Here is a 461,373-nt window from a genome sequence, read left to right on the forward strand (position 1 = left end):
TGTCCCGTACGCCGTTTTCTTGAATTTCTTTTAATAGATGGTGCACAGCATTGGAATGAGATTTGGTATGGTCAAACACCTTCATAATTTCCTCAGGGTTATCAAATGAAGTATGAGGACATTCTGTTAACCCGTCCGTTGTCACAAAAAGCTGATTTAGCCCTTTTCGCAATTCCCTGCGCCCCGTACTATAACATGGTACTTCCATTTCAAATGTATTGACATTCCCGATCCACTCGTAAAAATTCCTTTGATTTAGCTGATATTGATGCATATTAGCCAGCTCAGGATGAAATAGATGTAGAATACAGTCTCCAACTGAAAACCACCAAATATATTTGCTTTTCCTAAAAACGATAAGACAAGCCGTTTCGCCTTGCACCTTACGGCAACGAGCTAAAAAATGCGGATCTTGAAAAATCTGAATGATATAATCGTCCAATTCATTAAAAGCATCGGGTAGTGACTTGTTAAAAATTGTGATCAAGTTATATTCTTCATTCATAATGGTCTCCACGACTAGTTCGGCGCTTTCCGCACTGTTATGAGCATCAAGAATCATGACGAATTCCCAGTCCTGCTCTTTATTCAACCAAACGATACAACCATCTTCGTTTTTGTATTGCCCTGCTGATGAATTACCGCCAAACCGACCAATTGCAAGATTGTTGAATTGCTGAATATGTGGTAAATCAACTAAATGTGTTTCGCTCCCTACCCAACTGAATTTAAACACTTTCTACATCCCTCCTTACACCACATTATTTATAGATTTTCATAGTATATCACCTTCAAGGTAAAATTTGTAAAATAAAGAAAAAGCTTAACCCTTTATTGAGCTAAGCTTTTTTATCTCGACTGAAAATGACTATTTCTTTTCATACTCATCGAATTTTATGTTTTTCTTACTAGCCATTAGATAAATATAACTTGTTGCCATCGATTTATCTTCCTGAACGATTAATTCATTCCCTGATTTATCGATAAATTTATAATTGCCTAATGCATTCGGCACAAACTCTAAAGCAACACGTTCAATCGAATCCCATTGCATTTTCTCAGAGCCGATTAATTGGCTTTTAAACACTACCTGCTCATTAATCGCTGTGTACGTACTTGTTGAGCTATACAACGTCACCAATCCTCCGATCAGGAGCAGTAAACTAAGCACATAGGTCGCAATTTGACGTTTCCAGCATAGCATTGCAAAAGCTGCAGCCAATATTACAAATCCTGCGATAATAATTTTCACATTGGTTCTAAATGAATAAATATAAAAATACGAGCGATCTGTCAAAAATAAATCCGGAACAGTCATAGGTACAAATATGGCGAACAGCGGTGAAATAATGATACAAGTAACCGCCATTACACCAAAAATCAGTCTCGGTGAATAGTCTTTAAACATGGCCGTTCTCATCCCCTCTTAAAAAATATCTTTATACTATAAATTTAATGTATAATGGACTATTTTTCAATAATTTGGAAAAAATGAGGGGACGAATTTTATATAAAATAAAAAAGCAATCGAATTCTCCAATTGCTTTTATCATTTTTCTTATTAAACTTCCACACGGTAACGCCAATTTGTATGCTTTACATCCTCATAATTGATATACGCAACGCTTGCTTCGATGACATCGTTTAAGTTCAGGTTATGCTGTTTTGCGAATTCCTTCAGGCTTTCCAGTAATTCTTTATCGCATGTTGTCCGAAATTCAATGCGATCTTTTGGTCGGTTTTTTTTATCATAAGCAATTGTACCGGACTCAATTAAATTACTATAACCATTTTCCAATAAATAGCCGATATGGGTATCATATTTTTCGGCAAGCTGTTTTAAGCTGTTTATTATCGCCGCGCTCATTCGCGTTTTATACCGGATTCTTGATTCATCCGTTGTTTGGATCAGTTTCCCGTTATGTATCTTCCACATCGTCATTCTCCTATCACCAATTCATTACGTATATTATATAGCCATTATCGGGCAAATGAAAACACTCCTTATGGCATAAGGAGTGTAAAGGGGTAAAGTTGCGGCCGGTATTGCATATTAAGTTGTAATATTTTGTACGTTAGTTTAACTTTTATAAAACGTTTGAGCTGAAATTTTCAATGGTATATCTCAATTCGTGTATGCATTTCGCTCGCCTAATTTGGTTTGGCATCTTTCGAAAATCTTCGTTAAAGCATTTTGTTCATTAATTGCCTAAAATAAACTGTGAATGTTGCTTGATAAACGCATACAACGAAGCTAATAGAAATCATCATATAAACAATCTAAACTAGTGGTTAACTTACTGTCTACTCTTCAGTGACCGCAACTTTACTTACAAGTTATATACCACCTTAAAACATTTTTAAACCTAATATGCAGACTTTTTTTTCGGATTTTTTATCGTTCAAGTATATAATAGAAGGAACGGAGGTGTCTTACATGCTAAAAATCAAAAAGATCGAGTTTATTAAAGTTCTGTATGACGACGCAATAGCGCAAAATATATTTTCAATCGCCAATATTACGTTTTCAAATAGAAGTCCGATACAAGGTGCCCTCCTCTACTGGCAGCAAAATGAATCAAAGGAACCTTATACGAAAGAAGGCGACTACAAGTTTTTCTATGACTTGGCAAAAGCGCAGTATTTTGCGGCTGTAAAGTTTCCGAAAGACTGTGAGTTAACACGGGATGAACGCCAGGAACTTGCCTATATATTACTGGAAGAACGCGGGGCCATCGGGACGTACAGTTTTGTCTCAACTAAGCCGAGAGCAGCCTTCCATTTAAATAAGGCTTTTCAGGAAATTGCGTTCCCTACACAGTTTTCAGTAGATGATTTTAACGATTTATCTGTTATGAAAAAGCTGGAGGCCAATGTTGAGACCATTTACGAGCAACTACCATATGACCGTGTATTTTTGGAAGCTTATAGAAATTGGTGCATTCAAGCAGTCCAGTTGCATCCTTCCCGCTTAACAGCTTATTTTCAATACTTGCCGTTTACGTATGTGTGTTATGCGAATCCGCTTTTATCAGAGCAGTTTCTAATCGATTATTTGCCTGAAGTGGATCTGGAAGCACTACAGTATAACAAGCCGGTACTTGAGCGGTTGTCGATGTCCTTTAAACGTTATTTAGTGACAACGTTAATGGCCAACAAAAAGCGTCTGAATCCGGATTTTGTCGATCAGCTGGATGATTTTATCGAAAGCAATGCCTTTTATAATTCCTTTGAGCTTATCTATTTACCGGAAGCCGATGACATCCCGGATATGGATTTGCAGCTATTCGAATATGACCGCGGATCTTATAAATGGGCAGGCAGTGAGCACTTAGTTAAAGGAATCCCTTCCCTTGTCAGTCAGAAGTATAACCGGTATGGGGATAGACGTTTAACAAATACCGAAATGGATAAAAAATTTAAGGCCTACAATGAAGAACAAAAGCAGTTATTTACAGCAATCGCGGAGCTGCATTGGCTAAATAAATACCGAAATGAGCTGGATTGGTCATATATTTGCCAATATAATGTGCATTTAACGGAACAGTTTTTAACAGCGCATCTTAATTATGTCGATTTCAATGCGCTAGGCCAGAATACGGATATCGCGGTTAACGCTGATTTTTTATCAACTTATTTGCACCGGTTTAACCATCAAAAAGCGGTTCCGTTAATAATTTCTCATTTAACAGAGCAGTTTTATTTAACGCATAAAGACGAAATTAAAGTTGATCTCGATTTGCTGTATAAATATATGGACAATATTGATGAGGAAGAGTTTTTGCGAATTGAAAATTATTTCCTTGAATAATACAAGGCTGCTTTGTATCACCATTACGAAGCAGCTTTTTTTGTTTTAAAAAACAAAAATCAACCTACAATATATTTGTAGATTGATTTAATAAAGTAAATTAAGTTGTAATTTCATAAACACCTCGATGCAGCATGGCGTAATTTGCAGACAGATAAGACATTTCCATCGTCAGATCAGGCTGGATATAGTGAATGTTCACAAGCTCAATCGAATGAATCGGCATTACATCCTTATAATATACTGTTTCGGTTTGAGGACTAATCATGTTGTCTCATCTCCTGTTCCATTGCATAGCCGTTATAAGCAAGTAATTGCTGATGGGAAAGCTGATTCACATAATATCGGAAATTAACCGGCTGTAATCCAAACTGTTCACATTTCTCTACATACATCTGATACCCTTTTTCAAAATAATTCATTGGACTTCTCTCCTTTGTTATATAACAGTTTTTATTTGTAAATTAAATATATAACAGTTTATAAACAGTGTCAATGAATTATCTGAATTTTATTTTACTTTTGAACATTAGCGACGAACCGTTCTTTTCGTGGAACCGCAGTAGACAATAATTTCATCTCATCGACATCTTTGTTACCATAGGAGGCGGGAGGAATTTAATGAAACTTATTTATAAAAAACTAATCGATTTTGGAGTAAATCCAATAGTTGCTGAGTATCTCTCAGTAGGAATCATGATTATTTTTATCGTGATCCTTTGTTTATTGGCAAACTTTATCACTAAAAAGATTGTCATCCGATTTATTACACATATTGTGAATAATAACAAATATACGTGGGATAACATCCTTTTAGAAAAGAAAGTATTTCACAAGTTATCTCATATCGTTCCGGCGATTATTATTTATCATTTTGCTGAAGCTTTTACGTATCAGGACCTCATCGAAAAAGGGGCCATTACGTATATCATAATCGTCGTAATAAGTTTATTAGGCAGTTTATTGAATGCTTTTCATGAAATTTATCTTACGTATGAAATTTCAAAAGTTCAGCCGATTAAAGGCTATATTCAAGTAGCAAAAATTATTGTTTATGTCCTGGGGATTATATTGATCATCGCGAACTTAATTGGTAAAAATCCGCTCATTATTCTAAGTGGGCTAGGTGCACTGTCAGCTGTCTTGCTGCTCGTTTTTAAAGATTCCTTATTAGGGCTTGTTGCAGGAATTCAATTAACATCAAACGATATGGTGCGTGTAGGTGATTGGATTGAAATGCCGAAATACGGTGCGGATGGGGATGTCATTGACCTTTCGTTAAACACTGTGAAAGTACAGAATTTTGATAAAACGATTACGACGATTCCAAGCTATGCACTAATTTCGGACTCTTTTAAAAACTGGAGAGGTATGCAAGTAACTGGTGGGAGAAGGATCAAACGTTCCTTATTTATTGATACAACAAGTATTGCGTTTTGCTCGAGGGAACAGATCGAGAAGTTACGAAACATACATTATCTTACGGACTATATTGATACGAGACAGCGTGAGATTACTGAATATAATATTAAGCATCGGATCGATACAAGCAATCAGGTAAATGGCAGAGCACTGACTAATGTCGGTTTATTCCGAACATATATAAGTAATTACTTAAAAAATCATCCAGGCATTCATAAAGAAATGACCACAATGGTAAGACAATTGGCTCCGAATGAATATGGTTTACCAATTGAAATTTATGCTTTTTCAAATGATATCAATTGGGCCGTATATGAATCTATACAATCTGATATTTTCGACCATCTCTTTGCCATTGCGTCAGAATTTGACCTTCGACTATTCCAAAATCCGACGGGCAATGACTTTAAAGCGATGAGTTCCCTACATTTAAATAATCATGAAGGTGAATCAAATTAATTGATCGCTTTAAAAATAGCCATTTTCTTTCATAAGAAATGGCTATTTTTTTTAACTCATGCGGGCTCCTATCGCGCTTCCTGTTAAATATCTCTATATTCATATAGTTTACATAATATTATTATTATAAATTATTGAATGGGTTATTTTTAAGTACTTCTTGAATTTGTTCGTCTTCGATATGTGTATAGATTTGTGTTGTCGCGACACTGGAGTGACCAAGAATATGCTGCAGTGTCCGGATGTCCGCTCCGGATTTATACATCATTGTCGCGGATGTATGTCGAAGTTTATGCGGTGTCAGCTTCTCTTTCGGTGAATGGCTGTTTGCATTGATTACTTTCACGATTCGTGCAATCGACTGTCTCGCAAATCGTGTCCCTTTTTGGGAAATGAACAGCGGTTCTTTCCCGTCCCCTTTATACGCATGCCGCTCCTGTAAATACTTATCCAATGCATTCATACAGGCATCATTTAAATACACATGACGTTCTTTATTCCCTTTCCCGATTACCGTCAGCATACGACCATTAATAGAATCGATATTGAGTGAGCATAACTCGGATACACGAATGCCAAGATTCAGGAAAAAAACCATCATGCATTCATCGCGTGCACAATAGGACTGTGTCTGTACTGCGCCGATAAAATCCTTTGCCTCATTATAATTTAAGTAAACTGGCTGGCGTCGGCCAATTTTTGGTATTTCCAAATGTTCAGCCGGATTTTCATCAATTAGACGACGTTTCCCTTTTAAATATTTAAAAAAGGATTTTAATGTTGCGACTTTGCGTGCGCGGGCTGATGAGGAGTTACCTCGCTGTACTTCGCAATATTCCATAAATAAATATAAATCTTCCAGAGACACTTCTTTTATTTGGTCAATTGTAATGGTCGAAATGTCGATTGTATGTAAACGGTCTAACGGAATATCATCTTCAATCGCTTTAAGGAAACGCATAAATAAAATAAGATCATATTCATATTCTTTTCGGGTTCTTTGCGACTTTCCCGTAATCGTTGTTAAGTATATTAAAAAATCACGTAAAAATTTCGGCAGCTGCATTTTCGTCCAATCCCCCTCTATTTAGCTCTTATTATAGCATAAAAAATGTTCCCAAATTTATATTTGGGAACATTATTGCTAATTTAGAAGATTTAAGCGGTTTTTCGACAATAAAAAGGAACAAATGTTCTTATTTCGTAATTTCGCCCTCAGACGAAGCGAAATGTCGAATCGTGGATGGTAACCCATGTCGAATCGTCTGAGCGCGATTTTTGTCATCGCAGCTTTTGGTTAAATTTATCGGATTTTGGGAATAGATGTTCCAGGAGGTGAAAGGATGAATTCGTTAAAAACCCACTATGTTTTTTATTATCCTTTCAATTATCGACAGTACGATTTTGTAAAATTACAGCAAATATTAAAACGCAACAAATTTTATCATTTTACTATCGATGAAGAGGAATTCAACGAAACACTTTACGGTCCGGATATCGAAGTTTCCCACCAATTGTTAAAGCAATTCTTTTACCCTTTCATGGAAGAGAAATTATTGAACGACGAGATTTCCATACGAAACTTTAACCGCTACTCCAAAAAAATTCTTTGTGATGGAAAAATGAAGACGGCATTCGATGATATTCCATTTACATTATTGAGCGCGGATATCAATCTTTGTCCATTTGGGATCGGAATTTTAGCGGTGAGGATACAATTGGCAGATGATGTGAATTTAAATGCCGCTTTATCATTCGGTCATTTTTTTAGAGTACTGCAGCCGAAAATTGATGAAGAGCTAGGTGCAGAAATTACTTACGACAATTTTGTCTTTTATAATACAGATGAATTAATATTAAAGAAAATTGCACCTTTTTTAGAACAGTTTTTTGTCGATTATTCTTCGATTCATAAAAATATTAGTAAAATACCGTTTTTTGAAGATGAGCGGATGTATGTCAGTGCTTTTTTTCATTTGGAAGAAGGCGCTGAAATCGACGAGCATTTACTGTATCGAGCAGGACAGTTAAACGGACGTGACAAAAATGGGGATCCCTATATATCAAGTTCAAATGAAGAGTATATTGAACGCTTTGTGCAGGAGCATTGCTACGAAAGATGGGCACCGAAATTTCATATTATAACTACATTGCAAGGCCATATTCACCTTTCGTCCGTAAACGATGAAAGCATGAAAAAATATTTGAACAGCTTTCATTCTGTTTCTTACTATACATTGCTTATCCACTATTTTTATAAGCTGATGTTGTTAAAACTCGTATTTGAACATAGTGAATTGAAGTTTTCGAAAGATAAGGACATTGTAGAGGAATTAATTGAACAGATTACGAAATTCGCATCCAGGTATTACTTTTCAGAGGTTTCGGCACGTTCGGAAGGTAAAGAAATTTCGCACTATTTCCGGAAAGCGTTTCGTATTGATGGACTGTACCGCGAGACAAAGGAAACGCTCGAAGAACTATATCGGATACAGGAAGACCGTTCAACGGACAGGTTAAATAAACTGATTTTTATTTTGACGATTTTCAGTATGATTTCCGGTATATACGGAATGAACTTGGTCATTGAGATGCTGGCAGAGCCATTTAATATATCCGAAATTTTTAGTTTTACATTTTTTGAATGGATTGCACTTATACTGATGGTCTTCGGCTTACTGACGCTGGCACTGCTTATTTTGAATCAAGTTTATAAATATTCAATTAGCTACTACGGGAAAGTGAATAGGCGACGTCAAAGATAATGGGGTTATGGGGATAGTCAATTGACTGCACCCATAACCCCATATTTATTATCCTTAGACATATAGTGTAATCTGTTCCCCGCTCCGCTCTACTTTCCAGTTTGAAGAAAGCATTCCCCGAATTTGTTGCTCGGTAATCGAATCGACTTGTAAAAAATGCAGACCGTTCCCCTCCGCTAGCAGTTCATATTGGTCATCAGAAATTTGAAAACGCATGCGCAGCAAGTTTTTCAATCCGTTCATCGTTACAAATTTCACCTCATAGTTCCCAGCAAAAGCCTGTTCCATTTCTTTAGCATTTTCTTTTAATAAAATTCTCAAACTATCTGTATCGATATCATAGGAATTTTTTAATAAATGAAGTTCATCATTTTCAATAAAGTGTTTAATTTGTTCAAATGTATAAGGATGGTTTTTCAGTAATTCAATCGTATAGGCTTCCATCATCGATATCGCCATTATTTCTCCCTCTCAATCTTTCATCAATTATATTATTTACTAGCTATTTTTCGGGAAGCGTTGTTCTCGCTCAAGCAAGACACCTTTTCTTGCATAGCCGAATTGCTCGTACAAAACTTTCGGATCCTCATTTTTCGTTAGCAATTTTTGAATGGCATGGTAGCGCATATTTGTGGCGGTCACTTTAAATTGGAGTTGCTCGGACATCGCCTTAAAGATCCGTTCAATTGTTTTGACGGAGACCGGTTCCCCCATTTTATTGCCGACACCGAGCCAAACATATGGTGAATTTTCGGTTAGCGGCATGAATTCCAAAGTATGGTGTTTATAGTCCTCGAGCAATTCCAGCAGTTTTTTCGAACACTGTAAAACACGGTAACTTTTCGATGCCAGAACAATAATTTCATTTTTTTCGGTGTTAATATGCTTCCATTCCATGCGCACAAGTTCGGCTGGCTTAATACCAAGCTCAGCAACTGTAAAAACGATGACCGTATTGCGTAATGCGAGCCATTCATGTTCCTCATTCAAGGCAATCTCATATTGCTTCGGCCAATAGGCTAAGGCCCGAGTGAACTGCTTTTCCTTCAACACATTCAGTTCCGTTTCCTGTTTTGTCAATGGGGCGATGATTTCTTCATTATATACAGAAATCACACCGCGAAGCTGCAGAAAAGTAAGGAAATGGCGAATCGATGCGAATTTGCGGTTGACCGAATTGAACGAAGGATATTTTTCCTGAATTGTTTTTGAATAAAGTTGCAATGCTTCATTGATTTTATTTTCATGCTGAATAATTTCCGCGAATTGCTTTGCATCCAATGTATATTGTTTCGTTGTATGAAAAGATTTATTTAAAGACTTTAAATAAGCAGTAAACGCTTTAACATACGGTTGGATTTTTTCCATATTTTACGCCCCTTTCTTTGTATTGTATCATGCACAGAGGTAAGAGTTATATGGATTTCATACGGGAAATTGCTGAAAATTCGTTAAATTTACTTGAACCGCCCAGATTGCATGTTATTGTATATTTTTTCGTCTATAATGACTAGGTATATATAGTTAAGGGGGACCATTTAATGCAAGTACGTACGACAAGACTTGAAGCGGAAGAAGCGAAAATCATTTATCAGGAAACTGCAGGGCTCGCCATTATTACCATTCATCGCCCGCAACTTAAAAATGCATTAACGGCGAATATGTGGGATCAGCTTGCAAAAATTGCATTGCGCACATTGGAAAATCCAAAAAACAAAGTGCTGCTGTTGCGCGGCTCCGGCGAGAACTTTACAGCAGGCTCGGATATTAAAGAATTTAATTCGATTTCGTTGGAGAAAGCAGAAGAAGCTTTTGTGCATATGGAAAGAACCATTTCCACGATAGAAAATTTACCGATCCCAGTAATCGGTGTTATTAACGGTCCGGCAATGGGTGCAGGACTGGAACTTGCCCTCGCATGTGATATTCGTATCGGTTCGGACAAAGCGAAAATGGGGATTCCGGTCGGTAAGCTCGGCATAACATTGAATAATAAATTTGCAAAGCGACTAGTCGATCTGGTCGGACCATCCGCAACGAAAGACTTTGTATTTACAGGACGCATGTATAAAGCAGAAGAAGCGTTTAAAGCCGGAATGCTTAATTATTTAGTTGCTGAAAAAGATTTGAACCGTTTTGCAATTCGTATGGGTAAGCTTGTTGCGGGTATGTCTCCTGATTCGTTAGTAGCAGTAAAACGCTCTGTAAAAGAATGTGTCGATTCTGCTCCTGTATTATGGGAAGGTTCAACACCATTTGTGTCCGAAACAGACTTTTCAGAAGGTGTCCGGGCATTTGTAGAAAAACGTCAGCCGGTTTTCACAAGACAGCTTCCAAAACAATAAAAACTGCCTCCATTTTGTGGAGGCAGTTTGAAGCTTTTTAATAAAGTTTGGTTAAAAGTAAGTTATAATCGCTTATTTTATACAGAAACCAACTGTTTTGAAACAAAGTTAGATTAATACGAATTTGTACCATAACCTTTTACTATTTACTTAATAGGGATTTTCACAATCGCTATTGTTTCTTTTTCGTTTATTGTATCAAGTGTAATCGTTCCATTGTATTTATTAATGGTTTCTTTAACAATAAACAAACCTTGTCCTCTAACTCTTCCTTTCTCTACTTTTTTTGTTGAATAGCCTTGCTTAAAAATTTGATTTACGTCAGGTAGCTTTCGCCCAGCGTTCGTAATCGAGAACGTATAATATAGCTCGTCCGCTTTACAGCTAACTGTAATTTTACGTTGTTCCTCTGGCAACTCCATTGTCGCTTCTATCGCATTATCAATTATGTTCGATAATATATTGATTAAATCAATCGTTTTTATGTTATCAAATGGATTATCATCAACGGTTATCTGTATTTCAATTTGTTTATTTTGACATGTTAATTTTTTGGTTTGTAGCAATATTGCTAATCCTGGGTGATCAAGATTCAATTTAATGGATTCAATTGTCTGTATGTCTTTAGACAAAGAATCGACATACTTTGTCGCTTGATCTACCTCACCTAGATGAAGAAAACCATGTAAAACTTGGATATGATTAATATAATCGTGCCTTAATGATGAGACAGAAGCAATTAACGTTTTAATTTCCTTTTGATAGGTAGACTCCGTAGTTCCAACTTCTTTTTGATACCACTTTTGTAAAAGTAAAAAGGAAATTATAACAATAATAATAAAAAGTCCACTGAGTACTAATAGAAAAATATTACTATTAATAACTGTTTCTTTAATCCCGTCAAGTGTTTCCGTACTAATATCAATGCTAAGGTAGCTAATAATTTCCCCATCTTCATTTAGAATAGGAGTCCCAACCGTTATATAATGATGACCATATCTCGTATCTTCTAAGATCTCTGTTACAAATGGCGTTCCTTCCTCATATGCTAATTTCACTAGCTCTTCCGGTACAGTAGTATCTTCACCTATTGGAAAATTATTTGGATTATCCTTGTTTTTAGGTTCACCTACAATTAAAGCTTTCGCTGTTGTAGGATTGTCTATTTCTATAGTATAGACGTATAATACACCTAATTTTTCTCGGGCATCTTTCAAATAATGGCGTATTGTCCAATATTCTTCATCACGATTCCGATCTTTCAAAAATCGCTCATACGTTTCCAGATCAATCGCCTTTGCAACGGATTTTGCAGCTTCAAGATTTTGGTTAGCAATCGCCTCTTCCACTGTATCTTCAATCTTTAAATAGGAAGTATACATACTGATTCCAATAAAGAATATGACTAATAATATAGATAAAACTATTATTAGTTTTAATTTAAAACGTTTCATATCAAAACAATACTCCCTTACTATTAAATACATATTTTGCAGCAAATTAAACAATTAAATTATTTTCCTGAAAATGAAAAAGCCCATCCCAACGACTGACGAAATAAGGGCTATTTCAATTAGTAATCTGTTATAGAATCTATAATTATTAATATTAATTGGATATAAGGAACAAAAAACAGTATAAATGTTCCAAATCCTTTTGTCCAAAAAACTTTTATATTATCAAAGAATTTGTCGCAAGTTTTATAGATTTTTTAATTATTTCGTCAATATTTGGAATCGTATTCTACATGATAAACGGTAATTATTCTATCGAACAGACCGAAGAATTCACTTTTCAAGCATTATATACCTTGTATTTGACCATTACTCCTATTTTGTGGGGTGGATACGTAATTGGCAAAAAAATTTGTAAGGTTAAAATAAAGCGTTTTAACGATGATGAGAAACTTACAATACTCAAAATGATTATAAGAGAAGTGGTTGGTAAATATATTATATTAGCTACCTTTGGAATATCAGTATTGGTCAGTGGACTTATGGTTATCTTACGAGAAGACAAGAGAGCCATTCATGATTTCATTAGCGGGACTTATGTTAATAAAGAATAAATTTTTCTTTCACTATCTGGTGCCCTAGTACAACAACGATTTATAAAACTTACAAAATAATGTTCCTAAATAAAGGTTTTGGAGCAAAAAGAGGTGAACGCTGTTACAACAACGTTTATCTTTTTTTAATGTAACGAAGTGTTATTTCATAATCTGGCCCTTTAATGGAATAACTTTATTATCACATAACAGGTTTAATCCACAAGAAAAACCGAAATCCTTCTTTATAGACAGAGAGAGGAAATTCCGGTTCATTTTTTTACACGTTTAAACTTTGTTCAACACGGCACGTATTTTTTATAAACAATTTAACTTTAATTCAAATCCACACAGTTTTTTATATCGTTAATTCGGATAGTTCTTGTCTGATTGTACGAATATGGTCTTCCATCAATACTTTTGCTCTGTCACTTTCTCCCCGGCTAATCGCTATAAATATCGCGCGGTGTTCTTCTAAAGTCCGGGCGAAATTTTCTTTTGAAGATAATCGATGTTTTCTTGTTACTTCGATCGTACTTCGCATATGCGATGCAAATGACGAAATTAGTTGAGCAAGCACACTGTTATTCGCTGCTGCCGCAATTGCCATATGGAAATCCAGATCAGCTTGTATACCGATTTCTTCATCATCAGTATTTTTCATCGCTTCCAATGTGCGCGCAATTTTTTCAATATCTTGTCCTGTTGCACGTAATGCAGCAAGTGCAGCACACTGAGATTCCAGGATTAGACGTAATTCGAGCATTTCATACAAAGTCGTTTGGTCTGTTTTTAGCGCGACGCTTGTCAATTGCTGTTGAATAGTCTGTTGCTCATTGGTTTTTATAAAAGTTCCATCACCAGGGCGAATTTCGACAAAATCACTTAGTTCCAGTAGTCGGAGTGCTTCGCGTATCGATGTCCGACTTACACCGTATTTTACTGCAAGCTCGCGTTCTGGTGGCAGTTTCTCCCCTGCTTCTAAAATTCCGGCAGTGATTTCAGTTTGGATCTTTTGAATTATAATCTCATACACTTTTTGTTTATTTGCCGAAGTCACGTTCTTCACACCTTTACTATTTTACTAAAAATAAACTTAAGGCTGGAACAAACGAAATAATGAGTACACATACAACCATCACCATAATAAATGGAATGATGGCACGTATGACTCCTTCAAATTTCGTTCCGGCAATTTTATTTGCCACAAATAAATTTAACCCGACTGGCGGCGTAATGTACCCAATTGCCAAATTCACAATCATAATAATACCAAAGTGAACTAAGTCCAGTCCAAGTGCCGTAGCAACCGGTGCTAAAATAGGCGTCAATATTAAGATCGCTGCCGCTGTTTCCATAAATGTACCGACAATTAGCAAAATGACGTTGATGATGAGCAATGCAAAAATCCAGTTATCGGTAATACCGAGTAATGCTTCAGTAATTTGCATAGGTATACGCTCGCGTGTCAAATAGTAGGCAAAAATAGAGGCGCCGGCAATAATGAAAAGAATCGTTGCACTCATAATCGTTGCCGATGAGAATATATGATATAAATCTTTCAATGTAATTTCACGGTATATAAATACTCCGACAATTAATCCGTAAACAACCGCAACAAGGGCTGCTTCCGTTGCCGTAAAAATACCACTGTAAATGCCGCCTAATATAATAACAGGCATTAAAAGTGCCAAAATCGAATCTTTAAATGCAATGAAAAATTCTTTTAAATTATATTTTTCACCACCGCCATATCCTTGTATAATCGAAATAACATAAACTAAAATCATTAGCGCAGCCGTAACAAAGAAACCCGGAATGATACCGGCCAAAAACAGGTCACTAATCGAAACATCTGCAGTTACACCAAATAATACGAGCGGTACACTTGGAGGGATAATAACACCAATCGTTCCCCCGGCAGCCTGTATCGCTGTGGAAAAGTTTTTATCGTACCCTTTTTTGACCATTGCAGGAATCATAATCGCCCCGACAGCTGCCGTTGTTGCAGCAGCACTTCCGGATAATGCCGCAAAAAAGGCACAAGCAACAATGGAAACGAGCGCCAGTCCTCCGCGAACCCGACCGAGCATTACTTCTGCCAAGTGGATTAGACGACGTGAAATTCCGCCTGATTCCATTAACTTACCTGCTAAGAGAAAAAATGGTACCGCCAGTAATGGAAAAGAATCAATGGAATTAAACATACGCTGGAAAATCGCTACAATAGGCATTTCACTTTGTGTGACAAAAAACAATGTTGCGGCCATTGCAAGTGCAATCGCAATCGGAACATTAATAAAAATTAACAAGAGTAAAACAACGAAAAGAATCATATCTGCCATTACGATAATTCTCCTTTCAATTGTTTGACGGTTACATAAAACAGATTCACAACGAGAATTATGCCGCTGATCGGAATAACAGAATAAACAATCCCCATTGGAACCTGCATTACAGCGGATGGCTGATCCATTACCCTCATCGACAGTTCATACCCTTTTACGACCATGAGCACGAAAAACACTAAACATACTGCTGCCGTTAACACAATTAAAACCTGTTTCAACAAACCTTCTGTGCGATCAACGAATAGTTCCATCCCGATATGTGCTCGTTTGGCCAATGCATACGCAGCACCTAAAAAGGTCATCCAGATCATCGAGTACCTGGACAATTCCTCGGTCCATGCAATGGAATAGTTGAAAAAGCGCAAAGTAATTTGACAAAATACAGATACTACAAGTACGACCATTAAGGCAATCAATGCAATATGTACAACTTTATTAATCCCTTCTACTAATTTCACCATATTTTTTCTCCCATCCTACTGCTCACTTAAAATACGCTGCAATAACTGCTGATTTTCCGAACTATCATAAACTTTCATAATCTTGTCTCGGAATGCCCCTGTATCAACTTCTTCAACAACTTCCATTCCATTTTCCTTAAGTCGCTGAAGTGCCTTTTCCTCCATATCGACAACAAGTTGACGTTCATAGGCACCGATTTTTTCGCCTTCTTCCATGACGATATCACGCAGATCCTCCGGCAGGCGATTATAGGCATGTTCACTCATCATGAATACCGCTGACGAATAGGCATGACTTGTTAACGTCATATACTTCTGATTTGCATCGTACAGTTTATAGCTGTCAATTACTAGAATAGGATTTTCCTGTCCATCCACTACTCCGGATTGGAGTGCTGTCAATGCTTCTGTCCAAGCCATCGGAGAAGGGGTTACACCTAGTTCATTAAATGCGGAGATGAAAACTTTATTTTCCTGTACACGTAATGATAATCCTTCCAGATCTTCCGGTGTCGCAACAGGTTTTATGCTATTCGTGACATGACGGAATCCATTTTCTCCCCAAGACAGGCCTACAATTCCGATTTCACGCAATTGGGCAAATAGATCTTCGCCAATATCTCCCTCTAAAATATTGACGGCTGCATTACGGTCATTAAATAAAAACGGTAAATCGAGTACCGCAAAATCTTTAACAAAGTTCATAATAGGTCCTGATGTTGAAACGACAAGGTCGACTGAACCGAGCATGGCCCCTTCGATCAATTCACGCTCAGCACCGAGCTGACTTAATGGAAAAGTCTCAATAATTACGCGACCGTCTGTACGTTCTTCCACTCGTTCTTTTAACTCTTGCATCGCCAATTCAAATGGATGATCAGCAGCAAGTGAATGTCCCGCATATAAAACATACTGCTCTTTTTCATCGGAAGTGGAGCATGCAGTTAACAGCATGCTCCCAAGGATCAATCCTGCGATGTATAGTATTTTTTTCATCTTTTAATCCCCTAATCAATAAAAATTTTTCCAGGATTCATAATGTTGTTCGGATCGAGTAGCCGTTTGATTTCTTTCATCCAAATGTAGGCAGCTCCGTGTTCCTGTTGCTGATACTTGGCCTTGCCGACCCCTACACCATGTTCTCCGGTGCAAGTTCCTCCAAGCGACAGTGCGTATTCAACAACATGTTCATTTAATTCTTTTGCTCTTGCAATCTCTTCCTGACTTTCCATATCGACCATCAGCAAAATATGGTAATTACCGTCACCAACATGGCCGACAATCCCCGCGTCGATTTCCATACTTTCAATTTTTTCACGGGAATTTTGAATGGCATCAGGCAACGAATTGATCGGAACAACGACATCTGTGGACATCAGTTTTTTTCCCGGTGCGGAATGGATATATGTATAGGCCAAGTTGTGGCGAAGCTCCCATAATTGATTACGCGCACGTTCATCCTGCTCAAATGCCAGCTCAATACAGCCATTGTCATTCAATAATTCAGTCGCAAAAATGACATCTGACTTCAATCCTGCTTCATTTCCATGAAACTCCAAAAATAATGTTGGTGTTTCGGGGAAATTTGTATCGGATGCAAAATTTACTTGTTCGATACTGCGTTTGTCGACAAGTTCAATACGTGCCATTGGGATTCCCGCTTGTTTTAATGAAACAACAGCATCCACTGCCTGCTGGATTGTTTCAAATGTAGCGCGGCCCGCAATAATTTTTTCTGGTATCCCGTAAACACGTAATGTTAATTCCGTGATGACCCCCAGTGTCCCTTCCGAACCTACCATTAAACCATTCAAGTGATAGCCTGATGATGATTTTGCGGCCAATCCGCCGGTATGGATCACATCACCATTTGCCAACACCACCTCTAAATCACGGACTTGATCTCGCATAATGCCGTATCGGACAGAAGTTGTACCGCTCGCATTTGTCGCGGCCATTCCTCCTAATGTCGCATCTGCACCTGGATCGACAGAAAAGAATAAGCCGTATTTTTTTAATTCTTTATTGAGCTGGCTGCGGGTTACACCTGGTTGGACCTTTACAAGAAAATCATCGGGGCGTACTTCTAATACAGCATTCATCATCGATAAATCAAGAGAGATTCCTCCCTTATAAGGAATTACATGACCTTCTAAACTCGTACCAAGACCAAATGGTACAACTGGAATTCGCTGATCATTTGCCAGTATTACAATTTTGCTGACTTCTTCAGCTGTCTTCGGAAATACTACAACATCCGGTAAATGCGGTTCATGATAAGATTCATCCTTTCCGTGTTGTGTACGTAATACTTCATTCGTTGTGACCTGCTCATGTGATAAAAGTTGTTGCAATTGTTCAATGTAATTCAAACCAATTCCTCCTCACTTTTGTTGTCGGACCTTTGGAGCTTTGGTCCAACCAACTCTTAATAATTAGAATATATTTATTTTTCTAAAAATACAAACTATTTATTTTTTATACTGTATTTTCCATAAAAAAAGAGCTGACGTTTAAATGTCAGCTCCTGTTTAGTCTTTTTATTTCACACCTTTAATTTGTACGTGAATCGTTTCGGGCTCAATACCAAAATGCAATGAAAATTCTTCAGCAATTTCCTTTTGAAGTTCATAGATATAGCTAGGCACAACATATGAAACAGGTGATTTTAAATAAACACCGATTGTCATTTGGGGTACGCCATCTGTATGAATCTGCGCTATTTCAAATTTTGCCAGTCTTTCCTGCCTTACAAGTACATGATCCAATACATCTGTAAATACAGTACGGGAAATATAGACACTGTTTTGATGAAAATCAGGTTGTACAATCGTCGTTTCTCCGAGCTTTACTTGTGAAGAAGAGAAAATTTCCTTTCCCCGCTGAATCAGGCGTTTAAAAAAGTTCTGTTCTACTTGGCGGTATGGAACAGGCATCACATGTTTGCCCTGAATTTCCCGCACATATTTGGCAATGCGAATTTCCTTTTCTGTACGGATATTATGAACATAATGAAATTCATCGATTTCACCAAGTTGTAACCGGCTTGCTATTCTTTTTGTCATTTTGTCGGAAGTACCGATCAGTAAAATGGAGTTCACTTCATGGGACATAATTGCCTGTACGATTTCAGCTTTATGTATATCATCATCCAAAATGGCCCGGCGTACTGCTTTTAATGTATTTTTCTCAAATTTAGCCGACGTTCCCGCGACTTTTTCACCGTTAATAATAAGTATGCCGTCATCAATAATGGCTTCGATTTCATTGTCATATGCAAATTGCAAAGCGCTCGTACTTTTACCTGTCCCGCTTGGCCCGCTTAAAGAATAGATTTTCATGCTGCACCTCTTAATCAATTATTATGCTGTTAATAATATTTCCTGCACCTATATTGCTATTCCACTACGGTTTCGTGCTTTATGTAGTGAATTAATTCTCTTTTCTGATTTCATCCCCATTATACGTGATGTGTATGATAAAATGGTGCTTACAATTGAAAGTTTTAAGGAGTGTTAAAATTGAATATCCAACCGTCTAAAAAAATGTCATTATTTGTGCCGGCTATATTTGGTGACTTAAAAAAACATGCTAAATTACAAGAGCAAAAAGGAACGGAACTCATTGATTTAAGCCTTGGGAGTCCTGATATCGCTCCTGCAGAGAATTTACGCCAAAAAATGTCCGAGCTTACTGCGCTCTCGTCTTCTTACGGCTATACTTTAACGGGTATTCAAACATTTAATGAAGCGGTATGTCGTTATTATAAACGAGTAAACAATGTAGAGTTGGATCCGGAAACAGAAGTTGTCCAAACAATTGGTTCTCAGGAAGGTTTAGTCCATCTTCCAGTCGCATTCTGTGATCCTGGTGATATTGTACTTACTACAAATCCTGCCTATGTTGCTTATGATGCGGGGATTCATTTGGCAGGCGCAACACCTTATTATATGCCATTAACAAAGGAAAATCAGTATTTGCCTGATTTAAAAGCCATTCCAGAAGATATTCGCCAAAAAGCAAAATTACTAATTTTAAACTTGCCGGGTAACCCCGTACCGGCCATGCCATCAATCGCGTATTTTGAAGAAGTGGTGGCCTTTGCGAAAAAGTACAATATTATTGTTTTGCATGATGCGGCTTACTCTGAATTTTACTTTAAGGGAGATGCCCCAATCAGCTTCCTTGCCACACCTGGTGCGAAAGAAGTCGGTTTGGAAATTAACTCTTTATCGAAAAGCTTCAGTCTTGCTGGGACTCGTATTGCCTACATAGTTGGAAATGCCGAATTAGTGGCGATTATGAAGCAACTGAAATCGAACTTGGACTTTGGTATTTTCGAACCGATTCAGCAAGTAGCGGCTTTAGCATTGGACAATGCTGAACAAGTTACAAGTGTACTGAGAGAAACTTTCTCTGTACGCCATAAAACACTTATGGAAGGCTTAACATCAATCGGCTGGGAAGTTGCGCCAAGTGATGGCGGGATGTTTGTATGGGCAAAATATCCGTATGATATTCCATGTATTGACTTTGCCTATAAAGCGATCGAACAAACTGGTGTCGTTATGGTTCCGGGTACGGTGTTTGGCACAGCCGGTGAAGGTTATATGCGTCTCGCATTGGTTCAACCTGTCGAACAACTCCAGGAAGCGGTTAAACGACTGTCTACAATAAAATTATAAACAAAAAGGCGTTGCTGTATGTAATTATCAGCAACGCCTTTTTAATTATTCCAAAGCGCTATACGTAATAACACCTTTTTCTTCGATTTCCACTCCGTCTAAAAATACAACGGTCGTTTGGAAAATCAGCTGCTCATCTTTACCGCATACCCAGCGTTCGTCTGGAATAATCTCAAATGGGATTATTTCCCCATCTTTTGATCGAATCCCTCCAACTAACTGAAACGAGTGCTTTCCGATAATTGAAAATTCACCATCCAACTCTTCACAAAGGACTAATAATGAAATGTAATCAATTTTATCCTCTTCATCTTCCGTAAGTGATGTAACATAAACGGAACCGTTTAATATGTCACCTTCTACAAGCTCTGTCTTTTCGATGACAGTTTCAACTTTCACGCCATTTTCTTCAAGTGATGTTAGCCATTTGCTTAACATGTATACTCCTCCATTTAAATATGTAATTGATAAAAGATTTTAAAAAAGGGAGCGTGTTAAAAGTTTTCGCTTTTAACACACCCCATCTTTACAATTTCCTGTTTTCTTATTTCAATTCTTCATACAGGTTCGTCTCGTCAGATTGGAAACGATTGTAACGTTGTTTAAAGAGTCGATACGTATGTGAAATGAGAACTTTGATTAAAGCATAACCAGGAATACCTAGCACGACACCTGGAACTCCAAATAAAGAACCAGCTGTTAATAATACAAAAATAATCGTAATAGGATGGATACTTAATGATTTACCCATAATTTGAGGGGAAATAAACTTCCCTTCGATTAATTGTACAATTGTCCATACAATAGCTAACTTTACTAACAGCCATGGTGAATTTACAATCGCAATAATTGCTGCAGGAGTAGCGGCAATCGCTGGTCCCAAATATGGAACAACACTTGTGATCATTGCGAGGAAGCCAAGTAGTAAAGCATATGGCATTCCAATAATTAAAAAGCCGATTGTCATCATGACACCAATACAAAACGATACTAAAATCTGGCCTTGTATGTAAGAGCTAATCTGCTTGTCCATATCATGCAATACATCTCCAATTCGCTTACGCATACGCGGCGGAAATAGGAGTAAGATGAAGCGCGGCATTTTATCCCCTTCATATAATAAATAAAATGTAATAAACGGCACGATTACGAGCGATAAAATGATACCTGTAACTGTTGACAGGAATCCTGTAATACCAGTCGCAACTCCAGTCGCTAAACTACCTAAAGTTACCTTTACTGTTGTAATGAAACTATCAGTAAAGTCCGTTAAAATCTGATTGTAGTCAAAGTTAATCTTTTCAAAATACTCGCTGAAGTGAGAGTTGTTTAAAAATGCTAATAAATCATTTGCAAGTGCCATTAAAACAACAGGAAATTCCTGTACTAAGTTTGTAAACTGATCACGTAAAAACGGGAAAACCAGTAAGACAAGCAATGTGATCAAAGCAATAACTACAATATACAAAATTAGAATCGCTAAGGCACGCGGCACTTTCCATCTTACTAAAAGCTTCAATGGCGGGCGTAATAAGTAAAACAAGATAACCCCTAATACACCAGGCAATATGATGACTTCAAATAATACATGTAACGGCTCGAAGATAAAGGAAATTTTATCGTAGACGAATACCGTACAACCAACCAATAAGATGATCACTAATAAGAATAATAAATTTTTACCACCTAAAAATCGAATAAATTTAGAAGAGAAAAATCTAGACGTTTCCTGGGGTAAAGAATTCACTTTATTCATTTCATTTTTTCTCTCCAAAAGACCACCTCAATATTTCAACAATATTTAATTTATTATTTATTTTATCATGAATAACGGATGTACACGTAATGCTTACTCGCTTAAATTTAAAAAATCATGTAAAATTTGCGAATTTTTCGCAACATCAATTTCCAGTACTTCCCCAGCATGTCGGTAGTTGTTAATTTTATACGTACCTTCTGCTGGAATCGTCATTTTTTCAACATTGATTTCCCCGCTTGAAACTGCCTTTAATGCGGTTTTCAGCTGGTCTTTATTTGTTAAATCCGTCGTAATATAACCTTGGGTAGCACCGATGAATTTTGGCAGGTTCGCAACATTTTTTGGTGATAAGAATTCATCTTTCAATGCTTCGATTACTTTTTGCTGACGTGCTACACGTCCAAAATCACCTTCAGCATCCCCACGGAAACGGGCATAGCCGAGCAGTTCTTTACCGTTTAAGTTTTGAAGACCCTTTTCAATCTCTACATAGATTAATCCACCCATCTTTTTTTCAACATCGATTTCGATACCGTTTGGAGCCAAAATATCAATCAATGTTTCAAAGCTTTTAAAATCAATCATTGCATAATGGTGGATCGGTATATCGAACATATTATTTAACGTTTCCTGAAGTAACGGTACCCCACCTAAATAATAGGCCGTATTCAGTTTATACGATTGATAACCGGGAATTTCCGCATAAATATCACGCATAAATGATACGAGCTTCATATCGTTCGTTTTATGGTTCCATGAAAGAACCATCATCGTATCGGAACGCGATTTTTCTTCACCTCGGGTATCTACACCTAAGATTAAATAATTTTCTATAGTCGGATGATTGTCATCTGGTTCAAAGCCTTCTACTTCGATTTTATTACCGCTTGCCAATTCCTTTCCCTTATTAAATTGGACATAGCTATATCCAATAGCACTAATAAGCAAAAGAAATACCACTACGAAAAGTAACCGGCCTTTGCGCATTTTTTTCTTTCGATAGCGGGTTTGACGCGTCTGTTCTTCCATTCCTACAACTTCCTTTCTATTTCTGTGAAGTTTAGACGATTTACATTAAATTTAGTTGCAAATTACTTATAGTATACCATTTTATGCACATTTTCTTCCTAATTAATGAAATGTCAGCATATCTTTTTTTCAATTTTTTGCTATAGAATATTATATGCGCTTACAGGAAGTTTAATAAATTGAATGTCATTCTTATCCATGGTAGAATACAGCATATTTAACTGCTTTAATTAAGGTTAAAGTTTAAGGTTGAATATGTTTTTACTGGTTAATGAGGAGTGATACAGAATGGAAAAGGCTACATTTGCAGGTGGTTGTTTTTGGTGTATGGTCAAACCTTTTGATCAATGGGAAGGCATCGAAAAAGTAACAAGCGGTTATATGGGTGGTCATGTGGAAAATCCTACATATGAAGATGTAAAACGTGGTGACTCTGGACATGTTGAAGTTGTCGAGATTGAATTTAATCCAGAGCTTTTCAGCTATGAAAAATTATTGGATATATATTGGATGCAAATTGATCCAACAGATGCTGGCGGTCAGTTCCAAGATCGCGGTGAGTCGTACAAAACAGTTATTTTTACGCATAGCGATGATCAATATAAGGCTGCACAGAAATCAAAGAAAGACTTGGCGGAAAGTGGACGTTTCAAAAAACCGATTGTCACTGAAATTCAACAGGCACAAACTTTTTGGCCAGCGGAAGACTACCATCAAGACTATTACAAAAAAGAAGAAGCACATTATCAGGAAGACCGGGCTAAATCAGGACGCGATGAGTTTATTGATGTTCACTGGAAGGAAAGTTAAAATTTCTGTATAAAAAGGAACGTACCACTCGAAATTTCGAGCGGTACGTTCTTTTTAAGTTAATTTTGATTGAATTAAATAAAAATTTCATTGAAAGCTTTATAAATAAATTTTTTGTAAATTGTCTCGGGAAAGTCTTCTACACCATTTTTGGCAAAAATGATATCACGTTTCGCGGCAACTTCATCTTTCTCATAGTAAGAAGCTAATGCCCGTACAGCAAAGAATTGATAATATTTGGCTAGATCAATGGGATGGTGTAAGTAGTCAGGAATGGTTAAAGCAGTACCGATTTGGAGTGCTTTCGAGTAGTTTTGTAATTTAAATTCCGCATACATCTCTTCACCGATGAAGATAGGATTTTTAAATAAAAATAAGTAATCCTGCAGTTTTGTTTTATAATGGTTAATTTCCGGAACGATTTGTGCGTATTTCTTTTCAACAATGTTCATATAATGCAGCTTGCTGTACAAATAACGTACAGATATCGCCGGATCGTCAGCAAACTCTGATAAAAGCATTAATTTTTCTATGTACTCTTTACATTTATTAATATCCTCATTTGCAATGGATTGAATAAACAACAAATGATAAAAGCGGTCCATACGATAAAATATTTGCTTCTTTTTTGCCATATTTAATGCCTTTTGTAAATAATGATCTGACATTCTAGTATTATCTACTGCCGAATAGGAAATCGTTAAATTATAGTATAAATCAAGGATTACCATCGGGTCCATCATCAGTTCATAAGGTTCAATCCGTTTTTCTCCTTGCTTTAATATAGCTAATGTTTCATTGTAATTACGCTGTTCAATCGCAGCCTGACATAAATAAAAATAACAGCGAAGCATTTGACTATATGCATGAATCTCTTCGTATTGATCGATAAACTTCCAATATTCATCAAGTGATTTGGCTTTGTTAATCGTACGGTTCATTAAAAAATAAACTTCTCTTAATCGAATTTGTTCATAGTTTGTACCTTGAATTTCCGATAAATAAGGTTCGATTTTTTCGATTATTTTAATCGTTAGTGATTGGAGTTCTTCTGGGTCGCGAATGAGCTTTCTACGCTCTACATCTTCTTCGATTGTGGTATACAAATTTCTAAGCATTGTGAGTGTCCCGTCATCTATCAGAAAATCGACATCGACATTTAATTGATTGGCAATAAAACGAAGGCTTTCCATTGAAGGTTGTGCTTTACCATTCTCAATTAAACTTAGCATACCTTTCGTTAAACGTTCCCCTACTACCTCTGTTTGAGTTAATTTCTTCTGTTTTCTCAGCTTTTTGATGCGTTCACCTAGTATATTCAATATTTCACCTACACTTCTTAACTGAATATTCTTATTAAACTATGAATACAGAATTTTTACAATATCTTAACTTAAAGTTTAATGATTTAAACGCCAAAATAGTTAAAAAAGAATGTACTGCACTTGGCAATACATTCCTTTAGTATAGTGAGATAGCAATTTCAATGAGTAAATTGAATTTGTTCGTTAAAAGTATTTTTCAGTTTAAAGATTATATCTTTAAAAATTTTTAGGAAAAGTTTAATTTTAAATAACATTAGCTTTGTTACTATTTAACAAACTATTATGAATTTGCAATAATCGCCTCAATAAAGGTTTTCCCGTACTTTTCCAGTTTACTTTCCCCAACACCGCTAACCTCTAAAAATTGAGTGCTGTTTTTAGGTTTTCGTACACACATATCTTTTAATGATTTATCCGAAAAAACAACAAATGGAGGCACTTTCTCATGGTCGGCAATTTCTTTCCGTATTTTACGAAGCACTTCAAATAGTGGATCATTAGGCTCGACGGTTGATTCGATAATCCGTGCTTCCTTACGTAATACCTTTTTTTGCCCAAGTAATACTTCTTTTCCCGAATCAGAAATGGATAACGTAGGGAACTGTCCATTATTTACAACAATCAGTTTTTCTGAAATTAAAAATTCGATGAAATTGGCGATTTCTTTCGCATTCATTGCCCGTAAAATGCCATATGTCGGCAACTTTTGGAAGTTGAATTCAAGCACTTTTTTGCTGCGCGACCCTGCTAATACTGAAGCTGTTAGCTGCTTCCCGAATTTTTGCCCCATTCTAACGATACAGGATAATACTTTTTGGGCATCAGTTGTCACATCCAGTTGCGGACGGTTATCTGTACAATTTGCACATCTGCCGCAATCTTGCCCTGCCTCGTCTCCAAAATATTCGATAATATAACTTTGTAGACAACGCTCTGTATGACAGTAATCAATCATGGCATGCAGCTTTTGCAGTTCAAAAGGAATACGGGAGCGATCTTGTGCCTGATCGATTAAAAAACGCTGCGTTTGTTCGTCGGAAGAGCTGTAAAGTAATATACACTCACTATCCAGTCCATCACGTCCTGCACGGCCTGCCTCCTGATAATAGCTTTCCATATTACGAGGCATATTATAATGAAGCACATAGCGCACATTTGTTTTGTTGATTCCCATTCCAAAAGCATTTGTTGCGACCATTATTTGAACTTCATCATTTAAAAAGCGATTTTGTTCATATGTACGATCTTCCTCGAACATCCCGCCATGGTATTTTCCTGCTGCAAATCCTGCTTTATTCAGCATTTCATAGACCGATTCCACCGATTTTCGAGTTGCCGCGTAAATAATACCCGCTTCATTTTCATTTGCCTTTACATATTTTTTTATATAGGCTTCTTTGTTTTCTCCAAGCAAAACAGAAAACGATAAATTTTCACGTGCAAACCCGGTAATGAATGTATTTTCCTTTTCAATGGAAAGAAGCTGTTGAATGTCGGCACTCACCTCTTCAGTAGCTGTTGCAGTCAATGCAATAACGGTTGGTTTCTTATCCCATAAATGTAGCAGTTGCTGAATTGAACGGTAACTTGGACGAAAATCATGCCCCCACTGTGATATACAATGGGCTTCATCAATGGCTAATAATGGTACATTTATTTGTGCTAGTTCATTGCAAAAGCGCTCATTTTCAAGTCGTTCCGGTGCAATGTACAGCAACTTAATTTTTCCGCTTTGCACCCCATACATAACATTTTGCACTTCTTCATAACTGAGCGAACTATTTATATAAGCCGCTGAAATTCCGCTGGATACAAGCATATCAACCTGGTCTTTCATAAGAGAAATCAGTGGTGAAATAACAAGTGTCGTTCCTTCTATACATAGTGCTGGAATCTGATAGCAAAGGGATTTACCGCCGCCTGTAGGCATAATAACAAGCGTATCGTTATTATTTAATACATTATCAATAATTTGAGTTTGACCAGGACGAAAAGAGTCATAACCAAAATTTGTTTTTAAATGTTGTAATGCTAGTGAAATCATAATCCCTCCTCAATAACTTCAATTTCTTTATTATACATGCAAATAAAAATTCGTAAAAGGGCTTCTAGTTAACATAATATATTTATAGTACTTTTAATAGTGTTGATGATTATAATAAAATCTTCAGTCCCCTTTTTCAATTGTTTTCGATAGATACAAAATAAAAACCTTTCTAATTAGGCAAACAAATTATTTGCATGATTTCCTTCTTTCCCTTATTTCTTATTGACTTCTTGGTTATTAAAATTTTACATATATAGTGTCGGATAATATGTATAATAAAAAAGAAATGCCGAATTGCAATTCCCATTTTCCAAATATGGCGCTAATGTAATTTTTACTTTTCGTATAGCCGTTTAAAACAAGATGATTTTCTTCCAACCCAAAGAACTGCATGTAAATTGCGCTAAACCATTTTCAACAGCAATTCCTTTGTCTTCATCTTTTACTAACCGTTAATTGGATAGCCTGCAGCTGATCTATTAAATATAAATGAAATGTAGATACTGTTTGTTTCTATTCCCTGCTTATTGAAAAAGTGAACTTTCGGTACCTTTACTTCCAATCGTTGCTCGCCTTTTAAAAATTTGCACCGATTACTTTAAAAATGCTGCTGTTATTGTACAAATGTGAGACGCACCGCACCTCTTTTTTTATCCCTCCTCCCCCTTTTTAAAATAATAGCCCCAATCTTTTCGCGCATCCTATACTTAATAACCTTTAACGGGTTCTTATATTTTGTGCAGCGCTTGTACCACATCATCCGAAGCGGGCTTAATAATTTCCGCATGCTTATGTTTTACCATAATTGTATTATGTAAACTAAATTTATTTCCTTGAATAAAAAAAGTGACTGAACGGATTCAGACACTTTTTCATTATACTGATTTCTTTCGCTTTTGCATCCCGATGATCGAAAATGACATAAAAGCGAATAATATGACGATAATCCATTTCGTAATGTAATGAGTACCGATCATATCATACAAAATACCAATGATAAGCGGGACGATCGAACGCATCTTAAAATCGCCCGATAATACTATTGAACTCCATTCATTCACTTCAGCCTTAGTTTTTTGCTTCAACCAATAAAAGCATTAAACCAATTGGGAATTATGCCTCGTTTCTCTTTTTACTATCAGGAAAGCAAAACCCATTAAAAATGTGTGACACGTAAATAATCACGTTTAGTGAGATTCATTTATTTCCGATACGCTGTTATTTAATTTAGCACTAAGACATGCTATAATAGAAACATTGTGTGCAAAAGAGAATTCTCTTTTTTAAGCAATCGAAAATACAACGAAACAATTCAAGGAGGTACTTGCATGATTCAAGTATCAGGTGTAGGTCTACGTTATGGTGACCGTAAATTATTTGACGATGTAAACATTAAATTCACACCAGGGAACTGTTATGGTCTAATTGGAGCAAACGGTGCTGGTAAATCGACATTCTTAAAAATTTTATCAGGTGATATCGAGGCACAAGAAGGCCACGTATCAATGGGTAAAGATGAACGTCTTTCAGTTTTAAAGCAAAACCATTTCGAATACGATGAATTCAACGTATTGGATACGGTTGTAATGGGTAACAAACGTCTTTGGGAAGTAAAAGCTGAAAAAGACGCAATCTACATGAAACCGGAAATGACAGACGAAGATGGTATGCGTGCTGCTGAACTTGAAGGCGAATTTGCCGACATGAACGGCTGGGAAGCAGAATCTGATGCTGCCACTCTTTTAAATGGTCTAGGTATCGGTGACGATATGCACTACATGATGATGGCTGACTTAGAAGGTTCTGACAAAGTAAAAGTTTTACTAGCACAAGCGTTATTCGGTAAGCCGGACGTTTTACTACTGGATGAGCCTACGAACCACTTGGACTTAAAAGCGATTAAATGGCTGGAAGAGTTTTTAATTAACTTTGAAAACACAGTAATCGTTGTATCCCATGACCGTCACTTCTTAAATAAAGTATGTACACATATCGCAGACTTAGACTTTGGTAAAATTCAGCTTTATGTTGGTAACTACGATTTCTGGTATGAGTCAAGTCAATTAGCGCAAAAAATGATGGCAGACCAAAACAAGAAAAAAGAAGAGAAAATTAAAGAATTAAAAGAATTCGTTGCACGATTCTCTGCAAACGCATCGAAATCTTCTCAAGCAACATCTCGTAAAAAAATGCTTGATAAGATTGAGCTGGATGACATCCGTCCTTCAAGCCGTAAGTACCCGTTCATCAACTTCCAAACTGGTCGTGAAATCGGGAATGACGTATTAACAGTTGATGGATTAACAGCTTCACAAGATGGCGAAACATTATTCAAAGACATCCGCTTCTCAATGAACAAAGAAGATAAAATTATCCTTTTAGGTTCACCAAATGCAAAATCTGCATTTATGGATATTTTAATGGGTCGTAAACAAGCAGATGCCGGTACGTATAAATGGGGTGTCACAACATCTCAAAGCTACTTCGAAATGGATCATGACCAATACTTTGGCGGTAACGAAAAGTCATTAGTTGAATGGTTACGCCCTTATTCTCCGGAAGATGAAACTGAATCGTTCTTACGTGGTTTCTTAGGCCGTATGCTATTCTCTGGTGAAGAAGTGAAGAAATCTCCTGCTGTACTTTCAGGTGGAGAGAAAGTTCGCTGTATGCTTTCAAAAATGATGCTTTCAAACTCGAATGTATTATTATTAGATGAGCCAACAAACCACTTGGATCTTGAATCAATTCAAGCATTGAATGAAGGCTTAATCCGCTTTAAAGGTGCGATGATCTTTACATCACATGACCACCAGTTCATTCAAACAATTGCAAACCGCGTAATCGAAATCCGTGAAGACGGTTCTATTTTAGATAAACCATTAACATATGATGAGTATCTAGAGTGGAAAGATGCACAAGGCTTAAGCTAATGAACGAAAAAGAGAAGGAGGCAGTTATTCTGCACTCCTTCTTTTTATTTATTCGATAATCGTATTTTTGTAAATATCGAGTATGTCATGCAATTGTTTTTTCTTTGTTTCATCAGCCTTTAATTGATCCAGTTTGTCAATATATTGTGTAATCGAATAACGGGAAAGAACCGGTAAATCAAACGTTTTGACAAGCAAATCAAATACTATTTGCTGTTCATCAGACAAATAAAGTTTGGAACTATTAGTAAAAGCATATTGCCCTTTTTTATTTATACCTATTTGAGGTGCATATTCCGGTAAAGAAAATGATAAATCAGGCTGTGGCTCAAGTGGCTCCACAATTTCCTCATCATCCATCGACCACATTTTCTCAAATTTATCTTCCCATGTAAAATCTGCAGCCATTCTGTAGCGCGCTTCGATCCAGCCTTTGTTGTACCGGCCATTATGGTCAAGACCTAAATTTTGCTCTCTCATTAGCTGCAACAAGAGTTTATATTCCTCCATCACTAATAAGTAATCATCTATATATGTAGATAATGGAATATCAAATGTCTTCAATAAATCATCCATATACTTTTTAAAATAAGGATTTTCCATTTGCTCAATTAGCGTCTTTTCAAGCTTTATTCGCGCATTTGAACGTGCTGCTTCATCTATTTCGGATTCGAAATCCTGCTTCAAGTAATTAAATAAACCATACATCGCACCTACTTCTTCATTTGCAATTCGGTAAGCATAGGATTTATTAGGAATGTCTTCTGCACGGTAATAATATTCATGCTCAACCAGCTGTAAAGTAATGTCTTGATGCTTCCGCAATTTGCTGACGTTGTATGAAGGGATTTTGCTGAACTGATAATTTACCACTTCACCAAGATCCATGTCTATACTCCGCTCCACTACTTTAAATAATTCCAGTAACTCATCCGCAACCGGCGCATTTTCATTTCCCGATGCCGCTTCTTGCTGTAACGCATTTTCATAATGTTTGAAATTATACCGCGCCAACTCCTTGAGATTATTCCTTTCTCCAACTTCGTGAATTATATGGCTCTGTTCATCTGTAATCATCATCGTATTAAACTCTTTTGAAGCAAGAATAATTTCCCCATCCTGATTTTTAGCAAACTTAAATAAATTCCGCTCAACTGTAAAAGGCAAATCGATATCCTTACTGGAAGGCTCGATATGAATGAATTCACTTTCTGCTAAATATTCCTGGTAATCAAAGGTTATACCCATCTTTTCTTTATAAATCTTCTCCTGATCTTCAGTTGGATAGCTAAGTTGGTCCAGTTCCATATCAACACTTAAAGAAGCATATTCGTTATTAACGAGTAAATATTCCTCTATATATTCCTGTTTACTAATTTGAAGATCTTGGAACATCTTTTCAAAATAGCTCTTTAATATTGGATCCTGTAAATCATATGTAAGCTGCTTATCTAAAGTTTCCCGCTGGAATTGACGCTTTTCAGCACTTAATGTAATATTTTGCTGCTGTAAAAAATCGATAAGTGCATATTTAGATATCGCTTCATTTAATGCAGAAGATTTTACAGCTTCTTTTGAACGTATATTCTCGTCTCGGTAGAAAAGCTCATACTGACTAATTTTTAAATACGTATCGCTTATCCGTCTGAAGTTATTTTGACTATCTGCAAATGCGTTCACTTGTTCATCGTATTCCTTATTTTGTTTCTGCACATATAACAAAGAAAACAAACCAGCCAATACTAAAATAATAATGATTCCCCATTTTAATGTCCTGTTTTTATTCGTAATTGAAGTATGTACTTTTCGTATTGGTATCGCAACCTTCCTTATATATTACCTAAATTATATCATTATATGTAAATATATGTAATAATAAAGAAAAAGCTGCGTAAATTGATACGCAGCTTCGGAATTTGTACTATTATAGTTTGATTACATTCGATGCTTGTGGTCCACGGTTGCCATCAACAACTTCGAACTCAACTTTTTGTCCTTCTTCCAATGTTTTGAAACCTTCACCTTGAATTGCAGAGAAGTGCACGAATACATCGTCTTCCCCTTCTAATTCAATGAAGCCAAAACCTTTTTCTGAGTTAAACCATTTTACTGTACCTTGTTTCATCAATAAATACCTCCAAAAATAAAAGTTAACAATTAAAAAACCAAATAAAAAAACACATATTACAAGAGTACCGATCAACTAACTCGATTACTGTTTGTAATATGTGAAGCCATTGTATTCGGTCATCTTTCAATTGTTAAATATAGTATATATATCATAATAATGACTGTCAATTACCATTTGGCAAATTAAGCAAATTTTCAATTTAATGTAGTTATCGTGTAATCGCTTCTGGCGTTAGTACAATAATGCCATGATATATTTGGGCATCATCATCACAGGCTTCACAAAATTCACATTCATCCTCTGACCAAAATGCATAAAATCGTTCATTTTTATGTGCTTCAAACTCATATTTGTTACGAAACTGAGCAAGCAAATGATTCAATGCCATTTGGAATTGCTGCTCTGTATCAAATTGTTTCGTTGATACAATATACTCTTCCCAACCGTCAAATTGCCACCAAGGCTCATAATCTGCCTTCATATAAATAATTTTATACATATACATTATCCTTTCTTTCTCTATATTTTATACACAATTACCCGCATTGTCTAATAATGCTCATTATAATTAGGGGAAGATTGGAAATGATAATATTTGTTCCGCTTTTCAAATCTTTTTACTTTTTAATAGAGCCAAAACTTGTTACGATTAATAAAAAGCCGCCATAATAAGTTCAGGTAATATATGTGGCTTAAAATAATAATTCCGCTAATATTTCTGCGATATTGTAAGAAACAGTGAAACTTTTTTACGTTTCATACGTATCAATAGTATCGAGTAAAGGAGGTATGACAATGCTTGGTCCTATAAATTTTCTAACACGCCATCTAATTAATGTATTGGTTTTTTCGACAGCTGCCACACTAACGTTTGTTAATTTTACCGGCATAACAACGATGCTGGCATTACCTCTTGGAGCAGCAGCATATTTCATCAGTAATAAAATAACATACGCTATTCAGAAAACAACACAAAGTAAAAAAATTGGGCTTTCTAAATCGGAATACAATTTAATCGAAGCACAATTAAAACAGGCCCGTTCACATATTCAGGCATTAAATCAGCAATATGTCAGAGTGCGTTCGGTACGTGCTTTTAAGCAAATAAATGAAATGTCCAAACTAGCAAAACGTATTATCAATATTGTGCAAACAAACCCTCAAAAGTTTTATGCAGTGGAAGATTTCTTCTATGCACATCTACCTTCAGCCGTACAGCTGTCTGATAAATACACGTTACTGACAAAGGAACAAGTACCTGGTACGGATGTACATTTAGCATTGGAAGATACACGCAGAACGCTGAAAGATCTTCAAATTACAATGGAATCGGATTTAAAAAGTGCCTTATCTTCGGATATCGAAAACTTAAAAATTGAACTCGACTTTGCTAAATTGTCGAATGAAAAGCGTAAAGATCGATTAAAAATCGGCGGTGAGTAACAAATGAATATGACAAATAATCCATTTGATGCCTTTACAGCAAGTGAAAATGTTGACTTGCAAGTAAGTAAAGAACAATTTGCGGTGAACGTTGCAAACAATGCAGCCTCACCGCTTTTCGCATCATTATCTAATGATATGAAACAACGGGCACTGCAATTAGCCCAAAATTTAGAGCCGAAAAATTACGAAACGGTTCTTTCATTTGGTTTACCAGCACAAGAAGCATTGAAAAAATTTACAACACAGATGCTGCAGTATATTCAGCGCAAAGATGTCCGGAAAGTCGGTGAAGTATTATCCGATTTAATGCAGCATTTAGAAATGATTGACCCGGATGCATTAATCGAACAGGAAAAAGGGTTCTTTGCAAAACTCTTCAGCCGACCGACTCAGTCTATTCAAGAGATTATGACCCATTACAACAAATTGAGTAAACGCATCGACCGCTTGAGCATCCAATTGGAATATAACCAAAATGCGTTATTAAACGATTACCAGTTTTTAAATAAACTATATGCAATAAATGAAGACTATTTCCAGGAAATTAATGTTTATATCGCAACATTGGAAATAAAAAAACAGCATATGCGGGATGTTGTCCTACCTTCAATGCAAAAAGAAATTGTAGAAGGACAAAATCCTTTTAAACAGCATGAATTGAAAGACATTGAAATGCAAATCGAGTGGATTGACCGCCGTATGTATGATCTGGAACTATCGCGGGAAGTGGCAATTCAATATGCACCGCAAATTCGAATGATTCAGCAGACGAATCAAATGTTAATCGAAAAAATTCAAAGTTCGATTATGACGACTATCCCTTTATGGCAGTCCCAAATTGCGATGTTATTAAATATGAACAATCAGCGTCGTGCAATACGGTCTCAGGAACGGCTAATGGATGCTTCAGAACAATTGATGCGTAAAAACGGTAAAATGCTGGAACTGTCCAAAAAAGCGTCGAATCGCCCTGCATTATCCCATAGTGATATTGACCGGTTTAAACAGACCCAGATGCAATTATTGCACGATATTGAAGATACATTACGTGTTCATGTAGAGACAGACGAAAAGCGCCATGAAATCGAGCATACAATATTAGAACAGAAATAAAAAAGGAGTGTGAAAAGCCATTATGACTTTTCTCACTCCCTTTTTATTTTTAAGCGAAGTAGTCTTTGTAAAATCCGCCAACTTCACCCGTGTTGTCGATTACAAAAATGAATTCTTCTGTTTCGTTTTTCACTTCATATTCTTTACCTACTGTTAATACGTTTGATACTAAATATTTTGATGCGTCTGTATGTACACACTTTACTGTGCGTATTGTCGGTGCATCTTTCCATTTTAAATGTAGCATGTTGTTCCCTCACTTTTAACTAATATCGATACTCTCCTATTTTATATGATTTTCCTGCCAGTGGAAAGCGCGTTGTAGTAAAAATCAACTTTTCTTGTTTGTTATATAAATACATAGGCACCGAACACATTAAAAATTGATTTAATTTATCGCTGTTTCCGGTATTTGATAGAACTACTATTCCATGTTAAACTTTCAAACAGAGGTGGAATTTATGGCTTTTGGTAGTATTCCAATGTGGTTTTTCGCAATTGTAATTGCTTTTGCAATTGTATTTATTTTAATAAGCGAATGGAACTCACGAAAATAAGCTCGCATTTGACTGCGAGCTTTTTACTATTACCGTAATGTTCGTTTCAAAAACTCTTTTGTCCGGTCGTGTTTTGGGTTAACAAGCAACTGTTCCGGAGGGCCTTCCTCTACGATAACCCCTTTATCCATGAAGACAATGCGGTCAGATACTTCCTTGGCAAACTCCATTTCATGTGTAACGATCAGCATTGTATTTCCTTGGTCTGCCAGGTGGCGCATTACCTTTAATACTTCCCCTACCATTTCAGGGTCAAGCGCTGATGTCGGTTCATCAAACAGCATTACATCGGGATCCATTGCTAATGCACGGGCGATTGCGACACGTTGTTTCTGTCCACCGGATAAATGTTTCGGTTTCGCATTTTTATAGGCACTCATACCGACAAGCTCCAAATATCTCATCGCATTTTTTTCTGCTTCCTCTTTTGGACGCTTCAACACTTTCATTTGGCCAACAATACAGTTATTTAGTACATCCAAATTATTGAATAAATTGAACTGCTGAAATACCATCCCTAAATGTGTACGGTACTTTTCAATTTGATGACCGTCATTTAAAATATTTTCCCCGTTATAGATAATTTCACCTGCTGTTGGTGTTTCGAGTAGATTAATGCAGCGTAACAGTGTTGATTTCCCAGAACCAGAAGAACCGATTAAAGTTACAACTTCCCCTTTGTTTACCTGGAAATTCACATCTTTCAATACTTCATGATCGCCGAATTTTTTATTTAAATGGTTAATATCTATTACAACTGTCATTTTATTCACCATCCTTTTCTAGCTTGTTGCCGGTAATAAGCTCCACTTTATATGAAGAAGGTCCGTCCATTTTCTTCTCGAATAATAGTAAGAAACGAGTTACAGTAAATGTCATAATAAAGTACAAAATCGTTGCGATAAAGAACGCTTCGATATATTTATAGTTACTGCCTGCAATCGAGTTTGCCGTAAAGAATAGTTCCACAACCGAAATAACACTTAATACTGAAGAATCTTTAATGTTCATTACGAACTGATTCCCTGTTGCAGGTAAAATATTTCGTGCGACTTGCGGCAGGACAATATGAATCATTGTTTGCAGGTGATTCATGCCAATCGCCTGTGCTGCCTCAAATTGCCCTTTATCAATCGAAACAATACCGCCACGTACATATTCAGCCATATATGCTCCCGTATTTAAACTAATAACAACAGAAGCTGCTAAAAAGCGGTCAATATCAATGCCTAAGTATACGAGGCCATAAAACACCACCATCGCTTGAACCATCATTGGCGTTCCCCTGAAAATTTCCACATATGACGTTAATATGAAATTAAGTACTTTTAAAACTATTGATTTTACATTCTTTTTACGTTGTGGAATCGTATGCATAATCCCGATAAAAAATCCAATCAGAGTTCCGCAAATTGTCCCGATAATTGCCAATAGAAGTGCAGTCCAAGCACCACGTACGAATAAATCCCAGTTGTTCGTAAACAAGTTCCATGATGATTCTAAAAATGCCATCGCCTTGTCCTCCATTTCTTTCTTTGTTTCTACTATTTATGTATGAAACCATAATTTTAATAGAAAAAGGTTGTCTTCCGTTTGCCGGCAAGACAACCTCATCAAAACTGTTAATGCGACACGATTATTGTGCTGCTGGTTGATTTGCAATTGCGTCTTCCATTAGTTGTTGACGCTCTTCTTCCGAAATTTCAGCTAAAACTTTGTTAATTTGTTCACGTAAATCTGATCCCTTTTTCAAACCTACTGCTACAGCTGTTGACGCTTCGTCTGCTTCGAAGTTTGGCTCAGGTACGATGTATTTAATATTATTCAGTGCCATTTCAGCAGAGATACCTTCTGGACGTTCTGAAACATATCCATCAATCGCACCTGACTGTAATTGCACTCGCATTGCACCAAAATCAGTTGCCGCTACTTGTTTTTGAACACCTTCGATTTGGTCGATTACATCATAATGTGTTGTCGATTGCTGACCTGTAATTTTTGCACCTGCAAAGTCAGGTAACGAAGTTGCATTTGCATATGGACCGTCTTCTTTTACAACAATGACATAGTCACTTGTGTAATAGTTCTCTGTGAAATCAATCACTTCCTTACGTTCAGGCATTGGTGACATACCTGCAATTACCAGATCAATGGCACCTGATTGTAATGATGGAATTAAGCCATCCCAGTCTGTTTTAACAATTTGTAATTCCATGTCCAGACCTTCTGCAATTTTTTTCGCAATTTCCACATCATAGCCTGCTGCAAATTCCTTTGAACTTGCAATTTGAACTCCGCCATTAGCATCATCTTTTTGTGACCAGTTAAAAGGGGCATACGCCGCTTCCATACCAATTTTAATAACTTTCTTGTCTGAATCAGAACCGCTTGTAGTACCTTCATCGCTTGAACCACACGCTGCTAATAATAGCATTGTCATGGCAGTCAATAAAATTAATAGTCTTTTTTTCATAGAAAATCTCTCCTTTTTTGTTAAATTTCGGGGTTCACATATACAAAAAACGACCTAAAAGAAGAACTTTAGGTCGTTTAAATTATAATTAGCCCGAATCCTCTACAGTTCCCATTTTGAGATAGCACAACTCAACCATCAGGGATATAGATGATTGAGACAGTTCTGCAATTGTTCACTGCAGACCCAGCATTGTAAAATTGAGCATTTACAACACTTCGGCGATATTTCCTTCTCTTATATTTCACAGCCAGCTCATGGCTCCATATAAAACTGTTAAGTATCGCGCCTCTACCTCACGAGAATGTGAGGTTTTGATATGAAATTGATATGTTTATATTACATTATTGCGACATTTCCGTCAACAATCATTTTTCTGAAAGTTATCTGTAAAAAAAGCTAATGCGCAATATATAACATATTGCGCATTAGCATATAAGATACTATTAAGAATTTAATAATAAATCTTCTGGATTTTCGATCATTTCTTTAACTGTTTTTAAGAAGCCAACAGAATCTTTACCATCGATGATACGGTGGTCATAAGATAATGCTACATACATCATTGGACGAATTTGAACTTCACCATTAACAGCTACTGGACGGTTTACGATTGAGTGCATACCTAAAATACCAGCTTGAGTACCGTTCATGATCGGTGTAGACATTAATGAACCGAATACACCACCGTTAGTGATTGTGAATGATCCGCCAGCCATGTCGTTTAAGCCTAATTTTTTGTCGCGTGCTTTACCAGCTAATTCCGCAATGTTTTTCTCGATTTCAGCAAAGTTTTTCGCATTTGCATCACGAACTACTGGTACTACTAAACCTTCTTCTGTTGATACAGCAATACCGATATCGAAGAAGTTGTTTAAGTGAATTTCATCACCGTTAATTTGTGCATTTACATATGGATATTTCTTTAATGCTGCTACTACAGCTTTTGTGAAGAATGACATGAAGCCTAATTTAATATCGTTAGCTTTCACGAACTCATCTTGTTTACGCTTACGTAATGCCATAATGTTCGTCATATCAATTTCATTGAAAGTAGTTAACATTGCAGTTGATTGTTTAACTTCTAATAAACGTTTTGCAATTGTTTGACGACGACGGCTCATTTTTTCAACTGTTACACGGTCTGTATCAGCTGCTGGTGTAAAGATCATTGGACCATTGCCTGCTGCTGGAGCTGGAGCTGCTGCTGGAGTCGCAGGAGCTGTACCATGTGCTGCAACGTCTTGAACACGTACACGACCTTGTGGATCAACTGGTGAAATTGCTGCTAAGTCGATACCTTTTTCACGAGCTAATTTACGTGCTGCTGGTGAAGCGATTACACGCTCACCTGAAGTTTCTTCAACTGCAACTGGTGCTGGTGCTGCTGCTTTAGGAGCTTCTTCTTTTGCTGGAGCTGCTGCTGGAGCTTCTTCTTTTGCAGCTGGTGCTGGTGCTGCGCCTTCGCCTGCTTCAACTACTGCGATTACTTGTCCAACTAATACAGTATCGCCTTCTTCAGCTAAAATTTGTTTTAAAACGCCTGCTTCTTCAGAGATAATTTCAGCATTAACTTTATCAGTTTCTAACTCAACGATGAATTCGCCTTTTTCTACGCGATCTCCAACTTTTTTCACCCATTGGGCAATTGTTCCTTCAGTAATTGATTCTGCTAATTCAGGGACTTTAATTTCAGCCACGTTCATATCCTCCTTTAATTACGCTACACATTCATTGTATAGCAAGCCACTTCTATTTTAAATAGAAGCAGCTCTTTTTAAACAAATCATTTATTACTTTTCAAGTGCTTCGTTCACTAATTTAGCTTGTGCTGCTTTATGTGAATCGCCATCGCCTTCAGAAGTAGAGCTCATTGCAGGACGTCCTACATAGCGTACTTTTTTGCCTTCAGCGATATCATATAATGTTTCAAGAACATATGTCCATGAACCTTGGTTTTTTGGTTCTTCTTGTACCCAAACGATTTCTTTAACATTCGGGAAGCGAGCAATAATATCTTTCACTTGTTGTGCAGGGAATGGGTAAATTTGTTCCACACGAATAATGTGTAAGTGATCAAGCCCTTCGCCATCTTTCACACGTTCTGCTAAATCGATCATTACTTTACCTGTACCAAGTACTACTTTTTCAACCGCTTCTGTGTTTTTGCCTAAACCTTCTTGCTCGATTACTTCCTGGAAGCGACCATTTGCAAGTTGTTCAGCAGTAGCTGCAGCAAGTGGATGACGTAAAAGTGATTTTGGAGAAACCACTACTAATGGACGTACACCTTCTGTACCTAATAAAGCAGCTTGACGGCGTAATAAGTGGTAGTAGTTGCCTGCATTTGAACAGTTTGCTACGAACCAGTTATTTTCTGCAGATAATTGCAGGAATCGTTCCATACGGCTTGATGAGTGCTCTGGACCTTGACCTTCATAACCATGTGGTAAAAGAAGTACGAATCCAGATTTTTGACCCCATTTAGCGCGGGCACTTGAGATGAAGTTATCAAACATTACTTGCGCCATGTTTGCAAAGTCACCGAATTGTGCTTCCCATACAGTTAGTACATTCTGGTTTTCTAAATTGTACCCATATTCAAAACCTACTACTCCTGCTTCTGTAAGTGGTGAGTTGTAAACTGTGAATGAAGCCTTTGCACCTTCAATATGATGTAATGGTGTAAATTCAGCACCGTTATTTTTATCATGTAATACTAAGTGACGTTGAGAGAACGTACCACGCTGTGCATCCTGACCAGTGAAACGAACCGGTGTGCCATCTTGCGTAATTGTTGCATATGCTAATGTTTCAGCATGACCCCAGTCAATTTTACCTTCAGTAAACGCATCACGACGTTTTGCTAAAATTTTCCCTAACTTGTTTTGCGGCTCAAAACCATCTGCAAAGACAAGTAAATCTTCATTTACTTTAGCTAAACGCTCAGCATCTACTTTAGTATCGATTTCAGGGAATTCGATTTTTAGTTCTTCCGGCATATTAGGCGTTACATGCTCGTCTTTTTCTGCCATTTCTTTAACATGATCATACGCAGCTTGCATTTCCGCATAAATAGCCGTATCTATAGCTTTTACTTCATCAGCAGATAAAATGCCGGCTTCTGCTAGTTCAGCACCATACAATGCACGAATCGGTTCATGTTTTGATACTAATTTATATGTTTCAGGGTTTGTTACTGTCGGATCATCCGTTTCATTATGACCGTAACGGCGGTAACCGATTAAATCGATAACGATATCCTTTTTAAATTTGGCACGGTATTCCGCTACAAAGCGACCAACAGCTGCCACTGTTTCAGGGCTGTCAGCATTTACATGAATAACCGGAATATCATAGCCTTTTGCAGGGTCAGATGAATAAATAGATGAACGTGAATCATGTAACTCAGTCGTGAAACCGATCATGTTGTTCGCGATAATCTGAACTGTACCACCTGTTGTAAATCCTTCTGTTTGAGAGAAGTTGAATCCTTCTGTTACAATCCCTTGACCAGCGAATGCCGCGTCACCATGTAAAATGATACCGAATGCATTTGATGGATCATGTTTAGCTGTTCCTGCTGAAGATACATCATCTTGAGCTGCACGAACAGAACCGATTACAAGCGGGTTCCCTACTTCTAAGTGTGATGGGTTATAGGCTAATTTAACGTTCAATCCAGAATCATGAGTGTAAGATGCACCCATATGGTATTTAACGTCTCCAGTCCAGCCTTTTGTAATTTCTAATTTACCATCTTCAGGGAAGAATAGATCATTTGAAACATGGGCGAAATCAGAGAACATCATATCGTATGGTTTGTTTAATACGTGTGTTAATACGTTTAAACGTCCACGGTGGGCCATACCAATTCGAACATTTTTTACACCTTTAGTTTCAGATGATTTAATAATTTCATCTAAAAGGATGATTTGTGTGTCTAAACCTTCTCCAGAGAAACGTTTTTGACCAACAAATGTTTTATGAATGAATTTTTCAAAGTTTTCAATGCGTGTTAATCGCTCTAAAACTGCTTTCTTTTCTTCAGGTGATAACGTTGCTTTAAACGCTCCGCCTTCAACTTGAGCTTCGATCCAAGCACGTTCTTCCGGATTTTGTAAATGTGCAACTTCTACACCTATTTTATCTGTATATACAGATTTTAAATAATCAATTGCTTCCTTACCGTTTGTAACACCTGCAGGAACATTTGCAAAAAATACTGATGCAGGAATAGCTTGAAGATCAGCCGCTGTTAAATTGAATACGCTTTCTTCAATGCGTGAAGTGTCTAATTGACGATTTTTTAGTGGGTATAAATCTGCTGCTAAATGGCCGTATTCACGAATTGATTCTGCCAATTTAACTGCTGCTAATACTTTTTTGTAGTCTCCAGTACCTGTTACTGCTGCAGTTGCAACCGGTTGTTGACCATCTGCAAATACAGGACCACCGTATGCTTGGAATAATTCTACTAGTTCCGGTTCTACTTCTTCAGGAGATTGCAGGAATAAGTCATATTGCTCTAATACATAACCTAAGTTAGGACCAGAAAACGCTGACCATGGAGAACCTGCAGGTAATACATTGTTCGACATGAAAATAACCTCCAAATTTTGCCTTATGGCTGTTCCAATAATTTACTTAAAAAAGGATAATATTGTATATTACAATACAAAAATTTCCTTCTTTTGTAAGTAGATAAATTAAGTATTCTCTTTTTATCTACCAAATCAAAGCAAATAATATTTTATCATTCTTCCACACGGACTAAAAGCACATTTATAAACGTCGGAAGAACATTTTTTCCATCTCAATCTTACTACTCTTCACAAAAAATACAACTCTTTTTATCAAATTAAGCAATTTTTTTCGTGAACTATTGAAATAGTAATTAGATTGACTAAAATTATTCATTTTTTAAGAAGTTTTAGGTAAAAAAAGGTACCTTTCTGCAATTTACTTTCTACATCAATTTCCACTTCATATTTATCTGCAAGCATTTTTGTAATACTCAATCCAAGTCCAGTACCTGCAACTTTGTTTGTACGTGATGCATCCACCCGGTAAAACCGGTCGAAAATATGCGGTAAATGCTGTTCTGAGATACCGATCCCATTGTCTTCTAACGTAACTAAGATTGACGATTGTGAATCATTATAATTGATATTCACATTAAGATTCGGAACATTGCTATTATATCGTATACTATTACTCAAAATATTTCTAAAGATTTGCGCTAGGGCATGCTCAGTAATGGAGGCTGCCGATTTTTCGCCAGTAACTGTCAGGTGAAATTCAGCGGCAGGATACAGCTGCAATAATTCTTCTTTTACTTGTTCGTATACTTGTTCTATATCAGCATAAGCATGTTCATCCGCTTGCTCCCTGCGTGCCAATTGTAACAGTTCTTCAATCATTTTTCTCATACGTGCAATTTCAGTAATAGAAGTATTTAATGATTCTTCCATTACTTCCGGTTCATCTTTACCCCAACGTTTGATTAATGATAAATGGCCTTCAATTACTTGAATCGGTGTTCGCAGTTCATGCGAGGCGTCTGCAACAAATTGCTGTTGCTTTGTAAATGAAATTTCAAGTTCATTCATTAATGTACGGTACATATGAAGTAAATCGCCAATCTCATCTTTTGCCGCATAATCAAATTTAGGCTGTGCAGTAAAACCGTTTTTTCTGACAAAGCTCATTGCGTCCCGTAACTGGACAAGCGGTTTCATTAACATATTTGCCAAGTAGTAGCTGATCATAACCGAAAATAAAATGGCACCAAAACCAATAATAAAAATCGTCGTCAAAATATAATTCATCATCGATTGAAATGCGGCCAACGGATGAATTAATTGCATAATCCCTTGAAATTGTCCGATTTGAACGACTCGGTGGATGACATAGCTTTCGGATCCTGCAATCGTCTGTTTTTCGATCATCGTCGAAAAATAATTTTGATTTTGTGGCAGCTGTGCAGCCGGTGCCGCATCATTAATTCGCATTACTTCAATACCATCCAGATTAAATACGCGTACCGTTTGTTCCTGATTTAAAATGGCTTTCATCAAAGCCGTGTTATTCTGCAGTGCCTGTACTGTAACAGTGTTGCCCTGCGATTCAAAATAGGTTGTCATATCATCGACCGTCCGCAATGCATTTTTCTCTTCATTATGAATAAGCCAGGTTTGCAAAGCGATATACAGTACGACAGATATTAGGGCATAGCTTACAAAGATCGTTACACCTACCGCAAGCATCCACTTTGATTTTAAAGAAAGGTTCAAAAGTTTGTTTTTCATCATCCTCACCCGCGCATCACATAGCCAACCCCACGTACAGTTTCAATGTACGGAGTATGTTCTGTTTGCAGTTTTGTACGCAAATGGCGAATATATACATCGACTACATTAGTTTCTACCTCAGTATCAAATCCCCAAACCTCTTCTAAAATACGCTCCCGTGTACATACAAGGTTTCTGTTTTCCACAAGTAATTTCAATAAATCAAATTCTTTTCTTGTAAGTTCGATTTTATTGTTTTCAAATATTACTTCATAAGCATTGACGTCGATTTCCAACTCCCTTAAAATGAGTTGTTTAGATTTTTGGGCAGGCTGCACTCTCCTTAAGATTGAACGGATCCGTGCCAATAATTCTTCTATCGCAAAAGGCTTCACGACATAATCATCTGCTCCCGCATCCAATCCTGAAACGCGGTCCATTACTTCATCTCGTGCTGTAATAAGGAGAATCGGTACATTGCTTGTTTTACGTATTCTTCTACATACTTCAATCCCGTTTAATTGCGGCAGCATTACATCGAGCAAAATACAGTCGAATTGTTCACTTTCAGCCAATTCCAGACCAGTTCTCCCATCATATGCAACAACCGTTTCAAATTGCTCGTGCTTAAGCTCCAGTTCAAGGAAACGTGCTATATTTTTTTCGTCTTCGATTATTAAAATCTTCTTTTTCATCAGCTTCCCTCTCTATCAGCAATATATATCATAATTAGTGTACCATTTGTATTTTACAAAAAAAAGAATACGGAGTATGTTTCCGTATTCTTGCAAGTGCTAATTGGAAGACTGCTTTGCCTTGTATAATGCTTGATCCGCTAAATCGATAAGAACATCTAAACTTATACTGTGTTTTGGATAAATCGAAATTCCCATTGAGGCTGTAGGTGAAAAATGGCTACCTCTAATCAACCATCCGATTTGCAGATTTTCTTTAATCCTGTCCATAATGTGAACAAGTTGGACGGAGCGTTCTTTTTCGAAGATGGACAACCCAGTTAAAACAATGAGAAATTCGTCACCACCCAGCCTTATAACAAGGTCTTCATTTCGTACACTGCGAACGAGCGAATTCCCGAATTGAATTAAAAACTCATCCCCAACATCATGTCCGTATATATCATTTACTTCTTTAAAATTGTCTCCGTCAAGATATAAAATTGCCAGGCAAGTACCTGTCTCGTCTGCCTCCTTTTTAAGAAGCGGAAATTCCTTGTACAGTTTCCTGCGATTACCGAGCTGCGTCAAACTATCATGATACGCTAAATAAGTTAATTTATCTTCCAGTTCCTTGCGCTCGGTAATTTCTCTTGAAACCATGACAATTTCCGTAATTTCATGATGTGACAAAGCGAACGTTAGCGTATAATTCCCTTCCGTCCAAATCGTACTATTATCTTTTTTATACAAAAGCAATTCAATTTTTTGTTCTTGTATTACATCAACCGTTTCCGGGTTTAATGCTTCATGCCACAGTTTAACACTTTCCGGCTTCAGCAATCGATCGTACGGTAAACCGATAAGCTCTTCTTCCCGGTAGCCAAGTTTCCTTGAATAGGAAGGTGAAGCATATTTAATTTTGCCGTAGCGGTCTGTTACGACAATAAAATCATTTGTGTTTTCAGTAATGGCTCTGAAATTTCGTTCAATTATATATAGCTCTGACATTAATTGTTTTTCAGAAGAAATATTATATTGAACCATTAAAAACTGCTCCACTTCCCCTAGTTCATTTTTCAGGGGAATCATAGTAGAGTCCACCCAATATATCTCACCATTCTTTTTACGATTGCACACTTCCTCACGCCAGATTTCTTCTTTACTTACTTTTTGCCAAAAACTCATCGAAGCTGAATCGGATAAATACGTTGAGTGAAGAATATGATGCGGTTTACCAATTAATTCATCATGCGTATAGCCTGTATTTTCAATAACCCGCTCATTAATATCAATTATATTTCCATCTACATCTGTAAATATAACGTCAGCTAATGAATTAATCGCATTTTTGAACATTTCCAGACCGTGTGAAGCTGTGCGCAATGCCTGTCCTTGTTTAATAAATTCCGTAATTTCCTGCAATATGATAAATACCGCGATATTTTCACCATTGCTTGTCAGTGAGGAAAAAGAAGCAGTAAAACAACGCCGCTCATTATGTTTATCGATGAAAAACAGCATTTTCGATTGAACATTTTCTCCCAGCCGTGCCCGTTTTATATAACTTTTCAATTTTTTTGCCGTTTTTCTTTCTATAAAAGGCATGTCTAACATAGAGATCCCGGAAGCATCTTCCATTTGAATATTAAACTCTTCCAAAAATGTCGGATTTGCTTCAAGTAATTGCAGATCATTGGAAACTAATATCGTGGATAAAAATGAATTAGAAAATATGGAACGCATAAATAAATATTTATCTTCTAAATCAAGGCTCATCGATACTTCTTTCGTCATGGCCAAAATATAATTTTTCCCGTCTTGTATTACTGGAATAGTTGTCGTTCTTTGTTTTCGAACATTCATTTTTCCATAAGTAAAATCTTCAAATTCAACTTGTCTGTTTTGTTCGATTGTTAAATCATAATAGTGAATAATCGTCTTTGCTAAATGGGACGGGATTACCTGTTCGATCGTTTTGCCACAGGGATTCGTATTAATCAGATTTACTGCAGCATCGTTGACAAAAATATAACGATACTTTCCATTTATTTTTTCCATGAAGAATACAGCATCATTACTATTTTTGAATAACAAATTCAATAGATCCATTGAATAAATGGAACTCATCATCCTTGTCCCCCCACTATCTGATGTTTAAAGAAAGCTTTCTATTTTATCTTTCACAAAAAGTTTGCATTTCTCATATTGGATTTGCTCTTCTGCTAGTTGAAAATGCACCAATTGAATTTTTTCGTCTTGAAGGTCATATTCATAATCCCCAAGTACCGTTGCATTTCCGATCAGTGCCAATTCCCAGCTGTCACCGCAGTTCTTAACTTCACACTGAACAAAACCTCCGGGATTATAGACGGTTACTTTACTGTTTGTAATAAATCCTTCAATAGAAGCAATTAGGGCAGAGGCAGTCATTGCCGTACCACAGGCATTTGTAAAGCCTACGCCCCGTTCAAAAGTTCGGACGAATATTTCATCAGGAGATAACGGCTGGACATAGCTGACATTCACTCCATCCGGGCAATATTCATTTTCACTGTTCAAATAGGCAGCGAGCTGTTCTTGGTGTAACGTATTTTCCATATATTTATGATCAACAATTCCGATTAGATGCGGATTTGGTACAGATATCGCTGTAAAAGGAATATCCATTGAAAAAGCAGGAATAATTTCATGGCGCAATTGTTGTCTATTCTCTACCTTCATTGGCAATGATACTAATTCAAATGAAATGGGTGAGATTTCTACAGAATAGGTAGGTAGTAGTTCAAAAATGGATGCTTCTCGTTTTACTTTCAGACAGGCATGCATTGTTTCGATAACTGCTTCATCTACATTTAATTTTTCGCAAACATACCGCGCGACACAGCGTAACCCATTCCCGCACATCGAAGCTTCCGAGCCGTCCGCATTAATGACACGCATTTTTGCATCTGCAACAGAAGATGGGAGCACGATTAATAAGCCATCCGCTCCCCCATCATTGGAGTGATGACATAGCTGTTTCGCGATATTCACAAAATTAAATTGTTCATCATATAATGCTTCGTATAAATAAAATGTATTTCCAGAACCATGAACTTTCGTTAGTTGGATACTCATATTTTACGCCTCCGCGTTCTCTCTTATTTTATTATATTATACTTTTATAAAATTCATCTTGTCATTAATAGTTTTTATTTACGCATTATTCTGAATATATCGACTTTTAGCAGAAAAAAATGTTTTTTTCGAGCTTGAAAGTTGCGGCAAGAGAATATATTATAATAAACTGTAGATATATTTCTTATTTCGATATTGTTATTAATTGTCTAGGATAGAGCGAGACATACGAATTATGCATAATAGTTTAACGTCAAATTCTTTTAGGTAAGATCAAGCTCGAAATGACTACTGCCTTATGATAAAGAACCTTTTAGCATTAGAAGATTATTTGCACCATTTCTTTAACAACAGGCTCTACCATTTTCTTCTTAAAAGGAGGCGTTTCACATGTTAAAACAGAGAGAACTTCATGAAACAGCAGAATTATACGAATTATTACGTCATCCGTCTGTGTTTCCATTCGTACGTCAGAAAGCGACTTCAGCAGAAGAGTACTTATTTATGACTAAACAATTGATAGAAGAAGAACAAAACGGATTAACGATTTCACGTACAATTGTAGATGATTGGGGTGCTCCAATCGGAACAATCAGTATTTTTGATATCCAAGATGGCGCCGGCTTCTTAGGAACATGGATCGGCAAACCATATCAAGGCATCGGTTATAATCAGAAAGCGAAATTAGCGTTTTTAAACGAACTATTTTTCGACTATGATTTCCATACCGTTTTCTTACGCATCCGGGAAGAAAATGCACGCTCACAAGCAGCCGCGTTGAAATTACCTTATGTAGTAGATGCCGAGCAAACAAATCCGTCTCTTTACAATGAAATTAATCAAGGTGTTAATAAATTCCGTCTTTTTAAAATTCCTAAAGATCTGTTCTATTTAACAACTGCCAATACGCTCGAGCAAGCAGAAGAACAGGCAATGTAAAAAGGAAACTTGCATTTGTGACGTGAACATCATCTTTACGCTTATATGATAAAGGCGTCATAAATATTCCTGAAACGAAACAAGGGGCTACCTTAAAAGTATGAACTTTTAGGTAACCCCTTTTTATTGATTATTTTTCATATTGAGTAATTAAGGCAACCATTTCTTTCGGAGTTTTCGGATGTTCGACTTCGAGCATCTGATCAATCATTTCTTCCGCTTTCTGTTCAAGCATTTGAATTGCTTGCATGAATGATTCTTTTGTCAATTTTTCCTCGTCCAATACATGTGCAAAGCCTTGTTTTTTAAACAAGTTGGCATTTAATATCTGATCACCACGGCTTTTTGCTGCAGAAAGAGGAATGAGCAGCATCGGTTTATGCAACGCCAAAAATTCGAAAATCGAGTTTGAACCAGCACGCGATACAACAAAATCGGTTGCATACAGTAAATCCGGCAATTCTGTTGTCACATATTCAAACTGACAGTATCCTTGTAGATTTTCCAATTTTTTGTCGGCGTTCCCTTTACCGCACAAATGGATAATCTGATACTTCTCTAATAGTGATGACAAATTTTCACGAAGCGCATCATTAATAATAACGGAACCTAAGCTTCCACCCATGACAAGCAGTACTTTTTTTTCGGCTGTAAATCCACATAACGCCAATCCACGCTCACGATTTCCTTCAAATAGCTGCTGACGGATTATCGAACCAGTGCAAGTTGATTTGTCGTTCGGTAAATGTTTCATCGTTTCTTTGAAAACCGTAAAGATATGGGACGCGAATGGCAGTGAAATTTTATTCGCTAAGCCAGGTGTCACATCCGATTCATGGACAACAACCGGAATATTTGCCAATTTTGCTGCAATAACGACTGGCACTGAGACAAAGCCACCTTTAGAAAAAATTACAGTCGGCTTAATTTTTTTGATGATCGAAAATGCTTGTGTAACACCTGCCATCACTTTAAACGGATCTGTAAAATTCTGTACTGAAAAGTATCGGCGCAACTTTCCGCTCGAAATACTGTGATAAGGCAATGAAGGAAACGCATTTGTAATAAGCTCTTTTTCAATCCCGTCATGAGAGCCTATATAATGCACATTATACCCCGCTTCCTGCAATGAAGGGATAATCGCTTCATTTAATGATACGTGACCGGCCGTACCCCCGCCTGTTAAAATAATTGTTTTTTCGTTCATAAACTTCTCCTAACAAAGCAAATGTCATTGCATCTATTTTATGCAACAAGACATTTCAACATGCTTCGATATATATCTTATTTATTTGATGTAACATTTTATTTTCAATGTTTATTTTTACTACTCTTTTTATAGTTCCTTTTATATTATTTAATATTTGTTCCTGTTTTGTTATTCTAAAAAAATAATTTTACTGTTTATCACTTCTATTCATGCGAATTATACACCTTTTTTTATAAGGCTTTTAAAAGTATACCGTATATTGTAGCACATTTTGGCACTTTATAAAGCATTTCTCTAAAAATGGGTGTTTTCACATACAAAATTATAAGGCCAAAAGAAATAATAAATTTCGCTAAGAATATTTCTATTGTTTTAAGTATTCGCTTAATAATAAAATAATACCCGAAATAAAAAAACTACCCTCTTCATGTTGAAAAGGATAGTATCTTCATCAAATTACTTTTTTATAAATTGTTGCGTCCAGATATTACCGTCCTTCACATAGCCAACACCAATGTGAGTGAAGTCTTTATTTAAAATATTAGCGCGGTGACCTTCAGAGTTCATCCATGCCTGTACAACTTCTTCCGGTGTTCTTTGACCTTTGGCGATGTTTTCACCAGCTGATTTATAAGCAATGCCCAATGCTTTTAAGCGGTCAAACGGGCTGCCGAATGTTGGTGAAGTATGTGAGAAGTAATTTTTATCTTTCATATCCTGAGATTTTTCACGTGCCGCTGCCATTAATGGGCGGTCAATTTGTAGTGCACTTAAACCATTTTTAGCACGTTCTGCATTTGTTAATGCAACAACTTTTTCTTCAATCGCTAAAATTTGATCTGTAGCTGTCGATTCTTTTTGTTCTTGAACTGGAGCCTGTTCAGTTTTAGGTTGTGTTGAAGGTGTTTGTGACTGTGTTTCAGTCGTTGTTGGAGCAACAACGTTTGGATTTTCGTTGTTTACTACGTTTGTCGGCTCTTTTTCTACTTTCTTGTTAACCTCTTTAGAAGACTCTTTGCTGACATCTTCTGTTGAAGCCGGTTTTTTAACTGTATTTGTCGACACTTCCTGTTTAACGATTGCCCCTTTTTGAGGTGTCGTTTTTACAAGTTTAAAGTAATTATTAAGCTTTATTTTATAGTTATATGTTGATTGAACATGATTAGTTGTTGTTGATTTGCCCCCTTCAATTGCATTTGAGCTTGCATTAGCAACGGGTGCTTGAGTTGCAAAAAGTATTACTGCACAAAATGGTAGAACTAATTTTTTCATTTTGTACGCCTCCTTTCGTGATTTCATCGTAAATGAAAAAACGAAAAAAAAAGGCCTATAAATTGGTAAACTGTCCATCTACCAACTTATTAGCCTTAAAATCTTATATTTTACTCATAATTTGCGATAAATTTATCCAATTTCCTCAAACATTTCATCTGAAAAGCTATTGACATATTATGATAGTTAGATAATTTCCAGAGTGTTAATGTTCTCCCCAATGATGACTAAATTCGGTTCCATTTTAATATATTCCGGCAGCCATTGGACCATTCCGTAAGCATACTGGAACAGCATTGGATTTTTGATTCCCTCAATCGGAACATAGCCTTTCATACGATAAACGGTATCCGGTAATGAGCGAACCCAGTTTTCAAACTGTTCCTGTGTAAAGCTTGTATCAAATCGTATAAGTCGCGAGCCTAAATTGAAGCTTTCGCCAATACGTGCTGTCACAATATCATCTTTGGATACACGGGCAGTTGACTGGATATTTTGCAATAACTTTAATGGAACACGGCCATTTGTTGTTTGGAGGATGAATGCCTTTGCATTAAATCCTTGCAATTCATAGACAACTTGCGCTTGTTCCGATTCCGTTAGTAAGTCCGTTTTATTTGCCAGTAACAGATGCGCATGACGAATTTGTTCCATAAAAAGAGAACGTACTTGTGGAGTAAGGTTTGATCTGTCCAACCATAACCGACTGTCCGCCACCGTCACAATTCCTTTAATATTCAACTTATCCGCAAATAAAGGCGAATATACCGCATCCAGTGCTTCTACAGGGTGTGCAGCGCCTGTTGTTTCTATTATAAGGACATCAAATTCCTGATCGTGTAAAAGGGACTGGATTTGCGCTTCTGTTTTTTCTGCTCCACTGCAGCAAATACAGCCTTCCAACATTTCCTTCAATGGCACATCCTCTTCTACCGCCTGTGAATCAAATGGAAGCTTGCCTAATTCGTTCATAATAACAGCCGGCTTTAAATTGGCCTCCTTCAACTGGCGAATGACATCAGTTAACATGGACGTTTTGCCGCTCCCTAAAAATCCGCTAAATAAATATACATCCTTCATAAGTTCACTTCCTATAATAATGGGCTGGCAATAAAGTGTTTTTCACTTTTTACCAGCCCGCGTTTTTTTATTCGTTTGTCGTTTCTTCGGGTTTAATATCCAATAACTCTTTCGCCTTTAAGATTTGAGGATCTTCTGTTTTTAGCTTTTCGCTAATTGCATCCATTAAGGCATATGTTGTATCACCTGTTAAAATACCCGTAACTTCTAAATCATTATCTTGCTGATATGCTTTTAATGCAGCTTCAGTTGCTCCATCAAATTGTGTATCAACTTTACCTGGCTCATATCCCAATACTTCCAAAATACGTTCAGCAGTTTTGATGGAAGCATGATTTGCTTCTTTTTCATATTGCTGGCTCGGATCGATATAAGGTAAAGAAGCATAATCCGGGTAGTCAACTTTTACATCTGGTGCAATACCTTTTTCATTCACCCAATTGCCGTCTGGAGTTAACCATTTACCTGTTGTGAATTTTAAGTTTGCCCCATCTTCCATATAAATGATTTCCTGCATTGTCCCTTTACCAAAGGAATTCAATCCAACAATTTGGGCACCTGCAGATTCTTTTAGTGCACCTGCTAAAATTTCAGAAGCAGAAGCACTTCCTTCATCGATTAATACTGTTATCGGAAGATTATACTTAGAACGATTATCCGCAGTCACGATTTGAGGTTCTGCATCTCGTTCTTGAATTTGAACGATTGTTTTTCCTTCCTCAACAAACAAGTTTGAAATGTCGATTGCCGCCTTTAAATAGCCGCCTGGATTTTGACGAACATCTAAAACAATCCCTTTCATCCCTTGTTTTTCATATTCAATTAGCAACTTTTCCAGTTCTACTGCTGTGTTTTCACTGAAAGAAGTGATTTGGAAGTGTGCAATTCCTTCTTCATCAATATCGCCATAAACCGTTTCTACCGGGATATCATCACGCACGATCGTCATATCAAAGCTCTCAGCATCTCCGCGTTGAATTGTCAAAGTGACTTCAGAACCTTTTTCACCACGAATCAGTAACACAGCTTCTGTAGAGCTCATGCCTTTGACGCTTTTCCCGTCAACCGCCAATACCATATCTTTCGGTTGTAAACCGGCTTTTTCGGCAGGCGTATTTTTAATTGGAGAAACAATCATTATATAACCATTTCGTTCTTGAATTTCCGCACCAATTCCTTGAAAACTAGAAGACAGGCTTTCATTAAATGAACTTGCCTCATCTTTATTCATATAATCAGAATAAGGGTCTCCCAATGCATCAAACATCCCGTTGATTGCACCATATACCACTTCTTCTTCATTTATGTCTTCATAATATTTTTGCTGAAGTGCATCATACGCATCATATAGTTTTTTGAATTCCGCCCGTTCCAACGGTTCTTTAACTTCTACAACTTTGTTTTCACCGAATGTTAACGCAAAAATTGTTAAACCGGCTGTACATAAAATTGTCAGGAAAATGACCATTATAAATGCAAATGGTTTCATGCGTAAATATTTTCCTGCCGGTTTAGTAATTTGCTCTTCGTTTAAACCGTTTTGATCCTCATCTCTTTTTTGTTCATCCATTTCAATTTCACCACTCTCATTTTTACACTGTCTGATGTCACACTATACCAATAATATCAGTTTACAAGCGACTAGAAAAGGATAGACGTTAATTTTTTTATTTCGTTTCATGTTTAATAGAAAAAAGCAGCGATTTTCGCCATAACGCGGCATCGCTGCTTGATTTATTATTGAGTTTTAGCTTCATTTATAACTTCATTTGGTATATTGATCTCTTTTACTTCATCAAATTTCGAATAGACAATGTTCGCATCATTTTCAATTGTTGTTTCCTGGCCTTCGACATTTGTGATAATCTTGAGATTCATATCCATTTCTTTTATATCAAACGTATCTTTTGCAACGACAATATTATATTGTGAATCTTCAAAGGTCATGTTCTCCAGAATTTCACCATTAACCTCCATTGATTCACCTAAGCTTGCACCCATTTGTGAAACTATGAACTGTTTGAACTCATCCCCTTCAATGTTCAGTGTTAACAAATAATTCTCATCGTCCTGTTCAAAGCTGAAATCATCGATAAATTGCTCAAGCTGTTCAAGTTGTTCTGATGCATCTGCCTGTGCACCGGTTTGCGCTATTAATTGTTCATATTGCTCATCCGGCATTTTCAGCCATTCATTCGTATCGCCGTTTAACATGTAAAAGCCGTCTTCTTCGGTCATATACATTTCTATCGGCATATCCATTTTTTCATCGCCCATATCCATCTTAACGGTTCCTTTTGAATACATTGCCATCGGTTTTTGCTGTATATCCATTGCCAAGTTTGAATTGCTTGTAATTTCCATCGTTTGACCTTCCATAACGAAACTCGTCACCTGATCCATCGTTGTTTCAGCATGAACACTTTTCAAATTTTGCTGGCGTTGCATGGCATTCTCATATACTTGCTGTAATGTTAAATTGGCTTCGCTATCTGTACCTTCAACCGGTTCTGCTGTATCTCCGCAGCCTGCAACTAGTGCAATAGATAATGTAGACATCGCGAATAAGTATTGTTTTTTCAAATGATTTCAACCCTTCCTAGTTAAACTTCCCCTATCCATACCCTAATTTGGTGTATTAATATCTTTAATTTGGAAATAAGATTAAATGAATTTTATTATGAATTGAAAATATTGTATGGATAGAGGCATTTTTTTAGGAATGACGGATAAAATAAAAAGTGTCTACAGGCATAGACACTTTTTATTCTTCACCAATTTAATTTAATACCGTATTGTTCATTTAAGAACACATGCAATTCTTTGTAAGTGCAAAGGGCAATGCCGATGACAATTTCGTTTTCATTCATGTCTTTTTCGATTTTGAGGTTGTTATCAAAAATGTGAAAGTTCATCGGTAAAGCTCTAATATCCACACTAATGTTATGTGCGGCTTTGTTGCGCCAATAGTTCAGCAACCATAAGTTTTCGAACAATTTTTGTTCGATTAAGCCTAATGCATAAACAGAATATACTTTAGTGCTGTAATTAGAGCTCGCCATCGGGATATAAGTTGACTGATCCTTGAAGCTTCGTACTTTCGGCAGCTTTTCCTGAATCAATTGGTTAATGGCATTTTCACAAAACAGACTAACCGTGACAATATTCGCTAACGGATCCACTGTGCTTGAGATTCGATCAATAAATTTCTTTGCTACTTCCTGACTCATCCCCTCACTCCTTTTTACTTTTTTGGCCGTCATCTTATGTGCTTTAAAATTGTCGGTATCTCAGTTTGCCCACAACACAAATTCGATATGCCAAAGATTCGCTAAGAAAATTTTTTGAAATTTTTATACGCCCTTCGTTATGTACTAAAGAGCTTTATCGGTATACATAAAAAACACACCACTATTGTGTGATGTGCAAGAGTTATTCTGTATAAATTATTTCGTGTCATCTACATTCGTCTATTTCTTCAACAATTTAATCTGGCGTTCCATTCTTTTATCTGCTTTATGATCACGAACTATCAAAATTGCATGTATAACTGCCGGAATCCATATTAAAAAACATAGGAAAAAGTTGATTAATGCTTGTATTGGTTTTCCGCAAATTAATACAGCTAACGGTGGAAAGAAAATAGCTAATAAATACATCATGATGATCACCTGCTTAATAAAGTTTACTATTAGCATTAGTGTACCCATTAATTTGCCCAGTATTATAATCATTTTCCTATACTGAAATGATGTACGTTGCTTTTCAATTACCTTTATATAGAAAAAGTGCCTAACAAGTTTTCACCTGTTAGGCACTTATGAAATAACGTTATAAATTAACTTACAATGATTTGTTATTTTAGTCTTGAATTGCCGCTTCTAACGCAATAACCATCATGTCATTGAACGTAGTTTGACGTTCTTCTGAAGTTGTTACTTCACCTGTTAGGATGTGGTCAGATACTGTTAAAACTGTTAACGCCTGACGACCGAATTTCGCTGCTAATGTGTATAGTGCTGAAGTTTCCATTTCAACAGCTAATACGCCATATTGTGCTAATTTTTCGTTTTGCGCTTCGTCAGAATAGAACATATCCGCCGTGAAGATATTTCCTACACGTACGTTTAAGTTCGCTTCTTTTGCTGCATTATATGCTTTTAGTAATAAATCAAAGTCTGCAGTTGGTGCATAGTCGATTGTACCGCCGAAAATTACACGGTTTAAGTTTGAGTCTGTAGATGATGTTTGTGCAATAATAACGTCACGTACTTTCACGTCTTTTTGAATCGCACCACAAGTACCTACACGGATTAGTTTCTGTACACCGTATTCTTGCATTAATTCAGTCGCATAAATCGAAATAGATGGAACACCCATGCCTGTCCCTTGTACAGAAATGCGTTTTCCTTTATACGTGCCTGTGTAGCCAAGAATATTACGTACTTCGTTGTATTGTACAACATCTTCTAAAAATGTTTCGGCAATATATTTTGCACGTAATGGATCTCCTGGTAATAGTACAATTTCTGCAATTTCGCCTTTTTTGGCATTAATATGAACGCTCATCAAAAAACCTCTTTTCATCATAATTCTTCTAAATTGTAAACGTTTTCGTATAAACATTCAATCGTTAGACGTCTTGCTTCACAAAAAAATTTGCATAAAAAACAATATTTGGACAAAATAACGAAAATTTAACGAAGGGTGCATCATAATTTCACTATACCCCATCTTGTGTATTACATGCAAAACATCGCTTATATCAAAAATTTACTTTCATATAAATCCCATAATTGATCAAAAGCACCGATAGTCAAATATTCGTCGGATTGAAATTCAATATAATTCGTAAGTTCTTCAAAGCTATCGGACATTTTAGGAAAGGCGTGATCCAGAAACATGCTTTCAGCAAAACGTACCTTTTCATCCGACCATTCTCCCCCTCTGTAGGTTAGTGCAAAATGATAAAAAGATTTTTTCAAAATTTCCCCTCCTTTATATTTTTTCTCGATATATAGTGAAAATTTCCCATACATGTAGTAAAATAGTTAAATATATAATTTTCAGAAAGTGGTGAATTATTTGCGAAATAGCAAGAAAACTAAACCTATTAAAGAAAAACTAAGGAAAAACACTAGTAAACCGAAAGCCCTATTTCACTTCTTTCATCTCATACGAGGGAAAATTTTAATTGCTTTCACTATTTTAATGGCAATTATTATTTCTATGCAAATTTTATCGTATATTAATATAACAAACTTGGAAAAGAACTTGCGAGAATTTGCTGCAGAAAACTTAAAACAGCAGATGCATATTAATAATTTAGCCTCCGATATTGCAAAGCTATCAAGCCATGAGCAAACTTACTTAATTACAGGCGATGAAAAATTTCTTCAATTATATGAAGAGTCGAAGGAACGAATACATACAAACTTAACTTCTATTGAAACTTCATTTAAAAATCAGGATGAAGAACTGAAAATCTTAGGCTTAATACAACAGTTTTACACCAATTATTTATCTTTTTCTAAATCGACAATAGAAATCCGTCAAAAATATGGCTTTGAAAATGCTGCTAAACTTTTTGCGAATAGCGGAAGCCAAAATTTTAAAGGATATATTGATGAAAACACAGGGAAACTGATACAAATACTCGAACAGCGTAACGAAAAAACAATTTCGGAACTGGAACAATTTGCTTTCGCCTCTAAAATATCAATTTTTGCCTTATCAGGTTTTGCTGTAATTTTAACCATTTCATTAGGCTATATATTATCAAAATCGATTCGAAGAAATACAAAAAAGATCAATGAATCGATTTTAGAAATTGCACAGGCTGGCGGTGACTTAACACGTCGGGTAAATGTTAAAACGAAGGATGAATTTTCAATTATCGGAAATTCTACGAATATTCTAATCGAATCAATTTCAGCATTGGTAAAACGTGTTTCAAACCTTGCTGAGAATGTATCCGGGAGTTCACAGGAATTAATGGCACTCGCGGATGAAAACGCTCGAACAATTGATTTCATTGCTGATTCTACGATGAAAATTGCGAGCGACAGCAGTGACATTTTAAACAGTATTGGTAGTGCCGGCAATGAAATGCAAAAATTGGAACAATCGATGCACATATTAGACGAAAAAGCACGAGAGGTTCAGCAGGCTGCCTATGAAATGAAAGAAGCCGCATATCGAGGTAGCAAATCGGTCACCCATTCATCAATCGTCATGCTCGAAATTGAAGAAACAATGGCATCGACTTCGGATACGGTGGAAAAATTGGGGGAAAAATCGAAAGATATCACTTCTATTATAAGTACAATTACAGCGATTTCTGAACAAACAAATTTACTTGCATTAAATGCGGCGATTGAGGCTGCACGGGCCGGTGAACATGGAAGAGGATTTGCAGTTGTTGCAGCGGAAGTTCGAAAACTTGCCGAACAATCCCAAAAGGCTGCAAAGGAAGTATCAGCAATTGTAGGTTCGATTCAAACAGAGGTGAAGTCAATTATTGAACAAAACCACACGGGTGTTCAAAAAGTAATTCGTGGAGTAGAAGTGACAAATGAGACGACCGGTTCTTTACAAAATATATTAATGCAAACAGACAAAACTTCTGATATCTTAACACAGATGGTTGCTCAAATCGAACAAACATTAAATAATAGCCATGGTGTGACAACTTCATTTGTACATGTTGCCGCTATTGCGGATAATACTGCTGTCAATACAGAACGCAGTGCAGCTGCCGCATCCCAAGGTTCTGCTTCCATGGAAGAAATCAATGCATCCGCCGTTGAACTAGCTGCTCAAGCAGATCAGCTGCGAAGCGTAGTCAATGAATTCAAAATCTAATTGATAAATTAAACAGTAAAAAAAATACAACTCGCTTATGAAATTCCATAAGCGAGTTGCTTTTATTCAAACATTGATTTATATTCACCGTAGCCTTCTTTTTCAAGGTCTTCAACCGGAATAAAGCGCAATGCAGCTGAGTTGATGCAATAACGTAATCCGCCCAATTGTTGCGGACCATCAGGGAATACATGCCCTAAATGTGAATCAGCTGTTTTGCTGCGTACTTCGACACGACGCATACCGTGTGATGTATCAAAATGCTCGGTAACTTCAACTTGTTCAATCGGCTTTGAAAATGACGGCCAGCCACATCCAGCATCATATTTGTCTTTCGAGCTAAAAAGCGGCTTTCCTGACACGATATCCACATAGATACCATCTTCAAACACGTCATTGTATTCATTACGGAAGGGTGGTTCCGTACCTTGGTTTTGTGTAACATGATACTGCATCTCTGTTAACTCTTTTAATCGTTGTTCTTTATTCATTTATTTTGACCCCCAGTGTTTTTCAATAAATCCTGCACGTCCAGAACCAACCGAATAGCGTTCATAATGTGCCGGGTTCTTCTTATAGTAGTGCTGATGATAATCTTCTGCTGCGTAAAATGGCTTTGCTTCCAGAATTTTAACGGCAATTGGTGATTTGAATTTTCCGCTAGCATCCAGTTTTGACTTGGATAATTCGGCAATCTGCTTTTGAACATCATTATGGTAAAAAATCGCCGTTGTGTATGATTCGCCTCGATCATAAAATTGACCGCCCGCATCTGTAGGATCGATCAAGGTCCAATAAAGTTCAACCAGTTTTTCATACGGATAAATTTCCGGATCAAACGTAATTTGAACTGCCTCAAGATGGCCTGTTGTTTCACTGCATACTTGCTCGTATGTCGGGTTTTCAATATGCCCGCCAGTGTAACCGGAAATGACTTCTATAATACCGGGCTGTTGATCAAACGGCTTTACCATACACCAAAAGCAGCCCCCTGCAAATGTTGCTTGTTCATACGCCATTAAAATTACCTCCTGTTTTACTTCGTTTGGTTTGGAATAACTACTTCCAATTCTATTTTATCATTTGCTAAATCGATTTCCTTCGCACGCACCCTAGAACCACTTGCGATATTGATCCGTGACAGGTCCACATAAATTTCTTCGTCGTTTGGCTTCACCGTAATCCAATTAGGAAAATTAACCGCATCATCAATCATTTTCAGTACGGTTTTCGGAGGGATATTTACCTTGCCGACGTGGACAGCTTCTTGACTCAGAGTGATATTCCCGTTATTAACAACAGGAATGAAGTCCATCTGAATCGGCAAATCGATATTAAAGACAGTTAATGTACTGTATAAATAAATTTTATCGTCCACTGTCAGCTCTACCGGAACCGGTGACTGGTTCATAGCTTCCGATAAATATTGTTTTGCGATTGCTTCGAATTCTTTAGCTGTCGTTTCCACAGTCAATATATTACCCTCAATTTGGAGTGGCGGCTGTTCTGTTGCTTGTTCTACATCAGCAGTTATAAAATAGAGCAATGTGGCGAATGAAATGAGTACTGCTCCAGCCAATAATAAAAATGCGATTTTCCATTTATTCATCTTCTCACTCCTCAAATCCTAATAAACCGTCTGACATCTGCTCAATATCACATTGTTGCATTGATTCAATGATGCGTTTTGTCATACGATCATATCCCGTGCTATTCGGATGAAAGAAGTCTACATGATATACCATATCCTCATTTGATACAAATAAATCCTCTACAGAGACAAAACATGCATTTTCATCTGTTGCAGCAAGCTTTTCAATTTCATCATTCCACTCCGATATAATCGGATCGAAAGGTGTAATCTCATCTACTACGATCGAAAAAGGATTATAGAACCCAACTAATATAATCGGTACCTCAGGATTGACTCTACGAATTTCTACAATGACCTGCTCGTAACGTTTAGCGAATTTTGGTAATTCCTTATCAAACATAGACTTTTTCATTGAAAACAAATTCTTTTTTACAATTTTCATCACATCATTACCACCGAGCGTAATCGTAACTATATTTGATTTTTCTAGCTCTTCATCATAATGGCCACGCTTAAGTAAACTTAATAGTTGATCACTGCGTCTCCCATTTTTACCGCGATTATCAAGCTCAACTTCTTCTACCATCGGCCATTTTTCCAGCTCCTGCTGCAGACGAATCGTATAGCCATAATCTTGGGTTTCATCTCCAACACCCCTTGTGAGCGAATCACCTAATGCTAAATAAAAAACCGGTTGTGCATTTTCTTCCTTACGATCAGACCAGTCTAGTTGAAATACATCATTGATAATATCAAAAAAGCTCGTATTAATTGTTTCTTCGTTTTCGGTTTCTTTTTCTGATATAGACAAATCATTTTGTTCATCGGATGATTTGTCGGACTGTTGTGCTTCTTCTATTTGTGGGTCAATTGTAACGGAGCATGCGGACAAGAAAATGACAGCTAATGATGTGAGTAATAACCGCCACATGCAACTTCCCCCTTTTTACTTTGTTATTTCATTATAAAATATTTTCCTTATCTTTAGGAATGATATGCCTATAAAAATAGTGATATATCAGAAAATATTTTTTATTGCTTTACAAAAAAGGTAATTCTAAAGTTAAAAATCTTTAGAATTACCTTTTACCTATTCTGTATAATAAATAAAGCCGATTGCACCTTCACCCGTATGTGTACTAATAACCGGAGAAGTAAAGGCAACTTCCACTTGTCCTGTATACCCCGCTGCTTTTACTTGTTCGATTAGTGGATTCACTAGAGTATCCATTGAATTCGCATGTGAGATGCCGACACCTGCAACTTTTTTACCTTGAGTATCCTTTTCAAATTCACTCATCAAATATTTCACTACTTGCTTATAGCTGCGTGGTTTCGCACAAATCGTCACTTCCCCAATATCCAAGTGACCAATTGGCTTAATATTCAGTAAAGAACTAACAACTGCCTTACCTTTTCCGATTCGGCCGCCCTTTACCATATTTTCCAACGTATCCAATGCAACAAAAAGACGTGTGTTTTCACGTACACGATTCACTCCGGCAACAATTTCCTCCACTGTAGCCCCTGCATTACGTAAACGAATCGCTTCACGAAGCTGGAATGCCAATCCAAAAGCAATATAACGTGAATCAATTACAGTTACGTCAGAATCACTCATTTGAGAAGCCTGATTCGCTGACTGATATGTACCGCTCATACTGCCTGTCATATGGATTGATATAATTCTAGATCCATCTTTACCGAGCTCGTCATATAGTTCTTTAAATGCACCAGGAGACGGTTGAGAACTTTTCGGAAGTTCTTTTGCTGTTTTTAATAATTTAATAAATGTATCCGGTTGCAAATTTACGCGATCTGTATACGTTTTTTCATCAATTTGTACGGTTAGTGGTACTACATGAATTCCATGTTCCTGAATTTCCGCGTCTGTTAAATCGCAAGTTGAATCTGTTACGATATGAATTTGACTCAAAGAAAACACATCCTTTTTCTATCTTCCTTACTATTATAAAGAAATCATATTTGTTTACCAATATGACATTTGTCATTGAAGAATGACCCCGTTTATCACGATTTACATATGACATATAGCAGTATAACATCATGACAACCATCTATCACGAATATTTTGATTTAGAACTATACTAATATAAAGGAGCGTGATGACACATGCACAATTTTGACGCATTTGACTATAAAAACTGGAAAGAAGAACTTTGGAATGCCATAACTCATGGTATAGGCCTTGCCATCAGCATACCTATTTGCATCCTATTAATTATCCATTCAGCTGTAAACGGCACTGTGATACATATAACTTCCTACGCTATTTTTGGCTCTTCATTGATTTTGCTGTTTCTCATGTCGACATTATTACATAGTGTTCCGGAAAAATATAAACGGTTCTTTTCTATACTGGACCATTCTTCAATATATATCTTGATTGCTGGTACCTATACCCCATTTTTGCTTATAGCAATCGGAGGTGTGACAGGCATTGTCATGCTATGCATTATCTGGTTTATTGCAATACTAGGCGTTGTGTTCAAATGTCTGTTCATTCATCGATTCGAAAAATTATCGTTGGTCCTATATATTTTCATGGGGTGGCTTATCATTTTCGCCATTCGACCATTATATGAATTTTTGACGTTTGATGGTTTTATGCTGATGCTCATTGGGGGGCTGCTATTTACATTTGGCGCGATTTTTTACGCCTGGACACGCCTTCCGTACAATCATGCAATATGGCATTTGTTCGTTATCGCAGGCTGCGGATGCATGGTGGCTTGTATATATATCTACTTGATTTAAAAGAAAAGTACTTTGGGCATAATTCAAAAACGGCACTTTTCTCATGGAGAAAAGTGCCGTTTTTTCGCTATGCTTAAAATTGATTTCCATTTTGGGAAGCTTTCCGCGGGCACGGCCTGAGCCTGTAGTCTCAGGCTTCGTGCTGTTCCCGCAGGAGTCGCCCCACATTTCAATCAATTTTTTACTTCTGTCACAACGTCCTTCTTTTATAAATTTATTTTTCATAAATACAATACTGGAATGTATATCCTTCATCAGACTCGATTGGGTCGAGGCATGAGATTTGTTTCCAGTCATCGTATGACGGAAAATAAGTGTCCCCTTTAAAACTATGGTTGATGAATGTAATATATAACCGATCGGCAATGGCCATGGACTGTTCAAAAATTTGAGCACCACCAATGATCATCACTTCCGCTTCACCTTCAACAAGCACCAAAGCTTCTTCCAGACTACCTACTATTTCAATACCTTCTGCTGCAAAGTCTTTATTTCTTGTAATGACAATATTTCTACGTCCCGGTAACGGTCGGCCAATTGAATCATATGTTTTACGGCCCATAATCATCGGTTTTCCCATTGTCATTTCTTTAAAGTATTTCAAATCTCCCGGTAAATACCACGGCAAATCGTTTTGATAGCCAATAACCCGGTTTTCATCATGTGCAACGATTAATGAAATCATCGTAATCCCCCTTTATACCGCTATCGGTGCTTTAATTGACGGATGCGGATGATAGCCTTCCAGCGAAATATCTTCCATTTCAAAATCAAAGATCGATTGCTTTTCTAAATTAAGCTTTAAGGTCGGCAATTGCTTCGGTTCACGTGCAAGCTGTTCTTTTACCTGTTCAAGGTGGTTTGAATAAATATGTGTATCAGCCATACTGTGCACAAACTCGCCTACCTCCAAACCACATTCATGGGCAATTAAATGCGTCAGCAATGCATAGCTCGCAATATTAAAAGGTACACCTAGGAATGTATCCGCACTGCGCTGTGTCAGCATACAGCTCAATTTACCTTCTGCCACGTAAAACTGGAACATCGCGTGACATGGTGGTAATGCCGCTTTACTGCCTTTTCCTCCCGCATCGATTACATCTTCCGGATTCCAGGCATTCACGATAATTCGACGCGAATCCGGATTATGTTTAATTAAATCAATTGCATCTTGTAACTGATCGATTGATTCACCCTCTGAAGTTGTCCAATTGCGCCATTGTTTCCCGTAAACATTACCCAAATCCCCGTATTTTGAAGCAAATTCATCATCTTGCAGCACGCGTTCGCAAAATGTAGAAAGTTCTTTTTGATACTGTACATTAAATGCTTCATCAATAAGTGAACGTCGTCCAAAGTCGCTCATATCAGGTCCGCCATACTCTTCTGATTCTACCCATTTTTTAAATGCCCATTCGTCCCAAATATGGTTATTATTCTGAAGTAAATAGCGAATATTTGTATCCCCTTTTATAAACCATAGAAGTTCACTTGCTACAAGTTTGAATGGTACACGCTTAGTCGTTAAGAGCGGAAAACCTTCCTGTAAATTAAACCGCATCTGATAGCCGAAAACACTGCGTGTCCCTGTTCCTGTACGGTCAGATTTGTCGGTACCATTGTCCAAAATATATTGCAATAAATTTAAATATGTATGATCTGCATGTGTCATTGTTTTCACTCCTAAAGAATGTTCTTCGTATATTATATAGACTTATGTTGAGAAAAACACGCCAATCTGCAAAATCGCTCGAAAAGCCTACTTAGAGAATACTTACTGGTTCAAATAAAACACTATGTATAAAAAAATGTACAATAAAAGGCGCTACTCGTCTTTCGTCTGCTGAGTAGCGCCTTTAGTCAAATGTGTCTAAGTCATCGTATAGCTCAATCGTTTGCGTCAATTTTTATGTTGCCTCCCTAAGAATTGTTTTGTTGTTTTCCAGAATTTGAATCATTTGAAGTAAAATTTTTTCCTCAATTTTTTGAGTACCATTTACTTCTTTTGCAATAATTTTTGTTAACTCTAAAATTGTATTTACGTCGAGCTTATGTTTTTCCGCTAATTGGAATGCTCGCCCTAACTGACCGGTTATCATCGGCAGTCCTCCTTTTTACTATAGTATACAAATATTATACCTCGAGTTACATAAAAATTCACCTTTAAATTTTAAATTTTTTGTAAACAGATCAAAAAAATAAAGGGACACTTTTTTGTTGCATAGTAATAATATGATTAATTGTCGGATACTCTATTACCAACCTTAAATAAATAACTTTCACTGTATTTATTACGAAAACAGAACTATATATTTTCCTTGTTAATTCTCCGGATATTAATTCCTTTTTTAATTATTTTTATTTTCAAAAGGACAATTTTATTCGTATTTTGATACATTTTCTTTTACAAAAAAAAGAGTATAAACAAACAGTTACCGGGAAAAATACGAACAGAAATAGATACTTGAATTTCTTTCGTATGAGTATTTTGCATACAAAAGAACTTCTTATCTAAAATAAAGGAGATGTTTTACATGGGAACGTTATATAGAATTGCCCTTGTACTTGTAATTATTGGGGCAATTAACTGGGGACTTATTGGCTTTTTCAAATTTGATTTAGTCGCATCGTTATTTGGCGGTCAAACTGCCGGTTTATCACGAATTATTTACGCACTCGTAGGTCTAGCAGGTCTCGCTTGTATTCCATTGCTAATGAAAAACCTTGATGAAGAGGATACTGCAACCGTGACGCATACAAGAACTTCCAACAGACCGAACTATAACATGGAAGCAGGAAAAGAAGCAGATTTCTCGGAATATTCTAAGCAAAAAAATAAAGACAACAATAACGAGAAATAACTCAACAAATGCAAAAGACCAGGCTCTTTAAAGAGACCTGGTCTTTTGCATTTACCTGCATAGCCAGTATAAATTATTTATGAGTAGCCCTTCTCTCTGCATATTCTTTGCAATTTATAATAAACCCGTTATGATCTTTATCCATCCAAATATAGAGGTCCATAATATAATACTTAAGATCAAGCCATTAAATAAACCTAAAAAAAATCTGTTTTCCAAGATCACCACTCCCCTTAAGATAAAGGTTGGCAAATCGCGGTTTATTTAAGCTTTTAATCGTTTAGTTACTGTTGGTAATGGATGGAAATGAATATCCTAACAATTTGACTTGACTGCAGTTTGCTACGACAACCTTTTAAGCGGTGTTTTTTTCGGTCAAACAGAGTCCTCGTATGACAAGTAATACATTTCGAGCTCAATATGTTTTTTTGGGATTAATTACAAAAAGAATGTATAGTGGTAATAAGTATAAATATTTTTATTTTAATGGGGTGACGTTTTGAGTTTTTGGACTTGGGTAGCAATCATAATTGCATTAGTTAGTGGACTTTTTGCCGCCAATTCTGGAAAAAAGAAGACCGAAAAGTAGAAAAAGATCGATTCTGTAAATTGCCAATTCCCTTTGGTATATCTAGTTGCCCGTAATTATTTGGCATAATTAGAAATATACATTAGAATAAGAGTGTATTGCTTTGCGACTTGAGCAACATAGGCTTGAGTCTTTTTTTATGCGTACTTACAAATAAGAAGGAGACCGTTATCAATGGAAACATTAATCGCTTTATTACCGATCTTAAGCATATTTTTCTACATAGTACCATTTGTATTTGTAAGTTGGTTCTTACTTAGAATTCTTAAAATACAGCAAGAAAAACTAAAAGTTCTTAGAAGTATTAATGACAAACTAACTAAGTAGGCGTTTTAACGGCAATAAAAATTTATAAGGTCTATTACATTTATCGGTAGAAAATTTTTCAGCTTGGCACTAATTTGTTATAAAAATCTCCTAATGTCGTATAGCACTTATACATGTTTATCTGTTCTGGACGTGAATTATTTAGTATGATGCTACCTCTTAGTCTGACTCTTCAAAAGATGATTGCTAACCCCTACTGTAAGATATGCTCCAATGTTTAACGTCAATAAAAAAACACCCGGCAATATATGACGGGTGCAGCTTTTTTCTATGATAACCATTTAGGCGGTGTGTTTTTCGACCAGTAGATCTCGCCAAGGTCATAATGCTTAGAATAGTTGTCTTCAAACGTATGGTAGTGGAAATTGTAATAATAGCCATCAAAAGGACGGTTCTCTGTTCGTACATGAAATCGAATTACGTCTGTTTTCGATTGAGCGTCAACAATGTGGAAGATTTTTTCTGAATAATCTCCACTCGGTTTTTCGGAAACCGTTAAGTTACGCAGTTTTTCATCGCCAACTCGTTCCACTGTCATTGCAATAGCTTCCTCGATTTTCGGGAAAATATCCGTTTCAAATTGTTGTTCAATAACCGGTCCGACTTTTGTGCCAAATTTAATGTATGATTGTTCTTTTGCAGCTGACACAAAGTCATCGGTCGTTGGCAGCGGTTTTTCATCAACGATAATATCATCCAACTGATAGGCAGCTGAAATATGGTTGTCGCTTGGACGATCCAATACAGATTTATCAAGACGGTCTTCATCAAAATTTGCCCAAATTTCATGCTTTGGTGTAATTAAACCAAACGATAATAACGCGACGGAAACAACGAGAGATTTGTAGATCCATTTCTTCAAGTCTATCACCCACTTTTATTATGTATAATTTTAAAACGCTCTTACTAATATATACGAATATTATAACAAATAGTTTCATCTTTATTGTAATCATTGTACAATAAAAAAGGAAGATATTGTAGGTTATATTAAGGGAGGTTCTAAAAAATGGACATTGTTATGGGTCTTGGATTATTACTAATGCTTGGGTATATGACTTCTTTATGCTTCACGGACTAATATTTTTTATGTGCCATCCAATAAGATTTGGATGGTTTTTAATTGGAAAATTGGACAAGGGGCCCCCAATTATTGGGGACCCCTTTAGTATTTAATAGATAGATTTATAAATAAATGAAAGTCTCAACCCGATCTTCCGGGGAATTTTTATTTTATTCGGAGTGCATAACTCCAGTTTTAACCGCGGTAAAATTCTACTAATCTCTTCTAACTTAAGCAACATAGTCCCAACCTGCTACTATGTCCTTGCAGCCCTGAAGCTTGCGCCAGTGTGAATAAGTATCTTCAAAAACACTAGCAGAAATGCCAATTCATTTATAGCACTATCTAAAATAGCACAAAAATAATCATAACACATATGTTCGTGTTTGTAAAATGTATTTGGGCCCGTGCAAATTTTCATGATGTCCGCTATACTTGAAAAATCGGAATTTAAAAGGAGTTATGTAAAGATGAATGAAGTTGAAACAACATTATCAATCCAAATGAAACGGATGGCTGTTACATTGCTGGATATGCAGCAAAGCCGTTTTGTATCTGCAAGTGAGACAATGGATTTATCCGCACTCCAATCTGAAGTGTATAATCAGTTCTTTGAATCATACATAGATGCTACATTGAATAGTCCTAAATCTGTTGCATGTAAATTTTTAGACCGTGACAATGATATTGTTACAAAAATGAACCGTTATGTAGAATATCCGGATGACACACACTTCTTATCACTGGCCAATGATTTATCAAATAAACTGTATCAAATTATGCAGACGGTATCGAACAGTAACGGTTCGGTATTTGTCGCGCATATTGAGCTGATTGGTGAAGATTATATTCTGCTGTTAAAGCTGGACCCTAAAGATGCTGTTCAGATCGACTTGGAAACATTACATTTGAAAACGATTGAAAATATTTTACCTGACGCATCAAGCCGTGTACAAAAGTGTGCACTTATTCGAATGAACTATGATCCGCTTGAAGAAAATGTTTATGTACTGGATAAGCAATCAGATGGCGAACCGGCGAAGTTTTTCATGGAAACTTTCTTGCAGGCTACTCCAATCGCATCCGACAAAAAGAAAACAAAAATGCTCATGAAGGAATTGTATGAGAAGATTGCGGAATCACTTAACGAAGAGCAGACTCCTCACCTTCAAAGAGCGATTGACGAGGAATTTGAACACGGCAAATATGTTGAACTCGACGCATCAGTGCATAATATTTATGAAGCGATTGCACCTCCTGAGAATCGGGAAGATTTTGTTGAGCAAGGAGCCAAGCTATTTATCAATGAGTTCACCGACCGCAATCCCGACTTCACTCCTACTTTTGAAGTAAAACGCGATGATTTGCATGTTGTCTATAAATCAGCAGAAGGTGAAATACTCTTCCGTTACGATAAAGGATTGGACAATATTGATGTTAAGCACGATCAAGTGAGTGGTACGTATACGATTACTGTACGGGATGCGGATACACTTGGATTTACGCTGCACAAAAAACCGCTATAAACTTTTTATAAATCATTAAAGGGCTGTGTGAATTTTTCACACAGCCCTTTTCTTATATTACTTCGATGTTAATGCAATAAACTCGGCAACATCTTCTTCACAAAGTGCGATTCCTTTTAACCAGAAATCTTCTTTTGTAATGTCTTCGCCTAAGTGCTTCATCGCCAACTCTTCAACTGTCATGACAGCCGTATCACGCAATAAGGCCATGTACTTTTCTTCAAAGCCTTTTCCTTCTTCTTTTGCTTTCGCATAAATGCTTAATGAGAATAAATAACCGAACGTGTACGGGAAGTTATAGAAAGGTACACCTGTAATATAGAAGTGCATTTTAGAGGCCCAGAAGTGCGGATGTGTTTCGCCTAACCCGCCTGCATGTGCTTCAATTTGCGCTTCTTCCATAAGTTCGTTCAAGCGTTTCGTTGATACAATGCCTTTCTTGCGTTCTTCATAAAATCGAGTTTCAAATAAGTAACGCGCATGGATATTCATAAAAAATGCGACAGAACGCTGAATTTTATCTTCCAGTAATGCAATCTTTTCTTGTTCAGTTGTTGCTTCTTCGACCGCTGCATCTGCCACGATCATTTCAGCAAACGTTGAAGCTGTTTCAGCAACATTCATTGCATAGCGGCGGTTCAATGGATGAACAGGACGCAGTGCATAAGTATGGAAAGCATGTCCCAATTCATGTGCCAATGTTGAAACATTGGACATCGAACCCGAGTATGTCATGAAAATACGTGATTGATCAGACAATGGCATCCCTGTACAGAAACCGCCTGGACGTTTATTGTCACGGTCTTCCGCTTCAATCCAGCCATCTTCAAATGCTGTGCGTGCAAAGCTTTCCATTTCAGAACCAAAGCGTCCGAAATGCTTCAGAATAAATTCAGCACCATCCTGATAAGACATTGTAGCTGTTGAATCCGTAACCGGTGCATCAAAGTCAAACCAGTCCAGATGTTCTGTACCTAACAGGTGTGCTTTATGTTGCAAATAACCGGCAAATATCGCCTTACGTGATGTAATGGCACCCCACATAGCATCGATTGTTTCTTGCTTCATACGGTTAATTTGAAGCGGCTCTTTTGTTACCGAGTCCCAGCCGCGCTTTTTATAGACGGCTAAACGGAAACCAGCTAAATGGTTCAATGTTTTCGCGAAGAATTCTTCACGCTCTGTAAACACTTTTTCCAATGCATCAAATGCTGCTTTACGGACAGTTCGGTCTTTATGAGAACTTAAATTATTCGCTTGTCCAACAGAAAGTAATTTCTTTTCGCCATCCACTTCAACTTCCACTTTAATATCGCCGATCAGCATGTTGTAAAGCTGGCCCCAAGAACTGTACCCATCAACACCTAAAGCGGAAATTAGCGCTTCTTCTTCTTCAGATAACGACTCTTTCGATTTCTCGCGCCATTCCGTCAAGATGAACTCGAATTGAGCTAATTCAGCTGTTTCCAATAATCCTTTAAAAGTTGCCTGATCGATCTTACCCAATTTTTGATTAAAACTTTCTAAAATCGGAGATGAATTTGCGGCAATACCGGATAATTGGCCTTGCAGTAATAGTGCATCACGATCAGTCGTATCTTGTGCAGTCAAGCAAGAAAGCACTGCCCCTGCCTGAGAAATATGCATTATTACTTCTTTGATGCTTTCCAGAATTGATTGGATTTCCAATGCAGCATCACTATTTTGTGGAACTTCAAACTTGTCGATTTTTCCTTTTAATACATCTAGTTTAGGTGTCAAACTTTCAATGTGCTCGATCAATTGCGAAGACGCACTACCACCAGGGAAAAACACATCCAAATCCCAAACTTCAGGATATTTTACATTCACCATTTCATTACCCACTTTCCGAATTGTAGTTCAATTCTTATTTTACTAAAAAATCAGTTAAAATGCTCGGAAATATTTCGGTTTTTGAAATAAAAAAGCTAGCCTGTATGTCGGCTAGCTACAAGATTATAATATCGGTGATAATAAACGCGAAACGGATTCTCGAACTTTCGTCCATGTTTTGCGTTCATCATATTGCTCCTTCGTTAATTCAAAACTCTCCTCAATATCGGCTTCAAACAGCTCCCTGCACTGTATCGCCAAATCGGCATCATATAGAATGGCGTTAATTTCAAAATTCAGGCTAAAACTTCGTACATCAATGTTTGCGGTTCCAATTGTCGCCACTTCATCATCAATGACAATCATTTTTGCATGAAGGAAGCCTTTTTTATACCGATACACTCGACCGCCAACCTCCAATAAATCGCCGCTGTATGCTGAATTGGCTCCATATACAAAAGCATGATCGGTTACTTCAGGCGTCATGATGCGCACATCAACACCTGATGAAGCAGCAATTTGTACCGCATGCATAAATGGCTCATCCGGAACAAAATACGGCGATTGAATATAAACATACTTTTTGGCACTTAAAATCATCCGAATATAGCTGTTTTTAATCGATTCAAAATCCGTATCCGGGCCGCTCGACACAATTTGAACAGGTGTATCCGAATCTACTGTAAATGACGGGAAATATCTTTGTTCGATTTCAGTCAGCTCTTCTTTTTTCGCCTGATACCAGTCAAATAAAAAATGTGCCTGCATGTTATAGACCGAATTGCCTTCTATTCTCAAATGGGTATCTCGCCAATACCCGATTTCATCATCCAGACAGGCATATTCATTTCCGACATTAAATCCACCGATATACCCGATCCTTCCATCAATAATAATGAGCTTCCGGTGATTTCGGAAATTGATACGCGGATTAAAGAGTTTAAAATAGGATGAAAAATATGCTTCTACCTGTCCACCGGCATCCGTTAACTTTTTCAGATCCTTTTTGCGTAATGTGCGCGACCCTAAATCGTCGTACATCATTTGTACTTCGATACCTTCTTTTGCTTTTTTCACAAGTGCGTTAAATATACTTTTTCCAACATCATCCATTTTATATATGTAGTATTGAATATGAATGGTCTGTTTTGCATTTTCGATATCTTCAATAACCGAACGGAATTTCTCTTTCCCTTCTGACATTATTTTGACATCATTTTTCGAACTTAATAAAGAATGGTTATAATCAACGTTCATCTTGATTAACGCTTCATGCTTTTTTGTAATGGGATTGGGAAATTCATATGTTCCATCTTCCAGCGCATTCTTTTGTTCCTGGAATATTTCCAATGTTTCCTCCTGCTGCACTGCATGCCACCGCACAAAATGTTTTTTCTGTAAATTCCTACCGATCAGTAAATATAAAATAAAACCAAAAATCGGTAAGAAAAAGAGTACAAATAACCAAGCCCATGTAGATGAGGCGCTTTTCCGGCTGATGAATATTAATACGAGGGCAAACACAATGTTCAAAGCAAACAAGGTGACGGTTAAAATACCAGTGACTGTCATGAAATTCATCTCTTTTCATAATTTAATTATAAGAGAAAGCAACTACTAAATGTTATAAATCACTAGTTTTTTCTACTATTTTACTATTCCCTGTAAATATATATTTAAGACACAGAAATGCATATTTTAAAGGAATTCACTCATTATTCGAGTGAGTATTTGCTTTTAGCGTGAAAATGAAAATACCGCTTACCTCAAAAGTAAGCGATAATTTGATACTAGTCTCCATTTTTGCCATTTTGAAACGTTCATAGCGCTGTAATCTCTTCACTTCATTCATTATAGCTCAAACTTCCTTACAATCAATGACTGTTCTAATTAACAGAACGCATAAAAAAGCAGACGCACAATATCTGTACATCTACTTGTGATTTATCCCGCATTAACGGGTAGTAATTTATTTACCTCAAAAGTGTAAGGGCAGAGGCAAGCCTCCCCCTCTAGACTTAAGCATGGCGAAAAGGCAGGCGGGAAAACAACTAGCCGTAAAAGCCCGATTGGTTCGAACCAACACGATGTTGGTCACACAAGCGTTGTCACAGGACGTGACGGTTTTAGCTTGTGTTCTTTCAATCAGTTGGGGAATGAACCCCCCATTGATTGAAAATTCACTTTACCTCATTTTCTTTAAGCTTTTTGATACTTGCTTCCACTTACGTTTTTCTGCAAGCTGTGCATCCGTATTCGCCTTTTTCTCGATATAAGCAAGCTCCCGCTGTAGTTTAAAATAGCTCGCTAAACGGGCAGCATCAAGCGCCCCTTCTTCAACTGCCTGCAAGACAGCACAACCTGGTTCATTTTTATGCTGGCAATCCCGGAATCGGCAGTTTTCCGTAAGCTGTTCAATATCAGAAAAACTTGCATTCAGACTATCTCCCTGATCCCATAGCTGTAACTCCCGCATCCCTGGAGTATCGATCAGGCAAGCTCCGGATGGTAAAACAACAAGTTCCCGATGTGTCGTCGTATGGCGGCCTTTTGCATCATCTTCACGGATTGTAGACACTTTCATTTGTTCTGAGTTTAATAAAGCATTCGTAAGCGTTGACTTTCCGGCACCAGAAGAACCGAGTAATGCCGCTGTTTTCCCTTCCGTTAATAGCGCATGTAATGGAGCCATTCCTTCACCTGTCTGTGCACTTACCGTTAAAATATCCACACCAAATGCGACCGATTCGATTTCACTTAAAAATGGCGTGACTTCCTTACACAAATCCGATTTTGTTAATACAATAACCGGTGTTGCCCCAGAATCCCATGCAGCTACTAAATAACGTTCTAAACGACGTATATTGAAGTCATCATTTAAACTCATGACAAGTAAAATGAGATCTATATTTGTCGCCACGATTTGTTCATCGATTTCCAGACCGGCCATTTTTCTTGTGAATTTTGATTTCCGCTCAAATAAATGATGAATTATGGCACGGTCTTCTCCAGGCATTTGTTCAATAATGACGAAATCGCCTACAGCCGGGTAATCTTTTCTTGAAAAGGCATGGTATGCAAAGTTTCCGGATACCGTTGCCAAAAACTCTCCCTGTTCTGTCAGGACACGGTAGGAATGTTTATGTTCGAGTATGACGCGTCCCACAAGTTTTGTGGACGTATCGATGGATAAAGTTTGTAGTTGTGTATCAAAAAAAGTGGTGAAACCTAATTGTTGTAAATTCAATGGAATTGCCTCCTAATGGCGTATGATATTTTGTTTTCAGGCAAACAAAAAAACCTTATGACCAGCAATTTTGCTCGTCATAAGGTTTCATACGCACAGTAAAGAAGCGTGACTCTTCGATATTAGAAGGCACTATTGTGGCGAATGTCATATGACAAGCATAATTGCATTGTTTCAATCTCATGTAATTTAGTCATATTCATCACCATCTTTCTCCATTAGTTATTCCAACTATAACAATAGATAGAATGTTTTGTCAATACAGTTCGACGGTTAATTACAAAATAATTAACAATTCATTCTACACTGCTGCACTTGCTGATAATTCCATTCATTATTGAATCTTCTCGAATATTATGAAACAATTATTTTATTAGTTATGATCATAACAATAAATAGAAATTATTAAAAAGAGGGATTCTAGATGAACATTCGATTAATACAATGTACTACCGAAAGTTTAGACGCTTTACAAACAATCAGCCGTGATACATTTTACGAAACATTTCATGAGCAAAATAGTGAAGAGAGTATGACTGATTATTTGAATGATGCTTTTTCAGTAGAAAAATTGACAGCTGAGATCAAAAATAAACACTCTCTATTTAAGTTACTGTATGTAAATGAAGAGCTGGCAGGTTATTTAAAAATCAATACAGAGGAAGCGCAGTCCGAACAATTGGGGCAAGAAACTCTGGAAGTTGAACGAATTTATATTTTAAACCGTTTTCAGAAACTTGGTTTAGGGAAAGTGTTAATGAACGAAGCGATCAAACTGGCCCATGAAAAGAACAAAAACAAAATTTGGCTCGGCGTATGGGAAAACAATCTGAATGCAATTGCGTTCTATGAAAAGGCTGGCTTTGAAAAAACAGGCTCTCACTCTTTTTTCATGGGTGAAGAAGAACAAAAAGATTTTATTATGACTAAACATTTGTGAGGGAAAATAATGTACATTCCAAAGCAGTATCAATTAACAGATGAACAAAGGATTCGCCAGATTATTAATGAGTATAGTTTTGCGACAGTTGTCTCACTTCACCAAGGTGTACCGACTGCAACGCATTTACCGCTATATTTAGGTGAAGACGGGAAGTTTATTTACGGTCATTTTGCACGCGCTAACACACAATGGAAAGATATTCTCGATCAGCAGGTGCTCGCCGTTTTCAATGGCCCGCATAGCTATATCTCTTCTTCCTGGTATGAAACAAAAGATTCTGTACCTACGTGGAATTATGTGGCGGTTCATGTAAAGGGATTTATCGAACTGATGGAGGATGAAGAGGAAATCCGCCTATCCCTTCACCATTTAATTGATAAATATGAAGTACCTAATAGTTCCTATGATGTAAATACTGTTGATCCGAAATATATGAACGGCTTATTAAAAGGCATTGTGCCATTTAAAATTCGGATTAGTTCCATTGAAGCTACGGCAAAATTAAGCCAAGGCCACTCTAAGGAACGTCAAAAACTTGTCATTGATGAATTGCTAAAACGGAATGACATTTTTGATAAAGAAATTGCAAAATTAATGACGGAAAATTAATGGATTGTAAAATGTTTGAATTATTTAAATAGTCTTATATTTTAATTGACACCCTTATCCTAATATGGTAAATTTATCTCGAATTCAAGGTATAGAACTTCTTGGGTTTCATAATAGTTGGGAGGAATTTATCATGGCAAAATGGCAAATCGATCAGGCACACTCAACAATTGGTTTTGAAGTCAAGCATATGATGGTCTCGAAAGTTAAAGGTCAGTTCACTAATTATTCAGCTGATGTAGAAGTGGATAATTTAGAAGATTTAACATCGGCGCAAATTGAAATTACGATTGATACGACAAGTATTAATACAAACAATGAAGATCGTGACAACCACTTAAAATCAGCGGAATTCTTTGATACTGAGCAATTCCCTGACATTAAATTTAAATCGACAAGCATCACAAAAGATGGTGAAGATTATAAAGTTTCAGGCGATTTGACGATTAAAGATGTAACGAAACCAGCCGTATTCGATGTAGAATATGGCGGTAAAGGAACAAATCCATGGGGTGTTGAAGTTTACGGTTTTGAAGCGGAAACGAAAATTGACCGTGAAGAATTTGGTCTTACATGGAACGCAGCACTTGAAACAGGTGGCGTATTAGTTGGAAAAGATATTAAAATTAAAGTAGAACTTGAATTAAACCCAGCACAATAATTAGTAAGAAGCAGCCGTAGCTATTATGTATACGGCTGATTTTTTTGTGCAACTTTACATAATTTATAGCGTCAAGTTTGAAAACATTATTTTCCATTTTGGTGTGAGGTGCTATTTTGCGAAATTTTTGGTCTGCCATTACATTATTCACTTTATGTTTGGCCTTTATCGGCGTTTGCGTTTATATAATGAGTAATACATTATGGACATTTTCCTATACAACACTCATTGTGATTGCTCTCCTTTTTGTGCTGATTATTTATTCGTTACTCAAGGAATACAAACAATTGTCACGCCTAAAAAAAGTGGTAGCTTCTTTCTTGAATACCATCTCCATTTTATTTACATCACTCATTCTTTTATTTTTCGCTTTAAAAATCATTGTTTATTCATTTGGTGGTACAGAGCATCTGGTAAAATCTTATTCGCCGGATATGGGCTATACTTTGGATTTCTATGCTTTTGATGCAGGAGCGATGGGATCGTTTGGAATTCGGGGGGAACTTGATGGCCCATTAGGATTTAAAAAACAGTTTTATTACGAAAGACATGCCGAAAATGCAAATATTCAATGGCTGACCGATGAGATTGTCATTATTAATGGACACAAACTCAATCTAAAAAATGGGGAAACATTTGGTTATAAAATCAAAACGAGGTGAAGGTAATGCAAACGGCAATAATCTTTGATATGGACGGCACTTTATTTCAAACTAATCTTATTTTAGAACCGGCACTCGAGCGTACCTTTGAGTATTTACGCCAAAATAAGCTTTGGACAGGTGCTACCCCTATTGATGAATACCGAGAAATAATGGGTGTTCCTCTTGATGTTGTATGGAAGACGTTGTGTCCGAATCACTCTGATAAAATTCGTGAAAAGAGCAATTATTATTTTCAGTCGGCACTTATTGAAGAAATCCGCCTAGGAAACGGTGCACTTTACGAAAACGTAGTGTCGACACTTCAAATATTAAGTAAATCGTATCCTTTATTTATTGCAAGTAATGGTGAAACCGCTTATTTACAAGCGATTATGTCTACTTTTAAGTTAAATCGGTGGATACAAAAGTGCTATAGTATCGACATTATTCCATCAAGAAATAAGTCCCATCTTGTTGAACAAATAAAGCAGGAACAGAATATAGTCAGTGGTTTTGTCGTTGGCGACCGCGCATCAGATATTACCGCTGCAATTGATAACAATCTACTAGCCATTGCAGTGAACTTTGATTTTGCCCAACATGAAGAAATCAAAAAAGCCCATCATATCATTGCCGAATTTCCGCAACTAATTGACATTTTGAACCTCAATCGAATATTGGAGGGAGAACATGACTAATTCGACCAAAAACTCAGATCTACTTAAATTAAGCAGCATATTTGCGATTATTGGGCTGATATTAATTATTTTTAACGGTTCTATTGCCAATTCACTCGGCACTATTTGGATACAATCTCTCGGGGGAATGTCCGATACAAATGAATACATATTTATAAAAACGAGTTATGCCCATGCATCACTTGTAATTGGCGGGGTATTTTTGAGCATCAGTTTTATTGCAATGCTGTTCAGCTGGTATCAGCTTAGAAGTTAATAATAGTTTACACAAAAAAAGCATCGAATTACGTCGATGCTTTTTTTCGTAGATGGAGATGAAATTTATTTGTTATTATTTTTATATTTTTCATGTACGGATGTTTCCTGAACAGGTTCGTCAGGAAGACGGTTGTACGATTCTTTCTCGGTATCAACACTCGATTCCTGTTGCTGATTGCCTTCCACGTGACTGCGTTCATTATAAGATTTCATCTCTTCGTCATTACGTTCATCCGGTAACCGGTTATAGGACTCTTTTACGGTTTCAACAGATTTGTCTGTTTGACCGTTCCCTTCCACATGACTTCTCTCATTGTAATTCTTCATCTCTTCATTATTACGTTCATCCGGTAAGCGGTTATAGGACTCTTTCACCGTCTCAACAGTTTTTTCCTGTTTTATGTTATCTTCTACATGGCTGCGTTCATTGTAATCTTTCATTTTTGTTTCATCACGCTCATCCGGTAACCGGTTATACGATTCTTTATTCGTTTTTAGGCTTTTTTTTTCCTCATTTCCTTCGACATGACTTCGTTCATTATACTTCTCCATTTTTTTATCATCACGCTCATCCGGTAAACGGTTATACGATTCTTTATTCGTTTTAAGCAATAAATCATCTTTCATTGATTCGTTTTGTACATTTACATGATTCGTTTCATCAAATTTTTCTACTTTCTCGTCTTTACGTTCATCCGGTAAGCGGTTATATGATTTTTTATTTGTTTCAGATTCTTTGTTTCCCATTTTGCATTCCTCCTACTATATCCATGTTGCTAACGATGTATGAAGCGTGATAGTCATCTATTCCCTCAAATAACTACATAAAACATGTTGTTCAACTGTCCTAGTATTAATACGTTAACAATAAGGAAGTTGCTAATCATACTAAAAACCGCCCTTTTCTCTAATAATAAAGGGCGGTTTTATGAATTTGTATTAATGGAGTATTATGTAAAAGGGAATTTCACCCTTAATTTATATAGTTATTAACTGCCGGTTCGTTTCCACCTGGTAAGTTTAGTTATTCATTTGATTTTAAAAATCGCAAAACCCTGCTCATCGTAGTTGGAATGACGGATGCGTGATTTTCGCTTTCTGCTATATAAAACTCATAATTAATCCATTTCTCCGAAGCCATTTCAACAAATTTCTGGGCATCTTCTACCATATCGCCCTCCTCACCTCCGACTCCTATGTATAGAGCAGCTGCAAAAGGTTTTTCCGCTTGTTGAATTGTACGAAAAAGCTCATGATTATTCCACCAAATCGAAGGACTAATAGCTACATATTTATAAAAGCTTTCGGGATAAGTTAAGTAGCTCCACAGCACAAATAATCCGCCTAAAGAGTGTCCATACAGCGAGATTTTCTGATCGTCAACTGTATATTTTTCCCGAAGCATCGGTACAATTTGCTGAACAATATAATCGATTAGTTGTACTGCTCCCCCAGCCGGAAGCTCTTGCATCACTTTCCCCCTGCGAACAGGAAAATGATAGTAATCTGCCGGTGACGTGAAATCATGGAATCGCTGTTTTGGAATATCTTTTTCATCATGGCCGATACCAACAATTATTGCTGGCTCCACTAATGTTTTTTTTCGGTTTCGCAACTGCATTGCCATTGTTTCATACATAAGTTTACTGTAGCGTGTTCCATCCAACACGATGATTACCGGAAACCCTTGTGCCGGAGGAGTTTCATACGGTTCGTAAATGTCCACAATATAAGAATAGTCATTGTAATTTGATTGCATTAACTTCACCTATTTCATTAAATTATATGAGAAACAGACGGGTACCTGATGTTCCTGATCAATCATAATCTTAGCGTCAATCTGGAATACACTTTTTAGTATGTCGGCTTTCATTATTTGTTCGGGTGTGCCTGTATGAAGCACTTCCCCTTTTTTCATTGTAATTAGTTCATCTGAAAATCTTGCAGCATGGTTCAAATCATGAAGCACCATAATTATCGTACAGCCAAATGTTCTATTAAGATGCTGAACAATTTCAAGCACTTCCAGTTGATGTGCCATATCCAAGTATGTAGTCGGTTCGTCCAGCAGTAAAATATCGGTCTCTTGCGCCAAAGCCATCGCCAGCCACACGCGCTGACGTTGCCCCCCTGAAAGTGCCGCGATTTCCCGATTTCGAAACTCTAAAGTATTTGTGACTTCCATTGCCCAATTGATTTTTTCGTTATCTTCTTTCGTAAGGCGTCCAACATTTTTCCTGTGAGGATAGCGTCCATACGAAATAAGCTCATGAACTTTCAACTGTCCGGGTGCTGCCGGTGACTGTACTAGTAATGCCAGTTTTTTTGCGATTTCCTTAGTAGACATTGTATTCATGTTTTCATTCTGAAGAAAAATTTCGCCACATTCCTTTTTTAATATTCGGCCGATTGTTTTTAATAAAGTTGATTTACCGCATCCATTAGGTCCGATAATCGTTGTAATCTTACCTGTATGAATACTTACATTTAAATTTTCAATAATTCTTGTATTCTCATAACCTGTTGTTAAGCTTTCAACTTCAAATGCATACAATATATCTCACCCTTTCGATTTTACAAGTAAATACAGAAAATATGGAATTCCTACAAGTGATACGACAATCCCAACAGATAGTTCTACAGGTGAAAAGAGTGTTTTCGCTACATAGTCTGAAAACACAAGCAATACAGCCCCTATAAAAAGACTTACCGGCATCATATAGCGATGATGAATACCGACTAACTGCCTTGCGATATGGGGTGCCATTAATCCGATGAACCCTATGCTCCCTGAAACGGAAACACAGGCACTGACAAGTCCGACACTTGCGAGCAATAGTTTAATTTTTTCTTTTTCTATACTAATTCCAAGACTTGTAATCGTCTCCTCCTCCAATTGAAAGTAGTCGAGCAAATAGGCTTTCCTGTAAATATAAACCCCTAAAATAATCAGCCATGGCAGCATTGCACTAACAAAATACCAGTTGGAATTATAAATGGAACCATTCATCCAAATAGCGGCTGCCTGATAATCCCCTTCATCCATTTTCAGTGACCAGAATAGGGTAACAGCACTAAAGCCGGTATCAATCGCAATGCCTGTTAAAATCAGCCTTTGCATATCCATACGTCCATGTTTAAATGAAATGACCAATATAATTATTGCAGCTATTGCTCCTCCTACAAAACCAAAAATCGGAACAATCAATATTTTAATAAGGCTGTTTATTTCCACATCAATGAGTTCGATATGGAAGAAAAACATGAAAATAACAATTGCACAGCCTGCACCTGAGTTAATTCCGATAATTCCAGGATCAGCAAGGGCATTTTTTGTAATCCCCTGAAGCACAACGCCAGCCATCGCAAGGCCCATCCCGACAAGGGCAGCCGTAATAATTCTAGGCAGCCGAAAATCAAATATGACTAAATCAAATTGTTCTGTCGAATCAATCCGCAGTAAAGTCTTAAATACTTCCGGCGTCGTCATCGTGAATGCACCGCTCGTTAAATGTATATACATGGCTATAAGAAGTATGAAAAACAGTGTGCAAATAATAATAAGCCATCTTGTTTTTTTAAGCGGCATATTTTTCCCCGCCTTTACGTCGAATTAAATATAAGAAGAACGGTACCCCGATAAGCGCGGTTACTACTCCAATCGGTGTTTCAAACGGAAAATTGATGTAACGGCTTATGAGGTCACATCCTGAAAGGAAAAATGCACCCATAACAGCCGAACAAGGAATAATTACTCGATAGTCGACGCCCACAAGCATTCTTACAATATGAGGTACGATCAAACCGACAAAAGCAATTTTGCCGACAAGAGCTACAGCAGTACCTGTCAATATAGCGACAGCTAACATACTTAATAGCTTTACTATTCTTGTATTCTGCCCTAAGCCGACAGCAACATCTTCGCCAAGCGCAGTAATCGTTACAGCGCGCGCCAATGAAATGGCCAGTATTAATCCAATCATTCCAATTGGAACACATAAATAGATTAATTCCATTTCTACCATATGTACTTTCGAGTTGTACCACATAGTAATCGTTTGTGAAATTTGACGATACATCGCAATTGCTGTTCCGATGCTGCTTATAAACGTACCGATTACAGTACCGATAATTGCCAGTCTTACTGGGGAAAGACCGTTTTTAATAATGGATGCGAAACCAAATACAAGTGCACCGCCAAAAAGTGAACCTAGCATAGAAAGGAGGACTAAATTAAAACTTGAAATTCCTGGCAAAAAAACAAAGGCCAACGTTATAAAAAAGGCTGATCCATCCGTTACGCCCATAATTGATGGTGACGCAAGGAAATTTCGAGTTACCCCTTGCATAATTGCACCTGCTGTTGCTAAAAATGCACCAACAAATAATACAGCGAGCGCTCTTGGTACCCGACCAGTCCATATGATTTGATGATCTACATTTTCTTTGTCGTAACGGATAATTGCATCGATAATCGTTTCAAGCGCGATTGATTTTGTACCCATCGAAATCGACATGAGTGTCACAACAATAATCAGAACTGGCATTATTGTTGAAAATAAAATGAAATGCCGATATGAAAAATTCAAAAGTATAGGCCTCCTTTTATTGAATAAAAGAAAGAGGCTGCCCGGAAAACCTTTCCGGGACAGCCCTTTCACAGAAATATAGTAAAGTCTGTTCTACCTTCTCTGAAGCTGTCTATAGAATAATTCGCACTTATTTTAATACGTTCTCATTAAATGCTTCCAGGAAGTTAATTTTTGACCATGCTGTCCCGCCCTGTGCCATTGCATCAATTAGATTAACGTACACATTATTTGTTTTGGCAGCAGTTGTACTGTTGAATATCGGATTATCTAAAATCTCCTGTAATAATTCAGGAGTATCCTTATTTTCATCATCAGCATATTGAAGGAAAATCATGTCCGGGTTCCACTCTGCCAACGTTTCATATGTAATCGTTGTTTGTGCTTCGATTGAATTCAATTCTTCCGGCACTGTAAATCCAAAATCTTCATAAATTGAAGGGTTTAAATATACTCCTGCAGGATAGACCGACAACCCGCCACGTACGCGGATGATTACAACCTTTTTATCTTTCAGCTCACTGTTAGCAATCGATTTTTTCGTACTGGCTAATTTCGTATCATAGTCATCCAATGCTTTCTGTGCTTCTGATTCTTTACCGGCTAATTGGCCAAATAATAATAAGTTCTCTTTCCAGTTTGTAGAAATATGAGAATAAGGGAATGTCGTTGCTATTTTGTTATAATTGGATATTTGTGCTTCATCCCATTTGCTAGTACCTAAAATTGCCTCAGGATTTAAAGAAAGCATTGCCTCTGTGCTTGGTTCTTTTTTTGAACCGACAACAGTTGCTCCTGATAAATCTGACTCCAAGTATTTAGGAATTGTCTTACCGTCCATAGAAATAACACCAGCAGGCTTTACACCAAGTACTGCTGCATCTTCCATCGCTTCCAGACTTGCTGCAATAATCCTTTCTACTTTTTCCGGTACTTCATAGTCGTTCCCTAAATAAGATATTTTTCGTTCTGTTTCTTCATCTGCAACTGTTTTTTCTACATTTGAAACTTGTTCTGATTTATTTTCTGATTCACCTGCAGATGACGAATCCACCTCTTCATCTGCAGTGCATGCAGCAAGCATTAAAGACAATGCCCCTGCAAAGATTAATGTACGATATTTCTTCATAATTCTTTCCTCCTGTTTTAATCGATAACGATTATCATTATCACCTTATGTACAATATCGATAATATCAAAAGAATATTTTTACGTACATAGAGTTTTTTACAAAAGGAATGGACTTTTGCTCAAACAGTTAAATATTGCTTTCGGAAATTTGTCGGTGTCATATGATATTGCTTTTTAAAAACACGACAAAAGTAGAATGCATCCTGGTAACCTATTAGTTCAGCAATGTCTTTAATAGGAATTGATGTCGTGCGCAGCAATTCCCTCGATTGTTTTAACCGGATTTCCGTTAAAAATTGAATGGGTGACATGCCGGTTTGCTTATCGAACAAATAGGCAAGGCGTCGACGGTCACACCCTACCTCTTCCGCGATTTCTGCTATCGTAATAGGTAATGTATAATGTTCGGTCATAAATGTAATGGCCTGGTCCACCACATTATTTGATGTTTGCATTTTTGCGCAAATGACGAGAAATTCCACCAGCTGCATAAACAGGGATTTGCATTTCAGCCTATTTAAATCGCCCGGTATTTTTTCGAAACAAATTAATTGGTGGACTAAATAATCCAATTTATGATGATGACCTGTTTCAATTTTAAAATGGCCTATTTCCACTGAAAAGGGGCTGCTTATCATTTCATAATGCAGTACCGTATAATACCATGGTTCTTCACTCGTGACCGTAATATCAATCGCCATATTAGGTCCGGCATGCAGGATAACCCCTTTGTGTATAGCGTATACTTCTCCATTTAACGAAAAATTTGCACTACCTGAAAGAGTGATAACAAGTCCGTTGAAACATGGAGCCGTATTTCGATTGTGATCATGTACATTAGGACCTAAACTTGTTACAAATAAATCCGAATATTGAACCGTTGAGTTGGCGAAATATTTTATTAAATCATTTGTTTGAATGTTCCTCACCCGCTTTATCTTTCAATACCATGGGAATGATAATCATTTTCAATAAAGGTACACTACTATGACTTAATAATTCAACATATTTTTACTACTTGAGTGAATTAATGCAATTTATCATATAATTCATACTTAAAATAAGCCAAAGAAATCTCATTTTACTTAATTAATTCTATTTTCCGAAAATGTTGTTGATAGTTGATACACATTGATTTATAGTTATTGTATTTTAATGGAATAGAGGTATTTGGTCCTTGTTTTATGTCATTCAGTTTATTCTTGGCGGTACAGTGATGCTGCTGGCTTCTTGGTTAAGCAAATCGAATCTGCACTTTTTGTCCGGTATTATAACATTGCTTCCGATCTTAACGTTACTCAATATGCGGTTGCAAATGAAAAATATGACGGAAGATACTTTTCATATTGTCCAGCAAAACGCCATTTTTGGTGCTGTCGGCATGGTGTTATTTACTGTACTTGTTTTTTATTTATCGGGTTTATGGAAGCCTAGTTATGCTATTTTAGGAGCACTTTCGGTCTACATCGTTTTCATGGTTGCCGGAAGACCTGTGCTTGCGTTATTAAACGCTTAGTAACAGTTTTATTATGGATTCCCAAAAAAAAAGCGCATGGAGCAGTTACTTTCGTAACCAGCCCCATGCGCTTTTAATTTTATTGATAAAATGGTTTTACTTCAAAACCGCTTTGTTCTAAATGATAGCGAATATTTTTATCGACTAAGAAGTGACCTGCGCCGACAACGACAAAGAATGTCCCTTGCTGTTCTTCCAATACATCAACAAGCTTTGCGGCCATTTCTTCATCACGTTTACCAAACAGCATCTGATTGAACTCGGATGTGTCTCCTTCCATTTCAGTTAAGCTTGCCGCAAACTTTTCCACATCACCTTTGACCCAATTCGTGAACCAGTCTGCCATTAACTGTACATCTTCTTCAGATTGTTCAGTAGGCTCCAAAATACCGTCAAGAGCGGCTACCAATGATTCTTCCTGGGCTTCTGGAGATAAAGCTTCAAACATATCGACTTGTGCATTAACACCTTCTAGCTCATAAATAGGCTTTTGCTGTAAGTAAGCACTTAATAAAAATTGCATATCTACCCCATGCATCGCCATTTCTTCTGCTGTTAAACCAAATGCCCCGTCCATCATCATTGTCGAAAAATTATTTGAAAGCAACCAAGGCTTTTGCATTTCCAGTTCTTCCATAGGCACTTCAAGTTGAGTTGCGACTTTCTGAAGTTTCGCATACGTTTCTTCACTTACAACATCTTTAATCGTTCGTCCATCTTTAAACATTGCTTTTTCGATATAATAATCCATACCAGTTGGATCTAATAAGTTCGCTTCAACGAAAAGGCCGTCCGAATTATCGAAGGCTTTCGTTAATTGTTTATGCATAGGATATAAATCAGGTGTTCCTACATGAATAGAACCAAGCAAATACACTTTTGTATCTTCGTCTTCCACTACCCATGCAACACCTTTTGCACCTGCGTTTGCCTGCTCAAATATATTCTGTATTAAGCGTACTGCAAAAATTACCGCATGTTGTGTTGTAGCTTTTTTGTCGAGCATCAAGCCTTGTTCTGACCCTTGTAATATTTTTTGTTTCTGCATATATGTAACAGCATCTTTTTCTGTATTTAACTTGTATTGGCCGACAATATTATAAAGACGGTTAATAATATCACCGCGTGTGCCATCGCCTTTTACCGCTACTGGTTTAAATTCTTCGTTTTTATCCAAATTTAAAGTTGCAATTTTTTGAGCAGTTAGCTTAATTAATGAATCTAAACGTTCAGCTGTAATTGTAGAACGGAAGCCATCATAGTACCATTCGATCGGAAAAATACCGAATTTTTCGCCTTCATTTAATGTACCGATTGCCCAGCTGCTTATATCCGGTGTTACTTGTTCCGCTTTAACGGCAGGCATAATTGATGTAAGCATCAATGAAGTCCCCAACGTTGTAGCGAAAACAGTTTTAGTCATCTTTTTCATTTAAACATCCTCCTGCATTTGAAAGTCATTTCCAATTGGTTTTTTGAAATAAATTATAGATATGGATAAATTCAAGGTTAAATCATTTTCTATTAAAATCTATTTCACGAAATAAGTGTAACATAAATTTATTTAAATATAGAATATTTTGTCATTTAAATTGTTAGTCTATATACCCGAAATCTGTAACTAGATAATTTGACTTAAATAAAAATAACTATATTTTTCTAAATAATATGAAGCTGATTAATTTTTAATAAATCGGGTATTTTAACAATAGTTACAAGAAAGGTGGTTTCCATTCATGAAGAAATTTGCATTAATTTGCGCATTAAGTACAACTGCATTGTTAGTAGGCTGTGGTGACAGCGAGGAAGCAACCAATTTGCCTGAAAATGCGCCGACAGAACAAAATACAATGAATCAGACAAGTACTGTAACCGAAACACCGGATGCCCCATTTAACTTTACTCACTTTGATTTGGATATCCAGTATGCGGATGATAAGAGTTATGAAGTGAGTTATGAAAATGAAGCATCTCGCGCAGAAGCACAAATCGAAGATGAAGTGAACAAAACAAAAATTGAAGGTAATGAAGCAACGAACAAATTGGTTCCGATTTTTGAAAGCTTCACATTCGATATCAATTCAGAAGATGATGCGGTAATCGATGAAGTGCTGCAAAAATTTGAACAACCGGACAGCTATTTGGAAGTGGAAATTGAAATTAAATATGCAGATGGTACAGTAAAAGAGTACCACCGTGTAGCACAGCAATAATGATAATGCAGCTGAACTGAAGTAGATATCCCAGTCGATTTTTACGGCCAGCTAAAAAGTGCCATTTTTCTCCCCGCGGAAAAATGGCACTTTTGTGTTATTTGCTCCCCTCTTCATTTTTTCTTGCCAAACTGAATTAAATCATTTTTGCGATCTGCAATGTTTTATATAATACTTTTGCCATTTGCGAACGTGTCATTTTTCCATTCGGGTCAAATTGGCCGTTTTTCTTACCACCAAAAATTCCAAACTCATAAGCTGTTGCTACAAAATAACGGTCAGACGTGAATCCCTTATGATGCGGTGCCAAAAACAAATAATAATGATATTGTGACAATGACAATTGAAGAAATTAATGAAGATTCTATACCATCCGCACAATTTAAAGTTGTAAATAGTCGAGTGCAATGAAAGTTCCACGTATCTAGATATCAGTGGAAAATGGTATAAAACTTCTATAGTGGCACTGTTGGAAACCGGTATACTTGAGCATCCAAATAGTAACTATTTCAATGCAGGGAAAGTTGTCACACGGCAGGAAGCTGCTGTTTTATCAATACGGATGCTGCAATATGCGGGGGTCAAAATTTCAGATCCTGATTATAAAAAAATCCCATTTACTGATTTTAAACAGCTTTCTATAAGTGTAATAGTATCCGATACAGCTATTTTTGTGTTCGTATACTGATTCATTTCTGTAGCCGGCATTACTACCGTATACAATTGTCCTTTTTTTGAAACTTCTATGTTTGTCGGATAATCGGTTGGCTTTTCCTTTTCATCAATATAATAAGGATCCCACCCATATGAAGTGTTGCGTTGTACTTCTTCGATATAAAGTAAATCTCGATAATTGGCTACATAGTTTTGCTGTAAGATCGTCAAACCGTTGTATTTAGCACGCACGGATGCTACTCCGTCCATTGAAGAGCTTGTCGACAGCTTGGAAATTTCATTTATTACTTGTTGTGCGACTGAACGATTGTTTGCTGGTGATATATACGTTTCGTACTCACGCTTTTTCTCACTCATTAGTGGTGTGAGCAACATTCGAAAATCATATGGCAATAATTGATACGCCTTCATGGCAGTTTCGTAACTGTAAATATAACTGCTGTCCAGTACGGATAATTTTTCAAAATCAAGTTGTACTGCTTTCATTTTTGCTATGTTTTCCAAATAATTTTGAAGCTGTAAGTATAAATAATTTGGGATTATCGCTTGCTGTGATGTCGTCAGAGAATGGTAATAACGATTCGCTTCCTCAATATCACGCAAAAAAGTACTGTTTCGTGCAGAAATGGCAGCCATTTTATCCGAGAACATCTTCAAATAAGTTTGTTGGTTATCAGTACTTCCTAAATAATAAAATAGTGTTGTCGAATTACGAACATTACTTTGCTGATATGTCGATAATGAATAATATGCATTTTTTGCCTCTATTAAATGATATTCGTATGTAGTGCTAAATGGATTAATCTGATCGATGAGGTTTTCCACATTTTCAACCTGCCAGTCATTTGCAGCATTGATGCATGCAGGTGCAGTTATGATGACAGCTGGAGTTGTCAAGAGAGCCAAGTATAATGTTGTTTTTTTCATACGTTTAAACTACCTTCCTATTGTAAACTGTTACAATCAGTTTAGCACAAATTACCTAGTCATTGTATATTTTTCCATTTTTTAATAAATACTCTCATTGCCTACATTTTCATTAAGTTTTACGTTTAAATATATTATAATATCGAAAATAGTATTTTTTTATCATATAGTGTAAAATTCGGTTTACAAATTGGTGTTACGAATCTTACGGATCAACGAAGTGGATTTTATAGAGGGATGGTGGAAATTTAATGGAAAACGATATGAACTATCATAAATTTAACCAATTATTTACAGATCGAAAACTCAATCAAGAAGTAAATAAAGATTTTTTCAATTATTTCACATCTCTTACGAATAATCATCCGAATATTGTTATTGTATTGTCTAAATTCGGTAAAATACTTTCATTAAATAATGAAAAATTACAAGCATTACTCGGTAAACCGATAACAAATGACGATGATTTTCAACAGTTTGTATTCGGTGATAACATAGATTTATTCGAAGATACATTTAATAAAACATTACAAGGCCATACTGAAAAATGTAATATGGAAATAAAAAATATCCATAATCAAACATTATTTCTCGATTTAACTTTCATTCCAATCATCATAGAAGAATATATTGTTGGCATTTATTTAATCATTACCGACAATACGGATAAGACGGAGTTGAAACAAGAATTAATGCTGTGGGAAAATCATTTGAACTATGCACAGCAAATAGCAGAAATCGGTAGCTGGGAATATGTTTTTAATGAAGATAAACTGATCTGTTCCAAAAACTTTTATAATATGTTAGGGCTGGATTATCAAAAATATATAAGTATCAATAAGCCATTCAAGCAAATACATCCAGAAGATTTGGACATATCTTTACAATATTTAAAAAAAGCCATTTATGATGGTGAAAACTATACGCATAAAGTTCGAGTTTACCATAGGAAAACTAAGGAATTAAAACATTTAAAAGTACATGCTGAAGTATTTTTTGAAGAGGGAAAACCAGCTAAAATCTTCGGTATTATTAAGGATGAAACATACCAAACATTGCTTAAAAAGAAGCTAATGGAGCAAAATGAAGGCTATAAATCGATTTTTGATAATCTCACATCAGGTATATGGATGCGTGAAAAAATAGGAGGTAAATTCCTCTTTGCATCGAAAGGGTTGGAGAGTATATTGGAGATCCCCCTCTCTACTCTTTATGAGGATTCAAAAGCGTGGTATAACATGATCCAACCTGTCCATCTTCCGGAATTGGCAAACGGTAAAAAGAAAATGATAAACGGGCAAAGTTTCCAGTGGATTTATCGAATTAATTCCGGAAGCGGCACAACAAAGTGGCTGCTTGAAGAAGTTGTCCCCCGCCTTGATGATCATGGCCAGATAACGAATATATTCGGATTAGTCACTGATATTACTTATGAAATCGAAAAAGAACATACAATAAACTATTTATCCAACTACGATAACCTTACAGGACTGCCAAATCAGCAAAGTTTATTTAAAAAAATGGATTTAATGTGCGAAAGTGATGATCCTTATGCCATTCTTTATTTTGACCTTGACCGCTTTAATATCATCAATGATTCACTCGGCTATTTTATCGGGGATGAAACATTAAAGTTTACTGCGCAACGTCTTGAAAAAATAATGCCTAAAGAAAGCTATCTAGCTCGTTTGAGCAGCAATGATTTTATTATGATAATAAAAAATTACAATAATAAAAAAGAAGTACTTCAGTATGCCAAAAAAGTAATCAAAAAAATAAGAGAACCCTTTACTATTCAGGATTACGAATTGAATATCTCGACCAGTATTGGCATTACCTTTTATCCAGAAGAAGGCCGTGAAAAATTAACCCTTTTAAAAAATGCTCATACAGCACTTTATAAAGCCAAGAAGGATGGGAAAAATACTTATAAGCTTTCTTCAGATGATGGAGATCTATCATCTTATAAAAAGTATGCATTGGACCGAGATATGCGAAAGGCTATTTCAAATGAGGAATTCGAATTACACTTCCAGCCTCAAGTGGAAACAGGCAATGGTTCTCTTTGCGGAGCTGAAGCGTTAATTCGCTGGAACCATAAAGAATGGGGATTAGTTTCCCCTGGAGAATTTATTCCATTGGCGGAAGAAAACCATATGATCAACGGGATTACTGATTGGGTCATTGAAAAGGTTTGCCAGCTTCTTAAAGAATGGAAAGAAAAAGGACTGCCGATCATTCCGATAGCAATTAATGTCCCCCCTATCCGATTTATGAAAAAAGGATTGTTTCAACATGTGAAAACACAGTTGGAACATTACGGTATTGATCCGTTCTATTTGGAATTCGAAATTACAGAAGATACATTGCTGAATATAGAATCGAGTGTGTATTCAACGATTCAAAGCTTAAAAGACCTCGGGATTCGAATCGCGGTTGACGATTTTGGTACCGGCTATGCATCTTTAGCTTCGATTCGAAAGTTTAAACCGAATAAAATTAAAATCGATAAAATATTTATTGACAATATTAATAATGAGGACAAGGTAGATAACGGTATTATTTGTGCTACATTAAATTTAGCAAAATCGTTGGAGATGAATGTGGTCGCAGAAGGTGTGGAAGAGTTTGAACAGCTTAAATTCCTCAAGAAGAATGACTGCGATGTAATTCAAGGCTATCTATTTTCCAAACCCGTTAAGAAGGAAATGTTTGAACACATCATGAAAGCCGGTTATTTATCACCGCAAGTTTCATAATCTTTAGTTCCATCCATTAAAACAAATAAACCGAAGCAACTTTTAAAGCTGCTTCGGTTTTTTATGATGTTATTTTGACTCGTTATATGCTTTTAAGAATTCTTTAACTTTTTCGCTGTCTGCTTCCAGTTTTAAACCTGTGTCAATTAAAGGTGAAACTGTTGATACAGCTGGTTTTTTCTTACCTTGGTAGTAGCTGATGAACTCATCTTGATTGATCGAGTGAAGGACTGCTTTACGTAAGTCTGCAGATTTTGCTGTTTCACGACCGCTTGTATTGAACAATAAGTACGATACTGCGTTGCTGTCGGCTGTTTTTAATTGTAAGTTTTCATCGCCTTCAACTACATCTGTTTTCGTTTCAGGAACTGATTGTAATACGTGGATTTCACCATTTCGCAATGCTGATAGTGCACTGTCATTATCCTGGATGAAACGAACGCTGATATTTTCAATTTTCGGTTCGTTTTCAGTTCCTGCCTGGTAAGCAGGGTTTTTCACGAATGTTGCTTCATAGTCATTTTTCTTAACTAAAATATACGGACCTGATGCTGCTAAATGGTTTGCATAGCTTGCGCCTTCCGTAACAGTCGATTGATCACCGTATGCGATATCCGTGTTCGGGTCATAGCTTGCTACATCAAATGTGTTCACTGCAGTTACCGCAGCTTCAGATACAATTCCGCCAGATTGGTGCGCTAAGTAGTTTAATACTTGCGGGAATGGATTTGGCGTTGTTAGTTTTACAACTTGGTATTTCCCTGCTGCATTGTCTACATCTTTTTCATCTTTCACAACTTCAGAAATTGCTGCAGGCAGGTCATCTGATAATTCTTCTAAAACAGACTTGCCATCTGCTGTTTTCACTGATTCCAATGAAGTAATATCCGATACGATTTCAACTGTATCAATATTTTCATGGATTGAATATGTGCGGTGATCCGGAACTGATGTTTCGTCTTTTGCACGGTTTAATGAGAATACAACATCTTCTGCTGAAACTAAATCCCCTGTATCGACTGCTTTTTCGCCTTCCACTTTTGCGAAGTTAATATCATCGCGGAGCACGAAATAATACTCTTCATTGTTTTCGGCTACTGCGTAGTCATAAGAAAGTGAGCCTTCTGATACGACTTCATCTGTATCCGATAAGTTTACTAAACGAACATACATATTTGTGTTTAATGTATTAATCGAGCCATCGTTTGCTTTAACCGGATCAAGTGATGTTAATGAAGCTAATGCTTGGTGAAGGACCAATGTTTCTGAAGCATTTTTCGCTTCATCATTGAATGAAATTGTTTCCCATGCTTGAGCACGTGATTTTGGCAGCCGTACTGTATCAGGATTTACTTCTGCTTTATAAATACCTTGGAACTTTTGAGAAATATATAATGGAGCAATATAGGCATTGTCGAATACTAAAGCTTGTTCCAGCTCTTTATATTTTTCCTTTGCTTCATCACCTGTTAGCGTACTCGCTTCATCGATTAATTTGTCGACTGTTTCATCTGATATACGGCTGTAGTCCCCACCAGTTTTGAATAATCCGCGTACTGCATAGTCAGGGTTACCTGTTACAGTCGTCCAACTTGAAATGGCAATGTCAAAGTTACCCGCATCTTGCTGTGCTGTGAATGAACCGTAATCCGGTTGGATATTCAGTTTTACATCGAAACCGTTCTTCACTAACTGGTCACGTACGATGTTCATGTCCTGCTCAGAAGAAGCCATACCAAGTAATTCGATGACTGGCTTTGTCCCAGCCGTTTCAGTAGTTGCTGAATCATTTTCTTTTACATCCGATTTTGTTTCGACACAGCCCGCTAATGCTACTGCTGCCACTGTTGCTGTTGATGCTAACGTAAATAATTTTTTATTCATGAAAAATTCCTCCAAAAAGTTAATTAGATTTTGGGTCCAATGCGTCACGCAGTCCATCGCCGAAAAAGTTAAACGATAAAACAAGCAGCATAATACATAGCCCCGGGAAAATCGCTAAATATGAGTGTGACTCTAAATACGTACTTCCAACTTTTAAAATATTTCCCCACTCCGGTATGTGCGGTTCAATACCTAACCCGAGGAAACTTAAACTACTAGTTGAAATAACGGCTCCTCCGATTGTTAATGTTGCTTTAACTATCATTGGTGCTAATGCATTTGGGACAATATGCTTGAAAATAATCGAACGGTCATTTGCCCCTAATGCGCGGGCGGACTCAACAAATTCATAGTTTGAAATCTGCAGAACATTTGCCCGCATCGTTCTCGCATAGGTCGGAATTGCGCCGACACTTAATGCGATAATCAAATTGGTCGTATTTGCACCAAATGCGGCAATAATCGCAATCGCCAACAGAATACCAGGAATTGCATATAAAATGTCCAATGCACGCATAATGATATTGTCGGTATTTTTTCCGTAATAGCCTGAAATCGCACCGAGCGCACCGCCGATTATTGCGGGAATGATCGTTGCACTGAAACCAACAATTAAAGATATCTGCGCACCGAATACAATTCGGGAAAATAAATCCCTGCCAAAATTATCGGTACCTAACGGATATTCAAGTGACGGTGTTTGCAGCAATACCGCATAATTGTTTTCAACTGCAAAGTCATAATCAAAGGTCCATGAGCTGACAACCGATAAACTGAACATGAAAACGATGAAAAACAGGCCAAAAACCGCCATCGTATTACGTAATATTTTATTCCACGTTTTTTGCCATTTCTCCACAGCGGATGGATCTGAATTCCGCGCTTTACGAATTAGTGTAATGCCTAGCAATAGCGAGAAAAAATTGCCTGTCACTGTTGGAATAAGCAGTACAATTCCAAGCGGCAGCATCCATTTAGGTGCTGTATCAACCGTGACAAACTTCGCAATTAACACAGCTGTTGCTAAATACAGCAATGCTAGTAAGATAAATCCGCCCATAGCAAGAACAAATGTATCGACTACATATGGTTTGAACAAATTTAATCCTGAAATCAGGATAATGAATATTTGTGTCAAAAATGCATAAACAGCAAAAGTATATTCTGCCGTTTTGTTTTTCGTTGCGAGCATAAAGCCATATCCAGCAGCAAATACATTCCCGACGAAAATGGTTAAAATCAATGGAATGCCGAGAAGTCGTGTACGCTTTGTCAGTTCTCGGTGCTCCGCTAAATCCTTTTTAATAAGCAGTGATATGAGCCATACGTATATTGTTGTACCAATATATATCGCAAAAAATGCAAGTACATAAGGCCGCCATACACCTTCTAAAAAATTAAAACTATAAAGTAAAAACAGCAATGAAAAAATCGCAGAAAAAGCAATGGTAAACTGTGCATTTACATACTCTTGTGTTATTTTCAACAGCAGTTTTACATCTGATATAAATTTCACGTCGTTACCCTCTCCTAAGATTTTTTCATTTTCGAACGAATTCTTGGGTCAAAGAAAGCGTATAAAATATCGATCAGCATATTCACTATGGAAATGGTGATCGCAATATAAACAACCCCACCCAAAATTGCCGGGATATCCGGAATAAATTGCTTGTCGACAATATAACTTCCAATACCGCTAATATTAAATACTTTCTCTGTTACTGCAGCACCGCCTAGCATTCCGCCGAACAGCAGGCCAATAACTGTAATAATCGGAATCATCGCATTACGGATCGCGTGCTTAGTAATTATTTTTCGTTCACTTAACCCTTTTGCTTTTGCTGTAATAATATAATCTTCATGGATTACTTCCAGCATACTGGACCTTGTCATACGCGCAATTGATGCTGTTATAGATGTTCCAAGTACAACAATTGGCAGAACGAGTGACATCCAGTTGCTCGGATTATACGTTGCCGGGAACCATTTTAATTCCAGCGAGAACGTCAATATAAAAATTAGCCCTTGCCAGAAACTTGGAATGGATAGTCCGATTAATGCGATTAGCATAAATACATAATCAATAAATGAATTTGGACGCACTGCAGAAACAATACCGACCGGAATCGCTATTGCAATCGCCATCAGTAATGAGAACATTGCGATTTCAAGTGTTACAGGAAATTTGTTTAATATGCTTTGTGTGACATCTTCTTTCCCTGCAAAAGATGTTCCTAAATCAAATGTAAACAGACCTGACAGTGAATGCCAAAGCTGTACTAAGTAGGGCTGATCCAACCCGTATAGCTTATTAAAGTTTTCGACTTGTGCAGGAGTTGCCTCTACCCCTAGCAAATTACGGGCAGGGTCAAACGGTGAAATATACAAAATCGTAAACACAAGCGTTGCTACCCCAATAATAACGAACACACTTTGTAATAAGCGCTCAAAAATAAAGCGAGTAAATGGATTACTCGTAATGAGTAGTAAAGCATACATTAAAATACCAGGAATTATTGTAATCAGTAAAAAGTTCGGACGTTCTAATAGTGTACTAAAATAATTTTTGTAGGAGTTTTCCACTACTCCATTTGCCGCAAGCCTTTTTTCTATCTCTCGCTCCAATTTTTGCTGGGCAAGCGCTTTCGCAGCTTGAATAATAGTTTGCTCATCGACCTTTCGATTGAAAAACTGAGCTTTCGTCCGTTCTTCTACTTCATATTGCTTATGCCACTCGAATACTTTCTCGTCTTCTATTATTTGTCTCTTCACATTCATAGCCTTTTCCGCATACGTTGATTTGGATCGATTCATTAAATAGAGCGGAACTGTGAAAATGTGTACGAACAAGCCGAGCAATACAAAAGCAAAATAATAACTCTTTTTCGAAGCATTTTTTTGAAAGCTTTCAAAAAATAAATGCTGCATGAAACAAAAGCAGCTCCTTTCTTACCAATTCTCTCCACCCTTACTGTGTAAAGAATTTTCAAACTTTAAATATTGTATAATTCCTACCTGTATAGTAATGTATTATGTAGAACGAACATTCAGAAGTCAATGAAATTATTTTATTTTTATTAAAGGATGAGCATGTTATGAGTAAAAAGTTGCTTCAAGTAAAGGATTTACGTGTATCTTTTATAACTGGCGAGCAAGAATTCGAAGCCGTTAAAGGCGTAAGTTTTCATGTAAACGAGGGTGAAACAGTCGGAATTGTAGGAGAATCCGGTAGCGGAAAAAGTGTAACGGCCCGTTCAATTATGCGTTTACTTCCATCTCCTCCTTCTTTCTTAAAAGATGGAACGATTGAATTCCAAGGAAAAAATCTAATTACCCAAACGGAAAATCAAATGGAAGCGATTCGCGGAAAAGACATTAGTATGATTTTCCAGGATCCGATGACCTCTACAAACCCAACTATTCGTATTGGTGACCAAATTGCAGAAGGTATAATGAAACATCAAGGGCTTTCGAAAAAGGAAGCACATTTAAAAACAATTGAACTATTAAAATTAGTCGGAATAAAAAATAGTGAAGAACGTTATAATCAGTACCCCCATGAATTTAGCGGCGGGATGCGACAACGAGTTATGATTGCTATGGCTTTAGCATGTAACCCTTCCCTTCTTATTGCCGATGAACCGACAACAGCGCTTGACGTAACAATCCAAGCACAGATTTTATCATTGATGAAGGACATGCAGCAGCGATTTGGTACATCTATTATATTGATTACACATGATTTGGGTGTCGTAGCGGGTATGTGTGATCGTGTTGTTGTTATGAAGGAAGGCGAGGTCGTCGAACAAGGTACAACGGAAGAGATTTTTGCCAATCCGCAGCATCCTTATACGAAACGACTGTTGAACGCTTTGCCGAAGCTACATGAACCGAAACAGCCGAAAGAACTGCCAAACTTGTCGCCTGACTTGAATATAAATGTGCCGTTAGTCGAAGTTAAAAATATATCCAAACATTTTGAATTAGCAAAAGGCAATGTATTAAAAGCGGTGAATGATTTATCATTTCAGATTTATCCGGGTGAAACATTAGGGCTTGTTGGTGAATCAGGTTCCGGTAAATCGACAACCGGCCGAACATTGTTGCAGCTACACGAGCCAACAGACGGTGAAGTACTTTATAAAGGCGTACCGGTTAGTCGCTTAACGAAAAATGAGCTAAAAAGTATGCGTCGTCATATGCAAATTATTTTCCAGGATCCTTATTCAAGTTTAAATCCGCGAAAAAAAATATTGGATATTATCGGAGAAGCACTGGATGTTCATAAACTGTCCCCTTCCAAAGAATCACGCCGGGCACGAGTAGAAGAATTATTGGAGCTCGTCGGTTTAAAAAAAGAACATGCGCTTCGTTATCCGCATGAGTTCAGCGGCGGTCAACGTCAGCGTATCGGAATTGCACGTGCTCTTGCTGTGGAACCTCAATTCATCGTTTGTGATGAGCCGTTATCCGCGCTTGATGTGTCCATTCAAAAGCAAGTCGTTGATTTATTGAAGGATTTGCAGCAGCGATTAGGATTAACATATTTGTTTATTGCACATGACCTGTCAATGGTGAAACATATTAGTGATCGTGTAGCTGTGATGTATGGCGGAAAAATTGTTGAGCTGGCAGAAAGTGAAGAGCTGTATGCCAATCCGCAGCATCCTTATACGAAAATGTTGCTAGACTCTATTCCCATTCCGGATCCGGCTATCGAAAAACAGAAAAAGCGTCATGTTATGACAGACGAGGAACTGGCAGCAAACCGGTTCGATGTAGAAAACACAGAGCTTGTTGAAGTTACAAAAGGCCACTGGGTAGCTATATAAATATTAAAAAGACTTCAAACACCTTGTTTGAAGTCTTTTGTTTATCCTTGTCCCAAAATTTTTGTTTATTGAATTGATCCGGTACTTTTCAATCCTGGTACAACAGTTACGTTTACTTTAGCTTTTTTGTATGCTTCCATCCATTCCGCATCGGTCATTCGCCGATTATGAAATACCTTTGCTTTGTAATCAATACCAAAACCAAGCGGATCATAGCCGTGCTTTTTCATCTCCATAACAAATTGTGTAATTTTATCTTCTGATTCTTTTTTTAATTCCTCATTATATAATGGCAAATCCTTATTTTTCATGGGCTTTTTCGATTCTGATATCGAACCGTTTAAATTTATTTGCAAATCGAGTTTTATATCATGCTGATCTTTTATATTGACTTTATATTTTGATTTAATTGTATCAATATAGGCTATAAAATAATCACCGTCTTCGTTTATCAGTAGATTAGCATCCGTATTCCTAATCAGCATATTGTATATCATTGTATTCAATGGATTCAATTCATGAGGCTCTTTATTTTGTGCGATAAGTAAAGATTTATTTATTTCAAAATGCTCTGCTTCCTTATTCATTTCAATAATGGGTAATACGGAATCAATCCCATTTTCCTTCATATTTCTTCTAAATTTAAATAAGTGAGTTGTTACAATGTAGGGAGTATTTGTTCCGTTATTTTCAAAATAATTAAAGAGCTCTGGGTATGCCGCTGATTCCCCTTGCGGAACCATTTTAATTACTTCTTCTGCGGTCGGCCTACCCACAGTAATCCAGGAAATCATTTGTATATCGGCTCTTCTCAGCAAAAAGTCCAAAATCTCTTCATTTTTGTTTTTTTTTAGAAGTTCTTCACCTAAAACGATGAGCTTGGAATGCCCAAATTCGAGCTCCTTATCTGAATAGGATTCCATTTTTCGAATCGCTTCCGATAATGATTCACCATTTTCCGTTAAATAGGAGTACTCAGGTTCTGTTGCCTCTTTGAATGAGCCAGTTGGTTCATAGAGCTTTAATGTAACTTTGTACGGTTTTTTCTCATCGTCTGATGTATCAATGGCAATCATTGCAACAAAAACACTTTTATCAATATCTTTAAAGGCACAGCCCGACAAAAATAATGTACAAAATATCAAAATTACAATGCCTGTATTAATTTTTGGAGGTAGGTATTTCATTTTTCATCCTCCTCTTAATGTACATAAACACCAGAATCATACTGGGGAAAATAAAGACCAGTGCATCATAAAAATAACTCGTATACCGAAACAGCTGGTATTCAGTCAATTCTTTCGCCAGAAATATGGAAATGGCAGTAAAAATGGGAAGCGGTAAAAATTTGCCAATGCTTATATTTTTAAATTTAATTTTTTCCAGCTTGAACACAAATTTCAGAAACTCCATTGATGCATGCCAGTGAATCAGAATACTTAAAAAGGCGATTCCTAGATAAAAAAGTAAAAACATAAACAATACCCGTTCAATAATAAAATAATCCATTTTAATTGAATCGGTCGTCGAAATCCAAGGATAGACAAGTTCATTGATTCCTTCAAAACCATTAAAACCAATCGGTACAAAATAAGTTGTAAATAATGTACCCAAACATATAGAGATAATCACCATTATCTGCTTAAAACCAAATGTCTGTTTATCCGTAAAATACCGATTGAAGATAAACAAGTTCGCGGCACCCAAAAATAAAAAGAAGCAAGCGGAAAATGAATGCCAGTTTGGAAGTTGGTTAATATATAAGACAGCTTCCATAACAAAATCCCAATTAAGGCTTGCGCTGCTATATGCCTTATAAAATATGAAAAGAATCAAGGGGCTAGTGATAATTAAAATCATCTCCACCGTATACAGCACGCGATCAGTTTTCATTAATGCCCCAAAAATAACTGCTAATATAAGTGTCAAGCAAATTTGAACAATCGGCATTTCTGGGCTTAAGTAGCGAATCAGCAAAAATGTAAATGTAATGAGTGTAATGAGCCCGGCTATAAACCAGAGGACTGCAAGAGCAAATACGAAGGGCAGGTAAAACCATTTTGAAGTCGTTTTTTCCAGCAGTTCAGGTAATGTCTTACCGGGATATGAAAGAAAAAATCTTGTATAGATCGTTACAAGGACAACTCCTGCTCCAATCGATAAAATCATCGAAATGACAGTACCTTCTTTATGATAATGCAAAAGAATGGCAGGAACAGATGCAATAATGTTTGCCATCATATTAATGATAATCAAATAGTAATAAAACCGGCTCACGTTTTCTCACCCGCCTCCACCTTGTTTTTCATCTTCCGGTTGAATTTCAGATAAGGCTCCCCGAAGCTGTCGATGCTTACTAAATACATAATAAACGCATACAGTCCCAATGTTAATCCAGCCAAACCGAATATGGTCGCTGCAAGGATAAATATAAGTCGGATTACCCTGATGGAAAATGCCATTTCATTGATCGGAATGACGAAGGTAGAGATCGCTACTGCGGAAACGATAATAATCATAATATCCGATGCAAGTGAGGCTTCTGTTACCGCAGACCCTAAAATTAATCCTCCAACAGTTGTAGCAGTTGCACTTATCGTTTTCGGTAGACGGATACTGGCTTCCAGCAGCATTTCCATAAAAAACAGCATGAACAATACTTCCACGAATGAAGAAAATGGAACACCTGTACGACTTCCGGCTATCGTCAGTGCGAGCTCAGTCCTGAATACTTCCGGCGCGAAAGAAGTAATCCCAATATATAGACCCGGTAAAAGGAGACTTATGAATAGCCCTGTATATCGAAGAAATTTAAGAAAAAATGAAATAAAGAATGAATGGTAATTATCTTCCATCGACGTCATGAAATCGAAGAAATATACAGGAGCAATCAAAGCCTGGGGATTTCCATCCATCATTAATATCACCTTCCCTCCAGACAAATTATAGACAATCCGATCCGGACGTTCGGTCATAATCATTTGAGGGAATAATGAAAACTTTTTGTTGTTTAAATAGTTACTCAGCTGAACGGTAGATGTAATAACTTGCTTATCCACTTGCTGAAGTTTTTCGGTAATGATATTCAGCACATTTTCATTTACTTTATCTTTATCATATATGATAGCCAATTTATGGTTGTTTACTTGTCCCGTCGTGGAATATTCCACAAACAATGTTGGTTGATGGTAATCGGAACGAATCAAATTGATATTGGTTGCGATATTGTCGCTTAGTGCCAGCTGCGAACCATGTATTGTCGTTTCAACAGATGCCGTATTGGCCTGATCATTGTAAGAAAATTTCAAATCGAGCAGGTAAAACTTATTTTGTATGAAAATTAGCACATTGCCGTTTAAAACTTCCACAGTAAGCTGTTCTTTCGACTTACTGTCCTGAAATTGAGGCAAAGCTTTCAGATATCGGATAAATTTAGTTTCAGATTGCATTTCAAAATAGGGTTTAATGACAATTTTTTGAAGTAACTCCACATCGATGAGCGGCTTAATATAAAATAGCTCTGCTTTTTTATCGTCATCTTCCAACGTCTTCGTTGTTAATTCATTTGTATCTTTGAATTGTTCATTAATCCATTTAATGTTCTCTGCCGAAGACATAGTATTTCTCCAATCTTAGCTAAACTTTTTTATAGAGTGCCCAAAACGAGAAATACTATTCAACTAAGGTTAATTTTGGGTTAAACCCAATGAAAAAAACCCTCTCTGATGAGGAGGGTTTCCATAACTTATTGTTTATTCTTTTTTAATAAGCGGTATGCATCCATATTAATTGTTTTCACTGGGCTGATATCTTCCATGATTTCCACTACATCTTTTAGCAATGGCATTAAGTTTTCTTCAATAAATTCTTTTTTGACCGCATCTGTTACTTCTATTTCCAAGTTATCCATTCGTATTAGCAGTTCATCACACATTATGTGCAAAACTTCCTCTTCACGGTATGTAGGTGTGTCATTCAAAATGAGTTTTGCGCGTAAATCCAAATATTTATACCAGTAATCCCTTAAATCCAATTGCTGCTTATTTTTATACAATTGGCGCTTATATCCATTGGGATCAATATTATTTGTTAAAATTAGCAATCTTTCCATTTTATACTCGATCGATGATTGATTTTCTATTATTTGCTGTTGTTCTGCTATTAGCGCTTTTTGTTGCTGTTTCTCTTTAGAATATTTTACAAGTTTCTTCATTCCATAATACAGAGCAACGGCTCCAACGATTAACATCCAGTAATTGATGATAAACCCAATAACTAAAATAATCCCGATCCAAACCCATAATTTATTCATAATTACACTCCCGATACTTACACAATGAATTAAATTATAGCATCGCCAAAATAGCGTAACAACCGGTAAAATAAGACAGAGCCTGCTACTAAGGGGGGTTCCCAAAGTAACAGGCTCATCTATTAGTATGCTACGCGATTTTTCTCGTAAGCAGTAATTTGCTCTTCATATTGGAATGTAAGAGAAATTTCGTCCCATCCATTCAATAACATTTGTTTATAGTATGGATCAATTTCAAATGAATACGTTTTGCCATAACCCGTAGTAACCGTTTGCTGTTCTAAATTAACTTCAATTGCCTGTGCTTCTGCTAATCCTTTTTCTAACAGTTCGTCACATTCGCTTTCCGTTAATTTAATCGGTAAAATACCGTTTTTGAAGCAGTTATTATGGAAGATATCCGCAAAACTTGGTGCGATGACAACTCGGAATCCGTAATCAAGGATAGCCCATGGAGCGTGCTCACGTGATGAGCCACAGCCAAAGTTATCTTGTGCCACTAAAATTTCAGCGTTTTTATATTCCGGTTTATTTAATACGAAATCCCCGATTGGATTGCCGTTTTCATCAAAACGCCAGTGATAAAATACGAATTGTCCGAATCCTGTACGTTCGATGCGCTTTAAAAATTCCTTCGAAATAATCTGGTCTGTATCGACGTTTTTACGATCAAGTGGTGCATAGATACTATTTACAATATTAATCGGTTTCATGCTGATCTCTCCTTATGCTTCCTGCTTTTGTAGCTTACGAACATCGACAAAACGTCCGTGAATTGCAGCTGCTGCTGCCATCGCCGGTGATACAAGATGTGTGCGTGCACCTGCACCTTGACGTCCTTCAAAGTTACGGTTAGATGTAGAAGCACATCGTTCACCCGCTGGAATTACATCTTCATTCATCCCTAAGCAAGCAGAACAGCCTGATTCACGCCATTCAAAGCCAGCATCAAGGAATATTAGATGTAGACCCTCTTCTTCTGCCTGGCGTTTTGTCGACCAAGAACCAGGAACAACAATCCCTTTAACCCCCGGTGCAAGCTTTTCACCTTTTACAATTTCAGCAGCTGCACGTAAGTCGTTAATACGGGAGTTCGTACAAGATCCGATAAATACATGTTGAATTTCAATATCTGTAATTTTTTGGCCTTCTTGTAAATCCATATACTTCAGTGCTTTGTTTAAAGCGGATCTATCTGTTTCATTGTCATAATCAGCAGCAGTAGGGACTGTTTTTGAAACGCCGACACCCATCGCTGGATTTGTGCCCCATGTTACAATCGGCTCGATTTCCTGTGCGTCAATTTCAAGGACTACATCATATGTTGCATCTGCATCCGACGCAAGACTTAACCAGTATTTTGCCGCTTCCTCAAATTTATCTCCTTGAGGTACGTGACGTCGACCGCGTAAAAATTCAACCGTCGTTTCATCCGGTGAAATCAGGCCTGCTTTTGCTCCTGCTTCAATCGACATATTACAGATTGTCATGCGCTCTTCCATAGAGAGCTTGCGGATTGCTTCACCTGTATACTCCACGATATGCCCTGTACCAACACCGATTCCCCATTTTGCAATAATCGCTAAAATGATGTCTTTCGCTGTTACACCAACACCAAGTTCACCGTTCACACGGATTTCCATTGTTGGCGGCTTTAATTGCCATAATGTTTGTGTCGATAATACATGTTCTACTTCTGATGTACCGATTCCAAATGCGATTGCGCCGAATGCACCGTGTGTCGCTGTATGGGAATCACCGCAAACGATTGTTTTACCAGGTTGCGTCAGTCCTAATTCCGGTCCAATTACGTGAACGATCCCTTGATCTGGATGGCCGATATCAGCTAATTCGATACCGAATTCTTTTGCGTTTTCTGCAAGTGTCATAATTTGTTTTTTTGCGATCGGATCGTTAATCGTCGGCAGGTTTTTAGTCGGTACGTTATGATCCATAGTTGCGAACGAAAGATCAGTACGACGCACTTTTCGTCCTGCCAGGCGAAGTCCTTCGAATGCTTGAGGACTTGTAACTTCGTGTATTAAATGCAGGTCAATATAAAGTAAGTCCGGCTTTCCTTCTTCACGATGTACGACATGCTGTTCCCACACTTTTTCTATAATATTTTTCCCCATAGTTCTCACCGTTCCTTAACCATATATAGTGTTGATTCAAAACCAACTACTTTTCCTTTTATCTGAATTATTAGTTATATGAAATCATAATGCTGTCTGAGACGAAACTTGCATCGATTTCGTTTAGTACTTTTTCTGTCCATTCTTCTGTTGTTAATGTACGTGTATGTTCCTGGGCTAAATCGGCTGTGTAGTAGCCATCTTCGAATACGGCTGCAACAGCACGCTCGATTTCAGCTGCTTCTTCTTTTAAGCCAAATGAATATTGAAGCATCATTGCTACTGAAAGAATTGTTGCTGCCGGGTTTGCAACACCTTGGCCAGCAATTTCAGGTGCTGAACCATGTACAGGCTCATAAAGTCCAAAATTATCGCCGCGAATTGATGCAGAAGGTAATACACCTAATGAACCCGTAATTACAGAAGCTTCATCACTTAAAATGTCGCCGAATAAGTTTTCTGTAACGATGACATCATAATGACCCGGATTTGTAATCAGTTTCATTGCCACTGAGTCAACTAAGTTGTGTTCTGTTTCTACATCTGGGTACTGCTTTTTCTTCTCTTCTACAATTTCACGCCATAAACGGGATGTATCCAGTACATTTGCTTTATCTACTGAGCAAAGTTTTCCTCGGCGTAATCGTGCTAATTCGAATGCATTTTCGACAATACGTTCGATTTCTTCACGGGAATACACACATGTATCAATAGCACCTGCATCTGTTTTTTTACGTGGTTCTCCGAAGTATAGCCCTCCTGTTAATTCACGGACGATCATTAAGTCTACATTTTCCGCAACTTCACGCTTTAATGGAGAAGATGCAAGTAAACTTGGGAATGCTTTCACAGGACGTAAATTCGCAAATAAATCGAAGTGCTTGCGGATTTTCAGTAAACCTTTTTCCGGACGCAATGCTGGCGGGTTATTATCCCATTTTGGACCACCTACCGCGCCTAATAAAATGGCATCACTTGCTTCACACATCGCAATTGTTTCTTCCGGTAACGGGTTGTTGTACTGATCAATTGCAGCTCCACCGATTGCCGCGTAGTTTAAATGAAATGTATGCTTAAAACGTTTCCCGATTACTTGTAATACTTTTACTGCACTTGCAACAACCTCTGGACCAATGCCGTCACCTGGTAGTACTGTAATTATCTTTTCCATTTGTAAAACACCTTTCTTTCTACGTGAAGTAACTTGATGTAGAAGCGCCACCAATTAGGATGGCGCTAATGATAATATAAGAAGATTGCAATTAGTTCGTACAATCTGTTAAATCGTAATTGCCAGTTTTTCGCGTACTTGCTGTTGAATCAATTGCCGGTTCACTGCATTTAAATATGCTTTTGCGCTTGCTTCCAGCACATCCTGTGCAGAGTCGCGTCCTGTTGATGTGTAGCCATTATATTTTAAATTAATGACCGCTTCCCCAAGTGCATCACGACCTTTACCAACTGATTGTACTCGGTAGTCCAAAATATTAACTTTACCTCCAACAAGCTGCTCAAGTGTATTAAAAATAGCTTCGACTGAACCCGATCCTGTTGAAGCAAGTGTTTTCAACTCCCCTTCAGGAGTAATGACTGATGCAGTGGCAGTTGGAATATTTTCTGTACCGTACTGAACTTGGACTGATTTAAGTTCAAATAATGGAACATCTTCTATTGAAACTTGCTGCTCAGTTAAGATTGTTGTTAAATCTTCTTCTGTCACTTCTTTTTTGCGATCGGCCAATTTTTTAAACTCAGCGAAAGCTTTGTTCAGCTTTTCATCCGATAACTGGAATCCCATTGTTTCCGCACGATCACGGAATGCTGCGCGGCCTGAATGTTTTCCTAAAACTAACGGGATATCATCTTCTCCGATAAGTGCTGGAGATATGATTTCATATGTCTCAGGATTTTTTAATACACCATCCTGGTGAATTCCTGATTCATGTGCAAATGCATTTTTACCGACAACTGCTTTGTTTGGTTGAATGACTACATTTGTTAAACGGCTTACCATCTGTGATGTACGTTTAATTTCTTTTAAATTCAGTCCTGTTTCAACACCATAGAAGTCTTTACGAATATGTAGGGCAACACCGATTTCTTCCAATGCGGCATTTCCTGCACGTTCGCCTAGTCCGTTAATCGTACATTCTACTTGGTCTGCACCGTTTTCGATCGCTGCCAAAGAGTTTGCAACTGCCATACCTAAATCGTCATGACAATGTGCCGAAAATTTAATCTTTTCTGCACCGATCACGTTTTCACGTAAATAACGGAATAAAGCGCCGTATTCTTCCGGTGATGCGTAACCAACTGTATCCGGAATATTGATCGTTGTTGCACCAGCTTTAATAACTTCCCGGCAAATTCGAACTAAAAATTCTTTATCTGAACGGAACCCGTCTTCAGCAGAAAATTCTACAAGTGAGAATTTTTCCTTTGCATACTTTACAGCTGTTACGGCTTGCTCGATTACTTCATCCGGATTTTTCTTTAGCTTATATTCCATATGAATCGGGCTTGTTGCAATAAATGTATGGACATGTGGCTGTTCAGCATGGCGAATTGCTTCCCACACGGCATCAATATCGCTTTTAACAGCACGTGCTAAACCTGTGACGATTGAATTTTTCACTGTTTTCGCGATTAATGATACCGCCTCAAAGTCACCTGGAGATGAGGCAGGAAATCCCGCCTCAATAATTGTGACACCTAAACGCTCTAGTTGTTTTGCGATTTCTACTTTCTCTGCAGTATTTAAGTTAATACCGGCCGATTGTTCTCCGTCGCGCAATGTTGTATCAAAAATGTCAATTTTTCTCATATTATTTCACTGTTACCTTTTGTTTTCCTTGGTTGATGAATGGCATCATAGCACGTAATTTTTCGCCAACTTCTTCAATTTGGTGGTTTGCACCAGCTTCTTTGAATTTTGTGTATTCAGGGCGGCCGTTTTCGTTTTCAGCGATCCAGCGCTTCGCAAATGTACCGTCTTGGATATCAGTTAATACGTCTTTCATACGCGCTTTTACTGATGCGTCGATAATACGGGGACCTGAAACATAGTCGCCCCACTCTGCTGTATCTGAAATTGAATAGCGCATTGTCGCCATACCGCCTTCAAACATTAAGTCAACGATTAATTTAAGTTCGTGTAATGTTTCAAAGTAAGCTAATTCTGGTTGATAACCTGCTTCAACTAATGTCTCGAAACCTGCTTTAACAAGTTCAGTTGTACCGCCGCAAAGTACTGCTTGCTCACCGAATAGGTCAGTTACTGTTTCTTCAGCAAAAGTAGTTTCAAGTAATCCGCCACGTGCTGAACCGATACCTTTACCGTATGCTAGAGCTAAATCACGAGCTTGACCTGTCGCATCTTGGTGGATTGCGAATAAGCCTGGTACGCCAGCTCCTTCAGTGAATTGACGACGTACTAAGTGACCTGGGCCTTTTGGGGCTACTAGGAATACGTCAACATCTGCTGGTGGTTGAATTTGCTCGAAGTGTACGTTGAAACCGTGTGCGAACATTAACGCTTTACCAGGTGTTAAATGTGGTGCGATTTCTGCTTCATATACTGCTTTTTGACGCTCATCCGGAAGTAGGATTTGAATTACATCTGCTTCTGCAGCCGCTTCTGCTACAGATTTTACTTCTACGCCATCTTCTTTTGCTGCATCGTATGATTTACCTGGACGGATACCAACTACTACATCAAAACCTGATTCTTTTAAGTTAAGCGCATGAGCATGGCCTTGTGAACCATAACCGATGATCGCGATTTTCTTCCCTTGTAATACTTGCTCGTTAATTTCGTTTTCATAATACATTTTTGACATTTTCATTTCCTCCAATTAAGTGAATGTTTTTTTATTTTTGAAATACGGGCTTCAGATGACATCTTCCACCCTGTTTGTAAATCCAATGTTGTATAGCTTCTCAGTAATACTTTTAATGCTTATTTTAAAATCGATAATTGTGGGCTCTCGATTTTTTGTGCTTCACGGATGGCTGCTGTTGCACCAGTACGTGTTAACTCTTTAATGCCATATGGACGAAGTAACTCGATAAAAGCATCGATTTTTTCCGGATGGCCAACTACTTCATATGTCACAACATTTTTTGAAGTATCGACAACCTGCGGACGGAATGGTTCAACGATTGCATTCATCTCCAGGCGCAAGTTGGGTGGTGAAACTACTTTTATAAGAGCCAACTCACGAAGGACGATCGCTTTTTCTGTAATATCGTTTACTTTTAATACATCGATTTGCTTCGAAAGCTGCTTGATTAACTGTTCGATTTTATTTTCATCTTCAACATGGACGATGAACGTCATTTTCGAAAAATTCGGCTGTTCCGTATGACCTACTGTAATCGATTCAATATTGAATTGACGTTTCATTAATAAGCCAGTCACTCGGTTCAATACGCCGCTTTGGTTAATTACTGTTACTGTCAGCACTCGTTTCATGGCTTTTTCACTCCAATCATTTCATGTAATCCTTTACCAGGCGCAACCATCGGGAATACGCTAACAAGTTGCTTCACTCGACAATCAATGACAACCGGCTCATCAGAATTGATCGCTTCGTCAAAGATTGCTTCCGCTTCTGATAAATTGTCAATGCGGTAGCCTTTAATGCCATATGCATCGGCAAGTTTAACGAAGTCCGGCTGGATTGGCATTAAGCTTTGTGAATAACGCTCCTCATAGAATGTTTCCTGCCATTGACGTACCATTCCTAAACAACTGTTGTTAAGGATTACTACTTTTACTGGTAAGTTAAATTCCTTTAGTAATGCAAGTTCCTGATTTGTCATTTGGAAACCGGCATCTCCAACAATTGAGATAACCTTTTTCTCAGGCTTCGCAAACTGTGCACCGATTGCTGCCGGGAAACCGAAGCCCATCGTTCCTAAACCGCCTGATGTTACCCAGTTATGCGGATTATTTAGTTGATAATATTGGGCTGCCCACATTTGATGCTGTCCAACATCTGTTGTGATAATCGCTTCTCCATCTGTCAGCTTATGAATGATTTCAACTGCTTGCTGCGGTAAAATTTCTTCTCCCGCTTCTTCATACCAAAGCGGATATTTATCACGGCTATCATTTAAGTAATGAGTCCATTCCGTCGTATCTGGTCCTGGGAAATCTTTTTTCAACAGGGCATATAACGCTTCTTTCGCATCTGCAACAATCGGAATATCAGTCGGTACATTTTTACCGATTTCTGCCGGATCGATATCGATATGGATAATCGTAGCGTTCGGTGCAAATGTTGCTAAATTACCTGTTAAACGGTCATCAAAACGTGCACCGATATTAATTAATAGATCGCATTTTGTAATGGCATCATTGGCAGTTGCATAACCGTGCATCCCGGCCATTCCGTAGAATTGTTTATGCTGTCCGTGAATGCTTCCTAAACCAAGTAATGTATTAACAACCGGTAAATTATATTTTTCAATAAATTCTGTCAATTGTTCGCGTGCGTCGGCGAATAATACACCTGCACCTGCCAGTACTAAAGGTTTTTTAGCTAAACTTAATGCTTGAATCGCCTTTTGAATCTGCAGGTAATTCGGTTTCGTTGTCGGCTGGTAACCCGGTAAATAAATATCATCCGGAGCTTTAATTTCATCCAGGAATACTGTTTGAGAGATATTTTTCGGGAAGTCAATGACAACCGGTCCTTTACGTCCTGTATTGGCAATATGGAATGCCTCTTTAACAATACGAGGAATATCTGCTACGTCCTGCACTTGATAGTTATGTTTTGTAATTGGTGTTGTGATGCCCATAATATCAGCTTCCTGGAATGCATCTGTACCGATTACCGATGTAGCTACTTGCCCTGTAAAAATTACTAACGGGATCGAGTCAATCATCGCATCGGCAATACCGGTTACAAGGTTTGTCGCTCCAGGTCCAGATGTCGCAATTACTACACCCGGTTTATTCATAACACGTGCGTAACCTTCTGCCGCATGGATAGCACCTTGTTCGTGGCGTGTCAAAATGTGACGGATCGGATTGCGGTATAGAGCATCATAAATTTGTAAAACTGCCCCACCCGGGTAACCAAAAATAATATCCACATCTTGTTCATGCAGTGCCTGCACTAAAATATCCGCACCGTCTCTCGGTTTTGTTACTTGCTGTTGTTCTTCGGGCTTTTCGATTTCTTGATTTACTGAAACGTTTGCACTCATAGTAATTTCTCCTTCCTTTTTTAAAACTTTATATGTGAAGTCATTTTTATAAATTTATAAAAAGAAAAAGCCTCTTTCTCCGCACGCAAAAGAAAACCTCTTACGTAGGGATGAAAAAGACTTTTCATGGTACCACCCTCATTTATAACATCGATGAACATGCGCTTCTAAAAGAAACAGTGTTCACCTAGTTACCTCGTGAACCGCCTTAGCCTCTTTATTTCAAAGTTCCTACTGGAAATTTGCGCAACTGAACAAAGAGAACGGTTCATTAATAACGAGCAATTCGAATATGCCCGGAGCTATCTAATGACAAATGCGTTTAATAGCCCACTCCGAGGGGATGTCGGATATAGTTGTACCGCCGGCTTCCACCAATACCGGCTCTCTGGTAAATACAAGACTCTATATCCTTTAACCTCATCAACGTTTTAAAGTATTCAGATTATATTTTCATTACGCCGCCTTGGGAAGCATTTGTTACTAACGCTGAGTAACGTGCCAACCAGCCGCGCTTAATTTTTGGTTCAAATGGTTTTAAGTTTTGACGACGCTTTTCAAGAAGTTCGTCGGAAACCTGTAAATTAATTGTTCTGCTTGGCAAATCAATTATAATTGTATCGCCATTTTCGACTAATGCGATTGGACCGCCTTCAGCAGCTTCCGGAGAAATATGGCCGATTGAAATACCGCGAGATGCACCTGAAAAACGGCCATCTGTAATGAGTGCGACTTTCGTTCCTAACCCACGTCCTTGAATTGCAGAAGTTGGTGCCAGCATTTCCGGCATACCTGGCCCGCCTTTTGGACCTTCATAGCGAATGACAACTACATGTCCTTCACGTACTATGCCGTCATCGATTGCCTGCTGTGCTTCTTCCTGTGATTCGAATACGATCGCTTCGCCTGTAAAGGTTTTAATAGAAGGATCAACCGCACCGACCTTAATTACCGAGCCTTCAGGGGCAATATTTCCGAACAATACGGAAAGTCCGCCTACAGCACTATATGGATTATCTTTTGTGCGAATGACACGATCATTCGTAATTTCATAGTCTTTCACAAGCTCTCTCATGGAAACACCTGCGATTGTTGGTCTGTCAGGGTGAATTGCCCCTGGAATTTTTGTTAATTCATTAATAATCGCCTGAACACCGCCCGCTTTTGCAATGTCATCCATCGAAATATCCGATGCCGGCATTATTTTTGCAATGTACGGAACACGTTCTGCTACTTTATTAATGTCTTCAATGTTGTAGTCAATTTCTGCTTCATTGGCAATCGCCAATGTATGAAGTACTGTATTTGTAGAACCGCCCATTGCCATATCAAGAGCAAAAGCATCATCAATCGCTTCTTTTGTAACAATGTCACGTGGTTTTACATCTTCTTTAATCATGCGTACTAAATGCTTCGCTGCTTCGTAAATTAATTCTTTACGTTTTTCGCTTGTTGCAACAATTGTACCGTTGCCCGGTAATGCTAAACCTAACATTTCCATTAAGCAGTTCATTGAGTTAGCTGTGAACATTCCTGAACAAGAGCCGCATGTTGGACACGCATTGTTTTCAATATCAAGCAGCTCTTCAGCAGTCATCGTACCTGCTTTATGTGCACCGACTCCTTCAAAAACACTCGTTAACGATAATGTTTTCCCTGAAGAAGAAGTACCTGCTTCCATTGGTCCTCCAGATACGAATACAGAAGGAACATTTGTACGAACAGCTGCCATTAACATACCTGGTGTAATTTTGTCACAGTTTGGTATGTAGAATACTCCGTCAAACCAGTGTGCATTAATAACCGTTTCAGCTGAATCGGCTATGATTTCACGTGATGGCAAAGAGTAGCGCATCCCGATATGCCCCATTGCAATTCCGTCATCGACTCCAATAGTATTGAACTCGAATGGAATTCCGCCTGCTTCAATAATGGCCTCTTTTACTACGTCCGCAAATTCTCGTAAATGGACATGGCCTGGAATAATATCAATATAAGAATTACATACACCGATAAATGGCTTCTCTAAATCTCTTGCCTTTACTTTACCTGTAGCATATAAAAGACTACGGTGTGGAGCTCGGTCAACTCCCATTTTGATCATATCACTTCTCATTTTTAAACGCCCCTCAACGTAATGCTTTTACTCTAGTTGTTTTTATATGTTCGATTTTCAATTTAAATTTCAAATATTCGAAATTTTATAATTAGAAAGTATCGAAAGTTTTACACCTTGTAAGCTCACATCAAAATGTCGCTTGAGTGATGTGGTGTACTAAATTGTTGTTATCATAGTACGAAACGAACTAGAACGTCAACACTATTTTTTGAATTTTTTATACAATTCAGAAAGTACAGATTTATTGCAATCGCTTTCATCCTCATTGGTGTTACCTTTTAACTCTTTCGTCACAGTTTTTACAAAAATTGAATTTTTAAAATTTTTTGTACATATTAATTGAGCCTCGTCTTTTTTCGCCACAAAAAAGAACCTAGCGCAATATTAGGCTAGATTCTATAAGTATCGTAATCTATTAGAGTAATAATAATTCAATAGCAAAGTTCAATACGATTAAACTGTGGATTCCTGCAAAAATTAATCCTTGTCGATCCAGTTTCTTCTTTAATGCCATATCCATATTAATCACCCCATTTTTTTAATATCCTAACTATACAACATCCGGCATAATAAATCAAAATATTTTGAATATTTAGAGTTATAATATCGATCACATTTTTTCTTTAGCCATGGCATAATAAGCTTACAATTGAAAAGGAGTGAATTAAAGATGAAAAAAGCATTGATTGTCATTGATTATACGTATGATTTTGTAGCGGATGATGGTAAATTAACTTGCGGTAAGCCGGGACAGACAATAGAAAACAATATTAGTACTCTAATAGAGCAATTTATTCAACAAAATGATGTCGTCGTTTTCGCCAATGATTTACATGATGAAAACGATCCGTATCATCCTGAATCTAAATTGTTTCCGCCGCATAATATTGCAGGAACAAAAGGCCGGGAACTGTATGGTTCGGTAAAAGATCTATATGAAACATACAAAGATTGTGTTATTTCATTTGATAAAACGCGTTATAGTGCCTTTGCAGGAACAAATTTAGATATTTTGCTAAGGGAACGCGGCGTGGAAGAAGTTGTACTGGTCGGTGTATGCACTGATATTTGCATTTTGCACACAGCGGTAGACAGTTATAATTTAGGCTATAAAATCACAATTCCTGAACATGCCGTAGCAAGTTTTAATGAAATCGGTCATAAATGGGCGCTTGACCATTTCAAATCTTGTTTAGGTGCTTCCATTATTTAATTAAAAAGTAACATTATTTTATTATTCTCTATAAAATGATTTTACTACCATAATTTTCGGAACTGCATAAAAACTTCCAGCTAAAAAAATGTTTAAGCTTTTGCATGATAGGAAATAAATAACTAGATGCAATTATAATTCATAATCTTAAACAAAGGAGTTGGAAAGAATGATGAGTTTCATTTGGTTTTTAATTATCGGTGGTATTTTAGGTTGGTTAGCAGGAGTAATTTTAGGTAAGGATGTACCAGGAGGCATTATCGGTAATATTATTGCAGGTATTGTCGGTTCATGGATCGGTAGCATGATTTTAGGTAACTGGGGCTGGAAAGTATCAGACTTCTATGTATTCCCTGCATTAATCGGTGCCATCGTCTTAATCTTTATTGTAAGCTTTATCCTACGCTCAATGCGTAAAGCAACAAATTAAATATTTCTGCATCTAGAATAATTTCCAAAAGTGTGACTTGACGTCACACTTTTTTTATTTGTTTTCATCAAGCGCAATTTGTTTCAACTGATTCCCGTAATCACGGTACTGTTTATAGTAGAATAAGATATTTTCTACGTATTCATCACTATGATTATATTGAAATATCGCTTTTTTCAATTGCCCATCATTTACACCGGCGATTGATAAAAATTTAGCTGCACTGAACACGGCATCTTCAATATCAAAAGGATCAGCTATACCGTCACCGTTTGCATCAACCCCATATCCGCCATATTTTTTAATAACGGCAGGATTCGTTTTATCATGTTCCGGAATTTCCCCCTGCCCTAAGTCTTTGCATGATGGGTGTTGCCAGCCTACAAATGTACAAGGCATAAACTGTAGATGGCCTTCTGCGCCAACCGGTGATATAAGTGTAGACATTGTGGAAAACCGGGTTTCTACGCGATGATGTGCGGCAAGAAGCGTCCATGGAACACCGTATTTTTGTTCTGCTGCAACATATACAGGGATATATTCGATTGGAATTTCCAAATCAAACTGTTCCTGGATTTGCTGATACACCGTTTTTTCCGTAAAAGGCCAACCACGAATTTGCTGCCAACTAAAATAAGCCACAATATAAATTGTTAAAGTGATGGGGATAAGCAGAATAATTGTTAATATTTTTGTTTTCGGGGAGAGAATAGGTTTCTTTTTCTTACTTTTAGCCATAAATGCCACCAATCTATTATACATAATGAATTCATTATCTCTCATTCTACTAAAAAAGCAGGTAATTTTCACTGTTGAAAATTAAAGTGGCAATCGCTAGAATTAGAAATTGTGTAATATTATTAGAGGAGTTGCTATATTATGTGGAAAGATTTTAAAGAATTTGCGATGAAGGGCAATGTTATCGATTTAGCTGTTGCAGTTGTTATTGGTGCAGCATTCGGTAAAATTGTCACATCATTAGTTGAAAATATTATTATGCCGCTTGTCGGGATGCTTACAGGCGGAATCGATCTGACAAACGAATGGAAGTTTGGATCAGGCGAAGCACAAATAGCGTTAGGTGTGTTCGTTCAATCGATTATCGATTTCATTATTATCGCATTTGCTATTTTCATGGCATTACGATTACTGACTAAATTAAACCGTAAAAAAGAAGCGGAAGTTGTGGAAGAATCGACACCGGAACTCGATACAAAAGAAGAACTGTTAAAAGAAATCCGTGACTTATTAAAAAATGAACAAGGCAAATAATAATTTTTATCCTGGAGTACGAAGCGAACGTATTCCAGGATTTTTTGTTTTTTAATTCAATTATTCCCCTATTCTACTTAATACTCGTTTCTCCTATTGTTCCTTTCATCTGTTCATGATAAATTGATGTAATACTCGATTCATTCGAAATGTTTAGTAAATTCATGTAAGGAAGTGTAATCCATGTCACAACGTTCAATTGAAACAAAATTAGTACAGCTCGGAAATTTAAGTGATGCCAAAACAGGTGCGATCAATCCACCGATCTATATGTCGACAGCTTATCAGCATACGGGTATTGGTGAATCGACAGGCTATGATTATACACGAACTAAAAATCCTACTCGTACAATCCTTGAACAAGGAATCGCAGATCTGGAAAACGGTGATGCGGGATTTGCATGCAGCTCAGGAATGGCGGCAGTACAGCTTGTCATGTCATTATTTAAACCGAACGATGAATTAATCGTTCCGGAAGATTTATATGGCGGAACATATCGTCTATTCAAAACATTTGCGGAAAACTACAATATTAAACCGGTATATAACCCATTTACTAACATTGAAGAGGTTGAAAGTTTAATCAATGATAATACGAAAGCATTGTTTATCGAAACTCCGACAAACCCGTTAATGCAGGAAATCGATCTTGTGGCATATGCGGCACTAGCAGAAAAACATAACTTATTGCTAATCGTCGACAATACATTTTACACTCCGTATTTTCAGCGTCCCCTTGAATTAGGTGCACATATTGTTTTACATAGTGCAACGAAATATATTGGTGGACATAATGATGTATTGGCAGGTCTAGTCGTAGCAAAAGGTGTTGAACTATGTGAAAAGTTAGCATTTTACCATAATGGGATTGGTATGGTGCTTTCACCGATGGATTCATGGCTGCTGATTCGCGGACTGAAAACATTGCATTTACGTTTAAAACAGCATGATGCGAATGCAAAAAAAGTTGCGGAATACTTAGCGAATGAACCTCTTGTGACAGATGTACTGTATACAGGAAAAGGCGGTATGCTTTCCTTCCGCGTCAAAGATCGATCAATGGTCAACCCGTTTTTAAAAGGAATCAAGCTGATAACTTTTGCCGAAAGTCTTGGAGGCGTGGAGAGTTTTATTACTTACCCTGCTACGCAAACGCATGCCGATATGCCATATGAGGAACGTGTTGCACGAGGTGTATGTGACCGGTTACTTCGTTTCTCAGTAGGTATTGAAGAAGCAGATGATTTAATCGCAGACTTACAGCAAGTTTTCGATTCGTTACGAGGTGAATTTGCATGACAAACCGCATTGAAACATCATTAATACACGGGGCCATCCGTGAAGGCTATTCCGATAAAAAAGGCGCTGTCAACGTACCGATGTATTTATCATCGACTTTCCATCAGGAATCGATTGATGAATTTGGTGAATATGATTATGCGCGTTCAGGAAACCCGACACGTGCCGCATTGGAAAAGGCCATTGCCGAACTTGAAGGCGGTAATCGAGGGTTTGCATTTGCTACAGGTATGGCTGCTGTCTCTGCCTGCTTTATGATTTTATCTGCAGGCGACCATATTGTTATTACAGAAGACGTTTACGGTGGTACGTACCGTTTCGTTACAAAAGTATTGCCACGTTACGGTATTACGCATACATTTGTCGACTTCACTGACACGGAAGCAGTAAAAGCAGCAGTACGACCGGAAACGAAATTAATTTATATGGAAACACCTTCGAATCCTACATTAGGTATTACCGATATCCGTGCTGTGGTAGAAATCGCGAAACAACATGGTGCGCTAACGTTTTTAGATAATACGTTTATGACACCGTTGCATCAAAAGCCGCTGGAGTTAGGTGTAGACGTTGTCATTCATTCTGCAACAAAGTTTTTATCGGGGCATTCCGATATAGTAGCTGGGCTTGTTATAACGAAAGATGAAGCGCTCGGTAATGAAATTTATTTCGTGCAAAATTCATTCGGTTCTGTACTTGGTGTACAGGATTGCTTCACGCTCATTCAAAATATGAAAACGACTGCCGTACGTTTTAATGAAGAATCACGTGTTGCAATGCGGATTGCTCAATTTTTACATGCACATCCATTAGTGGAAAAAGTATATTACCCTGGGCTCCCCACTCACCCAGGTTTTGAAATTCATGCGGCACAGGCAACTTCAGCGGGAGCGGTATTATCGTTTAGTTTACCGAACTATGACATTGCTAAAGCTTTTGTTGAAGCGATGAAAATCCCGGTATTTGCGGTTAGTCTTGGTGGTGTTGAATCGATCTTATCGTACCCAGCCAAAATGAGTCATGCGGCAATGGAACCGGAAGAACGCTCAAAACGCGGAATAACAGACGGTCTGCTGCGATTTTCAGTCGGTTTGGAAAATGAAGATGATCTAATTGAAGACTTTACTCAAGCATTGGAAATCGCAAATAAAATCAAGTAAATTACTGGTCGGTAAAATCTCTTAAAGTAGATTTTATCGGCCTTTTATAATGTCGCTTATTCGTTAATTACCGATAATAAATTGATTTCAAAGCCGCCGTCACAAGACGTAAAGTTATAATCTGTTAATGAACCGGCTACTTCCTCCGTCAATTTATCACATTGATAGTTTTCAATATTTTTACTTCCCCATTCGTCTTCCCTGTTATCAATTTCAATGTTAAAATGCTCGCCATTAAATTTTACAGCCCAATAAATTGGTGCACCCTCGATTGTATAGCGAGTTACTTTAAGTGTCTTTTGTTCCTTATCTTTAACATCCTTCAAAAACTGATGGAATAAATCCGAATTCTCAAGCTGTCCATGTTGATCAATCACTCGATCATTATCTATAGATTCGATTTGCGCCCGTTCCATTGTTTCGAAATGCTGCACGTTATCATTACAACCAGCTAAAAGGAGCAACAAACTAAATACAAGTATTTTTTTCATTCATCCTTCATCCCCTTTCTAAAGTTGACGTTAAAAAAGGAAAATAGTTACAGTAATATTTTATTTCGAATCCGAGATATTATTCTTGTCATTTTGTCAGTTGAGTAGTAAAGTGATAACTAAGAAAGGACGTGTACAGATGAAAAGTAATACATTAGGCTCTCTCATTTGGCTGCGAATGATGCGCTTTACCCATGAAAGTAATACCCTTTCGAATGAATTTTTAAAGCAATTTGATTTAACTACGGCGAAATTCGATGTCCTAATGCAAATCTCTTTATTTGAACCGATTCCCCAATCGGAGCTTGCACAAAAAGTGACAGTAACACAAGGTGGAATTTCCCGTATGCTGGCACGACTTGAGCAAGAACAACTGATTATTAGACAGCAAAACTGGAAAACAAAATATATTTCATTAACTGAAAAAGGTACTGAACTTTTAAACAATGCGTTTGACGCCCAACTCGCCTTCCAGACCTCTTTTTTCGATGAAACATTAACGAAGGAAGAGCAAAAAACCCTATATAAATTAATCTCTCGTGTCCAAAAAAATAGCGAAAAGCGCAGTAAATAATAATTGGAGGAATGAACAATGTATACAATTCCAGGACATCATCATATTTCGATGATTACGAAGAATGCACAGCAAAACAACAAATTTTACCGTGATATTTTAGGATTACGCCGTGTTAAAGTGACAGTTAATCAGGATGACACATCAATGTACCATCTCTTTTATGGTGATAAAACAGGCAGTCCGGGTACAGAGCTTTCATTTTTTGAGATTCCTTTAGTCGGGCGGACGCACCGAGGCACAAATGCCATTACAAAAATCGGTCTGATTGTACCAAGTGTTGACAGCCTGCACTATTGGGTAACTCGATTGGATGAATTAGGTGTAATAAATGATGGTATTACAACTTATGCGAACCGTCCTTCCCTCCTTTTTGAAGATGAGGAAGGTTTGCGTTTGGCACTTATAGCTGCACCCAATACAAAGGTGGAATATTGGGAAACGTATGAAAAATCCCCGATTCCGGTTGAACATCAAATCCAAGGAATGGGTACTGTTGAAATAACTGTGAAAAATAAAGGGAAACTGATTCGATCATTAACTGAAATTTTTGGCTATGAATTGAAAACACAGGATGAAACGACTGCCATTCTCCAATCAATCAATGGTGAAATGTTTGGGGAAATTTACATTATTGAACAGGATGGACCATCGGAAAAACCTGGTCGCGGCAGTATTCACCATTTAGCCATCCGAGTAGAAAATGATGAAGAATTGGCGTTTTGGGATGAACAAGTAAAAGCGCGAGGATTTATCTCATCCGGCATTGTTGACCGATTCTATTTTAAAAGCTTATATTTCCGTGAGTCGAACGGGATTTTAATTGAGATTGCGACAGATGGACCAGGCTTTTTACGCGACGGCGATGTGGAGTCGCTCGGGGAACAATTGGATTTACCGGATTTTTTAGAACCTCAGCGTGCGGAAATTACAGCAAAATTAAAGCCAATTTTATAAGGAGGCATTGAAATGGAACAATATCGAATCAATGAAAAAAACGGGATGGAATTTGGTCTTTATACATTAGGTGACCACATTCCGAATCCTTTAACTGGTTCACGTATTTCTGCACAGCAGCGAATTCAGGAAATTATCGAAGCAAGTCAATTAGCAGAACAAGCAGGAATCGAAGTATTTGCAGTCGGTGAAAGTCATCAGCAATATTTTACAACACAGGCGCATACAGTCGTACTTGGTGCGATCGCCCAGGCAACAAAAAGCATCAAACTGACAAGCTCTGCGACGGTATTAAGTGTGGCGGATCCAGTTCGTGTTTACGAGGATTTTGCGACAATCGATTTACTTTCAAATGGCCGTGCAGAAATTGTTGCAGGACGCGGCTCAAGGGTTGGCGCACATGAGCTGTTCGGGGTTAGTCTGCGTGACTACGAAGAAATTTTTGAGGAAAAGCTCGCTTTGCTTAAACAGTTAAATGATAATACGGTTGTTAACTATAACGGAAAATTCCGTCCTGCTTTAAAAGATGCACATATTTTACCTCAACCTTTAAATGGCTCGATTCCGATTTGGCGTGCTGTTGGCGGACCTCCCGGAAGTGCGATTAAAGCTGGCTATATGGGAATTCCAATGATGCTGACAACATTAGGCGGACCTTCAATTAACTTTAAAGCTTCTGTTGATGCATACCGTGAAGCCGCAGATCGCAACGGATTTGATGCTGCATCTTTACCGATTGCAACGACGAGTTTGTTTTATGTTGCGGAAACGGAAAAAGAAGCGGTTGACGGGATGCACCCGCATTTAAGCGGTGGTTTCCAGGCAATTCGCGGTCAAGGCTATCCGCGCTGGCAAGTGGAACAGGCACCTCAAGTGGAAGATGCACTCATGGTAGGTAGTCCGAACCAAATTATTGAAAAGATACTGTACCAATATGAATTGTTCGGCATGCAGCGTTTCATGGCCCAAATCGATTTTGGCGGTGTGCCGTTTGATAAAGTAATGAAAAATATTGAACTGATCGGTAACGAAATCATCCCTGCGATAAAAAAGTATACTGCGAAATAAAATGAAGCGGTTGACTCATAATCCAAAATATCCACTTTTCTCTCGGAGAAAAGTGGATATTTTTCACTATATATTAATTCGATTTTAAAAAGTCAGGATCCATGTAGGCCGGATTCGGGTATTTGTAGAAGCCTTCGCCTGTTGAAACACCCATTTTACCTTGATCGATCATTTCACATTTAATTTTTTCAGCTACTAATTTAGCTCCAGGATCGTGTTCTGCACGCATTAAGTTTAAGTTATATGGTGTTTCCATTCCTACAATATCATATATTGCAAATGGTCCGCGTGGCGAGCCAGTTGAAACCATCCAGTTTTTATCTATCGTTTGGGGATCTGCTATATCTTTCACCCAAAGTTCCATTGCAGCAGATAAAAACGGTACTAATAAAGAATTAAGAATGTAGCCTGGCTGCTCTTTTTTCAGTACAAACGGAATCATACCGATATTCCGTGCGAAATCTGCCACTTGTTCCACATACTGCCTATCTGTTCCGGGATGCCCCATTACTTCCGCAGTATTGTTTTGCCAAATTGAGTTCGCAAAATGCAGGGCCAGGAACTTTTCCGGACGGCCAGTAAACTCAGCAAATTGACTCGGTAATAATGTTGAGGAATTGGAAGCAAAGACTGTTTTTTCAGGTGCCACTTTCCCGAGCTTTTCATAAAAGTTCTGTTTGATCTCTATACGTTCCGGCACTGCTTCAATAACAAGATCTGCATCTTTTGTCGCCTCTCCTAAATCGGAGTAAAACTTAAGACTGTTAGATGCTTTTTCTGCACGGTCAACGTCTTGAAAATATTCGCCATATGTTGTTTTTAATGTTGCCATCCGCTGTTTTGCTTTAGTAATTGCGTCTTCATTAATATCATAAACGCTTACTTCAAATCCGAAAAATGCAGACTGGAAAGCGATTTGGCTTCCTAATACACCGCTGCCCGCAATTGTAACCTTTTTATAATTCATATGGACCTCTCCTTTGTAATAAGCTCAATTACTTTTAACCTGTTCCATTTAAAATGAACGAAATCCATTGAGAGTATTCCCATATTTACAGGAAATGAAAAGGATTACTTCATATATTGACAATTAGTCAGAGACATTCATTCAATAAAAAACCCGCGAAGGGAATGACTCCTTCGCGGGTTTCAAATTATACAGTTACTTTACTTTTAGGTGCAACACTTTCCCATACCTTTTCGATACGTTCTTTTGCTGCTTCTTCCACTATAAAGCCAGTGTCCGTTTTTGTTACTTGTGAATCAACGATATAAATTGGACTTGAAATTGTTGTCGCTCCTAAAATAGAAAGTACCGGCTTCAATGAATATTCCAATGCCAATAAATGTGCGATCGATCCGCCGATTGCAACTGGTACAACTGCTTTGTTTTCCAGGCCTTTTTGCGGCAGCAAATCAATAAATGTTTTTAAAATACCAGTATAGGATCCTTTATAAATCGGTGTGAGGAAAAATACGATATCAGCCTCCCCTACTTTGACAATTTCTTTTGCAATCGTTTCACTCGCATAGTTCGCAGTAATTAAATCTTCCGCAGGCAATTGATGAACCTGAATTGTTTCATGCGAAATACCATACTGCTCAAGCAATGATTCAATCGATTGCTGTACGCCTGTTAATCGGGATGTCACACTGTTTCCACCATTAATTAAAACTGCTTTTGTCATGATTCAATCCTCCTAAATATTTTGTAAAGTATAACGGGATGGAACTTGTTTTAAGCCTAAGTTTTCACGTAGCGTTTTGCCTTCATATTCTTTACGGAATACCCCGCGCTTTTGAAGCTCAGGAATGACTAAATCAATAAAATCGGTAAAGCCGCCCGGGAAATACGGAGGCATTAAGTTAAAGCCATCTGCCGCTTCCTGATCTACCCACTCAATTAACTGATCGGCTATTTCACTTGGCGAACCGAATATAATGCGATGACCGCGTGATCCGGCGATACGCAAATACAATTCACGAATTGTCAGGTTTTCACGTTCCGCCAGTTCGATGATCAGCTTCTGACGGCTGCGGTTACCATTTGTCGGAGGGATATCTTTCGGCAATGGACCATCCAGGTCATGTTTCGACAGATCCACCCCTAAGTAGTCTGCTAAAAAGTCCAAGCCTATTTCCGGGGTAATTAACTGTTGCAGTTCTTCATATTTGGCATAAGCTTTTTCTTTCGTTTCCGCTACATAAATCGACACGCCCGGCATGATTTTGATATCATCGCGGTCACGTCCTGCAGCAACTGCCTTGTCTTTCAGTATTTTATAAAATTGTCGTGCATCTTCAAGCGTCTGCTGTGCAGTAAAAATAACATCTGCTTGCTGTGCCGCAAGTGTGGTACCGGCTTCCGATGATCCAGCCTGTACTAAAACCGGTCTTCCTTGAGGTGGACGCGATGAATTTAACGGACCACGAACTGCGTAATATTCACCTTTATGGTTTAACGTGTGCAGCTTCCCTTTTGTAATATATTCACCTGTCTGTTTATTACGTGCCAATGCATCATCTTCATAAGAATCCCATAGACCTTTTACTACTTCCACAAATTCGTCTGCCCGATCATAACGCAGAGAATGATCCAAATGCTGGTCCTTGTTAAAGTTGCTCGCTTCTGCTGAATAGTAACTTGTTACAATATTCCATGCAGCACGCCCCCCGCTTAAATGGTCAAGCGATGAAAACTTACGTGCAATGTGAAATGGCTCATTGTACGTAGTTGAAGCAGTAGCGGTTAAACCGATATTTTTAGTTACCGTGGATAAAACACTTAGTAATGTAAGTGGTTCGAAGCGAACTTGCTCTGCCGGGTGTGAAAGTTCGTTAAATGATAAACCATCACTTAAAAACAGCATATCTAATTTACCTTGCTCGGCTTTGACAGCAACTTCTTTAAAAAATTCTACATTCTCACTTGCGTCAGCCTGTGCATCCGGATGACGCCATGAAGCGATGTGATGCCCTGTACCCATTAAAAATACGCCTAATTTCATTTGTTTTTTTGTCATTTGCGTACCTCCTATACTAACTGTTCTTCGCGTTTAGCTAATATTTTATGAACAAGTGGAATGACCTTTTCACCAATCTCTTCAATGACCTCCAAATGAGGGAAACCACGCAGCAGTACTTTATCAAAACCTAAATCGACAAACTCCACAATCCGCTCAGCTACTTGCTGTGGTGTCCCGACCAGCGCAATCGAATTGCCTGATAAAACTTGCGTTAACCCTGCCCAAATATTCGGGGCAATCACAAAATTATTGTCTTTAGACTCAAGCATTAACTGATGAAGACGGCTTACACCGACCGCTCCATTGTTTACTGTGTTGGCATGTTTTGCTTCCAATACTTCCGGGTCCACTTGGCTAATAATTTTGTTCGCATTTTCAAATGCAGCTTCTTCTGTTTCACCTAAAACAACCTGGAATGAAACACTGTAGGAAAGTTCGCGATTTTTTTCTTTTGCCAGTTTAACAACTGATTCCAGCTCTTCTTTTGTCGTTTCCAATGTTTCACCCCAAAGCATATATACGTCAGCCACATCTGTTGCAACTTCTTTTGCAATTGGTGATGAACCACCGAAGAAAATTGGTGGCGCATTTTTAACAGGCAATGGTAAGTTTGCTCCTTTTAATGTGTAAAACTCGCCATTATAATCAAACGTTTCCCCGTTAAACAGGCGTTTTAAAATTTCAATATACTCACGTGTACGCTTGTAACGATCTGTATGTGATAAGAAATCCCCGTCATTCTCAAGTTCTTTTGGTGCACCGCCTGTTACGACATTGACAAATACACGGTTATTCGTCCAGTAATTGACGGATGAATACTGTTTTGCCAGTTGTGTAGGCGCAGTAGAACCAGGTCGAACTGCAATCAGGTAATTCAATGTCTTCGTATGTGCCGTCAAATGCGAAGCAGCAACCAATGAATCAACACAGCTTCCGCCAATCGGTAACAGTAATGTTGAAAAGCCTGCTTTTTCAGCTGCCTGTGCAACTTTTGTAATATACTCCACAGAAGGTTCACGATCAGAATCAACACCGACACCTGACCATGTTTGTGCACCTTTATTTGACGTTTGGTTTCCTACATATTCACTATCGCCTGAAGTTGGCGCCATCGTAATAAACTCTACTTTTGTCATTTTAATTCCCCCCTTATTTTGTAACCGGTGCACTTGCTACTACTTCATCAGCCGGTAATTCGTTTGATTGTTGAATTGTGCCTGATTTCAACTGTTCTGCCACTTGTGAAAAAGTTTGATTTGCCGGAATGTTAATAAACGAAATTTGCTCTTCCTGTGCTTTTTTATAAGATAATTCGCAGAAAGTTTCAGGCGGTGCAACAAAAGTTGTCGCTCCCAGTTCAATTGCTTTACGTAATGTTGCGCCACGGCGTCCTTCTGTTAAATCAAGTGCCGGATTACGCAAATCTTCTACAGAATGGTCCTGCTGAATAATACGTAAAATTGTTCCTTCCACAATCGGTGTTACAATACCTTCATCATTTATTACAACTGCAATCGCCATTTTAAAATCCCCCTGTTATTTTGTTATTTGAGCAACTTCGGCAGCTTTCTGCAAGCTTTGTGCCAAGTCGTTTTTAATATCTCCAATATCTTCCAGACCAATAGATAAACGGATCAGACCAGGTGTTACACCACTCGCCAACTGCTGTTCAGTTGATAGTCGTGAATGCGATGTGCTTGCCGGATGGATGACAAGTGACTTCGAGTCGCCGACATTGGCAACATGTGAAAGTAGCTGAACATTATTAATAAATGCCTTCGCTGCCTCTAGTCCGCCTTTGATACCAAAGCTAAAAATCGACCCTGCCCCTTTTGGTAAATACTTCTCTACCAAATTGTTTGGATCATTGCCAGGTAGTGTCGGATAATTTACCCATTCCACTAAATCATTCTCCGCTAAATATTCAGCAACTGCCTGTGCGTTTACAACATGCTGACGAACGCGAACTGCCAGTGATTCAAGACCTTGAATGAAAAGCCAAGCATTGAACGGTGATAATGTGGCACCTAAATCATGCCCTAGCTCGAAGCGTGCTTTCGTAATAAATGCTTTTTCTCCAGCGGCTTCTACAAACGAACGGTTGCCGATTAATTCATTCGGTTCAACGAAGCTTGTGAATCGAGGCGCTTTCCACTCAAATTTACCGCCGTCAATAATTGCACCACCTAGCGAAGTTCCGTGACCGCCGATAAATTTTGTTGCGGAATGCACAACAATATCTGCTCCAAATTCAATCGGCTTTGATAAGTAAGGTGTCGCAAATGTATTATCAACAATAAGCGGGACGTCTTGACGATGGGCTACTTGTGCCAATCCTTCAATATCTGCAATTTGCAAGCTCGGATTGCCGATTGTTTCAGTGAATACGGCGCGTGTTTTATCATTGATTGCTGCTTCAACTTCCTGTAAGTCAGATCCTTCGACAAAGCGTACTGTAACACCGAAGCGAGGCAATGTTTTAGAGAACAATGTATACGTCCCGCCATAAAGGGCATTCGTTGCTACAATCTCATCTCCTGCCTGTGCGACAGTCAGTACAGCAATTAAGATTGCCGCCTGTCCGGAAGCGACCGCAAATCCACCGACACCGCCCTCCAATGCAGCAAGACGCTCTTCAAATACAGCATTTGTCGGGTTGGCATTTCGCGAATATAAATAGCCGCTTTCCTGTAATTTAAACAAGTTTGCTGCGTGTTCCGTGTCATCAAATACATATGAAGTTGTCTGATACAGCGGAACTGCACGGGAGCGTGTTACCGGATCAACTGTTTGACCTGTATGGAGAGCGATTGTTTCCTGATTTAAAAATGTCATATGAAAGATTCTCCTTTAATAAAGAAATTTTTGAGTAAGTGTAAGCAATTCCTGTTCTGTCAGTTCACCTTTTACGGTGTGTACAACTTTTCCATCTTGCAAAAATAACGTCGTCGGCAATGTTAAAATTTCATAGCTTTCTTTCAGCTGCCCTTGACGGTCTAACAGAATCGGAAACGGCAAATCGAATTTCGTTAAGTATTGATTGACCAGCCTTGTCGGTTCTTCCACATTGACTGCATAAAGCTCAATGTTATGTGACTGAAGTATTTCATACGCCGCTTTGAACGAGGGCATTTCCCGTTCACAAGGGGGGCAGTAGGTTGCCCAGAAGTTGACGATGTAACTTCCTTCATTTGGAAGAGCCAATTGCTCCCCGGAAGAAGTTTGAAGTACAATATCTTCGGATTTTGCTTCGGCCTTCTGTTTGGAAGCATTTGAAATAATGGCGTAGCTTAGTGCGACAATTAGTACAGAAAATAATAAAAGCTGAATCCATTTTTTCATTTTAGCTTCACCTCGATTTCAGGCATTTCATGTAGTTGGCCATAGCTGACATGGGAAATTACTTTATAAATACCGGTACCGTCAAAGCTCGTTTCAATCGCATACTTACCATCCCCGCTACTATCTGGAGTCACGGAACCAATGGCATTGCCGGTTGGATTGATCAGTTCGAATTCAATTTCCACATCGTTTTGAATTGGTTCACCGTGGTACGTTACGGTTGCTGTGATCGTTACAGGTTCGAATGCTTCGAGCTCAGATTTACTGGCATTTAATGTTACATCGAGCGTTTCATTCGCTTGTGCACTACAGCCGGTAAGCAGTAGCACTGTAAGTAAAAGTCTTTTCATTTACCATCAGCCTTTAAATTTGTCCAGAACAGCAGGCGTTTTTTTAATTTTTCAAATGCAATCATGATAGCGACAATGATAATACTGTTAAAAATAATGCCTGCCAGCACGTAATGATATTGTGAGAAATCACTGTAATACTGTATGAAAAAGCCCATTCCTGATGAAGCACCGAACATTTCGGCGATCGTTAAAATCAGGAAGCTCATACCAAGTGATGTACTCGCACCACTTAAAATATGGGGTGCACTTGCGGGCAACACGACTTTCAGCAAAAACGTCGGTCCTTTTAAACCAAGAGATTTCGCATTGTCAAGATAATGCTTTTCAATCAGCAGGACGCCATGAATCGTCCCTAAAAATACTGGCCAAAATGCGCCGATAAAAATAAGAGACATCGAAGCTGTTTGGAAAGTCGGTAAAATTGCAATGACATATGGTATGAACAGCGTTGGCGGAATCGGACTTAGTGCATGAAAATAAGGCATTAATATTTCACGTGACCGTTTGTTCAATCCGAAAAACAGACCGCCTACAATACCTGTCACCAATGCTCCGGAAAATCCAGGAATCAGCAATTTCATCGAGCTTACTACACCAGTTACAAGCTCCCCTATTTTTGCGGAAAAGGATTCAATGACCGTTAGCGGCTGCGGGAATATAACCGGGTTAATCCATGTCGCATATTTTGTGACAAGTGCCCAGACGACAATAAATATAATTCCTATCAAAATAGTAAGATTATAGCGTTTAAAAAATGTGAGCATTCCATCCCACCCCTTAAATGTTTTGTTCATTAAATCGAACGAGCTGATCTTTGTAATAAGCATCATCCGGATATTGTTCGATTAGCTCATTTAATGCTTTTTCGTATAGATCGATATTTACATACTCGTTTACATCAATATCATCCACATTTTCAACATAACCGATTTCTTTCATCTGCTCCCACATTTGAACTACTTTCTCTCTGCTTGGATCAGAAGAATAGTTCGAGTGGCTGTCGTTTACAATCGTATTAATTACTTTATCATCGACTTTCATATACTCTTTCGCTGCAGTTACTGCTGAATGCGGGTCTTCAATTTTTTTACGCTCCGCGCGAATAAGCGCTTTTAAGAAACGTTTATATGCTTCACCATCTTCATCCGCCAACAGTTCCGAGCGTGTTACAACACGGCAGCATACATGCCCTTCCTGTAAATCATTGCTCCATGCAACTGCTTCAAGACCCATATCAACAGCCTGTGCGTAGAATGAGTTTGCTGATACTGCAACGTCCACTTTTCCTGATGCTACAGCTTCAAGTAGCATACTACCTGTTTTGAATTCAACAATTTCCAGATCTTTTTTCCAGTCGATACCTGCATCTTCAAGCGCAGAACGGAAAACAATATCCGATGTAAAGATCCTGATCGTTCCAACTTTTTTTCCTTTATAGCTTTCAAGTGAAGTATATTGCCCCGCGTTTTCCTTTTTCGTTAAAATCGGGTGTCCGCCCTCCAAATGCCCTCCAATAATGGAGAAATCCGAGCCGTTTGCGATAAACGTTAAGGGGCCAGCTGTACCGAATGTTAATCCGACATCAATTTTCCCCGCCTGGAGTGCATTCAGTCCGTCTGCCGAGTTTGCAAAGCCAACACGATTGACCGAAATATGTTCTTCTTCAAAATAGCCTTCCTGATGAGCAATGTCGACAAGTGTTCCACCTGCAGACTGACTTAAACCAACCGTGATTTCATAATCGTCAGAGGCTGCTCCTTTTGAAATTTGTTCATCATCTCCGCATGCAGCGAGTAAACCTACTGTTAAAGCGAGTGAAGCGATCCATTTCTGATTTGTTTTTTTCATTTAACGATCCTCCTATATCCCTGCTCCATCTGCTATTTCTGTTTTTAAACTATTGACGATCTGTTCGTTCATCTCGTTTAAAAGGGATTCACGAAATGCACGGAACTCCTTGTTTTCATATAGTTTTTGACGATCCGTCCCTTTTTTCTCAATCGGTACTTGAATGCTTTTCGTCACCGCCCCGTTTTTCCCGGGAGCAAAGATGACAATCCGGTCCGCCAAATAAATGGCTTCGTCAACATCATGTGTCACAAACACGACTGTACGTTTTTGTTCGGCACTAATTTGAACAAGCAGATCCTGCAGTTGAATACGTGTGACAGGATCCAAAGCGCCAAATGGTTCATCCATCAGCAGTAGATCCGAACCGTAGCTTAATGCCCGTGCAATCGCTGCACGCTGTTTCATACCACCTGACATTTGGCCAGGATATTTCTTTACGGCGTGCCCTAAATGGACAAGTGTCAAATATTGCTCTGCGATATGTGCCAGTTCTTTTTTCGGCATTTTTTTATTTCGCTGTTTTAGTGCAAGCATGACATTCGCCTGTGCCGTCAGCCATGGGAATAAGGAATAATCCTGGAATACGACACCACAATCAGGGTGCGTTTCCTTCACGGATTTACCGTTTATTTCGATATTGCCATTTGAAAATGGTTCAAGCCCTGCCATCATTCGAAGCAATGTACTTTTCCCACATCCGGAAGGTCCCATAAATACGAGAAACTCGCCTTCTTTTACTTCAAGCTGAATATTGTTCAGAATTTTTGTCGTCGCATCATAACTGAAATCGATATTCTGGACTTTAATCTTCGTTTTGTACTCGGTACTCTCTTCCGTAGATATAGGGTTTTGTTGTGGCACTGGACGTTCCAATAATTGAACCATGTACTCACTCTCCTAACAGAAATTTTCTACCTAATGATTGGATCGAAGTATCAACCGGAACATGCAATGTCATCGTCCTTAAATTCCGCCAATAGCGGTCAAACCCATAGTGACTTGCAGTAGCGCGGCTACCCATCACTTCGAAAATTTTTGATGTAATATCGAGCCCTACTTGCGTTGTGAAGATTTTCGCTGTTTGCAGTGCATCATCCAAATTACTGCGATGCTCCGATGTAATTATTCCGGGTTGATCCCAAAGCTCCTGTAATAATTGATCCGCTTTTTTCACAACCAGATTTGCAGCTTCAACCTGTACGTAAAACTGGCCGTAATGATGCTGGATAATTGGATCTTCAATCGCCGATGTCTGTGTAATAGCACGCGGTCTTGTTTGTTCTCTTGTATATGTAAGCGCTGATTGAAGAGCACCTTCTGAAATCCCTAAATAGACATGGTTTAAAATAAATGTAGCGATATTCAGACGCAGCTGTGAAAACTCGCTTGCGTAAAAGCCTTGCTGCAACACTTCTTCATCATGTACTTCAACATCGTTGAAAAGAATCGTTCCACTGTCTGTCTGGCGTTGCCCCATATTGTCCCAATCGCCTTTTATATCTACACCTATCCGTTTACTAGGAATAACGACCAATAATGGCTCATCCTGCCCTTCCACTAACGCCGATACTAATAATACATCCGAATCGACACTACCAGAACAGAACGTTTTTACGCCGTTTAACAAATAGCCTGTTGTTGTTTTTTCAGCCTTCAGTTGAATAGCCACCGGGTTGAACGCATTCCCCCAAAAATAATTATGTTTGGCTGTTTCACGGTAATAAAATTCCTTTTGCTCTTGTGACCCGCATAAATGCGGTGTAACGAGATTGATAAAATGATAGCCTAAAACATGTGCAAGTGAACTATCCGCACGTGCAATCGTTCGGACAACTTGAAACACATCATGCCAATTCCCACCTAAACCACCGTATTCTGTCGGAATTAAAAGCTTTAAAAGTCCGCTTTCTCGTATTAAATCCCGCTCTTTTTTAGCATTGCCTCCGATTTTATCCCTCTCTACGGCTGTCTGTTTAAACTGTTCCGCAAGCTTTTCAGCGATTTCATCAATATGTGCAACTGCTCCCATAACACCTCTCCTTTACTAGTTATAGAATTTTCTTGCAATTCAGTATTCTTAATTCGTTAGTTTACAGATGCATGTATTTAAAGTCAATAGCTAATTTAAACAATTCATACTGGAATAGTATGCTTTTAGCGGATTAACGTAAAAAAGCATATTTATTTGTATTTATTTAGAAATTAATAATGTGATTTAAAGATGAATTCGAGGTTATAAGAAGAAAAAACCACTATTTACATAGCGGTCTTTTGGTTTTACATTTTTAATAACTCATGACTTGATAATAAACAACGATTTGATAGATCGCCGGCACAATTAAAGCAATCGCCAGTGAGATGACTGCTCCCCACTTCGATTGTGTCATTAAACGAATATTGTCGCTTTTCAAATGTAGTAAAAATGACAGTGTAAAATAAAATGCACTGACTAAAAAGATAGGGGTTACGAATGTGAGCCAAATTCCTGCATTCATTTCATGCATCGATTCCTTCACCTCAATCCCATTATATTTCAATATCTATCTGTTTTATTTCTGTGAATTGAAAATCAATACTTTCGTCGAAAATAAACGTCCATGGCATTGAACAAAAAGGAGGAATTTGGAGTGCATCAATTGTAAAATTTTGAGTAATTTTCTCCGTTTCTGTTATAATACTTATTTCCGTATTTCGGAATTTCAATTGTTGATCTGTTCGGTTGTGAATAAGTGTAATGATGAGCTTTTGTTGTTTATGATTAATAGCCGTTCGTATAAGGCAACAGGAAATTCTCTTGTCCTGTTCTTTAGTTTGTTGAAAAACTTGATCTATTAATAATCGATCCTGAGCTGAAATCGCTTTATCCCAGGCGGGTTCATATTGCAGTTTTTGCATGAACTTCATCCTTCCCATAAATTATTTACGTAAATAAGTAATTAAACAACCTTTCTTCTATAATACATGTTACAGTAGGAAAGAATCTTAAAAGTTAGAAGGCGAAAAATATGATCGAAGTAAAGAATTCCCCGATAAGTGAAGGGGAATATAATCGCGGTATTTTTGCGATTAACGCAATTCCTGAAGGAACGTTATTCCACCAAGCACCGGTACTAAGCTATCCAAATGAGCAGCATGAACATATTGAAAAAACGAATCTTGCGGATTATGCATTTGAATTTGGCATTGGACGCTCTGCAATCCTATTAGGCTACGGGATGCTATTTAACCATTCGTATGAGCCGAATGCCACATATGAAATCAATTTCGACAACGAAACATTTGATTTCTTTGCCTATAAAGATATTGAAGCAGGCGAAGAAATTTTTATTAATTATAATGGCGATGTTGATGATAATGACCCGTTATGGTTTAACAGCGAAGAAGAATAGCAGGAGGAAGGAACTGTCTAGAATAATTAGACAGTTCTTTTTTTTATCCCATCGATAAATCGAATGATATCCTCTGTCAACAATTGTCTCTCTTTTCCTAAGGTAATAAGATGACCACTATTGTCATATTGTTTTTTCTTAATAATGTTACTTTGTGCTGTTTGTTCGATTATGTCAATACTTTGGTGGAATACTGGTTCGTCCAACATCCCCTTTGCCAAGAAAAGCGGCTGTTTTAGCAAATGGAGCTGCTTGCCTGTTTCAACGATAAACTGCTGCAATGCAATCAATTTTTCCTCAGGTCTCGGGAAGTGATTGTTTAGAAATGCTTCCAGTTCCTGTTCGGAACTCCCTCTATTTTGTAAATACCGCTTGGAATAATAGACAACACGCTGTTCCAAACCTTCCACAGGCCGCTCCAATACTGGTGAAGAGATAATACATAAAGCCTTCACTTCAGGGAATTCATTTGCCAGTCTTATGCCTAGTACACCACCTAATGACTGACCAATTACCGTAATCGCTTCATATTTTTCATCGATTAAAAATTGAACTGCCTGTCTGCTATGTTTCCATATCTGCTCCATAGAACTTGCAAATAATTGTTCCGGTGATGCTCCGTGCCCTGCCAGATTTGGCGCATAACTTGTATATCCTTTATTATGAAGCATTTTTGCCACATAGTGCATCTCTTTCGCATTGCTCGTAAAACTATGTAAAAGCAGGACGGCCTGTTTATGTCCATTTAAAAAAATATCCTCTACAAAATATTTCATGTTGGTCCCCTTTTCATTTGTGACAATATTATAGCATAACAATTCTCTCTTACTGACATTTCCTCAAGTTTAAAAAGCAGAAACAGTGCAAATGTTTTATTGTTCGGCTACAATATGGATTGAGTAAAAAAACCTATGAAAGGAGAATCATATTAATATGAGAACAATATTATTATCGATTCTTGCTGCGTTATTTTTAGCTGTACCGAACGTAGCAGCACATACGTATTTAGACACGACTAACCCAGAAGATGGAGCAGTTGTAACAGAAACATTGCAGGCGATCGAACTTACATACGCCGGGAAAATTGAAGTAGGCAGTACATTTAAAGTCATTTCAAGTAACGGCGAAGAAATAGAAACAGTTTCGATGGATTTAGTCGATGGTGTATTAACGGGTACTTTTGATTCCCCATTACCAAATGATGACTATACTGTTGAGTGGAATAGTATTAGTTCTGATGGCCATCCATTGTCAGGTAAATTCTCATTTACGGTTGATGCACCTGTAGCTGAAGAACCGGTCGAAGAAAAAGTTACAGAAGAAAATGAAGAGCAAGTAGAAGTAAACGAAACGGTAGAAAATAATGCAACGGAAACGACTGCGGCAGATGAGGAAGAATCATCAAACAATACATTACTATATATCGTTGGAGCCCTTTTACTTCTTATTATAATAGTAAGTATTTTCACGATTGCTAAACGGAAAAATGTAAAATGATGGCATTGACCATTTTTAGTCAATTTTTACTCTATGTTAGTTTAGCTCTTCTTATGGGCTCATTTATCTTGTACTGTATCCCAGAAACAGTTCGTCCGAAAATTGATGTTTCTGCAAAGTGGCTCATTGTTAGCGCGGTCATCTTGCCGGTTGTCACATTTGTACCGAATATTCAATTGCTGACTATTTTGACACCGCAGTTCGGACTGATTGAATCAGTTGGCATGCTGCTTATGAAATTTAAAGTTGGCCATTCATGGCTGGCGATTGTTGGCTTTACGATTATTTTGCTTATTGTGATTCGACAATTCATGAAAAAAACCTCGAAGCTTATGGCGATTATGGCAATCTTTATTTTAATCGCCATTATGGCGGCAATTGGTTATATAAGTCATGCAGGCTCGATGACCGGCCTTGTCGGATCGGCCCTCGATTTTGTTCACCTTCTTGCTGTCAGTGTTTGGCTCGGTATTTTACTCATGATGAGTTTTTTCTCAAAAGATGCACTTAACTGGGAAGCTTTTTTAAAATGGTTCTCCCCTGTTGCGCTCGTAGCTTTTACAGCCGTTGCTTTAACTGGTGTCCTGATGACTGACACAATCGTTCCTGGCTATGTGACAAGCTGGTCGAGCAATTATGGTCAATTCCTATTCATTAAACATATTTTGCTCGTACCGTTGACCGTTATTATTTTGGCAAACAGTCTGCTCATTAAATTGAAGTTGAACAAGCCATTGTTTGAACCGCGTACATGGGTACGGATTGAAACGATTTTGCTCATATTGATTTTATTCATTACCGCACTGTATAGTGAGCAACAGCCACCTAGTTTTTATGTACAGGAAATTTCGCCGTTTTTTGAATTGTTCTACCGTAGCTCAATTGAAGCCGGTATGCGCGGGTATTTCCAAATGACAGGTATTGGCTTAGGATTTTTCCTGTTGACTGCGCTGTTCATCGGTCTTGTCATCGTAAGTTATATTAAACAGTTGCCGGTCATTGTATCGGCTGCTATGACTTTTGCGGTGACACTATGTTTTTACATGGGCTTTATGTCGATTGTATTTTTCAAATAATGTCCAAAATAAAGGGTTGTAGTATCAAGTCTGTTCCGGCTTATACTACAACCCTTATTCATTATGCGAACTTTTTCGTTTTTATACGAACATAGCGAATGAGTGCCGCGATAATTAATATCGCCGTTAATGCGATTGTACCGTACTGCATTGTCGAATTATCTGTTTTTACAGCAATACCGATTAGTGCCCAAACGATGACTAGTGGAAAGAAAATATCCTGCGAGATGGCAACGGCCAAATAACCGAGAATAACCGCAACTCCTACAAGTACGAGCGAACCAACCACCTCTGAAATCCCCAAATCGATACCATGGTATTTTAACACATAACTTACATTAGCAATTGTCGCTACGGATATCCAAGCTAAGTAAAATGAAAATGGAAAACGCTCTGAAAGACCTTTTTCAGTATTTTTATACTGCAGGTAAATCGCTATCAGTGTAAATAACAAAAAGAACATAACGATAATGGACAGTATAAACTGTTCATAATGCCAACTGAACAGCCAAGCAATATTAAATATACAGCTGATGATAAATAAAATACCCACTTTTCCTTTAAAACGATTGTCTTTCACTTTGCGGTATATAGTAATCAGCCATAAAACAAGCAATCCATAAATCAGCGACCAAATGGAAAACACATAGCCTGCCGGCGTAAATAATACTTCCAGACGATTTGTTATTTCAGACGCCGTTTGCCCGTTTAACGGCAGTGTATTTGACAGCACATTTACTACTATTACAGCGATCATGGCTATCCACATTGTAATATACAAGCCCATTTTTCATCATCCTTTTTTCTAGAATTAGGGAACTATACCCTTTTTTAAAAAAGAATAAGCGGTGAATAAGCTATTGTGTTTTTAATGTGAATTACGCATAGTTAACTGTTATAATTGTTTTTCAAATGCAAGCTTGATGCCAAATCCGATTAGTACAGCACCCGTCAACGTTTCGATTACAGATTGTGTAGCAGGTTTTTTCATGAAATTGCGAATTTTGTTTAATAAAAAAACATAGAGCGCAAACCAAATAAATGTTAAAACAATATAGATGATTCCCATCGTCAAAAATGGCCAAAACGGTTCTGCGCCTTTAGATAGGAATTGCGGTAAAAACGTCAGGAAAAATACTGCTACTTTAGGGTTTGTGATATTCGTAATGAGTCCCTGTTTAAAATACGAATTGCCTTTAGCTTCAATTTCCGGAATGTCCGTCAATTCCTCTGAAACAGCTTTTTTAGCACGCATGCTCATCAATGTTTTTATACCCAAATAGCATAAATAGGCTGCTCCTACGTATTTCAACACTGTAAATGCCACGGCAGATTTTACGATAATCGCCGATAGCCCTGCCACCGCTGCAATTGTATGGACCGTTAATCCTGCGCAAGAGCCGACCATTGTTTGAAATCCGCCCTTTTGTCCGTTAACGATTGTATTTTTCGTAACGATCGCTGTATCAGGACCCGGCAATACAATCAGAAGAACACACGCAATGATAAAGAACACAACATTCTCCATTTACTCACCTTCATTTTCTGAATTTTTAAATATGGTAACATGTTCATCTGAATGAAGCTAGGGGAATTTATAGTTTAATGGATTGCTTTTGTATCGTTAATTTTATGTATCCCGTTAAATTTTGTAATCAGTGACTTGTTTTATTAGAAGAGTTTTATGTTTATTAGAAAACTTCATCTGTTTATTAGCATTTTCAGAATCTTTATTTGAACATCTAAGTACGATATTAGAACAATTGGTCTTCTGTCAATATTTCGGACACGCGTTAAGAGACTTTTTTGCTACCGCCCTTCGGTTGCTCTGTTTTTCATCCCTCCATGCCCAGACCTGAGCATGGAGGGATGAAAACCCTGTAAGAGAACTTTATGAGGCATTTTGACAAACTGACTCCTGTTGATTTCTCTCAAATTGGTTTGGTGATAAATAACCGATTGTTGAATGACGTCGTCGTTCATTGTAAAAGTTTACGATATATGACTCCACGCTCTTTCGTGCTTCTTTTTTGGATTCGAAACGGTGACGATAGATCCATTCTTTTTTGATTGTGGCGTGGAAGGATTCAATACACGCATTGTCATAGGGATCTCCTTTACGACTCATGCTAATTTTAATCCCATGTTCTTTTAAAGTTCTTGTATAGCTTGTGGCACAATATTGTGCGCCTCGATCTGAATGATGAACTAATCCCTTCTCGGGTTTTCGAACTGCTAATGCATGCTTCAAGGCTTGATCTACTAATGTTTCTTCCATATGATCTGCGATGGCCCAGCCGACGATTTTACGAGAATATAAATCCATGATGGACGCAAGATACACCCACCCCTCCAGTGTTCGAATATAAGTTATATCTGCGACCCATACTTTATTTTTCTCTTTTACTTGAAATTGACGTTTGACTAGATTCGGATAAATAAATTGATGGTGATTGGAATCCGTTGTTCGTTGAACAGTTTTCGGGATTACGGCACTTAACCCAAGGTTTCGCATCATATTCGCAATTTTCTTTTGCGAACAGACATAACCTAAACTCGCTAAGTCTTGCGCAATGCGAGGGCTACCGTATGTACCAAAACTCCTCGCATACGATCGATGAATCTGATAGGCAATTTCTGTATCACGTACTTCTTTTTCCGATAAGGGCTGTATCTGTTTTTTACGCCAATCATAATAACCGCTTTTTGAAACCATCAATACTTTACACATCATCGCAATGCCAAAGTCGTTTTTATGCTTTTCAATGAATGCATAAATCACTCGGGGTTTTTCGCGAAGATGTGCATAGCCTTTTTTAGAATTTCATTCTCTTCTTCCAAATCACGTAACTTCTTATCAAACGCTGCCTGCAACTTATCTACTTCGCTAGAAGTAAAGTATCGTGTGACATCCTGATTTTTCGATTCACGATAATCTTTAATCCATTTATGGATCGTTGAAGACCCAATTTCAAACTTAAATGCCAGATCTGAAACTTTTGCGCCATCTTCTAAAACAGACTTTAAAATGTATTCTTTTGTTTGTGCGTCTAATCGCTTACGAGTTTGTTTTTCTTTCATCGGTTCCACGTCCTTTTTTAGATATCTTAATCTTAAAGTGTCTCTTAAGACGTGTCCATTTTTTATACTAACCTCACAATTGCTAAATATATTAGAAAACCGATAACTTATTAGAAAATGTCAAATCGATATTAGATGATTTATAATTTTATTAGAAAATCTGGATCAGCAATCAGTTCTCCGTTAACAACCTAATTTTCTCGGCAGCATTCCCGATAATGACATCCGCCTCAACTTTCCCCGAGTAGTCTATATACATGACCACCTGTTCTTTTACGAAGATGAATTCTTTGTTTTGGTCACTTTGGCGCATAAGTAATTGATCAAATCCGTCATGCTCTCTTTCCGTAAATAATTCTGCTTCATCATCAAACGTATGCTCAGTGATTAAGTCATCAACCAATGGTGCAACAAGGGAGTGAAAGCTTAACCGGTAAATTTCAGCCGAGATACCAGGGTTGTAACTGTTGTTCGGGTCAGACCATTGCCCTTTCTTTTCAATAAAATTTTCCTTCATTTTATATTGCACAGGAGCAACTATACTCCAGTTTTCCGAGTAACTGTTTCTCCAATCTTCTCCATCAATTATAAAAACATCACGTTCAAGATGTGAAGCATTTTCGATTGCTGCAAGCCTGACAAACGGCAGTGTTGTATCTTCTTTTGGTAATGTAACCGTACCTAAATGCAACAACTGGTAAAATGGAATGCAAACGGCAATTAATGATATAGCCAAAGTCATTACATAAGTTATTATGTTATTACGATAAAAATTCTCCCATGGTTTTGGCCGACCATCAGGACTCCCCTCTTTCAAATCGCGTTGTATGCGTGCAATACCTAGTAGCCCCATTCCCATGGAGAATAAGTAAAATATGTTTAATAAATAAAGAAACATCGTGCCAAACAAATTGCCTTCAATTAATGTTAATATTGGTGTATCGTCTGTAAACCAAAGGCTGCCTATAAGCCAAAAAAGAGCTGCCAAAGCGAATAATATAAAGATGAAACTTATCAATGTCTTCTTGAAAAGAGCATTTGCCACAGTTATTTGCTCTTCCCGATCTATCGGAGGTTCATTTGCTTTACGTTCAGTCGGTGCTGCAAATACGTGAAAATTGCGGTCACTCGCAATATAGTCCCAGCCGCTTTCTTCGTATAACCGAATTTTTTCACTCGATATATATTTGCTTTTTGCCAGTTCCAGCCGGTAATCCATTTGTTTGCGATCACCTTTCTTAAACTTTGCAAAATGAGTACCAATCTCATAAAAATGCAGCCCTTGCTCGGACATATCTGAAAACCAGCATTCATGTTCCTTGATACGCCAATACTGCCTTGGTCTTATTCTACGTACTATTTCTGCCATCGCTCTACCTCCTTGTAAGTCTTACCTAACAATAGAATAGAAGGGATTGTTTGTAAATAAAAAATAAGGACCTGGAATCTATTTCAGCACTCCCTGACGAAATAAAAAAATTAAAATTTTTCACAGCAAAAAGGCAACCCTACCCATGTAAGATTGCCTTTTACACCGCTTGGAACTAACTATCCGCAAGCAGCAATATTTTCTGAGCTGCATTCTCCACTAGAACATCAAGCTCTGCATATCCGTAATAACGTATATACATTACCACCTTATCTTTTGATGCAACTAATTGTTTCCATTCTTCATCCTCGCGAGTAATAAGGTGATCAAAGCCAGGGTGTTTCCTTTCTATGAAACTTTCCCTTTCATCTCCGTATGTATGCCACTCCATCAAGTCAGACAGCAATGGTTTAGCGAACGCCTGAAATGTTAAATTGTATATTTTAGTAGAAACGCTCGGTGAGTATGTACCACTTTTATCTAACCACATTTCATCCTTAATTATTCCACTTTCGTCGGTCTCAAACTGAACGGGTGCAAAGATACTCCAATTTGTTGAATAACGGTTTGCCCAATCGATTTCATCTGTATAATATTCATCCCGGATTAGCTGTGGATTTTGTTCGATATCGGCTAAACGAACAAACGGCAAGTTTTCATCATTCTTTGGAAGTGTATAGTTATCCATTTTTTTTAATTGGTAAAGTGGCATAATTAAGCCGCTTACGAGAATAATCCCTATAAAGACAACCGAAAATACACCATTTTTTCGCAAACTTTTTTTCCAAGGGGCATGATGGTTGATGGCTTTGCCTTCATTTAAACTTTTTTTCAATTCTTTAATCGCCAATAAAGCTCTTATGGCGTAAAAAACATAGTGAATATAGACGAGAGTAAGGATACTTTGCTGTACGACATATCCTTCAACTAAACGTAATACAGGTGCTCCATCCAAAAACCACATTGCCAAAAGCATACCTAGAATCAGGGCCACTACAAGAGAAATCCATACTAAATTAAATACGAGTTTTTTACTTAGCCGCTGTAACGTAAATGCCTGTTCTGCAGAATCTGTATGGATTTCGGGTGCATTGTTTTCAGTTGGTGAAGAGAAAACATGAAACCATTGATGGCTTGTGACATACTTCCAGCCGTTTTCCTCGTACAGATCAATTTGCATTGGTAATTAATTTCCTATCTGTCACTTCAATCCGGTATTCAATTCGCTTCGGGTCACCTTTTTTAAAATGGGCTAAATTTGTTCCCATTTTATGAAGGTGGAGCCCCTGTAACGACATATCCGAAAACCAGCTTTCGTGTTCTCCAATTCGCCAGTAGTTGGTTGGTCGGATTTTGCGCACCATTTTAGTCATCGTTTCCCTCCTCTAATATACTGCTGTCGAAAATCAGAGATTTTAGACGAGCATATTCTATTCTTAATGCATGCTCGCCTTCTTTCGTAATTTCATATATTTTTCGCCGCCCATCGTCTTTTGCCAAAGCGATTAATCCGTCTTTTTGCATTCGTGATAGGACACCATATAACGTTCCGGGCCCCATTGTTAAACGGCCTTTTGATACTTCTGTAATGGACTGCATTAATTGATAGCCATGATTTGGACGCATTAACGCCAATAATACGTAGTACATTGCTTCAGTCATTGGCCCGCCATTATAAGACATATTCATTCCTCCAACTATTATGTCATGCGATATATCGTCTGACATAATAGTAAACGACAGGGAATAATTTGTAAACTTGTTATTAAAAGAAAACGAAAAACCACTCCAACATGTTGGAGTGGTCAGCACTAAGCATTCTTAAAACATCTTATTCAAGTTTGCCATTTCAATAGCGGACATTGCGCTGTCGTAGCCTTTATTACCCGCTTTTGTACCAGCGCGTTCAATCGCCTGTTCGATATTTTCTGTTGTGACAATACCGAAAATTACCGGAACCCCTGTATCCAAGCCTGCTTTGGCAATTCCTTTTGCTGCTTCGTTACATACATAGTCGTAATGTGTAGTTGATCCGCGAATGACCGTACCTAAACCGATTACTGCATCATAATTATTTGTTTCAGCCATTTTTTTTGCAACAAACGGTACTTCAAAAGCACCTGGCACCCATGCTGTATCAATGTTTGCTTCGTCAACACCGTGACGTTTTAAACCATCCAGTGCACCGCTTAATAACTTATCATTAATAAATTCATTGAATCGCCCAACGACAATTCCGATTTTCAAATCTGTTCCGACTAATTGTGCTTCAAATGTTTTTCCCATTTTAATTGCTCCTTTTTATACCGATACGGTAGTTAATTTTATATATTGAACTAAGTCTTCGATTGTAATAAATTTCAGTTTATGTTTTTGTGCTAGCTTTTCGAGCTGCGGCATGCGGGCCATTGAACCATCTTCGTTCATAATTTCACAGATGACCGCGACTTCATTTGAACCGCAAAGCTTTGCCAGGTCAACGCCTGCTTCCGTATGCCCTCTACGTTCCAACACGCCCCCCTGTTTTGCAATGAGGGGGAATACATGGCCCGGACGATGAAAATGCTCCGGTTTTGTTGCTGGATCCAGCAATGCTAACATCGTTTTAGAACGTTCAAATGCACTTATACCTGTCGTTGTATGGATATGATCGATACTAATCGTAAAAGCCGTTTGATATGTATCGGTATTGCTTTGCACCATTGGATGAAGGGAAAGCTTTTCTGCAATTGCAGATGAAATTGGTGTACAAATTAACCCTCTTCCATAAAGCGCCATAAAATTAATATTTTCCGGTGTAGCGAATTCTCCTAACACAAGAAAATCCCCTTCATTTTCACGGTTCTCGTCATCTGACACAATAATAATCTCACCGTTTTTCAATGCCTGAATTGCTTCTTCAATCGTATTCATATATCACCACTCCTTTAAAATCCAGTACGTTGCAAAAAGTCCATTGTAATCGTACTTCCCGTTTGATTTTGTAAATGTTTTTTTACATATTTTCCGATTAGATCTGTTTCAATGTTCACAACATCTCCTGGCTTTTTATAGCCTAGTACAGTCTGCTCATACGTATGAGGGATTAAGGAAATGGTAATGAATGTGTCTGTCACCTCAAAAATCGTTAAACTCGTACCGTCTACAGTAATCGAGCCTTTCTTGATGCATTCTGCAATCAAATGCTTTTCCATTGCCAGATCAATATAAACTGCATTGGCGACCGGTCTTTTCCGTTGAATTGTCGCAATCCCATCCACGTGGCCCGATACAATATGTCCGCCAAAACGACCATTCGCCGACATTGCCCGTTCCAAATTGACAGGCATACCTGCTGCTAATTGCTGGAGGCTGGTTGCTTTGACGGTTTCCGGCATAACATCCGCCAAAAATACGGTTGGCGAGAAATGCTTTACAGTCAAACAGACACCGTTAACGGCAATACTGTCCCCGAGTTGGACATCCTCTAAAATTTTGCTTGCGCGAATGGCTAGTTCCATCGCTTGTGTGGACTGGCTGATCGTTTCAACCGTTCCAAGTTCTTCAATGATTCCTGTAAACATCCTGCTCACCTCTTTTTAATAATAAAAAAGAACCCCGATTGAAGTCGGAGTTCGATGAGAGGAAAATTGAGCATCATCAAATAAGCTTTTTGAAGATAATTTTCAAAAAACTGCTGACATTGCTTCCTTCTCCCATCCAGACTATAACTGTCGGCTTTGGACTTGCACCAAATCCTGCACACAAAAGTGGCTCACGGGCTTAGAGATTACTCATCACCGTCGATTGGGAATTTCACCCGACCCCGAAGGAAATTATTTTTCATTGGAAATAAAAAAATCCCGTCACAAGGCGCGACAGGAAAAGTGTATAGCAAAAAACCACATTAAAAATCAAAAAATTTTAAAAATGTGTTGCCATTCCTTCTCCCATCCAGACTATAACTGTCGGCTTTGGATTTGCACCAAAATCCTGCACACAAAAAAGTGGCTCACGGGCTTAGAGATTAACTCATCACCGTCGATTGGGAATTTCACCCGACCCCGAAGGAAATTATTTTATTTGAAAGTTATTGTAACATAAATAAATTAAAAAGCTAATAGTATTTTAGCACTTACTTACTTTTTGTTCCCTCAATCTTTTTACATCTACCCCTCTATCAAATTAATATTTTGAAACTTTACTAATGGTAATATGTAGAATAATATACATAATATAACAGAAAATAGAAAGGAGTTATTGCAAGCTGATTTTAATTGTTTCTCATTGCTTGGTTGCTTTTTTTAAGTTTTAATTCGAATAAAATATAGTGTCGGATAATCTTCAGTAATATAAAAAACAAATACCTTTTTAACGATAATGGAGGCTTTTATGGCGAATAATTCACAGTCGAATAAATATCTTATCTTTCTAGAACTACTGTTTTATGCAGCTTTACCCTATGCAATATGGAAGTTTGGCCGAGAGCCTTTTGGTGACTATGCTGCGATGCTGCTGTCCACTGTTCCCGGGATAATTTATACTGTTTACCGCTTTGCTAAGGATCGGCAGTTTAATGTGACGGGCTTGTTTATTTTAGGCTCGATGCTTATAGGTACTACGTTAGATTTATTGTCAGGTTCAGCGGAGCAAATGATTTGGAATAATGTTTATTTAGGTCTTTTTTACACATTTCTCTATGTAATTTTATTTATTATAAAAAAGCCTTTTCCTTTGTATGTTGCAATTGATTTTGCATATTTGCAAGGCTATGCACGAAAGGACAGTAAAGCTTTGTTCTTTCAAAAAGGGATTTTCGGATGGTTTCAGCTGATCCAGATTGTTTTCATTATTCGAGGACTTGTTATGGCAGGAATTACGGTCTTTTTGCTACGGAAATACGGAATTGACAGTTATGGGGATATGCTGATTTATAAACGTGTAGCAAGTTGGGTATTTTCCGGAATTGTCATGGGGATGTTCTTTTACATCAACGTAATTGTTCAAAAATATACGAATCGTTTACAGGAAAAGAAGGATGAAAAGCTGCCAGAACTTGACATTGTGGCGGATTAATTTTTTTCGAAAGGGTGATGGAGATGACAAACATTAAAGAATGTCCAAAATGTGGCGGTACGGAATTAGGTAGAGGAAAACATAGCGGGTACAGTGTTATGTCACCTGTTAATAAATTAAGTTTAGGATGCAATATCGAGTACATTATTTGTACCGATTGCGGGTTTATTATTGAAGGCTATGTCGTAAAACCCGGGAAATTTAAAGGGACTTTTTAACGAGAATATAATCAAGGTGCGAAATGTTACATTATCGGCATTTCGCATTTTTTTTGATTACTTTTATTAGAAGAAATTTATTTATATTAGCACTTCTGCAGGTGAAATTAGAAAAGTTGGCGTGCTTATTAGCTAATCAGGAACTGATATTAGCATATCCAGCTCCATTATTAGAAAATCCGCAACTTATTAGAAAATATGCGGTTTTATTAGCACAGTTTATTTTTTATTAGAAAAGCCCTCACTCCATAAAAAAACTTGCTTAAAAAGCAGCTACACTTTTTTCGCAAGTTAATCTTTCATTTCACTATTAATTTAGACGTTCGTCAATGAGTGCTTCCATATCACTCGCAATCGTTTCATATGGAACACCATCTTCGCCAGTGCCATAGCCTGAATAGTTTTTCACGGCGATTCCTTTTTCATCCACTAGGAAAAATGTATCGGCATGGATAACTTGATCGTTCCCTTCAATCGACTGGACAGGTGTTTTAAATGAGTTTCTGCCAAACTGCTCAATAAATTTTTGATCGTATCCTGTCAGCATATGCCATTTTGATTCATCTACTGGTGTATGGCGCGATAAATATTCTGTCAAACGCGCCGGTGTGTCGTAGTCCGGATCAACGGAAAACGCGACAATTTTATAATCTTCCAGCCCTTTTTTCTCGAGATGATCCTGGACACGGGTCATATTCATTGTCATTGGCGAGCAAATTGTTGTACAGCTTGTGAAGATGAACATTGCAAGCCATGGTTCCCCTTTTAGGCTGTCCCGTGTCACTTCATTGTTACGGTGATCGGTCATCGTAAACTCGCTAATTTCAAAGTTGGTCGTCGGTTTAAACTGATAATTGCTGCATGCTGTAAGTACAGTTGCTGCCAAGAGCATAAGTGCGAATACTATGTTTTTCGTTTTCATTTCTCTCTCTCCACTCTTTGAACATTACTCTCATCTTACCCAATATTTAGTATATTCTCAATAGTTATTGGAAGAAAGGACGTGTGTCAACATTGTGAAGAGTTTCTCACGCTCTATCTGCAGGATGATGCAATGATACGAGTGCTGTATGAATCGCTTCAAGTTTTGTTTCTATCCGATACAGTAAATAAAAAGATATAAAGATCGGAAACGTTACTTCCTGAAGAATGGCAATCCACTGGTCCATTATAATCCCTCCATTTTTATTTAAAGAAGCCGGCAAAGTATCACACTTCGCCGGCCTTGCTATTAGCTGATCAGTTCAATTGCTGTTACATTACGCTCAACAATACGCGCAGATTTTTTTACATTGAACAAAAATCCGTCTTTCGAAAATACCGCCTGATCAATAATTGTTTGCATCGCTGCATTCACTTCTGCCTCCGTTAAATTCGGCTTAGGATCATTAATATTGATCGTCATTGTGCTTCCTGCAATGTTGGCAAATGTTAATTGTAAAACTTGTGCCATAAGCTCACCTCCTTTTCTTTACACTTGATTAAGCTGTAATCGTTTCTTTCTGCGTTTTCACAGATTCGATATAATCGTAATCTGTTAAGCCGACGATTGTTGTCCCAACTGTGTACAGCTGCTGGGCTGTTGCGTTTCTTTCCAAGTTACGGAATGTGGAACTTTTAATCATTGGCTCATTAAATTCATCAAGCCCTGTCTGATAATAAACTGTCAACGTCGCAGATAAAAATCCAAATTCATTCATGTTTCTCACCTCCTTGCCCTATATATGTCATGATTTACAGAAAAAAGGGACAATGACGATGAAAAAAATTACAAAAACTTATATAATAGACAATAATGAGGTTTATCACCAATAGATTAGTAGAAGAAATTTCGTAGACAATATTAAGTAATGAGGTGAACATTGTGGGCTTAGATGGCTGGTTTTTATGGTTTATTTTATTTTGGGTTGTAGTATTGATTTCGCTTATGGGGATTGGCGGCTTTTTTATGTTCCGCAAGTTTTTGAAGGCCCTGCCGAAACAGGATGGTAAATCGGATTTAGATTGGCAAAACATATACTTAGATAAAACGATTCATCTATGGGGTGAAGATGAAAAACAATTACTTACCGAGCTTGTCAGTCCTGTACCAGAGTTATTCCGGCAAGTTGCCAAAGAAAAGATTGCCGGTAAAATCGGTGAAATCGCCCTGAATGAACGTGCCACAAAAATCGACTTGGACTTAATTATTCGTGGCTATATTATCGCTTCGCCAAAGCGCGACCATAAGTTTTTACGTAAAAAGCTCGATGAAATGAGAATTGATACGACAAATTATGATCATTTATTTGAGACGTAAAACGAAAAAGACTGTCTTTAAAAGTATAAAACTTTTAGAGACAGTCTTTTTTATGCGATAATATGCGATTTTTCAAGCTTCTTATATTTAATAAGCATACCGATTCGCCACGGCAAAATCATAGAGAAAGCCAAGATAAAGAACATACCGGCCAGTTCACCGACATCAAATGTATCGGCAAATATTAATTTCAAAATAATACGTAGTACAAGTAATCCCACTAATATGAATGGAAATGCTTTAGATTGCTTCATATAAATTGCGCCGTCTCGCACTTCAAACTTCGACGTTAAGATTAATACAGATGAAAATAACAAGCCTAGTGCGGCCGCTTCTACTATTTGAATTGGCGCTACACGAAATTCCTCAAAAATAAACATCAGTGCACCTGTTGACATCGCAAAAGGCGGGATGAGTATTTTTTTTGTGGATACCGGCTTTTTTTGTGCACGTAGTCTTATGAACATTACGAATGAGCCCATTAAGACTGCCATAATCGTCGAACCAATTAATAAATAGTGAGAAGGTATACTGTCAAACATCATATTCCTCCTCTTGCATGAACGCGTGTAAAGATCTGGTATATACGAATCATGCACCCTTTTTCCCTTATATTACTTCCCTTAGTATAGCACGGTCTTATTAAGCAGGGAACTGTCAGAATCCTTTAAAACCATCGAAAATCGGCAAGAGAAGATTAATAATATACGTCAATCCGTCAAAGAACAATAAAATTCCGACCGCAATCATAATATAGCCGCCAACTACTATGATTTTTTGGCTATGTGTGCGAATCCAGTTCATTCGTGAAATGAAGAATGACAATGTAAAGAATGGGATAGCAAAACCTAAGTAGTATGCTAGCATATACCACATTGCCGAGTCAGGATTCGTTCCACCAAGGGTAATTATCGCTGCCAGTATTGGTCCTGTACAAGGAGTCCATCCCGCTGCAAAAGCAAGACCGATCAGCACCGAACCTAAATATCCGGATGGTCGGTTTTTAAACTGGAACTTGCGGTCTTTCATTAAAAAGTCAATTTGCAGCAGACCGACAATCATTAAACCGAATGCGACAATTAAAATGGCTCCAATTTGACGCAGTAAGTCCTGGTATTGAAAAAAGAAATCTTTCGCTAACGATGTTCCAAATCCGATGGCGATAAATATAATCGAAAATCCAAGCAAGAAAAATAAAGTATGTAAAATTGCGCGTTTTTGCATCATCCCTTTTTCGGCTTTCAGCTCATCGAGTGTCATACCGGTTATGTAGGACAAAAATGCAGGATAGAGCGGTAGCGTACATGGTGAAATAAAACTTAAAAACCCGGCACCAAACGCTAAAAGGATATTTAAATCTGTATTCATGCTGCTTCATTCTCCTTAACATTGATACCTTCATCGTACCAAATTTCCCCATACATTACTTGCTTTTTTAAATGAAAATTTTTTGACAGCATTTTGTGGTTGATTTGAAAGGTAAATGTGCGAAAGTGCCGCGCTAATGTTTGAAAAATAAATGCTCTGTCTGCATGATTGGACTGACACTTTAGCACATTTGAGAAAAGAAGGGCGTGTTTTATTATCGAATCATATCAATAATAAAAAGACTGGAATAAATGACCGAGGTAAACAGGACCACAATTGAAATCGTAATAAATTGGAACCTAAGCGACCAGCGCCATACACATTCCTTAGGATAGCTTTTTTTCCATCGAAGAGCTGCCTTAAAGTTAATAAACCAGCAATGCAATGTGATAAAAATGGAAGGAATGGTATACAATGCGATCAACAACAAAGATTGTTGGAATACGTTTGTCGTATATTTTCCGTAATGAATCATGAAGTATGGGAGTACAAACCAGAATACGGATGTAAATACTAATACGACAGCTGCCAAAATATGCAACCATAAATATTCACTGTGTGTTTGCCTGTAATGTTTTAATGCTGCCTGCATGATAAATCACCTACTTTTTTCACTTACTATTCCCGCTTTTTGTCGAAAATGAAACCGGAAAAATATAGTAAACAGAAAAATTCTGCCTATATCTCTTAAGATGAAGGCAGAATTTTTTAAAAAGATGAAGATAATTCGAAAATTTCTCTGTTGGACCGTAAATTCCATTCTGGTTCGAAGCGTTTCACAATTGCATTTTTCAGTTTATTCATTGCTTTTTCATTTTCCATTGGATATATTGCAAAATGCACATCGCTCATCGGCAAAAGCTGTGTTATCTTTGCGTTTACATGGCAATGTGTAGACGTTCCATCCCGATAGCAACCTTTTGCATATATGCTGCCAATATGCTGATTAAAACGCTCTTTAAAAGTTCTTGCGCAAACACCACAAAATTTCAGTTCATTGTTTGCAACAATCGTATAAATACCTCGCTGTTTCAATAAATTCTCATCTCCACTAACAACAAAGCGCGAGTAGATCAGGTCACCGTAATTATTTAAAAACTGTCTGTAAATAGGGTTGCCTTCCTCTTTAAGAGATTTTAATGCAGCCCCTGCTGGCATATCCAATAAATATTTCTGTTTGTTTACACAGTCTTTTAAATGCTCGTATTTCTTTTGTTTCGTAAGCTCGCCCAACGTTTTTTTATCAAAACTCTCAAATAAGTCGGAAATGCCCTGTTCTAGTACAATTATCTCTACTTTAGTGAACTCTATTTTTTCTTCATTTATTTGGATAAACATTCATATTCCCCTTTCTACGAATCCCCTTTTAACATAAAATTTCGATAGAAAAGATTAAAACCCTCTTTATTTTTCAAATTCTGTATTAGTACACAATTAAACATTTCTTGCTTGCAAAAAAAAAGCGATTCGCTCTATTGAACGAAACGCTTTACTATTAAAAATTTTCTTTATCAAATACTTCCAAATCAATAATGCGTGCCCCTTGTTTTAAGATGGCGGCTTCTAGCTCGTCCACTGTCGATTGTTTCGCGCCTTTTGCCAGAGTAATAACTACACGACGTAAATAGGTCGTGTCATCATCAAGCGAGAACACACAATGCAGAGGCCACACCTTTTTGACCGCCGTCAAAACTCTTATTAAAATTCCGTCCGTGTCCGGCAAAGCAATTGTAATGGCACAGCTACCTGTTCGGTATCCCCACGCCTCTTCCAATAGCTCAAATACTTTAGAATGAGGTAAAATGCCCGCAAAGTTCCCTTTCGTATCAACAACCGCCAAATAAGGCAACTGTTTAATCGAATGGAATACTTCAAAAAATGAACTGTTTTCGTGGACGAATGCATCTGCTTCTTCAGTCAGTGCTTTTACCGGAGCTTTCATATCGCCTTCCTTTAATTTATATTCGAGCACTTCGATTTTATAAATATTTCCGACGAATTTTTCACCTGCTTCATCCAATACCGGGATGCATCTGTAGCCATTATCATTTAACTGACCGAGCACGTCTTTAATCGGGTCCGTCTCTTTTACATAGCTTACATCTTTTTTCTTTACATACCTTTGTTTAACTAACATGGCATTACCTCCTTGATATACTACTCTTATTTTAATGGTAGTGATTCAAATACGAAAGTAATTTTTAGAATATTTCGTATTTCCTATTTGTAAATTTCATAATAAATATACGCATAGGCTAAATCCAGGCATTTTTGATAGCTAGTTAAACTATTTTCTTTATTATTTACTGAGGCAAAATAGATGGCCTCCAGTACACTGCTGTTTTTCGGATAATATTCACGGATTTTATAGAAAACCTTTGCACATAGTGCATCGGTACAGTTTTCAGACAGCTGAATAATATAGCCGATTGTCGATTCATCAAGGCGTGTACTCGTGATGATGACATCTTTCATCACTCTCATCATTTCTTCATTGATTAAATGAATAATGTCATTCAACTTCTCTTTTTCTGTCGCCACCACTTTACAATCAACTAGAACGAGCGTATACCCCTCATCTTTCACTGAGTTCAATAGATATGCACCCGTGAGATGAAACTGCTGTAATGGCGATATAAAGCTTTTATCCAGTTCAAAATCGTTTGTCGTGGACGTTTTAATATATTTTTCCATATAACGTTTATCGGTTTCAATTTTACGGTAAAAACGTGACTGATACTGCTCCATCTTTTTTAAGAGGATTTCTTCGTTAATCAGCTTGTAGGAACGGGTAATATATTTATAGCATTCCTGTACTAAGTCCTTATGGCTATTCGCTTTCATGCAAAGCAGGAGTACTTTATGCATTACTTCAATTGCACATTCATATCGGCCATTTTCAAATAGAATTTTCCCTCTCAGGACACGGACATGGAGATCGATTCGGGAAAACTTTTCAAATGGATACTCTTTAAAATAATCATTGAATAACTTTTCCGCATAATCTACTTTTCCAAGCTGCAATGACATTTCAATATGTGTTATAAAACGGACAAGCAAAAACCGATCATCTTCCGGTCTCCCCATCTTTAAAAAGACAGCAGGTATTTTGCTGATTCCCCAAAAAATTTCTTTCGGTAATTCGTCCATTTGGGTTGCATAATAATTATTCATCGCAAGTGACAGCAATGCATAATTTTCATCTTCCAATGCCAGGCTGCTCGCAAGTCTATAATATTTTTTCGCCTGAACAAATTCAATGCTGAAATAATAACAGTGCCCAATAATTATATAAAGTTGAGCTAAGCACTCCTTAAGATTTTCTTTAAAATGCTCTTCCTGATCCAACAACAGCTGTAAAATCTTCAGATTGCTATTAGCTAAAACAAAAGGTTCACTGTCAAAACGTAGAAAGTCACTCACCTTTTCAACGTTCCCCTCTTCTAGTAATGATGTGAACATTGCTCTATATGCCTCATAATGTGCATCCAATGATGTAAATGTTTGTGATCGATAATGGTCAAGCTGCAATGTCTTAAGTTGCTCCCCCATCGTTATATACACCTCCTATTTTTCCAAAGATAATGGCTCGTACAGTTCTCTTTTAATTATTGAAAATTGGTCCATAAAACGAATGACTTTCTGTTTAAAATCATTATATATTGCTGCATTCTCTTCTAAATACTGGCGCAGATTTTTTATTATGATTGTTTCGATTTGGACGAGTTTTTTTGGATAATGTTCGTATTCATAGAAGCGATCATTAAATAATTGCTTTGAGCTGTTTTCAAATTTCATATATAAATCATATTGTTCTTTTGATAATGATTCGAGTACATCACGCAAAAGATCCAAAAATAAATTGACTGTCATTACCGAAGCCATTAAAGCATTCGTATAAGATCCAACCGTTGTTTTTTTCAGTCGTTTTAATTTCGAACTGACAAGGATCTCATTCAACATAAAATTTCGCAACAAAAAAATGAGGGCATACTCGGAATTGATGACCGGCTCTTCCTCAAAATAAAAGTAAATCCAAACATCACTTACACTGTCTTTAGCAAAAGATAAGTGTGTAAAGTCATGGCGGATTAAATGGTAAAAGTATTCAAAATGTTCAAGCTGTTTAAATTGTTCCAACTGTTGTTCAGTTAATATAAATAACGAATTCGATGTATCAAAATCCTTCATCTCCACACCTCATTTACAACCTTTACTACCATTATAATAGTTATTTGTTAAATTTTGTTGTATTTTGTAAAATAAAAAGACATACCCGAAAGAAAGTGACTTTCGGGTATGTCTAATCTAATTAATATGAATTAATATGCTAGGCCAAATAACGCTTTAATATGAGTCATATAGCGGATATTTGAAGCTTCTTTCATTAATGAAGCTGGTAAACCTACTAATTGAGTGTTGTTTGCTCCAACTGTAGCAATACCGTCTTTACGACCTAAAGAACCTAAAGTACCTGAGTTAGTAAATTTGAATTCTTTTAAGTCAGCACCTTTAATTTGTGCAAAAATGTTGTAACCAGCAGTTTCACCTTGCTGCCACGCTACTTGAGCAGTTGGCGCATAAGTTGGGCGGTCACCTGGGTTTGGAATATGTGCTGATGCATCACCAATAACAAATACTTCAGGATGTGAAGTAGATTGTAAGAAGTCATTGATTGTTGCTTTACCGCGATCTGCAGCTAAACCTGATTCAGCTACTAATGGAAGCGGAGCAACTCCACCTGTCCATACTAATGTGTTTGCAACGATTGGCTCACGGTCTTTTAATTGAATGACATTGCCTTCAACACCAGTAACAGGTGTTGATGTAATGAATTCTACACCGCGCTTAGATAATGACTTAGTTGCACGATCGATTAAGTTTTCCGGGAATACTGGCAAGATTTTTGGACCTGCTTCAACTAATTTGATTTTAAGGTCTTCAAATTTAACACCATATTTCGCAGCAACTTTAGGGAAGTGGTCTACGATTTCACCAACAAGCTCAACGCCTGTTAAACCGCCACCGCCGATAACGATTGTAGCATCTGCTTCGTCTTTTGTTGTTGCATATGCTTTAATGCGTGCTTCAATATGCTCGCGAATTGCATTTGCTTCATCTACTGATTTCAATACGAAAGAGTTTTCCTCTAAACCTGGGATTCCGAAGAAACCAGTTTGGCTACCTAGAGCAACAACTAATGTATCGTATTGTAATGTTTTGCCGTTTGAAAGTACTACATTTTTGCTTTCAACGTCAAAGCTGTTTACTTTTGCGATTTCCAAGTTGATGTCATAACCTTTGAAAATCTTTTCAAGTGGCAATGCTACAGCACCTTCAGCAATTGTACCTCCAGCTAAACGGTGTAATTCAGTAATGATTTGATGTGTAGGGAATTGGTTTACAACTGTAATACGCGCTTCGTCTTTATTTAAATATTTACGAGCTGTTTGTGCTGCTAATACACCAGCAAATCCAGCACCTAAAATAACGATTTCTTTAGTTACCATATTAAAAATCCTCCAATAAAATTAGATTATACAAATTATTTCATTTGTTTACGTTCAGATGCTACTTGTAAAAATGCATTAGCAAAACGTAATGCCCCTTGAACTTGTGGGTCTTTTAACATTTTTAATAAGCCGAATACACCTACTGTTTCATTGCTGACTTCAGCACGGTCTTTCGCTTCAATCGCTGTTTGTGCCAATGATTTTGCAGTACCAACAACTGGGCTAGCCATTTCTGTTACAGCCGCAACTGTATCATTTTTTAATGTTTCGTCTGTTGCAACACTAGTCGCAAAATCATAAGTTTTTGTTAATAATGTAGTCATCTCTGCCAATTTTGGTAAGTTATCTACTAAAGTAGTTAATGAAGCTTGTACCTCTGGCTTTAGTAACTGATCTAATACATCTAATTGCTCTTGTGTAACAGCCACTTTTTCTACCTGCTGATTATTCATTTCTGACATAATAACTCTCCTTTGCCATCACTTAATATTATTTTTTCGAAAATTTCATACCCAATTGTAAAAACTTTCACATACCATTCAATAAGCAACGATAGCACAAAGATTCGTTTGTTACAATTAGAAAACGGAAATAAACGACCGAAAAACTTAATTCAAGAATATTCTGTAATTTTATTATTTAAAAAAATTTTGTTTTTATGTATTTAGCGTATTTTTGTGTATTTTATAATAAAAATTTCCCTTCACTATTTTTAATATTTGAATTATTTGAATAGTTGTTTCTTATCATTATTAAAGGTTAATTAGGTATTTATATGATAGAAAACAAAATTCTTTACAAGTAAAAAATGATTCACCCCCCTCCCCAACTCCCCTCCATAATATTTTTCTAAAAAAATTTCTCTTTAAACGGTTGATTTGTCTCAATAGGAACCTCCACGTTGCTATGAAACGAAAAAGTGCGTACTTTTTTTAATTTTTAAATGGATCCATACTAAAAAAGCAACGGAATACTTATTCAATTGGAGGATCAATAAATGATTACTAGTTTACAGGATACAATCAAATTAAATAATGAGGTAGAAATGCCGGCAATGGGCCTTGGAGTCTTTCAGGTAGAAAACGATACAACGGCTGAAATCGTTAAAAATGCGATTGAGCTAGGTTACCGCAGCATTGATACAGCCGCTATTTACGGCAACGAAGCGGGTGTTGGAGAGGGTATACAATTAGCACTGGCTTCGACCGGCTTAAATAGAGAGGACTTATTCATCACATCTAAAGTTTGGAATGCCGGTTTAAATTATGAGGAAACTATTTCAGCTTACGAAGAAAGCCTGGAAAAATTAGGGCTGGATTATTTGGATCTCTATTTAATTCATTGGCCGGGTAATGATAAATTTGCCGAATCTTGGACCGCTTTAGAGGATCTATATCAGGAAGGCAAAATCAGAGCAATCGGGGTTTGCAATTTCAATATCTCGCATCTGCAGGATTTATTGAAAACTGCTCGTGTAACACCAGTCATTAATCAAGTAGAGTTTCACCCGCGTTTACAACAACGATCATTACGTGAATTTTGTAAAGAACACAATATTCAGTTGGAAGCTTGGGCTCCATTAATGCAAGGGGGTCTACTCGAAGATACGACAATTGCAAAAATTGCCGAAAAATATGGAAAATCAAATTCACAAGTTATTTTACGTTGGGATATTCAAAATGAAGTAATCACGATTCCTAAATCAGTTCGTAAAGAGCGGATGGCGCAAAATGCCGACATTTTTGACTTTAGTCTTACTGATGAAGAAATGCAGATCATCAATGCGATGAATTTAGATAAACGTGTCGGTCCAGATCCGGAAGTTTTTGATTTCTAATTTTAAACTGAATATTTGAAAATTGCAGAGACGAAAAGCCTCAAAATAACTTGAGGCTTTCATTTTTTCATTAAGACAGCTTTTGCACTGCAATATCATCATCTCGTTGCATTAGTAGAACTTCTTCACCATTCTCTATTAATTTTTCAATATGATTCTCGCCCCACGTGCAAAGTAAGTTAAGCACCGGCTCCATCTCGTGTCCATATGGGGTTAAAGAATATTCAACTTTCGGTGGTACTTGGTTAAACACCTTACGATTAATTAAACCGCATTTTTCCAGTTCGCGTAATTGGGACGTCAGCATTTTTTGTGAAATGCCGGGAATTAATCGGCGAAATTCATTTGTCCGGATTTGACCATGGTGATTGAGGTGACAAAGAATGACAGGTTTCCATTTACCTCCAATAACTTCAAGTGTTGCTTCTACACCGATATTATAAACTTTTTTCAATTTGAAACCCCCATTATTATCAAAAGTAACTAAAAGTACTGTACACGCTTTTATAGTATGTATGAATAATACTATAACCTATAAAATAAATCAAAGGAGTTCTTTTTAATATGTCTACATCAAAAACACCAAACGCCAGATTAACACTTCTTGCGTTAGCAATCAGTTCGTTTGGTATTGGTTCCACAGAATTTATTAGCGTTGGATTGCTCCCGCTCATCACAAATGAGTTTGGTATTACTTTAAGTACTGCAGGATTAACAGTATCAATCTATGCATTAGGCGTTACAATCGGAGCACCAATTTTAACGGTTTTAACATCCCGGCTTGACCGTAAAAAGGTGCTGTTGCTCGTAATGGTACTTTTTATCGTCGGTAATTTATGGGTAGCGATAGCACCAACATTTACTTTACTATTGATTGGACGCATTATTTCTGCTTTTGCTCATGGTGTATTTATGTCGATTGCGGCGGTTATTGCGGCTGACGTTGTGGCACCTAACAAACGGGCAAGTGCCATCGCTTTTATGTTTACAGGATTAACTTTGGCAACTGTCAGTGGAGTACCTTTAGGAACATTCATTGGCCAAGTAACGGATTGGCGGCTATCATTCATCTTTATCGTCGTTATTGGCATAATTGGGCTGATCAGCAATGCGTTCCTTGTGCCAAATAATTTAACAAAAAGTAAGCCGATTTCATTAAGTGATATCGGAAAAGTATTAAGCAATTTCCGTATGCTATTAATTTTATTTATTACAGCAATGGGTTACGGAGGCGTATTTGTTGTTTACACATATGTGACCCCTATTCTTGAAAATCAAATGGGCTATTCCCCTCATGCAATTGTCGTAATATTGGTTGTATATGGTATATGTGTCGCAATAGGAAATACAATCGGTGGCCATTTTGCAAACACTAAACCATTGCGTGCGATATTTATTTTCTTTATTGGACTGGCGTTAACGTTACTTGGTGTATATTTCACATTTGACTCTAAAGTTATGGGACTCATAATGGTGTTAGCAATGGGGCTTTTTATGTTTATGAATGTGCCGGGCTTACAACTGTATGCCGTTCAGCTATCCGAAAAATATGTGCCGGCAGCCACTGCGATGGCTTCCGCTTTAAATATTTCAGCATTCAATATCGGGATCTTCCTCGGTTCATATATCGGCGGTTTAATTGTTCATTATCAATCACTGGACAATACGCCCCTATACGGATTTTTAATGGTTATCATTGCAGCAAGTATTACGTTAGTTTGGATGATTGTTGAAAATAAACAAAACATTTGGAAGGCAAATAAATTCACACCAATATCCAAACCCTAATATATTAATTAAAAATGATAGAAACCTCTCCAACATTATTGTAGGAGATGGTTTCTATTTTTGTTTATACTCTATTACGGAAAATATTCTAAATAGAACGCTAACCCGATAAGTTTTTAAGTAATTTCCTGAAAATACTTCGGTACATGATGTTCTCGTTCTTCAGAATTTCTTCACAATTTAAATCATCAATAGTCCGTTTTATTTGCTATGCTTAGATTGAAGGAGCGTTATTTAATGAAAAAGATTATATTTTTATTTATTTTTGCCTTAATTGGCTTTCAAGTTTTTACGAATGAACAAGTTAATGCTCCTGACTTACCTCAGCAGCTTTCACTTGCATCGTATTCCGTTTCAGACGGGGATCTTGTCCTTGTCAACCGGGATGTTGCATTACAGGAGGAACCTGACAATTTAGCCACTATTCCTTATGATATTGCTGATAATGTGATCGTCAATTCAGAGTATTTTCTTGAAGAACAGGCTATTGAACCACTTGACCAATTATTCCATGCTGCAGCGGATGCTGGAATCGAGCACTTTATTATTAATAGTGCCTATCGCAGCAGAACACTTCAGAAACAGCTTTTCGATCAATATGGTGCTGATTACTCGCTGCCTGCCGGCTATAGTGAACATCAGACAGGCTTATCGATTGATATTGGTTCGACTGTCGGCAAAATGGAAAATGCGGCAGAAGGTAAATGGATGGAACAACATGCAGCGGAATTCGGCTACATCCTGCGCTATCCTAAAGATAAAGTCGATATTACCGGAATTGAGTATGAACCTTGGCATTTCCGTTACATAGGCTTGCCCCATAGCATAAAAATGCAACAGCACGCTTTCGCTTTTGAGGAATATATCGCTTATCTTAAAGAGAAGCAATTTTATAAAATGAAAGTAAATGATACAACTTATTTCGTACAATATACGGATAACAAGACATCTGTTAACACACCTGAATCAAAGAATATCAAGGTATCTGGTGATAATGTGAGCGGGTATATTATTACTTCCGTATTGGAGGAAAAATAATCGGTGTCAAGTATTTACTTGAGATAAATAAAAAAATCGACCAATTGCAGATTGGTCGATTTTTATTTTGATCGATTGATTAAACTTTAACTTCATGTTCTTTATTATACGTTGCATGATTTTTTCTTGCTTCGAGCACTTTGGATGCGGAAAAGATGAATACCGCCAGCCAAATACATAGGAATGTTATGAATTCTGTCAGTGTAAACGGCTCCTTGTATAAAAAGATGCCGAGCATTAAACTAATCGTTGGTGCCAAAAATTGAATAAAGCCCATTAAATAAAGTGGGATTTTTTGCGCACTTTTTGCAAATAGGACAAGTGGCAAGGCTGTTACGATCCCGCCGCCCATTAACAATAGGTTAGTTTTCCAGTCCACATGCATAAAAGCAATTTCCGATGTGTTCATTAAGTAAATGTATATTGACACAGCAATCGGTAAAACAAACAATGTTTCGATTGCGAGTCCGCGTGTCGCATCGAGTGGAATTTGCTTTTTAATTACACCATAAAAAGCAAAAGTTAGCGCCAGCGCCAGTGATACCCAAGGAATTGTTCCTCCTAATACAGCCTGATACCCTACGCCTATTGCCGCAATGGTGACAGCTACCGCAGTTGCCCGGGAAATTTTCTCTTTAAAAAAGATCATCCCAAACAATACCGATATAAGCGGGTTAATATAATAACCTAAACTCGTTTGAAGTAAATGTCCATTGTTTACTGCCCAAATGAATATTCCCCAATTCAGCGAAACGAAAACCGATGCTACGAACAGTAGAATAAACTGTTTCTTATTTTTCCAAAGCATTATGATATCTACGATCATTTGTTTATACTGACGGATCAGCAATACAAACAGGACGGTGAATACAAAGGACCAAATTACACGTCCTACTAATATTTCTACACTGCCGACATGCTGCAGTTGCTTCCAGTACAGGGGAATGATCCCCCACATTAAATAGGCGCCGATTGCTAAAAAGACGCCCTTTTTTTGTTCTGACATTGGTGCACCTTCTAATTTTTGATACTCTCATTATAGATGTCCATATTTGAGAAGTAAATAATTGTAGCTTCATAGACTCATTAAATTATTCCACTATACCATTTTGCAGTAAGTACATTTTGTGATATAACCCTTTTTGTGCGATAAGTTGTTGGTGTGTACCGCGTTCGACAATTTCGCCTTTATGCAATACTAGTATTTGCTCTGCATCCTGGATTGTTGAAAGTCTGTGGGCAATTGCTATCGTTGTACGGCCTTTTCGCATGTTTTCCAATGATTGCTGGATGCCGACTTCCGTTTCAGTATCGATCGCTGCCGTTGCTTCGTCAAGGACAAGAATTTTCGGGTTTGTCGCAATTGTCCGCGCAAATGCCACCAATTGACGCTGCCCGCTTGAAAATGTCGAACCACGCTCTGTTACATGGCTTCCATAACCATCCGGAAGCGATTCAATGAAATCATTTGCCTGCACAAACTCTGCTGCTTCCTTCACCTTCTGTAAAGTGAGATTTTCATTATATAGCCTGATGTTCGAATCAATCGTTCCGTAAAACAGAAATGGGTCTTGTAGTACTAACCCCATTTTTGCACGTAGCTCCTGTTGTTTGTAATCTTTAATCGACTGGCCGTCAATTAATATTTCACCGCGCTTAAACTCGTAAAAACGCATTAGAAGATTGATAATTGAACTCTTTCCACTGCCAGTATGCCCGACTAACGCAACTGTTTCCCCAGGATTGACTGTGAATGAAATATTTTTCAGTACATCTTGCTTGCCATCATAGCTAAACGACACATTTTTAAATTCGATATGACCTTTTGAAACTTGAACCGGCTTGTTCTGTTGCACTGGTTCAAGTTCTTCATTATCTAAGAGCTCAAATACGCGGGATGCCGCTACAATCGCCTGCTGGAACAGTGCCAGACGTTCCATTACTTGATTGATCGGATCAAAGAAACGGTTCATATATGTAATGAACGCATAGACAACGCCTACTTCTACCGCTGTTTCAAATGATGTCCATCCAAAGTAAAATAGCAAAATAACAATCGCTGTAAAGTACACTAAATCAATAATCGGACGAAGCAGAAGGCTGTTCATTTTCGTATTGGCCATCATGGACTGGAAATGCTCTTCATTGACACGATCAAATTCATCATTGAAACGTGGTTCTTGACGGAATGCCTGCACAATGCTCATTCCTGATAATGTTTCAGAAAGTTTCGCATTAAGCTCACTGAGTTTCTCCCGCATTCGCATATAGACAACCGAACTCATTTTGCGGTATAGCCAAATGATGTACAGAATGACCGGCAGCAAAAAAAGCATATAAAATGCAAGCTTCGCATTCAGGAAAAACATCGCAAAATACACACCGACGATTAAAAACGCCGCCTGTACAAAGCTGATAAGTACCGACACGAACATATCTTTAATCGCTTCGGTATCATTTGTAGCCCTAGACACGATGGAACCTGCCGGAACTTGGTCAAAATAGCGCATGCCCAATCGGTGAATTTTAGAAAACACATCAATTCGCAGTTGCTGAATGACTTTCAATGCAAGTTCCTGGAATTTTATATTTTGATAGTATGTGATAACGACATTCAGCAACTGAATTACAAAGTATCCAATACCGAGTGTCACGATTGGAGTCATATCAAAATTGCCGATCATTAAATGATCATCAATATAAACTTTAATCAGATAAGGACCGATAATATCGCCGAGAACGGTTAGAACAAGAAGAAACAGCGCAATAGCCAATATCTTTTTATGTGGTTTCAAATAGGTTAACAGACGCTTTAATACGATGCGCTGTTCTTTACTTGAAATCGTCTCATTCGCCATCATGATCCCCCCCTTGTTCAACTAAATTTTCAAGTTGCTGTAACTGGTACATTTCATAATAACTGCCTTCTAGTGCCATCAGCTGTTCATGGGTACCTTTTTCAATAATTGTTCCTTCATCAACGACAATAATGATATGTGCCTGCTGGATTGCACTTAGACGGTGCGACGTAATGATCGTTGTCGCATTTTTCCGCTCTTCTTTTAATGCATGCAGAATTGCTTCTTCTGTCCGCGCATCAACCGCAGATAAAGAATCATCCAATATGAGCAGCTCAGGTTTCATTAACAATGCTCTAGCGATAGAAATACGCTGTTTCTGTCCACCGGAAAGAGATACTCCCCGTTCTCCGACAATCGTGTCATAGCCATCTGTAAAGCTCATAATATCTTCATCAATATTTGCAAGTGCTGCCGCTGCACGAACTTCCTCCATGCTTGCCCGTGGATTCGCAAAGGCAATATTGGAATAAAGCGTTGCTGAGAATAAAAAGTGATCTTGCGGTACATAGCCAATCGCCTGACGCAGAGCACTTTTCCTATAATCATTTATATTGTGTGCACCAAATTGAATCGTTCCTTCATATCCTTCAAACTCACGGAGCAACAGCTTTAAAATGGACGTCTTCCCTGCACCTGTTTTACCGACGATTCCGAGTGTTTCGCCGCGTTTCAGTTCAAAATGCACATCCCTTAATGTAGGTGCTGCATCTCCAGGGAAAGTAAAGGATTTCACGTTGAATAAAAGATCCCCGGAAGGATTTTCTTCAATAGCATCCAGCTTGTCATCAATTTCAATTGGGGTATTTAAAATACGTTCGATCCGGTCATACGAAACGCTGCCTCGCTCAACGATATTGAACAACATCCCAATTGCCAGCATCGGCCAGATCAGAATACTTAAATACGTCGTGAACGTAACTAAGTCACCGACCGTCATCGCATCTTCCAATATAAATTTCGTGCCAAATCCAAGACTCAGCATAAAACTTAAACCAACAACGAAGCTAATCGTCGGGTCAAATAATGAATCGACTTTTGCTACGCGCATATTTTTTTCCACCACTTCATCGGAAAGCTTCGTAAAATCAGCAACATCCTGCTGTTGCTGTCCAAACGTTTTCAGTACTTTCATCCCACTGATACTTTCCTGAGTTTTATCGTTCAAGTCGGAAAAGGCTGCTTGAGCATGGCGAAAACGCTCATGAAGCAACTTGCCGTAATAGCTCGTTGATAAAGCGACTAGCGGCATTGGAATGAGCGCAATCAGTGTAAGACGCCAGTCAATGGTAATTGCCATTGCCAAAATTACAAAGCCCCCTGTTGTAAGCGAGTCAAATAATGTTAAAACCCCTCCACCAGCTGTTTGCTGCACTGCACTTATATCATTTGTTGCATGTGCCATTAAATCACCAACACGATTCTTTTGATAAAACGACGGAGACATCTGTGTAAAATGGCGATGGAGCTTTTCACGTAATATTCGCGCCAACAGATTGGACGAGCCAAAAATCATTTGACGCCAATAATAGCGCAGTATGTACATGGCAATCGCTACACCGATGATGATAGCGAGCCATTTAAACAAACCTGCTTTCGTCAATGTCCGTGTACCGATTTCATCGATTGTGAAGCCGATAATTTTCGGCGGTACGAGCTGCAGGATGGCTACTAATACAAGCATAAAAAGACCGACTGTGTATTGGTATTTTCGCTCTTTGAAAAACCAACCTAATTTAAGAAATACCTTCATTCTTTCACCCTCTTTTTTACTCAAGTTCCCCCATTTTACCAAATATTTTAATTTTCCGATATATTTTACAAATATTTTTTTCGGATTCCGAATTAATTTTTTTGTAAAAAATGTTAAGTCAATCTCTTGTCTATAAAAACATATAATTTTGGCATTCTTTATATATTTCAATCCAATATTTCAGCTTCTTTTTGTCCATACTAAAATTATAAATCCATTTAGTACGGATTTTCCGTCCAAATATGGATCGCAATTTTTGTTACATGCATTACTGATAAATAAATTGAAGGGAAATTTTAACATGATGAAACAATTATTATTTGCACTGGCTGCTATTTTTTTATTATTTGTTCCTGGGGTTTACGCACATACGCATCTAGAATCAACCAATCCTGCAGAAGGTGAAACTGTAACAGAAAATATCCAAACAATTGATTTAGCGTATGGGGGCAAAATTGAAGAAGGCAGTACATTTAAAGTTATTGCAAGCGATGGGAAGGAAATGGCGATTCATTCAATTTCAATAAATGAAGGTGTCCTATCCGGAATTATGCTTGATCCCCTTCCAAATGACACTTATACAGTTGAATGGGATAGTATTAGTGAGGATGGACATCCGTTAACGGGTTCGTTTACATTTAAAGTAAATGCGCCTAAGACGAATAAAGAAGAGGACAGCGCTGCAGATACAACAGAGAAGGTTGAAAATGATGTCAATTCACTTGTCGATACATTAAAGGATGAGACGAACTCCGATGAGGATGATGAAGGATCATTTTGGACACTCATCATTGTTACTGCCCTAATTGTACTAGTACTTACTGTGATAACGATGTACAGCTATAAGCGATGGTTAGTTAAGAAAACGAAGAAATAAAACAAATAAAAACTGCACTCAAACTTTTATAAAGTTTGAGTGCAGTTTTTTAACGATTTACTGAGCTGTTATTCCGCCATCTACTACAAACTCTGCACCTGTTGAGTAGCTTGACTCGTCTGATGCTAAGAAGACTACTAATTGAGATACTTCTTCTGGTTGTGATACGCGTTTCAGCGGGATATGCTTTGCAAATTCCTCAATAGCTGCTTTTGCATCTTCCTGCATGATCATCGGCGTTGCAATAACTCCAGGGTGTACTGAATTTACCCGAATACCCATTGGCGCCAAGTTTAATGCAGCTGCTTTTGTCATACCACGAACAGCAAACTTTGTATCTGTATAACCTACAGCACCACCAACTAAGCCGTTGATTGAAGAAATGTTGACGATTGAACCGCTACCAGCTTTCATCATTGAAGCAGCAACTGCTTTCATTCCTAAGAAAACAGATACTTGGTTAATATTGACGATTTTCATGTATTCATCTAAAGACATTTCTAACATGTTTTTATTCATCGAAATTCCAGCATTGTTTACTAATACATTTACCGGACCAAATGCTTCTTCTGCTTTCGCAATAACAGTTGTCCAATCTTCTTCAGAAGTAACGTTCTGTTTTATGAAGATTGCATTTCCGCCTAATTCTGCAGCAAACGCTTCCCCTTTTTCTTCATTTAAATCTGTTAAAACTACTTTTGCACCTTGTTCTACAAAAGCCTTCGCATGGGTAGCACCCATACCTTGAGCAGCACCAGTAATAATTGCTACTTTACCTGTTAATCGAGACATTAAAAATCACCCTTTCAATAATATGATAGTTAACTATCACTATCTAAAACTAACAATAACAATGTTTGATCGGTCCGTCAATTTTTAGTAGCTATGAATTGTAAAAACATCTCTTTAATAAGCTTTAACTGCTTTTTAGGATCTAATTTCACAGGTAGATTAGGATCATGCTCGGTCAAATAGGATTCTACAGTAAAGTAACTTATATTTTGAACAACTGTAAATACATACTCCGGAATATCAATGCCTGCTCGGATCGATTGGTCTTCATTTCCTTTTTCTGCAATTGAATACAAAACATTAGCCATTTCTCTTCGAATATCTACAAATTCTTTGTATTCGTCCGTCTCTTCAGATATCGGTTTATATGCTTCAAACGCTTTAAAAAACTTCACAAATTGATGCTGCGGGTCATCGATTAACTCAATATAATAAGTTAATATTCGTTCAATCTGTTCATAAGCTGTCAAAGGTCCATTAGCAATTTTCCGGATAGAATTTGTCATTTGACTGGTAATTTCATTATTAATTGCTAAAACGAGTAATTCCTTATTCGCAAAATAACGATAAAATGTAGCGATCCCAATCCCTACTTCATTTGCAACGTCCTGTAATTGAACTTGTTGAATTCCGTTATTTAACATCAATGTTTTTGCTGCCTGAATTATTTGTTCCCTGCGCTGTTGTTTTCTTTGTTCTCTAATGCTCAATAGTATTCCCCTCAATTTTACATATTATAGCTGTATTGTATCATGATTATGTACGCTTATTTTTATAGTAAGATCCAAAAAAATACACCACAACAATTGTATTCAATCGTTGTGGTGCGTATATTAGCGTAAACGTTCCAAGTCCTGATAATCTTTCATATATGGGCCATCTTCCGCCACAGCTGAATGGTACAGCGCTTTAACGGCGAAGTTTTTTTCCAGTCCCATTTCCGATTTCAGTTTTTTCAGTTCGTCATGCAGTTCGCGATGCTCGTTGATTAATTTCAGCATCGTTGTTTTATTGTATTTCATATAATATCACTCCGATTAGTTCATCACTTGAATGATGACTACTTTTAAATAATTGAATTCCGGGAAATTATGCGGCACCGTGAAATCTTCCGGCAACTGGTGCTCTTCTAAAATTTTATAGCGTGCACCATAATCTTTAAACGCTTTGTCGATAAATGTTTTGAACTTTTTCATATTAAAGCTTGCATTGTTTGTCGATGCGATAATAACGCCACCATCGTTTGTAATAGTTAACGCATCCTTGAGCAATTTCGGATAATCTTTTGACGTACTGAACGTCATTTTTTTCGTACGGGCAAAGCTTGGCGGATCCAGTACAACTACGTCGAACTTCATGCCTTTTCTTGCTGCATAACTGAAATAATCAAATACGTTCATCACTTTAATATCTTGTGATTCATAGTCGATTCCATTCACACTGAATTGCTCAATTGTTTTCGGCAAGCTGCGTTTAGCCAGATCGACACTCGTCGTACCTGATGCACCGCCTAAAGCAGCGGCAACCGAAAACGCACCTGTGTACGAGAATGTATTTAGCACCGTCTTATCAGTTGAATAGCGGTCACGTAATGCTTTGCGTACATTTCGCTGATCCAGGAAAATTCCTGTCATTGCCCCGTCATTCAGATCAACCGCAAAATTCATGCCGTTTTCCTGAACGATCAGCGGGAATTCGCCCTTTTCACCTGATACATAATCATCCTGATCGATATATTGACCATTTGTATCAAAGCGCAGTTTTTCATAAATCCCTCGTGTATTCACTGCTGCATTCAATGCCTCATAAATGTCCGTACGGAACGAATAAATTCCTCCACTGTACCAGCTCACCATGTAATAGCCGTTAAAGAAATCGATTGTCAAACCGCCAATGCCGTCACCTTCGCCATTAAACACGCGGAAAGCTGTTGTATCTTCAGAGGCAAAAAAGTCTGCACGTTTTTCAGCAGCTTCACGGATTTTTTTCGTAAAGAACTTCACATCAATCTGCTCTTTTTCTTTACGTGTCAGCACCCAGCCGATCCCTTTATTTTGAATACCGTAATAGCCAGTTGCAATATAGCCGCCGCTTTTATCGACTAAATGAAGAAGACTACCTTCTTCAATTGACGCTTCCGGCATAACAACCGTATCTTTTAATATCAATGGATTGCCATTTGTTAAATCCTTAATCGCTTTACTATCTACTTGTAGTTCTGTTTTTTTTCTCATGCTTTCATCCTTACTACTGTTTTTCGTTCATAAAAAAGAGAGACTTGTTTTAAATACAAATCTCTCCGTACAATATCAGTTTACTACGAAAGCTTGCGAATAGCTACTCGCATGTTGAGTTGACGCTTACTAGTATTGCTATTTTAAATCACTCAGGTTGGATGCACGCTCATATGTCCACCATTTATTTATTACAAGTTAACTAAAGTACGAGCCATTTAACCCGAACTATTGAAAGTACTATTTTTTTCAGGAACTTTTTCAGTTCGGAATTTTAATCCCTATTCTGTTTGGATTAGTAATTTCGAATTTAAGTATTCTGAAATCATTGGAACAGCCACACTTACATTATTCCACTCAGAATACTTGTGCTCCGCATCTTCTATAGTTAAAGCTGTAAAATTCTCTACAACTTCAAATTTCTCTACATCTATGGTAGTTATCTCGTCATCTTTCCCTTTGTAATATAATATCTTGACAGTTAATTCACGCTTGTCAAATATAACTAATATGTATTCTGATATTTCATCATAAGTCATAAATAAATTAACCTTCATATATTCAGCGCTATTCTCATGCATATTAGTACCCCTTCCTTTTTACCTAAATTCGACATTTTATATGATAATCCTGCTTAGTAGAGTAAAAAATGCGCTTGTACAGTAATATCTATTATTTATTTAGGTAATAAGTGCTATTATCTAGGCATCTAAAAATCCACGAACTCTAGTACCGGTTTTCCGGAATAAGAGTACCTGTCGTTCAACCATTACTTCACCGTTATTCTGTCACTAATCTTTTCTATTAGCAGATATTAGAAAAAACTCCCCATTAAGATGAACAGGTTTCCTGTCCATATAATGAGGAGCATATTTTAAAAGTTACGTTGTTACTTTAAATACGGTTTTCATTTTTTCTATAATACCGCCTGATGAATATGTCAATACACTTCGTTTATAGAATGACAGACTCAGGAAGTATAGTGTCAATACTGTTCCAACTAAAATAACGAAGCTAATGATTGGTTCAATGGCGTTCATATCTGTTGCACCTAAACGCATCGGCATGACCATTCCTGAAGTAAATGGAATGTATGAGAATACTTTGATCAGCATAGTATCCGGATTACCCATACCTGTCAGCATAACGTAGAATCCAACGAGTGTCAGCATCATTGCCGGCATCATTACTTGCCCTGCTTCTTCTACTTTCGACACTAGGGAACCGAATAATGCGCCGATTATTAAATACATGAAAATCGTTAAGAATAAGAAACCGACTATATATAGGAAGTAGCTTGTCGATAGTGAATCAAGCAGATCCGTAACAATTGACCATTTGCTTCCGCCATCTGAGAAGCGAAGCAGTAATAAAAGTCCGCCGAAAAGTATGACGAATTGTGTAAGTGCAACTAAAAATACTCCGACAATTTTTGAACGGAAATGCACTTCTGGCTTCACGCTGACTAATAACATTTCCAATGCACGTGACCCTTTTTCCGAAGCAACATCTGTTGTAATCATTGATAAATATGATGCGACAAAAACATAAATGATAATTCCAATCGCATACGAAACCCAAACGCCCGCCATTTTTTCTTCAGCGGATTTACCGTCATCTGCAGCTTCATTCAGTGAATTTAATGTAATGACAGGCTCTGACGACAATAATAACTGTTGCTGCTCCGGTGATAATTCCATCTGACTCATCGCATACAGCTGACCCGCCTGACTTAATGAACTTTGGAAATCTTGCTGATCATTAAGCGGAAGCGGATCAAATGATTCAATTTTTGCCGCCAGCTTGCCATCTGCATCCGATAATGTAAAGGCCGCGTAATAGTCTCCATCCTTCAATTTATCTTTGACATCACCCGCTTCAACATAGACATATTCCACATCATCTGAATCTTGCAGTACTTGCGCTATATCAAAATCAGTTTCATTGATAACTGCGATTGTATCCGCATCCCCAGAGAAAATGAGGTCTTTAATTTCCGACCAGAACATAAAACCGCTTAGCACTACTAAATAAAGCAATGTTGTTAAAATAAAGGATTTTGATGTGATTTTTTGTTTATATAATTTTTTAATAAGCACATTAAATTTAGACAAGACCGGCACCTACTTTCTCTTTGAAAATCTCATGCAGCGATAAATAATCTAAACTGAACTTTTCGATATAATTGCCGTTTGAAAGCAGTTCGAAAATTTCCGGTGCATATGATTCGTCTTCAAGTGTCAGTACTGCCTGTGAGTCCCGTTCCAGTTTGACATGATTCACACCTGGATACTTACTTAATTCTTCAAAGGATTTATCTGTACGTACCGTCAGTTTTGTTTTACCGTACTGCTTTTTCAGATCAAGCAGCGAGCCTGAAAATAGGGATTCACCGCGCTTTAGTAGACATAAATGGTCACATAGCTCCTCGACATTATCCATTTGGTGACTCGAGAATAAAATCGTCATTCCTTGGTCGCGCAAATACAGGATTGCATTTTTCAGCAGCTCCATGTTTACCGGGTCCAGTCCACTAAACGGTTCATCAAGAATTAAAAACGCCGGTTTATGAATAAAGCTGGCGATTAATTGGACCTTTTGCTTATTCCCTTTTGATAACGTCTCGGCTTTCACATGTCGTTTTTCTTCCAGATCAAAGCGCTCAATCCAAAAGTCGATATCTTTTTTCAGCTCGTTTTTATCCATACCGTGCAGCTCGCCGAAAAAGTAAAGTTGCTCTTCCACTTTCATTTGAGGGAAAATACCGCGCTCCTCCGGTAAATAGCCTAAAAAGTCACGGCTTACCGATTTGATTGGCTGCCCATCCCATGTAATCGTACCTTCTGTTGTATCCTGTAAATCCAGAATCATTCGGAATGTAGTCGTTTTTCCTGCACCATTTTGCCCGATCAAACCGAATATTTCACCTTTTTCAATTGTAAAGTTCAATCGATTTACTGCAACAAAATCACGATAGCGTTTCGTCACATCTTTCAGTTGTAACACCATGAGCGTACCTCCTGTTTTTAAGAACTAGCGAATTCCATTATATAGTAATTATTACAATTATTGAATAATTAAAAAATTTATGTATGTGCACTGCTTATAAAAATACTAATCAATTTCATCCGCCACTATGTTTATGTACGAAACAGACGAAGAAAAGATTCATTATTATGAAAAAACTTAGCAAGAAATACACCCTTACTAAGTTTCGTTAAGGCGTTAAATTAATTTCCCTTTAAAAGCAGGGCTCAGTTCACTCCAAACATCGAATTGATTTCCGTCCAAATCATAAAAAATAAAATTCTTTCCAGCATGTCCCCGATTTTCAATTTCACCGACTTTTACTCCGATTTGCTTAAAATCATGATGCAATGCCTCTAACGCCTGGAATCCATCAACTTCGAATGTAATTGAGAAACACTCCTTTCCGTATTTGTCTATAAAATTGGCACTTTCATTCTCCTTTGAATGTACTAGAAAGAAACTTTGATTTGCAAAGTTTAAAATGGCTTTATCTTTGTCTTTATAATTTAAAGTCGCTTCCAAGTTTTTCACATACCATTCAGAAGATCGTTCCACATCCGCTACCGGTATGTAAGTTGTTCCTACTCTCACTAATTTTCCACCCATTTTTGTCCCCCCGAGTCCAGTTCTAAGCAATGATTGGTAAGTAGATTTCAACTTCTTCCCCTTCACTAACAGGATGATATATTTCGATAATATAAGAATCAAGATCTCTTTTATAACCTTGCACTGTTCCCCAATTCAGCAAATTTTCATGAAGTTTTTCCAGCTCCATTATGTTCCCTCTTGTCGTAATATAATGGTTATTCGTCTCTAAATAATCCATTCCTGCCGGGATTTTATTCACTTTCCCGCGAACGATTAGTCCTACAAAGAAATTGCCCGTTTTATGTTCGTCACTCTTTTTAGGTTCAAACAATGCGATTTCACTTTCAATCTGGTAGTCGATCTCATCAGAACGGCTTAATAACCGTTTTGCAAGCAATGGTACTTCACTTCCAAAGTTTTGATACTCCCCACTACCCTTTAAGCCAACCAACTTGAACTCTTTTTTTATCATTTTGAACGTCATTTACATCACCGCTCTATTCATATTTTTTAATCCACTCTTCCAGCAATGTACGATCAAATGGTTCTTTCAATTTTAGATAGCCGCTTGTCATGACTCCTGTTGCATCTTGTTCCCGCTTTACAATATCGTTGTCGTAAATCGTATAAGTGATCGATTTCATAAGTGCTTGATCAGAGAATTTAATTTGATAGTTAGAAGTTGTTTCTTTTCCTTTACGTACCGACTCGGTTGGCATCGTTTCAAGCAGGCGGTAAAGCTCTTTTACTTCATCCATATTATAAGAAACAGAAGAATCATTTGATGGATATTTAGCAACTGTGACCTTTGTTAAATCTCTGCTATCCACAAAACTCACTTCATTCAACTCTTTAGAAATCTGGTGCATTTCATATTGATTCCATATATAATAAATACCTAAAACAATAGCGATTGACAGGATTATTTTTATCGACTGCTTCATTTCATCCTCCTCCAAACAATTTTATTTTAAATAATTTTACCATATTTTTCTAGATTATAAATATTAATTTGAGCAAGAAAAAATGGCTTAGTCCTTGTGAAAGAACTAAGCCATTGAACAGCGTACTTATTTTCTGTAGTAATCAACAATCCCGTTATAAATAGATTGTGCATAGATTTCTACATACTTGTCATTGATTAATTTTTTACGGTCTTCTGCATTTGAGATGAACCCAAGTTCGACTAATACAGAAGGAATGATCATATTGCGTGTCACATAATACTGTGCTTCTTTTACCCCTCGGTTTTTCATATCCGCATTTTTGACGATTTCATTATTGATATACGTCGCAAGCTTTTTATCCTCTTCATACTGGTCACCTGTTGTAATGCTGTAATACGTTTCCGTACCTTTCGCACTTGTAGATGTCGCTGAATTTACGTGAATGCTTACATAAACTTCACCGAACTTGTCCTTTGTAAATTTCACGCGTTCCTGAAGGGATGGATACGTATCTCCTGAACGTGTAGTAAATACTTTTGCGCCGTTTGCTTCAAGTTTTTGTTTGACAAGATTACCTACTTTTAAAACGATCGCTTTTTCCGTACTACCTGAGTTCACAGCACCTGGATCTTTCCCACCGTGCCCTGGGTCTAAAATAATAATACGGTCTTTGATAGGGCTGCCTTTTTCGTTTACTAGTTTAATATACGATTTGTGCACATATCCTGTATCTTTGCCCGCTGTCACTTTTGCCCAATAGCCATCAATGGAATGAACCGCAATTACTGATCCTTTTGATAACTTTTTAATTGTCGCTGATGATCCTGAAGCCGATTTGCGCATGTTTAAACTTGCAACCGTTACCTTACCTGTTGTGCCGGATGTAACGACAGGATCGTTATTGTCGGAATCCGTTTCTGATGGTGGCGGATTCACACTTGAACCACCAACATCCGTTGTGCTATTTTTTACAATATAGCCTGGAATTCCACCTACAGTTGTTAAATAATAACCGTCAATTTCTTTATAGACTGACAATGTTGACCCGGCTGAAATTTGTTTAATTTTTTTCGATGACGATGTCGGTTTGTAATACAGATTTATAATTGTATTTGTCTTGACAGCTTTAATTGATGGTCCAATGGCACTGCCGTCTTGTTCAAGGAATTTGGCATATGATTTACTGATATAACCGTAATAACCTTGATAAGAAACTTTTAACCAATTACCTTCAACAGCATACACCGATAACTTACCACCCGTATTTACTCTGCCAATCACTGCACTTGATGTTGTCGGCTTTGTACGAACATTTAAGCCATCTGTTGTTACTGATACAAGACCAATTACTTGTGTCGGATCAACTGAATCAAGGTGTTCGGGTAAGGCTAGTCGGAATTCATCGCTTTTTGCTCGCGCAATAAATGATGCAAACTGTGCTCGTGTAACCGAGCCCTTCGGCATATATTTGCCGTCACTACCTTTTGTAATCCCATTATAGTAGATTGCTTTAATATACGGAGCATATGTATTCGAACTCGATACATCTGGGAAGTACACCGGTAAATCCTTATAGTCACTTACATTTAAATTAAATGCGATTGATAAAACGTGACTCATTTCTTCACGAGACAAAGTGGCATTAGGAGAAAATTTCCCTGATGTTTTAGTAAATAATCCAAGTTGACGTGCACGTTCGATGTATGTCGATTGTTCAGTCCCGACTTTAACATCAGTGTACGAGGAATTACTTACTTTTAGTGGACTTTTACCTGCAGCTATAACCGCCATTTTCGCAGCTTGTGCACGCGTCACACTCATGTTGGGTTTGTAGTACGTTTTGCCCTTTTCTTGATATCCTTTAATCGCCCCTAGGCTAATTAAATACTGGATCTCATCGTAAGTGGCATCGGTTGTCGCAACATCTGCAAATACTACTTTAGCTGATGTCGGTGTAACAGCTAGTGTACAAACGAGGAAGATTGCAACAACCAATGTAATCAATTTTTGATTCATTGTTCCCTATCCTTTCATAAGCTGTCCCCCTCATTGTATAGTACAAAACCGGAAAAAAATAGAGGTAAATCCATATTTAATGTCAAAATCTTGTTACAGTCTAGTTACAAAAAGATTACATAGTATAATAATTTAGGTTTGTAAGGTAGTAGTAAAGGGTAAATAATCTATTTAGCATTGTTGTAATAGAGCGAATTGTCGGTGTTTTTTATAGGATAAAAAAAGAATCCAGTTCGTAATATTTCGAACAAACGGATCCTTTATAAATCTATAAATTTTTTATGAATTTGTCATTATTTTTTAGAAATTGATTGAAAATTGTTTTGCGATTGCTCGAATCTCTTCTATTTTTTCCGGTTTTAAATAGTCCATCATCTTCGGAACAAACTGTTCGATATCATCTTTTGTAAAAGTACCTTCATCTTGCTTTTTAAAGTTTTCAGCAAGTAATGCTTTTGCTTCCTCCACCTTATCCTCTTTTACGCGTTGTAAAATGAAGTTTGAAAACATTTCCTGCATATTTTTGTCCAATTGCATAATGAGTGCCTCCCTATGATTTTAATTTCTTCATTACTTTAAAATTATAACAATAAATGCATTTAATAATCTATTGGGATCCAGTTCAAATTAAAGATAATAACAAAAGATGGATCCTTCCCCCTTAATTACAGTGCCCTCCAAAATAAATAACCAGCTTTGGCTATTACTAGTCCTAAAAATCCTTACTTTCGAATAAAATGCACAAATATGCAATTAATGGGGGATAATTCATGAATTCAATTTTTACCTATATTTTTTTAGGCATAACTATGGCCGCTACATTTGGACCTGTTAAGAACGTCCTATTAAATACAGGTTTAAAGAACGGTTTTTTTCATGCCTGGTTTTTTAGTCTTGGTGCCTTAACTACTGATATTGTATACATGTTCGTCGTTTATTTTGGAGTTGGGAAATTTATTGATTCTTTATTATTGCAAACAATACTATGGTCTTTTGGGTGCTTCGTTCTTTTGTATACAGGGATAGAAAGCTTACTCACTCTACATAAAATTGAAATGAACTCTAAAACCGGCAAAATAGTTAGATTAAGACATTCGTTATTAGCTGGATTGTTAATGTCATTGTTAAATCCAATAACAATTCTTTTTTGGCTAGGAATTTATGGCTCTATCCTCGCGAAAACAGCAGGAATCGCTACAGGATTGGACATCATACTAATTAGTGGAGCCATTTTACTTGGCATTATTTTCGTAGATTTTCTTTATTCATCCTTATCCAGTATTGCCCGTAAGTTATTATCCATTAATCTGTTAAAAACTGTAACCGTTATTTCATCTATATTTATGATCGGATTTGGAATCTACTTTGGAAAGCATGCTTTTCAATTGTTATTCTGAATTGGAGTAATTTACACAATTAGCCGAGTGTATAAAATGAACACGAAAGGAAACCATACCTTAATAAATAGAAAAACAAAATTAGTCGAGGTGTGGTAATGGATAAAAATAAGGATCATGTAAGTATATGGTGTATTGTTAGTTTGACTTCTATCCCGCTCATCATGACTTTAGGAAATTCAATGCTTATTCCTGTGCTCCCCATATTAGAAGACAAAGTCGGGATCACATCATTTCAGTCGAGTATGATTATTACTAGCTATTCAGTCGCAGCCATTTTTCTCATTCCGGTAGCAGGCTATTTATCCGATCGCTTTGGCCGAAAAGTCGTAATATTACCAAGTCTAATATTAGCTTTAATCGGAGGTCTGATCGCCGGTTTCGCTTCATGGAAGATGGATGACCCGTACACAATGATTATTATAGGCAGAATTATTCAAGGTATTGGTGCAGCTGGAGCCATGCCAATCGTTTTGCCTCTTGTAGGTGACCTTTATCAAGATGATGATGAGAAAATCAGCTCAACTTTAGGGATAATAGAAACTTCTAATACGTTCGGAAAAGTGTTGAGTCCTATATTAGGCTCAGTATTTGCTGCTATTTTATGGTTTCTTCCCTTCTTTTCTATCTCTGCACTCAGCCTAATTTCCATTGCACTTATATTTTTCTTTGTAAAAGTACCTAAAGATAAGGATGAACCTTTAAAATTCAAGCAATTTATACGTAATACGAAAGAAGTTTTCAAGGATGAAGGAAGATGGTTGTATACCGTATTCCTTAATGGAGTCCTTGTTATGCTTATATTATTCAGTATGTTATTTTTCTTATCAGAAAACCTGGAAAAGGTTCATGATATTAAAGGGATTAAGAAAGGTTTTGTACTGGCTATCCCACTTTTACTGCTTTGCATTTCTTCCTATATTTCCGGTCGGAAAATTAAAGGAGATTTATCAAGAATAAAGAAAATTATAGTGGTCTCCTTGATTGCAATGTCTATCAGCATTGTCTTTGTTGGATACACAAGCAAAAAACTAATTCTCCTGTTGATTGTAACAAGTATCGTGGGAATAGCTATTGGCGCATTATTGCCTGCTCTAGACACCATTATTACAGATAATATAAGAAAAGAATTACGCGGTACTGTTTCTTCATTTTATAGCTCTGCCAGATTTATCGGTGTTGCAGCAGGTCCGCCTATTATGTCACTCGTCATGAAAAACTATCTCAATATTAGCTATATCACTGCAGGAATATTAGGATTAATTCTTTTATTGTTTGTGTTCAAGTTCATTAAAGTTGATGAAATCGGAAAATCAAAAGAACCAGCATAAAAATATGGACCTAACAGCAACAGCTGCATAGGTCCTTTTTTATGGGATATTTTCATGCGGATTTTAAACTAAACAGAATTAGGGAAATCCCACAGAAAAGACAAATTATACGTGTAAGAGAAATTTTTTCTGCAAGTCCAAGCAATGCTAGTGCTGTTGTCACAATTAAGACGACCGGTCCGACTAGGGCAAGTAGCGTATTAATATAAAAAGCTTTTTCTAAATCATTGAATTTAAACATTAATGCAGCAGCCGTTAACTCTATACTTCCGGACATAATTCTTAAAGCAATGATAATAATGAGTGCTTTATCCATAAATGTAAACACATCCTTGCTAGTATTGTTACCTAACATATGCAACTAACCCTAGAAATATATTTATACAGACACTTTTCCCAATTCTATAATATCTAAGATAATGGTGGATCTATAAAACCCAAGTATAGGCTAATTTTTAAAACTATTTTGAAAATATAATTAAATTCAATTTACATACGAACTATTTCTATTTAAAATTAAAATATAGTAAATGAAGGCGGTGTTTAGTTGAAAAAAATACACTATAGCTGGATTATTCTTGCTATATCTTTTTGCTCCATAATTGCCGCCGGAATAGCGATGGCATCATCCGGAGTTTTCTTAACTCCATTTGAACAAGAGTTTGGCTGGAATCGTCAGGTGATTTCCCTAGCCTTTGGAATCAGTTTATTTTTCTACGGATTTGCAGGTCCATTCATGGCTGCATTACTCCAGAAATTCGGACTAAAGAAAATGATGCTTGCTTCTATGGGGACATTACTGATTGGCCTTCTTTTAATTTTCCTCATGAATCAATCATGGCAATTGATCATTATTTGGGGCGCTATTATCGGACTTGGTTCCAGTCTGTTTTTAACCGTTTTAAGTCCATATGTAGCGAATCATTGGTTTAAAGAAAAAAGAGGACTTGCGACAGGGATTTTAACCGCGAGTACTGCAATGGGTCAGTTAATACTGCTCCCTGTCTTAGCCACTATTATCGAAAATTACTCGTGGCGTTGGGCAGTTGGTTTAATTATAACGATTAGCGTAGTAATGTTTTTCATCATCTTCTTATTCATGAGAAACACACCTAAAGAAATCGGTATCCTTCCATATGGACAGACAGAGGATATAGAGGTCGTGCACGACCAATCAAAAGGCAATCCAATTGTAATTGCTTTTAAAGGGTTAGCTGATGCTATACGCGCTAAAGAATTTTGGTTATTGGCAGGGAGTTTCTTTTTCTGTGGCTTTTCAACAAACGGGCTTGTTGGGACACATTTTATTTCCTATTGCATTAGTTTCGGAATCCCTATCGTGACTGCGGCTTCCTTGCTCTCTTTTATGGGTGTTTTTAATATGGTAGGAACGACACTTTCCGGTTGGCTTTCCGATCGTATTGATAATCGCTGGCTTCTGTTTTGGTATTATCTATTTAGAGGCGCTTCACTTGTCTTGCTGCCTTTTGCGTTAATGGAGGGCAATCTGACTTGGATTCTTGTTTTTTCTGTGTTTTACGGGTTGGATTGGGTGGCAACGGTACCGCCGACCATCAATCTTTCAAGACAAATTTTTGGAGTACATAAAAGCGCAATTATTTACGGATGGATTTTTGCTTCCCACCAAGTAGGTGCTGCAACTGCTGCCTATGGTGGAGGTATGCTTTATTCCTATTTTAATACATATACTTGGGCATTTTTTATGGCCGGCGTTTGCTGCGTAATGGCAAGTTTATTTGTAATTCTAATAAAGAAACAGCCTCGTTCGGTCAACTAAAATAGGGTGCTTTGATTTAAATTCAAAGCACCTTTTTCATGCAAAAAAAGACTAAAATTCACGTAAGGAATGAATTTTAGCCCATAAAATTATTTAATGTGGTTCAGCAACTCTTTCACAAAATCATATTCTACATATGTTTTGTTCTTTTCCAATAATGCTGGTGCAACGTCAAAATGTTTTAATGCACGATTATGGCCATATTTTGTCTCTCCACGTGTAATTGTGTAAGACAATGCACCTTTTGAGATGATTGCGCCATTTCCTGTTGAGGCAACTTTGAAGTCAAACTCTTCTGCAACCATTCGTAACGGCACCATGATTTTGCCATCGACTTCTTTATAGTCTTCACCTATTATCGCCTGTATTTCAGGTGCGATTTCAGGGTTTACTACTTCTTCTTCAAGTTTAGGGAACACAACAATTTTTTCAGGTGCTGTCTGTGCTGGAATACTCCTTGTTGTAGGACCGTAAAATACAATCGCGTTGTAGTTTTGCAATTCCTTCGCAGGCACTTTTTCGCCTTTAGTGTTGATAATGACTGATTCCTCATTTAAATTCAGCTTTAATTGTCCGTCGTCACTTAAGAAGTTTTCATCAAATTGCGCTACCTTAACTGAGTTGGCTGTATCGTCCTTTTCAACAATGACGACTGGTGGTGCATATTGCGGCGGATAAATTAAGATCATCGGCTGATCTGCATAAATGGATAATGAAATCGTATCACCAATTTTCAGTTTAACTTCATTGCCATGTTCATCAAAAACAAGTGTTTTGTCATCTACATAGAAGTTGAACACATTGTCATCTTGATCAACCGTAAATAATTGGGCATTTTCCCGCTGCTCGACTGCTGTAATGTTCCCTCTGTGCTGGATAAATGTCCCTGCTTTTTCCACTTGCTCAGTCCCTTCAGTTGTTGGCTGCTCAGCATAAGCAGATACGGTTCCGAGTAAGAGTACAGATAATGCTAATGGTGCAATTTTTTTCATATCATTCCATCCTTTCGGTAATTTCACTACATTAGTCGATTTAAAGGAAAAAAGGTTACACGTTCTAGTTATTTTTTTTGATATAGCAATGCTGTAAGTGCGATATAATCATATAACGTTAATGTACCACAATCGAATTTTTCCAACCACAATGGCTGAAATGCCCCTAATCGAATGCCTTGTTTAAGTTGCTCACGTACTGCTTCTTTATCATTAAAAATTTCTTCCACTTTTTGCTGTAACGCCCTGCTTGTGATTGATTGAGCATCCATTCGTGTTATTGGAGTTGGTTGTGCTACCAGTGTTGAAGGTTTTGCTGTCATTTGAAGTGAGGTTTTCAGGAAATAGCTTCTTAACGTCTCGGCTATTCCTTCAATTATTTGGTCTTTATTTGATCGGTATAACTTTGCATCCTGCTCGGAATTGACAAAGCATATTTCTATGATAATGGCCTTTTTCGTTGTGCCATTTAAAAATGCCAAATTTGTACGGTGTTTGGCACCTCGATTTTTAAACATCCCCGCTTTAGCAATTTCGGAGCTCATCTTTTCCGCAAACGGAGAAATTGTTGGATTCACATAAAGCACTTCTGTCCCAATTCCTTCTTTCTGTTTAATTCGTGCGGAATTAAAGTGAATGCTGACATCGAGTCCGCGTACTGTTGCGTTATGCCGCTTAACTAAATACGCTAAGTTTTGTTTCTGGCTTTTAGATTGTTTATCGATAATGGTAGTGACCTTAATCCCTTTTTGCTGCAATTTATTCCCGAGCTCCTGCACAACCAGAACAGTCTCCTCCCCTTCATCCATGTAACCAGAGGCACCTGTCCCCTTTCCGTAATGGCCAGCACTAATAGTTAGCATCATAATTCATCTCCTTTTCAATCTATATGTCTAATAGCGGAATGAAAAAGGGACATTTCGATTTTTATTATATTAATATAAAAACCTCACTTTACATGTTGTAATAGATCGCAGAAAAAACGGTATAGCATTTTGAATAGTGATTCGTTACAATGGAGTAATTATACATAATGTGTGAGGGTTAGGCATGAAAAACAAACGAATGATTGGATTTTTATTAGTTGTGAGTGGCAGTTTTTTCTGGGGAATCGGCGGAACAATGGCACAACAACTGTTTTCTCTTGGCATTGAAGTAAGCTGGCTTGTATCAACACGCCTTGTCATTGCTGGAATTCTACTTTTAATTGCCCAGGCAATATTTAAAGATCAGGGGCAAATTTTCAAGATTTGGCGGGAAAGACGGGATGCATTCCGCCTACTCGTTTTTGCAATTGTAGGAATGCTAGGAGTTCAGTACACATATATGGCCTCGATTAAAGAAGGCAATGCGGCGGTAGCAACATTATTGCAATATTTGGCACCGGTTATGATTATTATTTGGGTAACAGTACGTGGCCTATCCAAATTCACGAAAAAAGATGCAGTAACGATTGTGCTAGCTCTTAGCGGAAGCTTCTTTTTATTAACAAACGGTTCACTTTCCGCGTTTGCCGTGCCACTTCCTGCGATTCTTTGGGGGTTATTGTCCGGGGTGACCCTTGCGTTTTATACGCTTTATGTCATTTCACTTTTAAAACGATTCGACTCACTTGTCGTTGTCGGCTGGGCGATGCTGCTTGCCGGATTGACAATGAGTTTTGTGCAGCCTCCATGGGATGTGGATGTATCGGTTTTGACTGGCGCAACATTAGTTTATTTAGTAATTGTGATTATTTTTGGCACGATGCTCGCTTTCTGGTTTTACATTGAAAGCCTTCAAACTCTCACTGCTAAGGAAACGAGCCTTCTTGGCAATATTGAACCGCTAACTGCTGTTTTGGCAACCGTGTTATGGCTGAAGGAACCGTTCGGTGGATTTCAATGGCTCGGAACTTCGTTGATTTTGGTGATGATGATCTATATAGCATTGAAGGCGGATCGGCAGAAGGATGAGGATCTGGATAAAGTTGAGGATGCGATAGTAGAAGACAATTGACGTTAGATAATGAAAGTGCTTGCATTGAGTGTGCGGGCGCTTTTTTATTTGTGAGGCTTTGTCGGAATTGCGAAATCTTCCGCAGAATTCGGAAGCGGGTTTTAGATGTTATCGTGGTTATATTAGAACAATTCATAGGAATGTTAGAAAACCCGGGTGTGTGATAAGACATGGTGTAATTTCCGGGAAATATTAGAGGTTGGTTGATGACGTTTTGATTTTATTAGAACAATTACAGCGGATATTAGAAAATTTGAACGGGTTATTAGAACAATTCGCCTGAATATTAGAAAACCCATATTTGGAGTACGATTTCCGGTGAATTTTCTGGCAAGATTGAGGACAAGTCGATGTTGTTTTGAAGTTTATTAGAACAATCTGTTGGTATATTGGAACTTTTGATAGTGATATTAGAAAATCTACGGAGGATATTTGAACAGTGGAATAGTTTATTAGAACATTGATCGATTATATTAGAAGCTCAGCAATATATTAGAACTTTTTACGATTTATTAGAAGATCAGTGCTAGATATTAGAAAACCAACGGCTAAACATTCGAACCTCATAAAAAAACCAACTAGTAGATGCTAGTTGGTTTCCCCTCTAAAGCTTCTCAAGTTCCTTGAATACATCAAAAGCGCCTTCACTCTTATTTGAACAAACAACACTCGTCACACCACTTTCCGGATAAAATGCTGAGTGGAAGCTCACGCCCGGGTCATAGCCCATCACATGGTATTTTGATATAATATCATCCCGTTTATCAATCCATACCCCGTAGCCGTAAAATCGGTCATAGTCGTCATCTGTATGAATATATGGCGTTAATAATTGCTGTGTCATCTCTGGATTTAAAAGCTCAAACTTCATCAATGCTTGCCAAAAATGATGCATATCATCCACTGTGACAAATGCTCCGCCGTCTGCACCGCCTTTTACGGGAACAGAGTAAATATTTGATTTCCAAGAACCGTCTTCCTCATCAATATAGCCGAGTGCCGTATTTGAAGGTAGGGCATCCAGTTCAAAGTAGCCTGACTGCTCCATACCTGCACGCTTGAATACGTGTTCCGTCACATACTCATCAAAGCCCTTGCCGCTCACCTGTTCGACGATAAGACCGAGCAGTATATAGCCCGCATTATTATAATGAAAGCGTTCACCTACTGCCAACTTCATCGGTTCATGCTGGAACAACGGCAAAAAATTATGGCCGTTTCGCATTAGATACATCGGCTGATTCACCCATAAATCCGCAAAGTCCTTCATTACTTCTTCGTCAAAATAATCCGGTATCCCCGCAGTATGTGTTAACAGATGGTGGATAGTGATTCCCTCGTCGAAATGGGGAAACGGCATGTCCAAAACATCGGATAACTTTGATTCAAATGTAAGCTGCTCCTTCTCTACAAGCTGACATATCGCTACTGCTGTAAAGATTTTGCACCCGGAAGCGATACCGAATCGCGTTTGCTCATTATTTAAAGTATGATGTGTACGATTCGAAAAACCGTTACTGTAATGCTGTAATAATTCATTATTTCGTTTTACTAAAACATTACCTGAAAAGTCAATCTCTTTCATAATTGCAGTTACTTTTTCATTTATTAAATGCATTTTCATCTTGATCCCCTTTAATTTTGAGTGATTATAGATAAAAACTGGGTAACTAATTTATTCCGAATGAGATTTTCGGAATAACAAAACTTGGCAATTCAATTTTAACATACCCCAAAGTTTTTTAAGCAATAAAAAAGGACTGACTTTAACAATTAATTGCTGAAGGCCTGTCTCTCTCATATAACCAGAGTATTACACTCGATTCCTATCCCCCTATTATTTATTGTTTGCTATTTCATGTTAAAAAACGCATTTCCATAACTCAGGAGATGCGTCATTGATTTGTATTACTCACTAAAATCCAAATTACTTGGATGTTCAGGCAAATGTTCGATATCAAGCATATTCGTTGTCGGTACTTTTTTCGTTACTTCCTCAAAACGGAAGCCATCCGCCCAAACCTTCCCTTGCCCAATAAGCAAAACACCAAAGTAAATGGAAGAACTATCTTCAGGAACATCTAATACGATTGAATAGTGGTTCCAATCTGACGTTCCCTTTATTGACCGGTTGTCCATATTATCAAATTGAATCGTATCTCCCATGCCATTATCAATCCGGAGCCAAGCCCCACATTTAAATACATTCTCTGTTTTTAGGAAACATGAAAGCTTTATTCGTTTTCCCTTATAGTCATGTGCTTGGAAACCTTGCATCATTGTAGCGAAGTGCTGTGCATTAACTTCACCCTTTGAATAGAGCATTCCGGATTTTGTACCTGTATGAAAAACATTTGAATCTACCGTCACTTCATATAATTCAGGGTTAGATCCACTTAAACTCCATCCTTTAATCTCTTGACTATCATTCATTTCTTTTTCCTCCTCCATCATTCTTACAGCTTGCATAAGCTTCCGATATTTTCCGGGTGGCAAGGAGTAAATTTCTTTAAATGCTCTAGTAAATGCTTCCTGCGATTGAAAATGAAATAAGAAGGCAATCGTTAATAATGATTCATTTGACTGCAAAAGAAGTATTGCAGCAGTAGCTAAACGCCGCTCACGGATATATTCACCGATTGACTTCCCTGTCTCCTGCTTAAAAATACGCAACAAATGGTATTTTGAGTATCCAATAACTGACGGGAAACTATCCAACTGAATTTCTTCAGTTAAATTACTTTCAATAAATGCAATAATTCTTTGGGTTACTTCACTGTAATACATCTTGCTCACCTCAAAATTATCATAACGAATGAAGAGAAATTTTATTTGATAATTCTTGCTAAAGTTCATCATCCATATATTAACATAAAAATCAGTAGAAAATTCAGTCTATTTAACGATTCGTATATGACGAAAACATGATAATTTAAAGTTATCACAGATTGAGAGAAGGAAAATGTTATGAATATTAAACATGTTACGATGTATGCGTCTAACTTCGATGCAACAAAACAATTTTATTTAAATAAGTTCCAATTCCCTCTAATTTCAGAAGACTCGGACCGCTTTACAATGAATGTTGGAAAGACAACGGTCACTTTCATTGAGGCTTCCTTGAACGAAATACCATTTTATCATTTTGCTTTCGATATCCCGTCAAATCAATTTGAATAAGCGAAAAAATGGGCAAAAGAAAAAGTAACATTATCAAAAAATCAGGGTGATGATGAAGTTTACTTTGAAGGAATTGATGCAAAGTCCATCTATTTTGAAGATCCGGCCGGTAATATTGTCGAATTTATTTGTCGCCTTTCAGATGCAAAACAAAGTACAGCACCGTTTTCGGCTTCATCCCTCCTAAAGATGTCGGAGATGAGTATTGTTGTAAAGGATAAGTTAAAATCCGTCTCGGCGTTACATGCAGTTTCTATTTTTGAACGTGATCATAAAGAAATTGCGGCTGAAGGTTTAACATTTATGGGGGCACGCAAAGATGCGTCCTATCTGTTATTCGTAAATGAGGGCCGCACATGGTTCTTTTCAAATAAGAATGCTGAAGTTTTCCCAATGGAGGTATTATTATCGGATGGAGTATTGGTTAAAATTGATGAAAATCTGGAATTGGTGAGTTCGAATCGTGGATGAAATGCTTGAAATCTTTTTAAGGAAACGAGCTTGGTTCTACAAGCTCGTTTGGGCAATCTGAACAATATTTCCCATAACATTATCGATATCGCCTTTATTCTTGATAATAAATAAATGGTCGGCCTCATGTACTGTTGGATCAACAATATCTTCGCCTAGAGATTCTGCCTGTTGTTTAAAAAGCAGTTCCTCAAAATTTGAAATTGATCCCCTAAATATATTTGTACTTCTTTGACTTTGTTTTACTCTGGAATGAAGTTCATCATCCGATATATCAAAGTGAACCAATATTCGAACAAAAAATTCAGATGGGAACACTTCCTCTAGTAAATACTTTCGAGCTTTGCTACTACGATTCGAATTGGAAATAATAAAATGAAAATCAGTATGTTCTTTAGCATAATCGACAATAAGCTTTGATAAAGAAGTTTTGAGGGTATTAGGCCCTTCAATCGGGAGTAGTTTTTTATAAAAAGTATTTAAAAATCCCGCGTGATTATCTTGGTCAATTATAATCGAGCTACTTAAATGTTTCTCTAAAGCATGTGCAAATGTAGTTTTTCCAGAATGGGTTTTGCCCACTGTAATAATTACTAATTTTTTCATTTGTAACCCCTTTAATAGAAGCACTAGCATAATTACTTATTTAATATCCGTTTCCCTTTTATTCTCTTCACTTTTAAACATATATCTTATACCTTTACCTGCAAGCGGTTCATCTGCATACCTTGGTAATACATGAAGATGAGAATGAAATATATGCTGGCCCCCAATTTTTCCACAATTCCATCCGAGATTATATCCTTGAGGTTGATACATTTCATCCAAGTAGTTTTTCACATCTTGAAGAAGTGCATAGGTTGCATTCCATTCTTCTACTGTTAAGTCAAATGGAGTTGCTCTATGTACTATTGGTATAATGACGCCAGAACCTTCAAGACGAATTCCTTTCTGTTGTGCCTGTTCCAACTGCAGAAACATACAGTATTCATTTCTTAAAATAAGTTTTTGAGTTGGTTCTAATTCTAGATTACAAAATTTACAATCTTTCATTCAGATTCTCTTCCTGACAATAATTATTATTTTACGGATTTCATTTAAATAAACAGTCGTCCTTAATTCTTTTCCTGTTCAATAAATAGTACATTGTTTTGTCTAGCTATTCGATAAATTTCGCTTTTATTTTCCTGTAGGAAATGGTTGTTCAAAGGAATTCGAATAGAATTGCCGTCTTTTGATATAAAATTGTATTCTTCGTATTTACCCGTGTCGTCGACATAATATTCAAGCGCTACTTCCTTGATTTCAGTCCATTGAAACGATTTTCCATCAAACAAATTATGCGAAACTACTTTTTCTTTTCCTATATATGTATAGCTTAAAACCGATAAATAAAAAACAAAGATCCCGCATGCAATAAAAACAATTAATAGGCTATATGTGAATTTGTTTTGTTTGATCAACGGGATAATGAATCCAATAAATAATAATAAACATGCAGCCACAACTAGGTTGAAATTTAAACCATTCGGAAAAAGCACGATTGCTGAAGAATCATACAAAAATGTTTGAACATAGAAAACAGGAAAGATTAGCCTAACGAAAGGTAAACTGATAATTGTTAATCCAGCAAGTACTAATAAAAGTAGCCGCGGCGAGTAATTGGTCGTAATTTTAATCCCCCCTAATAGTTAATGAATATATTAGAAATTATAACAAGGAAACGTGCGCCTTCATTTAAATATGCCTAAAAGAATATTATCTTCAATATCCCTTATTTTAATGAAAAAGGGCGTGATACTAAAATAGAATCACGCACTTAATTTATCTGGCATTTTTTAGAGAATTAAAATAACTGTGTAAATACTTTTTGAATGCTGAATTGTAAAGTTCTTATAGGTTTAAAGGTAATTGCGTGTAATAGGTTAACTGTGATAGCTGTATGCTGCCAGTCATCTCGCCTACCCCTGCATTTTGTAAAATTAAGTATTAAAACGATGTAAAAAGTAAGCTACTCCCACAAAAATGAGTAACATCATCGTTACCTTAATTAATGACACCTGCTCAATTAGCGGCGTATGTGTTGAGCGGTCCCTTGAAAAGATGGACCACCAGTTCGAATCTGGATATTCATGTGATATCCAGATCCAAATCAAAAAAATAACATAACTAATAACCAATAAATTTCATTTGAACCACCTTTATATCCTACTATAAAAGAATTCTAAGTTTGCTTAAAATAAAAGCGCATTCCTTGTTATACGAATGCGCTTTTAGTTGAAAAATGCTCTATAAATAACAATTGCATTATTATTATGAAAATAATGCTCCAACTAAAATCCCAGATTAAATTTTGTAGGCCGCCACCATGCTTACTTACATCCGGGTTTCTCTATAATTGTAGAACGCTTATCGTAATTAAAGAATCGCGCATGTATATTGAAGAATTTAACTGCTTAGAACGCCTTTCGCTGGTAAATTACTGAAGTAATCATCCAAGAAGAAACATATAAAATCAAGATAATAAGGATTGCTACGGTATATAAAGAAAGCATGGATAAACTGCCAATAATTTCAGTTACCGCTGTCAAACGTTCAGCAACATTCAATACAATAGCCGGTCCAACACTCCCTAATAGAAGAAAACCAATAATTACTCCCGGAAAAATATAACCGGGCTTAAATATATAAAATAACGGAAAGGTAATTGAAGCAAATATTAAGAACAACCCACTGCCCATTAAAATATCCGCCATCGTAAATGGTTTATTGAAGGCAAGAAATGCTATACTTGTCAATCCGATTGCTAAAATCATATAAACAATAGCGCCCAGATAACGTGATGCGATAATTTCCATACGTGTATACGGCAATGAATTTAATAGTATATTTGTCTCTACTTTTTCATCATAAACATAAGTATTAAAAGGAATAATAAGACTCGCAATTAGATAAGTCAAAACTGGATGTATGTCCATAATGATAAAGAAAAAGATTAAAGGAATAAAGGTAAATAGCTGCTTTTTCTGCAATATGACATCACGTCTGATTAAATTAAACATGGTGTACCCGTCCTTTCAAGTAATACATGATATCTTCCAGTGAGGCACGATCAATGACAACTGCGTCTCCGAAAGTATTGTTCACTGCTTTAATATTATCTGTTAATGCTTCAAACCCTGTTGGAGCACGGTGAACATGCACAAAGGCTTTTTCAGTATCTCTATCCAGGAGTTCCAATCTGCCTTTAACGAGCGCATAGTTTTCAGCTACTTCATGTATAGACTGATTAAAAATTAAATTACCACTCTGTATTAAAGCGATATAATCGGCGATTCGATCTAAATCAGTTGTAATATGTGTAGAGAAGAAAATAGTACGATTACCATCGATCATTAATTCTTGTAAGAGAACCATCAGTTCACGTCTGAAAATGGGATCTAGTCCCGCTGTTGGCTCATCCATAATAATCAGCTCCGCATTATGAGAGAGTGCGATTGCTAATGATGCCTTCATTTGCATCCCTTTTGAGAAAGTTTTGATTGCTTTATTAAGCGGTAATTCAAATTGATCAATATATTGATTAAATATTGTATCATCCCAGTTTTTATATGCTGGTTTTACTATACGCTTAATATCTTTTAGATTCAGCCCTTCAAAAAAAACATTGCCATCATATACAAATCCAATTCGCTCTTTGATTGCCTTCTCATGCGCCTTGTAGTCCATTCCGAAAAGTTTAACTTCACCTGCATCCGGTTTTAATAGGTTCATCATCATTTTTATAGTTGTAGATTTCCCCGCTCCATTCGCACCAATAAACCCTGTAACAAATCCTTGCTTCACTTGTAAATTGATATTATTAACGGAAAAGCCTTTAAATTTTTTCGAGACATTTACTAATTCAATTACATTTCCCACTTTTTCACTCCTCATATAAAATTTTTAGTAATTGCTGTAGCTCATCAAATGACAGCCCCATTTCTCTGCTATTCGTTATAACAGCACTCAGTTGCTCCTCAATGACCTTAAGCTTCTTCTCTCTCATTACCTCTATATTTTGCTCTGCGACAAAAGAGCCTTTTCCGACAATTGAATAGATAAAGCCCGCCTTCTCCAATTCCTCATAGGCACGTTTTGTCGTAATAACACTAATTTGCAGATCCTTTGCAAGACTACGCATGGAAGGTATTGATGCCCCCTCCTGTAATTCACCTGATAAAATAAATGATTTCATCTGATTTGTAATTTGTTCATAGATTGGCTCCTTTGAACTATTGGAAATTATGATTTGCATGCAAAAAACCTCTTCTTTATTTTATTGGAACAGACTAAAAGAATAATACCCATTATAATGTATATATACTATATATACATTATATACACAATTACAAATTCTTACAACCACTTTTTTAAAAACAATAAATTTATTTAAATTAAAAGGAAAAAGCATGTTTTGAAAAAGATAATCAAAACATACTCTTTAAAGATTTTATTTAAGGTGCTTTTATTTCCCTTATAAATTTTCAATTTAAATTAAGTATTGTACATATGCCCTTTTCAATAATCTTTCCCGCAAGAAACACAACGGTTATCCGTGTCAGTTTCTCCATACATCCGAAGTTCCTTTTCAATATTACATACACGACATTTTTCAAAGCGGATTTGCGGGAGTTTACCGGCTTCAGCCAATATAACCCATTGTTCTTCATATAATTTTTTAGTCATACCATAGTCAATTAAAACAAGGTGCCCCTCTTCATCCAAACCGTAATTTCCACTATCTTTAAAATCAAAGCCATCCAATTCATGATCGATTACATGGAGTGCAGCTTTTAAATCTTCCGTTATTCTTGAATCCGTCTCCAAATCAATATCGTATGAGCAGTGATTGATTAAAGGAAGTTGCTCATAAAAAGGCTGAATGACATATTTATCATTCATAAAAAGAATGGGCGCGATATGCTTTTCTAACCCCTTCATTCCCAACGTCTGATACATTTCATATTCATTTTTACTTTGAGCATATCCGATAGGATGCAAAAAGGTTTTAATTACAAGGTTTTCAAAACGATAAACTTTTCTTGTTGAGCCGATTCCAATCATCTTAGCTTGTTTAAGCAAATCTTCTATGTGTTCTACTACTGTGGAAATCTTCATTTTCTTCATCCCCGAATCATCTATGTATTTAGTTCTCGTGTTTACAGCTGCTTCTAAAAAATGGATCTATTATCCTTCATACCAGCCTTCATCGAATTCGAGATTTAATGCTTTACCTAAACGAATCCCAAATTCAATAAATCCTCTCCCCCTTGCTGTAATAATATTTCCATCCTGTACTACGAGATCATCACAGTATTTTTCTTTATCAAAAACACATAACTTTTCAATAGCTTCCATTGGTAACCCAACAGTATATTTCTTTCCTGTAAGCAAACCTGCTTTTGCCAATAGATACGGTGAACTCGATATACTTGCAACGATTGTCTCTTTTGTAACGGCTTGCTTTAAAAATTCAAATAATATTTCTTCATTAAGAAGCGTTTTAATATCCAAACACCCCGGCATCACGATACTATCAATTTCCTCAATGTTAATTTCCCTAATTGTTGTGTCAGCTACACACGTTAATCCAGACTCACCTCTTATGGAGTGATTATCCAACCCTACAGTAACCATGGTCTTGTTTCCTTGCATTAAAATAGACAACGCTATACTTAATTCATATTCACTGAATTGCGGATACAAAATTACTGCTGTTTTTTTCACAATCGCTACCTCCTTATTTCCGACCCGTTTTTATAGAACCGCCCGTGATTGTTTCGTTTGTTGTATGCTATTATTTCGGCATCACCACTTAACATATATAAACATTATTAATGAAATTATCGAAGCTGAAATAGCTTAATAAAAAATAAGCGCTATTCTTTTAAAAGAATAGCGCATGAAAACTATCCAGAAATTTTTGTTCCTTGATGAAAATGCATCTTCCACTGTCCATCCACAAATTTCCAAATCAACTCCGCAATGAATGCTGTTTGTTTACCTCATTATAAATCCGATACGTTGCTAGAACGATTTCTTCAGACAATAAATGTATTTCAAAGTCACTCATTGTCATTTGTACGATTCCCAGAGTCGCTTCGCTAATCTCCTCATCTTTGTACAATACTTTCCCTGAGCTTCCAAATTCAAAAAAATTGTCAGCAAGTAAGTTGGTTAGCTCCTCTTTTGATGTCCGTATTTCAGGTACCAACAATTTGTTTTCTAGTTGAAATAACTGTTTTTCCAATGCTGACTTTTTTTCCACTTTCAATTCACCTTTTCTGTACTTGGAAATGTAAATCGCTTATCTTAAACAGGAATAGTAGGTGATTGGCAACCATATGAGTATGCAAGACAACTAAAGCCAGCCTTTTCAAGAATAGGTTTACTCATTGGACTGGCATCAACCGTGAGGAAAGAAAACCCCCTCTCATAAGCTTTTTGTGCACGAACCGCCAATAGTTTTGAATAATAACCATTGCCTCGGAATCCTGGAAGCGTTGATCCACCCCATAAGCTGGCAAAGGATGAATTATCCTCTAAGTACATCCAAGCAGCACTTACAAGCTGGCCGTCGTCATAAACCCCATAAATATAGAGCGAGTCAGGATTATTTTGTTTGTCTCTCCAAAGTCTTTCTCCAAGCTCTGAATGGGATCCATTCCAGATAGCATCTTCTAGCGCAATAACATCATGGATGCCTTGTTCATCCGTTATTTCCTTTACTACATGTAAATCGAAATTTGTAAGGAAAGGATGACTTCCCGATAATTTCATGACCATCAATGCTTCTGGATTATCGATCGTAAATCCTTCTTGTTTAAGTATTTCAGTCAAATTATTAGGTTTGTCATAGCTGTACACTTTCCATTCAAAACTCTGCTTAAGGTTACCGAAATAAGTTAACTCATTTCGAATCACTTCCCTAGCAGAACTTTCATTTACATTAGAACTTAAAATAAATCCGCTTTCGTTATATTTTGAAATATGACGAACAACATGGTCGGTTTCTTCTCTTCTAAAACCTGGTGTTACAGCTTCTTGGCGTAGTTCTTTATGAAAAAGTGCAATGCATTCGTTTTTATCCATAGCCGAGTTCCTTTCAACGCATCAAATATTTTTATTGAAAAAAATTGAATAACTTATAAATATAGTAAACTAATTATACATGTTTTTGTTTAATCTTCCTCAATTTCTTCGGCAAATTTATTGATCCTTTCTAACATTGGCGGATGAGTATAGCGGAACCATTTGACAAGTGCTGGCGGGTTGACTTCACTAAGTCCGGCTTTCGTCAACTGTTGAAATGATGAGACCGCTGCCTCAGGATTTTCTACAAGTTCAATTGCAAATTCATCAGCCCGGATTTCCTGATACCGTGAAATTGCATTGGATAATGGGCTTGAGAAGAAAACGAGAAACGATGAAATCAATAAAAACAACGGCAAGGAGTTCATATTGCCCATATCTTTAATTTTCAAAACTGGTCCATAACGTCGTATCATCCAAGGCATAATCTTTGCGATTAGCCATAGTCCAATAAGTGTCATAAATAGATAGACTGCGATGTTTATATAGATATCCTTCAGCAAGTAATGACCCATCTCGTGTGCCATAATAAAGAGGATTTCATCATCCGTTAATCGGTTTAATGTCGTATCCCATAGCACTATCCGGGAATTTTCACCGATCCCTGTTACATAGGCATTTAAAGCATTCGTTTTCTCCGACATATTCACTTCATACACATGTTCAGATGGAATATTCGCCTGCTCTGCAAGAGAAAGAATTTTCGTCTCTAACGCTTTATCTTTTAATGGTGAGAAATCATTGTAGATCGGGTCGATCACGACAGGCTGAATGAACATGAGGAAAATTGAAAACGGCACAGTTAAAGCCCATGCATAGAGCCACCATTTTTTCGGGCTTTTTCTGATGAGCCAATAAAGCACCGCTACCATGATTACCGACATTCCTAACTCAAGCCAAAAATCAATTACATTTTCCCGCATCCATGATGAAAAGATCTGCGTACTGATGCCATAGCTTTTACTCAGCGTATAGCGGAAATAATCCAGTGGGAATTGGATGATGAAAAGTAGCAAGGACAGGAAAAACAGATACATCGAAGTTCTGAAAAGAGACCATTTAAATTGTTCAGAACTCCAACTTTCGAACAAACGTGAAATACCCATAATCAAAATAAAGAAATAAAGAAGCCATTCCAACGGCGTTGAAATAAAGAACAGGAAATTCCTTACTTTTGATAACTCTTCACTTAATAACAACTCCTGTGTTGTAAGAAAAGTGCTTGGATCTGCAGCCGTTCCTTGAAGAGCGGCTGGAATCCCACTATTTTGTCCATGGAAAAAATACAAATACATTGCGACAACATATAGTCCAAATGCAAAAACAGCCAGTAAACCCCATTTTTTTGTCATTCCTTCTACACCTCAATTCATTCGTTACCATATCCTATTATTGAAATGCGGAAATCATTTCTGCCAAGTTGGTCATACTCCTTTTTTGACGGTTCTACATGTCTTGGAATCTTCATAAATTGGACTCAATCTTAAATTGAATTAACAAGGAGCGCTTAATCATGTTGTTTGCTGTTCATTATTTGGAAAATAAAACACCTGTCCTAAGTCAGTGTCTAGAACGTATTCCCGAGGTAGACGAGGATATAAAAATTAAAGGCCGTAAAGGAAAAGTTTTAAATGTCGTTCAAATCGAGGAAAGTAAATATCATGTGCATGTCGTCTTAGAAAAAATAATTAAAAATCAAGCTGTATTGAAAGACGATAAAAACAAAAGACGTTAAGGAACATGAGAAAACTAGGGTAACTATTCTAAAAAATAAAGTAAAAATATAACAGTTCCCTATATACCTCCCCCTCTGTAAATGCTATAATAACAGTTAAGAACATGACTTTATCTGTTTCTTATCACGGTCTTGTAGCTCAGTTGGGAGAGCACCACCTCGACAAGGTGGGGGTCGCAAGTTCGAGACTTGTCGAGACCATTATTTCAAGTGCCTGTAAACGTTGGTATATCAGCGTTTACGGGCTTTTCCTTTTTAGGAGACTTCCTGCCTTACGCCTGATTTTTGGATTTGTCTGCAATTTGTCCGTAGGATTTTTCTAATTATTTAGTATTACTTTGGATAGTATTGTGAAAAATGTCTGCAATGTCATTATCTGCATTCGGCAATAGGTGTGCATAAAACTCTAATGTAATTTTAGGGTTGGCGTGACCTAACCGCTTTGAAATTTTAACGATGTCTACACCTTCTGAAATAAGTATTGATGCATGTGTATGACGAATATCATGATATAAATATCCGGTCACTCAACGCTGTATTACATTAGTTAATCTTTTTCAATGGTAGCACCGGTTTTTCTTCACTATATCTTGAATAAGACCAACCTTCATTCGAAACTCCTGTACATAAATTATCCGTACAGGAAAAAATATAAGTTTGCTGTTCTGTTTGGACATTTATTTCATAATGCAAAATAGAAGATGGATTAGCTACATTAAATCGACTTACTCCTTGTTTAATTGCATAAACATTCTCCCTTGCAGCAATTTCCTGATATTGTTCATTTTCCAGCACCATTTTAGTCATTTCTCCTAAAATGATTTGATCTTCTAAGTTTGGTGTATATGTATTTTTGATAAAACTACTAATCCCCAAATAAAAATTTAATACAAAGCTAATAAAAAGTAGGATTAAAATTAATTTTGTTTTTTTCTGCATATTTAAGCCCCCGCTTTGTGATTCCATTTATCAGTCTTTAGTGAAATGCAACGGATAACTGTAATTACATACCGGACATTCCGGCTATAATTAAGAAAGTGGTCCATAAGAAACCTAATCCTAACGCTAAAATAGATAGTGTCCTAAGTAAATTAATTGAATAGGAATAGAAACCATTTTTACTATCATCTCTTATTTTCAATGATAGGATAATGAAAATGACACCTAATATTCCTGTTAAATAAGTAATAGTAACCCCTACCCAATACCACGTTAACCCGTTTCCCCAATATGCCATTTCTCCAAATTTAATACTGAGATAAAATAATCCAACTGCACATAATAAAGAAAATAATGTATATAAATATAATTTAATAGCAACCGATTTCAATGAAGCTCACCAACGTTTCCAAATTTTATAAATTATCTTTAATTACCACTACATAGTAAATGACATCATTGCCCATTCAAAATCTAATTCTTTTCGTTTCACTTGTGGCGTGTTTGGATTATTTAAACTTACCATGATTTCGATAATCCGATTAAAATTTTTATTTTCAGTACAGTAAATACTATTTGGATGACTTGCGTATGCTTTACTTGCTGCACTACAACCCAGATGCATTTTCGTCCTCTTTGCAATATATTGTATATTATTACAAATAACTGATACTTTCTTGAACATTTTTCAAAGGAGTTAAGGTGACTATTTAAAAATACAAACTTACAGCTTTAAAATTGATATTTATTTGGCTATTTCTTTATACATGTTGATACCTGCAACATGGAATCCCAAACTATTATATAAATTTATTGCATGTTCATTGTTTCCGAAAACATGTAGTCTAAAAAAGGCGATTTTTCGATTTGCCAAATGGAATTCAAGTTCAATCATCACCTTTTTTCCAATCCCTTTAGAACGAAACTCATCCTTGAGATAGATCTCATATAAAAAAGCACTCTTGTTTTCTTCTACTACCTTCATCCATATATAACCTACGACTTTTTCATTTTCTATAATATTATAGAATTCATGACTTTTTGTGTTAAATCCATTTGGCAAATACCCTGTTATCGCTTTTTTCGCTCTAACAAAAGCTGTTTCATTTATTATTTCAAAAGTATTTTCTTCAAGTGTAAGAGCATACCTTTCCGTTTTATCTTTTAAGTATGTTTCGTATTCATTTTCTATCATAGGTCTTAATAGTATCACTGCTATAACCAGCTCTATTCTCATAAAACATTCACAAAGCGAGTTTTGGATTTTCTTCTTTTCCGGAAGGTCATATCAATCTCAAAAATTCAGTATTCTTAGGTTTTCTATCAGTAACGGGGTTAAAACTTTACCCTTAGAATTAAGTAACACGCGTGTTTCTATAGTCTCGCTAATATAAAAATGTATTGACTGATCATTTTTAAGTGGAATATTAAGTTGATTGGTATCTTCATTAATGCAGTAGAACACATTTTTTAACCATTCGAAGTCTCGACTTGTAAACGGGCCGAAAAATTGGACTGATTTTATTCCATCTATACCATTAGCTTTACTATTTGGTACCATTCGCTTACGCATTTTCTCTTCAATTTGTGGAGTATCGACTTGCTGAAAACCTAATTGAAATGGTACTTCGTCAAAATACGGGAGATATGCATTTTGCCACTTAGCAGAAAAATTAATTAGTTTAAAGAAAAAAGGAAAACTTATTCTTTCAGGATTTGATATGCCAAAACTTTCCAATAACTCAGTAGTTTTTTCAATATTATTTGTTTTGAGAAATAGTCCAATGACACCTCTGTGACCAGAATTATACTTATCAACCCAGTCTTTGATCCAGCCACCGCCATCTTTCGATTTAATATAGATAAACTCGAAATATTCATCTCCTATCCATAAATTAGAGGCTTTGAATCCTTTATTTCCTTTACCTTTTGAGGGTATATAAGGTAATCCTAACCGATTAACTTCCTCAATAAATTGAATATTTTTTTGATATTTCTCATCGACATTTACCACAATATGGTCGATAGAAAATGGGTTTAGTTTAGAAACCTGTTCCATATAGTTCCTCCTTATATAGTCAACATTGAATATATTGTTAAAAATAAAACCGATTTAATCGGAGTTATTTTCTTTTTTTATTACACCAATAACACTTTCAATCAACTGACTCTGCAATTCAATTGTTTTTATCATGTGATTGATCACAATTGAGGATAGTTCAGATAACTCGCCGTTAGTCGCAATTTCTTTCTGTTTCTTTCCAGCAATAATTTCTTTTTTTTCTTTGTTTAAAGCGCTGATATTGTTCTGAAGTATAGAAATCGCAGACTGATGATCTAATTGATACGCAAAACCAATTCCTGAATATAAATCACCATTGTAAAGAACGGGTGAGGATAGGGCATCTTTTATAAGTGATTGTTGATAATCTTTACCCTTTTGGGTAATTTTGAATTCAGAACGTTGCCGATTGCCTGTCATTTCAATGCTTGAAATGATGATATACCCTTCCTTTTCCAATTTCTTGATTGCATTATAAATCGAACCAGGTAATACACCACTCCACCGTTTGGCATCAGTATTTTCAAGTATTTGTTTCATCTCATAACCTGACATGGGGCGTCGATTTAACAGCTCTAGCACCAATAACTTAATCATTTTATCGCTCCTATATTCAACGTTGAATATATTATCATATAAAATCACTGAAAATGTCAACACTCCCAATTATTTTACATTCTGAAAGAACCATTATAAGAATCATTCTTATTTATTAATTAGTAAATCAGTGTTGCTTTATTGGATATTTAGTAGTTCAAAAAATGTTGGACTGTTTCAAACTTCTGTTAATATTCACACAAATAATCCGTTTAAATAAAATTGTTATTCCACAATATGGCCCGATTGTAGAATAACATCTAAAGACAATTCTTCACTAACTACCCGTTAGTTAAATAAAATCAACGACTATCTAGTTTTATGGAATAAAATGTCATAAAATGAATGCACTAATGATATGACCAATTTAGATACTGAGGACGATAACATAAGAAGAGGTGGTAAATTGTTTAAAATTTTAATAGGAGTAACTTCTCTAATATTTATAATTATTGGCATGTTACACGTTTTTTGGGCATTTGGTGGAGTTTGGGGAGTAAAAGCGGTTCTTCCGACTAAAGATGACAGTAAATTTCCAGTTTTACAACCAAGAATGTTAGGTACACTTTTTATCGGTTTATTTTGCTTTTTTGCATCTGTTCTACTATTAGTTCAATTAGATTTGTTTACAGTCATCCAACCCTCCCCCCTTTCAAAGTGGCTTTGTATAACTGGAGGAATTGTTTTCTTATTACGTGCTATTGGTGAAGGAAAATATGTAGGTTTTTTCAAGAAAATAAAACATACTAGATTCGCAAAACAAGATACCGCCTTCTATTCACCCCTTTGTGTATGGATTAGTCTTATTTTTTTGCTAGCATCATTTATATAAATTTGAATAAAGAACAATTAACAACAAAGAATTTCGCTCACGAGTTGAAACGTTACGATATAGCGTTGCTTTTGATATATTAGCTTCCGGATGCGGCATTTAATTTGCCCATAGAAAGTATTGTTCATTTATATGGCCCTATAACAGAAAAACGCGATTTTCTTATTGAAGAAACACGCCCGATTGTTGAAAGAATAACTACAGACAGGTTTACGAATATATCGAACAATTATGGTAATATGAAATTGTAGGGGGCATTTTAATGATCTATTTAACTATTATATATATGTTTATGTTAGCGGTAATCATTAGTGCTATTGGTGGCTTTATTTTTTATAAGTTAATTTATAAGAAGTTCTCAAGAACGCTAAGTTATGTATTAGGTGGTTTTTTATCTTTACTTCTAAGCATTCCATTGACAAAATTACTACTGTTTGGTGGTATTTGGTTTTATAATTTGCCTATCGCATTGCTGGGGATAGTGGTATATATCGCATTCATTATGTATTCCAATAATAATATTAAATTGATAAAGTGGATAGGAATAATTACTTTAATTTTGTTAATTGTTGCACATGTATATCTAATAATAATGACTATCTACTTCAATTAAAAAGCACCTAAACAATGTTTAGGGCTTTTTTTTCGTAAAGTTTGTGTCCCCCAAGTAAGATTTTTTTAGTGTGAATTAACTAGACCTGCCATTAATTCTACAATATTTTTTAAATATGAAGATATAAAGAAACTATTTATAGCTAAAATGACCAATGCGATTGCAATAATGTATTTTGTTAGTTTGTCCAATTTTATATTCAACCTCTCGTACTTTTTTATATGTATTAAAAATTAATTAAGAGACCTGAAACCCAGGCTAATGCACCAATACTTAGGGAAAGTACAAAAATAATAAACTCATAGGACCATGAGTTATCCTTTTCATAATTTCTTTGCCATTGTATCAAAAGTGCGATATTTACTATTAGTAAGGCTTCACTTATAGATATTATTGGTAGCAGCCAGTCAGTTTGATTTTTTTCGCTAGAATCAATATTCCAATATAAAACAATTAGTAAAACAATAATTATAAAAGTTATTCCTTTTGCCCATTTTGATTTTTTCATTATTCTCACTCCAGAGGTAATTTTAGTATTTCGCTACTTCTGATTATTTTAACATAATCATCCATTTACATTGAGTTCAGAATATGAAGAAAAAGGTATCAAAGGACCCATACATTTCAATCAATTTATATTAGAATTTGGATAAAGCAAAACGTTTTAATAGTTGACTTAAAAGAAGGTATAAAATTGAAAAAGAAAGATCGTAATGAATTTAAATTTATTTTTGGGATAACTAGTAGCCTATTAAACCAGAAATAAATTTCTTCATTCCGTCCCCTCCCCTTAATTCACATTACCATATAACACCAGTTACTCATAAATGGCCCTATAACGGAAAAACGCAATCTTCTTATTGAAGAAGGTAGTGACCCCTTAAAGTTAGAGTTTTTATTATGCAGCTAATTGGCTGGCATGTTTTCGGTAATTTACCGGACTCATGCCGGCCAGTTTTTGTTTAATACGAACATTATTATAATAATTGATATACTCATTTATTTTCTTCTGTAATGCTTCATAAGAGATGATTTGTTCTCCATAATACATTTCCTGTTTTAGTAAGCTAAAGAAGTTCTCCATGGCCGCGTTGTCTGCGCATGTTGCTTTCCGAGACATACTTTGAAAAATCCTGTTCTGCCTTAATGTTCTCACCCATGTATTATGTTGATAATGCCATCCTTGATCGGAATGAATTGTTGTCCTATATACTGCACGCTTTTGAATAATTGGAAGTGCTTGTCTAAGTGAATCTAACACAAAATCTAGGCTCGGCCGTTTTGACATACTAAACCCAATAATCTCACCATTATATAAATCCATGATCGGACTTAAATATAATTTTTCATCATCTGTACATTTAAATTCAGTTACGTCAGTCACCAATTTTTGAAGGGCATATGACGTTCTGAATCTACGATTCAAAAGGTTTTTAGCGACTTTACCAACTGTTCCTTTGTATGATTTATAGCGTGATTTACGTACGAATTTCACACATTTTAACCCTAGGTTTTTCATAATTCGTTGTACCTTTTTATGATTGATTGTATGTCCTTGCACTCTTAATTCCGCATGAATTCGGCGGTAGCCATATCGCCCCTTATGCTGTTCAAAAGTCTTTAAAATCAAGGCTTTCCACTCTAAATCTGGATCTTCTTGCCTCATCAGTTTGATATGATAATGATACGTTGCTTCAGGAATATCGACTTGTATTAAAATATCTTTTAATCGAAATCCTTCTTGTTTAAGTTCGAAGGCGATGGCTGCTTGGGCTTTTCGAGGAAGGCATCTGGATTCTCCCGAAAAGCCTTCAACTTTTTTAAATACGCTACCTCTAAACGAAGCAGTTCATTTTCTCGTTCTAGCTGCTCCTCACGTGACATTGTTTTTTCTTGGTTATTCACTGTTGATATTTGTTTCTTAGACATGGATGGGCGCCCCTTTGGTTTTCTTTGCAGGCCCTCTATCCCTTCTTTTAAAAACCGATGATATCAACTAGCAACTAAAGTTGGATCATTCAAGTTAAAGTGAATCGCAGTATCTTGATGGGAAGCACCTGTTCGTTTCATATAGCTTAATACATCTAATTTAAATTGAACAGAATAAAACTGCTTCGTTTTCTTAACAGATAGGCCACTACATCCAAACTCTTTATAAGCACGTACCCATTTCCTTAACGGAGTAGCACCGACACCATATTTTTTAGCTATCGCTCTATATCCCAGTGAGCCACTTAAATATTCTTGAACCACCATCAATTTAAATTCTTCATTATATTTCGTCATAAAAAATCACCCCAAAAGTTAGTTTTTACTCTAACTTTTGGGGTGCAGTACCGAATCGCGCCCGATTGTTGCATAAGGTAGGATTAGATTTATACATTTACAATGTTAAGCTATGAGATGATATCAAAAGACGCTTTGGTAAAGTTTATTCAACCTTTAATTATTCAAGAAATTTATAGTAGTATTATGATTAACAATAATAAGAGGTGGTTGCTAATGCCCTTAACACACGCATTTGGAATTATAAAAGATATTACCGAAAAATCCTACAAGAACTATGCACCTGAGAAGTCTCAATGTATTTCTGTAGACGATGAGATAATTACAAATTTAATGAAGCCCTTATCGTTAATGAAAACTTATTTCCATTCTTTAAATCGTCCTGAATACGGATTGGCATATCACGGTATTACTATTATTCCTCCAGAATCATTACCCACGTTTTTAGATATAGTTTTATCTGCTGATGATTTGAAAAAATTTGACGATTTAAATGAACTGGGCCAAAAAATAATGCAAGCAAAAAATGAAAATAAATATATGATTCATTACGGGATTTAAACGTATATTTAAAGATACATGGCCCTTTTACGCAAAAAAGGGTGGCATCAGATTTAACCATTTACAATGTTCAGTAAATAGATGTTACCAAACTTGGTTTGGAGACGTTCTTACTTAATATTAAATTTGGTATTATTGAAAAAAAGAGGGGGGTTATCTTTGAGCTCAGAAGATAAAAAAATTCAAAAAGAACTTACAACTGAAGAAAAAAGTATGATTCTTACTGAAATAAACAAAGTATTGAACAGTGGCTTTCGAATATTAGGTTTTGATGGTGGAATGGCATTTCCACATTATCCATATTATTCGTATTTCAGTGATTCTGATAAAGAATTGAGACGTTATTCTATTGGTATATTTACTATTTGGCTTGGCTATTGGAATACAGAATGCAGTTTCCGTTTTACTAAACAAAGTGAGTTATATAAGTATATTAAAGCTTTAGTTGAATACCAGGAAGAAATCGAAAAAGATTTCCCCGTATTATTTAATTATATTGTTTCCTTTCTAATAGAGCTTACCGAAAATTATGGTTATGGGGAGCAGACACGTATGAAACCATATATCACTAATATTGTTAAGGAAGATTTTCTCAGTAAAAAATCATATTATGGAAAAAAATATAGAAATAGAATAAATTTTATTGAATTCCTTAAAGAACTTAAAGTTGAGGATTATGATAAACCATATGAATAAAATACACATAGGTATATTTAAATGTAAATAAATATACCTTGTAAATCCTCACTTGAAGGTTAATAAGAAGCCTCCCGGAAAAAAATATTATTCCACAATACAAATTTGTATATATAATAAATATGTAGGCTAAAGCTGGGGCAAAAATAAGCATTGCAATCCAATGTTTTTGTAATGACCAATTAAAATCTGAAAGCCCTGGTAAAAAGAACAGCAAGCCAAATAAAATACCTAAAGAGTACGACTTAAAATAATTTTTCAATTTAACACCTTCTTAATAGTTAAGTTAATCCAAGATACAATTATAAACAAAATAGCTACGAAAGTATCGCTAGGTTAAATTTAAAAAATGAAAGTTATTTAATAATATTGCACTATAACGGAAAAACGCGATCTTCTTATTGAAGAATCGCGCCCGATTGTTGAATAGCAGATACCATTAGCTTAATTCCTTCAAGGTTATTTTCAACAAAGTCACCAAACTATGCTTTCATCCTCTTGAGCGCTTCTTTTTGTTATATCTAAGCTAAAGTGTTTTAAGTCCGATTTATCTACATTTTTCTTTAAATATTCTTTTAGTTTCAATTCACTTTTAGTTTCATCCATTTCAATCAAAATGATCGAATCATATGTGTTTGCTCCGTAACTAAACAAACCATATTCATCGAAACCATCGTCAAGTACTGATGCAATACGTTCCCAGCGTTCAACATTACTTTCATTAGCAGCTACTTCATTTTTGTAAAAGGAAATAGTAAATATTAAAGTAACCACAATACCTACTAATAAACCAGAAACAAATTTCTTCATTTCGTTCCCCTCCCCTTGATTTACATTACCATATAACACCAGTTTCTTATACTATTAAATGGTCCTATAATGGAAAAACGTGATCTTCTTATTGAAGAATCACGTCTGTTTTGTTATGTAAAGGATGACACCAATTAGCTACCTATTTCTATACCCTAAATATACATACAATAAAAACATAGCTTATTTTCCTAATAAATGGTATCTTGAGCTAAGCAGGCTTCGTTCATGAAAACACAACTGCCTTTATATGATGTTTAATTATAAGGCGCTTAAAATCGAGCGGATTCTTCTTACAGAATCGCGCCCAGATTGTTGAAAACCGTTTTTTTCAACCATTTAAACGTACCTTCATATTTATAAATCTGACTTTTCTAGTAATTCAAAGTAAAATTCAGGTATTTCGTTACTTTTTAAACTGTACCATTCTATCTGCTCGATATAGATATCTGTAGGAATAGAAACGTAGTAATTATTGTTTTTCTGATGCAGAGTGAAGTTTATTATACCACCAGTGGAATTGGTAAATGTTTGTTCAACTATTATCTTTGCAGAAGGAGGCTTTTCAACCATATTTTTACTCACTTCTGTTGTAATCATAAGTTCGGTTAGTTTGTCCGTATCATCTTTGCTTATCGTAACAGGAATCAGAGCCTTTTCTTTTTCGGAATAGATATTTAATTCGTTGACGAGAAAATAAGTATCCGGAGGATATATAAGTACTGAATTGGCGAAGGTTTGAGTTTCTTCCGACCCTCTCACTATGTATATTAGTGCAGCTTCAATAACCAGAAGTGCGCTTGCACTAATTACAATTAATACTCTTTTTTTCATATTGTACTCCCTTCTCATAGGAAAAAATATAAACACTTAAATTCTATAAGGTTTTGTCTAATTTCCCTACTTTACCATATTGTAGTTGACTTAAATAGCTTTTCGAAGTGTCGCTTGATACATTGCATCAAAAGCTCTTATTCCACAATATGGCCCTATAACGGAAAAACGCGATCTTCTTATTTGAAGAATCGCGCCCGATTGCTGAATAGTGAAAGGACAAATGTGTCACTGCTAATTTATGGTTGTTGAAAACCATAAATTCCTACAAATAATAAAACACCCCAAATACATATTCCTAAGATGTTTAAAAAAACAAGGCTCTGTTTTAACAGTCCTTTCTCCCCAAGCAAACCAAATATTAATCCTACTCCTCCAAAAGACAGAGGTAAATAGAGACTTATATTTATAACTAAGGTAAACAATTTGTCGCCCCAAGTTGTGGTAGCGAAACTAAAAGGTAAAATAGTTAATATAAAAAATATACCTGATAAAATTGTAAAATACTTCTTTGTCACAAAAAATCACACCGCCTTAAAATTCGAAAATTGCTCGATTGTTGAAAATCGTCATTAAACTAAAGCCCTCGTTAGTACAAGAAAGGTGTCAATACTAGTTATCTGCCTCAATAACTTTAGTTTACCAACCTATTTTAAACCCTCAAATTTTCTAAGAGTTACACTGTCAGAAATACCAAATTCATTCTTTTTTTCTGCAAATGCCTCTTTATCAAGAGTTACAAATACCTTTCCTGTTTTAAGCTCTAATATCCAAAAATGAACATCATCATTATTAGGAATTTGATAACCATTACTACTCTTTGGATCGTCCATCAAACTAAGCTGCTTTGCAAGGATATAGTTGTCATCCCAAGCCACTTCGATAACTTTTGTAGGAATCACATCAGCTCCCCAATGTGAATCACTAATTTAGGTGCTATCGTTACATTGTGGGCAGAAGTTCTCACAATTGAATAATGTCCAGGGAGGTCTATACTAAAATCCGCCAACCCAGCACAACCAGTTAATATAAGGATTGAATTTACCATTAAAATCATTTGAAAAAATACCTTTTTTCTAAGCAATACCCCACCCCATTAAAAAAATATTCCTGTTTATTTAATAGCATTGCTTCACAGTCTCAATTAAACTTTAACATAAATATCCAATTTTTTTCTTGTTAAGAGTTATTCTACAATCTGGCCCTATAACGGAAAACGCGATCTTCTTATTGAAGAATCGCGCCCGATTGTTGCATAAATATTAGGAATTCCAAATTAGCCATTCATTCTTTTTTGAGCAGTATTAGTATCTTTAGATACTGGTATGTGTTCAGTAGCTTTAGATAAACCTGTTTTGGGCATATTAACATAAATTGCTTCAGAAGCACCTTTTTCTATTTGATAAGTTTCGTGAAAAACACCGACACTCCCATTATCTTTAATCTTATTATTATATGTTTTCCAAGCATATGAATGATTTTTTCCGTGAGCATAGTTTACTAATTCTTCGAATCCTACCCAATATTGAACTAAGATTACTTTTCTCCAACTAAATAAAAATTCGGTATGTAAAAAACCCCATTGAGGGTTTTGATACAATTCTTTAACCATAGGTCCCATTGCATTAAAAACTGGTACCCACTTCCAAAATTTTAATAGATGATTAATACGCATACCAATAATAAACACAACAATTTCTTTATCCTTGCAATTAGCTATATACCTGCCGTTAAAAATTTTAGTTCCCATTAAGATATCCCCTTTTTTACTGAATATAAATAATGTGTAGCTCTCCAATAAATCATAACAAAAATACATAAATTTACCAGTTATTAAAATATGGATGGTGAAAGAATGTACTTAAACTAACGCTATCGTTAATTGAAGTACAGAAAGTTCATGAAGCGTCGTTTGGTACCATGCATAAAAGGTTGTTATTCAACAATACGACCCTATAACGGAAAAACGCAATCTTTTTATTGACGCCCGATTGTTGCATAAGCGCGGCATGAGACTTATTCATTTAATATGTTAAGCAAAAAGATGTTACCAAACGACGTTAAGGAATATTTCCCAAAACATAGCGACAATGATAATTTTCTTTTTGACTATTATAATTGTCATTATGACTTTTATCGTTTACAATTACTTTGAGGTGATGAAATGAAAAACAGATTAAAGGAGTTGCGTGCTAGAGAAAGTATGAATCAAACTGATTTAGCTAAAAAGGCAAAGGTCTCTCGCCAAACAATTAGTCTGATTGAAAGAAATGAATATATGCCTTCTTTGTTAATCGCCACTAAAATCGCGTATGTATTTAATGAACCCATTGAACAAATTTTTATTTTTGAGAAGGAGGAATTAGAATGATCTTGTTAACAACTGCATTAATTATTACTATTTACAGCCTACAACAATTGTGGGTATCCCATTCCGTTATTTCTACAACTGAAACGCTTTTATTTCTTTGCAATATTAGTAGCGGACTTTTATTAGTTTTTGCAGCTACCTACAATATCAAAATATCACGTGCTTTGAGCCATTCGCCTACCGACAATGAAGACACTTTTTTTGACTTTTTTGAACGAAAATATTATCGAATCCCAAACTCAATTATAACAGCACTGGTCATTGCTTTTATATCAACTGTTATAGGCTTTATTTTTTTACGAGAAGAACATCCGCAACTTGTATTAACGTCATTTATTATTGGTATTGTTTCATTATTGTTATCCATGTCAGATTCAAAAATGACATCTATAATTTTCCCGAATTATTCCCCTCCTGTGCCCAATACAAAGGAGCCTGTTTTAGATTCCCTAAACATATACGATGACGGACAAAAATATGTATTATTAAAATCGTTATATAAATTATATTTCCTTATCATATTTCTACTCGTCTTACTTATTTTCGGACTCATGTATTACTCTGTATTGTCCGGTAATAACCAAACTGTAAGTATTATTGGAATCGGTGTGATTTTATTGATCAGCTTAACGATCTTTACAAGTAGTTTAAAACCCCAAAAAACCATTAAAAAGTAAAGAATCAGATTTAAAGCTTATTACAAAATGAAAGATTGTCGGCATAAGAAAAATCGGTAAACGTTGCTATAACAACATTTACCGATTTTCTAACACTTCTCCTAGAAAAATGTTGCTCCACAATATGGCCCGTTTGTTGAATAAAGCAAAGGACAAATTTAAGTATTTATATCCTGACGGTGAAAATTAATGATTTTACAGAACTGATTATTTATGAACATTAAGTTACATTAAAAATCCATCTGTTTTTAAATTAGCAATTGCTAATACAGAGATCCCTACCTATCCAGACAAAAGAATTTTAATACAGTTAATACAGAAAAACAAAAAAAGAGTAATCCAAACCACTTGTTTACTCTTTTGTCCGCAATTTGTCCGCAGGATTTTTCTAATTATTTAGTATTACTTTGGATTTAACTAAATCTCTCGTTCTTTAATAAGTTTTGAACTTTTAAAACAATTTCTCTCGGTTTAACATCATGTGATGATAACCTTTTTATATCTATCCACATAGGCAAATATATTCCTTTATTTCTCTCTTTGTCTGTGTATTCCTCACCCTGACCAGTTCCGAATGTCCCATTAATGATTTCGGATAAGAAAAAGTATTGGGTTCCGTTATATTCAATTTTTGCTATACACTCATTGACCACTACTTCTACTCCCAATTCTTCAAATGCTTCTCTTTTTGCTGCTTCTTCTGGCGTTTCTCCTTTTTCTATTCCACCACCAGGAAAAACATAATAAATAATGCCATCTCTAACTCTACGAATTATTGCTACCTTATCCTTTTCTAGTATTACTACCGATCCTCTATTTCGCATTAATGGTAACCTCTCAGTGATTCATATTTATTAAAGTATTACACCAGTTTGTTGAAAATCCTTATTAGTTAAATATTAGTTAAACTTTTGCTAAAACCCGTACTTTTTTCTAAGTATCCTAAACTTTTATAAAATTTATGTGCAGCGATTCGCTCTTCTCTATTCCCGCTGTTTAAAATGATTGCTATACAATCGTTCTTTTTTGCCCAGTCTTCAACTGCTAACATAAGATTTTGCCCACTATTATTTCTACGATAATCGTCGTGAACTACTAGTGCTAAAAGTCTTACATATGGCTCATCAAATAAGGTCATTGAACGAATATACATAGTATTTCCACCTTATCTCTTTATTGATTTTAATAGATTACCAAATTCCGTCATTAATAAACCTTCTTTATTGAAATTTAGGAACGTTTAAAAATACAGATTTAAATTTTATGTATGACTCTCTTCGATGAGGTGAAAGGTGATGAAAATATCGAAATTAATATGTAATCAAACGATTGTGGTTCCAGCTTTACTGGAGATCAGCTTTTTCTTGTTTTAACGCTTTTTAATTGAAGTACTTAATATATTTTGTATTCTTAATAACTTCTATTTTATCTTTATATACCCCATATTTATTGAAAAAATTTATTTTACCAACTTCTTCAAAATAACGATTCCATTTAAACATTTTAAAAAAAATAGCTAATGTTGGTATGTAATTTGCTTTCTCTATTCGTAGTTTTTGTTTAAGATACCTTTTTATAATTCGGTAAGTTCTGATTGAATATTTTGTATCTAAAAAGAGAATCAAATCTGCATTATGAAAACAATCGCTTACCCAATCTTCATTGTGTATACCTTCAATTATCCAACTGTCTGATTGTAATATACTATTTAGATACTCTTCCCTTTCTTGTTCAGTTCTCCTAATATCTCCGGACTCAAGCCTTATCCAAACAACATTGTCTAATTCGTAATACGGTATATCTAACCATGAAGATATTTCTTTTGCTAAAGTTGTTTTACCACTTCCAACTGATCCAATAATATGAATTCTTTTGTAAATTGTCTTTTTCAAAATACCACCACCATAAGATATGTTTATATAGACATTTCGCTTATAGAGTTGAATTTACCTCTTACGATTTGAAATAGTAACGCTTTTCCACCTTCCTAATTATAGGTTAACAACAAAATTTTGTTGCTCCTCAAACTAATCGGTTAATGAAAACAAGCACCTAATTTTGTTGCAGAATGTACATTTAACCATTAAATTCTATATGCGCCATTTCCCACTCATCATCATTAGAGTGTTTCATCCATTCTCTGAATCTTTGAGTGGGAAATTAAATATACTTTGCCAAAAATGTCGATTTTGTCTCCCTTCGTACGTATAGCGCAATCTTTGTTCGACGCATAAATATTTATCCCTTCCGATAAAATAGACAATTCATTTTGAACAAGCGCTATGTTATTTTCAAGATCAAAGTGAGATAGAATGGAAAAATCGTCAAGGCCAATTCCATCATAAACATAATTCTCCTCAACTTTATATCCAAATTTTTGGGAACATAACCATTTAGCAGACATGTTAATTGCACCAGCGCTTGCCCCCATGACAACAGCGTTGCTTTTTTTAATCGAATCTGATAATTCATATTCCATCAAAAACCCGTTTTGCTTTATAGTATCCCCGCCCAACAAGAAAATGACTGAAGCATTTTGAATTATCTTTTGGGCATTTTCCTTCTGTACGTGATAATTAATTAAATGATAGTCATCAAAAATAATGCCAGCCTGATCAAGCCACGAGCGTTCAGTCGCACCAATCTCTTTATAAACAGATGGATTCGAGCTAATCATTGCAAGTGATTTTCTATCAGTAATATCCTCCTGTAATACCCTGCCCAGATGCTCTGGGAAAAAATTGTTAAACCACCCTAAATAATAGTGTGTTTTCATAGGTACCTCCGTAGCCAAGTATAATAAACATTCACCCCTCACTTTAACATAAATATCCAATTTATTGATTGTACTTTATTCAATTAAATAACCCTTAAAAGAAAAAGAGCCTTTCCTTTATTCAAGGAAAGCGACCGATTAGTTGAAGGGACTAAATACCATTTAATATTATTGTCAATAAACCTCTTCATTGTATCTGTACATGAACTCTAAGTTTCCAGGTTACTAATTTTGCCGAAAAGTAATGCTACAGAGACCCCTTATCATGCTTGATTGACTAATAGATCCCAATACTATTATCACTTTTAAAATTCAGATAGTTAGATAAAAACACATCTATTGTAACTTTTAATAATTATTCAGAATTGTTAGACTATTATCAACTACCATGAATACACTTAAAACTTAATTCTTTCAGGAGGGATACAAATGGAGAAAAAGTTACATTTATTACCATTTCAAGTGGATGAAGTGGTCGAAATGGTCGAAGTGGTGCCAAAAGGTATTGAACTTATTGCAGCACCAGAAATTTGGGAGAATTCTAAAGGGAAGGGAATCACTGTTGCGATATTGGACACAGGCTGCGACGTCACCCACCCTGATTTAAGTGAGCGTATTATCGGAGGACGGAATTTTACTCTTGATGATGATGGACAACATGATGTATACATTGATTATAATGGCCATGGAACCCATGTAGCTGGCACAATTGCTGCAATTCATAACGGCACGGGAGTAGTTGGTGTTGCACCTGAAGCAAGTTTATTGATTTTAAAAGTGCTTGATAAAAGTGGATCAGGGCAATACGACTGGATCATAAATGGTATTAACTATGCAGTTGAACAAAAGGTGGATATCATCTCCATGAGCCTCGGAGGTTCTGTCGATGTACCTGAGTTACACCAGGCTATTCAAAATGCAATCACTAATCAAATTCTAGTAGTTTGTGCCGCTGGTAATGAGGGAGATGGACAGAGTTCTTCAAATGAATTTGCCTTTCCCGCCTGCTACAATGAAGTCATCAGCGTCGGATCCATTAACCTTCAACGCAGTTCTTCTGAATTTTCAAATTCGAATAATGAAGTGGACTTAGTAGCCCCTGGTGAAGGAATCCTTTCAACGTATTTAAACGGAACTTATGCAAAACTAAGCGGAACTTCGATGGCAACACCGCATGTATCCGGTGCACTTGCACTCATAAAAGTGAACGCCAACAGAAACTTTGAACGAAATCTGACAGAGACTGAGCTGTATGCACAATTAATAAAGAGAACCATTCCTTTAGGAAATTCGCCAAAACTCGAAGGCAACGGATTACTGTTCTTAACAACAGAGAATTACTTATCGGAGGTGTTCAACCAAGAATTATCTGCAAAGGCATTGAAAATATAATGGAAAAACTAAATTTGCTATATTGTGAATGGGAAACGGCCAAGTCAAACTTTTTAATAAGGAAATTCGACCCTTATTATGACGAAAAGAAAGATGAGGAAGTCAGAAATCAATACTATCAGAGCATTTCATTCACAGACGCCAATCTTTTAGACAGCCTTTACACGCTGCTTGAAAAAACACATACAAATCGGTTAAACTACAGTCCACACCGTTATGTGTACCCTTGGGTTGATTTGCAGGAAAACGGTTTATTAAAAAGCCTTTATTCTGGAAATAGGATGGATCCACTTTCTGTCATAGAGGAGGACATTCGGCTCCATGAAATGCAGGCAAAAGGGTTAATCAGCAACTTCTCGGATAATCTATTTAACTGTGAACATGTAGTGCCTCAATCATGGTTCGATAAAAAAGAACCGATGAGAGGAGACTTGCATCATCTATTCGCCTGCGAACCCACCTGCAATAGCAGTCGTAGCAACTACCCCTACTATGATTTCTACAATTATAACCCTGAAGGATTAATTTTAGGAATCAAAGATGGCTGCGGCAAAACTGAAGAAAGTAAATTCGAACCCGAATACGGCAAAGGAACCGTTGCTAGAGCAACACTTTATTTCCTAATTCGCTATCCGAACACCATAAAAAAAGAACTAGCGAATGTCTCTTTATTGTTAAAATGGCATCACTCTTTTCCAGTATCCATCTATGAAAAGCATCGCAATCAAGCTATCCAAGAACTTCAAGGCAATCGGAACCCATTCATTGATTTTCCAGAGATTGCAGAAAGTATCGTAACAAATTAAAAAACACTAATTTCCTTAAAAAAGCACAAGAGAATTAGTGTTCGCTTTTTATATTAAATGAAAATAATGGTATAATTACTATATGTAGTAGGTCTAGGTATTAAAGGTGATTGGTCATCATTTATTCCAAAACTTCGTTTCAAACGAAGGTAAAGAAGATTATCCCATTACCGTTTATGAGTCTAAACACTCATGTTAATTTTGCTACACTTATTGTAACGATTCTTGCATTGGCATTAACTTTTCCAAAGAAAGTAAACACCCTCTCTACCTTACACCAGGGTGATTTACTAGTCCTGTCAATTGCCTTATTTGCTACCGACTGTTTAGTGTTCCACACTAAGCAGCTTTTTTATTTTACGATTATTATGACTTAAGTATGAAGCAATCCTCCTTACTTTCCACTAATTAGATACACCTGCTTAACTAAATCTAAATTAGTTTATTAGATGTTATCATCTACATCCAAAGAACAAGATTTATATATGTTCGGAAATTGTTTGCGAATGGTGTTTGTACTTGCTGGACTTGTTCTTTAATTTATATAAAAACTTGTATAGCAAATCTCTTATCGTTATTTATCAGTATCTTCTCTTTTTCAACAATATGGCCATATAATAAAAAGCGCCTTTCTTATTCAAGGAGGTGCTGCACCCCAAAAGTTAGAGTGAAAAACTAACTTTTGGGGTGATTTTTTAGGACTAAATATAATGAAGAATTTATATTGCTGGTGGTTCAAGAATATTTAAGTGGCTCTCTAGGATATCGAGCGATAGCGAAGAAGTATGGTATAGGAGATTCCCCATTAAGGAGTTGGGTACGTGCTTATAAAGAGTTTGGAAGTAACGGCTTATTAGTTAAGAAAACGAAGCAGTTTTATTCTGTTCATTTTTAAATATATGTATTAAACTTTATGAAACGAACAGGTGCTTCCTATCAATACTGCGAATCACTCTAAATTGAATGATCCAACTTTAGTTGCCAGTTGGGTATCATAGGTTTTTAAAAGAAGGGATAGAGCGCCTGCAAAGAAAATCAAAGGGGCACCCTTCTAAAACCAAACGCATACACCAATCCCCACCCTATTCTACCGGAATAGTTGTACATATCCATATCTGGTATATGACCTATGAAAATATATAAATGGCTACCTAAAATACCAACGCTACCAATTAAATGGCTAATACAAAACACACTAACAAATATAAGGCTCAGAAACTTTTTCTTCGTTAAGAGTGGGTGATTATATTAATAATTAGCTATAATACCATATGTAAGAGTCGTAGGCACTGATATAGCACAGAAAAACCATATATCCTTAGCTAGCACTTCTCCCCACCAAAAATGCTCTAATAAAAGCCACAAAACAATAAGAAAATACAGCAGAAGCAATAAAACCAAATACTATACCAATGAAAATAGCTACGATTCGTTTTAAATAGCCCACTACCCTTTCAGCAACGCAAACGCTGCTACAGAAATTGCTTTTTAATTAATTCCCAAATTTAAATTTGGATCCTAGCTGTATGAAATTTAATGATTAACGGATTCTTTTGTTATTGTTTCTAGAAGCGCAAATAAACCATTATCATTCGATAAATTTATAATACTTATGTTCGCTATCATTGTCATCTTCATAAACAAATATTAATATTTTTTGAGATGGATCAAGTTCTAACTCATAAACCTTATTCAATGTAATATTGATATAATAATTTCCATCCACATATGAATCTGAACTAGATAATATTTCAAACTTAGAATTCTCAAAAGCTACTAGAATTGCTGTTTTATCATCCTCTGAGAGATTAAGTTTTATAAAAATCACTTCTGTCTCACGATCCAATTTTAACCGTCAACATTAACGTGTTCTGATTTAAAATCTATATCATTAAAAACATCATCGCTGGCTAATATATTGCTGTTAAAAACAAATAAAGCCACGAATAGGGCAACTATAACCAAAACCAATATACTTTCTATCATTATTTTACTCTTAAATTTAGCCTTCATAAGCAACTTTCAATCATCTATATTATATACTTAAGTTTACTAAATCGTGGAAAATAATTATATTTGACAAAATAGTATTGAAGTAAGCAATATTTGCTAACATTACATAAAAGGATTTTATTACAAAATATGGCCCTTTAACGGAAAAACGTGATCTACTTATTAAAGAATCGCGCCTTTTAATGGAATAACTATAAAATCACTTTGTCTTCTTACACTCTTAGCTTTGTGAAAGAATCCAATACGTAATCTTTTGCAAAACACTATTTAAAATACTTACCCATAAATATGGAGACACATACGACTGCGGCAAAACCGATAATTAATGAATTTTTGATTGGATTGATTGTTCACCTTTCTTCGGTAAAAATTCCATTGCGAAAGAAGCTGAAAAAATTTTTTTGCTAGCTGCTTTTCGTCGTGCGTACCTTAACAGTGTGCTATTTTATATTTTGGGCTTTCTATTTACTTACTAGGGATTTTCACAATCGCTATTGTCTCTTTTTCGTTTATTGTATCAAGTGTAATCGTTCCATTGTATTTATTAATTGTTTCTTTAACAATAAACAACCCTTGTCCTCTAACTCTTCCTTTCTCTACTTTTTTCGTTGAGTAGCCTTGTTTAAAAATTTGATTTATGTCAGGTAGCTTTCGCCCAGCGTTCGTAATCGTAAACGTATAATATAACTCGTCTGCTTTACAGCTAACTGTAATTTTACGTAGTTCCTCTGGCAACTCCATTGTTGCTTCTATCGCATTATCAATTATGTTCGATAATATATTGATTAAATCAATCGTTTTTATGTTATTAAATGGATTATCCTCAACGGTTATCTGTATATCAATTTGTTGATTTTGACATGTTAATTTTTTTGTTTGCAGTAATATCGCTAATCCTGGGTGATCAAGATTCAATTTGATGGATTCAATTGTCTGTATGTCTTTAGACAAAGAATCGACATACTTTGTCGCTTGATCTACCTCACCTATATGCAGAAATCCATGTAAAACTTGGATATGATTAATATAATCGTGCCTTAATGATGAAACAGAAGCAATTAACGTTTTAATTTCCTTTTGATAGGTATACTCCGTAGTTCCAACTTCTTTTTGATACCACTTTTGTAAAAGGAAGAAAGAAATAATAACAATAATAACAAAAAGTCCGCTGAGTACTAATAGGAAAATATTACTACTAATAACTGTTTCTTTAATCCCGTCAAGTGTATCTGTACTAATATCAATGCTAAGGTAGCTAATAATTTCCCCTTTTTCATTCATAATAGGAGTCCCAACCGTTTTATAGTGATGACCATATTTCGTATCTTGTAGGATCTCTGTTACAAATGGCTTTCCTTCCTCATACGCTAATTTCACTTGGGCTTCCGGTACAGTACAAGCTTCACCTATTAGAAAATCATTTGGATTATCCTTTTTATCAGGATAACCTACAATTAAAACTTTCGATGTAGTAGAATTGTCTATTTCCAGAGTATAGACGTATAATACACCTAGTTTTTCTCGAGCATCATTCAAATAATGTCGTATTGTCCAATAATCTTCATCACGATTCCGTTCTTTTAAAAATCGCTCATACGTTTCCAGATCAATCGCCTTTGCAATGGATTTGGCAGCTTCAAGATTTTGGTTAGCAATCGCCTCTTCCACTGTATCTTCAATCTTTATATAGGAAGTATACATACTTATTCCAATAAAGAATATGACTAATACGATAGATAACACTATTATTAGCTTTAATTTAAAACGTTTCATATCAAAACAATACTTCCTTACTATTAAATACATATTTTGCAGCAATTTAAACAATTAAATTATTTTCCTGAAAATGAAATAGCCCATCCCACCGACTGATGAAATAAGGTCTATTTTATTTAATTTCTTTATTCTTTGTACCAATGAAAAACACTTTAATACCATTAAGTCCTTACCTTTCAATTAGTAATCTGTTATAAAATCTATAATTATTAATATTAATTCGATATATAGGAACAAAAAACAGTATAAATGTTCTAAATCCTTTTGTCCAAAAAAATTTTATATTACCAATGAATGTATTTATTTATTTTTTCCGCAAAGTTAATCCAATTTTTTATAGAATACTGCTAATTAATCTATTTAATTTGACAATAGCTAAAGTCAAGGGAAAATTCCCTGGCTTTCACTTATTTATATCCTCAAACATGGTTGGTAACCTTTCATAAATAAAAATCTACAACAATAGCGCCAGATTGTTGTAGAACGAATGTAATTAGGTTTATACGTTTACAAGGTAATGTAAATGAAGAAGAAAAGAGTTGCTAATTATGAAAATAGTAGAAGGAGATAGAAAATTAATTATAGATGGCTTCGAATTTTACGGTAAAATTCAACAAACTAACTTTTGTAAACAATGCAAATCTAACTTAGTTTTCTTTGATAAATTTGATACATATTTTTGTCTTAAAGGTAATAGTTGGACTGATTCAAAATGTAGTGACCCTCATTGGAAATATTGTCCTTCCAGACCTGAATATCCTCTATTGCATTAATAAAATCAATAGAATAAAGACCAAAATCTCGTTTTGGAAATGTTATTGAAGGGTTTCCCTTTTCAACTGTCCTATAGTGTTTTATGAATATGTAAGGGTGGTACAACTATGAAGAATTACATATGGTATTTTATTTCAGGTTTATTTTTAATTTTAATAAGCACACCATTATCATATAGAGCTGTTGGAATTATTTATGGAGATAAAAAATTAATATCGGGATATTGATATTAATTGTAGGTTTAATAAAATTCATTGAAATATCAAAAGCTTAAAATGTATAATATAATATTAATAAATATTCACAAATGACACCTTGGTTACTTTATGAAAAATACCTTAAATATCGCTTGAAGTGCTCCCCGTCAAGTAGAGTGGAAATAATAAAAATACGTTACACGGCTTGAGCTCTGAATTCTAAGGGGCTTAATCAGTTTTAACGTTTTTGGTAACGTTAATGATTATAAAAATAAATGTAGTCAGTAACGGCTTCTTCTAATTCTTCATAAGTATCGTACTTCTTCAGATAATACTTCTCGCATTTCAACGTATCTCACAAAGCCTTAATTGGTCCATTATCTATACAATGTCCAGCACGAAATATAGTATGCACCAAATTTCCTTCTTCTATCTTGCGTTTAAATCCTTTTGATGTGTATTGATATCCTCAATCACTATGAATCCGAGGCTGTTGGCCTTCTGCCAATGCTTGAATAGCAGGGGTCATTGTATTAAACACTAATGAATTATTATTGGAATGACCTAATACATAACTCACTATTGAATTATCATGTAAATCAATAATGTCACTTAAGTACGCTTTTTTCCATTTCCATATTTAAATTCCTTCACAACGGTACACAATTTTTCATTCGGCTTTTCCGCTGTAAACTTTATATTTAATACATTTTCTGCGACATAATCAGGGGTAGATTTCGGGTATTTTTTCGTCTACGACGAATAACAACCTTTAACTGGCTGATCTGCATTAAATGATAGACACGTTTTTCATTAATGCATGGTAGTTTGTCCTTCATTCGTTGACGATTTATTATAAAAGTTATGCGGCGATATCCATAAATACCATCTACTTGGTTATAAAGAAGATGAATGGCTTTTAGTAATTCTTTGTTTTCCGTCTCTCGATTTGATGGAGCTCGATTTAACCATTTATAGTAAGCGCACGAACCTGCAATTTCACATAAAAATATAATGGGGAAAAATCCCTTTTCGACTAATTCTTGAATCGCTAAATAATGATTATCTAAGCGTAATTGATTTAACGCCCCCTCCTTTCGATTTCCTCTAACTTTTTTAAGTAGAGATTTTCTGCGCGCAAACGTTCATTTTCACGCTCTATACGTTGGATTTCTAATTTTAATTGATCTTCAGCTGTTAATTCCTCTTCAGGCTTTGTACGATCTCGAAGATCCTGTAATCCTTTCTCCCCTTTATCTTCATATTTCTTCACCCATTGATACACTTGTTGGTAGGAGACTTTGAATTTTTCTGCAGTTGCTTGATAATTTTTAATGTTTCCCAAGTAATCCTTTACAATTTCCAGACATTCTACAAAAGTAATTTTTCTTCTCTTAGTCATAGTTTGCCTCATTCCTTACCCGAATCTTTTAATTCACTATGACTAGTATACTTTTTAACCCAATTTCGTAAAAGAGACGTACTAGAAAGACGGTCTCTCTTAATGAATAGTCTCCTGAAATATAGTCTTGAACAGCTGCTAATTTTAGCCTTTTAGAATAACTATTATGATTTACGAATCTTTTGAGTCCTTCTTCACCTTAATTGCTGATAAGTTGAGCATCGCTGTGTATTGACCAACTTTTGAATCCAAATATATAAATACTTAAATTAAAATCTATTCAAAAATTTTATAATTATTCTTACCCACTTCTTTTGCGCGATATAAAGCGTTATCAGCATTTTTAATAAGTGTTTTTAAATTGGTCTCACTATCCGCAAAATAAGTTGAAATTCCAATGCTTGTGGAAAGTTGGTATTTAGTGTTGCGTCCACGAAAACAAGTTAAAATATTTTCCGCTAAATTACTAATTTCATCTTTGGAATATTTACCAGAAAAATTTATGAGAAATTCGTCTCCCCCTAATCTAACAGCATAGGAATCATTCTCCGTCTTTACAAATTCTTGAAGAATTAAAGCGACTTCCTTTAAAACCTCATCTCCGACAACGTGACCATATATATCATTTATCTTTTTAAAACCATCCAAATCCAAAAGGAATATCATTCCTCCATTTTTATAGTCATCCTCAAATTTTTCAGAAAGATATCGTCTATTATATAGGTTAGTTAACGGATCTTTAAATGCTAAATGCTCCAATTTCAAATAATACGAGAACATTCTTGCTATTTTTTGTAACAACTCTACACTCTTCTTATCAAAAACACTTTCTTGATGATGCGCTACACATAGGGTTCCAAATCTCTCCCCATCCAGAAGAGAGATAGGCACACCTAAATACGATCTAATGTTAACATCCTCTAGTAAGTTCTTTAAATCACTTGGACAAGTTCCTGTTCGGATATCTTCATAGATTAATGGTTTTTTCTTTTCAAAATCTATTCGATTACAAACCGTTTCATCAATATTTATAACCATTCCTTCAGTCAAAAGAATATTTGTATCATCCGTTGAAAGCTTTAAAATTATTTGTTCTTTATTACTGAAAGAGGTTAAATAAATCAATTTGTCAGGCAAGATTTCTGTTGCTAAATCAAGTACATCATTTGAAAGTTCATCAAAGTCACTATACATTTCCAACTCTTTTAATGTTATTACCATAAAGCACCTCAATTTTTATATAAATTTTTCATTGTATAATATTAAGTATTTTTATAGTTTAAAATATTAAATGCTTAACCTAATTATACTTATTCCTTTATGTATTTGATTCATTATTCAATATAACATACTCTCACATTTCAAATAGTTAAACTAATATTCTCAAAATAAAATTCCAATACTGCTTTATATTATAATTAGTCAGATGAATTACAGTTATTACCAATATCTTAAATTTTATATAATACCATGATTCAACATCTAATTAATTTTAAATATCCTAATATAGAAAAGTCGTTGTTTTCTATAAGACATAGGGAAAGAGACGTTTAATTTAGGACATGCTTCTGTCTGTACGCCAATGATCCGAATTTCTGGTATTATACATAGTCTTAGCCGCAACCCAATTCAATGAAGCTCACCTACGTTTCCAACAAATTCAAACATGTATTACTCTATAATATTCTTTAGTGATTTATTATTGAATAAGGCATCGAGTTTATAGAGACACCCGATGCCTGCTTACTTTACTATAATCTTCTAAACATTAAAACGGTTAACGGCAACCGCTAAATCAGCGCTTAACTGATTTAATTCCTGAGACGCCTCAGCTACCGATTGAATAGCGTGTAATTGATCATCTGTAGCCGCGCTAACTTCTTCGCATGCTGCAGCCGAATTTTGAGAGTTCATAGACATTTCCTCAATTGTTTCAATTACACGGTCTTTGTATCTATCAACACTTTCAATTTCAGCGTGAACCGAAATAAATGATTCATTCACATGATCAATTAATTCCGTGAGCTGTGCGAACATTTCGCTCGTTTTATTAACCACTTCATTTGATTCATTAAATGATTCTTTCATTTTATTCATGGGTACAATTACTTGATTCGAATAATTTTGAAGCTCAGTAATCGTCATTTTCACGGTTTCCGTAGCATTAGCTGATTGTTCGGCCAACTTACGGACTTCTTCTGCTACTACTGCGAATCCTTTACCATGTTCACCAGCACGCGCGGCTTCAATGGAAGCATTTAAAGCTAATAAATTCGTTTGAGCGGAAATAGATGAAATTGTATCCATAATGGAACTAATAGAAATCGTCTGGGCTTCAAGCTTGGAAAGGACATGTGTCATTTCTTCTAGTTCTAGCTGGTTTCCTGAGAAGCTTTGTAATAATTCGTCCATATGCTTGCGTCCTTCTTGATTAAGGGTAGCAGCCTCACTAGTAGATTCTTCAACCTTGTTAGATAAAGATTTCATGTTTTCAATTTTATCGCCTAGGCTTGCTGATTGTTCTGTTACAATATCGGCTTGTTCCGAGGTACTAACTGTGCTTATAGCAATTTCCCCGACTGATTTCGAAACTTGTATAGAAGAAGCACTCGTCTCTTCTGCCATCGCACTTAAATGTTGTGAACGCTCATCAACTTGATCAGCTGAAGTTTTCACAACACCAATAATTTTTTTCATTTCGCCAATCATCGAATTAAAATGGTGCGCCAACCGACCAATTTCATCCTTTGCCTTTACATCAATATGAACCGTTAAGTCCCCTTCTGCTACATTCCCCATTAGTGTACCAAGTTTATAAAGAGGCTTGATAACACGCGAAATAAAGATGAATAGCACAATAAAAGTAATGGCTAAAATCGCAATCGTAATTAAGATAATTATATCTCTAATTTCATTGGCTGTTTTATTCAGATTTGACTGTTCATACTGTGCTGCCACGGTCCAATCAACACCCGGTATATGATTGGATATAATAATTGAATCAACACCATTGATGGATTCATTTAAAATCATAGAGTCTTTCTTCTGTAGCAACTTCTCAATATAACTATTTTCAGATAAATCTTCACCAGCTAAATCCGGATGAGCAATTGCCAATCCCGTACTATCAAATATCATGCCAAATCCACTATAACCAAGATCCATAGCAGCAACCATTTGTGTTAAGTCCGTTAGCAAAATATCCGATGCCAGAACACCTACAATCTCATTGCCGACTTTAATACCCGTTACACCTGTAATCGTGAATTCTCCTGTTGCAGCATCTAGATATGGCTCGGTCCAACTGACCACATCAGGATTCTCCATGCCAAGTGTATACCAAGGCCTTGTCGTCGCATTAATATCTTTTACCTCATCAAAGTGTGGCTCATACATGACCCCTTCTGCGTCTGCTGTATAAATACCCGATGTATTAGAAAATGTACCTAAATACGTTTGAAAATCTTTTCGTAATTGAGAATCCGCATCATCAAATAAGGCGGTATTGTTTTCATAATAGTTTTCGATTTCATCCGATTGGGCAATCATTTGTAATGACCGTCCGAAATTGTCGAGAACGGTTTGTACATTAGTCGAAAGTTGTTGGACGATGGTTTCACTTTGATTTATTACAGTTTCCTCTGTTTTACTGGAAATGATGACTGTACTCACCGTTGCTAATGTACCAAAACCTAAAATAGCGATGAGAATAACAATTCCAATAATCTTCCACTTCACTGATAAATTCATTTTTTACTCCTTAATAAATTTAATTACTGATATAATTAATCTGAAAATTTTATAATTATATTAGTTTTAAATACTTTAACTGATATTTATATAGATTGCGATAGTTTTTTTAATAAAACAAAAATTTCGAAATTCCTCCCTATGCTTTATATAGAACCTATATGAAAAAATATGTTACACGACTTGGGCTCTGAATTCTAAGGGACTTAAGAAAGAAAAGAAGGCCTTTTAATTAATTCGTCGAAAAAGATTCTTTTCATTTAATTCTTTAATAGCAAAATAATGATTTTGCACGCAAGCGTTCATAATGACATAGAAACATTCTTCTATAGTGGTGTTTTTGTCTTCTAATCAAACGGTTAGAAGGTTTTTTCTTCTCCTAATAAGAAAAGAAAACATTCTTTAAGAATGAACGCGAAAAGGAGTAGTGTGAATTTTCTTTTAGTAAGAAAAATGGGAATGTAGCAATAATTTATTAAAAAACCATTTACATAATTTGAAAATAAACTATAATATAGAAATGGTAAAATATATCTATATAAAAGTAAATTTCCTGTATATATAGGCACGTTTTTAGGGGCAAATATTTATAATAATAGTTTGTAAAAGAGAAAGATAGGAAAATTTTGTATAATTCCCTTTATCATCATCAATAATTTGATTTAATGTTCTTAAAAATTGGATTTCTTAAATGATTAGATTTGATTTAAAAATAATAATTAGTTGAGTTATAGAGGGAGGAAAAAATGAAATATACGTGGAGGTTAGCTCTTACTGCAATACTTATAATATCCAATTTTTTTATATTTTCCAATTTAGAATTAAGTCAAAACATTACCCTCTCTATTATAGTTTTTGGCGCAAATGTTATTGGATGGATGCTTGGAAATCACCTTGATAAATATGTTTCTTCTAAAAAAGAATTGGGTACAACCTTAGTTGACTATACATTTGCATTAGATTTTGTAACACTTGGTATCGGTATTACAAATGAAAAAGGAGAGTTTGAATTTGTAAATAAAGCTCATCAAGACCTTTATGGATATAATCTAAAAGAATTTTTAACTAAAAGTTGGAAGGATTGCTACTCTCCAGAAATGGCTGAACACCTAAATAATCAAGCCATTACCCAGTTACGTATATATGGAAAGTGGAAAGGAAAGGCAAAAGGGATAAGGAAGGATGGATCAATCTTCCCCCAAGAGTTGCTCATTTCTAATATTGAGGGATCCAAGAAAATGATATGTGTAGTACGCGATATAACGGAACAACAGCAATACCTCAATTATATAGAACATATAGCGGAGCATAATGATTTAACAAAGTTGCCTAATCGAAGGAAGCTATTATCGGATTTTGATAAAACTAAAAAAGAGTCAGTTGATACATCCATATTATTTATCGACTTAGATCGTTTCAAAATAGTGAATGATACACTTGGTCATAACTATGGTGACAAATTATTAATCAGTGTTGCTGAAAGGCTAATCAGTATACAAAATGAATATATTAAAATTTACCATCTTGGAGGAGATGAATTTATTGTTATTGTACAAAATGTTGAGTATGATTATACCGAATTCATAGCTATTGAGATTATAAACATCCTAAAAAAACCATATTTAATTTTTGAAAAAGAAGTATCCATAACTTGTAGTATAGGAATATGTAGCAAGTCTGAACATGGATATAATTACGAAAAATTAATAGAATTGGCTGATATTGCAATGTATCATGCCAAAATGGAGGGTAAAAATACTTATAAGTTTTTTAATGAGGATATTAGAAAACAGCTCGAAAGAAATTTACTAATCGAGAATGAATTAAGAAGAGCGATTTCTAATGGTGAATTCTTTATTAATTATCAACCTAAATGTAATTTAGCTGATTCATCCTTAATAGGGTTAGAGGCTCTTGTTAGATGGAACAATCCACTGCTAGGAATAGTTTCACCTGCTGAATTTATTCCAATCGCTGAAGAGACAGGTTTAATAAATGACATTGGAAATTGGGTTATTAATGCAGTTCTTTACCAATTACATCAATGGCAATCAAGCGGATATCCTTTAGCTAAAATATCTGTTAATGTTTCACAAAGACAATTTAAAGAAAATGAGCTAGTAGATTATATTGAGAAATGCTTAACAACCTATAATATAGAACCTCAATATTTTGAAATTGAGATTACAGAAAGTTTAATTGCGGATTTTGATCTTATTATTCCGCAATTAACTTCTCTTAAAAATATGGGGGTTGGTATTTCTATTGATGATTTTGGTACTGGCTACTCATCACTTAATTTTATAAATTTATTACCGGTCGATACTTTGAAAATCGATCAATCATTTATTAGGGGTTTATTATCTAATAGAAAAAATAACCTATTGGTAAAAACGATTATCGATATCGGCAATAACCTGCAACTGAAGGTGGTTGCAGAAGGAATTGAAACAGAGGAACAACTTAAGGAACTGATCAACTTAAACTGTCATTTTGGGCAAGGGTATCTCTTTAGTAAACCATTAGCTGCAGACAAAATCGAGTCAATTTTATTTAAGAAATTAATGTTATAGCTAAAAGAAAAACAGTGGGACTATGCTCCTCACTGTTTCTTCATGTATCAACTGCTGACACCGGTATTGCGTTGACAGGTAAATCCTTTTGACCAAAAGCGTTTTTATCGCTTTGCAGATTATCTTAAAGCATTACTAGAACATCACGAGCGGATAGAAAAAGAATTCTCCTATATGTTTGAAAAAATAGTGTACTGTCTAATAAAAATTGAATAAGATAAAGGGATTAGTTATGAATGGTTTCCTGAACATAACCCTAATGTTTTTAAACGTGTAAGAGAAGAAATTTTAATCACTAAAATACATTTAGCAGAAAAACATAGCCCTACAAAATACTTTTTAATAGAAATAGGTATTGAACCTTTTTTAAATAAGATAAATTTTAAAATTAGTTCCAGAACTAAGTGTTTATAAAGTATACAAAATAAACCTAAATAACGTTTTCAAATTAAAGTTTTGGGTCAACAGAAAAATCGGTAAACGTTGTTGTAGCAACGTTAGGTTGTTGATTCGAGACCAGTCGGGACCATCATTTCAGTAAGCCATTAAACGCTGATATAACAACGTTTAATGGCTTTTTCTTTCTGAACACTTCTTGAAATAAACCTCGAATTATTATCCAATGCTTACTAATTGCTCACAAGTTTTTTTTCAGTGATTTATCAAAAATATTCGCTAAATCATTATCTTCATTAAACCCAAGATATCATAAGATCTTTGACTTTCTCTCACTCACTCTTATACCAAAATAGTATTGACCACTTTCAGAAATTATATTAATATTATAAAAATTTACAACTTGAAAGGAATTAAACAAAGCTTATTTCTATTCGTAAGCTACATATTCTTTCGGGGCTTTTTATTTTTAGAAAATTCACAATATATTTAATATTATATATTCGGAGGTATTAAGAAATGAATCAAACGACAAAACAATATATTGTTGAGCGGATGTATAAGGGGTCTCAAGGGCTTGCAAACGCAGTTCTTGTCACATTAGGTATTGGCCTTCTGATTGAGACGTTCGGAACTTTTACTGGTTGGGAAGGCTTTACAACTATCGGTAAGGCAGCACAACTTATGCTTGCGCCTGCAATCGGTGCTGGTATCGCTTATCAATTAGGTGGAAATACATTAGTGATTTTCAGTGCGATGGCATCTAGTACAATCGGTGCAAATGCCCTACATATGAATGCGGAAGGAGCCTGGATTCTTACTACAGGACAACCGATAAGTGCCGTGTTAGCTACCATTATTGCTGTTTGGGTTGGGAAACGAATTGCTGGTAGAACGAAGTTAGATATGCTTGCTATTCCATTTTCATCTATATTTATCGGAGGTGTCGCAGGTGTAGGATTAGCAGCAGTGACTACACCACTTTTGGAACAGTTAAGTAGATTTATCGCAAACTCTGTTTCAGGATCTCCTGTGATAGGGTCCATAGTTATCGCACTAGTCTGGAGTATTTTCCTAATGTCTCCGGCCTCTTCAGCAGCAATTGCCATTGCCTTACAACTTGACCCAGTTTCGAGTGCCGCTGCACTAATCGGATGTACGGCTCAGTTTGCCGGATTTACGGCGATGTCTTTTAAACAAAACGATTTAGGCGCCAATATTGCCCAATCATTTTTAACACCAAAAGTACAAGTGCCAAATCTCGTAAAAAACCCACTTCTTGTTATAGGGCCATTTCTATCTTCGGTCATTTGTGCGCCAATCGCAATACTAATGTTTCACTTTGAAGTCCCTTATGCATTAGCGGGACTTGGTCTAAACTCATTTATTGCACCTTTAAATATTCTTGCTAACCAAGGTGTGATTGTTCTAATGATGTATATTGTATTAGGTGTCATTTTACCAGCTGTCATTTCTCTTACTGTTTATCATTTACTAAAAGCTAGAGGACTAGCTAAGACTGGGGATTTACGTATGGAAATTCAATAATCTTTAAATTTTTGACACAGATCTTTATATTCTTTTTGTAACTGAACAATCTTCTTTTTTTTCACATTTCGTACATTAAAAGGGTATAAAGCCTTCTTGGATTAATACCCTTCGTTAGTGGAATTCAAAGATCACTTGCTTACTAAAATGCTCACAGAATTACTTTTTTAGCTTTTTTTATTTAATTCAGTTGATTTTATAATTGATGAAAACCTTGTTAATTAATGTTTCGCATACTTATTTAACTGAGCTGAACTAGCTTAATTTGGCCTTATGCTTTCGACAAGGTGAGGTTCTAAAATTCTTGACTTATCAAGACCATTATTATAATTGCTCGTGAACCTTGGTATATTAAGGTTTACGGGTTTTTTATTTTCATAAAATTTCCTACACTATGCCTGGATTTTTCCAAAAAGATCTCATTCAACAATATGGCCCTATAACGGAAAAAAGCAAATCTTCTTATTGAAGAATCGCGCCCTATTATGGAATATGTATAACTAATATTTCACCTGCATATTATCTTGTAGTATTTTCTCTGCAAGTTTAATGTTTTCTTTTAGAAATAAAGGTAGTTCCGTATGTGCAAGAATTTCTGATGTTGTCATCCAAATAACTTCATCCACTTCTTCAGTACTTTTAGCGTAAGGTTCTCCAGATTTATGATGACATAGGAAAACGATATCGATTACATTTATTCCTGATTCTGTAACGAAGGAGGAGCTATTTACATATTTAATGCCTGTAATTTCGCTACCTACTTCTTCAAAAACTTCTCGTTTTAATGTTCTTTCCAGAATATCAGACGAATCACCTTCAATTTCACACTTTCCTCCTACTAATGAGAGACCTCCACCAGCATGCTCCTCCTTTTCACTTCTGCGGATTAAAAGCCATTTCTCATTGCGACGAATTGCCCCTTCTACATTTACTACAAACATAAAATACCCCCTGAAATTTATTAGTTTAAAAAGAAAAGTTACGCGTCCATTAATTTGTTAAATTTTTTATCGTAATGACTTCGCTTTAAAAAATCTGAACGCCAATAATCATATAAATCTTTTCGACTTGCTTTTAGAAAAGTTTTTAATACTTTTTTTAAACGAGAGTTATAAGGGAATTGAACATCTTTACCTAAGCTGTAACCTTTATTAAAGTAAAATGCTGCAGATTCATAATCTTTGATTTCTTGATATAAATAGCCTATGAATATAAATCCACTAGCTAATTCTTCTACTTCGAAATCTTCGTCATTTAATTTACTCTTAAAAAACTCTACCGCTCTTAATTTTTTCTTCCTCGAAAACAAACCGTACAAAGAATTAGCTTGCTTTACAACATCAATATATTTTTTTGAAGGGTCTTTTAAATTATAATTGGATTTCATTTAATCACCTATATCCTTAAAATCTTCTTAAATTAACCTGTTGCTTTAGTTTAAGTGTATTTTCTCATTTAATAAGGACGTTATTCAACAATGTGGCCCTATACCGGAAAAAAGCGATCTTCTTTTGGAAGAATCGCGCCAGATTGTTGAATATTGTTTTTTGTGACCCTCGATATTTCAACAAGAATAATAGCTCAATAATGCTATAAAGCAACATTCTTGAGCTTTTCATCAGGAACCTTCCTTCTGGACAGAATTACATATATTCTCTCCCTAAGCCAACTTCCATGAACGCATCTTCATAGAATTTTGATTCCCATTCTCCACTTAATACCTTATCCGTGTACAAAGCCTTTCTCATTTCCTCAAAAATTGCTGGATCAATTGATGGAAATCTTGCTTCAAATCTTATTTTATTATCTAACTCCTTTAAAGCATACCCAATTGAACCATATATACCGGGAAATTCTTCAGCTATTTCATCTGCGTAATTTAGAAAATCTAGTATATATTCCTCAAAGCTGAAAATCGCATCTTTTTGATCATCATAAAATTCAAATACGAAACTGGAATCATCTATCCACTGCTGCAACATACCATAAAAAGCAAGAAGTGTTCCAGCCCGTATATCCTTTTCAGGATAATTGAAGTATTTATTAAATTTTACATTATAAGCTCTCCATGGCTGACTTGTTGAAAATCCAACCCATTCCATACTATTAAAAAGAATTTTAAGCTTCTCTCTAACCATACTTGTTGCTCCTTTATTTGTATAAAGCTAAATTATTGCTGAATAGTATCTGCTTCTATTAGCTAATCAGATTCTGAAGTAAAATAACTTAATAAACTATCAATTGAATGGATTTCTGCAAATGGTTTTATAGTTGTCCGATTCTTTTCCATTAATGGATTGTACCAAATACCCTTTATATTAGCACTTTGACATCCCCTAATATCCTTTTCTAAGTCATCTCCAACAAATAATACTTCTTCAGGATGCATATTAAGACTATTTAATGCTAATTCAAAAATTTGTTTATCTGGTTTGCTAAATCCCACTTCTTCTGAAATGATTACTGTTTCAAAATAACTATTTAGTTTAGTATTATTTATTTTAGCTCTCTGCCTCTGAGTTGTCCCATTTGTTATAATTGCTACTTTAGCTCGTTGCTTTATTATATTTACCATATTTATAGTGCTTTTATTTATTGAAAAACAATTCGGGAAATTATAATTCCAAAAATCTTGAATATCATTACTTGGCAGTCTATATTTTGGCGGGAATTCATTAAAAAAAGATACAAAGACTCTTGTTTTATTACTTTTACCATAGTCTCTTCGATCATACTCTTTGAATTTCAGTAACATTTGTTTTCTTTCAGAATTCTTCACATCAACATAACACTTTTCTAAAATGATAAGAAACATATTATCTATAGCATGATCCCTATTAAGAAGGGTATCATCTAAATCAAATACTACTGCTTTATAACCCATTGATAATCATTCCTTCCAAAATATAGAACCTTATGGTGTTATAAATGAATATCGTGTGGATATATTTTATTACTCAAATAAATCCTCAATTATATACTACTGTATATCATAACCATTATGTTATACTTTTCCATAAATGGAATGTGGTATCAGCCTGGTGGTAAATTAATAATGAGAGAAAATCTTAATTTATTTTATTAAATATAAGATAAACAAGTAGATTTCCTCTTCAACATACAACTACCTAGAAAAGAGGGAAAATAAAACATGTTAAATAAATTCAGTGATTATATATATTATATGCCTAATCAAGATGAAAACGACCGCCCTACTTTGGGACTGGTTAGTGGAGAACAATATAGCCTAATTGTAGATTGTGGTAACTCTACTCAACATGCAAAGGATTTTTTAAATGAAATTAAAAAGCTAAATGTACCCCCAATTAAATATGTGGTAATTACCCACGCACATTGGGATCATTTCCTGGGCATGAATGAATTTGATGCTACTATTATAGTGAATAGTCAAACAAACAAATTGCTAAATGTATGGCAAAGTTACAAATTTGATGACAGTTCACTCCAAACGTATAAACAGTCTAAATTAATGGGCGATAAATGCATCGAGATTATTCAGACAGAAATCCCAAATCGAAATCAATTTAAATTAAACGCTCCACACATCATCTTTGAAAAAACATTAACGCTCGATTTAGGGAATAAATTATGTGTACTTGAAAAAATAAACAGTACACATTCTGATGACGCTACAATCATTTATGTTCCTGATGAGAAAGTCATTTTTTTAGGGGATTGTGTATATGGTACAACGAAAAACTCTTTATTCCATTATAAAAAATCATTATTATTACCGATGATTGAAGATGTTCAAAAATATAATGCAGAAGCATTCCTCCTTGGCCATGAATCAATTTGTGATATGGAAGAAATGACGACTTTTTGGAGAGATTTAAGAGCAGCAAGTAAAGCAGTTAATTCTTCCTCATTAGAAGACGCCTTAGAATCTTTCAATCTAGAAAATAACAGAACTCCTAATGATGATGAGCTATTTTTTATAAAAGCATTTGTAAATGACTATATTATTCAATCACTTTAATTTGATAAAAAAATGAATCGCGTAACCAATGATCACTTTACGAAGTGACCATTGGTTATTTTTTTAAAGAGTTTGTTATTTTCTTGATAATAAAAATTAGCGCTAATCCTTATACAGAATAGCGCCCATTTGTGAAATAAGTATCAGCTATTATTAGCTAGTTTAATGAAACAACAACCTTAACCTTTTACCAGTCTGGTCCATCATTAGAATCACTCACTTTAAGAGTAAATACATTGTGATTTAATTTGGTGTTTTCCACTAATTCATAGAAGATTTTCTTTGTCGGTTTTCCAACGTGATTTTTCTAAGTTCAATCATATTACTTTCCTCCCTGACTTTTAAGTGACTGGATTCTCCAAGCGTCGTTTGCTAATTCAGAGGTGATTTAACGATATGGCCTGTTTACTGAAAAGGAAAAATTGCTTTTCAATACTTGCACCTGATTATTAAATTCCGCGCTTCATAAGCCTTAATCTACTTTAATGCCAAATGCTATCCATCTTCTATCTATATCCTCAATTACAAATTCTTTATTGTTGTAATCGGTATTATTTAATAAACGAATTATTTTCACATTAGAATTAATAAGCTTTTTTTGAAGATTCTCTTGATTTTTTGTAATAAAGTAAGCATCGTACCCTTAGCCATATAAATCCCTATTGGGAATTACTTTTTGTCCGTTAGTCTTAGTTACTGTTGTATCACGATACAAACATATATGGGGTTCGGTTGCGTCCAAATATCGTACAGCCTTAAATCCCATTTTTTGTTCATAAAATTCAGCAGTTTATAATATATCCGATGTCGGAAATATACAGTGTGATTCTAATAAAAGATTTTTCATTTTGCTTACTCCTTTAATATTTCTGGTCACTATCGGTTTTCTTTACTGCCGTTTAATAATCCTTCTTTGCAAACCTGTGACACTATAAATTAGTTATTCAACAATATGGCCCTATAACGGAAAAACGTGATCTTCTCTTTGAAGAATCGCTCCCGATTTGTTGAATAAGGGATCGTCATATTCGTGTGGTTGTCTACCCAAATACGGTTTTGAGAACGGGACTAGTTTATAATTAATGTTATAATTAGAATTGAAGGTTTAAGAATATAGAAAGAAGGTACGGGTAAATGGACGAGAAGAAATCGATAAGTAAAACGACGGTAGCTTATTACGCTTTTTCAGTTCTAGCATTAATTTTATTGTTAATTAACAAATTATAGTATCTGTATGAATAATTAATTATTCAGTCCATTTTTAAATTTTCAAGTATACACGAGTAATTCAAAAAACGTTTCCATATATAGATAACTATGAAAAATAAGCTTAATATGATGCACTTCGTCAATTCGATCGTATGTAATGATAGAGGTATTTGAACACCATCAGTAAAATAAAATACATTCATTAGACCATGGAAAAAAGTTGCTGGAATGATAGAACCACTCCACTCTCTTAGATAGGATAGTAAATAAGAAGTGAAAAAAAGAATAACTAGGTAACTTATTATGCCGATTATAAGATTTGTATAACCTTTATATAAAAGGGCAATTGGAAAATGCCAAAGACTCCATATTAAGGCGATAATAAAGGCTGTTTTATGGAATGAATAGATTTTTCTCAATCTGTTATGATAATAGCCACGCCATATTATTTCTTCGATTAGTGCTGAAATCGTTGTGATAGTAAGTCCTAGTACTAATAAAATTAATAATTCTTTATGCTCTGCAAATAAAAATGTCCCTTGATTAGTTAAAAAGAAATATGTATGAACAAACAAACCTAATACGATAGGTAAAGCAATTGAGAGAAGTAGTGGAGCAATTTTAGGTTTTTTAATTGCAAATTGCTGCATTTCAATTTTTTTGCAAATAACAATTTGTTGTATCAAAAATATTAGTAACGGTATGATCATTAATAATCCTAAGTAAGCTCTAGGTTCCACTGTACGTGCTATAAAAAAATGGTACATCGATGTAATAATAAATATCCATATAGTTAGCCATTTCAGGTCTTTGAATTTCAAGAGAATACCTCACTTCATTTATTTCTTATTATATATTACTTCGATATAAAAAATTCCTTTAATAAATAACCTCACCCCGCTTTTGGTTACATTACATTAAAGGCTTTTTAATCCACAATATGGCCCTATAACGAAAAAACGCGATCTTCTCATTGAAGAATCGCGCCCGATCGTATTATTAGGTCAGCCAGAAAATATTTCTGGTTGACCATTTTTTATATCGATATATGATAACGGTAGCCGAGGTAAAACGTTCGCGCCCGTGGGGCTAAGACCTCGTCCGCAAAACAGTTCACCCCCTACTTGTAGAAACATGTTTGAGGCTGGTTGGGACAGTGATCTTAATAAACAGTAATTATTTTTCATGCAATAGATCACTTTGTGATCTAGATGAATACCACCCTTGCTGGATAACATCAACTTTATTACGAGCGAAATATTTATATTCTACTTGTGGTTCAGTATCAAATATTACACCTATATAATATGGATTCAAAGATTCATAGCCATCCTCACGATGAGGGACTATCTGATATTTCCACGCGATCTTCTTATTGAAGAAGGTGCTGCACCCGATTGTTGAAGAATTATATTCTCCAAAGATACCCATAAACACAATTTACTCTTTATTAATTAAATTTAATTCCTCATAGTCCTTCACTTGTAAAGAAAGTGCTTGCTGTTCATTTCTCACACTATAAGGGAAGACAAGACTTATTTCAGTTTTTTGTTCAAACTCTTTAAAACTATTGCCTGATGCATAAAACGCCTCGCCCTTTTCATTAATTAATGCTGTATCGTGAGCGATCGTTTCACCTACATTTGTTTCATTAATTGTAAAAGTAATATGCATTGAGCCATTTGTGACGATTGCTTCATTTAATGTAAGCCCAGGAACGGTATTATTTGCAATGTACTGTTGTTTCACGATTGTTGGAGATGTTAAATCAAATTCCCAATGTCCATTTATAGATTTCATTCCTCTTTTATCTGAAGAAATATGAATAGTTTCTATCACTAATCGTGCCCCTTCTAAAGAAGGTACTTCTCGCTGATTTGCAGTTGCAATCATTTCAACTGATGCACGGTTATCACTGACATCAGTTAGTTTAAAATCCATTCCACTGAAAACCTGTTTCCCTGTATAAGGTTTTGTATCTGAAATGAGGGCACTAATTTCATTACCTTGTGCATCAAATAGTCGATATGCAAACTCGATTTTATTTAAATCATCTGCCGAAATATCCTTAGAATCCATTGTAAACTGTAAACCAAAACGGTAAGCATCAACAAATAGATTTTCTAATGTCATCGTAATGTTTTCATTTTGTTGCACTTGTGCAAGATTTTGTACATCCCCATTCATCGCTGCAATTTCTATTCCAGAATCACTTAACCCTAGAAAAGCTTGTAACTTCGCGAATGCAGTATCATTTGTCAGTAACACAGTTGTACTCAAAGCGATCGCTGCAGCTACTGCTGATACAGGCTTTAGCCAAGATTTCTTTGTCTTTTTCTTTGATTGCTGGCGAATTTGTGCATAGGATTGGTCAAAAGCCGAACGAATTGCTGCTGGTAATTGTTGTTCCTTATTCATATCTTCACGTACTAAATCATCTATATTTTGCTTCATACTAAATTAGCTCCTTCCAAATAATACGTATTTTTTAATTGCTTTTTCGCTCTAGAAATTCGCGATTTGATTGTGCCTTCAGATTCATGTAGAAATTCACTAATTTCCTTCGTTGTAAAGCCGTTTACATAATAAAGTGTGAGGGCGATACGGTGGTTGTCATCTAGGCTGCCTAGTGCCTCATCTAGCTCTACTGATAAAAAATCTTGATGTGACAAATTGTTGAGAACTGTTTCATCCATTGCAGCTAAAGGCTTGTTCTTTTTCATAAAGCGGTAGCAATTGTTCAATAAAATTCTACATATCCAAGTATTAAAATACTGTCCCTTTTTCAAAGTTGTGATTTTTTCAAAAGCTATCATAATTGTATCTTGCAGTAAATCCGCAATATCCTCGTCTTTTAAACCGAGTCGTTTAGCAGTACGATATAAAATCAGCTCATACTGCTGAATTAACTGTATAAATGCTTCCCCATCTCCTTTTTGTGCTTTTTTCACTAAAATGTCATTTTCCATTGGTAGCACCTCTCTTTTCCTTACATACCGTTAGAGCATTTGAAAGGATATTTAGTTGCATAAAGTTTAATATTTTAATTATTTCATTTTCTAATCTCGAAAAAGATGTTTTTAAGACAGTATTTATTTAGTAATTTTTTCTGTATTTATAGATAAATGTTTTTCTTCCAAAACTTGTCCCTTAATTGAAGAAGGACGCATCCTTTTTAATTTAAAGGATTGCGCCCGATTGTTGAATATAAAATAAGAGTATTGTCGAAAATTATTTTTAGTGTGATATATGTTTGTACTCTAATATTTCAAGTTTAAACTCATGTTTACATATTTGCTTATTTATTTTCTCACTATCACAGGACGGGGATATTCTTACCTTAACCAAATCTTCTTTACCATTTCCGTTAAGTTGTTCTGAAGGAATATCAATTCTTACAGTAACATCATAAGAATGATTATTATTGTAAGTAATATCAACAATTCCTCTTCTATTCCAAATAAGGCCGTTCTACCATACATACAAAGAAGTTCCCAAATACGATTTTGGGAACGGGAATGGACTGTAATTAATGTTACCAAACGACTCTTTGGAAAGGTTATACTTTAACTGATGAAGTAGCTTAATTAAACTAGAATAACGCTAAAGGGTAGATGATTTTTAACATGGAGGGACATTTATGGTTGGAATCATGAAGATGGTAGTCAGAAATTTATTGTATCTTCATTAGAAGAGTTTATTAAAGGATGGTATAGTGGGGGAATTTCTATCTAAATAAACCCTAATGGATGCTTTAGTGTAACAAAATCATTTCCAAAAATCGCTTTGGCTGTATTTTCATTATTCTAAAGTCGTTCATGATTGTGGAGAAAAATAAGTAAACGGAGGAAAAAATGAGTACACTCGTATATTTAACAAGACACGGAGAAACCGTGTGGAATACAAAAAAACTCATGCAAGGCTGGAAGGACTCATCTTTAACAGATAAGGGGATAAAACAGGCAAAACAATTAGCTCAAAGACTGTCTGAAGTACCATTTGACGCTATTTATTCAAGTACGAGTGATAGGGCTGTGAAAACTGCTGAAATAATTAAAGGGAAAAGACCTGTGCAAGTAATTCAAACTGATACTTTAAGAGAACTTTCTTTTGGAAATTGGGAAGGAAAAACATTTGATGAAAACGAAAGGGAAAGCCCGAAAGAATGGAGTGCTTTTTGGGAAACTCCTCATATTTTTTCAAGCAATACTGTAGAATGCTTTAGTAAAGTGCAAGAAAGAATGGTTAAAACAATAAACTACATAGTTAAACAACATCCTAACGAAACTGTTTGTGTAGTTTCTCATTCTATTGCCCTTAAATTACTGTTAGACTTCTTTGAAAACAATACGCTTGAAAATTTATGGTCTTCTTCACCTATTCCTCCAACAAGTTTAACTTTGCTTAAAATAGACAGTGTAACAAATGAGATTATATTTAAATGTGATACTTCGCACTATAATGCATAAAGACTTTTTTCACCAAACAGGCGCTATTATTAAAGGGTTTGTTCCTAAATGAAAGTTGGGGGCATAAGAAAAATCGGTAAACGTTGTTGTAGCAGCGTTTACCGATTTTTTATTATGGAAACGAACCCCCGCCTGCTATGCGCGGGTTCTAAAGAACTTTTAGCTATGAATCAAATCAAGGCTCAGACACTGCGCTTTTCATTATTCATTTTCGTATAGCAAAAATCGGTTCTAGTTCAAGTCAGGAACAAAATACCTCTTCCTGCTTTTTGGATAGCTCAATTTCAAACCCTAAATCCTCTAACATACGATAATCTCTATTTGCTTCTTGCCCTTCTGTCGTTAAATAGTCGCCAACAAAAATACTGTTGGCTGCATACATGCCCAGTGGTTGAAGTGATCCAAGATTCACCTCACGACCACCTGAAATACGAATTTCCTTCGTAGGATTCATATAGCGAAATAGCGCTAATACTTTTAGGCAATAGCGAGGATTTAACTCCTTCGTACCTTCTAACTTTGTACCATCAATTGCATTCAGGAAATTGACCGGAATGGAATCTGCATCTAATTTGTTTAGCGCTCTTGCAATATCCACTACATCCTCTTTTGTTTCCTTCATACCAATAATCGCTCCAGAGCAAGGTGAAATACCATGCTTTTTAGCAATTTCCACAGTATTTACACGATCTTCATACGTATGTGATGTTGTGATGTACGAATGGTGGCGCTCGGATGTATTTAAATTATGATTATAACGGTCGACACCGGCCTCTTTTAATTGCTGCGCCTGCTCTTCCTTTAATATTCCTAAACATGCACATACCTTTAAACCATATTTATCTTTTATTTCTGCCACCGCTTCACTTACAGTATTCACATCTTTCCGTGTTGGGCCACGTCCACTTGCTACGATACAATATGTACCAATCTTGTTTTCAAATGCACGCTTTGCCCCTTCTAGAATCTCATCCTTTGTAATAAAAGGATATTTTTCAATCGGAGCCGTTGATTTTGAAGACTGTGAGCAATATCCACAATCCTCAGGACAATAGCCACTCTTCGCATTCATAATCATATTCAGCTTTACTTTTTTACCGTAATAATGCTTGCGGATAGCGAAAGCCCCATCCATCAATTTTAATAGCTCATCATCCTCACTATTTAAAATTGCTAGTGCCTCTTCATTATTAAGTACTTTACCTCCAATAACCTCTTGCGCCAATTGTAACCAATTCATTAAATATGCTCCTTTTCTACTCTGACAATTTTTAATGTTCGTGCAGTTTGGAATACCGGGTACAGTCGCTGTGCTAATAAAGCAGCAAGTAGTGATAAGCAAAAATCCGCTACAATACTATTTAAGAAACCTATTACCAAAATATGTGACCAGCTGGCTTTTACATCTAGCCAAAAATTTAATGACACATACAAGTACGGTACAGCAACTGCATAAATCAGAAATAATCCCACAATATTTGCGCCGATAAAATGTTTTTTTGTCGGTGCTTCTACCTTTGCTAATATCCACCCAACAACGTACGCGGCCATTGCAAAGCCAATTAAAAAACCAAATGTGGGCTGCAAAACATATGTAATTCCACCCCCCTGCGTAAACACAGGTAATCCTACCAAACCAATACCAATATAGACGGACTGACTAAGTAGTCCATTTCGACTTCCTAACAAGCTCCCCGCCAAAAGAACAAAAACAATTTGCAATGTAAAGGGTACAACGGGGAGTGGTACTTTAATAAATGCACCAATTGCGGTTAAAGCGGCAAACATTGCAATCATGACAAGTGAAAGAGTCGATTTGCGTTGTTGCATCACTTATCCCTCCCATTCCTTAAAAAATTGTTCAATTGTTTCTTTTGTAGTTGTTATCATGAATTCCATTTCTTCGTCTGATATAATGTACGGCGGCATAAAATACAGGATATTCCCAAGTGGGCGAATAAGCAGGCCTTTTGCTAAGGCTCTTTTATATATTTGGTAACCTATCCTCTCTTCACCTGGTAATGGCTCCTTAGTATCTCGATTCTTTACAAGCTCGATTGCCCCTACTAATCCGGTCTGGCGATATTCACCAACAGAATGCAACGCAGAAAATGCCTCTAAAGCAAGTTTCCTCATTCTCTCCCCCTTAGAGCGAATAATAGCAAGATAGTTTTCCTCTTCGAAAATCGCCAATACTTCCAGCGCTACACGACAAGCTAGTGTGTTTCCGGTATAGCTATGAGAATGTAAAAAGGCCTTCATCGTTCCATAATCATCGTAAAAAGCCTCGTATACTTTATCTGTCGTCAAAACAGCTGAAAGAGGTAAATACCCTCCTGTTAAGCCCTTAGATAAGCACATAAAGTCAGGGGAAATATCCGCTTGTTCACATGCAAATAATGTTCCAGTACGACCAAAGCCAACCGCTATCTCATCTGCGATTAAATGCACATCGTACACTGTACATAATTCGCGAAGACGCTTTAAGTAACCGGGCGGATACATTTTCATTCCAGCCGCTGCCTGAATAAGCGGCTCAATAATAACAGCTGCAATCTCGTTATGATGATTGACTAATTGTTCTTCCACATAACGGATACATTGTACCTGGCAGCTTTCCGGCCGAACGTTAAACGGACAACGGAAACAGTCAGGTCCTTGCGCACGGACAGTATCGAGTAATAACGGCTGATATACCTCGTTATAAAGATCTACGCCTCCAACAGATAACGCTCCTAATGTCTCACCATGATAAGCATCTGTTAAGGCCAGGAATCTCGTTTTAGACTTTTTACCGCTTTGCATATGATATTGAAAGCTCATTTTCAAGGCGACTTCAATAGCAGAGGAACCATTATCTGCAAAAAAAACTTTATTTAAGTTCACTGGTGTTAACTCAACCAATTTTTCTGCTAATTTAACAGCTGGCTCATGCGTGAAATTTGCAAATATAGTATGCTCCAATGTAAATGCCTGCTCACTTAATGCTTTGCTAATACGTGGATTAGCATGACCAAATAAATTCACCCACCAGGAAGATACGGCATCTAAATACCGGTTATCCCGTTCATCGTACAGCCAAACACCTTCCCCTCTTTTGATCACTATAGGTGGGAACTGCTCATAATCCTTCATTTGTGAGCAAGGATGCCAAACATGCTGTAAATCTTTAGCCTGTAATTCAGAGATCTGTCTTGTCATGTTGATATAGCCTTTCGAATAATGATGTTTTTTTGAGTGAATAACGGACAACTTGCTCTATATCGTTAAGTTGTGGAACAACAGCATAAGGTAATAGGCAATGCTGAAGAATTTTCTCCATATTATTCTTCTCTAATTCGCTTCCGGTATCTCCGTTAAAAACGATACCAAGTACTTCTATTCCCCGTGAAGCTAATGCCCCCATTGTCAACAATGTGTGATTTATTGTTCCTAGCTTTGTACGTGTGACGATAACAACAGGCAATTGGCTTTGAGAGATCACGTCGAGTAAGGTTATCTGCCTATCGGTATCCAGGGGAACGTAAATCCCACCTGCCCCTTCACAAATAACAGCATCATATTTTTGCTGCAGTTTTTTTATGTGGTGCAATAACCGTTTCGTATCAATTTTCTGCCCCTCCAGCATTGCAGCGAAATGTGGTGATGCAGGCTCTTTAAATGAGTAATCATTTAAATCTGCTCGTGTAAGTTTCTGCAGAGAATACTTTTCGTACATTGTGGTGTCGAAATAATAGGCTTCCTCCTGATCGCTTATTTCTCCCGTTTGCACAGGCTTGTAGGGCGTGACTCGAAGTCCTTGTTCCTGTAATTGCCGCATCAATAAAGTGGTTATACATGTCTTTCCTACATCGGTATCTGTACCGACAATCCAAAAATTTAGCAGCATTAATACCTCCTTTTTACGTTAACCAAATATAAAATTAGGTTAACACATAAAATCTATCTTTGTAAATAAATTTTGAAAATTCAACATAAATGAGAGGTTTCTATACGGATCCACTAGATTTTGAGATTCTATAAACATTTCTGGATTACAACACTCATTCGAATGAGATAGTAGCGGGGTAACTTCATATTATTAATGCAAAAACTTCAGTCTATAATATTATTAACAATAAAGAGGTAAGCCCGAATTATAAATTCGGACTTACCTCTTTATTGTATTTCACTATCCTATTCATCTATTTGAATCTTATCCCAGCCCAATTTATCAATACTCTTTTGTACTTTCTGAATGTTCTCAATCACAATATAGAATTGATTTAATAGTTGCTAACTCCCTCTAAAATATCCCTTGATCCATTATTCTTTATTGGTCAGCTCCGATTCTTCAAATATCGTGGCCATTCCTCCACCGATGAATCAAGCCTTATCCGCTTTTACCTTGCACTATTATTCCAATAAAGAAAAAACCAGGTACGCAACAGCACCTGGTCAAGCCTTCAATATAAGAATGGTTTGGTCATCATGAATATCCGATGGCCTCAGTTCGTTTACCCTCTCTAACACTTGCTTGGCGAGCAATTCCCCTGGCAGCGAAAGGTCGGCTTTCATTACTGCTCTATGCAGCAAGTCGATCCCATCGGATGCATCGTCTTCCTTGCACTCGGTCACCCCGTCTGTATAAAGGATAATGAGGTCATTTGGCTCAAGCTCCACACTGTGTGTCGTGTAGATGCTGTCCGCCATAATGCCAAGCGCAGGGTTTCTCGTGTGCAAGTTAATAAATTCATCGATGCCAGCCTTGTACCATATAATCGGCTCATGCCCACCGGTCGAATAGGAAAAAAGCCGGGATGACTTATTGTAGTTCGCCATCGTCAATGTGACAAAGGAATAGTCGCTCGTATAGTCATGTACAAAGCTGTTCATACTGGTCAGCACATCATGCGGCTCCTCATAGCGGCTATTGAAATCCTCCAGCGCATAGACCATCATCGATTTTTGTATAGCTGCCGGAACACCTTTACCTGAAATATCGGCAATAGCCATCATCAGCAAATCTCCCTGCGGCACGATGCTGTAAAAATCGCCATTCAGTGCTCGATAAGGAACGCTCACCGCACCAACATCTTCGAACAACTTCCATTTACGTTGCTGCATACTGAGCGATTCCTGGAGTTTAACGGCCAGCTGCAGCTCCAGATCTATTTCCTTTTTCTCCCGCTGCAATTCATCAAAAGCCAATTCCCGAGAAAGATCGTAAAAAGTGATGACCGTCCCCCTCTGCTCTCCATTTTCAAGCATCGGCTCCGTTTTCATCGATACAGGGAATACATGTCCATCCCTATGCTTGAAAAATTGGTCCTTTGAGATGCGCGACTTTCCGTCATAGGACGTTTGCCATGCGAGGCAAGCCGTTTTTGATAAGCAGTGGCCGTCGGAGGTACAGTGAATGAGATCATGCAAATCCAAGCCCATAATTTCCTCCGGCCTGTAGCCCAGCATCTTTATAGCAGAGTCGTTGATGAATGTCATCTTGCCTTCCTTGTCGATTCCATAGATTCCCTCAGCCACCGAATTCAGTAAAAGTTTATGCCTTGCACTCAAATTATGCAGATCTGTATAAGGTTTTTCAATTTTACGGTGATATATATGCTTCAGCAAATAGTAATAACCCAGTACTTTAAAAACATGCCCAGCCATATTCCGATATTCCGTTATAGCCTCGTAGGAAGTAAAAAGCCATGAAGACAGGATCAAGTAAAACGAAGCAAAGGAAAAGTCCCTGAAATTCATGTCAAATTTGCTCGACATCACTTTAATCAGCACCGCAGCATGAATAATCATCGTTACATATTCAAAGCCGTTCTTCAATGACGTTGGACCCCTTTCCCCGATAAGAAGCGGCAGGTCCGCATAATATTTAAAAATGAAGAAGGCTACAGACGCTGCATACAATAATGCAAGCAGATAAACGTAATTTCGAACAAATAGCTTCACTCTGCTTTTTAATGGAAAAAGTACGACAACCAAGAAAATGATGCTCTCAGTCAAGCGTGCAGCAATCCAGAACCAAGCAGACACCAACGAATTGCTGTCAATTATAAAATACGGCATCCCTTCAAAAGTGACCGTATGCAGTGCATCCAGCACCGCCACCGCCACAAACATCGCCGAAAACATCAGCCAGTTTGCCGACATCGTTTCCCTAAAGGAAATCCAGCCATGAAGCGCAATGGCGAGCGCCACAAAAATGCTAGCCACCTCAAGAATGCTGTGAATCGCTACATGGTTGGCGCGAATTGGCTCATAGAGCGTCGTAAAAAAATCGACCTGCAGATTCAGAGCGGTAAAAAAGAAGACAGAAATTAGCACAAGTAATCTTGTAGACAGTGTCAAACTTTGAAAAAAGGCAATCATAGTTGTCCTCCATTTTTTTGGGAAAGCGATTCATTATAATTTCTAGACCGGCATTGCCTAAACGAATAACCGCAATTATTGAACGTTTGTTCGCATTAATTAATCTATTATACTACGCTTTGCAGGGAAAATAATATGCAAAAAGAAGAAAATGGATATATTTTCATAGATATATCATTCTCCTTTCTGCAAGGCATAACACGCTGTAAACGAGACATCAGCCCCCTTCTCCTTTGGAATGAATTCTACCGGCGGTAATTCGCTCCTTCCAGATATGACCCTATAATTGAATAAAGCACTTTTCTTTTTTAAGAAAAATGCCAGATTGTTGAAGGTAGATTTTAAAGTCATTCCTTTTTTAATGGAAAAGATCATAAATTTTCATAAAAGCCATTATCAAGATTACAACCCAAAGTATTAATATTAGCGAGCCGACGATCCAATTCTTCGGCTTACCCATTTTCATCATTTCCTCTGCCTTTGCTTCACAGTCAGATATTACATCTTTTGGTATCATTTTTAATGCAATCATAACTCCTAATGGAACAACAATAATATCATCTAAATAGCCAAGTATTGGTATAAAATCAGGTATTAAATCTATTGGACTAAACGCGTATGCTACAATACATGCCGTAAAAATTTTAGCAGACAAGGGTACTCTTTTATCTTTGTAAGCAAAGTAAAGCACAAATATCTGTCGTTTTAAATTTTTCGCCCACGCTTTTATTTTTTTATACATTTTATCTCCTACTATCAACTAGAATTTTATTTTCATTATAACAAACCTCCTATTCCTTTAAGTACTTTCCTCCACAATATGGCCCGATTACTGAATAAGGCACGATTCCTAATTCAAGATGGTACGCACCCCAAAAGTTAGAATAAAAAACTACTCTTGAGGTGCGGTAACGAATTGCGCCCATTTGTGGAATAACGATTAGCTTCTATTAGTTGGTTTTGTAGAAAATCGATGTAATTCCTTTTTAGCAGTTTGAATATATTTTAAGCTGTTCGAGCTCAAATGGATTTCATGCATCACAAAAAGCAGACATGCTGAGTATGCCTGCTTTTAATGTACGGAGTTGGTACCCCATTATTTCATTATATGATTTAGTTCGATAGATTTTAAAATAATAACTTCCTTAAACTAAAAGCACCAGCTCTTAGTTAAGGAAGTGTATAGTTATATACTTACTCTAAAGGGAGAATTGCCTTAAGTCACAATTGATTCACTTACAATAATTACCTCGGCCCATTTCGATCTAAAATGGCGGATGTATTATCTTCATGTAAGTTGTTCAAAGTAGTTGTAGTACTATCCCTTGCATATACATCATCTTTCTGTAAAGGAATATCCGTAGTTTGAACTTCGGATGCCTGTGCTAATAATGCTTCGCTATCGTTTTTGGACATGCCAAATGCTTCACTTATTAGTTCGACTCCTGTCTTTCCATGATTCGCCTTCGAAACTTTCTTCCCCATATTCACACCTCCTCTATATAGAATGTGTGATGGTTCATTATTTATGTAAAAAATCTAGGAGGTTTCATTTGCCAATCATCTGATTTTGAAGAAGCTTAAATTTGTAATTAAAAAATTAAACAGCTACTGCAGCTTCCCTAGTATATCCAGAATTCCGTTAAAATATAGCTTTAAAAAATATTAGAATTCTTATTAGAAAAACTATGATCAAGGGGTAACCAAACACCAAATTACATCTGTAAAATTAACTTTTGATCTTAATTTTTATTACTAAACATTTTCATTTCTATTTTCTTCATTCCTTTATTTTCCTCCGAATTTTCCATCCCTAATTGCTTTTTTATATCGTCGAAAATTGGTTTGAAAAAAATTGACACATATATTAGAAAAAGCTAATATGTTGGTATTAAACGTATTCGTTTCCACTAATATTTAGGAGGGATTTTTTGAAAATTATAGATGTTGACATGAAAGTTAAATTAATTCATGGATTTTCCAACAAGACGAGGATTCAAATTCTTGAAAGTATAAAGGTTAAAGAAAAAACAGTTTCACAAATTGTAGAAGAAATTAATGGAAATCAGTCAAATATCTCACAACACCTCGCTTGTTTAAAAGGCTGTGGAATTATTGTGGGCCGAAACGAAGGAAAATACATTTACTACAGCTTACGAAATCAACAGATAAGTGATTTATTAAGCATGTTTGATGCTGTTCTTGAAGATGTTGAAAATGATATCTCATGTTGTGATCGTCAGATAGATTAGGAGGAGTTTACATTGGCTAAAGAAAGCTGTTGTTCAAACAATAGTTCAAAAACAGTAGAAGCTAGTAGTTGTAGTGAAGCACCGACTGAACAAGCTAATACGAGTTGTTCGAGCGCACTTGAACAACAGTCAAATAAGTCTGATTTAGCATCTTTATTATCTTTAGAAATAATGTCATATCGTGTTTATGGTATGGATTGTGGCGCATGTGCCGCAACTATTGAAAAGGGCTTGAGTAAACTTAAGGATATAGAGGAAGTTAAGGTTAATTTTAGCACGGGGAAAATGCAGGTTTCCGCAACTACTGCCGAAGCATTACTTCCAATAGAAAAAGAAATTAAAAAACTGGGCTTTTCCGCAGAATCTTTAAACCAAAAAGATAATATAAAAACATTTAATATTGGTGGGATGGATTGTAGTAGTTGTGCAAAGAGTATCGAAAATCATATAAATACCCTTCCATCGGTTAAACGTGTAAACGTCAATTTCTCTACAGGAAAAATGAAAATTGAACATTCGAATAGTGTACAGGAGATTATTTCAGAGGTTTCGAAAATTGGTTATCAAGCATCATTAATAGGAAATAACCAACAGCACCCCGTAGAACAAGAAAGCAAAAAATTTAACGACAATACTTACGTAGTTTTGTCTGGTGTATTATTGGGATTTGGATTTATCGGATCATTTACTGGATTACCTCCTTTACTATCGACCATTCTGTATGCTATTGCAATGGTGATTAGTGGCGCTAAACCTGTTAGAAGCGCTTTCTATGCAATTAAAAGCCGCTCATTGGATATGAATGTACTCATGTCTGCTGCAGCTATTGGTGCTGCTATTATCGGCGAATGGTTTGAAGGTGCAACCGTTGTTTGGTTATTTGCTATAGGGAACTATCTGCAAAACCGCTCAATTGAACGTACGCGAAATTCAATTCGAAATTTGATGGATTTAGCTCCTGCAGAAGCATGGATTAAAGAAGGAACTAAAATCTCGAAAGTATCGGTCGAAGAAGTTAGCGTTGGTGATATTATAGTTGTAAAACCAGGCGAAAAAATCTCGCTCGATGGTGAAATCATTCTTGGAGAATCTAGTATTAATCAAGCCCCCATTACAGGAGAATCAATTCCAGTTGATAAAACGATTGGTGATGCTGTCTATGCGGGAACGATTAACGAACACGGTTCCCTTGATATTAAGGTAACGAAGTTAGCTGAAGATACGACGATATCAAAAATTATTCAATTAGTCGAAGAGGCACAAGAGAAAAAGGCACCAACAGAAGCCTTTGTTGATAAATTTGCAAGTATCTATACACCGATTGTATTCATTGTGGCAATAGTCATGATTGTACTTCCACCACTACTGGGTCTTGGCGCTTGGGGGGAATGGTTTTATAAAGGTTTAGAACTACTTGTTGTTGCTTGTCCTTGTGCTTTAGTTATTTCTACTCCCGTTGCCATCGTATCAGCAATTGGAAACGCGGCGAAGAATGGTGTTTTGATTAAAGGCGGAACGTTCCTTGAAAAAGCAGGTGCAATCACTGCCATTGCATTCGACAAAACTGGTACATTGACTGAAGGGAAACCGAAAGTAACTGAAATAAAAACCTTCAACGATTCAGAAGAGGAATTACTTTCAATTGCACTCACGCTAGAAGAATATTCAACACACCCTATTGCAAAATCAATCGTAAATCATGCGAATGACAAAGGAATCATATCGAAAAATGGTGATTCATTTAAGAGTATTGTAGGGAAAGGTGTTCAAGCGACGATTCAAGAAGAAACCTATTACGCTGGAAATCTAAAACTATTCGAAGATCTCCAGGTTTCCTTAGAAAATGTGTTTGTTCATGTTCAAGAAATCCAAAGTAAAGGTAAATCTGTTGTAATCATCGGAACCCAACAAAGGATCATGGGGATTATTGCAGTTTCTGATACAATCCGAGAAACATCTGCAAATGCCTTAAACGCACTAAAACAAAGCGGCGTTAAGCAAACAGTCATGTTGACAGGAGATAATGCAGGAACAGCAAAATTGATTGCATCCGAATCGAATATTAACCGATATTTTGCAGAATTATTACCCGAGGACAAAGTAAATGCGGTTAGGCAATTACAAAATGAAGGTCATAAAGTAGCAATGGTTGGTGACGGAATAAATGATGCTCCTGCACTCGCAACAGCTGATTTAGGTATTGCAATGGGCGGCGCCGGAACGGATACTGCTATGGAGACGGCTGATATTATTTTAATGGCTGATAATCTTGAAAAACTACCACATACAATGAAGTTAAGTAAAAAAGCGTTAAGGATTATTAAACAAAATATTTGGTTCTCTATCATCATTAAAGTCGCAGCTCTAGCATTAATCTTCCCTGGATATCTTACACTCTGGATGGCTGTATTAAGTGATACTGGCGCTGCTTTAATTGTAATATTAAATTCAATCAGATTACTTAAATTTAAAGGCTAAAACAAAAAAGAGGTGCTTCTAAATAAGAGGCATCTCTTTTTACATTAAAGTGTCGCTTTTAATTGTTAAATTGGAGGTGCAGTTTTTATATGGCCATCTATTTACAACAAGATTTGTAATATTTTCGAGTGGGCAATATTTGACATAAATTATTGGGAAATTTTTTTATATCCCTAAAATTTGTATTACATTTTAAATATCCGTATATTCCCGCTCAAACCTAAATCTTAGCTTGAAAATTATTATTTTTTATCTGCTGGTGTTAGATACTTCATTCCTAATATACGTTTCATCTCCTCGCTCACCCAGTTTCGTAAAGCAATGTTCCCATAGCTTCTTATTTCATCGTATCCCCTAAACAATATAAAATAGTAGGTCATAAAGTCATCAGATTTTTGCTTTTCAATTTTACACCCTTGCTTATATAAAAAATCCCTTAACTTTTTAAATTCATGAAACGTTTCATTGATTTTGGAATCATACCATTCTTCCACTACGTCCCTCATTTTTAGTTCAGATATGCATTCTCTATCCCGCTCCAGTGTTTTTAAAAATAATTCTAATACAATGTACCGGTGAATATCATCGCTAAGCTTCATGAATTCTTTATGCATTTAGTACACTCGCTTTACTGACAACTGGATATATTGTTCGTTTAGGTGGAAAAATAAAATTGTTCTTTACCGCCAAGTCGTTTTTGTTTATATAAATAATTTCTTTGATATGGTTAAGTTGCATCGCTTTACTCAGTTTCTTTCTCAACTTAATTTCCCCCAATCGTTATTCTTCACCTATTTGTAAGTGATTTTCGTTCAATATCGTCATAAAGTTTTATCACTATCTATTCTATACAAGAACACTTGTTTGTATACTTGATACAAAATTAAAATAGCTCATTAAACTGGATTTAACTTGTAATAATGAGTTTAACCTTTGAATTTTTATGACTGAAGGAATCTGGCTGAAGGAAAAACTTTCAACTGAATATTGAGTATTTTTCATAGCTGTTTAAGCCATTCTAACTTTTGTTAAGGAGGTGAGCAGCTGTGGAAAATAATAACCTTAATATTAAACGTCAGCGAAATAACAATATCAATAAGAACAATAATAATGAATTTGAATTCGGTGAAGATTTTAACTTCGACAATTTAAATGATCAAAATCAAATTAACCGAAATAACAACACCAACAACTATAACTTTAACGAGAAAAACAAAAACAAAAACAACAATAAATAACAATATATTTACAGTCACCCTTTAGGGCTGATTATAACAATTCATACAACTAACTTGATGCATTAACAAAGTAGCCCTTTACCAGAAGTTTACTGGTAAAGGGCTACTATTTATTCAAATCATTTAGTTAAATCTCTCAATGTAATGATTAGGCCTGAAAAAGTGCACTATTATTACTGTCCAGATTACTGATAGTAATTAAATACTATTGCCTTTGATATGAAAATATCTTAAACATAAGGACCTTGACTTTACCCATTACTGCTTCCCTTCACTTCTTCGCCGGCTTCTTTGACTTTCCCGCCGATGTCTTTTAAATCAGTTGTAGCTTCTTTGGCATGGGAAAGAATTTCACTTGACTCGTCCTTTACCATAGTAACTGGAAGAATAATGTTCTCGTTTACTTTTTCGTAAAGTTTTTGAGCATCACTTATTGCTTCTTTTAAGACGGAAGAAGCAGATTTCAGTCGCTCCTGCAAGTCATCCTTTACTTCTGTAGGATTGTTTTTAACCTGGCTGTACATATCCATTGTCGTATCTTTCATATTTTTGGTTGTCTCAGTTACTTTATTTCTTGTATTTGAGTCAAGCATTGAAAGCGCACCACCAATAACTGCCCCTATTATCATCCCTCTTAAAAGCTTACCATTATTATCATTTTCAGTTGTTGTCGATAAATTATTATACGAAGTTTGTGTCATAATGAATGCTCCTTTTTGTTTGAATTTGATTTGTTAACTTATACCTTAGTTGCCCGATATTTTTTTCATTCAAACTATTTAAGCTAATTCTTTTTTAGCTATTCGAACAAGCATTAACAATTTAGAAGATCCTTTTTCTTTACCAACTTTCTTTCTCAGAATAAAAAGCGGCAACCCATAAGCCCTATAGGGTGTCGATAAAATTTGTTGATGCTAGCCTTTACATAAAGGTAAAAGTGAGGTTTGTCGAATATAATAAAATACTGTTTAGAGGAGAAACACTTTTATGGATAAAAAAACTCTTTTAAATGAATATTTGATGTTACAGTCAAAATGTCTATAACTTTCATCGATTATCTAAACGGAGGCAAGTTGATCTTTCTTGTATGCCATTTAATGATAGCCTGTTAAATTACTTTGGACTGGACTCACGGTTTTTATCGGTTTGAAGTAACACTTTCCTTGTTAAAATTCACTGGTTGCTGGTTAGAAAATTCATGAAAAGGAGAAATAAAATGAAAACGAAATGGCTTTTGAGTAGTAGCGCAGTATTGATGGGTTTATTGGGATTGGCAGGAACCTTTATTCCAGAAGAAATTTCAAATATATTAGGGATTGACCCTTTACCTATTACTCTAATTCTGCTGCAAATTATCGGAGGACTATATTTAGGGTTTGCAATGTTAAATTGGTTTACACGTTCTGCCCTGATCGGGGGCATCTATAACAAACCTGTCATATTGGGAAATCTGATGCATTGCGTCGTTGTCTTTTTTGCCCTAATTCGGCAGTTGGCAGAGCAGTTTCATTTTATATTCGCTATTTTGACATTAGTTTATCTGGGGTTTGCTGTCTGGTTTACATTAGTTATGCGCTCTAATCCTTTAAGCAATCAATCAAAAAGTCTGTCTAACACATAATAAAACGGGTATTACAGGTATCTATAATACATCGCATATTTATACTTTTGGTACACAAAATTATTTTTTGTGCTGATTTAAAAAATCTCATTTGTTATGTATTAATTTTATTGTCAATCAAATCTAAATTTCATTATGTAAAAATAAACTATATGAAGTAATTAGTCGGTTGGTGGTATCCTTAATACGAAGTTAGACTACTCAACGCCAAAATAATTTGGTCGCCAAGTAGCCTAAATAAAAGTAATTTATGTTTAAAGTTGAATAAATTGTTGTGTCCAATAGTAACCATTTTCAACAAAACCTACACCAATATGCGTGTAATTTGCATTCATGATGTTTTGACGGTGTCCTGGTGATTCCATCCAGGCTTGTACCACTTGTTGTGGTGTTCTTTGACCTTGTGCAATATTTTCTCCTGCAGAACGGTATGAAATTCCTGCAGATTTAATTTGATCAAATGGGCTTCCGTAAGTTGGGCTAGTATGTGAAAAATAATTATTTTTCGCCATATCTTCTGATTTTGCCTGAGCTACTTCCATTAAAGGAGAATGCATTTCAAGCGGTTTTAGTCCTTCTTTTGCACGTTCTGCATTTGTTAAATCTACTACTTGTTTCTCGAATTCAGAAACCGATTGACTAACATTGTTAGAAGGTGTTTTTACAGGTGCCTCTACTTGTTGGTTTTTCGAGTTTGAAGGTGCTTTTGTATTATTGTTATTTGTAACCGGAGTAGCTTTTTCTTTTGCAGGTGTTTGAGGTGCCTTAACCTCTTTTTCTACTTTTTTATTAGTAGATTCTTTTTGTGTTTCTTTATTAGTATTAGTGTTTTCTTTATTAGTTGTAGCCTTTTCTTTATGCACTACTTTGCCTTCTTCAACTACTTTATTATCTTTAGAGTTATTAATAGTTTTGTTAATTAAACTTTTAAATTTATTTAAATCGAACTCTCCATTTGATAAGGCGATTGGATCGATTATTTTTAAACCAAAACCTTGAATGTTATCCCCTTTAATAACCTGGGCATTTTGAGGATTTGAAACACTCTTCACCTCTATATTTAAACTTGCTGCATCTGCTGCAATAATAGATGTTGCAAATAATGTCGCTGCACATAATGATGTTGCTAACCATTTTTTATTCATTTTGTATTCCTCCTCTACGACACCAATGTTACAGTACAAAAGTTGTAATAAAGGGCCCATAAACTGGGAGGAGTAACAATTCACTACTAAACTCCGTTAAATCAAAGGTTTAATAACTAATAATTTCATAAAATCATCCAACCTAAAATTATACTACCACTGAAAAACTATTGACAGATTTTAAGCTTATTAAATTAGCGCTTTACTATTACATTTGTTACAAAACAATTACAAAATAGTGTAGTGAGCTGAATCTTTTTTTATAACCGTTACAGAATGCTTAAAAAGGAAGAATCCTGAATACAGGTTCCTTCCTTTTTGTTTATTAAAAGAACAAAAATAATGCGTAATCCTCAATATCAGCAGTCAATATTTTATACTCTTACAGCACTATTACTAAATTCCGTTACAATATACGTTCCCGTTGTATTAAAATTACTCATTTCCTCGAATATATTCGTTACATCCGATAATGCAATTTCTGCAGTGATCATTTTCCCCGGTGTAATTTTCCCTTGCTTAACTAAAGGAAGCAACGATTCAAAACGATGATTTGGCATCCCCAATGTCCCGATAAATTGGATTTCTTGCATGACCATTTGATCGATAGGTAAAGCAACTTTTCCGCCTTCCACTTTTGTCGTTACACCTATTTGCAGATGACGACCTCGTTTCGCCAGGCTATTGATTCCATTTAAACAAGTATCGGCAATACCTAATGCATCAATTGAAACGTTCGCACCACCACCAGTAATTTCTCTTACCGCTTCTACTGGATCTACTTCTTTACTGTTAATGACAATGTGTGCACCCATTTCTTTTGCAAGTTCTAAATTCTTAGGGTTGATGTCGACGCCAATTACCGTAGCACCAATGGATGAGGCGATATTAATAGCGTTAAGCCCAACACCACCACACCCATAAACGACTACCCATTCACCAGGCGCCACATTTGCTCGATCAACAATACCATGGAAAGCAGTCATTAAACGACAACCTAATGCTGCACCATCCAAGAAGCTAATTTCTTCTGGTAAATGGATGATATTTCGATCTCCTAATGGTACTCCCACATATTCTGCATAGCCGCCATCATAAGTGGAACCAGGAATAAATGAAGTGTTGCAAAGGTTTGAATGCCCTTGTTGGCAATATGGACAAGTACCGTCACTGCCGGAGAATGGTACGATTACGTTATCGCCCTTTTTAAAGTTCTTTACATTTTTCCCTACTTCTTCGACTATCCCTGTAAATTCATGTCCTAATATTTTTTGTGTGATTGGAATGTCCCCGGCCCAATAGTGCCAGTCACTACGACAAACACCATTTGCTTTTACTTTGACGATGACACCATTTTCATCGACTGTTGGGTCCGCTACCTCTTGAACAAATGCTTTTTTTACACCCTCTATTACTAATGCTTTCATTTGTGTACACCCCTTATCCTAATTTAATGGCAACACTTTTTACTTTTGTATACGCTTCAATCCCTGCTAATCCCAATTCAGAACCAACCCCACTTTGTTTAAATCCTGTAAGTGGGATATTATCATCCGTTAAATAATATTCGTTGACCCAAACGGAACCTGCATCTAATGATTCAATCATTGTGTGCGCTGTTTGTAAGTTTGTTGTCCATACACCGGAAGCCAGTCCATATTCTGTTGAATTGGCACGTTGAATCACTTCCTCAATCGAATCAAATGGCAGGATGCATAGTACTGGACCAAAAATTTCTTCATAAACTGCCTGGCAATTTTCATCAAGTCCTTCGATAATCGTCGGAAGATAGAAGTTGCCTTTTTCTAATTCTGGATTTTCAGGTCGTTTGCCACCTGTTAAAATATTGGCACCATCTTTTCTTGCTTGTTCAACATATTTTTCAACCGTTTCAACTTGTGCTTTTGAAACGAGTGGTCCCATTTGAGCGTTCGGATCTAATGGGTCCCCTAATACAAAGCTTTCGGCAATTTCCACAAGTTTTTCTTTTACTTCATCATATACAGAACGTTCCACATATAATCGTGATCCTGCCGCGCATACTTGCCCGGTGTTCATCAGAATAGCGGTAATGGCACCAGGAACCGCTTTATTTAAATCCGCATCTGCGAAAATAATATTTGGTGACTTGCCACCTAGCTCAAGAGTAATTTTTTTCAATGAATCGGAAGCTTTCTCCATAATCCGTTTGCCGACAACTGTCGAACCAGTGAAACCAATTTTATCGATATCCGGATGAGATGTAATGGCTTCACCAAGTTTGCCGCCTGCACCCGTTACAATATTTACAACACCAGGTGGGAATCCAGCTTGCTCTACTAACTTACCAATATACAATGTAGATAAAGACGTTTGTTGGGCAGGTTTTAATACAACGGTATTCCCTGCTGCAAGAGGTGCTGCTAATTTCCAGCATGCAACTAATGCCGGGAAGTTCCATGAAGTAATTTGTCCACATACACCAAGTGGTTCACGCTTTGTATACGCATGAATATTGCCGCCACCCGTTAATTCGACTGTCTCTCCATAAAGTTTTGTAGCCCAACCAGCATAATAACGCAAATGATGAACTGCATTTTGCGCAAAGCCCCCTGCTACAGCGATTGTCCCACCGTATTCAAGCGAATCCAGTTGTGTAATTTCTTCCAAGTTTTCCTCCACTAAGTCAGCTAATTTGTTTAATAGTCGAGCGCGTTCCCTCGGTGCCGTTTTTTTCCATCCACCTTCAAATGCACGTCTTGCTGCTTTTACTGCAAGATCAACGTCTTGTTCATCTCCTTCGTAAACTTTGGCTAAGACTTCATTTGTTGTTGGATTAATGGATTCATAGAGAGTCCCATTAACTGCAGGAACCCACTTCCCATCGATAAACATTTCTTTAGTACCCTTCAGAAACACTTGCACTTTTTCATTGATCAATAAAGTAGTATTCACCATTCATACTCCCCCTGTTTATGCTTTAATTTCTTCGTACTGTAATTGGTAACCTTTATAACCATGTTCAGCGACTTCATTGCAAAGTTGACGATAATTATCTAAACCATTTAAGTAAATTAAGAAGTCACGCGATTTCCCATCGATATTAGAACCTGTATACCAGGATTCCGTTTTAGTAAACAATGTACCATTGGCAATTTCTGTACATTGTTTACTCCACTGCATTTCCGCTTCTACTGTTGGCTCAATTGTTTTCACATTGTGTTCTCTTAAATAGTTCAGACAATCCGAAATCCATTCCACGTGTTGTTCGATTGCTGTTGGTACATTTGTTAAAACCGATGGACTTTGTGGACCAGTAATCGTGAAAAAGTTTGGAAATCCTGCTAGCCCAAGCCCTAAATATGTTTCAACTTTTGCCCCATTTTCCCATTTTTCCTGAAGCGATACGCCATTGCGTCCTCTAATATCAAGTTTTAATAAAGTACCTGTCATCGCATCGTAACCTGTAGCAAATACGATAATGTCTAGTGGATATTCTTTTTCTGTAGTCTGTATACCGTTTTCTGTAATACACTCAATTGGCTGTTGTCGTAAGTTCACTAATGTAACATGGTCCTGGTTATACGTATCATGATAATTTGTATCTAAAATTGGACGTTTCGTTGAGTAATAGTAATATGGAAGCAGATGTTCGACTACATCAGATTTTTTCACTTTTTCACGAATCTTGCCTCGAAGGAATTCCGAAACCAACTCATTTGACTTTGGATCAATGACAATATCATAGAAGGCATTATTTAAAATCATGCCTCCTTTTTCCCAAGCATCTTCTAAAATTGCGATACGCTCTTCTTCTGGTGTATCTACTACTGATTTTGTCGATCTTGGAATGGGTAATCCAGAAGGAGAATTTAACATAATTTCTCGCGCATCTATGAACGCTTCTTTAAATTGAGCGATTTCTTCTTCTGTAAATTGACGATTCCGTGTTGGAACGGAATACTGTGGGGTACGTTGGAATACATATACTTCCTTCGCTTCTTCGGCAATTACAGGAATAGATTGCACACCACTTGAGCCTGTCCCGATCACGCCGACACGCTTTCCTTTTAAGTCGACTGGTGTATGTGGCCAATTCCCTGTGTGATAGCTCTCCCCTTTAAAGCTTTCGCGACCTTGGAAATTCGGAATACTTGAAGTTGATAAACATCCAACGCCCGAAATCAAGTAAGTAGCTGTAAACTCTTCTCCTTGTGCTGTTGTGACAAGCCACTTCGTTTGATCCTCATCCCAAATAGCGGACTTTACTTCTGTATTAAATTGCATTTCTTTTTTCACGTCTAACTCATCAGCAACAAAGTTTAAATAGCTTAAAATTTCATCTTGAGCTGCAAAACGTGATGACCATGACCATTTTTTATATAGTTCCTCTGAGAAAATGTAATTGTAATAAATACTATCAGAGTCGCAACGAGCACCTGGATAACGTGCTAAAAACCATACCCCTCCAACACCAGCTGCTTTTTCGAGCGTTTTAACCGTGAAACCTTCTTCCCGTAACTTATATGTCATATAAATTCCAGAAAAACCAGCACCAATAACGATTGCATCAACATGATTTGCCATAAGCATGATCCCCCTTTGTTTATGCTTATTTATAAAGGAAATGAGGAAGTTTTATACTCCATGAATTCCCATAATCTCGTTTTAAGCTTTTTGTGCGACTTTGTTTATGAAATTGACAATTAGTTGTGCCGTTTGTCTCGTTTCATCCGCAAAGAAATCCATGTTACTGTAATAACCATGAACAACACCCGGGATTAATTCATACTGAACGTTCACACCGTCTTGTTTTAATTTTTCTGCATAAGCGACCCCTTCGTCTTTTAACACATCATTTTCTGCAGCAATAATAATTGCAGGAGGTAATCCCTTTACAGAATCATATTTTAAAGGAGAAACATCTGGCTCATTGTATAGTTTTTCGTTTCCAACATAGTGAATGCCAAACCATTTCATAAGATCGCGATCAAGTCCGAACCCTTGAGCAAATTCATTATATGAATCTGTGTCAAATTCTAAGTTCGTTACTGGATAAATAAGAACTTGAGATTGGATTGCGGGCCCATTATTATCCAATGCTTTTTTTGCAATAACAGTAGATAGATTTCCTCCTGCACTATCGCCCCCAACTGAAATTTTTGCTGGATCTACATTGATATCCGTTGCATGTTCGAATACCCATTCAAGTGCAGCGTAACAATCTTCAATTGGAGTTGGATAAGATTTTTCCGGTGCTAAACGGTAATCAACCGATACGACAACAGCATTAGCTTCTGTAGCAACGAAACGGTTTGCAGCTTCAAACATCTCAACAGCACCAATTACCCAGCCACCGCCGTGATAGTATACAAGTGCCGGGAAGGGACCCTCTCCTTCTGGTGTATAAATACGAAGTCTAATTTCTTCACCATCTTTTGCTTTAATAAAACGATCTTCTGTTTGATGAATGCTTGGTAGATTATTTTGAGGGGGTACTGGAGATTGTGCCATAATTGCCTTTAATTCCACCGGATTAAACGATTCCATTTTCGGCCCACTGTAAAAGCTCTCTAAATATTGTTTTGCTTGTTCAGTTAAATTTGCCATTATAATTCCTCCCTTTTCTAACATAAAAATTTAAGACACTTTTATTTTATTCGCTGCTCGGTTTAATAGATATTCCTACTTTTAGGGAAAATAATATATACTTTTGGGCGAAGAATGGATTTTTTATGATTTTTCGGAGTATGGGAAGCATATATAAAACTAATAAACCGTTTTTATATAAAAGGGGTGCTCTTTTTGGTGATTGAAAGGAATACTTGGGAACAAAACTTAGCTAAAATTAATTCCGTAGAAAACGTAGATAGAAAAATTAAAATGATAATAGAATGTTTCCTATCGACCTTTTCAATAGAAGAAACAATGCTTTTCCGATATTCTCCCATTGATCATTTAGCGGAAGGTATTGTTTGTGCTAATACAAATGAATTTAAATGTATTTCATCCATTCGTGATGATGTAACTACGATTCCAGCCATTTTTGAGGCAATCCAAAAGAAAAGTGCGCAATATTTTGAAAGCAATGATTTTCATTTAAATATCCCAAGAAAATATATTATCGCTGAAAACCAAAATTCACTCTTGGTTGTACCGATTACTTTTAATCATGTAGTTGTTGGATACTTTTTGGGTACCCATTTCCATAAAAACTTTGACCCTCAATTATTAATGGAAGCAAATTTATTTAGTAGTCAAGTAGGAGAAATGTTATTTAATCATCCATGCTATGTAGAAAACAATGAAATCAAACTATCCAAAAGAGAATTTGAGGTCATGAAATGCGTTGCGTTTGGCTATAGTTCAAAACAAATCGCCCACCTATTAGAAATTAGTGAAACGACCATTAAACAATATATTAAAAGTGTCATGTCAAAAACAAATACGTCAAATCGAACACATGCAGTGGCGTTTTTATTCCAAAAGAGGATTTTGACTTAGACAATTAGATTTTAATGAACGAACAATTCTCATATCCATTTTTGAAAATAAGGTCTTTGGTGCGCCAATTTCTTATATATTTAAAGTTAATGAGCCAAGCGAAGTACTGAAACCGTTTGTATTCGGTTTTTTAACTCTGATACTATCATAAAGTAAAATTCCAGAACCTGGAGATCTACCTATCACGTAATATTGGAGCCAATTCCACCTCAGCCCCTTCAAAGGGCTGAGGCTGAAACAGTTAGAGAGGGCAAGTTTAGTTATTATAATGGAGAAGGTGCAGCAGGTTCAGACGGAGAAAACCTACAATTTATGATTGTGCCGTCGGATTTAACTATCGATATCTTTAAAAAGGGACGACTACTTCCTCTAGCCTAAATCTGTTACCCTATTTCATTGGGATTATTGTGTGTTATTAGTCGATACGTTTAATGATTCATATCTTAAATGTTTGAATTAAACATTGCTCACCATCAATTAATTCTTGTTTTTCATTAATGTTAATGTTTAATTCAATATATAAATTTCTCCAAAATGAAACAGCACGTTTATTTTCAATAACTTGTATCACAAAATATTGTCCTTGTTTCGCTTCAAATAATTTTGCTGCGGCTTGTGCTGCTACTCCTTTCCCCTTGTACTTATTAATTATAAAAAAATCATTTATCACTAAATCATTCTCCTCAGTCAAAAACGGCCGTTCCAATAGTAAGATAAAACCTATAATACTCCCCTCCAATTTAATAAAATACGGTGAAATTCCATCAATGTCCCAGAATTTATCCAGGCTTTCATATTTGAAAGAACCGTCTATTCCAAGGTCAATCATTGAAGAGAACTTTGAAAGATCATGTAGATACAATGAGTAAAGGTTTCTTAAAATAGTTTTTTCTGATTCTAAAATTGGCACTAAAGAAATTGGCATTTTGTAAAAACTCCTTCCCTATTTCTATTATTTTTGTACTCATGAAAGTAAATCAATAAAAACAGCCCAACAAATAATTACATTTACGATTCTATTTATAATTTTGATAAAGTCTCATGGTTTATTAATGAGATTCCTTCAACGTCACATCGTATTTTATAAAAGTCTAAAATTAATGGATGAGTGTCCTCGATGCTAAAGTTCAATTTTTTTATCCTTCTTTTGCCTAGCCTTCTATCCAGCATTGCATATGCCCGTATTATTATAATTTCGGAATTTAATGCTTCATCAATGGTCAAAGAACTATATTTCATAAAAGATCGATAAAAATGATAACTGTTAAAAATATTTTGGTTTATCATCCATTTTTCTACATTATCAGATGCTGTTAATAATTCTTGTCGTTCAGGAGAATTGAACATTACATGCCAATTTTCGTTGAATGGAATGTCTTTTAGGTTTTCTTCCTTTTTTATCTTATGATATAATTCTTCGTGTTTTTTTTCATAAGTAATATCAGATGCACTTATAATTTCTTTGTTATCAAATGTAATCCAGACTCTGCTTGGACTATCATGAAATTTCCGATATACAGTTGCGTATATTTTGATTCTTCCTTGTAACTTATCACTGAGAAAACTTTCAAGTAATGATTTAGTCTTACTCCATTGCATATCAGTCAATCCTTTCTTCAAGTAATCAAGAATCCGCTTCAATGACAGGTGAATTACCGGCACCTCGGACATCAATTAAAAATACTTGATAATGTTTCGTGAATGAAGAAGCAAACCAATTACCATTTTTATAAAAAGCCATGGAATAATGCGTTATACAAGTGGCTGACCGCTTCCCTTTACAAAATATCCAAAAGTCCCACTAGGTGTTTCAATTAATTTTTGTTCCCAAATCATTGACACATCCTCTTGCTCTTGTTTCAGATTGTAATATTCTAACAAACTCATTATACACTTTTGAAATTTTTTATAAGAGAATTCCCACAGCTTCGTATATTAACAATTTATAATAGAATATTAGTCAACAATCTGACCCTTTCCTTATTCAAGGAAAGGGTCAGATTGTTGAAGTCGTTTTTCTAAATCTCCAAAATTCATTCTAGGGAATTGATTTTGCGACTAAGTTCTGTTTCCTCTAATTTCAACATAGAATTGCCATGATGCATATTCTTTTATAGGAGGTAAATGTTTGTCTGAACCATTTGAATTCAGGATTACTGCTGACGAAATTCCTGAACCGATTCGGGAAGACGGAGCCGGTGCGACAGATCCTGGGCCACGTGATATTTTACGCGCATTAGAAAATCCAAATATGCTTGTACCACCTGAAACAGATGCGGGAACGGTGCCGAATCTACGCTTTTCTTTTTCCGATACACATATGACTTTAAAATATGGTGGCTGGTCGAGACAAATTTCGATGCGTGAGCTGCCAGTTGCGACAACGATTGCTGGCGTTAATATGCGTTTAACTCCTGGCGGTGTAAGAGAGTTACATTGGCATAAAGAGGTGGAATTTTGTTTTATGACCGTAGGAAGAGCAAGAATTACCGCGGTCGATCAGAATGGAAAAAACTTTATTGCCGATGTAGGAGTGGGTGATTTATGGTATTTTCCTCCAGGAATTCCCCATTCCTTTCAAGGACTTGAAGAGGGCTGTGAATTTTTATTAATGTTTGACAATGGTATGTTTTCAGATTTAGATACGTTCACAATTTCCGACTGGTTTGCCCATACCCCTAAAGAGGTTCTATCGTCCAATTTTGGGGTACCTGAGAGTGCCTTCCGAAATATTCCTAGGCAGGAAAAATATATTTATCAAGGAGAGGTTCCAGGACCTATTGAAGAAGTTGCAATTCCAGATCCGTTCGGTACAAGAAATTTTACACATAGTTTGCTTGGTCAGGAGCCAATTCTTTCACCAGGAGGATCAGTTCGTATTGCAGATTCAACAAATTTCCCAGTTGCACAGGATATGTCAATTGCACTTGTTGAAATTCTACCAGGAGCTATGAGGGAATTACACTGGCATCCAAATAATGATGAATTCCAATATTTCTTGTCTGGTCAAGGCCGGATGACAGCATACGCCGCTAACGGGGTTGCTCGAACTTTTGATGTGAGGGCAGGAGATGTAGGCTACATCCCTTTTTGTTATGGACATTATATTCAGAACACAGGCAATGAAACCCTATGGTATATAGAAGTATTTAAAAGTCCCAACTATGCGGATATTTCATTAACACAATGGATGGCGCTGGTCCCTAAACAAATCGTTAGTAGCAACTTAAATGTAGGACCAGAATTAATGGACTCGTTACGTAAAGAGAAATGGGCTGTTGTTAAATTCCCAGGGTATACTTATCAAGATACTGAATAGCCAAATAAAATACGTGAAAGAAAATTTTTTTACCTCTAATTTATTAAGCTGTAAATGGATATTCAATTTATACAAATAACTGATCTTTCGAGACATTGCTAAAAGCCTATAAGCATTGATATATCAATGTTTGTAGGCTCTTTTTTTATTGAATGGCACAACTACTTTCTAAAAAATTGCATCTGAACAAGCTTTTTTTCAAATTCTTATAATATTTCCTCTGTTCTATCTAACCATTCGTTTACTAAAGAACTAAATAGTTGAGGCTGTTCAATTTGTAAATTATGGCCTGCAATATCTAATATTGCAAATGACCCTCTTGGATAATAATCCATTATGTTAATTGCATCTTTGTAACCAACAGAAGAATCTTGTTTTCCTAAAAGAAATAAACTGGGTCTGTTAAAAATAGTCCGATTAACATTAAATGAAAATTCGTATTTGTTCTTAATCTTTGCCAAAAACTGTGCATCTGCAAGCTTACACCCAGCTAAAATCTCTTTGTTATAACGTATCCAATTATATTCATCCAGTACAACTTGATTGCTGCTAAAGTCGACTAATTCTACTTTCGACAATTTTTTGATAAATTCATCATCTCTTCTTAATATTCTATTTTTCTCAATCGTTCTAACGTCTTGCTGAGGAATGATAACAGGGCAAATAAATGCCGCTCCAATTATTCGTTCCTTTTGAATTCTAATAAGTCCACTTGCTAAATAGCCACCATAAGATTCTCCTACAATTATGTATTCTTGATTTGGAAGTACAGCTTCGATAAAATCAGTAAGCGTATTTAACATATCATCAGAGCTACTTATATCGTTATAATTCTTTGTTAACCCCATTCCAGGTAGGTCAATATAAATCCTTCGCCATCCTTCTCTTAAAGTAAATATTGGCTCCATACAACCACTCATTAGTCTGTGATCAGGTGTAAATCCGTGTATCATTAAAATAGGTTTACCTTCACCTATATCTTCATAATAAATCTCTGCCTGACGAACTTTACAATACGGCACTGCTTCCCCCTCTTTCCTCTATCTTTGACCCATACTGCATTTGAATATATCCATTTTTTTAGACTGTTATCTTTTTTATTATAGTAACTAAAAATGCAAGAATAAATACGATAAGACTATTTATTTGTAAGTAACCGGCAAGATTCAAACCGTAAAATATCGCAAAGGCATCCTTAATAATAAATAAAAATAGTGCTATTCCTAATCCACCAAATAAAATACACCTGCTAGTAGTAGCTACTGATTAATCAAATTGTCATTATGCCTTCTTGCACCATCCCTGATTTACTCATAATATTTCCAGAAGCAGGATTATCTGTTTTATGTGCTGCATAAATTTCATGTATGTTCATGTACCATTATAACAAATTGAATATCATACCTCACAGTTACCAGTGGAATTGTAAAAATCATACAAATCGATTTCTCCAATTAGTTCATCACTTGCTTTCAATTCGATTCCCCAATAACAAAACTCCCTCGTTTTATATTACACCATTTATTACCAAATATTTATAAATAGCTCTCAATAATATGAAGATCCTTTAATAAAAAAAATAAAAGAGCACCGAAGGAAATATTATTCCAAACGGTGCTTTAGTTTTCTTTAATAGATTGTGCTATCTTACTTCTTTTTTTATCCATTTTACTCAACAAAATACTCCGACTTATGTATTATATATATCTCGAAATTAACTCGTCTGTTTATGAGCATCTTCAAATTCACGGCTCAAAATTTCTTTAACATCCAATGGCTTGAAAGACGGAACTTCCTTGCTACTTTTAGTCAGCTCTTTATGGATGGCTAATAGCACTTCTTCATTCGCTACGATGCCAAATAAGCTCTCACGCTTAATCTCACCTGTTGTATAGATTGATAGGTCATCGTAAACTACGAAATCGATGTAGCGAACAACATTGAGGAAGCTGCCCCCATGTGTCATACCAATTCGTAATGGATCCTTTAAAGAAATGATTTTATTTTTAAAACCAAACTGGATGCCCCCAGCTGGAATATAAATGATTTTGTTTTTATCTGTTTCTACGATTTTTTCAACTTTTAAAAATTCAAGTTTCATCTTTACTCCCCCTATATTACATCTAACATATACCCTATTTTCGCAATTACTAATACGGTCGGCCATAAAGTTTTCAATTTATGCTCGTTTTTGCCATATAAACATCACTCAAGGAGAATATAGATAATAAAAAATACAAATAATAGGTAAAAATGAAGAAGTTAATCTTGTATCTATTAATGCAGTATAAAATAAGTAATTTTGTAAAAGCTTATCTAAAGATGGAATGTTCGTTAGAAGCAAAATTGTAGCTACCGAAAAAGAATAAAAGGAGAGATTGCGATTCGAGCGAAGAGTGACGTATAGTGAAACGTTTGTTTGATATTAAACGGATGTTGTTGGTCATTATGGTATTAAATCTCATTGATGGCATTTGTACAGCTTGGGGACTCAGCAACGAATGGATTGAAGAAGCAAATCCCCTGTTGAGTTCACTTTCGCCCTTAATGATTCTCGGCACAAAAGTTATCTTATCTGGGCTAATTTGGTTATTATGGAAGTCAAATTTCCCTACAAGGTTAACAAATGTTTGGCGTATAGTCCTTTCTTTCGTTATGTTCTTATATAGCGGAATATTCGTTCTACACATTACCTGGATAACAATGTTGTTGTAAAAAAGCAGAATTGGTTCTGCTTTTTTATTTTGGCTAGCCATAATAAGACCTCCTATACCTTTCTTCTTAATCGCCAATTCCACTTTGATTTGTTATAACAAAAACATAATAGAAATACCCAGTATCCTATTTACAAATTTCGACAATTCCAAAAAATAACTTCATTATAAAAAAGCGAAATTTTAACTAAAACCTAAACCTAGTGAAATATATACAGATAGCTCACGAGACTTTATTCCCCCTCAAATTTATCGATTAATTAGTCGAAAATAACATTTTGATTACTTTATTTTTTAAATGTTTAAACCACTAATTCTCTAACTCAATTAAAATACTGAACATTCCAACAAATTAACCGATGAATATTTGTCACCTTTTCCTACTTAAGAATAACAATTAACTATTAGTTAAGTGAACAAAAAGTCCCTCTTACAACCTAAAATAAAAAATTAACCTTTAGACCTATTGCCCTTTTTATAGGTTAAACTAATCTTTTTTCGCAATGGGAGATATGATTTATTATTTTTACGAAATCTCAGTAATCAGCTTAACCTTACTATTACCGATTTCCATAATTGTCCAACTATGTCTCATTGCCCTCTTTCCCCTTAAAAAAATAGTCAATTAACTTCAAAAAATTTTTCATCTAAAATTTTCGACATAATACGATAAACAAACCTTTTTCGATAATCTAACATAGTACTTACATCTAGAGAATTTAAGTTCACAAATTAGTAATTTCTACCCTAAAAAGCATAAAGAAAGGAGGAAAGGTTGTTCTTAAAGTACAACCTACAGCTTCAAATTACTATTAGAGGTACAAAGTGAATTCAAAATCGAAGGAGGAATACAAATGAGGAAGAAAAAAAATTCTAAAAAAGCACTTAGTATTTTTGCTACTGCAGCGATGACATTTTCTTTATTGACACCAGGTGTTGCTAGCGCACAAACAACTTCCAATCAACTCTATGAATCATTTAGAGATTCGAGTTCGAGCGGTACTTTTAGTTCTGCACGCGAAAAATTGAATAAACGCTTACTTGAAAATTTCAAAGAGGAGAACAAAGTAACGTTCTTAGTCAAATTTAAAGATAAGGCGAATTCTACCGTAGTTGCTAAGGCTGCTCGCCAAAAGGCGGATGAATCAAACTTATCTGCTCTAAATGCAAAGTTGATTCAACGTTCTGCTGTTGTCTCTGAATTAAAGGCGACTTCTATTGAATCTCAACAATCAGTAATGCAATTCCTTGATCAAGAAGCGGCTAGTGGCAATGCAACAGATATTACATCCTTTTATATCGTAAATGCAATTGCTGTTACAGCAACTCAGGAAGTGGCAGAAAAAATCGCTACATTCGAAGAAGTGGAGAAAATTTTACCTAATGAAACACGTCAGCTCTTTACAACCAAAACTGAAAATGCTGTAACCCCAAATGCAGAAGTTGCAAACGTTGAGTGGAATATTGAACGGGTCAATGCACCTGAAGTTTGGGAAATGGGCATAGATGGTTCAGGTACAGTAGTTGCAAGTATTGATACGGGCGTTCAATGGGATCATCCAGCTTTAAAAGAAAAATACCGCGGCTATAACAAAGCCACTGGAGAAGTTTCTCATGATTATAGCTGGTATGATTCGACTTCAGCAGGAAGAGCTACTCCATATGACGACGTAGACCATGGGACACATGTTACTGGTACAATGGTCGGTAGTGAACAAAATGGCTCAAATCAAATTGGGGTTGCACCAGGGGCGAAATATATTGCTGTTAAAGCTTTCACTGCAAGCGGTGGAACAGATGCCGATCTATTAGAGGCAGCTCAATGGATTTTAACACCTACAGATGCTAACGGAAACCCGCGCGTTGATATGGCGCCAGATGTCGTGAATAACTCTTGGGGCGGTGGGGCTGGATTAGACGAATGGTACCGTGATGTTGTTATTAACTGGCGTGCAGCAGAAATCTTCCCCGAATTCTCTGCAGGTAATACAACGTTCACAAATCCAGGTGGAGCTGGATCTGTTGCTGCACCAGCCAACTATCCGGAATCATTTGCTACAGGCGCAACGGACATTAATAACTTAGTTGGTAATTTCTCTCTACGTGGTCCTTCCCCTTATGCTGAAACTAAACCAGACATTTCTGCTCCTGGTGTTAACATTCGTTCATCTGTTCCGGGTGGAGGTTATGAAGGTGGTTGGAATGGTACATCGATGGCCGGTCCTGCTGTATCAGGTGTGGCTGCCCTCTTACGTCAAGTGAATGCAAATTTAACAGTAGATGAAATGGAACAGATTCTTCTAGACACTGCTAATCCATTAACAGATAGTCAATACCCTACTACGCCTAACCATGGATATGGTTATGGATTAGTGGACGCATATGAAGCTGTTTCTTCAATTATTTCAGGATTAGGTACACTTGAAGGTCAAGTCACAAAAGCAGGAACTGATATTGAAGCACCTCAATTCGATCATACAGCCCCACATGAAACTTATGCTGGGATGGATTTAAATTTAACTGTTGCAGTAAGTGATAATATTAGTGTTTCCTCAGTATTACTTAACTACAAAGATGAAAATAATACGTGGCAACAAATCCCGGCTGGACGTAAATCGGGCGATCATAAAGCTGGTGAATTCGCTGTTGTTATACCGGGCGAATTAATCTCTGGTAATTCATTTACGTACAAATGGACAATTAATGACTTTGGTAACAATGAAGTAAATAGTGATGAATACATTGTAGAAGTAAAACCAGGGATCACTGTTGGTTATTCTGAAAACTTTGAAACTCAACCGATTGGCTGGTACTCATTTGGTACGAATGATAGCTGGGACTGGGGTGTACCAACATCTGGTCCAGGAAATGCTGCCTCAGGTGAAAAGGTGTATGCAACAAACTTATCTGGCACATATGCAAACAGCATGAACGCGACACTTGTTGCGCCTCCAATTGACCTGCCTGAAGGAAACTCATATTTACAATTTAAACATTGGCATAACTTTGAACAAGCTAGTTCTGGTAGAGCGTATGATTATGGACATGTATTCGTGTCAACAGACCAAGAAAACTGGACACAATTATTAATGGTTCAAGGTATATCAAATAGTTGGTTAGACGCAGAGGTTGATTTATCAGACTATGCTGGACAACGTATCTATATTGGTTTCAATGCATTTTCAGATTCTAGTGTACAACGAGATGGCTGGTATATTGATGATGTGGCATTAGCTAGCGTATCTCAAACTGGGAAAGTTTCTAAAGGTAAAAACAATAATAATGGCAACGGAAATGGTAAAGGAAATGACAACGGCAATAAAGGAAATACCAATGGGAACAATGGCAACAACGGTAATAATGGCAATATAGGTAACGGGAAAGAAAAAGATGCATTAAAAGAAGCTGTAGATCCAACGACTATTAAACCTGATGTACTTTCTAAAGTTGAGGCACCTGAGATTGAAGTAATCAACAATCCAACACTTCTTCCATTAGGAGCTCAAGTAAGTGTCCTAGAATCAGGACGTTCGGTATATTCAAGTCCAGCTGATGGTTCATACAAACTCACACATGGTACGGGCACATTTAATGTAAAAGCAGAGGCTTACGGTTTCACATCTGAAGTACAAACAGTCACAATTGAGGCGGATAGCACTTCTACTGCGAATTTCACATTAGATGAAATTGAACAAAATACAATAAGCGGTACAATTACTGACGAATCAACAGGAGATGCGATTGAAGGTGCAACAGTTATTTTAGTTGAAGACGCAAATATCACACCTGTCCAAACAGATGCTAACGGTAACTTTGCCCTTACAGCATATGTAGGTTCGTACACACTTAAAGTAATTGCTCGCGGATACCATGGAAAAGAAATCCCTGTTTCTCTTACAGGTGAATTATCACCTCTAAGCATTTCTCTTGAACCTTTCTACACATATCCAGGTGGAGAAATTGGCTATGATGATGGCACTCCTGAAAATGCACGCGCATTCAATGCGGCTGGAAATGCATGGGCAGTAAAAATGTCTCTTCCTGAAGGTAAAGAAAACGGTATTGTAACAGATGGTGTATTCCGTTTTTGGACAACTGAATGGCCTAACCCAGGTGGAACTGCCTTTGCAGTTGAAGTTTGGGATGCTACCGGTGCAGACGGTACGCCAGGTAAACAATTAGCTGGTCCGATTAATGCAACGGCTCTTCGAAATGGTGAATGGACAGTAGTAGACCTTACAGAACATAATATTGTTGTCAATGATGACTTCTATATGGTTTACCGCCAAACAGTTGCAAACCCGAACACTCCAGGTCTTGCAACGGATGAAGATGGCAAAAATGCAACAAGAAGCTATCAGCATGTATCAGGTGCATGGTCTACAGCTCCTGCAAGCGAAGGAAACTATATGATTCGCGCACGCGTTAGCTATGAAGTAGTTGGCCCAATAATCACTTCTCCAGTGACAAATTCAATTACAAATGAGCCTGAAACAACAATTACTGGAACAGCCTCTCCAACAACAACTATTGAGTTAAAACAAAATGGCGAAGTAGTTACATCATCAGTAGTTAGAGACGATGGCAAATTTGAAATTAAAGCAAACCTAGTTGAAGGCGTTAATGAATTTTCAGTTCTTTCAAAATTAGATGGTCGAGTAACAGGTGAATCGACTCCGATTTTAGTGACTTTAGATACAATAGCTCCTGAACTAACAATCGACAAACCAGCTAATGGTGAAAAAGTCAATCGTGAAACTGTTACTGTAGAAGGTTTAATTACAGATGAAAATATTGACACAGTTACTGTTAATGGCTTAAATGCTACGATCAGCGACGGAAAATATTCAAAACGCGTTATTCTTGATAATGGAGCGAATGAAATCACAGTAGTAGCTACAGACAAAGCTGGCAACAGTGTTTCTAAGACAGTTACTGTAACTGCTGATTTCGATGCACCAATCATTTCAAACTTAAAACCAGCTACAGACATTACCATTACAACGGGTAGAACAGTTAAAATTGAGTTTGATAGTGAGCCAGGATTAAAACCTACTTTTGTAATCCATATGCCATTAACAAACGTAGTTCAAAATGCAACTGAATTACCAATGATGGAACAAGGAAATGGTCATTATGTAGGCTACTGGACAGTCCCTGCTGATACTGTTGCAAACGGAGCAGTTATTGAAGTAATTGCAATCGATGACTTTAATAACGAAACTCGTCAAAAAGCTGCCGGTAAATTATATATTAATTTACCAGTAATTACAGAAGGAGCTGGCGATGCCGCTGCTGAGGAACAATCTTCTAAAGAGGAAGAATTAACAGAAACACCGAATTTAAAAGATGCAGACTTAACAGTGACACCTTAATAAAAAATGAAAATATCCCAAATTTAAACCTTTAAAGCTACACCCCGAAAGTTAGAATAAAAACTAACTTTCGGGGTGTTTTCTTTGACAAAATATTTACAAAGGTTAATTAGAGACTAAAGCATTTCTTCAGTATAATATTCTTTTGTAGCTATATTTATAATCCCATAGTTGAGAAAAATAGATTAGCGCATAATAAAACACATACATTTACAATAAATCCTGTACCCGCAAGCAGATAGAGCCAGGAAGCTTACTCCCCTACAAGACCGTCCTTATCGGCATCGTGCATATAGGGATATAACCAATGATCACTCGTTATCGGCATACTGAAACCTGCTGCTTTTGCTTCTTTAATCGTCACTTGTCCATTCCCATTTGTATCAACACTGGAAATATCACCTTTTGTGTTTGAATTCGTTGGTTTGGAAGGTTCATTACCTGTTAAACCGAGTGATTTGTTTACTTCATCAGGGTTCACATTGTCAAATTTATCAACAATCTTTTTCCCCTTTAAAGTATAGGTATACTGATAATTTGAAGGAATCTGCGTTTTTGTATTCGGATATGTGATGATCGCTTCAAACATAATGGCTCCGTCAGCTTTACGGATCGCGTCTTCCATATATGCTTGATCACCATGTCGGTTAAGCGTACTATTTTGCGGGGTAATGTTGTAAGCGTTCGATACCCCGCCGAGAGAATCGGCAATAATATGTCCTTCATCTAAAACGGAACTTTCGACACCAGGAACCTTTGCCTCATCAGCATAGTACCTACCAGACGATAATACAGGTTCATTTTCGTCATCTTGTAGTATGATTTTGTCCGCAATGACACGTACTAATTGCCCGTATTCATTCGTAAATGCCCAATATTCACGGTCACCAAAACCAATGTTAACTACCACGTTAGATTCACGATACCCAGACAAATTACCGCCATCCACTTCAATAAGTTTATATCCTGAAAACTGATCATTATTTGATTGAGTTGGTGTTTCCTCTACTAGGGATTCATCAACAACCGGAGTATTTTTTTCACGTTCACTGTTTTCAGTTGTATTATCGGTTGTTACCTCTTGTGTTTTTATATCTCCATCAGTAATGGACACTTTTTCTTCATCAGTACAACCAACCATAAAGATGGCCATTAATAATAAGATTAATACGTTTACTTTCTTTTTCATTCTTTAGGACTCTCCTATAATCGTTCGTATTGTTCATTCTAATAATCTGGAATGATGCCAACATAGTTTAACATTGTTAACCTTTCGATAACAGTAAAATATATTACAATAATAAAGATCATCGTTTTCACTTGTTGATGGCTGAGAGGTTTATTATTAACAAACGATTCATATATCGCTATACCAAAATAAGTAGATATAAAAAAGGCAATTCAAATTTTTACTTTATGCAAAAATTTGAACTGCCTTTTATGACTTTATTTTTTTATAAACATTTGTGTCCAGTAATTACCATCTTTAACATAGCCTACACCAATATGCGTAAATTTCGAATCCATAATGTTTGCTCGGTGGCCTGAACTATTCATCCATCCATCCATTACTTGCGCAGCGGATTTTTGACCTTTTGCAATATTTTCACCTGCTGCTTTATAGCTGATACCGAATTGTTTCATCATATCAAATGGTGAGCCGTAAGTTGGGCTTGTATGGCTGAAATAATTTTTGTCATGCATATCTTGTGACTTATATTTTGCAACACGTGCTAATTCCCAATCAATTTTTAATGGTGCTAATCCTTGTTGCGCGCGTTCCTTATTTACTAGGCTAACTACTTGCTCTTCTACTGCTTGCTGTTCATTTTCAGAAATATTAATTTTTTCTCCGACATAGATCATATCCGGATTTTTTAATGTAGGGTTTAAAGAAATTAATTCGCTTAGACCGATTTGATTTTTAGAGGCAATCTTCCAAAGCGTGTCCCCACTTTTTACTGTATATGTAGCTGCAGATGCAGTAGCTGGTAGAGCAAATAGCATCATACTAAACAACAACACGATACTTTTTTTCAACATTTTTGAATCATTCCTTTCTAGTTGTCTATTACAAGCTTACTAGAGAGGGACTGTAAAATCATTAGGGAATGGATGGCGCTTCTTTTGCAAAAGGATAACAAACATTACAATTGTAACAATCGTTTGTTAAAAGACAAAGAATCTAAACCTTCATTTATTTAGTGGTTATAGTGATGATTCAAATAAAAAACTGTAAGAAAGCTTAATCGCTTTTCTTACAGTTTTTCTGTTGGTCTCTTTTTTATCAAGAAACTAAGTTTATTATTTAAACGCCTGTGCCGCCTTTACCGCTTTGCCCCAGCCTGTATATAATGCTTCGCGCTCTTTTTCGTCCATCTCAGGTTCGAATTTGTGGTCTAAATTCCAGTAGTGAGAGATGTCATCTAATGTCTCCCAATATCCTACTGCTAAACCTGCCAAATAAGCAGCACCTAAAGCTGTTGTTTCATTTACAACCGGGCGATCTACTGGCACATTTAAAAGATCTGACTGGAATTGCATTAAGAAATTATTTTTCACTGCTCCGCCGTCTACACGTAATGTGCTTAACGGAATTCCTGAATCCGCTTCCATTGCACCTAATACATCGCGTGTTTGATAGGCCAGTGACTCAAGTGTTGCCCGTACGAAATGCTCTTTTTCCGTACCACGTGTTAAGCCAAATACTGCACCGCGCACATCTGAATCCCAGTAAGGAGTACCTAATCCAACGAATGCCGGCACAACATACACACCTTCTGAAGATGTTACACGAGCTGCATATGCTTCACTTTCCTCAGCTTTACGGAACATACGTAAGCCATCACGAAGCCACTGGATAGCAGAGCCGGCTACGAAAATACTTCCCTCGAGGGCATACGTTACTTTGCCGTCTAGTCCCCATGCAATTGTCGTTAATAAACCATGATCAGATTTTACTGCCTTTTCACCTGTGTTCATTAACATAAAGCAACCAGTGCCATATGTATTTTTCACCATTCCTTGCTCAAAGCAAGCTTGCCCGAATAATGCTGCTTGTTGGTCGCCCGCGATACCTGCGATTGGAATTTCTTGACCGAAAAGATTATCCGCATCTGTATGACCGTAGACTTCTGAAGAAGAACGCACTTCTGGAAGCATCGATGCTGGAACTGTTAAAATATCAAGAAGCTCTTCATCCCACTTCAAATCGTAAATATTGAACATTAATGTTCGGGATGCGTTTGAATAATCCGTTACGTGCACTTTACCGTTCGTTAATTTCCAAATGATCCAAGTATCGATTGTACCGAATAAAAGATCCCCATTTTCCGCTTTTTCGCGAGCGCCTTCTACATTGTCTAAAATCCATTTCACCTTTGTACCCGAGAAGTACGCATCAATAAGCAAGCCTGTTTTATCTCGGAACATATCATTTAAGCCTCGCGCTTTTAAATCTTCACAAATTTCAGCTGTTTGTCGCGATTGCCAGACAATTGCATTGTAAATCGGATGACCTGTATGTTTATCCCATACAACCGTCGTTTCACGCTGGTTTGTAATACCAATCCCTGCAATTTGACTTGCGAGTATATTTTTCTCCGATAACACAGCCGCGATACATGAAAGCACAGAAGACCAAATTTGTTCCGGGTTATGCTCAACCCAACCTGATTCCGGGAAATATTGCGGGAACTCCTGCTGTGCTGTATGAAATACCGTGCCATTTTTATCAAATAAAATTGCACGAGAACTTGTTGTACCTTGGTCTAGCGCCATCATAAATTTTTCTGTCATCCTCAAATCCCCCTACTCTTCTACTGTTGATACTGTCATTTGTGCAGCTACGAAAATCGCCGCTACCACTACACTGAAAATCCAGAATAATGTTGCATCTGCCCCATTCCAGATGAAGCTAAAGAATACTGCACCGTAAACACCGCCGATAATTGGGGCAACTACAGGTACCCATGCATACCACCAAGCTGAATCTCCTTTACCTGGAATCGGTAAAATCGCGTGTGCAATACGTGGACCTAAGTCACGGGCCGGGTTAATCGCATAACCAGTTGGACCACCCAATGCCATACCAATTACAACAATTAAAATACCAACTAAAAATGGATTTAATCCTGCTGTTATTTCATTTGTCCCTAACGCTAAAATCCCCAGCACTAATGCAAATGTGCCGACCATTTCGGCAATCATGTTGGAAGGAATATGCTTTACTGCCGGTGTTGTAGAGAATACGCCAAGTTTTGCGCCTTTGTCTTTTGTGCCTTTCCAGTGCGGTAAATAAACAAAGTACACTAACACAGCCCCTAAAAACGCTCCGAGAAGTTGTGCAACGATAAACAATGGTACATCTGCCCATGCAAAGTTGCCAATTGTTGCGAGAGCGATTGTTAATGCCGGATTTAAGTGCGCTCCGCTAATACCTCCTACTGCATAAGCTGCCATCGCTACGGCAAAGCCCCATGCAAATGTGATAACGACCCAACCGCCACCTTGACCTTTTGATTTGTGCAATGAAACTCCCGCTACAACGCCTCCACCGAATAATATTAGCAGCATCGTGCCGACTAACTCGGCTGTAAATGTTGACATTCCATAACCTCCTTAGCTCATGTATATTCCGATCATAAAATACTTAGAAGAAAAAAAGTCCGCAAGTAACAATTGTTTTACGTTATCACGTAAAACAAAGCTACATGCGGACTCCTTCACTCAACCACGTATTTATTGACTTAGTAATCATAATAGTTTGAAATTATTCATTAGTCAACAACTTTTTGGAAACGTTTCCACAATTCTTTATTGGATGTAGTAATGGCAATCGCACCTGCATCAAATGCCTGCTTAATTTGATCATCCGTCCGAATTAAGCCCCCTGTAATAACAGGGATGCCTGTATGCGTATATACTTCCTTAATCATTTCCGGGATAACACCTGGGAGTAATTCAATAAAGTCCGGCGCCGTTTGCTCAAGGAGCGAATAGCTTTTTTCCAGCGCAATTGTATCGATTAAAAAGACACGTTGAATCGCTAAAATACCGCGAGATTTCGCTTTTAAAATCATATTGGAGCGTGTAGAAATTATGCCTGCCGGACGTATATCGTTACACAAATAATCCGCGGCAAAATTATCCGTCTTCAAGCCGTGAATTAAATCCGCATGAATAATTAATTTTTTCCCATGACGTTCGGCCTCTTGTTTAAGTGCACGCAAATGACTTAAATGCACTTCAAGCAATACGATATATTCAAATTCACTTTTTACTACTTTATCAAACTGTTTAATTGTTCGGGCAGCAGGTATGATTTTTTGGTCATTAAACGGCATAACATCCTCCTATAATTAGAAATCTGTTTATATTAATATGGCTCATCGGCTGCGTTAATTCAAATCTCCACGCATTCGATGAGCCAAAATTATATCACAATATTATTTTACATTATTTTGCGGTTGTTGCACGCTTAATTTCAATGTTTAACAGTTCTGTAAACTCCGATAATTGGGCATCCGTCCAATTTAATTGTTGAGCCATATGGGTAATGACTGCCTCTTTATGTGCCAATACCGATGCGATATTAAAGAACATATTACCAGTACGGCGCACAAAGAAATCGACAGGCGTCGTCACAAGTTCATGCTCAATGCCATATTGCAGCTGTGCAAATAATGCTTTTGGCATCGTATCGTTTGCGTTAGCCACATAGCTAAATACTTTTTCAACATTCGAACCATAATGCTGGGCTAAATAATCTGCTTCTTCATGCGTTAAGCCCGCTTTTACACCTGATTCGATCTTTTTCGAAATAAACGTTTGGATATGCTTCGACCCGCCTACCTCACCACCAGAAATCGGGATGTCTTTTGTTATACATGGCTTGCTTGCTACACCAAATTCTGAATTTAAGCTAGCAGCAATTTTATCTACAACAGTTTCCGCCATCTTACGGTAGCCTGTTAATTTACCACCCGCAATTGTAACTAGGCCTGAAGCGGATTCCCATACTTCATCGTGGCGGGAAATTTCTGACGGTCCTTTCCCTTCTTCATGAATTAAGGGACGTACACCAGCCCAACTTGATTCAATATCTGTATCCGTTACTTTTACATTAGGGAACATATAGTGAATAGCGTTCATAATGTAATCTCGATCGGATTGTTCAATATCCATATTACGAGGATCACCTTCATAAAACGTATCTGTCGTACCAACATACGTTTTACCGTTACGCGGAATCGCAAAAACCATGCGGCCATCTGGTGTATCAAAATAAACTGCCTGCTTTAACGGGAACTTCGATTGATCAAATACGATATGCACACCTTTTGATAAAATTAAATGTTTACCGCTTGTTTTCCCTTCAATGCTACGTACATCATCCACCCATGGACCTGCTGCGTTCACGACTTTTTTCGCATGAATTTGAATTGTCTCATTAGAGAGTAAATCTGTCGCTTCAATTCCGATAATTTTTTTCGCATCATTATATAAAAAACCTGAAGCTTTTGTATAGTTTGCTAAAACGGCACCTTTTTCAATCGCAGATTTTGCCACTTCAATTGTTAAACGTGCATCATCAGTACGGTATTCAACGTAAACCCCGCCTCCTAATAAATCGGCTTGCTTCACTAAAGGTTCTTTTTCTAATGTTTGCGCACTCGTTAGCATGTAGCGGCGCTCTGATTTTTTAACACCCGCCAAGAAATCGTATACACGTAACCCAATAGATGTTGAAAATTTACCGAATGTACCACCTTTATGGAACGGTAATAACATCCATACCGGTGTCGTTACATGCGGTCCATTTTCATAAACGATTGCCCGTTCTTTTCCCAATTCGGCTACTTCTTTAATTTCAAATTGTTTTAAATAGCGTAAACCGCCATGTACTAATTTTGTTGAGCGGCTTGACGTACCTGCCGCAAAATCCTGCATTTCAACTAATGCCACGGATAAACCGCGTGTAATGGCATCAAGTGCGATTCCCACACCTGTAATACCGCCTCCGATAACTAAAACGTCATATTCTTTGCTCTGTAAATCATTCATGATGATTGATCGTTGTAAAGCTGATGCTGTTGACATAATAATTCCTCCTTAATGTAGACAAAAAAGAGAGACCTTAAAGCATCACACAAATATCGCTTTGTGCGTTCTTTAAGGTCTCTCTTTAACTCAAACCGGTCTATTAACTTGACCTTATCTTAACGCCACACAAGAAAAAATGCAAGACATTTACATCATTAGTTCTGTTTTCGTTCATTTAGAATTCGGTAAGTCTAATAATAAAACTACATTTATTCTTATTAACCAAAAAACAGGTCAAAAATATTTGAGGCTGAAGATGATTTTTTATTATAGAACTCTGAATATCCACAGTTATTGCAGTAAACGACTATAAACTGATTGTGCTGAACATCAAACATTTTGGATAACCCTGTACCAGTCATCGCCACTTCTTTCTTGCTTGCATCCTTACTTCCACATTTTATACAGCCTTTTTCAGACATATATTTTCCCCTCTCCAACTAAACGATTAGTTATACTTTCATACGGAATCGAGTTGAAAAAAGTTTCAGTAATTACGATTCAACACAATAAATGGAATCCACGCTATTCTTAAAAAAGCCTTTCTAATCGTTGTCATTATAAATATCGAATTCAAATTCTCCATTTACTTGATTGGCAAATTCAATTACTTTATTATTCATAACAAGCTCACGAGTCTGCTGACGATTAAAACAAATAACCGTAACTAATTTACATTTCAAATTGTAATTATCTTTATACTTTTTAATAATCTCTATTGAGTTATATAGTGTATTTATAATGGTATGAATTTGTTCCTCTGGATGGTTTGTCATTTTATAATCTAGCCCATACTCCCATGCAGTTTCAAATCTTATATGTTTTGTTTTACCTCGAATACATTCCTCACCTTTTCTGTAAGCTTCTGTTGGAATGATTCCTATTTCTCTAGTGAATTCCTCCACAGGGAAATCCTCTCCAAATAAAGTGAAGTATGCCCTCGTTTCTGAACAATAATCTTCCATTATAAAACACCTCAATTTATACTCTTATAAATTTCAAAGGACATTTTTTATTGACTTACTTTTACTTTTTAAAAAGTTTCTCCAACTGATAATCCTCAATCAATTCAATATTTCTTCTATTATCAATATAGTTCTTTATTTGCTGTATTATATTAGGCAGCAGCAAGATTGAATCCAATTCCTCTATAGGAATCCACTTCACTCCTGTTTGATAAAGGTCTGGATATTCGGGTAATTTGGGGATCGAACCATTCTTTAAAGTACATTCAAAAATAAGGTGTAGTCCATGTTTGGTATTCTCATCATAATCACCGGATTGCTTATGTGGGGGAAACTCATAAATTAATGCTAACGGTCCAACTTCAACATCTGCAGTAGTTTCTTCAAACACTTCTCTTGCGACACCCTCCACTATCGTCTCACCAGTTTCAAGTCCCCCACCCGGTAAATTGTAGTGTATCCCATTATCATCATACTCCACTAAAAGTATCGAATTTTTTTCGATGATCAATCCTGTACATCGTATTCTTACGTGAGACATTTACTCACCTCATTTTCTTCTATATATTTAGATATTCACTTGTTTTTCCATAAGGTACATTTTAGCCATCGAGTAAGCATGCGCTGTGAACAATTGTGTATTAATCTGCTTTGACTTTATCAAATGGTCCATTTCATTAAAATTAAGTAATTTAATAGTAAGTATTTCAGTATCATCTAAATCTTGTTCGAATTCCTTAAAAGCATCTAGCAAGAGAAAAGTAATTACCTTGTTATTTTGCGTTGCAGGGTTAACCATGAATTCCCCCAAAAGAATAGGCTTGCTTTTTGAAATAAAACCGGTCTCTTCCCTTACTTCCCGGATTATTGCTTCCTCGTATGTTTCATTTTCTTCTATTTTCCCAGCAGGGACTTCAAGGTAAAATTCATTTCCAGCATAACGGTACTGTTCAACAAGGACAATCTCGTATTCCTTTGTTATAACGACGGCGTTTACCCAATCAGAATATTCGTTTACATAATAATCGTCTATCTCAATACCGTTAGGAAGCTTGCATTCGTCTTTTCGAATATTGCCGAAAGGACTTTTATGTATATACTCTGATTTTAAAGTTTTCCATTTATCCATAATAACCTCCATAAGATCACGCCAAAAATTAGGCTTTCTAATAAAGTTTTCCATTTGCTATACCTTTTCAATATTAACATAATTATCCAAATCATACTTGATTTTTCATTCTCATTTCATCATAAAACGAGCATGATCCTTGTAGTAGGTTCATGCTCGTAAATTAGATATTAATATTTGCTAAAGCCTTTAGTAAATTTCCCCTTTTGTCAGTATAGTCGCATTCCCGCCTACCATAACTAATGGGTTATTTTTATTTACCAATTTCGTAATAATGCAAGAAGGTCTATCCATACTGTATCCTTGAAGAAAAGTGTATTCTTCGTTAAATTCATTTAACACTTTATGATGAAAAAGATAATAAGTTAAAGCTCCATTTGAAGTTCCTGTTGCGGCTTCTTCGTCAATCCCATAGAGCGGGCAAAAGTTTCTACTCATTGCTACCCCTTCTTTTGTATCAAGCGTAAATGCATGGACACCACCTACTTTATTGACCTTTGTAAATTCAGCAAGAGCTTTAAAATCAGGTTTTAGCGCATTTAAAACTTCATTTGTTTTTATAGGCAGCATAATATCCCAGAGCCCCGTGCTTGAAGCTTGAGGAACCAAGTTAAAATCTGCACTTCCTATTTGGCTTTTATCAATATTAAACAGGTCCGCTAAATACTCATAATCATCAAATGTTTTCCCTAGTTTAGGTTTAGCTTGCTCCATCATTATAAATGATTGATTGACCTCAACAGATAGTGTGCCAGCTAGTGTTTCCATCATATATGTATGGTTATTTTCAACTGCCTTGTTTTCCAACAATGCTTTAAAAGAAGCAATTGTAGCATGTCCGCATAATTCTACTTGTGAAGTCGGTGTAAAAAACTTTATCTCAAATGTTTGAGAGTTTATTTTTTTAATAAAAGCTGTCTCTGAAAAGCGAACTTCCGCAGCAAATTTTTGCATAAACTCTTCGTCTAAATCTTCATGGATTACTACACCTGCTGGATTTCCGCCAAATTTTGTTTCTGTAAATGCATCAATTACGTAATATAACAATTTTAATTCACCCCTCTATATAATATTTAATTTCCTAAAATAATTATAATTTAAAAAGACATAGGTTAGCTGAATGAACTAACCTATGTCTTATATTTCATTTATTTTGAAGCTCTTTATACGATAAAAGCAAAGTATAAAAGGAATAACAGGCAAAGCACATACATAATCGGATGCACTTCTTTAGCACGCTTTTGTGCGATTAGGCAAATTGGATAAAGTACAAAGCCTAAACCGATTCCGATTACCACGCTAGAAGTTAGTGGCATCATAATTATTGTTAAAAATGCCGGAATGACAATCTCTAACTTTGTCCAGTTGATTCGACGGATTTCCATGGCCATTAGTGCACCGACAATAATTAAAGCGGCGGATGTTACTTCCACAGAAATAACGCTAACAAGTGGTGAGAAGAATAAGGCAACGACGAAACATGCTGCAATAACTACTGATGTAAAGCCGGTTTTTCCTCCAACAGCAATACCAGCAGAAGACTCAACGCTTGTTGCAGGTGTTGATGTACCTAATACAGCTCCAATTACACCGGCAGCTGAATCGGCAAGTAACCCTTTTCCGATATTCGGAATTTTATTGTCTTTCATCATGCCTGCTTGGCTTGTTAGTCCAATTAATGCACCTGCTGTATCAAAGAAAGCGACAATAAGGAACGTGAAAATAACTGTCAGGATTTCCGCTGTAAAAATTTCATCTAAATGACCAAACACAACACCAAATGTTGGTTCAAGGCTAGGAATACTACCAACGATTGAAGATGGTACTTCAATTTTACCGAACAGCATACCTACAATTGTTGTAATGACCATAGCGTAGAAAATACCGCCGTTAATACCTTTTACTAACATAATGATTGTAAGGAAAATACCTAGAATTGCTAATAACGTCATCGGTGAAGTTAAATCGCCAATCGCCACAAATGTATCTGGATTACCAACAATAATGCCACCGTTTTTTAATCCGACAAAAGTGATGAAAAATCCAATCCCTGAAGCAATCGCGAACTTTAAATCACTTGGAATAATATTTATAATTTTTTCACGAATTTTAAATAAACTTAAAATCAAGAAGATGATGCCGGCCACAAAAACACCTGTTAACGTGACTTGCCAATCAATGCCCATCCCAATACAAACTGTAAAAGTAAAGAATGAATTTAATCCCATACTCGGTGCAATGGCGATTGGGAAGTTCGCAAGTATACCCATTAGCAATGTGCCGATTATAGCAGTAAGCGCAGTTGCAGTGAATACAGCTCCGTGATCCATACCAGATTGGCTTAGGATAATCGGATTGACGATCAAAATATAGGCGATTGACAAGAAGGTCGTGATTCCTGCGAGTGTTTCTGTTTTATAAGAAGTACCACGCTCTGCAAATTCGAAAAATTTTTTCATGTTGTAATCTCCTAGTTGCTATTTATTAGCATTTTTTTATTATCCTAGAATAAAAAAAGCTTTGACCACGAATGGCCAAAGCTTCTCTACAAAATGGAATAAAATAAAATTAATTTCCCATTCCTTGTAGTCAGCTATTATCGGTAGCTGGTAGAAACTTTCAAGCCATCTTCTTGAATTTATACAAGGTATATTATATTTTCTAAAAACAATAGTAGAATAATATCAAGTTAATTTTAAATCGTCAATAGAATTAACAGTAATATTTTTTTGTTTTATCAATAAAAAAATATTCAAAAAAGAGCAAAAAATCAGCACTACCCTAAACTTGTCAATAGAACCATAATACCATTCGTAATACCATGAATCATCACGGATGGCCATATCGAATTCGTCCGTTCATATGCTAGCGCAAAAATAATCCCGCTAAAAAAATTGACTGGCATTACATTATAGGCAGGAATATGTACAATCGTAAAAATTGTGGAGCTGATTAAAATCGCTCCAAACAATCCAATGCGCGTACGTAACCATCGATATAAAAAACCACGGTAAAATAGCTCCTCATAAATTGGTGATATAACGGCAGCAGAAACAAAAGCGATAAGAACTTTCAGGAAAGTCACATTCTGTTGTAATGATTCTGTTTTGCTATTCTCCCAGGTATTCCCGATAAAACTAGTAAGTATAACAATGATGACCGCGCCAACTAGTAAAATGACAGAATAACCACTGATAATTTTCCAGTCTTTCACTTTCATTCTCGTTAGTCCTACTTCACGCCAAGAAAGCGCTTTCGGACGGAGCGCAACAATATAAACACCCATTATTAAAATAATCGCTATTGTCAGTCCCATGAATGTCCCAGCGTATAAATCATTATTGAGCCATTGTGAATAGATCGGTGAAACAACGACCTTTAAAAAGCCAATAACGAAAATAAACTCCAGTAACAATAATATAATAAATTCTTTACTGCCCCAAGGATCCTGTATTTTCCAACTGTTTTGATTATTTCCCATCCCTTTCCCCTCTTCCTTTAAATGGTATAATGTCACTATATTGGATTACGTAACGTAACCTGCAAGCATTTTTAAGGAGGACTGACATGAAACGATGGACTACAGGGGAAGTAAGTAAACAACGAAATATATCGATTCGAACATTGCGCTATTACGATCAGATCAAACTTCTTACACCTAGTTTTAAAGATGAACACGGAAAGCGATACTACTCGGAAGAAGACTTGTTTCAATTAGAGAAAATTATTGTTTTAAAGTCCCTTTCACTTCCGTTAGAGGAAATTCGACTTCTTTTAGATCAATTAACGTATAAACAGATTCTTATTTCGCACTACAATTATTTGCAGGAACAATCATCAAAACTTCAAACAAGTATAGCGAATACGACATCTTTAATTAATATGATAGACGTAGAACAAGATTTATCATGGGATCATATTTCCAAACTTGTTCAACAATCACAAAGTACGACAAGAAAGTGGATTGATTATTTTCAGGATGACGAAAAAATCCTTTTACAAAATACGATTCCAAGCCTTAGTAACAATGATGAGATAACTCACCAGTATATTTTATTATTAAATCAAGTTGAATCCTATATAGACCAAGGTATTCAGGCAGATTCGCTGCAGGGCATTGAAATTGCCAATAAGCTAATTGAGTTATCAGATATGACGTTTCAAGGGGACGACAATTTAATAGAAAAGTTCTGGAAGGTTAGAAAACTGCCAGCTGAAGAAACTGGACTATATCCGATTTCCACTGATGTCTTGGAGTTTGTGGAACGCTGTATTAATTATGTGTCAACTAAATAAACAGAAAATTAATCTAGGCTCGATTACCAAAAGTGGAATCGAGCCTTTTTTTATCTTGTTAGTAGGTTATAGTAACCCCTTATAGATTATTTAAATGTGGTTAACTGTTGTGAAACAGCATTTAAAAAATCCTTTTCAAACCGGTAAATATGTTTGCCTTCGGATTTGCTTATTGTAATTGCATCATCTATCATTCCACCACTTAAAGATAACGATGTTACTGATTTAAATTCAATTTGATTATCTAGTAATTGATCAATAGAAATGTTGGTTTCTATTTGAGCAAACGGTTCTTTTATTTGTATTGATGAAATTTCATTCTCCGTTTTATCCATTACAGCATCGATAAGCGTTAAAAGGGTACCCTCATCCAATTTATTTGGCTCAGTAGCAGCTATCATCAGTGCTACGACCTCTTCTCCATTTAAATGATTTACTCCCTTTTTAAATTCCAAAGCCACTTGAGTTATCCCTCTTACTGTAATATCATCCTGCAAATCATACTCAATACCATTCATGGTTTCAATGAGTGTTGAAAAAGTGTCGAGATCGATCACCGCAAAATTATCAATTGGCAAATCAAATAATTTTGATACAGTTGTTCGTACATTCTCAGCGCCTCCAAAATTATACGCAAATAACAATTTATCATTTATTGAAGTCCCATCCAAGTTTTCTCCTATGGGTGCATATGTATCATAAGGGAGCGAAACAACCTTCATCTTTTTTTTATCTCTACTGTACGATAGTAATAGATTGAGATAGATTCGATTATCCATTTCTTTAGACTTAACCGTAATTAGAGTGGTTAACACTTTTGCATCTTCTATTCCTGTAGTACTTGGAACTGTTGTATTGGGTTCTGTATTAAGATCGCTGCTGTTAGTGTTTTGATTGACACCTCCCTGAAGCATTGATGGTAGAAACAAAAATAAACAAAGACCTGCCACTAACAAAGAAACTGTAAACGGGATACTTTTGTTAGGAGAACTAAAAGATTTCTTTTGTCTGTAATTATCCGTCTGTGATTTGTGGATTTGTTCGAATACTTTATTACGGTCCTCTTTTGTGAAATTTAACTCTTGATTCGTCGTATAATTTATTTTTTCTCTGAATCGATTATCTTCCATTAAATTCTGCCTCCTTGATCATCGGCTCTAACCTTTGTTTTGCTCTTCTTAATCGAGTTTTCACTGTATTTACAGAAACCCCTAAAACTTCAGCAATTTCCTCTGTGCTTAATGAATCATAATAATACAGATAAACAACTTCTCGATATATTTTTGAAAGTGCAAAAATGATGTCTTTAATTTCTTCCTCCTTATATTTATCGATAACTGTTTTTTCTATTGATGGTAATACAGCCTTAGTTGTTTCATTAATAAAACTTTTCGCCTGGACCATTTTGTAATGCCAGCTTTTTAAATAATCCTTACATTCATTAATTGTTATCCGGTAAAGCCATGTTTTGATTTGTGCTTCAAATCGGAACGAATCCAGATTGTTGTAGCATTTAATAAACGTATTTTGAACAAGGTCTTTCGCGATTTCTTTATCTTTCACATAGGAAAATGCAAGCCGGACCAGTTCATTCCCATATTCAATCATAATTTTTTCTAATAAATAATTCTTTTCTTCACTATCCAATATACTGCCCTCCTTACAATTCAATTTCAATTCTGCTATTAGACGACTGTCAATTCCATACAGGTTCAAATTCCAAAAATATATATAATTATAAAAAACTAAAAAAACCCATATCTAAGATTATGGACTAATCAAAGATACAGGTCTGAAGTATTTAATTTTTTTATTTCCCACTGTAACAATAAAAAATCAGCGTTCTTGAAGTTCATTCACTGTTACAAATTCATACCCTTCGCTCGTAAGTTCCTTTAAAATCGCTTCAACTACTTGTATTGTCCCACCGGTTTGATCATACATTGGATGAAGCAAAATAATTGAGCCCGGTTTAATGTTTTCCAGTACATAATCTACTTTATCATCAACGTTTGTGTAATAAGTTTCCGGCTCTAAAGAACACATAATAGTCTCCCTGTTGTGCTGATTTAAATAATACGGTAACCCAACAAATTTTTTCCCGTAAGGTGGGCGAAAGTCGATTTCTCCCTTATACCCAATCTTTCTGATCAGTTCGTCTGTTTTTTCTATCTCCTCTTTAATAAAAGAAGGCGATTTTAAAACCATTCTTTTATGTGAATACGTATGATTTCCAATTTGATGCTCTGCTTCTACTATTTTTTTAGCTTCTTCGGGATGTTTTTCAATTTCAGTTCCGATAAGGAAAAACGTAGCTTTAGCCTTGTATTCATCCAATAAAGGCAAAAGCTGATCCACATTCTTGGTCGGACCGTCATCAAATGTTAAAGCAATAACCTTGTCTTTTGTTTCCGCTTGGTAGGTCAACCCTCCAAAAAATTGAAACGTTCTTAATTTCGTAACTTTGAACATCCCTGCAAATAAAAGAGCCATTAATATAACTCCAATTATTAATTTCTTTTTCATCTTCGGTTCCTTTCTTTAATAACCTTTAAGCAAAACTACTGTAGAAATATATGCTACTTTATTAAAACAAGCACTTACTACCAAGCCAATAAGCCAAAAAAGTCTGTCGAAAACACTGCGAGTAAAAACAACGAAATAACCACTAATTGTACAGACGTAAAAATGTAATCATTTTTGTTTTTTGAATATCTCTTCTCCATAACAATTCTGACTAGTTCCGTTACAATAACTAAGCCAAACAAAAGTATATATGGTTGCAGAAACCAGATGTGTTTTAAAGGATTTCCGCTGACATTAATAAAAAAAACGTACAATATTAAGACAATAAAAGAAATCCGAATGGTCCTATCAATTTTTTTATGTTTCTCATTTACAAAGTGATTGGAGAAGAACTCTTTCTTTTCCACATTTAGCCATTTTCTTAAAGACTTATTCATAAAAAATAGTACAAGTCCAAAAATTGACGATATTAAAATCAAATTTGTTAAAACATTTTCCACGATTTTTCACCACCTAATTTTCACTTCACAACTGCGCAATGTTTTCGAATTCTTCTTTTAATAACCCATAGTAGGTCAAATCATAAAACTGTCCGAATCTTGATACATGTTGCTTTAATGTGCCTTCATATTTCAAACCGATTTTCTCCATTACCTTCCATGAACCAGTGTTTGATGTAAATGAAGCTGCAAATATTTTATTTAATTTAAGCTGGTTAAAACCATATTCCAACAATGCTTTTGCTGCGTCGGTTCCGTAACCATTTCCCCAATACTCTTTTCCAATCCAATATGCTAATTCTCCTCTTTGATACGGGATGGACAAATTTAAATTAATCAGGCCAATTAACAGTTTTGTTTCTTTATTAATAATCGCAAACATGACAATCTTATTATTTTGTTCTGCAGTTTGGATACTTTCTATAAATTGAGAAGCAGAACCTTTAGGATATGGATGAGATATATTTAATGTAGACTTTGCTACATCATACTCTCCTGCCAATTCTTCAATTCTGTCTGAATCATCAAATGTTAATGGTAATCTTTCAGTTTCCAATTTGTGCATAAACATCCCTACCTTCTCTTTGTGTATTACAAGATGTTATATTATTATCCGTTACCTCGAATTTATATAGTAAATAAGGTGATCTGTCCATTCGTCAAATTCGTAAATAAATCCTTTTCTTATACATTCAAATTGCAGACCAACACTTTCTGCTAACTTAATAGAAGGAAAGTTATCCAGATTTATGTGTGCTTCGATCCGATGATAATTCAGTTTATTAAAAGCTAGTGTAATCGCAGCTTTTACAGCTTCCTTTCCATATCCTTGTAACCAAAATTGGTTATGGATGGTATAACCAAATCTTGCCCATTGAAATTCATCCCTTAACATTGTGGAAAAATCAACTGAACCAATATGCGCAAGATCCTCTTTTCGGAAAACCCCGAATACATAAACTTTATCTTCTGAAGAAAGCCTTTGATGACGATCTACCAAATCTCCAAACCAATCTTTTGTACAAATGCTCATATCTATTTTACCTTCATCGTATTGATGCTGTGATGGCAATCTATTTTCAAATGCGGATAACCACGATGTGTAATCTTCTTTTTCAAGGGGTCTTATTACTAGTCTGTCCGTTTCTATGTAGTCATTGAATTTCCTCAAAAAAACACCTCAACTTCTAAATCATAATTTCGCTCTACTTATATGATTCTAATTTAATTTATATTTTGGGTTGTTTATTATTTCATTGATCACATCTAAGATATCATCAAGTGAAGTATTGCCTGTATCAATAATGTGTTTTTCATTTAATCCTGTTTCTATGAACTCATCTACTAAAATCACACATCGTTCACCCATTCTGGCGCTCGGTAACCTCATATTATCCCTAGTCAATAAAGTCTTCTTATCAGTCCATAAAACTACGTAAATTACTTCCACATTTAAACTTTTAAGATTCTCGCTAATCCATTCTGCTTCTTTAGGGAAGGTTACATAATCAACGATGACGTCATTGCCATACTTAATAAAATTCTTTGTGAGACTTAATATGTTATCCCAAATCAACGACATTTCTTCCGAGCTTTCCCACGGCTTTTTTCTCCCGTTAATGTGCATATGGCTAATATAATCACCAGAAATATAGGCACTGTTCTTAAATGTTTTAGCCAGTTCTTTTGAAGTTGTTGATTTCCCTACCCCGGCCGGTCCTGAAATGATGTAGACCTTATGTGCTGCTATTTTACTCATTCGTTCAACTCCTTAAATTAGAAGTAATACTCAATAATGTTTCCCAATAAATCCATTTAAGTTATAATTTTCTTACTATTCTACTAGAATGAGGTGCAAAATGTTATCTTTATTTAAATACAATTGGCAAGTACGTGAAGATTGGTTCACTTGGTGTGAATCATTACCGGAAGAAGAATTTCATAAAGAGCGGGTTGGCGGTATGAAAAGTATACGAGAAACACTTACCCACATAATAGATTGTGAGTTGCTCTGGTTGAATTCATTAGTTGATGAAAAGGTAGTTTTTGAAAGGCGACAACTACTTACACAATTGAATGAGATCAAAGAATATTCGACTTTTGTCCAATTGTTTACTGAACAGTTCATTGAACAACTTCCTTCAGACTATGAAAATAATATTATAGAAGTACAGCGACGAGACGGTTCAATATTAGAATTTACGCAAAAAAAGATTTTCGCTCATATGATAACGCATGAGATACATCACATTGGGCAGCTATCCGTTTGGGCTAGAGAAATACAGCGAAAGCCGATTTCTTCGGATTTAATCATTAGAATTTTTGAGTAATCCATTAAGCATTGTCCCTTTGCCCTTAAATAAATGGAAAATTTATGTTAAAATTTTTACAGGATGTACTTTAGCGTATATAACAGTCATGTCAGTTCGTGGAAAACATAACAGGGGGTAATTAAGTGGATGCTTTGATGTTAGACGGATGGACTCCTTTATTATTGTTAGGATTATTCTTTGCATTTATGATGTTTTTTATTGCCCGTAAAGTTTCAAAAAATGTTTTACTTTTAACTTCTGCTATAATGAGCCTACTTTGTATCGGATTAATACTTTTCAGCATATTTGTTGTTGGTGGTTGGGAAGGCATGGGTCTAGGCTTCTTTGCTTTTACTATTTTTATAGGCGTTTGGATAGGTACTATTTTTGGTATTATTTATCAAAACACGAAGTAAGGGCTTTAGTTGAATAAGCATATTAAACGCTCAGGGATATTTAAAAACTGAGCGTTTTTTATATTCTCTACTGCCATATTACAGCTGACTTATATATGAATTTACATTACCAAATCTATAATTTCTTTTACCCACTCGATGTTCTCATCAACTCCGTATTGCTCACATAATTTCTTGTGAATTTGAATAAATTCCGGAATGATATTTTTCATTACATTAAAAATTTCTTCTTGTTCTCTATTGCATTGCCACTGAATTAACAGTGATAATTGTCGTTCATTTAGTTTGCTTCTATCCCCTTCTAATTTTGCCCAATCCCCAAAGGCATTCGGTTGTATGCCTGCTTCCATATACCAACCAGTTATCATGGATAACCTTAAATTATCTATATTGTGAAGTGCATAATAGATTTCATTTCTCATTACTCTTCTGTACGCTTCATGCAGATAAGCAAAAAATTTTGTTCTCCAATGTTCTATTTCTTGAACAGATGGTCTATACGTTAAATCCGCTGATTCTGTTACTACATCATGGATCAAACCTGTTGGATCATGGACAATTTTTAATTTCTGAGTCCATATAGATGGCTTCATATCCACCTTTTTATAATAAAAACTGTCCACTTTTATAAATGACCTATAATGTGCCGTACTGTAATTTGCCCAATGAAAGTCTTCAAAGTAAAGAACATTTCCCCAATTACTGGCCCGTTGCTTTTTGTTCAACCTATACTCTTCATATACTTCTTCTTTCACAACTATACGGAGATCGATATCAGAATATAGATCCGTTTCCTCATTTCCGATGGACCCTCCGTAAAAAACAGCCAAAACATTCTCATCATTGATTAAATCAAGTTCAATTGCTTCCAGTAATTCCTGACGATGCTTCGGAAGACCAACATCTCGTTTTCTTATCTTAGTTTCTAATCCCACACATTCTAAAACAGCTCCTTCGTTTCTACGTCCTTTTATTAAAATTCGAAAATGGAATTCATTAATCCTCTTTTTATATATTGTAGTTTTTAAAGCAATCGAGGCATTAGCCACCATGCTACAATATAAATGCTCAATACTCCCCACGCTGCAGTTGCTATTATCCACCTAAGGATTATTGGAGTAGCTGAACTATCGTGAATTTTATCTTTCAAGCTCCTCATTTTAATTGCACATACAACCATTCCGGTGACGATGAGTACAATTGCGAGAATTGATAATGCATCCATAAATTTACCTCCAATCTCCCTTTGTTAAAGATTTGAAATTAGCTTTCATAAAAAATATCAGAGCCAGTCCTTCACGTATGCAACTACACCTAAAACTGCCCCTATAGCCCCACCAATAAAAACAGGAATAATGTAGTTGTAGCTGGATTTTTTCTTTCCCTCGTTTTGTAACTTATTATTTAGAGTCATATAAATTCCTCCTTTATGTATCTATACGAATATATATGGTAAATGTTTCAACTTTTTGTATTCATAAGCAATGTCAACGTTCAAAGTATGACGTCCTCCTGTCGAATTAAAGGATTTCATTGAATAATCTAGAAATAAAAGTTTAGATGTATTAAAAAAGTTAGGTGGTAATTGTGATGATAGAGAATTTAAAAGAGCATTTACAGCAGTTAGAGGAAAGTCATACTGGTTTAGAAGTTAGAAGGAGTAAAGAAAAGCTTGATGCAATTTTAGCAGATGACTTCTTTGAGATTGGCAGCTCCGGTTATATTTACGATAAAAAAGAGTGTCTTGAAACTGGTGTTGTTTTGACAGAAATGAAGCTGCACAACTACGAAATCTACCCGCTCGCTCATGACATTGTCTTAGCTACTTATTTTTTAGTCGATACAACGAGAGAAAGAAATACACTGCGTAGTTCGATATGGAAATTGATTGACGGGCATTGGCAGCTCTATTTCCACCAAGGTACGATCACGCCACTTCAATTAACTAGTTTTACTAGCAGTTCATCAACAGTGAATTTGAATGTATCCAAATAATGAGAAGATGGCTATGGGTAATCTCTATCGGTGTCATTGTTTTGGGCTGGTTTATTTTTGATATGTGGCAAGAGTCTAGCAGAGATGCCATAATAGGAACAGCTTTGAGTAGTAATATTGATACTATTTCAGTAAGAGATACCAAAACAAATGAAGAAATTTTAGTATTTACGGATTCGGATTCTGCTTTTACTCCTATGGTTGAAATCTACAGGTTCCCCTATGTACAGTTGGAACGGACAGATAATAAGATATTTAAAGAAGAGCCACTGCTCGAAATCGAATACTTACAAGAAAACGAAGTCAAGTATGTAGTGAGGGTCCATCAATTTAATAGTAAGCCAGCACTAGCACAGCATTTGGAAGACAGGTACATGTATTCTTTAGAAGATAACGATAAAGTGTATCTTTTTGTAGTGAAAGACAATGATCAGCTAGTAAAAGTGAATGACGGCTTAAAAACGCTAATGGATATCATTACTTCTAAGTAAAAAACAGCGACAATCTCGTATAATTATTATTGTCGCTGTTTGTATTTTGTATAGTATCATTAATTATAATTGATGTTTTTTTATGCCTTTACTTTAGATTCAACAAATTGGCTGAAGAATGAAAGGATTTTTTGGTAAACCGCAATTTCATTTTCTTTTTTAGAGAATCCATGACCCTCATCTTCAAGAAGCATATATTCGACTTCACGGCCTTTATCTTTTAACGCCTGCACAATTTGATCCGATTCTTCCTTCACAACTCGTGGATCATTTGCTCCTTGAATAACGAGCATTGGTTTTGTCATCGTCTCTAAATACGTAATCGGAGAATATTCGATAAACTTTTCTTTGTCTCTTTCAGGATTTCCTACCCACTGATCCATCATCGGTTTCCAGTCTTCCGGAACCGAATTGACAAAAGAAAACAAATCAGACGGCCCAAAGATATCGACAACAGCTTTGAAATAATCCGCATGTCGTCCGTGAAGCAACAATGCCATATAGCCACCATAGCTTCCACCCATCAATAAAATATTCCCCTTCTCTGCATAACCGTTGTCAATAAGCCAATCGAGACCTGCGACATTATCAAGACGCGGACCGTATCCCCAATCTCCGTCCACCATTTTCATGAAAGCTAATCCATAACCCGTTGACCCACGGAAATTTGGTGCAAAAATACTATAGCCATTATTTAAAAAGAATTGGAATGAAGCTCTAAAGAATTTTCGCTCTGCAGCTTGCGGACCACCGTGTGGCCAAAAGATGATTTCCCCATTATCATTTTCCTTATTAGCTTTGAAGAATAAAGATTCAATTTCCAGCCCATCAAAAGAAGCATACGAAATGACATCCGGCTCCACTAATTCGCTATGGTCGACACCCGGTACTGTATATTGTGTAAGAGAAGTCCATTCATTATCTGTAAATCGGTAAATATTATCCGGTTTAGTAGCAGTTCCGCCTAACATATATAAATTTCCTGACTTTGTTACAACTAACTTATCGATAGTACTACATGGCGTTTGTATTTTCTCCCATTCATCTGAGCCCAAATCATACATGTATACAGTATCTTCTACACCCTTTTCACTAACTATATATAGGTGCTGCTTGTGTTGGTCATATTTCAGGGTAGTGAAGCTTTCATTCTCTATATCTTTCACTTTAGTAAATTCATTTGTCTCTAAATTATACGAAGCCAAGTATGTAAAATCTGCGTCGTAGTCCGTTAAAAAATAAATGAGATCATTTGTTGCGAAACAAGCGTCACTAACTGTGTGCTGACAATCGGTAGACGGTGTTAACAAAGTATTTTCGTTCCCCCGTTTTGCATACAACAGCGAATGCGTATTTGAATACCCCATCATATAAAGAAGGGTTTCTTCATTAGGGCTTAAACCAATTGTTAATGTAGGAGTAGTTTTTCCTTCTAAAATCAATTCTTCCGCCCCTGTCTCCAGGTCATATTTATACGTATTCAAAAAAGAGGGATTTCCTTTTGATGAAGTGTAATAAAGCTTTTTCCCGTCTTCCGAAAGAATCATTCCTGTATTGCGCGTTCCTTCTTCATTAATAATCGGTTTTAATGTACCCCCATGAAGAGGCAAACCATAAAATTGTGTATTTTCATTGCCATCTTCATCAAAACCTGCCAAGATGAATCGTCCTTGTTTATCATACAGAAGCCCATGACAGCTCTGATTATTGAATGTCAGCTGTGTCGGGAATGTACTTGGCAGATTCATTGCCCATAAATTATACTTTCCGCTTAAATTTGTACTGAAAACAAGTTGATTTTCATCCGGACTCACCGCAAAATCTCTAATTGAAAATGTCCTTAAAAACTGCTCTGCCCCTGGTTTAGGAAATGATACCATATTGAATACTCCTCCTTAATGTTTAAATTGTAAAAACTGTATTATTACTAAATTACCATAAATATACTTTTAATTGAAATAAAACAATTGAATATACGAAAAATTGTATACAATTACTAAACCATTCGTAAAATAGTATTACAAATTAACTGAATTCACATATATTCATTTATAGATTATAAAAAACAAAAAAAGAGTAATACAGAACACCACCTGTTTACTCTTTTACTTATATAAATCTTTACAAAGGTATATTTGAAACCTTCATCCGCACATATACTATTATTTTTATTCATAACTCTCCATTTAAACTGTAAAATGATTTTCTATAATTTTTTCATTAATGAGTGCAGTTTTTTCCTCTTTTTTTATTCCATTTAATATTATATCCATATAGGTATTCACTAACTCTTCTTCTGACACTTCCCCATCCGGATCATACCAATTATACGAACGGTTAACCATGCCTAGAATTCCAAAAATGACAATATCACATCGAAGGTCATCCCTGAATTCCCCTTTTTCTATTCCTTCACCTAAGAGTTTTTGAAGCTTAATTCGAAACTCTTTACGATAATCATTGATTAACTTTAATTGATTATCATCGAGATGCCGAAATTCACGATTAAATACTCTTGCACTCTTCCCATGTATTTTAATATTTTTTATAATTAAAGAGATTAAATTATTCATTTTTTCTTTATTACTAAGATATTCATCATTAAATATCACTTCTTGTTCAGCTAATAACTCTTTAATATAATTTAAGTGAATATCCATTAATAATTCTTGTTTACTTTTAAAGTAATAATAAAAGGTACCCTTCGTCACACCAATCGTATCAATAATATCTTGAATGGAAGTTTTGCTGAATCCCTTTTTATCAAAGAGGTCTATACTTTCTTTTAGAATTCTTCCGCGCATTTAATTTACTCCTCAAGTCATTATTTTTTTACAATTTTAGTTCACTCCCTTTCGATTACTAAAGAGATTCCTTGGCCTCCACCGATACAAGCTGTAATAAGGGCGAATTTCCCAGCCGATCGTTTCAATTCATAAACAGCTTTTGTTATTAAAATTGCGCCTGTTGCACCTAATGGATGCCCATGCGCAATTGCTCCGCCATTAACATTTAGTTTTTCCGGATCGATTCCCAATTCCCGGTCACAGGCGATAACCTGTGCAGCAAACGCCTCGTTCAATTCGATAATGTCCATATCGGATAAAGAAAGATTCAACTTCTCTAATAATTTTTTCGTTGCCGGTACGGGACCAATTCCCATAATATTAGGATCTACTCCTGCAACGGTTGATCCTTTAATCGTGGCTAATGGTTGAATTCCTAATTCTTCAGCCTTCTCTCGAGACATAATGACCATTGCTGATGCCGCATCATTCAGTCCGGAACTACTACCTGCTGTGACAGTTCCATCTCTTTGGAAAGCCGGCGATAGCTTTGCTAATGCAGCTAACGTTGTATTCGGACGCGGATGCTCATCTTTGTTAAAAAGAATCGGCTCACCTTTACGAACAGGGATACTAATTGGAACAATTTGTTCATCAAAACGCCCTTCATTAATTGCAGTTGCCATTCTTAGTTGACTTCTTAAAGAATACTCATCTTGTTCCTTTCTCGTAATATCGTATTTTTTGGCAAGGTTTTCTGCAGTAGTTCCCATGCCCGGGTTTCCGATTTCTTCAGGAGCAAGTAATGTTTTACGATACCTTGGCGGGATTGAGCTGTATGCTTGTTCTGGACGCTCATATTGATATGGTGCACGGCTCATGCTTTCAATACCCCCGGCAACATATATATCACCTGCCCCAGATTGTATCGCTTGGGTAGCTAATGCAGCTGCATTAATACCTGAACCACATTGCCTGTCTATTGTTAACCCCGGTATGTTGACAGATAAACCGCCCTGTAAAGCTGTCAATCTTGCAATATTGCCGCCACCACTTAAAACATTTCCTAAAATCACATCATTGATCATTTCAGGATTAAGATTCACTCTCTTGATTGCTTCTTTAATAACTTCCCCTCCATACAGATGAGCAGGAAGACTTGCTAATGCCCCACCTTGTTTTCCAATCGCCGTACGAACAGCTGATACAATGACAGCATCTCTTTTCATATATGGTCTCCTCATTATCAGTTTATATTTAAAGGATTTGCCCCTATCCTATTTGAAATCGAGACAAACCCTTTTTAATTAATACCGTTCAAATATTAATTTTCCCTTAACCACAGCTTTTTGATGCTGGTTTATAGCTTTCACATCAAAGATTAGTGATTGATCCACTATGTCAACTAAATCAGCCTTTAAAGTAAGAACATCATTTAAAAACACCATTCCTGAAAATCGAATATTATAATCTTTTATATAGCCCTCATCATAATAAGCCGTAAACAGCTTGGAAAGGTTGCCCATCGTCCACATACCATGAGCAATAATTCCTGGTAGACCAGCTTTTTTAGCTTCTTCATCAATTGTATGAATCGGATTAAAATCACCGGAAGAACCTGAATACTTGATTAAATCCATTCTCGATACTGGTTCTAGTGTCGTTTCAAGAGATTCACCTTTTCTTATATCTGCTAAAACTGTCATACGTTTAAGGACCTCCTTACCGTTTCCGTGATGATTGTGATCGACTCTTCAGTGAAAATTAATCTCCCATCTCTGTCTTCACCATACCGTGTCATCTTCAGGAAGCCCATTTTTCCGGTGCTGCCTTCTTTTTCATAGTAATCTTCTATTTTCGAGTAGCAATAGACTTCCTCTCCAACCAAAAGAGGTCGTTCATAATGATAAATCTGTTCACCATGTATTAATCCTTTTAACGGTAATTTGAGTCCATCGATATAACCAGATCTAAGCACCCTTGGAAATGTAGGGGGAGCAATATTTGTACCATATCGTGATTGTTTACCAATCTCTTCATCAGTATAGATTGGATGATTATCTCCAATGGATTCAGCAAATCTTCTTACAAGCTCTCTTTCAATTACATTTCTTACTTTGTTAGAAGTTAGTCCAATATACTCTGTATACAAAACTTCATCCCTTCTCTTTAATTTGTCGGTCCGCCAGCTACATAGAGTACTTGCCCGTTTACAAATGAGGAATTTTCATCAGCAAAGAAAGCAACTGCATTTGCGATATCTCTAGGCTTTCCAACTCTGCCAACAGGTATTTTACTGGCACCTGCCTTCAGGAAATCTTCAAAAGGTACACCGATTCGCTCTGCAGTAGCTTTCGTCATATCTGTCTCGATAAAACCAGGTGCAACTGCATTTGTCGTAATGCCAAATTTCCCGAATTCTCTCGCCAGTGTTTTTGTCAGACCTTGTAAGCCAGCTTTAACCGTTGAATAGTTTGCTTGCCCGGGGTTCCCTAATGCCGAAGTTGAAGAAATATTAATAATTCTTCCATACTTCTGCTGAACCATGTATTTTTGTGCTGCACGGGTTGTATTAAAGGCACCTTTCAAGTGAACATCGATTACCTGATCCCAGTCATTATCTGTCATTTTAAATAGTAAGTTATCGCGGATAATGCCTGCATTGTTAACCAAAATATCAATTGATCCATATTCCTTCATAACTTGTTCCATCGCTGCCTCAACTTCATGTGAATTTACAACATTTGCCTGTAGAGCTAAAATGTCGAATCCCTTTTCTTTAAATTCAGACTGTACATTTTGTAATGCTTCCGTATCAATATCAATTATGGCGATTTTTGCTCCTTCTTCAGTAAAAGTTTCTGCAATGCTTTTCCCTATACCGCGACTACCGCCAGTTATAAATGCAACTCTATTTTCAAATCTTCCAGTCAAATAAATTCCTCCTGCCTTATCTACTAAAATTTTGTGTCTTAACATTTTATTAGTAGTTTTAAAGAATTATTCAGTCAAACGAAACATTATGCTTTTTTCACTAATTATTTACTAATCGGTACTTAAATACTCCATTTTGTTTTTCTGAAATGACAATATTCCGTTCTTCTAATAAATCCAGTACACTTATAATTTCAAACAAAAATGTAATTACAGCTTTCTCATACCTTCCCCGGTACATGTCTTGTATAATTTCAAATCCGGTTGCAGCACCATTTGCTTTTTTTAGTGTATTGATCACACGACTTACACGATGTTCTATATTGCTTATATGTCCGTCAATTGCTTCATCTAAATCGGAAATAATGGGGCCATGTCCTGAAAAAGTAAAGTTAGCAGAAAGTTTTCTGCACTTTTCTAAATTCTTTAGATATTGGATTAAGGGTTTTGCACGCGTATTTCCGGGTTTAGGTGCATCCATCCACATCCCTCCATGGACCCCTTTGATAATGTGATCTCCACAAATGAACAACTGCTCATCCGCGGAGTAAAAAGAAATATGATCCTGTGAATGACCTAACGTTTCTATTACTTGAAATGAAGGTAAACCCGGTACCATATCTCCCTCCTCTAGTACCTCATCAACAGATGCAGTTTGGAAGTAATCCCGGTGTCCCTTACGAAACGCTGACTTGATAGCCATATCTTCTGTTAAACCGAATTCAATGAATAAGTTGTGAAAAAATTCAGCGCTCCATTCTATATAGCTTTCATCTTTTAAAATCATTTCAGTATCTTTATGAGCAAAAATCTTAATAGTAGGATTCTTCTCTAAAATCCAGTCCACAAGACCTGTATGATCATTATGGTGATGTGTTAATACAATTTGTTCAAGATCGGTTATTTCAACGCCTAGACGATGCAGGCCATTATTGAGATCATCCCAACCCTGTTTATTTTTTAGACCGGCATCAATAAGGGTTAACTTCTCTCCAAACACAACATATGAATTTACCGGACCAATCGGGAAGTTGGTTGTTAACTCTATTTTTTCTATCCTTTGCAAAGTACTCAATCCTTTTTTTGTCGGAATTTTTCTCACATACCTTCCATGTGACGATATTTTTTTACACAAATAGTATCCAACACTCTATAATGTTGAGTAATTTATTTATCGTACCAAACATCTTTTAAATATCCGTATCCGTATGAAGCATGTGGATATGAATCTCTTACATAAGGCTGTATCGGAGTCTTCGTATAATAAGTTGTGATTGGAATCGGATTAACTACATTTTCTAAAACATAACGTTGAATTTCATAGATATATTGTTTTCTTTTTTCAACATCCAGTATTGTTCTCTGTTCATCAAGCAATTTGTCTAATTCCGGGTCTCTGATGTTATACCAGTTTCTGGAGCCATCCGTGTGTAATTGCGTACGAAGCCATTCATCAGGCTCCTGGAAATATGTTTGATAGCCTACACCCATGTCATAATCGACATTCGGCCATTTTTCCGAGAAGTAAGCAGCATATTCAACCACCTCTATTTCGACATTAATTCCCACGTTTCTTAAATCTTCCGCAACCCATTGTGCGACACGCACAAGTTGTTCTCCGTAGCCATTCGTTACCATCATGGTCGTATCAAAACCATTTGGATACCCAGCCTCTGCCAGTAGCTTTTTTGCCTCTTCTGGGTTATATGATAATAATTTTTCTCTCTCTTCTAAAGGTAAGGCCCAATCACCTAATGAAGGATTGACTGGTCCACTCGTTTCACCGCCGCCGTAGATAGCCTTAACCATTGATTTTCGGTCAACAGCCATACTAATGGCTTTCCGTACCCGTAAATCCGTAAAAGGTTCTCTTTCCATATTCATATACAACTGTTCCTGCGTAGCAAACAGGGCTTCAAAAATTTTGATATTTGGATTTGTTTTTTGTAATTGTGTTATTTCTTCAGGAGATAGTCCACCTATAGAATCTGCCTGACCTGTACGAAATGCTGCTATACGAGATCCCTGTTCCGGTACGACTTTATAAATAATTTCATCTAAATACGGTTTGCCTTCTTCATAATAATTCGGATTTTTTTTGTAAGTAGCCTGCACATTATCTTCCCATTTTTCTAACACAAATGGACCTGTTCCAATTGCGTCAGTTGCTAAATCAACTTTCCCATCAATCGCTTCCTTAGGTAAAATCCACATGAAATGGTTTGCCATGAAATTTAAAAACGGAGCAAATGGCTGTTTTAATGTAAAGACTACCGTTTGATCATCTTGCGCTACAATACTTTCTACTACAGATAATAATGCTGCTTGATGACCAGGCAAATTGATGATTCTTTCCATTGTCGATACAACGTCCTGTGCCGTTAACTGTCTGCCATTTACCGGCTCTACATCATGCCAATATGCCTCTCGAAGATGGAACGTATAGGTCTTTCCATCATCAGATACTTCCCAACGCTCTGCAAGATCCGGCACAACATTATAATCTGTATAAGCAGCATCCGGTCCTGTTTCATAAGTAACTAGCTTGTTATAAACTAATCCTGCAAGCATATGTGTATAAATTGATGACTGACGATGAGGATCGAGCATATCGGGATCTGCAGGAGTAAGGATGGTATAGGTTCCACCACTTTTCGGTGCAGTAGTTCCTCCATCCTTATCGTCTGGCCCTTCATCTGATGATTCGTCAGCGGAGCAAGCACTAATTACTAGTACTAATAATCCTAAAACGAACACATAGATTATGGATTTCAGTTTTTTATCCATAAGTATTTCCTCCTAAGGGAAAATTGTTATTAACTGCCTAAGACATTTTGGGATCAAGGAAATCCCGAAGTGCATCCCCAAATAAGTTAAATGCCAAAACTAGTATACATAAGGCTAAACCAGGGAAAAGCACAAGCCATGGTGCACTTTCCATGTATCTACTCGCATCACTCAACATTAACCCCCAGGATGGATTCGGTGGTGGAGTTCCTATTCCAAGAAAACTAAGTGATGCTTCAGCAATAATTGTTTGACCAAAAGCAAGACTTGCCATGACAATGATTGGTGCCATCATATTTGGCAATCCATGTCTCATAATGATTCGAAATGAACCTGCACCGACCGAGCGAGATGCTTCAACATAATTAGATTCACGGATTCTCATCATTTCCCCTCGAACAATCCTAGCAAAACGAGGTATCTCGATAATCACCAATGCTATAATTACATTTTGGATGGCAGGTCCCAACAAAGCTGCAATAAATAAAGCAAGAATTAAAGCTGGAATTGACATAATTGCATCCATTATTCTTTGAATTACTAAATCGATTACCCCACCAAAATATCCAGAAATCATTCCAATTAATGTTCCTAATACGATTGAAATAACGACTGTTACAATACCAACAAGTAACGATATTTGTGAACCAAAAATTAGACGACTAAACACATCACGTCCTAAATCATCAGTGCCCATCACATGTTGTGAGTTTGGTGCTGCCAAAAATGCTGTACGATCTTGACTAATTGGGTCAAACGGTGCAATGAAGGGTGCAAATACAGCGACGGCGAAAACTAAAAGAATAATTAAAAGAGATATAAAGCCAATTTTTTGCGTATGAATAAAGCGTTTACAATCCTCTTTAAATTTTTTCAAGTGTATGTTCCTGCTCGCCTTTATACTCTCTTTTGGCAACTCAGAGTCTAGTTGTATTTGAGACAAATGAATCACTTCCTTTTCTTGAAACAAGAATATTGAGGCATTTTTTACTTAGTTCTAATTCGTGGATCTACCCAACCGTACATCACATCCACCACCAAATTTACTAATAAAAACATCGCTCCAAAGACCAGTACGGTTGACTGAACAACTGGATAATCTCTCACTAATACAGTTTCAAAAATCAAACTGCCTAGTCCTGGGAGTGCAAAAATTGATTCAAGTACTACAGTTCCTCCAAGCAGATATCCAATTTGTAAACCAATTAATGTAATAACTGAAATCAACGAGTTTCTAAGGGCATGTTTGAATATTACAACCGCTTCTTTCGCACCTTTTGCCCGTACCGTTCTGATAAATTCCGAATGCAGTACTTCAAGGACAGCCGATCTTGTCATACGAACAATACTGGCACTTAGTGTAATTGCTAGACAAATTGCGGGTAAGAACATTTGCTGTAGATTAACAATAGGATTTTCTGCGAATGATTGATAACCAAGTGGTGGAATCCAATTGAAAGACAGTGATAATACAGTTAATAAGATTAGTCCCAGCCAGAAGCTTGGAATAGATAATCCTCCAATTGAAATTACTTTTAAAAAATGATCTATAAATGTATTTTGTTTAACAGCGGAAATAACTCCTATCGGAATACCAATAATGATGGCTAAAACAATTGCCATTAGTGCTAGTTGTATCGTTACGGGAAGTCTGTCTAATATAATCTGGGATACTTCCTTACCTGACCAAAGAGAACTACCTAAATCTCCTTGAAGCGCATTTTTACCCCAATCTATTAGTTGACCGAAAACACTTTTATCTAGACCCATTTCAGCTTTCAATGCAGCCATTTGTTCAGGTGTTGCACCAGAGTTAGCCAACTGAAGGGTCACAACGTCACCAGGTACCGCTCTCATAACGATAAAAATGAAGGTTGTCATAATTAATAGTACGAATATCCCAAAAATTAAGCGCCTAACAATATAGTCAATCATATGTGTGACACCTCCCTATAGAAATGACAGGCAACAGTATGACCTTCTGTAATTTCCATTAGTTCAGGTTTTTCTTTTTTACAAAGATCCATTGCAAAAGGACATCTCGTATGAAATTTACAGCCACTTGGAGGGTTTGATGGACTTGGTACTTCACCACTTAGGATAATTCGGTCTGGTTGAATATTAGGATTAGGAATTGGCACAGCGGAAATAAGTGCCTTTGAATATGGATGGAGCGGTTCTGTAAATAAAGTTTGTGAATCGGTTACTTCTACTATTTCTCCTAAATACATGACAGCTATTCTATCTGAAATATATTTAACTACCGTTAAATCATGAGAGATAAATAAATAAGATAACCCTAGTTTCAACTGAAGATCTTTTAATAAATTTAAAATTTGGGCTTGAACAGAAACATCTAATGCGGACACTGCTTCATCACAAATCAGAAGCTCTGGTTCAGTAGCCAAAGCTCTTGCTATACCAATTCTTTGCCTTTGACCTCCTGAAAACTGATGAGGAAATTTATGCATATCATTTTTAGATAGCCCTACGATTTCAAGTAGCTCTCCTACCCGTTGACGCTTTGAACTTCCTTTTGCTAGATTGTGCACTTCTAATGGTTCACCAATAATATCGAGAATTGTCATCCTCGGATTTAGAGAACTATAGGGATCTTGAAAAACAAATTGAACCCGCTTCCTAAGAACTTTTTTCTCTTTTCTATTAATATTTGATAATTGTTTTCCATCAAAACTTACTTCCCCATTGGTTGAGTCAATAAGACCTGTTATTAATCTTCCAACAGTTGATTTACCACAGCCGGATTCACCTACAAGACCAAGAACTTCGCCTTTGTGAATATTCAGTGTTACCCCATCCACTGCCTTAACGTGTCTGATTGTTCTTGACAGTATTCCTTTTGTGATAGGAAAGTATTTTTTTAAGTCTGTTACTTCCAATAAATTCTTTTTACTGATTAAATGTTGATTGAGCTCAAAGACAGGCTCATTTTCTTCTGTTAAAATTGGTCCCTCCCAATTTCCTGTCAGGATGGGATCTGCAATCCAACATTTGCTTTCTCGACCATTTGCTAATTCAAAAAGTGGTGGTTCCTCACTTATGCACTTATCAGTAGCAAAAGGACACCTTGGATGAAAACGGCAACCAGCTGGAATTTCTATTAAACTTGGAACATTTCCTTTTATCGTGAGCAATTTACGTTCTTTACTTGTATCAATTTTTGGAATACTTTTCATTAATGCTTCTGTATACGGGTGTTGAGGTTTATTAAACAAATCTTTCACATTCGACTGTTCTACAACCTGCCCCGCATAGACAACAACTACTTTATCCGCCATTTCCGCTACAACACCTAAATCATGTGTAACAAGGATAATCGCTGTTCCAAACTGGGTTTGCAAATCTTTCAGTAATTGCAGAATCTGTGCCTGGACAGTCACATCAAGAGCTGTTGTAGGTTCATCTGCAATAATTAAACTAGGTCTGCATGCAAGTGCTATGGCAATCATTACTCTTTGTCTTTGACCACCCGATAATTGGTGTGGATAGGCATTAATACGGCTCTCAGGGTCCGGAAGTCCAACTAACCTTAATAATTCTAGTGCACGTTCCTGAAGTTCATTTTTACTAAGTGTTTCGTGAATTTTAATCGTTTCTGTAATCTGATCACCGATCGTGTATACAGGGTCTAAGCATGTCATCGGATCCTGAAAAATCATGGCAATTTCATTTCCTCGAATTTTTCGGATTTCCTCATTACTAATATCTTTTAAATTTAAATTATTAAACAGGATTTTCCCGGAAGTGACTTCTCCATTACTGTCCAACAAACGTAAAATCGAGAGTGCTGATACGCTTTTACCAGAACCTGATTCACCTACAATCGCTACTGTTTCACCTTTAGAAATACTAAATGAAATACCATCAACAGCTTCTAGGTTACCTTTTCTGGTCTTAAAAACCGTCTTCATTTCCTCTACTTGGAGTAGTGTGTCATTTTTTCCAGTCATTCGAATGCCTCCTTTCAAGTATATTAAACTACTTATATTAATCTAATATCAGGTTAGCAAATTGTTCTCTCAGCTTTATTTTCATGATTTTCCCAACACCATTTTTCGGAAGTTCCTGAATGAATTCAATATGACGAGGTGTCTTATATTTAGCTAAATTTTGTTGGCAGTATCCGATTAATTCACTTGCACTTACCTCTGCATCCGGCTTTTTCACAATACAAGCAACAATTTCTTCACTCATTTTTTCGGAAGGAACACCAATCACCGCAGCTTCCAAAACAGCTTCATGTTTAACTAGCAATTCCTCTAAATCTCTCGGATAAATATTAAATCCACCTCGAATAATTAAATCCTTTTTACGATCTACAATGTACAGATAGCCTTCATCATCCACTTTTGCCATATCCCCTGTATGAAGCCATCCATTTTGTAGTGCCTTTTTTGTTTCTTCTTCATTTTTAAAATAACCAGGCGTTACATTATCGCCTTGTACTAACAATTCACCGACATCCCCAACTGGTACCTCATATCCACCTTCATCCACGATTTTAATGTTTACGCCTGGCATTGGTACTCCTACAGAACCTTCTTTAATCGGCATATCATTACGTTGTGTAGCAACTCCTGGCGATGCTTCAGAAAGTCCATACGCATCTCGTACCTCGGCCCCAAATTTTTCTTTAAACTTATGACGTAAGCTAATCGCTAGTGCAGCAGCCCCCGATCCAACTGTTTCTAAACTAGATAAGTCATATTTATAGGCATTCGGATGATAATACATCGCATGCACCATAGCCGGAACAGCAGCAAAGGATTTTACTTTAAATTTTTCAATAACCTTAAATACCTCTTCGGCATCGAATTTATCAAAAATAACAACTGAGCTTCCTAGCAAAAACATACTGTTCATAATGCCAAAACCATAAATATGAGCTAGAGGAAGAACCCCTAGAGTAGTACTTCTTATTTCGTCCTCCGCTCTAAGTTTTAATCCTGACATTGAATTTGAGTAGAGATTTTTATGCGTTAACATAACTCCCTTCGGTATACCCGTAGTGCCGGATGTATACAGAATGACGGCTACATCTGATTCTTTTAACTCTAAAGGAGCATTTTCATAAATAGATATATTAGTAAGAGCCTTATCCCATTCAATGATTTCGAACTCTTCTTGTATATCTTCCTCTCTTGGTTGATCAATGCAAATAATCTTCGGTTTAACAGATAAATCACTGGATGCATTTTTTAATTTTTGCAATAGAATAGATGATGTAATAATAACTTTTGCTTCAGAATTCTTTAAAATAAAGTTGATTTCATTTTCATGTAAAAGATACATAGCTGGTACAATGATGCCACCAACTCCTAATACTCCTTGGTAAGAGAAAATAACTTCGGGACAATTTGGCATACAAATTAACACCCGATCTCCTTTTTCCACTCCCAGAGAATGGACAAGACTAGAAACTTTCTTACAAATAATTTCCGTTTCACTATTTGTATAAGTTTTATCATAGAAATACAGAAGGTTATACTCACCAAAATTCTCAATATTTCCACCCAATAATTCAGTTAGTAACATGTTACCCTCCTAACTTTTATTTACTATTTTCATAGTATTTTTCACATTAAAGCGCTTACATTTTAAGGTCAATCTTTCCGATTATGAGTTACTAGTATCTTTGTGTAGAGATATTTCAATTTTCTGTTGGGAAGTTATTAAAAATGCAATACCTAATAGAATTACTGTTATAACAGCAGAAGTTATAAATGGAGCCGATACGAGATATATGAATACCCAGCCCCCCCAAAGAGGTCCAAGTATTCTCCCTAAACTATCCATTGATTCTTGGAGGCCTAATGTAATACCTCGCCCCATCTCAGTGCGTTTTGATAACATCGCTATAGTAGTCGGCCGAACCAATGATTGCCCAAAACCAGTAAAGACACATCCTAAAATTGCTACCCATATTAATGGCGCAAAACTAATTAAACAATAGCCAATTGCCGTAAAGGATAAGCCAATTTTTGTAATCGTGTCTTCATTCCATACTTCATAACATTTTTTTAGTAAAAAGAATTGTACCAAGACAGAAGTTCCAGCTTGTGCGCTAAAGGCCATACTTACAAAGATTGGGGTAGCTTCAAATTTTGCTATTAGATAATATCCAAGTAGACCGAAGAAACTCGAAGCTGCAATGGACAATCCAAGTATGATCATATAATGATTCCAATATCCGGTTTTCGTAACCATTGTAATGGATTTCCAAAAAGAAACTGTTTCATTATTTCCAGCAAACGTATTCTGAGTTTCTTTATTATCATTATTTATCGAATCTCGGATGTAAAAATGGGCAAAAGGTAGAGTTACTAATGCTAGAGATCCTGCAATAATAAAAGGTACTACGACTCCAAATGGAGAAAATAAACCTCCAATAGCTGGACCACATAAAAAGCCAAGTCCATTCACTGCCCCCATTTTCGCGATAGTTTGGTTTCTAAACTCTTTTCTAGTGTGATCAGCTACCATTGAAAAAGCTGCAGTTTGAGTACCAGACGATATTGCTGCACCAATTAGTCGAACTAAAAGCAATTGCCAATAATTTTGAGCCAAAATTAGTAATAGGAAAGCTACACCAAAGCCAAATACGCCAATCATTAGTACGGGTTTTCTCCCTATTTTGTCAGCTAAACGTCCCCATATCGGTGCAGTGATTAACTGGGAAACTGCCCAAATTATGATTAACGATGACATTTGAACTGATGAAAGCCCCAAATCATCTGCTAAGAATGGTAATGTAGGAAGTACTATTCCATAACCTGTCATCGTTAAAAACATTATGAATCCTAGTAGAAAGAACGCCTTCCTTTCCATCATCTATATTCATCTTCTTTCAATTTAATTGAAAAGCGGGGAACGCTCGCTTAGTTCTGACACAAGTTGGAGACTCTGACATGGAGGCGGGTTTGCCTCCATTGGAAGAGCCGAAGCGCATAGCGGTGCTGGCATTTACTATAATTTGAAAATATAGTAAAGATTATTGATGTTCTACCCACACTATTTCGGATTAAATTTTGATTTGGCAAACTAACTATTCATCTAGAGCCACACTTATTAACTAACCGGTTAGTATTACTACCGCATAGTAACTGACTAGTTAGTATGTTAAAGAAATAAATGAGTAGAAGCTGTCTTAATTATAGTAACTCTCCAACTTTTGCATGACCTTTTAATAAATTTCTTGCAATCGTTCTGCGCTGAATTTCATCTGTTCCTTCGAAAATGCGGTATAATCTTAATTCTCTATACCAGCGTTCAATCGGTAATTCCTTTGTATATCCCATTCCACCATGGATTTGAAGAACACGATCAACCACTTGATTTGCCATAATTGCGCCATTTAGTTTTGCCATAGATGATTGATGACGTGGATCCATACCATTTTCAGCCATCCATGCAGCTCTGAATACGATCCATTTTGCTGCTTCAATTTCAACTGCTGAGTCTGCAATCATCCATTGGATTGCTTGACGTTCTGCTATAGGTTTACCAAAAGTAACTCGTGTTTTTGAATAGTCGATGGCCATTTGCAATAAGCGTTCTGCAGCACCGATTGCACCAGCAGGAATCATATACCTTCCTTGACCTATCCACTGCATGCCTAAATTAAAACCTTGACCCAGTTCTCCTAAAATATTTTCTTCAGGAACACGAACGTTATCAAATACTAATGTTGCCGGTCCCCATTCGCCCATTGTGTAAATATATTCCGACTTCCAACCCATTTCTTTATCTACAAGGAAACAAGTTACTCCGCCATTCGCGCCTTTTTCTTTATCTGTCACTGCAAATACCATGGCAAAGTCTGCTTCATTTCCATTTGTAATAAATACTTTCTCACCATTTAACACCCAATGGTCGCCATCTTTAACCGCTCTCATTTGAATACCTCTTGCATCTGATCCTGCATCAGGTTCGGTTAAAGCAAAGCAAGAACGTCTTTCACCATTAATGGTAGGGATTAAATATTTCTGTTTCTGTTCCTCGTTACCTAAATAAAGGATATTATCAGCAGAACCACCAAAGTTGAACGGTACAAAAGTTCTTCCTAATTCCATTGCAATTAACACTGACATAATTGGTCCTAAATTTGCTCCACCGTATTCCTCAGGCGTATTAATGCCCCAAAATCCAATTGCCTTTGCCTTTTCTCTTAATTCTTTTATTTTTTCATTAGAGATACCAGGTCTGCCTTCCCTTTCATTTTTTAATACTTCTTGCTCCAAAGGCTTCAGTTCTTTATTCACAAAATCTCTAACTGTTTTTTGAATCATTTTTTGTTCATCATTTAGCGTAAAATCCATTAATAACATCTCCTTGTAAATGAAATTATTTGAGTACGAAATTGTTAAATAATATTCACAATTTTATAGAATACTCAGTTACAACACGTTATGAATCTAACAGTTTATATATGCGAGAAATTTTGAAGCGCTTTCATTTTATAAAATGAATGGTCTTTTAATAAAGATAAAAAAACCCAAAAGAATGAAATCTTTCGGGTTTCTTAACAGCTTTCGTATCAAATTATTTTTGTTCGAAGGTTTGGAAATTTGTTCTTTAAATACGTGTAAAAATTTATTTAAACTTCACAATCCAAGGTAATGTATCTTCACCAAAATCTGTCATTGTGTATAAGTAATTTCCTTTTTGCCACTTCGCTATTGTTCCAGTTTGCTCAGCATCGACATGTAAAGAACCATAATCTTTTGGTATCGGAAGCATGTTCGATTCTAAAAATTCGACTGTTTCCTTTGCTGTGTTCAAGCTTTCCTCAGCCTTTTCCGTCAATGACCGGGCAATAATTGCCCAACGCCCTTCATTCCAGCTTGTAAATAGAGAGCCTGCCCCGCCATCCTGGTAGCCTGTAATTCCGTGCCCTAAATCAACAGCTTGTCCACTATCGTAAAGAGTTTGATCAATTTCTTTACTCGCCAATTCCTTTGAATCATATTTGGTAATTGTTAATTGACCTGTATACGTGCCGCTTTGCTTTATAGCGTTATCATTTATTGCCAGTTTAGATGGAGTTTCATAGAAATTAAATGTTATGACATTATTATTTGTCGTTGTAATCGCAGTTAAATAGCTGTCCTTTGAAACAGGAAAGTCAGTTGGCATGTTGACATCCCAATTACTCGGAATAATACTTTGAAAATCTTCTGCCGTAGCAGTATTGCCTGCCGGTTGATTAGAAACTGTCCCCTCATTATTTGGAGAATTTGTTGTTTCTACTTCATTAGAATTTGTAACTGCTCCGGAATCCTGATCGGCTGTCGTGTTATTATTCGTCTCGTTACACGCTGCTAGAAGAAGAAAGCTTAAGACAAATGGGACATATTTTTTCAAGATCTCACTCCTCAAGTTTGGCTTGTATAAATTATCATACATGTTTCAAAATACATGTTCAAATTATGGATAGCACTTCACCCGTACAAAAAAGCGCTGATCCTAATAAAAGAATCGCGCGGTTTTTATATCAACGAGCTTAGTTGGGTTACGTAAGCTACGTTCTAGTGAAATCAATATATCTTGTTCCTTGGAAAGTTAACGTGCCGATATCCCCTTCTGCGAGCATACCATATTCCTTGCCTGAAACATGAAACTCAGACCGGTCACCACTCTCGAATTCAAATGTTATAAAGTACTTTGTAGAGGTACTGTGTGAGTGGTGGTTGTTATCATGATGGTGATGATTATGTCTCGTTACACTTGTTCGTTTAACTTTTACGATGGCCGGAACAGACAGGCGAGGTGAGTTCTCATTTTCCTTCCATTGTCTTAATCCACTGAATATATTGCCAATTATTAAAATAACTATGATAATAAAAATAAGTGCTATAAATATTGGTCCGAAGTTAAATAACCAATCCCCACTTCCTGGCATGTCATACATGATATTCCCCCTTGCTCTGATAACTAAATTATACGGATAAACTGGAAGAAAGTTTCAGATTGATGACATATATTTACCAAATAACTTCTAGAGCCCTATAACTACAGATTAAAAAACGAGCGCTGATTCACCTTACAGAATCGCCCCCGCCTACTTATACAATATTAAAATGAAGATAATCATACTAATGAAAACGTCGCAATTGGTTCATATTTCGGTGTGTTTTCAACATTCGATTTATAAAGGACGATTTCAGTGATTTGAAAAGATAAAGGCTTTGCTTTGAATGGGTTATGCGTGACTAAGTTGTCCACATTGAAATCTTCATTGCCTCCCCATTTTCGTGCCAATGTAATATGTGGATGATAAGGCCGTGTTTCTAGTGTAAACCCTTCATTTAGACAAGTTTGATGCACAATTTCCTGAAGTTTATACAAAGGGGCTGCTTCACTTACCGCTCCCCAAAATATACGAGGTGAACTTTGAGCCCCAAATACACCCAGGCCTTTAATGTCTAACATAAATGCTTTTTGATTTTGTATGGCGTTCCCAACTGATTTAATTACGGATGAAAGTTGCTGCGGATTTACAGCACCGAGAAAGGCAAGCGTTATATGATAATCATTTAAATCTACCCAACGCTTAAACTGGAATATTGGTTTACTTCGTGTGAGTTCCTCGTGAATAGTTTGTTTAATTCCATCCGGAATCCGAACCGCCCAAAAATAGTGCGCCACTCTCTCCATATTCTTTCACCTCTTTCTATAAAAGAATGGACATTATTATTAAAACTAATACAAAAATATCTTATCGACCGTATTTCCCTTAGATTCCTTCTGAAAGGCATATTTTAACTAACAAATACTGGCTTCAATCATCTCGATTTCGCCTTTTTTATTAACACTATCTTTCCCAAGTTCGCAGTTATCTTTTATTTCCCACGCAATGAAGTATTTATTATTTTTCAATTCAACAGATCGTATTTCAGTTTTACTATTATGGTTAAAATGATGATCCAAGACCATTTGTTTTGCTTCATCTTCAGATATGACATTTTGAATAGATGAACAGCCTGCTAATAAAAAGACTGCCAATATTAAATATATTTTAAAATAGATTTTTACACTTTTATGATTTTGCTGCCACATTTCATACACCCCTTTTATATTTCACTATTTTGTCAGTCTTTATAAAGAAGACGCATTCCTTATTAATGAACTACGCTTGTTGATTGTTAAATAAAAAATTCCTACTATATATTTTTCTCCTTCAGATTTATGGACTTTTAATGAAAATAAGCGCTGATCCTTACTACAGAATCGCGCTTGCTTTCAACCATCTCAACCTATCCACTTCTATTTTAAAATGGATTTATAGTTAACTTCTCTTTTCGTGAAACTGACGATGGAGTTGATGAACTTCCTCCGCTAGCTCTGGAACAGGACCATCGACAGTAATATCGTTAATAACCTCTTGAATGGAAAGATTCCTTACACGTGAAGGAGCTTGGCCCAATTCAGCTAGCCATTCTACCAATTGTTTAGAAGAACTTGCATAAACAATCCGGCCTAAACCAACCCAACCGTGTGCTGCAGCGCACATCGGACAATGTTCCCCGGAAGTATATACTGTCGCTTTGATTCTTTCTTCAGGTTTCATATTATTTGCTGCCCATCGCGCTATTGCAAATTCCGGATGTTGGGTATGGTCACCACCTGCCACGTGATTATGGTCTTCAAAAAGGACCTCTCCATCGGCGGAAACAAGTACTGAACCAAATGGCTCGTCACCTTTTTTAAGCGCAATTTTTGCTAATTCAACACAACGTTGTAAGTGCTTCAAATCTAGATTATTTATCATATTCGTATCCTCCTTATCCAGTAAGTAGAAACTTTTACAAACATAATTATAACAGAATTATCCGACTCCTTAAGTGAGTATTCATTCGTACTCTAATCCTTATTTTTTCAGACAAAATTCTACTGACCTTATCGATTAATGAATAATTGGCTATTTTAATACGGTCAATTTTCATTATACTAAGTATCATTACAGGAATGGAGGTTATTTACATGGTACAAGTTGGAACTGATCGAATAAAACGTGGAATGGCAGAGATGCAAAAGGGCGGCGTTATTATGGATGTCATTAACGCTGAACAGGCAAAAATTGCTGAAGCTGCAGGAGCAGTAGCTGTGATGGCGCTGGAACGTGTGCCCTCTGATATTCGGAAAGCTGGCGGTGTTGCCCGTATGGCGGATCCTCGAATTGTGGAAGAAGTGATGAATGCTGTTACGATTCCTGTTATGGCAAAAGCACGAATTGGTCACATTGTAGAAGCACGGGTTTTAGAGTCAATGGGTGTCGACTATATCGATGAAAGTGAAGTTTTAACACCGGCTGATGAAGAATACCATTTACTAAAGAGTGATTATACAGTGCCATTTGTTTGTGGTTGCCGTGACTTAGGAGAAGCAGCTCGACGTATTGGCGAAGGGGCTTCTATGCTCCGTACTAAAGGTGAACCGGGGACAGGCAACATTGTAGAAGCAGTTCGTCATCTTCGCAAAGTCAATGCTCAAGTACGTCGTGTTATAGGAATGAATGCGGACGAATTAATGACAGAGGCAAAAAATTTAGGAGCCCCATTCGAATTACTGTTGGAAATTAAACGTTTAGGACGTTTACCAGTTGTGAACTTTGCTGCGGGTGGCGTAGCTACACCTGCAGATGCCGCGTTAATGATGGAACTTGGTGCAGATGGTGTATTTGTTGGTTCCGGTATATTCAAATCAGAGAATCCTGAAAAATTCGCGCGTGCCATTGTGGAAGCAACAACACATTATAAAGACTACAAACTGATTGCTGAAATTTCGAAGGAACTTGGAACTCCGATGAAAGGAATTGAAATAGCTACACTGAATGTTAATGAACGGATGCAGGAGCGTGGCTGGTAGTATGGCAAAAATAGGAGTACTTGCATTACAAGGTGCAGTAGGTGAGCATATGAATCAGATTAAACTTCTTGATCATGAAGCTGTGGAAGTAAAAACAGGCAATGATTTATGTGGTATTGATGGTCTTATTTTGCCTGGTGGAGAAAGTACAGCTATCGGTAAGCTTATAGAACGCAATGACTTATTAGCACCTATACAAGCATTGGCACAGCAAGGGATTCCCATGTTCGGGACATGTGCCGGTCTCATACTATTGGCAAAAAAGATTAAGGGTTCCATTACCCCTCACCTTTGTTTAATGGATGTTGAAGTAGAAAGAAATTCTTTCGGCCGACAAGTAGACAGTTTTGAAGTTGCTTTAGCAATTCCATCAATTGGTGATGACATATCAGCAGTTTTTATTCGAGCTCCGCATATTGTAACCATTGGTGAACAGGTCGAAATACTTGCTACATATGAAGAACGGATTGTATTAGCTAGAGATGGACAATTTTTAGGCTGCTCTTTTCATCCCGAACTGACGGATGATGTTCGAATACTTCAATATTTTATTGGTATGGTAAATGAATTTACAAAGGTTCCTAGATAAATTAAAAAAGAAGCACAATTCAGTGCTTCTTTTTTATGCTGGATTATTTATTTAAGCCTTTTTCATGTATTCGATAAATCATAGCTGCCATTTGTGCTCTAGTTGTAGGATTATTCGGACCAAATCGGCTTGCATTATAGCCGGCCATAATTCCTTCTTGTTTCATCGTTTCAATCGCAACAAATGCCCAAAAATTTTGTTCCACATCTTTAAATGAATTTACACGATTATTTACAGTTTGACTATAAAATCCGGCGTTATAAAAGATTTGAGCCATTTGCGCTCTAGTTAAAAAAGTATTTGGTGAAAAACGTTCATTACCGATACCATTAATTATTTTATGTTGTGCTACTAAAAGAATAGATTCTGAAGCCCAAAAGCTCTTAACTACATCACTAAAGTAGATGTTTTTATTTGTTGACGTCAATGCTAAAAAGTTACTTATAATAGCAGCTGCTTGAGCTCTTGTTATCGAATGGTTTGGTTTATATGTACCATCAGGATAGCCAGAGATCCAACCTTTTTCAGTTAAGAATAGAATCTGTTCTTCAGCCCAATGACCATCTATATCTTTTAATTTCCTATCATCATATTGATATAAATCATATTCGTCCATGATGGAGCCTACTTTATTTCGATAGTATTCCCCACCCAAATGGATATAGCCGGCATTGGCAATATCGAATAAATATTCTTTGGAAGCTCGCTCATAGCACCATCCCTTTTTCCTTCTTTCTTCATAATTGGTTTTTGCGAAACGATACCTTTCGTTTAACAACAAGTTCCCTGCTAAATAATTTACCGCTTCTTTATAGGAAGTAAAAGCACGATACCAGTTATCTCTTCTTTTGCTTTCATCATATATTTTACGGTCTTTTCCGTAATCGATTAGAACAGGTACCGGTTCATAATCTTCATCAGGTTGTCCCTTCAGCTGCCAGGCGTTCTTCGGATTATATCCCCAAACCTTTATCCCGAAAAGATTATTTGCATTCACTGCTATTCTTGTTGTTCCATAGCCGCTTTCCAGAATGGCCATTCCAATGATCGCACTAGCAGGGATTCCCCACTTTTCATTTGCTCTCATTGCATATGTATAAATTTCATTAATAAAGTCTTCCTTCATTTTGGTTGAAAGAAATTCGTATGTAGATAAATAGGCGTTACTATTTTTTCCTGACTTCTCATCTTCATAAGGTAAAGGATTCACGCTGTTTGCACTCGAGTTCAACGGGCCACTATTTAAAACTAGTAAAGAAAGTAAAATTAATAGTAATACTCTGATTAATTTTATCAAATTTGCAACTCCTTTATTATTCAAATAATAGACTTAAACACTATCATGATAGCAGTTTTTTATTAGATCTAGTGCATAAAATCTCATTTTATTACTACTAATTCATGGTTGTAGTTTCAAAAGTCATCTTTATAACATTCCCAAAGCGGTGCTTGGGAGTATTGCTAAACATAACCTTGTAATTGCATTCGTTATTCAACAATCGGGCGCGATTTCTCAATAAGAAGGTAGCGTTTTTCCTATAAGGCCATATGTAGAATAAGCCCAGCCAATTTTATAGCAACAATAGAAATAAAAAAGAAATGGTACAGTACCATTTCTTTAAACTATAAAATTTATAATACATAACCTTCATACTCAATTTCTTCAATTACGAGTACACCTGATTCACCCTGGACAAATTTATAGGTCACATCATACCCTACATCTGTATCATCTTCTTTTGCAGTCCGATGCTCATACACCAAATAACTGCCGTCTTCTTGCACTTCAATTTGGTTCACATTAGATTCCACGAGTTCTACAAATGTCGCTGTGTTTATTAAACGTTCCATCCAGTCTTGCACGACCATTTCCCCTTCACTATTTGATGCGAAGTAAGAAGAAATCATAGATGGATCTTGTCCATTAATCGCCCGAGCAAAATCTTCCGCAAATGAATGAACTATTTTTCGTAAAGCTGAGTCCGTTTCTTCATCAATGGTTGTTACGACTTCTTCATTTGATACTGCAGCTGAAATATCCTTAGTATTATCCGTGTTTTTTTGTCCACTTTCTTCCAGAATTTCTTCTGTTAAAATACGATACTCATTGTAAGGGTCATTTTCCGTAATTTTAAATATTAGATCAAATAGTTGATTCGCGATTTGTTCATTATCTGAAAAAATGAACATCCCACTATGATATAAAAATCTTAATAATTCATAGTGCTTTTCATCATATTTATTAGAAAGGCCAATAAGCGCATCGACCCTTAATTCGCGATTATTCTCATTTATAAAAGTCTCAATTTCATATTCGTTCGGAACAACTGCCCCAATATCTGCAAAAAATGAGAAATCACTTACATGTTTAAAATCAGATGTTGAAAAAGTAAATTTGTTGAAATAGGGTGATAAATCCTTTGTATCATCAAAGTCCCTTAAAAAAGCCTCGATATAGTTTATTAAATCCGCTTTCGTTTCTTCTAATGTAACTGCGGACTGGTTATTAAATTTTTTGATCGTATCAATTTCTTCTTCACTAATTAAATTTGATTGGTGGGATAGACCATTGGAAAATTGTTTCAATACAATTCCATTAGAATTAATAATAGCTATCGAATTATAGGCTAATAGTACATTTACAGCTATCGCCTCATTGGAATCTGGAAAGTCCTGCAATGTCAGCTGTAAATATTTTTTGGCTAGCCCCCAATCTTCACGATTAATTGCTTCAACTGCTTTTTTATAAGGTTCTACATCTACTTCTGCAACCGTTTCGGCTGCCGATGCGTGCTCAACTTTTTTCTGATCTACGGGGCTTTCGTCATTCGAACAGCCTGCTAACAATACAAGTAATAATACGCTAAACCACTTCATCATTTTGTCCCCTCATTCTTCCATAACTTTACCTGTTTAATAGATAGGATAATGTCTTTTGATGCATTAAATATTTTTTGATAACTAAATTCTTTTAATAAAATTGTAAAGCACTTGCCAAATCTACTATTTCTTTGCTAAACGCTGAATTACTGCGTAAGATAAAGGACAAGTAATTGTCCTTTATCTCTTATTCAATAGTGTTTCTTTTATAATGTTACACAAAATAGGAAGTGCGAATTAGTTTGCTAATTGCACTTCCAAAACCATTGTTATTTGCGATTTTCTCCATTTGTTTCGAACCAGTTAGATAATGTCTCTTGCTTTTTATAATTTTATACTGTTTTAAATTCAAAGTTATTCTTTGACTCGCTCTTCTGTAAATAGGGTCTGGTTTTACAAGTTCTAATCCTCAGAACCGGTTAACAGCTCTAATAAATCTTTCTCTTTTTCGGTTAGTACTGTAATTAAACGCCCCAGTATATAATTTCTACGAACTGTTCTTGATTCATCATCCGCTTTGCCCTCTATTATGAAGATATCCCCACTTTTTCGTACCATGACGTACTGCATCCACGGCTCGTCTTTCCAATAATGGAATGAGTAGATACCTTGTATATTAGTCACTATCATTTCAATTTTTTCCTTTGATTTTACATCCCGTAATAGGTCTATTAAAAACATACGTATTTCTCTGTAGTCTAAATCTAATCCCATATCGTAGGCTTTTTTTAGACTAATATCTTTTTCAAGTTTTGGATATCCTAAAGTCATTATCTCTACCCCTTTTACATAAATTTAGTGTGCTACTTTTATAGAATTTATTACTTTTATTATCTTATACTTAATAGACATTGTATATGTGTTTACCGTTGGGTCCCATAAAGCCGTCAGCAATCGCCAACGTCTTTGAACTGATATTTGTTTGGGTATAAAATATTGGAAATTATTCCTAATAATTAAGACAAAAAACGAGGATTAGATTTCGTTAAACTTTTGCCCATTTTACTGTTAGGAGTATTCCCAAAACCAACAGATGAATCAAGGGTAGAACTTTGTAAATGTCTAGGTATAACTTTGTCCTTAAAATAGCTATTAAGTTTCTCCAACATTTCAGGAAATACAACGTATGAGTTTTCATTCGTCACATCATTTGGGTTATATATACGTACTTCTCTTCTTTTCTCTATATAAAAAAAATCTGTTACCTGATTAATTGAAACACCGTATTCCATTGCTAATTGTTTTACTGATTTCCAATTTTGCGACTCTTTTAAAAGCCATTCCTGCGTTTTTTTATTAATTAAAGATATATTCTCTCCCCATTTGGCATGCCTCTTTAAAAAAGTATACACATCATCTGTAGGAAAGTGGAACTTTTTTGCAAAATCTTCATAACTCATATAACTACTACAAAACTCTTTTATCTCTGAAAGTTTTCCTTCATCCAAAGCTACATTTTCTCCCAACGATAACCTAGGTGTGTCCAAATTCAAAAATTCCTTTGGCATATAATACTTAGCTAAGTCTTTCCCTAATATGTTTACAGGGACGTTATAAAATTCAGCAAGCTCTATTACGCGAGTTCGTTTCTTAAATTCGTATTCTATTAGATAATTCTCAACATTTGGTCCGATATGAAGGGGACCTAACGCTCTCTCTTTGTCGTTTTCCATGACAATAATATTTTTATAAAAACCTAACTCCCCCATATTTATATATTTGTGAATAACAAAGTTAACTTCCTCGCTAGGATAACCATACTTTTTGGAAATCGAATAAGGTGAATTATATAGCATTTCAAGTTCATTTATTTTATTTTCTTGTATTAGTTTGCCTTTTAATATTTCATCTTTTTCGAATAAGTCGTAAAAACTCACTAAAGCACCCCCATTTATCAATTATTTTACACTAATAAACCTAATTCTTTCTTTTTGGGTATAAAAAAGCGGAATTTTATTAATGAAAGAGGAATAGAAAGGTTATTCACCGGGCTAGTTTATATTATATTGTAAAAACATATAAAAGGAATATAATTGAATAATAAGTACTATTTGTTTATTCACAGTATTTTAATAAAGTAGATGGGAATGAGTAACGATGGGATTACTATTGGCAATTATAGTTATAATTGGAATAATTTTTACGGTTTTTGATATTAATCAGAAGGATAAAATAAAGAGAGAGCATGGAAAAAAGGAGATAAAAATAAATAAATTAATATGGGAGTTAAATGATTTCGTTGTATCTCAAAAGTTAGTAACACCACATTTGGAAAAAGCTATTTGCATAGATGAAACAAATAAAAAAATAGGTATTATTGATTCAGCTTCAGATAAGAAGTATATCTTTGAGTACAGAGATATTTTAGAGTCTGAAATTATTGAAGATGGTAATACTGTGTCTAATACATCACGTACATCCCAAATAGGAGGTGCAATAATAGGCGGTGTTTTAGCTGGCGGTGTAGGAGCGATAATTGGTGGATTATCTGGTGAGAGTACATCACAACAAGAAATAAAAAGAGTTGATTTAAAAATAGTTGTGGATAATACAACCAATCCAGTACATATCATTAACTTCCTATTTGAACCCATTGGGATCAAGAAGAGTAGTTATAAATATAAAGAAGCGAGTAAGGAAATTACTCATTGGCATAGTTTAATTAGTGTAATCATTAGACAAGCCGAAGATATAAAGAATACCGAAGCTAGAAATGAAAATTCTACAGTATATTCTACATCTATAGTGGAAGAATTAAGAAAGCTATCAGAATTGTTAAGTGATGGTGCAATTACAGATAGTGAATATAATCAAATTAAAGCAACAATCTTATCGAAAAATATGAAGTAGTTTTGTTAAGACCATTACCTATGAGGTAGTGGTCTTAACTATTTCCTTAAGTTGGAGGGGGGATTTACAGGAAACTACAGCAATACGATGCTCATAGACCAAGTAACTGCTGTCTTCTTGCACTTCAATTTGGTTCACATTGGATTCTACGAGTTCTTTTCTTCCCCGACATTCTATTAACCCCTCTTTATGCAATATCATCGAACAAACTGTACTCTACTACATAAACAAACACCTGTTTAATTCAGTGCTATGATGCAGTATTTACACATATTTTTCTAAAGGAAACCACCCCACACTGCTTACAAGAGTTAACTGAGCCTGTTGTTAACAGATAACTGTTTAAAAGTTTTTATTCAGAGTTTCTTCTATTATATATTGTTCTGCTCCTTTAATAAAATCGGATGCTGGAGATACTCTTACCAACCTGTTCTTCAGAATAACCAATATACCGTAAAGTTGTCCTTTGACTGGAATGATTAAAGATCTCCATAAGTGTAGCAATATCCTTGGTCTCATTATAATAGATGTGGCCAAACGTCTTCCTCATAGTATGGGTTCCAATAGAATGGTTCCCAACCAAATCGCCTGCAGCAGTTAAAATTCGATATGCTTGTGTTGTTGATATATGGTGCATACCGTATTCCTCTTTTTGGCTCGGAAACAGGCATTTACAATTTTCAGGTAAAATTTCTATATATTCTGCTATGTCAGCCATAAGCGTATTTAAATGCACAGTCCGTTTCTTTTTCGTTTTTCCTTCTCTAATATCAAACTTGGTTTTGCCACGAACTGTTTCTACTTCAAGGGCAACTAAGTCACCGCAACGAAGGCCAGTGCTTATTCCCACTTTAAATAACAATTGATTCCTTAAGCCATGAGCACTCATGCCTAAAGCTTCTATAAATTCCCAACGTTCTTCCATGGTTTTAATTGGTTGAACATCGATAAGCATCCCCTTTTTGGATTTTAAGTTGGCCATGTTAATAGCACCTACTTTCCTGTTTTTGAATGAATTAAATTGAATAGTCCCTGCCAATAATCTCTTTTGAATCAGCAGCATAATATAAATCTTCTATATACTTGTCGTAATCATATGTTACGATAATGTCAGAGTTAGGGAAACCATGATGTAAAACTCTTAAAGTATGGGCCAACTTTTCGTGATCTTTTTCGGTGTAAAATAAAGAATACAGTGCTTTTCCCTTTTTAAAATATGGAGGATCAAGAAACAAACTGCATCCGCTTAGCCAAAACATTTCTTCTACAAATTCGGCGGCGTCCTCACAATGTAATTCAATTCTATCAGAAAATTGATGAATAGTTTGGATGCGTTTTGTAAGCGCGGATGGATTCCACCGCGCGGTTAAAGCTTCCAGGGTACCATTTTTCCCACCCAATGGATTAGCTTTGGATATTCCACTATAAGCTAAACGGTTAACCAATAAAGTTACCCATGCTGCATCAAGTAAGTCTAAGTGCCTGTAATCACTTTGAATTAATTGTTGAGCTTCAAAATAAGCTGAGTGAGTAGGCTTAAACTGAACTATTTTATCAATGAGTGCATCCGGTTGATTCAATATATTCCACCATACAGCGAACACACCATAGTCTAAGTCATTCAAAATTAGCTTTTTTACTACACCCCCTTCTAGCATCGCAAGTTCGAATCCTGCCCCCCCTGCAAATGGTGATGCTAACACTTCGCATTTATCTTCACGTAAAAAAGTCGAAAGATAATCTATCATTTTATTTTTTCCACCTGGATATCTGAATGGAGATAATTGTTTTTTAAATTTACGTGAAGGAACAGCATTGCGAATTTCTTTCTTTTGCTTATCTTCTAAGATAATTGTAAAGTGCTGATCATTATAACGAGCTTCATCCCAATAATTAAAATTATCACAGCCTGCACACCACCAGCCTTCATTGTTCTCGTCATCTTGAATATTAAATTCACAGTAGCGGCAAATTAATATTTTTGTCATAAAATGTCCCCCCCATATTTTTGTTGCTTGAGAACTTATTGTAGTGATCTAACCCACCTATATTTCGGTATTGTTGGGTGCTTATCTGTCCTTTCTCGATTCTTACTTTTCCAGCTTCCCCCTGGTGATACAAAGTCATTTTTAAAACCAACAGCTCTCATTGATGTACCACTTTCCGAAATTAACGTATAAGTAATCGCTCTTTTATAACCAAGGCTTTTGGCGGCGCGGCAAATTTCCCCGTATAAGTAGCTAACCGCATTCTTGAAACCTTCCTTAACACAGCAGCGTGTGATTTCAAATGTTTTCCGATCGTCCATATGTCTACTTACTGGACGACCTCCAATTATTACGCCTATTAAATGACCATTTAATGCTACGCCAATTGATACGCGGTGTCCCTGCGGCTTCTTATGGTGCCGGTGGTAAGCTTCGACAAATAATTGAGCTTCTTTTAAAGAAACAGGTGTCGTTTCAAACTTAGCTGGTTTTGCAGTAGGTACGAATAACTTCATATAATCTTTTGCGCTTCCTGTTACACTATCGGCAAGTAAAACAAATCCAGCATCTTCAATGAACCACCTTGATTCTTCGGTTACTTCATAATCTTTCAATTCTAAGTATGTGTTACTTTCCTCGTTATAAAAAATCCAACTAAATGAAGTTGAGCTATTTTCTAAAATAAGTTGAAGTTGTTTGACCATTTGCCAGTCACGTACAATAAACAATATTTCATTTTCATTGGAATGTTGGATTTGTATGTGAATGCCATACTCATTAGCAAGTGATTTAATTAACTCGAATACATTCATTACATCAACAGTATTTTTATCTTCGTTTGTAATCTTAAAATGATAATCAGAAAAATGTTTAACTTGTTGTACATGATTTTTAACAATTGAAACCATATTTTGAGGAATTTGAATTTTGCTCATAATTTCGCTCTCTCCTATCCATTATTTTTACTTTTTTACTATTTTAAGGAATAGTATGCTTATACTTATAATTTAAAATTAGCATACATTTAATTAGAGTCAAAAAACCAACCGTTGGTATATCAGCATTTTACTAGTATCCTTTTTGTCAAAAGGATACCTTTTTTAAACTATGGATTTCTTGTATACATAATTCTAATTACAATTAAACGCACGACATAATTAATAAATGTTTTTGTAAATAATTATTTGTATTTAAAGAACTATAATGATATTATTTAAATATGGAAATGTAATTACAAGTATATATTCCATTTGTGTAACGCAATTTAAATTTCACCAATTAAAGATGAACCGGAGGCTTATCGAAATGAGTAATGGAAAAAGACTTTGTAAAATGATAATCGAAAGTACTAAAGACCAAATAAGCTTTGCTAATTTGGTTAATAGTAAATTTAAAGTAGGAGAAGAAATTTCATTTTCTTGTTCTCTTGGCTCTAGTAGTTCTTGTGCTTTTATGGGGATTTATAATAAGGGGCGTTATTTGTCGATACAATATATGGAAGATAAGCGTCGTAATAGTTATAATTTGTACGGTGAAGTTAGCATTTCCGATGTTGAACCAAAGATGGATACAGTTTCTAGAAAGTTGGAACCATTAGGAACACCAATAGCGGAAACATTTGAGTCAATACTAGAAGAAATGACAGTAGGAGGAATATAAAATGGAACAATCGTTTAATTTACAAGAAGAAAAAGCAAAGATGATTCAAAGGGTGAGAGAACTTTCGGCAAGCTTAGATAATGACTACATTGCACAAGCCATTATGCTTTTTGATAATTCTACATTTAATGAGAATTTAAGAAGGGCTATTTTAGTTAATACTTCGAAAGAGGAAAACATTGAGAGTTTGATCAAACGTTTAAATGCGCGGTTTGATTACTATGTAATTGCTTTTATTTTTTGGTTGAAGATGTTTTTAGAGGATTCTCATAAGTATACTGATGAAGAATTAACTGTTGTAGAGGCTGTTTTTGAACGTTTTGATTTAACGAATTTAGATACAGAGACGGTTAAAAATCGAGAGAGAGTAATCGAACTAATTAAGAATCCCTCTTTACAAGATAACATGCGCAGCATGATTCACGATGAATTATGTAACTTTTTAGATCCAGATGCTCCATTTGAAGATTATGAAAATCTTCTATTTAATAAGGTTATGTTTGAATTGTTATATACCAAAACGTCCGAATTAAAGTATGAAGAAATTATTCGTCCTAAAGTTTCATCACAAACAATGCGAATGGATGATGAGCTTTATCGTATGAATGAAATTGTCCGAGCCTTCCACAGCAATGAATTCGTTGTTCCTAATAACAATGATATTTTACGTACCCTTCTAACGAAGCATATTTCAGATTTGCGAAGAGAGCAGCCAGAAAAGTTGCGCCAAATTGAAAAAGCATTTGATAGCCTGAACAAGAAGTAATATTCGTTATTATACAAAATTTTCAAAAAGCATCCTAATTTTTCACAAGAAAGGGATGCTTTTTGATAGTTGTAAAACACGATTTTAACGAAGTGAAATTTATCTTTATGGGTAATCGTCCATCTCGAATCGTTTGAAAGCGATTTTAAGAAAAGACAAATTATGCCTTGCTTAGTATTTGAACGGTTTTCAATAAAACTTGAAAGACGGTGATTGTGATGAAAATTTTTGTGATTAGTGATATCCATGGTATGTACAAGCAGTTTGAACAACTACTGACCTTTTGGGACCGTGAAAGTAAGCTCGTACTTCTAGGTGATTTAGTCGATCGTGGTCCGCAGTCGCTTGATGTTGTAAAAAAGGCAATGGAATTAAAAATAAATTATGGGGAACAAATCGTGTTTTGTAAAGGCAATCATGAGGTGATGCTGCTAGACTTTTTACGCTTCCCTGAAATGCATTGTAAGTTTTATATCCCTAATGGCGGACGAGAAACGATACAATCTTTTATGGAAGATGCGCCTGGCGCGGTAAAAGAGCTGAACATAATCGAACAGGCGTATTATATGAAGGAACAGTTCGCAGATGAATTCTCATTTTTAGAGAGTGGCAAGTTATACGAAATTGTTGGAGAAGTACTGCTAACTCATGCCGGTTTTGAATCGTATTATGCGGAAGTATCTGAATCAACCGATGATGATTTTTTATGGATGCGTGATCATTATTTGCATCCAAATAAAACCCCCTATGTCAACGTATTCGGTCATACACCAACCAAAAAAATTCATAAAATCGATGATATTTGGTTGAGTGCCGACAAAAAATATATCGGTATTGATGGTGGCTGCGCCTACGGTGGACAATTGAATGCGGTGCTCTTGAGTAATAAAGGGGAAATAATTGAAACTTTTTCAGTGAAAGGATGACGTACTTTGAAGATTGATTACATTTCGGATTTACATATAGATTTCTACATCTCCTTAAAGGGCAAATGGCAACAAAAATTGGTTGCTTTCTTAACTTCTCTTTTACCTGATGAAAAGGGAGAGGTTCTTGTCATTGCTGGGGATCTTTCACACTATAATATACAATCCTTTATTATCTTAGAATTTTTCAGTATGCATTATAAACAAGTAATTTTTGTGCTCGGCAACCATGATTACTACTTAGTTTCGAGTGAACAGAAGAAAAAATATTCTCGTAATAGTAATGGACGAGAACTAGAATTGATAAAAATGATTACTGCCCTTCCCAATGTAAATCTACTTTCATTTTTTGAAAAATTCATCTATAAAGGTATTACTTTTACAGGTGCTACAAATTGGTATGGACTACAAACAACAAAGGAACAGCATTTTTTCGAAAAAGTATCGAATGATTCGGTCTTAATAAAAGGCATCGATATCCCTTCCTTACACAATAAAGAAATGGCACGTTATGCAGCATTACACCAATCAGATGTAGTCATTACACACGTACCCCCTCTTATTCTTGATAGCCATTTTCTACATGGTTCAACAGCTTGTTATTTGAATGAGCTACCTAATATCACCGCTAAAATTTGTATTTTTGGCCATTGTCATGAACAAAGTGTAATTGAAAAAGAGGATACTACATATTGCATTAATGCTTTAGGCTATCCGGATGAAAAATTACAACATACCATTCAATCAATTGTTATTTAAACAGGTGGAATTTGATGAAACGATAATAGCGTAGCATTTTAATTAAAACGAAATACTACGCTAATTTATTTATTACCGTCTGTAATTAATATAAAAGTCATGAAGGGGTTTACTGTATCTTAAACCATTAACGTTTTCTTCTTCAGATATTTGGATAAAAGTTAAGTCCTCTTTATTTTTTATACCGACGTATTTTGCTGTTAAGTTCCCTGATGCCTCAAATAGCCAATGCATACATGTTGAATTATTCATAAAAGTAAATAGATCTTTATTTTCCGGTAGTTCATTATGAATTTTTTCGTAAACTAAACAGAAAGGACTTATTTCTTCAAGATCATCTAAATCGCAACCGTATCTTTCTATTGTTTCACCTAATAAACCCCATTCTTCGTTTAAGTTATCCAAGTCCCAATATAATTCTTTATTCGTATAGCTGTCAGTTATAGAGAAATAAGTTGTTTCGAGGATGCCCAGTATTGTTTCGTTACCATTTTCTATTTTAGAAATCGCAAAATAAATTATCTCAAATCTATCAGTAAAGCTCCAATTACCACCACTATCATTAAGTGACATTGGTCCATTTCCAAATACATTAAATATAGGTAACTGTTCAACTTCGGGAATTGTCAATCTTAGTAATGTATACTGTTCTCCCTTTAAAAATAAATAGCCGCTATGTACTGCATTAGGTGTAAATGGTCCAAATTTACGTGTTGGTAGTTCTTCAAAAGTAAGTTCTATAGTTATGGAAAATTTGTTTTCCATAAAATAATGCGATACGGCAACAGTTATATAACCAAAATCGGTCTTATAAATTCCATCGCCGTACGCTTTGTCACTAAATCCTCTATTTCTTATCCATTTATCCAAATATTCCATAGCTTCATCTTCTGTTTTTAAACCATCAATATACAAAGCCAATTTTTCCACTAAATCATCTTTATAAATGACTTGAAGCCCATTAGGTTGTTCATCCTCAAACATCCCATTACAAACGTGCCAGCAATATGCTCTCGTATCTGTTATTTTTTGTTGTAGTATTTTCTCTAAAGTGCTAGCATCCATACCTTTATTTATTAGTTGTCCGTTTATTGTAATAGTTCTATCATAATAAATTTGTTTTGTATCCAAAATTAACTCCATACCTATTCCTCCTACTGTCGAAAGGCAACACATTTATCCTATAGTGCTTCCTTTTTTTTATTTAACTTTGTGATAATTAATATATAAAAGTAACATTAAAAGCCTCTTTTGAGGGCTATCGGCTATTACTAATTCATCTAATCGAATCTGAAAGTAAATCATTTCTTCGAATATAACGTCCTGAATTAAATAATTTTAACCAAGACTCGGCTGATTTTGTAGAAGTCTTAAAAGTTTTACGACCAATAATTTTATCTTCCAAGTAATTAAATCTATAAAAAACGAAAAGTACATCCCCGTTTTTATCATATATGTAGATAAAAAAATGTCTATTATCATACATAGAAGAATAGTACGTATAAGTATAATTTGCTGACACCATTGTCCCTTGTTAAATCGATCGAATCAATATAAATTATCAAAACGTTGATGTTGCAACAAAGAAAAGCACTCCTTTTAATTTAAAAAGAATGCCATTTTTATATATTTTATATGTTACAGACCGAACGGACTTGCTTCGACAAGTTCAAAGTAGTAAATACCTAGACCCATTAATTGTGCGTGTTCGGTTTCAAAGTTTCCGGATTCACCCGGTTCAATCCCACTATCACTCACTATATCAATATTTCTTACAAATTCTTTATTTTGATCATAAAGAGCAAATTTCAATTTAACATTAGACCATCTGCTATCAGTATTATTTTGCACCTTGCCAAAAATATGTGATACTTCATTTAAAGCATAACTTGCATCTAATTGTTCTAAAACTTGATTAAATATCGGATCCCATACATTGTTACTAGTTGCGTTGTTAAGATAACCTTCCGTTTCTTCAATGACCTCTTCAACTGGAGTTGGACCTATTTTTAATTCCTCTCCGTCTGTTAGAGTTGCGATGATTCCATCACTAACGGTCTCAAAAGATGCAACATTTGAAGCAGAAAGCGTAATTTTGTTATTTTCTTTCACCCAAAGGCCTTCTACACTATCAGAAGGAGCCCAAGTATAAAGTTCACCGCTATTTGTTAATGCAGCACAATAATAATAAGATTCTTCTGCGCTATTTTCTGTTTCATCAAATCCTATATCTTGGAAAAGGTAGTATTCTTTTATGTCATTCATAATGAGCGTTAAACCAGCTTCATGAGCACTTCCGTTACCTACTTCCCCAAAACTATTTTGACCCCATCCATATAATTCACCATTATTAGTTAAAGCGAAAATTGTATCCATCCCACCGATACTAAATTTTTCTACATTAGATATACTGTCTACAAGTTCAACACCTGTACCAGTATTATCGAATTGATACATTGTTCCATCATTATCCGTAAAATATCCACGGTCGCCGCTACCATAATATGTGGTAATTTGTTTTACGGTTTTATCTGTTGGAAAGAGATAGTATGTATCCTGACCTAGAATTTCAACGATTAGTTCGCTTTTTTCAGAAGCATCCTTTGCATTTACTAGTGTGTAAATTGTATCGTCATTATTAAATTTAGAATCAAAAATGGCAAAAGGGAATTCGTCATAACTATCACCGAAAACCGCAAAATCGGAATCTTCATAAGTGGCAGTACCATTGCTACATGCTGATAAAAGGAATAGGCAACTTAACAATAGTACTAAATCTAACTTTTTAAACATTTGAACATGTACTCCTTTTTTAGTTAAGAGAGGATGATTATGTCCTCAAACTTTTATTTTTCTCGTAGTCACCATGTAGGAAGGGGTTTAATTCTTGTTCACTCGGAATTATATCACTAATCTTTTAAATGAAGTGTATTTAATTGGAAAATAAATTCTATTGGAAATAACTTTAGCCATGTTACATTTCCATAAATATAGTCCGATTCTGCAAAAGCACTTACAAAATTAAAATATTGTTTTAGATTCTTCACTTCGATAGGAGGATTCCCTTCTTTAACATAGGCTTCCAGGTATTCGGACCAGTATTCACCAGCATTAAGGGTATCTATATTTTCAAAGTATACGTGATAATGACCAAGAGGATAGTTAAGGATTATCTCAAACTCTTCCTTATCAATTACGTTGTTCCTTAAGGCTGAACCAATTTCCTCTGTCAGAAACGTGAGTGACCCCGGAATAAATTCATAAAAGTGTAAATTAACTGATGTGGCACGATTATATATTTTGATAAAAACACCGTTCACATCATTTACTCCAAAAGTGTAGTTGCATATCTTTCCTTCAAAATGTTTTTGCATTGTTTTCACCCTGTTCTAAGATTTAAAAAGCATGCCAGTTCTAAAACTGCATGCTTTTCTTTATTACTTTTTAATTCCAAAGCGTCTCAATATTCGAGGAATACATAATTCTTTTCGGCCTTCACCATTTTTTGCTTAAAGATATCCATTTAGTTTAAGCTCCCTTTATTTTAAACTTTTAATTGCAATACTTTTGGCCGTCTGGAAATGACCTAACATTATTTAATTAAGTGTTTCCAGTTAAAACGGAAGGATTGAGGGAATAACGTCATTAAAAATTGAGCTGGATTGACCAATATTTTCCGGTTAGGCAGTATCTTTACTGACATTTCCATGACCATCTAACTCAATTTCCCGTACCGGAAGTTCCATCTTTTTAATTTGTTCTGGAATGAACCTTTCCTCTGCATAATACTTCCATGCTTCATTTACTTTTACAGCTACAAAATCCATAAAAGAACCCCCTTAAAATAGTTTGATTTATTTAAAAGCACAAAAAAAGCACTTTTAATAAATGGTCATACTTATCCTGTAGAATAAGTTTGAACACTCATTAAAAGTGCTTTTCGTTATCTCTCGCCGGTTGGCAAGAGGTAAATACGTGCAATTAAATATACTTTAATTATAACAGATTGAATTGAATATTCCATTGATTTTCCACTTGGGGATTATTGTTTTTGATAAAAAGAAATCCATCATTATTATTTAATAATTGGAATTTATAATAAGAGAGCAACAATAGAGTTAATCTATTGCTGCTCAGTATTTTACATATTACCTGTTAACTCCAATACGCCTGCTAACATTTTAGCGATTTGAGCGCGGGTTAACTCATTTTGAGGGTTAAAGTGACCATCATCACCTGTTACAATGCCTGCGTTTTCTAAACGAGCCACCGCAATGATTGCGTTATCCGCAATTTTGTGACGGTCTGCAAACGTTGGCAGTTTGGCAAACGAGTTATCTCCTTTTACCGCTGTCTGTAATGTTCCTAATTTCCCATGCTTTTCTATTACTTGATTTAACATAAGCGCTGCTTGCTGACGTGTTAATACCTTATCTCCGGCAAACGCATTGGCATCTGTTCCGCTGATCATACCCGCTTCATACAGCGCCTGTACGTCTTTTTCATACCATTTTCCAACAGTATCCGTAAACGGTGTCGCTTTTTCGCTCGCACCAAGATTTAATGCACGCGCGATCATTGAAGCCAGTTGTGCTCTTGTCAAGCTAACCCCTTCCAACCGGGTTCCATAGTTATTTGAAATGTTGTTTTAAATTTAATTTCGTCCGTATACTGAACGGTAACACTTCGCACATTTGTTTTTTTCGGTTGCTGTACCTGCAAGAAAAAACGTTCTAAAATTAACTGATATACCCACTTTTCTTCTTCTTTCAAATTTTTCGGGATTTCAAGCGTTGGAATTAGCGCATGGTGATCCGAAACAGTATTTACTACACGTTCATTTTGAACATTGAATTTATCAATATTAGAACCTTTTGACAAATTAGGAAATACTTCACTCATAATTCGAAATGTAGCTCGCATAGGAACAATTTCATCTTTTGTCACAAACCTGGAGTCCGTTCTAGGGTACGTGATTAACCCTTTAATATAAAGCTGTTCAAGAACACGGCTCGTTTCTTTTGGTTTTAGTCCATAACGCTGAAAAATAATAACCAATACATCGGTATGATTTAATAAAAACGGCGGCAATTGCTCTTTTATTTGGTCGGTATAATCTAAAGCAGCCGCATTTTGAGTAATAAGATTGAGTGTTTCTCCCAATACCTCTTTACTCGTTATTTTTCCCCCTGAATAATTGGCAGTAAAAAGAGTTTGATCCTGCTTGAATTGCCCTTTAATTGCATAATAGTTTTCTTCCTCAAACTCAGCTCTTGCCCTTGCCCGTAAGTCGATTAAAGAAAGACTGCTTCCAATTAATCGCCCCATTGCAAGCGTCTGGCCGTCTCCTACAAGCGTTAAACTGCGACTGGTGTTAATTCCTGTTAAATAATCCAAACGGTTCCTAGTGAACGCAGCAGTCCTTAAATGCGTAAATTCACCTTGTGAACGTAAATTTTGATAAGCTTCACGAATAGCGGTACTTTGAAGTGAAGCTGTCCATAATCGTTTTGTAGGTAAATGCTCCAATTTTAAATACCGCACAATCTCATAGAATATGAGCTCTCCTTCACCAGCACAATCCATCCCATTCACTAAACTTGAGCATTGATTCGCTAATGTTTTTATAAGATACAATTGCTTTTCTTGATTTTTAATCGGTTTTAATGGTATTTCAGTTGGTAATATCGGTAACTGTTCCCACACCCAAGCTTCCCATTCTTCTCGTATATCTCCTGGATCTGCTAATTGAAGTAGATGGCCCTGCGCCCATGTATAAATAATCCGGTTTTCTCCAATGAGATAGCCTTCTTTTTCTGTATAGTTATTAGAAAGTGCCTTTGCATAAGCGTAAGCAGCCAATTTTTTTTCTGCGATTATTAATTGCATTTAATCACCTCTCCTAAAAATGAAAAAAGCACGCAAAACAGCCTTAATGACTGTTTGCGTGCTTCGCAATTCATTCGTTTTTAATTATCTACAGTTTACCACGATATTCCAAAAAAATCACTCATATAATGTCAACTTTAAAAAAGTACGCTAAAGGGAATGCAGGGCTCTGATTATTGTAAAACAAGCAAATTTCTAATCCTTCTATTTTGCAGTAAAATTAATATATACAGGCTGTACTAAACTTTTGCTACTTTCAGAAGTCAAACTACCTTTAACGATAAGAATATATTCTACCCCTGGGATGTACCTTTCTTCCGACAGATAAATGGTCATAATAGTACGGTCGCCATTAACCTCTACTCGTATCTTTTCCTCTACCCCATATTGACTTCTGATACTTATATAGTCCTCCAGGTTATCAATGTTGGCTATCGGTTGATTAAAAGAAACTTTAAACTCATGGTATTGTTCTATGCGTTCCGATTTAAATGGAAACTTATAATAGTTTTCTTTAGTTTTTATTAATTCTGTAAAATTTACATTAAAACCATCATTTTGTAGCAATTTATTTATTAGTGCTGCATTTTCTTGATAATTGTCACTTAATTGACCAGTGACAGGTAAATCTCCCATATCATCAAGCAGATTATTCATCATTTCTAATGACTTTTGTTGATTTTGCACTTTAGATACTAATATAGGATCTCTCTCTATTATTTCTCGGTTACTGAAATGACTACTGTTTTGTTCATTTTTAGCTCTTTCTATTTCCTTTGTAATCTCATTTGTTTGACGAACAATTTCGTTACCACTTGTTATAATAAAGTCGTGGTAAGCTGTGTAAAAGGAGTAAGTTGCATTTGTTATAGCGTAAGAAAACATTCCTGATAACGCTGTTTTTCCATCGTTAATTACAGCTTCTGAGGCATTCGGAAACATTTTGCGCATAAATGCTTCGCTATCTTCTGAAGTACCTACTTCGATATTTGCGGCCATTAAATTTTCAAAAGGATTTAAAAATGCAACGATACCACTTTTATTTCCAAATTTCGACCAAAGATTTGCACTCTCAATATCAGAAGAGATAGTCTTTAAAAGAGCTGTAATTTCTATACCTGAGCCATATTCACCATCATCCCCTTTGGATAATCCCTTCCAAAGTGTTTTTTCCGCTGTTTCTAACAAATACGATTGCATCCCGTTTTGAAATAACTCTACTTGTCCTACTGTACAACTTAATCGTTTAGCAATCATTTGATAATATTGGGGGATTAACTCTTCGAGCGTTTCATCAATAAGTTTTTGCTGCAAATTTATTACAGAGGCATCGTGTCCCCCTTCTTTTAACCTCGATAAGGTATCTTCATACATTTCGATATTGTCTAAAAGATACTGAATAGATTTTTGGTAATAATCAATAGACGAGTAATTTGCGCAATTTGAACTTGAACTAGCTGCGTGGGCACGATCTATAGGTGATGAAAACGTAGTAAAACTAATAAAAATTATTAGCAATAAAGAAATTATTCTTTTCATAATGTCACTCCTTGAAGTTGTTAGCTAACTTTTCAATATAAATAAATCTTCCAACCTATGTTATATCTGTTATCTATTATAATATAAAAGAAAAATTTAACATTGTATTTATTGCAACTGCTGGACCAACTCAACCTTACACTATGACTGATTTTTTGGTCATAATCATAAATTCATGGCGTGTTTATAAAATACCGAAATTGAACATATTTTATTTCGTGGATAAGTTCTCTTGATGTTGTATCAGAATCTTGAGAATTAAATGCACTATGTTATAATAAAAAAAAGAACAAATGATGCGCGAACACCATTTGTTCTAAGTAACAAACGCTTTAAGAGCGATTGGCAATATCTGAAGTAAGTAAAGCACCTCAACCTATTGCGCGGTTTCTGGGTGCTTTACTTTTTTTGTGTAAAAGTAAAGGACAAAGCCAAGACAGCAACGATTAATGTACTAAAACCGATCGCTACGCTTAACGCTTCATATGTCGTCAATTGGCATCAACTCCCTTCTGATAAAACTATCAGAACAGAATGCCAACCACCCATAAAACTATATTGTTACTTCTCTTATTATACCATTTTTAACAATTATTTTCAGAATTTATCTAAGTATAACAACTTTAAAGTGGTACTTTAGGATGCTCACTTAATATCGATTTTTCATATCCTCTAAATAATCAAAATTGTCATAGAAGGGGTTTAAAGTTTGCCAAAAAGACGGTTCTTTTAATCGAATTAATTCTACTTTAGATGGCGAAGTATTTTTTATCGCACTTCCATCTCTATTTACGGTCAATAGAGAATGAGTGCCTGTTTTTGAGCTAACATTAGTAATAGTTGTGGTATTTGAATAATAATTATCTCCTAAATACTTGGCAGTAGTAGTATTGTAAATATTTTTCATATAACGCATAAATGTTTCCTTATCCCAAACACTTGTGAGTGTTATTCTATCTGCCGTGTGAAGTCCTTCCACATTTCTTATATCTTCATCACCTACATGGATTAAATAACGTTTGCCTTGAATTTGGCCCCATTCCTTTTCTTCTAATACATATAATTCTGCATTAAATGAGAAGTCTGTATATAATTTCAGCCAATATCCTGACATCCCATCTACTTCATTTTTTAATGCGACTGAAAAATCATTAAATGTTTTTATATTATATTCTAGTTGTAATGCATCTATAGTTTCCACCGAGATATCTTCAGCATCCAGTTTGTAAGATGCATCTATATAATCAAAAATCATTTCAATACATTTTTCACTCGAAACCCCTGCGTCAACCGGAAGTAAAAATGCGCGAGCGACTATTAAATCAGATAAACAAGAGGAAATTTCCTTTTCCTCCTTAATTGCCGTATCAAAAACGGTAGAATCTAGATATTCATTAGCCATCGATTTGAATAGAGTTGAATGTATAGTCCCTTTTAAGTGTGATGCCACTAATAAGTCGGGTTGTACTAAATTTTTAGAGTTTTGAATTAATTCCTTATATAAAAACTCTAATAATTTTGCATCTCTATAACCCTCCTCGCTATCACCAATCGGTACAACCGGTGCTAACAAGTTATTTGTAAAAGTAGTGAAATACAAACTATCTAAAACAACCTGAAGTGTGATTACTTTCGATGTATTTTGAATAGTTCCCTTTACTTGATAGGTAGACTCATTTATTTCTTTTATTTCTTCATAATTCCATTCTATACTCATTGTTTTTACAGCGTCATTATGAAGGGTATCTAAGGTTTGTGGTATTAAAATGTTTTGACTAACATTGGTAAGCACTATTGATAACGGTACTACAGAAAATGGGAATTTTGTAGATTTAACTGTTTCGTTTGAACGAGACATAACTCCTTGAATAAACATAGTGTATTCACCTTCAGAATAACCATTTGGTGGTGCTTCTACCATTATGGAATATCCATCTTTCCCCATAATGATATTAGTTTGAATCTTCTTGTTCTTTTTCACATCCATGACGTAAATATTGTTGTTATGAATAGATTCTTTATTCAACAATTTATTAAATTTAACTGTCCAAACTTTGTAGCTATTATCTGTTGTTTGTTTTTCCCATTCATTTAACATCTCTGCGGAAGCTGTATGCGTATAAATAATCCAACTAAATAAAAAAAGAAATAGAACAGTGTATTTTTTCAATTCAATCCCTCGCCCTCTTTTATTTACCATTATTTTACACTATATATTAACTATCTACGTTTTTAAAGTATCTCTATAGTTGAAGACAGTAGTTTTCCTTTAATATTTTAAGAGTCATGATTGTTTATCTGGCACTTACAAATAAAAAACACGCAAGAATGTCATTTAAGACAAACTTACGTGTTTGAATAAGAACTTTACTATTTTTTTAAATAACGTGCTCCACCTAATTCTACATTTCTAAATAATCTCGTTACATCCTCATTACTTAATTTCAATTCATGCCGCGCTTCTTCATTCACGAAGACATGCAGCTGTTTACTGTACTCTAGATATTCATGTGTAGCTCTTTCCTTCGCATCACGTCTTAATGGAATCGAATCAGACGTTAGATCTTTAAATGTTTTTAATATTGTAGACAATACAGAATCTATATCTTTAAAGTAGTGCCATTCCATTTCATTTACATATGGTTCTAGTTCTAATTCTTTAACGACTTGTTGAATGTGAGGATACGCTTCAATGTTTTGTTGATTCAACTTTCTCACCTCTATTAAATGATAAAAATGCTTTTTTATCATTTTCATATAGAGAGCATAATACGTCAAATTCTTCAGGAGATAGTTCATATTCTACACGTTCGTTAGAATATGTTTCTAAATCTGTTGTTTCTGATGAATAAGATGGTCCACTTTCGATAGTTAAACCGGATTTTCCTTGTTTTTGGATTGTAGCAATTGTCATTACAATATCTAAATCCTTTTCACCTTTTACAATTTCTTGGAATCTAACATATTTTATTTGCATTCTAATTTCCCCCCTGGTTTATTTACAGAAATATAGAAGTGTCAGTTACATATTTAATAATATGTATGCATTAAAATTACCTAGCATTTTTTCTATATACATTCTATAAAAAGATGCAAGCCCCGTTCTCTTTTTATTTAAAGAATGTGTGTTGGTAATTTTAATGAGATTGATTTCTATTGTAGTTAATATAATATTCAATATCAACTATATCGTAAAAAAGCTAGATAATGAATAATAAGTCGAATCATTATTTTTTAGTACTAGAACTATTTATAAACTCCATTATTAATTTCCCTTCTTCTAAATTTCCCTCCTTTAATAGTAAATAGCCATTGTACTTAGAACCCTTTAGAGAAGTAAATGTTAATTTATTCGTTTTTCCTTTTTCTAGAAGTTGGTTTAAGTTGGTTATAGTTAATGTTTTACCATATTGTTTTTTCCAGATAAAGAATGGGCAGCTATTTTTTTGATGACTACAGTAAAACCTTGTCTTTGATTCGACTATTGGATTATTGCATTTTGGACAATTAGCTACTCCCTTTTTCTCAAAGTCTGTAGAGTTAACTTCTATCTGTTCAAATTCTTGAACAATTACTGAACAAAATTCTCTCATTCTTTTCTCAAAATTTCCTTTTTGCTCTTGCCCTTTACGGATTGTCTCTAATTTCTCTTCCCATAAAGCTGTAAATTCTGGTGACGTAAGAGTATTGATTTTAGTTTTTCGAAAGAGCTTTATTACTTCTATTCCTAATTTCGTAATCTCTATGTTTTTTTTGTTGTATTGGATATAATCATAGTCTCCCAGCTTCTTAATAATATCGCCGCGCGTTGCTGCCGTCCCAATACCTTTACCGGTTAGATTCTGCTTTAACGTCGGATCAGTTATACGTCTGCTGATATTTTTCATTAACTGAATAAGGGTCCCGTCTGTAAAAGATGGAGGCGGGCTTGTTTCTTGCGCTTTAATGCTAGAGTCTATATAAGACACAGTACCTTGTCTTAAATTTGGCAAAGCTTTTAACACTTGTTCTTTGTCTGATTGTTCATCTTCTTCATCAGCCGAGGGATAAATTTGTAACCAACCCATTTGAATAGGTGCTTTAAAATAACTTACAAATTGTTCTGGCCCACAAGCAGTTATCACTTTTAAATGCTCGAAAACGTTTTCAGGATAAAATTGAGCAAAGAATCGCTCCAATACAAGTTGAGAAATCTTTACTTCATCTTCCGGTAAATCATTTGGTGGATTCACAGGTTCAGGTAAGAGTGCATGATGATCGTCCACTTTTGATGAATCGCATATTTGTTTATTTGCCGCATGAACAAACCGCTTATCTGCATTTTGAGACAGATGCGGATAATGTTGAGAGAGAAGATCAAAACTTGCATGCATTAATGGAATTTCGGCTTCAGTCACGTGATTACTATTTGTACGCGGATAGGTCACCAGCTTTTTCAAATAGAGATTCTGAAGAATTGCTAGAGTTTCGTTCGCCTTATATCCATATTTCTTATTCGCGATGCGTGAAAGTTCAGTTAAATCCATTAATTTTGGTGCCTTTTTTTTCTTTATCTCTTTATCAGCTAATACGATTTCACATGGTTGTGAACTAAGAATTAGTTGTGCCTTCTCGACTTCTTTTAAATCGGTCGGGTAACCATCTTCAAAGAGGCGTTCACCCTTATAAACGATGCCATTCTGTTCAAAGTTCCCATACAACACATGATATAAAGTCTTGGTATAGTCCGCTCTTTCTTTTTCACGGTCAAAGATGATGGCTAACGTGGGTAAGAGTACTCTTCCAGCCCGGATATTGGCATTCGTGGCCAAGGATGCCGCGCGACTACTATTCATCCCAATAAGCCAGTCAGATTCACTCCGTAAAATACCCGCTGCAGTCAGATGTTGATACTCTTCATTATCTTTCGCTTCATTGAAAGCCTTTTGAATAGCCGCTGGTTGAAGAGAGCTTGTCCATACCCGTTTAACGGGCTTATTCCATTTGAAGTGCTCAGAAATCCTCATGAATATAGCTTGTCCTTCACTACCTGAATCACAGCAGTTATAAATAACGGTAGCTTGTTTTGCTAAGGTATTGATTAGGTTTAATTGAGACTCTTTCCCTGGTATTATTTTTAGTGGAATCTTTTCGGGCAAGATCGGTAAATCTTCCTTACGCCATTCTTTATATTTTTCATTTATTTCATGAGGTTCAACTTGTGTTAATAGATGGCCATAAGCATAACTATAAATAATTTGATTACTCCCTACTAAATATCCCTTTTTGGTTTCATAACTCGGAGATAACGCTTGGGCAAATGCACGAGCAGCATCCGGTTTTTCTGCAATTAATAATAAGTGTCCCATTTAAAGATTCCTCTCTGTAAGTTTATTACATTTTAGCGCCAATAAAAATATCAAATGTTAGAAAAATAAAAAAAATAAAACACCTATCAACTATTTAGGTAGATAGAGTGCTTCTCTTAAAGTAAATATTAACTTTAAATTATTTAATCCTTTTATTGTTAGCAACATCCATCAATACATATCTTGCCCCACTAGATTGCTCCCCAGTAAATTTAATAGTTGTACCTTTTAGGTTCAACTTTCGATGAAAAGGAGGATTTTCATCGCGATTTGAATTTTCTATCATAGAATTAATACTTCCTTTCCATATAATTGAGTCCATTGCCGGATCTCCTTGTAATAACTATATTTTGCATAGATAACACGGGCTTTCCCATGATAGCCACTCCTTCCTTAAAACGATGCTTTCCTATTTTAATTATCTATTAGATAGTTCTTAGCATAGTAATCATTAATTGCTAAGCTTAGCCCTTGGAAAAGTTCAGGTTTCTCATGTAATTCAATTTTTTTAAATACGGATTCTTTAAACACAATTAATGCATGGTTAATTGTCACTGGCTTGTTATAAATTTGAGCTTTAAATAAATTCAAGCTGTTTTCAATTAGAACCAGCTGCATTTGCTTAAAATACTCTTCTTGGCTCCCAATCGTTTCATCAAGATACTTAAACAAATTTCTAAATACTTCATATTCACCATTTTCAAAAGATAATTCACTAAAAGGCGCATGTGGCAACATAATTTATTCTCCCTTTTGAGATACTTTTTTGAATGAAAATCGCCATTCAGTTTCATTTTTTACATTTATTGAGTTTAAAATATTTCGATAGTGCTCTAAGTTCTTTTCGGTAATTTTAATCATTTCCCAAATATTAGGATTAGGTGACGCAGCTTGCTCTTTTTGGAATATAGTTAATCCATACTCTTCCGTTTCAATTAGTTTTTCAACTGCCATAGTAAGTGTCGTTAATTCTTGAACACTTATATTTTCAATTTTTGCTTTCTCAAATATTTTTAAATTATTGCGCTTAACATAAAGTTTCATTTGTATTACCTCGCTTTTATTGATGATAAGAGTATTGGCTAGTTACTCACTGTACTTGGCAACATACGGTAAATAAACCTTTCTAAATCGGTAATCTTGAATTCTTGTAATCCAATCTTGAATAGAAAAGTAAATAAATAAAAAGCTGATGTGACTGATAGTAAAAGTCGTTGTCACAATTTCGTTACTAAAAAAAATCATAAACGGTAACAGCAAAACAATGACCGCTAAAAGATGGGCTAAACTAAATATCTGGATTGATTCTAAAGATGTCTCATAACCTAATAAATAGCGTTTAGATACACTTACCAGGTAAACATTATAAATAACTCTTATTGCCGCTAAAATGAAGCCTAGCGCTAAACCGAATGTTATAAAGATGTATAAAGATGGGTAAGATTTTGAAGCTTCTTTTAAAATAGTAATTATAACTAGAAAGCTCCCAGCGGTAACTATACTTAAAAGAGCCGTTTTAAATAAGATTTTGTATTTAGATTCCAATACTTCGAGGCCCCTTTGTCATGTGATTTCTAATTTATTTTTTACTGCATTCATCAAAGTCTCCAATTTTATTTGTTTATTCATTACTTCCAGGTGTGAGTAACTTAGTATGCTTTTACACTTAGTGCATCGGGCTGCATAAGAAGGATAGTGGAATTCTATTTCCATAAGTTGATTCAACTTTAAGCGGATACTGTCATTATAAGTTGAGATGATGATTATATATCGCGTATTGGAACGACAGCGTATACAAAATCCGATATTCAAAGACTTCAAACAATCTTTTCCTCTTGAGGAATGAAGTAGTATGACTTGTAATGCGTACAGTTCCCGTAACTGTTATATTCTAAGTCAATGTAATGTCTTTCTTGCTCACAGTAGTATTGAATAAGTGACCCCTCTTCAATCTGTTTGATATAATAAAAACCTTCTATTTCTATGCGTTTTGGTAAATTCCAGCGTGATGAATTCAATTGGCAAAATTCCAATACATTGCGGTAATTGTTATTACTGGACATACTTATCACTCCATAACCCTAATTTATTTTTCTTTGCGAATTTTTCGGCTTTCTTCAGCTGATTAAGGTAGGTAGTATTGGGTTCAAATACATATGCAATTTTTACTAAACCTGTTTTCAACATCATTTCTTGAAAGTTTTTATCATCTAAGAAAATATGCATAAGATGGCGGTTATAACGATCCTTTGTATCTCCCTGGTCGTATTCTAACCTAATGGATTTTGCCGCTTTTAAAATGCGCTCAGCTTCCTGCTGACCTTCTTTAGCTAGAGGCTCAGGTCTTCCGTCTTCTCCCTTAATTTCGGTCCCATCTATTAGCAAAACCCTTACAGTTGCAATTGATTCAGTACCGGTCTCTTTATCATAAATTTTGAACTTTACTGTATCAGCATCATAATTCGATAGATATTCTATCTCGCTATCTACCGGTATAAGATCTGTTAGAGTGGATGTATCTTGTAGGCAAAGTAATTCAGATTGCTCACAAGCATAATCCAATAAAACTTCCGCGCCTTTTTCCTTTGAAATGGAAGATGTAGCTAATTCAAGCGCAGTATCCACCAACGTTTCAGCATCATAGGCAAACTCCTGTTGATCGTAGCTATTGTTAGGACCATATTCTACGCCTTCACATGCTGTTAAGAGTGTTGCTGAGAGTAGTAAGATTAAGATTCGTAATTTCAAATTATTAAGTCCCCTTCCTATGGATTGTATCCTTATAATAAAAAGTTTTTAATAATTTCTCAAAAAACGATGGGCCTATTGATTAGGTACAGGGGACTTTTTCTCATTTTTTTTCGCTTGTTTTATTAACTCTATTAGCTCGTAACGTCCAATTAATTGAACTTTGTTCGGAATCGCAAGCTCACGTGCAGCATCCGTAAACAAGGAATTTGTCACCACCCAAGCATCATCGGCCTTATAATAATACTTGCCGGCTACAACCTCTTGTACTGCCTGTAAACTTACCTTTTGACGGTATCGCTTTGCTTGAATAGCAATGGTACGCCCCTCTTTCTTTAAAAGAACGTCTACCCCAAAGTCTCCGGAATGTTTCGTTTTTTTAGCAGCATAACCTAACTCTTGAAATAGTACGGTTAAATATTCCTCAAACTCATTTCCTTTCATTTGATCAATTTGTTTGAGTTGTACTGAATTTAATAAATATCTCCTTTGAAAAAACTGTAATCCAGTAATAATAGCCCCCACAATGAGTAATCCACCAAGCACTAATAAAATATTCTCCATGACTTTTTCTCCTTTGATTTTTCTTTTTCACAAAAAAATAAAAAAAGCACCATAAGTAAACGTACCAAGTACGTCCTTACGGTGCTTCCGTGTGTGTAAAAATATAATGTTACTATCTACTTCTATTTTAAGCATAAATTACTAATTTTGCAATCAAAAAAGGAACGACTTGGCAACTACCCCCATTTATATACTCCTCCAAAAAAGAGACAACAGCTTTGCACTCCGTTATGGCCAGTATTTCACCCCGGCGAATCTGCTTGAATAAAATCAGAGAAGCTCCCAAGAGAACGTACGTTTAATTGAATAAAGCACTTTTCTTATTCAAGAAGGTAGTGACCCCTTAAAGTTAGAGTTTTTATTATGCAGCTAATTGGCTGGCATGTTTTCGGTAATTTACCGGACTCATGCCGGCCAGTTTTTGTTTAATACGAACATTATTATAATAATTGATATACTCATTTATTTTCTTCTGTAATGCTTCATAAGAGATGATTTGTTCTCCATAATACATTTCCTGTTTTAGTAAGCTAAAGAAGTTCTCCATGGCCGCGTTGTCTGCGCATGTTGCTTTCCGAGACATACTTTGAAAAATCCTGTTCTGCCTTAATGTTCTCACCCATGTATTATGTTGATAATGCCATCCTTGATCGGAATGAATTGTTGTCCTATATACTGCACGCTTTTGAATAATTGGAAGTGCTTGTCTAAGTGAATCTAACACAAAATCTAGGCTCGGCCGTTTTGACATACTAAACCCAATAATCTCACCATTATATAAATCCATGATCGGACTTAAATATAATTTTTCATCATCTGTACATTTAAATTCAGTTACGTCAGTCACCAATTTTTGAAGGGCATATGACGTTCTGAATCTACGATTCAAAAGGTTTTTAGCGACTTTACCAACTGTTCCTTTGTATGATTTATAGCGTGATTTACGTACGAATTTCACACATTTTAACCCTAGGTTTTTCATAATTCGTTGTACCTTTTTATGATTGATTGTATGTCCTTGCACTCTTAATTCCGCATGAATTCGGCGGTAGCCATATCGCCCCTTATGCTGTTCAAAAGTCTTTAAAATCAAGGCTTTCCACTCTAAATCTGGATCTTCTTGCCTCATCAGTTTGATATGATAATGATACGTTGCTTCAGGAATATCGACTTGTATTAAAATATCTTTTAATCGAAATCCTTCTTGTTTAAGTTCGAAGGCGATGGCTGCTTGGGCTTTTCGAGGAAGGCATCTGGATTCTCCCGAAAAGCCTTCAACTTTTTTAAATACGCTACCTCTAAACGAAGCAGTTCATTTTCTCGTTCTAGCTGCTCCTCACGTGACATTGTTTTTTCTTGGTTATTCACTGTTGATATTTGTTTCTTAGACATGGATGGGCGCCCCTTTGGTTTTCTTTGCAGGCCCTCTATCCCTTCTTTTAAAAACCGATGATACCAACTAGCAACTAAAGTTGGATCATTCAAGTTAAAGTGAATCGCAGTATCTTGATGGGAAGCACCTGTTCGTTTCATATAGCTTAATACATCTAATTTAAATTGAACAGAATAAAACTGCTTCGTTTTCTTAACAGATAGGCCACTACATCCAAACTCTTTATAAGCACGTACCCATTTCCTTAACGGAGTAGCACCGACACCATATTTTTTAGCTATCGCTCTATATCCCAGTGAGCCACTTAAATATTCTTGAACCACCATCAATTTAAATTCTTCATTATATTTCGTCATAAAAAATCACCCCAAAAGTTAGTTTTTACTCTAACTTTTGGGGTGCAGTACCGAAAAGCGCCCGATTGTGGAATAACAAAATAGTGATTACTAAAGCCCCTTTAGTGAAATATTATTTCCATTTAAAAACTACCATCAAGAAAATTGAGACGAGAAAAACAACAAAAAAGAACGGGAGGTAATAAGTATAGAAATGAATTTAATCTTAACAAGCAAAACAGTCTTATAAATATTTTAGTACAACTATTAACATTCAATTTGCTACAGCCGATCTTTTTGTCACTTGCAATTAAGGATGGTTCGAAAGCAGCTAGTAAGCATTAAGGGAAGGCTGATTAATTTGGAATATTATCTTTACAAATATAAAGTAATACAACCTCGTTCGAAAAAATATTTAGTCGTTGATTTTTTAGATGAAAATAAGTGTATCGCTCTATATAATTTTGTTGTCAACGCATTTGCTGACAGAATAAATACCGATATAATTGGGCAAATAAATAAAGTGTTTGAGGATGTGTTAGCTTGCAGGAGTAACCGCGAATTTATTGAGGGGAAATACAGTGGGTTAGATATACGGTGCAATTATACAGAGGTATTTGACACGTATTTCGAGTGTGATCCAGATTCCAGCAATCAGTTAAGCATGTTCGTAGACACACGAGAACTCTATTACATGTTGCTAAATTACATATATGAAGTTCGAAAATTTAAGGTAAATCCTGAAAATTACTGTATTGAAGAAAACAAAATAAAACAATAAAAAAGTTTTATTTTGATTAAGGATTAAAAAGGAAGTACTCACATTTACCAGGTGCAGTACTTCCTTTTGTTTATTAAAAACAGTATTTATTATATTCAAGTAGAAGTATTTCTTTAAATGATTCATCTTCATATATTTCCAGTAGCGAGTGAATTTTTTTTATGTATTCTTTTTCTTTCTCCTTGGAGATATGTGAGTAACATATCGCTATTCGATTAAAGCAAACTGCTAATGCTTTATAGGACAAATCACTTAAATGTGTCCGTAAAAAATCTTCCAATCTATTCAGAGCTTCTGTAATCAATCCATTTTTAATAAGTATTAATGATAAATTAATTGTAAGAGTCTTTTTTAATCTTTTAGCATCCTCAAACCCTTGATAAACCTTCAGCCTTTCTACTAGCTTATCTGTAATATAAATAACCACATCACAATCAAAAAAATATAAAACTACATTCATTATTCTTATATCTACTAAATACCATTGGTCAAAACGTGAAATACGTTCCCATACTTTATTCACTTTTTCCCTTGCAACTAATAAATCCCCGGAACTTTCGACAATTAATAAGGCTTCACAAATAATCTTCAATTCATTCAAAATGATGTTTGAGTTCCCTTTAAGATAATAATCCTCAATTAACTTTAAAATCCCCAAAATTCCCTCTCTGTCATTATAAGGTAAATTGAAGAACCTTTCTGCAATTTCTATTTCATCATCGTATTGGTAACCATTATGAATAAATCTAAGTTCTTCACTTGATATTTGGAGCTGGGACAGGAGGTGCATAAAGCTAAATGAAAGAATATCAGTTTTAGCGGCTTCAAAATTTGAATAAGTTGCTTGTGTAAAAAGGTTTGCCGCAACTTCCTTTTGAGTATATCCTTTATTTTTCCTAATAGACTTTATCGTTATACCATAATTCGACATTTTATCCTCCATTTATAATATTTATTATAAATTGTAATTATATCATGATTTCCATTTATCATAAGAGCATAAGGAGGGGAAATTCATAATGGATATTTTCACTGCATTATTAGATATATGGTTGATTTCAGGTGGGTAACATTTTAATACTAGTGTTAATATATATTGCTCTTACCACAAAAAGGAGATGGATTTTATGAAAAAAATTACAAGTACGGCTTTAGCGTTAACTCTTGCTTTATCGATCGGTGCACAAACTTCATTAGCAGCAGGAAAAGAAGATAAAATTCCTATCGAAAACCCTGGCTTAGAACAACTACAAGGGAAAGATATTTATACGATTATTGAAGAAAATCAAGATTTTCTTACTCAAGAGGACATTGATTTATCCCTATTAATTATTAAAATTAAAGATGAAAACCCCTTAATTTCTACAGAAGAAATTATTGGACTTGTTCAGAGTGATTTCTCTGACATTAGCGCTTTAAGCTTCGAATCTGCCGGGAAAACATGGACTAATTTAACTGCTGCTGAAAAAAAGCTAGTTGTTTTATTCCCAGCTGATGCTTTGCTTGTCAAAGCTGCTCAATCTAAAACAGATAAGCTTACAAGTGAGCGTTATCCGAAGTGGAAAGATGGCGATAAAGGTAATGCTTTCAGACATGCTCTTTGGAATGCAATTATGTCAAAGGACATTGGGAAATACTTAGCAGAACAATTCGCTACTGCTCATGAAGATCATGGTGTAACTGATGCAGTACTTAAAAAAGAAGTATGGAATGGATTTAATGGAGTACAACATAAAAATATGGATCTACATAATAACCAGATGGGTAGAGATTGTTTTTATTGGTATGATTTATTACCATTTGATACAACATTAGCTGATAGAGTTGATGAAAAAATTAAAAATGGTGAAGCAAAAATTCTCGTAAAGTGATTTCATCCGCTTTATTTTAAACCAATCAACAGGTCTAGTTAAATACTAGACCTGTTGATTTATTCTTTATATATGAAACTTTAATTATACGGATACGTTATGATTTAAAATGGAGTGCTAAATAATGAACAGGGGATGATTATTTGAAAAAGATTTTTGTAATTTTACCGATTTTAGCTGGAATTCTACTATTAGCTGGATGTCAATCGGATGAAGAGAATCTTAACTTCTATGGCTCTAGTGATAACTGGACAGCTGAAATAATTACTGAAATTATAGACGGGTCCGAGAAAAATGAAATTATCTTAAAATACAATGGTGACGGAGCAGGAACTATTAGTAAATTTAATTACTTAGTTGAAAATAATAGCAACAATCAGAGTTTTGGAGCAAATGATGTTTCATTAAAAGAAGACGGTACTTATACTAATGCAAATTTAGCTTCTAATAGTGCGTCAACCACTAAAGACGATCAAATAGAAGTTACAATTGACTGGAATGACCAAACTGAAAGTATTATTTTAAAGAAAAAAGAATAAATATTTTGTTATTGTTTTGGTTCAATTTTGGTTTAAAATCATACCCATAAAGGAAGGTAGACTTGTTTGCGATTCAAGTTTACACTTCCTTTTTTGGTATAGTGTAAGTATAGAGTGAATTCTCTAATAAGAAATATTATTAAGGTTTTTTGTTATGTTTGATAAGATATTTGTATAAATTTGTATCTTCTCTAAGACTCCCCCAAGAAAAAATGTTGCTCTACAATATGGCCCTATAAGGGAAAAACGCGATCTTCTTATTGAAGAATCGCGCCCTATAATTGAATAACGTTCACTTTCTCTGAGTTGGAGGTGTATCGCAGATAATGAAGTCATAATCTTCCCCTACTTCACTTACTAATTTACGTAAATAGAAGTTAAAGACTGGATGGTTTTAATCACCTAACATTTTATAAAGGAAAATTTCAAGTCTATCTAAATCTTTACCGTTAGGAACGATATCTACATAGAGTATAATACATAATAAAAAATCGAATAGACCTAATATCCATCTATACTATCAAGTTTTATAATAGCATTAGAAATTCTTTAGAGTTATTTTAGCAGGTATTCTTTCATCAAACTCAGCTAAAATCAACTTATATACCTCGGGTTTTTCCTTTTTAAGCTCTATATGTGCAATCTGATAAAACTTTCTTACTTCACTTCTTTTTATAATCTTACCAAAAACAACCAGCTCACAAAAATCAAGTAATCGATGATGCTTTATATAGACTGGCTCACTTTCCTCGTTTCCGTTAATAAAAATATGTAATGGTACTTCCACAATTACATCTTCTAAAGAGTAATCATTACTACAAATAATCTCCGCATTCAACATATATGCAGCTGCAAGTGATGCGATTTCCCCTGTACCCACACTGCCTTCTTTTCCTCTACGCTTGTCCACCTCAATAAGCTTTTCTTGTATTTTAGTAAGCATTAATTGATAGTCTGAATAAGTAGTTTTAAACTCCTGCAATGGATTTAGAAGTATCCATTTTTGTTCCTGACATTTATTATCTACAAACTTTTGACTAGAACTGCTTAATTCCTTATAAACTTCTTCATGGATATAAACAGATTCATATACTTGCTCCAAAACATTGATAAATCCAGCTTTATCTTTAAGCTTGTCTATATAGAAAATAATATTGGCATCAACAAAACAAGAAGAGGAGATTGGTAGTGTTTCTTCCTTCTTCAAATCCCCTCCATCTAATCCTCTAATTCATCCCAAAGTGCGTTAATATCCTGATTTTCTAATGATTTTTCGTAATATTCTTCAGCTAAATCTGGATTTATATTGGCTAATATCTTCGCTACTTCTTGGCTCGATAATGTACCTTCTGCCTCACGAGTAATTAATTTTTCTTGAAATTGCTCAAATTCCTTACGTTTAGGTGGCATATCCAATAAAGAATCACCCATTACACTTACACGTAAATTCATTAATTGTTCCTCTGTCATTTCTTCATAAGCTGAAATGTCCCAAAGACCTAATTCTTTAATACGTCGAACAACACTCAAATATGGTACTTTAAAAATATCTGCTAATTTAAAGATTTTCTTTTCAATTACTTGACTTTTAATAATTTCAAAATAAAGATTGAATGCATCCTTATTCATCAAAATGGTTGCAGCAAAATAATCACCGGCTCGTTCTAATACTTCATTTGATTCAATTCGAATATCATATTTCTTTAAATCTTCGGATTCTAAAATATAATGGAACCATTCATGAGCCAAAGTGAAGTTTTGAGTTCTTGCGTTATCTAGCTGATTAATAACAATTTTAGGTTGAACCTTTGGATTGATATGCTTTAGAAACATGCCATTTAACAAACGACTTTCCTCGTCAAGCTTAGGTAATTTTAGATTGATTACTTCTATCCCTTGCTGTATCACAATATCTTCCAATATATCAGCAATAATTAATGATGTTTCTTCAGAAATATACTTTAAATAATAGTCTTTAGCTAACCGTTCAACTTTTTGTAATAATTGATCCATTAAATAACCTCCACTTACTTGAAGGTTTCGTATGCGTTTAAAAGCATTGCTACCTGTTGAATTTGATGCTTGTTAGTTACAGAAAGATCCGTCCCACCACGTGGAATGACGCTATATCCAGCGAATAATTCACTGTCTGATAAACCTAAAAGTGTAGCACGTGGAATATTCATTACTTCTGCGAATTTTGTTAATCGTTCTGATGTAATACGGCGATCACCTTTTAAAATTGCACGCAATAATCCTTCACTAACACCAACTAATTCAGCCATTTTTGTCTTAGATACGTTGTTTTCTTGCATCCATTGATTAATGGTCATTGCTGTATGTTTGTAATCCATATCCTTCACCTCAATACTATTATAACATAAAACGTACAAAATGTTAATTACAATTGAATTATTGTACGAAATTAAATTAATGAACCAATGCATTAATTTTAATGAGTTCAATTTTTTTTATCCCGTATATTCGCTTATTAACTTAAAAGAATGTTATTCAATAATAACGGGTTCGTTTGATGAGGAGAAAAGCCCTAAAAACAATGCTAATAACAACCCAATTAGAATGCGTTTCAACAGCAAATCCGCAGTGAAAATGGCAAGCAAAAACGCTCAGTTGTTTAATTCTGAGCGTTTTTCATATAGTTTACTATCTTTTTTACTAACGCACCTGTTTGCTGATGGATACAAAAATAAAATATATTATATCTCTGATTAATCATTAGTTTTGTAGAGTTTACTCTACTTTTTTTTTAAACATACCAATTACTGATGCAACAAAGATGTATAACGCAACAAGAAAGAAGAGAAGTGCAAATGATTTAGAAATCAAAATATCTCTTCTTAGAAACTCACCGAATGAAATCCACATAGCTAAAGCAGATAAGACTAAAGAAACCCAAGTTCTCACTTTTATACATCCCCCCTCTCGTACATCACAAACGATAAATATATTTTATCATACAAATTCTAATTTCCTTTAAATTACAATATCACTTCGTATTAAGCCCTAACTCCTATGTAAAATTGGTTATACATTTGGGTTTTTTCAGTGTACATCATATGGTTCAATGTACGACTTTTTTGTCTAGTGTATATCTTTTTTGTAACTTAACAAGACTGATAGCCGTTCCTTTTTCGCTTAGTGGGTTACATTTGAATTGAAATCCTCAAATGATGAACGATCCGCATGGTAATAAACCATATCGCCATCTTTCATTTTATGAGTGACCCCATAACCATCTACAACCTCATATGCAAAGCCTTCCATCTTCCATTGATTGTTTAATGGTGCATTTTCAATAGGTGATGTGTGGTAAGTTAAATGTGACATTTCAGTATTGCCGTTTACAAGTGTTTCAATGTTGAAGTTTACAACAATGTAACCGTCTTTCTTGAATAATAAAGAGTTTTTATTTAAGCGATGCTCTCGCCCAAATCCGGCGATTGTATCCACTTGCGGAATTTCTTGACCATCCTCGTCAAAAACAGGTGCTTTCTTTTCAACTGCGTACACTTCTGCAGGTAAACTATATTCACCATACCAGTGTTGTTCCCGTGCTACGATATCCTCTGCTGGAACCATTGTACAGTTTGAATCTCCATTACAAGTAGGTACATTCGTTTCTTCGGGACCAATAAATGTATTAAGCGATTGATTTAGAATTTGGAAACCATAAGAACCTGTTGCCACTGGACGTTTTGAAAGATCTGTGTGATAACGTCTAAAGAAGGATTCTTTAATTCCACCTACTTCTTCATATGCTTCACGGTAATCCCCTGTATATGAATCAATATGGCGATAAATATAATCGGCATTTGCATTCAGGTCTTTTTCCGGAACACCGCGCAATATATCATTTAATTCGATTTCCCGATAGAGCATATCAGCATCCGAGCCAATTTTAACGAAATAATCTTTATCATTGTGATAATACAAGTCTACTTCTTCACGATTACCTGTTTTCTTTTCTACAAAGTAGAATGAAGGTGTTATACGAATAGCATCTTGATGATTAAACATGTCCCCCTTTGTTTTAAAATCATAACGGAATTGGTATCCTGTTTTGATTGCGACGTTTAGTTTTTCATTAGGGTAAGCAAGTGCATGACTACCATTCTTGATTGGTAACATCATTGGTAACGTATTGCCGCGCGGTTGACCGTCAATCTTATTCGTTCCTACCCAGTAATTTCTACCTGTATGAGTTAATAATCCATCATTAGAACGGAAAACATCTTGCCATTCATAATCAAGTATATCCGTAATGCGTAAGTCATATAAGCGACCAACAACGTCCACTTCAATCGTGTCAAAAGCAATGTGGTGATCCATCATTTGATTTTCAGTACGGAATGTTTCGTTTAAGTTTGCTTCACTTTCTTTAGGTGCATTACCAGTGACATGTTCTTCAGGTGCATTAATTGCTATACCACGATATTCAATCGTATATTTTCCTTCCGGCACCCATACCGGCATAAAGAAGTTAGCCGTTTCTTGTTCTACAGGAATGTTAATCCATGTTTCTTTCGGGAAGAACATTTCTTTATTTTCCGTATACACATCAAATGGGAATTTTACTTGCTTAGCTTTGTAATACTTTGAGTAATCACGAACGCCGTATCCACTTTGATTAACATGCTGCCCTGCAGTCGGTAATACTACAGTGAAGGGGCGCTCTAAAATATATGCATGTCTTTCACTATCAGCATTTGCTGATTGCACACTTACAGCGTTGTTTGAATACTGTAAATCCGCTCTTTTTGGTGGGTTAGTCCGTTGATCATGTGCTTTATCATCGGATGATTGACCATACATGACCACTGGTGTATGAACCGTTACTTTATTAATCTTGTCTGGATTTTCATTCGAATTAACACTGACCTCGATTTTTGGACGAATCGGGGTATTAATTTGAATGTGCGGTATATATTTAGCAGTCAATTTACTTTCTGTTTGCCATTTATTTACCTTTGTTTTTTCAATATGTTGATTACGCATTTCTAAATCAACCTGATCAGATTTCGGAATCGGAACTGGTGTAGAACCATGTGAAGCTGTTACTGTATCATCCATGTAAGTAGATGTTTCATTGATAATTTCAACGCCATTCCGGTCTTTTGAACTGATTGTCATATTAATTAAATCATTTTTTACATCGGGTATACGCCCAGGCTGTCCCTCTTCTACAGCTGCTTTTGCTTCTGATAAGAACGCGGACATTGGAACGCTTGGCCTACTATGCCCACCATCTAAGTGTTCTGAAGACAGCGTAATGTTATCACAGTTTTTCGGGAATAAATGATCGAACAGTTCAGTTGAATGTTTCGCTTCCACAATTACAAAGTGACGGTTATTATCGACCACAACTTTGCCATTCGGTATTGCATAGTTTTCAAAAGTAAAATCTTTAAATTCATAAATCGCTAATTTTCCTATTTGCCAATATGAAAATGGATGCTCTTCTTCAAAATCTTCCTCTACTGATTCTGAATCAGAATGCGGTGTGTAACATGTATCTGGATTATCTTCATCTCCACATTGGTAAGGTTCTGACCAGGACATTGTGTAAGTCTTTTCCACATTAATTTTATAGGTGATTAGCCCTTCCATTTTCTGATAGATAAAATCTGATAAATAGCGTTCGGTTTTAGCGAACAACTTTAGCATTTCATCGGTAGGGATTCCATACGCGAGTACATCAAATATTGACGAGCTTGTTTCGTCATCTTCGGTAATTTCACCTTCGGGATTCGCAAGCATTTCGTCAGGATTACTTTCCATTGTTGTACCTTTATTTACTTGAATATCAATACTACATGAGCCAAATTCTGAAGGGGTTGGTATTTTAGTAATACACTCTTCACCTTCACATTTTTTTTCTTCGTCACAAGGAACAGCATTACCATCATAATCAACACAGCAAGGAATATCGACTGTAATTGTTTCCGTCGCATAACGGTTAACGTCATCTTCAACCAATACTTCAATTGTGTATGTTCCACATGCTTTCGGAATGAAACTGCCTGTATCCGTCTTTCGATAGTATCCTACTTCATATTCCGATAATTTATCGGGGTTTCGGTATTCTTCATTAAATGAAAATGTGGCTGTTAAATTTTCATAGTTTCGATTTAGTGCAGCCTTATTGGAATAAACCGTATCTGTAAATTCATAAACGGATTCCCCCTTTTCATATGGAGAAGTAGGTATAACGCTAGGTGCTGTTTGTGGAACAAGTGGAATCGGATCTCCTATATCTCCACTCCAATTTTCATGATCTTCAATTAACTGTGGTTCTCCAACTACTGTTGCTGGAACAGATGGTGCGCCGTCAAATGTTACCGAAATTTTATAATCCACTTTTGTTCTGTTTTGCGATACATATTCCCAACCGTCTAGATAAAATTTCAGTTCTTGATTGAGTTCGACTATATTGGATTCTCCGTTATGCCTAAATGTTTTAATATCAGGCCAACTTGTACGAGCAAAACGTAACCATGTAGGGTTGGTACTATTGAACAAGGAATTATTCTCCGCATTATCTGCAATACCGCCAGTATAATACGCAATATCTTGAATCCAGTAATATTTATTCCCTGTAATTGGGTCTTGATGGAGTGGGATTCGATTTAACGCCCATTCTCCATTCCCGTTATAAATATCATTTAATACCCCTTCGTTAATATAGGATGGTTCTATAATATTACGTGCGACACTTCTTGTACCTAAATCAACCATATGATAGTAAGGTTGACCGGAGTTAGCATTTGTTGTTCCGTCACTTGGATATGCCCCTGTCTTTTCAGACATAGGTACATAGAACGTCGAGTTTAAGGAACTGTTTAGTGCCGCATTTGCAAATCGTCCATTATATATTGTCGGGTATCGATATTCACCTAATAATGGGTATACCTCGGCAGATTCGTCAGCACGAATAAATAAAGGTCCTCCAGGTAAATTAACAAATTCTACAGCATTGTTTGAATCATAATTAAAATAAGGAATTTGGGCTTTTGTATCTATTGCTAAAGTAAATGAAAATAGTATGACAAGGAATCCCACCAATAATCTAAATTGATGTTTTCTCATAATTCAACTACTTTCTTATTTTGGTGTAATAATAATTGATGAAACAGCTTTAACCGAGTTGGTATTAAGGAATTTGACTGTATATTTTTCATTTTCAACTATAAAGTAGTCAGATGAACCCTTTCCTTTTTCAACTAAACGAGCTTCCTCAATCATTTCTATAACTTCTTTTGTCACATCATAGCCGTCTGTAATATACTCCACCAGCTCTGGAATAACCGTTTTCATTTTATCGCTACGAAAGTCAAAAGTAATATCATATTCTCCATCTTTCGAACGCGCCATATTTACTTGCTCAACTGTATTGTAGCCCGGACGTGGGTTTCCTTTGTAATTTGGTTCCTCAAAACCTAAAGCTCCACCTACAACCGTAACTTTCATTCCCAACTTCTCAATCACTTGTTTGTCAGTGGTAATAAGCTTTTTAAACAATCCCACATCACCACGTGTAAATAATCCTTTGTTCGTTCTAACTTCCTTCGAGAATAATTGAGGGTTTTGTTTGATATATGCAGGTAACGTTTCAATTGTAAGGTTATTTGCATCTACCTCTTTATTTCCTGTTCTTTCTAATCCCATTGCACGATACATGAATACAGCATAATGTGCGCGTGTTAAGGTATTGTTCGGTAAAAACTTTCCGTTATCACCTGTTGTAATATCATTCGCAAATAATGTCGATACATAGTTATAAGAAGAATGATTAGCTGGCATATCTGAAAATTTCGCATCCGTTGAGCCTTTTAAATTAAATGCTATTACTAATGCTTTTGCCATTTCCGCGCGTGTCACTTCCTTATTTGGTGAGAAGTTTCCGTTACGGTCTAATTCAAAGATCCCTGCTCGTTGTACTGCTAAAATATCATGGTAGTTTGCATGCTTTGTTGATACATCTTTGAGCGTACTCACATTCACTGTTTGAGGTAACTTATGAGCGCGGTTCAATAATGCTGCTACATGTTTCCGCGAAATTGTTTCATTCGGTTTAAATGTGCCGTCTGGATAGCCATTAATAATCCCCAAATCACGCATTTTATGAATTGCCTCAAAATATGAATGTTTTGGCGTAACGTCTTTAAACAATGAGCTTGCATCTACAGTCATTGGCACTACAATTGCCGGTGTTACGACTGAAGCACAAATTGTAGCGATTAATAATGATTTTATTTTCATAAATATTCCCCCTAATACTTTCTTTCCTTTACATAATTTTACCTCCTTTGACTATTAAAGACAAAAAACCCCACACCTACCCAATTAAATGGATATGTGTGAGGTTTTTCCTTCACAGAATAATATTGGTTATACGTTTAGTTGTGAAACAATTTGTCTTCTACATTCAATATTAACACTTTTTATAATTATTTCAATAGTTTCCCTTAAGTGTTTATGCAAGATAATTCCCGGTAGCCATTTTCAGCCGCTTGTTGACGTGTGGAATAAGTTTCTGTTTTTGAGTATGGAAGATCGCACGATGAAGGCCAAAATACGCGCTGTCCGTCCTCCAATGTTGTAGCATAAAGAGTTTCATTTTTAAGTAAACGGCTTGCTGCAAAGGCGTACTGATTATATTCCATATCTAATCGGTGAACCGGTAAGCCTTGAACAAAAGCTACAATACCTACGTCATCTATTGTATTGTCCCATGTTTCCTCTGTAATTAAAGGTAAAGCGAATTTATATGTGTATCCAAAGGAAGATAATGTTTGGTTATGTAGGTTTTTGCGTGATGGAGTGGGATGCAAGGACTGTTTTTTCCTTTCTTCGAGGTAAGGCCGTATATTCTCCAAGGAATGAACTTCTCGTATACGCGGATGAATATGTTTTTCCCATACCTGATCTACTGAACAATTAAAAATTTGTTGTTGTAAAAGTACGGTTTGAGCAATAATTTCATAGGTTTTCATGTAATGAGCTCCTTCCTATTTATTTTTTAGCCAAAACATGGACCGAGTAATGTTAAAACTGACTTCGTAATCATTTAAAACTGCATGTATCAAGTTTTCGAATGCATCCGTAGTTCGGATAGGATGGTCGTTTGCCTCAACATACAAATTCTCTCTAATGACAACATAATAAGTTACCTGGCCGCTTAAAACGCCCGAGTCATCCATACATAAAGTCAAGATATTACCGTTTTTCTGAAGCCATTGCTGGATAGTTAAAAATTCTTGTTCTGTCATTTGCTTACGTTCACCTTCTTCTTGAGGAACGACATATGCTGCATTTTTTAGTGTGATTTCTGGAATGATCATTGGTACACCTCCCCTTATCAGTAAGACCGGTAATAATGGCAATAGCCTATCAAGAAAAAAGAATTATGTAAAAAAACCGATGACTGTAAAAAAAACACCTAGAACGGACGCAATTTCAAATCCATTTCAAGTGTTAAATCTCTTCAAGGTGAGTATTAGCTTATTACGTGGAATACTATATTCACCCTGTAAAGGCACCAACACCAATTACTGGTCCAATTTGTGCTGCATGTATTATGTACTTCTTGGTACTGGAACTATCGCTGGCGCGGTCGCTTGTTTCAATGTGTTATAAGGTGATTAAATATTATGAGGTGATAAAATGAATAAGGTTTTGGCGTTCTCGATTTTAGGAATGGGTCTAACTGGTGCCGTTTTAGTCATCTCAAGCCCCCAAGCGGACTCTTTAACGGCTGTTACTAGTAATGCATTAGAGTTACAGTGTGAAGATATGTTACGTAATGCAAATGGTAAATATAAAAATGCATACGTTAAAATGAACCGTTAAATTATCAAGCCGTTTATGTGAAAAGGAATGAACAAGACCAAACGGTAATTATAAAGGATAATGTAGTCATTTATGGTAAATTGTCAGGAACAACCGGGACAATCAATGTCCTAGGAGTAAAATCTGCTGTTGAAATTAATCAGGCCATTCGACAATTCACATTGAAAAATGGTTCAAAAATTGGTGTATTTGACCGTTGTGTAATTACAGCATATATTGATAAATACGGAAACAAAGCTATCCAATAAAAGAAAGACCCCTTTAGAGGGGTCTTTCTTTTATTATTTCAACAACTTTAATATAAAAATTTGAATTTTCCATTTCATATGTACCCTCAACGTAATCAGCAGTTATTAAAACTTTATCATCTTTATTTTTTTGCATTGAAAAATTGACCAATAAATCGTAACTCATGTCTACTTCACTGTTATCTAAAGCAATCATATACACTTTGGATTCGGTACTTTCAATACTTTTGGATGTTTTCTTTACTTTCGTAGTCGATAACAATTCGATTAGTTCCTGTGCATCTGATTCTAATATATCTGCCCCTCCATGTTCCTTCTTGAGTCTGTAACTCATAATACCTGAAACAAGGCTTTCAGCTAAAAATGGTTCATCTTCTTCAAAATAAGATGAATTATTAGCCATCACCTTCAACAAGGTATTTATCTACTAATTTTCTATCCGTATCCATTATCTCTAAAATAACATTTTGAGTATTTTCATCTCTGCCAACAAAAAATACAAGGTCATCAGCAACCTTTGATTCAAACTCAACAATATAGGAGTTCCGTATATCTAAAGCATCTAAATCATTTCGTTTGATACCTGTTACAGTCGTTTTTTCTAATTGATTAAGTACATTCAATATATTTTCTTCGGAAAGCGTAATTTTTTTATTATCTGAAATTTCTTCTGAAACATAATTAATCGTGCCAGTCGTGTACAAATCCTTTGAATAATCGGATTCAACCACTTTAAATAATTCATCTACAGTAGATTCTCCGTATTTTCCTGAAACAAAATTTGACATATAGGCAAAGCCAACACCTATTACCAATATAACGATAAGCCAACCCCATTTTTTGTTTTCCAAATAATTCATCTCCTTTTTTATAGTAAAAGCAATTGTGTTTTCTTATAGGATTTGAATATTATATGCAATTAGTTTACATAACACCCAAGGCTTCGCTCTCTTAAAATCGCCAAAAACCTGTATAAAATTCTGCATAAAAGAGGCTATTATTTTTCCGCACTGCCAAATACTTCATCAACCTCTTTTGAAAAAACTTTGGAAATATAATGTATTTCTTGTTCCTCGGATGCTATCCCTTTAGCGATGCCCTTTGTATCTTTTGAGTGTTGCAGATACATCACAACATTATGGTCATAATCAACCGTCGAAAAATTCCCATTGCCCCAACGATTTAGCACATCTAAATAGATTTCAGCATGTTCATACAACTCTTTATTTTCTTCAATTACTTGCTTCAAATTGTCGATTCTCTTAGGCGTTATCATAATTGAACCTTCTTTTTCATCAGCAATAATCTTTTGGTGGGCCATTTGTTGAATGAAATCTTGCAAGTATGTTTCAGTAAGAGGCTCCTGTATTGCGCTTTCAGGATTAGGGTACTCAATTTTTTCTCCAGTTCCCCATACATCAATCCATTTAGAACTGGTAACAGCTTCCCAACCATTACTATAATCAAGCGTTGATACGACTTCCTCTTTATCCGTTGCTTCACTATGTACTTCATTTTCAGAACTGCTATTAACGGGTATAACTTCATTTTCATAAGACCTGTCCATATATAAATACGTAGCACCTATGCTAATTACTGCTGTTAAAAAAGTTATCCCTAAAACATGAGTAACCTTCATTTTTTCTAACACCCCAATTCCTAATTTCAACCAAAAATACCATATAATATTGATTGTGTAAATTAAAAAAGAGCCTCCTGGTATATCAGGAAGACTCTATTAACGATTAACCTTGATAAAACATATGGTCTACATAAGCTGTCATTTTACCTGTGTAATCGCTATAACGGTAAAATTCTGAAGTTATACGCATCGTTTTTCCAGCGTTTGCACCATTAGAAAACGAATATGTTTTTGCATTTTTTGAGTTAGCCCAATACCCAATTTTCGGTGAAGATACAGCAGTCCAACCGTCTGTATTAGATGCTTCACGTTCAATTTTTAGGATAACATATGCAGTAAGTGGATTTTGTTCTGTCGGAACTCCCTCTAAAGATACATTAAAAGTAGAACCACTAACCGAAGTACAAAGATTGATTGTTGGTTTAGAATAACCAGCATCAACCGTACCTTTTGAACATGCCATAAATAATTCCTCCAATATTGTTTTGTTTGATTGTTAACCAACACTATATAAAGGAGAATTTTCACCGATTCTATCAACCAATTATTTGAAAAACTTTATATTTTTTAAAATAATCCCAATTTGGGTTTTAGTCCCATATTTGTTATAGTTATAAAAAAAACGAGGTGATTATTTGAAAAAGGTACTTTCGCTAATTGGCTTAATCGTAGTTGTAATAGTTGGGGTTACATTTGCTATTTCTACAACAAATGCTGACAAAAATAAAGAGGAAACGGATACAAAAGATACTACTGTCTATACGTTACAACAAGCCTTATCAACTGACGTTTATACAGCAAACGTTGATGTAGAAGAAAAATCTTTAACGCTTTCTACAAAACGTATGGATAAAAATTTCGACATACAAGATTCTAAGGAACTCGTTCTTTCAGAAGAAACTGAAAAAGAGTTAATTAATCAAATGGTACAATGGGAATTAGTCAAATATAATGATTTTGATTTAACTAAATCCCTTAGAAATGATTCTCATTACGATGCATATTTAACGGTAAGCACAGGTTATAAATTATATTTAGATTCAGTAGATAAAACTATAGCTATTTCGGATAAAAAACAAGCATACAAAATCCAAAATAGCGGTGATTTTTTCACCATTTTAAAAAACATAAAAGAAGCATCTGCTAATTAAATAGCAGATGCTTCTTTTTATTGCATGATTGTTCCATCTTTAAGTTTCATGCTCGTTACAGTGAAACCTTTAATAAGTGTAAATAAAGTCGCACTTTGTACTGATTCATAAACTCGAAGATAATCAAGTTTAACAGTAATTGAAACTGCACCTACATCAGTCGCATTATCGACAGTAGTATTAAATTTTGAATTAATAGTTGCAAGTTCCTTTGCAATTGTATAACCAAGTGAACGATTTTCATCACGTACACGTTCAACGTTTTTAGCAATAGTACTTGATGATGATGTACCGAAAACATTAGTTAAAACTGTGCTATTACGTTCACCAATAATACGGTTGAAGTAATCATAGCCCTCAAAGTTTGCGGTTACAGCCAATTGCTCGCGCACAAATGATTGTACTGTCCACATGTTTTGGAAATCCGCAACAGATACCGTAACAGTTCGTGATGCACGATTATAATCTTTATTAAACGAATAATCATTTTAGGAATAAACATTAAAATATTCCAAGCCACTTCAAACAAGATTGAACTCGTAAGATCCCCTAGCAACTCCTTAAAAAGGCCGTCATGTCTCTCCTTCTTTATTTTTTTATTTTTCATTTTCCATTTTCTAACTCCAATTACGTTTGGTAACATTAATAAGGTGTCATCCCTTATTCCACAAACGGGCCATATTGTTGAATAATAAAAGGTGCTGATTAATAGCGATAAAGAGATTTGCTATACAAGTCTTTATACAAATTAAAGAACAAGACAGTAAGTACAAACACCGTTCCATCAACGGTTTGCTACATCTGAATTAAATGCTGCATAACCCAACGTTCATACAAAAAGGCACAAAACGTTGATTTAACAACGTTCGTGCCTTTTTAATGTGTCCCCAAACTTTCATTTGGGAACGTTATCAGATGAATAAGTGTATATTTTATTCGTTAATCTGAAATTTCATTGTCAAAATCATACATATATACAGGATTTATACATTCTAAAATTTTAACAATTGCATTGTTGTAACCAGACAATTTTTCTACTTCTACTTTATTTGTATCTTTAAATTGTTCATCTTCCATCTGTTTTCCTATTTTTTTTACTATTTCTAAATACTTACTCACAAACTCAGTTTCTGTCATTACCTTAACGTCAATCAATATTTCGTTAAAAGCTTTGAGTTCACCCTCATTATAAATTTCATAATCTTCTGCATCATAAATTGTATTTGTTTTTGTGAAATGTATTTTTCTCTCTACAATATCAACTATGGTAAACTGAGAAATTTTTTTCTCAAGCACATCTATCAGCTCCTTTTTATTGTTTTATTAAAACAAAACTAGACCCTAAAAGCGAAAAATGACCCCAAAGCGACGTTTGGTAACATAATTAAGTCTATTCCCGTTCCTAAAATCGTATTTGGTAACTTCTTTATATATAAGGTATTAAACCACACGAATATGACGATCCCTTATTCAACAATCGGGCGCTTTAATTGAATATTCGCATCCCGAAATAATTAAACTTTTTTATAAAAACAAACTCGATAAATAAAGAACCAACTGTTTTGATCAAACTTTGTTTCAAAACAGTTGGTATCTTTCTGTATAAAATCAGCGTAATGTCATTTATAATTGACATTTTTTTATTGTTTTCATAAAATTTCCATATAGGTGGTGGTTTATTGAATCGTGTAAGAGAATTTCGCAAGTTGCAAAAGCTTACTCAAATTGAACTTGCAAAACAAATTGGTATCGCACGACAAACGCTTAATATGATTGAAAATAATAAATACAATCCTACACTAGCGTTATGTATTTCATTAGCAAAGGCGTTACATACCGATTTAAATACATTATTTTGGGAGGTTGAGAAGGATGAAGAACCAAATATTTAACCATTTCATTGGTGCAATCGATACGCGAGATGAATACCAACAGCAGGAAATCTACAAGGAGCTTGCTTTCACAGGTATCTTACTGTACTACGTGACAATAGTACTTATGATGGTTAGCCTCATAACCGATCTAGTTCAGCAAACGGTTTCGATTATGACACCGATTCTACTTATTGTAAACATAGGATATTCAATACTAATTATGAAGCGTATAAATAAAAAAGAGTGGATGGCAACAGATTGTGCAACGCCTGAAGAATATGAAATAAACGTACGTAGATTGAAGCGCTCATCTACTTTTGGAGGGATTAGTTGGGGGTTGATGATGTTATTATTCATGGAATATTTAATGCCGCTGATCTCACGCGAGGAAATAAGCTTTTCGTGGATTGGCGTAATTAGTTGGGGTATCGGTGGCGCACTTTTTGGCACAGCGATATATTATATTTCGAAATCTAAACTGGTGAAGTATTATGAGTAATACTTGCATTAAATAAAGATAGTTAATTATCCATAATTGTCCGGAACTTCAAATACAAAAGAAGAATCCATTTTGAGATTAATCAAAAATGGATTCTTCTTTTTAAACTTAAAATAAAATCTAATGGATGTTCACTCCATTACATTAATTTAATTATGAATAATGAAGCTTAGAAGATGTAACAGGTGATGATGAACGTCTGTAATCTGGCGTCGTAAATCTTCCGTAATCTGTTTTGCAAAGGTCTCCCCATCTTCAGTAATTCTTACCATACGGATAGTCCGCTTTTCAGGCTCTTTCCAGTGCCCTTTAAGTGCCCCGTTCTGTTCCATTTCCCGAGCAATGGAATACAGGTAGGTATTCGATGGATGCCAACCGAATTGAACTTCTAGGAAATCATTCACCTCAGCAATATAGAATTACTCCCGCGCATGGCCGATTTTAAAAATCATATAACGAACAATGTCTTTCACACTAACGAGTTTCGAAAAATAAGTGCGAAACTCAGCCGGTAAAGAATGCTCCGGTAGAGGCGGCTTTGAACCATTTTTCGTCAATTCATAGTAAAGCGTTCAATCACAAGGGAAATTTCCTGCAGCTGGCCGTAATAGAGATCGTGATAACGTTTCAGCAATTCCAAACCAGCAGAAGAAGTCTGATAGCGTTTTTCGTTGGCTTCACCAGCATGGACGGATAAGTGTCCCAAGTTGGCATGTTTTTTCGCAAGCCGAGCGATATAATCGTAACCGATGGTTTTACCAGGGAACCGTTCATGAAACAGTTCGTGAATTTGAGTAGGTGTAAGTGCTGCTGATTTTGTTTCATGAAGTAAAAAGAGCATCACGGTATCTCCATTGCTAAACTTCCGGACTTTACCTATCCCGAACCCCCTTTCCAAACAAAAAACGACTATTCATCCAGCTGGACAAACGGTCGTTTGAAAAATTAATTTAATAAAAGCAATTGAATTCTTCTGCATTTTATACTAATTACTCAAATAATTAATAAGAATATAAATTTCATATTAGGGTAGAAGTAAAAAAGTAAAGTAAATTTTAAAAGAAAGAGGGGATTTCATGCAGGAGATAATCCTAATCCTGGTCATACAGCTCGTTTACGTGCCGTTAATGACATTACGAACAATTTTCTTAGTCAAAGATATGAGACTTCTTGCTTCAATTTTTGGTTTTTTAGAAGTTTTAATTAACGTATTTGCACTTTCTATCATTTTTAGTGGTGATCAGAACTTTATCGCAATGATTGTGTATGCACTCGGATTTAGTATTGGGATACCAATAGGAACAATGATTGAAAACAAACTGGCTATTGGTTTTGTCTCAGTTACAATCAATACGCAGCAAAAAAATCAGGAATTGATCGAAACATTAAGAAACAGCGGCTTTGCCATCACGACATCTGTCAGTGAAGGTCGTGACAGTGAACGTTATAAATATGAGATTTTGGCTAAACGAAACCGAGAAAAAGAATTATTCGCCCTTGTTGAATCGATTGAACCAAAGGCATTTATCATTTCATATGAGCCAAAATCATTCAAAGGCGGTTTCTTAGTCGATCGTATGCGTAAATTTAAACTTAGACGTTAAAATAAAAATGAGCTAGATTCAATGATTCTAGCTCATTTTTTATGCATCTTCAGTTTTAACCCTTCCTTAATTGCCCAATATTGATGGGCATGTAATAAGAGATCCCGGGCTTTACCTGTCTCAATCCATTTTATAAAGTGGTCGTCATCAATGGGATCTTGGATTTTATTTAATAATTGTGCGAAGTAGAAATAGCCATCATTAAGAATTGGCTCTTTTTTGGTTGAGAGAAAAAAGCACTTTGCGTTCCCTAAAAAAGAACCAATCACTACGTTATATCCTGTTTCTTCAAGTATTTCTCTTTCCAGACATTGCGAATGGTTTTCATGATCTTCAATCCCGCCACCTGGCAAAAAGTAATCCCCTCTTGTAGTTTGGACTGTTAAGACACGAGTCATTGTTGAATTAAAAATTACTGCATAAATCCCTTTTCTTATTTCATAATTAAGGCCATTTAATTTCTCTCCAAATACTTTCACTATTTTCACCTACTGCTAAAAGTATTGTTAGCATCCACTGCTATATATGTATTGCTATAAGGAAGCATATGAATTCTCTTTACATTCCATAGCATTTTAAATTCTTCAATCGGCACCTTTCGATTATAGTTCTGCTGTTTTTCTTCACAATTCACTAAATGACTTAATGACTCTGAAAGGTAAATATGCTCTTTGTCATAACCTACTACTGGAACAAAATGCAGATTTTTGAGATCCTTCTGTACTTTAATAAAAACAATTACGGGAGTTCCTTTACTGACTTCGTACTTTAATGTATCAATAGTTCCTTTATAATAATTTGTCTTAAATCCGTTATTTCTTAAAACAGTACGGATTCCTTTTGGATATACATTTCCAGCTTTTGTTTTATTGGGAAAATGCTTATATAACGCTTCTCCTTCAGCCTCCTTACCAAAGTGACGCAGCAGGTAAGCTGTTGAAAATGCCGCGCATTCCGTATCTTTTTGGAAATCGATTCGATTCTTTTGAGGAATCATGTAGGCAGTCGGAAAATCCTTTTTTCGTATAACCGGAATAGGTAAAGTCATTAAATAGTTGTTAATCGACACTGAGATAATTACCCATAAAGCAACTGTTTTAATTATAAACATGCTACTCCCCCAATATATGAAATCAACGTGTGTCTACTTTTCTTTTTTTACTATAATTCGTAATAACGTTTTCATTCTCTCTTCAAAATCTGAATGTCCCCAATAAAGCATTGCATTTTCAATACCTTTTTCACCTGCTAAACGTTTTACTAAAAGATAAGCAATATAATAACCAATCCGACTGTAGCCAAAAGTTTGGCCCCCATTAATCGAGAACCATTCTTTAAATATTTCTGCTGATGTACTTTGAATTAAATCTTTTTGAAAAGCATTGATAATGGTTGCTATATTTTTTTCACAGAATGAAAGCCACTCCGGATCACGTTTATATGCAAAATAAATATCTTGGTCTACATTTACTACTAAAGTTGATAAAAAAGTTGCGACACCCTCTTGCAATAGCCATGTCAACGGATTAGACCATTTAATATCTTTTGCTTCAATCCCATTATGTGTTGTGTAAAGATGATGGACTGCATGGCCAAACTCATGTGCAATTATTACATTTAGTCCTTCTTCATACGGTTCAAACTTTTCAACACAAAAAGCAATATGAGGGTCCATGGAACGATAAGCATAAGCATTAGAACCACCCAGACCAACAAAAATATAAACATCTTTTGAAAATATTATCGGAAACCGCTTTTCATATTCTTTTGTAATATGGGGTGTGAGCGATTTTAATTTCTTTGCAACCCAGTTCATTTGATCAATCATATTTGGATGCGTTTTTAAAGCATTTTCAAGTTTCAGTTCTTTATTGTGACAGTGATTTTCAAAATAATAACTAAAGATTTCTGGATGATGATTAAAGTAACTTTCGTAGTACTCTTTTGAAGGCTCGTATTGATTTAGAAATGGACTTGCTAGATTGTATATTTTCATGAAGATTTCTCCAATCATTTTTAATTATTACTTTCCATCAACGAAGTTACTCAAATTCAATTAAATCCCCAACCTTATATTCTTCTGTCACGATTTCTCCTATCTGGTCTATGCTTACTTCAAAAATAATTGTATTCAATGCCTCTCTCATTGATACTTCGTTTAATTCTTTAGAATAAAAGACAAATTCTTGCACATACGAGGCGACATTCTCACCTTCGTTATTTTGTTCACTTCCGCCTCCAAACCAATAACGGTCAGTAGCATCAAATGAATCGATCGCATCTTTCCAACTATCGCTAAATGAAAATTCCACTTTCTGTCCAGCTACATTGTCTACTTCCACGTTGAATGTAAATTTCCTGAAATCATCTATTTGAGGATTTTTTAACTCATGAGTTCCGACACTTTCAAATTCATCCTCTGTCAACTGTGAAATTGCGGCTTCAATTGTTGTAATAGGTTCATCTTTGTTACTGCAAGCAGTCGTGATGTGCAAAATGGAAAACAAACAGAATAAAAACAATAATTTTTTCATCCTTATCCCCCTTATAAATCTTGCGATAACCTAATCATATCGATGCACTGGATGCCATTCTCGTAAATTTCTTCTGAATAGTGCTTAATAAAATAGTTATGATCAACTGAAACGATTCTAAAATCGCATTTTTGATATAACGCTAATTGCCCAATACTTGAATTTCCCGTACCAATTTCAATCGTTTTATACCCCTGTGTTTTGGCTATACGAATCGCATGACTTACTAATAATTTTCCAATTCCTTTTCCCTGATGATCTTCAGCTACTGCTACATTGACAATTTCCACAGTTTGCGGTCTTGTCGGTAACAGGACATAGACACCAATAATTTTCTCTTTACTTACAGCTATAAAGCAATCGCCCTTTGCTATATAATATTCCACGATACTTCTTGAAGGGTCCGCCAGTAATAATAATTCCATTGGCACTTTTTCATGTTTTTCCAGCCTTTTAATCTCCACACTTATCCCCCTTTATTTCTCGGTTAGTTTTGTTTATCGCTATCCTTTTCTTCATTACTTAAGTTAGATTTTTCTTCCTCAATCATATACTTCTTTTTAATTAAAATTCCAAGTTCCGAATAATTAATCCCATGCTTGACTGCCAAAAATACAACAATGTAAAGCAAAAATCCTAAAAAGGCAAATGATAGTAAATCCATGTAATCCTCTCCTTATATTTTAAATTTTACCATAATTGTAGAGTCGAACCTGATAAAATCAAAAAACCAGATGGCTAAATTCCATCCGGTTCATTGTACTGTTTGCTATTAATTGCTAATTAGTTTTACTTTTTCACAGCTGGTGGGCCAAATTCACCTAGCTGTAAATCACGGAATGCTTCTCTGATTTCTTCTATTGTATTCATCACAAACGGGCCACCTAGAGCGACTTCTTCTCTAATTGGGACACCTGAATAAATCAAAACTTTAGATCGTGTTGATGCTTTAATTTTTAATTCGCTTGAATTTACTTCTGAGCCATCTTCGTTAAATGAAATCGTTGCTGCTCCCGTTTTCGTTATTTTTGTCTTGCTTTCCCCAAATTCCATCTCTCCTGCCAACATAAACAGGAATGAATTATGGTTTTCGGGTAAAACATGTGTGTATTCAGCACCTTCACGAAGAGTAATTTCTGTCATCGTAATCGGAACTAAACTTTGCATAGGTCCTGTTACACCTGCAATTTCCCCTGAATAAACTCGAACGAATCCGCCATCGATATTGACTACAGGTGCATCTTCAACAAAAATATTTTGATAAGACGTTTTTGTATGCTTTAAACTTTTCGGCAGATTTAGCCATAGCTGCAATGTATGAATCAAGTCGTCCTCGAACGCTTCTTCTGCATGTCTAGCTGCCCAACCGGCGTTCATATATTGGACATCCCCGGCATTTAAAATGCTGTAACCGCCAGCATTATCAATATGTTCTAGTCTGCCATCTACAACATATGTTACAGTTTGAAAACCACGGTGTGGGTGATCAGAGAAAACGCCACGCTTATACCAATCTTCTGCCATTAAAATAAAAGGATCGAATTCAGCGTTTCGATCAGGGTGAAGAATGAATCCTTGTTGCACATGAGGATATCCATTTTTATTGTACTCTGGGTACCAAAAACTTTTAATATCTCTTTGAAAGACTGCATTAGTTGCCAATTCTATTCCTCCCACCAAGGTTACTATGAAAATGTACTATTAAGTTGAAATCTTCCACTTAAAGTTTATCTCATTTTCTCAGCTAACTCTAAAATTATGCCTTCTGGTCCCTGAACAAAGCATAATTTATATATATTATTGTAGTTTTGAGTTTCGCTAATAATTTCCGCGCCTTTCTTTTTCAATTTAGCAACGACCGTTTCAATATCTTCAACGGCAAAGGCAATATGATTTTTTAAAGATTGCTGTATACTTTCTATCTCTGAGTCTGTATGAAACTTGACCAGCTCCAAATTTGCCTGGCCATCCGACATCCCTAAAAGGACAATGGTTGCTTTCACATCAGTAAACCCGATAATCCGCTCTGCCCATTTCCCATCCACTTCCCCTTCACCAAGTACTTCCAACCCAAATTCAATGAAAAACTCTTTAACCGCCGTAAGATCGTTTACTATGATACCTACATGATCTATTCTATGAATTGCCAAATTTAGCCCTCCCTTGGTCCTGTAACTTTCTATCTTATTAATACTGCTTAATCTTACTCTATTTACTTTTATCTTTCTTATCATGCCAAGATGTCGCTGGTCTTGAAAAAGGGTATCCATTTTTCTCCCGATATTGTTTCCGTTCATCCGTAAAATGCCACCAACTTTTTTCGCTGCCTGAATGGTTAGCATGATGTACGATACATCTTAACGAATCCTCTACACACGGGTCTTCCCAATAACCGAAGTGTTCCTCCAATCGATTAGTTAAATCAGCACCATTTTCGTTTTTCAATTCCTCTAAAGAATAATAACCCAATTCAGTAACCCATTGAGCCAACTTTGGCCCAATCGAAGGGATAGTTTGGAATTGAGCTAGTCCACGGAGGTATTTAGCACGTTCGGAAGTTGATTGTAAACATGCAGTTAATTGTGGTATATCCATAAGTGCGATCTCATTCAATTTCACTTTGCACTTTCTTAAATTTATTCTTTCTTCAGATGTTAAAGGAAGCTTTGGAGAGGACTTTTTCATATATATTCACCTAACTTATACTTAATTTATATTTCAATTAGTTATTTACTTACTTCTTCAATATAAAACAAAGGCAAGGCGAACTACTTATTTAATTCCGACTACAGGAATCCTTTTATAATCTGCCACCCAAATGCCTTCACGATACAAAACATCCTTTAAGTTCATTTCTACATTAGCGATTATGTGATCTTGTATTTGTTCGGGAATGCCATAAAATAACATACTGCCAAACATGCCACTCCAATTTCTCAAACCATTTTCACCATCTAAAGGCGTTGGTCGATCATATAGTTGGGCAAAAGTCACGTGGAATCCTGCCTCTTCCATCAGCTTTGAGTACTCTGCAATACTCGGATAATACCAGGGAAATTGTGCTTCTTTAAATTCGTAGCCTGCATTTTTTATTTGTTGATTAATTTCATCTGTAATTGTTTGTACATTGCCTTTTCCTCCAAATTCAGCAACCATTCTACCGCCGTGTTTTAAGCTTTGGTAAATACATTGCACAGCTTCTTTCGGCGAGTGCACCCAATGGAGGGTTGCGTTAGAAAATACCGCATTAAATTCATTTTGATAGGTTAATTTTGTAGCATCTCGAACGGTAAATGGTATGTGCGGGTATTTACTAGACGCTAGTTTCACCATATTTTCAGATTTGTCGATACCTACTACTTCCACGCCATACTCAAATAAAGTATTTGCTAAATCCCCTGTTCCACAACCAAGATCCAGTATTCGTTCTCCTTCCTTAGGAGCTAACAATTCCACCAAACTATTGCCATATTTTGAAACAAACGAGTGCTTACCATCGTATAAACTAGCATTCCATTGATGTTCTGTAACTTTTGAAGTACCCATATTATTCACTCAATTCTGTATAAATTTGTTAGTTCCATTATAATGGAAAATGCTGATATTGAATAACCGAAAATAAAAAGAGGATTTCACATTACATTGAAATCCCCCCATAATTAATCCATATTCTCTTGCAGTTTGACCATGTTATACCAGCTAACACCGCCATGCTGTGATTCAGAAATGCCGTGGTTTACAAAGCCGAGTTTTCCATAAAAAGAAACCAATTCCTGTTTACATGTTAACGTAATTCCTTGTCGTTCATTTTCTTTTACCAACTGCTCCATTTTATTGATTAAGATTCGAGCGATACCTAGATTCCTCGCCTTTTTAGAAACAGCTACTCCTAATATACTTTGGTATCCGCCTTTTTTAGGATTTTCTTTTATTTCTTCAAAAAGGTCATCCGTTATGTATAATTGAGGAATTACTGGACCGTTAATATAACCAACAATCACTCCATCTTTTTCAGCGACAATAAACGTATCCGTGATCAACTTAATTCTTTCCAGAAACGCTTCCCTTGTTGCAGCCTCTTCATTTGTAAAGCCTTCATTTTCAATGACTACCAGCTCTTCTAAATCTGACTTTTGCACATTTCTTAATGTAATCATGTTATTCCTAACTCCTTTCTATAGCCATTTACTTATTTTCTTCTAATTTCCTTTCGAGTGCAGCAACTTTCTTTAATACAAGACTTTTTCTTTTTAATCTCTTGCTTACTAAAATTAAAATCAGATTATAAATGCTGAAACAAACGATTGTAAAGATAGCCTTATTAGTCAAACTAATTGGTTCATATCCGCTATGGTAATTAATATGAACTTCATTCCCTTTATAGATGAACCAAATAGCAATAGATATGAGACAATATAAAACTATTAAGAAAATATAGTGACCGTAAAAAATAATTTTGTTATTGGAAGAACTTAATCGTGCGGTGTATAAAAAAAGACCTCCATAAACAAGCATCATGATAATGATTTCAGAGACCGCCATTTATGCCCTCCCTTAATCTCTGCAAGCTTTTTTAATTCTTTTGCTCGATTAATAATGAAGCTTTCCATATATCTGTACAAAAACAATTTGTCAGCAATTATGCCTAATGGACCAAATGGCGACTTATATTCAAATATATCGATCATTAAAGTGCCGTCTTTTTCTTCTACAAATTTATGAGTATGGGTAAATGATTTAAATGCGCCTTTCACCATTATGTCCACAAATATAGTTGGTTGTTGCATATGTATAACCTTTGCCGTCAGTTTTTGTTTAATTCCGAAGTGAGTAGCTTCCCAAGTAACGGAGTCACCTGCATTTAATAAGCCATTTGTTACCCCACCAACAGCCTTTTCCTTCGTTTTCGCCGTCGTCTTTATATGAATGTCGACGTTTCTGGCAAGGTCAAAACATACTTGTATAGGTGCATTTACAAACTGCTTGTGGATAATAATCGGCATCGAAATTCTCCTTAAAAACTTAATCATTTTTAATCTGCAATACCTTTTCCATGACTTCCTGTGGGGCACAATTAATTTACTGAACAGCTATATTACCAACATATTGAGGATTTCCTTTATCCGTTTCAATGTCAACAACGAGTATATACTTTCCTTTTTCTGTAGGTAAATTAAAGGTTTGATTCACAATAGACCGATTGTTGTCCAGAACGAAAAGAATAAGGCATCGCGCAACTTAGTTTCCTGGAATGCTTCTTGATTAATATATAATCGAAAAAAAATGACAATATAAAAATGATGAGCAGTAAAAAAAGCATCCTTTTGTGTTTAATTATTTTCCACTCCTCTTATTGCAAACTTCAATCAGCTAATAATTTCTTATCAAAATAGGTTAAGGATAAATGTTCATTTACTTTGATTTCCTTCGTAATCTGAAACCCATTCTTCTTATAAAAAGTAACTGCTGGCGTATTTTTGGATCCAGTTGCTACTATGAATGTCTTTTTATTGTACTTACCTTCAATAAAAGTTAACAGTTTCTGTGCGATTCCTTTACGGAAATGGTCCGGATGAACGATTAATCTATGTATGTCTACTTCATTATCGATAACTTTCACCGATATGGCCGCGCATAGTTCTTCTTTTATATAGTAGCCAAAGAAAGTTTCTCCGCATTGTTTTAAAGTATTTACTGTATCTTTCAATGGTGGGATATCATCATAACCGATAATTTCTGCTTCTACTTTATAAGATGGTATTTGAATCATTAATAGATCTTTCGCATTTTTTGTATTTCGAATGTCAAACTTCTTTATCATGGAACCGCCTCTCTCAACCATTTTAAACTTCCCCCTATTTTTCCAACATATAATATTTCTAGTTACTTTCCCAAGAATACAAGCAATCGTTAACTCTTCTGTAAAATCACGCTCAGTAAGTCTAAATAATACTTAAAATACAAAAAATAAGATATATGAAACTCCAATGGTTAATAGAATAAGTGAAACCAAATATTCTTTTGTATCCCTCAAATACACCCAATCCAAATAGAAATGAAAGCCAAAAGTAATCGTATAAAAATATAACCAAAACCACTTCATGGCGTTATCGTCCATAATATCTATAAAATAGAAACAACTGAAAGCAATGATTAAAAGTGTGACAAATCCTACTCTTTGTATATTTTTGCCACTCGTCTCTGAAACTTTCCCTCTCTCTTTCCCTACAATTAATCTGCCAATAATGAAATTAAGTATACTTAGGATTAACGCTAAAATAGATACTGAAACCTGCACTCATATCCCCCCAGTCAACCTAAAATTAAACATGACAGTACTAATTATAGGAAGTTAACTACAGGTTGTCATTTCCCCCAAGGCTGTTCGCCATATTTTTTTAGCATAACGACCTCACCATTATTATTTAATCTGTTATAAACATACTTAATCTTGTACTCATTAGTTTTATCTAACTCTATCTTCTTATAGAATTCCCTCGATAACGATAATTCATAATCATCAATTAACAAATAAAGGTCACCATTTTTTTTAATAATATTTTGTTCTTCGAGTTGATAATTACCATCAACAATTACATTAAGAACAGATGTAAAACCGAATATGTATAAAGCCCCAAAAGCAATTAAAATAAAGCTTATTAATAATTTACCTTGGTTCATGTAGCCACCTCCAGTCTTATTTATTTATACGAGTTAACAAACGCTAAAGTTTCAAAATTTTACCTTTTTATTTAAATCTCTAAGGGCTTTCCCTCATTCAATGTTATTAGTATTCTCATTACTAAACGTAACAGAGTTTTAAAATAAATTCCCCAGGTAATTTACATTAATAAAAAAGCGCTGCTCCATAGAGAAACGCGCTCTTCAAATGATTCTTAATAAATATTTTCTAAATCTAATTCTTTAACAATAGAAGTTACAAATGTTCTTAACGGATTCGTGATTGACCTGCCTGTCTTTGCTTCAACAAGCTGCGCTGCATCCACCATCGATAATTGAGCAACAGAAATTATTTTATCCTCGTAAATCAGTTGTTCTAACATCCTTGCTACTTCCTGATCGTATTCTTTTTTACGTCCTTGCATGATTAAGTCAAACATGTTGTTTAGAACAACAACCTCGATGTTTAACGATTTTTGATAGGTATCAGCAAAAAGTCTAAGACGTTCCATTGTTCCTTCAACGGTTGCCGCATTGGTAAAAAGTAAAGTATGAGGTTGCTGAATATTGCAGATGAAATCAAAGAACGGTTCATCCAATTTATAAATTGGAACTGAAATGGAAAGATGGTCTTCCTGTAAAATGGCAATATAGTTTGTACAAGTAATTAAAATAGCATCAATATTCGATTGGGCAACCCATTCCATTTGTTCTTTCACTTTTTGTTGCGCATCTACTTCATTGAAATTCTGATCTGAGGTTAGTCGATTCATTAATCCTGGATCAACAAAATGGACTAATTCAATGTTATATGGAGCAAGTGCATTTTCTATGTATTCAATATTTGTATAATGGGCGTGAAGACACCCTAATCTTTTTCTCAAATTCATTCCACCTGTAATTTATTTCTAATTATTCTATCAGTTTTTGAATACGGATGTCTATTTAAATAAAAAACAAAATCAGCTTGAAAATACCAAGCTGATTTCGCCATTAATTCCCCATTTGTTTTTCATTCACATAATCCAAAACGGCACGGGCCTTTAGAAATTCTTCTTGTGCACCTTCAGGAACCATCTCAATTGCGGGTGGTGATGAAACACCTAATTTCGCCATAACAGTTTCAAAGGTTAATAAAGCCTGAATATATTGCTCATATTCTTCCGCTGTTAAAATCTCTTTACTGGATGGTTGATTGTTTAATTTATCAAAGTAAGGTTGGATTTCATAAATGGCCGCTTTAATTTCCGCCAGTTTTTCTTCAGACACATTAGAATAATCGATATTTCCGTTTTTATCGCCAAATTCCAGTTTTGCATCTGTAATGACATAGAGGATTTCTTTAAACTGTTCGAATTGTTCTTTTCCCAAGTCACCTTTTGCTTGGGATAATTTTGCATCAAATAATAAATAACTTTTAATTGTGATATTTGCTATATGTTTTTTTACATTATCAAACGATCCATATAAATCATCTGCAAGTAACGATTGATACGCAAATGCCCCTGTTGGAACCATTAAACAGGCTGCCATAATCGTAATCGCTATACGTTTTTTCACAAAATGTTTCACTGTTCCCCCCATTTCTGACTTAGCTTCCTGAATACCTTTCTTACTCCTTTCATGAAGCTGAAATGGGATTTCAATATTCTCTATATCCTGTTTAAAATGATTCCCCATAGTTCTCTACCTCCTTTAAATTTTGGCGAAGTTTATTTAGAGCACGATATAAAATCGATTTTGCTGTTCCGAGCGGGATTTCAAGAATATCTGATATTTCCTTTAATGTACGGTCATTATAATACTTAAGTAAAATCACGCTTTTCTCATCTTCATGCAAAGTATCCATTAGTTCTCGTAAAGATAAAGAAATTGCAATATCTTCAACTTCTTCTCCTGTATGTACTTCAAATTGGGGAATTAGTTGAACCACTTTTTTATTTTTATTAATTACGGTCAAGGAACAATTGATCGTAATTTTCATAAGCCATGTCTTGAAATATTCTGGTTTATTTAAAGTGCTAATATTTTTGAATGACTGATAAGCTACTTCTTGTACGACGTCTAAAGCATCATTTTTATTTTTCACATAGACATAGGCCATTCGATAAATATCTGCTTCATATTTTTGGAAAAGCTCTAAATATGCTTTGTCATTTCCTTTTTGAGCTTTTTTTACTAAGCGTCCAATATTCATAGCAATTCCTCCCTTCATTTTCGTTTTACATCTATTAGACATACGAGAAGAACATTTGGCTTTAAATTTTAAAATTAATTTTTCTCATCATTGGCATTATTCATAAAAAAACGCTTCCCTTATTACGGAAAGCGCCTTAAATTTTATAAGCTATTAACTTTTTGGTTTCTTTAAAAAAAATAAAATTATAAGTTGGATGATGGCAACAAAAATAAATACTACACCTAACAGTGCTAAAGAAAGCCATCTCAGCTCAGATGTTTGAACAACACCTGCAGCATCTACTTCTCTAAAATAAATAAATATAGCTAACCCGCTAAACAAAAGAAGCCAAACCCCATTAATTATCCACCATAATTTCCTCATTCATTTCCCTCCATAAATAGAAACCAATTAAGTTTCATATATTACACATAAAATTAATTTATTTCCATTTTATTTCTTTTAAGCTTTATTAAACAAATATATCCCTACAAACATTAAAGCAAGGGCAATGAGTTTCGTCATATTGATTGGATAAACAACCCCACCAAAAAGTCCGAAATGATCAATAATTGCACCTACTAAAATCTGACCAATAATAACTGCCATAAAGGTTGCGGCCACTCCGATTAAATTTACTGAAAAAATATTAATGACAATAAAGAATGCACCTAATAGCCCTCCGATTAACTGCCATTTTGGAACTGTAAATACATTTAAAAAATTTCCCTTTCCGAAAAAGAAAGCCAAAAAGAACAACGCAAGCGCGCCTACCATGAAGGAAACGGTTGCGCTTTCTAATACGCCCACTTTCTTACTAAATAAGGCATTGATTTGACTTTGTATCGCAACTGCCGAACCGCCAATCAACGCTAAAAAAGCAATTATCAATTTCATCATCAATATTTCCTCCAATGTAAATACTACGAAACCAGCAACAATAATTTAATTAACTAGTATAATCACCTGTTTTAATAGTAGATTTTATTTGATCTATATGATGAAGATCGTGTTCCATTAAGCCTTTCAAATATTCATAAAAGGCTATATTAGCATCATTAATCTGTAATTCAGACATCCAGTTAAGATCAGATATTTGATCTAACTGACTTAATAAGTCTTCACGAATACCGATGCATTTTTCCAATGTATTTTCAACCGCTTCGTTTCTTGCAAGTAAAGAAGAATGCGTGTTTAAATCATCGACACTTGGGCCTTTCGGTAAGCTTTTGCCTTTTAATAAATATGGAATTCTGTGTTGTAAAACAAATTCATCCCAAGGGCAAAAGTGTCCTACTATTTCTATAACAGACCACTTTCCATCCTCAATCGGTTTTCTTAATAGATTTTTATCAAAAGATTTCAGACTATGAATAAAAGTTATAAAGTTTTGATGATGTGCCAATATTTCCGATTTCTCCTTCAGCAAATGAACCACCTCGATGTTTTTATTTGGTACTGAACACACAAAATCTTTACTACTGCGATTTAATAACCATTGTCTGTTTTAAAGATAAACCGGGTATCGGGATTCCACACATGCAAGTTGTCAGCAACATATCCGCGCAGCCATAATACGCCATCAACTTTTCTAACATAAAATCCTTTTGGAAAACTATCCTCATCACTGATTATTTCTGATGCGATGGTGATAGACCCAGAAGGTGCCTCATTTTTCTGTGAAGGATTTCCTGAATTTCCCTCAATTTGATCTACATATTCCAGTCTTAAGTAAGGCCCTAGTTCAGGTGGGCATAACTGTAAGCGAAGTTCTTTCGCCTGTTTATAGATTTCAGGTAATGTTGCGCCATTCGGAAAGCCCAGATCTCTAACTAATAGTTCAACTATTTCCAAGCTATACTTTATTTCTGAAGTGGTAAACCGATCATCATATAATAACTTCTCTCCATATTGGTTCAATGAAATCGAAGACTGTTGCAGCCTTTGAATAAGTTCTGCTTTGGATAGCCCGCCTACCTCTATCGTTTTTTTAATTACAGAACAATCCGGATATATTCGCATTTGTTCCCCTCCTAACATACGGTTCGAGTAATGCCTTTTGCTACAGACTGGAGCTACTGAACCTGTACTAATGATTTCTATTAAACTCATTAATACTCCTTCATCCCTTTTAAAACAGGAAACGCTAGTGAATTATGACCAGCTTAAATTGATAGGCTACAGGGTATTCAAAGGATGATAGGAGAGTGTATATAGATGATTACAGCAATTACTATTAAAATCATTGCAGGTTTTATAGCGCTTATGGTTGTTATCCGCTTTATCGGGAAGAAGGAACTCGCGGAAGTTACCCCATTCGACTTTGTATTTATCGTTATTCTTGGAGGAACGCTTGAAGAGGGTGTATACGATGAAAAAGTACGAGTTTGGGATGTCCTCTATACGATTGGATTATGGACTGCGCTGTATCTTTTAACTGATTTTCTTGTCAGGAACTTTGAAAGGCTTCGTCCGATTATTAAAGGAGAACCGTCTTTTCTTGTAAATAATGGGCTGCTGGATATTAACGAGTTAAAGAAAAATAAAATAGAATCTGAACAGCTACGTTCCTTACTGCGGATGCAAGGGGTTTTTTCTATTAGTGAAGTAAAATATGTCCTTCTTGAACCGGGTGGGCAAATTAGTATATTGAAAAAGAATTCATCCGATGAAGATACCGGTGGCGTGCTAACCCACTTGCTTATCGACGAGGGGCAAATTGAGGAAAGGATTCTTGCACAAATTGGAAAAGATAAGCAATGGATCATTCATCAGTTAAAAGAGGAAGGTTATGAGGATATTAAAAAAATATATTATGCAGAATGGTCTGAGGAAAATGGACTTTACGTTCAGACTTATGATTAATTATTTAAAAGTAAGTAATAATTATTGGCTCGGTTTCGATAAGTGAAACCGAGCCTGTTTACAATCTAATTTAGACCAATTTAAGCGGCTTAGTACTCTCTTTAACAAAATCCAGAAATGCTTTTTCTTCTTCAACAAATGGATAGTGATTAGAATGGTCAAATATTATTAATTCAGAAGTAGGGATGAGGTCAGCAATTTCAATACTAAATTCAATTGGACACTGCGCGTCATACATTCCGCCAAACACATATGTATCTATTTGAACTGTCGGCAGCTCTTCTCGTAAATCGAATGACTTTACTGCTACTTTTCTAAAGTAATCCAGTGCACGACCAACAGTCCGTCCACTATTCGGTATTGTCAGGGCATGTTTTAATTTTTCTTCACTAGTAAATGACATCATTGACCATTCAAAACCTAAATCTTTTCGTTTCTCTTGCGGCGTGTCTGGATTATTTAGACTTTCCATGATTTCTATAATTCTATTGAAATTTTTATTATCAGCACAGTAAATACTATTTGGATGACTTGCGTATGCTTTACTTGCTGCGCTGCAACCGCAAATACATTTTGTAAGAGATTGTTGTTTTAATACAGCATATTGCAATGCAAGCATCCCACCTGTTGAATGGCCTGCAAAAGCCCATTTCGGAATATGTAATGCTTCTCGAATTGCTTCTAAGTCTAATATGATTTCTTGTAAATTCATTTGGTCATCCATTTCGATGGCAGGTGAATTACCCGCCCCACGGACATTAATTAGATAGACTTGATAATGTTCTGTGAATGGGTTAGCAAACCAATTCCCTTTTTCATTAAATGCCATATAAAAATGCGTAATAGCAAGTGGCTGACCGCTTCCCTTTACAAAATATTCGAAAGTTCCTCTTGGTGTTTCAATAAATTTTTGTTCCCACATCTTAGACACATCCTTTTCAGAAAAATGTAATATTCTAACAAATACTATTATACTCTTCTGAAATTGATAAAGAGTAAAATTTCCCCAAAATAAAACCACAATGGATAATTTCCACTGTGGTTATTTCTAATCATTATTTATATCACGAATAATCCAATGGGCTGCTTCTTTTAAATTTGGAAAAACTGCATCTGCCAATGGATCCTGCTCACCTATAAAAACTGTTTTAGTACCTGCTTTTTTACCTGCCTGAATATCTGTATCTGTATCACCAACCATATAGGATTTTTCCAGATCTATTTTGTATTTTTCACCTAAATCCAAAATCATTTTGCTATTTGGTTTTCTGCATTCACACCCAGCCTTTGGTTTATGCGGACAATAGGCAACTTCATGAATCGTTGCTCCCTTTTTCTTCAGTTCAGCTACCATGTGGTCATGAACTTTCTGCAACTGCTTTTCCTTGATATAACCTAATCCAATACCACCTTGATTCGTCACAACAAATACATAATCAAAATGATCATTTAAACTTTTAATGGCTTCTTCTGCACCAGGTAAAAAATAAAATTGTTTCGGATTGTTTACAAATTTCACTCGCTTAGTTAGCACTTCATTTATTACGCCATCTCGATCTAAAAATACCGCTCTTTTCAATCCAACCACACCTTTAATTTTAATCTTACTTTTAGTATGTTAAAAATTATCGGCTTTAAGCAGTCTTAGTTCGAGTATTCAATAATTCTCTTAACGAAATCCATCAACTGAAAAAGGCACAATTCTCTTAAGAATCGCACCCTATTTGGAAGACTTGAATTAACTTTAGCAGAAACTTTTAATTTGGTTTTCAGTAATCCCTTTAATTAATCCCAGTTCACTAATCAAAAATTGATGCGTGTTATTTAACATTTCTTTTTCACTTGTATTAAGTGCTTTTTCTTCTTTCATACGCATCAAATCACGTACAACTTCAGCACATTCCAGTATTTTACCCGTTTTTACTTTGTCCGTGTTCACTTTATACCTTTGTCTCCACGGCAATACTTCATCTGATTCTCCATGCTGAAAAATATGAAGGATGTGTTTCAATTCAATTATATCAGTCACTGGACGTATACTTGAACTCAATATTTTATCCATAGGGATTGTTATTTGCATATTACCGACTGACATTTTTATAATATAACACTGTTGTTTTTCACCTAATATTTCCTTTTCTTCTACGGCTTTAATTATACCTGCTCCGTGCATTGGATAAATAATATTTTCACCAATTTGAAACAAATAATCCACCTCCATATGGCAACCTTAAGGTAACCTTCTTAACCTTAACACGTTTATGGATTTTTAACAAATTTTTAATAATATCACAAAAATTATTAAAGTGTCAATTATTTTTTATTTGATATTTAAAAAGCATAAACAATAAGAATCGTGTCGGATTAAATAAAGTGGAGGTTAGTTTGCCTATGTAACATTGAATAAATGTGTTATTAAATAGTCAGCTTCAAACGATTTATACTAGTTTATAGTCAGCACTAGCTAGTACAATTTGAATCAAGCTTTTAAATAAATTTTGTTGAGAAGATTTTTGCCAGTCCTCTTCATACTCAGCCATTAACCACATTACTTCATCCAGAAAGACATGCTGCTTCGCCATTTCCCAATATCTTTTTTCTTCATCGGTAATGTCGATATATTCTTTGTATCCAGCTAAAAATAAATCCCATTCATCTATTGTGAAAACCCGGTCCGGGGCTTCTTCATGTTCATTATGAAAAAGTAGTAACGCGAGTGCTAGATCAAATAATTTCGGTATCCAAGCAGCATTATCTGGATCGATTAGAAATGGCTCGGGGATTAATATTAAATTATTTGCTTTAAAATCATGTGGCGTTGCAATATGCGGTAAATTTGCACGGTAAAGTATCTGTTGATTCGCTACACTTTCCAGCAACTTTGTTCTTAATGCCACATCAATTTCTATTCCAGCTTTGTTAGCATGTTGGATAATTGCCTCCATACTCTCTTCTACTTCTTCCTCATTAAAATCATAGACATCGTAGTCAAGGAGGTTATAACTATTTGAAACAGGTGAATAGCTGTGGATCTGTCCTAACATTTTACCTGCTTCATAAATTTCATTATCTTTACCTGAATATTTTTGACCTTCTATAAATGGATAAACTACAAAATTTGTATCTTCAATTTTTTGTGGGTTTTCAACTTGTAATTTAACTGGTGTCACAACATTTATCCCCTTATCTTTTAGCATGTTGATATAAGACATAACACTTTCTGCTCTGCTTTGCGTACGTTTTACAACAACATCCTGATCACCATATTTCACTCGGTATACGGGTGAATATGGATAAATGCTTTTAGGCTCTTCTTCTACATCAAATCCAAATATATTTAAGATTTCGGTTCCATTCATTATTGTAACCACCTTATGTTTTAGTACTAAAAAACTTTAAAGCAATCTCCACTAATAATTTAACCTAATTTTTATATATCCAAGAAAGCAATTGTTCATCATTCATTTAATTCATTTTTTAATAAGTCAATTGCTGTCATTACTTCTTCTTTATTTTTAGAATCATTCATATGGTTGCGGGCGTGAAGTAGCGTCGGTCTAACGGACTCGACTGAGCGGCCAAACTCATACATCCACTCATATCTTGGAACCATCCAAGTATGGAAATGGTGAGTAGTATCTTCATTATAAAAGTAATATACGTACTCGATATTTAATACTTCTCTTTGGGCCTGTCTTATTCTGGTTAAAGTCTGAATATAATCTAATTTTTCTTCTTCAGTTAATTCATCAAAAGACTTGATATGCCTTTTAGAAGCTAATATGATTAACCCTTTGATTGGATAAGCTACATCTTGATGGGCGTGAAAATATTTCGTTTCATATACAACTCCGCCATCAGGTTCTATCAAACCAGTTGTTAATGCACAGCTTAAACATTCAACTACAACAATTTTTCCATTTGATAATGTTATTTTCTTAACACAATAACCCCCTTTACGTTTCCTAAAAAACTCCTATTATTTATTTACATAGAGTTTACATGTATTTTTCGTTCCCAAGCTTTAACTTAAATGATTTGAGATTTTTCATAAAAAATTATTGTTATCTTTTCGTTTATTATTTTGGATTTACCCGTCCATTTATAACCTAACTTTTCATAGAGATGACAAAGCCCTTCTTCTTGCATAATGGTGTCCAATTCCCATAATCTTGCGTCTTGATATATATTCTCTATTATTTCAAAGACTTTTTGAGCAATTCCATTCCCTTGTTGCTCTGGCAAAATAAATATAGGGCTGACACGATAAGATTTATTACTCATTTTTACAATTCTAATGCCCCCAATAGTATCTTCTAGATTTCTAATTAAATAATAATCTGTAAATGGTTGCTTGAATCGAGTAATAACTCTTTCTAAAGATTCATTAGCTGGGTTCGTATCGTAGTCCTGATATTTCTCAAGTAAAGGCATAAATGCTTTCACTTGTATCTCATGAAGCTTGGCCGCGTCATCTAAAGTTGCTTTACATAATGAGACTTCCATAACATATAAACCTCCTTTATTTGGAGAAAATAATATTCTACTATTTAAGTGAATAGTATGTCTATTTCTTATATATTATTAAGAACAACAAAATACAGCTTTATCAAAATCCTTCTCATTTACTAAAACACTTCCATTATCATCAATTATAAAATCTATTTCTGCATTAGTAAGTCTTTCTTTTGCTGCATGAATAAGTTCTGCGTCTTGGGATGATTCAACCCAAACACTATAACTTTTTTCTTGAGAACACCCAACTAACAAAAAAATACTTACAGTAAATAAAATAAGTGTGTTTTTCAAAAAATCACCTCTTTTTGATAATTTAACGCCATTAATGGAATAAAGTTCCTATACCGGATTTCCTCATACTAAAAGTAGGTATCTAAAAAGCATCGTTACGGTTTAAACGATGCTTTTTTTAAATGATAAAACTGGGGTCTTTCGTTATTCAGTCAAATTTATCTTAAGCTCAACGTCCGTTGCTATCGGGTTATCAATGTAATTGATCCATAGTTTTGCTCTGCCATTGTATGGCTCGTAGTACTCTCTATAATTAAAGCCTTCGTAGGCAGACGTAGAGAAACTGCTTCCTTCAGATTCAAGCGACTTACCATCCTCTTTTTCAGCAGGAAACAAGTGCTGGCGGCCGTGGTCGTCTTTGACTGGTGCGTTTAAGTATACATCGTTGCCGACAACTTTAATATCCCAGTCAATGAAGTCTGGTTTGTAAAGTACTTCCTTTGTTGTGAAGTCAACTTCGATATAATCTTCGCCTTTTGGAACTGCTTGTATTTCACCGATGCGGACGATGAGTTCATCCGAATCGTAGAAGTAATTGCTTTGTAAGTATAACGTATACCGACCTTCGCGGAACGAACCACTACCAACTAAACCGTTGCGAATAAGTTCACGTTTACTACCGTTTTTAAGCTCAAGTGAGATGTCATCGAGAGCGACGATTTGCATCATATTCGATGGATCTGGCTTTACTTCAATATGAATGCGTAGCGGTGTCCGAATGATTTTATTGATTGATAGACGTTGACCTTGTGCTGTAATACTCGCATTTGGTTCTACTATTTTAGCTTTAGCAATCGGATTTTCAAGTGTGAATGGAATCGAAATCGTTTGTTTGTCACCATCTCGCATTTCAAATTCAACCCGGAAATTAGGGTTTGTCGTATCGAGCGGTTGGTCAAGCGTCATTTCAAGTATATGATTACTGTGTGCAACCGGCTCGTTTAGGCCGTCCAACGTACCGTAAGATAAACTATTTTCAAGCAGTTGATCCCCTTGGTATATATTCACGGAATAGTTATGATGATCTTTTTTTTCTTTCGGATAATCGAAATCATACATGAGCATAACACCGTATTCATCAATGATCGCCCCTTGCACTGTTATTGTAACATCCTTGTCTTGCACAAGAATGCCAAGTTCCTCGTAGTATTGATTGGCTATGGCATCTTTTATCCCCTCATTTTCCTGTACGAGTTCAACAATAACGCTAAGGCCAGGAATTTTAGCGGCATAGCTAGCAATAGTCGGCGAGACCCGGACCGTTAATAAAAAACTTAGAAAGATGATAGCCACTGCAGTGATTGCCTGCCATTGCTTCTTACGGCGGCGTTGTTTTTTTACTTTTGTAAATGCATCAATTCGACCTTGGCGTAGCTTATCTTTTGGAATATCAATCATAACCAATCCTCCTTATGTCCAGCGGCTTTACGCAACTTTTTTAAAATGGCGTGCAACCTAGATTTGACGGTGCCTTCCGGAATATTTTGCAGTTCGGCAATTTCATTGTTTTTCAGCTGTTGAAAATATTTTGCGTAAACGAGCTGTTGTTCTGTGAGGGTAAGTAACTTAAGAAGACGACTGATATCGGAATAAATCGGTGCTTCGCTAATGCTGGTCTCTTCAATTTCCACGGTTTGGATACGTTTATTCAGCATATCTTTACAGCAGTTGATGAGTACTCGGACGAGCCAAGTACGCGCAAATTCAGGCTGTTTAACAGTATGCATTTTTTTCAGTGCCTTATAAGTCATTTCCTGCATGGCGTCGATTGCGTCCTGCTCATTTTTTAAGTATGTATAAGCAATTGGATAAAGTACTTCCTCGTCTTTTTCAATCAGTTCGAGGATTGCTAGTTGGTCTCCAGCGGTAGCTTTTTCGAGTAAGTTTTCCAATCTGTGCCACCTCCTTATTTATTAGACTGTAAATAATTAGATTTCGTTCGAGTCGAATGAAGAATATTTTTGGAAGTTATAATGTGATGGATAGGGTATATTTTATCGTTAACTACTAACAATCACTATTGAAGGTATAGAGGCGATGACATTGGTTTATGCGGATTATGACTATGGAGCGCTATATAAAGACGCAATTCTTTTTCAAGAATGCGCCCGATTGTTGTAAATTTTTATTCCATTAAAGCCCCTTTAATTTTAAGTGCTTTCCTTCTGAAAACACTTCTTTTGCAATTAGTTCGTAGGAGCGGATTCGATCTTCCGGTAAGTATGTGATTGTATTAATCATCATTTCATCTGCTTGGTATTTTGTCTTTAATTCAAATAATTTCTGTTTTACTTCATAAGGATTGCCAATAATCATACTTTGTCTAACTTTATCTAACTTTTCTATTTCTTTTTCAGTCAGCTTATATTGCTCAGCTTCATTTATAGAAGGAATGCCTTGATGACCTTCCCCTTTGTCCATCTGTAGAGACCAGATGAGAAAGCTTGCTGCAACTTCTTCGGCTTTTTCTGCTGTTTCACCACAAATAACATTAACAGTTACGATGACTTCTGGTGTTTGCCCTTCTCTTCTTGGTTTAAAAGTATCAATATATTCCCTAATGATAGCAGCTCCATCATGATCGCTCATAAAATGACCGAAAGTATACGGCAATCCATTTTCTGCTGCTAGTAAAGCACTTTTTTTACCCGTGCCAAGTAGCCAAGGTACTGGCGGGTTTTCAGGTATGGGAGAAGCGGATAGCTTTGAATATTCGGTATCTGTTGGAAAATCATCATTTAAAAAATGGAGTAAGTCTCTCAATAAGGCAGGAAAGTTCCCCACATTTTTGATAAAGTTATCAGACAAAGCAGTCATCGCTTCGGCAGACCCACCTGGCGCTCGTCCGATTCCTAAATCAATACGATTAGGAAATAATGTCGCTAACGTATTAAAGAGTTCAGCAACTTTGTATGGTCGGTAATGAGGCAATAAAACCGCGCCAGATCCTATACGAATTCGATTCGTGTTAGCGCCAATGTAGCTTAATAGGACTTCAGGTGCAGGACATGCCAGTCCAGATAAATCATGGTGTTCGGCAATCCAGTATCTTGTATATCCTAGTGCCTCCCCAGCCTGTGCTAATTTCATTGACCAGTTTAGTGCATCCTGAGGCGTTTGATTTGAAGAAATAGGGGATTGATCCAATATGCTTAATCTCATTAAATTTCAGTCCTTTTCTTCTACTAAAGTCAATGTATACTGTCCTACCTGATTTTCTTCATACAAATTTTTAATAGAAGTGAAGTAGTTATAAATCGTCCCTCTAAACATTAATTCTTTCTCAGGAATCTTAACGTCAAAAGTTCCGTTGTAAAGTAAAGTCGCAATATCATGATAGTCTTTACTTGTCACATCAAAAATGACTGAGACTTTATAAACCCCATTTACTTTTTCTTCTTCATAGCTACTCAATTGAATTACTCTATCATTTAAAATTATTTTACTGACCAAAAAATCACTTCCTTTTACATTGTTGTTGCATCATTCTTTACAAAAATCCACAAATTTTTTTGCCTGTATTAACGACATACCTGTTTGTTCTCTTACAAACTTCACCGCTTTAACTTCACCGACTGAGTTAATTTTCTCTTTTACTAAGGCAATCAGTTCCTCATGGTAGATTTTAGTATAATCCATTTGTTTCGCCCCCTTATATATTTAAAGTATAACATTCCCAAATCATCGTTTGGCAACACTTCATAGACTCGTAAGACCCTCATCAGAATTACCCACTTTAAAAGGAGTTGAAGGCAAATTAATCATCTATCTTTTCTTTTCCAAACATGTGGGGTTTTCGCCCAATTATTAATTGCTAATGATAAACAGAGAACAATAAGAGCAATTACTGTAAGAGATAAATTTTTCTCCCATTTAATATTACCATTAGCAAAATATTGACCAGCTGTTACAAAAATAAAATAAGTAATAGGGAAAATAAGATAATATAATTGATTTTTTCTCATATGATACCCTTTCTTACTGCACTGAATGTTATAAATAATATGGCCTTTAAATTAATAAAGCACTTTTCTTACTCAAGAAAAGCACTCTATTACAACTTTATACTATATGAATTCATAATTACCAAAGGAAAATCCGACTAATATTTTTCAATGACTCCACCTAATGATTTAATAGTGAAATTTTAAACGTTTATTTAGATTAAGATTTTAATTTTAAATTTTGTAATTCCATATAGTAGCTTAATACTTCTAAGAGAATCTCAAAGTTATAATTTGTTTTTTCATGTATTATAGTTGCCCACTCAGCTACTGTCCTTTGTTTCGCATCTTCTAATAAACCGTTCATTGAAGATGAATAACTTCTGAAGTTATAAAATTCCCAGTGAGTTATTTCATTTTCATACTGTCTACTTTCAAGAAGTGGATAAGGTTTAATCAATCTTTGCGAGAATTCAGCGGCTTCTAATAATTGCTTTTCATCAATTGCATTCAAATTAAAGACTTGCTTAGAAATTTTTCCATTTGGCCGTTTATATAAAATTTCAATTTCATCATAACCTTGGTGTTGTACTTGAATCTTGGCACCTGGAAAAAATCCTATGCACTCCTCTAAATGAGAGAATGGACTATTTTTGTCTACACGAATAGGCTGAATCCATTGATCCCCTAAGTCACATAAATATTTATACTTTTTTTCGTCTACTGCTATAACAGCTATATGAGCGTCTTCAGTAAATAAATGATGACCGATTGCATACGCTTCAATATTATTTCGTTTAAATTCATCCAAGAGCCAAATTGCTAAATCAAAACAGTTCCCTGTAATCTTATATTGTTTATAATGTTCTTTCATAAGCTCAACTGAGCGTTGATATTTTAATGGGTCTTGTTTTGCATACCAAGCTTTTGTAAGTGTTTCCATAGGAAAGTGCTTAAATTGATTCCAAATCTTTAGTATGTTTTCTGAAGCCTGCATTTGAATTTCTCACCTCTTTTTTTAAATTTAAATAGTTACTTATACTGCAATCGGAATAAAACTGCTGCAAAAATAGCTATACCAAAAATTGAAATGCAAATATACAATACACTTGATTGTGTCCCTAAAACACTGCTATTTATTTCGTAAACAACTCCGTAAGTTAGCATGTAGGAATCCATTGCCTCATTTGCATTTCCAAACACCGTATTCAAAGAATCTTCCATCAATAGCTGACGTAATAATACAGCGACGTGACTGACAGGAAATAAATGAATGACCATTTGGATTGCTTTCGGCAGTACCCCCATGGGAACATAGACTGCGCATAAAAAGCCAATTAGTGTACCAACCAATGAATTTACAGTGGAAAATGCTTTAGCTGATTTCGCCAATAGTACGATCACTAAATTAATCATTGCGCTCAGCAACACACCAAGTATAATCACTCCGAAAAATTGCATCAGCTTCCAAACACTCGGCAATTCTGCACCAAGCGTCAATAAATATACTTCACATACAATGAATGCAATAGTGGTCATGATAAACCCGATCATGACCGAGCTAATAACATAGCTTAGCTGAATCGAATACCGGGATGCGGAGGTAACAAGAAAATCCGCTGTACGCTTGGATTCCAGATCACTAACGAATATTGCAAATACAGCTAATGTTGATGTCATGGCTGTCATTGTTAAAATACCAGCAATCATCCATTCACTTACAACTAGTTCAACTGCCGGTGTCACTTCAATAACCTGACGAATGGCATCGAGTTGCAGCTTCTGCAAAAAGACAATAAATAATCCAATTGAAATCAAGACAGACAGCAGTGAGAAAAAAACGAGCATTCTGTCACGGAAGAAAATTTTATTATTACGTACAATTAAGCTCGTCATCATATTATTTCTCCTCCCGCGATTCATTCGTTTCGATAAATACTTGGTCGAGCGAACCTTTTATTACTTCAAATGATGCAATATAGGGTTCGAGTTGAGCCAAAATTGGAATCGTGGAAATTGTTGACGACACTTCCACCTTCCACCCATCTTGATGCTTTTCAGGTAGCATAGGCAAAATAGCGGTTACATCTTCAATTGCAATAGAAGCTTTTAAAACAAATTGCAAAAAGTCCTTTGCATAAAGTGCTTTCAATTCATTCGGTGTTCCTTGTGCAATAATTTCACCATTTTTCATAATGACAATATCATCTGCATTTGCTGCCTCTTCCATATAATGTGTTGTCAAAAATATCGTCATGCCTACTTCCTTACGCAATCGGTCGATAGTAGCCCACACAAATTGTCGTGTGAATGGATCGAGTCCCGTCGTGGGCTCATCTAAAAATAACAGCTTGGGCTTATGAATAATTGCCCGCGCAATATCTGCTCTGCGACGCTGTCCACCTGAAAGCGAACCGTATTTTTGATGTTCGATGTCTGCAAGCTGTAAATACTGCTGCACAAAATCATAATTTTCCTGTAATATTGCCTTCGGTAAACGATAAAAACGGCCGCGATGCAGAATATTTTCCTTCACCGTCAATTGATGATCTAAAATACTTTCCTGAAATACAATACCAATCGTTCTGCGGATAGCTTCATTGCCTTTCAGATTACCAAGTGTATGTCCATCGATTGAAACCGTTCCGCTCGTTTTCTCTAAAAGCGTACATAACATTTCAATTGTTGTGGATTTACCAGCACCATTACTGCCAAGAAATGCGAATAATGCCCCCTTTTGCACTGAAAAGCTTATCCCTTTTACGGCTTCAACTTCTCCATACCGCTTTGTTAACTGTTGGACATCAATCAATACTTGCATGTTACTCACCTCGATGTTGAAGTTGACTGTTCATTTTTCGAATTGCACGCTTTTCTTCGGTATAATAATACAGCCAAACGATGAGATAAATAACCGAAGCGCGGGCGTATAATAAAAAGACTGATTTACCATTATCAAGATCAAACCAGCTGCCATAATACCCTATGATAAAGACTGAGGTTACAGTAATAGCATAATGAATTAAAAGTACAACGAACATTGACCAGTCCAATTTATACAGTTGATTTGCTACTGCAATGACAGTTCCTAAAATGACTGCATAGAAAAACTGATTTACAATCGTTTCACTAAACCAGTAATCATGTGGAGATTTTAATGAAATGAGCATGATGATAAAATAGGATGAACATAAACTTATTGAGATGCTTTGTATTAAATTTTTCACTTGCTATTTCCCCCTAACCCGAATGCCTCTTTTAACGCTTTGAAATAATTGCGGCTTATTGGAATTGTGACTCCATTTTCGAGCGTCAGTTGCGGGTTGCCAAGTACCTTCGACTGGATGGAAGCAATTTTTTCAAAATGAACAAGTGTCGCCTTATTGACACGTAGCAACTGCGATGAAAAACGTTCCTCCAGCTCATAAAGCTTTTGTTTCACTTCCAGTTCCTGCTCATCCGTTTGGATAAATACTTTCCCCTGCTCGCTGTAAATGCTGTACACATCCTGCATTTTGATCAAATGAATATCACCATTGGAATAGCCTGCAATCGTATCATTAGTCGTTGATTGGTTAAGCTTTTTCATCAGCTGTGCCACTTGCTCATTGTATACCGGTGCATGCACATGAACTTCGACTTCCATAAGCTGGTGCTCGATATGTAAATGTATTTTCATAAGGCCCTCCTTCATGGTTTGTAGTATAGCACCTCTTTTTGTACAGATTTTTTATTTGGCGCTAAGACGTATAAAGCTGAATGTAAGTTGTAAAATTTGGATTGTATCATGCAATTTTATTATAAGTATTATTTTCCAACTATTGTTAATGAAATTTTAATTTTAAAATTAAGTATTTATAAAAATAAAATAAAAAAGCAACCTCCCGTAGTAATCAGGAGATTGCTTTTATTAGTGTCATATTATGTTGTTCGGGAGCTATTTTCAAGCCCTTACAAGTCGATCGGTTCGCCGCCTGTCACACCGTAAATCTGTCCGGTAATGTAACTTCCTTCATCGGATGCTAGAAGGACATATACTGGGGCAAGCTCTACTGGCTGTCCTGCACGACCAAGAGGTGCATTTTGGCCAAATTCAGGAATTTTGCCATCCGGTTGACCGTTATCCAACTGTAGCGGTGTCCAGATTGGACCTGGCGCAACCCCGTTCACACGTACTCCTTTAGAAGCAAAGTACGCAGAAAGGTTTACTGTAAAGTTGCTAATCGCACCTTTTGTAGAAGCATAGTCCATTAAAAATGTGGATGGATTATACGATTGAACCGATGTCGTCGTAATAATCGCACTTCCTGGTTCCAAATGCTCTTCAGCAGCTTTAACGGCTTCGAACATGCTGATAATGTTTACTTTGAATGTATCTTCTACTTGTTTGATTGTTAAATCACTTAGTGTTGGCTGTGCAATCTGCTGCCCAGCATTCAGGACGAGTGTGTCCAATCCGCCAAATGCTTCCACTGCTTTTTTTACCATTTCTGTCGCCGCGCCATCTTCACGCAAGTCATATGGCAGCAACAATGCTTTTGTTCCGGCTTCTTCAATTAATGCTTTTACTTCATTTGCATCTTCTTCTTCACCAGGGAAGAACTGAATTGCGACATTTGCGCCTTCACGTGCATAGGCAATCGCGGCAGCACGACCAATTCCGGAATCGCCACCGGTAATTAATGCATTTCGCCCTTCCAGACGACTATGCCCTTTATATGATTTTTCTCCACAATCAGGTTTTGGACTCATTTCATTTTGTAGCGCTGGAGTACTCTGTTCTTGATCCGGGAATTTCTCCGTATGAAATTTTTTTCGTGGATCGTTTAAATTTGGGTTTCCCATCAAAAATCATCTCCTATATAGTTAGTACATTAATTGCAAGGATAAATCCTGAAAAGTTTATAACTGCTTAACAGATTTTCCTTCACAAAAATTGTTACATTTTTTAAATACCCTGTATGATTTACTTTAAACAGGTACAGATTTTATTCTTCGATTAAATCCATTGTGCTCATTTTTATTGTGTTTCCGGGAAAAATACTTGGGCTGTGCTGATATCCACCAGTGTAGGTCCTTTCGTATTAAGTGCTTCTTCCATCATGGACTCCAGCTCGGTATCTGAAGCAGGTCGTAATCCTTTCCAACCGCAAGCTTCTGCCAATTTCACAAAATCAGGGTTCGTTAAATCCACTCCTACTTCTTCCTTTTTCGCAACTTTCAGCTTATCCCTTTCCATTTGCAGACTTTCATTATTTAAGACAACGACTGTAATATCCAGTTCATAGCGGGTTGCTGTCAATAGATCTGCAAGCACCATTTGAAGACCTCCGTCGCCTACAATCGCCACTACTTGTTTTTCTGGCTTGATGAGCTTGGCGGCCATCGCTGCTGGAAGACCGAAGCCCATTGTCCGCCAGTAACCGGAAAATAATACAGATTGATCTTTTTGTTTGAAGTTACGATTCGTCCATACCGTATTATCCCCCGTATCCAGTGCGAGAATAGCATCCGGCGCTACTGTTCGGTCGATGGCGCGGATAATTCGGGAAGGATGAACAGGATAACCTTGAGTATTGCCCTCTTCCTCATTTTGAGCTGCCCATTTTTCTTTTGCTTGCTGTAAATGGGCCACCCAGTCCTCAGAGCGGATAAATTCTTGCAGACTCTCCGTTAATATTGGAATAACTTCTTCTGTTTTTCCCATAATTCCAAGTTCTGTAGGAATTTCTTTTACAAACTTATCAAATTGGCGGTCAATCTGAATAGTTCGAGCATCCGTTGGCACAAACCCTTCCGGCCACCAAGTCGTGCCCGCAAGAAGTACTACATCTGCCTGTTTAAATACATCAGCAGCATAAGGATTCCCGCCTTCACCAATCCCTTGTAAAACAAGTGGAGAAGACTCATCAAACAAACCTTTTCCGCCCAGGCTTGTAAGAATGCCGGCTCCCCATAGATCCGCCAGTTTTTCCAAATCTGCTGAGACAGACGTGGCACCTAAACCAGCCAGAATCATCGGTCGCTTGGCCGTTCTCATAATGTCTGCTGCGTGTTTCAGACTTTCATTAGTAAAGCTGGAAGTACCTTCTATTACGTCAGGTAATCGACGCGGTTCCCCTTTAGCAGGCATCATTAAAATATCCTTTGGTATCGAGATATGAGTAACAACCCTCTGTCCGAGAGATGTCCGCGCTGCTTTTTGCAGGACTTCAATCGTCGCATCCGGGTTGGCAAGATTTGCAGAATAAGCAGCAAAAGGCTTAACAAGCTCCTGCTGGTCAATATATTGCGGATATTCCGTTCCGATTTTATCGCTCTCGGCCTGTCCAGTGATTGCAAGTACAGGCGCTCTGTCTGCATATGCATCACCAAGTCCATTTATAAGATTTGCTGCACCTGGTCCCATTGTTGCGGTACACACACCAAGGCCACCAGTCAATTTAGCCTCTGCAGATGCCATAAAAGCAGCTGTCGACTCATGTTTTACAGCAATGTATTTAATTTTATCCTGTTTCGCCAGTGCATCGATGATTCCAAATGTTGCATCACCAACTACCCCATATATCCGTCGTACACCGAACATATACAATTGATCGAGCATCAATTCAGAAACTGTTCTTTCTGTTTTTCCCATGACATATGAACCTCCTTGATAGATCTTCCTAACCTGCCAGTTAAAAAGTCCAATTTATATTTTTGTTCATATTTTTTAACTTTCCCTAAATCATTCGAGTTAATCTTCCTTTTTTTAATGCAAGTTATCTAAATACTGCGTTGGGATGTTTTATTAATAAAATATGATGAATGCACTTTTGGAAATATCTTTTCATCGTGGTTTTTTTGAGGTTGTGCTATATTCAAACTGTCAGGAGTGATTTGATGAAGAAATTTTTAACGATTACTGCAATAATCCTTGTTATAGTCGGAGCAGCCGGATATGCTGTTTGGCATTTTGGTACAAATATTGCCTCCGAAAAAATCGTACAACAAGTAGAAGCTAATTTAAATGATGAAGATAAAGAGGAAGTAAAATCCTATATTGCAAAAGATCCAAAGCTTCAGGAGATTGTAAACGAAGCGGCAACTACGGATCCCGATTCTCTTCCCTTCCAAACGAAAGAAGAAGCAACTCGTCTGTTAATAAAAAAAGTAGGCATTAATCGTTTACTTGCCATCCAGGAACAGGCTCAAAATGGTTCCATGAGTATTGATGAAGTCGTATCCGAAATGGAAGGTACGCTAACCGAGGATGAAATTTCTGCGTTAAAATATGTTTTGTACAAGGAATTGTATAATCAGAATTAGTCAGCATGTAATCTATAGCAGCATGGAACACAAAAATAAAACTCGATTTCCAATAAACGGAATCGAGTTCTTTTTTTATTAAATTTATATTTACATTATATTATGTATTTGGAGATTCTTTTGCATAGTAACAGTTGGGATTTCATCACCATTTTTATTAATGATGATTTCTTCCTTCACGATTTTATATCCCATTTTTGAATAAAGCGCGATATTATTCTTTTCATTTTTTCGAACTTTGCATATTGAAACAAATATATTATTTTGCATAGCGTAGCGTTCTAAATATTTCACCAAATTAGTTGCTACGCCCTTCCCCTGTTGTGTAGGTAATACAGACAATCTTGAGAAATACATAAACTCATCATTTAAAACACATTTTACGAGTGCTATTAATTCATCGTTATCGTATACCCCGAACATTTCTGTCCCTTGTTTTAACTCGGCAAAAATGGACTCCTCCGTTTCATTTAGAGCACTGGATGGTTGGGGATCCGTTTCGTAACGCTTAAACGCTTGATGGATAACTTTAACCGCTTTTGCTGGTTCTATATTCATTTCAATTTTCAAATTAACACTCCTTCTAATAAATATAAATCTATACTTATAATTATACATATATTACAAATTAAGTAAATTAAAAAAGAACACTTTCCTTATATCAGAAAAATGTTCTTTTTAGTCATATTTATTTAATCTCAAAATCACTTAGCGGTTGAAGCCCTTGTATAGTAATGCTTGGTGAATGAAGAGAATTCAATTCTTATAAAGAAATTCAGCGATCGAATAAACTATAGAAATAAAAGGTAGCGCAACAAAAAAGAAAAACCAGAAGAAATCCGCATTATTAATTTTAAGCCTAGGTTTAATTTCTTTTTTTGCTTTTACACCAATCTCCATTACTACACTCCTTTACTACATAATTTTGAAGAAGATTCACTTCTTATTTATCCAAAACTGTAGTAAATCATATACCCTTTCTTTTAGGAAAGCAACCCATTATCAAGATATTTCAAAGTGTATTTTTTCACTATTTTTCTTACCGCTTAAAAAACGATTAATTCATAAAACAAAAGACCTTTTTTCACTCTCCCATCATACAAATAAGCGCTGTTTCTTGTAATTGAAGCGCGCTTGAATGCATAATTTTGTTATTCTGCTATAGAAAATCATTACATCATATTAGGGATAAAAACTTTTACAAATAAGAAGTAGCCTAAAGCACCGATAATTAAGCCGATAATGATGACTCCAATCGAATATGTTTTAATTTTTATGATTTTCACCTCACCTACATTATCTTTCTATGTAAAGAGTATCATTTGAAGGCTCAAGATACGCTTGATCGCCTAAAGAAAAAGTGGTATGTAAACGTTCAATTACCGCATACTGTACTGCTTTACCCTCATTGACAAAGACCAGTAAGTAAATATCATCTCTTGAACCAATATTGCTTGGGTCGGTGAACTTGACGCCTAATTGTTTTTCTAAATCTGCTTGGGTCGTATAAGGTTCAAATAGAAACGCCTTGTCCCATTCAAATTCGACAAACGTGCTTAAATAAAGATGGCTTTCACTATTATCCGATACCATAATAATGGAAGAATGCAGATTTTTTTCAAGTTCTGTATTCCTTTTAATATTGCTATCACTACATCCGGCTATCCATAGCAAGGACAACAAAATAACCGCAATTTGTTTTATCAATTGATTGATCCCCTTTTGTGAAAATAGACGCGAATTCTTGTTCAAGAACCGCGCCATTTAATTAAGTTATGGAGCAAAATCCATTAAACCTGTAAACAATAAGAATAGCGCTAACATCCAAAAAATAAAGAGGGATGAAGAAAGAATTAGAGAAAGGACGGGAATTAACTTTTTCTCCTTTTCTTTCGATAGCGCCACAATTGATAATAAAATTCCTATAAATGTCATGGCATAGGTAATATAATCTCCTGCCATATTTCCGGTGTGGGCTAACCTTGTCGGTGTTACAAAGACGATAAAGAAACAAATAATACCAATTAGAAGTGAACTATAGCTGATTAAACTATGCTTCCTATTTGGCGCTCTTTGTTCAATATTTTGCAAGCAAACAACCTCCAAAATTTGTAATTAATATCATTCTACTTTCTTATACAATGTTAAGCAAATATCGGTCTTTCATTAAATCTTAACTATTCTATACTATGCCCATTTAATAAAATTGAAAGGGACTATTTCAGGATAACAACGGTTTCATGATTCTAGCCTATCACCTGTAATTTATGATAAATATTAGCTACCCTCATATTGATAAACGATTTGTACAACACCGGAAGAGAATGTTCTTGTATTTACGACTTTTAAATTTAACCTCTCTCTAACATCTATAAACAGCGGTTTACCTTCTCCCAATACGACTGGATGAATGGATAATCTAAATTCGTCAATAAGCCGTAAATTGATAAAAGTAGTAATGAGGCTTGCTCCGCCATATAGCCAAATATCCTTACCAGGTTTGTTCTTTAATTTAATCACTTCTTCACGGATGTTATCATTTATAAATATTGCCTCATGACCGGTCCCGTTTTGAGTTCTGGAGAAAACATATTTCTCTTTACTATGAACCAAATCCCACATTTCTATTTCGGTTCCGGAGCCCCCTTCTTCAGGAATATATTGTCCCCATAAGTCGTAGCTTTTTCTACCGTAAAAAATCGTATCTACTTGATTCAAAAAATCGTTAAAGTTCATTTCCGGGTCCATAATACACCAATCTATTTCACCGTTTTTCCCTTCAATCAATCCATCTAAAGTAATTGCCAAATCTAAAATTACTCTTCTCTTAGTTGTATGATCTGCCATAATTTTTTCTCCCTCTTTGATGCCGCTTACTTCCACTCTTCACCCAAAATCGCGTAATAGTATTCATCCCACCACTCATCACCGTTCGGAATACATTTCTTGAAATATCCTTCCCTTCTCATGCCAATTTTCTCCATCACACGATATGAAGGCGGATTTTGTGGCTGACAAGTTGCGATCACTCTATGTAGCTTCTTTTCTTCAAAGGCATATTGTAATATTGCTTTAGCCGCTTCAGTAGCATATCCTTTATTATAAAATTTCGGATTGAATACCCAGCCTATCTCATAAGTATGATCTCCAAAATATTTACCGAAAAATATATGTCCAATCAAAGTATTTTCACCTTTCAATATGACCGCGAACTTCTCCGCTTCCTCCCCCAAGTTTTGTTCGATAAAATCTTTTGCCATTTCTTCTGTAAAAACCCCTTCAGGTATATATTTCATGACATTGGCATCGGATGTATATTCATATACCGCTTGTAAATCTTCCATATTAAATTTTCGTATTAATAATCTTTTGGTTTCAGTGTGCATCCCCTTACCCCCATTTATAACTACTATTTTCTAGTTTCGACATTACTTGATTGTTTACCTTTTTAATAAAACGTTCTGATTACTTCAAATAGAAAATCCTCACCACACGAGTTGGCAAGGATTTCACTTAGCATTTACTTAAGCTTGTTGATTGTTTCTTTTGAAATATAGAAACCACTTTCATTGTATACGCTGATTGTATTTGTCTGAATTTCATTTGTAGTCTCTTTGCCTGATTTATCCGTTGTTTTTTTAATGATAACATTCTTATTTTCAGGGATTTCAAAAATAGTCGTGCCTTTTTTCACTACAAGTACCGCATTTTCCTTATCCGAAAGGTCGATTGTAGTCGTCATTCCTTTGCCATTCAGTGCTGCTTCTGCGTTAGCGTAAAGATCTTTTGTTAATTTATCTAACTTAATGCCCATGAAGTTGGCCATTTCTTTTGCTAAATCAGTATTATCTACTAGTCCGGAAATGCGTTTTGGTCCATATGAGTACAGGAATACGTCATCGCCTGTATGTCCTCCAGTAGTGTATCCTAAATCGGCACGTTTTGATAAAAGATTGACGAATGTACCGGCAAGCTTCTTCGTTTCTGTTGCGTTCAGGGCAGCCGTTTCCTCTGCAGTTAAATTATCCAGTCCATATAATTTAGCTACTTCCACTAAATTCGAACGGTCCGGCTTTAATTGACTTAGTGCACCTTCCACTGTCATCGTTGCCTTCTTCAATGGATTTATATAATTGGATATATTAATTTTGTCATATGTAGAGCTCGTGTTTTCATTACCAATCGTAATCCCGCTGTTGCCGTGATCTGTTACTGCTATAACCATCGTATTCTTGTCTTTTTTCGCAAATTTCAGCGCTTCATTTACCGCATCATCGAATGACAAAATATCCGTAACCATTCCGATTGGATCATTCGCATGAGCTGCCCAGTCGATTTTACTCCCTTCAATCATAAGGAAGAACCCATCTTTATCTTTGTTCAGCGTATCGATTGCTTTTGATGTCATTTCTGCCAGTGAAGGTTCATTTGAGTTTGTTTTCGTACGATCTAGATCATACGCTAAAGAACTGCCGGCAAAACTACCGTAAATTTTATTGGAATTGGACGTTAGTAACTCATCACGCGTTGTAATTAGGTCATATCCTTTATCTTCAATTACGCTAACTAGATTTTCGCCATCTTTTCGGTTTTCTGATTTTAAGTAATCATATCCGCCGCCAAGAATCACATCCATATTTTGATACACTTGTTGTTCTCCGATATCGTCATAATTACTGCGAGACGTTACGTGTGAAGAGAAACTGGCAGGTGTCGCATGCTGAATTTCAGAAGTTGACACGATTCCTGTAGCCTTGCCTAATTGTTTTGCTCCTTCTAACACATTTGCAACTGGTGTAAATGCATTGTCCGGGTTTCCTTCTACGCCCGGCATATCAATTACGGATGGCAGTACCCCTACATACCCGCTGTTTGATTTATGGCCGGTAGCAAGTGCCGTTCCAGCTGGTGCCGAATCTGTAATAGCTGATTCTGCTGAATACGTTGTCACACCACCTGTTAAAATTTCATCCATTGCGAGACTTTCACCTTTGTACCAGCGAGCTAACGATACAGCGTTATTGCTGGAACCGTCCATCACGAGCATGATGACATTAGTTGGCTCCTTTTTTGCTTGTTTCGCTTCAGCTTCAGTATTGAACTGCATGACAGAAAGAGATGATACTGCCACTGTCCCCGCAAGTGCATATGTAAACCATTTTTTCTTGTTCTTCATCAATGAAATTTCCTCCTAAGCAACTGCTAATTTGTAATTCGATTTCATTGTAAATTTCATTTGTAAATCTAGAATGCTAGAATTGTTAAGAAATATTGAGTCATTGTGAAGATCAAAAAAAAAAGAGGGAAGCTCTCATGCCGCTTCACCACTTTAAAAATTGATTATAGTAAAATATCTATCCATATTTTAATGGCCGTGGCACCAATCATAATTGCAAGCAGCCATTGCAGCATTTTTACATTCATTTTCTGACCGACTTTTGCACCAAGTGGCGCAGCGATGATACTAGCGATAATCATAATAAATGCCGGCCAATAGTCTACCTGGCCTGTCATCACTTTGCCGACACTACCACCGATCGAGGAGATGAACGTAATTGCCAAGCTTGTCGCGATCGTGATTCGAGTTGGAATTTTTAACACCGTCAGCATAATCGGTACGAGTAAAAATCCGCCGGCTGCCCCGACAATTCCTGACCCGATTCCGACAATCAGTGCAAGTGAGCTTGCCAATACTTTATTGAAGGTAATTTCTGTTGTATTTTCAACCGTTTTCTTTGGTATAAACATCATGACAGCTGCAATGGCGGCTAATAGACCATATACAATATTAACGGCATCTTCAGACAAAAATCCTGAACCGTAACTGCCGATGAAGCTACCGATTAAAATCGCCACACCCATATAGATAATGAGTTCTCTGTTTAACAACCCGCTTTTACGGTAAGCCCAAACCCCTGCAAGCGATGCAAATAGCACTTGTACAGCACTAATTCCGGAAACTTCATGTGCGGTAAATGCCACCAAACCGAACATTGGCGGAATATAGAGCAGCAACGGGTATTTAATGATTGAACCGCCGACCCCTAGCATTCCGGATAGAAACGAGCCGATAAATCCAAGCCCGAATATGACCGCTATATACATAAATGATAAATCGATTTCCATATGTTTTCCTTCTTTCAAAAATTCAATTTATACCTCAGCTAAATAATTGTGACTTCGGCCGGGGTATATCTTTATTCAACGGGCGTTTATATACACCCGCTGAATAAAGATATAGCGAGTAGAGCTTCATCTACCCGCTATTATTTTTTTATGCTTTTTGAATGTAGAAGTACAGGACGCCTGCTTCTTCTTTTTGTTCTACGATAGTGTGGCCGCCTGCACCTGCCCATGCCTTGAAGTCATTTAATGCGCCTTTATCTGTTACTAAAACTTCTAGTACTTCACCAGAGTTTATTTTATCAATTGCCTTTTTCGTTTTTACGATTGGCATTGGACATGCTAAGCCTTTTGCATCTAATGTTTGTGTAATATTCATTTGAAATTCCTCTATTCTTAAATTTGTTTGTTGTAAGCAATCTATAAGTTTACCGTGTAACACGGTTGCGTGCCTCTTGAGCGTGAGGCACGCATTGGTGTAACATCTCATTGCTAAACTAAATTAGCGTACTGCGCAACGGTTTGGACCGATTTCCATTTCTGTTTGTTCGTCGTTATCAGGTGTAATTTTACCCATGTTAACGTGGCGAATTTCTTGGTATGCATTCGGTTGTGGTGGTAAGTTATCTGTTACCATTGAGCGGAATACTTCTTCGTCTTCCACGTTTAAACCGTGGTTTTCAGCGAATAAGTCGCCTAAACGTTTTGCCACTGTGCCGTCTTCGTTTAGTTCGTCAATGATCATAAAGTGAGCCGGTAATACGATTAAGTCTTCTGCTAATGTGCGGTAGCGAGAGTATAATGTTTCGCGTAAGTCACCAACCCAGTCTTCAGCAAGTCCAGCTAAGTCTGGACGACCGATTGAATCGATGAACAGGATGTCACCTGTTAATAAATATTTACCATCGATGACAAATGATGTTGAACCAATTGTGTGACCAGGTGAATAAAGTGCGCCTACTTCGATTTCAGAAGCACCTAATTGTACTTTTAAACCGTCTTCAAGTGGTGCGTAGTCAAATACCACTTCTTCTGCATCTTTCGGTGGTAAGTAGTATGTTGCACCTGTAGCTGCAGCGATGTGACGACCACCAGAAATGTGGTCAGCGTGCAAGTGTGTATCGAAAACGTGTTTAATCTCAACACCTTTTTCTTCAGCGAACTTTGTGAATACATCTGTGAAGCGTACTGCGTCGATGATCGCTGCTTCGCCTTCAGAAATGGCCATGTAAGAAAGACAGCCTTTACCTAAACGTACGAATTGGTATAACTCTCCGCCGTTTGTAAGATCGCCGACTTTAATTGGCTCAAGGTACATTGACCAAGACTTCATACCGCCTTCTAAATAGCCAACTTCACGACCAGCATCAGCTAACATTTCTGCTACCATGATAGAAGAGCCTTCTTTTGCACACACAACTAATACGTCTTTGTCTGTTGGAATTTGTGGTAAAATTTCATCTACACCATCCAACAGATCAAAATAAGGAATATTTAAATAATCAAATTTGTGACCTTCGATTTTCCAGTCTTTAAATGCATCTTCATTACGAACATCTAAAATAAACAACTCTTTGTTTTCAATTACTTTGCGCGCAACTTGTGCGGCTGTCCATGCTGTTACTGTCATTTAAATTACCCCCATTGGTATATTTTAGTTTAAAATTTTTTCTTGTTAAAACGTTAATGTTGGTGCAGCATCCTTCGCAAAATCCAGGAATGTAACGGCGCCGCCTACTTCAATACCATCAACGAAATCTGTTTTTGTCAAACCCATCACGTCCATCGTCATTTGGCAGGCGATGAATTTCACTCCTAAATCCTGTGCCATTTCCACTAATTGCGGGATTGCCGGTACATTTGCGTTAGCAAAGCCTTCCGCAAAGTGTTCTTTGCCAGCAGGCATTTCAAGTGCATTCATCCCTTGTTTATGAATTAAATTTAGACCTTCAAATGTGAAAAAGATGGCTACTTCTTTTTCAGAAGCTGCTGCTGCCGTTGCGATATTAAATACTTTATAAGCATCGAAAAGCCCACCGTTTGCTGCAATAATTGCTACTTTGTTTGTCATATTACTCTACCTCTTTCTTCAATTCGCCTTCATAACCTGTCATACCAGGCAAGACGTTGTATACTTTTGTAAATCCTGCTTCAGCCAGTTGTTTGGCTGCCAAATCCGAGCGTGTTCCTGTACGGCAAATAACATAAATTGTTTCTTCTTTATCAAGTTCACTCATTCGTGTTGCTAATTCGCCCATAGGAATTGATTTTGCTCCCGGGATATGGCCAAAAGCGTATTCCGCTGCTTCACGTACGTCCAAAATCATTCCTTCTTGTTTCACGGCATCTTCATTCGAAATTGTTTGTTCAAATGATTTTTCCGCTGCATCACTGATTTCCGGATTGCACTTTCGGATATAGTGATAAAACACACCATTTACTTCATTTGAGCCGATATATTGATGACCGACCGTTTTCGACCATGCAGCTAAATCGGCCACTGAGCCTTTGTCTGTCGCCTGAATTTCAAGCACTTGTCCTTCTGCCACATCATTCATCGCTTTTTTTGTTCTGACAATCGGCATTGGACAAGCTAAACCTTTTGCATCAAGTTGTACGTCTGATTTAATCATCGTTATCCTCCTAAGGTATAATCCTATTTAAATTTTTTACTTACTTAACTTCACCATTCCATTCAAGCATACCGCCTGTCATATTCGTCACGTCAAACCCTTGTGATTCCAAAAAGGCTGTTGCCTGACCGCTGCGGCCGCCTGAACGGCAAACCATAATGTATGGTGTTTTCTTATCCAATTCGTGCATACGGAATTCCAGTAATCCTAATGGAATATGGGTAATCCCCGGAATATGACCTGCTTCTACTTCCGTTACTTCACGAACATCGATTAAATGAACCGCTTCACCTGCTTCTAATTTTGCTTGTACTTGTTCTGGTAAAATTGTTTTCATTCTTTCTTCCTCCTTAATAGGCACTCATGCCGCCCATATTCGTGACACGGCTATAGCCTAATTTTTTCAGTTGATTACATGCTTGTTTGGAACGCATGCCGCTTTGGCAAATGACCACAATTTCCTTATTCTTTGGCAGTTTTGAAAAATCAGAGCCAAGTGGGATATTTTTAAATTGCTTCACATTGCGCGCTTTATACTCAGCAGGTGTGCGTACATCAATAAACAATTTGTCTTTGTCATTGATCATACTTTTGAGTTCTGTCGTCGAAATCGTGTTGACGCCTTTTGTCGGCTTCATGCGCCAGGCTAAAAATGCCACGATCACGGCGATTACTAGTATTGTTTCCATATGTCACCTCTTATATGAATAGGTTGACGTTTCCGTCTTCAGCATCCGCTAAATAGGCCGCTACTCCGGCGTATTCGATGCCATCAAGCAATTCTTCTTTTTGAAGTCCCAATAAATCCATCGTCATCGTACATGTCACAAGTTTTATGTCTTGTTCCTGTGCCATTTCAACGAGTTGTGTTAACGTTAATGCGTTATGCTTATTCATTACATGCTTGATCATTTTTGGTCCCATGCCAAGCATTTGCATTTTTGATAAGCCAAGTTTTTCTGCTCCGCGCGGCATCATTTTGGCGAACATTTTTTCCAGGAACCCTTTCTTAACAGTTACCGGTTCTTGTTTTCGTAATGCATTGATACCCCAAAAGGTATGAAAAATTGTTACCTCATGATCATATGCAGCCGCACCGTTTGCAATAATGTAAGCAGCCATTGCCTTGTCGTAATCACCGCTGAATAATACGATTGTTGTTCTTTTCTTTTCCAACGAAAGTCCCCCTACCCCTATAGGTATAATGTATTTCAAAAATAAAAAGTCTTATCGACTTTTTACTAGTAAATCTACTGCCTGTTTGACCATGGCATTTTTATCCATCGTTTCGGCATCTTCCTTTGAAAGACACTCCACTAAATTATCCGTTACGATGACACCGATTGTACGGTCAACAGCAGAACGGACAGCACTAAGTTGTGTGATAACATCTTTGCAGTCCTTTTCTTCTTCCATCATCCGTAAAATGCCGCGTAACTGACCTTCGACTTTTTTCATTCGTGCCAATACTTTTGGATCATACTGCATTTTCTCACCTCATTTGGAATGATTTATTAATCAAACTATACTACCCCTAAGGGTATATGTCAAATATTTAATTTTCTAGTAGTGTTGAGAATAGAAAAGCTTTCTCACACTTTTTATTATACCCCTGCAGGTATAAATGTCAACAAAAAGAAACTCGCACTTTTGTGCAAGTTTCCAAAACTAGTGCTCATGTCGTTCCGCATTGTTTTATTGGATGCACTGTTCCAAATGGAAGATTTGGTGGTGCATAGATGGAATATAACTTTAACGGAATATTTCCGGTATTGATTAAGTTATGCCATGTGCCAGCAGGGATGATGATGGCGCTATCATCAAAAACGATCCATTGCAAATTTAAATTATCTATACTTTTACCCATTTGAACAATTCCTTGACCTTGTTCAATCCGTAGAAACTGGTCGACATTCGGATGCATCTCCAACCCAAGTTTCTCACCTGGATGAAAACTTATGACAGTCAATTGCAGATGATTCCTGGTCCGTAAAACGGTCCGGAACGTACTATCGCTCTGTCGCTCCATGAATAATAATGACAAATGGGTTTTTGCCATAGTCCGTTATATCATTCATGCTGTTACCAAAATCCCACTATATATTGGGCATAAAATTCATGTTGATTTCATCCCTTAGCTTACAATGTATTCCATATAAATAGATTATGAAAAACTTACAGTTAACGTTCACTTTCTTTTAAATTAATTTCATTTATTCCTTTAATACAGGCGCATTTTTTTCGATTATTATACATTCCACAACAATCATCGATAAAACTATCGTTAACCATGTAATCTCTTCTCCCAACAAGAAAACAGAGGGATAAATTAGTTTCTATGTCATGAAAGAACTTTATAAACAGCACGCTGATGCGAGAACGTTTTAAAACCATGAATTCCATGGAAATTGCCGCTTCCCGAGTTATTGACACCGCCAAATGGTAAATGAAGATGCGTATTGTGCATAAATATTCCGTTGACCGTCACTCCGCCAGAAGACGTAGTACGGAGCACCTGCTGTTGGAAATGCTCATCCTCACTATAGATATATAGCGCTAAAGGCTTTGGATTCTGCTGGATATGGCGAATCGCTTCTGACACATCCTTATACGTTTTTACAAATGTGAGCGGTCCGAAGATTTCCTCATCCGCAATCCGCATGTCGGGTATAATATTTCCTAATAAAGTCGGCTCGATTAAACGATTTTCATCATCAAATATCCCTCCGCTTAATACGGTTGCTCCTTTTTCTATTGCATCCTCGAATAACCCCTTAATCCGATAATAGTGTGCGTCATTAACAATTTGAGTGCGCTCCGTTGTGCGTAATTTACCTTCATCATAGAGCATACCTAGCGTCATTTGCTGAAAAGCCCGTGCAAAACCTGTTAAATCGTCTTCATGAACAAATAAGTAATCTGGTGAAATACAAAACTGTCCAGCCATCATTACCTTTCCGAAAACGATTGTTTGCGCCGCTTTGAAAGGATTATACCCTTTATCGATAATAACCGGCGATTTACCGCCAAGCTCAAGCGTTACAGTTGCCAGATGCTCGGCCGCTTCACGCATGACTATTTTGCCGACACGGGGACTGCCCGTAAAGAAGAAATGATCAAACGGCAGCTTCAGTAATTGCTCGGAAACATCGGCTTCTCCCTGAACGAATGCGACCTCCTGCTCATCAAATACCGATTCAATTATATCTTCCAATATCTGATTATAGGCAGGATTAAACTCGCTTGGTTTAATTAATACACAGTTACCTGCAGCCAATGCATCCAATAATGGATGAATTGTTACGGACATCGGAGAATTCCAAGTCCCGAAAATGCAAACACAGCCACGTGATTCATATAAAATATAGGCTTCTCCATCTTGAGTATTTTCAACCCGATCAGGTTGCATCCATTGCTCCAGATGCTGAACAGTAAAATCTATCGCCGATGTAACGGAATAAATTTGTTGCTCGGCTGTCATAGTCGTCATGGCAAAATCCCTGTTCGCGGCCTCTACCAAATCCTGTGTACGCGTCAAAATCGCAGTTTTCAAATTCAGCAGTTTTTTGATACGCTGCTGTGCTGTTGTTTGACGTGCCTGCCACTGAAAACCTTTTTGCTTGTCAAAAATACTTTGTAGCTTGTTTATCGTAGAAAAACTCATCTTTCCCACTCCCTTTTATAAAATTTAACCTACCTATTTCAAATCCTTTAATTTAAACAAGCTGCTCTGTGGCTGGTTCTTCTTCCTCTATTTTCAAATTGCGCTTTTGCAATGTGATGACAAAGATTCCTAGTGCAAGAACAACTGCGCCTAAGCATGCAAACAGTAAGTACGATAAGCCTTGACTTAAATTTGGAAGTCGTAAAAACAGTCCCAGGAAAGATGTTGCCAATAACGACGATACTGCAACAGCTAACTGAATGACACTCATTGCAACACTAATATCTTTATCAGGCAAGTTCATTTGAATTCCTGTATGGAAAATTGAAATCAAAACACCGCTGGACGTTCCCCAAATTAAACAAATAATCGTTAAGGCTAATGTAGAAGCAGATGTTGTAAAGAACGTTAACGTGAAAATCATAGAAGCAAAAATAACCATCGCAATGATTGCAACCAATTTGAAATCCTTCAATTTTACAACAAGGAATCCGCTCATTGCAGCAAATATGAAGGAAGTCGTCCCTCGAAACGTCATAAATAAGCCTGTTTCAGTTGGTGTAAAACCAAATAAATTTTGTAAGAACATCGGCAATAAAAAAATTAGCCCGGTTGCGGCAAACATAACGGCAAAAACACTTAACATGCAAACGACAAAAACCCGATATTTAAATAACCGTAATGGCACGATCGGATGTGCAACTTTCTTTTGGCTAGTAATAAAACCGAAAATCGACAATACAAAGACGGTTACCAGCACGAACATCGGGACAGATAGCCAAGGAATTCTTGAGCCGCCAAATGTTGTAATCGCAACAAAAACTAAAATAGCTGCACTTAAAATACTTATTCCCTTATAATCAAGTTTTGCATTTTCTGTCCTCGGAATATTCGGCATATATTTAACGACTAAATACAAGCCGATCACTCCAATTGGAGCAATCGAATAAAATACCCAGTGCCAGGACATATACTGTACAAATATTCCACCCAATGTAGGTGCGACTATAGCTGTAATGGCATTTAATGCCCCATAAAACCCTAAAAACTTCGCCCTGTTCTCCAAATCAAATATATCGCTGATGACGATTAGACCAACTACAGCCGCAAGTGCGCCGCCCAAGCCCTGTATCGCTCGGAAAATCATTAAATGGTAAATATTTGATACCAACAAAGGTGTTATTATTTCCGAGACTAAGATAACTAAAATACCGATAATCAAAATTTGTCTGCGTCCATAAATATCACTCATTTTTCCCACTATTGGCGTCATTATTGCACTTACAGTCAAATTTACAGTGAATACGAGCGAGTAAAATTCGATGCCGCCAATATCATCAATAATTTTAGGCAACGCGACTGAGAACTGGGAGGAAACCATAAGCCCCAATTCTATACACATAAAGACCCCAACCATTAATAGAACCTTTTGTTTATATGTTAGCGACTCAACAGTTTTAGACGTTTTTAACATGAACAAAATCACCTCTTTGATTTTGATTATTTTGTTAGACTAAACTTTCCGCTCAATTAAACAAATAGCCCGAACTAAAACAATGTTGTGTCGTCGGATCAGACGTCTTTACTATAGATTCGGACTAATTTTCTGAGTTTCATTAAAATAGAGAGCGACTTGATTTAAATATTTCAAATATTTAAACGCAAATCACTCTCTATATATATCATCCTCTATTTATGCGCCATAATAGGTTGCTCTGTTTGGACAGAATTTTGACTGGTCCAATTTAAAGCATTAATTGCCAGATCGTAATATTGATCAATGCTTCCTAAATAATTTTCGTAGTATTTAGCCTGCTTTATAAATAAGTGGCAATCGATTTCCTCCGTGAATCCAATCCCGCCATGAATTTGGATATTATGGGACGCCAATCGAATGAATGCCTGCGTTGCAAAAATACGCGCACTGCAAATTGCCTCAATCCGGTCTTCTGAAAAAGTCTCCATTGCCCAGTTTGCATAATAGGAAAGTGAACGTGCAGTCTCCAAATCCAATTTCATATCTGCTAGACGATGTTTAATCGCCTGGAATCTGCCGATAGGGTTTCCGAATTGTTCACGGATTTTAGCGTACTCGCTGGCCATCTCCACTATATGCTCCATTGCACCTACCGCTACGGAAGATAACGCAGCATTATAATAAAGCAAACCCTCCTGCAACATTCCCCAGCCATCTCCTATTTGGCCAATAACATTTTCAGCCGAAACTTTCACTTGTTCAAATTCAACCATTGACAGTTTTCTCGTTTCAGCAAAATTATCCTGTGGTGTAATTGAAATTCCCGGTGTGTTAAGATCCACAGTGATTAATGTAATTTCATTGTGTATTCGTAGCGGAACTATAGCATGCTGTGCGAGCTCTAAATCTGGCACCTGTGTTTTCACACCATTTAAAATAATCTGCCCCTGACTCACTTCACCAGAAAGCCGGATTCCCTGCTCTTTATAGCTGCCACCTGGCTCTAACCATGCCACCGTTAAATTTAAATCCGAATCGGCTATTTCCTTTAAAAAATACTGCTTCTGCTCCTTCGTTCCGAAACGTTCAATCAAAGGAACTGCCAATGCATTTGTTTCAAGGTGTAAACCCGGAAGCAATACCCTGCCGAACTCTTCCATGATCGGCACTAAATCGAGCTGGCCTAAGCCCATTCCCTCAAATTCTTCCGGGATATTCAATTTTGTCCAGCCCAATTCCTTTAAATCCGATAAAATATTTTTTACATGCTCTGTTTTGTTATCAATATAATCTCTTGCAATTTTCGTATGTTCCATATCCCCTAAAAATTTCTTTATATATTCCCGAAACATTTCCTGTTCCTGGCTTAAAGAAAAGTCCATCTATTCACCTTCTTCTCATTTATTTGCCAATATCCTTTGGCAGGCCTAAAATGCGCTCCGCAATTGTATTTTTCTGGATTTCACTCGTACCGCCTCCGATTGTTTGACCAAAGGCATAGAGATAATTCCTTTGCCAATACGAGTCGCCATACACGGCATCCTTTTTCCATAACAGCCCTTGGTGCCCCTGAATTGAAATGGCTTCTGCGAACAGTTCTTTCGTATTTTCGCTGACTAAGAGTTTATCCATTGAGCCTTCCACTCCAGGATGACCCACTTTTAGCTGCTTAGTTAAATTGCGGTAATAGTTCAGCAAGGACCCGCGCGACTTAATATACAAATCCAGCAGTCTTTTGCGGACATCCGGCTTTTCTATTACAGGCACATGATCCTCCGTAACATTGCGGGCCAGTTCCACCAGCTCATCAAATTGCTGTTCCAATGAGAACACCTGTGCACCAATGCCCGTTCTTTCATGCATGAGCAACGCAATTGTTACACGCCATCCATCATCGACAGCACCGATAATTTCACTTTCATAGGCAACCGCATCATTCAAATAAACCTCATTGAAATCATGCTCTCCATCCATTTGAATAATTGGTCTAACCTCGACGCCCGGCTGATTCATATCCAATAAAAAACATGTAATCCCATGATGCTTTTTCTCGCCCTTACTCGTTCGGGCTACTAAAAAGCAGCGATCTGCAAAATGGGCAAAACTTGTCCAGATTTTCTGCCCATTTATTATCCACTTATCGCCGTCTTTCACCGCTGTCGTTTGAACAGCAGCCAAATCCGAGCCTGCGTTTGGTTCAGAATAACCTTGGCACCATACTTCCTCACCGGTAATAATTTTTGATATATATTTCTCCTGCTGTTCCTTGCTGCCGATCTGCATAAGTGTGGGACCTACCATATGTAAGCCCACATAGTTAACAAGTGGCGGTGCCTTCACACGAACCATTTCCTGATGATAAATGATTTCTTCCATCAACGTCGCATTGCGGCCGCCTTGCTTTTCCGGCCAAGCAATCGCTGCCCATCTTCCCTCTGAAAGTTTTCTTTGCCAATTCCGTAAAAATTGGCCTAGCTCTTGTTGATTTTCCGGCATTTTAAAAGTGCCATCCAGCCAGCCCTCCGGCAGATTATTTTCCAGCCATTCGCGAAGCTCCAGACGAAACTGCTCCTCCTGACTTGTGTACGAAAAGTCCATCCATATCCCTCCTTCTAAAAGAATTTAGACCAATACCCACTGTGGAATCGCTCGCTCCTCAGTAGCCTCTATCCATACCATTTTTACCTTTGTTCCGATCGAAACTGTTTCTGTATTGCCATGGAGTACATTACCAATGATCTTGATTTCAGGGTATTCCTCCAATTGGACAACAGCGATCACTGTTGGTAGTTCATTTTGGAAGCCCGGTAAAAATGGTCTATTTGAAACGATATAGGTGTAGACCTCACCGGTAATTGTTGAACCTAAGTTTTCCCAGAATACATCGATGCTTCCGCAGTTTGCGCAGCTCGGTCCAGGGGGGTGATTATAATTGCTGCATGTATTGCATTTTTGCACATTCAGCTCATGTCGATCTGCCGCATCCCAGTAAGGTGCATTATAGGTGTTTTTCAAAGGAATCGGCTTTTCGTAAATTACTTTCGTCTCTTCTTTCATTGTCATTCCTCCTATTTACATAAAATCATGGCACCGGCAACATCCGGTCCTGTCCAACCTGTACAAATTGCCAGTTCTGTATCTTTTACCTGACGTTCTGTTCCCTCATATTCACGTCGAACTTGGCGGACAATTTCCAATACATTGTTCATGCCGTGTGTATAGCCTTCCGAAAGCATGCCACCCGCTGTATTTGTAGGAAGCTTGCCATCCATTCGCAAGTTTCCAGCACTTACAAAATCCCCCACTTCACCTTTTGGTGCAAGTCCGTATGCCTCGAGCTGACGTAAAACAACCCAGCTGAAACAGTCATAAATCGATGCAACCTTAATATCCTCAGGTGAAACGCCCGCATTCTCGTATAATCGGGGCGCAACATAATCTGCTGCAACTTCATCGATATTTTTCCAGTAATGGGCGTGGGATACTACTTCTCTTGCAGCCATGCCTAAAATTTTTACAGGGACGGATTTGCAGTCTTTGGCACGCTCTGTGGAAGTTACAATAATCGCGTTTGCCTCATCTGACTCCAAACAGTAGTCATGCTTTGTAAATGGTGAACTTAAATGTGCCGTGCTCATATATTCTTCCATCGTCAATGGCTTCCCGTAAAAAAATGCTTTCGGATTCCGCTGTGCATGCTCGTAAAAGCTTGTGCAAACATGCCCTAAATGCTCCTGTGTCAAGCCGTTCAGATGCATATGGCGAGTGGCAAACAACCCGAACCATTGCCCTGGACTGCCTGCCCCATAAGGAATAATAAAGCTCCCGCCATCAAAACCGTTTTGAAGGGCATCAATACTGAATCCGCCCCCACCCATGCGGACACCGGAGCGTCCATTCATCGAGCGGAAAATAAGCACGGTATTTGCCTGTCCTGTTTCAATCAAACCAATGGCCTCTGCGATTAAGAGCTCGGTACTGCTCCCCCCGCCGAACATTTCTTTCACAACTTTAGGCCGAACCCCTAAATATGTTGCCACCTGATGCGGATTACAAGAATCCATCTCCGAATAGCTCATGAACCCATCAATGTCTTCTGCTTCCAAACCTGCATCTGCTAGTGCAGCCCGTGCTGCTTCCAACGCCAATTCCAATGGGGTAACCCCGGAATTTTTCGAACGATTACTTTCGCCTACCCCAACAATGGCATATTTTTCCCTGATTTTTTCCATTCAGCCCACTCCCTCTATGTTAAAATTGGATAATGGCTTCGCCAGATCCAACAACCTCGCCTATGTCCTTTACTGCATATAATTTCAAAACAACCTCTGTCCTACCGTCAATTTTCGTTTTTTCCTTGACGATTCCTTTACACACAATTTCATCCTCCGGAACGGTCATGGCACCAAAGCGCATTTTAAAATCGGTTACTGTACCTTCATTCGATACAATTTTATTCACGTATTCTCCTAAAAAACCCATGATTAGCATTCCGTGTGCAATCACACCATTTAACCCGATTTTCTGGGCGAAAGCATCATCTGTATGCAAAGGATTAAAATCACCTGAAGCTCCTGCATATTTTACAAGCTGAACCTTTGTTACCTTTTCTTTTTTATATTCCGGCAGATTCAGCCCTTCCACTAATTGGCTAAGATCAATCATATTAATCTGTCCTTTCTGCATAAGAAATTTAATTCAGCACTAACGGGCGGTATACAATATTAGTTCGGCTTGTTACTATGTGCCCGCCGTTTTCGTCTTTTATTTCTGTATCGAATAAAATGAATTCCATCATGCCGTTTTTTCCTTCTTTTTCATATACATCCGTCACCTTCATCTGGCAGTACAGCATCTCTCCCACACGAATCGGACGAGTATAGAAAAATTGCTGTTCACCATGAAGCATTCGTCTGTAATCCAACCCTAAATCCAAAGCGTCATTTTCATTGTCGGGTGTCACGGCAACAGGAAACGTCAACGGTGCAACGATCCCTTTATGAGGTGTATTTTTGGCATATTCTTCATCCGTATAAAGCGGGTTCGCATCGCCAATCGCCTGCGCAAATTGTCTAATATGACGCTGCTCCACCTTGAAGGTAAAGGGTTTACCTGTTTTACCGATTAAATGTGCAAGCTCCATCGCTTTATCCTCCAATCAATTCCTTTTTAATACTCTCTTCAGTCACTACAAGCATGGCATCTGCAGCCTTGATTCCATTTTCATAAACAATCAGCGGATTAATATCCAATTCCTTGATTTGGTCTCTATAATCAAGCATTAACTGGGAAACTCTTAAAAGAACATCGATAATCGCTTCTTTATCTACCGCTACCTGACCCCGAGCCCCGTCCAAAATGGCCTTTGCCTGCAGTTCGTCCAATAGTGTCCCGGCATCCTGTCTGCTTAATGGTGCAATCTTGAAGGCGATATCCTTAAATACCTCAACAAAAATGCCACCTAAACCAGCCATAATAACCGGTCCGAATACTTCATCATTTTTTGCGCCGATAATCACTTCTGTCCCTTGCGGCAGCATTTCCTGTACAGAAACACCATTTAAAACAGCAGCAGGATTGTAGTTCCTTGCATTTTTCATAATTTCCATGAATGCTTCCTTCACTTCTTCTTCAGAAGAGACATTTAAACGAATTGCATCTGCCTCTGTTTTGTGAGGGATTTGCTGCGAATCAATTTTCAGCACAACCGGAAACCCAATCTGCAATGCTCTTTCCACAGCTTCTTCCGCAGAAAGTGTTACATAGCGCTTAGTGATTGGAATGCCATACCTCGCTAGAACTTCACTCGCCTCTGACTCACTTAAAACAGCACCTGGTGTTAACAAATCATCAATATTCTCATGTTCATAACGTTCTTCCATCCCATCTGTTTGAACGGTATTTAAAAACTGACTGTATTCTACTAATTGTGATAATGCCCGCACCGGGTTTAATGCGCCTGATACTACCGCTATTTCATTTTCAATTAAGATCGGAGTCGTTTGTGGGTATGTGATCTCTCCTAATGGGAACGGGAAAAAACCAATAAATTTTTCACTGTTTTTTGCGACGGTTATAAACTCTTTGAAATACTCGTTATGCTCATCCCAGCTATGCGGAAACTCTGTCAGCAGGATGTTATCAACCTCAGGACTATTCACAAGCACCTTTAGGGTATCCAGGAAAAATTCCGGATTTGTGAAAGAGGCTGCGGCAGTCAAGTCAATTGGGTTCGTAACACTTGCGTAATCCGGTAAAGTCTTGCGCATTTCCGCCATTGTCTCATCAGAAAGTCTGACAATATTCAATCCATATGCCTCACAGCGATCCGCTTCATTAATGCCCCGGCCGCCGGAGCTTGTAATAATCGCCGTGTTTTTGCCCTTTGGCAATCGATTTGGATTAAACAATTTTGAAAAGGCAATGACATCCTCTGCATCTTCTACACGAATAATGCCGTGCTGCCTGAAAAACGCATCGTAGATTTTATCCGATCCAGCGAGTGCTCCCGTATGAGAGGCAGCTGCTCTGCTCCCGGCATCACTACGCCCGGTTTTCATTAATACAATCGGCTTTTTCTTTTCCAAAGCCTTACGCGCTGCCTGTTTCAGCTTTTCAGGGTTTTTTGCTCCTTCGATATAGCCGCTGATCACTTCAATCTCATCATCATGAACCATATAGTCGATATAATCTTCCATTGTTGTATCCATTTCATTTCCGCTGCTGATAAAATAGTTGAAGTTGATGCCATACTGGGCTGCTGCCATATATGTTAAAACACCGAATGCACCGCTCTGTGACACATAGCCAACTCCTCGCTTACCACTCATTGGAACGTCTAACACAGAAGATGAGAAGGTGCCGATTAAACCATTCGATGTATTGACTAAACCGACACAGTTTGGACCCAGCAATCGAATATTATTTAATTTGGCATATTCCGCCAACTCCAGCTGTAGTTTCTTTCCTTCTTCACCAGCCTCCGAAAAACCGGAAGCAAAAATGATCGCAGCTTTTACCTTTTTTTCTGCGCAGGCGATTAGACCATTTTTAATCTGATCGTATGCTACACAGAAAATAACGAGATCAATAGAATTCGGGACATCTGTCAATGACGGGTAGCTTTTCAGGCCCGCAATTTGCTCCGCTTTCGGATGGATCGGATAGATTTCTCCCTGAAATTTACCGTCAATCAGTGCCTGGAGCTGAATGTTGCCGATTTTGTACTTATTCTCTGATGCGCCTAAAATCGCGACCGATTCAGGATAAAGTAATGGCCTAATGGATTCATAGCTTTCTACATTTCGAGTCATTTGCATTCCTCCTAAAATGTTTTTAGATGATTCATCTATGAACCCATCATACATTTCCTCATTTATTTACACTGAAAATTCTGACTAGTAAATTAATAGAGTTATTATGTTGTCAATATACTGGAATAATTCATTTAAAGCCTTGTAACTGCTGCTATTTGAAGAGGGTGAAAAAAATCTTATGTTCATACTAACCCCGACTTTCATTCAATATAATCTCGACTTCGTATCTATGTAAGCGCATTCATATAATGTAGAGACAAAAATAAAAAGCCTCCGAATAAATTCAGAAGCTTTGGTCAAATCGCTCTAGCCATTCCCATATTCTCTTTTGAATTTTAGAGGAACCTACAACAAGCCCTCTCTCGATTTTATTTAAATACGAAGCAGAAACTTCAATTTCCTCCGCGATATTCGTTAATGTAAGTTTATGATTCCTGCGTACTCGATTCATACGCTGGATGAGCTCTGTCTGGAGACTGCTCTGCATATCCTTACTGGCCGCAACAGACTTGGCGGGCTTCTTCACTCTCTCAATCGACCGGTAATGTTCTTTTATTTCAGGAGAAGGATCGATAACGATGGAAGTATTTAGCCAATATTTGGCCCAGCCCTTTCCTTCCGCTCTATTTTCATCCCAGTTGATATAGTACCAGTCGGCAATAATTTTATCCTCCACTAATTTATCCAGCGCCTTTTCAAACCGCTCCCTTGTTCTGATTGGCAGACGATTATTTAGCCCATGCCCGCAAACTTCCAATAGCGTATTCACTTTGTTTAATTGCTGGTAGTCCCCTTTATATGCCTGTGTCCTCCATCTCCAGCTTAAATAGCGGCATAATTTTTTCTCAAGGTTAAATCGTGCCGGATGATAGTGCATTGCTTTTAACGGAAGTAATGCCATCTGCCGCTTGGACGAGACTAAATATTTCGCGAATACTTTATCGACCGTAAATGTTATGGACTTACCGCAAGTCTCCTCATTCACTTCATATTCCTCACCGTTTGCATTTTTGAATAAAAAGGTCCTGCCTTGGACTTCTACCTGAATTGGCTTGTTATTTTTGTACATCACGGTTTTATCAATGGTTAGCCACAGACTTTGAATCACCTTTAAGGAATGGATGACCTGTTCCCTCTGTTTTGTTTCAAAGCCTCCACGCCGCCCGTCTCCATTGAGTTTAGGCCGGAGCCCCCTCATTGTTAAAATATCCCTTAATTCAATTTCAACAATATCGTCGAGATTTTTAGCCAGCTGTAAATAAAGATGACAAAGAATATCCAGCACATCCACATCGATAATGGACATTTGCCGGACTATATTTGACGCAAATTGTTGCATATTTTCATAAGCAGAATTAAAGTTCCGGTTTTCCTTAATAAACGGAATGATTTGAAGATTCCCGCTCGTATTTCCCTTCTCAAAAATATATTTTGGCCAAATACCTTCATCACCAATCACAAATTTCTTTTTATAAATCGCTTCTCTCACTACATGATAGGCTACATTATTCAGAACATTTGCATAGTTTGACATGTATTTCGGTTGAAGTGCATCATTGCCTGCCCCACCATTTTCAGGCTGTTCGATGACACTACCAAGTTGTAAAGAGGCGGAAACATTATTATTTATTTCATTGATCAGTCTTCTTTGCCATTCTTTAAGATAATGATCGACATTATGACTAAACTTCCTAATAAATGATTTATTAGTTGCCAGATTAAAGCGCAGTAATTCAAAAAATTTCATATTTAACTCTTCTATCGTCAATTCTTTGATACCTCTGATTCCGTCCAGCAGAATCATTTCCTCTAAAATAAAGATTTTTAATTGATTCTGGAGCCAAATATAAAAATTATCCCACGTATCCTCTTTACCTATAAATGTTTCATTCTGTATAATTGCCTTCGTTTCCTCAATAGAATTCTCTAGCAATTGATCGTTATTTAAAATTGCATTACTTCCATGAGTGCTATGGGCTACAATATAAAAGTTAATGGAAATCGCCATCTTTTCGATTATTCTTTTTCGCAGCTGTAACCGAATCTTGTAATATAACTCCTTATTTCTAGCATACTCCTTCTCATCAATAATATAACTTGGAGTATTTGTATTACCTTCATCCTGTTCCAGATCAACAATGGAGCCCTCCTCAATATGTCTGTCGAAAAAGAGACTGTAATTCATTTTTTCAATAGGAGCATCATTGACCGAAAGAACATAAAAATTTTTTATTCTGTGCTTTTCTTCCTCCATTGTACGTTCCAAATATACCTGCGTAGATTCATTAGTTATATAATTAAACATAGCACCCTCCCACCGTACAAAGAAAAAGTAGTATAATTAAGAATATTTTCATCATAATGCAATAATTTTCTTAATATTCATATTTATTATACATGACTTTGTGGATTTTTTGACTTATTCTATATATTTTAAGGGATTTGTTATTCTTGATTGGTAGATGTCTAGAATATAAAAAAGCGCTTCTCTTTCATGGAAGAAAAGCACTCATTTTTTGATACGCTATTCAATTTTTAATAATTGTTCTTCCTAAATGCTGACCATTTTTAATTGCTTCAATCGTGTGAGGTATTTCTTCAAGTGAAATTTCACTTATTAGAGTAGTTTGAGCAATATTCCATTCATTCGCTATTTTATTCCAAACATAACCTCGATCTTTAATTGGCACATTTACTGAATCAATTCCTAAAAGGTTAATTCCTCTAAGAATGAACGGCAGTACTGTCGATGTTAGTTTGATCCCGCCAGCATTTCCGCACATACTCATACTTCCGCCATAAGAAATTTGAGTGATTACTACAGAAGCAATTTCTCCTCCAACAGTATCTAGGACAAAATCAAACTTTTGCTTATTTAACGGTTTATTGAGTTCTCCTAATTCGTCTGCAAAAATGACATCAGTAGCTCCTAAAGATTTTGCTACGTCAATCTGATTTTCTTTCCGAACTAACGCAGCAATATTTTTGTAACCAATTTTTGATAAAATTTGCACAGCTATACTACCTACTCCGCCAGTTGAACCAGTGACCAGAATCCTCGGATCTTTGTTTAAATCCATCCCCTTCTCCTCTAATGCCATGATAGAAAGGGCAGCCGTAAATCCGGCTGTTCCAAAAACCATCGCATCTTTTAAAGATAAATTGTCCGGTAAAGGAACAATCCAATCTGCCGGAACTCTGGCATATTCCGCAAAACCTCCTGTATGGCTCATGCCCATAGCAAAACCTGTCACAATTACTTTCTGTCCTTCTGTATAGCGATTATCTGTTGAATGAACAATCGTTCCGCTTAAATCTATTCCAGGGATAAGCGGATAATTCCGGATAACGCCTCCATTTTTTTGAACAGCTAACATATCTTTATAGTTTATTGAAGAATAGGAAACTTTAATTAAAACTTCGCCATCTGAAAGACTGTCGAGATTAACATTCTCCAAACCGTAAATTACCTGATCTTGTTCTTCTTTTACAATAATTGCCTTGAATTGATCCATAACTATCTGCCCCCTTCTGCAACAAAACATTTCTATACCAAAAATGTTTTATTACAAAAACTTACATGATATGATAGGTAATGTCAATATGGGGGAGATAAAATGGAATTAAAAGATTGCATGAATTTTTTGCTGAGCGCCAGTCAGAATAAGGTTTTTAAATATTTCAGCAAACTTTTGGAGGATTATGGCGTAACACCTGCCCAATATGGTGTGCTGAATTGTTTGTGGAGAGAAGGGCAATTATCGCCTAAACAAATTGGTGAAATGGTATATTTAGAAGCCCCTACTGTCTCGGGGATCTTAGATAAAATGCAAAAAGCCGGACTAATAGAACGTTCAATCGATCCAAACAATCGGAGAAATGTTTTAGTAATGGCGACTCAAAAATCGGAAGAAATCAGAGATGAAGTAGAAGCTGCAACAATTGTGTTGAATAATCAAGTTCTCGAAAACTTGACAGATAGCGATACAGAAGTGCTGAAAAGGGCATTGGAAATAATAATTAAGTCTGATTTTTAATTATAGATACAATTTTCATCGGGTAATCGCTTAGTGTGCCCCACAGATTAATCCAACCAATAAAAACACCGAAACGCAAAATCTAACCGCGTCTCGGTGTTTTCAGGTTATTCATCTATTCGAACGCAGGAGTAGCCGTTTCGTCGTAGTTTTCTTTCAGGAAATTACGCACTTCTTCACTCGTCATCGCTTCCGCAAGCTTTTTGATTGCTTCGTCGTCTTTGTTGTCTTCACGAGCAACTAAAGTAATGGCAAAGTCGTTTTCTACACCTTCAGTTAACAGTGCATCACTTTTCGGCGTTAAGCCAAGTGGTGCCGCATAGGCAGGTGTCATAACAACCGCATCCGCATCATCGTACATACGTGCTAGCATTAACAGGTCAACTTCTTTAAACTGAAGATTTTTCGGGTTGTCCTCGATGCTTGCTAATGTGTAATACACATCCGTTTTTTCCTTTAATGTGATTACACCATGCTGGGCAAGCAGCATTAACGAACGGTCAACGTTTGAAATATCGTTGGCAATCGCAACAGTTGCCCCGTCAGGTAATTCTTCGACTGTATCATAATTTTTTGCATACACACCGTAATTTGCAAAGTAAATTGGCTGGATCGGCACTAAATTCGCATCATTGTTCCGATTGAATTCCTCCATATACGGCACGTGCTGGAAGAAGTTTGCATCAACTTCCTTTGCAGCTAGTGCACTGTTTGGCTGTACATTATCGCCTAATACCACAATTTCCAGATCAATGCCCTGCTCTTCTAATTTAGGCTCGACTAGCTCCAGAATATCTGTCATCGGTGAAATTAATGAGGCAACTTTTAATGTTGTCTCTTCCTTTTCTGCTTCTTTATTCGTTTCTTTTTCTTCATTCTGTCCGCAGCCAACTAAAGCTAATACTGCCGCCACACTTAACATCCATCTTTTTTTCACAATCATTCTCCTATCTTTTGTCCAACCATCTTGCTGCAGCCGTACCAATCATTTGAATGAGCTGCACCAAAATAATCATAATGAAAATCATGTAAAGCATTAGATCTGTCTTGAATTGCTGATACCCGTAGCGAATTGCAAAGTCACCGATACCGCCGCCCCCGACAACACCCATAATTGTGGAATACGAAATAAAACTGACTATTGAAGTCGTCAGGCCGAGCACTAGTCCTGAACGCGCTTCCACAAAAAGAAAACTAAAAATAATACGTCGAACCGAAGCCCCCATTGAAACAGCAGCCTCAATTACACCTTTTGGCACATCAAGCAGTGACTGTTCGACAAGCCTTGCATAATGGGCAATGGCAATAATCGATAACGGAACTGTTGCCGCAACCGTACCGATTGCCGTACCGACAATGAGCCTTGTAAAGGGAATCAAGAATACGACTAGCAGCAGGAATGGAAACGAGCGGATCGTATTCACCGCTAAGTTTAGTATGTTGTAAACGACACGGTTTTCAAGCAACTTTTCTTTCCCGCAAAGAAATAAATATGTACCGATTGGTAATCCGATTAATACGGCAGCTACAATTGACACACCGACCATGAAAAACGTTTCACTGATGGCCCGCCAAATTTCGGCTTCATATTGACGCAATACATCAGGCATGTCCGATTCCACCTTTCACGAGCTGATCGACGAAGCTTTGCGGATGATGGCTCGTATCAATTATGCCACTAGGTGTTAACTCAACTGTTTCGTATATTTGCCCTGCATCCAGTACAGTAGCCCGATGGCAAATACTTTTAACGACTTCAAGCTCATGACTGACAAGCACAATCGTCACACCAAGCTCCTTATTAACCTTCTGTAAAACACGCAATATTTCCGCAGAGGTGTTTGCATCGAGCGCAGAGGTTGGCTCATCACAGAGCAGGACTGCAGTTTCATTCGCAAGTGCTCTTGCAATCGCCACACGCTGCTTTTGCCCGCCGCTCAGCTGAGCCGGATATTGACCTGCAAACTGTTCAAGCCCGACAAATTTTAGGCATTCGATAACACGTGCTTTCCGCAGCTTTTTCGGATAGTTTGCCAGGACAAGTGCAATTTCTACATTATCATGGACGGTTTTATTTGCGACAAGGTGAAAATGTTGGAAGATCATCCCGATTGATTTTCTCGCTTCTCGAAGTTCAGCATTTTTTAAAGCTGTTAGTTGCTGGCCATTGATGAAAATATTGCCGCTGTCCGGTACTTCCAGCAAATTCATCAAACGCAATAACGTCGATTTCCCTGCACCGCTTGCCCCGATCAAACCATGAATTTCCCCTTTAGCAACCGTTAATGTCACATCTTGAACGGCCATGAAAGAGCCAAACTTTCTTGTAACTTGCTGTAATTGAATCACCTGTAAAAACACCTCCACTGCATACCCAATCGATTTCTAATTATAGTAGAAATTGCATCAGCTACCAAGAGAAATGTTTAATGTAAAAAATACCAGGATCCATAAATTTGCAGGTTATCGATTATGTACAATCCATAAAAAAAAGACTGCCGCAAAGTTAGAATCTATTTCTAACTTCCCGAACAGCCGATTAGTATGATTAAAACTTAATAAGGGACTTCATCTAATTTAATTGGTGTTGTTTTTTTGTCCTTCCAATCATCATAGATAGAAGCATATAAAACAGTATCTGAGACTGATCCGTCTTCATTTTCCCATGCATTTCGTAAATAGCCTTCTTTTACGAAGCCTGCCTTTGTAAAACATTTTCTCATCGCTAAATTATCTTCTCTTGTATACCCTTGGATTCGGATCTTACCTTTTTCACCATACAAATAATCTTGTAGCCAACTTAACGATTTTTGACCGATGCCTCTTCCTCTTGCTTCTTCCGTTAACCTAAGATCAAACAATGGAATTGTATCTTCAATGTCATCGATTATTAAAATTCCTACTTTTTGTTCGTTTTTAATAATCCAATATGTTTCTCTTCCCTCAGAGTAATAGCCTTTGTCAATCGCTCTTTTTATCGCTGCCGGATCTAACTGAATCTTCGTATGAAAAGGCCAATGATTGGAACATAGTAAATCAATCAGTTCTTTATTTTTAAAATTATATTTCTTAATTTCCAAGACAATCACTCCCTTTCAAATTGAAGCTGCTTCACAAGTTCTGAAATCAATAAAGGATGGCAGTTGACCTTCTGGTATGTCCAAAAGTCATCCCCTTTATATCTTGGAACTATATGTATATGAAAATGTGTACCCTCATCCATAATCGCACCGTTATTTTGAATAATGGTTAGCCCGTCTACCGAAAAGTGTGTTTCATATACATTTATTATCTGTTTCTGCAGTTTAAATAGCTCCATTAATGCTGAATCAGAAAGCTCGCGGATATCCATAAAATGCTGTTTTGATATAATTAATAAATGACCCGACTGAATCGGATCGATATCTAAAACTACTTTAAAATTATCAGTTTGGATTAGTAATTGTTTCGTTTCTATCCCCTCACAGAAAATACAAGTCATAAATTCCCCTCATTCATTTTCTTAAATATCGACTGCACAAATTGTTCTTTATAGGTTGTGTAATCTGCAATTCCTTGCATATCTGTTGAGAAAAATTCATTTTTAAGCATTTCGTATTCTTTCTTTACCGCTTCATTTCCATTCAAATAATCTCTAAAAAAGCGCATTTGATGCCACTTTTCCTTATTGAATTCTACAAGATGGATGAAATGAGTTTTCGTTTCAAATGAAGCATCTGTAAATTTTGCGCAAACAATTTCATCAGGTCTTTCAACTTGTAAGCGATAAAAACCAGCTTCCTTGAGTCCCATGAAAAAGGCTTTATCCAGCAAGTTAAAATTTTCAACACCTATTACAATATCAATTACCGGCTTTGCCGAAATCCCTTCAATAGATGTGCTACCGATATGTTCAATCTGATACGACTGCAAATTCGTGTGCTCCATGATTTTTTTCTTCGTGTCAGCAAATTCCCTTTTCCAGCCTACTTCATACGGCACAAGTACAACTTCATTCTTTTTTAATCCGAGTTTCATCAAATCCAATCCTTTCGAACCAATTTTGGGGAGAATTTTTCCTTACTGATGCCATTCAAATAGTAAAATGCGATTTTCGGTTTGCTGATAAATTGCCGTGAATGTATCTGACTGACCATTTTCTGATTGTTGGAAGTAGAAATCGCCAGGTTCTACTTTAGTGGAGTATGCTTCAATCGTAATTTTGAATTCTTCATCTTGCTGGATTTTATACATATTTTGACCTCGGCTTATAAAATGGGAAACGAGTCGATTTGCCTCTATTAAATTACCCTCTGTCACTTTTATAAAATCATGAAGTTGTTCATGGTTAACCTTGCTATCATACAGTAATTCCGTTACCCATTCCCCATCTCCACGAGCGGGATATTTTGTTGACCACACATTGATAATTTCATTTGGAACCGGTAACTCTACACCCCAGCGTTCTTTATAATGAGCCGTAATTTCTTCTGGTGTTGTCGATAACCTGTAGAGGGAAATAAAGAGAAGTAACATGACAGTAAATACAATTAAAAAGAGAATAAATTTTTTTATAGAATCTCCTCCTGCTAGTACGATTTATCTGTCCATCATATATAAATTATTCAACTGTCAATTTAACATATACTTCACGGTGTCTGAATTTCTTATCTTGGCAAAATAAACATACAAGCGGATTACCAATGATGTGCACTTCATATATACCTCTTCTTCGTACCATTTCATAACACCTCTTATACTATTTTGGTTATCATTACCAAATATTAATACATCTATATAATAAAGTCAGCAAAATTCCGATTCTTTCTTAAAGCCTCAAGTTTAAAGTTCAAACCTAAAATAAAAACCCTATGCAGAGTTAATCCTGCATAGGATTTCGCAAGCTCCGTTTCTTATGCCCAAAAAACAAGTGAACGTTTTTTCATCTCTTCTCTGTATTGCATAGTTGATATCGGTAAAACTTTATTCGTTTTATAATCCATAATTACACCATGGCGGCGAACGACATCCATTTGATTAATCACGCCTGCATTGTACAGGCCTTCAACCTCATGAGGATCCATTTCCAACCATTGACACCGGTTATTACGGATATATTCACGCTCTTTTAATGTTGCTTCGTAATCCACTTCAAACGCATCAATATCCCGGTCGATTTCATAAATAATTACGCCGTAATCAAGCTTTGCACGCTCTATCGATACATATTCATCAATCACATCTTCCAAAACTGCATGAATATCGCGTTCTAACGGGTCGCCTAAGCCGCCCCCACCTGCAGATGGTCGTGTAAATGAATCACCCTTTTTCACTTCTACATTGGAGAAAATCGTCCCTAAAAACTCTTCATCTTCTGTATTTGGATTAAGAATAGCCCCTTGCGGAATAGAAGGTAATCCCCCTTTGATGCCCCATGTAATCGAGCGTGAGCGATCACAACAATAGGACATAACCGTATTATTGGTATCTGTTAAAATACCGCCCTTTTCAACACCGCAGCCACCCCGGTATTTACCCGGTCCTGCAGAATCGGTAATGATTTGGTGCTTCGTCGTAATGACCGGTGACAACCGTTCCTGACCTTCACATGGCTGAACACTTAACCCTACGCCGAAAACCGGAGAAGTTGTATTTGCGCCATCTCGGTCAATACGACCGCCATGACCGCCCGCCATCCAGTCGTACCACATAAAGTACTCACTACCATTTTGCCGTTTATCATAACCGCCAATTAATAAATACTCCAAGTTAAAGGAACAAGCAATAGCACGTTCCGGCATAATGTTTGACCATAATTCAAAGCACGCATTCATGATTTTTTCAAAGGACCCGGAACAGTAACCCGATACCGCCACTGGACTCGGTGCATTGACTACCGTATTTTCAGGAAGATATGTTTTTACGACACGATAGAAGCCCGAGTTTAGCGGAATGTCCGGGAAAAATGTCTTTGTCCCTGCATAAGTTCCCGAAAGTGCCGAACCAAAACCGGCATTTAAGAAGCAGCTGATGTACGGGTGGGATCCGCTTAAATCATATAAAATCTCATCGTCCGTAATTGTCATTTTCACACGGATCGGAATTAGACCATCCCCAAGCTGCGGATCCATATCAATATAATCCACGGTTTCCCATTCCCCTTTAGGCAAAGCCGCGATTTTTGCTTTCATTAAGCGCTCCACATAATTTTGTACTTCATCGAAAGCTAGTAAAACCGTATCAATCCCGTACTTGTCAATCATCTCATTTAATTGCTTTTCGCCAACTTTTGCGGCTTCCACTTGTGAACGTAAATCTCCAATCCTTTCTTCCGGAATCCGCATATTTTTTATGATAATATTGACGATATCTTTTAAGTACTGGCCTTTACTGTATATCCGTACAGGCGGAATGCGCAATCCTTCGCCGAAATGTTCTTTCGCTGTAATATCGAAAGATCCAGGGTTTGAACCACCGACATCTGCCCAGTGCCCGTTCGTTTGCATGAGAGCAATAAGTTTTTCTCCATGGAATACAGGTAAAACGACTCGGACATCACTAAAATGTGTCCCGCCACGATAAGGATCATTTACTAAAAAAACGTCACCAGGATGAATGTCATCTGCGAAATCTTCCAAAACAGCCTTCGCCGTCAAATGCAATGTTCCTACATGAACAGAAATATCCTGCGTCCCTTGCATGACCGTGTTTCCCTCGGCATCACATAGTGCACAACTAAAATCACGGTTATAAATCACAAATGAATAACATGTACGTAACATTTGCTCTGCCATTTGATCAACCAGATTGACAAACCCGTTTTTTAACACTTCAAATGTTACGGGATCTAGATTTTGCACTTTATTATGTTCTGCTAATTTCATCGTACTCATAGAATTCATCCTCCTTATCGTTTATTCGTTCACCGTAATAATGATATTTTTATAGACATCTACTTCCGCCGTAAATCCTGGTGGGATGACTGTCGTCGTATCTAACTGATCTACGATTGCCGGACCTTGTATTTGTGTGTAGACCGGAATTTTATCGCGGTGATACACTTTCGTATCTACAAATTTCCCTTCGAAATAAACAGGGCGTGTTTCTTTATAAGCATCTTCAATCGTTCCTTCTGGTTCATATTGCAGAAATTCCGGTTTTGGCACAGTTCCAATGGCTGTTACACGCAAGCCGTAAATTTCGACCGCCTGTTCAGGATCGGAGAAAGCAAATTCACGTTCATGTTCCTTATGGAAAGCAGCCAGTACATCTTCTAATGAAGTTAATTCATCCGGAACAACTACAGCCAATGAACGCCATTGCCCCTTATAGCGAAGATCAATATAGTTCATCAATGTAGAAGTCTCTTCGGAAATCCCCTCTTCTTCCAGCAGTGCTTTTGCCTCAGTTCGCAAATCGCTGAACTGGTCAGTTAGCTCTTCAACAGACACATCTGTCACTTTTTTCACGTACGTTTTTGAAATATCATGGCGCACATCAACAAGCAGACAGCCCATTGCAGCAGCCACGCCCGGATGTGTCGGAATAATTATTTTCGGGATATTTAAATCTTTTGCTAAATAAGCTCCGTGTAATGGTCCTGCCCCACCAAACGCTACGAGAGCAAAATCACGCGGGTCATAACCACGACGTACCGAAATTAATCGAACTGCATCGCTCATATTGGCATTGGCCACTTGGATAATCGCATTCGCCGCTTCTTCAACAGTCTGGTCAAATTCATCCGCAATGGACTTAACTGCCTTAATTGCTGCAGATTTATCCAATTGCATTGTGCCATCCAGTAAATTTACACCTAAACGGCCTAACACTAAATTCGCATCCGAGTTGGTTGGCGATATTCCTCCACGACCATAACAAGCAGGGCCCGGCGCAGCACCGGCACTTTGTGGACCATTACGCAAAGATCCCCCTTCATCCTTCCATGCAAGGCTCCCCCCACCTGCTCCAATCGTTAAAATCTCTATACTCGGGAACCCAATTGGATAACCATATTCAATCGACCAGTCTTTTGTAATACGAATATCACCCTCGAACATAAGGGAGATGTCGGTACTCGTTCCGCCCATATCCAAACCGATTGCATTATCAAATCCGCATAATTTGGCAATATGTTTACTTGCAATCGCTCCAGCAGCAATCCCGGAGCTAGCTAACCTGGCAGCATAACGAGGAACCGTACTGGACGTCATTACCCCGCCTCCTGAATGCAAAACTAAAATTTCCTCTTCGTAGCCTTTTTTCTGCATTTCATCGCTCAATTTACTAATATATTTACTCATAATCGGTCCTAGAACGGCATTAATAATTGTCGTGCTCATCCGTTCATGTTCAAAAATTTCCGGCAGTACCTCGCTGGATATACAAACATAGACATCTGGCAGTTCCTCTTTTAAAATTTCTTTTACTTTTGCTTCATTTTCTCCATTTACATAGGCATTAATAAAACAGACGGCAATAGATTCGGTATTTCTGCGTTTCAGCTTTCTTGCTAATGCTCGAATTTCGTCCTCCTGAATTGCTTCTAAAATATTCCCTTCATAATCCGTCCGTTCTGTAACCTCAAATCGATCACGTCTTTGAATATAAGGCTTTGCTGTATCTTTATACGTATCCCATATGTCTTCTTTCGTACCACGGCGAATTTCAGTTACATCTCGAAAGCCTTTTGTTGTGATCAGTGCTGTTTTCGGGAGCTTTCGTTCAATCAGCGCATTCGTGCCTACTGTTGTGCCATGAGAGAATATTTTTATATCCTTCCCATTTAGTCCAGCCTTCTCAATCCCATTAATAATGCCTTCTTCTGGGTTAGATGGTGTAGAAGATGTTTTCGTTACAAACACTTCTCCTGTATTTTCGTTGAATACAAAAACATCTGTAAAAGTTCCACCAACATCAATAGCTAAACGAGTATGTGTCATAGAGATACCTTCTTTCATAAGGAAGTTGTATTGTAATGAAGCGGACATTATATGGCCGTTTTTATAATTTAATTTAATTTAATTTAATTTAATTTAATTCAATATTCCGATAAAACATTCGACTATTTCGTATTAATCGTAACGGTCTTCATTGTGGTGAAAAATTCTTTTGCTGCCTGTCCTTGTTCGCGAGCACCTGTACTAGAGTTTTTCACACCGCCAAACGGAGCTTGTGGTTCTGCTCCGCCAGTTTCATCATTTACCTGAACAAGCCCTACTTCACTGCGCTTAATAAAATCAAACGCTTTTTGGATATTTTTAGTGTAGATTGAAGCACTTAAACCGAACTCCGAATCATTCGATAATTGAATCGCTTCCTCGTAATCTTTCACTTTCACGACAGCCAGCACCGGTCCAAATACTTCTTCGCGTGCAATCGCCATCTCATGAGTTACATTCTTGAAAATCGTTGGCTGAATGTAGTAGCCTTGTGTTTCATTAAAAGCCGGTTCACCACCGAAAATAAGTTCTGCGCCTTCAGATTTCGCCTTTTCTATTGCCGCTAAAATATTTTCATATTGTCCTCGTGAGACAACAGGTCCCATCGTAACACCAACTTCAATTTTCTTTGTTTCTTCAATTAATAACGCCAGTACTTCATCGTAAATCGTTTGTTCGATATATACACGGCTTGTGGCTGTACAGCGCTGACCCGTTTGTTTCATTGCACCTTCGATTGTCAATTTTGCTGCTGATTTTAAATCGGCGTCCGCTAAAATAATCGCCGCATTTTTCCCGCCAAGCTCCAGCTGTATTTTTTTATTTGTAGATCCGGCTGTATTTAAAATACTTTGTCCAACGCCGTTTGAACCAGTAAAGGTAATTGCTTTTACTTCAGGGGCTTCTAATAAAACTTGCCCGACATTTAAACCGCGTCCCTGTACAACATTGACAACGTGTTTCGGAAATCCAGCCCGTTCGAATAATTCGCCAAGCAGCTTTCCAGTCAATGCTGCTTCAATTGAAGGCTTCCAAACTACAGTATTTCCGTAAACTAAAGCCGGTGCAATTTTCCACAGTGGAATGGCTACAGGGAAATTCCAAGGTGTAATTGCTGCAATTACACCAAGTGGTACACGCTTCGTATACAAAATTTTATCTTCATTGGCAGAAGGCAGTATTTCACCCGTTGCGCGCATCCCTTCCTGTGCATAGTAACGTAAAATCGAAGCACCACGCTTTACTTCACCGATCATTTCATTCTTTGTTTTTCCCATTTCACGTGAAGCGGTTTCCGCTACAAGATCTATTTCCTCTTCCAGTAAATCAGCCAATACACGTAAAATTTCGCCGCGAGCAACAGAAGATTTATTTTTCCATTCTCCATATGCCTGATGGGCTGATGCAACGATTGCTTTCGTTTCATCTACCGTCAGAAGTTCAACTTGGCCGATACATTCAGCCGGATTGGCCGGATTGAATTGTTCACGGATTTCTCTAATTATGGTTGTCATAAAATTCCTCCTTTAATAGACACAGTTTGCAGTACATCTTTAAAGATTTATACGGAAGGTTGTGAACATCGGCAACCGCTTTAAATGCAATCATTGACGTCCTTGAAGGGTTTAAAAAATGTCGCCGGGAATTATGCCGACACGGTATTCATTATTTTTTATTTCCTTTGGAATCCCGATAATTAATTGCTTAGCCTTCTTTCTCCACAATATTTTTACGCACAAATTCAAATGTCTCGTCTAAAATTCTTAGCATTTCGTTTAATTCTGCTTGCGATAAAATTAGCGGAGGCGCAAATACAATCGTATCTTGTTCATACGTAACTGTTCGCAAGATTAAGCCTCTTTTCATCGTTTCCTGTACAAAAATCGGGCTCAATAAAGTGTCGAAAAGTTCACCCGTTTCGCGGCTCTTTACTAACTCAATCGCTCCAAGTAAACCGAGTGTGCGGACACGGCCGATAAAGCTGTATTTATCCTGTAGAACACGGAAGCCCTCCAGCATTGCTTCACCCATTTTGGCTGCATTTTCAACAAGGTTTTCACGCTCAATAATTTCAATATTTTTCAGCCCTACTGCACATGCTACAGCATGGCCACTGTAAGTATAGCCGTGCATTAATGTCCCTTTCGATAGCTCACATAAATCCAGGTGAATATTTTCCGAAATGATAACTCCGCCAAGTTGTGCATAGCCACTTGATACACCTTTTGCGAACGTAATCATATCCGGAACAACATCGTAATGCTGCATACCGAATAATTTACCAGTACGGCCGAAACCAGTAATTACTTCATCAGCAATAAATAAAATGCCGTACTCATCACAAATTTCACGGACTTCTTTAAAATAATTTTCCTGTGCGATATTTACTCCACCCGCTCCTTGTACTGGCTCCGACATGAATGCCGCAACTGTTTCAGGTCCTAGCTGTTCTATTGTGTCACGTAAATTACGTGCAGACTGGTTGTATACATAATGGAAACCAGGTGCATGTGAGTTTGTAAAGTCACGGAATGCTTTTAACCCGGTAGCATTTGTTGCCCCCATTGCTACCCCATGGTAAGACTGGGTACGTGAAATAATTGTCTGACGTTGCGGCTGACCTTTCAGTACCCAGTAATGACGCGCTAATTTAATCGCCGTATCATTGGACTCGGAACCGCCTGAAGTGAAGAATACTGTATTTAAATTTCCAGGGGCCATTGATGCAATTTTGGACGCTAAGCGAATGGCCGGTTCATTACTAAACGTTGCAAAACAAGAGCTGAATGCTAATTTTCCCATCTGCTCCTTTGCCGCTTCTGCGATTTCTTCACGGCCGTGCCCAACATTGACATTCCATAAAGAAGACATTCCGTCAATGTATACATTGCCTTCCATATCTTTTAAATAAATTCCTTCACCTTCTGTAAAAATGGCAGCCGGTCCATCAGCTTGCTGTTGTTCAATAGAAGATGTTGGATGGAGAAAATGTTTCTGATCCAATACTTTTAACGTTTCTTTTAACTGAATTGTCATAAATAGTTCCCCTCATTTCGTTTTATTTACCTACACCTCTTTATGAGCAATTCTCGTGCCAACTTTGTTTGAAGGGAATTATAAGTATATAGAAATCTTTTAACAACAAAAAACACCACATTTTAATAGATTCAAAAGTGATGTCTTTTGATATTTCAACATGCTTTGCATGTATTAATACAATAAAATTTATAACGGCAATTTTTATAGGTATTTACACAATTTAAATTTAAAATTGCAAAAATGATGCATAAATACATCATCTATCTTCATACGAAATATTGCGCGTTAAATGATATTTTTGTATTTTCCGGACCAATGTTGACTGATCACAGCCGAGAGACTTAGCTGTTTCACGAATGCTTGGATGTTCAGATAGTGCTTGTTTAATTAGCTGCTTTTCAAATAGAGCCACTTGTTCTTTTAGCGTCCCCTCAAATTTGGGATGCATGATTTGTTTCGTTACAAATTTCTCCTCATGCAGATTTTCTATTGCATGGGCAATATCCGAATTGCTGTCTAATTCCTGTTTAACCATATTCACAGTTATTTCAGGCTGAACAGCAAGTAGGCATATCCGTTCTACGATATTTTTGAGCTGCCGGACATTACCTGGCCAGTTGTATGCCTTAAATATTTTCAATGCGTCTTTTTTTATCGTCCGGTGGATACCATATTTTTTATTGATTAATGCTAAAAAATGATTCACCAACGGAATAATATCTTCCCGACGATGTCTTAAAGGCGGCACTTCAATAGGAATAATATTCAAGCGATAATACAAATCTTCTCGGAAACTGCCCTGCCTTACCATCTGTGCTAAATTCCTGTTTGTTGCAGCTATAATGCGGACATCAATAGGTATCGGCTTTCCGCTGCCGATGCGCTGAACCTCGCATTCCTGTAACACGCGCAATAATTTCACCTGTAGCAGCAAGGGCATTTCACCAATCTCATCTAAAAATACTGTACCGCCTGAAGCAATTTCAAACAGCCCTGCTTTGCCTCCTTTAATTGCACCTGTAAATGCACCTGCTTCGTAACCAAAAAGTTCCGATTCCAATAATGTTTCAGGTATCGCACTGCAGTTAATCGTTAATAATTGCTTGTCGCTGCGCCTGCTGGATGTATGGATGAGCTTTGTGATTTCTTCTTTTCCCACCCCCGACTCCCCACTGATTAATACAGTAGAATCCACTTCGGCTACTCTCATCGCACGATCTACTACTTGTTCCATGGCATGGGACATCGATATAATATTTGATTCTTTTTTATGTATCGCTTGTAATTTGTTTTTAAAATTTTCATTTTGTATTTCAAGCTTCTGTACTTCTTGTTCCAATAATTTCAGTTCGGTCATATCACGGGTTATGGCGACTACATATTGCAATTCCCCTGTATTATCGAATATTGGCTTCCCCGTGACTAAAAAGCACTTGCCATTAATAAACGTCTGCAAAATTGTTACTTTTTCTTTTGATTCAATCACTTTCATCGAGATCGAATCACTCATCAATCCTTCTGCCATTGCATCTTTCGCATATCTTCCCATTAGATTAATACCGACAATTTCAATATCGTTTTTATTTTGAAACAAAATTTTGCCATGATGATCACAAATCGTAATGCCGTCAGAGATGGAGTTAAATACTTTTGTCGAAAGCGGATTCATAAAATCGCTGTCGCTGAACTGATTTAACGAGCGCACATTAAATAAATTTCCCTGTGCCGACTCCAGGACTTGTACAAAGTAGCCATCTACCTCAAATAACTCTTTTCCATTTTTATAATGATTTATAATATTTTCGATTAAGTCCGACTGGATTTTGCTTTTCAAAATGATTTCATCGTTTTTTACTACAAAAAAATGCTCTCCTTTATGAAATCCTACTATTGGCATAATGGTCACATCCTCTCCAAAACACCCTTAGACAGCCTGTATCTAAGGGTATTCTTCACCTATTCTATTCGGATAGTAAGTTATCCTTTATTTCCTCTACTTTTTCTTCTTTCTCTATAGCTGGTTTGACAGAGAACTTTCGCATGACAAAAAATATAAAAACGGAACCAATCAATACTAATGTACTTAAGTAAAATTGAGAGCGTAAAGATTCAATTAACATTTGGCATAAATAAACGACCGCCAAAACAGCGATTGTAATATAAGATAAGTACGGGAACAGCCACATTTTTATCGCAAGAGGCTCACCAGAAACCTTTTCATAATGACGACGGAATCGGATTTGTGAAATGGCGATGAAAATATAAACAACAATCATTAATCCCCCAACACTGTTTCCTAAAAAGTAAAAGATCACTTCCGGAGAAACGAAGTACATTAATGCACAAATATATGCAACAACTGTACTGCCAATTATGGCATGTACTGGTGCTCCCCGCTTGTTTTTAATTTGTGAGAACATTTTCGGTGCATCGCCTTGACGCGACATTTCAAGCAACATGCGCGAACTTGTATACAGAGCAGAATTTAATACAGAAATTAGAGAAATAAAAATGACGATCTGTATAATTTGTGCTGCAACCGGTAAACCAGCCATTGTTAAAATATTTGCATATGGTGCAGCTAGCATAGCCGAATCGTTCCATGGAACAATCATAATCATTATCGCTACAGACCCGACAAAGAATAACCCTAAACGGAATACAACGTTGCGGATAGCACGTACAATGTTTTTTGCCGGATTTTCAGATTCTGCTGCTGCTATTGCTGCAACCTCCGCACCACAAATAGAAAAAATTACAAATACAATCGCTGTCGCAACCGGTACAATCCCATTTGGTGCAAATCCGCCGTACGATGATAATAATTCTAAACTTCTCGGCTCATAATTTGGCCATAATCCCACAATCATTAAAATACCAACAATCAAAAACACTATAATTGCCGTTACTTTAATAAACGACAGCCAATATTCAAATTCACCGAATGATTTAACAGAATAAATATTGACGACTGTCATTAATAGAGTAATCCCTACACCGCCAACCCAGACTGGAATAATCGGAAACCAGTTATGCAATATACCTCCAATGAGTGCCGCTTCTAGCCCGACAATAAACACCCAGCTGGCCCAGTATAGCCAGCCTACAGTAAACCCTGCCCATGGACCAATATATCTTCCAGCATAGGAAGCAAATGAACCAAGCTCTGCAGAACTACCTCTTTTTTTACCTAAAGCGAGTTCTCCTGTCGCCATTTCCCCAACCATTTGCATAATCAGGACAATCAGAAAACATGCAATTGCATACGATATAACAGCTGCAGGACCCGTACTTAAAATATTTTTCCCGGTTCCTACGAATAACCCTGTCCCTATGACTCCTCCAATTGAAATCATCGTAATATGACGCGTTTTTAATGATTTTTGCAATGTGCCCATTAATTCACCCCTCAGTGTATGAATGTAGACATTTATAAAATCCTTCCTCTACTTCAATGTCTACTTTATAAGGAGCAATTTTCATGCCGAAATTTAAAAATTCAGTTAATTGTAGTTAAATAAATGAAGACCTATCATATTTGTGATGCATTTTCGCATCATTGTTGTCCTATTCTGCATCATCTCATTCCTTATTGCATCATCTATCCGAAAGTACGATTAGCGGAACTGACAATTTTCATTTCTTCCCGGTATTTTGCTACAGTTCGTCTTGAGATTTGGATTCCTTCCTTACTAAGAACATTTGTCATTTGTTGATCGGATAATGGTTTTTTCTTGTCTTCCTCTTCAATCAGCTCTTTTATCCGCTTCTTAATATACATTATGGAATCCATTTTGCCCGAAGCATTAGTTAGCCCTTTTGTAAACAAAGACTGCAAAGCATAAATTCCATGCGGTGTTTGAATATATTTCCGCCGGATAGCCCTGCTGACTGTTGATTCGTGCACATCAAGTACTTCAGATACATCTTTTAAACGCATCGGCTTGATTGTATCCATTCCTTTTGCAAAAAAATCTTCCTGTATTTGTACGAGCAACCGAGCCAAATCATAAAGTGTCTTATCACGCTGCTCAATGCCCTCCATTAATGCAAGTGCATCTTTAAGTGAATCTCGGTAATAGGTTTCATTGTTCGCATCATTTTTAAGTAGTTTCACATAAGTTTCATCAATTGTAACAGATGGCAAATAGTGACGATTTAATTTGATCGTCCATTCCCCTTCAACATTTTTGACTGTTAAATCTGGGATGATATATGGAATTGCTTCCACCTTATCTCCTGTAATCATCGGGTTCAAGTTTTTAATATAGTTAACAGTATGTTGTACTTCCTGAAGTGGCATTTTATATTTTTTACTTAACTTTTTAATTGCCTGTGTTGCGACCAACTTTAAATCGGCAATGATAAATTCGGCTGCCATTTTTGGAGCATATGGGTCATGATCAATTTGAATCAACAAATACTCTGTATAGCTGCGAGCACCAACACCAACTGGTTCAAAAGTTTGGAGTAAATTCAATATTGCCTCGACATGGACAATACTCGTGTTATATTTTTTGCATACAAATTCTAAATCAGTATCTAAAAATAAACGATCATCTAAAGACTGGATTAAAAAGTTTAAAATTTTCAAGTCCACTTCGGATAAATTATTCTGCATTGGAATCTGTTCAATTAGAAATTGTTCATAGCTCACTTTTTCCGCAAGTGTTTTTTCAATGATGTTATATTGCTCTTTACCGGATCTATTCCAGTGTGATGAAAACGTGTTAATTGAACACTTTGCCACTTTCATAATTTCCTCGTAATTTCCTTTTACTTTTGCGTCAATTACAGAAAGAAGTGGATTTTCATTTGCTTTTTCATAAATATATTGTTCTAATTCATTCGTAGAAAATTGAAGTATTTCTAAATGCTGCAACAATTTCGCCGACAAAACCTGTGTCAACTTCTGTGAATTGTTTAAAATCATTTGCATCACTCTCAGCCTCCAATTCCATATTTTTCTACATTATATCACTTTAATGCTAGTTTATCCTTTCTTTTCATCGCACAATAAATAAATAAATAAGAATAATAGGATGTAATATTCGTTATTTGTTTTAAAATGATTGGTATTTTCATTATAAATATAGTAAAAATAGCACAGCCCCTCTATAAAGGGAGCTGTGCTACACTTTGAATGCCTATACTACTAAAAAAATGCCCAATTATTCGAGGGAGGCAATAACAGCAGTTTTCCAGACAAAATAGATTTTGCAACTTTATCAAACGTATTTCACTGTGGTTTGCTTGCTGAGCTAGGCTTCACAAAATCACCCTGGATTGGTTCTGAGCCCCCATGAAATTTGATACGCAGTGATTTTGCTTGCAGGAAATCCTGATGATCCATTACTTGAAAATGAATATGTGCTTCCGAGGAATTGCCAGAATTCCCGCATAAGCCGAGCAGTTGACTTGCTTTCACTTTATCTCCTGTTTTCACACAAATAGAATCCTTCTTAAAATGGGCAATCATACTGTATTCATTGTGTTCATGCGCGATGATGCAATAGTTTCCTGCTAGGTTTTCTTCGTCCATCTCCCCCGGTATATTGTCATTAATTCCTTCAATCACTTCGACAACTATACCTTCAGCTGGTGCTACGACTTCCGCTCCGAATGCATAGTAATTTTCATTACGCTGTGTCGAGTTTTTATATGTTTCGTTATTGACCATTTTGACTAAATCGTAAGCATAACGCTGCTGTTCATACGGATAATGATAGTTGATAAACTCGTTCGTGCCGCCCCAAAAAACATACCATTCATCATTAATCGGCATGTTGTATGTATTTTTCGTCCATATTTGGTCGCTGTTTGGATAGGTTGCAAACGGTTTTAAATAGATTGCCTGAATAATATCCTGCCTGTCATATGCTATTACAACTGCTTTGGAATAAGTTTCATCAACCCAAATATGCCGATCAAGCCCTTGAAATGTATTGGACACGATACACGTATAACTACTCACATTTGAATTATAGTCTAAAGAAAGCTGGCGAAATTGTTCTAACGATACTAGGTTCTGAAACGACTTTGTTGTTTTCTCGTAGATTTCCTCAAATTCACCGGCTAAAAAATACAGACCGAACTGTTCTTTAAATTGATTATTCATTCAAATGCCTCCTCTTCCTTGCCTGTTTATTTATACGAATTTTCAGATAAAAGGTTTCAAAAAAATTCCTTTCCCATTGTAAGTATCTGCGCACGCAAAAGCATGGCCGCTTCTTTATGAACGGCCATGCCTGTGCATTTTCAATATTTACGCCATAACAATCCACATAAAGAACAACAGGACAACAAATATAATTTTGTACTTTTCCACTTTCAATATGGTCAAGTTTGTAATCTCTTTTTTAATTGGCCACCAAATGCTTAATCCATACCCAAGCACTAATAACAAGAGCAATGGCTTATAATGTGGTCCAAACCAGTAGTAATAGGCGGCCAAAACAGCGAGGATGATTAAGCTAATTGTCATTGCAATTCCTAATCCACGAATTTTTTTCGGCCTTTCAATTTGACGGCGACTGTAGTAGCTGGTTGACATCAAGTTCATCACAATAACCCCTAGCGCAATAAAAATTACAGGAAATTGTAGTCGATCATGCGCATTTTCCAAGTGAGCTAAAACAGTGGATGGATATTGTTCATATCCTGGATAATATGCATTGTTGGTGACGTCATATAAATAGTTCCATGCCAATTCGAATTTTCGAAGTTCTCCGTTTTTATACCGCACGACAATATCATAATGCAAGTCACTCTTTGGAGGAGCCATGACAGAAGGGAGCTCTGAAATATTTTCGAATAAAGAAGTCAATTCATCTGTCGTAACATTTTCCACGCCTACGAAAAGTGTCGAAGTTCTGCCTCTAAACCCCTTTTCTCCGTTATTTTCATATGAGGTAATTTTAGCAATCTCTCCTGATGCTGCCTGGTTGTTTTGAATGTCCGATGTGAACAGTAAAAACAGGCCGATGAAACAGATTGACACCATTACACCTAATTCACGGAATCGCTTCATTGACTTACGGGGTTTCGCAGGTTTTTTATGAATGTTGGTGTAAATGGATTTTTTTAATGATTCATTTTCACGGAGTTCATTTAACTGTTTTAATTGATCATCAAGCTTCATCGATTACACCTCCTAAAATTTTCTGCAATGCCTGCATCGCACTCCGCTGTGTGTTAGCAACCTTCGTCGAAGTTAACCCCATAATGTCACACGTTTCCAGAATTGAAAGCTCCTCGATTTTTCGGTAAATGATAACTTCACGTTGGATTGGTTTTAACTTTTGCAGTGCCTCGTATAATTGTTTTCGGTCCTCTTCCTGGATAAGCCACTCATGCGGTACATAACCAAAATCCTGCTGCTCCGGGGCATTTGTAAATGGAAGCCACTTTATTAATGCTTTCTTTCGATAATAGTCATAAACAAGATTCCGTGCGACTTGCCTCGTATAAGTTTGGCAATTGGTTACTTTGGTCAAGTCCGTTTTATAAATTCGCACAAACGTATCCTGCGTTAAATCTTCGGCAACTTGTGCGTGAGATACCATGTAGCGTATGTACTGATAAGTTTTGCGGAACTCCTGCTCATAAAGCTCATCAAAATCCAAATCCATCACCTCTCTTACTTGTATAGACGAACGAAATACAGAAATATGTAATTTTCTTTCAATAAATTTTTGCACACTGAAAAAAGCACCTCCTTTATGAGATGCTTTAGTTATTCGATAGGGATTCTACTTTTCTATCCGATTGTTCTACTTTTTTCGAGTTCAGTTCTCCATTCGTAGCCGTAAGTTCTACTTTCATACCGGTGCGTTCCACCTTACCCGCGAAATTTTCTAATTTCCGCTTGCCGTATTCTACTTTATGAGTGGCGTTCTACTCTTGCCTTGAAATATTCTACTTTTCTCTTTCCAAGTTCTAATTTACATCGGAGAGTTCCACTTTACCAGCGAAATTTTCCACTTCCGCTCACAATCTTTTAAATTTACTTAATTCTCATTATCTTAATCATCTTCCAAATCAGCACACCAAACAGCGCTGCCATTATGACGAAAAATGGCCAGCCGATTGTTGCCGCATCTCCTAATGCAATCGTGACAGACCGGTATACGATATAAGCGAATAATATATTAATGATATTGCGCATATAATTTAATGTTTGACGACTATTTCGGTAAAACACCTCGGCATTGGATTCATTAATGCGGGCCGGATAGTTGTGTGTTTCGGGGAATTTTTCGAAAATCATTAAAAAGAAATGCATCGCAATTCCAATGCCCGGTAAAATTAACAGCTCCCATTTAGAGCCCCAGCGGTCGACATTGCCGCTGCCGTCAAAATGGGCAGGCACTTCATTCGGCAGTTCTCGCCTGTTCATGAATAGCACAATGAGCATAATTGCTAATGCTATATAGCCGATGATATCCATCAGCCATTCAGATTTTGTTTTTGAAATCTCAATTTTAGGGCGCTTTGTCAAACTCATTTCCATCACCTCTTTAGATTTTTTAGTCAGCACTTTTTATAGCAATGTTCAGCCAATATCCGCTATACTTGAATTTAATCATCCTCTTGATAGGAGAACTACTTATGCTACTTGAAATTATTCAATTTTTACGGGAAATCGACCAAGTCATATTTTATTACATAAAAGAACTCGGACTGTATATTTATATTCTATTATTTGCGGTTGTTTTCACGAAAACAGCCTTTGTGATTTTAACGTTTTTACCAGGAGACAGTACGGTGTTTACAAGTGGTACATTAGCGGCTATCGATAAGCTTGATTTTATGACATTGCTCATCATCTTTATCATTGCGACAACGCTAGCTGACAGCAGCAACTATTTTATTGGTAAATCGATACGGAAAATTCCGCCGAAGCGCAATCTCTTTAGGCGTTTTTTATCAGAGGAAACTAATGAAAAAGCTCTGAATTTCCTGGAAAACTATGACCGGGTTGCCATTACGTTTTCACGGTTTGTACCGTTGATGCGGACAATGACACCATTTATATGCGGATATTCCGGCTTTTCGTATGGGACATTTTTGCGCTATAACTTCATGGGGGCCGTACTTTGGACAGTTGTCTGGCTTGGCGGTGGCTTTTTACTTGGAAATATTCCATGGGTTGAAGAAAATCTCGTTTTGACACTCACAATCATTTCCATCTTTGTATTTAGCTTCACAGGTTATGCGTACGTTAAACAATTCAAAAAAAAGGCAGTTACTGCCGATTGAAAAAATGGAGCCTATCACGATCAGATGATAAGCTCTTTTTTTAGTTTGTTTGATTTTCCTGCTGATTCATTTCATGTAAATATTCAATAATTTCACGGATGCCGTCTAACGAATGAACGAGAATATTCGGGTCAATACAAGAAATCATGCGGTCTTCCAAATTGGCAACCGCCGTAAAATATTTCGTCTTTTCATAATTGACTAGCCCCATCTGCTTTAATACGCCTTCTTCAAAATCGATAATTTCTTTCGCGTCGGCAACGACCAATCCATAATTAATCAACTCTGTCTTCAATACAATAATTTTAGACGTAGGTGTATTTGTCGGGCGATTGTATAAAATGGTCTGAAAATCGATTATTGGTGTAAGTTCCCCTCGAATTCGCGTAAAGCCGAGCAAGTAGTTCGGTAAATGAGGAATCGGAGTTACACGCTCCAGCTTTTCAATCGAAACAACCTGCTCAACCGGCACAGCATATTGTTCTGTGCCGCATAAAAATACGACTGCTTTTTCAATGCTCATATGGATACCTCTTATTTCGTTGTTTGAACAACGATTTCTTCCAATAGATCCGCCAGTTTTTCTAGTTCTTCAACCGGCATTCTTTCGTTTGTTGTATGAATTTCCTCATAGCCAACCGATAAGTTTACAGTAGGAATACCGAACCCAGCGATAACGTTCGCATCACTACCGCCGCCTGAAATACCGAGCTGTGGTGTACGACCAATTGCTTCAACCGCTGCTTTAGCAACTTTCACAACTTGATCTTCTTCTGTCGCACGGAAACCTGGGTACATTAACTTCACTTCAACTTCAGCACGCGCACCCATCTCTTGTGCCACACGTTCAAATGTTTCTTTCATATGATCAGTTTGAGCATTCAGTTTTGTTTCATCAATCGAACGAGCTTCCGCAAGAATTGATACTTCATCACATACGATATTTGTTGCTTTACCACCTTCAAAACGACCGATATTCGCTGTCGTTTCTTCATCGAGACGACCTAATTTCATTTGGGCAACAGCTTTTGCTGCAACAGTAATCGCCGAAATCCCTTTTTCAGGTGCAACGCCAGCATGTGCGGTTTTACCGATAATTTTTGTAAATACTTTTGCCTGGAATGGTGCTGCAACTACAATACCGCCCACTTTGCCGTCACTATCAACCGCAAAACCGTATTTGGCGATGATTTTTGAAGGATCGAGTTCCTTAGCGCCAACTAATCCGCTTTCTTCGCCTGCTGTAATGATGAACTGGATTGTACCATGTACGCTATCCTTTTCTTTTAAACGACGTGCCATTTCAAATAATGCTGCGATACCTGCTTTATCATCCGCGCCAAGAATCGTTGTGCCGTCAGAATAAATATAGCCATCTTCACGAATTTCCGGTTTAATGCCTTTGCCCGGCACGACTGTATCCATATGTACTGTAAAATAAATTGGCTCGATTGACTCATCGCCTTTTAATGTTGCGATAATATTGCCTGCACCGTGGCCGTTACGTGTATGTGCATCATCCTGAAAAACATCAAAGCCCATTTCTTCTAATTTTTTCACTAAAATAGGTGCAATCACTTGTTCATGCTTAGTTTCTGAATCAATTTGCACTAATTCTAAAAACTCTTCTACTACTCGGTTCATAATCGATAACTCCTTTAAATAACTAGTTTACGCTTTATTGTACGCCTCTATTTTTGAAAAAACAATGATTGATCATCGGCATTTAAAATGCTTTCTTTTTCTATTAGAAGCGCCTGTTCTTTTTCGATTGTCATGCTCAATTTTTGCTTTAAATCGCGAAGTGTATTCGCCACATCGTCCTGCACGCGCGAGATTTGATCGATAGCTGTTGTAATTTTAGAGTGAATTGACCAATCAGTGAAAATATTATCGAAAAAGTAATCCGTAAACATTACAAAACCATCCGTATGAACTTCCAGTGTATTTTGACGCATCTCTTTAATATCCAGCAGTTCATTTTGGAAACGTTGTAGGGCCATTTGCGCTTCATGCAAATAGCTGTTCGTTTCTTCGAGTTTGTCGTGCTTTAACGCTGTTGCGATAAAGCCCCCGCCTAAAAATGTATCCCATGTTGAGTAGGATTTGGCGTCCTGCAATTGGGAGCCGGCATCTGTCAGCTTATTAAATGCCTGTTTTCCCGCATCGATCGCTTCATGGATTTCGATTTTCAGCTGTTTGCATAAAATCACCTGTTCAATGATGCTCGTTAATTCCTTCGCTGCTGCAGGTGCATTCGCCATTAGCCACACTTGCTTTTCGTCTTCTATTTTCTTTAGCTGTTCACGGATTTTGGAAACATTTATCATGCTCAATTGTTGTACAAGTTTAATCCGGTCTTCTTGTAAATCTTTAAACATTAACTGAGCTTCTACCAGCTTTAGCTCGGTAACTGCTACCGAGTCCATATTTTGCTCGATTAGCTCATCCTTTTTCCCGGACCAGCCGCGGAAAAGATTGACGAAAGAAAATTCCTCGAGTTTATTCAATTGTTGGCGTGTGTTTTGCAAATCTCGTTCATGCTGCTCAACATTCTGCTCTGCATGTTGAATTTGAAGTTCAAGACTTTCGATTTTTTTGCTCAGTTTTTCCGCTTCCAATAGTTGAATGTGATATTGCTCTGCTTGCTGGTGCAATTGCTGCCATCCCATTTTATTCACTCCTTTGTTTATACATGCTGTTAAGCAGCCGTGCAATCTGCAACACTTCGATTGATATTACAGTTCATCCTCATCTTCCTCGAACAGATCCTGCAGCATTTTTTCACGGTGCTGCAAAAAGTATGAGGTAATTTGATAATGTTCGGTTTCTTCGTATTCCACTTGCTCGATGCCATCTTCATCAAATTGATAAATGACCGCTCCTGGGTACCCGAGTAAAATCGGTGAATGGGTTGCGATAATGAATTGGACATTGCCCTGTTTCACCAAATCATTCATCAATGTTAAAAAAGCTAGCTGTCTTGTCGGGGATAACGCGGCTTCCGGCTCATCCAGTAAATAAATCGCTTGACCTGTGAACCGATGCTGGAACAGTGAGAAAAATGATTCCCCGTGTGATTGATGATGAAGTGATTTCCCCCCGTATGCTTTGTAGCCATTTTCATCGGTATCATCCAAATGCGAGGCAAACTGGTAAAATGTTTCCGCGCGAAGAAAAAATCCGTTCGTTACTTTTGGCCACCAGGAGAGTTTCACATAATCTCCAAGTGCGGATTCGGATTGATGCACTTCATATGCCTTATAGTTTTGCGTGCTCCCCCCTGCCGGATTGAAACCGATCTGATCCGCAATGGCTTCTAGCAATGTTGATTTACCTGCACCGTTTTCTCCAACAAAAAACGTGACCCGTGCATCCACATCCAGCTCATCCATATGGCGAATAAATGGAATTGAGAACGGGTATTCGCTATAGTCCAATATTTGTTCTTTTTTTAGTTTGACTGATTTTAAAAACATCTGTTTTCTCCTTACTTTACCGCAACTATTATGAATCCGACGATAAATACACTTCTTCAAATGGTTGAATGATGACAAATCCCTCACCGGAAAAAGCCATTTGAATAGATTCATTGCTGCCGCGTCCAATGAGTGTGCGGAACGTAATATCCGTTACAAACTCTGGTTTCAAATTCCCGGACCACGCAACTGTGGCATTCGGGTCCGTATACACAGTTTCACCCGGCTTCACGATTAATGTAAGCGGCTCAAAATGGGTTGTAATTGCCACTTTTCCTTTGCCGTTTAGCATCACATTGAATAAGCCGCCTGCCATCATACCGGCCATCTTACGCATAAGACGAATATCCCAATTTATCGATGGCTCAAACGCGAGCAGATCATTGCCGTTCACGCACAAGCTTTCGTTCTGCAAATCAAAAATGGTAATCTTTTTCCCTTGGTCTGCTAAGTATAACCGGCCTTTGCCTTTCGCTTTCATTAGTTGCGTGCCTTCACCGGTCAATGCTTTCTTGAACATTTTCGAAACGCCATGTTCCAGAATCCGTTCACGCTCAAATTTGATCGAACCGACATAGGCGATCATCGCGCCCATTTTTGACCAAACTTCCCCATTAAGATTCACTTCGAGTACGCGATCAGTTTCCAATTCAAAATAATCGTTTTCATTCTGGTCTTGCTGCGTCTTGTTTACAAAATCGCGAATGGAATAGTTCCCCATAAGTAAAACCTCCCTTTTTATGTTCTACGGATTAATTACTGTATAGGTTTCGAATTTTCTGCATTTTATAATTGTATTAATGCATGATTGATTTTTATCACTACTATCTCATGAAAAAATTCCATTACAATAAAAAAGAGGTGATCATGATGGAGTATCGACGTGAAATTGCTTTAGTGTATAGTATTGAGGAAGCTATGACAAAACTGAACTTGATTAGGGGACACGGTTTTTCCGAGCATGAAATCCATGTGTTTTCAAAAGATATCCATCCTCTACAATCACTGAAAATGTATACCGATATTCAAGTGCACCATGCCGGCAATTGGTTTGAACAAATTATCAGTTTTATAACACGCCAACATGTATATGAAGTGAGCTTACGCATATTGAACCTAACCCCTGAAGAAACTGCCCATTACGGTCATGGCATTGATCTCGGGGCAATCTTCCTTTTTGCCGAGCACGAACACCCGTATGAAAAAGAGCCGAAAAAACAGCAAGCGGCTTTCAATCTGTCTAAAGCAGTGGAGTAATTTTATAAAAAACTGCCGTTGATGATAATGAATTCTAAAATTAACGCACCAGTGACCAAACTAATGACAATTAAATTTAAAATGAAGATAAATCGCTTTGGAAACGGTATGTTCAGAAGCGATGCAATGCTCCAATGAACAATGCTGTAAATAAGTAGCACAATGAACGTACCAAAAGCTTGAAAGGCAATGGTCAGCAATCTGCCGGAATTCGAAATATCTCCGGGTGGCGCATCTGCTGCAGTAAACAGCATAGAACCGATAAACAACATTGATATGAAATAACAGCTATAGCCGATCAGGCTGACCATCGCTGTAAAGACTAAGTAGTTTACAACCTTAGTTAATTTCATCCTATAAAGTGCAAACTCAAAATTTTTCCGCAATTAATTGATTCCTCACTTCCACACTTCATTCAGTTTATCACTATAAAATATTATAGATTTTTTGTATGTCTGAATTTGAGGGTCAGAGGAAGTGCTTGCTAAATTTTTTAATAGAAGCTCCATGGAGCGCTCGTGTTCATTCAAGTTAAACAACGTCATGGCATAAAATACTTGAATGGCTAAATTATGTGGAAACTTCTCTAACCCTTTTTCAAGCATATGTTTTGAATTTTCGTATTCCCCTAATGCTCTATATGTACTGCCAAGACCTAAATAAGCATTCGCTAAATCTTCTTCATTCAAATTACCTTGAATTGCCTCTTTATAGTACGGTACAGCTTTGGACTCTTCTCCAAGCACATCGAAGCTCCAAGCACACTGGTAATTTACATAGGCATCGTTAGGATGTTGTTCAACTAGATCCAATAATAGCTGATTGGATTGCTGTAATTCTCCATTACTTCTTAAGTCTATTGCTCTCTGTAGTTGATTCCTTTCATTCATGCATTAAGTCCTCCTGTCACTCTGTGTAAGTATTCAATGAAAATCCCGTTAATTTTTTACAGTCTTTCCCTTTCTTTAGCATAATGGCTTTTTGTAAATTTCACTATAATAAAAAAGGAGTATTTACATTTAATAGGTGGTTAATTTTTGATAAATTCCTAATATTTTATCCTTCTTTTTCTGTTCTGTTTCCTTCTGATCTTTTAAAAACAAAAAACACCTCAAAAATGATTGTATAGTATACAAATCATTTAAGAGATGTTTCTTAAAGTACTTTAATTAAACATTATAGTGGAATGTTCCCGTGCTTTTTGTATGGACGGTCTTCCTGCTTTGTTGATAGCATATCCAATGCTTGAATTAACTTGATACGTGTTTCACGTGGATCGATAACATCGTCAACCATACCGCGTGATGCCGCTACATAAGGATTTGCGAATTTTTCTTTGTATTCTTCAATCTTCGCTGCTCGTGTTGCTTCCGGATCAGCCGATTTTGCAATTTCACCTGCATGAATGATGTTTGCCGCACCAGCAGCACCCATTACTGCAATTTCGGCATTCGGCCAAGCAAATACTAAATCCGCGCCGATTGCTTTTGAGTTCAATGCTACGTACGCACCGCCGTATGCTTTACGTAAAATAACTGTAATTTTCGGTACAGTTGCTTCTGAGTAAGCATACAAAATTTTCGCACCATGACGGATAATCCCACCATGTTCTTGTTTAACACCCGGGAAAAAGCCGGATACGTCTTCAAATGTAATAACAGGCACGTTAAATGCGTCACATGTACGTACGAAACGAGCTAATTTATCAGATGAATCAATATCTAATCCGCCCGCTAAGAACTTCGGCTGGTTACATACTAAACCAACTGATTCTCCCGCGATACGTGCAAAACCAACAACGATGTTTTTCGCGAATTCTTTTTGCACTTCCATGAATGAACCTTCATCTACTACTTGCTCTACTACTTTACGAACATCATAAGATTTTGTTTGGTCAATCGGTACCACATCAACAAGCTCTGAACGGAAGTTATCGCCTTCTGGAGCAGCTTGTTTTGGTGCTTTTTCTCGGTTGTTCTGTGGTAAGTAAGAAAGTAATTGCTGAATTTGCGCAATTGCAGCTTCTTCGTTTTCAGCACGGAAGTGGGCATTTCCTGAAGTTGCATTGTGCACTTTAGATCCGCCAAGGCCTTCAGCAGAAATTTTCTCACCCGTTACTGTTTCAATTACTTTAGGGCCTGTAATGAACATTTGAGATGTTTTATCAACCATTAAAATAAAGTCAGTAATCGCTGGTGAATAAACGGCACCACCAGCACATGGCCCCATAATTACCGAGATTTGCGGAATAACACCAGAATAGATTGAGTTACGGTAGAAAATATGACCGTATCCGTCAAGAGATAATACACCCTCTTGAATACGCGCACCGCCAGAATCGTTAATACCAATAAATGGTGTACCGTTTTTCGCTGCCAAGTCCATTACCGCTGCGATTTTTTTCGCATGCATTTCACCAAGCGCACCACCGAATACTGTGAAGTCTTGTGCGAATAGATATACATTACGGCCATTGATTTTACCGAAACCAGTAACTACGCCGTCACCAGGACCTTCCAGTTTATCCATACCAAAGTCAACAGTACGGTGTGTGATGAAAGGATTGATTTCAACGAATGACCCGTCATCCAATAACATATCAATACGTTCACGGGCAGTCATTTTCCCTTTTTCATGTTGCTTTTCGATACGCGCATCCCCGCCACCAAGCTGGATTGCTTCTTTACGGTCATAAAGCTCATTAATTTTATCAAACATATCTGGAGTTACTGTCATTGTTGTCATCGTTATTTATCCCCTTTTCCGCTTTTATCGCATAATTCGTAAAGTACACCATATGAGTCTTTCGGGTGTAAAAATGCTACTTCCGCGCCGCCAGCACCTGGTCCCGGCTCTTCAGATAATAATCGTACACCTTTGTCACGAAGTTCAGCCATGCGCTCACGAATACCAGTTACGCCGAATGCAACATGGTGAATGCCTTCTCCGCGCTTTTCCAAAAATCCATGAATCGCGCTTTTTTCACTCATTGGCTCAAGCAGCTCAATTTTTACGTTGCCTGCATCGATAAAAGCAACTTTTACTTGCTGTGATTCTACTTCTTCCATCTTTAATAATTTCAAGCCTAGCGTTTCTGTGTAATATGTAATACGTTCTTCAATATTACGAACGGCAATGCCGATATGATCCACTTTTTCCACGGTACTGACTCCCTTTTGAATAAAATTATTAATTCCTCAACATCTGAAGCGTGTCCGGACATCTGTTGGAGGCTTCTTTTTTATTGGGTATTTGGAATCCCGATAAAAAAATTTTAAAATTTCGAAAATGTAAAATCTAATGTACTTGAGAATTCCTTCAAATTTGATAAACTAGTACTAGTTCATATTGAAGGAGCGAAAAGAATGAGCAACAAAAAGTTTCAAAAAATAGTCGTTTATTCAATGGTTGTTATCATGTTAATCTCAACTGTTGCAATGGGTGTCGCAGCAATTATGTAATGGATGTTTATGCATCCATTTTTTTTAATTCATCCGGCTTCTGAAGTTGATTTCCATTCCGGGTCGGACGCTTTCCGCGGGCCCGAGGCCAACACGATGTTGGTCACAAAAGCGTTGCCACAGGACGTGGCGTTCTTAGCTTTTGTTCCTATTGCTCTCCCTCGGGCTGTTCCCGCTGGAGTCGCCTCCCCTTCATTCCAATCAATTTGCATTTAAATCAAAAGTTGCCGTCCCATCATGTTCCGTATTATTTCATCCCCTTGAACGATTGCTTGATGACCAGGTATTCATCCATTTCTTCAATAAACTGGTACAATGCCGCCATGGCGAGGAATGTTTCGTGATCGGTTGGCAATGGCATTTTGGCGAACTCTTCTTTTACTTTATCGAGCTTTTCCAAAAAGCGGCTTGCTGTGTTACCTGAATGGACGTGCTCGCTCAAGTCTTCCATAAACGCTGCAATTAAAGTAGCCTGCTCCGTCATTACCGGCAGTGAGGTAATTTTCGGCAACACGCGCTCAATAATTTCCAGCTGTCTTTCACGCATATCAAAATACAAGTAATATGTATTTTCTTTACGAGTCACGTGGTTTTCAACATCTTGGAATGCCAGTGCTTTTCCTGCTTCGACAACTTTCGCCGCCTCAATTAGTTCATGACCGTCCCATAATGTATCGCCATCTCTTAGATACCCTGCAATTTCTGCAAGAATTTTCTTCAATAACGACTCCATTTTCTCACGGTGGTAATACAGGCCTTGCTGAATATCCGGCATATACATATTAACGACTAAACCAACCCCATAACCGATTGCCATTAAGTAAAATTCATTAATTAGCAAATCTGCCGTAAAATTGGCGGTCAAATAAATATGCATCATAATAACCGAACTTGAGATAAAACCTTCCACAACTCTCAGCGAAACGATTGTCGGAATGAAAAGAATCATGACAACTCCCAAAACAACCGGTGAATAACCGAATATTTCGAAAAATACAAATGCATAAGCGATCCCGATAAATGTTGAAACAATCCGGGTATACACCGCATGGAGAGATTTACGTTTTGTTGGTTGAATGCTTAAAATCGTCAGAATACCAGCTGCCGTGAAAAACTGCAAATCAAAATATTGGGCAATTGCTATCGCAACAGCAGCACCAATGGCTGTTTTTAATGTACGATAGCCGATTGAAAATTTCTTCATATCGGTTGAACTCCCCCGTTATAGGTGTGCAGCGGGTACGTTCAATACGCACCCGTTACACAATAACTCTATTAGTATTAGATTTCTTCGCAGTTTTCCTCGAAGTGACCTTGAAGGTTTGTTACAACGCTCATTGGGTCATGTCCTTCGATTTCAAAGCGGCCAACTTCTCCTACAACTTGTCCATCTTTCAATAATATGAATGATGGTGATGATGGAATGTGATCTTCACCGAAATAATAACGTGCAGCTGCTGTTGCTTCTTTATCTTGACCAGCAAATACTGTTACTAAATAGTCAGGACGTTTATCATAATGTACAGCATGTGTTGCTGCAGGACGTGCAATACCGCCAGCACAGCCACATACAGAATTCACCATAACAAGAGTTGTTCCTTTACGAGCAAACGCTGCTTCCACATCTTCCGGAGTGCGCAGTTGTTCATAACCTGCTGCTTCCATCTCTGCACGTGCAGTCGTTGTAATTTGTTGCATAAATAAATCATAATCCATGTTCATAAGCTTTTTAGCCCCTTTCTATGTTCCTTTTTATCATAGCAAGGTTACGAAAGATGTGCAAAGACTCTTGATTATCATTATTTTCATTCAGCGGAAACTCCCGCTGAATGAAAATAAGCCTCCGGCGGATGTCACAGATTTTTTAAAGGAATTATAGAGGTTTCCAGCCTAAAAGCGTCGCATCATGCGAACGGCTGACTGACCCACTTCGTGTGGGTCCAAACTCAAAAAATCTGGACACAATTACGCCAAGGCGTAATTGATTTATTCATTTTTTTCGCCAAATAATGCATTAACCCCTTGTGTAACCGTTAGCTGGCCATGCAATATTTCTTCCTCAAGTGATCGGACCTGCTTTTTACGTTCCGGATTATTATAGAACGAATCTATTAAATGATCGGTAATCATTGTATGGAACCAGTCGCGCGTTTGTTCATGGCGACGTGTCGTCCAATAATTCGATTGCTTAATCGTCTGCTCAAATTCCATCAGCATATCCCATACTTTGTCGAGCCCCTTTTTTTCAAGGGACGATACGGTCAGTGACGTACTGAGCCAGCCAGGAGTAGATGGCTGAAGGAAATGAAGAATCTGCTTGTATTCCTGCATTGTCCGGCGTGCAGGGCGCACATTGTCCCCATCGGCTTTATGGACGATAATGCCGTCTGCAAGCTCCATAATGCCCTTCTTCATCCCTTGAAGCTCATCTCCCGCACCTGTTAAGACAAGCAGCAGGAAGAAGTCGACCATGCCACGCACATACGTTTCACTTTGACCGACACCGACTGTTTCAATCAAAATGACGTCATAGCCTGCTGCTTCGCATAAAAGCATTGTTTCGCGGGACTTTTTGTGGACGCCGCCTAATGTACCGGCACTCGGCGAAGGACGGACAAATGCATTTTCCTGGCGCACCAGTTCTTCCATCCGGGTTTTATCCCCTAAAATACTGCCGCCTGAAAGCGATGAGCTCGGGTCGATTGCAAGAACCGCAACGCGCTTGCCCATTTTGCACAGCATCGTACCGAATGCTTCAATAAACGAGCTTTTCCCCGCACCCGGTACCCCGGTGATGCCAATACGGATTGAATTGCCCGTAAAAGGCAATAACTCCTGCAGCAGCTTCTGTGCTTCTTCTTTATGGGCATTGTTCGAGCTTTCAATGAGCGTTATCGCTTTAGCGAGCGAAGTACGATTACCCGCACGCACTTCGCCAGCCAGCGTCTGTAAATCAAGTGCTTCCTGCTTTTTTTTACGGAATTTCTTTGGGTTTGAATAGCTCATACCATCATGACCACCCTTCACACCATCCATGACAAATAAAGCGCTTTTCTCGTCTTGTGGCATCACTACTCTGCCACTTCCTCATAACCTAACTTTTTATAAATTTCTTCTATAATGCGAATTGCCGATACTGGAATCACAGTACCTGGCCCGAAGATAGCCGCTGCACCTGCTTCATATAGGAACTCATAGTCTTGAGCTGGGATTACCCCACCGCAAATGACGATAATGTCCTCACGACCTAATTTCTTCAATTCAGCTACAAGTTCAGGCACTAATGTTTTATGACCCGCAGCTAAAGAAGATACTCCGATACAGTGTACGTCGTTTTCGTTTGCCATTTGTGCTGTTTCTTCTGGTGTCATGAACAATGGAGAAATATCGACATCGAAACCTAAGTCCGCATAACCAGTTGCAACAACCTTCGCACCACGGTCATGTCCGTCTTGTCCCATCTTCGCCACTAAAATACGTGGACGGCGACCTTCTGCTTCCAGGAAGTCTTCTGTCATTTGCTTCACTTCTGATATCATTTCATCATCCGAGAAGTTTGCAGAGTAGACACCTGAAATTGAACGGATAACCGCTTTATGACGGCCAGATACTGCTTCAATCGCATCCGAAATTTCACCTAATGATGCACGTGCTCTTGCTGCATCCACTGCAACGGCCAATAAGTTTTCAGAGCCGTCTTCAGCCGCCTTCGTTAAGCGTGCTAAATGTTTTTGCACTTCTGCTTCATCACGTGTTGCCTTCATTTTTTCAAGGCGGGCAATTTGTGATTCACGTACGATCGCATTGTCGATATCTAAAATGTCGATTGGATCTTCTTCAGCAAGACGGTATTTGTTTACACCGACAATCGTTTCTGTTTTTGAGTCGATTTTCGCCTGGCGTTTTGCCGCTGCTTCTTCAACTTTCATTTTCGGAAGTCCTGTCTCGATCGCTTTTGCCATTCCGCCAAGAGCTTCGATTTCCTCGATTAATGCCCATGCTTTTTCTGTCAGCTCATCTGTCAGTTTTTCTACATAGTACGAACCGCCCCATGGATCGATTACTTTAGTCATTCCTGTTTCTTCTTGCAGGAATAGCTGAGTATTACGTGCAATACGAGCAGAGAAGTCCGTTGGTAAAGCAATTGCTTCATCCAGTGCGTTTGTATGAAGCGACTGAGTATGGCCCATTGCTGCCGCGTTCGCTTCGATCAATGTACGTGTTACGTTATTGAATGGATCTTGTTCCGTTAAACTCCAGCCTGATGTTTGCGAGTGTGTACGCAATGCAAGAGACTTCGAGTTTTTCGGATTGAATGTAGACATCATTTGTGCCCAGATGCGACGTGCTGCACGCATTTTCGCAACTTCCATGTAATAGTTCATACCGATCGCCCAGAAGAACGATAAACGCGGTGCAAATGCATCAATGTCAATACCTGCTTTTAAACCTGTACGTACATATTCAAGACCGTCTGCCAATGTATACGCAAGCTCGATATCATTTGTCGCACCCGCTTCTTGAATATGGTAACCCGAAATGGAAATCGAGTTGAATTTCGGCATGAATTTCGCCGTATATTCAAAAATGTCTGCAATGATTTTCATCGACATTGCCGGTGGGTAAATATATGTGTTACGTACCATGTATTCTTTTAAAATGTCGTTTTGGATCGTACCGGCCAATTTATCAGGCGATACTCCTTGTTCTTCTGCTGCAACGATGTAGAATGCAAGAATCGGTAATACTGCACCGTTCATTGTCATCGATACCGACATTTGATCAAGTGGAATGCCGTCGAATAAAATTTTTGCATCTTCAACTGAATCGATTGCAACGCCGGCTTTTCCGACATCCCCTGTTACACGAGGATGATCAGAGTCATAACCGCGGTGTGTTGCCAAGTCGAATGCTACTGAAAGCCCTTTTTGACCCATTGCCAAGTTACGACGGTAAAAAGCATTTGATTCTTCCGCAGTTGAGAAACCTGCATATTGACGTACTGTCCACGGACGCGCTACATACATTGTCGGGTATGGGCCACGTGTATTCGGCGCGATACCAGCCACATCTTTTAAATGTTTTGCATCTTGAATATCTTCTTTATTGTAAACCGAATTTACTTCAATGCCTTCATTTGTGACGTACGAGCCTGTAGAAGTAAGTTGCTCTTGTTTTAATACATCTTCAATGACAACTGTTGCGAAATTTGCTTTGCTCATTGTTGTACCCCCTTCACGCTCATCACGACATCCGATAGCTTTTCAGCGATGTTCTGACCTGCATAAATAAAGCCGTTTAAGCCTGCTGCAGTCCACGCCGCTTCTTCTTCTTTATATTTACCCGCTGCATCCAATACAGCTGTTTGCTTTTTGTTTTCAAGTAATGCCGGAATAATGGCCTTTGTATCTTCATCCGTTGCTGCTGCTACTACATAGTCATAGTCTGCACTTGCCAGCCAAGTTGTTGCATCCTCAATTGTTTGGAAGCCTGCTGTTTGGTATGCGACGATGCCTGCTGTCGCAAAGAATCCTTGTACAAAATCTGCGCGCGGCTTATAATTTTTCAGCTCGCCGAATGTTAAAATCGCCGCTTTGATGCCAGTTTGTGCATAAGTAGCACGCAGGTTTTCAAATGGAATGGCAAGACGTTTTACACTTGCAAATTGAGCATTTTCAGTAGTTGCTACCCCATCTTGCGGGTTTGCATAAATATTTGTACCGATTAATGAGTGCTTGCGTGTTTCCACTTGCTTCATGCGTGCCGCATACACTTCCTCAATATGAGCATTGATGCCGTATGCTTCCAATCCACCAGCAATTTCGATTTCCAAAAACAGTGCCCATGCTTCTTTTACATAGTCTGCTGTTAATGATTCGATAAAGTACGAACCGCCTGATGGATCGATTACATTTGTTACATGCGACTCTTCTTTCGTCACAAGGGAGACATTGCGCGCAATACGGACCGACTGACCTGTCACACCTGTCAATGCATCATGCGGATGTACCGTAATAACATCTGCACCACCGATTGCCGCTGAGAATGCTTCATTGCCTGCACGTAATAAATTTACATAAACATCATATTTCGAGAAGCTGCGTACCGAAGTTTCCACTACGACCGGGACAGCGCTTGCTTCATTGCCGAATGCTGAAGCAAACGCTTTCCATAATACTTTGAAGGCACGAAGTTTTGCTACTTCTGCAAAGAATTGTGTATCGACAGCGAACTGTACGAAAAACTTCTGTTCAAATGCTTTAAAATCTTCTACCGTATTAGCAAGTTTAGCTGCTTGTGCAAGCGCAATAGCAAGCTCTTGTACCGCATTAGCGCCGTCATTATGGAATGGAATCGTATTTGCACAAAACGTGCGGACATTTGGATAGTTAGCTAATTCTATTGTTTCAGGTGAAACAATATAGCCTACAACGTCTTTACGTTTAGCTTCGTCAATATATTTGAATACATCCAGCACTGCATCTTCAGCAGAAGCGACGATAAATTTAAATGAATTTTCCGATAAATAAGAAGCGAGTTTTTCGCTGTCTTGTTCAGACCAGTCAAATGCAATCGGGCTGTTGATTGTAATCATTTCATTGCCGCGCGATAAGCTATCCTCGATATTGGCAAAAAAGCTGGCTGCATCATTGCCAGCGATTTGCTGTGCAACAGTGAAGCTCGTCTGTTTTGTTAAAGAACGGATTGTTGATACTTGTTTCTCCAGTTGGTCTCCCAATTTTTCGATTAAGCTTTCTTCTGTATAAAGTGGGTCAAGCGTGATATTTTCAATTGTCTTTGTAATTAAGGATTCAAACGGTTTTCCTTTTAATGCTTTAACCGCTTCTTCCTTCCACTGCTCATAGCTGGCTGTTTGAAATTCGATCTCTTTCATATTCATTGACATGTGGTCGCTAAGTAGCTTCCCCCCTTGTTATATTTCTGTACTATAGTTTACACGAGAATGTTCTGACAATAAAGAGAAAAAAAACGTGAAAGCCTTATTTTACAGGCTTTCACGGCATTTTTAGTAGACTGACATCTTCTCTTTATCGACATTTTCGAGAATTTCTTTCACACGAGATAAGAATTTCCCACAAATCATACCATCTAAAATTCTATGATCTAATGATAAACATAAATTCACCATAGAGCGTGGAGCAATCATATTACCCTGTACTATTACAGGTCTTTTTACAATACTTTCCACCTGCAAAATTGCTGCCTGTGGATGATTGATAATGCCCATTGACTGAACAGAACCAAATGATCCGGTATTGTTGACTGTAAATGTACCACCTTGCATATGCTCCAATTTCAGTTTTCCGTTGCGTACAAGATGTGCATATTCATGAATTTCTTTCGCAATGCCTTTAATCGATTTTTCATCGACATTTTTGATAACCGGCACGAATAATGCATCATCAGTAGCTACAGCAATCGATAAATTAATATCTTTCTTTTGAATAATTTTATCTTCCGCCCAAACAGAATTGATGATCGGGAATTCTTTTAGCGCCTGGGAGACCGCTTTTAGGAAAAATGCAAAATACGTCAGATTAAATCCTTCTTTTTTCTTGAAATCTTCTTTTATGCTGTCGCGGTATTCAACAAGCTCTGTCACATCCACTTCCATCATCATCCATGCATGCGGAATTTCATGTGTGCTGCGCAGCATATTTTTTGCAATTGCTTTACGCACTTGTGTAACCGGAATTTCAATGTCTCCAACAGCAACTGGAACCTCTTGTTTCGGCTGAGACGCCGGTGCTTGTGTCGCGCCTTGCGTGGACGCTTGTGCTGACGCTTCCTGTTTTGGCTCAGCAAATGCTGTTGGTTGTTCGTCATTCGAAATATCCTGACTTGTCGGCTTACCTGCCGCAACATATGCTTCAACATCTTTTCTTGTAATCCGATTGCCGACACCTGTGCCGGTAATTTGGGCCAAGTCGACATCGTGTTCATTTGCCAATGCTAAAACTGCAGGTGAAAAACGACCCGGCTTGCGTTCTGTGCGCACCGGTTTGTCTTCTTTTTTCGCTGCCGGTTTGTCTTCCTCTTTCTTCTGTGAGCCGGCATTTAGAATTGCTGAGCTGACATTCGAGCTTTTTTCAACTGGAGCTGGCGGCATTTCGGAGCCTTCCACTTCAATTGCGCATACAACCGCGCCTACCGGCAACGTTTCACTTTCGTTTGCGATTAACTCTGTAATTACCCCTGCAAACGAAGAAGGAATTTCGGCATTAACTTTATCTGTTGTTACTTCTGCTAATGGATCATATTTATTTACTTTATCTCCCACTTGGACAAGCCAGCGTTCAATCTTACCTTCTGTCACACTTTCTCCAAGTTGCGGCATGACGATATTTTGAATTGTCATTAAACAATCCCCCTTTAACTAATAGGCCTTTGCTGTTTATTTAGGATTCTTATACAATCCCAATTCTATTAACTAGAATTCTGCGAGTTCGCGAATTGCTTTTTCTACTTTATCAGGATTAATCATAAAGAACTTTTCCATTGTTGGTGAATATGGCATTGCGGGAACATCCGGACCTGCGAGGCGCTTGATCGGTGCATCCAGTTCAAATAAGCAATGCTCAGCAATGATGGCCGCCACTTCACCCATAATGCTGCCTTCTTTATTATCCTCAGTAATCAGTAGAATTTTTCCTGTTTTTCTTGCAGCTTCAATAATGGCTTCTTGATCTAACGGGTAAACAGTACGTAAATCTAGAATATGCGTTTCGATACCGTCTTTTGCTAGACGCTCTGCTGCCTGCAATGCAAAATGTACTGCAAGGCCATACGTAATAACTGTCACATCATCGCCTTCACGCTTCACATCGGCTTTTCCGATCGGCAATGTATAATCATCTGTCGGCACTTCCCCTTTAATAAGACGGTATGCACGTTTATGCTCGAAAAACAGAACCGGATCTGGGTCGCGAATGGCTGCTTTTAACAACCCTTTCGCATCATACGGTGTGGACGGAATGACAATCTTCAAGCCAGGAGTACCTGCAAACATCGCTTCAACCGATTGCGAGTGATAAAGGGCACCATGAATTCCCCCACCAAATGGTGCACGCACAACTAAAGGACAGCTCCAGTCATTGTTTGAACGGTAACGGATTTTCGCCGCTTCCGAAACAATCTGGTTTACAGCAGGCATAATAAAGTCCGCAAACTGCATTTCAGCAATTGGACGCATGCCGTACATCGCTGCACCAATTGCAACACCGGCAATCGCACTTTCAGCTAACGGTGTATCCAATACGCGCGCTTCCCCGAATTGGTCATACAGGCCTGTTGTCGCTTTGAACACCCCGCCTTTCAACCCAACATCTTCACCTAATACGAAGACACTGTCATCTCGCTCCATTTCTTCTTTCATTGCTAAGTTAATCGCATCAATATAAGAAATTACCGGCATTACGCATCTTCTCCTTCCGCATACACAAAACGCAATGCATGTTCTGGCGGGGCATAAGCTGCATTTTCTGCATAATCTGTCGCTTCATTGACAGTATCCATAATTTTTTTGTTCATTTGTTCCAATAACGCATCGTCTGCTACACCACAGTCTTTTAAGTATGTTTCAAATAAAATAATCGGGTCTTTTGCTTTTCCTTCTGCAATATCCTCAGCTGTTCTATATTGACGATCGTCATCATCAGAAGAATGGGCTGTCAGTCGGAACGAAACCGTTTCGATCAGTGAAGGCCCTTCACCGCGTCGAGCACGATCAGCCGCTTCTTTCACCACTTTGTATACTTCCAGCGGATTTTTGCCGTCTACCGTTACACCAGGCATCCCGTAGCCGATTGCACGGTCAGATACTTGTGCACAGCCCAGTTGTCGCTCAACCGGAACAGAAATGGCATATTGGTTGTTTTCTACCATGATAATAACCGGCAATTTATGCACTCCCGCAAAGTTTGCCCCTTCATGGAAGTCTCCTTGGTTTGACGAACCTTCACCGAGTGTTACAAATGTGATAAAGTCCTTTTGCTGCATTTTCCCTGCAAGTGCGACACCGACCGCATGCGGTACTTGTGTCGTTACAGGAGAAGAACCCGTAAGTATACGATTTTTCTTTTGCCCGAAGTGTCCCGGCATTTGACGCCCGCCAGAGTTTGGGTCTTCCGCTTTCGCAAACGCCGAAAGCATTAAATCTTTTGCCGTCATCCCAAAATGAAGGACAACCCCCATATCACGATAGTACGGCGCAATATAATCCTTTGTATGATCAAGGGCAAAGGCAGCACCTACTTGAGCTGCCTCTTGTCCTTGGCATGAAATAACAAACGGTATTTTTCCTGCACGGTTTAACAGCCACATCCGCTCATCAATGCGGCGTGCCATTAACATCGTTTCGTACATTTTCAGTACCTCTTCATCCGTTAACCCAAGTTGTTCATGTGTTATTGTTGTAATGTCAGTCATAAAATACCCCCTTGTCACTCTTAAAAATGAATCGCTTTTCCTTCAATCGCCAGCGCGGCCTCCCCGATGATTTCGCTTAATGAAGGATGCAAATGCACCATCTGTCCAACTTCCCATGGCGAGGCATTTAAAAATAAACCTAGTGCAGCTTCAGATATTAAATCCGTTGCATGCGGTCCAATTAAATGGACACCGACAACATCATTCGAACTTTCATCCGCAACTACTTTCACAAAGCCTGCTGTTTCACCATACACAATCGCTTTACCGATTGCTTTAAACGGGAATGTCGTTGTCACAACTTTATAGCCGTTGTTTTTTGCTTGCTCTTCTGTAAGTCCGACACTTGCGACTTCCGGATTACTGTAGACGCCTCGTGCAATATTTGCATAATGTAGAGGAATCGAATTCTGTCCCGCAATATGCTCGACAGCACGAATTCCTTCATGTGAAGCAACATGTGCCAACTGCATACCGCCGATGACGTCTCCTATAGCATATATATGACGTTCTTTCGTCTGGAAATGTTCGTTTACTGAAATATACCCATTGTTCAGTTCAATTTCTGTGTTTTCCAAGCCGATATTTGCCGTGTTTGCTACCCTTCCAACTGAAAGTAAAAGTGCTTCCGCTGAAATGGTTTCATCATTTACTTGAAGCGCTACATTTTCCTTTGTATCAATTGCCGAAGGATCGAGTTTTACATTGAAATGAACGTTCACTCCGCGCTTTTTCAAAGATTTCAGCATCTCCGCTGAAATTGCTGCATCTTCAGTCGGCAGCAGACGGTCACCTAACTCTATGATTGTGACTTCTACATCAAAATCAGTGAGCATCGACGCCCACTCGACACCGATTACACCACCACCGATAATAATGGCTGACTTCGGAAGCTTTTCGATCGTCAGAAATTCATCTGATGTGAACACCTTTTTCCCATCAACTTTCAAACCGTCCAATGTACGAGGGCGAGAACCTGTCGCAACGATGACGTTTTGCGGCACAAGCATCTCGTTTTCTGTGCCATCATTCATTTCCACCGAGATTGTACCTGGCATCGGAG

At 36.6% G+C, this 461,373-nt stretch carries 492 protein-coding genes, 1 tRNA gene, 5 pseudogenes and 4 riboswitches (2 of these 502 cut by a window edge); of the genes and pseudogenes, 99 read left to right on the plus strand and 399 right to left on the minus strand.

Annotated elements, in window-relative coordinates; translation table 11 throughout:
* The 3 genes from MHB58_RS09530 to MHB58_RS09540 all read right to left on the minus strand — a co-directional run.
* Positions 1-736, minus strand: the 5' portion of a protein-coding gene (locus tag MHB58_RS09530) for a protein phosphatase 2C domain-containing protein (RefSeq protein ID WP_340735103.1). Its footprint begins 65 nt before the window's first position; 736 of the gene's 801 nt are visible here — the first part of the coding sequence; its start codon is at positions 734-736; its stop codon lies off the left edge, out of view.
* A 132-nt stretch (positions 737-868) separates the two neighbouring features.
* Positions 869-1,408 (minus strand): ATP-dependent exonuclease, encoded by a 540-nt coding sequence (locus tag MHB58_RS09535; protein ID WP_339264560.1) that lies wholly within the window; start codon positions 1,406-1,408, stop codon positions 869-871.
* 153 nt (positions 1,409-1,561) lie between these two features.
* Complete coding sequence (locus MHB58_RS09540) at positions 1,562-1,936, minus strand: hypothetical protein (protein ID WP_008407221.1); 375 nt, start codon at positions 1,934-1,936, stop codon at positions 1,562-1,564.
* A gap of 501 nt (positions 1,937-2,437) precedes the next feature.
* Between MHB58_RS09540 and MHB58_RS09545 the strand changes: the two genes are divergently transcribed.
* Positions 2,438-3,811 (plus strand): nucleoside-diphosphate sugar epimerase, encoded by a 1,374-nt coding sequence (locus MHB58_RS09545; RefSeq protein ID WP_340735104.1) that lies wholly within the window; start codon positions 2,438-2,440, stop codon positions 3,809-3,811.
* A 100-nt stretch (positions 3,812-3,911) separates the two neighbouring features.
* Here MHB58_RS09545 and MHB58_RS09550 read toward each other — a convergent pair whose 3' ends face one another.
* Together MHB58_RS09550 and MHB58_RS09555 are read right to left on the minus strand one after the other, a co-directional pair.
* A complete protein-coding gene (locus tag MHB58_RS09550) occupies positions 3,912-4,079 on the minus strand; it encodes a hypothetical protein (RefSeq protein ID WP_008407223.1) in 168 nt (55 codons plus the stop codon).
* Positions 4,072-4,233, minus strand: coding sequence for a hypothetical protein (locus tag MHB58_RS09555; protein WP_008407224.1), 162 nt, complete (start codon positions 4,231-4,233; stop codon positions 4,072-4,074). The genes MHB58_RS09550 and MHB58_RS09555 overlap by 8 nt, the downstream gene beginning before the upstream one ends.
* Before the next feature lie 199 nt (positions 4,234-4,432).
* Here MHB58_RS09555 and MHB58_RS09560 point away from each other — a divergent pair, with 199 nt between their 5' ends.
* The gene (locus MHB58_RS09560) at positions 4,433-5,692 is read left to right on the plus strand and encodes a mechanosensitive ion channel family protein (RefSeq protein ID WP_008407225.1); all 1,260 of its coding nucleotides are present in this window, start codon (positions 4,433-4,435) and stop codon (positions 5,690-5,692) included.
* Positions 5,693-5,816: 124 nt separating this feature from the next.
* Here the strand turns inward: MHB58_RS09560 and MHB58_RS09565 are convergent, their stop codons facing one another.
* A complete protein-coding gene (locus tag MHB58_RS09565) occupies positions 5,817-6,758 on the minus strand; it encodes a tyrosine recombinase XerC (protein WP_340735105.1) in 942 nt (313 codons plus the stop codon).
* A 277-nt stretch (positions 6,759-7,035) separates the two neighbouring features.
* On the opposite strand from MHB58_RS09565, the gene MHB58_RS09570 reads away from it, so the two are divergent.
* Positions 7,036-8,457, plus strand: coding sequence for a hypothetical protein (locus tag MHB58_RS09570; protein WP_014823845.1), 1,422 nt, complete (start codon positions 7,036-7,038; stop codon positions 8,455-8,457).
* A 54-nt stretch (positions 8,458-8,511) separates the two neighbouring features.
* Here MHB58_RS09570 and MHB58_RS09575 read toward each other — a convergent pair whose 3' ends face one another.
* Together MHB58_RS09575 and MHB58_RS09580 are read right to left on the minus strand one after the other, a co-directional pair.
* Positions 8,512-8,916 carry a hypothetical protein gene (locus tag MHB58_RS09575; RefSeq protein ID WP_014823844.1) on the minus strand — a complete coding sequence of 135 codons (405 nt, stop codon included), beginning with the start codon at positions 8,914-8,916 and terminating at the stop codon, positions 8,512-8,514.
* A 39-nt stretch (positions 8,917-8,955) separates the two neighbouring features.
* Positions 8,956-9,825, minus strand: coding sequence for a tyrosine-type recombinase/integrase (locus MHB58_RS09580; protein ID WP_008407229.1), 870 nt, complete (start codon positions 9,823-9,825; stop codon positions 8,956-8,958).
* A 173-nt stretch (positions 9,826-9,998) separates the two neighbouring features.
* Here MHB58_RS09580 and MHB58_RS09585 point away from each other — a divergent pair, with 173 nt between their 5' ends.
* A complete protein-coding gene (locus MHB58_RS09585) occupies positions 9,999-10,802 on the plus strand; it encodes an enoyl-CoA hydratase/isomerase family protein (RefSeq protein ID WP_014823843.1) in 804 nt (267 codons plus the stop codon).
* Positions 10,803-10,948: 146 nt separating this feature from the next.
* Here MHB58_RS09585 and MHB58_RS09590 read toward each other — a convergent pair whose 3' ends face one another.
* Positions 10,949-12,256 (minus strand): Spo0B domain-containing protein, encoded by a 1,308-nt coding sequence (locus tag MHB58_RS09590; protein WP_014823842.1) that lies wholly within the window; start codon positions 12,254-12,256, stop codon positions 10,949-10,951.
* Between the two features lie 158 nt (positions 12,257-12,414).
* Between MHB58_RS09590 and MHB58_RS09595 the strand changes: the two genes are divergently transcribed.
* Entirely contained in the window at positions 12,415-12,870 is a 456-nt protein-coding gene (locus MHB58_RS09595; protein WP_269764146.1) for an RDD family protein, read from the plus strand.
* Between the two features lie 337 nt (positions 12,871-13,207).
* Here MHB58_RS09595 and MHB58_RS09600 read toward each other — a convergent pair whose 3' ends face one another.
* The 6 genes from MHB58_RS09600 to MHB58_RS09625 form a co-directional block, all read right to left on the minus strand.
* Entirely contained in the window at positions 13,208-13,909 is a 702-nt protein-coding gene (locus MHB58_RS09600) for a FadR/GntR family transcriptional regulator (protein WP_008407233.1), read from the minus strand.
* A gap of 16 nt (positions 13,910-13,925) precedes the next feature.
* Positions 13,926-15,194 carry a TRAP transporter large permease gene (locus MHB58_RS09605; RefSeq protein WP_340735106.1) on the minus strand — a complete coding sequence of 423 codons (1,269 nt, stop codon included), beginning with the start codon at positions 15,192-15,194 and terminating at the stop codon, positions 13,926-13,928.
* Entirely contained in the window at positions 15,194-15,661 is a 468-nt protein-coding gene (locus tag MHB58_RS09610) for a TRAP transporter small permease (protein ID WP_014823839.1), read from the minus strand. The genes MHB58_RS09605 and MHB58_RS09610 overlap by 1 nt, the downstream gene beginning before the upstream one ends.
* Positions 15,662-15,676: 15 nt before the next feature.
* Entirely contained in the window at positions 15,677-16,657 is a 981-nt protein-coding gene (locus MHB58_RS09615; protein WP_340735107.1) for a TRAP transporter substrate-binding protein, read from the minus strand.
* Between the two features lie 11 nt (positions 16,658-16,668).
* Complete coding sequence (locus MHB58_RS09620; protein ID WP_065215946.1) at positions 16,669-18,033, minus strand: FAD-binding oxidoreductase; 1,365 nt, start codon at positions 18,031-18,033, stop codon at positions 16,669-16,671.
* Between the two features lie 168 nt (positions 18,034-18,201).
* Positions 18,202-19,002, minus strand: coding sequence for an ATP-binding protein (locus MHB58_RS09625; RefSeq protein WP_014823836.1), 801 nt, complete (start codon positions 19,000-19,002; stop codon positions 18,202-18,204).
* A gap of 204 nt (positions 19,003-19,206) precedes the next feature.
* On the opposite strand from MHB58_RS09625, the gene MHB58_RS09630 reads away from it, so the two are divergent.
* On the plus strand, positions 19,207-20,346 hold the full coding sequence (locus MHB58_RS09630; protein ID WP_173364553.1) for an aminotransferase class I/II-fold pyridoxal phosphate-dependent enzyme: 1,140 nt from the start codon (positions 19,207-19,209) through the stop codon (positions 20,344-20,346).
* Positions 20,347-20,391: 45 nt separating this feature from the next.
* Here the strand turns inward: MHB58_RS09630 and MHB58_RS09635 are convergent, their stop codons facing one another.
* The 3 genes from MHB58_RS09635 to MHB58_RS09645 form a co-directional block, all read right to left on the minus strand.
* The gene (locus MHB58_RS09635) at positions 20,392-20,784 is read right to left on the minus strand and encodes a cysteine synthase (RefSeq protein WP_014823834.1); all 393 of its coding nucleotides are present in this window, start codon (positions 20,782-20,784) and stop codon (positions 20,392-20,394) included.
* 106 nt (positions 20,785-20,890) lie between these two features.
* Positions 20,891-22,102, minus strand: coding sequence for an AI-2E family transporter (locus MHB58_RS09640; RefSeq protein WP_039967238.1), 1,212 nt, complete (start codon positions 22,100-22,102; stop codon positions 20,891-20,893).
* A gap of 93 nt (positions 22,103-22,195) precedes the next feature.
* Positions 22,196-23,134, minus strand: a complete 939-nt coding sequence (locus MHB58_RS09645; RefSeq protein WP_008407242.1) for an LCP family protein — start codon at positions 23,132-23,134, stop codon at positions 22,196-22,198.
* A 288-nt stretch (positions 23,135-23,422) separates the two neighbouring features.
* Between MHB58_RS09645 and msrA (MHB58_RS09650) the strand changes: the two genes are divergently transcribed.
* Positions 23,423-23,944 (plus strand): peptide-methionine (S)-S-oxide reductase MsrA, encoded by a 522-nt coding sequence (gene msrA / locus MHB58_RS09650; RefSeq protein ID WP_008407243.1) that lies wholly within the window; start codon positions 23,423-23,425, stop codon positions 23,942-23,944.
* 74 nt (positions 23,945-24,018) lie between these two features.
* On the opposite strand, the gene MHB58_RS09655 is transcribed toward msrA (MHB58_RS09650), so the two are convergent.
* From MHB58_RS09655 to MHB58_RS09665, 3 genes are all read right to left on the minus strand, one after another.
* Positions 24,019-25,266: a helix-turn-helix domain-containing protein gene (locus tag MHB58_RS09655; RefSeq protein ID WP_008407244.1), complete on the minus strand. Its 1,248-nt coding sequence runs from the start codon at positions 25,264-25,266 to the stop codon at positions 24,019-24,021.
* 283 nt (positions 25,267-25,549) lie between these two features.
* The gene (gene recQ / locus MHB58_RS09660) at positions 25,550-27,313 is read right to left on the minus strand and encodes a DNA helicase RecQ (protein WP_065215943.1); all 1,764 of its coding nucleotides are present in this window, start codon (positions 27,311-27,313) and stop codon (positions 25,550-25,552) included.
* A gap of 878 nt (positions 27,314-28,191) precedes the next feature.
* Entirely contained in the window at positions 28,192-28,335 is a 144-nt protein-coding gene (locus MHB58_RS09665) for a hypothetical protein (RefSeq protein WP_156732600.1), read from the minus strand.
* Positions 28,336-28,644: 309 nt separating this feature from the next.
* Between MHB58_RS09665 and MHB58_RS09670 the strand changes: the two genes are divergently transcribed.
* The gene (locus MHB58_RS09670) at positions 28,645-30,249 is read left to right on the plus strand and encodes an ABC-F family ATP-binding cassette domain-containing protein (protein ID WP_340735108.1); all 1,605 of its coding nucleotides are present in this window, start codon (positions 28,645-28,647) and stop codon (positions 30,247-30,249) included.
* A 48-nt stretch (positions 30,250-30,297) separates the two neighbouring features.
* Here the strand turns inward: MHB58_RS09670 and MHB58_RS09675 are convergent, their stop codons facing one another.
* The 3 genes from MHB58_RS09675 to MHB58_RS09685 all read right to left on the minus strand — a co-directional run bounded on the left by MHB58_RS09675 (position 30,298) and on the right by MHB58_RS09685 (position 32,879).
* Positions 30,298-31,962, minus strand: coding sequence for a hypothetical protein (locus MHB58_RS09675; RefSeq protein WP_340735898.1), 1,665 nt, complete (start codon positions 31,960-31,962; stop codon positions 30,298-30,300).
* Between the two features lie 211 nt (positions 31,963-32,173).
* Positions 32,174-32,374, minus strand: coding sequence for a cold-shock protein (locus MHB58_RS09680; RefSeq protein ID WP_008407248.1), 201 nt, complete (start codon positions 32,372-32,374; stop codon positions 32,174-32,176).
* A gap of 214 nt (positions 32,375-32,588) precedes the next feature.
* Positions 32,589-32,879, minus strand: a complete 291-nt coding sequence (locus MHB58_RS09685) for a DUF1033 family protein (RefSeq protein ID WP_008407249.1) — start codon at positions 32,877-32,879, stop codon at positions 32,589-32,591.
* 296 nt (positions 32,880-33,175) lie between these two features.
* Between MHB58_RS09685 and MHB58_RS09690 the strand changes: the two genes are divergently transcribed.
* Complete coding sequence (locus MHB58_RS09690) at positions 33,176-33,823, plus strand: 5-bromo-4-chloroindolyl phosphate hydrolysis family protein (RefSeq protein ID WP_008407250.1); 648 nt, start codon at positions 33,176-33,178, stop codon at positions 33,821-33,823.
* A gap of 3 nt (positions 33,824-33,826) precedes the next feature.
* Positions 33,827-34,939, plus strand: a complete 1,113-nt coding sequence (locus tag MHB58_RS09695) for a toxic anion resistance protein (protein ID WP_340735109.1) — start codon at positions 33,827-33,829, stop codon at positions 34,937-34,939.
* Between the two features lie 49 nt (positions 34,940-34,988).
* Here MHB58_RS09695 and MHB58_RS09700 read toward each other — a convergent pair whose 3' ends face one another.
* The 10 genes from MHB58_RS09700 to dapF form a co-directional block, all read right to left on the minus strand.
* Positions 34,989-35,186 (minus strand): DUF6501 family protein, encoded by a 198-nt coding sequence (locus tag MHB58_RS09700; RefSeq protein ID WP_008407253.1) that lies wholly within the window; start codon positions 35,184-35,186, stop codon positions 34,989-34,991.
* A 339-nt stretch (positions 35,187-35,525) separates the two neighbouring features.
* Entirely contained in the window at positions 35,526-36,260 is a 735-nt protein-coding gene (locus MHB58_RS09705; protein WP_340735110.1) for an amino acid ABC transporter ATP-binding protein, read from the minus strand.
* Between the two features lies 1 nt (position 36,261).
* Positions 36,262-37,008 (minus strand): amino acid ABC transporter permease, encoded by a 747-nt coding sequence (locus MHB58_RS09710; RefSeq protein WP_065215940.1) that lies wholly within the window; start codon positions 37,006-37,008, stop codon positions 36,262-36,264.
* A 124-nt stretch (positions 37,009-37,132) separates the two neighbouring features.
* Positions 37,133-37,969 carry a transporter substrate-binding domain-containing protein gene (locus MHB58_RS09715; protein ID WP_008407259.1) on the minus strand — a complete coding sequence of 279 codons (837 nt, stop codon included), beginning with the start codon at positions 37,967-37,969 and terminating at the stop codon, positions 37,133-37,135.
* Between the two features lie 114 nt (positions 37,970-38,083).
* Positions 38,084-38,271, minus strand: a riboswitch (Lysine riboswitch).
* Between the two features lie 144 nt (positions 38,272-38,415).
* Positions 38,416-39,669, minus strand: coding sequence for a 2-oxoglutarate dehydrogenase complex dihydrolipoyllysine-residue succinyltransferase (gene odhB, locus MHB58_RS09720; RefSeq protein ID WP_340735111.1), 1,254 nt, complete (start codon positions 39,667-39,669; stop codon positions 38,416-38,418).
* 93 nt (positions 39,670-39,762) lie between these two features.
* Positions 39,763-42,570 carry a 2-oxoglutarate dehydrogenase E1 component gene (locus MHB58_RS09725; protein ID WP_065215939.1) on the minus strand — a complete coding sequence of 936 codons (2,808 nt, stop codon included), beginning with the start codon at positions 42,568-42,570 and terminating at the stop codon, positions 39,763-39,765.
* Positions 42,571-42,885: 315 nt separating this feature from the next.
* A complete protein-coding gene (locus MHB58_RS09730) occupies positions 42,886-44,280 on the minus strand; it encodes a HAMP domain-containing sensor histidine kinase (RefSeq protein ID WP_014823824.1) in 1,395 nt (464 codons plus the stop codon).
* 5 nt (positions 44,281-44,285) lie between these two features.
* Positions 44,286-44,957 carry a response regulator transcription factor gene (locus MHB58_RS09735; protein WP_340735112.1) on the minus strand — a complete coding sequence of 224 codons (672 nt, stop codon included), beginning with the start codon at positions 44,955-44,957 and terminating at the stop codon, positions 44,286-44,288.
* A 99-nt stretch (positions 44,958-45,056) separates the two neighbouring features.
* Positions 45,057-47,066 carry a PAS domain S-box protein gene (locus tag MHB58_RS09740; RefSeq protein ID WP_340735113.1) on the minus strand — a complete coding sequence of 670 codons (2,010 nt, stop codon included), beginning with the start codon at positions 47,064-47,066 and terminating at the stop codon, positions 45,057-45,059.
* 27 nt (positions 47,067-47,093) lie between these two features.
* Entirely contained in the window at positions 47,094-48,056 is a 963-nt protein-coding gene (dapF, locus tag MHB58_RS09745) for a diaminopimelate epimerase (protein ID WP_340735114.1), read from the minus strand.
* A 390-nt stretch (positions 48,057-48,446) separates the two neighbouring features.
* Between dapF and MHB58_RS09750 the strand changes: the two genes are divergently transcribed.
* Positions 48,447-48,995: a GNAT family N-acetyltransferase gene (locus tag MHB58_RS09750; RefSeq protein ID WP_008407274.1), complete on the plus strand. Its 549-nt coding sequence runs from the start codon at positions 48,447-48,449 to the stop codon at positions 48,993-48,995.
* Positions 48,996-49,125: 130 nt separating this feature from the next.
* On the opposite strand, the gene MHB58_RS09755 is transcribed toward MHB58_RS09750, so the two are convergent.
* The 9 genes from MHB58_RS09755 to MHB58_RS09795 all read right to left on the minus strand — a co-directional run bounded on the left by MHB58_RS09755 (position 49,126) and on the right by MHB58_RS09795 (position 57,542).
* Complete coding sequence (locus MHB58_RS09755; protein WP_008407275.1) at positions 49,126-50,202, minus strand: undecaprenyldiphospho-muramoylpentapeptide beta-N-acetylglucosaminyltransferase; 1,077 nt, start codon at positions 50,200-50,202, stop codon at positions 49,126-49,128.
* Positions 50,203-50,661: 459 nt separating this feature from the next.
* Positions 50,662-51,477: a CAP domain-containing protein gene (locus MHB58_RS09760; protein ID WP_340735115.1), complete on the minus strand. Its 816-nt coding sequence runs from the start codon at positions 51,475-51,477 to the stop codon at positions 50,662-50,664.
* A gap of 186 nt (positions 51,478-51,663) precedes the next feature.
* Complete coding sequence (locus MHB58_RS09765) at positions 51,664-52,557, minus strand: CobW family GTP-binding protein (RefSeq protein ID WP_065215935.1); 894 nt, start codon at positions 52,555-52,557, stop codon at positions 51,664-51,666.
* Positions 52,558-52,624: 67 nt separating this feature from the next.
* Positions 52,625-54,127 carry a lmo1851 family serine protease gene (locus MHB58_RS09770; RefSeq protein WP_014823818.1) on the minus strand — a complete coding sequence of 501 codons (1,503 nt, stop codon included), beginning with the start codon at positions 54,125-54,127 and terminating at the stop codon, positions 52,625-52,627.
* 167 nt (positions 54,128-54,294) lie between these two features.
* Positions 54,295-55,140 (minus strand): DUF6612 family protein, encoded by an 846-nt coding sequence (locus MHB58_RS09775; protein WP_340735116.1) that lies wholly within the window; start codon positions 55,138-55,140, stop codon positions 54,295-54,297.
* A gap of 188 nt (positions 55,141-55,328) precedes the next feature.
* A complete protein-coding gene (locus MHB58_RS09780; protein ID WP_008407284.1) occupies positions 55,329-55,787 on the minus strand; it encodes a hypothetical protein in 459 nt (152 codons plus the stop codon).
* A 240-nt stretch (positions 55,788-56,027) separates the two neighbouring features.
* Positions 56,028-56,255, minus strand: a complete 228-nt coding sequence (locus MHB58_RS09785; RefSeq protein ID WP_430290086.1) for a YqaE/Pmp3 family membrane protein — start codon at positions 56,253-56,255, stop codon at positions 56,028-56,030.
* Between the two features lie 163 nt (positions 56,256-56,418).
* A complete protein-coding gene (gene deoD, locus MHB58_RS09790; protein ID WP_008407287.1) occupies positions 56,419-57,126 on the minus strand; it encodes a purine-nucleoside phosphorylase in 708 nt (235 codons plus the stop codon).
* A gap of 191 nt (positions 57,127-57,317) precedes the next feature.
* A complete protein-coding gene (locus tag MHB58_RS09795) occupies positions 57,318-57,542 on the minus strand; it encodes a YozE family protein (protein ID WP_340735117.1) in 225 nt (74 codons plus the stop codon).
* A 91-nt stretch (positions 57,543-57,633) separates the two neighbouring features.
* Between MHB58_RS09795 and MHB58_RS09800 the strand changes: the two genes are divergently transcribed.
* Complete coding sequence (locus tag MHB58_RS09800) at positions 57,634-59,421, plus strand: methyl-accepting chemotaxis protein (RefSeq protein WP_065215931.1); 1,788 nt, start codon at positions 57,634-57,636, stop codon at positions 59,419-59,421.
* A gap of 62 nt (positions 59,422-59,483) precedes the next feature.
* Here MHB58_RS09800 and msrB read toward each other — a convergent pair whose 3' ends face one another.
* From msrB to MHB58_RS09825, 5 genes are all read right to left on the minus strand, one after another.
* Positions 59,484-59,912 carry a peptide-methionine (R)-S-oxide reductase MsrB gene (gene msrB, locus MHB58_RS09805; protein WP_014823816.1) on the minus strand — a complete coding sequence of 143 codons (429 nt, stop codon included), beginning with the start codon at positions 59,910-59,912 and terminating at the stop codon, positions 59,484-59,486.
* A complete protein-coding gene (msrA, locus tag MHB58_RS09810; RefSeq protein WP_065215930.1) occupies positions 59,913-60,440 on the minus strand; it encodes a peptide-methionine (S)-S-oxide reductase MsrA in 528 nt (175 codons plus the stop codon). It lies immediately after the preceding gene.
* A 17-nt stretch (positions 60,441-60,457) separates the two neighbouring features.
* Complete coding sequence (locus MHB58_RS09815; RefSeq protein WP_008407297.1) at positions 60,458-61,030, minus strand: YpmS family protein; 573 nt, start codon at positions 61,028-61,030, stop codon at positions 60,458-60,460.
* A gap of 4 nt (positions 61,031-61,034) precedes the next feature.
* Positions 61,035-61,946, minus strand: coding sequence for a GDSL-type esterase/lipase family protein (locus MHB58_RS09820; RefSeq protein ID WP_340735118.1), 912 nt, complete (start codon positions 61,944-61,946; stop codon positions 61,035-61,037).
* Between the two features lie 159 nt (positions 61,947-62,105).
* Positions 62,106-62,951 carry a DegV family protein gene (locus MHB58_RS09825; protein WP_014823813.1) on the minus strand — a complete coding sequence of 282 codons (846 nt, stop codon included), beginning with the start codon at positions 62,949-62,951 and terminating at the stop codon, positions 62,106-62,108.
* 197 nt (positions 62,952-63,148) lie between these two features.
* Here MHB58_RS09825 and trhA point away from each other — a divergent pair, with 197 nt between their 5' ends.
* Positions 63,149-63,793: a PAQR family membrane homeostasis protein TrhA gene (trhA, locus tag MHB58_RS09830; RefSeq protein ID WP_340735119.1), complete on the plus strand. Its 645-nt coding sequence runs from the start codon at positions 63,149-63,151 to the stop codon at positions 63,791-63,793.
* 214 nt (positions 63,794-64,007) lie between these two features.
* Here trhA and MHB58_RS09835 read toward each other — a convergent pair whose 3' ends face one another.
* From MHB58_RS09835 to MHB58_RS09845, 3 genes are all read right to left on the minus strand, one after another.
* The gene (locus tag MHB58_RS09835; RefSeq protein WP_014823812.1) at positions 64,008-64,478 is read right to left on the minus strand and encodes a dihydrofolate reductase; all 471 of its coding nucleotides are present in this window, start codon (positions 64,476-64,478) and stop codon (positions 64,008-64,010) included.
* Between the two features lie 12 nt (positions 64,479-64,490).
* Positions 64,491-65,468: a thymidylate synthase gene (locus tag MHB58_RS09840; protein WP_014823811.1), complete on the minus strand. Its 978-nt coding sequence runs from the start codon at positions 65,466-65,468 to the stop codon at positions 64,491-64,493.
* Between the two features lie 235 nt (positions 65,469-65,703).
* Positions 65,704-65,895, minus strand: a complete 192-nt coding sequence (locus tag MHB58_RS09845; RefSeq protein WP_008407303.1) for a hypothetical protein — start codon at positions 65,893-65,895, stop codon at positions 65,704-65,706.
* A 435-nt stretch (positions 65,896-66,330) separates the two neighbouring features.
* Between MHB58_RS09845 and MHB58_RS09850 the strand changes: the two genes are divergently transcribed.
* Positions 66,331-66,657, plus strand: coding sequence for a DUF378 domain-containing protein (locus MHB58_RS09850; protein ID WP_008403624.1), 327 nt, complete (start codon positions 66,331-66,333; stop codon positions 66,655-66,657).
* 1,184 nt (positions 66,658-67,841) lie between these two features.
* Here the strand turns inward: MHB58_RS09850 and MHB58_RS09855 are convergent.
* Positions 67,842-68,435, minus strand: a complete 594-nt coding sequence (locus tag MHB58_RS09855) for a YpjP family protein (RefSeq protein WP_014823810.1) — start codon at positions 68,433-68,435, stop codon at positions 67,842-67,844.
* Between the two features lie 671 nt (positions 68,436-69,106).
* On the opposite strand from MHB58_RS09855, the gene MHB58_RS09860 reads away from it, so the two are divergent.
* Entirely contained in the window at positions 69,107-70,162 is a 1,056-nt protein-coding gene (locus tag MHB58_RS09860) for a nucleoid-associated protein (protein WP_014823809.1), read from the plus strand.
* Positions 70,163-70,219: 57 nt separating this feature from the next.
* Here MHB58_RS09860 and MHB58_RS09865 read toward each other — a convergent pair whose 3' ends face one another.
* The 3 genes from MHB58_RS09865 to rsgA all read right to left on the minus strand — a co-directional run bounded on the left by MHB58_RS09865 (position 70,220) and on the right by rsgA (position 75,263).
* A complete protein-coding gene (locus tag MHB58_RS09865) occupies positions 70,220-72,016 on the minus strand; it encodes a M3 family oligoendopeptidase (protein WP_340735120.1) in 1,797 nt (598 codons plus the stop codon).
* Positions 72,017-72,139: 123 nt separating this feature from the next.
* A complete protein-coding gene (gene cls / locus MHB58_RS09870) occupies positions 72,140-73,588 on the minus strand; it encodes a cardiolipin synthase (RefSeq protein ID WP_339264605.1) in 1,449 nt (482 codons plus the stop codon).
* 613 nt (positions 73,589-74,201) lie between these two features.
* Positions 74,202-75,263 (minus strand): ribosome small subunit-dependent GTPase A, encoded by a 1,062-nt coding sequence (gene rsgA, locus MHB58_RS09875; RefSeq protein ID WP_014823805.1) that lies wholly within the window; start codon positions 75,261-75,263, stop codon positions 74,202-74,204.
* 424 nt (positions 75,264-75,687) lie between these two features.
* Here rsgA and MHB58_RS09880 point away from each other — a divergent pair, with 424 nt between their 5' ends.
* The 6 genes from MHB58_RS09880 to MHB58_RS09905 all read left to right on the plus strand — a co-directional run bounded on the left by MHB58_RS09880 (position 75,688) and on the right by MHB58_RS09905 (position 79,074).
* Positions 75,688-76,203 carry a GNAT family N-acetyltransferase gene (locus MHB58_RS09880; RefSeq protein WP_014823804.1) on the plus strand — a complete coding sequence of 172 codons (516 nt, stop codon included), beginning with the start codon at positions 75,688-75,690 and terminating at the stop codon, positions 76,201-76,203.
* A 9-nt stretch (positions 76,204-76,212) separates the two neighbouring features.
* On the plus strand, positions 76,213-76,815 hold the full coding sequence (locus tag MHB58_RS09885; RefSeq protein WP_014823803.1) for an FMN-binding negative transcriptional regulator: 603 nt from the start codon (positions 76,213-76,215) through the stop codon (positions 76,813-76,815).
* Between the two features lie 133 nt (positions 76,816-76,948).
* Positions 76,949-77,476 carry a YceI family protein gene (locus MHB58_RS09890; protein WP_014823802.1) on the plus strand — a complete coding sequence of 176 codons (528 nt, stop codon included), beginning with the start codon at positions 76,949-76,951 and terminating at the stop codon, positions 77,474-77,476.
* A 116-nt stretch (positions 77,477-77,592) separates the two neighbouring features.
* Positions 77,593-78,138 carry a DUF5412 family protein gene (locus MHB58_RS09895; RefSeq protein WP_014823801.1) on the plus strand — a complete coding sequence of 182 codons (546 nt, stop codon included), beginning with the start codon at positions 77,593-77,595 and terminating at the stop codon, positions 78,136-78,138.
* A 5-nt stretch (positions 78,139-78,143) separates the two neighbouring features.
* Positions 78,144-78,818: an HAD hydrolase-like protein gene (locus MHB58_RS09900; RefSeq protein WP_014823800.1), complete on the plus strand. Its 675-nt coding sequence runs from the start codon at positions 78,144-78,146 to the stop codon at positions 78,816-78,818.
* Positions 78,811-79,074, plus strand: a complete 264-nt coding sequence (locus MHB58_RS09905) for a hypothetical protein (protein WP_014823799.1) — start codon at positions 78,811-78,813, stop codon at positions 79,072-79,074. Before MHB58_RS09900 ends, MHB58_RS09905 begins: the two co-directional genes overlap by 8 nt.
* 65 nt (positions 79,075-79,139) lie before the next feature.
* Here MHB58_RS09905 and MHB58_RS09910 read toward each other — a convergent pair whose 3' ends face one another.
* The 7 genes from MHB58_RS09910 to MHB58_RS09940 all read right to left on the minus strand — a co-directional run bounded on the left by MHB58_RS09910 (position 79,140) and on the right by MHB58_RS09940 (position 85,725).
* Positions 79,140-79,823: a hypothetical protein gene (locus MHB58_RS09910; RefSeq protein WP_014823798.1), complete on the minus strand. Its 684-nt coding sequence runs from the start codon at positions 79,821-79,823 to the stop codon at positions 79,140-79,142.
* Between the two features lie 277 nt (positions 79,824-80,100).
* A complete protein-coding gene (locus MHB58_RS09915; RefSeq protein ID WP_014823797.1) occupies positions 80,101-80,835 on the minus strand; it encodes an alpha/beta hydrolase in 735 nt (244 codons plus the stop codon).
* Positions 80,836-80,844: 9 nt separating this feature from the next.
* Positions 80,845-81,630: an ABC transporter ATP-binding protein gene (locus tag MHB58_RS09920; protein WP_008403643.1), complete on the minus strand. Its 786-nt coding sequence runs from the start codon at positions 81,628-81,630 to the stop codon at positions 80,845-80,847.
* 6 nt (positions 81,631-81,636) lie between these two features.
* Positions 81,637-82,665 (minus strand): FecCD family ABC transporter permease, encoded by a 1,029-nt coding sequence (locus MHB58_RS09925; protein ID WP_014823796.1) that lies wholly within the window; start codon positions 82,663-82,665, stop codon positions 81,637-81,639.
* Entirely contained in the window at positions 82,655-83,665 is a 1,011-nt protein-coding gene (locus tag MHB58_RS09930) for a FecCD family ABC transporter permease (RefSeq protein WP_014823795.1), read from the minus strand. Before MHB58_RS09930 ends, MHB58_RS09925 begins: the two co-directional genes overlap by 11 nt.
* Positions 83,666-83,795: 130 nt before the next feature.
* Positions 83,796-84,797 (minus strand): ABC transporter substrate-binding protein, encoded by a 1,002-nt coding sequence (locus MHB58_RS09935; protein ID WP_420066692.1) that lies wholly within the window; start codon positions 84,795-84,797, stop codon positions 83,796-83,798.
* A gap of 118 nt (positions 84,798-84,915) precedes the next feature.
* Complete coding sequence (locus tag MHB58_RS09940) at positions 84,916-85,725, minus strand: helix-turn-helix domain-containing protein (RefSeq protein WP_081483445.1); 810 nt, start codon at positions 85,723-85,725, stop codon at positions 84,916-84,918.
* A gap of 248 nt (positions 85,726-85,973) precedes the next feature.
* Here MHB58_RS09940 and MHB58_RS09945 point away from each other — a divergent pair, with 248 nt between their 5' ends.
* Positions 85,974-86,312, plus strand: a complete 339-nt coding sequence (locus tag MHB58_RS09945; protein ID WP_014823793.1) for a GlpM family protein — start codon at positions 85,974-85,976, stop codon at positions 86,310-86,312.
* Between the two features lie 79 nt (positions 86,313-86,391).
* Here MHB58_RS09945 and MHB58_RS09950 read toward each other — a convergent pair whose 3' ends face one another.
* Positions 86,392-87,744, minus strand: a complete 1,353-nt coding sequence (locus tag MHB58_RS09950) for a TraB/GumN family protein (protein WP_014823792.1) — start codon at positions 87,742-87,744, stop codon at positions 86,392-86,394.
* A 304-nt stretch (positions 87,745-88,048) separates the two neighbouring features.
* Here MHB58_RS09950 and MHB58_RS09955 point away from each other — a divergent pair, with 304 nt between their 5' ends.
* Positions 88,049-88,525 carry a YusW family protein gene (locus MHB58_RS09955; protein WP_008403653.1) on the plus strand — a complete coding sequence of 159 codons (477 nt, stop codon included), beginning with the start codon at positions 88,049-88,051 and terminating at the stop codon, positions 88,523-88,525.
* Positions 88,526-88,661: 136 nt separating this feature from the next.
* On the opposite strand, the gene MHB58_RS09960 is transcribed toward MHB58_RS09955, so the two are convergent.
* A complete protein-coding gene (locus MHB58_RS09960) occupies positions 88,662-88,868 on the minus strand; it encodes an S-layer homology domain-containing protein (RefSeq protein WP_340735121.1) in 207 nt (68 codons plus the stop codon).
* 87 nt (positions 88,869-88,955) lie between these two features.
* Between MHB58_RS09960 and MHB58_RS20300 the strand changes: the two genes are divergently transcribed.
* The gene (locus MHB58_RS20300; RefSeq protein ID WP_445683157.1) at positions 88,956-89,213 is read left to right on the plus strand and encodes a hypothetical protein; all 258 of its coding nucleotides are present in this window, start codon (positions 88,956-88,958) and stop codon (positions 89,211-89,213) included.
* Here the strand turns inward: MHB58_RS20300 and MHB58_RS09965 are convergent.
* Positions 89,126-90,127, minus strand: a complete 1,002-nt coding sequence (locus tag MHB58_RS09965; protein ID WP_340735122.1) for a hypothetical protein — start codon at positions 90,125-90,127, stop codon at positions 89,126-89,128. The genes MHB58_RS20300 and MHB58_RS09965 overlap by 88 nt on opposite strands.
* Positions 90,128-90,378: 251 nt before the next feature.
* Between MHB58_RS09965 and MHB58_RS09970 the strand changes: the two genes are divergently transcribed.
* Positions 90,379-92,886 carry a bifunctional diguanylate cyclase/phosphodiesterase gene (locus MHB58_RS09970; protein WP_340735123.1) on the plus strand — a complete coding sequence of 836 codons (2,508 nt, stop codon included), beginning with the start codon at positions 90,379-90,381 and terminating at the stop codon, positions 92,884-92,886.
* 69 nt (positions 92,887-92,955) lie between these two features.
* Here the strand turns inward: MHB58_RS09970 and MHB58_RS09975 are convergent, their stop codons facing one another.
* From MHB58_RS09975 to MHB58_RS09985, 3 genes are read right to left on the minus strand one after another with little or no spacing between them, the layout of a single operon-like run.
* Complete coding sequence (locus tag MHB58_RS09975; protein WP_340735124.1) at positions 92,956-94,770, minus strand: ABC transporter substrate-binding protein; 1,815 nt, start codon at positions 94,768-94,770, stop codon at positions 92,956-92,958.
* A gap of 19 nt (positions 94,771-94,789) precedes the next feature.
* Entirely contained in the window at positions 94,790-96,286 is a 1,497-nt protein-coding gene (locus tag MHB58_RS09980) for an ABC transporter permease (protein ID WP_340735125.1), read from the minus strand.
* Positions 96,287-96,300: 14 nt separating this feature from the next.
* A complete protein-coding gene (locus MHB58_RS09985) occupies positions 96,301-97,698 on the minus strand; it encodes an ABC transporter permease (protein ID WP_340735126.1) in 1,398 nt (465 codons plus the stop codon).
* Positions 97,699-97,865: 167 nt separating this feature from the next.
* On the opposite strand from MHB58_RS09985, the gene MHB58_RS09990 reads away from it, so the two are divergent.
* Positions 97,866-99,602: an ABC transporter ATP-binding protein gene (locus MHB58_RS09990; RefSeq protein WP_340735127.1), complete on the plus strand. Its 1,737-nt coding sequence runs from the start codon at positions 97,866-97,868 to the stop codon at positions 99,600-99,602.
* Between the two features lie 65 nt (positions 99,603-99,667).
* On the opposite strand, the gene MHB58_RS09995 is transcribed toward MHB58_RS09990, so the two are convergent.
* The 12 genes from MHB58_RS09995 to ilvD all read right to left on the minus strand — a co-directional run bounded on the left by MHB58_RS09995 (position 99,668) and on the right by ilvD (position 114,384).
* Positions 99,668-100,789 (minus strand): Ger(x)C family spore germination protein, encoded by a 1,122-nt coding sequence (locus MHB58_RS09995; RefSeq protein WP_340735128.1) that lies wholly within the window; start codon positions 100,787-100,789, stop codon positions 99,668-99,670.
* Entirely contained in the window at positions 100,764-101,879 is a 1,116-nt protein-coding gene (locus MHB58_RS10000) for a GerAB/ArcD/ProY family transporter (protein ID WP_065215906.1), read from the minus strand. The genes MHB58_RS09995 and MHB58_RS10000 overlap by 26 nt, the downstream gene beginning before the upstream one ends.
* On the minus strand, positions 101,876-103,219 hold the full coding sequence (locus MHB58_RS10005; protein ID WP_065215905.1) for a spore germination protein: 1,344 nt from the start codon (positions 103,217-103,219) through the stop codon (positions 101,876-101,878). Before MHB58_RS10005 ends, MHB58_RS10000 begins: the two co-directional genes overlap by 4 nt.
* A gap of 128 nt (positions 103,220-103,347) precedes the next feature.
* A complete protein-coding gene (locus MHB58_RS10010; protein WP_340735129.1) occupies positions 103,348-103,914 on the minus strand; it encodes an ABC transporter substrate-binding protein in 567 nt (188 codons plus the stop codon).
* 122 nt (positions 103,915-104,036) lie between these two features.
* Complete coding sequence (gene leuD / locus MHB58_RS10015) at positions 104,037-104,627, minus strand: 3-isopropylmalate dehydratase small subunit (RefSeq protein WP_065215903.1); 591 nt, start codon at positions 104,625-104,627, stop codon at positions 104,037-104,039.
* A gap of 12 nt (positions 104,628-104,639) precedes the next feature.
* Positions 104,640-106,049 carry a 3-isopropylmalate dehydratase large subunit gene (gene leuC, locus MHB58_RS10020; RefSeq protein ID WP_008403672.1) on the minus strand — a complete coding sequence of 470 codons (1,410 nt, stop codon included), beginning with the start codon at positions 106,047-106,049 and terminating at the stop codon, positions 104,640-104,642.
* A gap of 70 nt (positions 106,050-106,119) precedes the next feature.
* Positions 106,120-107,220: a 3-isopropylmalate dehydrogenase gene (gene leuB, locus MHB58_RS10025; RefSeq protein ID WP_340735130.1), complete on the minus strand. Its 1,101-nt coding sequence runs from the start codon at positions 107,218-107,220 to the stop codon at positions 106,120-106,122.
* Between the two features lie 108 nt (positions 107,221-107,328).
* Positions 107,329-108,873, minus strand: coding sequence for a 2-isopropylmalate synthase (locus MHB58_RS10030; RefSeq protein WP_340735131.1), 1,545 nt, complete (start codon positions 108,871-108,873; stop codon positions 107,329-107,331).
* A 1-nt stretch (position 108,874) separates the two neighbouring features.
* Positions 108,875-109,888: a ketol-acid reductoisomerase gene (gene ilvC, locus MHB58_RS10035; RefSeq protein WP_340735132.1), complete on the minus strand. Its 1,014-nt coding sequence runs from the start codon at positions 109,886-109,888 to the stop codon at positions 108,875-108,877.
* Positions 109,889-110,007: 119 nt separating this feature from the next.
* Entirely contained in the window at positions 110,008-110,523 is a 516-nt protein-coding gene (ilvN, locus tag MHB58_RS10040) for an acetolactate synthase small subunit (RefSeq protein WP_008403681.1), read from the minus strand.
* Positions 110,520-112,268, minus strand: a complete 1,749-nt coding sequence (gene ilvB, locus MHB58_RS10045; protein ID WP_065215902.1) for a biosynthetic-type acetolactate synthase large subunit — start codon at positions 112,266-112,268, stop codon at positions 110,520-110,522. Before ilvB ends, ilvN begins: the two co-directional genes overlap by 4 nt.
* Before the next feature lie 445 nt (positions 112,269-112,713).
* On the minus strand, positions 112,714-114,384 hold the full coding sequence (gene ilvD, locus MHB58_RS10050) for a dihydroxy-acid dehydratase (protein ID WP_087616771.1): 1,671 nt from the start codon (positions 114,382-114,384) through the stop codon (positions 112,714-112,716).
* Positions 114,385-115,057: 673 nt separating this feature from the next.
* Here ilvD and MHB58_RS10055 point away from each other — a divergent pair.
* Together MHB58_RS10055 and MHB58_RS10060 are read left to right on the plus strand one after the other, a co-directional pair.
* The gene (locus tag MHB58_RS10055; RefSeq protein WP_340735133.1) at positions 115,058-115,600 is read left to right on the plus strand and encodes a cysteine hydrolase family protein; all 543 of its coding nucleotides are present in this window, start codon (positions 115,058-115,060) and stop codon (positions 115,598-115,600) included.
* A gap of 169 nt (positions 115,601-115,769) precedes the next feature.
* Positions 115,770-116,030, plus strand: coding sequence for a GlsB/YeaQ/YmgE family stress response membrane protein (locus MHB58_RS10060; RefSeq protein ID WP_008403685.1), 261 nt, complete (start codon positions 115,770-115,772; stop codon positions 116,028-116,030).
* Positions 116,031-116,084: 54 nt separating this feature from the next.
* On the opposite strand, the gene MHB58_RS10065 is transcribed toward MHB58_RS10060, so the two are convergent.
* On the minus strand, positions 116,085-116,768 hold the full coding sequence (locus tag MHB58_RS10065; protein ID WP_087616775.1) for a lytic transglycosylase domain-containing protein: 684 nt from the start codon (positions 116,766-116,768) through the stop codon (positions 116,085-116,087).
* Between the two features lie 141 nt (positions 116,769-116,909).
* Between MHB58_RS10065 and mscL the strand changes: the two genes are divergently transcribed.
* From mscL to metC, 3 genes are all read left to right on the plus strand, one after another.
* Entirely contained in the window at positions 116,910-117,302 is a 393-nt protein-coding gene (gene mscL, locus MHB58_RS10070) for a large conductance mechanosensitive channel protein MscL (RefSeq protein ID WP_087616777.1), read from the plus strand.
* Between the two features lie 183 nt (positions 117,303-117,485).
* On the plus strand, positions 117,486-118,601 hold the full coding sequence (locus MHB58_RS10075; protein WP_340735134.1) for a methionine biosynthesis PLP-dependent protein: 1,116 nt from the start codon (positions 117,486-117,488) through the stop codon (positions 118,599-118,601).
* Positions 118,598-119,761, plus strand: coding sequence for a cystathionine beta-lyase (gene metC, locus MHB58_RS10080; RefSeq protein WP_340735135.1), 1,164 nt, complete (start codon positions 118,598-118,600; stop codon positions 119,759-119,761). The genes MHB58_RS10075 and metC overlap by 4 nt, the downstream gene beginning before the upstream one ends.
* Positions 119,762-119,817: 56 nt before the next feature.
* Here the strand turns inward: metC and MHB58_RS10085 are convergent, their stop codons facing one another.
* Positions 119,818-120,252, minus strand: coding sequence for a DUF4362 domain-containing protein (locus MHB58_RS10085; protein ID WP_014823774.1), 435 nt, complete (start codon positions 120,250-120,252; stop codon positions 119,818-119,820).
* A gap of 139 nt (positions 120,253-120,391) precedes the next feature.
* Here MHB58_RS10085 and MHB58_RS10090 point away from each other — a divergent pair, with 139 nt between their 5' ends.
* Genes MHB58_RS10090 through MHB58_RS10100 form a run of 3 tightly spaced genes read left to right on the plus strand, consistent with a single transcriptional unit; the run spans position 120,392 to position 122,851 of the window.
* Entirely contained in the window at positions 120,392-120,826 is a 435-nt protein-coding gene (locus MHB58_RS10090) for a MarR family winged helix-turn-helix transcriptional regulator (RefSeq protein WP_008403691.1), read from the plus strand.
* 18 nt (positions 120,827-120,844) lie between these two features.
* Positions 120,845-121,783: a ring-cleaving dioxygenase gene (locus tag MHB58_RS10095; protein WP_340735136.1), complete on the plus strand. Its 939-nt coding sequence runs from the start codon at positions 120,845-120,847 to the stop codon at positions 121,781-121,783.
* Positions 121,784-121,795: 12 nt separating this feature from the next.
* Positions 121,796-122,851 (plus strand): LLM class flavin-dependent oxidoreductase, encoded by a 1,056-nt coding sequence (locus MHB58_RS10100; protein WP_014823772.1) that lies wholly within the window; start codon positions 121,796-121,798, stop codon positions 122,849-122,851.
* Between the two features lie 73 nt (positions 122,852-122,924).
* On the opposite strand, the gene MHB58_RS10105 is transcribed toward MHB58_RS10100, so the two are convergent.
* The 14 genes from MHB58_RS10105 to MHB58_RS10170 form a co-directional block, all read right to left on the minus strand.
* Positions 122,925-123,818 carry a 3-hydroxyacyl-CoA dehydrogenase gene (locus tag MHB58_RS10105; RefSeq protein WP_340735137.1) on the minus strand — a complete coding sequence of 298 codons (894 nt, stop codon included), beginning with the start codon at positions 123,816-123,818 and terminating at the stop codon, positions 122,925-122,927.
* Positions 123,819-124,005: 187 nt separating this feature from the next.
* Positions 124,006-124,539 (minus strand): NADPH-dependent FMN reductase, encoded by a 534-nt coding sequence (gene ssuE / locus MHB58_RS10110; RefSeq protein ID WP_340735138.1) that lies wholly within the window; start codon positions 124,537-124,539, stop codon positions 124,006-124,008.
* 12 nt (positions 124,540-124,551) lie between these two features.
* Positions 124,552-125,874, minus strand: coding sequence for an LLM class flavin-dependent oxidoreductase (locus MHB58_RS10115; RefSeq protein WP_065215894.1), 1,323 nt, complete (start codon positions 125,872-125,874; stop codon positions 124,552-124,554).
* An 11-nt stretch (positions 125,875-125,885) separates the two neighbouring features.
* Positions 125,886-127,013 (minus strand): LLM class flavin-dependent oxidoreductase, encoded by a 1,128-nt coding sequence (locus MHB58_RS10120; protein WP_340735139.1) that lies wholly within the window; start codon positions 127,011-127,013, stop codon positions 125,886-125,888.
* Between the two features lie 13 nt (positions 127,014-127,026).
* Complete coding sequence (locus tag MHB58_RS10125; protein WP_340735140.1) at positions 127,027-127,398, minus strand: chemotaxis protein CheY; 372 nt, start codon at positions 127,396-127,398, stop codon at positions 127,027-127,029.
* Positions 127,399-127,413: 15 nt separating this feature from the next.
* A complete protein-coding gene (locus MHB58_RS10130; RefSeq protein ID WP_340735141.1) occupies positions 127,414-128,712 on the minus strand; it encodes an O-acetylhomoserine aminocarboxypropyltransferase/cysteine synthase family protein in 1,299 nt (432 codons plus the stop codon).
* A 15-nt stretch (positions 128,713-128,727) separates the two neighbouring features.
* Entirely contained in the window at positions 128,728-129,219 is a 492-nt protein-coding gene (locus tag MHB58_RS10135; protein ID WP_339261887.1) for a redoxin domain-containing protein, read from the minus strand.
* On the minus strand, positions 129,216-129,569 hold the full coding sequence (locus tag MHB58_RS10140) for a FixH family protein (protein ID WP_340735142.1): 354 nt from the start codon (positions 129,567-129,569) through the stop codon (positions 129,216-129,218). The genes MHB58_RS10135 and MHB58_RS10140 overlap by 4 nt, the downstream gene beginning before the upstream one ends.
* Positions 129,566-130,336 (minus strand): ABC transporter permease, encoded by a 771-nt coding sequence (locus MHB58_RS10145; RefSeq protein ID WP_339261889.1) that lies wholly within the window; start codon positions 130,334-130,336, stop codon positions 129,566-129,568. Before MHB58_RS10145 ends, MHB58_RS10140 begins: the two co-directional genes overlap by 4 nt.
* A 13-nt stretch (positions 130,337-130,349) precedes the next feature.
* Positions 130,350-131,420 (minus strand): ABC transporter substrate-binding protein, encoded by a 1,071-nt coding sequence (locus MHB58_RS10150; RefSeq protein ID WP_339261890.1) that lies wholly within the window; start codon positions 131,418-131,420, stop codon positions 130,350-130,352.
* A gap of 12 nt (positions 131,421-131,432) precedes the next feature.
* Positions 131,433-132,308, minus strand: a complete 876-nt coding sequence (locus tag MHB58_RS10155; RefSeq protein ID WP_339261892.1) for an ABC transporter ATP-binding protein — start codon at positions 132,306-132,308, stop codon at positions 131,433-131,435.
* 4 nt (positions 132,309-132,312) lie between these two features.
* Entirely contained in the window at positions 132,313-133,452 is a 1,140-nt protein-coding gene (locus tag MHB58_RS10160; RefSeq protein WP_340735143.1) for an acyl-CoA dehydrogenase family protein, read from the minus strand.
* Positions 133,453-133,708: 256 nt separating this feature from the next.
* Positions 133,709-133,927, minus strand: coding sequence for a hypothetical protein (locus MHB58_RS10165; protein ID WP_014823759.1), 219 nt, complete (start codon positions 133,925-133,927; stop codon positions 133,709-133,711).
* 22 nt (positions 133,928-133,949) lie between these two features.
* Positions 133,950-134,318, minus strand: a complete 369-nt coding sequence (locus MHB58_RS10170; RefSeq protein ID WP_340735144.1) for an SLAP domain-containing protein — start codon at positions 134,316-134,318, stop codon at positions 133,950-133,952.
* A 110-nt stretch (positions 134,319-134,428) separates the two neighbouring features.
* On the opposite strand from MHB58_RS10170, the gene MHB58_RS10175 reads away from it, so the two are divergent.
* Positions 134,429-134,812: an SET domain-containing protein gene (locus MHB58_RS10175; RefSeq protein WP_008403724.1), complete on the plus strand. Its 384-nt coding sequence runs from the start codon at positions 134,429-134,431 to the stop codon at positions 134,810-134,812.
* A 26-nt stretch (positions 134,813-134,838) separates the two neighbouring features.
* Here MHB58_RS10175 and MHB58_RS10180 read toward each other — a convergent pair whose 3' ends face one another.
* Positions 134,839-135,588 (minus strand): alpha/beta hydrolase, encoded by a 750-nt coding sequence (locus MHB58_RS10180; protein ID WP_339261895.1) that lies wholly within the window; start codon positions 135,586-135,588, stop codon positions 134,839-134,841.
* A 157-nt stretch (positions 135,589-135,745) separates the two neighbouring features.
* Here MHB58_RS10180 and MHB58_RS10185 point away from each other — a divergent pair, with 157 nt between their 5' ends.
* Both MHB58_RS10185 and MHB58_RS10190 read left to right on the plus strand, forming a co-directional pair.
* A complete protein-coding gene (locus tag MHB58_RS10185; protein WP_340735145.1) occupies positions 135,746-136,309 on the plus strand; it encodes a copper resistance CopC family protein in 564 nt (187 codons plus the stop codon).
* Complete coding sequence (locus MHB58_RS10190; protein WP_340735146.1) at positions 136,306-137,385, plus strand: copper resistance D family protein; 1,080 nt, start codon at positions 136,306-136,308, stop codon at positions 137,383-137,385. The genes MHB58_RS10185 and MHB58_RS10190 overlap by 4 nt, the downstream gene beginning before the upstream one ends.
* 61 nt (positions 137,386-137,446) lie before the next feature.
* Here the strand turns inward: MHB58_RS10190 and MHB58_RS10195 are convergent, their stop codons facing one another.
* The 11 genes from MHB58_RS10195 to ribE form a co-directional block, all read right to left on the minus strand.
* Complete coding sequence (locus MHB58_RS10195) at positions 137,447-138,172, minus strand: TspO/MBR family protein (protein WP_340735147.1); 726 nt, start codon at positions 138,170-138,172, stop codon at positions 137,447-137,449.
* 108 nt (positions 138,173-138,280) lie between these two features.
* Positions 138,281-138,913 carry a LysE family translocator gene (locus tag MHB58_RS10200; RefSeq protein WP_340735148.1) on the minus strand — a complete coding sequence of 211 codons (633 nt, stop codon included), beginning with the start codon at positions 138,911-138,913 and terminating at the stop codon, positions 138,281-138,283.
* Between the two features lie 363 nt (positions 138,914-139,276).
* Positions 139,277-140,167, minus strand: a complete 891-nt coding sequence (locus MHB58_RS10205) for an IS3 family transposase (protein ID WP_081483418.1) — start codon at positions 140,165-140,167, stop codon at positions 139,277-139,279.
* The gene (locus MHB58_RS10210) at positions 140,164-140,466 is read right to left on the minus strand and encodes a transposase (protein ID WP_014822792.1); all 303 of its coding nucleotides are present in this window, start codon (positions 140,464-140,466) and stop codon (positions 140,164-140,166) included. The genes MHB58_RS10205 and MHB58_RS10210 overlap by 4 nt, the downstream gene beginning before the upstream one ends.
* A 172-nt stretch (positions 140,467-140,638) precedes the next feature.
* On the minus strand, positions 140,639-141,835 hold the full coding sequence (locus tag MHB58_RS10215) for a DUF2812 domain-containing protein (RefSeq protein ID WP_014823753.1): 1,197 nt from the start codon (positions 141,833-141,835) through the stop codon (positions 140,639-140,641).
* Positions 141,836-142,010: 175 nt separating this feature from the next.
* Positions 142,011-143,015: a DUF2812 domain-containing protein gene (locus MHB58_RS10220; RefSeq protein ID WP_014823752.1), complete on the minus strand. Its 1,005-nt coding sequence runs from the start codon at positions 143,013-143,015 to the stop codon at positions 142,011-142,013.
* Positions 143,005-143,208: a DUF2812 domain-containing protein gene (locus MHB58_RS10225; protein ID WP_014823751.1), complete on the minus strand. Its 204-nt coding sequence runs from the start codon at positions 143,206-143,208 to the stop codon at positions 143,005-143,007. Before MHB58_RS10225 ends, MHB58_RS10220 begins: the two co-directional genes overlap by 11 nt.
* Positions 143,201-143,518 carry a PadR family transcriptional regulator gene (locus tag MHB58_RS10230; RefSeq protein WP_065215880.1) on the minus strand — a complete coding sequence of 106 codons (318 nt, stop codon included), beginning with the start codon at positions 143,516-143,518 and terminating at the stop codon, positions 143,201-143,203. Before MHB58_RS10230 ends, MHB58_RS10225 begins: the two co-directional genes overlap by 8 nt.
* Before the next feature lie 138 nt (positions 143,519-143,656).
* Positions 143,657-144,121, minus strand: a complete 465-nt coding sequence (gene ribH / locus MHB58_RS10235) for a 6,7-dimethyl-8-ribityllumazine synthase (protein ID WP_008403743.1) — start codon at positions 144,119-144,121, stop codon at positions 143,657-143,659.
* A gap of 15 nt (positions 144,122-144,136) precedes the next feature.
* A complete protein-coding gene (gene ribB, locus MHB58_RS10240) occupies positions 144,137-144,748 on the minus strand; it encodes a 3,4-dihydroxy-2-butanone-4-phosphate synthase (RefSeq protein WP_065215879.1) in 612 nt (203 codons plus the stop codon).
* 14 nt (positions 144,749-144,762) lie between these two features.
* Positions 144,763-145,398, minus strand: a complete 636-nt coding sequence (gene ribE / locus MHB58_RS10245) for a riboflavin synthase (RefSeq protein ID WP_014823748.1) — start codon at positions 145,396-145,398, stop codon at positions 144,763-144,765.
* A 120-nt stretch (positions 145,399-145,518) separates the two neighbouring features.
* Positions 145,519-145,652: riboswitch (FMN riboswitch) on the minus strand.
* 100 nt (positions 145,653-145,752) lie between these two features.
* Positions 145,753-145,890, minus strand: a riboswitch (FMN riboswitch).
* A gap of 316 nt (positions 145,891-146,206) precedes the next feature.
* Between ribE and MHB58_RS10250 the strand changes: the two genes are divergently transcribed.
* On the plus strand, positions 146,207-146,890 hold the full coding sequence (locus tag MHB58_RS10250) for a VC0807 family protein (protein WP_014823747.1): 684 nt from the start codon (positions 146,207-146,209) through the stop codon (positions 146,888-146,890).
* Between the two features lie 23 nt (positions 146,891-146,913).
* Positions 146,914-147,108 carry a hypothetical protein gene (locus MHB58_RS10255; RefSeq protein WP_014823746.1) on the plus strand — a complete coding sequence of 65 codons (195 nt, stop codon included), beginning with the start codon at positions 146,914-146,916 and terminating at the stop codon, positions 147,106-147,108.
* Positions 147,109-147,418: 310 nt separating this feature from the next.
* Here the strand turns inward: MHB58_RS10255 and MHB58_RS10260 are convergent, their stop codons facing one another.
* From MHB58_RS10260 to MHB58_RS10275, 4 genes are all read right to left on the minus strand, one after another.
* Positions 147,419-148,030, minus strand: coding sequence for an SCO family protein (locus MHB58_RS10260; protein ID WP_014823745.1), 612 nt, complete (start codon positions 148,028-148,030; stop codon positions 147,419-147,421).
* 106 nt (positions 148,031-148,136) lie between these two features.
* Positions 148,137-148,277 (minus strand): YvrJ family protein, encoded by a 141-nt coding sequence (locus tag MHB58_RS10265; RefSeq protein ID WP_008403759.1) that lies wholly within the window; start codon positions 148,275-148,277, stop codon positions 148,137-148,139.
* Between the two features lie 62 nt (positions 148,278-148,339).
* Positions 148,340-148,561, minus strand: a complete 222-nt coding sequence (locus MHB58_RS10270; RefSeq protein ID WP_014823744.1) for a DUF2922 domain-containing protein — start codon at positions 148,559-148,561, stop codon at positions 148,340-148,342.
* A gap of 28 nt (positions 148,562-148,589) precedes the next feature.
* Positions 148,590-148,808: a DUF1659 domain-containing protein gene (locus MHB58_RS10275; RefSeq protein WP_008403764.1), complete on the minus strand. Its 219-nt coding sequence runs from the start codon at positions 148,806-148,808 to the stop codon at positions 148,590-148,592.
* A 164-nt stretch (positions 148,809-148,972) separates the two neighbouring features.
* Between MHB58_RS10275 and MHB58_RS10280 the strand changes: the two genes are divergently transcribed.
* Complete coding sequence (locus MHB58_RS10280; protein WP_008403766.1) at positions 148,973-149,407, plus strand: DUF2621 domain-containing protein; 435 nt, start codon at positions 148,973-148,975, stop codon at positions 149,405-149,407.
* A gap of 50 nt (positions 149,408-149,457) precedes the next feature.
* Here MHB58_RS10280 and MHB58_RS10285 read toward each other — a convergent pair whose 3' ends face one another.
* From MHB58_RS10285 to MHB58_RS10325, 9 genes are all read right to left on the minus strand, one after another.
* On the minus strand, positions 149,458-149,949 hold the full coding sequence (locus MHB58_RS10285; RefSeq protein ID WP_014823743.1) for a CcdC family protein: 492 nt from the start codon (positions 149,947-149,949) through the stop codon (positions 149,458-149,460).
* Between the two features lie 115 nt (positions 149,950-150,064).
* On the minus strand, positions 150,065-150,775 hold the full coding sequence (locus MHB58_RS10290) for a cytochrome c biogenesis CcdA family protein (RefSeq protein ID WP_008403768.1): 711 nt from the start codon (positions 150,773-150,775) through the stop codon (positions 150,065-150,067).
* A gap of 214 nt (positions 150,776-150,989) precedes the next feature.
* On the minus strand, positions 150,990-151,367 hold the full coding sequence (locus tag MHB58_RS10295) for a hypothetical protein (protein WP_008403769.1): 378 nt from the start codon (positions 151,365-151,367) through the stop codon (positions 150,990-150,992).
* 116 nt (positions 151,368-151,483) lie between these two features.
* Positions 151,484-152,113, minus strand: a complete 630-nt coding sequence (locus MHB58_RS10300) for a hypothetical protein (RefSeq protein WP_340735149.1) — start codon at positions 152,111-152,113, stop codon at positions 151,484-151,486.
* Between the two features lie 157 nt (positions 152,114-152,270).
* Positions 152,271-152,912 carry a cyclic di-AMP binding protein CbpA gene (gene cbpA / locus MHB58_RS10305; RefSeq protein ID WP_008403771.1) on the minus strand — a complete coding sequence of 214 codons (642 nt, stop codon included), beginning with the start codon at positions 152,910-152,912 and terminating at the stop codon, positions 152,271-152,273.
* Between the two features lie 83 nt (positions 152,913-152,995).
* Positions 152,996-154,327: a dehydrogenase gene (locus tag MHB58_RS10310; RefSeq protein ID WP_340735150.1), complete on the minus strand. Its 1,332-nt coding sequence runs from the start codon at positions 154,325-154,327 to the stop codon at positions 152,996-152,998.
* Between the two features lie 15 nt (positions 154,328-154,342).
* Positions 154,343-154,966 (minus strand): serine protease, encoded by a 624-nt coding sequence (locus MHB58_RS10315; RefSeq protein WP_340735151.1) that lies wholly within the window; start codon positions 154,964-154,966, stop codon positions 154,343-154,345.
* Between the two features lie 131 nt (positions 154,967-155,097).
* The gene (locus MHB58_RS10320) at positions 155,098-156,285 is read right to left on the minus strand and encodes an NAD(P)/FAD-dependent oxidoreductase (protein ID WP_065215870.1); all 1,188 of its coding nucleotides are present in this window, start codon (positions 156,283-156,285) and stop codon (positions 155,098-155,100) included.
* 35 nt (positions 156,286-156,320) lie between these two features.
* Positions 156,321-156,749: a DUF1641 domain-containing protein gene (locus MHB58_RS10325; RefSeq protein ID WP_014823738.1), complete on the minus strand. Its 429-nt coding sequence runs from the start codon at positions 156,747-156,749 to the stop codon at positions 156,321-156,323.
* A 539-nt stretch (positions 156,750-157,288) separates the two neighbouring features.
* On the opposite strand from MHB58_RS10325, the gene MHB58_RS10330 reads away from it, so the two are divergent.
* Entirely contained in the window at positions 157,289-158,125 is an 837-nt protein-coding gene (locus MHB58_RS10330; RefSeq protein WP_445683158.1) for an aldo/keto reductase, read from the plus strand.
* Positions 158,126-158,195: 70 nt separating this feature from the next.
* Here MHB58_RS10330 and MHB58_RS10335 read toward each other — a convergent pair whose 3' ends face one another.
* On the minus strand, positions 158,196-158,579 hold the full coding sequence (locus MHB58_RS10335) for a winged helix-turn-helix transcriptional regulator (RefSeq protein WP_340735153.1): 384 nt from the start codon (positions 158,577-158,579) through the stop codon (positions 158,196-158,198).
* A gap of 110 nt (positions 158,580-158,689) precedes the next feature.
* Between MHB58_RS10335 and MHB58_RS10340 the strand changes: the two genes are divergently transcribed.
* A complete protein-coding gene (locus MHB58_RS10340; RefSeq protein ID WP_340735154.1) occupies positions 158,690-159,913 on the plus strand; it encodes an MFS transporter in 1,224 nt (407 codons plus the stop codon).
* A 237-nt stretch (positions 159,914-160,150) separates the two neighbouring features.
* Complete coding sequence (locus MHB58_RS10345) at positions 160,151-160,951, plus strand: M15 family metallopeptidase (protein ID WP_340735155.1); 801 nt, start codon at positions 160,151-160,153, stop codon at positions 160,949-160,951.
* Positions 160,952-161,030: 79 nt separating this feature from the next.
* Here the strand turns inward: MHB58_RS10345 and rarD are convergent, their stop codons facing one another.
* From rarD to MHB58_RS10360, 3 genes are all read right to left on the minus strand, one after another.
* A complete protein-coding gene (rarD, locus tag MHB58_RS10350) occupies positions 161,031-161,957 on the minus strand; it encodes an EamA family transporter RarD (RefSeq protein WP_340735156.1) in 927 nt (308 codons plus the stop codon).
* Between the two features lie 85 nt (positions 161,958-162,042).
* Positions 162,043-163,812: an ABC transporter ATP-binding protein gene (locus MHB58_RS10355; RefSeq protein ID WP_340735157.1), complete on the minus strand. Its 1,770-nt coding sequence runs from the start codon at positions 163,810-163,812 to the stop codon at positions 162,043-162,045.
* A complete protein-coding gene (locus tag MHB58_RS10360) occupies positions 163,799-165,562 on the minus strand; it encodes an ABC transporter ATP-binding protein (protein WP_008403785.1) in 1,764 nt (587 codons plus the stop codon). The genes MHB58_RS10355 and MHB58_RS10360 overlap by 14 nt, the downstream gene beginning before the upstream one ends.
* Positions 165,563-165,863: 301 nt before the next feature.
* Between MHB58_RS10360 and MHB58_RS10365 the strand changes: the two genes are divergently transcribed.
* Complete coding sequence (locus MHB58_RS10365) at positions 165,864-166,439, plus strand: copper resistance CopC family protein (RefSeq protein ID WP_340735158.1); 576 nt, start codon at positions 165,864-165,866, stop codon at positions 166,437-166,439.
* A gap of 57 nt (positions 166,440-166,496) precedes the next feature.
* Here MHB58_RS10365 and MHB58_RS10370 read toward each other — a convergent pair whose 3' ends face one another.
* The 12 genes from MHB58_RS10370 to MHB58_RS10425 form a co-directional block, all read right to left on the minus strand.
* Positions 166,497-167,231 carry a glucose 1-dehydrogenase gene (locus MHB58_RS10370; protein ID WP_340735159.1) on the minus strand — a complete coding sequence of 245 codons (735 nt, stop codon included), beginning with the start codon at positions 167,229-167,231 and terminating at the stop codon, positions 166,497-166,499.
* Positions 167,232-167,308: 77 nt separating this feature from the next.
* A complete protein-coding gene (locus MHB58_RS10375; RefSeq protein ID WP_340735160.1) occupies positions 167,309-167,941 on the minus strand; it encodes a TetR/AcrR family transcriptional regulator in 633 nt (210 codons plus the stop codon).
* A 123-nt stretch (positions 167,942-168,064) separates the two neighbouring features.
* Entirely contained in the window at positions 168,065-168,253 is a 189-nt protein-coding gene (locus tag MHB58_RS10380) for a hypothetical protein (protein ID WP_008403793.1), read from the minus strand.
* A gap of 15 nt (positions 168,254-168,268) precedes the next feature.
* Positions 168,269-169,465, minus strand: coding sequence for a class I SAM-dependent rRNA methyltransferase (locus tag MHB58_RS10385; protein ID WP_014823727.1), 1,197 nt, complete (start codon positions 169,463-169,465; stop codon positions 168,269-168,271).
* A gap of 281 nt (positions 169,466-169,746) precedes the next feature.
* On the minus strand, positions 169,747-170,046 hold the full coding sequence (locus MHB58_RS10390; RefSeq protein WP_014823726.1) for a hypothetical protein: 300 nt from the start codon (positions 170,044-170,046) through the stop codon (positions 169,747-169,749).
* A gap of 300 nt (positions 170,047-170,346) precedes the next feature.
* Positions 170,347-171,588: an ABC transporter permease gene (locus MHB58_RS10395; protein WP_232504474.1), complete on the minus strand. Its 1,242-nt coding sequence runs from the start codon at positions 171,586-171,588 to the stop codon at positions 170,347-170,349.
* On the minus strand, positions 171,572-172,474 hold the full coding sequence (locus MHB58_RS10400) for an ABC transporter ATP-binding protein (RefSeq protein ID WP_008403799.1): 903 nt from the start codon (positions 172,472-172,474) through the stop codon (positions 171,572-171,574). Before MHB58_RS10400 ends, MHB58_RS10395 begins: the two co-directional genes overlap by 17 nt.
* Positions 172,475-172,690: 216 nt before the next feature.
* Positions 172,691-173,101 (minus strand): VOC family protein, encoded by a 411-nt coding sequence (locus MHB58_RS10405; protein WP_014823724.1) that lies wholly within the window; start codon positions 173,099-173,101, stop codon positions 172,691-172,693.
* Between the two features lie 22 nt (positions 173,102-173,123).
* Entirely contained in the window at positions 173,124-173,567 is a 444-nt protein-coding gene (locus MHB58_RS10410) for a GyrI-like domain-containing protein (RefSeq protein WP_014823723.1), read from the minus strand.
* A 13-nt stretch (positions 173,568-173,580) separates the two neighbouring features.
* The gene (locus MHB58_RS10415; protein ID WP_014823722.1) at positions 173,581-174,027 is read right to left on the minus strand and encodes a hypothetical protein; all 447 of its coding nucleotides are present in this window, start codon (positions 174,025-174,027) and stop codon (positions 173,581-173,583) included.
* Positions 174,028-174,153: 126 nt separating this feature from the next.
* Positions 174,154-176,046, minus strand: a complete 1,893-nt coding sequence (locus tag MHB58_RS10420) for an N-acetylmuramoyl-L-alanine amidase (RefSeq protein ID WP_065215855.1) — start codon at positions 176,044-176,046, stop codon at positions 174,154-174,156.
* A gap of 300 nt (positions 176,047-176,346) precedes the next feature.
* Positions 176,347-176,583 carry a hypothetical protein gene (locus MHB58_RS10425; protein WP_008403808.1) on the minus strand — a complete coding sequence of 79 codons (237 nt, stop codon included), beginning with the start codon at positions 176,581-176,583 and terminating at the stop codon, positions 176,347-176,349.
* A gap of 233 nt (positions 176,584-176,816) precedes the next feature.
* Between MHB58_RS10425 and MHB58_RS10430 the strand changes: the two genes are divergently transcribed.
* Positions 176,817-177,443 carry a LysE family transporter gene (locus MHB58_RS10430; protein ID WP_014823720.1) on the plus strand — a complete coding sequence of 209 codons (627 nt, stop codon included), beginning with the start codon at positions 176,817-176,819 and terminating at the stop codon, positions 177,441-177,443.
* 98 nt (positions 177,444-177,541) lie between these two features.
* Positions 177,542-178,774, plus strand: coding sequence for an MFS transporter (locus MHB58_RS10435; RefSeq protein ID WP_014823719.1), 1,233 nt, complete (start codon positions 177,542-177,544; stop codon positions 178,772-178,774).
* A gap of 52 nt (positions 178,775-178,826) precedes the next feature.
* On the opposite strand, the gene MHB58_RS10440 is transcribed toward MHB58_RS10435, so the two are convergent.
* Positions 178,827-179,129 carry a YqhV family protein gene (locus MHB58_RS10440; RefSeq protein WP_008403814.1) on the minus strand — a complete coding sequence of 101 codons (303 nt, stop codon included), beginning with the start codon at positions 179,127-179,129 and terminating at the stop codon, positions 178,827-178,829.
* A 192-nt stretch (positions 179,130-179,321) separates the two neighbouring features.
* On the opposite strand from MHB58_RS10440, the gene MHB58_RS10445 reads away from it, so the two are divergent.
* Positions 179,322-180,572: an MFS transporter gene (locus MHB58_RS10445; RefSeq protein WP_065215854.1), complete on the plus strand. Its 1,251-nt coding sequence runs from the start codon at positions 179,322-179,324 to the stop codon at positions 180,570-180,572.
* Positions 180,573-180,661: 89 nt separating this feature from the next.
* Here MHB58_RS10445 and MHB58_RS10450 read toward each other — a convergent pair whose 3' ends face one another.
* On the minus strand, positions 180,662-181,564 hold the full coding sequence (locus MHB58_RS10450) for a stalk domain-containing protein (RefSeq protein WP_014823717.1): 903 nt from the start codon (positions 181,562-181,564) through the stop codon (positions 180,662-180,664).
* A gap of 68 nt (positions 181,565-181,632) precedes the next feature.
* Positions 181,633-182,430 carry an N-acetylmuramoyl-L-alanine amidase gene (locus MHB58_RS10455; RefSeq protein ID WP_014823716.1) on the minus strand — a complete coding sequence of 266 codons (798 nt, stop codon included), beginning with the start codon at positions 182,428-182,430 and terminating at the stop codon, positions 181,633-181,635.
* Positions 182,431-182,614: 184 nt separating this feature from the next.
* Here MHB58_RS10455 and MHB58_RS10460 point away from each other — a divergent pair, with 184 nt between their 5' ends.
* Positions 182,615-183,562 carry an EamA family transporter gene (locus MHB58_RS10460; RefSeq protein WP_340735161.1) on the plus strand — a complete coding sequence of 316 codons (948 nt, stop codon included), beginning with the start codon at positions 182,615-182,617 and terminating at the stop codon, positions 183,560-183,562.
* A 604-nt stretch (positions 183,563-184,166) separates the two neighbouring features.
* On the opposite strand, the gene MHB58_RS10465 is transcribed toward MHB58_RS10460, so the two are convergent.
* On the minus strand, positions 184,167-185,186 hold the full coding sequence (locus MHB58_RS10465; protein WP_014823714.1) for a serine hydrolase domain-containing protein: 1,020 nt from the start codon (positions 185,184-185,186) through the stop codon (positions 184,167-184,169).
* A 284-nt stretch (positions 185,187-185,470) separates the two neighbouring features.
* On the minus strand, positions 185,471-186,349 hold the full coding sequence (locus MHB58_RS10470; protein ID WP_014823713.1) for a helix-turn-helix domain-containing protein: 879 nt from the start codon (positions 186,347-186,349) through the stop codon (positions 185,471-185,473).
* A gap of 180 nt (positions 186,350-186,529) precedes the next feature.
* Between MHB58_RS10470 and MHB58_RS10475 the strand changes: the two genes are divergently transcribed.
* Both MHB58_RS10475 and MHB58_RS10480 read left to right on the plus strand, forming a co-directional pair.
* Positions 186,530-186,742 (plus strand): VOC family protein, encoded by a 213-nt coding sequence (locus tag MHB58_RS10475; protein ID WP_014823712.1) that lies wholly within the window; start codon positions 186,530-186,532, stop codon positions 186,740-186,742.
* Between the two features lie 198 nt (positions 186,743-186,940).
* Entirely contained in the window at positions 186,941-187,213 is a 273-nt protein-coding gene (locus tag MHB58_RS10480) for a hypothetical protein (protein ID WP_014823711.1), read from the plus strand.
* Between the two features lie 36 nt (positions 187,214-187,249).
* Here MHB58_RS10480 and MHB58_RS10485 read toward each other — a convergent pair whose 3' ends face one another.
* From MHB58_RS10485 to MHB58_RS10535, 11 genes and pseudogenes are all read right to left on the minus strand, one after another.
* Positions 187,250-187,819 (minus strand): AAA family ATPase, encoded by a 570-nt coding sequence (locus tag MHB58_RS10485; RefSeq protein WP_014823710.1) that lies wholly within the window; start codon positions 187,817-187,819, stop codon positions 187,250-187,252.
* A gap of 36 nt (positions 187,820-187,855) precedes the next feature.
* Positions 187,856-188,266 (minus strand): HIT family protein, encoded by a 411-nt coding sequence (locus MHB58_RS10490; RefSeq protein ID WP_014823709.1) that lies wholly within the window; start codon positions 188,264-188,266, stop codon positions 187,856-187,858.
* Between the two features lie 62 nt (positions 188,267-188,328).
* On the minus strand, positions 188,329-188,676 hold the full coding sequence (locus tag MHB58_RS10495; RefSeq protein WP_148271506.1) for a hypothetical protein: 348 nt from the start codon (positions 188,674-188,676) through the stop codon (positions 188,329-188,331).
* A 993-nt stretch (positions 188,677-189,669) separates the two neighbouring features.
* Positions 189,670-190,275 carry an ABC-2 transporter permease gene (locus tag MHB58_RS10500; RefSeq protein ID WP_014823707.1) on the minus strand — a complete coding sequence of 202 codons (606 nt, stop codon included), beginning with the start codon at positions 190,273-190,275 and terminating at the stop codon, positions 189,670-189,672.
* Complete coding sequence (locus tag MHB58_RS10505; RefSeq protein WP_014823706.1) at positions 190,268-191,134, minus strand: ABC transporter ATP-binding protein; 867 nt, start codon at positions 191,132-191,134, stop codon at positions 190,268-190,270. Before MHB58_RS10505 ends, MHB58_RS10500 begins: the two co-directional genes overlap by 8 nt.
* A gap of 4 nt (positions 191,135-191,138) precedes the next feature.
* The gene (locus tag MHB58_RS10510; protein ID WP_014823705.1) at positions 191,139-191,510 is read right to left on the minus strand and encodes a GntR family transcriptional regulator; all 372 of its coding nucleotides are present in this window, start codon (positions 191,508-191,510) and stop codon (positions 191,139-191,141) included.
* Between the two features lie 263 nt (positions 191,511-191,773).
* Positions 191,774-192,382 (minus strand): protein kinase, encoded by a 609-nt coding sequence (locus MHB58_RS10515; RefSeq protein ID WP_232504473.1) that lies wholly within the window; start codon positions 192,380-192,382, stop codon positions 191,774-191,776.
* Between the two features lie 60 nt (positions 192,383-192,442).
* Entirely contained in the window at positions 192,443-192,982 is a 540-nt protein-coding gene (locus MHB58_RS10520) for a DJ-1/PfpI family protein (protein WP_014823703.1), read from the minus strand.
* A gap of 182 nt (positions 192,983-193,164) precedes the next feature.
* Positions 193,165-193,523: pseudogene (locus MHB58_RS10525) on the minus strand (nuclear transport factor 2 family protein).
* 44 nt (positions 193,524-193,567) lie between these two features.
* Positions 193,568-194,347, minus strand: coding sequence for a GNAT family N-acetyltransferase (locus MHB58_RS10530; RefSeq protein ID WP_340735162.1), 780 nt, complete (start codon positions 194,345-194,347; stop codon positions 193,568-193,570).
* Between the two features lie 89 nt (positions 194,348-194,436).
* The gene (locus MHB58_RS10535) at positions 194,437-195,699 is read right to left on the minus strand and encodes a M48 family metallopeptidase (RefSeq protein WP_014823700.1); all 1,263 of its coding nucleotides are present in this window, start codon (positions 195,697-195,699) and stop codon (positions 194,437-194,439) included.
* Between the two features lie 161 nt (positions 195,700-195,860).
* Between MHB58_RS10535 and MHB58_RS10540 the strand changes: the two genes are divergently transcribed.
* Complete coding sequence (locus tag MHB58_RS10540; RefSeq protein WP_014823699.1) at positions 195,861-196,082, plus strand: hypothetical protein; 222 nt, start codon at positions 195,861-195,863, stop codon at positions 196,080-196,082.
* 128 nt (positions 196,083-196,210) lie between these two features.
* Positions 196,211-196,283: transfer RNA gene (locus MHB58_RS10545), tRNA-Val, on the plus strand.
* A gap of 122 nt (positions 196,284-196,405) precedes the next feature.
* Here MHB58_RS10545 and MHB58_RS10550 read toward each other — a convergent pair.
* From MHB58_RS10550 to MHB58_RS10575, 6 genes are all read right to left on the minus strand, one after another.
* Positions 196,406-196,609, minus strand: coding sequence for a tyrosine-type recombinase/integrase (locus MHB58_RS10550; protein WP_081483442.1), 204 nt, complete (start codon positions 196,607-196,609; stop codon positions 196,406-196,408).
* A gap of 16 nt (positions 196,610-196,625) precedes the next feature.
* Positions 196,626-197,021: a hypothetical protein gene (locus MHB58_RS10555; RefSeq protein WP_014823698.1), complete on the minus strand. Its 396-nt coding sequence runs from the start codon at positions 197,019-197,021 to the stop codon at positions 196,626-196,628.
* 64 nt (positions 197,022-197,085) lie between these two features.
* Entirely contained in the window at positions 197,086-197,412 is a 327-nt protein-coding gene (locus MHB58_RS10560; protein WP_340735163.1) for a hypothetical protein, read from the minus strand.
* Positions 197,413-197,766: 354 nt separating this feature from the next.
* Positions 197,767-198,258 (minus strand): GNAT family N-acetyltransferase, encoded by a 492-nt coding sequence (locus MHB58_RS10565; RefSeq protein ID WP_014823695.1) that lies wholly within the window; start codon positions 198,256-198,258, stop codon positions 197,767-197,769.
* A gap of 57 nt (positions 198,259-198,315) precedes the next feature.
* Positions 198,316-199,080, minus strand: coding sequence for a VOC family protein (locus MHB58_RS10570; protein ID WP_014823694.1), 765 nt, complete (start codon positions 199,078-199,080; stop codon positions 198,316-198,318).
* Positions 199,081-199,134: 54 nt separating this feature from the next.
* Complete coding sequence (locus MHB58_RS10575) at positions 199,135-199,680, minus strand: PadR family transcriptional regulator (RefSeq protein WP_014823693.1); 546 nt, start codon at positions 199,678-199,680, stop codon at positions 199,135-199,137.
* 406 nt (positions 199,681-200,086) lie between these two features.
* Between MHB58_RS10575 and MHB58_RS10580 the strand changes: the two genes are divergently transcribed.
* Together MHB58_RS10580 and MHB58_RS10585 are read left to right on the plus strand one after the other, a co-directional pair.
* A complete protein-coding gene (locus MHB58_RS10580) occupies positions 200,087-200,512 on the plus strand; it encodes a DUF3995 domain-containing protein (RefSeq protein WP_014823692.1) in 426 nt (141 codons plus the stop codon).
* 262 nt (positions 200,513-200,774) lie between these two features.
* Complete coding sequence (locus tag MHB58_RS10585; protein WP_014823691.1) at positions 200,775-201,125, plus strand: hypothetical protein; 351 nt, start codon at positions 200,775-200,777, stop codon at positions 201,123-201,125.
* Between the two features lie 226 nt (positions 201,126-201,351).
* On the opposite strand, the gene MHB58_RS10590 is transcribed toward MHB58_RS10585, so the two are convergent.
* A complete protein-coding gene (locus tag MHB58_RS10590) occupies positions 201,352-201,633 on the minus strand; it encodes a hypothetical protein (protein ID WP_014823690.1) in 282 nt (93 codons plus the stop codon).
* 123 nt (positions 201,634-201,756) lie between these two features.
* On the opposite strand from MHB58_RS10590, the gene MHB58_RS10595 reads away from it, so the two are divergent.
* Complete coding sequence (locus MHB58_RS10595; RefSeq protein ID WP_148271537.1) at positions 201,757-201,891, plus strand: DUF3977 family protein; 135 nt, start codon at positions 201,757-201,759, stop codon at positions 201,889-201,891.
* A 132-nt stretch (positions 201,892-202,023) separates the two neighbouring features.
* Here the strand turns inward: MHB58_RS10595 and MHB58_RS10600 are convergent.
* From MHB58_RS10600 to MHB58_RS10610, 3 genes and pseudogenes are all read right to left on the minus strand, one after another.
* A pseudogene (locus MHB58_RS10600) lies at positions 202,024-202,890 on the minus strand (IS3 family transposase); the annotation flags it as partial.
* The gene (locus MHB58_RS10605; protein ID WP_340735164.1) at positions 202,851-203,054 is read right to left on the minus strand and encodes a hypothetical protein; all 204 of its coding nucleotides are present in this window, start codon (positions 203,052-203,054) and stop codon (positions 202,851-202,853) included. The gene MHB58_RS10605 and the pseudogene MHB58_RS10600, both read right to left, overlap by 40 nt.
* Positions 203,055-203,117: 63 nt before the next feature.
* On the minus strand, positions 203,118-203,411 hold the full coding sequence (locus MHB58_RS10610; protein ID WP_340735165.1) for a transposase: 294 nt from the start codon (positions 203,409-203,411) through the stop codon (positions 203,118-203,120).
* A gap of 216 nt (positions 203,412-203,627) precedes the next feature.
* On the opposite strand from MHB58_RS10610, the gene MHB58_RS10615 reads away from it, so the two are divergent.
* Both MHB58_RS10615 and MHB58_RS10620 read left to right on the plus strand, forming a co-directional pair.
* Positions 203,628-203,972, plus strand: a complete 345-nt coding sequence (locus MHB58_RS10615; RefSeq protein ID WP_014823689.1) for a hypothetical protein — start codon at positions 203,628-203,630, stop codon at positions 203,970-203,972.
* Positions 203,973-204,131: 159 nt separating this feature from the next.
* Positions 204,132-204,668, plus strand: a complete 537-nt coding sequence (locus MHB58_RS10620; RefSeq protein ID WP_014823688.1) for a hypothetical protein — start codon at positions 204,132-204,134, stop codon at positions 204,666-204,668.
* A gap of 474 nt (positions 204,669-205,142) precedes the next feature.
* On the opposite strand, the gene MHB58_RS10625 is transcribed toward MHB58_RS10620, so the two are convergent.
* The 5 genes from MHB58_RS10625 to MHB58_RS10645 form a co-directional block, all read right to left on the minus strand.
* Positions 205,143-205,478, minus strand: a complete 336-nt coding sequence (locus MHB58_RS10625) for a hypothetical protein (RefSeq protein ID WP_014823687.1) — start codon at positions 205,476-205,478, stop codon at positions 205,143-205,145.
* A gap of 357 nt (positions 205,479-205,835) precedes the next feature.
* Entirely contained in the window at positions 205,836-206,312 is a 477-nt protein-coding gene (locus tag MHB58_RS10630; RefSeq protein ID WP_340735166.1) for a hypothetical protein, read from the minus strand.
* A 239-nt stretch (positions 206,313-206,551) separates the two neighbouring features.
* Positions 206,552-206,830, minus strand: coding sequence for a hypothetical protein (locus tag MHB58_RS10635; protein ID WP_014823684.1), 279 nt, complete (start codon positions 206,828-206,830; stop codon positions 206,552-206,554).
* Positions 206,831-206,959: 129 nt separating this feature from the next.
* Entirely contained in the window at positions 206,960-207,214 is a 255-nt protein-coding gene (locus MHB58_RS10640) for a DUF3997 domain-containing protein (protein ID WP_340735167.1), read from the minus strand.
* Positions 207,215-207,588: 374 nt separating this feature from the next.
* Positions 207,589-208,062 (minus strand): DUF4188 domain-containing protein, encoded by a 474-nt coding sequence (locus tag MHB58_RS10645; protein ID WP_014823681.1) that lies wholly within the window; start codon positions 208,060-208,062, stop codon positions 207,589-207,591.
* Positions 208,063-208,476: 414 nt separating this feature from the next.
* Between MHB58_RS10645 and MHB58_RS10650 the strand changes: the two genes are divergently transcribed.
* Positions 208,477-208,683 carry a helix-turn-helix transcriptional regulator gene (locus MHB58_RS10650; protein ID WP_014823680.1) on the plus strand — a complete coding sequence of 69 codons (207 nt, stop codon included), beginning with the start codon at positions 208,477-208,479 and terminating at the stop codon, positions 208,681-208,683.
* Positions 208,680-209,360, plus strand: a complete 681-nt coding sequence (locus MHB58_RS10655) for a hypothetical protein (RefSeq protein WP_014823679.1) — start codon at positions 208,680-208,682, stop codon at positions 209,358-209,360. The genes MHB58_RS10650 and MHB58_RS10655 overlap by 4 nt, the downstream gene beginning before the upstream one ends.
* A 413-nt stretch (positions 209,361-209,773) precedes the next feature.
* Here the strand turns inward: MHB58_RS10655 and MHB58_RS10660 are convergent, their stop codons facing one another.
* From MHB58_RS10660 to MHB58_RS10675, 4 genes are all read right to left on the minus strand, one after another.
* Positions 209,774-210,184 carry an NUDIX hydrolase gene (locus MHB58_RS10660; RefSeq protein WP_014823678.1) on the minus strand — a complete coding sequence of 137 codons (411 nt, stop codon included), beginning with the start codon at positions 210,182-210,184 and terminating at the stop codon, positions 209,774-209,776.
* A 68-nt stretch (positions 210,185-210,252) separates the two neighbouring features.
* Positions 210,253-210,513: a GNAT family N-acetyltransferase gene (locus MHB58_RS10665; protein WP_340735168.1), complete on the minus strand. Its 261-nt coding sequence runs from the start codon at positions 210,511-210,513 to the stop codon at positions 210,253-210,255.
* A 226-nt stretch (positions 210,514-210,739) separates the two neighbouring features.
* Positions 210,740-211,252: a DNA topology modulation protein FlaR gene (locus tag MHB58_RS10670; protein WP_014823676.1), complete on the minus strand. Its 513-nt coding sequence runs from the start codon at positions 211,250-211,252 to the stop codon at positions 210,740-210,742.
* 227 nt (positions 211,253-211,479) lie between these two features.
* Positions 211,480-212,136 carry a Type 1 glutamine amidotransferase-like domain-containing protein gene (locus MHB58_RS10675; RefSeq protein WP_014823675.1) on the minus strand — a complete coding sequence of 219 codons (657 nt, stop codon included), beginning with the start codon at positions 212,134-212,136 and terminating at the stop codon, positions 211,480-211,482.
* A 429-nt stretch (positions 212,137-212,565) separates the two neighbouring features.
* On the opposite strand from MHB58_RS10675, the gene MHB58_RS10680 reads away from it, so the two are divergent.
* The 3 genes and pseudogenes from MHB58_RS10680 to MHB58_RS20305 all read left to right on the plus strand — a co-directional run.
* The gene (locus tag MHB58_RS10680) at positions 212,566-213,528 is read left to right on the plus strand and encodes a S8 family peptidase (RefSeq protein ID WP_340735169.1); all 963 of its coding nucleotides are present in this window, start codon (positions 212,566-212,568) and stop codon (positions 213,526-213,528) included.
* Positions 213,528-214,334 carry an endonuclease I family protein gene (locus tag MHB58_RS10685; RefSeq protein ID WP_041865738.1) on the plus strand — a complete coding sequence of 269 codons (807 nt, stop codon included), beginning with the start codon at positions 213,528-213,530 and terminating at the stop codon, positions 214,332-214,334. Before MHB58_RS10680 ends, MHB58_RS10685 begins: the two co-directional genes overlap by 1 nt.
* A gap of 709 nt (positions 214,335-215,043) precedes the next feature.
* Positions 215,044-215,229 (plus strand): annotated as a pseudogene (locus tag MHB58_RS20305) (transposase); the annotation flags it as partial.
* A gap of 693 nt (positions 215,230-215,922) precedes the next feature.
* Here MHB58_RS20305 and MHB58_RS10690 read toward each other — a convergent pair.
* From MHB58_RS10690 to MHB58_RS10710, 7 genes are all read right to left on the minus strand, one after another.
* Complete coding sequence (locus MHB58_RS10690; RefSeq protein ID WP_014823671.1) at positions 215,923-216,180, minus strand: hypothetical protein; 258 nt, start codon at positions 216,178-216,180, stop codon at positions 215,923-215,925.
* 632 nt (positions 216,181-216,812) lie between these two features.
* Complete coding sequence (locus tag MHB58_RS10695; RefSeq protein ID WP_340735170.1) at positions 216,813-218,120, minus strand: sensor histidine kinase; 1,308 nt, start codon at positions 218,118-218,120, stop codon at positions 216,813-216,815.
* A 1,230-nt stretch (positions 218,121-219,350) separates the two neighbouring features.
* Positions 219,351-219,443: an IS3 family transposase gene (locus MHB58_RS20310; RefSeq protein ID WP_081483435.1), complete on the minus strand. Its 93-nt coding sequence runs from the start codon at positions 219,441-219,443 to the stop codon at positions 219,351-219,353.
* Between the two features lie 352 nt (positions 219,444-219,795).
* Positions 219,796-220,143: an IS3 family transposase gene (locus MHB58_RS20315; protein ID WP_081483434.1), complete on the minus strand. Its 348-nt coding sequence runs from the start codon at positions 220,141-220,143 to the stop codon at positions 219,796-219,798.
* A 32-nt stretch (positions 220,144-220,175) separates the two neighbouring features.
* Entirely contained in the window at positions 220,176-220,496 is a 321-nt protein-coding gene (locus MHB58_RS10700; RefSeq protein WP_014823668.1) for a helix-turn-helix domain-containing protein, read from the minus strand.
* 276 nt (positions 220,497-220,772) lie between these two features.
* Positions 220,773-221,717 carry a sensor domain-containing diguanylate cyclase gene (locus MHB58_RS10705; RefSeq protein ID WP_340735171.1) on the minus strand — a complete coding sequence of 315 codons (945 nt, stop codon included), beginning with the start codon at positions 221,715-221,717 and terminating at the stop codon, positions 220,773-220,775.
* 540 nt (positions 221,718-222,257) lie between these two features.
* On the minus strand, positions 222,258-224,246 hold the full coding sequence (locus MHB58_RS10710; protein ID WP_340735172.1) for a methyl-accepting chemotaxis protein: 1,989 nt from the start codon (positions 224,244-224,246) through the stop codon (positions 222,258-222,260).
* A 746-nt stretch (positions 224,247-224,992) separates the two neighbouring features.
* Between MHB58_RS10710 and MHB58_RS10715 the strand changes: the two genes are divergently transcribed.
* The gene (locus tag MHB58_RS10715) at positions 224,993-226,819 is read left to right on the plus strand and encodes a sensor domain-containing protein (protein ID WP_014823665.1); all 1,827 of its coding nucleotides are present in this window, start codon (positions 224,993-224,995) and stop codon (positions 226,817-226,819) included.
* A 915-nt stretch (positions 226,820-227,734) separates the two neighbouring features.
* Positions 227,735-228,763, plus strand: coding sequence for a PTS transporter subunit IIC (locus tag MHB58_RS10720; RefSeq protein WP_340735173.1), 1,029 nt, complete (start codon positions 227,735-227,737; stop codon positions 228,761-228,763).
* 500 nt (positions 228,764-229,263) lie between these two features.
* Here MHB58_RS10720 and MHB58_RS10725 read toward each other — a convergent pair whose 3' ends face one another.
* From MHB58_RS10725 to MHB58_RS10740, 4 genes are all read right to left on the minus strand, one after another.
* Positions 229,264-229,704: an NUDIX hydrolase gene (locus MHB58_RS10725; RefSeq protein WP_340735174.1), complete on the minus strand. Its 441-nt coding sequence runs from the start codon at positions 229,702-229,704 to the stop codon at positions 229,264-229,266.
* Between the two features lie 38 nt (positions 229,705-229,742).
* The gene (locus tag MHB58_RS10730) at positions 229,743-230,150 is read right to left on the minus strand and encodes a hypothetical protein (RefSeq protein ID WP_340735175.1); all 408 of its coding nucleotides are present in this window, start codon (positions 230,148-230,150) and stop codon (positions 229,743-229,745) included.
* Positions 230,151-230,406: 256 nt separating this feature from the next.
* Positions 230,407-230,901 carry a hypothetical protein gene (locus MHB58_RS10735; protein WP_340735176.1) on the minus strand — a complete coding sequence of 165 codons (495 nt, stop codon included), beginning with the start codon at positions 230,899-230,901 and terminating at the stop codon, positions 230,407-230,409.
* Between the two features lie 62 nt (positions 230,902-230,963).
* Positions 230,964-231,647 carry an HAD family hydrolase gene (locus MHB58_RS10740; RefSeq protein ID WP_340735177.1) on the minus strand — a complete coding sequence of 228 codons (684 nt, stop codon included), beginning with the start codon at positions 231,645-231,647 and terminating at the stop codon, positions 230,964-230,966.
* A gap of 267 nt (positions 231,648-231,914) precedes the next feature.
* On the opposite strand from MHB58_RS10740, the gene MHB58_RS10745 reads away from it, so the two are divergent.
* Positions 231,915-232,763 (plus strand): MBL fold metallo-hydrolase, encoded by an 849-nt coding sequence (locus MHB58_RS10745; protein WP_014823659.1) that lies wholly within the window; start codon positions 231,915-231,917, stop codon positions 232,761-232,763.
* Between the two features lie 1,250 nt (positions 232,764-234,013).
* Here MHB58_RS10745 and MHB58_RS10750 read toward each other — a convergent pair.
* The 3 genes from MHB58_RS10750 to MHB58_RS10760 all read right to left on the minus strand — a co-directional run bounded on the left by MHB58_RS10750 (position 234,014) and on the right by MHB58_RS10760 (position 236,941).
* Positions 234,014-234,793 carry a CPBP family intramembrane glutamic endopeptidase gene (locus MHB58_RS10750; protein ID WP_340735178.1) on the minus strand — a complete coding sequence of 260 codons (780 nt, stop codon included), beginning with the start codon at positions 234,791-234,793 and terminating at the stop codon, positions 234,014-234,016.
* 619 nt (positions 234,794-235,412) lie between these two features.
* Positions 235,413-236,426: a DUF4179 domain-containing protein gene (locus tag MHB58_RS10755; protein ID WP_340735179.1), complete on the minus strand. Its 1,014-nt coding sequence runs from the start codon at positions 236,424-236,426 to the stop codon at positions 235,413-235,415.
* Complete coding sequence (locus tag MHB58_RS10760; protein WP_014823652.1) at positions 236,423-236,941, minus strand: RNA polymerase sigma factor; 519 nt, start codon at positions 236,939-236,941, stop codon at positions 236,423-236,425. The genes MHB58_RS10755 and MHB58_RS10760 overlap by 4 nt, the downstream gene beginning before the upstream one ends.
* An 885-nt stretch (positions 236,942-237,826) precedes the next feature.
* On the opposite strand from MHB58_RS10760, the gene MHB58_RS10765 reads away from it, so the two are divergent.
* The gene (locus tag MHB58_RS10765; protein ID WP_014823650.1) at positions 237,827-238,441 is read left to right on the plus strand and encodes a histidine phosphatase family protein; all 615 of its coding nucleotides are present in this window, start codon (positions 237,827-237,829) and stop codon (positions 238,439-238,441) included.
* 241 nt (positions 238,442-238,682) lie between these two features.
* Here MHB58_RS10765 and bioB read toward each other — a convergent pair whose 3' ends face one another.
* The 7 genes from bioB to MHB58_RS10800 form a co-directional block, all read right to left on the minus strand.
* Positions 238,683-239,681: a biotin synthase BioB gene (gene bioB, locus MHB58_RS10770; protein WP_340735180.1), complete on the minus strand. Its 999-nt coding sequence runs from the start codon at positions 239,679-239,681 to the stop codon at positions 238,683-238,685.
* Complete coding sequence (locus MHB58_RS10775; RefSeq protein ID WP_340735181.1) at positions 239,681-240,271, minus strand: biotin transporter BioY; 591 nt, start codon at positions 240,269-240,271, stop codon at positions 239,681-239,683. The genes bioB and MHB58_RS10775 overlap by 1 nt, the downstream gene beginning before the upstream one ends.
* Positions 240,272-240,274: 3 nt before the next feature.
* Complete coding sequence (gene bioA, locus MHB58_RS10780) at positions 240,275-241,642, minus strand: adenosylmethionine--8-amino-7-oxononanoate transaminase (RefSeq protein ID WP_340735182.1); 1,368 nt, start codon at positions 241,640-241,642, stop codon at positions 240,275-240,277.
* A complete protein-coding gene (bioD, locus tag MHB58_RS10785; RefSeq protein WP_445683149.1) occupies positions 241,623-242,330 on the minus strand; it encodes a dethiobiotin synthase in 708 nt (235 codons plus the stop codon). The genes bioA and bioD overlap by 20 nt, the downstream gene beginning before the upstream one ends.
* A gap of 548 nt (positions 242,331-242,878) precedes the next feature.
* On the minus strand, positions 242,879-244,807 hold the full coding sequence (locus MHB58_RS10790; protein ID WP_340735183.1) for an MASE3 domain-containing protein: 1,929 nt from the start codon (positions 244,805-244,807) through the stop codon (positions 242,879-242,881).
* Between the two features lie 358 nt (positions 244,808-245,165).
* Positions 245,166-245,549: a YkvA family protein gene (locus tag MHB58_RS10795; RefSeq protein ID WP_340735184.1), complete on the minus strand. Its 384-nt coding sequence runs from the start codon at positions 245,547-245,549 to the stop codon at positions 245,166-245,168.
* Between the two features lie 503 nt (positions 245,550-246,052).
* The gene (locus MHB58_RS10800) at positions 246,053-246,292 is read right to left on the minus strand and encodes a cAMP-binding protein (RefSeq protein ID WP_065215824.1); all 240 of its coding nucleotides are present in this window, start codon (positions 246,290-246,292) and stop codon (positions 246,053-246,055) included.
* Positions 246,293-246,738: 446 nt separating this feature from the next.
* Here MHB58_RS10800 and MHB58_RS10805 point away from each other — a divergent pair, with 446 nt between their 5' ends.
* Both MHB58_RS10805 and MHB58_RS10810 read left to right on the plus strand, forming a co-directional pair.
* Positions 246,739-247,059 carry an ArsR/SmtB family transcription factor gene (locus MHB58_RS10805; RefSeq protein ID WP_065215823.1) on the plus strand — a complete coding sequence of 107 codons (321 nt, stop codon included), beginning with the start codon at positions 246,739-246,741 and terminating at the stop codon, positions 247,057-247,059.
* Between the two features lie 12 nt (positions 247,060-247,071).
* Positions 247,072-249,537 (plus strand): heavy metal translocating P-type ATPase, encoded by a 2,466-nt coding sequence (locus tag MHB58_RS10810; protein WP_340735185.1) that lies wholly within the window; start codon positions 247,072-247,074, stop codon positions 249,535-249,537.
* A 242-nt stretch (positions 249,538-249,779) separates the two neighbouring features.
* On the opposite strand, the gene MHB58_RS10815 is transcribed toward MHB58_RS10810, so the two are convergent.
* Positions 249,780-250,031, minus strand: coding sequence for a hypothetical protein (locus tag MHB58_RS10815; protein WP_231918642.1), 252 nt, complete (start codon positions 250,029-250,031; stop codon positions 249,780-249,782).
* Between the two features lie 552 nt (positions 250,032-250,583).
* On the opposite strand from MHB58_RS10815, the gene MHB58_RS10820 reads away from it, so the two are divergent.
* A complete protein-coding gene (locus MHB58_RS10820; RefSeq protein ID WP_014823638.1) occupies positions 250,584-250,775 on the plus strand; it encodes a hypothetical protein in 192 nt (63 codons plus the stop codon).
* Between the two features lie 251 nt (positions 250,776-251,026).
* Here the strand turns inward: MHB58_RS10820 and MHB58_RS10825 are convergent, their stop codons facing one another.
* Positions 251,027-251,476 carry a YtxH domain-containing protein gene (locus MHB58_RS10825; RefSeq protein ID WP_014823637.1) on the minus strand — a complete coding sequence of 150 codons (450 nt, stop codon included), beginning with the start codon at positions 251,474-251,476 and terminating at the stop codon, positions 251,027-251,029.
* Positions 251,477-251,991: 515 nt separating this feature from the next.
* Here MHB58_RS10825 and MHB58_RS10830 point away from each other — a divergent pair.
* Positions 251,992-252,396 (plus strand): hypothetical protein, encoded by a 405-nt coding sequence (locus tag MHB58_RS10830; protein ID WP_014823636.1) that lies wholly within the window; start codon positions 251,992-251,994, stop codon positions 252,394-252,396.
* Positions 252,397-252,650: 254 nt separating this feature from the next.
* On the opposite strand, the gene MHB58_RS10835 is transcribed toward MHB58_RS10830, so the two are convergent.
* The 5 genes from MHB58_RS10835 to MHB58_RS10855 form a co-directional block, all read right to left on the minus strand.
* Positions 252,651-253,541 (minus strand): CAP domain-containing protein, encoded by an 891-nt coding sequence (locus MHB58_RS10835; protein ID WP_014823635.1) that lies wholly within the window; start codon positions 253,539-253,541, stop codon positions 252,651-252,653.
* A gap of 374 nt (positions 253,542-253,915) precedes the next feature.
* Positions 253,916-254,968 (minus strand): zinc-binding dehydrogenase, encoded by a 1,053-nt coding sequence (locus MHB58_RS10840; RefSeq protein WP_014823634.1) that lies wholly within the window; start codon positions 254,966-254,968, stop codon positions 253,916-253,918.
* A gap of 13 nt (positions 254,969-254,981) precedes the next feature.
* Positions 254,982-256,478 (minus strand): aldehyde dehydrogenase family protein, encoded by a 1,497-nt coding sequence (locus MHB58_RS10845; RefSeq protein ID WP_014823633.1) that lies wholly within the window; start codon positions 256,476-256,478, stop codon positions 254,982-254,984.
* A gap of 15 nt (positions 256,479-256,493) precedes the next feature.
* The gene (locus tag MHB58_RS10850; RefSeq protein ID WP_340735186.1) at positions 256,494-258,107 is read right to left on the minus strand and encodes a flavin-containing monooxygenase; all 1,614 of its coding nucleotides are present in this window, start codon (positions 258,105-258,107) and stop codon (positions 256,494-256,496) included.
* Positions 258,108-258,188: 81 nt separating this feature from the next.
* A complete protein-coding gene (locus MHB58_RS10855; protein WP_340735187.1) occupies positions 258,189-259,130 on the minus strand; it encodes an alpha/beta hydrolase in 942 nt (313 codons plus the stop codon).
* Between the two features lie 198 nt (positions 259,131-259,328).
* On the opposite strand from MHB58_RS10855, the gene MHB58_RS10860 reads away from it, so the two are divergent.
* Complete coding sequence (locus MHB58_RS10860) at positions 259,329-260,024, plus strand: response regulator transcription factor (protein ID WP_231918660.1); 696 nt, start codon at positions 259,329-259,331, stop codon at positions 260,022-260,024.
* Positions 260,025-260,460: 436 nt separating this feature from the next.
* On the opposite strand, the gene MHB58_RS10865 is transcribed toward MHB58_RS10860, so the two are convergent.
* Positions 260,461-260,949 carry a GNAT family N-acetyltransferase gene (locus MHB58_RS10865; protein WP_014823629.1) on the minus strand — a complete coding sequence of 163 codons (489 nt, stop codon included), beginning with the start codon at positions 260,947-260,949 and terminating at the stop codon, positions 260,461-260,463.
* Between the two features lie 95 nt (positions 260,950-261,044).
* On the minus strand, positions 261,045-261,623 hold the full coding sequence (locus MHB58_RS10870; protein WP_014823628.1) for an SF0329 family protein: 579 nt from the start codon (positions 261,621-261,623) through the stop codon (positions 261,045-261,047).
* A gap of 529 nt (positions 261,624-262,152) precedes the next feature.
* On the opposite strand from MHB58_RS10870, the gene MHB58_RS10875 reads away from it, so the two are divergent.
* Positions 262,153-263,343, plus strand: coding sequence for a cupin domain-containing protein (locus tag MHB58_RS10875; RefSeq protein ID WP_340735188.1), 1,191 nt, complete (start codon positions 262,153-262,155; stop codon positions 263,341-263,343).
* Positions 263,344-263,549: 206 nt separating this feature from the next.
* Here MHB58_RS10875 and MHB58_RS10880 read toward each other — a convergent pair whose 3' ends face one another.
* From MHB58_RS10880 to MHB58_RS10890, 3 genes are all read right to left on the minus strand, one after another.
* Complete coding sequence (locus MHB58_RS10880; RefSeq protein WP_340735189.1) at positions 263,550-264,365, minus strand: alpha/beta fold hydrolase; 816 nt, start codon at positions 264,363-264,365, stop codon at positions 263,550-263,552.
* A 692-nt stretch (positions 264,366-265,057) separates the two neighbouring features.
* Positions 265,058-265,444 (minus strand): hypothetical protein, encoded by a 387-nt coding sequence (locus MHB58_RS10885; RefSeq protein ID WP_014823626.1) that lies wholly within the window; start codon positions 265,442-265,444, stop codon positions 265,058-265,060.
* Between the two features lie 211 nt (positions 265,445-265,655).
* Positions 265,656-266,099, minus strand: coding sequence for a hypothetical protein (locus MHB58_RS10890; RefSeq protein ID WP_041865733.1), 444 nt, complete (start codon positions 266,097-266,099; stop codon positions 265,656-265,658).
* Between the two features lie 812 nt (positions 266,100-266,911).
* Here MHB58_RS10890 and MHB58_RS10895 point away from each other — a divergent pair.
* Complete coding sequence (locus MHB58_RS10895) at positions 266,912-271,432, plus strand: S8 family serine peptidase (RefSeq protein WP_340735190.1); 4,521 nt, start codon at positions 266,912-266,914, stop codon at positions 271,430-271,432.
* A gap of 253 nt (positions 271,433-271,685) precedes the next feature.
* Here MHB58_RS10895 and MHB58_RS10900 read toward each other — a convergent pair whose 3' ends face one another.
* The 13 genes from MHB58_RS10900 to MHB58_RS10960 form a co-directional block, all read right to left on the minus strand.
* Positions 271,686-272,621: a DNA/RNA non-specific endonuclease gene (locus MHB58_RS10900; RefSeq protein WP_065215810.1), complete on the minus strand. Its 936-nt coding sequence runs from the start codon at positions 272,619-272,621 to the stop codon at positions 271,686-271,688.
* A gap of 257 nt (positions 272,622-272,878) precedes the next feature.
* Complete coding sequence (locus MHB58_RS10905) at positions 272,879-273,475, minus strand: CAP domain-containing protein (protein ID WP_008403956.1); 597 nt, start codon at positions 273,473-273,475, stop codon at positions 272,879-272,881.
* Between the two features lie 261 nt (positions 273,476-273,736).
* The gene (gene glpK, locus MHB58_RS10910) at positions 273,737-275,230 is read right to left on the minus strand and encodes a glycerol kinase GlpK (RefSeq protein WP_008403958.1); all 1,494 of its coding nucleotides are present in this window, start codon (positions 275,228-275,230) and stop codon (positions 273,737-273,739) included.
* Between the two features lie 12 nt (positions 275,231-275,242).
* Positions 275,243-276,040, minus strand: a complete 798-nt coding sequence (locus tag MHB58_RS10915; RefSeq protein ID WP_008403959.1) for an MIP/aquaporin family protein — start codon at positions 276,038-276,040, stop codon at positions 275,243-275,245.
* Between the two features lie 170 nt (positions 276,041-276,210).
* Positions 276,211-276,777, minus strand: coding sequence for a glycerol-3-phosphate responsive antiterminator (locus MHB58_RS10920; RefSeq protein WP_014823621.1), 567 nt, complete (start codon positions 276,775-276,777; stop codon positions 276,211-276,213).
* Between the two features lie 112 nt (positions 276,778-276,889).
* The gene (locus tag MHB58_RS10925; RefSeq protein WP_014823620.1) at positions 276,890-278,533 is read right to left on the minus strand and encodes a glycerol-3-phosphate dehydrogenase/oxidase; all 1,644 of its coding nucleotides are present in this window, start codon (positions 278,531-278,533) and stop codon (positions 276,890-276,892) included.
* A 221-nt stretch (positions 278,534-278,754) separates the two neighbouring features.
* Entirely contained in the window at positions 278,755-278,958 is a 204-nt protein-coding gene (locus tag MHB58_RS10930; RefSeq protein WP_008403962.1) for a zinc ribbon domain-containing protein, read from the minus strand.
* 123 nt (positions 278,959-279,081) lie between these two features.
* Positions 279,082-279,501, minus strand: coding sequence for a DUF4279 domain-containing protein (locus MHB58_RS10935; RefSeq protein WP_014823619.1), 420 nt, complete (start codon positions 279,499-279,501; stop codon positions 279,082-279,084).
* A 61-nt stretch (positions 279,502-279,562) separates the two neighbouring features.
* Positions 279,563-280,042, minus strand: coding sequence for an NUDIX domain-containing protein (locus MHB58_RS10940; RefSeq protein ID WP_014823618.1), 480 nt, complete (start codon positions 280,040-280,042; stop codon positions 279,563-279,565).
* Between the two features lie 27 nt (positions 280,043-280,069).
* Entirely contained in the window at positions 280,070-280,630 is a 561-nt protein-coding gene (locus MHB58_RS10945; protein ID WP_041865875.1) for an NUDIX hydrolase, read from the minus strand.
* Positions 280,631-280,819: 189 nt separating this feature from the next.
* A complete protein-coding gene (locus MHB58_RS10950; RefSeq protein ID WP_014823616.1) occupies positions 280,820-281,677 on the minus strand; it encodes a PhzF family phenazine biosynthesis protein in 858 nt (285 codons plus the stop codon).
* A 116-nt stretch (positions 281,678-281,793) separates the two neighbouring features.
* Positions 281,794-283,089 carry an NCS2 family permease gene (locus tag MHB58_RS10955; protein WP_014823615.1) on the minus strand — a complete coding sequence of 432 codons (1,296 nt, stop codon included), beginning with the start codon at positions 283,087-283,089 and terminating at the stop codon, positions 281,794-281,796.
* A 107-nt stretch (positions 283,090-283,196) separates the two neighbouring features.
* Positions 283,197-283,296: riboswitch (purine riboswitch) on the minus strand.
* A gap of 110 nt (positions 283,297-283,406) precedes the next feature.
* A complete protein-coding gene (locus tag MHB58_RS10960) occupies positions 283,407-284,111 on the minus strand; it encodes a CPBP family intramembrane glutamic endopeptidase (RefSeq protein WP_014823614.1) in 705 nt (234 codons plus the stop codon).
* 86 nt (positions 284,112-284,197) lie between these two features.
* On the opposite strand from MHB58_RS10960, the gene MHB58_RS10965 reads away from it, so the two are divergent.
* Positions 284,198-284,926: a MerR family transcriptional regulator gene (locus tag MHB58_RS10965; RefSeq protein ID WP_014823613.1), complete on the plus strand. Its 729-nt coding sequence runs from the start codon at positions 284,198-284,200 to the stop codon at positions 284,924-284,926.
* Between the two features lie 86 nt (positions 284,927-285,012).
* On the opposite strand, the gene MHB58_RS10970 is transcribed toward MHB58_RS10965, so the two are convergent.
* The 7 genes from MHB58_RS10970 to MHB58_RS11000 all read right to left on the minus strand — a co-directional run bounded on the left by MHB58_RS10970 (position 285,013) and on the right by MHB58_RS11000 (position 289,711).
* Positions 285,013-286,056: an LCP family protein gene (locus tag MHB58_RS10970; RefSeq protein WP_014823612.1), complete on the minus strand. Its 1,044-nt coding sequence runs from the start codon at positions 286,054-286,056 to the stop codon at positions 285,013-285,015.
* Positions 286,046-286,573 (minus strand): sigma-70 family RNA polymerase sigma factor, encoded by a 528-nt coding sequence (locus tag MHB58_RS10975; protein ID WP_014823611.1) that lies wholly within the window; start codon positions 286,571-286,573, stop codon positions 286,046-286,048. The genes MHB58_RS10970 and MHB58_RS10975 overlap by 11 nt, the downstream gene beginning before the upstream one ends.
* A gap of 189 nt (positions 286,574-286,762) precedes the next feature.
* The gene (locus tag MHB58_RS10980) at positions 286,763-287,452 is read right to left on the minus strand and encodes a polysaccharide deacetylase family protein (RefSeq protein WP_041865731.1); all 690 of its coding nucleotides are present in this window, start codon (positions 287,450-287,452) and stop codon (positions 286,763-286,765) included.
* Positions 287,453-287,529: 77 nt separating this feature from the next.
* A complete protein-coding gene (locus MHB58_RS10985) occupies positions 287,530-287,952 on the minus strand; it encodes a DUF4181 domain-containing protein (RefSeq protein ID WP_065215803.1) in 423 nt (140 codons plus the stop codon).
* Positions 287,953-287,977: 25 nt separating this feature from the next.
* Positions 287,978-288,517 (minus strand): GNAT family N-acetyltransferase, encoded by a 540-nt coding sequence (locus MHB58_RS10990; RefSeq protein ID WP_340735191.1) that lies wholly within the window; start codon positions 288,515-288,517, stop codon positions 287,978-287,980.
* 51 nt (positions 288,518-288,568) lie between these two features.
* The gene (locus MHB58_RS10995) at positions 288,569-289,123 is read right to left on the minus strand and encodes a GNAT family N-acetyltransferase (RefSeq protein WP_014823609.1); all 555 of its coding nucleotides are present in this window, start codon (positions 289,121-289,123) and stop codon (positions 288,569-288,571) included.
* A 48-nt stretch (positions 289,124-289,171) separates the two neighbouring features.
* Complete coding sequence (locus MHB58_RS11000) at positions 289,172-289,711, minus strand: AAA family ATPase (RefSeq protein ID WP_014823608.1); 540 nt, start codon at positions 289,709-289,711, stop codon at positions 289,172-289,174.
* A gap of 100 nt (positions 289,712-289,811) precedes the next feature.
* Here MHB58_RS11000 and MHB58_RS11005 point away from each other — a divergent pair, with 100 nt between their 5' ends.
* Positions 289,812-290,282 (plus strand): DinB family protein, encoded by a 471-nt coding sequence (locus tag MHB58_RS11005; protein WP_014823607.1) that lies wholly within the window; start codon positions 289,812-289,814, stop codon positions 290,280-290,282.
* Between the two features lie 125 nt (positions 290,283-290,407).
* The gene (locus MHB58_RS11010; RefSeq protein WP_014823606.1) at positions 290,408-290,680 is read left to right on the plus strand and encodes a YesK family protein; all 273 of its coding nucleotides are present in this window, start codon (positions 290,408-290,410) and stop codon (positions 290,678-290,680) included.
* A 101-nt stretch (positions 290,681-290,781) separates the two neighbouring features.
* On the opposite strand, the gene MHB58_RS11015 is transcribed toward MHB58_RS11010, so the two are convergent.
* The 3 genes from MHB58_RS11015 to MHB58_RS11025 are packed head-to-tail and all read right to left on the minus strand — an operon-like array spanning position 290,782 to position 292,094.
* The gene (locus MHB58_RS11015) at positions 290,782-291,732 is read right to left on the minus strand and encodes an aminoglycoside 6-adenylyltransferase (RefSeq protein ID WP_285848843.1); all 951 of its coding nucleotides are present in this window, start codon (positions 291,730-291,732) and stop codon (positions 290,782-290,784) included.
* Positions 291,705-291,905 carry a hypothetical protein gene (locus MHB58_RS11020; protein WP_014823605.1) on the minus strand — a complete coding sequence of 67 codons (201 nt, stop codon included), beginning with the start codon at positions 291,903-291,905 and terminating at the stop codon, positions 291,705-291,707. The genes MHB58_RS11015 and MHB58_RS11020 overlap by 28 nt, the downstream gene beginning before the upstream one ends.
* A gap of 57 nt (positions 291,906-291,962) precedes the next feature.
* A complete protein-coding gene (locus MHB58_RS11025; protein WP_014823604.1) occupies positions 291,963-292,094 on the minus strand; it encodes a hypothetical protein in 132 nt (43 codons plus the stop codon).
* Between the two features lie 176 nt (positions 292,095-292,270).
* Between MHB58_RS11025 and MHB58_RS11030 the strand changes: the two genes are divergently transcribed.
* On the plus strand, positions 292,271-292,675 hold the full coding sequence (locus MHB58_RS11030; protein WP_014823603.1) for a nuclear transport factor 2 family protein: 405 nt from the start codon (positions 292,271-292,273) through the stop codon (positions 292,673-292,675).
* On the plus strand, positions 292,675-293,166 hold the full coding sequence (locus MHB58_RS11035) for a hypothetical protein (protein ID WP_014823602.1): 492 nt from the start codon (positions 292,675-292,677) through the stop codon (positions 293,164-293,166). The genes MHB58_RS11030 and MHB58_RS11035 overlap by 1 nt, the downstream gene beginning before the upstream one ends.
* An 80-nt stretch (positions 293,167-293,246) precedes the next feature.
* Here the strand turns inward: MHB58_RS11035 and MHB58_RS11040 are convergent, their stop codons facing one another.
* The 19 genes from MHB58_RS11040 to MHB58_RS11130 all read right to left on the minus strand — a co-directional run bounded on the left by MHB58_RS11040 (position 293,247) and on the right by MHB58_RS11130 (position 313,464).
* On the minus strand, positions 293,247-295,046 hold the full coding sequence (locus MHB58_RS11040) for a S9 family peptidase (protein ID WP_340735192.1): 1,800 nt from the start codon (positions 295,044-295,046) through the stop codon (positions 293,247-293,249).
* A gap of 306 nt (positions 295,047-295,352) precedes the next feature.
* The gene (locus MHB58_RS11045; RefSeq protein WP_014823600.1) at positions 295,353-295,970 is read right to left on the minus strand and encodes a TetR/AcrR family transcriptional regulator; all 618 of its coding nucleotides are present in this window, start codon (positions 295,968-295,970) and stop codon (positions 295,353-295,355) included.
* Positions 295,971-296,011: 41 nt separating this feature from the next.
* Positions 296,012-297,181: a thiolase family protein gene (locus MHB58_RS11050; protein WP_340735193.1), complete on the minus strand. Its 1,170-nt coding sequence runs from the start codon at positions 297,179-297,181 to the stop codon at positions 296,012-296,014.
* A gap of 78 nt (positions 297,182-297,259) precedes the next feature.
* Positions 297,260-297,658: a MaoC/PaaZ C-terminal domain-containing protein gene (locus MHB58_RS11055; RefSeq protein ID WP_340735194.1), complete on the minus strand. Its 399-nt coding sequence runs from the start codon at positions 297,656-297,658 to the stop codon at positions 297,260-297,262.
* Entirely contained in the window at positions 297,655-298,104 is a 450-nt protein-coding gene (locus MHB58_RS11060; RefSeq protein WP_008403997.1) for a MaoC family dehydratase N-terminal domain-containing protein, read from the minus strand. Before MHB58_RS11060 ends, MHB58_RS11055 begins: the two co-directional genes overlap by 4 nt.
* Before the next feature lie 17 nt (positions 298,105-298,121).
* A complete protein-coding gene (locus MHB58_RS11065; RefSeq protein ID WP_340718561.1) occupies positions 298,122-298,886 on the minus strand; it encodes a beta-ketoacyl-ACP reductase in 765 nt (254 codons plus the stop codon).
* 100 nt (positions 298,887-298,986) lie between these two features.
* Positions 298,987-299,988: an MBL fold metallo-hydrolase gene (locus tag MHB58_RS11070; protein WP_014823597.1), complete on the minus strand. Its 1,002-nt coding sequence runs from the start codon at positions 299,986-299,988 to the stop codon at positions 298,987-298,989.
* Between the two features lie 65 nt (positions 299,989-300,053).
* Positions 300,054-301,673, minus strand: coding sequence for an ABC transporter substrate-binding protein (locus tag MHB58_RS11075; RefSeq protein ID WP_340735195.1), 1,620 nt, complete (start codon positions 301,671-301,673; stop codon positions 300,054-300,056).
* 37 nt (positions 301,674-301,710) lie between these two features.
* Positions 301,711-302,550, minus strand: a complete 840-nt coding sequence (locus tag MHB58_RS11080; RefSeq protein WP_014823596.1) for an ABC transporter permease — start codon at positions 302,548-302,550, stop codon at positions 301,711-301,713.
* Between the two features lie 110 nt (positions 302,551-302,660).
* Positions 302,661-303,608, minus strand: a complete 948-nt coding sequence (locus MHB58_RS11085) for an ABC transporter permease (protein ID WP_340735196.1) — start codon at positions 303,606-303,608, stop codon at positions 302,661-302,663.
* The gene (locus MHB58_RS11090) at positions 303,605-305,644 is read right to left on the minus strand and encodes an ABC transporter ATP-binding protein (RefSeq protein ID WP_340735197.1); all 2,040 of its coding nucleotides are present in this window, start codon (positions 305,642-305,644) and stop codon (positions 303,605-303,607) included. The genes MHB58_RS11085 and MHB58_RS11090 overlap by 4 nt, the downstream gene beginning before the upstream one ends.
* A 37-nt stretch (positions 305,645-305,681) precedes the next feature.
* On the minus strand, positions 305,682-307,229 hold the full coding sequence (locus tag MHB58_RS11095; RefSeq protein ID WP_340735198.1) for a class I adenylate-forming enzyme family protein: 1,548 nt from the start codon (positions 307,227-307,229) through the stop codon (positions 305,682-305,684).
* An 81-nt stretch (positions 307,230-307,310) separates the two neighbouring features.
* Positions 307,311-308,525, minus strand: a complete 1,215-nt coding sequence (locus MHB58_RS11100) for an MFS transporter (RefSeq protein WP_340735199.1) — start codon at positions 308,523-308,525, stop codon at positions 307,311-307,313.
* A 320-nt stretch (positions 308,526-308,845) separates the two neighbouring features.
* A complete protein-coding gene (locus tag MHB58_RS11105; RefSeq protein WP_008404007.1) occupies positions 308,846-310,012 on the minus strand; it encodes an acyl-CoA dehydrogenase family protein in 1,167 nt (388 codons plus the stop codon).
* A 274-nt stretch (positions 310,013-310,286) separates the two neighbouring features.
* The gene (locus MHB58_RS11110; RefSeq protein ID WP_340735200.1) at positions 310,287-311,057 is read right to left on the minus strand and encodes a hypothetical protein; all 771 of its coding nucleotides are present in this window, start codon (positions 311,055-311,057) and stop codon (positions 310,287-310,289) included.
* Between the two features lie 157 nt (positions 311,058-311,214).
* Positions 311,215-311,604: a DUF2500 domain-containing protein gene (locus MHB58_RS11115; protein ID WP_340735201.1), complete on the minus strand. Its 390-nt coding sequence runs from the start codon at positions 311,602-311,604 to the stop codon at positions 311,215-311,217.
* 179 nt (positions 311,605-311,783) lie between these two features.
* Positions 311,784-312,350: an RNA 2',3'-cyclic phosphodiesterase gene (gene thpR, locus MHB58_RS11120; protein ID WP_340735202.1), complete on the minus strand. Its 567-nt coding sequence runs from the start codon at positions 312,348-312,350 to the stop codon at positions 311,784-311,786.
* A 108-nt stretch (positions 312,351-312,458) separates the two neighbouring features.
* Positions 312,459-312,752: a hypothetical protein gene (locus MHB58_RS11125; protein WP_065215795.1), complete on the minus strand. Its 294-nt coding sequence runs from the start codon at positions 312,750-312,752 to the stop codon at positions 312,459-312,461.
* 229 nt (positions 312,753-312,981) lie between these two features.
* The gene (locus MHB58_RS11130) at positions 312,982-313,464 is read right to left on the minus strand and encodes a nucleoside deaminase (protein ID WP_340735203.1); all 483 of its coding nucleotides are present in this window, start codon (positions 313,462-313,464) and stop codon (positions 312,982-312,984) included.
* Positions 313,465-313,676: 212 nt separating this feature from the next.
* Between MHB58_RS11130 and pdxS the strand changes: the two genes are divergently transcribed.
* Complete coding sequence (gene pdxS, locus MHB58_RS11135; protein ID WP_340735204.1) at positions 313,677-314,561, plus strand: pyridoxal 5'-phosphate synthase lyase subunit PdxS; 885 nt, start codon at positions 313,677-313,679, stop codon at positions 314,559-314,561.
* 1 nt (position 314,562) lies between these two features.
* Entirely contained in the window at positions 314,563-315,150 is a 588-nt protein-coding gene (pdxT, locus tag MHB58_RS11140; protein ID WP_065215792.1) for a pyridoxal 5'-phosphate synthase glutaminase subunit PdxT, read from the plus strand.
* Positions 315,151-315,193: 43 nt separating this feature from the next.
* On the opposite strand, the gene MHB58_RS11145 is transcribed toward pdxT, so the two are convergent.
* From MHB58_RS11145 to MHB58_RS11160, 4 genes are all read right to left on the minus strand, one after another.
* Positions 315,194-316,447 carry an S-layer homology domain-containing protein gene (locus MHB58_RS11145; protein WP_340735205.1) on the minus strand — a complete coding sequence of 418 codons (1,254 nt, stop codon included), beginning with the start codon at positions 316,445-316,447 and terminating at the stop codon, positions 315,194-315,196.
* Between the two features lie 335 nt (positions 316,448-316,782).
* Complete coding sequence (locus tag MHB58_RS11150; protein ID WP_340735206.1) at positions 316,783-318,030, minus strand: TcaA NTF2-like domain-containing protein; 1,248 nt, start codon at positions 318,028-318,030, stop codon at positions 316,783-316,785.
* Between the two features lie 402 nt (positions 318,031-318,432).
* Complete coding sequence (locus MHB58_RS11155) at positions 318,433-318,801, minus strand: hypothetical protein (protein ID WP_340735207.1); 369 nt, start codon at positions 318,799-318,801, stop codon at positions 318,433-318,435.
* A gap of 185 nt (positions 318,802-318,986) precedes the next feature.
* On the minus strand, positions 318,987-319,907 hold the full coding sequence (locus MHB58_RS11160) for a hypothetical protein (protein WP_340735208.1): 921 nt from the start codon (positions 319,905-319,907) through the stop codon (positions 318,987-318,989).
* Between the two features lie 220 nt (positions 319,908-320,127).
* Here MHB58_RS11160 and MHB58_RS11165 point away from each other — a divergent pair, with 220 nt between their 5' ends.
* Positions 320,128-320,880 carry an SHOCT domain-containing protein gene (locus tag MHB58_RS11165; RefSeq protein WP_340735209.1) on the plus strand — a complete coding sequence of 251 codons (753 nt, stop codon included), beginning with the start codon at positions 320,128-320,130 and terminating at the stop codon, positions 320,878-320,880.
* Between the two features lie 391 nt (positions 320,881-321,271).
* Here MHB58_RS11165 and MHB58_RS11170 read toward each other — a convergent pair whose 3' ends face one another.
* The 3 genes from MHB58_RS11170 to MHB58_RS11180 are packed head-to-tail and all read right to left on the minus strand — an operon-like array spanning position 321,272 to position 323,803.
* Entirely contained in the window at positions 321,272-321,862 is a 591-nt protein-coding gene (locus MHB58_RS11170; protein ID WP_340735210.1) for a tyrosine-type recombinase/integrase, read from the minus strand.
* Positions 321,863-321,896: 34 nt separating this feature from the next.
* Entirely contained in the window at positions 321,897-322,868 is a 972-nt protein-coding gene (locus tag MHB58_RS11175) for a DNA adenine methylase (protein ID WP_340735211.1), read from the minus strand.
* 35 nt (positions 322,869-322,903) lie between these two features.
* Positions 322,904-323,803: an XF1762 family protein gene (locus MHB58_RS11180; protein WP_340735212.1), complete on the minus strand. Its 900-nt coding sequence runs from the start codon at positions 323,801-323,803 to the stop codon at positions 322,904-322,906.
* A gap of 370 nt (positions 323,804-324,173) precedes the next feature.
* Between MHB58_RS11180 and MHB58_RS11185 the strand changes: the two genes are divergently transcribed.
* The 4 genes from MHB58_RS11185 (at position 324,174) to MHB58_RS11200 (ending at position 326,978) form a co-directional block, all read left to right on the plus strand.
* Positions 324,174-324,527, plus strand: a complete 354-nt coding sequence (locus MHB58_RS11185) for a hypothetical protein (RefSeq protein ID WP_340735213.1) — start codon at positions 324,174-324,176, stop codon at positions 324,525-324,527.
* A gap of 1 nt (position 324,528) precedes the next feature.
* Positions 324,529-325,293 (plus strand): hypothetical protein, encoded by a 765-nt coding sequence (locus tag MHB58_RS11190; RefSeq protein ID WP_340735214.1) that lies wholly within the window; start codon positions 324,529-324,531, stop codon positions 325,291-325,293.
* A gap of 218 nt (positions 325,294-325,511) precedes the next feature.
* Positions 325,512-326,219, plus strand: a complete 708-nt coding sequence (locus MHB58_RS11195; protein WP_340735900.1) for a metallophosphoesterase family protein — start codon at positions 325,512-325,514, stop codon at positions 326,217-326,219.
* Positions 326,220-326,225: 6 nt separating this feature from the next.
* Complete coding sequence (locus MHB58_RS11200; protein ID WP_340735215.1) at positions 326,226-326,978, plus strand: metallophosphoesterase family protein; 753 nt, start codon at positions 326,226-326,228, stop codon at positions 326,976-326,978.
* A gap of 72 nt (positions 326,979-327,050) precedes the next feature.
* Here MHB58_RS11200 and MHB58_RS11205 read toward each other — a convergent pair whose 3' ends face one another.
* The 22 genes and pseudogenes from MHB58_RS11205 to MHB58_RS11310 all read right to left on the minus strand — a co-directional run bounded on the left by MHB58_RS11205 (position 327,051) and on the right by MHB58_RS11310 (position 346,506).
* The gene (locus MHB58_RS11205; protein WP_340735216.1) at positions 327,051-328,121 is read right to left on the minus strand and encodes a hypothetical protein; all 1,071 of its coding nucleotides are present in this window, start codon (positions 328,119-328,121) and stop codon (positions 327,051-327,053) included.
* Between the two features lie 495 nt (positions 328,122-328,616).
* On the minus strand, positions 328,617-329,771 hold the full coding sequence (locus MHB58_RS11210) for an FxLYD domain-containing protein (RefSeq protein ID WP_340735217.1): 1,155 nt from the start codon (positions 329,769-329,771) through the stop codon (positions 328,617-328,619).
* A gap of 116 nt (positions 329,772-329,887) precedes the next feature.
* On the minus strand, positions 329,888-330,352 hold the full coding sequence (locus MHB58_RS11215) for a hypothetical protein (protein ID WP_340735218.1): 465 nt from the start codon (positions 330,350-330,352) through the stop codon (positions 329,888-329,890).
* 306 nt (positions 330,353-330,658) lie between these two features.
* Positions 330,659-330,805 (minus strand): hypothetical protein, encoded by a 147-nt coding sequence (locus MHB58_RS11220; RefSeq protein ID WP_340735219.1) that lies wholly within the window; start codon positions 330,803-330,805, stop codon positions 330,659-330,661.
* 314 nt (positions 330,806-331,119) lie between these two features.
* Positions 331,120-331,581 carry an S-layer homology domain-containing protein gene (locus MHB58_RS11225; protein WP_340735220.1) on the minus strand — a complete coding sequence of 154 codons (462 nt, stop codon included), beginning with the start codon at positions 331,579-331,581 and terminating at the stop codon, positions 331,120-331,122.
* A complete protein-coding gene (locus tag MHB58_RS11230; protein WP_340735221.1) occupies positions 331,578-332,867 on the minus strand; it encodes a DNA topoisomerase in 1,290 nt (429 codons plus the stop codon). The genes MHB58_RS11225 and MHB58_RS11230 overlap by 4 nt, the downstream gene beginning before the upstream one ends.
* A 204-nt stretch (positions 332,868-333,071) precedes the next feature.
* Complete coding sequence (locus MHB58_RS11235; RefSeq protein ID WP_340735222.1) at positions 333,072-334,406, minus strand: hypothetical protein; 1,335 nt, start codon at positions 334,404-334,406, stop codon at positions 333,072-333,074.
* Between the two features lie 399 nt (positions 334,407-334,805).
* Positions 334,806-334,901 carry a putative holin-like toxin gene (locus tag MHB58_RS11240; RefSeq protein ID WP_340735223.1) on the minus strand — a complete coding sequence of 32 codons (96 nt, stop codon included), beginning with the start codon at positions 334,899-334,901 and terminating at the stop codon, positions 334,806-334,808.
* A 154-nt stretch (positions 334,902-335,055) separates the two neighbouring features.
* The gene (locus MHB58_RS11245) at positions 335,056-336,576 is read right to left on the minus strand and encodes a hypothetical protein (RefSeq protein WP_340735224.1); all 1,521 of its coding nucleotides are present in this window, start codon (positions 336,574-336,576) and stop codon (positions 335,056-335,058) included.
* A 200-nt stretch (positions 336,577-336,776) separates the two neighbouring features.
* Positions 336,777-337,115, minus strand: a complete 339-nt coding sequence (locus MHB58_RS11250; RefSeq protein ID WP_340735225.1) for a hypothetical protein — start codon at positions 337,113-337,115, stop codon at positions 336,777-336,779.
* On the minus strand, positions 337,096-337,383 hold the full coding sequence (locus MHB58_RS11255) for a hypothetical protein (RefSeq protein WP_340735226.1): 288 nt from the start codon (positions 337,381-337,383) through the stop codon (positions 337,096-337,098). Before MHB58_RS11255 ends, MHB58_RS11250 begins: the two co-directional genes overlap by 20 nt.
* A 250-nt stretch (positions 337,384-337,633) precedes the next feature.
* Positions 337,634-339,754, minus strand: coding sequence for a type IA DNA topoisomerase (locus MHB58_RS11260; protein WP_340735227.1), 2,121 nt, complete (start codon positions 339,752-339,754; stop codon positions 337,634-337,636).
* Between the two features lie 139 nt (positions 339,755-339,893).
* Complete coding sequence (locus tag MHB58_RS11265; protein WP_340735228.1) at positions 339,894-340,076, minus strand: hypothetical protein; 183 nt, start codon at positions 340,074-340,076, stop codon at positions 339,894-339,896.
* A gap of 92 nt (positions 340,077-340,168) precedes the next feature.
* A complete protein-coding gene (locus tag MHB58_RS11270) occupies positions 340,169-340,492 on the minus strand; it encodes a hypothetical protein (RefSeq protein WP_340735229.1) in 324 nt (107 codons plus the stop codon).
* Between the two features lie 3 nt (positions 340,493-340,495).
* Complete coding sequence (locus tag MHB58_RS11275) at positions 340,496-340,798, minus strand: hypothetical protein (protein WP_340735230.1); 303 nt, start codon at positions 340,796-340,798, stop codon at positions 340,496-340,498.
* A gap of 42 nt (positions 340,799-340,840) precedes the next feature.
* The gene (locus MHB58_RS11280; RefSeq protein ID WP_340735231.1) at positions 340,841-341,299 is read right to left on the minus strand and encodes a hypothetical protein; all 459 of its coding nucleotides are present in this window, start codon (positions 341,297-341,299) and stop codon (positions 340,841-340,843) included.
* A gap of 272 nt (positions 341,300-341,571) precedes the next feature.
* Positions 341,572-341,817, minus strand: coding sequence for a hypothetical protein (locus tag MHB58_RS11285; protein WP_340735232.1), 246 nt, complete (start codon positions 341,815-341,817; stop codon positions 341,572-341,574).
* Positions 341,807-342,502 carry a thermonuclease family protein gene (locus tag MHB58_RS11290; RefSeq protein ID WP_340735233.1) on the minus strand — a complete coding sequence of 232 codons (696 nt, stop codon included), beginning with the start codon at positions 342,500-342,502 and terminating at the stop codon, positions 341,807-341,809. Before MHB58_RS11290 ends, MHB58_RS11285 begins: the two co-directional genes overlap by 11 nt.
* Before the next feature lie 75 nt (positions 342,503-342,577).
* Entirely contained in the window at positions 342,578-343,066 is a 489-nt protein-coding gene (locus tag MHB58_RS11295; protein WP_340735234.1) for a restriction endonuclease, read from the minus strand.
* Between the two features lie 361 nt (positions 343,067-343,427).
* A pseudogene (locus tag MHB58_RS11300) lies at positions 343,428-344,294 on the minus strand (IS3 family transposase); the annotation flags it as partial.
* Positions 344,255-344,815, minus strand: coding sequence for a helix-turn-helix domain-containing protein (locus tag MHB58_RS11305; protein WP_014823247.1), 561 nt, complete (start codon positions 344,813-344,815; stop codon positions 344,255-344,257). The pseudogene MHB58_RS11300 and the gene MHB58_RS11305, both read right to left, overlap by 40 nt.
* An 833-nt stretch (positions 344,816-345,648) precedes the next feature.
* Positions 345,649-346,506 carry a helix-turn-helix domain-containing protein gene (locus MHB58_RS11310; RefSeq protein WP_014822439.1) on the minus strand — a complete coding sequence of 286 codons (858 nt, stop codon included), beginning with the start codon at positions 346,504-346,506 and terminating at the stop codon, positions 345,649-345,651.
* A 196-nt stretch (positions 346,507-346,702) separates the two neighbouring features.
* Here MHB58_RS11310 and MHB58_RS11315 point away from each other — a divergent pair, with 196 nt between their 5' ends.
* Both MHB58_RS11315 and MHB58_RS11320 read left to right on the plus strand, forming a co-directional pair.
* On the plus strand, positions 346,703-347,446 hold the full coding sequence (locus MHB58_RS11315) for a DUF6973 domain-containing protein (protein ID WP_340735235.1): 744 nt from the start codon (positions 346,703-346,705) through the stop codon (positions 347,444-347,446).
* 143 nt (positions 347,447-347,589) lie between these two features.
* Positions 347,590-347,985, plus strand: coding sequence for a hypothetical protein (locus tag MHB58_RS11320; RefSeq protein ID WP_014822441.1), 396 nt, complete (start codon positions 347,590-347,592; stop codon positions 347,983-347,985).
* Between the two features lie 538 nt (positions 347,986-348,523).
* Here MHB58_RS11320 and MHB58_RS11325 read toward each other — a convergent pair.
* The 8 genes from MHB58_RS11325 to MHB58_RS11360 all read right to left on the minus strand — a co-directional run bounded on the left by MHB58_RS11325 (position 348,524) and on the right by MHB58_RS11360 (position 357,347).
* On the minus strand, positions 348,524-349,192 hold the full coding sequence (locus MHB58_RS11325; RefSeq protein ID WP_340735236.1) for a hypothetical protein: 669 nt from the start codon (positions 349,190-349,192) through the stop codon (positions 348,524-348,526).
* Between the two features lie 11 nt (positions 349,193-349,203).
* Complete coding sequence (locus MHB58_RS11330; protein WP_340735237.1) at positions 349,204-349,998, minus strand: ImmA/IrrE family metallo-endopeptidase; 795 nt, start codon at positions 349,996-349,998, stop codon at positions 349,204-349,206.
* 14 nt (positions 349,999-350,012) lie between these two features.
* Entirely contained in the window at positions 350,013-350,339 is a 327-nt protein-coding gene (locus tag MHB58_RS11335; RefSeq protein WP_157804082.1) for a helix-turn-helix domain-containing protein, read from the minus strand.
* 397 nt (positions 350,340-350,736) lie between these two features.
* Positions 350,737-350,910, minus strand: coding sequence for a hypothetical protein (locus tag MHB58_RS11340; RefSeq protein ID WP_340735238.1), 174 nt, complete (start codon positions 350,908-350,910; stop codon positions 350,737-350,739).
* Positions 350,911-351,141: 231 nt separating this feature from the next.
* Positions 351,142-355,092, minus strand: coding sequence for a DUF5704 domain-containing protein (locus tag MHB58_RS11345; protein ID WP_340735239.1), 3,951 nt, complete (start codon positions 355,090-355,092; stop codon positions 351,142-351,144).
* 15 nt (positions 355,093-355,107) lie between these two features.
* Positions 355,108-356,265: an S-layer homology domain-containing protein gene (locus MHB58_RS11350; RefSeq protein ID WP_340735240.1), complete on the minus strand. Its 1,158-nt coding sequence runs from the start codon at positions 356,263-356,265 to the stop codon at positions 355,108-355,110.
* Between the two features lie 206 nt (positions 356,266-356,471).
* Positions 356,472-356,999 (minus strand): hypothetical protein, encoded by a 528-nt coding sequence (locus tag MHB58_RS11355; RefSeq protein WP_340735241.1) that lies wholly within the window; start codon positions 356,997-356,999, stop codon positions 356,472-356,474.
* Positions 357,000-357,014: 15 nt separating this feature from the next.
* Positions 357,015-357,347: a hypothetical protein gene (locus tag MHB58_RS11360; protein WP_340735242.1), complete on the minus strand. Its 333-nt coding sequence runs from the start codon at positions 357,345-357,347 to the stop codon at positions 357,015-357,017.
* 322 nt (positions 357,348-357,669) lie between these two features.
* On the opposite strand from MHB58_RS11360, the gene MHB58_RS11365 reads away from it, so the two are divergent.
* Together MHB58_RS11365 and MHB58_RS11370 are read left to right on the plus strand one after the other, a co-directional pair.
* Complete coding sequence (locus MHB58_RS11365) at positions 357,670-357,855, plus strand: hypothetical protein (protein ID WP_340735243.1); 186 nt, start codon at positions 357,670-357,672, stop codon at positions 357,853-357,855.
* 17 nt (positions 357,856-357,872) lie between these two features.
* The gene (locus tag MHB58_RS11370; protein ID WP_340735244.1) at positions 357,873-358,103 is read left to right on the plus strand and encodes a hypothetical protein; all 231 of its coding nucleotides are present in this window, start codon (positions 357,873-357,875) and stop codon (positions 358,101-358,103) included.
* A gap of 13 nt (positions 358,104-358,116) precedes the next feature.
* Here MHB58_RS11370 and MHB58_RS11375 read toward each other — a convergent pair whose 3' ends face one another.
* From MHB58_RS11375 to MHB58_RS11390, 4 genes are all read right to left on the minus strand, one after another.
* The gene (locus tag MHB58_RS11375; protein ID WP_340735245.1) at positions 358,117-358,506 is read right to left on the minus strand and encodes a hypothetical protein; all 390 of its coding nucleotides are present in this window, start codon (positions 358,504-358,506) and stop codon (positions 358,117-358,119) included.
* A complete protein-coding gene (locus tag MHB58_RS11380) occupies positions 358,499-358,954 on the minus strand; it encodes a hypothetical protein (protein ID WP_340735246.1) in 456 nt (151 codons plus the stop codon). Before MHB58_RS11380 ends, MHB58_RS11375 begins: the two co-directional genes overlap by 8 nt.
* Positions 358,955-359,100: 146 nt before the next feature.
* Positions 359,101-359,772, minus strand: coding sequence for a DUF6241 domain-containing protein (locus MHB58_RS11385; RefSeq protein ID WP_340735247.1), 672 nt, complete (start codon positions 359,770-359,772; stop codon positions 359,101-359,103).
* Between the two features lie 76 nt (positions 359,773-359,848).
* Positions 359,849-360,208, minus strand: coding sequence for a hypothetical protein (locus MHB58_RS11390; protein ID WP_340735248.1), 360 nt, complete (start codon positions 360,206-360,208; stop codon positions 359,849-359,851).
* A 172-nt stretch (positions 360,209-360,380) separates the two neighbouring features.
* On the opposite strand from MHB58_RS11390, the gene MHB58_RS11395 reads away from it, so the two are divergent.
* Complete coding sequence (locus tag MHB58_RS11395; RefSeq protein WP_340735249.1) at positions 360,381-360,896, plus strand: hypothetical protein; 516 nt, start codon at positions 360,381-360,383, stop codon at positions 360,894-360,896.
* Positions 360,897-360,913: 17 nt separating this feature from the next.
* Here MHB58_RS11395 and MHB58_RS11400 read toward each other — a convergent pair whose 3' ends face one another.
* Together MHB58_RS11400 and MHB58_RS11405 are read right to left on the minus strand one after the other, a co-directional pair.
* A complete protein-coding gene (locus MHB58_RS11400; RefSeq protein WP_340735250.1) occupies positions 360,914-361,309 on the minus strand; it encodes a hypothetical protein in 396 nt (131 codons plus the stop codon).
* Positions 361,310-361,835: 526 nt separating this feature from the next.
* On the minus strand, positions 361,836-362,192 hold the full coding sequence (locus MHB58_RS11405) for a hypothetical protein (RefSeq protein WP_340735251.1): 357 nt from the start codon (positions 362,190-362,192) through the stop codon (positions 361,836-361,838).
* 383 nt (positions 362,193-362,575) lie between these two features.
* On the opposite strand from MHB58_RS11405, the gene MHB58_RS11410 reads away from it, so the two are divergent.
* Both MHB58_RS11410 and MHB58_RS11415 read left to right on the plus strand, forming a co-directional pair.
* Complete coding sequence (locus MHB58_RS11410) at positions 362,576-362,788, plus strand: helix-turn-helix transcriptional regulator (RefSeq protein WP_340735252.1); 213 nt, start codon at positions 362,576-362,578, stop codon at positions 362,786-362,788.
* Positions 362,769-363,269 carry a hypothetical protein gene (locus tag MHB58_RS11415; RefSeq protein WP_340735253.1) on the plus strand — a complete coding sequence of 167 codons (501 nt, stop codon included), beginning with the start codon at positions 362,769-362,771 and terminating at the stop codon, positions 363,267-363,269. The genes MHB58_RS11410 and MHB58_RS11415 overlap by 20 nt, the downstream gene beginning before the upstream one ends.
* 149 nt (positions 363,270-363,418) lie before the next feature.
* Here the strand turns inward: MHB58_RS11415 and MHB58_RS11420 are convergent, their stop codons facing one another.
* Positions 363,419-363,541: a hypothetical protein gene (locus tag MHB58_RS11420; RefSeq protein ID WP_340735254.1), complete on the minus strand. Its 123-nt coding sequence runs from the start codon at positions 363,539-363,541 to the stop codon at positions 363,419-363,421.
* A gap of 281 nt (positions 363,542-363,822) precedes the next feature.
* Complete coding sequence (locus MHB58_RS11425) at positions 363,823-364,110, minus strand: hypothetical protein (protein WP_340735255.1); 288 nt, start codon at positions 364,108-364,110, stop codon at positions 363,823-363,825.
* A 235-nt stretch (positions 364,111-364,345) separates the two neighbouring features.
* Between MHB58_RS11425 and MHB58_RS11430 the strand changes: the two genes are divergently transcribed.
* The gene (locus MHB58_RS11430; RefSeq protein ID WP_008404026.1) at positions 364,346-364,873 is read left to right on the plus strand and encodes a DUF2179 domain-containing protein; all 528 of its coding nucleotides are present in this window, start codon (positions 364,346-364,348) and stop codon (positions 364,871-364,873) included.
* Between the two features lie 32 nt (positions 364,874-364,905).
* Here the strand turns inward: MHB58_RS11430 and MHB58_RS11435 are convergent, their stop codons facing one another.
* The 23 genes from MHB58_RS11435 to MHB58_RS11545 all read right to left on the minus strand — a co-directional run bounded on the left by MHB58_RS11435 (position 364,906) and on the right by MHB58_RS11545 (position 378,289).
* On the minus strand, positions 364,906-365,352 hold the full coding sequence (locus MHB58_RS11435; protein WP_340735256.1) for an NUDIX hydrolase: 447 nt from the start codon (positions 365,350-365,352) through the stop codon (positions 364,906-364,908).
* 5 nt (positions 365,353-365,357) lie between these two features.
* Positions 365,358-365,984: a cysteine peptidase family C39 domain-containing protein gene (locus MHB58_RS11440; protein WP_340735257.1), complete on the minus strand. Its 627-nt coding sequence runs from the start codon at positions 365,982-365,984 to the stop codon at positions 365,358-365,360.
* 33 nt (positions 365,985-366,017) lie between these two features.
* Positions 366,018-366,869 carry a hypothetical protein gene (locus tag MHB58_RS11445; protein ID WP_340735258.1) on the minus strand — a complete coding sequence of 284 codons (852 nt, stop codon included), beginning with the start codon at positions 366,867-366,869 and terminating at the stop codon, positions 366,018-366,020.
* A gap of 46 nt (positions 366,870-366,915) precedes the next feature.
* Positions 366,916-367,407: a fructose-bisphosphate aldolase gene (locus MHB58_RS11450; protein WP_340735259.1), complete on the minus strand. Its 492-nt coding sequence runs from the start codon at positions 367,405-367,407 to the stop codon at positions 366,916-366,918.
* Between the two features lie 11 nt (positions 367,408-367,418).
* Positions 367,419-367,871 (minus strand): GNAT family N-acetyltransferase, encoded by a 453-nt coding sequence (locus MHB58_RS11455; RefSeq protein WP_340735260.1) that lies wholly within the window; start codon positions 367,869-367,871, stop codon positions 367,419-367,421.
* Between the two features lie 23 nt (positions 367,872-367,894).
* Positions 367,895-368,071, minus strand: a complete 177-nt coding sequence (locus MHB58_RS11460; RefSeq protein WP_340735261.1) for a hypothetical protein — start codon at positions 368,069-368,071, stop codon at positions 367,895-367,897.
* Between the two features lie 125 nt (positions 368,072-368,196).
* Positions 368,197-369,069, minus strand: coding sequence for a pirin family protein (locus MHB58_RS11465; RefSeq protein WP_340735262.1), 873 nt, complete (start codon positions 369,067-369,069; stop codon positions 368,197-368,199).
* Positions 369,070-369,134: 65 nt separating this feature from the next.
* Positions 369,135-369,557, minus strand: a complete 423-nt coding sequence (locus tag MHB58_RS11470) for a VOC family protein (RefSeq protein WP_340735263.1) — start codon at positions 369,555-369,557, stop codon at positions 369,135-369,137.
* Between the two features lie 58 nt (positions 369,558-369,615).
* Positions 369,616-370,092 (minus strand): helix-hairpin-helix domain-containing protein, encoded by a 477-nt coding sequence (locus MHB58_RS11475; RefSeq protein ID WP_340735264.1) that lies wholly within the window; start codon positions 370,090-370,092, stop codon positions 369,616-369,618.
* A gap of 87 nt (positions 370,093-370,179) precedes the next feature.
* Positions 370,180-370,953 (minus strand): class I SAM-dependent methyltransferase, encoded by a 774-nt coding sequence (locus MHB58_RS11480; RefSeq protein WP_340735265.1) that lies wholly within the window; start codon positions 370,951-370,953, stop codon positions 370,180-370,182.
* Between the two features lie 113 nt (positions 370,954-371,066).
* The gene (locus MHB58_RS11485; RefSeq protein ID WP_340735266.1) at positions 371,067-371,564 is read right to left on the minus strand and encodes a GNAT family N-acetyltransferase; all 498 of its coding nucleotides are present in this window, start codon (positions 371,562-371,564) and stop codon (positions 371,067-371,069) included.
* A 28-nt stretch (positions 371,565-371,592) separates the two neighbouring features.
* Positions 371,593-371,949 carry a peptide ABC transporter permease gene (locus tag MHB58_RS11490; protein WP_065215780.1) on the minus strand — a complete coding sequence of 119 codons (357 nt, stop codon included), beginning with the start codon at positions 371,947-371,949 and terminating at the stop codon, positions 371,593-371,595.
* A complete protein-coding gene (locus MHB58_RS11495; protein WP_014823571.1) occupies positions 371,922-372,410 on the minus strand; it encodes an SRPBCC family protein in 489 nt (162 codons plus the stop codon). Before MHB58_RS11495 ends, MHB58_RS11490 begins: the two co-directional genes overlap by 28 nt.
* Before the next feature lie 359 nt (positions 372,411-372,769).
* Complete coding sequence (locus MHB58_RS11500; RefSeq protein ID WP_014823570.1) at positions 372,770-373,249, minus strand: GNAT family N-acetyltransferase; 480 nt, start codon at positions 373,247-373,249, stop codon at positions 372,770-372,772.
* Positions 373,250-373,360: 111 nt separating this feature from the next.
* On the minus strand, positions 373,361-373,705 hold the full coding sequence (locus MHB58_RS11505) for a DUF4181 domain-containing protein (protein ID WP_340735267.1): 345 nt from the start codon (positions 373,703-373,705) through the stop codon (positions 373,361-373,363).
* A gap of 68 nt (positions 373,706-373,773) precedes the next feature.
* Positions 373,774-374,088, minus strand: a complete 315-nt coding sequence (locus MHB58_RS11510) for a hypothetical protein (protein ID WP_340735268.1) — start codon at positions 374,086-374,088, stop codon at positions 373,774-373,776.
* 215 nt (positions 374,089-374,303) lie between these two features.
* Positions 374,304-374,978, minus strand: a complete 675-nt coding sequence (locus MHB58_RS11515; protein ID WP_340735269.1) for a hypothetical protein — start codon at positions 374,976-374,978, stop codon at positions 374,304-374,306.
* A gap of 103 nt (positions 374,979-375,081) precedes the next feature.
* On the minus strand, positions 375,082-375,768 hold the full coding sequence (locus tag MHB58_RS11520; protein ID WP_340735270.1) for a DUF3600 domain-containing protein: 687 nt from the start codon (positions 375,766-375,768) through the stop codon (positions 375,082-375,084).
* Complete coding sequence (locus tag MHB58_RS11525; RefSeq protein WP_339262178.1) at positions 375,752-376,285, minus strand: sigma-70 family RNA polymerase sigma factor; 534 nt, start codon at positions 376,283-376,285, stop codon at positions 375,752-375,754. The genes MHB58_RS11520 and MHB58_RS11525 overlap by 17 nt, the downstream gene beginning before the upstream one ends.
* Positions 376,286-376,438: 153 nt before the next feature.
* Positions 376,439-376,651, minus strand: coding sequence for a DUF3923 family protein (locus MHB58_RS11530; protein WP_065215776.1), 213 nt, complete (start codon positions 376,649-376,651; stop codon positions 376,439-376,441).
* Positions 376,652-376,729: 78 nt separating this feature from the next.
* Positions 376,730-377,164 carry a DMT family transporter gene (locus tag MHB58_RS11535; protein WP_041865871.1) on the minus strand — a complete coding sequence of 145 codons (435 nt, stop codon included), beginning with the start codon at positions 377,162-377,164 and terminating at the stop codon, positions 376,730-376,732.
* A 52-nt stretch (positions 377,165-377,216) separates the two neighbouring features.
* Complete coding sequence (locus tag MHB58_RS11540) at positions 377,217-377,672, minus strand: DinB family protein (RefSeq protein ID WP_340735271.1); 456 nt, start codon at positions 377,670-377,672, stop codon at positions 377,217-377,219.
* Positions 377,673-377,755: 83 nt separating this feature from the next.
* Positions 377,756-378,289: a hypothetical protein gene (locus MHB58_RS11545; RefSeq protein ID WP_014823562.1), complete on the minus strand. Its 534-nt coding sequence runs from the start codon at positions 378,287-378,289 to the stop codon at positions 377,756-377,758.
* Positions 378,290-378,484: 195 nt separating this feature from the next.
* Here MHB58_RS11545 and MHB58_RS11550 point away from each other — a divergent pair, with 195 nt between their 5' ends.
* Positions 378,485-379,132 (plus strand): DUF421 domain-containing protein, encoded by a 648-nt coding sequence (locus MHB58_RS11550; RefSeq protein ID WP_008404072.1) that lies wholly within the window; start codon positions 378,485-378,487, stop codon positions 379,130-379,132.
* A 70-nt stretch (positions 379,133-379,202) separates the two neighbouring features.
* Here MHB58_RS11550 and MHB58_RS11555 read toward each other — a convergent pair whose 3' ends face one another.
* The 20 genes from MHB58_RS11555 to MHB58_RS11650 form a co-directional block, all read right to left on the minus strand.
* Positions 379,203-380,054 (minus strand): alpha/beta fold hydrolase, encoded by an 852-nt coding sequence (locus MHB58_RS11555; RefSeq protein ID WP_014823561.1) that lies wholly within the window; start codon positions 380,052-380,054, stop codon positions 379,203-379,205.
* 126 nt (positions 380,055-380,180) lie between these two features.
* A complete protein-coding gene (locus MHB58_RS11560; protein ID WP_340735272.1) occupies positions 380,181-380,711 on the minus strand; it encodes a D-glycero-alpha-D-manno-heptose-1,7-bisphosphate 7-phosphatase in 531 nt (176 codons plus the stop codon).
* A gap of 165 nt (positions 380,712-380,876) precedes the next feature.
* Positions 380,877-381,353, minus strand: coding sequence for a CarD family transcriptional regulator (locus tag MHB58_RS11565; RefSeq protein WP_041865726.1), 477 nt, complete (start codon positions 381,351-381,353; stop codon positions 380,877-380,879).
* 217 nt (positions 381,354-381,570) lie between these two features.
* Entirely contained in the window at positions 381,571-382,491 is a 921-nt protein-coding gene (locus MHB58_RS11570; protein WP_340735273.1) for a phosphotransferase, read from the minus strand.
* 98 nt (positions 382,492-382,589) lie between these two features.
* Complete coding sequence (locus MHB58_RS11575; RefSeq protein WP_340735901.1) at positions 382,590-383,066, minus strand: HIT family protein; 477 nt, start codon at positions 383,064-383,066, stop codon at positions 382,590-382,592.
* Positions 383,067-383,161: 95 nt separating this feature from the next.
* On the minus strand, positions 383,162-383,638 hold the full coding sequence (locus tag MHB58_RS11580; protein ID WP_014823557.1) for a GNAT family N-acetyltransferase: 477 nt from the start codon (positions 383,636-383,638) through the stop codon (positions 383,162-383,164).
* A 78-nt stretch (positions 383,639-383,716) separates the two neighbouring features.
* A complete protein-coding gene (locus MHB58_RS11585; RefSeq protein WP_340735274.1) occupies positions 383,717-383,941 on the minus strand; it encodes a hypothetical protein in 225 nt (74 codons plus the stop codon).
* A 144-nt stretch (positions 383,942-384,085) separates the two neighbouring features.
* Positions 384,086-385,339 (minus strand): DUF4179 domain-containing protein, encoded by a 1,254-nt coding sequence (locus tag MHB58_RS11590; protein ID WP_340735275.1) that lies wholly within the window; start codon positions 385,337-385,339, stop codon positions 384,086-384,088.
* Positions 385,336-385,833 (minus strand): sigma-70 family RNA polymerase sigma factor, encoded by a 498-nt coding sequence (locus tag MHB58_RS11595; protein ID WP_340735276.1) that lies wholly within the window; start codon positions 385,831-385,833, stop codon positions 385,336-385,338. The genes MHB58_RS11590 and MHB58_RS11595 overlap by 4 nt, the downstream gene beginning before the upstream one ends.
* A gap of 241 nt (positions 385,834-386,074) precedes the next feature.
* Positions 386,075-387,103, minus strand: coding sequence for an LLM class flavin-dependent oxidoreductase (locus MHB58_RS11600; RefSeq protein ID WP_340735277.1), 1,029 nt, complete (start codon positions 387,101-387,103; stop codon positions 386,075-386,077).
* A gap of 6 nt (positions 387,104-387,109) precedes the next feature.
* Positions 387,110-387,394, minus strand: a complete 285-nt coding sequence (locus tag MHB58_RS11605; RefSeq protein ID WP_340735278.1) for a DUF3219 family protein — start codon at positions 387,392-387,394, stop codon at positions 387,110-387,112.
* 30 nt (positions 387,395-387,424) lie between these two features.
* Complete coding sequence (locus MHB58_RS11610; RefSeq protein WP_008404095.1) at positions 387,425-387,580, minus strand: hypothetical protein; 156 nt, start codon at positions 387,578-387,580, stop codon at positions 387,425-387,427.
* A gap of 122 nt (positions 387,581-387,702) precedes the next feature.
* Positions 387,703-387,906 carry a hypothetical protein gene (locus MHB58_RS11615; RefSeq protein ID WP_340735279.1) on the minus strand — a complete coding sequence of 68 codons (204 nt, stop codon included), beginning with the start codon at positions 387,904-387,906 and terminating at the stop codon, positions 387,703-387,705.
* Positions 387,907-388,105: 199 nt separating this feature from the next.
* Positions 388,106-388,882: a hypothetical protein gene (locus MHB58_RS11620; protein ID WP_340735280.1), complete on the minus strand. Its 777-nt coding sequence runs from the start codon at positions 388,880-388,882 to the stop codon at positions 388,106-388,108.
* A gap of 35 nt (positions 388,883-388,917) precedes the next feature.
* Complete coding sequence (locus MHB58_RS11625) at positions 388,918-389,784, minus strand: ABC transporter permease (protein ID WP_340735281.1); 867 nt, start codon at positions 389,782-389,784, stop codon at positions 388,918-388,920.
* Position 389,785: 1 nt separating this feature from the next.
* Positions 389,786-390,706 (minus strand): ABC transporter ATP-binding protein, encoded by a 921-nt coding sequence (locus MHB58_RS11630; RefSeq protein ID WP_340735282.1) that lies wholly within the window; start codon positions 390,704-390,706, stop codon positions 389,786-389,788.
* Between the two features lies 1 nt (position 390,707).
* Positions 390,708-391,112, minus strand: a complete 405-nt coding sequence (locus MHB58_RS11635; protein WP_340735283.1) for a DUF3021 domain-containing protein — start codon at positions 391,110-391,112, stop codon at positions 390,708-390,710.
* Positions 391,109-391,564, minus strand: a complete 456-nt coding sequence (locus MHB58_RS11640) for a LytTR family DNA-binding domain-containing protein (RefSeq protein ID WP_340735284.1) — start codon at positions 391,562-391,564, stop codon at positions 391,109-391,111. Before MHB58_RS11640 ends, MHB58_RS11635 begins: the two co-directional genes overlap by 4 nt.
* Positions 391,565-391,836: 272 nt before the next feature.
* Positions 391,837-392,730, minus strand: coding sequence for an SDR family oxidoreductase (locus MHB58_RS11645; RefSeq protein WP_014823546.1), 894 nt, complete (start codon positions 392,728-392,730; stop codon positions 391,837-391,839).
* A 175-nt stretch (positions 392,731-392,905) separates the two neighbouring features.
* Positions 392,906-394,522: a thiamine pyrophosphate-binding protein gene (locus tag MHB58_RS11650; RefSeq protein WP_340735285.1), complete on the minus strand. Its 1,617-nt coding sequence runs from the start codon at positions 394,520-394,522 to the stop codon at positions 392,906-392,908.
* 245 nt (positions 394,523-394,767) lie between these two features.
* Between MHB58_RS11650 and MHB58_RS11655 the strand changes: the two genes are divergently transcribed.
* A complete protein-coding gene (locus tag MHB58_RS11655) occupies positions 394,768-395,193 on the plus strand; it encodes a hypothetical protein (protein ID WP_014823544.1) in 426 nt (141 codons plus the stop codon).
* A 90-nt stretch (positions 395,194-395,283) separates the two neighbouring features.
* Here the strand turns inward: MHB58_RS11655 and MHB58_RS11660 are convergent, their stop codons facing one another.
* The 28 genes and pseudogenes from MHB58_RS11660 to MHB58_RS11795 all read right to left on the minus strand — a co-directional run bounded on the left by MHB58_RS11660 (position 395,284) and on the right by MHB58_RS11795 (position 419,921).
* A complete protein-coding gene (locus MHB58_RS11660) occupies positions 395,284-395,763 on the minus strand; it encodes a GNAT family N-acetyltransferase (RefSeq protein WP_014823543.1) in 480 nt (159 codons plus the stop codon).
* A 186-nt stretch (positions 395,764-395,949) separates the two neighbouring features.
* A complete protein-coding gene (locus MHB58_RS11665) occupies positions 395,950-396,093 on the minus strand; it encodes a hypothetical protein (RefSeq protein WP_008404118.1) in 144 nt (47 codons plus the stop codon).
* A 396-nt stretch (positions 396,094-396,489) separates the two neighbouring features.
* The gene (locus MHB58_RS11670) at positions 396,490-396,900 is read right to left on the minus strand and encodes a hypothetical protein (RefSeq protein WP_339262208.1); all 411 of its coding nucleotides are present in this window, start codon (positions 396,898-396,900) and stop codon (positions 396,490-396,492) included.
* Positions 396,901-396,966: 66 nt separating this feature from the next.
* Complete coding sequence (locus tag MHB58_RS11675; protein ID WP_014823541.1) at positions 396,967-397,284, minus strand: hypothetical protein; 318 nt, start codon at positions 397,282-397,284, stop codon at positions 396,967-396,969.
* Positions 397,285-397,470: 186 nt separating this feature from the next.
* On the minus strand, positions 397,471-398,040 hold the full coding sequence (locus tag MHB58_RS11680) for a dihydrofolate reductase family protein (RefSeq protein WP_340735286.1): 570 nt from the start codon (positions 398,038-398,040) through the stop codon (positions 397,471-397,473).
* A 26-nt stretch (positions 398,041-398,066) separates the two neighbouring features.
* Positions 398,067-398,579 carry a GNAT family N-acetyltransferase gene (locus MHB58_RS11685; RefSeq protein WP_340735287.1) on the minus strand — a complete coding sequence of 171 codons (513 nt, stop codon included), beginning with the start codon at positions 398,577-398,579 and terminating at the stop codon, positions 398,067-398,069.
* A gap of 134 nt (positions 398,580-398,713) precedes the next feature.
* Entirely contained in the window at positions 398,714-400,369 is a 1,656-nt protein-coding gene (locus MHB58_RS11690) for an alkaline phosphatase (RefSeq protein WP_340735288.1), read from the minus strand.
* Positions 400,370-400,533: 164 nt separating this feature from the next.
* Positions 400,534-401,319 carry a sulfite exporter TauE/SafE family protein gene (locus MHB58_RS11695; RefSeq protein WP_008404126.1) on the minus strand — a complete coding sequence of 262 codons (786 nt, stop codon included), beginning with the start codon at positions 401,317-401,319 and terminating at the stop codon, positions 400,534-400,536.
* A gap of 148 nt (positions 401,320-401,467) precedes the next feature.
* Entirely contained in the window at positions 401,468-401,695 is a 228-nt protein-coding gene (locus tag MHB58_RS11700; RefSeq protein ID WP_008404128.1) for a sulfurtransferase TusA family protein, read from the minus strand.
* Positions 401,696-401,818: 123 nt separating this feature from the next.
* Entirely contained in the window at positions 401,819-402,946 is a 1,128-nt protein-coding gene (locus MHB58_RS11705; RefSeq protein ID WP_340735289.1) for an MBL fold metallo-hydrolase, read from the minus strand.
* Between the two features lie 45 nt (positions 402,947-402,991).
* Positions 402,992-403,387 carry a DsrE/DsrF/DrsH-like family protein gene (locus tag MHB58_RS11710; RefSeq protein ID WP_008404130.1) on the minus strand — a complete coding sequence of 132 codons (396 nt, stop codon included), beginning with the start codon at positions 403,385-403,387 and terminating at the stop codon, positions 402,992-402,994.
* A gap of 1 nt (position 403,388) precedes the next feature.
* The gene (locus tag MHB58_RS11715; protein WP_014823535.1) at positions 403,389-403,949 is read right to left on the minus strand and encodes a sulfurtransferase TusA family protein; all 561 of its coding nucleotides are present in this window, start codon (positions 403,947-403,949) and stop codon (positions 403,389-403,391) included.
* A 40-nt stretch (positions 403,950-403,989) separates the two neighbouring features.
* Positions 403,990-404,286, minus strand: coding sequence for a rhodanese-like domain-containing protein (locus MHB58_RS11720; RefSeq protein WP_340735290.1), 297 nt, complete (start codon positions 404,284-404,286; stop codon positions 403,990-403,992).
* 13 nt (positions 404,287-404,299) lie between these two features.
* On the minus strand, positions 404,300-404,638 hold the full coding sequence (locus MHB58_RS11725; RefSeq protein ID WP_340735291.1) for a rhodanese-like domain-containing protein: 339 nt from the start codon (positions 404,636-404,638) through the stop codon (positions 404,300-404,302).
* 10 nt (positions 404,639-404,648) lie between these two features.
* The gene (locus MHB58_RS11730; RefSeq protein WP_008404134.1) at positions 404,649-405,125 is read right to left on the minus strand and encodes a DsrE/DsrF/DrsH-like family protein; all 477 of its coding nucleotides are present in this window, start codon (positions 405,123-405,125) and stop codon (positions 404,649-404,651) included.
* Positions 405,126-405,176: 51 nt separating this feature from the next.
* A complete protein-coding gene (locus tag MHB58_RS11735) occupies positions 405,177-405,437 on the minus strand; it encodes a metal-sensitive transcriptional regulator (RefSeq protein ID WP_008404135.1) in 261 nt (86 codons plus the stop codon).
* A gap of 187 nt (positions 405,438-405,624) precedes the next feature.
* Positions 405,625-406,036 (minus strand): annotated as a pseudogene (locus MHB58_RS11740) (cupin domain-containing protein); the annotation flags it as partial.
* 254 nt (positions 406,037-406,290) lie between these two features.
* Positions 406,291-407,613 (minus strand): aldehyde dehydrogenase family protein, encoded by a 1,323-nt coding sequence (locus MHB58_RS11745; protein ID WP_340735292.1) that lies wholly within the window; start codon positions 407,611-407,613, stop codon positions 406,291-406,293.
* A 52-nt stretch (positions 407,614-407,665) separates the two neighbouring features.
* A complete protein-coding gene (locus tag MHB58_RS11750; protein WP_340735293.1) occupies positions 407,666-409,087 on the minus strand; it encodes an MFS transporter in 1,422 nt (473 codons plus the stop codon).
* Positions 409,088-409,302: 215 nt separating this feature from the next.
* Positions 409,303-410,472: an acyl-CoA dehydrogenase family protein gene (locus MHB58_RS11755; RefSeq protein WP_340735294.1), complete on the minus strand. Its 1,170-nt coding sequence runs from the start codon at positions 410,470-410,472 to the stop codon at positions 409,303-409,305.
* Positions 410,473-410,491: 19 nt separating this feature from the next.
* Complete coding sequence (locus MHB58_RS11760) at positions 410,492-411,688, minus strand: acyl-CoA dehydrogenase family protein (RefSeq protein WP_340735295.1); 1,197 nt, start codon at positions 411,686-411,688, stop codon at positions 410,492-410,494.
* 24 nt (positions 411,689-411,712) lie between these two features.
* Positions 411,713-412,147 (minus strand): Zn-ribbon domain-containing OB-fold protein, encoded by a 435-nt coding sequence (locus MHB58_RS11765; protein ID WP_014823528.1) that lies wholly within the window; start codon positions 412,145-412,147, stop codon positions 411,713-411,715.
* A gap of 11 nt (positions 412,148-412,158) precedes the next feature.
* Positions 412,159-413,322: a thiolase C-terminal domain-containing protein gene (locus MHB58_RS11770; protein ID WP_340735296.1), complete on the minus strand. Its 1,164-nt coding sequence runs from the start codon at positions 413,320-413,322 to the stop codon at positions 412,159-412,161.
* 19 nt (positions 413,323-413,341) lie between these two features.
* The gene (locus tag MHB58_RS11775; RefSeq protein ID WP_008404148.1) at positions 413,342-413,755 is read right to left on the minus strand and encodes a MaoC/PaaZ C-terminal domain-containing protein; all 414 of its coding nucleotides are present in this window, start codon (positions 413,753-413,755) and stop codon (positions 413,342-413,344) included.
* A 28-nt stretch (positions 413,756-413,783) separates the two neighbouring features.
* Positions 413,784-414,233 carry a MaoC family dehydratase N-terminal domain-containing protein gene (locus tag MHB58_RS11780; RefSeq protein WP_008404149.1) on the minus strand — a complete coding sequence of 150 codons (450 nt, stop codon included), beginning with the start codon at positions 414,231-414,233 and terminating at the stop codon, positions 413,784-413,786.
* 4 nt (positions 414,234-414,237) lie between these two features.
* Positions 414,238-416,403 (minus strand): acetate--CoA ligase family protein, encoded by a 2,166-nt coding sequence (locus MHB58_RS11785; protein WP_340735297.1) that lies wholly within the window; start codon positions 416,401-416,403, stop codon positions 414,238-414,240.
* 286 nt (positions 416,404-416,689) lie between these two features.
* The gene (locus MHB58_RS11790; RefSeq protein ID WP_340735298.1) at positions 416,690-418,711 is read right to left on the minus strand and encodes a helix-turn-helix domain-containing protein; all 2,022 of its coding nucleotides are present in this window, start codon (positions 418,709-418,711) and stop codon (positions 416,690-416,692) included.
* Between the two features lie 223 nt (positions 418,712-418,934).
* On the minus strand, positions 418,935-419,921 hold the full coding sequence (locus MHB58_RS11795; protein ID WP_340735299.1) for a YhdH/YhfP family quinone oxidoreductase: 987 nt from the start codon (positions 419,919-419,921) through the stop codon (positions 418,935-418,937).
* Between the two features lie 102 nt (positions 419,922-420,023).
* Here MHB58_RS11795 and MHB58_RS11800 point away from each other — a divergent pair, with 102 nt between their 5' ends.
* Positions 420,024-420,443 carry a MarR family winged helix-turn-helix transcriptional regulator gene (locus MHB58_RS11800; protein ID WP_008404154.1) on the plus strand — a complete coding sequence of 140 codons (420 nt, stop codon included), beginning with the start codon at positions 420,024-420,026 and terminating at the stop codon, positions 420,441-420,443.
* Between the two features lie 115 nt (positions 420,444-420,558).
* On the opposite strand, the gene MHB58_RS11805 is transcribed toward MHB58_RS11800, so the two are convergent.
* The 18 genes from MHB58_RS11805 to MHB58_RS11890 form a co-directional block, all read right to left on the minus strand.
* Positions 420,559-421,380: a MetQ/NlpA family ABC transporter substrate-binding protein gene (locus MHB58_RS11805; RefSeq protein WP_014823521.1), complete on the minus strand. Its 822-nt coding sequence runs from the start codon at positions 421,378-421,380 to the stop codon at positions 420,559-420,561.
* 10 nt (positions 421,381-421,390) lie between these two features.
* Entirely contained in the window at positions 421,391-422,053 is a 663-nt protein-coding gene (locus MHB58_RS11810) for a methionine ABC transporter permease (protein WP_008404158.1), read from the minus strand.
* Positions 422,046-422,792, minus strand: coding sequence for a methionine ABC transporter ATP-binding protein (locus tag MHB58_RS11815; protein WP_340735300.1), 747 nt, complete (start codon positions 422,790-422,792; stop codon positions 422,046-422,048). The genes MHB58_RS11810 and MHB58_RS11815 overlap by 8 nt, the downstream gene beginning before the upstream one ends.
* A gap of 206 nt (positions 422,793-422,998) precedes the next feature.
* A complete protein-coding gene (locus MHB58_RS11820) occupies positions 422,999-423,523 on the minus strand; it encodes a GNAT family N-acetyltransferase (RefSeq protein WP_340735301.1) in 525 nt (174 codons plus the stop codon).
* Positions 423,524-423,528: 5 nt separating this feature from the next.
* A complete protein-coding gene (locus MHB58_RS11825; protein WP_340735302.1) occupies positions 423,529-423,924 on the minus strand; it encodes an HIT family protein in 396 nt (131 codons plus the stop codon).
* Complete coding sequence (locus MHB58_RS11830; protein ID WP_340735303.1) at positions 423,921-424,460, minus strand: GrpB family protein; 540 nt, start codon at positions 424,458-424,460, stop codon at positions 423,921-423,923. The genes MHB58_RS11825 and MHB58_RS11830 overlap by 4 nt, the downstream gene beginning before the upstream one ends.
* A gap of 42 nt (positions 424,461-424,502) precedes the next feature.
* A complete protein-coding gene (locus tag MHB58_RS11835) occupies positions 424,503-424,958 on the minus strand; it encodes a hypothetical protein (RefSeq protein ID WP_340735304.1) in 456 nt (151 codons plus the stop codon).
* 377 nt (positions 424,959-425,335) lie between these two features.
* Positions 425,336-427,315, minus strand: coding sequence for a hydantoinase B/oxoprolinase family protein (locus MHB58_RS11840; RefSeq protein ID WP_340735305.1), 1,980 nt, complete (start codon positions 427,313-427,315; stop codon positions 425,336-425,338).
* 21 nt (positions 427,316-427,336) lie between these two features.
* The gene (locus MHB58_RS11845) at positions 427,337-429,364 is read right to left on the minus strand and encodes a hydantoinase/oxoprolinase family protein (RefSeq protein ID WP_065215733.1); all 2,028 of its coding nucleotides are present in this window, start codon (positions 429,362-429,364) and stop codon (positions 427,337-427,339) included.
* A 122-nt stretch (positions 429,365-429,486) separates the two neighbouring features.
* Complete coding sequence (locus tag MHB58_RS11850) at positions 429,487-430,878, minus strand: aldehyde dehydrogenase family protein (protein ID WP_340735306.1); 1,392 nt, start codon at positions 430,876-430,878, stop codon at positions 429,487-429,489.
* Positions 430,879-431,068: 190 nt separating this feature from the next.
* Entirely contained in the window at positions 431,069-432,400 is a 1,332-nt protein-coding gene (locus MHB58_RS11855) for an aminotransferase family protein (protein ID WP_014823512.1), read from the minus strand.
* 259 nt (positions 432,401-432,659) lie between these two features.
* Positions 432,660-434,300, minus strand: a complete 1,641-nt coding sequence (locus tag MHB58_RS11860) for a sigma-54 interaction domain-containing protein (protein ID WP_065215731.1) — start codon at positions 434,298-434,300, stop codon at positions 432,660-432,662.
* A gap of 64 nt (positions 434,301-434,364) precedes the next feature.
* Positions 434,365-435,801: an amino acid permease gene (locus MHB58_RS11865; protein WP_065215730.1), complete on the minus strand. Its 1,437-nt coding sequence runs from the start codon at positions 435,799-435,801 to the stop codon at positions 434,365-434,367.
* Positions 435,802-436,004: 203 nt separating this feature from the next.
* Positions 436,005-437,342 carry an RNA polymerase factor sigma-54 gene (rpoN, locus tag MHB58_RS11870; protein WP_340735902.1) on the minus strand — a complete coding sequence of 446 codons (1,338 nt, stop codon included), beginning with the start codon at positions 437,340-437,342 and terminating at the stop codon, positions 436,005-436,007.
* A 300-nt stretch (positions 437,343-437,642) separates the two neighbouring features.
* The gene (locus tag MHB58_RS11875; RefSeq protein WP_065215728.1) at positions 437,643-438,521 is read right to left on the minus strand and encodes a M23 family metallopeptidase; all 879 of its coding nucleotides are present in this window, start codon (positions 438,519-438,521) and stop codon (positions 437,643-437,645) included.
* A 147-nt stretch (positions 438,522-438,668) separates the two neighbouring features.
* A complete protein-coding gene (locus MHB58_RS11880; protein ID WP_065215727.1) occupies positions 438,669-439,544 on the minus strand; it encodes a dehydrogenase in 876 nt (291 codons plus the stop codon).
* Complete coding sequence (locus MHB58_RS11885) at positions 439,534-440,103, minus strand: RNA polymerase sigma factor (RefSeq protein WP_340735307.1); 570 nt, start codon at positions 440,101-440,103, stop codon at positions 439,534-439,536. Before MHB58_RS11885 ends, MHB58_RS11880 begins: the two co-directional genes overlap by 11 nt.
* Before the next feature lie 305 nt (positions 440,104-440,408).
* Entirely contained in the window at positions 440,409-440,909 is a 501-nt protein-coding gene (locus MHB58_RS11890) for a DUF1648 domain-containing protein (protein ID WP_340735308.1), read from the minus strand.
* A gap of 104 nt (positions 440,910-441,013) precedes the next feature.
* On the opposite strand from MHB58_RS11890, the gene MHB58_RS11895 reads away from it, so the two are divergent.
* Positions 441,014-441,664 (plus strand): DedA family protein, encoded by a 651-nt coding sequence (locus tag MHB58_RS11895; protein ID WP_008404175.1) that lies wholly within the window; start codon positions 441,014-441,016, stop codon positions 441,662-441,664.
* A gap of 40 nt (positions 441,665-441,704) precedes the next feature.
* On the opposite strand, the gene MHB58_RS11900 is transcribed toward MHB58_RS11895, so the two are convergent.
* The 5 genes from MHB58_RS11900 to MHB58_RS11920 form a co-directional block, all read right to left on the minus strand.
* Positions 441,705-442,187 (minus strand): chemotaxis protein CheW, encoded by a 483-nt coding sequence (locus MHB58_RS11900; RefSeq protein ID WP_008404176.1) that lies wholly within the window; start codon positions 442,185-442,187, stop codon positions 441,705-441,707.
* A gap of 11 nt (positions 442,188-442,198) precedes the next feature.
* The gene (locus tag MHB58_RS11905) at positions 442,199-443,308 is read right to left on the minus strand and encodes a M20/M25/M40 family metallo-hydrolase (RefSeq protein WP_065215725.1); all 1,110 of its coding nucleotides are present in this window, start codon (positions 443,306-443,308) and stop codon (positions 442,199-442,201) included.
* A 47-nt stretch (positions 443,309-443,355) separates the two neighbouring features.
* Positions 443,356-444,336: a hypothetical protein gene (locus MHB58_RS11910; protein ID WP_340735309.1), complete on the minus strand. Its 981-nt coding sequence runs from the start codon at positions 444,334-444,336 to the stop codon at positions 443,356-443,358.
* Positions 444,337-444,402: 66 nt separating this feature from the next.
* Positions 444,403-445,143, minus strand: a complete 741-nt coding sequence (locus MHB58_RS11915) for an AAA family ATPase (protein WP_014823501.1) — start codon at positions 445,141-445,143, stop codon at positions 444,403-444,405.
* 28 nt (positions 445,144-445,171) lie between these two features.
* Positions 445,172-445,864 carry an AIM24 family protein gene (locus MHB58_RS11920; RefSeq protein ID WP_014823500.1) on the minus strand — a complete coding sequence of 231 codons (693 nt, stop codon included), beginning with the start codon at positions 445,862-445,864 and terminating at the stop codon, positions 445,172-445,174.
* Between the two features lie 146 nt (positions 445,865-446,010).
* Here MHB58_RS11920 and MHB58_RS11925 point away from each other — a divergent pair, with 146 nt between their 5' ends.
* Complete coding sequence (locus MHB58_RS11925; protein WP_340735310.1) at positions 446,011-446,400, plus strand: general stress protein; 390 nt, start codon at positions 446,011-446,013, stop codon at positions 446,398-446,400.
* Positions 446,401-446,402: 2 nt separating this feature from the next.
* On the opposite strand, the gene MHB58_RS11930 is transcribed toward MHB58_RS11925, so the two are convergent.
* The 4 genes from MHB58_RS11930 to mce form a co-directional block, all read right to left on the minus strand.
* Positions 446,403-446,786 carry a hypothetical protein gene (locus MHB58_RS11930; RefSeq protein WP_340735311.1) on the minus strand — a complete coding sequence of 128 codons (384 nt, stop codon included), beginning with the start codon at positions 446,784-446,786 and terminating at the stop codon, positions 446,403-446,405.
* A gap of 12 nt (positions 446,787-446,798) precedes the next feature.
* Positions 446,799-447,290, minus strand: a complete 492-nt coding sequence (locus tag MHB58_RS11935; RefSeq protein WP_014823498.1) for a tetratricopeptide repeat protein — start codon at positions 447,288-447,290, stop codon at positions 446,799-446,801.
* 286 nt (positions 447,291-447,576) lie between these two features.
* On the minus strand, positions 447,577-449,145 hold the full coding sequence (locus MHB58_RS11940; RefSeq protein ID WP_008404193.1) for an acyl-CoA carboxylase subunit beta: 1,569 nt from the start codon (positions 449,143-449,145) through the stop codon (positions 447,577-447,579).
* Positions 449,146-449,147: 2 nt separating this feature from the next.
* Positions 449,148-449,561 (minus strand): methylmalonyl-CoA epimerase, encoded by a 414-nt coding sequence (gene mce, locus MHB58_RS11945; protein WP_008404195.1) that lies wholly within the window; start codon positions 449,559-449,561, stop codon positions 449,148-449,150.
* Positions 449,562-449,765: 204 nt separating this feature from the next.
* On the opposite strand from mce, the gene prli42 reads away from it, so the two are divergent.
* Positions 449,766-449,861 (plus strand): stressosome-associated protein Prli42, encoded by a 96-nt coding sequence (gene prli42 / locus MHB58_RS11950; protein WP_008404197.1) that lies wholly within the window; start codon positions 449,766-449,768, stop codon positions 449,859-449,861.
* 247 nt (positions 449,862-450,108) lie between these two features.
* On the opposite strand, the gene MHB58_RS11955 is transcribed toward prli42, so the two are convergent.
* From MHB58_RS11955 to lpdA, 9 genes are all read right to left on the minus strand, one after another.
* Positions 450,109-451,065, minus strand: coding sequence for an aromatic acid exporter family protein (locus tag MHB58_RS11955; RefSeq protein WP_014823497.1), 957 nt, complete (start codon positions 451,063-451,065; stop codon positions 450,109-450,111).
* Positions 451,066-451,142: 77 nt separating this feature from the next.
* Positions 451,143-451,583 carry a BrxA/BrxB family bacilliredoxin gene (locus MHB58_RS11960; RefSeq protein ID WP_008404201.1) on the minus strand — a complete coding sequence of 147 codons (441 nt, stop codon included), beginning with the start codon at positions 451,581-451,583 and terminating at the stop codon, positions 451,143-451,145.
* A gap of 264 nt (positions 451,584-451,847) precedes the next feature.
* Complete coding sequence (gene meaB, locus MHB58_RS11965; protein ID WP_339264648.1) at positions 451,848-452,930, minus strand: methylmalonyl Co-A mutase-associated GTPase MeaB; 1,083 nt, start codon at positions 452,928-452,930, stop codon at positions 451,848-451,850.
* Between the two features lie 2 nt (positions 452,931-452,932).
* Entirely contained in the window at positions 452,933-455,083 is a 2,151-nt protein-coding gene (gene scpA / locus MHB58_RS11970; protein WP_339262261.1) for a methylmalonyl-CoA mutase, read from the minus strand.
* Complete coding sequence (locus tag MHB58_RS11975; protein WP_340735312.1) at positions 455,080-456,756, minus strand: methylmalonyl-CoA mutase family protein; 1,677 nt, start codon at positions 456,754-456,756, stop codon at positions 455,080-455,082. Before MHB58_RS11975 ends, scpA begins: the two co-directional genes overlap by 4 nt.
* 132 nt (positions 456,757-456,888) lie before the next feature.
* Positions 456,889-458,241 (minus strand): dihydrolipoamide acetyltransferase family protein, encoded by a 1,353-nt coding sequence (locus MHB58_RS11980; RefSeq protein ID WP_340735313.1) that lies wholly within the window; start codon positions 458,239-458,241, stop codon positions 456,889-456,891.
* Between the two features lie 72 nt (positions 458,242-458,313).
* Positions 458,314-459,297 (minus strand): alpha-ketoacid dehydrogenase subunit beta, encoded by a 984-nt coding sequence (locus MHB58_RS11985; RefSeq protein ID WP_008404210.1) that lies wholly within the window; start codon positions 459,295-459,297, stop codon positions 458,314-458,316.
* Entirely contained in the window at positions 459,297-460,310 is a 1,014-nt protein-coding gene (locus MHB58_RS11990) for a thiamine pyrophosphate-dependent dehydrogenase E1 component subunit alpha (RefSeq protein WP_014823493.1), read from the minus strand. The genes MHB58_RS11985 and MHB58_RS11990 overlap by 1 nt, the downstream gene beginning before the upstream one ends.
* 20 nt (positions 460,311-460,330) lie before the next feature.
* A protein-coding gene (gene lpdA / locus MHB58_RS11995) for a dihydrolipoyl dehydrogenase (protein ID WP_340735314.1) crosses the window boundary here: on the minus strand, positions 460,331-461,373 show its 3' portion. The gene runs 367 nt beyond the window's last position; 1,043 of the gene's 1,410 nt are visible here — the last part of the coding sequence; the start codon falls outside the window, past its right edge; the stop codon is at positions 460,331-460,333.

The organism is Solibacillus sp. FSL K6-1554, from assembly GCF_038005185.1.
Taxonomy (GTDB): domain Bacteria; phylum Bacillota; class Bacilli; order Bacillales_A; family Planococcaceae; genus Solibacillus; species Solibacillus silvestris.

Excerpts from the sequence above, each read along its gene's own strand:
- MHB58_RS09535 (WP_339264560.1), bottom strand. The coding sequence starts at position 1,408 with ATGTTTAAAGACTATTCACCGAGACTGATTTTTGGTGTAATGGCGGTT.
- MHB58_RS09540 (WP_008407221.1), bottom strand. The coding sequence starts at position 1,936 with ATGTGGAAGATACATAACGGGAAACTGATCCAAACAACGGATGAATCA.
- MHB58_RS09545 (WP_340735104.1), top strand. The coding sequence starts at position 2,438 with ATGCTAAAAATCAAAAAGATCGAGTTTATTAAAGTTCTGTATGACGAC.
- MHB58_RS09550 (WP_008407223.1), bottom strand. The coding sequence starts at position 4,079 with ATGATTAGTCCTCAAACCGAAACAGTATATTATAAGGATGTAATGCCG.
- MHB58_RS09555 (WP_008407224.1), bottom strand. The coding sequence starts at position 4,233 with ATGAATTATTTTGAAAAAGGGTATCAGATGTATGTAGAGAAATGTGAA.
- MHB58_RS09560 (WP_008407225.1), top strand. The coding sequence starts at position 4,433 with ATGAAACTTATTTATAAAAAACTAATCGATTTTGGAGTAAATCCAATA.
- MHB58_RS09565 (WP_340735105.1), bottom strand. The coding sequence starts at position 6,758 with ATGCAGCTGCCGAAATTTTTACGTGATTTTTTAATATACTTAACAACG.
- MHB58_RS09570 (WP_014823845.1), top strand. The coding sequence starts at position 7,036 with ATGAATTCGTTAAAAACCCACTATGTTTTTTATTATCCTTTCAATTAT.
- MHB58_RS09575 (WP_014823844.1), bottom strand. The coding sequence starts at position 8,916 with ATGGCGATATCGATGATGGAAGCCTATACGATTGAATTACTGAAAAAC.
- MHB58_RS09580 (WP_008407229.1), bottom strand. The coding sequence starts at position 9,825 with ATGGAAAAAATCCAACCGTATGTTAAAGCGTTTACTGCTTATTTAAAG.
- MHB58_RS09585 (WP_014823843.1), top strand. The coding sequence starts at position 9,999 with ATGCAAGTACGTACGACAAGACTTGAAGCGGAAGAAGCGAAAATCATT.
- MHB58_RS09590 (WP_014823842.1), bottom strand. The coding sequence starts at position 12,256 with ATGAAACGTTTTAAATTAAAACTAATAATAGTTTTATCTATATTATTA.
- MHB58_RS09605 (WP_340735106.1), bottom strand. The coding sequence starts at position 15,194 with ATGGCAGATATGATTCTTTTCGTTGTTTTACTCTTGTTAATTTTTATT.
- MHB58_RS09610 (WP_014823839.1), bottom strand. The coding sequence starts at position 15,661 with ATGGTGAAATTAGTAGAAGGGATTAATAAAGTTGTACATATTGCATTG.
- MHB58_RS09615 (WP_340735107.1), bottom strand. The coding sequence starts at position 16,657 with ATGAAAAAAATACTATACATCGCAGGATTGATCCTTGGGAGCATGCTG.
- MHB58_RS09625 (WP_014823836.1), bottom strand. The coding sequence starts at position 19,002 with ATGAAAATCTATTCTTTAAGCGGGCCAAGCGGGACAGGTAAAAGTACG.
- MHB58_RS09630 (WP_173364553.1), top strand. The coding sequence starts at position 19,207 with ATGTCATTATTTGTGCCGGCTATATTTGGTGACTTAAAAAAACATGCT.
- MHB58_RS09635 (WP_014823834.1), bottom strand. The coding sequence starts at position 20,784 with ATGTTAAGCAAATGGCTAACATCACTTGAAGAAAATGGCGTGAAAGTT.
- MHB58_RS09640 (WP_039967238.1), bottom strand. The coding sequence starts at position 22,102 with ATGAATAAAGTGAATTCTTTACCCCAGGAAACGTCTAGATTTTTCTCT.
- MHB58_RS09645 (WP_008407242.1), bottom strand. The coding sequence starts at position 23,134 with ATGGAAGAACAGACGCGTCAAACCCGCTATCGAAAGAAAAAAATGCGC.
- msrA (WP_008407243.1), top strand. The coding sequence starts at position 23,423 with ATGGAAAAGGCTACATTTGCAGGTGGTTGTTTTTGGTGTATGGTCAAA.
- recQ (WP_065215943.1), bottom strand. The coding sequence starts at position 27,313 with ATGATTTCACTAGCATTACAACATTTAAAAACAAATTTTGGTTATGAC.
- MHB58_RS09665 (WP_156732600.1), bottom strand. The coding sequence starts at position 28,335 with ATGCGTTCGATCGTCCCGCTTATCATTGGTATTTTGTATGATATGATC.
- MHB58_RS09670 (WP_340735108.1), top strand. The coding sequence starts at position 28,645 with ATGATTCAAGTATCAGGTGTAGGTCTACGTTATGGTGACCGTAAATTA.
- MHB58_RS09680 (WP_008407248.1), bottom strand. The coding sequence starts at position 32,374 with ATGAAACAAGGTACAGTAAAATGGTTTAACTCAGAAAAAGGTTTTGGC.
- MHB58_RS09685 (WP_008407249.1), bottom strand. The coding sequence starts at position 32,879 with ATGTATAAAATTATTTATATGAAGGCAGATTATGAGCCTTGGTGGCAA.
- MHB58_RS09690 (WP_008407250.1), top strand. The coding sequence starts at position 33,176 with ATGCTTGGTCCTATAAATTTTCTAACACGCCATCTAATTAATGTATTG.
- MHB58_RS09695 (WP_340735109.1), top strand. The coding sequence starts at position 33,827 with ATGAATATGACAAATAATCCATTTGATGCCTTTACAGCAAGTGAAAAT.
- MHB58_RS09700 (WP_008407253.1), bottom strand. The coding sequence starts at position 35,186 with ATGCTACATTTAAAATGGAAAGATGCACCGACAATACGCACAGTAAAG.
- MHB58_RS09705 (WP_340735110.1), bottom strand. The coding sequence starts at position 36,260 with ATGACAGTTGTAATAGATATTAACCATTTAAATAAAAAATTCGGCGAT.
- MHB58_RS09710 (WP_065215940.1), bottom strand. The coding sequence starts at position 37,008 with ATGGCATTTTTAGAATCATCATGGAACTTGTTTACGAACAACTGGGAT.
- MHB58_RS09715 (WP_008407259.1), bottom strand. The coding sequence starts at position 37,969 with ATGAAAAAAAGACTATTAATTTTATTGACTGCCATGACAATGCTATTA.
- MHB58_RS09725 (WP_065215939.1), bottom strand. The coding sequence starts at position 42,570 with ATGTCGAACAATGTATTACCTGCAGGTTCTCCATGGTCAGCGTTTTCT.
- MHB58_RS09730 (WP_014823824.1), bottom strand. The coding sequence starts at position 44,280 with ATGAAAAACAAACTTTTGAACCTTTCTTTAAAATCAAAGTGGATGCTT.
- MHB58_RS09735 (WP_340735112.1), bottom strand. The coding sequence starts at position 44,957 with ATGAAAAAGAAGATTTTAATAATCGAAGACGAAAAAAATATAGCACGT.
- MHB58_RS09740 (WP_340735113.1), bottom strand. The coding sequence starts at position 47,066 with ATGAGTTCCATTTATTCAATGGATCTATTGAATTTGTTATTCAAAAAT.
- dapF (WP_340735114.1), bottom strand. The coding sequence starts at position 48,056 with ATGAGTATCCAACTAACGAAAGTTCATGGTTCTGGAAATACATTTTAT.
- MHB58_RS09750 (WP_008407274.1), top strand. The coding sequence starts at position 48,447 with ATGTTAAAACAGAGAGAACTTCATGAAACAGCAGAATTATACGAATTA.
- MHB58_RS09755 (WP_008407275.1), bottom strand. The coding sequence starts at position 50,202 with ATGAACGAAAAAACAATTATTTTAACAGGCGGGGGTACGGCCGGTCAC.
- MHB58_RS09760 (WP_340735115.1), bottom strand. The coding sequence starts at position 51,477 with ATGAAAAAATTAGTTCTACCATTTTGTGCAGTAATACTTTTTGCAACT.
- MHB58_RS09765 (WP_065215935.1), bottom strand. The coding sequence starts at position 52,557 with ATGAAGGATGTATATTTATTTAGCGGATTTTTAGGGAGCGGCAAAACG.
- MHB58_RS09770 (WP_014823818.1), bottom strand. The coding sequence starts at position 54,127 with ATGGATGAACAAAAAAGAGATGAGGATCAAAACGGTTTAAACGAAGAG.
- MHB58_RS09780 (WP_008407284.1), bottom strand. The coding sequence starts at position 55,787 with ATGAGTCAGGAAGTAGCAAAGAAATTTATTGATCGAATCTCAAGCACA.
- MHB58_RS09785 (WP_430290086.1), bottom strand. The coding sequence starts at position 56,255 with ATGCTAATAGTAAACTTTATTAAGCAGGTGATCATCATGATGTATTTA.
- deoD (WP_008407287.1), bottom strand. The coding sequence starts at position 57,126 with ATGAGCGTTCATATTAATGCCAAAAAAGGCGAAATTGCAGAAATTGTA.
- msrB (WP_014823816.1), bottom strand. The coding sequence starts at position 59,912 with ATGAATAAAGAACAACGATTAAAAGAGTTAACAGAGATGCAGTATCAT.
- msrA (WP_065215930.1), bottom strand. The coding sequence starts at position 60,440 with ATGGCGTATGAACAAGCAACATTTGCAGGGGGCTGCTTTTGGTGTATG.
- MHB58_RS09815 (WP_008407297.1), bottom strand. The coding sequence starts at position 61,030 with ATGAATAAATGGAAAATCGCATTTTTATTATTGGCTGGAGCAGTACTC.
- MHB58_RS09820 (WP_340735118.1), bottom strand. The coding sequence starts at position 61,946 with ATGTGGCGGTTATTACTCACATCATTAGCTGTCATTTTCTTGTCCGCA.
- trhA (WP_340735119.1), top strand. The coding sequence starts at position 63,149 with ATGCACAATTTTGACGCATTTGACTATAAAAACTGGAAAGAAGAACTT.
- MHB58_RS09835 (WP_014823812.1), bottom strand. The coding sequence starts at position 64,478 with ATGATTTCATTAATCGTTGCACATGATGAAAACCGGGTTATTGGCTAT.
- MHB58_RS09840 (WP_014823811.1), bottom strand. The coding sequence starts at position 65,468 with ATGACACATGCAGATCATACATATTTAAATTTATTGCAATATATTTTG.
- MHB58_RS09845 (WP_008407303.1), bottom strand. The coding sequence starts at position 65,895 with ATGATAACCGGTCAGTTAGGGCGAGCATTCCAATTAGCGGAAAAACAT.
- MHB58_RS09850 (WP_008403624.1), top strand. The coding sequence starts at position 66,331 with ATGGGAACGTTATATAGAATTGCCCTTGTACTTGTAATTATTGGGGCA.
- MHB58_RS09860 (WP_014823809.1), top strand. The coding sequence starts at position 69,107 with ATGAATGAAGTTGAAACAACATTATCAATCCAAATGAAACGGATGGCT.
- MHB58_RS09865 (WP_340735120.1), bottom strand. The coding sequence starts at position 72,016 with ATGGTGAATGTAAAATATCCTGAAGTTTGGGATTTGGATGTGTTTTTC.
- cls (WP_339264605.1), bottom strand. The coding sequence starts at position 73,588 with ATGACAGTCACTGGTATTTTAACCGTCACCTTGTTTGCTTTGAACATT.
- MHB58_RS09880 (WP_014823804.1), top strand. The coding sequence starts at position 75,688 with ATGAACATTCGATTAATACAATGTACTACCGAAAGTTTAGACGCTTTA.
- MHB58_RS09885 (WP_014823803.1), top strand. The coding sequence starts at position 76,213 with ATGTACATTCCAAAGCAGTATCAATTAACAGATGAACAAAGGATTCGC.
- MHB58_RS09890 (WP_014823802.1), top strand. The coding sequence starts at position 76,949 with ATGGCAAAATGGCAAATCGATCAGGCACACTCAACAATTGGTTTTGAA.
- MHB58_RS09900 (WP_014823800.1), top strand. The coding sequence starts at position 78,144 with ATGCAAACGGCAATAATCTTTGATATGGACGGCACTTTATTTCAAACT.
- MHB58_RS09905 (WP_014823799.1), top strand. The coding sequence starts at position 78,811 with ATGACTAATTCGACCAAAAACTCAGATCTACTTAAATTAAGCAGCATA.
- MHB58_RS09910 (WP_014823798.1), bottom strand. The coding sequence starts at position 79,823 with ATGGGAAACAAAGAATCTGAAACAAATAAAAAATCATATAACCGCTTA.
- MHB58_RS09915 (WP_014823797.1), bottom strand. The coding sequence starts at position 80,835 with ATGCAATCAAATTACAATGACTATTCTTATATTGTGGACATTTACGAA.
- MHB58_RS09925 (WP_014823796.1), bottom strand. The coding sequence starts at position 82,665 with ATGCCGCTTAAAAAAACAAGATGGCTTATTATTATTTGCACACTGTTT.
- MHB58_RS09950 (WP_014823792.1), bottom strand. The coding sequence starts at position 87,744 with ATGAAAAAGATGACTAAAACTGTTTTCGCTACAACGTTGGGGACTTCA.
- MHB58_RS09955 (WP_008403653.1), top strand. The coding sequence starts at position 88,049 with ATGAAGAAATTTGCATTAATTTGCGCATTAAGTACAACTGCATTGTTA.
- MHB58_RS09965 (WP_340735122.1), bottom strand. The coding sequence starts at position 90,127 with ATGAAAAAAACAACATTATACTTGGCTCTCTTGACAACTCCAGCTGTC.
- MHB58_RS09970 (WP_340735123.1), top strand. The coding sequence starts at position 90,379 with ATGGAAAACGATATGAACTATCATAAATTTAACCAATTATTTACAGAT.
- MHB58_RS09975 (WP_340735124.1), bottom strand. The coding sequence starts at position 94,770 with ATGAATAAAAAATTATTTACGTTAGCATCAACAGCAACAGTGGCAGCA.
- MHB58_RS09985 (WP_340735126.1), bottom strand. The coding sequence starts at position 97,698 with ATGCAGCATTTATTTTTTGAAAGCTTTCAAAAAAATGCTTCGAAAAAG.
- MHB58_RS09990 (WP_340735127.1), top strand. The coding sequence starts at position 97,866 with ATGAGTAAAAAGTTGCTTCAAGTAAAGGATTTACGTGTATCTTTTATA.
- MHB58_RS09995 (WP_340735128.1), bottom strand. The coding sequence starts at position 100,789 with ATGAAATACCTACCTCCAAAAATTAATACAGGCATTGTAATTTTGATA.
- MHB58_RS10005 (WP_065215905.1), bottom strand. The coding sequence starts at position 103,219 with ATGTCTTCGGCAGAGAACATTAAATGGATTAATGAACAATTCAAAGAT.
- MHB58_RS10010 (WP_340735129.1), bottom strand. The coding sequence starts at position 103,914 with ATGAATAAATTATGGGTTTGGATCGGGATTATTTTAGTTATTGGGTTT.
- leuD (WP_065215903.1), bottom strand. The coding sequence starts at position 104,627 with ATGAAACCGATTAATATTGTAAATAGTATCTATGCACCACTTGATCGT.
- leuC (WP_008403672.1), bottom strand. The coding sequence starts at position 106,049 with ATGGGGAAAAATATTATAGAAAAAGTGTGGGAACAGCATGTCGTACAT.
- leuB (WP_340735130.1), bottom strand. The coding sequence starts at position 107,220 with ATGGAAAAGATAATTACAGTACTACCAGGTGACGGCATTGGTCCAGAG.
- MHB58_RS10030 (WP_340735131.1), bottom strand. The coding sequence starts at position 108,873 with ATGAGAAAAATTGACATTTTTGATACAACATTGCGCGACGGAGAACAA.
- ilvC (WP_340735132.1), bottom strand. The coding sequence starts at position 109,888 with ATGTCAAAAATGTATTATGAAAACGAAATTAACGAGCAAGTATTACAA.
- ilvN (WP_008403681.1), bottom strand. The coding sequence starts at position 110,523 with ATGAAACGAGTGCTGACAGTAACAGTAATTAACCAAAGCGGCGTATTG.
- ilvB (WP_065215902.1), bottom strand. The coding sequence starts at position 112,268 with ATGAGTGCAAACGTTTCAGTAAATCAAGAAATCGAAAAGCCCGAAGAA.
- ilvD (WP_087616771.1), bottom strand. The coding sequence starts at position 114,384 with ATGAGAAGTGATATGATCAAAATGGGAGTTGACCGAGCTCCACACCGT.
- MHB58_RS10055 (WP_340735133.1), top strand. The coding sequence starts at position 115,058 with ATGAAAAAAGCATTGATTGTCATTGATTATACGTATGATTTTGTAGCG.
- MHB58_RS10060 (WP_008403685.1), top strand. The coding sequence starts at position 115,770 with ATGATGAGTTTCATTTGGTTTTTAATTATCGGTGGTATTTTAGGTTGG.
- MHB58_RS10065 (WP_087616775.1), bottom strand. The coding sequence starts at position 116,768 with ATGGCTAAAAGTAAGAAAAAGAAACCTATTCTCTCCCCGAAAACAAAA.
- mscL (WP_087616777.1), top strand. The coding sequence starts at position 116,910 with ATGTGGAAAGATTTTAAAGAATTTGCGATGAAGGGCAATGTTATCGAT.
- MHB58_RS10075 (WP_340735134.1), top strand. The coding sequence starts at position 117,486 with ATGTCACAACGTTCAATTGAAACAAAATTAGTACAGCTCGGAAATTTA.
- metC (WP_340735135.1), top strand. The coding sequence starts at position 118,598 with ATGACAAACCGCATTGAAACATCATTAATACACGGGGCCATCCGTGAA.
- MHB58_RS10085 (WP_014823774.1), bottom strand. The coding sequence starts at position 120,252 with ATGAAAAAAATACTTGTATTTAGTTTGTTGCTCCTTTTAGCTGGTTGT.
- MHB58_RS10090 (WP_008403691.1), top strand. The coding sequence starts at position 120,392 with ATGAAAAGTAATACATTAGGCTCTCTCATTTGGCTGCGAATGATGCGC.
- MHB58_RS10095 (WP_340735136.1), top strand. The coding sequence starts at position 120,845 with ATGTATACAATTCCAGGACATCATCATATTTCGATGATTACGAAGAAT.
- MHB58_RS10100 (WP_014823772.1), top strand. The coding sequence starts at position 121,796 with ATGGAACAATATCGAATCAATGAAAAAAACGGGATGGAATTTGGTCTT.
- MHB58_RS10105 (WP_340735137.1), bottom strand. The coding sequence starts at position 123,818 with ATGAATTATAAAAAGGTTACAATTGCGGGCAGCGGTGTATTAGGAAGC.
- ssuE (WP_340735138.1), bottom strand. The coding sequence starts at position 124,539 with ATGACAAAAGCAGTTTTAATTAATGGTGGAAACAGTGTGACATCCCGA.
- MHB58_RS10115 (WP_065215894.1), bottom strand. The coding sequence starts at position 125,874 with ATGACAAAAAAACAAATGAAATTAGGCGTATTTTTAATGGGTACAGGG.
- MHB58_RS10120 (WP_340735139.1), bottom strand. The coding sequence starts at position 127,013 with ATGACAAAAGTAGAGTTTATTACGATGGCGCCAACTTCAGGCGATAGT.
- MHB58_RS10125 (WP_340735140.1), bottom strand. The coding sequence starts at position 127,398 with ATGGCGATTGCAGTTGTAATAAATGATGAAGGTATTGTAACACCGATT.
- MHB58_RS10130 (WP_340735141.1), bottom strand. The coding sequence starts at position 128,712 with ATGACATTTTTAAATCAGGAAACAATCGCTCTCCATACAGGTCAAACA.
- MHB58_RS10135 (WP_339261887.1), bottom strand. The coding sequence starts at position 129,219 with ATGAAAAAATGGATTCAGCTTTTATTATTTTCTGTACTAATTGTCGCA.
- MHB58_RS10140 (WP_340735142.1), bottom strand. The coding sequence starts at position 129,569 with ATGAAAAGACTTTTACTTACAGTGCTACTGCTTACCGGCTGTAGTGCA.
- MHB58_RS10145 (WP_339261889.1), bottom strand. The coding sequence starts at position 130,336 with ATGCTCACATTTTTTAAACGCTATAATCTTACTATTTTGATAGGAATT.
- MHB58_RS10150 (WP_339261890.1), bottom strand. The coding sequence starts at position 131,420 with ATGAAAAAAACAAATCAGAAATGGATCGCTTCACTCGCTTTAACAGTA.
- MHB58_RS10155 (WP_339261892.1), bottom strand. The coding sequence starts at position 132,308 with ATGGTTCAATTATTGGAACGTCCAGTGCCACAACAAAACCCTATATCT.
- MHB58_RS10160 (WP_340735143.1), bottom strand. The coding sequence starts at position 133,452 with ATGGGAGCAGTTGCACATATTGATGAAATCGCTGAAAAGCTTGCGGAA.
- MHB58_RS10165 (WP_014823759.1), bottom strand. The coding sequence starts at position 133,927 with ATGCATGAAATGAATGCAGGAATTTGGCTCACATTCGTAACCCCTATC.
- MHB58_RS10170 (WP_340735144.1), bottom strand. The coding sequence starts at position 134,318 with ATGCAAAAACTGCAATATGAACCCGCCTGGGATAAAGCGATTTCAGCT.
- MHB58_RS10175 (WP_008403724.1), top strand. The coding sequence starts at position 134,429 with ATGATCGAAGTAAAGAATTCCCCGATAAGTGAAGGGGAATATAATCGC.
- MHB58_RS10180 (WP_339261895.1), bottom strand. The coding sequence starts at position 135,588 with ATGAAATATTTTGTAGAGGATATTTTTTTAAATGGACATAAACAGGCC.
- MHB58_RS10185 (WP_340735145.1), top strand. The coding sequence starts at position 135,746 with ATGAGAACAATATTATTATCGATTCTTGCTGCGTTATTTTTAGCTGTA.
- MHB58_RS10190 (WP_340735146.1), top strand. The coding sequence starts at position 136,306 with ATGATGGCATTGACCATTTTTAGTCAATTTTTACTCTATGTTAGTTTA.
- MHB58_RS10195 (WP_340735147.1), bottom strand. The coding sequence starts at position 138,172 with ATGGGCTTGTATATTACAATGTGGATAGCCATGATCGCTGTAATAGTA.
- MHB58_RS10200 (WP_340735148.1), bottom strand. The coding sequence starts at position 138,913 with ATGGAGAATGTTGTGTTCTTTATCATTGCGTGTGTTCTTCTGATTGTA.
- MHB58_RS10210 (WP_014822792.1), bottom strand. The coding sequence starts at position 140,466 with ATGAAAGAAAAACAAACTCGTAAGCGATTAGACGCACAAACAAAAGAA.
- MHB58_RS10215 (WP_014823753.1), bottom strand. The coding sequence starts at position 141,835 with ATGGCAGAAATAGTACGTAGAATAAGACCAAGGCAGTATTGGCGTATC.
- MHB58_RS10220 (WP_014823752.1), bottom strand. The coding sequence starts at position 143,015 with ATGCAAATTGATCTGTACGAGGAAAACGGCTGGAAGTATGTCACAAGC.
- MHB58_RS10225 (WP_014823751.1), bottom strand. The coding sequence starts at position 143,208 with ATGACTAAAATGGTGCGCAAAATCCGACCAACCAACTACTGGCGAATT.
- MHB58_RS10230 (WP_065215880.1), bottom strand. The coding sequence starts at position 143,518 with ATGTCTTATAATGGCGGGCCAATGACTGAAGCAATGTACTACGTATTA.
- ribH (WP_008403743.1), bottom strand. The coding sequence starts at position 144,121 with ATGGGAAAAACATTTGAAGCACAATTAGTCGGAACAGATTTGAAAATC.
- ribB (WP_065215879.1), bottom strand. The coding sequence starts at position 144,748 with ATGAATACGATTGAAGAAGCAATTCAGGCATTGAAAAACGGTGAGATT.
- ribE (WP_014823748.1), bottom strand. The coding sequence starts at position 145,398 with ATGTTTACAGGAATCATTGAAGAACTTGGAACGGTTGAAACGATCAGC.
- MHB58_RS10250 (WP_014823747.1), top strand. The coding sequence starts at position 146,207 with ATGGCGAATAATTCACAGTCGAATAAATATCTTATCTTTCTAGAACTA.
- MHB58_RS10255 (WP_014823746.1), top strand. The coding sequence starts at position 146,914 with ATGACAAACATTAAAGAATGTCCAAAATGTGGCGGTACGGAATTAGGT.
- MHB58_RS10260 (WP_014823745.1), bottom strand. The coding sequence starts at position 148,030 with ATGAAAACGAAAAACATAGTATTCGCACTTATGCTCTTGGCAGCAACT.
- MHB58_RS10265 (WP_008403759.1), bottom strand. The coding sequence starts at position 148,277 with ATGGACCAGTGGATTGCCATTCTTCAGGAAGTAACGTTTCCGATCTTT.
- MHB58_RS10270 (WP_014823744.1), bottom strand. The coding sequence starts at position 148,561 with ATGGCACAAGTTTTACAATTAACATTTGCCAACATTGCAGGAAGCACA.
- MHB58_RS10275 (WP_008403764.1), bottom strand. The coding sequence starts at position 148,808 with ATGAATGAATTTGGATTTTTATCTGCGACGTTGACAGTTTATTATCAG.
- MHB58_RS10285 (WP_014823743.1), bottom strand. The coding sequence starts at position 149,949 with ATGTTTGACAGTATACCTTCTCACTATTTATTAATTGGTTCGACGATT.
- MHB58_RS10290 (WP_008403768.1), bottom strand. The coding sequence starts at position 150,775 with ATGAATACAGATTTAAATATCCTTTTAGCGTTTGGTGCCGGGTTTTTA.
- MHB58_RS10295 (WP_008403769.1), bottom strand. The coding sequence starts at position 151,367 with ATGCAGGCAGCATTAAAACATTACAGGCAAACACACAGTGAATATTTA.
- MHB58_RS10300 (WP_340735149.1), bottom strand. The coding sequence starts at position 152,113 with ATGTTTATCCAAATAAATGAAGAAAAAATAGAGTTCACTAAAGTAGAG.
- cbpA (WP_008403771.1), bottom strand. The coding sequence starts at position 152,912 with ATGTTAGTTAAACAAAGGTATGTAAAGAAAAAAGATGTAAGCTATGTA.
- MHB58_RS10310 (WP_340735150.1), bottom strand. The coding sequence starts at position 154,327 with ATGGGGGAGCAACTTAAGACATTGCAGCTTGACCATTATCGATCACAA.
- MHB58_RS10315 (WP_340735151.1), bottom strand. The coding sequence starts at position 154,966 with ATGAAGGATTTTGATACATCGAATTCGTTATTTATATTAACTGAACAA.
- MHB58_RS10320 (WP_065215870.1), bottom strand. The coding sequence starts at position 156,285 with ATGGTAACTAAAGAAATCGTTATTTTAGGTGCTGGATTTGCTGGTGTA.
- MHB58_RS10325 (WP_014823738.1), bottom strand. The coding sequence starts at position 156,749 with ATGTCAGAAATGAATAATCAGCAGGTAGAAAAAGTGGCTGTTACACAA.
- MHB58_RS10340 (WP_340735154.1), top strand. The coding sequence starts at position 158,690 with ATGTCTACATCAAAAACACCAAACGCCAGATTAACACTTCTTGCGTTA.
- MHB58_RS10345 (WP_340735155.1), top strand. The coding sequence starts at position 160,151 with ATGAAAAAGATTATATTTTTATTTATTTTTGCCTTAATTGGCTTTCAA.
- rarD (WP_340735156.1), bottom strand. The coding sequence starts at position 161,957 with ATGTCAGAACAAAAAAAGGGCGTCTTTTTAGCAATCGGCGCCTATTTA.
- MHB58_RS10355 (WP_340735157.1), bottom strand. The coding sequence starts at position 163,812 with ATGATGGCGAATGAGACGATTTCAAGTAAAGAACAGCGCATCGTATTA.
- MHB58_RS10360 (WP_008403785.1), bottom strand. The coding sequence starts at position 165,562 with ATGAAGGTATTTCTTAAATTAGGTTGGTTTTTCAAAGAGCGAAAATAC.
- MHB58_RS10365 (WP_340735158.1), top strand. The coding sequence starts at position 165,864 with ATGATGAAACAATTATTATTTGCACTGGCTGCTATTTTTTTATTATTT.
- MHB58_RS10370 (WP_340735159.1), bottom strand. The coding sequence starts at position 167,231 with ATGTCTCGATTAACAGGTAAAGTAGCAATTATTACTGGTGCTGCTCAA.
- MHB58_RS10380 (WP_008403793.1), bottom strand. The coding sequence starts at position 168,253 with ATGAAATACAATAAAACAACGATGCTGAAATTAATCAACGAGCATCGC.
- MHB58_RS10385 (WP_014823727.1), bottom strand. The coding sequence starts at position 169,465 with ATGAGAAAAAAAACAGAACTACAAGTAGATAGTAAAGCGATTAAGGAT.
- MHB58_RS10390 (WP_014823726.1), bottom strand. The coding sequence starts at position 170,046 with ATGCATGAGAATAGCGCTGAATATATGAAGGTTAATTTATTTATGACT.
- MHB58_RS10400 (WP_008403799.1), bottom strand. The coding sequence starts at position 172,474 with ATGGTGTTACAACTGAAAGATGTGACGAAACGCTATCGTGATTTTGTT.
- MHB58_RS10405 (WP_014823724.1), bottom strand. The coding sequence starts at position 173,101 with ATGGGTGGAAAATTAGTGAGAGTAGGAACAACTTACATACCGGTAGCG.
- MHB58_RS10410 (WP_014823723.1), bottom strand. The coding sequence starts at position 173,567 with ATGACGTTCAAAATGATAAAAAAAGAGTTCAAGTTGGTTGGCTTAAAG.
- MHB58_RS10415 (WP_014823722.1), bottom strand. The coding sequence starts at position 174,027 with ATGAAGCAGTCGATAAAAATAATCCTGTCAATCGCTATTGTTTTAGGT.
- MHB58_RS10420 (WP_065215855.1), bottom strand. The coding sequence starts at position 176,046 with ATGAATCAAAAATTGATTACATTGGTTGTTGCAATCTTCCTCGTTTGT.
- MHB58_RS10425 (WP_008403808.1), bottom strand. The coding sequence starts at position 176,583 with ATGCAATTGGACAAAAATATGCAGGAAATGTTTTCAAACTTCATTTTA.
- MHB58_RS10430 (WP_014823720.1), top strand. The coding sequence starts at position 176,817 with ATGAATTCAATTTTTACCTATATTTTTTTAGGCATAACTATGGCCGCT.
- MHB58_RS10435 (WP_014823719.1), top strand. The coding sequence starts at position 177,542 with ATGGATAAAAATAAGGATCATGTAAGTATATGGTGTATTGTTAGTTTG.
- MHB58_RS10440 (WP_008403814.1), bottom strand. The coding sequence starts at position 179,129 with ATGTTAGGTAACAATACTAGCAAGGATGTGTTTACATTTATGGATAAA.
- MHB58_RS10450 (WP_014823717.1), bottom strand. The coding sequence starts at position 181,564 with ATGAAAAAAATTGCACCATTAGCATTATCTGTACTCTTACTCGGAACC.
- MHB58_RS10455 (WP_014823716.1), bottom strand. The coding sequence starts at position 182,430 with ATGATGCTAACTATTAGTGCTGGCCATTACGGAAAGGGGACAGGTGCC.
- MHB58_RS10460 (WP_340735161.1), top strand. The coding sequence starts at position 182,615 with ATGAAAAACAAACGAATGATTGGATTTTTATTAGTTGTGAGTGGCAGT.
- MHB58_RS10465 (WP_014823714.1), bottom strand. The coding sequence starts at position 185,186 with ATGAAAATGCATTTAATAAATGAAAAAGTAACTGCAATTATGAAAGAG.
- MHB58_RS10470 (WP_014823713.1), bottom strand. The coding sequence starts at position 186,349 with ATGTATTACAGTGAAGTAACCCAAAGAATTATTGCATTTATTGAAAGT.
- MHB58_RS10475 (WP_014823712.1), top strand. The coding sequence starts at position 186,530 with ATGAATATTAAACATGTTACGATGTATGCGTCTAACTTCGATGCAACA.
- MHB58_RS10480 (WP_014823711.1), top strand. The coding sequence starts at position 186,941 with ATGAGTATTGTTGTAAAGGATAAGTTAAAATCCGTCTCGGCGTTACAT.
- MHB58_RS10485 (WP_014823710.1), bottom strand. The coding sequence starts at position 187,819 with ATGAAAAAATTAGTAATTATTACAGTGGGCAAAACCCATTCTGGAAAA.
- MHB58_RS10490 (WP_014823709.1), bottom strand. The coding sequence starts at position 188,266 with ATGAAAGATTGTAAATTTTGTAATCTAGAATTAGAACCAACTCAAAAA.
- MHB58_RS10500 (WP_014823707.1), bottom strand. The coding sequence starts at position 190,275 with ATGTTTAATTTAATCAGACGTGATGTCATATTGCAGAAAAAGCAGCTA.
- MHB58_RS10510 (WP_014823705.1), bottom strand. The coding sequence starts at position 191,510 with ATGCAAATCATAATTTCCAATAGTTCAAAGGAGCCAATCTATGAACAA.
- MHB58_RS10515 (WP_232504473.1), bottom strand. The coding sequence starts at position 192,382 with ATGAAGAAAATGAAGATTTCCACAGTAGTAGAACACATAGAAGATTTG.
- MHB58_RS10530 (WP_340735162.1), bottom strand. The coding sequence starts at position 194,347 with ATGGATAAAAACGAATGCATTGCACTTTTTCATAAAGAACTACGCCAA.
- MHB58_RS10535 (WP_014823700.1), bottom strand. The coding sequence starts at position 195,699 with ATGACAAAAAAATGGGGTTTACTGGCTGTTTTTGCATTTGGACTATAT.
- MHB58_RS10540 (WP_014823699.1), top strand. The coding sequence starts at position 195,861 with ATGTTGTTTGCTGTTCATTATTTGGAAAATAAAACACCTGTCCTAAGT.
- MHB58_RS10555 (WP_014823698.1), bottom strand. The coding sequence starts at position 197,021 with ATGCAGAAAAAAACAAAATTAATTTTAATCCTACTTTTTATTAGCTTT.
- MHB58_RS10565 (WP_014823695.1), bottom strand. The coding sequence starts at position 198,258 with ATGAGAATAGAGCTGGTTATAGCAGTGATACTATTAAGACCTATGATA.
- MHB58_RS10570 (WP_014823694.1), bottom strand. The coding sequence starts at position 199,080 with ATGGAACAGGTTTCTAAACTAAACCCATTTTCTATCGACCATATTGTG.
- MHB58_RS10575 (WP_014823693.1), bottom strand. The coding sequence starts at position 199,680 with ATGATTAAGTTATTGGTGCTAGAGCTGTTAAATCGACGCCCCATGTCA.
- MHB58_RS10585 (WP_014823691.1), top strand. The coding sequence starts at position 200,775 with ATGATCTATTTAACTATTATATATATGTTTATGTTAGCGGTAATCATT.
- MHB58_RS10590 (WP_014823690.1), bottom strand. The coding sequence starts at position 201,633 with ATGAAAAAATCAAAATGGGCAAAAGGAATAACTTTTATAATTATTGTT.
- MHB58_RS10605 (WP_340735164.1), bottom strand. The coding sequence starts at position 203,054 with ATGTCTAAGAAACAAATATCAACAGTGAATAACCAAGAAAAAACAATG.
- MHB58_RS10610 (WP_340735165.1), bottom strand. The coding sequence starts at position 203,411 with ATGACGAAATATAATGAAGAATTTAAATTGATGGTGGTTCAAGAATAT.
- MHB58_RS10615 (WP_014823689.1), top strand. The coding sequence starts at position 203,628 with ATGCCCTTAACACACGCATTTGGAATTATAAAAGATATTACCGAAAAA.
- MHB58_RS10625 (WP_014823687.1), bottom strand. The coding sequence starts at position 205,478 with ATGAAGAAATTTGTTTCTGGTTTATTAGTAGGTATTGTGGTTACTTTA.
- MHB58_RS10630 (WP_340735166.1), bottom strand. The coding sequence starts at position 206,312 with ATGAAAAAAAGAGTATTAATTGTAATTAGTGCAAGCGCACTTCTGGTT.
- MHB58_RS10645 (WP_014823681.1), bottom strand. The coding sequence starts at position 208,062 with ATGGGAACTAAAATTTTTAACGGCAGGTATATAGCTAATTGCAAGGAT.
- MHB58_RS10650 (WP_014823680.1), top strand. The coding sequence starts at position 208,477 with ATGAAAAACAGATTAAAGGAGTTGCGTGCTAGAGAAAGTATGAATCAA.
- MHB58_RS10655 (WP_014823679.1), top strand. The coding sequence starts at position 208,680 with ATGATCTTGTTAACAACTGCATTAATTATTACTATTTACAGCCTACAA.
- MHB58_RS10660 (WP_014823678.1), bottom strand. The coding sequence starts at position 210,184 with ATGCGAAATAGAGGATCGGTAGTAATACTAGAAAAGGATAAGGTAGCA.
- MHB58_RS10665 (WP_340735168.1), bottom strand. The coding sequence starts at position 210,513 with ATGTATATTCGTTCAATGACCTTATTTGATGAGCCATATGTAAGACTT.
- MHB58_RS10675 (WP_014823675.1), bottom strand. The coding sequence starts at position 212,136 with ATGAAAACACACTATTATTTAGGGTGGTTTAACAATTTTTTCCCAGAG.
- MHB58_RS10680 (WP_340735169.1), top strand. The coding sequence starts at position 212,566 with ATGGAGAAAAAGTTACATTTATTACCATTTCAAGTGGATGAAGTGGTC.
- MHB58_RS10685 (WP_041865738.1), top strand. The coding sequence starts at position 213,528 with ATGGAAAAACTAAATTTGCTATATTGTGAATGGGAAACGGCCAAGTCA.
- MHB58_RS10695 (WP_340735170.1), bottom strand. The coding sequence starts at position 218,120 with ATGAAACGTTTTAAATTAAAGCTAATAATAGTGTTATCTATCGTATTA.
- MHB58_RS10700 (WP_014823668.1), bottom strand. The coding sequence starts at position 220,496 with ATGACTAAGAGAAGAAAAATTACTTTTGTAGAATGTCTGGAAATTGTA.
- MHB58_RS10705 (WP_340735171.1), bottom strand. The coding sequence starts at position 221,717 with ATGGTAATAACATTAAAAGAGTTGGAAATGTATAGTGACTTTGATGAA.
- MHB58_RS10710 (WP_340735172.1), bottom strand. The coding sequence starts at position 224,246 with ATGAATTTATCAGTGAAGTGGAAGATTATTGGAATTGTTATTCTCATC.
- MHB58_RS10715 (WP_014823665.1), top strand. The coding sequence starts at position 224,993 with ATGAAATATACGTGGAGGTTAGCTCTTACTGCAATACTTATAATATCC.
- MHB58_RS10720 (WP_340735173.1), top strand. The coding sequence starts at position 227,735 with ATGAATCAAACGACAAAACAATATATTGTTGAGCGGATGTATAAGGGG.
- MHB58_RS10725 (WP_340735174.1), bottom strand. The coding sequence starts at position 229,704 with ATGTTTGTAGTAAATGTAGAAGGGGCAATTCGTCGCAATGAGAAATGG.
- MHB58_RS10730 (WP_340735175.1), bottom strand. The coding sequence starts at position 230,150 with ATGAAATCCAATTATAATTTAAAAGACCCTTCAAAAAAATATATTGAT.
- MHB58_RS10735 (WP_340735176.1), bottom strand. The coding sequence starts at position 230,901 with ATGGTTAGAGAGAAGCTTAAAATTCTTTTTAATAGTATGGAATGGGTT.
- MHB58_RS10740 (WP_340735177.1), bottom strand. The coding sequence starts at position 231,647 with ATGGGTTATAAAGCAGTAGTATTTGATTTAGATGATACCCTTCTTAAT.
- MHB58_RS10745 (WP_014823659.1), top strand. The coding sequence starts at position 231,915 with ATGTTAAATAAATTCAGTGATTATATATATTATATGCCTAATCAAGAT.
- MHB58_RS10755 (WP_340735179.1), bottom strand. The coding sequence starts at position 236,426 with ATGAAGCAAAATATAGATGATTTAGTACGTGAAGATATGAATAAGGAA.
- MHB58_RS10760 (WP_014823652.1), bottom strand. The coding sequence starts at position 236,941 with ATGGAAAATGACATTTTAGTGAAAAAAGCACAAAAAGGAGATGGGGAA.
- MHB58_RS10765 (WP_014823650.1), top strand. The coding sequence starts at position 237,827 with ATGAGTACACTCGTATATTTAACAAGACACGGAGAAACCGTGTGGAAT.
- bioB (WP_340735180.1), bottom strand. The coding sequence starts at position 239,681 with ATGAATTGGTTACAATTGGCGCAAGAGGTTATTGGAGGTAAAGTACTT.
- MHB58_RS10775 (WP_340735181.1), bottom strand. The coding sequence starts at position 240,271 with ATGCAACAACGCAAATCGACTCTTTCACTTGTCATGATTGCAATGTTT.
- bioA (WP_340735182.1), bottom strand. The coding sequence starts at position 241,642 with ATGACAAGACAGATCTCTGAATTACAGGCTAAAGATTTACAGCATGTT.
- bioD (WP_445683149.1), bottom strand. The coding sequence starts at position 242,330 with ATGCTGCTAAATTTTTGGATTGTCGGTACAGATACCGATGTAGGAAAG.
- MHB58_RS10790 (WP_340735183.1), bottom strand. The coding sequence starts at position 244,807 with ATGATTGCCTTTTTTCAAAGTTTGACACTGTCTACAAGATTACTTGTG.
- MHB58_RS10795 (WP_340735184.1), bottom strand. The coding sequence starts at position 245,549 with ATGTATAAAAAAATAAAAGCGTGGGCGAAAAATTTAAAACGACAGATA.
- MHB58_RS10800 (WP_065215824.1), bottom strand. The coding sequence starts at position 246,292 with ATGGGGAAGAAAGTTTCGAAGGCGAATCATGGAAAGACAGGAGTCGAA.
- MHB58_RS10825 (WP_014823637.1), bottom strand. The coding sequence starts at position 251,476 with ATGACACAAACTTCGTATAATAATTTATCGACAACAACTGAAAATGAT.
- MHB58_RS10830 (WP_014823636.1), top strand. The coding sequence starts at position 251,992 with ATGAAAACGAAATGGCTTTTGAGTAGTAGCGCAGTATTGATGGGTTTA.
- MHB58_RS10835 (WP_014823635.1), bottom strand. The coding sequence starts at position 253,541 with ATGAATAAAAAATGGTTAGCAACATCATTATGTGCAGCGACATTATTT.
- MHB58_RS10840 (WP_014823634.1), bottom strand. The coding sequence starts at position 254,968 with ATGAAAGCATTAGTAATAGAGGGTGTAAAAAAAGCATTTGTTCAAGAG.
- MHB58_RS10845 (WP_014823633.1), bottom strand. The coding sequence starts at position 256,478 with ATGGTGAATACTACTTTATTGATCAATGAAAAAGTGCAAGTGTTTCTG.
- MHB58_RS10850 (WP_340735186.1), bottom strand. The coding sequence starts at position 258,107 with ATGGCAAATCATGTTGATGCAATCGTTATTGGTGCTGGTTTTTCTGGA.
- MHB58_RS10855 (WP_340735187.1), bottom strand. The coding sequence starts at position 259,130 with ATGGCAAATTTAACTGAACAAGCAAAACAATATTTAGAGAGCTTTTAC.
- MHB58_RS10865 (WP_014823629.1), bottom strand. The coding sequence starts at position 260,949 with ATGCCAATTTCTTTAGTGCCAATTTTAGAATCAGAAAAAACTATTTTA.
- MHB58_RS10870 (WP_014823628.1), bottom strand. The coding sequence starts at position 261,623 with ATGCAATGGAGTAAGACTAAATCATTACTTGAAAGTTTTCTCAGTGAT.
- MHB58_RS10885 (WP_014823626.1), bottom strand. The coding sequence starts at position 265,444 with ATGAAACTTGAATTTTTAAAAGTTGAAAAAATCGTAGAAACAGATAAA.
- MHB58_RS10890 (WP_041865733.1), bottom strand. The coding sequence starts at position 266,099 with ATGGCTAGCCAAAATAAAAAAGCAGAACCAATTCTGCTTTTTTACAAC.
- MHB58_RS10895 (WP_340735190.1), top strand. The coding sequence starts at position 266,912 with ATGAGGAAGAAAAAAAATTCTAAAAAAGCACTTAGTATTTTTGCTACT.
- MHB58_RS10900 (WP_065215810.1), bottom strand. The coding sequence starts at position 272,621 with ATGAAAAAGAAAGTAAACGTATTAATCTTATTATTAATGGCCATCTTT.
- MHB58_RS10905 (WP_008403956.1), bottom strand. The coding sequence starts at position 273,475 with ATGTTGAAAAAAAGTATCGTGTTGTTGTTTAGTATGATGCTATTTGCT.
- glpK (WP_008403958.1), bottom strand. The coding sequence starts at position 275,230 with ATGACAGAAAAATTTATGATGGCGCTAGACCAAGGTACAACAAGTTCT.
- MHB58_RS10915 (WP_008403959.1), bottom strand. The coding sequence starts at position 276,040 with ATGTCAACATTTACAGCCGAGTTAGTCGGCACGATGCTGCTAATATTA.
- MHB58_RS10920 (WP_014823621.1), bottom strand. The coding sequence starts at position 276,777 with ATGCCGTTTAATGACCAAAAAATCATACCTGCTGCCCGAACAATTAAA.
- MHB58_RS10925 (WP_014823620.1), bottom strand. The coding sequence starts at position 278,533 with ATGTCAACAGCATCAGCTTTACAACGATCAATCATCATGAATGATTTA.
- MHB58_RS10930 (WP_008403962.1), bottom strand. The coding sequence starts at position 278,958 with ATGTCTGAAAAAGGCTGTATAAAATGTGGAAGTAAGGATGCAAGCAAG.
- MHB58_RS10935 (WP_014823619.1), bottom strand. The coding sequence starts at position 279,501 with ATGGAAGATTATTGTTCAGAAACGAGGGCATACTTCACTTTATTTGGA.
- MHB58_RS10940 (WP_014823618.1), bottom strand. The coding sequence starts at position 280,042 with ATGTCTCACGTAAGAATACGATGTACAGGATTGATCATCGAAAAAAAT.
- MHB58_RS10945 (WP_041865875.1), bottom strand. The coding sequence starts at position 280,630 with ATGGATAAATGGAAAACTTTAAAATCAGAGTATATACATAAAAGTCCT.
- MHB58_RS10955 (WP_014823615.1), bottom strand. The coding sequence starts at position 283,089 with ATGAAAAAATTTTTCGAATTTGCAGAGCGTGGTACTTCTTATAAAACA.
- MHB58_RS10960 (WP_014823614.1), bottom strand. The coding sequence starts at position 284,111 with ATGGGAAATAATCAAAACAGTTGGAAAATACAGGATCCTTGGGGCAGT.
- MHB58_RS10965 (WP_014823613.1), top strand. The coding sequence starts at position 284,198 with ATGAAACGATGGACTACAGGGGAAGTAAGTAAACAACGAAATATATCG.
- MHB58_RS10970 (WP_014823612.1), bottom strand. The coding sequence starts at position 286,056 with ATGGAAGATAATCGATTCAGAGAAAAAATAAATTATACGACGAATCAA.
- MHB58_RS10980 (WP_041865731.1), bottom strand. The coding sequence starts at position 287,452 with ATGAAAAAGAAATTAATAATTGGAGTTATATTAATGGCTCTTTTATTT.
- MHB58_RS10990 (WP_340735191.1), bottom strand. The coding sequence starts at position 288,517 with ATGCACAAATTGGAAACTGAAAGATTACCATTAACATTTGATGATTCA.
- MHB58_RS11000 (WP_014823608.1), bottom strand. The coding sequence starts at position 289,711 with ATGAGTAAAATAGCAGCACATAAGGTCTACATCATTTCAGGACCGGCC.
- MHB58_RS11005 (WP_014823607.1), top strand. The coding sequence starts at position 289,812 with ATGTTATCTTTATTTAAATACAATTGGCAAGTACGTGAAGATTGGTTC.
- MHB58_RS11015 (WP_285848843.1), bottom strand. The coding sequence starts at position 291,732 with ATGGTGGCTAATGCCTCGATTGCTTTAAAAACTACAATATATAAAAAG.
- MHB58_RS11020 (WP_014823605.1), bottom strand. The coding sequence starts at position 291,905 with ATGGATGCATTATCAATTCTCGCAATTGTACTCATCGTCACCGGAATG.
- MHB58_RS11025 (WP_014823604.1), bottom strand. The coding sequence starts at position 292,094 with ATGACTCTAAATAATAAGTTACAAAACGAGGGAAAGAAAAAATCCAGC.
- MHB58_RS11030 (WP_014823603.1), top strand. The coding sequence starts at position 292,271 with ATGATAGAGAATTTAAAAGAGCATTTACAGCAGTTAGAGGAAAGTCAT.
- MHB58_RS11035 (WP_014823602.1), top strand. The coding sequence starts at position 292,675 with ATGAGAAGATGGCTATGGGTAATCTCTATCGGTGTCATTGTTTTGGGC.
- MHB58_RS11040 (WP_340735192.1), bottom strand. The coding sequence starts at position 295,046 with ATGGTATCATTTCCTAAACCAGGGGCAGAGCAGTTTTTAAGGACATTT.
- MHB58_RS11045 (WP_014823600.1), bottom strand. The coding sequence starts at position 295,970 with ATGCGCGGAAGAATTCTAAAAGAAAGTATAGACCTCTTTGATAAAAAG.
- MHB58_RS11050 (WP_340735193.1), bottom strand. The coding sequence starts at position 297,181 with ATGAAAAGAGATGCTGTCATTGTATCAGCTGTTCGTACGGCGATTGGA.
- MHB58_RS11055 (WP_340735194.1), bottom strand. The coding sequence starts at position 297,658 with ATGACAGTTTTAGCAGATATAAGAAAAGGTGAATCTCTTGAAACGACA.
- MHB58_RS11075 (WP_340735195.1), bottom strand. The coding sequence starts at position 301,673 with ATGGATAAAAAACTGAAATCCATAATCTATGTGTTCGTTTTAGGATTA.
- MHB58_RS11085 (WP_340735196.1), bottom strand. The coding sequence starts at position 303,608 with ATGATTGACTATATTGTTAGGCGCTTAATTTTTGGGATATTCGTACTA.
- MHB58_RS11090 (WP_340735197.1), bottom strand. The coding sequence starts at position 305,644 with ATGACTGGAAAAAATGACACACTACTCCAAGTAGAGGAAATGAAGACG.
- MHB58_RS11095 (WP_340735198.1), bottom strand. The coding sequence starts at position 307,229 with ATGTTACTAACTGAATTATTGGGTGGAAATATTGAGAATTTTGGTGAG.
- MHB58_RS11100 (WP_340735199.1), bottom strand. The coding sequence starts at position 308,525 with ATGATGGAAAGGAAGGCGTTCTTTCTACTAGGATTCATAATGTTTTTA.
- MHB58_RS11105 (WP_008404007.1), bottom strand. The coding sequence starts at position 310,012 with ATGGATTTTACGCTAAATGATGAACAAAAAATGATTCAAAAAACAGTT.
- MHB58_RS11115 (WP_340735201.1), bottom strand. The coding sequence starts at position 311,604 with ATGTATGACATGCCAGGAAGTGGGGATTGGTTATTTAACTTCGGACCA.
- thpR (WP_340735202.1), bottom strand. The coding sequence starts at position 312,350 with ATGGAGAGAGTGGCGCACTATTTTTGGGCGGTTCGGATTCCGGATGGA.
- MHB58_RS11125 (WP_065215795.1), bottom strand. The coding sequence starts at position 312,752 with ATGTGGCAGCAAAATCATAAAAGTGTAAAAATCTATTTTAAAATATAT.
- MHB58_RS11130 (WP_340735203.1), bottom strand. The coding sequence starts at position 313,464 with ATGATAAATAATCTAGATTTGAAGCACTTACAACGTTGTGTTGAATTA.
- pdxS (WP_340735204.1), top strand. The coding sequence starts at position 313,677 with ATGGTACAAGTTGGAACTGATCGAATAAAACGTGGAATGGCAGAGATG.
- pdxT (WP_065215792.1), top strand. The coding sequence starts at position 314,563 with ATGGCAAAAATAGGAGTACTTGCATTACAAGGTGCAGTAGGTGAGCAT.
- MHB58_RS11150 (WP_340735206.1), bottom strand. The coding sequence starts at position 318,030 with ATGATGAAGTGGTTTAGCGTATTATTACTTGTATTGTTAGCAGGCTGT.
- MHB58_RS11155 (WP_340735207.1), bottom strand. The coding sequence starts at position 318,801 with ATGACTTTAGGATATCCAAAACTTGAAAAAGATATTAGTCTAAAAAAA.
- MHB58_RS11165 (WP_340735209.1), top strand. The coding sequence starts at position 320,128 with ATGGGATTACTATTGGCAATTATAGTTATAATTGGAATAATTTTTACG.
- MHB58_RS11170 (WP_340735210.1), bottom strand. The coding sequence starts at position 321,862 with ATGGCCAACTTAAAATCCAAAAAGGGGATGCTTATCGATGTTCAACCA.
- MHB58_RS11175 (WP_340735211.1), bottom strand. The coding sequence starts at position 322,868 with ATGACAAAAATATTAATTTGCCGCTACTGTGAATTTAATATTCAAGAT.
- MHB58_RS11180 (WP_340735212.1), bottom strand. The coding sequence starts at position 323,803 with ATGAGCAAAATTCAAATTCCTCAAAATATGGTTTCAATTGTTAAAAAT.
- MHB58_RS11185 (WP_340735213.1), top strand. The coding sequence starts at position 324,174 with ATGAGTAATGGAAAAAGACTTTGTAAAATGATAATCGAAAGTACTAAA.
- MHB58_RS11190 (WP_340735214.1), top strand. The coding sequence starts at position 324,529 with ATGGAACAATCGTTTAATTTACAAGAAGAAAAAGCAAAGATGATTCAA.
- MHB58_RS11195 (WP_340735900.1), top strand. The coding sequence starts at position 325,512 with ATGAAAATTTTTGTGATTAGTGATATCCATGGTATGTACAAGCAGTTT.
- MHB58_RS11205 (WP_340735216.1), bottom strand. The coding sequence starts at position 328,121 with ATGGAGTTAATTTTGGATACAAAACAAATTTATTATGATAGAACTATT.
- MHB58_RS11210 (WP_340735217.1), bottom strand. The coding sequence starts at position 329,771 with ATGTTTAAAAAGTTAGATTTAGTACTATTGTTAAGTTGCCTATTCCTT.
- MHB58_RS11215 (WP_340735218.1), bottom strand. The coding sequence starts at position 330,352 with ATGCAAAAACATTTTGAAGGAAAGATATGCAACTACACTTTTGGAGTA.
- MHB58_RS11220 (WP_340735219.1), bottom strand. The coding sequence starts at position 330,805 with ATGGATTTTGTAGCTGTAAAAGTAAATGAAGCATGGAAGTATTATGCA.
- MHB58_RS11230 (WP_340735221.1), bottom strand. The coding sequence starts at position 332,867 with ATGCAATTAATAATCGCAGAAAAAAAATTGGCTGCTTACGCTTATGCA.
- MHB58_RS11235 (WP_340735222.1), bottom strand. The coding sequence starts at position 334,406 with ATGAAAAGAATAATTTCTTTATTGCTAATAATTTTTATTAGTTTTACT.
- MHB58_RS11255 (WP_340735226.1), bottom strand. The coding sequence starts at position 337,383 with ATGCAAATAAAATATGTTAGATTCCAAGAAATTGTAAAAGGTGAAAAG.
- MHB58_RS11260 (WP_340735227.1), bottom strand. The coding sequence starts at position 339,754 with ATGGGACACTTATTATTAATTGCAGAAAAACCGGATGCTGCTCGTGCA.
- MHB58_RS11265 (WP_340735228.1), bottom strand. The coding sequence starts at position 340,076 with ATGGACTCAATTATATGGAAAGGAAGTATTAATTCTATGATAGAAAAT.
- MHB58_RS11270 (WP_340735229.1), bottom strand. The coding sequence starts at position 340,492 with ATGTTGCCACATGCGCCTTTTAGTGAATTATCTTTTGAAAATGGTGAA.
- MHB58_RS11275 (WP_340735230.1), bottom strand. The coding sequence starts at position 340,798 with ATGAAACTTTATGTTAAGCGCAATAATTTAAAAATATTTGAGAAAGCA.
- MHB58_RS11285 (WP_340735232.1), bottom strand. The coding sequence starts at position 341,817 with ATGTCCAGTAATAACAATTACCGCAATGTATTGGAATTTTGCCAATTG.
- MHB58_RS11295 (WP_340735234.1), bottom strand. The coding sequence starts at position 343,066 with ATGGAGAATATTTTATTAGTGCTTGGTGGATTACTCATTGTGGGGGCT.
- MHB58_RS11305 (WP_014823247.1), bottom strand. The coding sequence starts at position 344,815 with ATGACGAAATATAATGAAGAATTTAAATTGATGGTGGTTCAAGAATAT.
- MHB58_RS11310 (WP_014822439.1), bottom strand. The coding sequence starts at position 346,506 with ATGTCGAATTATGGTATAACGATAAAGTCTATTAGGAAAAATAAAGGA.
- MHB58_RS11315 (WP_340735235.1), top strand. The coding sequence starts at position 346,703 with ATGAAAAAAATTACAAGTACGGCTTTAGCGTTAACTCTTGCTTTATCG.
- MHB58_RS11330 (WP_340735237.1), bottom strand. The coding sequence starts at position 349,998 with ATGGATCAATTATTACAAAAAGTTGAACGGTTAGCTAAAGACTATTAT.
- MHB58_RS11335 (WP_157804082.1), bottom strand. The coding sequence starts at position 350,339 with ATGGATTACAAACATACAGCAATGACCATTAATCAATGGATGCAAGAA.
- MHB58_RS11345 (WP_340735239.1), bottom strand. The coding sequence starts at position 355,092 with ATGAGAAAACATCAATTTAGATTATTGGTGGGATTCCTTGTCATACTA.
- MHB58_RS11350 (WP_340735240.1), bottom strand. The coding sequence starts at position 356,265 with ATGAAAATAAAATCATTATTAATCGCTACAATTTGTGCTTCAGTCGTA.
- MHB58_RS11355 (WP_340735241.1), bottom strand. The coding sequence starts at position 356,999 with ATGAAAACCTATGAAATTATTGCTCAAACCGTACTTTTACAACAACAA.
- MHB58_RS11360 (WP_340735242.1), bottom strand. The coding sequence starts at position 357,347 with ATGATCATTCCAGAAATCACACTAAAAAATGCAGCATATGTCGTTCCT.
- MHB58_RS11365 (WP_340735243.1), top strand. The coding sequence starts at position 357,670 with ATGAATAAGGTTTTGGCGTTCTCGATTTTAGGAATGGGTCTAACTGGT.
- MHB58_RS11375 (WP_340735245.1), bottom strand. The coding sequence starts at position 358,506 with ATGGCTAATAATTCATCTTATTTTGAAGAAGATGAACCATTTTTAGCT.
- MHB58_RS11390 (WP_340735248.1), bottom strand. The coding sequence starts at position 360,208 with ATGGCATGTTCAAAAGGTACGGTTGATGCTGGTTATTCTAAACCAACA.
- MHB58_RS11400 (WP_340735250.1), bottom strand. The coding sequence starts at position 361,309 with ATGTGGACAGTACAATCATTTGTGCGCGAGCAATTGGCTGTAACCGCA.
- MHB58_RS11415 (WP_340735253.1), top strand. The coding sequence starts at position 362,769 with ATGAAGAACCAAATATTTAACCATTTCATTGGTGCAATCGATACGCGA.
- MHB58_RS11420 (WP_340735254.1), bottom strand. The coding sequence starts at position 363,541 with ATGGTAAGAATTACTGAAGATGGGGAGACCTTTGCAAAACAGATTACG.
- MHB58_RS11425 (WP_340735255.1), bottom strand. The coding sequence starts at position 364,110 with ATGCTCTTTTTACTTCATGAAACAAAATCAGCAGCACTTACACCTACT.
- MHB58_RS11430 (WP_008404026.1), top strand. The coding sequence starts at position 364,346 with ATGCAGGAGATAATCCTAATCCTGGTCATACAGCTCGTTTACGTGCCG.
- MHB58_RS11440 (WP_340735257.1), bottom strand. The coding sequence starts at position 365,984 with ATGTTTATAATTAAAACAGTTGCTTTATGGGTAATTATCTCAGTGTCG.
- MHB58_RS11445 (WP_340735258.1), bottom strand. The coding sequence starts at position 366,869 with ATGAAAATATACAATCTAGCAAGTCCATTTCTAAATCAATACGAGCCT.
- MHB58_RS11450 (WP_340735259.1), bottom strand. The coding sequence starts at position 367,407 with ATGAAAAAATTATTGTTTTTATTCTGTTTGTTTTCCATTTTGCACATC.
- MHB58_RS11460 (WP_340735261.1), bottom strand. The coding sequence starts at position 368,071 with ATGGATTTACTATCATTTGCCTTTTTAGGATTTTTGCTTTACATTGTT.
- MHB58_RS11475 (WP_340735264.1), bottom strand. The coding sequence starts at position 370,092 with ATGAAAAAGTCCTCTCCAAAGCTTCCTTTAACATCTGAAGAAAGAATA.
- MHB58_RS11480 (WP_340735265.1), bottom strand. The coding sequence starts at position 370,953 with ATGGGTACTTCAAAAGTTACAGAACATCAATGGAATGCTAGTTTATAC.
- MHB58_RS11485 (WP_340735266.1), bottom strand. The coding sequence starts at position 371,564 with ATGATTACATTAAGAAATGTGCAAAAGTCAGATTTAGAAGAGCTGGTA.
- MHB58_RS11490 (WP_065215780.1), bottom strand. The coding sequence starts at position 371,949 with ATGGCGGTCTCTGAAATCATTATCATGATGCTTGTTTATGGAGGTCTT.
- MHB58_RS11495 (WP_014823571.1), bottom strand. The coding sequence starts at position 372,410 with ATGCCGATTATTATCCACAAGCAGTTTGTAAATGCACCTATACAAGTA.
- MHB58_RS11500 (WP_014823570.1), bottom strand. The coding sequence starts at position 373,249 with ATGGTTGAGAGAGGCGGTTCCATGATAAAGAAGTTTGACATTCGAAAT.
- MHB58_RS11510 (WP_340735268.1), bottom strand. The coding sequence starts at position 374,088 with ATGAACCAAGGTAAATTATTAATAAGCTTTATTTTAATTGCTTTTGGG.
- MHB58_RS11515 (WP_340735269.1), bottom strand. The coding sequence starts at position 374,978 with ATGAATTTGAGAAAAAGATTAGGGTGTCTTCACGCCCATTATACAAAT.
- MHB58_RS11520 (WP_340735270.1), bottom strand. The coding sequence starts at position 375,768 with ATGGGGAATCATTTTAAACAGGATATAGAGAATATTGAAATCCCATTT.
- MHB58_RS11525 (WP_339262178.1), bottom strand. The coding sequence starts at position 376,285 with ATGAATATTGGACGCTTAGTAAAAAAAGCTCAAAAAGGAAATGACAAA.
- MHB58_RS11530 (WP_065215776.1), bottom strand. The coding sequence starts at position 376,651 with ATGAGGAAATTATGGTGGATAATTAATGGGGTTTGGCTTCTTTTGTTT.
- MHB58_RS11535 (WP_041865871.1), bottom strand. The coding sequence starts at position 377,164 with ATGAAATTGATAATTGCTTTTTTAGCGTTGATTGGCGGTTCGGCAGTT.
- MHB58_RS11545 (WP_014823562.1), bottom strand. The coding sequence starts at position 378,289 with ATGCGAATATATCCGGATTGTTCTGTAATTAAAAAAACGATAGAGGTA.
- MHB58_RS11550 (WP_008404072.1), top strand. The coding sequence starts at position 378,485 with ATGATTACAGCAATTACTATTAAAATCATTGCAGGTTTTATAGCGCTT.
- MHB58_RS11555 (WP_014823561.1), bottom strand. The coding sequence starts at position 380,054 with ATGTGGGAACAAAAATTTATTGAAACACCAAGAGGAACTTTCGAATAT.
- MHB58_RS11565 (WP_041865726.1), bottom strand. The coding sequence starts at position 381,353 with ATGGAGGTGGATTATTTGTTTCAAATTGGTGAAAATATTATTTATCCA.
- MHB58_RS11570 (WP_340735273.1), bottom strand. The coding sequence starts at position 382,491 with ATGAATGGAACCGAAATCTTAAATATATTTGGATTTGATGTAGAAGAA.
- MHB58_RS11580 (WP_014823557.1), bottom strand. The coding sequence starts at position 383,638 with ATGGAAGTCTCATTATGTAAAGCAACTTTAGATGACGCGGCCAAGCTT.
- MHB58_RS11590 (WP_340735275.1), bottom strand. The coding sequence starts at position 385,339 with ATGATTGATATTCCAAAAGATAAGCTACGCCAAGGTCGAATTGATGCA.
- MHB58_RS11600 (WP_340735277.1), bottom strand. The coding sequence starts at position 387,103 with ATGAGATTAAGCATATTGGATCAATCCCCTATTTCTTCAAATCAAACG.
- MHB58_RS11610 (WP_008404095.1), bottom strand. The coding sequence starts at position 387,580 with ATGGATTATACTAAAATCTACCATGAGGAACTGATTGCCTTAGTAAAA.
- MHB58_RS11615 (WP_340735279.1), bottom strand. The coding sequence starts at position 387,906 with ATGAGAAAAAATCAATTATATTATCTTATTTTCCCTATTACTTATTTT.
- MHB58_RS11620 (WP_340735280.1), bottom strand. The coding sequence starts at position 388,882 with ATGCAGGCTTCAGAAAACATACTAAAGATTTGGAATCAATTTAAGCAC.
- MHB58_RS11625 (WP_340735281.1), bottom strand. The coding sequence starts at position 389,784 with ATGATGACGAGCTTAATTGTACGTAATAATAAAATTTTCTTCCGTGAC.
- MHB58_RS11630 (WP_340735282.1), bottom strand. The coding sequence starts at position 390,706 with ATGCAAGTATTGATTGATGTCCAACAGTTAACAAAGCGGTATGGAGAA.
- MHB58_RS11640 (WP_340735284.1), bottom strand. The coding sequence starts at position 391,564 with ATGAAAATACATTTACATATCGAGCACCAGCTTATGGAAGTCGAAGTT.
- MHB58_RS11645 (WP_014823546.1), bottom strand. The coding sequence starts at position 392,730 with ATGGGAAACCCAAATTTAAACGATCCACGAAAAAAATTTCATACGGAG.
- MHB58_RS11650 (WP_340735285.1), bottom strand. The coding sequence starts at position 394,522 with ATGGGAAAAACAGAAAGAACAGTTTCTGAATTGATGCTCGATCAATTG.
- MHB58_RS11655 (WP_014823544.1), top strand. The coding sequence starts at position 394,768 with ATGAAGAAATTTTTAACGATTACTGCAATAATCCTTGTTATAGTCGGA.
- MHB58_RS11665 (WP_008404118.1), bottom strand. The coding sequence starts at position 396,093 with ATGGAGATTGGTGTAAAAGCAAAAAAAGAAATTAAACCTAGGCTTAAA.
- MHB58_RS11680 (WP_340735286.1), bottom strand. The coding sequence starts at position 398,040 with ATGGCAGATCATACAACTAAGAGAAGAGTAATTTTAGATTTGGCAATT.
- MHB58_RS11685 (WP_340735287.1), bottom strand. The coding sequence starts at position 398,579 with ATGCACACTGAAACCAAAAGATTATTAATACGAAAATTTAATATGGAA.
- MHB58_RS11690 (WP_340735288.1), bottom strand. The coding sequence starts at position 400,369 with ATGAAGAACAAGAAAAAATGGTTTACATATGCACTTGCGGGGACAGTG.
- MHB58_RS11695 (WP_008404126.1), bottom strand. The coding sequence starts at position 401,319 with ATGGAAATCGATTTATCATTTATGTATATAGCGGTCATATTCGGGCTT.
- MHB58_RS11700 (WP_008404128.1), bottom strand. The coding sequence starts at position 401,695 with ATGAATATTACACAAACATTAGATGCAAAAGGCTTAGCATGTCCAATG.
- MHB58_RS11705 (WP_340735289.1), bottom strand. The coding sequence starts at position 402,946 with ATGACAGTAACAGCATGGACAGCCGCACAAGTTGCGCGCAAAGTAATT.
- MHB58_RS11710 (WP_008404130.1), bottom strand. The coding sequence starts at position 403,387 with ATGACAAACAAAGTAGCAATTATTGCAGCAAACGGTGGGCTTTTCGAT.
- MHB58_RS11715 (WP_014823535.1), bottom strand. The coding sequence starts at position 403,949 with ATGATTAAATCAGACGTACAACTTGATGCAAAAGGTTTAGCTTGTCCA.
- MHB58_RS11720 (WP_340735290.1), bottom strand. The coding sequence starts at position 404,286 with ATGAAAACAATTTTACCAGAACAAGTACAAGCAAAATTAGAAGCAGGT.
- MHB58_RS11725 (WP_340735291.1), bottom strand. The coding sequence starts at position 404,638 with ATGGAAACAATACTAGTAATCGCCGTGATCGTGGCATTTTTAGCCTGG.
- MHB58_RS11735 (WP_008404135.1), bottom strand. The coding sequence starts at position 405,437 with ATGCAGTATGATCCAAAAGTATTGGCACGAATGAAAAAAGTCGAAGGT.
- MHB58_RS11745 (WP_340735292.1), bottom strand. The coding sequence starts at position 407,613 with ATGAGTTTTTCTACGATAAACAAGCTACAAAGTATTTTTGACAAGCAA.
- MHB58_RS11750 (WP_340735293.1), bottom strand. The coding sequence starts at position 409,087 with ATGTTAAAAACGTCTAAAACTGTTGAGTCGCTAACATATAAACAAAAG.
- MHB58_RS11755 (WP_340735294.1), bottom strand. The coding sequence starts at position 410,472 with ATGGACTTTTCTTTAAGCCAGGAACAGGAAATGTTTCGGGAATATATA.
- MHB58_RS11760 (WP_340735295.1), bottom strand. The coding sequence starts at position 411,688 with ATGGACTTTTCGTACACAAGTCAGGAGGAGCAGTTTCGTCTGGAGCTT.
- MHB58_RS11765 (WP_014823528.1), bottom strand. The coding sequence starts at position 412,147 with ATGAAAGAAGAGACGAAAGTAATTTACGAAAAGCCGATTCCTTTGAAA.
- MHB58_RS11770 (WP_340735296.1), bottom strand. The coding sequence starts at position 413,322 with ATGGAAAAAATCAGGGAAAAATATGCCATTGTTGGGGTAGGCGAAAGT.
- MHB58_RS11775 (WP_008404148.1), bottom strand. The coding sequence starts at position 413,755 with ATGATTGATCTTAGCCAATTAGTGGAAGGGCTGAATCTGCCGGAATAT.
- MHB58_RS11780 (WP_008404149.1), bottom strand. The coding sequence starts at position 414,233 with ATGGAGCTTGCACATTTAATCGGTAAAACAGGTAAACCCTTTACCTTC.
- MHB58_RS11785 (WP_340735297.1), bottom strand. The coding sequence starts at position 416,403 with ATGACTCGAAATGTAGAAAGCTATGAATCCATTAGGCCATTACTTTAT.
- MHB58_RS11790 (WP_340735298.1), bottom strand. The coding sequence starts at position 418,711 with ATGTTTAATTATATAACTAATGAATCTACGCAGGTATATTTGGAACGT.
- MHB58_RS11795 (WP_340735299.1), bottom strand. The coding sequence starts at position 419,921 with ATGGATCAATTCAAGGCAATTATTGTAAAAGAAGAACAAGATCAGGTA.
- MHB58_RS11800 (WP_008404154.1), top strand. The coding sequence starts at position 420,024 with ATGGAATTAAAAGATTGCATGAATTTTTTGCTGAGCGCCAGTCAGAAT.
- MHB58_RS11810 (WP_008404158.1), bottom strand. The coding sequence starts at position 422,053 with ATGCCTGATGTATTGCGTCAATATGAAGCCGAAATTTGGCGGGCCATC.
- MHB58_RS11825 (WP_340735302.1), bottom strand. The coding sequence starts at position 423,924 with ATGACTTGTATTTTCTGTGAGGGGATAGAAACGAAACAATTACTAATC.
- MHB58_RS11830 (WP_340735303.1), bottom strand. The coding sequence starts at position 424,460 with ATGAAACTCGGATTAAAAAAGAATGAAGTTGTACTTGTGCCGTATGAA.
- MHB58_RS11835 (WP_340735304.1), bottom strand. The coding sequence starts at position 424,958 with ATGTTACTTCTCTTTATTTCCCTCTACAGGTTATCGACAACACCAGAA.
- MHB58_RS11840 (WP_340735305.1), bottom strand. The coding sequence starts at position 427,315 with ATGAGTACGATGAAATTAGCAGAACATAATAAAGTGCAAAATCTAGAT.
- MHB58_RS11845 (WP_065215733.1), bottom strand. The coding sequence starts at position 429,364 with ATGACACATACTCGTTTAGCTATTGATGTTGGTGGAACTTTTACAGAT.
- MHB58_RS11850 (WP_340735306.1), bottom strand. The coding sequence starts at position 430,878 with ATGACAACCATAATTAGAGAAATCCGTGAACAATTCAATCCGGCCAAT.
- MHB58_RS11855 (WP_014823512.1), bottom strand. The coding sequence starts at position 432,400 with ATGACAATTCAGTTAAAAGAAACGTTAAAAGTATTGGATCAGAAACAT.
- MHB58_RS11860 (WP_065215731.1), bottom strand. The coding sequence starts at position 434,300 with ATGCCAATAGTAGGATTTCATAAAGGAGAGCATTTTTTTGTAGTAAAA.
- MHB58_RS11865 (WP_065215730.1), bottom strand. The coding sequence starts at position 435,801 with ATGGGCACATTGCAAAAATCATTAAAAACGCGTCATATTACGATGATT.
- rpoN (WP_340735902.1), bottom strand. The coding sequence starts at position 437,342 with ATGCAAATGATTTTAAACAATTCACAGAAGTTGACACAGGTTTTGTCG.
- MHB58_RS11875 (WP_065215728.1), bottom strand. The coding sequence starts at position 438,521 with ATGAATAATCAATTTAAAGAACAGTTCGGTCTGTATTTTTTAGCCGGT.
- MHB58_RS11880 (WP_065215727.1), bottom strand. The coding sequence starts at position 439,544 with ATGAAGCTTGATGATCAATTAAAACAGTTAAATGAACTCCGTGAAAAT.
- MHB58_RS11890 (WP_340735308.1), bottom strand. The coding sequence starts at position 440,909 with ATGAGTTTGACAAAGCGCCCTAAAATTGAGATTTCAAAAACAAAATCT.
- MHB58_RS11895 (WP_008404175.1), top strand. The coding sequence starts at position 441,014 with ATGCTACTTGAAATTATTCAATTTTTACGGGAAATCGACCAAGTCATA.
- MHB58_RS11900 (WP_008404176.1), bottom strand. The coding sequence starts at position 442,187 with ATGAGCATTGAAAAAGCAGTCGTATTTTTATGCGGCACAGAACAATAT.
- MHB58_RS11905 (WP_065215725.1), bottom strand. The coding sequence starts at position 443,308 with ATGAACCGAGTAGTAGAAGAGTTTTTAGAATTAGTGCAAATTGATTCA.
- MHB58_RS11910 (WP_340735309.1), bottom strand. The coding sequence starts at position 444,336 with ATGGGATGGCAGCAATTGCACCAGCAAGCAGAGCAATATCACATTCAA.
- MHB58_RS11915 (WP_014823501.1), bottom strand. The coding sequence starts at position 445,143 with ATGTTTTTAAAATCAGTCAAACTAAAAAAAGAACAAATATTGGACTAT.
- MHB58_RS11920 (WP_014823500.1), bottom strand. The coding sequence starts at position 445,864 with ATGGGGAACTATTCCATTCGCGATTTTGTAAACAAGACGCAGCAAGAC.
- MHB58_RS11925 (WP_340735310.1), top strand. The coding sequence starts at position 446,011 with ATGATGGAGTATCGACGTGAAATTGCTTTAGTGTATAGTATTGAGGAA.
- MHB58_RS11935 (WP_014823498.1), bottom strand. The coding sequence starts at position 447,290 with ATGAATGAAAGGAATCAACTACAGAGAGCAATAGACTTAAGAAGTAAT.
- MHB58_RS11940 (WP_008404193.1), bottom strand. The coding sequence starts at position 449,145 with ATGACAACAATGACAGTAACTCCAGATATGTTTGATAAAATTAATGAG.
- prli42 (WP_008404197.1), top strand. The coding sequence starts at position 449,766 with ATGAGCAACAAAAAGTTTCAAAAAATAGTCGTTTATTCAATGGTTGTT.
- MHB58_RS11955 (WP_014823497.1), bottom strand. The coding sequence starts at position 451,065 with ATGAAGAAATTTTCAATCGGCTATCGTACATTAAAAACAGCCATTGGT.
- MHB58_RS11960 (WP_008404201.1), bottom strand. The coding sequence starts at position 451,583 with ATGAACATGGATTATGATTTATTTATGCAACAAATTACAACGACTGCA.
- meaB (WP_339264648.1), bottom strand. The coding sequence starts at position 452,930 with ATGCCACAAGACGAGAAAAGCGCTTTATTTGTCATGGATGGTGTGAAG.
- scpA (WP_339262261.1), bottom strand. The coding sequence starts at position 455,083 with ATGAGCAAAGCAAATTTCGCAACAGTTGTCATTGAAGATGTATTAAAA.
- MHB58_RS11975 (WP_340735312.1), bottom strand. The coding sequence starts at position 456,756 with ATGAAAGAGATCGAATTTCAAACAGCCAGCTATGAGCAGTGGAAGGAA.
- MHB58_RS11980 (WP_340735313.1), bottom strand. The coding sequence starts at position 458,241 with ATGACAATTCAAAATATCGTCATGCCGCAACTTGGAGAAAGTGTGACA.
- MHB58_RS11985 (WP_008404210.1), bottom strand. The coding sequence starts at position 459,297 with ATGCCGGTAATTTCTTATATTGATGCGATTAACTTAGCAATGAAAGAA.
- MHB58_RS11990 (WP_014823493.1), bottom strand. The coding sequence starts at position 460,310 with ATGACTGACATTACAACAATAACACATGAACAACTTGGGTTAACGGAT.